Origin of the sequence: Acinetobacter sp. WCHAc010034, from assembly GCF_001696615.3 — a bacterium.
Classification (GTDB): domain Bacteria; phylum Pseudomonadota; class Gammaproteobacteria; order Pseudomonadales; family Moraxellaceae; genus Acinetobacter.
The window spans coordinates 2055590-2516962 of record NZ_CP032279.1; the positions used below are offsets into that span (position 1 = coordinate 2055590).

At 51.5% G+C, this 461373-nt stretch carries 433 protein-coding genes, 20 tRNA genes and 5 pseudogenes (2 of these 458 only partly in view); 281 read left to right on the top strand and 177 right to left on the bottom strand.

Going from position 1 to position 461373, the window contains the following annotated elements; all coding sequences use genetic code 11:
* Positions 1–25, bottom strand: the 5' end (the start) of a protein-coding gene (locus tag BEN74_RS11400) for an aldehyde dehydrogenase family protein (protein ID WP_068913488.1). 1487 nt of this gene lie to the left of the window's left edge; only the first 25 of its 1512 coding nucleotides appear in the window; it begins with the start codon at positions 23–25; the stop codon falls past the left edge of the window.
* 294 nt (positions 26–319) lie between these two features.
* On the opposite strand from BEN74_RS11400, the gene BEN74_RS11405 reads away from it, so the two are divergent.
* Positions 320–1507: a transcriptional regulator gene (locus BEN74_RS11405; RefSeq protein ID WP_068913490.1), complete on the top strand. Its 1188-nt coding sequence runs from the start codon at positions 320–322 to the stop codon at positions 1505–1507.
* A gap of 6 nt (positions 1508–1513) precedes the next feature.
* On the opposite strand, the gene BEN74_RS11410 is transcribed toward BEN74_RS11405, so the two are convergent.
* The 7 genes from BEN74_RS11410 to BEN74_RS11440 all read right to left on the bottom strand — a co-directional run bounded on the left by BEN74_RS11410 (position 1514) and on the right by BEN74_RS11440 (position 8934).
* Complete coding sequence (locus BEN74_RS11410) at positions 1514–2482, bottom strand: alpha/beta hydrolase (protein ID WP_068913492.1); 969 nt, start codon at positions 2480–2482, stop codon at positions 1514–1516.
* 189 nt (positions 2483–2671) lie between these two features.
* Entirely contained in the window at positions 2672–3883 is a 1212-nt protein-coding gene (mdh, locus tag BEN74_RS11415) for an iron-dependent methanol dehydrogenase (protein WP_068913494.1), read from the bottom strand.
* Positions 3884–4270: 387 nt separating this feature from the next.
* Entirely contained in the window at positions 4271–5080 is an 810-nt protein-coding gene (locus BEN74_RS11420) for an ABC transporter ATP-binding protein (protein ID WP_068913496.1), read from the bottom strand.
* Positions 5077–6093, bottom strand: a complete 1017-nt coding sequence (locus BEN74_RS11425; RefSeq protein WP_068913498.1) for a FecCD family ABC transporter permease — start codon at positions 6091–6093, stop codon at positions 5077–5079. The genes BEN74_RS11420 and BEN74_RS11425 overlap by 4 nt, the downstream gene beginning before the upstream one ends.
* 1 nt (position 6094) lies before the next feature.
* The gene (locus BEN74_RS11430; RefSeq protein ID WP_068913501.1) at positions 6095–7114 is read right to left on the bottom strand and encodes a FecCD family ABC transporter permease; all 1020 of its coding nucleotides are present in this window, start codon (positions 7112–7114) and stop codon (positions 6095–6097) included.
* A gap of 15 nt (positions 7115–7129) precedes the next feature.
* Entirely contained in the window at positions 7130–8122 is a 993-nt protein-coding gene (locus BEN74_RS11435; RefSeq protein ID WP_162898180.1) for an ABC transporter substrate-binding protein, read from the bottom strand.
* Positions 8123–8127: 5 nt separating this feature from the next.
* A complete protein-coding gene (locus BEN74_RS11440) occupies positions 8128–8934 on the bottom strand; it encodes a siderophore-interacting protein (RefSeq protein ID WP_068913503.1) in 807 nt (268 codons plus the stop codon).
* A gap of 247 nt (positions 8935–9181) precedes the next feature.
* On the opposite strand from BEN74_RS11440, the gene BEN74_RS11445 reads away from it, so the two are divergent.
* Complete coding sequence (locus tag BEN74_RS11445; protein WP_228200345.1) at positions 9182–10495, top strand: condensation domain-containing protein; 1314 nt, start codon at positions 9182–9184, stop codon at positions 10493–10495.
* 27 nt (positions 10496–10522) lie between these two features.
* Here BEN74_RS11445 and BEN74_RS11450 read toward each other — a convergent pair whose 3' ends face one another.
* The gene (locus tag BEN74_RS11450; protein WP_068913508.1) at positions 10523–11296 is read right to left on the bottom strand and encodes an SDR family oxidoreductase; all 774 of its coding nucleotides are present in this window, start codon (positions 11294–11296) and stop codon (positions 10523–10525) included.
* Between the two features lie 163 nt (positions 11297–11459).
* Between BEN74_RS11450 and BEN74_RS11455 the strand changes: the two genes are divergently transcribed.
* The 11 genes from BEN74_RS11455 (at position 11460) to BEN74_RS11505 (ending at position 24126) form a co-directional block, all read left to right on the top strand.
* Positions 11460–12686, top strand: coding sequence for an isochorismate synthase (locus BEN74_RS11455; protein ID WP_068913511.1), 1227 nt, complete (start codon positions 11460–11462; stop codon positions 12684–12686).
* Between the two features lie 13 nt (positions 12687–12699).
* Complete coding sequence (locus tag BEN74_RS11460) at positions 12700–14364, top strand: (2,3-dihydroxybenzoyl)adenylate synthase (RefSeq protein WP_068913513.1); 1665 nt, start codon at positions 12700–12702, stop codon at positions 14362–14364.
* A 16-nt stretch (positions 14365–14380) separates the two neighbouring features.
* Positions 14381–15031 (top strand): isochorismatase family protein, encoded by a 651-nt coding sequence (locus BEN74_RS11465; RefSeq protein ID WP_068913515.1) that lies wholly within the window; start codon positions 14381–14383, stop codon positions 15029–15031.
* 2 nt (positions 15032–15033) lie between these two features.
* Positions 15034–15258: a phosphopantetheine-binding protein gene (locus tag BEN74_RS11470; RefSeq protein WP_228200346.1), complete on the top strand. Its 225-nt coding sequence runs from the start codon at positions 15034–15036 to the stop codon at positions 15256–15258.
* Positions 15259–15396: 138 nt separating this feature from the next.
* Entirely contained in the window at positions 15397–16563 is a 1167-nt protein-coding gene (locus BEN74_RS11475) for a type III PLP-dependent enzyme (protein WP_068913519.1), read from the top strand.
* 245 nt (positions 16564–16808) lie between these two features.
* Complete coding sequence (locus BEN74_RS11480; RefSeq protein WP_068913521.1) at positions 16809–17348, top strand: RNA polymerase sigma factor; 540 nt, start codon at positions 16809–16811, stop codon at positions 17346–17348.
* 1 nt (position 17349) lies between these two features.
* Positions 17350–18354: a FecR family protein gene (locus BEN74_RS11485; RefSeq protein ID WP_068913523.1), complete on the top strand. Its 1005-nt coding sequence runs from the start codon at positions 17350–17352 to the stop codon at positions 18352–18354.
* A 146-nt stretch (positions 18355–18500) separates the two neighbouring features.
* Positions 18501–21188: a TonB-dependent siderophore receptor gene (locus tag BEN74_RS11490; protein ID WP_086374304.1), complete on the top strand. Its 2688-nt coding sequence runs from the start codon at positions 18501–18503 to the stop codon at positions 21186–21188.
* Between the two features lie 174 nt (positions 21189–21362).
* Positions 21363–22166 carry a factor H binding protein domain-containing protein gene (locus tag BEN74_RS11495; RefSeq protein WP_068913527.1) on the top strand — a complete coding sequence of 268 codons (804 nt, stop codon included), beginning with the start codon at positions 21363–21365 and terminating at the stop codon, positions 22164–22166.
* A gap of 137 nt (positions 22167–22303) precedes the next feature.
* Positions 22304–23836 (top strand): surface lipoprotein assembly modifier, encoded by a 1533-nt coding sequence (locus BEN74_RS11500; RefSeq protein ID WP_162898181.1) that lies wholly within the window; start codon positions 22304–22306, stop codon positions 23834–23836.
* Between the two features lie 2 nt (positions 23837–23838).
* Positions 23839–24126: a transcriptional repressor gene (locus tag BEN74_RS11505; protein ID WP_068913532.1), complete on the top strand. Its 288-nt coding sequence runs from the start codon at positions 23839–23841 to the stop codon at positions 24124–24126.
* A 294-nt stretch (positions 24127–24420) separates the two neighbouring features.
* On the opposite strand, the gene BEN74_RS11510 is transcribed toward BEN74_RS11505, so the two are convergent.
* The 4 genes from BEN74_RS11510 to BEN74_RS11525 all read right to left on the bottom strand — a co-directional run bounded on the left by BEN74_RS11510 (position 24421) and on the right by BEN74_RS11525 (position 25292).
* Positions 24421–24603 (bottom strand): hypothetical protein, encoded by a 183-nt coding sequence (locus BEN74_RS11510; RefSeq protein ID WP_068913571.1) that lies wholly within the window; start codon positions 24601–24603, stop codon positions 24421–24423.
* A 372-nt stretch (positions 24604–24975) separates the two neighbouring features.
* A tRNA-Gly gene (locus tag BEN74_RS11515) sits at positions 24976–25051 on the bottom strand.
* A gap of 45 nt (positions 25052–25096) precedes the next feature.
* Positions 25097–25172 (bottom strand) — tRNA-Gly (locus tag BEN74_RS11520).
* 47 nt (positions 25173–25219) lie between these two features.
* Positions 25220–25292, bottom strand: a tRNA-Gly gene (locus BEN74_RS11525).
* Between the two features lie 235 nt (positions 25293–25527).
* Between BEN74_RS11525 and BEN74_RS11530 the strand changes: the two genes are divergently transcribed.
* The 5 genes from BEN74_RS11530 (at position 25528) to BEN74_RS11555 (ending at position 28488) form a co-directional block, all read left to right on the top strand.
* A complete protein-coding gene (locus tag BEN74_RS11530; protein WP_068913572.1) occupies positions 25528–25836 on the top strand; it encodes a BolA family protein in 309 nt (102 codons plus the stop codon).
* Positions 25837–25854: 18 nt separating this feature from the next.
* Positions 25855–26247, top strand: a complete 393-nt coding sequence (locus BEN74_RS11535; protein WP_068913534.1) for a SirB2 family protein — start codon at positions 25855–25857, stop codon at positions 26245–26247.
* An 81-nt stretch (positions 26248–26328) separates the two neighbouring features.
* On the top strand, positions 26329–27165 hold the full coding sequence (locus tag BEN74_RS11540) for a ParA family protein (protein WP_068913536.1): 837 nt from the start codon (positions 26329–26331) through the stop codon (positions 27163–27165).
* Between the two features lie 13 nt (positions 27166–27178).
* A complete protein-coding gene (locus BEN74_RS11545; RefSeq protein WP_068913537.1) occupies positions 27179–27571 on the top strand; it encodes a hypothetical protein in 393 nt (130 codons plus the stop codon).
* Between the two features lie 323 nt (positions 27572–27894).
* Positions 27895–28488 (top strand): LysE family translocator, encoded by a 594-nt coding sequence (locus tag BEN74_RS11555; protein WP_068913541.1) that lies wholly within the window; start codon positions 27895–27897, stop codon positions 28486–28488.
* A gap of 9 nt (positions 28489–28497) precedes the next feature.
* On the opposite strand, the gene BEN74_RS11560 is transcribed toward BEN74_RS11555, so the two are convergent.
* On the bottom strand, positions 28498–29139 hold the full coding sequence (locus BEN74_RS11560) for a DedA family protein (protein WP_068913543.1): 642 nt from the start codon (positions 29137–29139) through the stop codon (positions 28498–28500).
* 285 nt (positions 29140–29424) lie between these two features.
* On the opposite strand from BEN74_RS11560, the gene guaA reads away from it, so the two are divergent.
* Positions 29425–30993: a glutamine-hydrolyzing GMP synthase gene (guaA, locus tag BEN74_RS11565; protein WP_068913546.1), complete on the top strand. Its 1569-nt coding sequence runs from the start codon at positions 29425–29427 to the stop codon at positions 30991–30993.
* A 488-nt stretch (positions 30994–31481) separates the two neighbouring features.
* Here guaA and BEN74_RS11570 read toward each other — a convergent pair whose 3' ends face one another.
* The 3 genes from BEN74_RS11570 to BEN74_RS11580 all read right to left on the bottom strand — a co-directional run bounded on the left by BEN74_RS11570 (position 31482) and on the right by BEN74_RS11580 (position 35529).
* The gene (locus tag BEN74_RS11570) at positions 31482–32471 is read right to left on the bottom strand and encodes an IS110 family transposase (protein WP_119285040.1); all 990 of its coding nucleotides are present in this window, start codon (positions 32469–32471) and stop codon (positions 31482–31484) included.
* Positions 32472–32995: 524 nt separating this feature from the next.
* Entirely contained in the window at positions 32996–33991 is a 996-nt protein-coding gene (locus BEN74_RS11575; RefSeq protein ID WP_068911564.1) for a DNA cytosine methyltransferase, read from the bottom strand.
* A gap of 185 nt (positions 33992–34176) precedes the next feature.
* Positions 34177–35529, bottom strand: a complete 1353-nt coding sequence (locus tag BEN74_RS11580) for a GGDEF domain-containing protein (protein WP_068911562.1) — start codon at positions 35527–35529, stop codon at positions 34177–34179.
* A gap of 324 nt (positions 35530–35853) precedes the next feature.
* On the opposite strand from BEN74_RS11580, the gene BEN74_RS11585 reads away from it, so the two are divergent.
* From BEN74_RS11585 to BEN74_RS11595, 3 genes are all read left to right on the top strand, one after another.
* A complete protein-coding gene (locus BEN74_RS11585; RefSeq protein ID WP_068911560.1) occupies positions 35854–36801 on the top strand; it encodes a pirin family protein in 948 nt (315 codons plus the stop codon).
* A 42-nt stretch (positions 36802–36843) separates the two neighbouring features.
* The gene (locus BEN74_RS11590; RefSeq protein ID WP_068911558.1) at positions 36844–37242 is read left to right on the top strand and encodes an OsmC family protein; all 399 of its coding nucleotides are present in this window, start codon (positions 36844–36846) and stop codon (positions 37240–37242) included.
* Positions 37243–37318: 76 nt separating this feature from the next.
* The gene (locus BEN74_RS11595) at positions 37319–37954 is read left to right on the top strand and encodes a glutathione S-transferase family protein (protein ID WP_068911556.1); all 636 of its coding nucleotides are present in this window, start codon (positions 37319–37321) and stop codon (positions 37952–37954) included.
* Between the two features lie 73 nt (positions 37955–38027).
* Here the strand turns inward: BEN74_RS11595 and phoR are convergent, their stop codons facing one another.
* From phoR to BEN74_RS11610, 3 genes are all read right to left on the bottom strand, one after another.
* Complete coding sequence (gene phoR, locus BEN74_RS11600) at positions 38028–39386, bottom strand: phosphate regulon sensor histidine kinase PhoR (protein ID WP_068911554.1); 1359 nt, start codon at positions 39384–39386, stop codon at positions 38028–38030.
* Between the two features lie 25 nt (positions 39387–39411).
* Complete coding sequence (gene phoB / locus BEN74_RS11605; RefSeq protein WP_068911552.1) at positions 39412–40122, bottom strand: phosphate regulon transcriptional regulator PhoB; 711 nt, start codon at positions 40120–40122, stop codon at positions 39412–39414.
* Positions 40123–40348: 226 nt separating this feature from the next.
* Positions 40349–41044 (bottom strand): TetR/AcrR family transcriptional regulator, encoded by a 696-nt coding sequence (locus BEN74_RS11610; protein ID WP_068911550.1) that lies wholly within the window; start codon positions 41042–41044, stop codon positions 40349–40351.
* 223 nt (positions 41045–41267) lie between these two features.
* Between BEN74_RS11610 and BEN74_RS11615 the strand changes: the two genes are divergently transcribed.
* Entirely contained in the window at positions 41268–42104 is an 837-nt protein-coding gene (locus BEN74_RS11615) for an SDR family NAD(P)-dependent oxidoreductase (RefSeq protein ID WP_068911571.1), read from the top strand.
* A gap of 262 nt (positions 42105–42366) precedes the next feature.
* On the opposite strand, the gene BEN74_RS11620 is transcribed toward BEN74_RS11615, so the two are convergent.
* On the bottom strand, positions 42367–43734 hold the full coding sequence (locus tag BEN74_RS11620) for an MATE family efflux transporter (protein WP_068911569.1): 1368 nt from the start codon (positions 43732–43734) through the stop codon (positions 42367–42369).
* A gap of 302 nt (positions 43735–44036) precedes the next feature.
* On the opposite strand from BEN74_RS11620, the pseudogene BEN74_RS11625 reads away from it, so the two are divergent.
* Positions 44037–44174 (top strand): annotated as a pseudogene (locus BEN74_RS11625) (IS30 family transposase); the annotation flags it as partial.
* Here BEN74_RS11625 and BEN74_RS11630 read toward each other — a convergent pair.
* A complete protein-coding gene (locus tag BEN74_RS11630) occupies positions 44135–44353 on the bottom strand; it encodes a hypothetical protein (protein WP_068911548.1) in 219 nt (72 codons plus the stop codon). The pseudogene BEN74_RS11625 and the gene BEN74_RS11630 overlap by 40 nt on opposite strands.
* Before the next feature lie 17 nt (positions 44354–44370).
* On the bottom strand, positions 44371–47202 hold the full coding sequence (uvrA, locus tag BEN74_RS11635) for an excinuclease ABC subunit UvrA (protein ID WP_068911546.1): 2832 nt from the start codon (positions 47200–47202) through the stop codon (positions 44371–44373).
* 228 nt (positions 47203–47430) lie between these two features.
* Between uvrA and BEN74_RS11645 the strand changes: the two genes are divergently transcribed.
* The 4 genes from BEN74_RS11645 to ssb all read left to right on the top strand — a co-directional run bounded on the left by BEN74_RS11645 (position 47431) and on the right by ssb (position 51189).
* Entirely contained in the window at positions 47431–47790 is a 360-nt protein-coding gene (locus tag BEN74_RS11645; protein ID WP_068911542.1) for a hypothetical protein, read from the top strand.
* 166 nt (positions 47791–47956) lie between these two features.
* Complete coding sequence (locus BEN74_RS11650) at positions 47957–49042, top strand: DUF475 domain-containing protein (RefSeq protein ID WP_068911540.1); 1086 nt, start codon at positions 47957–47959, stop codon at positions 49040–49042.
* A gap of 149 nt (positions 49043–49191) precedes the next feature.
* Positions 49192–50556 carry an MFS transporter gene (locus tag BEN74_RS11655; protein WP_068911567.1) on the top strand — a complete coding sequence of 455 codons (1365 nt, stop codon included), beginning with the start codon at positions 49192–49194 and terminating at the stop codon, positions 50554–50556.
* A 51-nt stretch (positions 50557–50607) separates the two neighbouring features.
* Entirely contained in the window at positions 50608–51189 is a 582-nt protein-coding gene (ssb, locus tag BEN74_RS11660) for a single-stranded DNA-binding protein (protein WP_068911538.1), read from the top strand.
* Positions 51190–51332: 143 nt separating this feature from the next.
* Here the strand turns inward: ssb and BEN74_RS11665 are convergent.
* Positions 51333–52084 (bottom strand): IS5 family transposase gene (locus BEN74_RS11665; RefSeq protein WP_416240760.1). Its coding sequence is split into 2 segments (ribosomal slippage): positions 51333–51850 and positions 51850–52084, totalling 753 coding nucleotides; the frame shifts between segments, so codons are not numbered across the junction.
* 93 nt (positions 52085–52177) lie between these two features.
* On the opposite strand from BEN74_RS11665, the gene BEN74_RS11670 reads away from it, so the two are divergent.
* The 7 genes from BEN74_RS11670 to BEN74_RS11700 all read left to right on the top strand — a co-directional run bounded on the left by BEN74_RS11670 (position 52178) and on the right by BEN74_RS11700 (position 60550).
* The gene (locus BEN74_RS11670; RefSeq protein WP_068913319.1) at positions 52178–53545 is read left to right on the top strand and encodes a site-specific integrase; all 1368 of its coding nucleotides are present in this window, start codon (positions 52178–52180) and stop codon (positions 53543–53545) included.
* Positions 53542–54564, top strand: a complete 1023-nt coding sequence (locus tag BEN74_RS11675) for a hypothetical protein (RefSeq protein ID WP_068913316.1) — start codon at positions 53542–53544, stop codon at positions 54562–54564. Before BEN74_RS11670 ends, BEN74_RS11675 begins: the two co-directional genes overlap by 4 nt.
* 61 nt (positions 54565–54625) lie before the next feature.
* A protein-coding gene (locus BEN74_RS11680) for an IS3 family transposase (protein ID WP_228200337.1) occupies positions 54626–55776 on the top strand; the annotation gives its coding sequence in 2 pieces (ribosomal slippage) (positions 54626–54866 and positions 54866–55776; 1152 coding nt in all).
* 108 nt (positions 55777–55884) lie between these two features.
* Positions 55885–56331, top strand: a complete 447-nt coding sequence (locus BEN74_RS11685) for a hypothetical protein (protein WP_228200348.1) — start codon at positions 55885–55887, stop codon at positions 56329–56331.
* Positions 56328–58475, top strand: coding sequence for a hypothetical protein (locus tag BEN74_RS11690; protein ID WP_228200349.1), 2148 nt, complete (start codon positions 56328–56330; stop codon positions 58473–58475). The genes BEN74_RS11685 and BEN74_RS11690 overlap by 4 nt, the downstream gene beginning before the upstream one ends.
* Positions 58472–58906: a hypothetical protein gene (locus tag BEN74_RS11695; RefSeq protein WP_068913024.1), complete on the top strand. Its 435-nt coding sequence runs from the start codon at positions 58472–58474 to the stop codon at positions 58904–58906. Before BEN74_RS11690 ends, BEN74_RS11695 begins: the two co-directional genes overlap by 4 nt.
* An 84-nt stretch (positions 58907–58990) precedes the next feature.
* Positions 58991–60550, top strand: coding sequence for a VPA1262 family protein (locus BEN74_RS11700; protein WP_228200350.1), 1560 nt, complete (start codon positions 58991–58993; stop codon positions 60548–60550).
* A 39-nt stretch (positions 60551–60589) separates the two neighbouring features.
* Here the strand turns inward: BEN74_RS11700 and BEN74_RS11705 are convergent.
* Positions 60590–61755 (bottom strand): IS3 family transposase gene (locus BEN74_RS11705; protein ID WP_119285041.1). Its coding sequence is split into 2 segments (ribosomal slippage): positions 60590–61497 and positions 61497–61755, totalling 1167 coding nucleotides; the frame shifts between segments, so codons are not numbered across the junction.
* Positions 61756–61839: 84 nt separating this feature from the next.
* Between BEN74_RS11705 and BEN74_RS11710 the strand changes: the two genes are divergently transcribed.
* Complete coding sequence (locus BEN74_RS11710) at positions 61840–63582, top strand: VPA1262 family protein (protein WP_228200351.1); 1743 nt, start codon at positions 61840–61842, stop codon at positions 63580–63582.
* 21 nt (positions 63583–63603) lie between these two features.
* Here the strand turns inward: BEN74_RS11710 and BEN74_RS11715 are convergent, their stop codons facing one another.
* Positions 63604–64086 (bottom strand): hypothetical protein, encoded by a 483-nt coding sequence (locus tag BEN74_RS11715; protein WP_068910568.1) that lies wholly within the window; start codon positions 64084–64086, stop codon positions 63604–63606.
* Between the two features lie 96 nt (positions 64087–64182).
* On the opposite strand from BEN74_RS11715, the gene BEN74_RS11720 reads away from it, so the two are divergent.
* The 4 genes from BEN74_RS11720 (at position 64183) to ahpC (ending at position 72291) form a co-directional block, all read left to right on the top strand.
* Positions 64183–64401 (top strand): helix-turn-helix domain-containing protein, encoded by a 219-nt coding sequence (locus tag BEN74_RS11720; RefSeq protein WP_086374376.1) that lies wholly within the window; start codon positions 64183–64185, stop codon positions 64399–64401.
* A 451-nt stretch (positions 64402–64852) separates the two neighbouring features.
* On the top strand, positions 64853–69901 hold the full coding sequence (locus tag BEN74_RS11725) for an AAA domain-containing protein (RefSeq protein WP_068910569.1): 5049 nt from the start codon (positions 64853–64855) through the stop codon (positions 69899–69901).
* Positions 69894–71282, top strand: coding sequence for a hypothetical protein (locus BEN74_RS11730; RefSeq protein WP_068910570.1), 1389 nt, complete (start codon positions 69894–69896; stop codon positions 71280–71282). The genes BEN74_RS11725 and BEN74_RS11730 overlap by 8 nt, the downstream gene beginning before the upstream one ends.
* Before the next feature lie 445 nt (positions 71283–71727).
* Positions 71728–72291: an alkyl hydroperoxide reductase subunit C gene (gene ahpC / locus BEN74_RS11735; RefSeq protein ID WP_068910571.1), complete on the top strand. Its 564-nt coding sequence runs from the start codon at positions 71728–71730 to the stop codon at positions 72289–72291.
* 60 nt (positions 72292–72351) lie between these two features.
* On the opposite strand, the gene BEN74_RS11740 is transcribed toward ahpC, so the two are convergent.
* Both BEN74_RS11740 and ycaC read right to left on the bottom strand, forming a co-directional pair.
* Positions 72352–73272, bottom strand: a complete 921-nt coding sequence (locus BEN74_RS11740) for a LysR substrate-binding domain-containing protein (RefSeq protein ID WP_068910572.1) — start codon at positions 73270–73272, stop codon at positions 72352–72354.
* Between the two features lie 142 nt (positions 73273–73414).
* Positions 73415–74044: an isochorismate family cysteine hydrolase YcaC gene (gene ycaC, locus BEN74_RS11745; RefSeq protein ID WP_068910573.1), complete on the bottom strand. Its 630-nt coding sequence runs from the start codon at positions 74042–74044 to the stop codon at positions 73415–73417.
* A 291-nt stretch (positions 74045–74335) separates the two neighbouring features.
* On the opposite strand from ycaC, the gene BEN74_RS11750 reads away from it, so the two are divergent.
* From BEN74_RS11750 to BEN74_RS11760, 3 genes are all read left to right on the top strand, one after another.
* Positions 74336–75217 carry a pirin family protein gene (locus tag BEN74_RS11750; protein WP_068910574.1) on the top strand — a complete coding sequence of 294 codons (882 nt, stop codon included), beginning with the start codon at positions 74336–74338 and terminating at the stop codon, positions 75215–75217.
* Between the two features lie 432 nt (positions 75218–75649).
* Complete coding sequence (locus BEN74_RS11755) at positions 75650–76948, top strand: FAD-dependent oxidoreductase (protein ID WP_068910575.1); 1299 nt, start codon at positions 75650–75652, stop codon at positions 76946–76948.
* Positions 76949–76951: 3 nt separating this feature from the next.
* Entirely contained in the window at positions 76952–77779 is an 828-nt protein-coding gene (locus tag BEN74_RS11760) for an SAM-dependent methyltransferase (RefSeq protein ID WP_068910576.1), read from the top strand.
* Positions 77780–77835: 56 nt separating this feature from the next.
* Here BEN74_RS11760 and BEN74_RS11765 read toward each other — a convergent pair.
* Both BEN74_RS11765 and BEN74_RS11770 read right to left on the bottom strand, forming a co-directional pair.
* A tRNA-Thr gene (locus BEN74_RS11765) sits at positions 77836–77911 on the bottom strand.
* Positions 77912–78047: 136 nt separating this feature from the next.
* Positions 78048–78275 carry a hypothetical protein gene (locus BEN74_RS11770; RefSeq protein WP_068910577.1) on the bottom strand — a complete coding sequence of 76 codons (228 nt, stop codon included), beginning with the start codon at positions 78273–78275 and terminating at the stop codon, positions 78048–78050.
* An 830-nt stretch (positions 78276–79105) separates the two neighbouring features.
* On the opposite strand from BEN74_RS11770, the gene BEN74_RS11775 reads away from it, so the two are divergent.
* Complete coding sequence (locus tag BEN74_RS11775) at positions 79106–79927, top strand: HNH endonuclease (protein WP_068910578.1); 822 nt, start codon at positions 79106–79108, stop codon at positions 79925–79927.
* A 167-nt stretch (positions 79928–80094) separates the two neighbouring features.
* Here BEN74_RS11775 and BEN74_RS11780 read toward each other — a convergent pair.
* A tRNA-Ser gene (locus BEN74_RS11780) sits at positions 80095–80184 on the bottom strand.
* A gap of 122 nt (positions 80185–80306) precedes the next feature.
* Between BEN74_RS11780 and BEN74_RS11785 the strand changes: the two genes are divergently transcribed.
* From BEN74_RS11785 to BEN74_RS11795, 3 genes are all read left to right on the top strand, one after another.
* The gene (locus BEN74_RS11785; protein WP_068910579.1) at positions 80307–82187 is read left to right on the top strand and encodes a potassium transporter Kup; all 1881 of its coding nucleotides are present in this window, start codon (positions 80307–80309) and stop codon (positions 82185–82187) included.
* Between the two features lie 326 nt (positions 82188–82513).
* On the top strand, positions 82514–83608 hold the full coding sequence (locus BEN74_RS11790; protein WP_068910580.1) for a DNA/RNA non-specific endonuclease: 1095 nt from the start codon (positions 82514–82516) through the stop codon (positions 83606–83608).
* A 67-nt stretch (positions 83609–83675) separates the two neighbouring features.
* A complete protein-coding gene (locus BEN74_RS11795; protein WP_068910581.1) occupies positions 83676–83921 on the top strand; it encodes a hypothetical protein in 246 nt (81 codons plus the stop codon).
* A 50-nt stretch (positions 83922–83971) separates the two neighbouring features.
* Here the strand turns inward: BEN74_RS11795 and BEN74_RS11800 are convergent, their stop codons facing one another.
* On the bottom strand, positions 83972–84979 hold the full coding sequence (locus BEN74_RS11800; RefSeq protein ID WP_068910582.1) for an AraC family transcriptional regulator: 1008 nt from the start codon (positions 84977–84979) through the stop codon (positions 83972–83974).
* 109 nt (positions 84980–85088) lie between these two features.
* On the opposite strand from BEN74_RS11800, the gene BEN74_RS11805 reads away from it, so the two are divergent.
* Positions 85089–85706 carry a sterol desaturase family protein gene (locus tag BEN74_RS11805; protein WP_068910583.1) on the top strand — a complete coding sequence of 206 codons (618 nt, stop codon included), beginning with the start codon at positions 85089–85091 and terminating at the stop codon, positions 85704–85706.
* A gap of 909 nt (positions 85707–86615) precedes the next feature.
* Here BEN74_RS11805 and hisF read toward each other — a convergent pair.
* Positions 86616–87377, bottom strand: coding sequence for an imidazole glycerol phosphate synthase subunit HisF (gene hisF / locus BEN74_RS11815; RefSeq protein WP_322900144.1), 762 nt, complete (start codon positions 87375–87377; stop codon positions 86616–86618).
* Positions 87378–87487: 110 nt separating this feature from the next.
* On the opposite strand from hisF, the gene BEN74_RS11820 reads away from it, so the two are divergent.
* The 3 genes from BEN74_RS11820 to BEN74_RS11830 are packed head-to-tail and all read left to right on the top strand — an operon-like array spanning position 87488 to position 89509.
* Entirely contained in the window at positions 87488–88438 is a 951-nt protein-coding gene (locus tag BEN74_RS11820) for a homoserine kinase (RefSeq protein ID WP_068910586.1), read from the top strand.
* 22 nt (positions 88439–88460) lie between these two features.
* Entirely contained in the window at positions 88461–89087 is a 627-nt protein-coding gene (locus BEN74_RS11825) for a DUF1294 domain-containing protein (RefSeq protein WP_068910587.1), read from the top strand.
* Between the two features lie 29 nt (positions 89088–89116).
* Positions 89117–89509 (top strand): DUF4870 family protein, encoded by a 393-nt coding sequence (locus BEN74_RS11830; protein WP_068910588.1) that lies wholly within the window; start codon positions 89117–89119, stop codon positions 89507–89509.
* Positions 89510–89554: 45 nt separating this feature from the next.
* Here the strand turns inward: BEN74_RS11830 and BEN74_RS11835 are convergent, their stop codons facing one another.
* Positions 89555–90457: a DMT family transporter gene (locus BEN74_RS11835; RefSeq protein WP_068910589.1), complete on the bottom strand. Its 903-nt coding sequence runs from the start codon at positions 90455–90457 to the stop codon at positions 89555–89557.
* A 91-nt stretch (positions 90458–90548) separates the two neighbouring features.
* On the opposite strand from BEN74_RS11835, the gene BEN74_RS11840 reads away from it, so the two are divergent.
* The 3 genes from BEN74_RS11840 (at position 90549) to BEN74_RS19705 (ending at position 92926) form a co-directional block, all read left to right on the top strand.
* Positions 90549–91097 carry a helix-turn-helix domain-containing protein gene (locus BEN74_RS11840; RefSeq protein WP_068910590.1) on the top strand — a complete coding sequence of 183 codons (549 nt, stop codon included), beginning with the start codon at positions 90549–90551 and terminating at the stop codon, positions 91095–91097.
* A 104-nt stretch (positions 91098–91201) separates the two neighbouring features.
* Positions 91202–92359 (top strand): ABC transporter transmembrane domain-containing protein, encoded by a 1158-nt coding sequence (locus BEN74_RS11845; RefSeq protein WP_228200352.1) that lies wholly within the window; start codon positions 91202–91204, stop codon positions 92357–92359.
* Between the two features lie 36 nt (positions 92360–92395).
* A complete protein-coding gene (locus BEN74_RS19705) occupies positions 92396–92926 on the top strand; it encodes an ATP-binding cassette domain-containing protein (RefSeq protein ID WP_265936564.1) in 531 nt (176 codons plus the stop codon).
* 43 nt (positions 92927–92969) lie between these two features.
* Here the strand turns inward: BEN74_RS19705 and hisA are convergent, their stop codons facing one another.
* The 6 genes from hisA to hisB all read right to left on the bottom strand — a co-directional run bounded on the left by hisA (position 92970) and on the right by hisB (position 97511).
* A complete protein-coding gene (gene hisA, locus BEN74_RS11850; protein WP_068910591.1) occupies positions 92970–93701 on the bottom strand; it encodes a 1-(5-phosphoribosyl)-5-[(5-phosphoribosylamino)methylideneamino]imidazole-4-carboxamide isomerase in 732 nt (243 codons plus the stop codon).
* Between the two features lie 69 nt (positions 93702–93770).
* Positions 93771–94451 (bottom strand): 3'-5' exonuclease, encoded by a 681-nt coding sequence (locus BEN74_RS11855; RefSeq protein WP_068910592.1) that lies wholly within the window; start codon positions 94449–94451, stop codon positions 93771–93773.
* A 95-nt stretch (positions 94452–94546) separates the two neighbouring features.
* Positions 94547–95065, bottom strand: a complete 519-nt coding sequence (locus BEN74_RS11860; protein ID WP_068910593.1) for a DUF805 domain-containing protein — start codon at positions 95063–95065, stop codon at positions 94547–94549.
* 622 nt (positions 95066–95687) lie between these two features.
* Positions 95688–96152, bottom strand: a complete 465-nt coding sequence (locus BEN74_RS11865; protein ID WP_068910594.1) for a DUF805 domain-containing protein — start codon at positions 96150–96152, stop codon at positions 95688–95690.
* A 148-nt stretch (positions 96153–96300) separates the two neighbouring features.
* On the bottom strand, positions 96301–96918 hold the full coding sequence (gene hisH / locus BEN74_RS11870) for an imidazole glycerol phosphate synthase subunit HisH (protein WP_068910595.1): 618 nt from the start codon (positions 96916–96918) through the stop codon (positions 96301–96303).
* Complete coding sequence (gene hisB, locus BEN74_RS11875) at positions 96918–97511, bottom strand: imidazoleglycerol-phosphate dehydratase HisB (protein WP_068910596.1); 594 nt, start codon at positions 97509–97511, stop codon at positions 96918–96920. Before hisB ends, hisH begins: the two co-directional genes overlap by 1 nt.
* 96 nt (positions 97512–97607) lie before the next feature.
* On the opposite strand from hisB, the gene BEN74_RS11880 reads away from it, so the two are divergent.
* The 7 genes from BEN74_RS11880 (at position 97608) to BEN74_RS11910 (ending at position 101375) form a co-directional block, all read left to right on the top strand.
* Positions 97608–97985 carry an acetyl-CoA sensor PanZ family protein gene (locus BEN74_RS11880; protein ID WP_068910597.1) on the top strand — a complete coding sequence of 126 codons (378 nt, stop codon included), beginning with the start codon at positions 97608–97610 and terminating at the stop codon, positions 97983–97985.
* A 130-nt stretch (positions 97986–98115) separates the two neighbouring features.
* Positions 98116–98191: transfer RNA gene (locus BEN74_RS11885), tRNA-Phe, on the top strand.
* Positions 98192–98325: 134 nt separating this feature from the next.
* Positions 98326–98401 (top strand) — tRNA-Phe (locus BEN74_RS11890).
* Between the two features lie 200 nt (positions 98402–98601).
* Positions 98602–99333 carry a class I SAM-dependent methyltransferase gene (locus tag BEN74_RS11895; RefSeq protein WP_068910598.1) on the top strand — a complete coding sequence of 244 codons (732 nt, stop codon included), beginning with the start codon at positions 98602–98604 and terminating at the stop codon, positions 99331–99333.
* 150 nt (positions 99334–99483) lie between these two features.
* Positions 99484–99978 carry a hypothetical protein gene (locus BEN74_RS11900; RefSeq protein ID WP_068910605.1) on the top strand — a complete coding sequence of 165 codons (495 nt, stop codon included), beginning with the start codon at positions 99484–99486 and terminating at the stop codon, positions 99976–99978.
* Between the two features lie 265 nt (positions 99979–100243).
* Complete coding sequence (locus BEN74_RS11905) at positions 100244–100993, top strand: hypothetical protein (protein ID WP_068910599.1); 750 nt, start codon at positions 100244–100246, stop codon at positions 100991–100993.
* A 97-nt stretch (positions 100994–101090) separates the two neighbouring features.
* Positions 101091–101375 carry a hypothetical protein gene (locus BEN74_RS11910; protein WP_068910600.1) on the top strand — a complete coding sequence of 95 codons (285 nt, stop codon included), beginning with the start codon at positions 101091–101093 and terminating at the stop codon, positions 101373–101375.
* A gap of 63 nt (positions 101376–101438) precedes the next feature.
* On the opposite strand, the gene BEN74_RS11915 is transcribed toward BEN74_RS11910, so the two are convergent.
* A complete protein-coding gene (locus BEN74_RS11915) occupies positions 101439–101876 on the bottom strand; it encodes a hypothetical protein (RefSeq protein WP_068910601.1) in 438 nt (145 codons plus the stop codon).
* A gap of 280 nt (positions 101877–102156) precedes the next feature.
* On the bottom strand, positions 102157–102855 hold the full coding sequence (locus BEN74_RS11920; RefSeq protein ID WP_068910602.1) for a hypothetical protein: 699 nt from the start codon (positions 102853–102855) through the stop codon (positions 102157–102159).
* Between the two features lie 270 nt (positions 102856–103125).
* Here BEN74_RS11920 and tehB point away from each other — a divergent pair, with 270 nt between their 5' ends.
* Positions 103126–103992, top strand: a complete 867-nt coding sequence (gene tehB, locus BEN74_RS11925; protein ID WP_068910603.1) for an SAM-dependent methyltransferase TehB — start codon at positions 103126–103128, stop codon at positions 103990–103992.
* Between the two features lie 17 nt (positions 103993–104009).
* Here tehB and BEN74_RS11930 read toward each other — a convergent pair whose 3' ends face one another.
* Entirely contained in the window at positions 104010–104804 is a 795-nt protein-coding gene (locus tag BEN74_RS11930) for a hypothetical protein (protein ID WP_068910604.1), read from the bottom strand.
* Positions 104805–104859: 55 nt separating this feature from the next.
* Here BEN74_RS11930 and BEN74_RS11935 point away from each other — a divergent pair, with 55 nt between their 5' ends.
* Complete coding sequence (locus BEN74_RS11935) at positions 104860–105792, top strand: IS5 family transposase (protein ID WP_068907481.1); 933 nt, start codon at positions 104860–104862, stop codon at positions 105790–105792.
* A gap of 11 nt (positions 105793–105803) precedes the next feature.
* On the opposite strand, the gene BEN74_RS11940 is transcribed toward BEN74_RS11935, so the two are convergent.
* The 5 genes and pseudogenes from BEN74_RS11940 to fadB all read right to left on the bottom strand — a co-directional run bounded on the left by BEN74_RS11940 (position 105804) and on the right by fadB (position 111357).
* Positions 105804–106754, bottom strand: coding sequence for a reverse transcriptase domain-containing protein (locus tag BEN74_RS11940; RefSeq protein WP_068913040.1), 951 nt, complete (start codon positions 106752–106754; stop codon positions 105804–105806).
* 255 nt (positions 106755–107009) lie between these two features.
* A pseudogene (gene fadA / locus BEN74_RS11945) lies at positions 107010–107213 on the bottom strand (acetyl-CoA C-acyltransferase); the annotation flags it as partial.
* Between the two features lie 16 nt (positions 107214–107229).
* On the bottom strand, positions 107230–107853 hold the full coding sequence (locus BEN74_RS11950) for a PH domain-containing protein (RefSeq protein ID WP_068913044.1): 624 nt from the start codon (positions 107851–107853) through the stop codon (positions 107230–107232).
* A 165-nt stretch (positions 107854–108018) separates the two neighbouring features.
* Entirely contained in the window at positions 108019–109191 is a 1173-nt protein-coding gene (gene fadA, locus BEN74_RS11955; protein ID WP_119285043.1) for an acetyl-CoA C-acyltransferase FadA, read from the bottom strand.
* 12 nt (positions 109192–109203) lie between these two features.
* Entirely contained in the window at positions 109204–111357 is a 2154-nt protein-coding gene (gene fadB / locus BEN74_RS11960) for a fatty acid oxidation complex subunit alpha FadB (RefSeq protein ID WP_119285045.1), read from the bottom strand.
* A gap of 496 nt (positions 111358–111853) precedes the next feature.
* On the opposite strand from fadB, the gene BEN74_RS11970 reads away from it, so the two are divergent.
* Both BEN74_RS11970 and BEN74_RS11975 read left to right on the top strand, forming a co-directional pair.
* Positions 111854–112264, top strand: coding sequence for a PH domain-containing protein (locus BEN74_RS11970; RefSeq protein ID WP_068911127.1), 411 nt, complete (start codon positions 111854–111856; stop codon positions 112262–112264).
* A gap of 47 nt (positions 112265–112311) precedes the next feature.
* The gene (locus BEN74_RS11975; protein ID WP_162898183.1) at positions 112312–113562 is read left to right on the top strand and encodes a WG repeat-containing protein; all 1251 of its coding nucleotides are present in this window, start codon (positions 112312–112314) and stop codon (positions 113560–113562) included.
* 136 nt (positions 113563–113698) lie between these two features.
* Here the strand turns inward: BEN74_RS11975 and BEN74_RS19455 are convergent.
* A pseudogene (locus BEN74_RS19455) lies at positions 113699–113851 on the bottom strand (ATP-dependent Clp protease ATP-binding subunit); the annotation flags it as partial.
* 178 nt (positions 113852–114029) lie between these two features.
* Between BEN74_RS19455 and uvrC the strand changes: the two are divergent.
* From uvrC to pgsA, 3 genes are all read left to right on the top strand, one after another.
* On the top strand, positions 114030–115829 hold the full coding sequence (gene uvrC / locus BEN74_RS11980) for an excinuclease ABC subunit UvrC (protein ID WP_068911109.1): 1800 nt from the start codon (positions 114030–114032) through the stop codon (positions 115827–115829).
* A 112-nt stretch (positions 115830–115941) separates the two neighbouring features.
* Positions 115942–116736, top strand: coding sequence for a thioesterase family protein (locus BEN74_RS11985; RefSeq protein WP_068911110.1), 795 nt, complete (start codon positions 115942–115944; stop codon positions 116734–116736).
* A gap of 107 nt (positions 116737–116843) precedes the next feature.
* Positions 116844–117431 carry a CDP-diacylglycerol--glycerol-3-phosphate 3-phosphatidyltransferase gene (gene pgsA / locus BEN74_RS11990; protein WP_068911111.1) on the top strand — a complete coding sequence of 196 codons (588 nt, stop codon included), beginning with the start codon at positions 116844–116846 and terminating at the stop codon, positions 117429–117431.
* A gap of 867 nt (positions 117432–118298) precedes the next feature.
* Here the strand turns inward: pgsA and BEN74_RS11995 are convergent.
* Together BEN74_RS11995 and argH are read right to left on the bottom strand one after the other, a co-directional pair.
* Positions 118299–118568 carry an oxidative damage protection protein gene (locus BEN74_RS11995; RefSeq protein WP_068911112.1) on the bottom strand — a complete coding sequence of 90 codons (270 nt, stop codon included), beginning with the start codon at positions 118566–118568 and terminating at the stop codon, positions 118299–118301.
* Between the two features lie 11 nt (positions 118569–118579).
* Positions 118580–120010, bottom strand: a complete 1431-nt coding sequence (gene argH / locus BEN74_RS12000; protein WP_171404891.1) for an argininosuccinate lyase — start codon at positions 120008–120010, stop codon at positions 118580–118582.
* A 107-nt stretch (positions 120011–120117) separates the two neighbouring features.
* On the opposite strand from argH, the gene BEN74_RS12005 reads away from it, so the two are divergent.
* The 8 genes from BEN74_RS12005 to BEN74_RS12040 all read left to right on the top strand — a co-directional run bounded on the left by BEN74_RS12005 (position 120118) and on the right by BEN74_RS12040 (position 126713).
* Complete coding sequence (locus BEN74_RS12005) at positions 120118–121155, top strand: sensor histidine kinase (protein WP_068911114.1); 1038 nt, start codon at positions 120118–120120, stop codon at positions 121153–121155.
* Between the two features lie 54 nt (positions 121156–121209).
* A complete protein-coding gene (locus tag BEN74_RS12010) occupies positions 121210–121950 on the top strand; it encodes a LytR/AlgR family response regulator transcription factor (protein WP_068911115.1) in 741 nt (246 codons plus the stop codon).
* A gap of 110 nt (positions 121951–122060) precedes the next feature.
* Positions 122061–122978, top strand: coding sequence for a hydroxymethylbilane synthase (hemC, locus tag BEN74_RS12015; protein ID WP_068911116.1), 918 nt, complete (start codon positions 122061–122063; stop codon positions 122976–122978).
* A 4-nt stretch (positions 122979–122982) separates the two neighbouring features.
* Positions 122983–123762 carry a uroporphyrinogen-III synthase gene (locus tag BEN74_RS12020; RefSeq protein ID WP_068911117.1) on the top strand — a complete coding sequence of 260 codons (780 nt, stop codon included), beginning with the start codon at positions 122983–122985 and terminating at the stop codon, positions 123760–123762.
* On the top strand, positions 123759–124598 hold the full coding sequence (locus BEN74_RS12025) for a hypothetical protein (RefSeq protein ID WP_068911118.1): 840 nt from the start codon (positions 123759–123761) through the stop codon (positions 124596–124598). The genes BEN74_RS12020 and BEN74_RS12025 overlap by 4 nt, the downstream gene beginning before the upstream one ends.
* Positions 124599–124604: 6 nt before the next feature.
* The gene (locus BEN74_RS12030; protein ID WP_068911119.1) at positions 124605–125798 is read left to right on the top strand and encodes a hypothetical protein; all 1194 of its coding nucleotides are present in this window, start codon (positions 124605–124607) and stop codon (positions 125796–125798) included.
* A gap of 11 nt (positions 125799–125809) precedes the next feature.
* The gene (locus BEN74_RS12035) at positions 125810–126238 is read left to right on the top strand and encodes an acyl-CoA thioesterase (RefSeq protein WP_068911120.1); all 429 of its coding nucleotides are present in this window, start codon (positions 125810–125812) and stop codon (positions 126236–126238) included.
* Between the two features lie 148 nt (positions 126239–126386).
* Positions 126387–126713, top strand: coding sequence for an H-NS family nucleoid-associated regulatory protein (locus BEN74_RS12040; RefSeq protein ID WP_171404927.1), 327 nt, complete (start codon positions 126387–126389; stop codon positions 126711–126713).
* Between the two features lie 18 nt (positions 126714–126731).
* On the opposite strand, the gene BEN74_RS19460 is transcribed toward BEN74_RS12040, so the two are convergent.
* Positions 126732–126950 (bottom strand): hypothetical protein, encoded by a 219-nt coding sequence (locus BEN74_RS19460; RefSeq protein WP_162898110.1) that lies wholly within the window; start codon positions 126948–126950, stop codon positions 126732–126734.
* Here BEN74_RS19460 and gspN point away from each other — a divergent pair.
* The 22 genes from gspN (at position 126883) to BEN74_RS12150 (ending at position 149301) form a co-directional block, all read left to right on the top strand.
* Positions 126883–127626 (top strand): type II secretion system protein N, encoded by a 744-nt coding sequence (gspN, locus tag BEN74_RS12045; protein WP_068911122.1) that lies wholly within the window; start codon positions 126883–126885, stop codon positions 127624–127626. The two genes, BEN74_RS19460 and gspN, sit on opposite strands and share 68 nt — an antisense overlap.
* Positions 127626–128462: a type II secretion system protein N gene (locus tag BEN74_RS12050; RefSeq protein ID WP_068911123.1), complete on the top strand. Its 837-nt coding sequence runs from the start codon at positions 127626–127628 to the stop codon at positions 128460–128462. The genes gspN and BEN74_RS12050 overlap by 1 nt, the downstream gene beginning before the upstream one ends.
* Positions 128463–128501: 39 nt before the next feature.
* Entirely contained in the window at positions 128502–130736 is a 2235-nt protein-coding gene (gspD, locus tag BEN74_RS12055; protein WP_068911124.1) for a type II secretion system secretin GspD, read from the top strand.
* 89 nt (positions 130737–130825) lie between these two features.
* Positions 130826–131446: an FHA domain-containing protein gene (locus BEN74_RS12060; protein WP_068911128.1), complete on the top strand. Its 621-nt coding sequence runs from the start codon at positions 130826–130828 to the stop codon at positions 131444–131446.
* 82 nt (positions 131447–131528) lie between these two features.
* Positions 131529–132200 (top strand): phosphoglycolate phosphatase, encoded by a 672-nt coding sequence (locus BEN74_RS12065; RefSeq protein ID WP_068911125.1) that lies wholly within the window; start codon positions 131529–131531, stop codon positions 132198–132200.
* A gap of 109 nt (positions 132201–132309) precedes the next feature.
* Positions 132310–133803, top strand: a complete 1494-nt coding sequence (gene trpE / locus BEN74_RS12070) for an anthranilate synthase component I (protein WP_068911126.1) — start codon at positions 132310–132312, stop codon at positions 133801–133803.
* A gap of 98 nt (positions 133804–133901) precedes the next feature.
* Positions 133902–133977 (top strand) — tRNA-Thr (locus tag BEN74_RS12075).
* Between the two features lie 55 nt (positions 133978–134032).
* Positions 134033–134116 (top strand) — tRNA-Tyr (locus BEN74_RS12080).
* Positions 134117–134152: 36 nt separating this feature from the next.
* Positions 134153–134228, top strand: a tRNA-Gly gene (locus BEN74_RS12085).
* Positions 134229–134243: 15 nt separating this feature from the next.
* A tRNA-Thr gene (locus BEN74_RS12090) sits at positions 134244–134318 on the top strand.
* A 148-nt stretch (positions 134319–134466) separates the two neighbouring features.
* Positions 134467–135657: an elongation factor Tu gene (gene tuf, locus BEN74_RS12095; protein ID WP_119285047.1), complete on the top strand. Its 1191-nt coding sequence runs from the start codon at positions 134467–134469 to the stop codon at positions 135655–135657.
* A 51-nt stretch (positions 135658–135708) separates the two neighbouring features.
* Positions 135709–135784: transfer RNA gene (locus BEN74_RS12100), tRNA-Trp, on the top strand.
* 75 nt (positions 135785–135859) lie between these two features.
* Entirely contained in the window at positions 135860–136300 is a 441-nt protein-coding gene (gene secE, locus BEN74_RS12105) for a preprotein translocase subunit SecE (protein ID WP_068909890.1), read from the top strand.
* A 7-nt stretch (positions 136301–136307) separates the two neighbouring features.
* On the top strand, positions 136308–136841 hold the full coding sequence (gene nusG / locus BEN74_RS12110) for a transcription termination/antitermination protein NusG (RefSeq protein ID WP_068909888.1): 534 nt from the start codon (positions 136308–136310) through the stop codon (positions 136839–136841).
* A gap of 115 nt (positions 136842–136956) precedes the next feature.
* A complete protein-coding gene (rplK, locus tag BEN74_RS12115; protein ID WP_068909887.1) occupies positions 136957–137385 on the top strand; it encodes a 50S ribosomal protein L11 in 429 nt (142 codons plus the stop codon).
* 3 nt (positions 137386–137388) lie between these two features.
* The gene (gene rplA / locus BEN74_RS12120) at positions 137389–138084 is read left to right on the top strand and encodes a 50S ribosomal protein L1 (RefSeq protein WP_068909886.1); all 696 of its coding nucleotides are present in this window, start codon (positions 137389–137391) and stop codon (positions 138082–138084) included.
* Between the two features lie 307 nt (positions 138085–138391).
* The gene (rplJ, locus tag BEN74_RS12125; RefSeq protein ID WP_068909962.1) at positions 138392–138898 is read left to right on the top strand and encodes a 50S ribosomal protein L10; all 507 of its coding nucleotides are present in this window, start codon (positions 138392–138394) and stop codon (positions 138896–138898) included.
* 48 nt (positions 138899–138946) lie between these two features.
* Entirely contained in the window at positions 138947–139312 is a 366-nt protein-coding gene (rplL, locus tag BEN74_RS12130; protein WP_068909883.1) for a 50S ribosomal protein L7/L12, read from the top strand.
* Between the two features lie 302 nt (positions 139313–139614).
* Positions 139615–143703: a DNA-directed RNA polymerase subunit beta gene (rpoB, locus tag BEN74_RS12135; protein ID WP_068909880.1), complete on the top strand. Its 4089-nt coding sequence runs from the start codon at positions 139615–139617 to the stop codon at positions 143701–143703.
* Positions 143704–143875: 172 nt separating this feature from the next.
* Positions 143876–148078: a DNA-directed RNA polymerase subunit beta' gene (gene rpoC, locus BEN74_RS12140; RefSeq protein ID WP_068909878.1), complete on the top strand. Its 4203-nt coding sequence runs from the start codon at positions 143876–143878 to the stop codon at positions 148076–148078.
* 166 nt (positions 148079–148244) lie between these two features.
* On the top strand, positions 148245–148784 hold the full coding sequence (locus tag BEN74_RS12145) for a hypothetical protein (protein WP_068909875.1): 540 nt from the start codon (positions 148245–148247) through the stop codon (positions 148782–148784).
* A gap of 157 nt (positions 148785–148941) precedes the next feature.
* Complete coding sequence (locus tag BEN74_RS12150; RefSeq protein ID WP_068909960.1) at positions 148942–149301, top strand: DNA transfer protein p32; 360 nt, start codon at positions 148942–148944, stop codon at positions 149299–149301.
* Positions 149302–149344: 43 nt separating this feature from the next.
* Here BEN74_RS12150 and BEN74_RS12155 read toward each other — a convergent pair whose 3' ends face one another.
* Positions 149345–149821, bottom strand: a complete 477-nt coding sequence (locus BEN74_RS12155) for a DUF4442 domain-containing protein (RefSeq protein WP_068909873.1) — start codon at positions 149819–149821, stop codon at positions 149345–149347.
* A 125-nt stretch (positions 149822–149946) separates the two neighbouring features.
* On the opposite strand from BEN74_RS12155, the gene BEN74_RS12160 reads away from it, so the two are divergent.
* The 5 genes from BEN74_RS12160 to htpG all read left to right on the top strand — a co-directional run bounded on the left by BEN74_RS12160 (position 149947) and on the right by htpG (position 155736).
* Entirely contained in the window at positions 149947–150849 is a 903-nt protein-coding gene (locus BEN74_RS12160) for an alpha/beta fold hydrolase (protein ID WP_068909871.1), read from the top strand.
* Between the two features lie 79 nt (positions 150850–150928).
* Positions 150929–152344: a Na+/H+ antiporter family protein gene (locus tag BEN74_RS12165; RefSeq protein ID WP_068909868.1), complete on the top strand. Its 1416-nt coding sequence runs from the start codon at positions 150929–150931 to the stop codon at positions 152342–152344.
* Between the two features lie 289 nt (positions 152345–152633).
* Positions 152634–153224, top strand: a complete 591-nt coding sequence (locus tag BEN74_RS12170) for an OmpW/AlkL family protein (protein WP_068909866.1) — start codon at positions 152634–152636, stop codon at positions 153222–153224.
* A gap of 147 nt (positions 153225–153371) precedes the next feature.
* On the top strand, positions 153372–153716 hold the full coding sequence (locus BEN74_RS12175) for a lysozyme inhibitor LprI family protein (protein ID WP_086374259.1): 345 nt from the start codon (positions 153372–153374) through the stop codon (positions 153714–153716).
* 100 nt (positions 153717–153816) lie between these two features.
* Positions 153817–155736: a molecular chaperone HtpG gene (htpG, locus tag BEN74_RS12180; protein ID WP_068909863.1), complete on the top strand. Its 1920-nt coding sequence runs from the start codon at positions 153817–153819 to the stop codon at positions 155734–155736.
* A gap of 56 nt (positions 155737–155792) precedes the next feature.
* Here the strand turns inward: htpG and BEN74_RS12185 are convergent, their stop codons facing one another.
* The 6 genes from BEN74_RS12185 to BEN74_RS12210 form a co-directional block, all read right to left on the bottom strand.
* The gene (locus BEN74_RS12185; RefSeq protein ID WP_068909861.1) at positions 155793–156917 is read right to left on the bottom strand and encodes a hypothetical protein; all 1125 of its coding nucleotides are present in this window, start codon (positions 156915–156917) and stop codon (positions 155793–155795) included.
* 92 nt (positions 156918–157009) lie between these two features.
* A complete protein-coding gene (locus BEN74_RS12190; protein WP_068909859.1) occupies positions 157010–158392 on the bottom strand; it encodes a hypothetical protein in 1383 nt (460 codons plus the stop codon).
* Positions 158393–158402: 10 nt separating this feature from the next.
* Positions 158403–158582, bottom strand: a complete 180-nt coding sequence (locus tag BEN74_RS12195; RefSeq protein ID WP_068909856.1) for a hypothetical protein — start codon at positions 158580–158582, stop codon at positions 158403–158405.
* Positions 158583–158841: 259 nt separating this feature from the next.
* The gene (locus BEN74_RS12200) at positions 158842–159033 is read right to left on the bottom strand and encodes a hypothetical protein (protein WP_068909854.1); all 192 of its coding nucleotides are present in this window, start codon (positions 159031–159033) and stop codon (positions 158842–158844) included.
* A 231-nt stretch (positions 159034–159264) separates the two neighbouring features.
* Positions 159265–159489: a hypothetical protein gene (locus tag BEN74_RS12205; RefSeq protein ID WP_068909851.1), complete on the bottom strand. Its 225-nt coding sequence runs from the start codon at positions 159487–159489 to the stop codon at positions 159265–159267.
* Positions 159490–159825: 336 nt separating this feature from the next.
* On the bottom strand, positions 159826–160710 hold the full coding sequence (locus BEN74_RS12210) for a LysR family transcriptional regulator (RefSeq protein ID WP_068909849.1): 885 nt from the start codon (positions 160708–160710) through the stop codon (positions 159826–159828).
* Positions 160711–160934: 224 nt separating this feature from the next.
* On the opposite strand from BEN74_RS12210, the gene BEN74_RS12215 reads away from it, so the two are divergent.
* Positions 160935–161543: a LysE family transporter gene (locus tag BEN74_RS12215; protein ID WP_068909846.1), complete on the top strand. Its 609-nt coding sequence runs from the start codon at positions 160935–160937 to the stop codon at positions 161541–161543.
* Between the two features lie 77 nt (positions 161544–161620).
* Here BEN74_RS12215 and BEN74_RS12220 read toward each other — a convergent pair whose 3' ends face one another.
* Complete coding sequence (locus tag BEN74_RS12220; RefSeq protein ID WP_068909843.1) at positions 161621–162307, bottom strand: DsbA family oxidoreductase; 687 nt, start codon at positions 162305–162307, stop codon at positions 161621–161623.
* Between the two features lie 162 nt (positions 162308–162469).
* On the bottom strand, positions 162470–163363 hold the full coding sequence (locus BEN74_RS12225; RefSeq protein ID WP_068909841.1) for a LysR family transcriptional regulator: 894 nt from the start codon (positions 163361–163363) through the stop codon (positions 162470–162472).
* A 169-nt stretch (positions 163364–163532) separates the two neighbouring features.
* Here BEN74_RS12225 and BEN74_RS12230 point away from each other — a divergent pair, with 169 nt between their 5' ends.
* From BEN74_RS12230 to BEN74_RS12265, 8 genes are all read left to right on the top strand, one after another.
* Positions 163533–165050: a CoA-acylating methylmalonate-semialdehyde dehydrogenase gene (locus tag BEN74_RS12230; RefSeq protein ID WP_068909838.1), complete on the top strand. Its 1518-nt coding sequence runs from the start codon at positions 163533–163535 to the stop codon at positions 165048–165050.
* An 11-nt stretch (positions 165051–165061) separates the two neighbouring features.
* Complete coding sequence (mmsB, locus tag BEN74_RS12235) at positions 165062–165952, top strand: 3-hydroxyisobutyrate dehydrogenase (RefSeq protein ID WP_068909836.1); 891 nt, start codon at positions 165062–165064, stop codon at positions 165950–165952.
* Positions 165953–166037: 85 nt separating this feature from the next.
* Positions 166038–167693, top strand: a complete 1656-nt coding sequence (locus BEN74_RS12240) for an AMP-binding protein (protein ID WP_068909834.1) — start codon at positions 166038–166040, stop codon at positions 167691–167693.
* Positions 167694–167718: 25 nt separating this feature from the next.
* Positions 167719–168846: an acyl-CoA dehydrogenase family protein gene (locus BEN74_RS12245; protein WP_068909831.1), complete on the top strand. Its 1128-nt coding sequence runs from the start codon at positions 167719–167721 to the stop codon at positions 168844–168846.
* A 23-nt stretch (positions 168847–168869) separates the two neighbouring features.
* Entirely contained in the window at positions 168870–169643 is a 774-nt protein-coding gene (locus tag BEN74_RS12250) for an enoyl-CoA hydratase (RefSeq protein ID WP_068909956.1), read from the top strand.
* A gap of 17 nt (positions 169644–169660) precedes the next feature.
* Positions 169661–170695, top strand: coding sequence for an enoyl-CoA hydratase/isomerase family protein (locus BEN74_RS12255; protein WP_068909829.1), 1035 nt, complete (start codon positions 169661–169663; stop codon positions 170693–170695).
* Between the two features lie 130 nt (positions 170696–170825).
* On the top strand, positions 170826–172154 hold the full coding sequence (locus BEN74_RS12260) for an MFS transporter (RefSeq protein WP_068909827.1): 1329 nt from the start codon (positions 170826–170828) through the stop codon (positions 172152–172154).
* Between the two features lie 387 nt (positions 172155–172541).
* Positions 172542–172916, top strand: coding sequence for a hypothetical protein (locus BEN74_RS12265; protein ID WP_068909824.1), 375 nt, complete (start codon positions 172542–172544; stop codon positions 172914–172916).
* A 131-nt stretch (positions 172917–173047) separates the two neighbouring features.
* Here the strand turns inward: BEN74_RS12265 and BEN74_RS12270 are convergent, their stop codons facing one another.
* From BEN74_RS12270 to ompR, 3 genes are all read right to left on the bottom strand, one after another.
* Positions 173048–174565, bottom strand: a complete 1518-nt coding sequence (locus tag BEN74_RS12270) for an acetyl-CoA hydrolase/transferase family protein (RefSeq protein ID WP_068909822.1) — start codon at positions 174563–174565, stop codon at positions 173048–173050.
* 207 nt (positions 174566–174772) lie between these two features.
* Positions 174773–176233 (bottom strand): ATP-binding protein, encoded by a 1461-nt coding sequence (locus BEN74_RS12275; protein WP_068909820.1) that lies wholly within the window; start codon positions 176231–176233, stop codon positions 174773–174775.
* A 215-nt stretch (positions 176234–176448) separates the two neighbouring features.
* Entirely contained in the window at positions 176449–177213 is a 765-nt protein-coding gene (gene ompR, locus BEN74_RS12280; protein WP_068909817.1) for a two-component system response regulator OmpR, read from the bottom strand.
* Between the two features lie 332 nt (positions 177214–177545).
* Between ompR and BEN74_RS12285 the strand changes: the two genes are divergently transcribed.
* Positions 177546–179930, top strand: coding sequence for a Tex family protein (locus BEN74_RS12285; protein WP_068909815.1), 2385 nt, complete (start codon positions 177546–177548; stop codon positions 179928–179930).
* Positions 179931–179990: 60 nt separating this feature from the next.
* Here the strand turns inward: BEN74_RS12285 and BEN74_RS12290 are convergent, their stop codons facing one another.
* The 8 genes from BEN74_RS12290 to BEN74_RS12325 all read right to left on the bottom strand — a co-directional run bounded on the left by BEN74_RS12290 (position 179991) and on the right by BEN74_RS12325 (position 188927).
* Positions 179991–180308, bottom strand: coding sequence for a hypothetical protein (locus tag BEN74_RS12290; protein ID WP_068909813.1), 318 nt, complete (start codon positions 180306–180308; stop codon positions 179991–179993).
* Positions 180309–180372: 64 nt separating this feature from the next.
* Complete coding sequence (locus BEN74_RS12295) at positions 180373–181452, bottom strand: patatin-like phospholipase family protein (RefSeq protein ID WP_068909953.1); 1080 nt, start codon at positions 181450–181452, stop codon at positions 180373–180375.
* Between the two features lie 256 nt (positions 181453–181708).
* Complete coding sequence (locus BEN74_RS12300) at positions 181709–182815, bottom strand: hypothetical protein (protein WP_068909810.1); 1107 nt, start codon at positions 182813–182815, stop codon at positions 181709–181711.
* Between the two features lie 70 nt (positions 182816–182885).
* Entirely contained in the window at positions 182886–184442 is a 1557-nt protein-coding gene (locus BEN74_RS12305; protein ID WP_068909808.1) for a hypothetical protein, read from the bottom strand.
* A 374-nt stretch (positions 184443–184816) separates the two neighbouring features.
* Positions 184817–186436 carry an ABC1 kinase family protein gene (locus BEN74_RS12310; protein ID WP_068909806.1) on the bottom strand — a complete coding sequence of 540 codons (1620 nt, stop codon included), beginning with the start codon at positions 186434–186436 and terminating at the stop codon, positions 184817–184819.
* A 12-nt stretch (positions 186437–186448) separates the two neighbouring features.
* Positions 186449–187123 (bottom strand): ubiquinone biosynthesis accessory factor UbiJ, encoded by a 675-nt coding sequence (locus BEN74_RS12315; RefSeq protein ID WP_068909804.1) that lies wholly within the window; start codon positions 187121–187123, stop codon positions 186449–186451.
* Positions 187124–187141: 18 nt separating this feature from the next.
* Positions 187142–188086: a bifunctional demethylmenaquinone methyltransferase/2-methoxy-6-polyprenyl-1,4-benzoquinol methylase UbiE gene (gene ubiE / locus BEN74_RS12320; protein ID WP_068909802.1), complete on the bottom strand. Its 945-nt coding sequence runs from the start codon at positions 188084–188086 to the stop codon at positions 187142–187144.
* Between the two features lie 136 nt (positions 188087–188222).
* Positions 188223–188927 carry an FFLEELY motif protein gene (locus BEN74_RS12325; protein WP_068909800.1) on the bottom strand — a complete coding sequence of 235 codons (705 nt, stop codon included), beginning with the start codon at positions 188925–188927 and terminating at the stop codon, positions 188223–188225.
* A gap of 199 nt (positions 188928–189126) precedes the next feature.
* On the opposite strand from BEN74_RS12325, the gene BEN74_RS12330 reads away from it, so the two are divergent.
* Entirely contained in the window at positions 189127–190545 is a 1419-nt protein-coding gene (locus BEN74_RS12330) for a phosphate--AMP phosphotransferase (protein ID WP_068909798.1), read from the top strand.
* Between the two features lie 27 nt (positions 190546–190572).
* Here BEN74_RS12330 and BEN74_RS12335 read toward each other — a convergent pair whose 3' ends face one another.
* On the bottom strand, positions 190573–191085 hold the full coding sequence (locus tag BEN74_RS12335; RefSeq protein WP_068909796.1) for a hypothetical protein: 513 nt from the start codon (positions 191083–191085) through the stop codon (positions 190573–190575).
* A 181-nt stretch (positions 191086–191266) separates the two neighbouring features.
* On the opposite strand from BEN74_RS12335, the gene BEN74_RS12340 reads away from it, so the two are divergent.
* From BEN74_RS12340 to BEN74_RS12365, 6 genes are all read left to right on the top strand, one after another.
* Positions 191267–195082 carry an exodeoxyribonuclease V subunit gamma gene (locus tag BEN74_RS12340; RefSeq protein ID WP_068909794.1) on the top strand — a complete coding sequence of 1272 codons (3816 nt, stop codon included), beginning with the start codon at positions 191267–191269 and terminating at the stop codon, positions 195080–195082.
* The gene (locus BEN74_RS12345) at positions 195072–199205 is read left to right on the top strand and encodes a UvrD-helicase domain-containing protein (RefSeq protein ID WP_068909792.1); all 4134 of its coding nucleotides are present in this window, start codon (positions 195072–195074) and stop codon (positions 199203–199205) included. Before BEN74_RS12340 ends, BEN74_RS12345 begins: the two co-directional genes overlap by 11 nt.
* Positions 199206–199295: 90 nt before the next feature.
* Complete coding sequence (gene recD / locus BEN74_RS12350) at positions 199296–201029, top strand: exodeoxyribonuclease V subunit alpha (protein ID WP_086374262.1); 1734 nt, start codon at positions 199296–199298, stop codon at positions 201027–201029.
* Between the two features lie 834 nt (positions 201030–201863).
* Entirely contained in the window at positions 201864–202133 is a 270-nt protein-coding gene (gene rpsO, locus BEN74_RS12355; RefSeq protein ID WP_067761248.1) for a 30S ribosomal protein S15, read from the top strand.
* A gap of 245 nt (positions 202134–202378) precedes the next feature.
* On the top strand, positions 202379–204466 hold the full coding sequence (pnp, locus tag BEN74_RS12360) for a polyribonucleotide nucleotidyltransferase (protein WP_171404929.1): 2088 nt from the start codon (positions 202379–202381) through the stop codon (positions 204464–204466).
* 140 nt (positions 204467–204606) lie between these two features.
* The gene (locus BEN74_RS12365) at positions 204607–205851 is read left to right on the top strand and encodes a magnesium transporter CorA family protein (protein WP_068909788.1); all 1245 of its coding nucleotides are present in this window, start codon (positions 204607–204609) and stop codon (positions 205849–205851) included.
* A 74-nt stretch (positions 205852–205925) separates the two neighbouring features.
* Here the strand turns inward: BEN74_RS12365 and BEN74_RS12370 are convergent, their stop codons facing one another.
* The 4 genes from BEN74_RS12370 to BEN74_RS12385 form a co-directional block, all read right to left on the bottom strand.
* Positions 205926–206189, bottom strand: coding sequence for a YdcH family protein (locus BEN74_RS12370; protein ID WP_068909786.1), 264 nt, complete (start codon positions 206187–206189; stop codon positions 205926–205928).
* Between the two features lie 84 nt (positions 206190–206273).
* Positions 206274–206612: a chaperone modulator CbpM gene (locus BEN74_RS12375; protein WP_068909783.1), complete on the bottom strand. Its 339-nt coding sequence runs from the start codon at positions 206610–206612 to the stop codon at positions 206274–206276.
* 11 nt (positions 206613–206623) lie between these two features.
* Positions 206624–207601, bottom strand: a complete 978-nt coding sequence (locus BEN74_RS12380) for a DnaJ C-terminal domain-containing protein (RefSeq protein ID WP_068909781.1) — start codon at positions 207599–207601, stop codon at positions 206624–206626.
* 380 nt (positions 207602–207981) lie between these two features.
* Entirely contained in the window at positions 207982–208446 is a 465-nt protein-coding gene (locus BEN74_RS12385; RefSeq protein ID WP_068909779.1) for a DUF2147 domain-containing protein, read from the bottom strand.
* A gap of 115 nt (positions 208447–208561) precedes the next feature.
* On the opposite strand from BEN74_RS12385, the gene BEN74_RS19830 reads away from it, so the two are divergent.
* Positions 208562–208696 (top strand): hypothetical protein, encoded by a 135-nt coding sequence (locus BEN74_RS19830; RefSeq protein WP_265936567.1) that lies wholly within the window; start codon positions 208562–208564, stop codon positions 208694–208696.
* Positions 208697–208770: 74 nt separating this feature from the next.
* Here the strand turns inward: BEN74_RS19830 and BEN74_RS12390 are convergent, their stop codons facing one another.
* The 4 genes from BEN74_RS12390 to BEN74_RS12410 form a co-directional block, all read right to left on the bottom strand.
* On the bottom strand, positions 208771–209232 hold the full coding sequence (locus tag BEN74_RS12390) for a DUF2147 domain-containing protein (protein ID WP_068909776.1): 462 nt from the start codon (positions 209230–209232) through the stop codon (positions 208771–208773).
* Between the two features lie 901 nt (positions 209233–210133).
* A complete protein-coding gene (locus tag BEN74_RS12400; RefSeq protein WP_068909948.1) occupies positions 210134–211009 on the bottom strand; it encodes an Hsp33 family molecular chaperone HslO in 876 nt (291 codons plus the stop codon).
* A gap of 50 nt (positions 211010–211059) precedes the next feature.
* The gene (locus BEN74_RS12405) at positions 211060–212901 is read right to left on the bottom strand and encodes a monovalent cation:proton antiporter-2 (CPA2) family protein (protein WP_068909772.1); all 1842 of its coding nucleotides are present in this window, start codon (positions 212899–212901) and stop codon (positions 211060–211062) included.
* 69 nt (positions 212902–212970) lie between these two features.
* On the bottom strand, positions 212971–215193 hold the full coding sequence (locus BEN74_RS12410) for a primosomal protein N' (RefSeq protein WP_068909771.1): 2223 nt from the start codon (positions 215191–215193) through the stop codon (positions 212971–212973).
* A 150-nt stretch (positions 215194–215343) separates the two neighbouring features.
* Here BEN74_RS12410 and gspF point away from each other — a divergent pair, with 150 nt between their 5' ends.
* The 3 genes from gspF (at position 215344) to BEN74_RS12425 (ending at position 217664) form a co-directional block, all read left to right on the top strand.
* Positions 215344–216549 carry a type II secretion system inner membrane protein GspF gene (gspF, locus tag BEN74_RS12415; protein ID WP_068909768.1) on the top strand — a complete coding sequence of 402 codons (1206 nt, stop codon included), beginning with the start codon at positions 215344–215346 and terminating at the stop codon, positions 216547–216549.
* A 39-nt stretch (positions 216550–216588) separates the two neighbouring features.
* The gene (gene gspG / locus BEN74_RS12420; protein WP_068909945.1) at positions 216589–217044 is read left to right on the top strand and encodes a type II secretion system major pseudopilin GspG; all 456 of its coding nucleotides are present in this window, start codon (positions 216589–216591) and stop codon (positions 217042–217044) included.
* Between the two features lie 284 nt (positions 217045–217328).
* Entirely contained in the window at positions 217329–217664 is a 336-nt protein-coding gene (locus tag BEN74_RS12425; RefSeq protein WP_068909766.1) for a hypothetical protein, read from the top strand.
* Between the two features lie 114 nt (positions 217665–217778).
* Here the strand turns inward: BEN74_RS12425 and lnt are convergent, their stop codons facing one another.
* Together lnt and BEN74_RS12435 are read right to left on the bottom strand one after the other, a co-directional pair.
* The gene (lnt, locus tag BEN74_RS12430; RefSeq protein ID WP_068909764.1) at positions 217779–219338 is read right to left on the bottom strand and encodes an apolipoprotein N-acyltransferase; all 1560 of its coding nucleotides are present in this window, start codon (positions 219336–219338) and stop codon (positions 217779–217781) included.
* Positions 219335–220174: an HlyC/CorC family transporter gene (locus BEN74_RS12435; protein WP_068909762.1), complete on the bottom strand. Its 840-nt coding sequence runs from the start codon at positions 220172–220174 to the stop codon at positions 219335–219337. Before BEN74_RS12435 ends, lnt begins: the two co-directional genes overlap by 4 nt.
* Before the next feature lie 264 nt (positions 220175–220438).
* Between BEN74_RS12435 and tusA the strand changes: the two genes are divergently transcribed.
* From tusA to BEN74_RS12450, 3 genes are all read left to right on the top strand, one after another.
* The gene (tusA, locus tag BEN74_RS12440; protein WP_068909760.1) at positions 220439–220696 is read left to right on the top strand and encodes a sulfurtransferase TusA; all 258 of its coding nucleotides are present in this window, start codon (positions 220439–220441) and stop codon (positions 220694–220696) included.
* A 197-nt stretch (positions 220697–220893) separates the two neighbouring features.
* On the top strand, positions 220894–221292 hold the full coding sequence (locus BEN74_RS12445; RefSeq protein WP_228200353.1) for a hypothetical protein: 399 nt from the start codon (positions 220894–220896) through the stop codon (positions 221290–221292).
* 85 nt (positions 221293–221377) lie between these two features.
* Complete coding sequence (locus BEN74_RS12450; RefSeq protein ID WP_213072361.1) at positions 221378–221893, top strand: hypothetical protein; 516 nt, start codon at positions 221378–221380, stop codon at positions 221891–221893.
* Positions 221894–222009: 116 nt separating this feature from the next.
* Here BEN74_RS12450 and BEN74_RS12455 read toward each other — a convergent pair whose 3' ends face one another.
* Positions 222010–223722: an electron transfer flavoprotein-ubiquinone oxidoreductase gene (locus BEN74_RS12455; protein WP_068909756.1), complete on the bottom strand. Its 1713-nt coding sequence runs from the start codon at positions 223720–223722 to the stop codon at positions 222010–222012.
* A 195-nt stretch (positions 223723–223917) separates the two neighbouring features.
* Here BEN74_RS12455 and BEN74_RS12460 point away from each other — a divergent pair, with 195 nt between their 5' ends.
* The 5 genes from BEN74_RS12460 (at position 223918) to BEN74_RS12480 (ending at position 228366) form a co-directional block, all read left to right on the top strand.
* Positions 223918–224529, top strand: coding sequence for a DUF1285 domain-containing protein (locus BEN74_RS12460; RefSeq protein ID WP_068909754.1), 612 nt, complete (start codon positions 223918–223920; stop codon positions 224527–224529).
* A gap of 45 nt (positions 224530–224574) precedes the next feature.
* Positions 224575–225444, top strand: coding sequence for a glutamate racemase (murI, locus tag BEN74_RS12465; protein WP_068909753.1), 870 nt, complete (start codon positions 224575–224577; stop codon positions 225442–225444).
* A gap of 151 nt (positions 225445–225595) precedes the next feature.
* The gene (locus BEN74_RS12470) at positions 225596–226624 is read left to right on the top strand and encodes a DUF4062 domain-containing protein (RefSeq protein ID WP_068909751.1); all 1029 of its coding nucleotides are present in this window, start codon (positions 225596–225598) and stop codon (positions 226622–226624) included.
* 64 nt (positions 226625–226688) lie between these two features.
* Positions 226689–227702 carry a ferrochelatase gene (hemH, locus tag BEN74_RS12475; RefSeq protein ID WP_068909749.1) on the top strand — a complete coding sequence of 338 codons (1014 nt, stop codon included), beginning with the start codon at positions 226689–226691 and terminating at the stop codon, positions 227700–227702.
* 19 nt (positions 227703–227721) lie between these two features.
* Positions 227722–228366: an MBL fold metallo-hydrolase gene (locus tag BEN74_RS12480; protein ID WP_068909746.1), complete on the top strand. Its 645-nt coding sequence runs from the start codon at positions 227722–227724 to the stop codon at positions 228364–228366.
* Between the two features lie 30 nt (positions 228367–228396).
* On the opposite strand, the gene BEN74_RS19465 is transcribed toward BEN74_RS12480, so the two are convergent.
* The gene (locus tag BEN74_RS19465; protein ID WP_162898186.1) at positions 228397–228582 is read right to left on the bottom strand and encodes a hypothetical protein; all 186 of its coding nucleotides are present in this window, start codon (positions 228580–228582) and stop codon (positions 228397–228399) included.
* 114 nt (positions 228583–228696) lie between these two features.
* Positions 228697–228882, bottom strand: coding sequence for a DNA gyrase inhibitor YacG (locus BEN74_RS12485; protein WP_068909744.1), 186 nt, complete (start codon positions 228880–228882; stop codon positions 228697–228699).
* A gap of 85 nt (positions 228883–228967) precedes the next feature.
* On the opposite strand from BEN74_RS12485, the gene BEN74_RS12490 reads away from it, so the two are divergent.
* The 3 genes from BEN74_RS12490 (at position 228968) to BEN74_RS12500 (ending at position 231305) form a co-directional block, all read left to right on the top strand.
* Entirely contained in the window at positions 228968–229615 is a 648-nt protein-coding gene (locus tag BEN74_RS12490; RefSeq protein ID WP_171404931.1) for an SAM-dependent methyltransferase, read from the top strand.
* Positions 229616–230818 (top strand): TIGR03862 family flavoprotein, encoded by a 1203-nt coding sequence (locus BEN74_RS12495; protein ID WP_068909740.1) that lies wholly within the window; start codon positions 229616–229618, stop codon positions 230816–230818.
* Between the two features lie 76 nt (positions 230819–230894).
* Positions 230895–231305 (top strand): GFA family protein, encoded by a 411-nt coding sequence (locus BEN74_RS12500; RefSeq protein ID WP_068909739.1) that lies wholly within the window; start codon positions 230895–230897, stop codon positions 231303–231305.
* Between the two features lie 41 nt (positions 231306–231346).
* On the opposite strand, the gene BEN74_RS12505 is transcribed toward BEN74_RS12500, so the two are convergent.
* Both BEN74_RS12505 and BEN74_RS12510 read right to left on the bottom strand, forming a co-directional pair.
* On the bottom strand, positions 231347–231907 hold the full coding sequence (locus BEN74_RS12505) for a hypothetical protein (protein ID WP_068909737.1): 561 nt from the start codon (positions 231905–231907) through the stop codon (positions 231347–231349).
* A gap of 8 nt (positions 231908–231915) precedes the next feature.
* A complete protein-coding gene (locus BEN74_RS12510) occupies positions 231916–232698 on the bottom strand; it encodes a class I SAM-dependent methyltransferase (RefSeq protein WP_068909735.1) in 783 nt (260 codons plus the stop codon).
* Positions 232699–232815: 117 nt separating this feature from the next.
* On the opposite strand from BEN74_RS12510, the gene BEN74_RS12515 reads away from it, so the two are divergent.
* The 4 genes from BEN74_RS12515 to BEN74_RS12525 all read left to right on the top strand — a co-directional run bounded on the left by BEN74_RS12515 (position 232816) and on the right by BEN74_RS12525 (position 235799).
* Entirely contained in the window at positions 232816–234087 is a 1272-nt protein-coding gene (locus tag BEN74_RS12515; protein ID WP_068909733.1) for a hypothetical protein, read from the top strand.
* Between the two features lie 95 nt (positions 234088–234182).
* Complete coding sequence (locus BEN74_RS12520) at positions 234183–234419, top strand: hypothetical protein (protein WP_068909730.1); 237 nt, start codon at positions 234183–234185, stop codon at positions 234417–234419.
* A 115-nt stretch (positions 234420–234534) separates the two neighbouring features.
* The gene (locus BEN74_RS19470) at positions 234535–234672 is read left to right on the top strand and encodes a hypothetical protein (RefSeq protein ID WP_162898187.1); all 138 of its coding nucleotides are present in this window, start codon (positions 234535–234537) and stop codon (positions 234670–234672) included.
* Between the two features lie 173 nt (positions 234673–234845).
* Positions 234846–235799, top strand: coding sequence for a 2-hydroxyacid dehydrogenase (locus BEN74_RS12525; protein ID WP_068909941.1), 954 nt, complete (start codon positions 234846–234848; stop codon positions 235797–235799).
* Positions 235800–235968: 169 nt separating this feature from the next.
* On the opposite strand, the gene BEN74_RS12530 is transcribed toward BEN74_RS12525, so the two are convergent.
* The 8 genes from BEN74_RS12530 to BEN74_RS12565 all read right to left on the bottom strand — a co-directional run bounded on the left by BEN74_RS12530 (position 235969) and on the right by BEN74_RS12565 (position 242815).
* Positions 235969–236466, bottom strand: coding sequence for a hypothetical protein (locus BEN74_RS12530; protein WP_068909728.1), 498 nt, complete (start codon positions 236464–236466; stop codon positions 235969–235971).
* 261 nt (positions 236467–236727) lie between these two features.
* Positions 236728–237117 carry a hypothetical protein gene (locus BEN74_RS12535; RefSeq protein ID WP_068909726.1) on the bottom strand — a complete coding sequence of 130 codons (390 nt, stop codon included), beginning with the start codon at positions 237115–237117 and terminating at the stop codon, positions 236728–236730.
* Positions 237118–237446: 329 nt separating this feature from the next.
* Positions 237447–238280, bottom strand: a complete 834-nt coding sequence (locus tag BEN74_RS12540; RefSeq protein ID WP_068909723.1) for a hypothetical protein — start codon at positions 238278–238280, stop codon at positions 237447–237449.
* 227 nt (positions 238281–238507) lie between these two features.
* A complete protein-coding gene (locus BEN74_RS12545) occupies positions 238508–238981 on the bottom strand; it encodes a hypothetical protein (RefSeq protein WP_068909939.1) in 474 nt (157 codons plus the stop codon).
* A gap of 81 nt (positions 238982–239062) precedes the next feature.
* Complete coding sequence (gene glyS / locus BEN74_RS12550; RefSeq protein ID WP_068909721.1) at positions 239063–241132, bottom strand: glycine--tRNA ligase subunit beta; 2070 nt, start codon at positions 241130–241132, stop codon at positions 239063–239065.
* Positions 241132–242115, bottom strand: a complete 984-nt coding sequence (gene glyQ / locus BEN74_RS12555) for a glycine--tRNA ligase subunit alpha (RefSeq protein ID WP_068909937.1) — start codon at positions 242113–242115, stop codon at positions 241132–241134. Before glyQ ends, glyS begins: the two co-directional genes overlap by 1 nt.
* A gap of 103 nt (positions 242116–242218) precedes the next feature.
* Positions 242219–242521, bottom strand: coding sequence for a hypothetical protein (locus BEN74_RS12560; RefSeq protein ID WP_068909719.1), 303 nt, complete (start codon positions 242519–242521; stop codon positions 242219–242221).
* A 3-nt stretch (positions 242522–242524) separates the two neighbouring features.
* A complete protein-coding gene (locus BEN74_RS12565) occupies positions 242525–242815 on the bottom strand; it encodes a hypothetical protein (RefSeq protein ID WP_068909717.1) in 291 nt (96 codons plus the stop codon).
* A gap of 169 nt (positions 242816–242984) precedes the next feature.
* On the opposite strand from BEN74_RS12565, the gene BEN74_RS12570 reads away from it, so the two are divergent.
* The gene (locus BEN74_RS12570; protein ID WP_068909714.1) at positions 242985–244097 is read left to right on the top strand and encodes an HPP family protein; all 1113 of its coding nucleotides are present in this window, start codon (positions 242985–242987) and stop codon (positions 244095–244097) included.
* Positions 244098–244190: 93 nt separating this feature from the next.
* Here the strand turns inward: BEN74_RS12570 and BEN74_RS12575 are convergent, their stop codons facing one another.
* Positions 244191–244451 (bottom strand): PspC domain-containing protein, encoded by a 261-nt coding sequence (locus BEN74_RS12575; RefSeq protein ID WP_068909712.1) that lies wholly within the window; start codon positions 244449–244451, stop codon positions 244191–244193.
* A gap of 279 nt (positions 244452–244730) precedes the next feature.
* On the opposite strand from BEN74_RS12575, the gene BEN74_RS12580 reads away from it, so the two are divergent.
* On the top strand, positions 244731–245381 hold the full coding sequence (locus BEN74_RS12580; RefSeq protein ID WP_086374257.1) for a hypothetical protein: 651 nt from the start codon (positions 244731–244733) through the stop codon (positions 245379–245381).
* A gap of 194 nt (positions 245382–245575) precedes the next feature.
* Here BEN74_RS12580 and BEN74_RS12585 read toward each other — a convergent pair.
* The 5 genes from BEN74_RS12585 to BEN74_RS12605 all read right to left on the bottom strand — a co-directional run bounded on the left by BEN74_RS12585 (position 245576) and on the right by BEN74_RS12605 (position 251416).
* Positions 245576–245651, bottom strand: a tRNA-Lys gene (locus BEN74_RS12585).
* Positions 245652–245706: 55 nt separating this feature from the next.
* A tRNA-Lys gene (locus BEN74_RS12590) sits at positions 245707–245782 on the bottom strand.
* Between the two features lie 19 nt (positions 245783–245801).
* Positions 245802–245877: transfer RNA gene (locus BEN74_RS12595), tRNA-Lys, on the bottom strand.
* 189 nt (positions 245878–246066) lie between these two features.
* Positions 246067–247908 carry a long-chain-acyl-CoA synthetase gene (locus BEN74_RS12600; protein WP_068909933.1) on the bottom strand — a complete coding sequence of 614 codons (1842 nt, stop codon included), beginning with the start codon at positions 247906–247908 and terminating at the stop codon, positions 246067–246069.
* A gap of 187 nt (positions 247909–248095) precedes the next feature.
* A complete protein-coding gene (locus BEN74_RS12605) occupies positions 248096–251416 on the bottom strand; it encodes an Rne/Rng family ribonuclease (protein WP_068909710.1) in 3321 nt (1106 codons plus the stop codon).
* A gap of 761 nt (positions 251417–252177) precedes the next feature.
* On the opposite strand from BEN74_RS12605, the gene BEN74_RS12610 reads away from it, so the two are divergent.
* The 7 genes from BEN74_RS12610 (at position 252178) to BEN74_RS12640 (ending at position 260575) form a co-directional block, all read left to right on the top strand.
* Positions 252178–253116 carry an RluA family pseudouridine synthase gene (locus BEN74_RS12610; RefSeq protein ID WP_068909708.1) on the top strand — a complete coding sequence of 313 codons (939 nt, stop codon included), beginning with the start codon at positions 252178–252180 and terminating at the stop codon, positions 253114–253116.
* A gap of 414 nt (positions 253117–253530) precedes the next feature.
* Positions 253531–254199 (top strand): HAD-IA family hydrolase, encoded by a 669-nt coding sequence (locus BEN74_RS12615; protein WP_068909705.1) that lies wholly within the window; start codon positions 253531–253533, stop codon positions 254197–254199.
* A 417-nt stretch (positions 254200–254616) separates the two neighbouring features.
* Positions 254617–255414, top strand: a complete 798-nt coding sequence (locus BEN74_RS12620; RefSeq protein WP_068909703.1) for a 2-keto-4-pentenoate hydratase — start codon at positions 254617–254619, stop codon at positions 255412–255414.
* Between the two features lie 25 nt (positions 255415–255439).
* On the top strand, positions 255440–256336 hold the full coding sequence (locus BEN74_RS12625) for an acetaldehyde dehydrogenase (acetylating) (protein WP_068909700.1): 897 nt from the start codon (positions 255440–255442) through the stop codon (positions 256334–256336).
* A gap of 10 nt (positions 256337–256346) precedes the next feature.
* On the top strand, positions 256347–257366 hold the full coding sequence (dmpG, locus tag BEN74_RS12630) for a 4-hydroxy-2-oxovalerate aldolase (protein ID WP_068909697.1): 1020 nt from the start codon (positions 256347–256349) through the stop codon (positions 257364–257366).
* Between the two features lie 829 nt (positions 257367–258195).
* Complete coding sequence (locus BEN74_RS12635; RefSeq protein ID WP_068909695.1) at positions 258196–259434, top strand: OprD family outer membrane porin; 1239 nt, start codon at positions 258196–258198, stop codon at positions 259432–259434.
* A 280-nt stretch (positions 259435–259714) separates the two neighbouring features.
* Positions 259715–260575: an alpha/beta fold hydrolase gene (locus BEN74_RS12640; protein ID WP_068909692.1), complete on the top strand. Its 861-nt coding sequence runs from the start codon at positions 259715–259717 to the stop codon at positions 260573–260575.
* A gap of 386 nt (positions 260576–260961) precedes the next feature.
* Here the strand turns inward: BEN74_RS12640 and BEN74_RS12645 are convergent, their stop codons facing one another.
* On the bottom strand, positions 260962–261639 hold the full coding sequence (locus BEN74_RS12645; RefSeq protein ID WP_068909931.1) for a DUF1345 domain-containing protein: 678 nt from the start codon (positions 261637–261639) through the stop codon (positions 260962–260964).
* A 313-nt stretch (positions 261640–261952) separates the two neighbouring features.
* Complete coding sequence (gene hcaR / locus BEN74_RS12650; RefSeq protein WP_068909690.1) at positions 261953–262858, bottom strand: DNA-binding transcriptional regulator HcaR; 906 nt, start codon at positions 262856–262858, stop codon at positions 261953–261955.
* Positions 262859–263139: 281 nt separating this feature from the next.
* Here hcaR and hcaE point away from each other — a divergent pair, with 281 nt between their 5' ends.
* From hcaE to BEN74_RS12685, 7 genes are all read left to right on the top strand, one after another.
* The gene (hcaE, locus tag BEN74_RS12655; RefSeq protein WP_068909688.1) at positions 263140–264507 is read left to right on the top strand and encodes a 3-phenylpropionate/cinnamic acid dioxygenase subunit alpha; all 1368 of its coding nucleotides are present in this window, start codon (positions 263140–263142) and stop codon (positions 264505–264507) included.
* Entirely contained in the window at positions 264504–265022 is a 519-nt protein-coding gene (gene hcaF / locus BEN74_RS12660; RefSeq protein ID WP_068909686.1) for a 3-phenylpropionate/cinnamic acid dioxygenase subunit beta, read from the top strand. The genes hcaE and hcaF overlap by 4 nt, the downstream gene beginning before the upstream one ends.
* The gene (hcaC, locus tag BEN74_RS12665; RefSeq protein WP_068909684.1) at positions 265022–265348 is read left to right on the top strand and encodes a 3-phenylpropionate/cinnamic acid dioxygenase ferredoxin subunit; all 327 of its coding nucleotides are present in this window, start codon (positions 265022–265024) and stop codon (positions 265346–265348) included. The genes hcaF and hcaC overlap by 1 nt, the downstream gene beginning before the upstream one ends.
* Before the next feature lie 2 nt (positions 265349–265350).
* Entirely contained in the window at positions 265351–266166 is an 816-nt protein-coding gene (hcaB, locus tag BEN74_RS12670; RefSeq protein WP_068909682.1) for a 3-phenylpropionate-dihydrodiol/cinnamic acid-dihydrodiol dehydrogenase, read from the top strand.
* Between the two features lie 402 nt (positions 266167–266568).
* Positions 266569–267534: a 3-carboxyethylcatechol 2,3-dioxygenase gene (locus tag BEN74_RS12675; RefSeq protein WP_068909680.1), complete on the top strand. Its 966-nt coding sequence runs from the start codon at positions 266569–266571 to the stop codon at positions 267532–267534.
* A gap of 4 nt (positions 267535–267538) precedes the next feature.
* Positions 267539–268777, top strand: a complete 1239-nt coding sequence (gene hcaD, locus BEN74_RS12680; protein ID WP_068909678.1) for a 3-phenylpropionate/cinnamic acid dioxygenase ferredoxin--NAD(+) reductase subunit — start codon at positions 267539–267541, stop codon at positions 268775–268777.
* Between the two features lie 146 nt (positions 268778–268923).
* Entirely contained in the window at positions 268924–269838 is a 915-nt protein-coding gene (locus BEN74_RS12685) for a DMT family transporter (RefSeq protein WP_068909676.1), read from the top strand.
* A gap of 12 nt (positions 269839–269850) precedes the next feature.
* Here the strand turns inward: BEN74_RS12685 and BEN74_RS12690 are convergent, their stop codons facing one another.
* A complete protein-coding gene (locus tag BEN74_RS12690) occupies positions 269851–270267 on the bottom strand; it encodes a DoxX-like family protein (RefSeq protein WP_228200354.1) in 417 nt (138 codons plus the stop codon).
* Positions 270257–270700 (bottom strand): thiol-disulfide oxidoreductase DCC family protein, encoded by a 444-nt coding sequence (locus BEN74_RS12695; protein ID WP_068909672.1) that lies wholly within the window; start codon positions 270698–270700, stop codon positions 270257–270259. Before BEN74_RS12695 ends, BEN74_RS12690 begins: the two co-directional genes overlap by 11 nt.
* A 389-nt stretch (positions 270701–271089) precedes the next feature.
* Between BEN74_RS12695 and katG the strand changes: the two genes are divergently transcribed.
* Positions 271090–273279 (top strand): catalase/peroxidase HPI, encoded by a 2190-nt coding sequence (katG, locus tag BEN74_RS12700; RefSeq protein WP_068909670.1) that lies wholly within the window; start codon positions 271090–271092, stop codon positions 273277–273279.
* 204 nt (positions 273280–273483) lie between these two features.
* Positions 273484–273873 (top strand): hypothetical protein, encoded by a 390-nt coding sequence (locus tag BEN74_RS12705; RefSeq protein WP_068909668.1) that lies wholly within the window; start codon positions 273484–273486, stop codon positions 273871–273873.
* Positions 273874–274067: 194 nt separating this feature from the next.
* Here BEN74_RS12705 and BEN74_RS12710 read toward each other — a convergent pair whose 3' ends face one another.
* Positions 274068–274694 (bottom strand): TetR/AcrR family transcriptional regulator, encoded by a 627-nt coding sequence (locus BEN74_RS12710; RefSeq protein ID WP_068909666.1) that lies wholly within the window; start codon positions 274692–274694, stop codon positions 274068–274070.
* Between the two features lie 78 nt (positions 274695–274772).
* Here BEN74_RS12710 and BEN74_RS12715 point away from each other — a divergent pair, with 78 nt between their 5' ends.
* Positions 274773–276425, top strand: coding sequence for an acyl-CoA dehydrogenase family protein (locus tag BEN74_RS12715; RefSeq protein ID WP_068909664.1), 1653 nt, complete (start codon positions 274773–274775; stop codon positions 276423–276425).
* A 6-nt stretch (positions 276426–276431) separates the two neighbouring features.
* On the opposite strand, the gene BEN74_RS12720 is transcribed toward BEN74_RS12715, so the two are convergent.
* Positions 276432–277568, bottom strand: a complete 1137-nt coding sequence (locus tag BEN74_RS12720) for a DUF389 domain-containing protein (protein ID WP_068909661.1) — start codon at positions 277566–277568, stop codon at positions 276432–276434.
* A gap of 194 nt (positions 277569–277762) precedes the next feature.
* Complete coding sequence (locus BEN74_RS12725; protein ID WP_068909659.1) at positions 277763–278215, bottom strand: Lrp/AsnC family transcriptional regulator; 453 nt, start codon at positions 278213–278215, stop codon at positions 277763–277765.
* A gap of 151 nt (positions 278216–278366) precedes the next feature.
* On the opposite strand from BEN74_RS12725, the gene BEN74_RS12730 reads away from it, so the two are divergent.
* Together BEN74_RS12730 and BEN74_RS12735 are read left to right on the top strand one after the other, a co-directional pair.
* Positions 278367–278981, top strand: coding sequence for a LysE family translocator (locus BEN74_RS12730; protein ID WP_068909656.1), 615 nt, complete (start codon positions 278367–278369; stop codon positions 278979–278981).
* Positions 278982–279166: 185 nt separating this feature from the next.
* Entirely contained in the window at positions 279167–279358 is a 192-nt protein-coding gene (locus BEN74_RS12735; RefSeq protein ID WP_068909654.1) for a hypothetical protein, read from the top strand.
* A gap of 4 nt (positions 279359–279362) precedes the next feature.
* On the opposite strand, the gene ptsP is transcribed toward BEN74_RS12735, so the two are convergent.
* Both ptsP and BEN74_RS12745 read right to left on the bottom strand, forming a co-directional pair.
* The gene (gene ptsP / locus BEN74_RS12740) at positions 279363–281660 is read right to left on the bottom strand and encodes a phosphoenolpyruvate--protein phosphotransferase (RefSeq protein WP_068909652.1); all 2298 of its coding nucleotides are present in this window, start codon (positions 281658–281660) and stop codon (positions 279363–279365) included.
* A gap of 82 nt (positions 281661–281742) precedes the next feature.
* On the bottom strand, positions 281743–282225 hold the full coding sequence (locus BEN74_RS12745; protein ID WP_068909650.1) for an RNA pyrophosphohydrolase: 483 nt from the start codon (positions 282223–282225) through the stop codon (positions 281743–281745).
* Positions 282226–282408: 183 nt separating this feature from the next.
* Here BEN74_RS12745 and BEN74_RS12750 point away from each other — a divergent pair, with 183 nt between their 5' ends.
* The 4 genes from BEN74_RS12750 (at position 282409) to BEN74_RS12765 (ending at position 284529) form a co-directional block, all read left to right on the top strand.
* Positions 282409–283059 carry an HAD family hydrolase gene (locus BEN74_RS12750; RefSeq protein ID WP_068909648.1) on the top strand — a complete coding sequence of 217 codons (651 nt, stop codon included), beginning with the start codon at positions 282409–282411 and terminating at the stop codon, positions 283057–283059.
* Positions 283060–283160: 101 nt separating this feature from the next.
* Complete coding sequence (locus BEN74_RS12755; protein WP_068909646.1) at positions 283161–283613, top strand: DUF2628 domain-containing protein; 453 nt, start codon at positions 283161–283163, stop codon at positions 283611–283613.
* Positions 283614–283716: 103 nt separating this feature from the next.
* Positions 283717–283959, top strand: a complete 243-nt coding sequence (locus BEN74_RS12760) for a DUF2789 family protein (protein ID WP_068909644.1) — start codon at positions 283717–283719, stop codon at positions 283957–283959.
* 66 nt (positions 283960–284025) lie between these two features.
* Positions 284026–284529 carry a DUF2628 domain-containing protein gene (locus tag BEN74_RS12765; RefSeq protein ID WP_068909642.1) on the top strand — a complete coding sequence of 168 codons (504 nt, stop codon included), beginning with the start codon at positions 284026–284028 and terminating at the stop codon, positions 284527–284529.
* A gap of 58 nt (positions 284530–284587) precedes the next feature.
* Here the strand turns inward: BEN74_RS12765 and ribA are convergent, their stop codons facing one another.
* Positions 284588–285190 (bottom strand): GTP cyclohydrolase II, encoded by a 603-nt coding sequence (gene ribA / locus BEN74_RS12770; protein ID WP_068909928.1) that lies wholly within the window; start codon positions 285188–285190, stop codon positions 284588–284590.
* Positions 285191–285498: 308 nt separating this feature from the next.
* Between ribA and dxs the strand changes: the two genes are divergently transcribed.
* The 9 genes from dxs (at position 285499) to BEN74_RS12810 (ending at position 294413) form a co-directional block, all read left to right on the top strand.
* Positions 285499–287406: a 1-deoxy-D-xylulose-5-phosphate synthase gene (gene dxs / locus BEN74_RS12775; protein ID WP_068909639.1), complete on the top strand. Its 1908-nt coding sequence runs from the start codon at positions 285499–285501 to the stop codon at positions 287404–287406.
* Positions 287407–287523: 117 nt separating this feature from the next.
* On the top strand, positions 287524–288354 hold the full coding sequence (locus BEN74_RS12780; protein ID WP_068909637.1) for an inositol monophosphatase family protein: 831 nt from the start codon (positions 287524–287526) through the stop codon (positions 288352–288354).
* Between the two features lie 104 nt (positions 288355–288458).
* Positions 288459–288617, top strand: a complete 159-nt coding sequence (locus tag BEN74_RS19475) for a hypothetical protein (protein ID WP_162898188.1) — start codon at positions 288459–288461, stop codon at positions 288615–288617.
* A 308-nt stretch (positions 288618–288925) separates the two neighbouring features.
* On the top strand, positions 288926–290785 hold the full coding sequence (locus BEN74_RS12785; protein ID WP_068909635.1) for a DEAD/DEAH box helicase: 1860 nt from the start codon (positions 288926–288928) through the stop codon (positions 290783–290785).
* Positions 290786–291182: 397 nt separating this feature from the next.
* On the top strand, positions 291183–292001 hold the full coding sequence (locus BEN74_RS12790; RefSeq protein ID WP_068909632.1) for an ABC transporter ATP-binding protein: 819 nt from the start codon (positions 291183–291185) through the stop codon (positions 291999–292001).
* On the top strand, positions 291998–292777 hold the full coding sequence (gene mlaE, locus BEN74_RS12795; RefSeq protein ID WP_068909630.1) for a lipid asymmetry maintenance ABC transporter permease subunit MlaE: 780 nt from the start codon (positions 291998–292000) through the stop codon (positions 292775–292777). The genes BEN74_RS12790 and mlaE overlap by 4 nt, the downstream gene beginning before the upstream one ends.
* On the top strand, positions 292777–293457 hold the full coding sequence (locus BEN74_RS12800) for an outer membrane lipid asymmetry maintenance protein MlaD (protein ID WP_068909627.1): 681 nt from the start codon (positions 292777–292779) through the stop codon (positions 293455–293457). Before mlaE ends, BEN74_RS12800 begins: the two co-directional genes overlap by 1 nt.
* Before the next feature lie 20 nt (positions 293458–293477).
* Positions 293478–294113 carry an MlaC/ttg2D family ABC transporter substrate-binding protein gene (locus tag BEN74_RS12805; RefSeq protein ID WP_068909623.1) on the top strand — a complete coding sequence of 212 codons (636 nt, stop codon included), beginning with the start codon at positions 293478–293480 and terminating at the stop codon, positions 294111–294113.
* Between the two features lie 12 nt (positions 294114–294125).
* Positions 294126–294413: an STAS domain-containing protein gene (locus tag BEN74_RS12810; RefSeq protein WP_068909621.1), complete on the top strand. Its 288-nt coding sequence runs from the start codon at positions 294126–294128 to the stop codon at positions 294411–294413.
* A gap of 95 nt (positions 294414–294508) precedes the next feature.
* Here BEN74_RS12810 and BEN74_RS12815 read toward each other — a convergent pair whose 3' ends face one another.
* On the bottom strand, positions 294509–295522 hold the full coding sequence (locus tag BEN74_RS12815; RefSeq protein WP_068909619.1) for a CorA family divalent cation transporter: 1014 nt from the start codon (positions 295520–295522) through the stop codon (positions 294509–294511).
* A 154-nt stretch (positions 295523–295676) separates the two neighbouring features.
* On the opposite strand from BEN74_RS12815, the gene BEN74_RS12820 reads away from it, so the two are divergent.
* The gene (locus BEN74_RS12820; RefSeq protein ID WP_068909926.1) at positions 295677–296273 is read left to right on the top strand and encodes a TIGR00730 family Rossman fold protein; all 597 of its coding nucleotides are present in this window, start codon (positions 295677–295679) and stop codon (positions 296271–296273) included.
* Positions 296270–296680: an NUDIX hydrolase gene (locus tag BEN74_RS12825; RefSeq protein WP_068909617.1), complete on the top strand. Its 411-nt coding sequence runs from the start codon at positions 296270–296272 to the stop codon at positions 296678–296680. The genes BEN74_RS12820 and BEN74_RS12825 overlap by 4 nt, the downstream gene beginning before the upstream one ends.
* A gap of 19 nt (positions 296681–296699) precedes the next feature.
* On the opposite strand, the gene BEN74_RS12830 is transcribed toward BEN74_RS12825, so the two are convergent.
* Both BEN74_RS12830 and recG read right to left on the bottom strand, forming a co-directional pair.
* Positions 296700–297335: a ComF family protein gene (locus BEN74_RS12830; RefSeq protein WP_068909615.1), complete on the bottom strand. Its 636-nt coding sequence runs from the start codon at positions 297333–297335 to the stop codon at positions 296700–296702.
* Positions 297322–299367 (bottom strand): ATP-dependent DNA helicase RecG, encoded by a 2046-nt coding sequence (recG, locus tag BEN74_RS12835; RefSeq protein WP_068909612.1) that lies wholly within the window; start codon positions 299365–299367, stop codon positions 297322–297324. The genes BEN74_RS12830 and recG overlap by 14 nt, the downstream gene beginning before the upstream one ends.
* A gap of 32 nt (positions 299368–299399) precedes the next feature.
* Here recG and BEN74_RS12840 point away from each other — a divergent pair, with 32 nt between their 5' ends.
* Positions 299400–300209 (top strand): NAD-dependent epimerase/dehydratase family protein, encoded by an 810-nt coding sequence (locus BEN74_RS12840; protein WP_068909610.1) that lies wholly within the window; start codon positions 299400–299402, stop codon positions 300207–300209.
* Positions 300210–300484: 275 nt separating this feature from the next.
* Positions 300485–300943, top strand: a complete 459-nt coding sequence (locus BEN74_RS12845) for a hypothetical protein (protein ID WP_162898189.1) — start codon at positions 300485–300487, stop codon at positions 300941–300943.
* Between the two features lie 143 nt (positions 300944–301086).
* On the opposite strand, the gene plsB is transcribed toward BEN74_RS12845, so the two are convergent.
* Positions 301087–303660, bottom strand: coding sequence for a glycerol-3-phosphate 1-O-acyltransferase PlsB (plsB, locus tag BEN74_RS12850; RefSeq protein WP_068909606.1), 2574 nt, complete (start codon positions 303658–303660; stop codon positions 301087–301089).
* Between the two features lie 287 nt (positions 303661–303947).
* Between plsB and BEN74_RS12855 the strand changes: the two genes are divergently transcribed.
* The 3 genes from BEN74_RS12855 to BEN74_RS12865 all read left to right on the top strand — a co-directional run bounded on the left by BEN74_RS12855 (position 303948) and on the right by BEN74_RS12865 (position 306927).
* Positions 303948–304820, top strand: coding sequence for an acyl-CoA thioesterase (locus BEN74_RS12855; RefSeq protein WP_068909923.1), 873 nt, complete (start codon positions 303948–303950; stop codon positions 304818–304820).
* A gap of 63 nt (positions 304821–304883) precedes the next feature.
* The gene (locus tag BEN74_RS12860) at positions 304884–305552 is read left to right on the top strand and encodes a helix-hairpin-helix domain-containing protein (RefSeq protein ID WP_228200355.1); all 669 of its coding nucleotides are present in this window, start codon (positions 304884–304886) and stop codon (positions 305550–305552) included.
* A 127-nt stretch (positions 305553–305679) separates the two neighbouring features.
* Positions 305680–306927, top strand: coding sequence for a dicarboxylate/amino acid:cation symporter (locus BEN74_RS12865; RefSeq protein ID WP_068909601.1), 1248 nt, complete (start codon positions 305680–305682; stop codon positions 306925–306927).
* A gap of 31 nt (positions 306928–306958) precedes the next feature.
* Here BEN74_RS12865 and BEN74_RS12870 read toward each other — a convergent pair.
* From BEN74_RS12870 to BEN74_RS12895, 6 genes and pseudogenes are all read right to left on the bottom strand, one after another.
* Positions 306959–307903, bottom strand: a pseudogene (locus tag BEN74_RS12870) (metal-dependent hydrolase).
* A gap of 142 nt (positions 307904–308045) precedes the next feature.
* Positions 308046–308903 (bottom strand): ribosome biogenesis GTP-binding protein YihA/YsxC, encoded by an 858-nt coding sequence (gene yihA / locus BEN74_RS12875; protein ID WP_068909599.1) that lies wholly within the window; start codon positions 308901–308903, stop codon positions 308046–308048.
* An 88-nt stretch (positions 308904–308991) separates the two neighbouring features.
* On the bottom strand, positions 308992–309435 hold the full coding sequence (locus BEN74_RS12880; protein ID WP_068909597.1) for an RrF2 family transcriptional regulator: 444 nt from the start codon (positions 309433–309435) through the stop codon (positions 308992–308994).
* A 90-nt stretch (positions 309436–309525) separates the two neighbouring features.
* Positions 309526–310734: an NO-inducible flavohemoprotein gene (hmpA, locus tag BEN74_RS12885; RefSeq protein ID WP_068909595.1), complete on the bottom strand. Its 1209-nt coding sequence runs from the start codon at positions 310732–310734 to the stop codon at positions 309526–309528.
* Positions 310735–310884: 150 nt separating this feature from the next.
* Positions 310885–312435, bottom strand: a complete 1551-nt coding sequence (locus BEN74_RS12890; RefSeq protein ID WP_068909593.1) for a helicase HerA-like domain-containing protein — start codon at positions 312433–312435, stop codon at positions 310885–310887.
* A gap of 30 nt (positions 312436–312465) precedes the next feature.
* Complete coding sequence (locus BEN74_RS12895; RefSeq protein ID WP_068909591.1) at positions 312466–313668, bottom strand: PLP-dependent transferase; 1203 nt, start codon at positions 313666–313668, stop codon at positions 312466–312468.
* Between the two features lie 161 nt (positions 313669–313829).
* Between BEN74_RS12895 and BEN74_RS12900 the strand changes: the two genes are divergently transcribed.
* The 30 genes and pseudogenes from BEN74_RS12900 (at position 313830) to BEN74_RS13045 (ending at position 330083) form a co-directional block, all read left to right on the top strand.
* The gene (locus BEN74_RS12900) at positions 313830–314564 is read left to right on the top strand and encodes a type 1 glutamine amidotransferase (protein ID WP_068909921.1); all 735 of its coding nucleotides are present in this window, start codon (positions 313830–313832) and stop codon (positions 314562–314564) included.
* A 271-nt stretch (positions 314565–314835) separates the two neighbouring features.
* A complete protein-coding gene (gene rpsJ, locus BEN74_RS12905; RefSeq protein WP_004725677.1) occupies positions 314836–315147 on the top strand; it encodes a 30S ribosomal protein S10 in 312 nt (103 codons plus the stop codon).
* A 60-nt stretch (positions 315148–315207) separates the two neighbouring features.
* Positions 315208–315846: a 50S ribosomal protein L3 gene (rplC, locus tag BEN74_RS12910; RefSeq protein ID WP_068909588.1), complete on the top strand. Its 639-nt coding sequence runs from the start codon at positions 315208–315210 to the stop codon at positions 315844–315846.
* 11 nt (positions 315847–315857) lie between these two features.
* Positions 315858–316460, top strand: coding sequence for a 50S ribosomal protein L4 (rplD, locus tag BEN74_RS12915; protein ID WP_068909586.1), 603 nt, complete (start codon positions 315858–315860; stop codon positions 316458–316460).
* A complete protein-coding gene (rplW, locus tag BEN74_RS12920) occupies positions 316457–316777 on the top strand; it encodes a 50S ribosomal protein L23 (RefSeq protein ID WP_068909584.1) in 321 nt (106 codons plus the stop codon). Before rplD ends, rplW begins: the two co-directional genes overlap by 4 nt.
* Before the next feature lie 11 nt (positions 316778–316788).
* Positions 316789–317613, top strand: a complete 825-nt coding sequence (gene rplB, locus BEN74_RS12925; protein WP_068909582.1) for a 50S ribosomal protein L2 — start codon at positions 316789–316791, stop codon at positions 317611–317613.
* Between the two features lie 19 nt (positions 317614–317632).
* Positions 317633–317908: a 30S ribosomal protein S19 gene (rpsS, locus tag BEN74_RS12930; protein WP_004281508.1), complete on the top strand. Its 276-nt coding sequence runs from the start codon at positions 317633–317635 to the stop codon at positions 317906–317908.
* 9 nt (positions 317909–317917) lie between these two features.
* Entirely contained in the window at positions 317918–318247 is a 330-nt protein-coding gene (rplV, locus tag BEN74_RS12935; RefSeq protein WP_068909580.1) for a 50S ribosomal protein L22, read from the top strand.
* A gap of 1 nt (position 318248) precedes the next feature.
* A pseudogene (gene rpsC / locus BEN74_RS12940) lies at positions 318249–319059 on the top strand (30S ribosomal protein S3); the annotation flags it as partial.
* A complete protein-coding gene (rplP, locus tag BEN74_RS12945; RefSeq protein ID WP_068909575.1) occupies positions 319005–319418 on the top strand; it encodes a 50S ribosomal protein L16 in 414 nt (137 codons plus the stop codon). The pseudogene rpsC and the gene rplP, both read left to right, overlap by 55 nt.
* Complete coding sequence (gene rpmC, locus BEN74_RS12950) at positions 319418–319615, top strand: 50S ribosomal protein L29 (protein WP_068909573.1); 198 nt, start codon at positions 319418–319420, stop codon at positions 319613–319615. The genes rplP and rpmC overlap by 1 nt, the downstream gene beginning before the upstream one ends.
* Positions 319612–319869, top strand: a complete 258-nt coding sequence (gene rpsQ, locus BEN74_RS12955; protein ID WP_068909570.1) for a 30S ribosomal protein S17 — start codon at positions 319612–319614, stop codon at positions 319867–319869. Before rpmC ends, rpsQ begins: the two co-directional genes overlap by 4 nt.
* Before the next feature lie 91 nt (positions 319870–319960).
* Entirely contained in the window at positions 319961–320329 is a 369-nt protein-coding gene (gene rplN / locus BEN74_RS12960) for a 50S ribosomal protein L14 (RefSeq protein ID WP_004657680.1), read from the top strand.
* Between the two features lie 9 nt (positions 320330–320338).
* Positions 320339–320656: a 50S ribosomal protein L24 gene (rplX, locus tag BEN74_RS12965; RefSeq protein ID WP_068909567.1), complete on the top strand. Its 318-nt coding sequence runs from the start codon at positions 320339–320341 to the stop codon at positions 320654–320656.
* Between the two features lie 16 nt (positions 320657–320672).
* Positions 320673–321209, top strand: a complete 537-nt coding sequence (gene rplE, locus BEN74_RS12970) for a 50S ribosomal protein L5 (protein WP_068909565.1) — start codon at positions 320673–320675, stop codon at positions 321207–321209.
* Between the two features lie 9 nt (positions 321210–321218).
* On the top strand, positions 321219–321524 hold the full coding sequence (gene rpsN / locus BEN74_RS12975) for a 30S ribosomal protein S14 (RefSeq protein ID WP_068909563.1): 306 nt from the start codon (positions 321219–321221) through the stop codon (positions 321522–321524).
* A gap of 12 nt (positions 321525–321536) precedes the next feature.
* On the top strand, positions 321537–321932 hold the full coding sequence (gene rpsH / locus BEN74_RS12980) for a 30S ribosomal protein S8 (protein WP_053579514.1): 396 nt from the start codon (positions 321537–321539) through the stop codon (positions 321930–321932).
* Positions 321933–321945: 13 nt separating this feature from the next.
* A complete protein-coding gene (rplF, locus tag BEN74_RS12985; RefSeq protein ID WP_068909561.1) occupies positions 321946–322479 on the top strand; it encodes a 50S ribosomal protein L6 in 534 nt (177 codons plus the stop codon).
* 14 nt (positions 322480–322493) lie between these two features.
* Positions 322494–322844: a 50S ribosomal protein L18 gene (gene rplR, locus BEN74_RS12990; RefSeq protein WP_067669342.1), complete on the top strand. Its 351-nt coding sequence runs from the start codon at positions 322494–322496 to the stop codon at positions 322842–322844.
* Positions 322845–322846: 2 nt separating this feature from the next.
* Positions 322847–323344, top strand: a complete 498-nt coding sequence (rpsE, locus tag BEN74_RS12995) for a 30S ribosomal protein S5 (RefSeq protein WP_005012962.1) — start codon at positions 322847–322849, stop codon at positions 323342–323344.
* Between the two features lie 6 nt (positions 323345–323350).
* Positions 323351–323527 (top strand): 50S ribosomal protein L30, encoded by a 177-nt coding sequence (rpmD, locus tag BEN74_RS13000; RefSeq protein WP_005012961.1) that lies wholly within the window; start codon positions 323351–323353, stop codon positions 323525–323527.
* Between the two features lie 3 nt (positions 323528–323530).
* Positions 323531–323971: a 50S ribosomal protein L15 gene (gene rplO, locus BEN74_RS13005; protein ID WP_005012960.1), complete on the top strand. Its 441-nt coding sequence runs from the start codon at positions 323531–323533 to the stop codon at positions 323969–323971.
* 45 nt (positions 323972–324016) lie between these two features.
* Complete coding sequence (gene secY / locus BEN74_RS13010) at positions 324017–325336, top strand: preprotein translocase subunit SecY (protein ID WP_171404933.1); 1320 nt, start codon at positions 324017–324019, stop codon at positions 325334–325336.
* Positions 325337–325356: 20 nt separating this feature from the next.
* Entirely contained in the window at positions 325357–325473 is a 117-nt protein-coding gene (gene rpmJ / locus BEN74_RS13015) for a 50S ribosomal protein L36 (RefSeq protein WP_000867907.1), read from the top strand.
* Positions 325474–325580: 107 nt separating this feature from the next.
* Complete coding sequence (gene rpsM / locus BEN74_RS13020) at positions 325581–325937, top strand: 30S ribosomal protein S13 (protein WP_005012957.1); 357 nt, start codon at positions 325581–325583, stop codon at positions 325935–325937.
* Positions 325938–325956: 19 nt separating this feature from the next.
* Positions 325957–326343 (top strand): 30S ribosomal protein S11, encoded by a 387-nt coding sequence (rpsK, locus tag BEN74_RS13025; protein ID WP_004281491.1) that lies wholly within the window; start codon positions 325957–325959, stop codon positions 326341–326343.
* 12 nt (positions 326344–326355) lie between these two features.
* The gene (gene rpsD, locus BEN74_RS13030; protein WP_004691294.1) at positions 326356–326982 is read left to right on the top strand and encodes a 30S ribosomal protein S4; all 627 of its coding nucleotides are present in this window, start codon (positions 326356–326358) and stop codon (positions 326980–326982) included.
* 17 nt (positions 326983–326999) lie between these two features.
* Positions 327000–328007, top strand: coding sequence for a DNA-directed RNA polymerase subunit alpha (locus tag BEN74_RS13035; protein WP_068909556.1), 1008 nt, complete (start codon positions 327000–327002; stop codon positions 328005–328007).
* A gap of 19 nt (positions 328008–328026) precedes the next feature.
* Positions 328027–328392 carry a 50S ribosomal protein L17 gene (gene rplQ / locus BEN74_RS13040; RefSeq protein WP_004641032.1) on the top strand — a complete coding sequence of 122 codons (366 nt, stop codon included), beginning with the start codon at positions 328027–328029 and terminating at the stop codon, positions 328390–328392.
* A 200-nt stretch (positions 328393–328592) separates the two neighbouring features.
* Complete coding sequence (locus BEN74_RS13045) at positions 328593–330083, top strand: flavin-containing monooxygenase (RefSeq protein WP_068909552.1); 1491 nt, start codon at positions 328593–328595, stop codon at positions 330081–330083.
* 122 nt (positions 330084–330205) lie between these two features.
* On the opposite strand, the gene BEN74_RS13050 is transcribed toward BEN74_RS13045, so the two are convergent.
* Positions 330206–331378: an acyl-CoA dehydrogenase family protein gene (locus tag BEN74_RS13050; RefSeq protein WP_068909550.1), complete on the bottom strand. Its 1173-nt coding sequence runs from the start codon at positions 331376–331378 to the stop codon at positions 330206–330208.
* A 184-nt stretch (positions 331379–331562) separates the two neighbouring features.
* Here BEN74_RS13050 and BEN74_RS13055 point away from each other — a divergent pair, with 184 nt between their 5' ends.
* The 5 genes from BEN74_RS13055 (at position 331563) to BEN74_RS13075 (ending at position 336847) form a co-directional block, all read left to right on the top strand.
* Complete coding sequence (locus tag BEN74_RS13055) at positions 331563–331820, top strand: succinate dehydrogenase assembly factor 2 (RefSeq protein ID WP_068909919.1); 258 nt, start codon at positions 331563–331565, stop codon at positions 331818–331820.
* Complete coding sequence (locus BEN74_RS13060; protein WP_068909548.1) at positions 331813–332196, top strand: hypothetical protein; 384 nt, start codon at positions 331813–331815, stop codon at positions 332194–332196. Before BEN74_RS13055 ends, BEN74_RS13060 begins: the two co-directional genes overlap by 8 nt.
* Positions 332197–332695: 499 nt before the next feature.
* Positions 332696–333739 (top strand): hypothetical protein, encoded by a 1044-nt coding sequence (locus BEN74_RS13065; RefSeq protein WP_068909546.1) that lies wholly within the window; start codon positions 332696–332698, stop codon positions 333737–333739.
* A gap of 70 nt (positions 333740–333809) precedes the next feature.
* On the top strand, positions 333810–334382 hold the full coding sequence (gene rrtA / locus BEN74_RS13070) for a rhombosortase (RefSeq protein ID WP_068909917.1): 573 nt from the start codon (positions 333810–333812) through the stop codon (positions 334380–334382).
* A gap of 179 nt (positions 334383–334561) precedes the next feature.
* A complete protein-coding gene (locus tag BEN74_RS13075) occupies positions 334562–336847 on the top strand; it encodes a TRAP transporter large permease subunit (RefSeq protein ID WP_068909543.1) in 2286 nt (761 codons plus the stop codon).
* Between the two features lie 302 nt (positions 336848–337149).
* On the opposite strand, the gene BEN74_RS13080 is transcribed toward BEN74_RS13075, so the two are convergent.
* The 4 genes from BEN74_RS13080 to rnr form a co-directional block, all read right to left on the bottom strand.
* Positions 337150–337581, bottom strand: coding sequence for a hypothetical protein (locus tag BEN74_RS13080; RefSeq protein ID WP_068909541.1), 432 nt, complete (start codon positions 337579–337581; stop codon positions 337150–337152).
* Positions 337582–337597: 16 nt separating this feature from the next.
* Positions 337598–337807 (bottom strand): YheV family putative zinc ribbon protein, encoded by a 210-nt coding sequence (locus BEN74_RS13085; RefSeq protein WP_171404935.1) that lies wholly within the window; start codon positions 337805–337807, stop codon positions 337598–337600.
* A 49-nt stretch (positions 337808–337856) separates the two neighbouring features.
* Entirely contained in the window at positions 337857–339917 is a 2061-nt protein-coding gene (locus tag BEN74_RS13090; protein ID WP_171404892.1) for a M3 family metallopeptidase, read from the bottom strand.
* Between the two features lie 823 nt (positions 339918–340740).
* Entirely contained in the window at positions 340741–343200 is a 2460-nt protein-coding gene (gene rnr, locus BEN74_RS13095) for a ribonuclease R (RefSeq protein WP_213072375.1), read from the bottom strand.
* A 116-nt stretch (positions 343201–343316) separates the two neighbouring features.
* Between rnr and BEN74_RS19480 the strand changes: the two genes are divergently transcribed.
* The 7 genes from BEN74_RS19480 to BEN74_RS13125 all read left to right on the top strand — a co-directional run bounded on the left by BEN74_RS19480 (position 343317) and on the right by BEN74_RS13125 (position 345487).
* Positions 343317–343469 carry a hypothetical protein gene (locus tag BEN74_RS19480; RefSeq protein ID WP_162898190.1) on the top strand — a complete coding sequence of 51 codons (153 nt, stop codon included), beginning with the start codon at positions 343317–343319 and terminating at the stop codon, positions 343467–343469.
* A tRNA-Ser gene (locus BEN74_RS13100) sits at positions 343465–343555 on the top strand. The genes BEN74_RS19480 and BEN74_RS13100 overlap by 5 nt, the downstream gene beginning before the upstream one ends.
* Before the next feature lie 14 nt (positions 343556–343569).
* Positions 343570–343646, top strand: a tRNA-Arg gene (locus tag BEN74_RS13105).
* A 48-nt stretch (positions 343647–343694) separates the two neighbouring features.
* Positions 343695–343771: transfer RNA gene (locus BEN74_RS13110), tRNA-Arg, on the top strand.
* Between the two features lie 271 nt (positions 343772–344042).
* Positions 344043–344119 (top strand) — tRNA-Arg (locus tag BEN74_RS13115).
* A gap of 200 nt (positions 344120–344319) precedes the next feature.
* Positions 344320–344817, top strand: a complete 498-nt coding sequence (locus BEN74_RS13120; RefSeq protein WP_068909534.1) for a YcxB family protein — start codon at positions 344320–344322, stop codon at positions 344815–344817.
* 28 nt (positions 344818–344845) lie between these two features.
* A complete protein-coding gene (locus BEN74_RS13125) occupies positions 344846–345487 on the top strand; it encodes a fumarylacetoacetate hydrolase family protein (RefSeq protein ID WP_068909532.1) in 642 nt (213 codons plus the stop codon).
* A 75-nt stretch (positions 345488–345562) separates the two neighbouring features.
* Here the strand turns inward: BEN74_RS13125 and BEN74_RS13130 are convergent, their stop codons facing one another.
* Positions 345563–346432 (bottom strand): tetratricopeptide repeat protein, encoded by an 870-nt coding sequence (locus tag BEN74_RS13130; protein WP_068909530.1) that lies wholly within the window; start codon positions 346430–346432, stop codon positions 345563–345565.
* A 91-nt stretch (positions 346433–346523) separates the two neighbouring features.
* A complete protein-coding gene (locus BEN74_RS13135) occupies positions 346524–347327 on the bottom strand; it encodes an AraC family transcriptional regulator (protein WP_068909528.1) in 804 nt (267 codons plus the stop codon).
* Positions 347328–347430: 103 nt separating this feature from the next.
* On the opposite strand from BEN74_RS13135, the gene BEN74_RS13140 reads away from it, so the two are divergent.
* Complete coding sequence (locus BEN74_RS13140; protein WP_086374261.1) at positions 347431–348375, top strand: DMT family transporter; 945 nt, start codon at positions 347431–347433, stop codon at positions 348373–348375.
* A gap of 121 nt (positions 348376–348496) precedes the next feature.
* Here the strand turns inward: BEN74_RS13140 and BEN74_RS13145 are convergent, their stop codons facing one another.
* Positions 348497–349750 carry a YihY family inner membrane protein gene (locus BEN74_RS13145; protein ID WP_068909524.1) on the bottom strand — a complete coding sequence of 418 codons (1254 nt, stop codon included), beginning with the start codon at positions 349748–349750 and terminating at the stop codon, positions 348497–348499.
* Between the two features lie 115 nt (positions 349751–349865).
* On the opposite strand from BEN74_RS13145, the gene wrbA reads away from it, so the two are divergent.
* The gene (wrbA, locus tag BEN74_RS13150) at positions 349866–350456 is read left to right on the top strand and encodes an NAD(P)H:quinone oxidoreductase (RefSeq protein WP_068909522.1); all 591 of its coding nucleotides are present in this window, start codon (positions 349866–349868) and stop codon (positions 350454–350456) included.
* 314 nt (positions 350457–350770) lie between these two features.
* Positions 350771–350956 carry a hypothetical protein gene (locus BEN74_RS13155; protein WP_068909520.1) on the top strand — a complete coding sequence of 62 codons (186 nt, stop codon included), beginning with the start codon at positions 350771–350773 and terminating at the stop codon, positions 350954–350956.
* A gap of 66 nt (positions 350957–351022) precedes the next feature.
* Here BEN74_RS13155 and BEN74_RS13160 read toward each other — a convergent pair whose 3' ends face one another.
* From BEN74_RS13160 to BEN74_RS13175, 4 genes are all read right to left on the bottom strand, one after another.
* Positions 351023–351427 (bottom strand): hypothetical protein, encoded by a 405-nt coding sequence (locus tag BEN74_RS13160; protein WP_068909518.1) that lies wholly within the window; start codon positions 351425–351427, stop codon positions 351023–351025.
* A 223-nt stretch (positions 351428–351650) separates the two neighbouring features.
* Positions 351651–352226, bottom strand: coding sequence for a xanthine phosphoribosyltransferase (locus BEN74_RS13165; RefSeq protein ID WP_068909516.1), 576 nt, complete (start codon positions 352224–352226; stop codon positions 351651–351653).
* Positions 352227–352315: 89 nt separating this feature from the next.
* Positions 352316–353029 carry a DUF3108 domain-containing protein gene (locus BEN74_RS13170; protein ID WP_068909514.1) on the bottom strand — a complete coding sequence of 238 codons (714 nt, stop codon included), beginning with the start codon at positions 353027–353029 and terminating at the stop codon, positions 352316–352318.
* Between the two features lie 160 nt (positions 353030–353189).
* Positions 353190–353873, bottom strand: a complete 684-nt coding sequence (locus tag BEN74_RS13175; RefSeq protein ID WP_068909512.1) for a hypothetical protein — start codon at positions 353871–353873, stop codon at positions 353190–353192.
* A gap of 242 nt (positions 353874–354115) precedes the next feature.
* Here BEN74_RS13175 and BEN74_RS13180 point away from each other — a divergent pair, with 242 nt between their 5' ends.
* A complete protein-coding gene (locus tag BEN74_RS13180; RefSeq protein WP_086374260.1) occupies positions 354116–354994 on the top strand; it encodes an energy transducer TonB in 879 nt (292 codons plus the stop codon).
* Positions 354995–355039: 45 nt separating this feature from the next.
* Here BEN74_RS13180 and BEN74_RS13185 read toward each other — a convergent pair whose 3' ends face one another.
* From BEN74_RS13185 to miaB, 4 genes are all read right to left on the bottom strand, one after another.
* On the bottom strand, positions 355040–355438 hold the full coding sequence (locus BEN74_RS13185; RefSeq protein ID WP_068909510.1) for a hypothetical protein: 399 nt from the start codon (positions 355436–355438) through the stop codon (positions 355040–355042).
* 105 nt (positions 355439–355543) lie between these two features.
* On the bottom strand, positions 355544–356023 hold the full coding sequence (ybeY, locus tag BEN74_RS13190) for an rRNA maturation RNase YbeY (protein ID WP_068909508.1): 480 nt from the start codon (positions 356021–356023) through the stop codon (positions 355544–355546).
* Positions 356024–356042: 19 nt separating this feature from the next.
* Entirely contained in the window at positions 356043–357119 is a 1077-nt protein-coding gene (locus BEN74_RS13195) for a PhoH family protein (protein WP_068909505.1), read from the bottom strand.
* Positions 357120–357156: 37 nt separating this feature from the next.
* The gene (miaB, locus tag BEN74_RS13200; protein ID WP_068909503.1) at positions 357157–358614 is read right to left on the bottom strand and encodes a tRNA (N6-isopentenyl adenosine(37)-C2)-methylthiotransferase MiaB; all 1458 of its coding nucleotides are present in this window, start codon (positions 358612–358614) and stop codon (positions 357157–357159) included.
* Between the two features lie 317 nt (positions 358615–358931).
* On the opposite strand from miaB, the gene BEN74_RS13205 reads away from it, so the two are divergent.
* The 5 genes from BEN74_RS13205 to BEN74_RS13225 all read left to right on the top strand — a co-directional run bounded on the left by BEN74_RS13205 (position 358932) and on the right by BEN74_RS13225 (position 363569).
* A complete protein-coding gene (locus tag BEN74_RS13205) occupies positions 358932–360890 on the top strand; it encodes a lytic transglycosylase domain-containing protein (RefSeq protein ID WP_068909501.1) in 1959 nt (652 codons plus the stop codon).
* A 55-nt stretch (positions 360891–360945) separates the two neighbouring features.
* Entirely contained in the window at positions 360946–361596 is a 651-nt protein-coding gene (locus BEN74_RS13210; RefSeq protein ID WP_416240777.1) for a ribonuclease I, read from the top strand.
* A 166-nt stretch (positions 361597–361762) separates the two neighbouring features.
* Positions 361763–362749 carry a malate dehydrogenase gene (locus tag BEN74_RS13215; RefSeq protein WP_068909497.1) on the top strand — a complete coding sequence of 329 codons (987 nt, stop codon included), beginning with the start codon at positions 361763–361765 and terminating at the stop codon, positions 362747–362749.
* A gap of 196 nt (positions 362750–362945) precedes the next feature.
* Positions 362946–363206 (top strand): DUF2789 family protein, encoded by a 261-nt coding sequence (locus BEN74_RS13220; protein WP_068909494.1) that lies wholly within the window; start codon positions 362946–362948, stop codon positions 363204–363206.
* 105 nt (positions 363207–363311) lie between these two features.
* Positions 363312–363569, top strand: coding sequence for a DUF2789 family protein (locus tag BEN74_RS13225; protein ID WP_068909492.1), 258 nt, complete (start codon positions 363312–363314; stop codon positions 363567–363569).
* A gap of 169 nt (positions 363570–363738) precedes the next feature.
* On the opposite strand, the gene rdgB is transcribed toward BEN74_RS13225, so the two are convergent.
* Positions 363739–364365, bottom strand: a complete 627-nt coding sequence (gene rdgB, locus BEN74_RS13230; protein WP_068909490.1) for an RdgB/HAM1 family non-canonical purine NTP pyrophosphatase — start codon at positions 364363–364365, stop codon at positions 363739–363741.
* Between the two features lie 121 nt (positions 364366–364486).
* On the opposite strand from rdgB, the gene BEN74_RS13235 reads away from it, so the two are divergent.
* Both BEN74_RS13235 and BEN74_RS13240 read left to right on the top strand, forming a co-directional pair.
* Positions 364487–364690 carry a hypothetical protein gene (locus BEN74_RS13235; protein ID WP_068909488.1) on the top strand — a complete coding sequence of 68 codons (204 nt, stop codon included), beginning with the start codon at positions 364487–364489 and terminating at the stop codon, positions 364688–364690.
* A 33-nt stretch (positions 364691–364723) separates the two neighbouring features.
* Entirely contained in the window at positions 364724–365065 is a 342-nt protein-coding gene (locus BEN74_RS13240; RefSeq protein ID WP_068909486.1) for a hypothetical protein, read from the top strand.
* 51 nt (positions 365066–365116) lie between these two features.
* Here the strand turns inward: BEN74_RS13240 and BEN74_RS13245 are convergent, their stop codons facing one another.
* From BEN74_RS13245 to BEN74_RS13275, 7 genes are all read right to left on the bottom strand, one after another.
* On the bottom strand, positions 365117–365707 hold the full coding sequence (locus tag BEN74_RS13245) for a tetratricopeptide repeat protein (protein ID WP_068909484.1): 591 nt from the start codon (positions 365705–365707) through the stop codon (positions 365117–365119).
* Entirely contained in the window at positions 365704–366297 is a 594-nt protein-coding gene (metW, locus tag BEN74_RS13250; RefSeq protein ID WP_068909482.1) for a methionine biosynthesis protein MetW, read from the bottom strand. Before metW ends, BEN74_RS13245 begins: the two co-directional genes overlap by 4 nt.
* On the bottom strand, positions 366297–367457 hold the full coding sequence (metX, locus tag BEN74_RS13255; RefSeq protein WP_068909479.1) for a homoserine O-succinyltransferase MetX: 1161 nt from the start codon (positions 367455–367457) through the stop codon (positions 366297–366299). The genes metW and metX overlap by 1 nt, the downstream gene beginning before the upstream one ends.
* A gap of 101 nt (positions 367458–367558) precedes the next feature.
* The gene (gene leuA, locus BEN74_RS13260; protein WP_068909477.1) at positions 367559–369256 is read right to left on the bottom strand and encodes a 2-isopropylmalate synthase; all 1698 of its coding nucleotides are present in this window, start codon (positions 369254–369256) and stop codon (positions 367559–367561) included.
* Positions 369257–369524: 268 nt separating this feature from the next.
* Positions 369525–370628 carry an alpha-hydroxy acid oxidase gene (locus BEN74_RS13265; protein WP_068909476.1) on the bottom strand — a complete coding sequence of 368 codons (1104 nt, stop codon included), beginning with the start codon at positions 370626–370628 and terminating at the stop codon, positions 369525–369527.
* On the bottom strand, positions 370625–371308 hold the full coding sequence (locus BEN74_RS13270; protein WP_068909474.1) for a Fe2+-dependent dioxygenase: 684 nt from the start codon (positions 371306–371308) through the stop codon (positions 370625–370627). The genes BEN74_RS13265 and BEN74_RS13270 overlap by 4 nt, the downstream gene beginning before the upstream one ends.
* A gap of 103 nt (positions 371309–371411) precedes the next feature.
* Complete coding sequence (locus tag BEN74_RS13275) at positions 371412–373733, bottom strand: catecholate siderophore receptor Fiu (protein WP_068909471.1); 2322 nt, start codon at positions 373731–373733, stop codon at positions 371412–371414.
* A 198-nt stretch (positions 373734–373931) separates the two neighbouring features.
* On the opposite strand from BEN74_RS13275, the gene BEN74_RS19485 reads away from it, so the two are divergent.
* Positions 373932–374318, top strand: coding sequence for a hypothetical protein (locus BEN74_RS19485; RefSeq protein WP_162898191.1), 387 nt, complete (start codon positions 373932–373934; stop codon positions 374316–374318).
* On the opposite strand, the gene BEN74_RS13280 is transcribed toward BEN74_RS19485, so the two are convergent.
* Both BEN74_RS13280 and BEN74_RS13285 read right to left on the bottom strand, forming a co-directional pair.
* On the bottom strand, positions 374261–376594 hold the full coding sequence (locus tag BEN74_RS13280; protein WP_068909469.1) for a TonB-dependent receptor: 2334 nt from the start codon (positions 376592–376594) through the stop codon (positions 374261–374263). The genes BEN74_RS19485 and BEN74_RS13280 overlap by 58 nt on opposite strands.
* A 330-nt stretch (positions 376595–376924) precedes the next feature.
* The gene (locus tag BEN74_RS13285) at positions 376925–379168 is read right to left on the bottom strand and encodes a TonB-dependent receptor domain-containing protein (protein ID WP_068909466.1); all 2244 of its coding nucleotides are present in this window, start codon (positions 379166–379168) and stop codon (positions 376925–376927) included.
* 287 nt (positions 379169–379455) lie between these two features.
* On the opposite strand from BEN74_RS13285, the gene tig reads away from it, so the two are divergent.
* The 4 genes from tig (at position 379456) to BEN74_RS13305 (ending at position 383813) form a co-directional block, all read left to right on the top strand.
* Positions 379456–380787, top strand: a complete 1332-nt coding sequence (gene tig, locus BEN74_RS13290; RefSeq protein WP_068909464.1) for a trigger factor — start codon at positions 379456–379458, stop codon at positions 380785–380787.
* 195 nt (positions 380788–380982) lie between these two features.
* A complete protein-coding gene (clpP, locus tag BEN74_RS13295) occupies positions 380983–381588 on the top strand; it encodes an ATP-dependent Clp endopeptidase proteolytic subunit ClpP (protein WP_067666729.1) in 606 nt (201 codons plus the stop codon).
* Between the two features lie 29 nt (positions 381589–381617).
* Positions 381618–382931, top strand: coding sequence for an ATP-dependent protease ATP-binding subunit ClpX (gene clpX, locus BEN74_RS13300; RefSeq protein WP_068909461.1), 1314 nt, complete (start codon positions 381618–381620; stop codon positions 382929–382931).
* Positions 382932–383096: 165 nt separating this feature from the next.
* On the top strand, positions 383097–383813 hold the full coding sequence (locus tag BEN74_RS13305) for a DUF2846 domain-containing protein (protein WP_068909913.1): 717 nt from the start codon (positions 383097–383099) through the stop codon (positions 383811–383813).
* Between the two features lie 5 nt (positions 383814–383818).
* Here BEN74_RS13305 and BEN74_RS13310 read toward each other — a convergent pair whose 3' ends face one another.
* From BEN74_RS13310 to BEN74_RS13320, 3 genes are all read right to left on the bottom strand, one after another.
* Complete coding sequence (locus BEN74_RS13310) at positions 383819–384364, bottom strand: DUF2059 domain-containing protein (RefSeq protein WP_068909459.1); 546 nt, start codon at positions 384362–384364, stop codon at positions 383819–383821.
* 108 nt (positions 384365–384472) lie between these two features.
* Positions 384473–385999, bottom strand: a complete 1527-nt coding sequence (locus tag BEN74_RS13315) for a fumarate hydratase (protein WP_068909457.1) — start codon at positions 385997–385999, stop codon at positions 384473–384475.
* A gap of 159 nt (positions 386000–386158) precedes the next feature.
* Positions 386159–387019 (bottom strand): helix-turn-helix transcriptional regulator, encoded by an 861-nt coding sequence (locus BEN74_RS13320; protein ID WP_068909455.1) that lies wholly within the window; start codon positions 387017–387019, stop codon positions 386159–386161.
* Between the two features lie 174 nt (positions 387020–387193).
* Here BEN74_RS13320 and BEN74_RS13325 point away from each other — a divergent pair, with 174 nt between their 5' ends.
* Both BEN74_RS13325 and BEN74_RS13330 read left to right on the top strand, forming a co-directional pair.
* The gene (locus BEN74_RS13325) at positions 387194–388099 is read left to right on the top strand and encodes a DMT family transporter (protein ID WP_068909911.1); all 906 of its coding nucleotides are present in this window, start codon (positions 387194–387196) and stop codon (positions 388097–388099) included.
* 346 nt (positions 388100–388445) lie between these two features.
* Positions 388446–388985 carry a hypothetical protein gene (locus BEN74_RS13330; RefSeq protein ID WP_068909453.1) on the top strand — a complete coding sequence of 180 codons (540 nt, stop codon included), beginning with the start codon at positions 388446–388448 and terminating at the stop codon, positions 388983–388985.
* A gap of 72 nt (positions 388986–389057) precedes the next feature.
* On the opposite strand, the gene BEN74_RS13335 is transcribed toward BEN74_RS13330, so the two are convergent.
* The 5 genes from BEN74_RS13335 to BEN74_RS13355 form a co-directional block, all read right to left on the bottom strand.
* Positions 389058–390935 carry a potassium transporter Kup gene (locus BEN74_RS13335; protein WP_068909451.1) on the bottom strand — a complete coding sequence of 626 codons (1878 nt, stop codon included), beginning with the start codon at positions 390933–390935 and terminating at the stop codon, positions 389058–389060.
* A gap of 245 nt (positions 390936–391180) precedes the next feature.
* The gene (gene pta, locus BEN74_RS13340) at positions 391181–393322 is read right to left on the bottom strand and encodes a phosphate acetyltransferase (RefSeq protein WP_068909449.1); all 2142 of its coding nucleotides are present in this window, start codon (positions 393320–393322) and stop codon (positions 391181–391183) included.
* A gap of 59 nt (positions 393323–393381) precedes the next feature.
* Positions 393382–394605 (bottom strand): acetate/propionate family kinase, encoded by a 1224-nt coding sequence (locus tag BEN74_RS13345; protein ID WP_068909447.1) that lies wholly within the window; start codon positions 394603–394605, stop codon positions 393382–393384.
* A gap of 297 nt (positions 394606–394902) precedes the next feature.
* Positions 394903–395307, bottom strand: a complete 405-nt coding sequence (locus BEN74_RS13350) for a hypothetical protein (protein ID WP_068909909.1) — start codon at positions 395305–395307, stop codon at positions 394903–394905.
* 150 nt (positions 395308–395457) lie between these two features.
* Entirely contained in the window at positions 395458–396723 is a 1266-nt protein-coding gene (locus BEN74_RS13355; protein WP_068909444.1) for a glutamate-5-semialdehyde dehydrogenase, read from the bottom strand.
* A gap of 303 nt (positions 396724–397026) precedes the next feature.
* On the opposite strand from BEN74_RS13355, the gene BEN74_RS13360 reads away from it, so the two are divergent.
* A complete protein-coding gene (locus BEN74_RS13360; protein WP_068909442.1) occupies positions 397027–398355 on the top strand; it encodes an alpha/beta fold hydrolase in 1329 nt (442 codons plus the stop codon).
* Positions 398356–398395: 40 nt separating this feature from the next.
* On the opposite strand, the gene BEN74_RS13365 is transcribed toward BEN74_RS13360, so the two are convergent.
* Both BEN74_RS13365 and nagZ read right to left on the bottom strand, forming a co-directional pair.
* Positions 398396–399268: a class I SAM-dependent methyltransferase gene (locus BEN74_RS13365; protein ID WP_068909440.1), complete on the bottom strand. Its 873-nt coding sequence runs from the start codon at positions 399266–399268 to the stop codon at positions 398396–398398.
* 126 nt (positions 399269–399394) lie between these two features.
* The gene (gene nagZ / locus BEN74_RS13370; protein ID WP_068909437.1) at positions 399395–400420 is read right to left on the bottom strand and encodes a beta-N-acetylhexosaminidase; all 1026 of its coding nucleotides are present in this window, start codon (positions 400418–400420) and stop codon (positions 399395–399397) included.
* A gap of 198 nt (positions 400421–400618) precedes the next feature.
* Between nagZ and BEN74_RS13375 the strand changes: the two genes are divergently transcribed.
* Positions 400619–402817: a carboxy terminal-processing peptidase gene (locus BEN74_RS13375; RefSeq protein WP_068909435.1), complete on the top strand. Its 2199-nt coding sequence runs from the start codon at positions 400619–400621 to the stop codon at positions 402815–402817.
* Here the strand turns inward: BEN74_RS13375 and BEN74_RS13380 are convergent.
* A complete protein-coding gene (locus BEN74_RS13380; RefSeq protein ID WP_162898192.1) occupies positions 402814–402984 on the bottom strand; it encodes a hypothetical protein in 171 nt (56 codons plus the stop codon). The genes BEN74_RS13375 and BEN74_RS13380 overlap by 4 nt on opposite strands.
* 165 nt (positions 402985–403149) lie before the next feature.
* Here BEN74_RS13380 and BEN74_RS13385 point away from each other — a divergent pair, with 165 nt between their 5' ends.
* The 7 genes from BEN74_RS13385 to BEN74_RS13415 all read left to right on the top strand — a co-directional run bounded on the left by BEN74_RS13385 (position 403150) and on the right by BEN74_RS13415 (position 412313).
* Positions 403150–405231 (top strand): putative bifunctional diguanylate cyclase/phosphodiesterase, encoded by a 2082-nt coding sequence (locus tag BEN74_RS13385; RefSeq protein WP_068909431.1) that lies wholly within the window; start codon positions 403150–403152, stop codon positions 405229–405231.
* Positions 405232–405395: 164 nt separating this feature from the next.
* Positions 405396–406988 (top strand): peptide chain release factor 3, encoded by a 1593-nt coding sequence (locus BEN74_RS13390; protein ID WP_068909428.1) that lies wholly within the window; start codon positions 405396–405398, stop codon positions 406986–406988.
* Between the two features lie 96 nt (positions 406989–407084).
* Entirely contained in the window at positions 407085–407906 is an 822-nt protein-coding gene (locus tag BEN74_RS13395) for a hypothetical protein (protein WP_068909426.1), read from the top strand.
* Positions 407907–407975: 69 nt separating this feature from the next.
* Complete coding sequence (locus BEN74_RS13400; protein ID WP_068909423.1) at positions 407976–408929, top strand: RsiV family protein; 954 nt, start codon at positions 407976–407978, stop codon at positions 408927–408929.
* Positions 408929–409756, top strand: coding sequence for a TatD family hydrolase (locus BEN74_RS13405; protein ID WP_068909421.1), 828 nt, complete (start codon positions 408929–408931; stop codon positions 409754–409756). Before BEN74_RS13400 ends, BEN74_RS13405 begins: the two co-directional genes overlap by 1 nt.
* A gap of 101 nt (positions 409757–409857) precedes the next feature.
* Positions 409858–410664 (top strand): enoyl-ACP reductase FabI, encoded by an 807-nt coding sequence (locus BEN74_RS13410; protein ID WP_068909419.1) that lies wholly within the window; start codon positions 409858–409860, stop codon positions 410662–410664.
* 248 nt (positions 410665–410912) lie between these two features.
* Positions 410913–412313: a methylenetetrahydrofolate reductase C-terminal domain-containing protein gene (locus BEN74_RS13415; RefSeq protein WP_068909416.1), complete on the top strand. Its 1401-nt coding sequence runs from the start codon at positions 410913–410915 to the stop codon at positions 412311–412313.
* Between the two features lie 108 nt (positions 412314–412421).
* Here the strand turns inward: BEN74_RS13415 and BEN74_RS13420 are convergent, their stop codons facing one another.
* Both BEN74_RS13420 and BEN74_RS13425 read right to left on the bottom strand, forming a co-directional pair.
* A complete protein-coding gene (locus BEN74_RS13420) occupies positions 412422–412910 on the bottom strand; it encodes a hypothetical protein (protein ID WP_068909413.1) in 489 nt (162 codons plus the stop codon).
* A gap of 241 nt (positions 412911–413151) precedes the next feature.
* Positions 413152–413568: a hypothetical protein gene (locus BEN74_RS13425; RefSeq protein ID WP_068909411.1), complete on the bottom strand. Its 417-nt coding sequence runs from the start codon at positions 413566–413568 to the stop codon at positions 413152–413154.
* 196 nt (positions 413569–413764) lie between these two features.
* Between BEN74_RS13425 and BEN74_RS19490 the strand changes: the two genes are divergently transcribed.
* Positions 413765–413902, top strand: a complete 138-nt coding sequence (locus tag BEN74_RS19490; RefSeq protein ID WP_162898193.1) for a hypothetical protein — start codon at positions 413765–413767, stop codon at positions 413900–413902.
* 379 nt (positions 413903–414281) lie between these two features.
* A complete protein-coding gene (locus BEN74_RS13430; protein ID WP_068909409.1) occupies positions 414282–414926 on the top strand; it encodes a HEPN domain-containing protein in 645 nt (214 codons plus the stop codon).
* 25 nt (positions 414927–414951) lie between these two features.
* Here the strand turns inward: BEN74_RS13430 and BEN74_RS13435 are convergent, their stop codons facing one another.
* Together BEN74_RS13435 and BEN74_RS13440 are read right to left on the bottom strand one after the other, a co-directional pair.
* The gene (locus tag BEN74_RS13435; RefSeq protein WP_068909407.1) at positions 414952–416142 is read right to left on the bottom strand and encodes an MFS transporter; all 1191 of its coding nucleotides are present in this window, start codon (positions 416140–416142) and stop codon (positions 414952–414954) included.
* 19 nt (positions 416143–416161) lie between these two features.
* Positions 416162–416593 carry a RidA family protein gene (locus tag BEN74_RS13440; protein ID WP_068909404.1) on the bottom strand — a complete coding sequence of 144 codons (432 nt, stop codon included), beginning with the start codon at positions 416591–416593 and terminating at the stop codon, positions 416162–416164.
* Between the two features lie 70 nt (positions 416594–416663).
* Between BEN74_RS13440 and soxR the strand changes: the two genes are divergently transcribed.
* The gene (gene soxR, locus BEN74_RS13445) at positions 416664–417161 is read left to right on the top strand and encodes a redox-sensitive transcriptional activator SoxR (RefSeq protein WP_068909402.1); all 498 of its coding nucleotides are present in this window, start codon (positions 416664–416666) and stop codon (positions 417159–417161) included.
* A gap of 30 nt (positions 417162–417191) precedes the next feature.
* On the opposite strand, the gene BEN74_RS13450 is transcribed toward soxR, so the two are convergent.
* Positions 417192–418124, bottom strand: coding sequence for a DMT family transporter (locus BEN74_RS13450; RefSeq protein ID WP_068909400.1), 933 nt, complete (start codon positions 418122–418124; stop codon positions 417192–417194).
* 921 nt (positions 418125–419045) lie between these two features.
* On the opposite strand from BEN74_RS13450, the gene BEN74_RS13465 reads away from it, so the two are divergent.
* From BEN74_RS13465 to BEN74_RS13480, 4 genes are all read left to right on the top strand, one after another.
* On the top strand, positions 419046–420173 hold the full coding sequence (locus BEN74_RS13465) for a Re/Si-specific NAD(P)(+) transhydrogenase subunit alpha (RefSeq protein WP_068909396.1): 1128 nt from the start codon (positions 419046–419048) through the stop codon (positions 420171–420173).
* Between the two features lie 11 nt (positions 420174–420184).
* On the top strand, positions 420185–420505 hold the full coding sequence (locus tag BEN74_RS13470; protein ID WP_068909394.1) for a proton-translocating transhydrogenase family protein: 321 nt from the start codon (positions 420185–420187) through the stop codon (positions 420503–420505).
* A 3-nt stretch (positions 420506–420508) separates the two neighbouring features.
* Positions 420509–421963 (top strand): NAD(P)(+) transhydrogenase (Re/Si-specific) subunit beta, encoded by a 1455-nt coding sequence (locus BEN74_RS13475; RefSeq protein ID WP_068909392.1) that lies wholly within the window; start codon positions 420509–420511, stop codon positions 421961–421963.
* A 767-nt stretch (positions 421964–422730) separates the two neighbouring features.
* Positions 422731–423021, top strand: coding sequence for a DUF3303 domain-containing protein (locus BEN74_RS13480; protein WP_068909390.1), 291 nt, complete (start codon positions 422731–422733; stop codon positions 423019–423021).
* A gap of 228 nt (positions 423022–423249) precedes the next feature.
* Here BEN74_RS13480 and rsfS read toward each other — a convergent pair whose 3' ends face one another.
* From rsfS to BEN74_RS13505, 5 genes are all read right to left on the bottom strand, one after another.
* A complete protein-coding gene (gene rsfS / locus BEN74_RS13485; RefSeq protein WP_068909388.1) occupies positions 423250–423648 on the bottom strand; it encodes a ribosome silencing factor in 399 nt (132 codons plus the stop codon).
* A 91-nt stretch (positions 423649–423739) separates the two neighbouring features.
* Positions 423740–424519 (bottom strand): hydroxypyruvate isomerase family protein, encoded by a 780-nt coding sequence (locus tag BEN74_RS13490; RefSeq protein WP_068909386.1) that lies wholly within the window; start codon positions 424517–424519, stop codon positions 423740–423742.
* Positions 424520–424567: 48 nt separating this feature from the next.
* Positions 424568–425437: an NAD(P)-dependent oxidoreductase gene (locus BEN74_RS13495; protein WP_068909383.1), complete on the bottom strand. Its 870-nt coding sequence runs from the start codon at positions 425435–425437 to the stop codon at positions 424568–424570.
* Between the two features lie 35 nt (positions 425438–425472).
* Positions 425473–426261, bottom strand: a complete 789-nt coding sequence (locus tag BEN74_RS13500) for a crotonase/enoyl-CoA hydratase family protein (RefSeq protein ID WP_068909381.1) — start codon at positions 426259–426261, stop codon at positions 425473–425475.
* 101 nt (positions 426262–426362) lie between these two features.
* Positions 426363–429170 carry an ATP-binding protein gene (locus tag BEN74_RS13505; RefSeq protein WP_068909906.1) on the bottom strand — a complete coding sequence of 936 codons (2808 nt, stop codon included), beginning with the start codon at positions 429168–429170 and terminating at the stop codon, positions 426363–426365.
* Positions 429171–429323: 153 nt separating this feature from the next.
* Here BEN74_RS13505 and cysM point away from each other — a divergent pair, with 153 nt between their 5' ends.
* From cysM to BEN74_RS13625, 24 genes are all read left to right on the top strand, one after another.
* Positions 429324–430244, top strand: a complete 921-nt coding sequence (cysM, locus tag BEN74_RS13510; protein WP_068909379.1) for a cysteine synthase CysM — start codon at positions 429324–429326, stop codon at positions 430242–430244.
* A gap of 37 nt (positions 430245–430281) precedes the next feature.
* On the top strand, positions 430282–431100 hold the full coding sequence (locus BEN74_RS13515; RefSeq protein WP_068909376.1) for a 3'-5' exonuclease: 819 nt from the start codon (positions 430282–430284) through the stop codon (positions 431098–431100).
* A 6-nt stretch (positions 431101–431106) separates the two neighbouring features.
* The gene (gene rlmD / locus BEN74_RS13520; RefSeq protein WP_068909374.1) at positions 431107–432513 is read left to right on the top strand and encodes a 23S rRNA (uracil(1939)-C(5))-methyltransferase RlmD; all 1407 of its coding nucleotides are present in this window, start codon (positions 431107–431109) and stop codon (positions 432511–432513) included.
* A gap of 17 nt (positions 432514–432530) precedes the next feature.
* On the top strand, positions 432531–434834 hold the full coding sequence (locus tag BEN74_RS13525; RefSeq protein WP_068909372.1) for a RelA/SpoT family protein: 2304 nt from the start codon (positions 432531–432533) through the stop codon (positions 434832–434834).
* A gap of 195 nt (positions 434835–435029) precedes the next feature.
* Positions 435030–435650: a beta-ketoacyl synthase chain length factor gene (locus tag BEN74_RS13530; RefSeq protein WP_068909370.1), complete on the top strand. Its 621-nt coding sequence runs from the start codon at positions 435030–435032 to the stop codon at positions 435648–435650.
* Positions 435644–436456: a lysophospholipid acyltransferase family protein gene (locus BEN74_RS13535; RefSeq protein WP_068909367.1), complete on the top strand. Its 813-nt coding sequence runs from the start codon at positions 435644–435646 to the stop codon at positions 436454–436456. The genes BEN74_RS13530 and BEN74_RS13535 overlap by 7 nt, the downstream gene beginning before the upstream one ends.
* A complete protein-coding gene (locus BEN74_RS13540; protein WP_068909365.1) occupies positions 436440–436700 on the top strand; it encodes a phosphopantetheine-binding protein in 261 nt (86 codons plus the stop codon). Before BEN74_RS13535 ends, BEN74_RS13540 begins: the two co-directional genes overlap by 17 nt.
* A 9-nt stretch (positions 436701–436709) precedes the next feature.
* Positions 436710–436958 (top strand): acyl carrier protein, encoded by a 249-nt coding sequence (locus BEN74_RS13545; protein WP_068909363.1) that lies wholly within the window; start codon positions 436710–436712, stop codon positions 436956–436958.
* Positions 436955–437509, top strand: a complete 555-nt coding sequence (locus BEN74_RS13550) for a septation protein IspZ (RefSeq protein ID WP_068909360.1) — start codon at positions 436955–436957, stop codon at positions 437507–437509. The genes BEN74_RS13545 and BEN74_RS13550 overlap by 4 nt, the downstream gene beginning before the upstream one ends.
* 78 nt (positions 437510–437587) lie before the next feature.
* Positions 437588–439249, top strand: a complete 1662-nt coding sequence (locus BEN74_RS13555) for an AMP-binding protein (RefSeq protein WP_068909358.1) — start codon at positions 437588–437590, stop codon at positions 439247–439249.
* Between the two features lie 13 nt (positions 439250–439262).
* On the top strand, positions 439263–439997 hold the full coding sequence (locus BEN74_RS13560; protein ID WP_068909356.1) for a glycosyltransferase family 2 protein: 735 nt from the start codon (positions 439263–439265) through the stop codon (positions 439995–439997).
* Between the two features lie 17 nt (positions 439998–440014).
* Complete coding sequence (locus BEN74_RS13565) at positions 440015–440929, top strand: acyltransferase (protein ID WP_068909353.1); 915 nt, start codon at positions 440015–440017, stop codon at positions 440927–440929.
* A gap of 5 nt (positions 440930–440934) precedes the next feature.
* Entirely contained in the window at positions 440935–442467 is a 1533-nt protein-coding gene (locus tag BEN74_RS13570; RefSeq protein ID WP_068909351.1) for an HAL/PAL/TAL family ammonia-lyase, read from the top strand.
* A gap of 9 nt (positions 442468–442476) precedes the next feature.
* On the top strand, positions 442477–442896 hold the full coding sequence (locus BEN74_RS13575) for an acyl-CoA thioesterase (RefSeq protein WP_005012597.1): 420 nt from the start codon (positions 442477–442479) through the stop codon (positions 442894–442896).
* Between the two features lie 7 nt (positions 442897–442903).
* The gene (locus tag BEN74_RS13580; protein WP_068909350.1) at positions 442904–443545 is read left to right on the top strand and encodes a LolA family protein; all 642 of its coding nucleotides are present in this window, start codon (positions 442904–442906) and stop codon (positions 443543–443545) included.
* Positions 443520–445844 (top strand): MMPL family transporter, encoded by a 2325-nt coding sequence (locus BEN74_RS13585; RefSeq protein ID WP_068909347.1) that lies wholly within the window; start codon positions 443520–443522, stop codon positions 445842–445844. Before BEN74_RS13580 ends, BEN74_RS13585 begins: the two co-directional genes overlap by 26 nt.
* A gap of 18 nt (positions 445845–445862) precedes the next feature.
* Positions 445863–447164, top strand: a complete 1302-nt coding sequence (locus tag BEN74_RS13590; RefSeq protein WP_068909345.1) for an NAD(P)/FAD-dependent oxidoreductase — start codon at positions 445863–445865, stop codon at positions 447162–447164.
* Entirely contained in the window at positions 447154–447711 is a 558-nt protein-coding gene (locus BEN74_RS13595; protein ID WP_068909343.1) for a DUF3261 domain-containing protein, read from the top strand. The genes BEN74_RS13590 and BEN74_RS13595 overlap by 11 nt, the downstream gene beginning before the upstream one ends.
* Positions 447704–448900 (top strand): beta-ketoacyl-[acyl-carrier-protein] synthase family protein, encoded by a 1197-nt coding sequence (locus BEN74_RS13600; RefSeq protein ID WP_068909904.1) that lies wholly within the window; start codon positions 447704–447706, stop codon positions 448898–448900. The genes BEN74_RS13595 and BEN74_RS13600 overlap by 8 nt, the downstream gene beginning before the upstream one ends.
* Positions 448897–449334, top strand: coding sequence for a 3-hydroxylacyl-ACP dehydratase (locus BEN74_RS13605; RefSeq protein ID WP_068909341.1), 438 nt, complete (start codon positions 448897–448899; stop codon positions 449332–449334). Before BEN74_RS13600 ends, BEN74_RS13605 begins: the two co-directional genes overlap by 4 nt.
* Entirely contained in the window at positions 449331–450056 is a 726-nt protein-coding gene (locus tag BEN74_RS13610) for a 3-ketoacyl-ACP reductase FabG2 (RefSeq protein ID WP_068909339.1), read from the top strand. The genes BEN74_RS13605 and BEN74_RS13610 overlap by 4 nt, the downstream gene beginning before the upstream one ends.
* Entirely contained in the window at positions 450056–451276 is a 1221-nt protein-coding gene (locus BEN74_RS13615) for a beta-ketoacyl-ACP synthase (RefSeq protein ID WP_068909337.1), read from the top strand. The genes BEN74_RS13610 and BEN74_RS13615 overlap by 1 nt, the downstream gene beginning before the upstream one ends.
* A 19-nt stretch (positions 451277–451295) precedes the next feature.
* Complete coding sequence (locus tag BEN74_RS13620) at positions 451296–451730, top strand: excinuclease (protein ID WP_068909335.1); 435 nt, start codon at positions 451296–451298, stop codon at positions 451728–451730.
* A 32-nt stretch (positions 451731–451762) separates the two neighbouring features.
* Positions 451763–452419, top strand: coding sequence for a 4'-phosphopantetheinyl transferase family protein (locus BEN74_RS13625; protein ID WP_068909332.1), 657 nt, complete (start codon positions 451763–451765; stop codon positions 452417–452419).
* 72 nt (positions 452420–452491) lie between these two features.
* Here BEN74_RS13625 and secF read toward each other — a convergent pair whose 3' ends face one another.
* From secF to queA, 7 genes are all read right to left on the bottom strand, one after another.
* Positions 452492–453466, bottom strand: a complete 975-nt coding sequence (gene secF, locus BEN74_RS13630) for a protein translocase subunit SecF (protein WP_068909329.1) — start codon at positions 453464–453466, stop codon at positions 452492–452494.
* Positions 453467–453477: 11 nt separating this feature from the next.
* The gene (gene secD, locus BEN74_RS13635; RefSeq protein WP_068909327.1) at positions 453478–455376 is read right to left on the bottom strand and encodes a protein translocase subunit SecD; all 1899 of its coding nucleotides are present in this window, start codon (positions 455374–455376) and stop codon (positions 453478–453480) included.
* A gap of 54 nt (positions 455377–455430) precedes the next feature.
* Positions 455431–455760, bottom strand: coding sequence for a preprotein translocase subunit YajC (gene yajC / locus BEN74_RS13640; protein ID WP_068909325.1), 330 nt, complete (start codon positions 455758–455760; stop codon positions 455431–455433).
* Between the two features lie 103 nt (positions 455761–455863).
* Positions 455864–456994 (bottom strand): tRNA guanosine(34) transglycosylase Tgt, encoded by a 1131-nt coding sequence (tgt, locus tag BEN74_RS13645; RefSeq protein ID WP_068909323.1) that lies wholly within the window; start codon positions 456992–456994, stop codon positions 455864–455866.
* Between the two features lie 307 nt (positions 456995–457301).
* Positions 457302–457868 (bottom strand): LemA family protein, encoded by a 567-nt coding sequence (locus BEN74_RS13650; protein ID WP_068909902.1) that lies wholly within the window; start codon positions 457866–457868, stop codon positions 457302–457304.
* Positions 457869–457900: 32 nt separating this feature from the next.
* Positions 457901–458929 carry a hypothetical protein gene (locus BEN74_RS13655; protein ID WP_068909321.1) on the bottom strand — a complete coding sequence of 343 codons (1029 nt, stop codon included), beginning with the start codon at positions 458927–458929 and terminating at the stop codon, positions 457901–457903.
* Between the two features lie 14 nt (positions 458930–458943).
* Positions 458944–459984, bottom strand: coding sequence for a tRNA preQ1(34) S-adenosylmethionine ribosyltransferase-isomerase QueA (queA, locus tag BEN74_RS13660; RefSeq protein ID WP_068909320.1), 1041 nt, complete (start codon positions 459982–459984; stop codon positions 458944–458946).
* Positions 459985–460161: 177 nt separating this feature from the next.
* On the opposite strand from queA, the gene BEN74_RS13665 reads away from it, so the two are divergent.
* Positions 460162–460248: transfer RNA gene (locus tag BEN74_RS13665), tRNA-Leu, on the top strand.
* Positions 460249–460628: 380 nt separating this feature from the next.
* On the opposite strand, the gene BEN74_RS13670 is transcribed toward BEN74_RS13665, so the two are convergent.
* Positions 460629–461373 carry the 3' portion of an NADP-dependent isocitrate dehydrogenase gene (locus tag BEN74_RS13670; protein WP_068909318.1) on the bottom strand. It continues 1487 nt past the right edge of the window, so 745 of the gene's 2232 nt are visible here — the last part of the coding sequence; the start codon falls outside the window, past its right edge; the stop codon is at positions 460629–460631.

The window sequence follows — 461373 nt, forward strand, 5'->3', positions numbered from 1 at the left end:
GCTGATTTGGATCGGCGTAACGCATATGAAAATTCCTTTGCTTATTATGGTGTGCTTCATCACAAAGCGTCTGCAGCTTTGGTATAAGGTACTTTGGTACATTATTTGATTAGCATACCTAAGCGAAGGTTGGAAAAAGGTTGGTTGAAGGACGGTTTACAGCCTTTTGACAAATAGTTACAAGAATAAAGATGACAGGGACATATGATGGAAGTCTGCCGGCACTTCGTCTATATTTGCGGCGGCGGGCAATTCAGCCGGCAGCGCAAGCCATTCGTGACGCGGCAGCAGGCTCCAGCCATAATTGAGCAGCTAAAGGATGACAGCAATGCGGAATTTAGTCGAAAAAAGGAAACAGATAGAACAGTTCAGGCAGAGCAGTAGCCTGTCGCCCCTGCATGCGGAACTGCTTGGGCAAAGCATCCTCAGTTCATGGAACCGCTCAAAGACCGCTGAAATTCCCAAAGACCGCTCGGCTGCGCCGATGCAGGCGCCGGCAAAGCAGGCGCCGACTGCGCTGCAGCATGCGCTGAAGCGCTGCGCGGAAGACTTGAAGCATATTGCGCAGCAGTCGTCTATGGTGGTGGCTGTGGGCGATGTCGGCAGCACCATTATCTGGACCGCATCCAGCCAGCAAATGCAGCGCGCCGCCGAAAGCGTGCACTTTATGGAAGGCGGGCAGTGGAAGGAAGAGCTGGTCGGCACCAATGCGCTGGCTTTGTCGCTGAAAACCCAGCAGTCCAGCTGCGTATTTTCCAATGAGCACTATATGTCATCGATTCATGACTGGGTGTGCTACGCAGCCCCGATTATTGACCCGTATTCCCGGCAGATTTTAGGCGTCATTGACTTGTCCACCACATGGGAAAACCATAACAGCCTGGGCCTGCTGGCGGCGGAGCGCTGCGCTTCTATTATTCAGCTGGCGCTGCAGGAGCAGCATCAGCAGCAGCTGTATATCCGGGCTTTTTCAGCTTCACAGGTGCTGTTCAACGGCAAAGTGCTGGTGATGACCCCGCGCCAGATTGAAATTTTAGTGATTCTGGCGCTGTGCCCGCAGGGCATGACGCTGGACACCCTGCATCAGGCTTTATATGGCGAGCGCAAGGTCAGCATCGGCACGCTGAAGGCGGAAATGTCGCAGCTGCGCGATGTGCTGGGCGGCATGCTGGGCTCAAGGCCCTACCGGATTTTAGCCAATGTTGAAGCCGACTTCCTGCAGGCCGAACAGGCGCTGGATGCCGGCTATATTGAATCTGCGCTGAAGCTGTGTTCCGGCGTATTTCTGGCGAAAACCGAAAGCCCATTTCTATGCGCATGGCGCGACTGCCTGGAATCGCGCCTAAGCGATGCGATTTTCAAGGCCAATGAAACCGATGTGCTGCTCAGGCATGTGGCGCGCTTTCCGGAAGCGATTGATGCGGTGGAGCGCCTGATTGAGCTGATGCCGAAACAGCACCCGGTGCATCAGACCCTGTTGAAGCATAAGCTCTATGCAGCCAACTGAGGCGCTTTACAGCCCCCTGCTGCTGAGCCAGCTGAACAGCTGACGGTAGACGCTGCTGCGCGCGGCTTTTTCCGACAGCACCAGGTCATGCAGGCCATTTTTAATTTCAGCAATCGTGACATCCCCCCGGATTTTTTTAGCGTATTTCCGGATATGCTTCACGCTTAAAATCACATCGCTGCTTTGCGCGTCCGTGCCCCATTTGCGCGGATTTTTAGTCTGATGCGAATGCATCACCAGCACCGGCACATCAATTTTCACCCCGCGGTGGATCTCTTTCTGCGCTTCAAAGACCGCGCTGATAAAGCTGAGCCGGACTTTCGGATAGGCCTCCTTTTTCCAGTCCAGATTGAACTGCCATTCGCCTTTCAGCGCTTTATGGATGCTGGCGGTATACCATGGGTTCAGCTCGCTGGGGAGCTGCAGGTTGGGAAAAACCTTGCCCAGGCGGCTTACATGCGGCAGCGCGAATGCGCGCTTCAGCGGATGCATATTGAAGTCATAAAACGGGCTGTTGAGCCAAAGCGCCTTAATCAAGGGATGCTCAGGATGATGGGCGGCGTACAGCGTGGCGGTCAGCCCGCCGGTGGAATGCCCGCACAGCAGCACCGCATTATGCTGTTCCGCGCCGATGATCTCGAGCGCCCGCGTGATTTCCGCATCGTATTCGGCAAGATTGCGCACATTGTAGTATTTCTGATGCGGCAGAATGGAGCGGCCGTACTTCCTTAAATCCAGCGCATAAAAATCAAAGCCGTGCTGATTGAACTGCTCGGCCATTTCGGTCTGGAAGAAATAATCAATAAAGCCGTGAATATACAGCACAGCTTTGCCGGCGCTTTGCGGGGCTTTTTTGCGGACTAAAGTGGAGGTGACTGGGCCTTCGTAATCATCCGGGAAGTGCAGGGTGGCCTGCTCATAGCCTGCGCCGAGGATGTCGGGCTGATACGCGGGAGGGGTTTGCGCTGCTGGCATAATTTGCTCTGGTTGTTATTGTCATGGATGTCCTCATCCTTGACGAAGTCCGGAACTTTGTCAACCGCAAATAAAAAAAGCAATTTAAGCGCCAGGCAAGCAGGATCGGCTTGCCCGAATGAAACAGCATGGATGGCTGTTTCATTCCGCTTAAATTGCCAAAGCAAACAAAAAGTTAAGGGAGAGAACTTAAACAGCCGCTTTAAAATTTACCACTGAAGCGCTGGATTTGAGCGCTGCCTTGAAGATATCGACTACTTGCGCATGAGTTGCTTTGCGCGGGTTGGTCAGCATGCAGGCATCTTTTTGCGCATTTTCAGACATGATGCCCAAATCCTGCTCTTTCACGCCCAGTTCAGCGAGGCTGGATGGAATGCCGATGGATGCAGACAGCTCACGGATGGCGTCAATTGCAGCATATCCAGCTTCAGTCACGGTCAGGCCGTCGGTATTGACGCCCATCAATTGCGCGATGCGCGCATAGCGGTCCGGGCAGGCAATCAGGTTGAATTCGCAGACATGCGGCAGCAGCACTGCGTTGCAGACGCCGTGCGGCAGGTTGTAGAAGCCGCCCAGCTGATGCGCCATGGCATGCACATAGCCCAGTGAGGCATTGTTGAACGCCATGCCGGCCAGATACTGCGCATAGCTCATCGCGTCGCGCGCTTCCAGGTTTTCACCGTTGGCGACCGCAGGGCTGAGCCATTCGCTGATCATAGAAATCGCTTTTTCCGCGCAGGCATCGGTAATCGGGTTAGCTGCGGTAGACACATAAGCTTCAACAGCATGCGTCAGCGCATCCATGCCGGTTGCGGCGGTTAATGCTGCCGGCTTGGCGATCATCAGCTTAGGGTCATCAATTGCAATCAGCGGGGTGCAGCGCCAGTCAACAATCGCCATTTTCACATGGGTGTCAGTATTGGTGATGATGCAGAAGCGGGTCATTTCAGACGCTGTGCCCGCTGTAGTGTTGATTGCGATCAGCGGGGTCATCGGCACGGTGCTCTTGTCGATGCCTTCGTAGTCGCGGATGTGGCCGCCGCCTGCGGTAACCAGGCCGATGCCTTTGGCGCAGTCATGCGAAGAGCCGCCGCCTAAAGACACAATAAAGTCGCAGCCGTTGTCGTTGTATTCTTTAACGCCGTTATGCACGTTGATATCGGTCGGGTTCGGTTCCGCGCCGGGGAAAATGTGGCTGTCTACGCCGGCTTCTTTCAGATAGCCCGCAATCAGGTCGGCCACGCCGAATTTGAATAAGCCTGCATCAGTTACAATCAGCGCTTTTTTTGCGCCTAAATTCTGCGCCTTGCCGCCGATTTCTTTGGCGCAGCCCGGGCCAAAAAGCGATACGCAAGGGATGTAAAAACCGTTGGTTTGATCTGCAATATTTTTAAAAGCCATGGTGCGATTCCTTCTACCATTCATTGTCGTCATTGTTATGGGTGATGCTCACCTCACCTTGGCTTGAGTATTGAATAACTGTTTAAAAAAACATACCTACCAAAGACCTACCAATGCTAGGGGATTGATGCTGCAGCGCGGTATTGTGGATTTAAGTTATTGAAATACATCTTCTAATATGTTTTTAACTGCTGCCCTGAGGCGGTAAAATCCGGCGAAGGCTGGCAGCCCTGCGCCAAGCGGCGCTGAAAATGGCCTGCAGTTATTCTGAAGCTCTTCAATGCGCCAAATGCAGTGCAATGCCTCTGCCGCCTGGATGGATTTCACCGCGGCGCTGCTGAAATTCTGAGGCTTTTATCTCGGCGGCCGGTAAGGCAGCTCCGGCATTTACGCGCATGGATTCGGATCGCCGAAATGTTCAGGGATCACCACTAAGCGCCGCAGATCCGGCTGCGCCAGGCTGCGGGCATGCTGCACTTCGACCTCGATATTGTAGAGCTGCTTGACTAAAGCCGGGGTCAGAATCTGCCTGGAATTTCCCTGCGCGATAATTTGCCCGTCCTTCAGCGCAATCATGCAGTCCGCGCAGCGGGCCGCCGTGGCTAAATCATGCAGCACCATGATGATGCTTTTACCCTGCTTGGCGAGTTCCCTGACCAGATTCAGAATATCGGCCTGATGCCCGATATCCAGCATGCTGATTGGCTCATCCAGTAAAATCAGCGGCGTCTGCTGGGCCAGCACCATGGCAATCCATGCGCGCTGGCGCTGGCCGCCGGACAGATTGCTCAGGGGAACATTCCGCATTTCGGCCAAGCCGGTGGCGGACAGTGCGTCATTAATTGCAGCCTGATCTTCAGCCCGCCACTGCTTGAACCAGCCTTGATGCGGAAACCTTCCAAAGCGCGCCAATTGCTCCACCGTCATTCCATTCGGCGCAGTGACATGCTGCGGCAGCAGGGCCAGCTGCTTGGCTAAATCGCGCTTGGCTAAGCCTTTAAGGCTATGATTTTCCCATGCCACATCGCCGTCATACTGCGGATGAATTTGCGCAATGCATTTCAGCAAGGTGGATTTGCCGCTGCCGTTGGGGCCGATTAAAACGGTGACCTGGCCCTGATTCAGTTCAATATTGATATTCTTGAGCACAGGATGCGCTTTATAAGCGGCGTTTAATTTTGAAATTTTTAAAGTCATATCCGGCTTGCATTCCGTGAGTTGCTGTATAAAAGCCACAGCAGTAAAGGCCCGCCGATCATTCCGCTGATAATGCCCGCCGGAATTTCGGCCGGAGCCAGCAATGTCCTTCCCAGCAGGTCGGCAGCGACCACCATTAAGGCGCCAATGCACAGCGCCGGGAAGACCGGGAAAAGATTCTGAGGAAAGAGTTTAAAGCTGAGGATCGGCGCTGCAATGGCGACAAATCCTATCGGGCCGGCAATGCTCACCGCGGTGCCCGCCAGAAAAGCGGCGATGCAGACCATCATGAAGCGCAGGAACGGCAGTGGCGCGCCAATGCTTTGGATGACGGCATCGGGCAGGACCGCCGCGCTGAAGAAACGCCGCCATGCAATAATCACCGAAACCAGCAGCAGGATTAAAAGAGAGGCCGGCAGCAGGACAGCGTAGCTGCGGCCAATTAAGCTTCCTGTGCTGAAAACCAGAATGCTGCTGCTGTGCATGACCGGCAAGGTCGAGAGGATCAGGTCAAAGCCGGCTTTCATCAGCGTCGCAACCCCGATGCCGATCACCAGAATGCGGTAGCCTTGCGTGCCGACGCCTCCCGCTGCAATTAAAATAATGCTGACGCAGGCCAGCGCGCCAAACAGCGCATGCCACCATTCGCCCAGCATGCCGCTGCCGGATAATAAAATGGTAAATGCCAAAGCCAGCACCGCGCTGTCGCTGATGCCGAACACATCCGGACTGGCTAAAGAGTTTTTAGTGATCAGCTGCAGCAGCAGGCCGGACAGGGCGAGGGCTGCGCCGATCAGTATGCCTGCAAGCAGGCGGGGCAGGCGGATGTTTTCAATCAGCAGCTGATCCGCCGGCTGCGCCTGATTGAGCATGACAGACCAAAGCTGCTGAAAAGAAAGCTTTATTTCCCCGTACATCAGGCTGGCCAGAATCAGGGCCAAGGCGGCCGCGCCTAAGATCAGCCAGGCTTTCCAGGCCTGGCTTGAACCGGCAAATGAAAAAGCATCTTTCATCTTACTTCTCCAGCTGCACAATATTCTGCAGGTTATTCTGCCGCACCATCCAGATCAGCACCGGTGCGCCCAGCAGGGTCAATAAAATGCTGACCGGCGCCTCAAACGGCTGCACCACTGTTCTCGCCAGAATATCCGCAGCCAGCAGCAGCGCCATGCCGAAATAGCCGCTGTACAGCAGCTGCTGCTGAATTGAAACGGCTCCAATTGCCCGCGCAAAATAAGGCGCAATCAGCCCTAAAAAGGCGATCGGCCCTGTCAGCGCCACGGCGCTGCCGGTCAGCAGAACCACTGCAAAAATGCAGGCCAGCTCTAAAAGCTTCAGATTCAGTCCCAGGCTTTGCGCCAGCTGGTCGCCGACCAGGCTTAAGGCCAGCGGGCGGATGATCAGGCAGGCGGTGATGATGCCGACAGCGATGAATCCGGCTGCAATCAGCAGAAACTGCGGTTCAACGCGGTTCAGCGAGCCTAAAACCCAGAAGCGGTATTCATCCAGCCCATTCTGGAATTTCAGCAATAAGGCTGCCATCAGCCCTTGAAACGTGCTGGCAATGGCAAGCCCAGCCAGCACTAAGCGGGTGAGCGAGCTGTAATCGGCCTGATTTTTAGGCGTCAAAGCGAACACCAGCAGCGCGCTGATGAAGGCGCCGAAGATGGCCCAGAAAAACAGGCTCAGCCCATGAAGCTGCAGAATAACGGCAATCACAACCGCTAAGGATGCGCCGCTGTTGATGCCGATTAAGCCGCTGTCTGCGAGGGGATTTTTCAGCAGATTCTGCAAGATCACGCCCGAAATGGACAGCGCGGCCCCCACCAGCAGCGCTGCCAAAGTGCGCGGGATGCGCAGTTCAAGCAGCGGCTGCAGCGGCGCCAGGCTCAGGCTGGATAGGCTGTGCCAAAGCAGCTTGAAGCTGTCCGCGGCATTGGGCGAACCGGCCCCGTAAGTAATAGACCAGACTGTCAAAACCGCGAGTGCGGGGAATGCAAAAAGCGGCTTGAAGCTGAGAGACTGAAAAAGCATTTTTAGCATAGCAGCTTATGATTTCGGCATGTGCGCCAAGACATCTGCTACGGCCTGATTCGCTGCATTCGGACCGCCTACGCCGGTCCACATCGAAGCATCAACAGCAAAGTACTGATTGTTTTTAACCGCTTGAAGGCGCTTAAATTCCGGAAACTTATTCAGCTCATTCAGCTGCTGTTCCGGCGGCAAGCTGCTGCCGATAATGATCCAGCCGGCGTCGATCTGGTCATAACGTTCCCGGCTGATCGGCGCAGAGTGGCTGGCGCCGGCCTGCTGCTGCTGCGCCGGGCGCGCCAGCCCTAAGTCGGATAATACCTGGCTGGCGAAGGAGTCTTTGTACATATAAATCGGGCCATTTGCCGTCCAGCGGGTGACGCTGACGGTCTGCCCCTGCTGATCTGCCAGTTTGGCTTTGGCTTGCTGAATATTCTGCGCATAGGCTGCCAGCGCTTTGTCCGCGCTTTCCTGCCGGTTGAGGATTTCCGCAACGCGCTTGAAGCTGCTTTTCCATGATTCGCCGCGCGCAAAGCTTACGGCCGTAGGCGCAATCTGATTAAGCTGGTTAAGAAGCTGCGTATCAATCATGCTTCCGGCAATGATCAAGTCTGGCTGCAGCGCGAGAATGGCTTCCATGCTGGGCTGGCCAAAATTGCCGACGGAAGCCACCTGCTGGGTCTGCTGCGCCAAGTAGGGCTGGAAATTGCTTTGGCCGCGCACATAGGTGCTGCCTGCAGGCACAATCCCCAGGGCAATCGCGCTGTCTAAATCCAGTTCGCTGAGCACAACCACTTTTTGAGGATGCGCAGGCACGCTGACTTGGCGGCCCAGCGCATCGGTGATCTGCCTTTGCGCCGAACTGGCGCTCTGTTCCTGCGGCGCTGCATTTCCTGCAGCGGAGGATGCTGCTTCATTGGGTTTTGAGCAGGCGCTCAGCAGCGCAGCCAGAGAGATCATTGCCAAAGACGCCGCCTTCGGCAATGTGCTGTTATTTTTTTCAATATGCATAAAAATCATCCTTCATCATCCATGACGCTGTGGCGCTCATCATGATAGGTTTCTTCACTGTGGCCGCGCTTCCAGTAAGGAACCGCATATAAATTCGCTTTGCTTATGCTGTACTGCTGCCTCAAAATTTTCCGCAGCGCCACCACGCGGGTGTTTTCGCCGGCAAGGGTGACGGAGATGCTGCTGCTCCAGTCCAGATTTTTAAAGGAGCCGGCAGCCGCATCCTCAAATGCCTGATCAGCGCTGATCCAGTGAATCTGCACGCCTTGCGGAGCGCTTAACGGCTGCTGATCGGAGGCCTGCTCTATCTCAATCCAGGCTTCGCCTTGCGCATCCGCGCGCAGCTGCTCCAGTGAGGCCGCGATCATCGGCAGCGCGGATAAATCGCCGATAAAAATAAAATAGTCAGCTTCAGGGTTGAATCTTGCCGGCCCGCCCGGCCCGGCTAAGCCGATCACATCGCCTTTTTGCGCATGCACCGCCCAGTTTGCGGCGGTGCCGAAGTCTGCATGGCGCACAAAATCGACAACCAGCAGCTGCTCATCTGCAATGAAATCGCGGATGGTATATGTGCGTGTGACAGGCCTTTTCCCTTCCGGCCAGACGATTTTTCCAAGCTCATTGCGGTAGGGCAGCAGGGGCATGGCGCTCCGCTGCTCCGGGAAAAATAATTTGATGTGCGCGCCGGCTTCATCCAGCGGAAAATCAGCAAACTTGTCGCTGCGGAAATAAATGCGCTGCATATGGGGAGAAATCTGCACAGAGGAATGCACTTGAATATGCCGCGGCGCGGTATTGGGGTTGGTAGCCATTTTTTAATCTGCTGTTGTTATTCCAAATGATCAATAAAAAGTTGATTGTCCGGGCAGTTTATAGCCAGTTTGAGCCGGCTGCAAGGTTAATGACATTAAATTGCATTTGTTAATGATAATTATTATTCTTTTGCGCTATTCTTGCAGAATGCTGGCCGCAGCGCATGAACGGAAATTCATCGCCAGTTTAACGGCAGAAATTTTTTAAGAAATAACTCGTTTGATCAATGGTGCTTATATGCAGGAAATGAAGACATTACAGCCATTAACCAGAGCGCAGCACAGCATGTGGCTGGGCCATAACTATCATGGAAGCCTGCCATTTCACACGGCGGAATGGCTGGTGATTGAAGGGCCGCTGGACAGGGAATTATTCCATCAAGCGGTTGCCCTGACTTTGCAGGAAGCCAAGGCGCTGCATTGGCGCGTCATTGAGCAGGACGGCAAGTTTTACCGCAAGGATGATGTGGAAATTCAGGCGCCACGCTTTATCGACTTGTCCCAGCTGAATGAAAAAGCGCTGAATGAATGGGTTGAGCAGCAGGTGCAGCCGGCTTTTGACTTAACGGCAGGGCATTTGTATGACTATGCTTTTGCGTATCTGGATGATCAGAAGTATGGATTATTCCTCAGGGCGCATCATGCGGCTTTAGACGGCTATGCCTATGGGCTGCTGATCAGCCGCTTTATTGACTACTATCAGTCCCTGAAAAACGGGACAGACTTGAAGAATAAAGCCTTTGAGCATTACGGCAAATTTATTGAAGAAGAGCAGCGGTATATCGGGTCGGAAAAAGCGGCGGCCGATTTAGCATTCTGGAAGAGCAGCTTTTCCGGACCGCAGGCGCCGCAAAAAAGGCTGAAGCGCCGCCTGAATGAGCCGTTTACCCAAGGCTACCGTTTTGAAGACGTGATTGCTGCCGGCGTGCAGCAGCAGCTGAATGCGCTGGCAAGCGAGCTGAAGCTGCCAAGCGCGATGATTGTGATGGCGGTTTTCATGGGCTACATAACAAAGCAGCTGGATGACCCGCAGCAGTGTTTCGGCATCCCGATGCTGTCGCGCTTAGGCACGGCCGCCATGCGGATTCCCTGCCTGACGATGAATATTCTGCCGCTGCGCCTGGGCGCGCATGGCGCAGAAAATTTAAAAGATCTGGTGCAGCTTTTGGCCTCGCGCTTTGCGGAAATCCGGCCTTATCAGCAGAGCTATTTTGAACAGATGCGCTTTGTTCTGGATGATTTTGAGCCGTTTGAAAATATCCTGTTTGGCCCTGTGGTGAACTGGATTCCGTTCCCCCTGCCTGAATTTTTCGAAGGCTGCCGCTTGCAGAAAACCACAATTTCAGCAGGCCCGATTGAAGATTTTGACATGGCGGTTTCCAATAAAATGGTTGACGGCCAGGAGCGCCTGTATCTGGCGATAGACGGCCATCCGGAACTCTATACAGCGGCCAGTCTGGAAGAATACTGGCATGACTTCATGAAGATGCTGCAGCTGTGGCTGATTCAGCCTGAGCTGGCCCTGAATGAGCTTGAAATTGGCAAAAAACTGCCGGACTGAAGCCGGCAGCGGGGCGCGGCGGCGGCTTTAGACTCCTAAGGTTGCGCCGCCGTCCACCACAAGCTCATGCATGGTGATTTGCCTGGCCTGATCAGACAGCAGGAACAGCACCGCATCGGCAATATCCTGCGGTTCCGCAATTTTGCCTAATGGAATGCCGCTGCGGTACTGCTCAAGGCTTCCTTCAATAATGCTTTCCGGCGGCTTGCTGTCTGTCCAAAGCTGGCGCTGCATTTGGGTCAGCGTGGAGCCGGGGAGGACTAAATTGCAGCGGATTCCATGCGGGGCAAGCTCTAAAGCCAGATTTTTAAAATAATGACTGACCGCAGCCTTGGTGGTTGCATACAGCCCCATGCCCAGCCGCGGCACTAAAGCGGCGTTTGAGCTGATGCTGACAATCGCTCCGGATCTATGCGGGAGCATCTGCTGCGCCACCCATTGGGTCAGCTGCGCCGGCCCGATGAAATTCGTATTCAGGCTGTGCAGCCATTGCGCTGCGGTGGTATCGAGCAGGCTGCCCATGTCTAAAATGCCTGCTGCATTGACCAGGCCGGAAATAGGCGTTTCCGCAAATCTGGAATGCTGAATCCGCTCAATGAGGGATGCCGTCTGCTGAATATCATGGCTGATGGCTTCAAAGTTTCCGGCCTTTTGCGCATCCGGCTGGTTAAAAATATCCCATGCACTGGGCTGCGGATGAATGTCAATTCCGATCACAAGGTGATTATCTGCCAGAAGTTTTTCAACAATCGCCGCGCCGATGCCCCGCGCTGCGCCAGTCACAATAAATAAGCCGGCCATTTTTTTGATCCTGATGATTTTAACAAAAAATTAACGATAATAGATATCATTTGATAATGATAACCATTATATTTATAGTGTTCAACTGCCTTGAGGCCTTTTAAGGCCGCGGCGAATAGGTCGATTCAATAAAAACATCTCCCTGATATATGTGAGAGAAAATATGCTGTCAGTAGAGCCATCGGTATTTAAAAATGCAATTGGGATTAAAAAGGAAGAACTGCTCAAGGAAGACCGCGCAGGCTTTGTTTTTGCAGCGCCAACGGGGATGATTTCCAGCAAGAAAATCATTCAGAATATTGATTTCAAGCGTTCCGCAAGCCTGGATTTCCTGGAGCAGCAGAAGCAATGGCTGCAGCAGGCAAAGCAGCAGCTGGCTGAACGGATTCAGGAGCAGGGCAATGCTGAGCTGATCATTGCCGGCAGCCTGCCGTTTGATACGCGCGACTTGCCGGAACTTTCTATTGCTGAAGCCAAAAACACCCATCTGGCGGAGATCTTTGAAGCCGGAAATCAGGCGCTGCAGGCCGCGGCAGTTGAAGCGAAGCTGCTCCCAAAGCATGCGGACTATGTGGACGGCGTCCGCAAATTAGTGGAGCTGATGCAGACCACTGAACTGAAAAAAGCCGTGCTGGCGCGCGCAATAGATTTAAAAACTGCTGAAAAAATTAATATTGCTGAACTGTTTCACCGCTTATTCATGTCAAATCCGGAAGGCTACACTTTTGCATTAGCGCAGAATCCTCAACAGGACGGGTGGTTTATGGGCGCCAGCCCGGAGCTTTTGGCTGCCAAGCAAAATGAAAATGTCTTCAGCCATCCTGTCGCCGGGACGCTGATCCGGCGTGAAGATCATGCGGAAGATCAGGCGCAGGCGGAACGCCTGCTGGCCTCGGCAAAAGACCAGTATGAACACAGCCTGGTGATTGAAGCGATTGCCGATCAGCTGGCGCCGCTGTGTAAAACTTTAACCATTCCCAAGTCCCCGTCCTTGATTAAGACGCAAACCTTATGGCATCTGGCGACCCCGATTCAGGGCAAGCTGAAAGACCCTGAGCTGCATATCTTTGATCTGGTTTCCATTCTGCATCCAACGCCTGCGGTATGCGGCCAGCCCGCCCAGCTTGCAAGAGCGCTGATTTCGGAGCTGGAGCCTTTCCAGAGAAATCTTTTTGCCGGCACGATGGGCTGGAGTGACGCCCACGGCAATGGCGCATGGTCGGTGAATGTGCGCTGCGGGCGGATCTGCGATCAGTCTGCCCGGCTGTACGCCGGCGCCGGCATTGTTGAAGCCTCTCAGCCTGAGCTTGAGCTGGATGAAACAGCCGCCAAATTTAAAACAATGTTCAACGCTTTGGGCCTGAAAGCCGAAGAATTGGTTTTCATTTAAAAGGTTTTTTGTCATGCAGGATCATCAATTGGCTGAAGCACCGCTCTGGGAAGGGATTGTGCAGTATCCGCCTGAGTTTGCAGAAAAATATATTGCCAAAGGCTACTGGCTCGGCCAGACCATCAGCGGTTTCTTTAATGAATGCGCGCAGAAATACGCCAAAAACACTGCAGTTATCAGTGCGGAAGAGCATTTAAGCTATGCCGAATTGAAGCGGCAGGTTGATCAATTCTCTGCCTATCTGGAACAAAAGGGCTATCAGGCCGGCGACAGCCTGGTAATCCAGCTGCCGAACATCATCGAGTTCTTTATCGCCTATTTTGCCTCAATCGGCATCGGCATGCGCCCGGTGATGAGCCTGCCCGCGCACCGCCATGCGGAAGTGAGCCATTTTATTGCGCAGACAGAAGCAAAACTCTATATCTGCGCGGAGCGGCATTCGGGCTTTGACTACCGCACCTTAGCCCGGGAATGCCGGCAGCGCTGCCCGTCTTTGCAGCAGGTGATTGTGGTGGGGGAGCCGGAAGAGTTTGATCCGTGGCCGGATGTTTCCGCATTTCCGGAGCAGCATGCCGGCGCGCCAAATATTACCGCGCGCCATGTGGCGTTTTTTCAGTTATCCGGCGGCAGCACAGGAACGCCGAAACTGATTCCCAGAACGCATGACGACTATCTTTACAGCGTGCGCGCGAGCGCTGAGATTTGCCAGCTGGATGAAACATCGAAAATGCTGATGGCGCTTCCGGCGGCGCATAATTTCAGCCTGAGTTCGGCCGGTTCGCTGGGGCTGTTTTTTGCCGGCGGAACACTGGTGCTGGCCAAAGAGCCTTCGCCGAATACCTGCTTCGCATTGATTGAAAAGCACCGGATCAGCCATGCTGCGCTGGTTCCGGCCTTAGCGGCCAAGTGGGCGGAAACGGTGCAGCAGGGCGCGGTCAATATCTTTGCAGGCCTGAAGGCTTTGCAGGTCGGCGGCGCGCGCCTGCCTGACGCATTGGCGCGCCAGTTGATTGAAGAATATGGCTGCCGCCTGCAGCAGGTCTTCGGCATGGCGGAAGGCCTGGTGAATTACACGCGCTATGATGATTCCGCCGAGAGCATAATTTCCACGCAGGGCAGCCGGATCAGCGCGGATGACGAAATTAAAATTGTCGATGATGAAGACCGGGAATTGGCTGCCGGAGAGGTCGGGCATCTGCTGACGCGCGGGCCGTATACCATCCGCGGCTATTTCAAGGCGGATGAGCACAACCGGAAGGCGTTTACCCGTGACGGATTTTACCGCACCGGCGATTTGGTGCGGATGACTGAGGACGGAAACATCATTGTTGAAGGCCGCAGCAAGGATCAAATCAACCGCGGCGGAGAGAAAATTGCGACTGAGGAAGTTGAGCAGGCGCTGAATCTGCATCCGCAGGTCATGCAATCCGCTTTGGTGGCTATGCCGGACCGGATGCTGGGTGAAAAAAGCTGCGCATTTATACAGTGGCGCAGGGAAGAGCAGGACCCCAGCCTTGCCCGGCTGAGCATGCAGCTGCGGCAGCATGTCCGAGCATTTGGCTTGGCGACTTTTAAAATCCCAGATCATATTGAATTTATTGAAGATATGCCATATACGGCCTTAGGGAAGATTGACAAGAAAGAACTGAGGCAGCGCCTGGTTCAAGCCTTAAATTAAACAGACAGGTAAAGAAATGACGATTCCCCGCATAGCAAGCTATCCCATGCCGCAGCCCGGCAGCTTTCCTGCAAACAAAGTGGACTGGACGGTTGAACCGGACCGGGCGGTACTGCTCGTTCACGATCTGCAGCAGTATTTTTTAGACTTTTATGATCAGGCTCAGGCGCCGATTCCTGAGCTGATCAACAACTGCCGCAGGCTGATTGATCATTGCCGGGATGCCGGCATCCCGGTCTATTACACGGCGCAGCCGGGCGGCCAGAGCCCGGAGCACCGGCAGCTGCTGACGGATTTTTGGGGCAAAGGCCTGGCGCCTGAAGAAAATCTGGTGCAGATCATCCCGAGCCTGCAGCCGGCAGAACAGGATACGGTTTTAACCAAATGGCGCTACAGCGCTTTCAAGAAAAGCGACTTTGAACAGCGGATTAAAGAGAGCGGCCGCGATCAGCTGATTATCTGCGGCGTCTATGCGCACATCGGCTGCCTGCTTACGGCAGCCGAAGCCTTCATGCTGGACATGCAGGCGTTTCTAGTTGGCGATGCCCTGGCCGATTTCAGCCTGGATGAGCACCGGATGGCGCTGAACTATGCCGCCGGCCGCTGCGCCAAAGTTGTTGATGCAGATTCAGTGATTCAAGCCGTGAACCTGAGAGCGAAAAGATGAAAATGGAACAGTTGAATTTGACTGCAGTGCGCCAAGCCGTCGCCAAGCAGCTGAATATGGATGCGCAGGAAATTCAGGATGATGATGATTTATTCATGCTGGGGCTGGATTCAGTCAGCTTAATGACCCTGGTGGGTTTCTGGCGCGATGCAGGAATCAGTATCGAATTTCAGGATCTGGTGGAAACGCCGACGGTGCAGGACTGGCTGCAGCGCTTAAGGCAGTAGCCTGCATGTTTTAGGGCAATAAGCTGACTGGAGCTTATTGCTTTTGTTCCAGAGGCTGAACGCCTGTTTAAAACTGCCTTGACCCGATAAAAGGCAGGCTCACTGACAACCATCATATTGCACAAGCGCGGATTTTCTATGCAGCTCGAACACTATTATTCATCAAAGCAATGGCAGAGGATTCAGGATTTTTCTGCAGCCAAAAACAGCCCATTTTTAGTGGTTGATTTGGACCGGATCCAATTTAAATACGAAGAATTAAAGCAGTGCTTTCCATTTGCAGACATTTTTTATGCGGTAAAAGCCAATCCGGGTATGGAAATTATTCAGCGCTTGCGCAATATCGGCTCAAATTTTGATGTGGCGTCGACATATGAGCTGGACCGCGTTTTGGCAAGCGGTGTGCCGCCTGAGCGGATTTCTTTCGGAAATACCATCAAAAAAGCGGCGGATGTGAAATATGCCTATGACAAAGGGGTGCGCTTATTTGTCACCGATGCGCGCGCGGATCTTGAGCAGATTGCAAAGTTTGCGCCCGGATCGCGGGTTTTTGTCCGGGTTCTTGTTGAGTCCGGCACAACTGCGGAATGGCCGCTGTCCAGAAAGTTTGGCTGCGACCCGGATATGGCGGTTGATTTGATGGCTGCAGCCAAGACGCTGGGATTAAAGCCTTACGGCGTTTCCTTCCATGTCGGCAGCCAGCAGAAAGAAGTCACCGTTTGGCGTACGGCATTGGACGCAGTCAAGCAGGTCTTTGAAACCTTGGAAAGCCGGCATCAGATTCAGCTTGAACTGATTAATATGGGGGGCGGATTCCCGGCGCGCTATTTGGCGGAAATTGACAGCCTGCAGGCTTATGCAGATCAGATCAAGATGTATTTAAAGCAGAATTTTGACCGTGAAATCATGCTGTTTCTGGAGCCGGGCCGGTCATTGGTCGGCGATGCCGGAGTGATTGTTTCGGAAATTGTCTTGATTGCCAATAAGTCTGAAAAAGACTCTAAGCGCTGGGTTTATACCGATGTCGGCGTGTTCAATGGCTTGATTGAAACCTTGGGCGAAACCACCAAATATCCGATTTATACGCCCAAAATGCAGGCTCAAGCTGAAAAGTCTAAAGTGGTGCTGGCAGGGCCAACCTGCGATTCTACAGATATCATGTATGAAAAAATTCCTTATCAGCTGCCCTTGAATTTGACGATCGGCGACCGCCTGTACTGGCTGAGCGCGGGCGCTTATACGGCGTCGTATGCATCGGTTGAATTTAACGGCTACCCGCCGCTCAGAACCTTCTATCTGGAATGATTCAGCACTTGCATGGACGGCCGCTGTTCCGGCAAAAATAGCGGCGCCTGAATATGCGCAGGCAGCAGGCTTTTACAGAAGCCTGCTGCTTTTGATCTCAATGCGCTTTGCCCTGATGAGCCGGCATTTGAAATTTCCGCAGCCGCGCGGGCAGCCGGAAAAACAAAAAGCCAATATGATAATGAAAATCATTATTATTTGTGTATAATCGCTGCTATTCATAATCTGAATAAAAGGCGAGTAAAATGACAGGCTTGTCATCCAGTCCTCAGAATGCTGAACAAATTTACTGTTTTGACCGATTTTATCAGCAAAATTACCAATGGCTGTACAGCTGGCTGAACCGCACCTTGCGCGCGAATAAGCACAGCATAGAAGATATTATGCAGGATACCTTCTTAAAGATATTTATCCATGCGGATAGCGGCGAAAAAATCAAAGAGCCCCGGCCTTATCTGGCGACAATTGCTAAAAACCTGATTCTGAACCAGATCCGAAGAAAAAAGATAGAAGAGGATTATCTGCGGCTTTTAGCGGAGCAGGAGGAAGCGCTGGACTGCTCGCCTGAGCAGATTGTGACGGTGCTGGAAATACTGCATAAGGTTGCCGATATACTGGCGCGCCTGCCTGAACGCCAGCGCCTGGCCATGATCATGCACTATATTGAAGAAATGCCGCAGACCGCCATCGCCAGCCGCTTTGCCGTTTCACGCAAAACCATACAGCTGGATTTGGCAAAAGCGCTGCTGTTCTGCCACCGCCACCTTAAATTCATGCATTCATAATATGCCTGAAAAGCATTCATCATCAGATCAAGCGCCGGATGACCGCCTGATGGAGGAGGCTGCATTGTGGCTGGTCAAAATGAGCAGCGATGAATGCACTGAAGCAGACGCGATGGCGTATCAGGCCTGGCAAGAAGAAGATCCTGAAAGGGCAGCCTGCATTGAAGCGCTGCAGATGACGCTGGGCCATTTTGACTGCTTGAAACAGCAGGAAAACGCCAAGCCGGCTGTCAGCGCTTTAAATGCGGCTGCGCATCAGACCGAAAAATCATTATGGCTTCTGCGCTCGGTCATTCTGTTTGCGAGCACAGCGCTTATTGCAGTGATGACTTGGCATATCCTGCCGGCCAATGAATGGCTTGCAGACACCCGCAATCCTTATGATCAATGGCGCAATCAGCAGCTGAGCGATCAAAGTGAAATTAAAATCAGCGGAGAAACCGCTTACGATATCCATTTTAATCAGCATAAGCGGATTATCCAGCTATACAAAGGCAATATTTTGGTGGAAGTCGCCAAAGACGCGTCCCGGCCTTTTATTATTGAAACGGAATACGCCAAAATCACTGCGCTGGGAACGCGCTTTATTGTGCATCAGTATGAAAATGCGACGCTGTTAACCATGCTGGAGTCAAAGGCTAAGGTTGCAATACCGCGCGGCGCTCAGGGGGCGGCATCGCCGGATGAAATTATTGAAGCCGGGCAGCAGGTGCTGATTGCTGAAGGGCAGGGCATTATTTACCGCTCGAATATTTCTCCTGAACTGTTTGAAACCGCATGGCAGCAGAAAATGCTGGTGGTGCAGAACATGCCTTTGCCTGAAGTGCTGGGCATTTTAAAAAGCTATCACCATCAGAACATTGCCTTTGATCATCAGGATCTGTCAGGCATCAGCGTAACCGCGGCGCTGCCGTTGGAGCATTCAGCATTGGAGCTGCTTGAAAACAGCCTGCCGATTCAAGTCAGTGAAAATATTTTCGGCAGCCTGAATGTTGTTAAAAAATAATATAGATCAATAGATTATAAAAAATACTGCAGAAAATTGAAAATTCAGGTTCCCACTTGGCGCTCTCAAGTGTCTTATCTAATGAGAAGGATAATAATTCTCATTAAATATTAAGATTCAGTTTAAGCACCAGGGGGCCACTTTCAATGACTAAGAGCAATAAACCGATATCGTTTGTGCTTAAGCCGATAGTTCTGTCGATACACATCGCATTGGCTGCGGGATTATCTGCTGCATCGATGAGTGCCTTCTCCAAAGAAATCAGCGCTAAAAATTATCAGATTGCGGCGGGAGATTTGTCGGCAGCGGTAAATCAGTTCGCCATTCAATCCGGCGTTGCATTATCGAGCGATAACGCCCGCTTGAGCGGCCTTAAGACAGCAGGATTAAAAGGAACATATACTGTAGAGCAGGGCTTGCAGAAGCTGCTGGAAAATACCCCTTTGCAGGCCAAAAAAATAAATCAGGGCTATGTGTTGGCGGATAAAGCCAGCAGCCAAAAAGCCAGCCCTGCGGCAAGTACAGCCGGTTCAGTCCACAACAGCAATGCAGCAGATAACAATAGCCAATCCGCTGCGCGGCTGGATACGATTGTGGTAACGGCTTCAAGCGGCACAGATTTGGCAGGTGAATCTAAAAACAACTATACCGTCAGCCGCTCAAGCAGCGCCACAAAGCTTGATTTGGCGCTTAAAGATACACCGCAAAGCATCACCGTCATTACCAATAAGCAAATAGAAGAACAGGCATTAACCGATGTCAATAAAGTCCTGGAAAGCACGCCGGGGGTGACGGTGCAGAACTATGGCGTGCCGGGCGCGGGCCGGACATCTTTTTACTCCCGCGGCTATGAAATTAACAACGTGATGGTGGATGGCGCGCCCACGCTGGTGAGCGGCAGCCGCGGCATGGAGCTGCTGGCAGGCTATGACACAGTCATCTATGACCGGGTGGAAATAACCCGGGGCTCAAGCGGCTTAAGCACGGGAACGGGCGACCCCTCTGCCAGCCTGAACTTTGTGCGCAAGCGCCCGGGCCTGGAAGCGGAAGGCAGCGCCAAAGTCAGTTATGGACGCTGGAACAAGAAGCGGGTTGAGCTGGATGTATCGCAGCCATTTACTGATGATGCCGGCATCCGCGGCCGTTTTGTCGCGGCCTATGGACAGGGCGACAGCTATATTGACCGCATTAAAGAAGAAAGCAAAATATTCTATGGCATTGTAGAAGCAGACCTGGGCGATAAAACCACAGTCGCGGTAGGCGGGACATGGTTTGACAAAGATGTGGATGACGCCAGCCCGCATATGACTGCAGGAGCGACACATAGTTCACAAAGTGTGGGTGTATTTGACGGCGGACGCAGCTGGAATGCCGCCACGGACTGGTCTTATGCGCATACCCGAAGCTGGAATGGCTTTTTTACCATAAATCATCAATTGAATGATGCCTGGAAGCTGGCGACGAATTATCAATATAGTGAAACCGCGCCAGATCGACTTTGGGGAATAGTCGGTGCAGACTCATATAATGCAACTTATAATACGGCAAGCTATAATAGCACCAGTGTAAGCCGAGAAAATACTGAATCTAAAATACATAATCTGGATATCAGCTTATTAGGAAAATTTGACCTGTTTGGACGCGAAGCTCAGATTGCTACCGGTATAAATGGCTATCAATCTAAGACTTTTGATCCGCTCTATGATGTATCTTATAATACTGTGTTTTTTTGCAAAGAAGGCGGGCGTAATCGAAGAAACTGTATTAACTTGGATAATTGGAATGGTAATATAAGATACCCTGATAATAATATATATCGCGGTTATCATTATGATGTCAAAGAAAAACAGTATGGGTATTTTTTCAGCACAAAGTTTGAACCGCTGCAGGATTTAAAGTTAATACTGGGCGCCCGGTATAATAAATACAATATAGGGAAAGACACTAGAAGTAATACGAATAGCATTGTTCCATCCTATACTTATGATTATAAGCCGCAAGATAAATGGATACCTTATGCCGGGCTGATTTATGATATTAATGATCAGCTTTCAGCTTATGCCAGCTATACAGGCATTTATAAAACCCAATTAGAAAAAGATATCAATGATCAGTTTTTGCCTTTTATTGAAGGCAACTCTTATGAGCTTGGCTTAAAAAGCGCATTATTTGATGATCAGCTGAACCTGCATACTGCAATTTTCAGAATGAAAGAGCTAAATACCCCATATAGAATGTTTTATGTACCCAAAAATCCAGACACCGGCCAGCAGTACAGCTGTACGCCTGTCACAGGTATGCTTTGTGATATTAAATATGCTGCTGATGGCCCAATTATTTCCGGTTTTGAAATGACAGCTCAAGGAAAATTAACAGATCAATGGCTGATTAATGCAGGCTATACCTATCTGCATGTAGAGCGTCCAAAAATGGATGAGAATGGTTCATATGACGCTATGTTAACCGGAGATAACAGCTATGAACGCCCTAAGCATGCCATAAGCCTGTCGACCAGTTATCAAATCATGGATGCCTTAACTATAGGCGGATCAGCCCGTTGGAAATATAAAACAACACAAGGAATTAGTACTTGTCTGCCGTTAGGAAATGGCACAGAAAGTTGTACATCTGATAAAGATAAAATAGGTAATTTAATAGGAAATCAGGGAAGCTTTACAGTTTTAGATTTAATGGCGCGCTATCAGATCAATGAAAATTTTGCGGCAGGCTTAAATATTAATAACTTGTTTGATAAGACCTATAAAAAGAATCGTTTATCCAGCCTTTATGGTGAGCCGCGCAATATCGCGATCTCATTAAGCGCTAAATTTTAAAATAAGGAGACAGATAATGACTTGGCCATAAATCTATAAAATCATAACTGAACAGTATATTTTTGATGGAAAAATTAATTTATAAAATACTGTTTTGTGATTTCGCGGGTTAAATATATTCCATCAACGAAGAGAAAAAAACGTCACAATAAATTGATTTAAAAGGTATATAAAATGGGTAATATTACATTGAAAACAGGTTTAATTGCTGCAGCTCTACTGGCAACTTCATTTGCTTCCGCTGGTGTTGACTTTAAAACCAATTTGACCAGCTATAATTTCCAAACTGAATCGGCGAATGTATTGGGCGGTTATAAAGGCAATTTCAAATATAATAATGTCGAATATGGTGAAGATAAGAATGCTGCACTGAACTTGACAACATTAGGTTCAGGTCTTACTCGTCATGCGCGGAGCTCAGGCACAGCAAATGCAACCTATGTTTTTTATAAGCAGGCCAATTCTGTCGTAATCGGCAATGCGGCCCGCGGTTTAAATGACTTTGAAGACCGCCAATTTACTAAGGCTGTAGTGGGTACGCCGACAGTAAAAAGTACATTGCCGGCGACTGCAACTTATACTTATAAGGGTGATGTCTTCAATCACATTAACAGTTCAGTGGGCGGTTTAAATTATACCGTGAATGTAAATAATGGCAGTGTGACGGGTTCCGGTTCTGTTTCAGGCATTACAGGTCAGCGGCCTTCAGGCGGTGTTGTTGGTCCATATACAATTAATGGTACGCTAAATGCTGTTACCTTTGATAACAACTTAAAAGCAATAGGCAGTGCAACATTAACTTATGCTGATGCTGCTGGAAGTAAAGTTCTGCAAGATACCAAATATGATATTGGCCTGTTTGGCGCAGGCGCGGCGGAAGTAGCAGGCGGTATTTATACTGATGCAGCGACTGCAGCTACATCAACAAATAATCTTCAAGAGCTAACAGGCGGTTACGGTTTTGCCGGCAAGCAGTAATTTTATAGGCGCCGTTTTAAATAATTGCTGGATGCGCTTTGCTGCATAAAGGCATATCCGTCTTTTTATTTTCCACAACTAGGTAAATGATTATCATTTACCTAGTTGTTATATTTATTCTTCATAAAATTCCCGTCATGAAACTTTCCGTCAAGAAAAAACAGCAGTTTAGCCATGCATATTTTGGCTATCAAAATATTTCGGTTCCAATCGTTCCCTTGTTTTTGATCGGCGGCCTGATCATGCCGCCTGTTGAATCTGGCCATGCGGCTGCGCCTGAACCTGCGCTGGCGGTCATTCAGCCATTGGATAATCTGGATAAAATCTCTTCAGATTTAACCAATGCCAGCCGCTACCGCGCGCCGGATGAGCAGCATAAAAAAGCGCTGGAAGATCATGAGCAGAAGCGCGAAAAACCGGTCAATGTCACAGATGAAGAAGTAAAAAATAATCCGCAGATTGCTGAAATTATTATTCAGGCTTCAATCCAGAACCGGGACTGGAAAACACTGCAAAAAGTGCTGCCGCTCTACCGCCAGTCGCCGCAGCACGACCCGATGCTGGCGCTCTATGCCCAGGGGGCAGTATACCGCCAGCAGGGCAAGCATCGGCAGGCGATCGAGCAGTATCAGAACATGCTGGAAAAAGACGCCAGCCTGGATTATGTGCGCTTTGATCTTGGGGCTATGCTGTTTGAAAACCGCCAGTACCGCCAGGCGGAAAAAATATTTTTACAAACGCAAAGCAATCCTCAAGTTGAGGATAATTTCCGCATTCTGGCAGGGCAGTTTTTAGCGCAAATCAACAAGCAGGAAAGAACCCACGGCAAAGCCCACCTGCGCATGGTGCATAACGATAACGTCAATCAAACCACCGAAGGCCGCTTTTTAAATTTCGCCGGGCTGGTTTTTGAAAAGACCCCGCCTATTGCATCCCTAGGCACGAATTATGCGCTGGCTTTAGAACAGGAGCGCAATTTAGCGGGCAATCATTTCCTCAACTGGAACCTGTCGGCGGATGGCTTGAATTATGCAAGCGCGCATGATTTTGATGAGCACGGCCTGAATATCGATCTAAATTATAAATGGCAGGATATTAAATCCTGGTTTCATTTCGGGCCGACATTTGAATGGCGCTGGCTGAATCAGGAGCGCTATATTGATACTTATGGAGTATCTGCGGGCTATGGGCGCTGGCTGTCGCCGCGCTGGCAAGCGAACCTGAATGGCCGCTGGATCAATAAAAGCTATAAAGACTTGAATTATCAAATATTCAATGGGCAAACATTCAACGCCTCTTCTTCTGTGATGTATTTGCTGGCAGCGGACACCGCGGTTTTCGGCGGGCTGAGTTTTCAAAAAGATGATCTGGAAAGAAAATCCGAAGGTTTTGACCAGTATGGAGTCAATTTAGGCATTTATAAGCAATGGGCAAACGGCTTGAATGCTGTTTCAAGCGCGCAGCTTGCATCGCGCAGCTATGGCCGGTCATTAATGAACAGGAAAGATCAGCGGCTGAATGCAAGCATCAATATTGGGCATAAAAAAATCAATTTCTTCAATGTCGAGCCAAAACTGGGGTTCCAGTATGACGATGTGGACAGCAATATTGACCAATTCTATACCCGGAAAATCCAGCAGTGGACGCTGACGTTTGAGAAGAAGTTTTAACAATGAATTATTTGAATATAAAAAATCAGGAAGCGGCAAAGCTGTATGAGCTATTGTGCGATTCTAATTTGCAGGTGACGATTGCCCGCCTGGTCATTCTTGGAATTATTAAACAGTCTGAAGATGAGTTGACCGCTGCGCAGATCATGCGCCATACCGCTTTCCGGACTGCCAAAATATCATTTGGCGTTGTGTATGCGACTTTAAATACTTTGGAAAAAGCCGGGTTAATCGAGCGCTTTAAGCAGGGCAGGGAGCAGGCGCGTTATGCATTTCATTTGAGAAGCTAGCCTTATCAGGCGGCGCTGCCATGCATTGCGGCAATGCAGGATGTCCCGGCAGTAAAAGACTTTAGCGGAAAATCATGAGGGGCTGAGAATCAGCCAAAGCGGGCATGGGGAGCCTTTATAAGCGCAGCATGGAAAGCTGCTTTTGCAGATTTAAACCTCGGCATGATCATTTAGCGCAGAGTTTGCCTAAGCGGTTCAGCAGAAATCCTCTTCGGCTTTCTAAGCTCCTTGCATAAATAAAAAGCGCCGGATTTTCCCAGCACTTTTATGGCATTGATGCGGATACAATCCAGCTTAATGAGGGTGCTTGTAGTTGCTGGTCGTATCATGATGCTGATGATAATGGCTTGATTTATGCATTTCATGCTCATCAGACTTATCTTTAGGATTTTTTTGCGGCTGACTGTCATCTGGACTGGTCTGTTGTTCAGTTTTTTCAGATCCTGATTGATCTTTGGGGTGCTGGCGCTTGGTCATTTTATTCATCCTTTGCTAAAAGTATAAAATTACCGATTCTTTAACTGACCCAATTAGCATGCGCGGAGGCAAAAAAAAGATATAGTTTCATATTGTATCGGCTTTGTTGCGCAAAGGCGGCCTGCGGAGGGCTTGAATAAAACTGCCCTTTAATCCGGGCTATTCCTTTCTGTTTGATTCCAGCTTTTGCCATTTCCGGCACAGCTGCAATGCCGGCTTAATTTCAGCCCGCCTATGTATTTTTTTAAGCGTAGCATGGATTGCCTTTATACAGGTGCCACGGGAATGGTTTTGAATGCGCTATTCACTTTTGAAAAATAATAAATCAGCAATAAAAAAAGCCCCGATCTTTCGATCGGGGCTTTTTGAATTTGGAGCGGGAAAGGAGACTCGAACTCCCGACCCCAACCTTGGCAAGGTTATGCTCTACCAACTGAGCTATTCCCGCGGAGTCTATCCCGTTTTTTAAATAAAAAACCGAATGAAAAAATTTTGGAGCGGGAAAGGAGACTCGAACTCCCGACCCCAACCTTGGCAAGGTTATGCTCTACCAACTGAGCTATTCCCGCGGAGTCTATCCAATTTTTTAAATAAAAAACCGAATGAAAAAATTTTGAGCGGGAAAGGAGACTCGAACTCCCGACCCCAACCTTGGCAAGGTTATGCTCTACCAACTGAGCTATTCCCGCATAGCGATGTATAATACATTAAGGATTTCCAAGGTCAATAGCTTTGTGCAAAACCTTGGTTCAACTGCATAAAATAAAAGCAATTTGCAAAATGAAGGCCATTATTTGAACAGAATTCTGCAGATGCAGCGCATGCAGGGGCGCGGCTGCGGATTAAAAATTGGCGGAAGCTGAAAACCGGCGCGCAGAACAGGCTATACTCAGCGCAGTTCATTTAGATTTTTGGAGCGCAGCCTTGAGCCTGGAACAGCAACTTATCGAACGTTTGCAGCAGCTTTCACCCAGCCATCTGCAGGTGGAAAACGAATCTGCCGGCCACGGCGGCTACTTCCCCGGCAAAGAGTCGCATTTTAAGGCGGTAATTGTCAGCGAAGCGTTTGCCGGCCTGCGCCAGGTGCAGCGCCATCAGAAAGTATACGCCGCCGCCGGCGACCTGCTTGGCCCCGGCGCCATCCACGCCTTAGCGATTCATGCATTTCTGCCTGAAGAATGGGCCGGGCAGGATACGCCAAGCCCAGAATGCGCGCACGCCCCTAAGCCTTAACCGGGAAGCGGAGCATTTATGGAAACTCAACTGCTGATGAATGCGCTTCACCTGTCTGGCGCGGCGCTGGCCTGCTTTGCCGTGCTCAGCCGCGGGCTGACTCTGTTTAAAGGCGTGCAGGGCAATTTGCCCAATCCGGCGGGGCGCAAAATTTTTGTTGCGCTGCAGCATCTGTCCATGACGCTGCTGGCGGCGACAGGCATTGCCTTGCTGGTCATGAAAAACTTTGATGTGCAGCCGTGGTTTTACGCTAAAATTATCCTGTTTTTAGCGCTTTTGTCTGCGTTGAGCAAAGCTTACCGCAAGGAAGACAGCATTGCCCTGAACCAGCGCCGCGCCGGCCTGTTTCTGGCTGCCGTGGCCTTAAGCGCCATTTTTGGCCTGGTGCTGATTCAGCCTAACTTCGGCTGATGGCTGAACATAATAAATTGCAGCGGCGCTGGTTCAGGCAGGCTGAAACAGCGGAATAATAATGAGATAAAGGGGGTTTTAATGCGTACACGGGTGGTATTCAACCAAAAAGGCGGCGTGGGGAAATCCAGCATTACGGTGAATCTGGCGGCCATCAGCGCGCATCAGGGCCTGAAAACGCTGGTGATCGATTTAGACCCGCAGGCCAATTCCAGCCAGTATCTGCTGGGCGATGATGCAACCTATTCGGCGGATAAGCCCGCGCTGGAGCCGAATATTGAAAATTATTTTGAGGAAGTGCTGGGCGCGCAGCCCGGCAAGGGCCTGCTGGGCAATGCCATCGGCTCTATTTTAAAAAGCCGCGCTAAAGGGCTGGAAAGCTATGTGCACCAGTCGCCGTTTAAAAATCTGGACGTGATTCCGGCCAGCCCAAGCCTGGGCGCGCTGGCGCATGCGCTGGAATCCAAGCATAAAATCTACAAGCTGCGCGACGCGCTGCAGCAGCTGGACGGCAAATATGACCGGATCTTTATTGATACGCCGCCGGCATTCAACTTTTTTACCCTGTCTGCGCTGATTACTGCAGACCGCGTGCTGATTCCTTTTGACTGCGATGTATTTTCCAAGCGCGCCTTGCAGACCCTGATTGAAAATGTGATTGAAACGCAGGACGACCACAACGACCGCCTGGAAATTGAAGGCATTGTGGTCAATCAGTATCAGGCGCAGGCCAAGCTGCCGCGCGAAGTGGTGCAGCAGCTGAAGGATGAAGGCCTGCCGGTGCTGGACAGCATGCTGCCGCCGTCGGTGCTGATGAAGGAGTCGCATCATAAGAATCAGCCCTTAATCCATCTGGCGGCGGATCATAAATTGACGCAGGCCTATCAATCATTGTTCAATGAAATTGAGCAGAAATAAGACGGGGAATGTTATGAAAGCGATTAAATTAAGCCTGCTGGCGGGCAGCGCGCTGCTGCTGGGCGCCTGCGCTACAACGGTGAAGCCGACTTATGTGTCGCCAACGCAGTATCAGGCGCTGAACTGCCAGCAGCTGCAGAGCGAATACAGCCGCATTCAGCAGCATATTGATAGCGGCGTGCAGCCGGCGAAGCGCACCGGCATGGGCGTTGGCGTCGGCCTGGGCGGGGGCTGGGGCAGCCGCGGCGGCTGGGGCATCGGCCCGACCGTTTCAGTCAACATGGGCCAGTCATCCAATACCAAAAAGACTGAATTGGCGCGCCTGATGGGCGAGCAGGAGGCGCTGGTTCAGGCAGCCCAATTCAAAGGCTGTCCGGCGATTGCGCGCGCCAAAGCGCAGCCTTAGCGGAATCAGCCGATGGCGCTGCCCGGTTTTGCGGAAGCGGGCAGCGCGCAGAAAAAATGTAATAAAATTTGTCTTTGCCCCTGCGGCCATTAAAAAGCGGATTCTTCATTCTGAGCTGAAGGCTGTTTTTAATGCAAATCAATGAAAATAAAAAAATTAAATTGGCGCATCCGGCATTGCTGCAGTGCGCCTGCCGGGCTGCGGCCGGGCGCGCCTTTGGGCTGGACAGCGTTGCGCAATGCGGTTTTCGGCCTGCGATAGACTTGTTTTTATAAATTATTTTCAGATATGGTGTGGCCACTTTTGGGTAATTTCAGGTGCTTATGATTGAGAGTTGGCTTTTTGTCTTGGCGATGATTGCTGCCCTGCTGACGCCGGGGCCGACCAATGCATTGCTTGCAAGCTCCGCGCATCAGCAGGGCACCGCAAAAACCAGCCTGTTTATTCCCGCTGAATTTTTCGGCTATTTTTACGCCATTAATTTATGGGCGCTGCTGATTCATCTGACTGCGCCGGTGTGGCCGAACCTGATCCATATCCTGCATTTCTGCAGCATGATGTATGTTTTCTGGCTGGCTTTTCATTTGTGGAAGGCTGCCGATTTGCAGAAGCACAATCAGAAATACACCGGCATCCGCCCGCGCCAGCTGTTTTTCTCCACCTTAAAGAACCCTAAAGCGCTGCTTTTCGCTGCCGGCATCCTGCCGCTGGAAACATGGAACAATCCGGCCAGCTTCCTGGCGGTGTTCGCCGCGTTCAGCCTGGTGCTCCTGCCTTCGGCAGTCTTCTGGATGTGCTTCGGCCGCGCGATCCTGTCCGGCAGCGTCAGGCAAATAAAAGCCGACCTCTTGTACAAAGGGTCGGCCATGATGCTGGTGCTGTGCATGTTTCCGGTGATTATCCGCTTTTTTTCATAGGCGGATGGCTCAGGCGGCCGGACCGGCCTTTTTCATTTTCTGGCGGATAAAGCCGATGATGCCCGGCAGAATGCTAATGATGATAATGCCGAAAATTAAATGGGTGAAGTTGTCCTTGACGATCGGCATATTGCCGAAAAGGTAGCCCAGCAGGATGAATGAGCCTGTCCAGCACAGCGCGCCCACGACATTGTAGGTCAGGAAGAATTTGTAATTCATGCTGCCGGCGCCGGCGACAAAAGGCGCAAAGGTGCGGGCAAAGGGAATGAAGCGGGCAAAAATAATGGTTTTGCCGCCATGCTTGGCGAAGAACTGCTGCGTCGCGATTAAATGCCGCTTATTGATAAAGCGCGACTCAATTTCAAACACGCGCGGGCCAATATATTTGCCGATATGGTAATTCAGCGTATCGCCCAGCACCGCCGCGATAAACAGCAAAATGAACAGCGCCCAAGGATCCATTGCTCCGGTCGATGCGGCCAGCGCGCCGGCTGCAAACAGCAGGCTGTCGCCCGGCAGAAACGGCATCACGACCAGGCCGGTTTCAACAAAAATAATCAGGAACAGAATGGCGTAAATCCATACCCCGTAATTGGCGATGAATTCCAGCAAATGGTCATCCACATGCAGTATAAAATCAATAAGTTCCATGAGCAGAAAGCAGGCAAAAATGTAGTGAAATCCTAGCAGTCCAGTGCCGGAAAGTCAGTATTAAAACGTAATTAATTTCCCGGCCCCCTGTTTTGCTTGCAGGAAGATAAGCCTTGGCGCATCCGCGCCCTTGCTGAGCCGGTGCAGCCTCAGGCTTCTGCCGCAAAGCCGGCCGGGGAAGGCGGAAAACCTATGCTGCAAAGCCCTGTCCGAATAATGTGCGCATTGCGCGGAAAAATGCTAGAATAGCGCGCTTATTCCGTTTGCCTCACATAGTTGTTTGTCATGACTACCAATACTCAAATTACTGAAGATCGTATCCTGATTCTGGATTTTGGCTCTCAATATAGCCAGCTTATTGCGCGCCGCGTGCGTGAAGCCGGCGTATATTCTGAAATGTATGCCTACGACATGTCTGAAGAAGACATCCGCGCATTTAATCCAAACGGTATCATTCTTTCAGGCGGCCCTGAAAGCGTGCACGAAGAAGGCAGCCCACGCGCGCCGCAAGTTGTATTTGAACTGGGTGTTCCGGTGCTGGGCATCTGCTATGGCCTGCAAACGATGTCTGAACAGCTGGGCGGCAAAGTCGAGCCGGGCACAGTGCATGAATTCGGCTATGCGGAAGTCAACATTCAAGTCCGCGACAAACTGATTGGCGACCTTGAAGATTCTGCAGATAAATTAAAAGTATGGATGAGCCACGGCGACAAAGTGACTCAAATTCCGGAAGGCTTCCAGATTACCGCCAGCACGCCAAGCTGCCCAGTGGCCATGGTGTCTGACGAAACCCGCCGCTTCTACGGCATTCAGTTCCATCCGGAAGTGACACACACTGCCAAAGGCGCAGAGCTGCTGTCTAACTTCGTGCATGGCGTCTGCGGCTGCCGCAGCCTGTGGAACTCAGAAAACATTATTGACCTGCGCGTTGAGCAGCTGCGCGGTCAGATTGGCGGCCAGAAAGTGCTACTGGGCCTTTCAGGCGGCGTCGATTCATCTGTCGTGGCGGCGCTGCTGCACCGCGCGATTGGCGATCAGCTGACTTGCGTATTTGTAGACAACGGCCTGCTGCGCCTGAACGAAGGCGAGCAGGTGATGGACATGTTTGCGAAAAACATGGGCATCCGCGTGATCCGCGCAGATGCTGAAGAGCGTTTTCTGACTGCGCTGGCGGGCGAAGCCGATCCTGAGAAAAAGCGTAAAATCATCGGCCGTGAATTCATTGAAGTTTTTGCTGAAGAAGCGCGCAAGCTGGATGGCGTGAACTTCCTTGCGCAAGGCACCATTTACCCGGACGTGATTGAATCCGCAGCCACTAAAAATGGCAAAGCGCATGTGATTAAATCGCACCATAACGTGGGCGGTTTGCCGGATGATTTAGCCTTTGAGCTGGTTGAGCCGATCCGCGACCTGTTTAAAGACGAAGTCCGCCGCTTAGGCACGGCTTTGGGCCTGCCGCATGAAATGCTTTACCGCCACCCATTCCCAGGCCCAGGCCTTGGCGTGCGCATTCTGGGTGAAGTGAAAAAAGAGTATGCGGACATTCTGCGTATTGCCGATGACATTTTCATGCAGGAGCTGCGCGCAAGCGGCTGGTATGACAAAACTGCGCAGGCATTTGCGGTGTTCCAGCCGGTGAAGTCTGTGGGCGTGGTCGGTGATGGCCGCCGCTATGCATGGGTGATTGCGCTGCGCGCGGTTGAAACAGTGGACTTTATGACCGCCCGTTTCGCACATCTTCCTTATGATCTGGTGGATAAAATCTCTACCCGTATCATGAACGAAATTAAAGATGTGTCACGCGTAACTTATGACGTGTCTTCTAAGCCGCCGGCAACAATTGAATGGGAGTAAAACTGGGATTTCATGAAGCAGCGCTTCATGCCAGTTTTACGCCAAGAGCTATGCTCGCGGCAGGGTGGGCTTTCGGACACTAAATTACGGCAAGGGCTGTGCCCGCGCCAGCTGGCTGGGATTTCATGAAGCAGCGCTTCATGCCAGTTTTACGCCATGAGCAAAATTGAAAGCATTGCTTTCAATTTTGCGCAAGATGCCCGCTACAGTAAAGAAAATTCTTAGAAAAAGAGCGCCTAGGCGCTCTTTTTTATTGTCCTTGTCCGCTTCTGAAATGAGCGAGCGCCTATAGCTGAGTTCTAAAGTCTGTATTAAGCTTAATGGCCTATAAGGTATGATTGCACTGGCTTTTAGTCGCGTTCACTATTTCGGCAATTAACGATGATGCTTGTACTGCCTCATTTTTGCTTTAAAAGTTTCAATGGCTTTGCGCAGGCAAGATCTTACTTTGGAAAGACCCAAAGATACCGTCTCAGAGGTCAAGAGGATTATTGAGAATTGGCGCAATAATTCTCCTGATAAGGCCGCTGGTGCTTGAGTACGCCATAACACAGATGAATCAGCTTCCTCATTGCAGCGCCAACCGCCATCATCTTGGTTTTGCCATTGGCCAGCAGCCTGTCATTCATCCCCTTTATGTGGGGATTATGCCGGGTTGCGACAATGGCCGCCATATATAAGCCGGCGCGTATCTTGGAAGAGCCGGCTTTGGATAAGCGGCTCCTGCCGTGAATGGAGCTGCCCGACTGCCTTTGAATGGGCACCAGGCCGGCAAAGGCGGCCGCCTGGCTCGCCCTTTCAAAAGCATGGCTGCGCAAGAAGCTGAGCATTAATAAACTGGTCCGGTCTGCAATGGCCGGAATGCTGCTGAGCAGCGCCTTGTCATTTTTTAAATCAGGATGCTGATCAATGTGGTCATCAATCTGCCGGTCGAGATCCTGAATATGCCTGCTTAACTGCTTAATATTCTTATGGATCGACTGAAGTACCGGTTCTATCGTGAAGGTAGACTCCGCTTTTTCCAAACGGTTTTCTTCACGCTGCAGATCTTCACCAAGCACAGCCCTTCGATCCAGCAAAGCATTCAGCAGTTGAATATGTCCAGGCAGAGGCTGCCAAAAATGCAGATCCGCAGTCATCGCAAACCGGGCCAGAACTTCACTGTCAGCCTTGTCTGTCTTATTCAGCCTGGACATGCTCTGAGCAAAATACCGGGCTCTGGCGGGATTCGCCACACAGACTTGAAAGCCTGCATCAAATAAATATCCAGCTAGGCGTTCATGATAGACAGAAGTGGCTTCCATTAAGGCAATGGCCTGCGCAGGGCCTGCAGCATGATGATTCAGCCAGGCCTGAAGCTGTTCAAAGCCTTTGGGCGTATTCGGAAAGGTTTTGGTTTTCTTTTTGCCTGCAGAATCTTCTAAAATCAGACAGCAGTCAATTTTAGCTTTTGCAATATCAATACCGAGATAAAACATAATCTTACCTGCCTTATTTATTCAATTATTTTTTTTCAGCATAACCGCCGTCTTTTCTTGCGAATCCAGCATCGAGGTGCTTAGTTACCGTCCAGAGTTGTGCAGGCAGTCAGGGCAAACAGCAGGTTTTATCTTTGGGCCAAACTTTAAGTTTTAGTAAACAACCAAACTCTGCTGTTTGCGTATAGTGAGAGCTAATCACTATGTGAATTAAGATACAAGTAAACAAAAGTCTTTTGTTGCCCATACACGGCGTCCTGAGCCAGTTTTAAGCACTGCTTTTAAACGCAGCGCAAGGATGGGCAACGTGCGGCATCCATGCCGCACTCGCGTATCCGAAGTTTATTTTACTTAAAGGCCTAGGAAGCTGAAGGGATTTTCGCGGAGTCGCTTAAGAAAACTTAGCTATAGCGAATTAAAAACATGCTAAGCCCAATTAGACCTTGAAAACAAGCCGGCTTTGACCATTAAGGCAGACATTGAATTAAGCGCCCGCAGGAAGCCCCCTTTCACTTCTTAAAACTTCAAAACAGTTTCAAAATCTGTTCGCCAATGCGCTGAATGAGCGGCATGGTGACAGAATTGCCCGCCTGCATGTATAAAGCGCAGTTCCCCATTTTTTTGGGAAAACGCATTTCATGCACCGGGTAGCCCTGAAAGGCGAAGCATTCTTTCGGCGTCAGCTTGCGGATGCCGTAATCATCCAAAATCAAAGGCACATTGTGGCCGCCTGAGCCCATATTCGCGGTTAAGGTTGGGCAGACACTGCTTTTATTTTCACGAACATACACGCGGCGCCATTGATAGACCGTATCTTTGGAAGTCACGCCTTCCACCATTTTGGCATAATAGCGGTGGCCCGGCGCATAATAATACTTCGGGTCGACCCGGCCTTTTTCCAGAATATCCTGAATGCCGCGGGTCAAGGGAATCTCTTCAGGAAACTCAAAATTCCGATAATTCGGCACTTGCTTGGGGTCAAGCGCGACAATGAAAATCCGTTCGCGGTTCTGCGGCACATTGGCGTGGGTCATGCTGTTCAGCACTTTATAGCTCACGGTATAGCCCAGCTCTTCCAGCGTGTTGCAGATCACCTGAAAAGTGTTGCCTTCATCATGCGAGATTAAATTTTTAACATTTTCCAAAAAAACCGCTTTGGGGCGGTGCTTCCTTGCAATCTCCGCCACATCAAAAAACAGCGTGCCGCGGGTTTCCTGAAAGCCCTTGCGGTGGCCGGCAATTGAAAAAGCCTGGCAGGGGAAGCCACCGCAGAGGATATCGAATTTTTCCGGAATTTTGGCTTTGGTTTCATCCTGGGTGATGTCGCCGTCCGGATGCTCGCCGTAGTTCAGCGCATAAGTCCGCTGCGCATGCTTATTCCATTCGCTGGAAAACGCGCAGCGCCCGTGCAAATTCTGCAATGCCATGCGGAAGCCGCCGACACCCGCAAACAAATCAATAAATGTGAATTTATGGTCTTGAGGCTGCGGAAACGGTGTCGAGAGCAGGTCAGGTTGCATTAAAAGCCCTTCAATGGCGGTAAAATTCGATAGGGCTTCATTTTAATTCAATTGGCTAAAATAGAAAGGGCGCAGCCGGGCTATTTGCGCTGCTCAGTGCCGGGCTGAGGCCGGAGAATCGGCAGCGGATTTCAGCCGGATGAGCATTAAAAAAGCCGCCGGCGCGCCTGCATGCGCTGCGGGACTTATAAAATTGACCATGAGCGCTGGGCTGCTTTTTTGCGCTGCGCCTGCGGCTTGGCGGAGGCCGGCAGCTTGCCGCTTTTCACCGGCGCCAGCTTGGGCTGAGCGCTCATGGACGGATGATAGCGCACCACGCAGTTGCGCCCGTTTTCCTTGGCCTGATACAGGGCGATATCCGCCTGCTTGACCAGCTCATCCAGCTGCTGCTTATGCGATTTCAGCTCTGAAATGCCGATGGAAACGGTAAAGCTTAAAGGCTGATCCGGCTTCAGCTGCAGGCATTCCTGCTGAATGCGCTGGCGGATGCGCTCGGCAATGACGATGGCGTCCTGAATATGGGTTTCCGCAAGCAGGGCGATGAATTCTTCGCCGCCAAAGCGCGCGAGCACATCCTTTTGGCGCATTTCCTTGCGGGCGGTGGCCGCAATCGCCTGCAGCACGCGGTCTCCAGTATCATGGCCATAGGTGTCATTGATTTTTTTGAAATAATCGACATCCAGCATCAACAGGCAGGTGCTGGCCGGCGTGGGCCATTCCTGAATCCTGCGCTCCGCCATATGCACAAACTGGCGCCGGTTGTAGAGCTGGGTCAGCTCGTCGGTATGCGCCTGATTTTTAAAGCTGCGCAGGTTCCAGTCGTCCAGCAGGCTGCGCAGGAAATTCCTGCGGGCGTTCAGCGCGTTGCTCCAGCTGATGTACAGGCTGAACAGCGCAATCGGGCTGAAGGTCAGCAGGAACAGCAGGGTTTCCTGCAGGCTGAGCTGCTGCAGCAGCGCGCCGCTTAATGCAAGCAGGCTCATCGCGGCCGTGCTGTACAGGGCCGGCTTGAAGCGCACCTGTATGCACAGGTTGGCGGTCAGGATGAAAATCACCGAGGCGTAAATATAGGAGCTGGCCCACGGGCTGTGCGACCACAGCAGCAGCAGCATCCACAGCGCCATGCTGAGGGCGGTGCTGACCGGCAGGAGCATATCCAGCAGCAGGATGTCTTTCTTGAATTTGAACAGGTAAAAGCAGGCCAGCAGCGAGGCCGCCGCGCAGCTGAGGCGGAGCAGGGCCGACTGCAGGTAGACATCGGGCAGGATAATGCAGTCGGCAAAGAAATAGAGCAGGAAAACCAGCTGGGCAATGAAATTGATGCGGCGCAGGAAAAAGCGCTGCTGCGCATACTGGAAATTCAGAAAAGCCTGCTGAAAATCCGCAGGAATGCGGGCTTTCCGGTCAGCCAGCGCCTGTTCAATCCGGCTGCGGTTCTGCAGGCTGCATTCTGAGGCCTTCAGCAGATGCTGCCGCGGCGCGCGCTGTTCCTGAACTTCCGGATTGGCTTCGTTGCCAATCTGTAGGTCTGCAGTCATGTTATCTTCCTTGTTAACAGAAGAACTGGCGAATAAACAGTATGAACAGCCTGAGCAAAAAATAAACTCACCAAATTTGGGTATTTTCAGCTGAATTTATAACAAAATGTGTAAAGCCGCCGGCGGCGCTGAATCCAATGCATCATGCGGGCCAGCATAAGGCTTGGCGGCGGAAAACAAAAAGCATATTGTTCTATTTATACAATTCAGCGTATTAAGGGAAGCATGGGCTTCAGCGCCGCCAGCCGCTAAGATGGCGGCATGATTGAGCAAAAGACCGCATCCAGCGCAACACAACCAATGAGCCAGATTCAGGATAGAACCATGAGCAATAACAATTATACCGAGCTGTCCGATTCGGACGATTGTGAAAAATACATCAATCAGTTTATTCAGGAATTTCCGCTGCGCAGCGCAGAGATTGGGCAGGGCACCGTAATTAAGCGCGCTTTGCCCAGCCGGCATAAGCGCATGATTGGCGCATGGTGCTTTTTGGACCATGCCGGCCCGGCGGTTTTCCCGCAGGGGGATGGGCTGGATGTCGGCCCGCATCCGCATATTGGCCTGCAGACCTTTACCTGGATGATTGAAGGCACCATGATGCATACCGACAGCCTGGGCAGCCGGCAGCTGATCCGGCCCCGGCAGGTCAATCTGATGACTGCAGGTTACGGCATTGCGCATGCTGAAGTGGCGCCGGAAACCGAAACTCATCTGCATGCGGCCCAGCTGTGGATTGCGCTGCCGGATGACAAAATCAATATTGCGCCGCGCTTTGAGCATTATCCTGAACTGCCTGTGGTCAGCCGGGACGGGGTAGATTTCACCGTGCTGGTCGGCGAGTTTTTATCGGCCAAGTCCCCTGTTGCGGTGCATTCAGCACTGCTGGGCGTCGACCTGCAGGCGGCGCAAAGCACCCGCACCCGCCTGAGCCTGAATCCGAAATTTGAATACGGCTTTATGGCTTTGGAGGGCACGGCGTCAATTAACGGCCATGAACTGACTGAAGACAATATGGTGGTGCTGGAGCCGGGGCTGGATCATGCCGAAATTGAAATCCATGCGGGCAGCCGCGTACTGCTGCTGGGCGGCGAGCCGTTTGAGTCGCCGATCCTGCTGTGGTGGAATTTTGTCGGCCGCACGCAGGAAGAGCTGCGCATTGCGCGGGAGCAGTGGATTAACCATGATCCGCGCTTTGGCGAGGTTGCCGGCTATGAGGGGCCGCGCCTGGAAGCGCCGGCCTTTCCGGATAAAATGCGCGCATCCAGATAATTCAAATCAGGCAATACGCTGAAATTAAAATAAGGAAAAAATATGGGATTGATTGCATCGGCCAAAGTGCAGAGCCTGCCTGCGCCGTGGGCGGGAGAGGTCAGCAGCGGCGGGCACCGGCTGCTGACTGACAAGCCTGAGTCTTTCGGCGGCGGCGATACGGGGCCGGCGCCCTATGATTTTATCTGCGCCGGGCTGATTTCCTGCACTATGATTACCCTGCGCATGTACGCGCAGCATAAGGGCATGGAGCTGGGGGAATTCAGCGTGGAGGCGGATTTCCATGCCGGCAGGGAAGGCCCGGAATGGATTGAGCGCCGCCTGTATTTCAGCCATCCGCTGAGCGCGGAACTGCAGCTGAAAGTGCTGGAGATCTGCAGCAAGACGCCGGTGACCAAAACCCTGCTGCGCAGCCTGGAAATCCATACCACTCTGGCTTAAGCAGCTGCAGGCATTTCCCCGAGGGGAAATGCTTTTTCTTTTTTAAGTTCAATAAGCTGTGCAAGGATAAAAATAAATGCTGATACTGCATCATCTGGAGCAGTCGCGCTCTTTCCGCATTTTATGGGCGCTGGAAGAGCTGGGGCTGGATTACCGCATCCAGTTTTACAGGCGCCTGCCGAATTTTTCCGGCCCGCCTGAGCTGAAAGCGGCGCATCCGCTGGGTAAGGCGCCTGTGCTGACCGACGGCGGGCAGGGCATTGCCGAATCTGCGGTGATTCTGCAGCATCTGCAGGAAAGCTATGACGACGCCGGGCTGTTCAAGCCGGCTGATGCTTCCGCGCGCCAGCAGTACCGCTACTGGATGCACTATGCCGAAGCTTCGCTGATGCCGCTGCTGGTCATGCAGCTGGTGATGAATAATGCGCCGCAGCATGCGCCGTGGCTGATCAGGCCGGTTGCGCGGAAAATCAGCGCAGGGGTGAAAGCCGGCTTTGTGCAGCCGCGCCTGAAAGACCATATTGAATTTTTAGAAGGTTATTTAGCTGAGCATGACTATTTTGCCGGGCAGTTCAGCTTTGCCGATATTCAGATGAGCTTTCCATTGCAGGCGCTGCAGCTGCGGTCGCCGGGAAAATATCCGCATATTCAGGCGTTTTTGCAGCGTATCAGCAGCCGTCCGGCCTTTCAGCAGGCGCTGCGCAAGGAATAGGCGCTGGAGCGCTGAGGCAGCTGCCGTAAAAAAGCCCGCGTCTGGCGCAGGCTTTTCTATGCGCCGGGCGCAATCAGCTGACCTGATACAGGCGCTCTTTCGGAAACACCACTTTAAAAATCGAGCCGCGGTTTTCCTTGGACTCAATTTCCAGATGCGCCTGATGCTGCATCAGCACATGCTTGACAATGGCCAGGCCCAAGCCCGTGCCGCCGGTTTGCCGGCTGCGCGCGCTGTCGACGCGGTAAAAGCGTTCGGTCAGGCGCGGCAGATGCTTGGGATCAATGCCGATGCCGGTATCTTCCACGGTAAAATAGCCATGCTCGGCGTCATCATGCCAGCCGATGGTGACGGTGCCGCCTTTGGGCGTGTATTTGATGGCGTTGGTGACAAGATTGCTGAAGGCGCTGGCCAGCTCGGTGTCGGAGCCGATTAAATCGCAGTGGCTGTCAATTTCCAGATTCAGCTCATGGCCGTAATCGACATTATAGGCGTGCGCGTCGTCATACAGCTGATGCATCAGGCCCGGCATGTCAATAATCTGATTTTTGGCGATTTTCTTTTCATTTTCCAGGCGCGACAGCAGCAGCAGGTCATTCACCAGCGCATTCATGCGCCGGGTCTGCGACTGCATCTGGTCAAAGGCGCGCTTCCAGCGTGGGTTCAAGTCTTCCTGATCGGTAAAGGTTTCAATATAGCCGCTGAGCACGGTTAAAGGCGTGCGCAGCTCATGCGAAATATTGTCGACGAAGTCTTTGCGCATCTGCTCCAGATTGTGCATGCGGGTGACGTCATAGGCCACCAGCAGGCGGCTTTCGCCGCCGAAGCGGGTCATTTTGACCTGCACATAATGCTCATCAAAGCCGGTGGACTTCATTTTCAGGCCATCCGGCGCCTGATCGATATTGTTGAAATATTCGATAAAGCTCGGCTGGCGCAGAATGCTCAGAATGCTGCGCCCGTGGTCAGTAGGCTGAATGCCCAGCAGCTTTTCGGCCGCCGGATTCCACCATTCAATCTGATGCATTTCATCAATCAGCACCACCGCTTCAGCCAGCGCGACCAGCGACGACTGCGCGCGGTCAATCAGCCCGACCATTTCCGCCTGCACAATGCGCTCCTGGCGCTGCGCGCGGTAGACATTGAACAGCAGCGCGCCCCAAATGCCGTCCAGATTCGGCGGCACGTCATAGGGGCGGTTGGAAATCCAGTCATTGACCAGATACAGCGAGCGCAGCTGCTGCGCAAAGAAGATGGCGGAGGCTGCCGAAATGCAGACCCAGAAATAGCCAACCCCGAGGCCAATGAAGCCGCCGATAATCAGCAGAAACGCCAGCAGGCGCAAGTCCTGCTTGGCGAAGGCCCATAAGCTGCTGTAGCGGAATTTTCTGTGCCCGCGCGCAAGCTCGGGGACGGGGTAGGGTTCGTACATAAAATGCTGTTAACCTGAAAAAGTTCTAACCTAAAGCGACATCCGCGCGGGTAGAAAAACGGTAGCCGGTGCCGCGCACAGTCTGCACATAGCGGTCGGCGCCGTACGGCTCCAGCACTTTGCGCAGGCGGCGGATGTGCACGTCAATGGTGCGGTCTTCAATATAGACGTTTCCGCCCCAAACCTGATCCAGCAGCTGCGCGCGCGTATAGGCGCGTTCAGGATGGGTCATGAAAAACGCCAGCAGGCGGTATTCGGTCGGCCCCATTTCCAGAATGCAGTTGCCGTGGCTGACGCGCTGGCTGACCGGATCCAGAATCAGGCCGTTGGCGTCAATGGTTTTTTCCCCGCCCAGCGCATTGGAGCGGCGCAGCACGGCTTTGATGCGCGAGACCAGTTCGCGGGTGGAGAACGGCTTGGTCATGTAGTCATCCGCGCCGGCGTCCAGGCCCTGCACCTTATGGTCTTCTTCGCCGCGGGCGGTCAGCATAATGACCGGAATCTCGGACAGGTTCTCATCGCGCTTCAGGCGACGGCACAAGTCCACGCCGCTGACGCCGCCGGGCATCATCCAGTCCAGCAGGACAAGGGCAGGGCGCTGATCCACAATCATCTGGTGGGCCTGTTTGGCGTCTTCCGCCTGCTGGCACTGAAAGCCGGCCATATCTAAGGAAGTATGGATCATTTCCCGGATCGGGAGTTCATCGTCGACAATTAAAATGTAGTCATCTTTCACAGCGCAATACCCTATTTCATGTAAACGGTGAACCGTTTTTTATTTATGACAGGCTTATTACAAAGATTAATTATGACAGTATCATTGCAAAAAGGCGCGGCCAGCCGGTTTTCGAAAGAATTTGTGACAATTTTATCCGCCTGAAATCCGCTTCAGGGCAGTTTACGGTAAATTTAAGCGACTGTATTGCAAAGGGCAGCAAATTTTTTCAGCAAAAACGCAGCCTTTATTTGCTTTTCGCCACCTGCCCGTTTTTGGCAAAGGTCTGAAGCAAAGATAAGAAAACAATGCTGCAGGAAGATAACACTTCCTGCATCGGCTGCCGGTAGCCGCTCATCACCCAGCGGATGGCGATTTGGGTGACATAGCCGTTCAGGCCGGTCGCCACCAGCGAAATTTCGCGTTCGGAGCGGTCGATATGCGGCATCATCAGCATGACAAAGGCGTGAATCATGCGGTCAAAGCGCTGCACGGTTTCATGAATGGTGGCCTGATTATGCAGCTCCTGCACCAGCATGGCGTCTATATAGATAATCCGGGCCATGCGCGGATTGTCCTGCAGGGTGCTGAGCAGCGCGCTGAGGCCGGCTTCAATCATTTTTTCCGGATCGGCTGAGGCCTGCATGATCGCCTGCATCACATTGCGCTGCAGCTCATCAATCAGCTGGATGAAAATGGCTTGAAACAGCTGCTCGCTTTTTTTAAAGGATTCGTAAAAATAGCGCTCGGTCAGCTTGGCTTCAGTGCAGATGTCCTTGACCGTGACTGAGAAAAAGCCGTGCGTGCCGTAGGCCTCAATGCCGGCTTCAATCAGCTTTTCGCGGCGCAGCTGCCTGCGCTCAGTCAGCGACAGGCCTTTGAACTGGCGCTCCCTGCCGCTTTTGCTGTGCTCCGCTTCCGCCGTATTGCGCTGTTCTGTCATAAAAAATCAAGCCAAGCTGAAAAAAATTCCCTGACCCTATAGTAGCAGCAAAAGGGCGCAGCGCCTACGCTGCTGCTGCGCAAAATGCGCGGCCTGCCCAGTCCTGAGATGATATTGACAATGCATATTGTCAAAACTATATTGGATGCACAGGCTGCGCAAAATGCAGCCGGAAGGCCGCCGCAGCATCCAGCTCAGGGCCGGTTTAAGCAAAGGAACAAGAATGAAGAATTTCAACAATAAAGTGGCTGCGATTACCGGCGCCGGTTCGGGCATTGGCCAGCAGCTGGCGGTGCTGCTGGCGCAGCAGGGCTGCCATCTGTCATTAAGTGATGTCAATGAGCAGGGCCTGGCGCAAACCGCTGAGCTGCTGAATGGCAGCGGCGTGCGCGTGACCACGCATAAAGTCAATGTGGCCAGCCTGGACGAAATGCGCGCCTGGGCGCAGGATACGGTGCAGCAGCACGGTTCGGTGAACATGATTTTCAACAATGCCGGCGTGGCTTTGGGTTCAACGGTGGAAGGGGCGGCCTATGAAGAGCTGGAGTGGATTGTCAGCATCAACTTCTGGGGCGTGGTCTACGGCACCAAAGAGTTCCTGCCTTTAATCAAGCAGACCGGCGACGGCTGCATCATCAATATTTCCAGCCTGTTCGGCCTGACCGCGCAGCCGACGCAGTCGGCCTATAATGCCACCAAGTTTGCGGTGCGCGGCTTTACCGAATCGCTGCGCCAGGAACTGGATATGGAAAACAGCGGCGTGAGCGCGCTGTGCGTGCATCCTGGCGGCATCCGCACCAACATCGCCAATGCGGCCCGCATGAACGACAGCCTGCGCGCGCTGGGCATGAACCCTGAAAAATCCGCGAAAACCTTCAATAAGCTGCTGCGCTGCCCGCCGGAAGAAGCGGCCCGCCAGATTCTGCAGGCGGTGCAGAAAGACAAGCGCCGCCTGCTGATCGGCAATGACGCGAAAACTCTGGATTTGATTCAGCGCATCTTGCCTACCGGCTACCAGAAAGTGACGGCGCTGGCGGCCAGATTCAGCAAAGGCAGATAAGCGCGGCATGGCGCTGTTCAGCCCGCAGCCTGCGTAATGCCAGTCAGTTAATCACTTTTAATCCTCCCCAACCCTCCTTTTTCAAAGGAGGGAGCGTTTCGAAATTCAATACCGTATTGAATTCCTTACACAGCAATGCTGTTCATCCCCTCTTTTGCCTTGCGCCATATGTGGCTCAGGGTTAGGGGAGATTTATCAATCAGTCATAATGAAATTACGCTTAACTGATCAGCATTAGCAGCCTACAGCTGCGCTGTCCGCCTTAAATCAGCGCCTTGATGGCTTTTTTCTTCCAGAAAAACTGATAGTACAACCCTTGCGCAATGCACAGGCAGACAAAAGCCAAAGCATAGGCATGCCAAATGCCCTGCAGGCCCCACCATGCGCTGAACAGGTAGGCGCAAGGCACTTCAACCAGCAGAATGGCGGTAATATTGATCATCATCGGCACGCTGACTGTGCCGCTGGCGCGCATGATGGAAGCGAAAATAGCGCTGGCGCCGAAAAACAAAATAGACCACAGCACAATAAACAGCAGCTGCTGGCCCAGCGCCACCACCTGCGGATCGGTGATAAACAGCGCCATCAGGTATTTAGAGAACAGATAGGCCAAGGCGACCAGCGTTCCGGTAATGGCGAGGTTCATGCCCAGCGCGGTGCGGGTGACTTTATTCAGCAGTTCAGACTTGCCGGCGCCAATCGCCTGAGAGGCGAAGATGGAAGCCGCGATGGAAATGGACAGCGCAGGGAACTGAATATAGTTCAGCACCTGATTGACTGCGCCGTAAGCCGCGGTGGCATCTGCGCCGTAGCGGTTGACTAAGCCGACAATCACCAGTCCGGCAACCGAGGTGGTGACCATCTGAATGCCGGTCGGAATGCCTAAGCGTAGAATGATTCTGCTGAGTTCCGGCTGATGGCGGATATGCTGCATTAAGGCCCAGTTGGGGCGCAGAGGATGATCTTTCCAGTTTAAATACACATACAGGAAAATCAGCGCAATCAGCACGCCGATGGTGGCGGCGATGGCGGGGGCAATAATGCCCAACTGAGGAAAGCCGAATTTGCCTAAAATCAGCACCGGGGTAATGATCAGCCCGGCGGCGATGGTCATGGCCGAAGCGATCAGCGGCGTGGCGCTGTCGCCGACGCCGCGCAGAATGGAGGTATAGATAATATAGACAAACAGCAGCGGGCTGCCGGCCAGCATCCACTGCACATAAGGCACAGAAAGATGCAGCACGTCAGGCGCCGTGCCCAGCGCCAGCAAAACCGGCTTGGCGAACAGCATGCCCAGCAGGGCAATCAGCGTGCCGCCAATCAGGGTCATGAATAAGGTGGAGCCGACCACGCAGCGCACTTTTTCCACATTCTGCGCGCCCCAAGCCTGCCCGACCAGCACGGTCGTGCCGGCGGACAGGCCAATCACAAAGGCCATCAGGCAGAACAGGATGGGGAAATATACGGATACCGCAGCAATGGCGTGCACGCCCATCATTTGCCCGACAAAAACCGTATTGATGGTGCCGGACAGGTTCTGCAGGATATTGGTGGCGATCAAAGGGAGCAGAAAAAATAAAAAATTTTTCCATAATTTCTGCTGATTTACGAGAGGCTGATGCTCCTGCATGCGCAATCCTTTGATCTTGTTCTGAGGCTTATTTTCAGGCTTCACATTAGCATATCTGGGCTGAAAAAAGCCTGAATTTTTAAGTAACTTAGACAGCGTTTTAGGGCGAAGGCAAAAGGGCAGAATGCTGTTTTGGGCTAATTTGATTCCTGTTTTTATCTAGCGGACGGATTTGTAGATTTGCTTTACATTGACCGTTTTCTGCTGCTTTTGAAAGGAGAAAAGCAGCGGAATTCTTTTGTTTGGCTGAAGCTAAGTTCCTTGAGTTTTAGTTTTTTAGGATAGTCATATTAAACGATAGCAAGTCCATTCAGCGCGCCAGAAAGGAAAACACAAATGGCCTGATCAGGCCATATCTGCCAAAATCCTCATCACTTGCTCATGTTTCAAAAGAGCAGGTTCAGCCGATAGAATCCGCCATTTCTAAAAATTGGCCTTGAAGTGTTTTTGCTTTTGGGCTGAGTTTATAAATAAACGGCACTTTATCTAAAATCTTAAAACCCAATTTAGTGACGTTAAGCAGCGCTGTTAAAGATTTTATGGATTCATTATCTTTGATTTTTTTAGGCATATTGCGGAAAATAAAAACGGTGAATGAATCACCGTTTTTATCATGCATTGAATGGAAAGAGCAGCTTACTTCAGCAGCGGCTTCAGGAACTTCGCGGTATGCGAAACCTTGGATTTCACCACATCTTCAGGCGTGCCTTCGGCAATGATCATGCCGCCGCCGGCGCCGCCCTCAGGGCCAAGGTCAATCACCCAGTCCGCGGTTTTAATCACGTCCAGATTATGCTCAATCACCACAATGGTATTGCCCTTGTTGCGCAGCTCATGCAGGATATCCAGCAGCTTGGCAATGTCATGGAAATGCAGGCCTGTGGTCGGCTCATCCAGCACATACAGGGTCTTGCCGGTATCGCGCTTGGCCAGTTCACGCGCCAGCTTGACCCGCTGCGCCTCGCCGCCGGACAGCGTCGTTGCTGACTGGCCCAGGCGGATATAGCCCAAGCCGACCTGATGCAGGGTTTCCAGGCGGCGGTGAATCACGGGAATGGCGTCAAAGAAATGCATCGCGTCTTCTACAGTCATTTCCAGCACATCGGAAATATTCCGGCCCTTATAGTTCACTTCCAGCGTTTCGCGGTTATAGCGCTTGCCGTGGCAGGCGTCGCAGGGCACATACATATCCGGCAGGAAATGCATGGCGACCTTAATCATGCCGTCGCCTTCGCAGGCTTCACAGCGCCCGCCCTTCACGTTAAAGGAGAAGCGCCCAGCCGCGTAGCCGCGGGCTTTGGCTTCCTGAGTCTGCGCAAACAGCTCGCGGATCGGGGTGAACAGGCCGGTATAGGTTGCAGGGTTGGAGCGCGGGGTGCGGCCAATCGGGCTTTGGTCAATATCCACCACTTTGTCCAGGAACTGCAGGCCGTCAATCGAATCGAACTTCTCTGCAGTTAAGGTGGTTGCGCCGTTCAGCTGCGTCGCCGCCAGCGGCAGCAGGGTGCGGTTAATCAGCGTGGATTTTCCTGAGCCGGAAACGCCGGTCACGCAGGTCATAATGCCCATTGGAATGGTCAGGTCGACATTTTTCAGGTTGTGGCCGGCGGCGCCCAGCAGCTTGATCTGCTCTTCGGGCTTCGGCGGCGCGGTGCGCTTTTCCGGCACGGCAATTTTCAGCTTTCCTGAAAGGTACTGGCCGGTCAGCGAGTCTTCATGGGCCGCCAGCTCTTCATAAGTGCCCTCGGCAATGATATGGCCGCCGTGGATGCCTGCGCCCGGGCCGATGTCAATAATATGGTCGGCCGCGCGGATCGCGTCTTCATCATGCTCTACCACCAGCACGGTATTGCCCAAGTCGCGCAGGCGCACCAGCGTTTCCAGCAGGCGGTCGTTGTCGCGCTGATGCAGGCCAATCGACGGCTCATCCAGCACGTACATCACGCCCATCAGCCCCGCGCCAATCTGCGAGGCCAGGCGGATGCGCTGCGCTTCGCCGCCGGACAGGGTTTCCGCGGAACGCGACAGGCTGAGGTAGTTCAGGCCGACCGAAACCAGAAAATGCAGGCGCTCGCGGATTTCCTTGAAAATCTTGTCGGCAATTTCTCCTTTGGCGCCGGTTAAGTGCAGGTTCTGATAATACTGCTCGGCATCGCCAATCGACATCCGGGTGATTTCGGCAATGGTTTTGTCCCTGACCCGCACATTGCGGGAAATTTCATTCAGGCGGGAACCGCCGCAGGCGTCGCAGGCGGCGTTGGACAGGTACTGCGCCAAATCATCGCGCACATAGCTGGATTCGGTTTCACGGTAGCGGCGCTCCAGATGCGGCAGGATGCCTTCAAAGGGCTGCACGCGGCTATGCCGGCGGCCGCGCTCATCAATGTAGCTCAGGTCAATTTTTTCCTTGCCTGTGCCGTAGAGGAATTTCTTCTTGCTGTCAGCATCCAGCTCATGCCAAGGCGTGTCCAGGCTGAAGCCGTAATGATCGGCGACTTTCTGGATCATGCTGTAGTAATACAGGCGCTGCCTGTCCCAGCCGCGGATGGCGCCTTCGCTGACGCTGAGCGCATTGTTCGGAATCAGCTTGTCGGCGCTGAAATGGCTGCGCGTGCCGAGGCCGTCGCAGACCGGGCAGGCGCCGAAGGGGTTGTTGAAGGAAAACAGGCGCGGCTCCAGCTCCGCCACGGCGCGGTCGCACTCGGGGCAGGAGTGCTTGGCGGAGAACACGCGGTCGGCCTGTCCGCCGTCCATCCATGACAGAACCGCAATGTCGCCGCCCAGGCGCAGCGCGGTTTCAAAGCTTTCGGCTATGCGGTTGCCGAGGTCTTCGCGGACTTTAAAGCGGTCAACCACCACTTCAATGGTATGCTTTTTCTTTTTGTCCAGTTCCGGCGGCGCGTCAATTTCAATAATTTCGCCATCCACCCGCGCGCGTACAAAGCCCTGGCCCTGCAGCTGTTCAAACAGCGCGGTGTATTCGCCCTTGCGGTCGCGCACCACAGGCGCAAGCAGCATTAAAGCGGTGCCTTCGTCCAGGCTTTTCACCGCATCGACCATTTCCGACACGGTTTGCGCCACCATCGGCAGGTCATGCTCCGGGCAGTACGGCGTGCCGACGCGGGCATACAGCAGGCGCAGGTAGTCGTAAATTTCGGTGATGGTGCCGACGGTGGAGCGCGGGTTGTGGCTGGTGGATTTCTGCTCAATGGCAATTGCCGGGCTGAGGCCTTCAATTGAATCAACTTCCGGCTTTTCCATCTGCGATAGGAACTGGCGCGCATAGGCGGACAGCGACTCGACATAGCGGCGCTGGCCTTCGGCATACAGCGTGTCAAAGGCTAAGGATGATTTGCCTGAACCCGAAAGCCCCGTAATCACCACAAACTTGTCGCGTGGAATATCGAGCGACACATTCTTTAAGTTATGAGTGCGCGCGCCCCGAATACGGATATGACTTTGGCTCATGCAATGGTCCTGAAAAAATTCATCAAAAACCTTTATATGATAGCGCATGAAAAATGTTCAAGTGTAAAAAACCGCGGATTTCCGCGCCGGATTGCGAGAAAAATACACCGATGCGGCGGGGCGGCGCGTCCGGCGCGCTGAGCGCAAGCCCGCCGGGCCTGCTAAAATAGCCCGATTCAATTCTGCAGGATGCCGCGGCTGGACGGCGCAGCATAACGAGGACAGCACATGAAGATGAAAACTAAATGCGGCGTTTTGCTGGCGGCCCTGCTGCTGGCCGGCTGCAGCCGGGCGCCGCAGGCTGAAGGCCCAAAATACGCATCGGCTGCCGAAGCTGCGCAGGCGCTGAATGCGGAAAATGCGGCGATTGACCGGCTGATTGGGCAGCTGGCCAAAGCCGATTCAGATGCTGAACGCAAAAAGCTGTCCTGCGTGCAGATTCCGCAGCAGTATGACCGCATGCTGGGCGTGCTGGAAGCCAATCAGCAGCTGATGACCGAGGCCGACAGGAAGGTGCAGGATGCATTCCGGCAGCTGGCCCTGCAGCAGAAGGTGCGCTTTGCCGGCAATCTGCTGTGCAGATCCTGAAGCTGCTCCGGCATGGCCGCCCGGCAGCGCAATGCATCAAAAAAACCTGTCCGGGGCTTTGGCTCAGCAGGAAAAGCCGTCATACTTGTGCGCATTAAATCTGAAGCGCTGTTTTAAGCTTCAGCGATTTTCCCCTAATTTTTATAGATTCATAGGTCGATCTGTCATGATGAAACATTTTGGTTTCTCAATCATATTTACGGTCGTGTGCCTGGGCATTTCTGCGTACTGGGGCTTCAGCCACGGGCCAAACGCAGGCATTCAGGCCATGTTTACGGCGCTGACCATTACCGCCATTCTTGCGGTGATGGAAGTGTCGCTGTCATTTGACAATGCTGTGGTCAACGCTTCGGTGCTGCGCGGCTGGGACCATTTCTGGAAAATGCTGTTCCTGACCGTCGGCATTTTAGTGGCGGTGTTCGGCATGCGCCTGATTTTCCCGGTGGCGATTGTCGCGGTTACAGCGGATATGGGCTTTATGGAAGTGGTCAGCCTGGCGCTGAATGATCCGAAAACCTACTCGCAGCGCCTGATGGATCACCATCCTGAAATCGCCGCGTTCGGCGGCGCCTTCCTGCTGCTGGTGTTCCTGAATTTCTTTCTGGATGAAGGCAAGGACACCCATTGGTTCAAATGGCTGGAAGCGCGCCTGTCGAATCTGGCCAACGTGCCTGCCATGTCGGCTTTCCTTGCGCTGATTGCGCTGCTGGTGATGGCGTCAAATGTCGAAGAAGCGAAGCGACTGGTGGTGACTCTGGCCGGCATCTGGGGCATTGTGGTGTACATCGGCGTGCAGGTGCTGAGCCATCTGCTGGGCGGCGAACCGGAAATTGACGAAGACGGCAATGCGGTCGCGCATGACGCCAGCGGCGCCTCTACCGGCGTGATCAAGGCCGGCATCGGCGGCTTCCTGTACCTGGAAGTGCTGGATGCATCCTTCAGCTTTGACGGCGTGATCGGCGCCTTCGCGATTACTTCAGATGTGGTGATCATCATGCTGGGCCTGGCGATTGGCGCGATGTTCGTGCGTTCAATGACCATTTATCTGGTGGAAAAAGGCACGCTGGATGCCTATATCTATCTGGAGCACGGCGCGCACTACGCGATTGGCGCTCTGGCGTTCATCATGCTGGCCAGCGGCACCGGCGTGCATGTACCTGAAGTGGTGACCGGCCTGATTGGCGTGGCGTTTATTGTCTGGGCGATTATCGCTTCAATTCAGTACCGCAAGCGTCAGGAACAGCACGGTTAATCCTGGCTTAAGAAACAAATGCTTCAATCTGAGGGCGCATGCAATGCGCCCTTTTTTATTGGCGCGCTGCCGTGAATACATCAGCAGCGCCTGCAGGAATGATGTAGGATATCCCCATCCATTTGGCCCTTAAATTTACGCTGATTGATATGATGAATGCTTTAGAACGCCGCTCAACTTTTGCCCTAAGCAGCATTTTTGCATTGCGCATGTTGGGCCTGTTCATGATTATCCCGGTATTTTCGGTGGCAGGGCAGTCTTATCAATATGCAACACCGGCTTTAATCGGCCTTGCGGTGGGCGTATACGGCCTGACTCAGGCAGTTCTGCAGATTCCGTTCAGCCTGATTGCCGACCGCTACAGCCGCAAGCCTCTGGTGGTGATCGGCCTGCTGCTGTTTGCCCTGGGCGGCGCGGTGGCGGCCATGTCCGAAACCATTTACGGGGTGATTATCGGCCGCGCGATTGCCGGCGGCGGCGCAGTGTCCGCAGTGGTGATGGCCCTGCTGGCCGATGTGACCCGCGAAGAGCAGCGCACTAAAGCCATGGCGGCGATGGGCATGAGCATCGGCCTGTCCTTTGTGGTGGCGTTCAGCCTGGGGCCGTGGCTGACCGGCCTGGTCGGCATTTCCGGCCTGTTCTGGGTCACCACCGTTATGGGCCTGGCGGCGATCAGCATGCTGCTGCTGGTGCCGAAAGTCACCCGCCATCACCGCAATTTCCAGCAGGGCTATCTGACCCAGCTGAAGCAGGTGCTGAAAATGGGCAGCCTGAACCGCCTGCATGTTTCGGTGTTTTCGCTGCACCTGCTGCTGACCGCAATGTTTATTTACCTGCCGTCGCAGCTGATCGGTTTTGCCGGCATTCCGCTGTCCAGCCACGGCCTGGTGTATTTGCCGCTGCTGCTGATCAGCCTGTTTTTTGCCTTTCCGAGCATTATTCTGGCGGAAAAATACCGCAAAATGCGCGGCATATTCCTGACGGCAATTGGCGGGATTATTCTGGGCCTGGCGGTCTTGATCTTCGGCTACGAATCCAAATATGTGCTGCTGGCCGGCTTGGGCCTGTTTTTCATTGCCTTTAACGTAATGGAAGCGCTGCTGCCGTCCTGGCTGTCTAAAGCCGCGCCGATCCAGTCCAAAGCCACGGCGATGGGCGTGAATGCCAGCAGCCAGTTTCTGGGCGCATTCTTTGGCGGCATGCTGGGCGGGCAGCTGCTGCAGCTGAACAACACCGCCATGGGCTGGAGCATTTTAACCGCCATCGCGGTCATCTGGCTGCTGATCAGCTTCGGGCTGGAGCAGCCGCGCTACCTGTCTTCGCTGGTTTTGCGCCTGCCGGAAGCCAGAGAAACTGACGAATGGACTTCTCAGCTTTTGGCAATCCGTGGTATTGAAGAAGTCGTGGTGATGTCTGACCAGCAAGTAGCCTATCTGAAGGTGGATAAGCAGCAGATTGATGAAGCTGCGCGACAAGATTTAACGCACTTGTTGGGGAAAGAGGTAGCCATTTAAGCATAACTCTTATAAAGTAAATAATAGCAACAAATAGGAAGAATACGTCTGATGCGTGGTGTTAATAAAGTCATTTTAGTGGGTACTTTGGGCCGAGATCCTGAAACCAAAACTTTCCCGAATGGCGGTTCCCTGACCCAGTTCTCTATCGCTACCAGCGATTCATGGACGGATAAAAATACAGGTGAACGCAAAGAGCAGACAGAATGGCACCGTATTGTGCTGCACAACCGCTTGGGCGAAATTGCCCAGCAGTACCTGCGCAAAGGCTCTAAAGTGTATATTGAAGGCTCATTGCGCACCCGCCAGTGGACCGACCAGAACGGCCAGGAGCGCTACACCACGGAAATCCGCGGCGAGCAGATGCAGATGCTGGACAGCGCACGCCAGCAAAGCGATCAGGGCCAGGGCTTTGAACAGCCGCGCTTCAACAGCGGCAATCAGCAGGGCGGCTACAGCAATAACCAGCAGGGCGGTTACGGCGGCGGCCAGGCCAATGCCAGCCAAGGCGGCTATGGCGGCGGCAATCAGGGCGGCTATGCCAACAACAACCCTAGCGGTTTTGCGCCAAAAGCTCCGGCTGCGCCAGCAGCGGCGGCTCCGGCAGATTTGGATGATGACCTGCCGTTTTAAATTGTACAATACTTAATTATTGTATTTGTTAAATAGAAAGAGCTTGATTTATATCAAGTTCTTTTTTTATTTCTTTTGAAAATATTGTATTTATATTTAATAACTTTGTATAATAAAAATATTGTATTTACTAGGGCGTGTCCTCATTTGGCTTTGCACCAAATAAACATGCAAGCAATGTAAATCATAGACTGATAATTTCGTGCAAGCTTATCAAATCGGCTTGCAATCGCTCGAAAATGTTTTAACCTTGCAAACGCATTCTCAACTAAATGCCTTAATCGATATAGATATTTATCAAATTCTTTATTTAATCTTTTACTATTTGATCTCATTGGAATAATTGGGATCATATTTTTATTTTTAATAAATATTCTGATGGTCTCAGCATCATATCCCTTATCTGCAATTAAATAATCTGCTTCTTCTACAACCTCTATCAATTGCTCTGCAACTTGGCTATCGTGGACTTGACCCCCAGTGATTTTAAAATCAATCGGTAATCCATTCGCGTCGGTTGCAAGATGTATTTTTGTTGTTCGCCCACCACGTGATTGTCCAATTGCTCTTTCGAAACCATTCCGAGCTCCACTTGCATGCTGATGCACGCGTATGTAGCTTCCGTCAATGAATACCCATTCTTGATCCAAGACGCCTCGTAATCTAAAAAAAATTTATTCCACAATCCCTTACTTGCCCAACGATTAAAACGATTATAAGCAGTTTGCCAAGGACAAAATTCTTGAGGAATATCACGCCATGTCGCGCCTGTACGCAGTTTCCATAAGATAGCTTCCATGATATTTCTACTATTCTTTGAACAGTAGCAACCGTGCAATCGCATTGTATCCTGGATTTGCTGCCAAATATTATCTGTTAAAAGAGTACGTGCCATTGAATAATATTGAAATACAAGTAATTTGGAATATTATTTTAAGTCTTTAAAATCCATTCTTCAAATGAGAACACGCCCTAAGGTGTTAAGTACTTGAGCTTACATCGTAAAAACTATATTGCAGAAGGTGGAGAAAGATTTGGATTATTAATAAATAGTCTTGGTCTTCCTGATTTTTGGACCATTTTATTCTTAACTACGAATGTTCGTTTCGAAAAGCATGCAACACAAAAAGCGTATCTCAATCATTTGGCTCATATCTATATTTGGGAAATGAGCATTGGGGAAAGAATATCTGAACGTATTATTAGAGTTGCTAATCAAAAAAATATTTCTTCTCAAGTTATTTTCTTTAGTGACTTGGAAATTCAAAAATTAAGAGATCATTGTAAATTAACTACAAAAGCAGCACGAAGAAATTTGAGAAACCAAACAGAGCATCGAAGGAATGATCAAAATTTAAAAATTATATTTCCTATTAGAAGAATACCAGCAGCTACAGTGGAAAAGGAACACGCGATAAATAGAATAACAATATTTGCTAATTTATTTGAATTTGTGGCAACTAATATTTTGAGAAATCAACCTTCTTTTTATAATTATCTAGATATTATTAAAAATACAAAAGCTGAAATATTAAAACAAAAAGATAGGTGTGGTGATTCTAAGACTAGAAATTCTGACCCTAATAAGAAAGCCCCTCACCCAGATATTTTCAAACATGTCATGGAAATAGCAGAACCCTCGCATGTTTATAATCCTTATACAAAATCTGTAAGGCAAAGAAATTATTTACTTCTATGGATTCTTTATGAAACTGGTATGAGGGCAGGAGAAGTTTTACAATTAAAAGTTTCAGATATTGATTTTGCACGAAATGTAGTTCAGATCCAATCTCGGCATGATGATCCAGAAGATAAATTTAGAACTGATGAACCGAATGCTAAAACTTTAGAAAGAGATTTGCCTATAAATCAGGATTTAAGCAATCAGCTTCGTAAGTATGTTTTAGAAGAGCGTCGTTTTATCCCAAATGCTCATACTCACAAATTCTTATTCATATCTCATAAGGGGGTTAGTAAAGGACGTCCTCTCTCTTTAATTCAATTTTCAAGAATTGTTGAAAAAATTTCTGGAAATGAAGAGTTAGCTTCTTTCATTAAGAAGAATGGGTTTGTGGTTAAAAAGAGAGTAACAAGGCATGGCTTTAGACATGATTTCAATAATAGATTTTCAAATAATATTGATGAACATAATCATAAAGCATCTCAGGATGGCCGTATTGATGAAGTGATTTCTGAGAAAAAAGAAATTCAGCAAAGAATGTATATTAATGGTCATAAAAGTGAAAATTCTGCCCAAGTTTATAATCTTCGTCATACCAAAGAGCAAGCAGAAAAGTTATTGAAACGTGAACTTGAAAAAATGGATTCCCTTATTAAGAAGGGGCAAGAAAAATGATGCCAGAACATAGCTTTTCTCAAACAGAACAGACATATTCGACGAGATACTCAAAGGCAGGATATGCATTTAATTTAAATGATGATATATGGGTTTTAGATAAAAATAGAACTATTAATTGGAGACTAGCCAATCAAGAGATTGATAAAGTAGTTTATGCAGGTTTTAAATTAACAATCGCAAGGCTTGCAGAAGAAGTCTCTTCTCACCATACATACAATTGTTGGAGTTATACAAAAACATATTTGTTATCGTCTGATATGTATCAAGAAGGATTGATTACATCAAAATTAATTTTGACTCTCAAAGCAACTTTGACTCAAGAGAATGAGTACAAACTTGGAACAATTCGCGCATTATTAAGATGTTGGATGGAGTGGGACTTCAAAGGATTAGAAAAGGGATTGGAAAATACTTTAGATCGTCTAATTCTAAGCGGTAATATCAAGGGAAAAGCAGTTTTACAAAATTGTCCTTATACAGGTCCATATACTTTAACTGAACAACAATTCTTATTAGTGTGGGCTGGAAATGCTTTTAATACTGGAAAACTCACTTTAGAAGAGTTTGCGTGGTTTTATACCATATACGCTACAGCTCGTAGACCTATACAAATCTTAGCATTGAGAATATGTGATTTAACTATTCAAAATAATTTAGATGGAATGAAGTACGAGTTAAACATTCCACGCGCAAAGCAACGAGGAGGTATATTCAGAGGAGAAATGCGCAGTCTAAGTATTACAGAAGATATGTATTTAATTTTAATGAATTTAATTAATGATGTAAAAATTAAAGTTAAAAGATATTTACCCGATATTGAGTCAGAAGATTTAGATCAAATCCCTATTTTCTTGAATAATAAGAATTTAAATAGTGTTAATTCAGTTGAGGATCTTAGAGATAAGTTAAAAACTATTCCTGATTATTTGCATGGAGGAGCTAGTAAACATAACTCTCTAAGTAATAGTGTGTCGAAAAAATGTGAAGCTATTTCTGAACGGACTGGAGAATATTGAATAGCCACCGATTTTGTAGACACCTTTTAGTTAGATAAAATGGCTAATTAACGAGGTGCTTATGAGCAGTAGCAAACGATACCCTGAAGAATTCAAAATTGAAGCAGTAAAGCAAGTGACTGAAAAAGGTCATAGCGTGGCTGAAGTTGCCGCACGTTTAGGTACAACCACGCATAGTCTTTATGCTTGGATCAAGCGTTATGCTCCTCAAGAACCTAAAATCACAGACTCTAGGGATGCAGTTTCAGAATTGGCAAAGCTAAAAAAGGAGTTGCAAAGAGTTACTGAAGAAAGGGACATATTAAAAAAAGCCGCGGTGTACTTCGCAAGCCAGTCCAAATGAGGTATGCCTTTATTCAGGACAATCAGCACATATGGTCTGTTCGTCGTTTATGTTCGACTCTAGATGTTCATCACAGTGGTTATTACGCATGGTTGAAACAACCCACTAGTAAAACTGCGAGGAAACGACAACAGCTTTCAGGATTGATTAAACAGTTCTGGCTGGAATCTGGCGGAGTCTACGGCTATCGCAAGATTCACTGTGATTTGAAAGATGTTGGCGAAAATTGCGGTATCAACCGGGTGCATAGGTTAATGAAAGCGAATGGGCTTAAATCACAGCGCGGCTATCGCAAGCCTAGATCTTATGCAGGTACGCCAAGTATTGTTTCCGCAAACACCTTAGAACGACAGTTTAATCCAACTCAGCCTAATCGGAAGTGGGTAACAGACATTACGTATATTCGTACACATGAAGGTTGGTTATATCTTGCTGTTGTAATTGATCTATTTTCACGCCTTGTTGTTGGGTGGTCTATGAAATCAAGAATGACTACAGATCTTGTGCTAGATGCGTTATTGATGGCTTTATGGCGGAGAAAACCAAAGAACAAGGTTTTGATTCATTCTGACCAAGGCAGCCAATATACCAGTCATGAATGGCAAGCATTCCTTAAACAACATAATTTGGAATGCAGTATGAGTCGTAGAGGCAATTGCCATGATAATGCTGTTGCAGAAAGCTTTTTCCAGCTATTAAAACGGGAACGAGTTAAGAAGAGAAACTATGCATCAAGAACTGAAGCGAGGTCAGATATCTTTGAATATATTGAAATGTTTTATAACTCAAAAAGAAGACATGGTTCCAATGGACAACGTTCTCCATTAGATTATGAAAAGTCCCATCAAAAGATGGTTATGTGTGTCTAGAGTTTTGGTGGCTATTCATATATTCATTTTACTCCAATAAGATGCAGAAGAACGCGAGCGACTAATTTGGTACGCCATGGCATTACTGGTGTCCAATTGGCTTATCTAATGGACCATTCAGATACACAACAATTAAAAGTTTACACTGCATATACTGCTGAATTAGCTGCCCGTATCTTTGACAAAATGAAAGATGCTATGGCCTTTTTAGCAGCTCAATTTGAAGGAAGATTAATAGAAAATGAAAATGAAGCTATAAGAGGAAATGACCCTAGTAGTAGGGTTTATAAATCTAATAATGAGCACATTGGTAACTGTGGTGGCTCTCCTTCTTGTCAAGCTGGAATTAAAGCATGTTTATTGTGCAATAAATTCCAGCCACTTTTACATGCGCCTTGGGATGAGCTGTTTTTAGAATTATTAGAAGAGATGGAACAGCGAGAAAAAGATGGAGCCAGTGAATTGATTTTAAAGTCATTTGACCTACAGTTAGCTCATGTGAAGGCCATTTTAGATGCATGTGATAAGCGAATTACAATGGAAGAAATAGCATGAGTAATTTTGTTCAATTTGTACCAAAACATGCATTAGATTGTCAGAAAAATTTAAATGATTTCATTTTACGTGCTAAGAATGATTTAAGTATCTATGAAGACCAGGGAGGATTTGAAAGTTCAAATTGGAAACATAGACTAGATAATGGTCGTTCAAATTCAATGGAATTCACAGGTTTGGCCCCTAAAGGGAAAAAAACTGGTGCACCTATGCAACAACCGTTCCTTGATTTTGCAAAAGCTTATGTACGTGATAATCAGACATGGAAAGCTACTAACCCTGGCAACATGATGATGGTATTAAAAGCTAGTCACGATGCTTTGCTTCAAATTTACTTGAAAGCTGATGTTCTATTAATTGATGGGATTGTTGTAAGAAGGGTATTGGAATTAATTTATGAGCGTAGTTCTGAAGCTTCAAGATATCGTTATGGTCAAATGCTGCAAGCTTTTCTAGAGGATTTAAAAAAATTTAAAATTAATATCACTATCCCTCCTCAAGAAAATCTATGGAAAAGACCGGGGAACAAAGCGCAAGGGACTTCTAAAGAAGATAGACAATGGCAACAAGAACGTTTGCTCAGTTCTTTTGAGATAGGTGCTTTAGCAGATGCATTTAGATTAGCAAAAACTCCTTATCAAAAATTTTATTCAGCACAATCTGCATTGCTTTTGGCAGCCCCTAGCCGAGGAGGTGAACTTAGTTTTCTTACAGTAGATTGTTTATCAAGTGAGGAGCTAAGTGAAATAGAAAAGAAAAACACAGGTCTGGATCAATTATGGAATATAGCGTGGAAGGCTGAAAAGGGAGGAGGATTAATTAAGAAGCCCATTCACCCTTATATTGTTCCAACAATTCAACTAGCAATTGAAAGGCTAAAAGAAATAGGAGAGCCAGCTCGAAAAGCTGCTCAATGGGCCATAGAGCATCCAGATGAATTCTATCGTCATGAAGAATGCACTACTTCTCCTGATCATGGAGAAGATGAACCTTTGACTGTTGAACAGTTTTCAGGAGCAATGTGTATACAAACCCTTCCTTCGAATACTAAAGCATGGAGATTGACTGATACTGAAGTATTCGCTCAGGTATTTCCACAAAAATGGATTCATAAGCTAATTCAAGGCAAAAAATATATAACTTACAGAGATTTAGCTAAATATACAATTGATAAATATAAAGAAAAATTTCCCAATTGGCCATTTGTCCCTGAAACAGGTAAACCTGTATCTGAATTATTATGTTTAGTACGTGAAAATGAATTTCATGCGGTATTTGCACCTAAATTATACAGTTTTGAATGCCCCAATCTAAATTTGTTAAATGATGCACTAGGTGCTATTCATGAAAGAATATCAGGGAAAGATTCGCTTTTTAGCCAATTAGGTTTAGTTAATGAAGATGGCACAAATTTAGTAATCACTTCCCATCAAATACGTGTATGGCTCTCTACAGAAGCCGAACGTGGAGAAATGAACTCATTAGATCTCGCAATGTATGCTGGTCGAAGCCGTGTTGAAGATAACTTAGCATATGATTTGAGAACACTTGAGGAAAAAACAGAAGAATCAAGAAAATTACTAACTAAGTTAGGATTAGAAAGTTTAGACGGTACGAAATCTTTAACAGCGGTGAAATTAAACGTACCTGTAACGTTTAAGATGTTAGGTCATAAAGATCGTGTAGGTACTGTTCAGGTGTCTGGTTATGGATATTGTGAACATGATTGGACAATGACTCCTTGTACAAAGGCAGGCGAATGTATTAGTTGTAAAGAACATGCATGTGTGAAAGGTCTTCCAAAAAATCTTGAAAAACTCAAGGAACTAGAGGTTGTTTATCAAGATGAACTGAATAGAGCAGCCGCTGCAACTAATGATGGATTTGCTGGGGCAAATTCATGGTTAATCTATCATGGAAAAAAATTAGCAATCATTAAGACCTTAATAAAATATTTAGAAAATGATCAATTACCTGATGGTTTAATATTACGTATTCCTGAAGAGTTAGATATCAGTTTGACCAAAATAGCTTTAGGTGAGCAAAAACTAGTGAATGCAGTTAATGAAAAAAATCCAATTTCTGCACAAATAATCAAGGAGTCAAGTACTTCGTTTTTGGCTTTATTAACAGGTGAATTATGAAACCCAAGCTGATTGATGTAAATGAAATGAAAATTATCGAGTCCATTTTAAATAAATGGTCTGGAAAGTTAACTTGGGATAATTTTGCAATATCGGTCGCTAGTGCATTGAATAGACCTTCTATTTCTAAATTCACTTTAATGAGTTATGAACCTGTAAAGCAGGCTTTTAATTTTCGAAAGAAAACATTAAGAGAAGCAAAATCGCAGACTATTACATCGGCGAATGATGTAACTATTGATATGTTGATTAAAGAAAACGAAGATCTAAGAAACCAAATAAAACACTTAGAGGAATTACTGAAAGATCGAGAAAACGTGTGGGTTGAGCAATATAGAAGATGGCAATACAACTTATCTCAAATACCAAATGTAGATCTAGCCACTTTAGATCTCCCATTGGTGAAAAAAATAAACTTCATCAATACTTAATACTATGAATTTTAAAGTATATTGAATTTCTAAATATATTGTTATTATTGCTTTATTTAGTTTAAATAGAAGAAAAGGTAACTTATGTCTTATCAATTGAGCGACTTAATAGAAGATAGTCGCCTACAAAGATTATTCTTATTTAAAAGCAAACCTTGCGCTTTACAACTGTGGATATTACAAATAAAAAAAGATAATCTTGTAGAGAACCGAATAGTATACGGGCGTTTGGTTCCATACAGTTTTTTTAATAACAGTTGGTCCTTTAGTGACAAGGATACTTCTCAAAGCGTCGAGAATTTTCGTGCTAGTGTTACCCAATTGAATTTATATATAGATAGCTCTCTGTGTAGTGATCTTTTTAGGATGATTTGTACAGGTCAATCTATTAATTCTATTAGCGAAGCTTTAAATTTAAAGATCCCCCAAAAGTTGAGTAAACAATACGGAAATACAATTCTAATAAACAAGAATCCAATTTTTAGACCTGTGAGTTATCTGGTCAATCGTGACTCGTATCTCCCTAATTTACTGCTCAGTCCACACGGTAGTGCAGGAGCTTTAAGTGCTGCTGTAAGTAATAATGGTAAAAGTTTATTATTCTATTTTGATGATAGTTATAGCCGTGATCTTGCTTCAGTAGTTCTAAAGAGACTTAAAGAAGATACAGGTATGGACTTTGATGGTGTTGATATCCCTAGATTAGGTGAAATCGAATTTTTGGTATTTCCAACATTAGATGATAAAGACAAAAATTTACTTACTATAGAAAGAACTAAATATAAAGGGTTAAGTATTAAGTTCAATTCAAGTCAGATTCCTAATTTTGATAAATTTCAGTTCCATTTAAGCTGTGAGAATAATAACCAAGTTTATTTTTCAAAAATTGTTTTAGCTCAATCTATTGGAAGTGGGATATTCCAATACTATTTTGATTTAGACGAAAAAACATTCAAAATTACTGATGCTACAAAAATTGATATTTTTGGTTTTAAGGAGAATGATTTTACCGAAGGATACTTATGTTGCAGTTGGAGAATTACATACGTTAAAGAAATTAATTTACGGATGCATGTTATTGGTAATCAATCGAATTCTGTAAAATTTGATTGGCTTGAAAAAACGGTTAACTCAAAAAAGAGTGACCGTTTAGTGGCAGTGCTAAATCCAGTAAAGAGTGCAGATATCTCAGAAAGCCGAATTAGGGAGGATGTAATTGATTTATGGATAGAAGAAAATCAGAAGTTGAAATCAATATTTCAAAAGCTCAATCCTCCTAAATCAAGTGGGAGATTTTTTCTTCAGTGGGGAAAAAGTGACGGTGAGGGGAGATTACAATTTGTTGAATGGTTTAAAGAATTAATAGCGAAACATAATAGTAAACATATTACTATTTTTGATCCTTATTTTGAGGATGTTGGGTTAGGTTTGTTAACTTTGTATGCCTCAAAAAATGCTGAATATTCAATTTTTCGTAGTCTTCCAAAGTTATCGGATCCTAATACACCCAAGCGTAGAAAAACAGATAATGTTGTAAAAATAGGGGTTGATAATTTAATAGCAAACTGTGAGCAAAATAGAAAAAGACTGCAAAATAAAAAAATTAAAATTTACGGGTTAAAAGATGGTTATTTACATGACTGATGTGTGCTGAATTAGCAGGAGACTTTCACTTGGGAGATTCTAGGCAGCTAACCGATAAAAGTCTTCTGCCATTTGATTTGGTGTCTTAAAATCCAAGCCTTTTTGAATTCTTCGCTGATTATAAAATAACTCTATATATTTTGTAATATCCGCTTTGGCTTCTTCCCTTGTTTTGTAGTTGCGATGATGGACTAGTTCATTTTTGAGTATGCCCCAGAAACTCTCTATCGGTGCATTATCAAAGCAGTCGCCTTTTTTGCTCATTGAACCCTGAAAATCAAATTTCTCAAGTAAGTTTCGATATTCATTACTGCAATATTGGCTGCCTCTATCTGAATGTACAATGAGATCTTTAGCAGGTTTCTGATTGCGAATAGCCATATTCAATGCATCACAAACAAGCTTGGCTGTCATGCGCTCATTTAAGCTATAGCCAACAACCTGTTTCGTGTAAAGATCTTTGACAGCTGCCAAGTACAACCAGCCCTCAGCCGTCCAAATGTAGGTAATGTCACTCGACCACGCAAGATTAGGCTTCGTCATTGAAAACTGTTGCTTGAGTAAATTGTCATAAATAGAACGGTTGTGATCACTGTTCGTGGTTCTTTTGAAACGCTTATGGCGCTTACAATACAACTGATTTGATTTTTTTATTTGGCGCACAGCATACGTACTTATTTTGATACCTTGCGCTTGTAAATGCTTGGTTAATCGAACATAGCCATAGCTTTGTTTGGTTTCTTCATGGGCTATTTTGACCAAAATTGTCTGCTGATTTCGCTGAATTGATCTTTTACTCATGCCTCGCTTTAGCCAATCATAAAAGCGAGAAACGGATACACGAAGTAATCGAGCCATTAAAATAATCGGAAATAAGTGGCTTTGCGATTTCATATAGGCGTACCTCACTGACTTTCTTTGGCAAAGTACGCTGCTGCCTTTTTTAAAAATTCACGTTCCATTTCAGCTGTTTTGAGCTGTTGTTTAAGCTTCTTATTTTCTTCGAGTAAGGCGTTTAGATCGGGCGAATACTGTTTTGTGCCTGCTAAAGTTCCAGCCTTTGCTTTGTTATTCCAGTTCGAAAGGGTTTGCATTGAAATGCCAAGTTGTCTAGCGGATTCCGATACATTACCTTGGTTCTCTTCAATGGCTTTTATGGCTTCAGCTTTAAATTCTGCGGTGTAAGTCTTCTGTTTCTTGCTCATGGTAAACTCCTAATGAGTATGTATAGTTTACCAAGTTAAACCCTCCTGTTTTTTAAGCACACATCAGACAGATATATTTTGGTTATGAACGATAATGGACTACCAGTCGAAGGCTATCATTTGTCAAATTCCTTTCAGAAGGCGACGGAAAATTATCCATTATTGGTTACTCCTATTCCAACGGATGTTCTTTATGAAACTAATCAATATACTTTTGATCTCATAAAAAGATTAAATAATTCATCAGATTTAGAAGATGATAATAGTCCTATTATTATGCTTTTTGATTCAAAAAATATATCTAGAAATACAAGAATATATGATCCCTTAGCTTTCTTGAATAATGAGTTGGCTGGAAAGATATTAAGTGTATGGCTACAGAAACCGGTGTTAAAATGTTTGGTTGGAGATAACTTAATAAAAAAAATGAATGAATTGGGTGTGATACAGAATGAATCATTCCATGATTTACCAGATGAAGGACTATTTCTTTGTTTAAATCAAATTGATGGTGAACTTGCTGATTTTATGGAGGCATGGAAAGTTATAGGAGAAATATTAGCCCGTACAACAACTGGTGATTCTAGTTTAGAAAAGTTGAAGACTGAAAGTAAGTTTTTATTATTCCTTTCGAAATTTTTGTCAAATTCATTTCAAAGGAATCATCTTAATGATGATAACGAAGTTTCAGTAATTGACCCAACTTACTTTAGAAAAACACTAGTAGAGTTAATTCAAAGTTCAATATGGGTACGAAATTTTTTCCAATCTACAAAGTATAGTGCTTTAACTTGGGCCGAATTTTATACAATCAAATATCTATGGCAATACGAACCGAAGTTACTCATTGATATAGCAGAGAGAGAGTTAGTCACAGATTTTAATTCAACCAAGATAGTTGAATTATCTTTGCTTGGTCAGATAGTTAGTGAAATTTCATTAAATCTTGAATTTAATTCTATATCAAATGAACAATTACAGATATTACTTGCGAGCAAAATCGCATTTTTAAGGTGGTTGGGTTGGAATGCTTTGGAACAGAGTGTAATTTCATCTTCTGACCTTGCTAAAATTAATAAATCTTTAGCTAATTTTGAATATACTGAAAAAATTCAGTTTATTGCATGGATTCTTAATAGAAATCATGAGAGCACTGATTTTGCTGATATTTATAAAAATATATTGGATGTGTTATGGATTGTATTTCCAGAGCATATTGCTTATGAAGATTTAGAAACTTTTATTGATGCTGCAAGAGGCCACATGCATAAGCTTACGTGGAGTGGTCTGTGGCTATTTAAGGATATTATTCAGCCATTATTGGATAATAAGCGTATTGGTTTTGATGATGCTTGTAAGATTTGGCTTAAAGATTTTATTGCAATATTAGAGTTGAAAGAGCCTCATAGATCATTAATTTTTTCTTCAGAAAGAGAAGGAAATCTAATCAATATTAGTGCATATTTATGGGCAAATAGTGGCTTTTCATTCCAGTTATCTTCATTGAATGATGTTAAAGTTATTTTTGAGAATCAAAGAAGAATTGTTCAACGACCACTTGCTAGCACTTCTAATTGGTCTAGTTGGGATGAAGCTCTTAAAATTTCAATGTGGATTTCAGTATTTACTAAATTATGTAGGTACTATCTAAATCAAATTAATATTGAAAAACATGAGCAACTTGATAATTTATTGGAACTTTCATATGGGCTTGTCACAATTCGATCATTAGATGAATGGAATAGTGAAAGTGATTTAATAAAATTTGCTGAGTGGAGTGAAAATTTATTAAGTAATCACGAGTCAATTTCTAATTCTGCTTTATAGCATTTGTTTGTCTCCTAACCTCTACAGCGAGGTTAGGATGCAATTTAAAGCCGTACTATATGCATTGAGATTAGTTAACTCCTCAAAACATTTATTTTTTTCAGTATTGATTCTAATAGCTAAATTTGGAAATTTTTTTTCTAATAAAAAGAAGCTTTCTAGTTGTTTTTCTAACATTGAAATTTTCTTTTGAGTTTCTTCCTTGTAGTGTCTCATTTTTATAAAGTCTAAAGATACGCCTGTAGTTTCACGCAATTGATCAAGTTTACTTGTTTCCGAAAAAGTTGAAAAACGAGGGTTAACCAAATTGGTTTCTTTGATTAGAAAACCATCTTCTACTAGTTTTCTCAGTAATCGATACATACGTTGTTGATTAAAGCGATTACGTTCTTTTTTACTAAGTTTTAAGTGTTTCCAAAACTCATTTGCTGTCCATTGTTCAATTTTCTTACTTTTAAAAAGTGGTGGAAAAAGTTCAAACATCGGCATATTGCTTAAAGACATGACAATCACAGCATAAAAAATAAAAAGAGGATTATAGTCCGTGGATATATAGTCCTCAAATAGTGATAGTTCTGTTTTTTGATCAATTGAATTGAAATGTCAGAACTTAGTATCGCTTTTGGACAATTAGTTCGGAAACATAGAAAAGAGAAAAATATATCTCAGGAGCAGCTTGCTTTACTTTGTAATATAGATCGTAGCTATCTAGGTCGTATTGAGCGTGGAGAAGTCAATATCACACTTGAAAAACTGTACCATTTGGCGAAAGCTCTTGAAACAGATTTGTCTGATTTGCTACCTAGAACTTCTGATTGAGTGTTATGTTAAATTTAATTAATTGGTTTTTATGAATAATTAAGTAAATATAAAAAATTAACATTTTGAAAATAACCCTTTACTTATTTATCTGTTGCGGTTAGTGTTTGTACATAAATTATTGTTGGCTAAAAATGCTAAGGAAAGATAACCAAAAAAACCTACCTAAATTTGAGCTTATGCAAAATTGTATTTGCCCATAACTGTATTACTGAATTTTATAAAAGTCGCAAATCTAAAAAATTATAGATTCTATTTTTACGTCTATTATTTTTATGGGTTTGTTTTTTAATCTATTTTTTTATATGGCGTATTTCTATGTTTTTTTCTTATGTATATGTTTTTATTAGTTTAATTCCAAAGATTTATTACTTTTTTGATTTAATTATTGATATCTATTTTTTTATCGAATTGATTTTCAATATCTACATTTTATGGATTTAATTTTTTTATGGATTTAATTATCAAAACCCAAGCCAATGGACTTCATCAGCATGAAACCAAAGCGCTTTCCAGAATTCAAGAAGCATTTAGTGCTGATGATGAAATGCGAAAAAATAATCCTTGGTATGGTTATGCAGGCTATACCTTAGTTGATACGATTTCAAAAAAAGAGGGGGAATTTGACTTAATCTTAGTGACTAACAGTGTCCTGATTGTTATTGAATTGAAAGATTGGAATGGGAAATCGATTAAGTCTGCCAATGGTAATTGGTACATGGATGAGCGCGATATGGGGGTATCACCTGTTGCATTGACACGACAAAAACAATTCATCCTTGTAAATAAGCTAAATGGTCTTAAAAATAAATTTAAGGGCAATCCCGGTTTTGTTCCAAGAGTATATTTCTTTGTTGTAATGTGTGGCAAGGTAAGTTTTTCAAATTTACCTGATGATGAACAAAAGCATGTCATTAGCCTTGATAAATTCTTAAAATTCGCCAATAAAAATTCATTTAATAAAGAGTTTAAGCCACATCCAAATGCTCAGCACCTTTATAAGGATTTTGACCTAATAGACAAGATTTTTGTGCAGAAAAGTACGCCACCTAAAAGAATCATTGTTCAAAAATATAAACAAGATGAAGAGCTTCTAAGTCATCCTAAAAAGTTATATACCGAATACGAAGCTACCTCGACTATTTCACGCTCTGACAAGGCAATCATAAGACAATGGATGTTCTCAAATTTTCAGGAATTGAGTATTCAATCTTCTAAAAAGAGAGCAGAGTTATTAAACCATGAGCGAGTTATTACTGCTGAATTTAAGCAAAGTAGCCATTTGTATAATACGGCACTAGTTCCATTAATCATGCCTGATGAAGATCAAATCACTCAGCAGTACAATGAATTGGTTGAGTATCGTCAAAGTCATCTTAGGTTTAATGATTTTATTACAACGATCTGTCCGAATTTGAATGAAGAAGATAAGTTAAATCTAATTCAGATTTTACTCAGTAAGTTTTCTGAAATGCATAATCTTGGTATATCACATGGAGATATTAATTCGCATTGTATTTGGATATCAGCTCAAAAAGATGTAGCTATTTCACATTTCCTGACATCGAACTCAAATAATATAGATAATAATATTAGTGATTTACAGCCTGATTTAGTATTTATTGCTAATGGGCAACAATCAAAAATTGCTAATGTACAAGCGTTTAAAAAAGACGTTTATATGTTAGCGGTTATTGCATGGCATTTGTGGTCTAATATTCGTTTAACCCCAAAAGCTCTTAATAATATATGTGTGAATAGCGACCATTGGTTAGCAAACTTATTAAGAAAGGCTATCAATCTTGAAATCGAAGATGCTAGCCAATTACTTAGAGAATTCAATACAAAACGACCTGTTCAAGCAGTAGAGTTTATAGCGGATACCTCATTTTTAAATGAATATATCACGTCAGAAAAGCTGAATAGATTATATCCAGAAGATGATGAAATTTATGAAGATGCTGAGAGAGATATTATCTTATATCGTTCAGGTGACTTATGTGTCAAAGAATGGTCTGATGTCCATGTAAATGAATTTTCATCTAGCGATATTTTAAAATACCAGCACTTTTTTGAACGTATTAAGGAAGCTAACTCCCAAAATTTATCATATTTACCAAGCATAGAAAGATTTGGTATTTCATCAAAATCAAGATCTTTATTTCTAGTTAACAAGTTTGTTGAAGGTATAACTATTGATCAATTTGAAACTACGAAAGAATCAAGATTATTGTTGGCAGCTAACTTGATTGAAGCCATCGTCCATCTACACAAGTTAGGTTTGCCAATCGGAAGAATTAACCAGAAAAGCGTCTTATTCAATTTGGACGATAACAGTTTTATTTTTAATGACATCATTGATATTAAGGAATATCTAGATTACGAAAGTGCGTATTATCCATCCTATATTGATAATCCGACAAGTGAACAGTGTCAAAATTATGCAATTATGAGACTGGTGTGTGAAATTCTTGGATTTGAAATAGGAAATGATAGTTCAGAATTCAAATGGGTTAGCGATGCTGTAAATATAGAACTTAAAGAATCAGAATATCCTTTAGGCGATCTAAACCGTTTGTTAGAAAGTATTGAAACTGAACAAATTCATGGTGATACTCCAACGCTTCATATTCCTGTACCTAATAAGTTTACAGAGCTTAAAATTTTTGCAGACAATAAACGTATCTATGTAGCATTAGAAAAGGGACGTAACGCAAATGACATTATTGTTAAGATGCAAGGTATTGGGGGTTCAATACAGTTTATTTTAGATCCAAATGGTAAGACTATACGCTTTGTAACAGGAGTACGTGAGTCAGATGTAGTTCCACATTACGTAATAGATCAGGCCATGCTTGAAATAAATGTGGCTCTTGATATTAGGTATTCTGTAGGTAAACCTGAATATACCGAACTAGCGGAATTTCTTTTTAAAATTGATGAGTTTTCAACAGCTATTAATGATGTCCTTCAAGAGCAAATTAACGATCAAGATGGAAGTATTGATGTAAGTAACAATTGGGAGTCATCTGAAGACCAGATGGCAGATCAACAATTACTTACACAAGAAAATCAGCTTCCAGTAGAAAACTCTTCAATATCTATAGAGATTGATAGCTTAAGTAATGATACTCAGAAACTAGCTGCTCTAAATATTGATACTAAGAAGCTATGGAAAGCAATTTTAGAGACTGAGACTGAGGCATTACCATATATCGTCTTGTCACAACCATTACATTTGGTTGATAGCAAAATCTACATTGCAAGATATGAAGATGACAATGATGTATTAGATAAATTTCCTAAAGATTCGCTTATCAGTCTCATACATAAGACAGTTGATTTTAATGGTGAAGATAGAGAGTTCCGAGTAGGTGATATTGATATTCAGAACTCGCTCGCAGGTGAGTTAAGGGTTAAAGGTGTTAAACACGCTGATAAAATTAAGGTTGGTGAGGTTCTATATTTAAGAACGAAGGCTGATAAATCTTCATTCTTGAAACGAAAAAATGCTTTAGAGCAAATTCTAAGACGACAATCTGATATTCCGAACTTGGTTGAATATTTCGAGCCTAATTCAGAAATTAATCCGATCCACTATGACATTACTGTTACTGATAGAGACTTTGAACGATATGATCAATATGATCAGCAAGGCGAGGTCATTGTTAGTCTAAACAATCTTCAACGAGAAGCTTTCCGAAAATTAATAAACTGCGGGCCTGTTTCAATTTTACAAGGTCCTCCAGGAACAGGTAAAACTGAATTCATTGCGGCATTTGTGCACTTTCTTTTTGAAAAACAGAACGTCAATAATGTATTGATGGTCAGTCAATCCCATGAAGCTGTTAATACTGCTGCTGAACGCATAAGAAAACACTCGCACCGACTAAATACGCCTTTGGAGATTGTACGTTTCAGTAACAGGGAGAATGCAGTATCGAATAATCTAAAAGATGTATTTTCTGATTCCATCATATCGACACATCGCAATTTATTCTTAACGGAAATGGAAGATCGAGTTCTTTCTTTGAGTCAGTCGATAGGCGTTGATAGAGATTATTTGGCATGTGCTTTGTTTTTAAAAGTACATCTGTTTGGCCACTTATCTAGAATGTGGGTATCAACAGAATCAGAAGAGAATAAATTAATCACCAAGGCTGAATGGAATAAGCTGTCAACGAATATTATCGAAAGACTTAGGTATTATTCAAAGGAATTGCATACGTCATTATTAGGATGGACTAGTCATCAGATCTTAGATCGAGAAAATCAAATATGGGAGATGCTGGACGAGGTTTTCGAGGTTCAGGGTAAGGCTGCTAATAATGCTAAAGCCTTGGTACAAATTGCTTTCGACTATGATCAACTGATTGATAGTCCACATGCTAATTACGAAACATACCTTTCGAAGACTAGACAATTTATTTGCGGTACTTGTGTAGGTATAGGACACCACTCAATTGATATTGCTAATCAATCATTCGATTGGGTCATTATTGATGAATCAGCGAGGTCAATTTCTTCAGAGTTAGCTATTGCGATGCAATCTGCTAAACGCATTTTATTGGTTGGGGATCATAAACAATTACCTCCACTGTATTCACCTGAACATGCTAAAGCTCTTGGTCGAAAGTTAGGATTTACAAAAAACCGTATAGAAGCGAACTTAAAAAGTGATTTTGAACGATTATTTAATTCACCATATGGTAAGGCTGTACAGGGTAAGTTATTAGTTCAATATCGGATGGCTCCAGCAATCGGAGAAATGGTTTCTTCGTGTTTCTATGATAAGGAATTAGTAACAGGTGTTATTGAGCCTTTAGGTAAGCCTTATAAAGAGAAAATGGTTCGAGTCGTACCAAATATATACCAGCAGTGTTCAGTTCAAGAATTACGTTCTACTGTTACATGGGTCGATACGTCTGAAAAATTTAGTGATGGTATTGGAACAACTTTCTTTAACAAGCATGAAGCTCGTAAGATTATTAGTTTGTTAGAAAGAATCCATTCAGATGAGGAGTTATTAAAAGAGTTAAAAGAACGATCTAAGCCTAATGAGCCTCCGATTGGCATTATATGTATGTATGGTGAACAAAAGCGTTTTTTACGCAAGCAGTTCAATTCTAAGTCTTGGAATGAGGATTTTAGATCATTAGTAAAAATTGATACTGTTGATAGCTATCAAGGGAAAGAGAATAGAATCATCATTCTTTCTGTAACTCGAAACAGCCCAGATAACAAAATTGGATTCATGAACATGCCAAACCGAATTAATGTTGCATTATCTAGGGCAATGGATCGTTTAGTTATTTTTGGTGCCTCTCGTTTATGGAGTATGCCAAAATATCAAGAATCACCGCTTGGTGAAGTGCTTAACTATATTAAAGAGTATTCAGATGATAGGACACGTTACCAATATATTGCTGATAGAAAAAATGAATCTAAACTAAACGCAAATATCCAAAAAAAGATAAGTCGAGGTATTAGTCATGAGTAACTACAGCATTCCATATCATGATGTTGATATTCTGATTCCGGCACAGAAGTTTGAAATAAAATTCAGTTATACATCAAGCCAAATGCCAAAATTTATTGATTCAATGATTATGCGTTTACTGCGTATCAGCCCAATGTCAGTCAAAAATATTGCAAATTTTTTGGGTATGAATCAAAGAGAGTCACGGATAGTTTTAGATCAACTAATTACAAATAATGAGATTGAACTTAGACAAGATGGGTTATTTCATTTAACGAACAAATCAATGAAATACTTTACAACTGTGGATTCTATACCTAAGGTTGCTTCGATTTTGGAGCATACACATGGTCTAGTTTATGAGCTTACTAATTTTAATTACATAGCTCAGAATCCTGATAGTAATATGTACGGCTTAAAACTACTCGCTTCAAGCGAGCATGCAGCAAATAGTGAAAGTATTGTTCGAGATAGGTTTCAGAAGCAATTTTATCAACTCATTGAAGATGATATTATCACCCTAAAGAAAATGGATGGTAGACCAGCCATCTACAAAATGGGAACTGTAAAGAAAGTTAGGGAATGCACTGTACGTAAGTCGCTAGACCTTAATATAGATGCTCAAGCGGATCCACAACCTATAAAAGTTTTGGACTCTATTATGAGTGATGAGCTTAAAGATAAGACTTATCAGGCATTAGGACAGAGTAAGAAAGGGAATAATATTCGAGATATCGTGAAGAATCTTGAAGGCTTTGAACAATTAAATCTGCATCAATATTTTAAAGATGGTCGCTTTTTGGCGCCAGTCGCATTATTTGATAGCTTAAATCCTATAGAGAGCAAAGCAAATGATGGAAATCATCTCTTTATTGGACCTTGTTATAGCCAAGGTAATTCAAAACTAATATTGAACAAAATCAAAGATATTCTTGCTAAAAGTAGCCCTGTAAAGAATATTTACTGGTTAGCTCCTGATGATGCATTTTGGGGTAAATCTCTTAGATTCAATACATTTGTGGGTACTTTGGGGCAACTTAAAAATAAACAAAACGATGAAATACAGCTAAAGTGTTTCTTACCGATGGCAGATGAGCGAGATCGAGTTTCCATACAAAAATACCGAAAAATTATTGGAAAAGATCATCAAAAATATTTTTATGGTATTAAAGATGGTTTACTCGATGGTAATTTTGAATTGATTGTAGTTGAAAACGAATTTGCTGTGATACTTCTACATGTATTAGATTCTGAAGCAGATTATTTAACATCATTCCCAATCGGTTCAATTAGTTACGATAAGACTCTGGTCAATAGTTTGGTTAGTTTATTTGATGCATGGGAACGACCAAAAGATGAAAATGGAATTAGCTTTGGTCCAATGTTTAAGAAAAATCGTTAAATATTAATTATATTGTTTTCTTACTTATCCAGAACTGTATTTTTCGAGAAAGAGCTAGTTTTTACTAGTTCTTTTTTTTATTGTATTTATAGGTAAATTTAAGAGAAAAAGCATATAAATTAAATTTTAAAAATAAAAATTTGATTTTTAATTAATTAAACTATTGAATTTTATTAAAAAATAATATATAAATGTTAATTATTGTATAGTTAACCGTTTTAATTGGAACGGCAGCCCGTCATGATGAAAAACCCTCTGCCAAGAGGGTTTTTTATTGCCTGAATATTGGCTTTGCGCAGAAACCCGCATGCCGGCTGCCGCAGAAATATAAAATCTAATAATCCGATTGTTTTTATAAAAAATCACAGTTTTACTAATTATGATGATTTGGGTATTCTGGCTTCAACAGATAAACAGCCGCATCAACCAGCGAGAGGAATATCCCATGAGCCTGATCAATACCGCCGTCAAACCGTTCAACGCCACAGCCTATAAAAATGGCCAATTCATTGAAGTATCTGAAAAAGATATGCTCGGAAAATGGTCAGTCGTGTTCTTTTATCCTGCAGACTTCACTTTTGTCTGCCCGACAGAATTGGGCGATTTAGCCGACCACTATGCTGAATTTCAAAGCATGGGCGCAGAAATCTATTCGGTTTCCACCGATACGCATTTCACCCACAAAGCCTGGCATGACGCTTCTGAAGAAATCGGCAAAATCCAGTATCCGATGCTGGGCGACCCGGCATGGACTTTGGCGAAAAACTTTGAAGTGCTGATTGAAGCTGAAGGCATGGCCGACCGCGGCACCTTTGTGATTGACCCGGAAGGCAAAATCCAGATTGTGGAAATCAATGCCGGCGGCATCGGCCGCGACGCTTCCGAGCTGCTGCGCAAGCTGAAAGCAGCGCAGTATGTGCATGCGCATCCGGGTGAAGTCTGCCCGGCAAAATGGAAAGAAGGCGATGCCACTTTAGCGCCGTCGATTGATCTGGTCGGCAAAATCTAAGCTGATTCAGCCGCAGCTGAAAAGAAAAATCCGGAACCGCTGTTCCGGATTTTTCTTTATTCAGGGCAAATAGCCGGCGCTTTGCGGCGCATGGCGCCGGATGCCTTCAACAAGGGATTCAATCAGCTTTTCCAGCACCAGGCGCTGCCCTTTGCGTGAGGCATAGACCAGCTGCACCGTGCCGATATTGGAGCACCATTCGGGCAGCAGGTGAATTAAGTGGCCGGACTGGAGATCCTTTTCCACCGTCAGATAGGGCAGGTCGGCAATGCCGAGTCCATCTAAAGCCGCGAAATAGGCGCCCATCAGGTCGCTGCTTTTAACCCGCGGCTGCAGCGGAATGCTGATTTCTTCCCGGTGCTTCAAGTTGTGCAGATGCCACTGCTGCTGCTTCTGCAGGCCCAGGGCAATGCTGGGAAAATCCGCCAGCTCGGTGACATGCTCAAGGCTGCGGCCCTGCAGCAGCTCTGGGCTGGCGACCAGGCAGTGCGTGGTTTTAACCACATCGCGCACAATAATGCTGGAGTCCTCATTGGCTTGAAAGCTGGTGCGGATGGCCAGGTCAATATCGTCATGCAGCACATCGGCGCGCCGGCTGGACAGCTCCATTTCAATGCTGACTTTCGGGTAGTCCTTTAAAAACCGGTGTAGCAGCGGCCGGATCTGGTGCTCCATCATCACCGGCGGGCAGCTGATTTTGATCAGGCCCTGCGGTTCAGCTTTCTGCTGCAGCAGCACATTCTGCGCATTGTCCGCCTGTTCAATGACTTTGCTGCATTCTGCAAAAAACTCCTGCCCCAAAGGGGTGACTTTAAAATGCCGCGTCGAGCGCTGAATCAGCGTGACATTGAACTGCTCTTCTAGGTCCAGAACCCGTCGGCTGAGCTTGGACTTGGTAATGCCTGAGGCTTCGCTGGCTGCGCTGAAGCCGCCGTGCTTTACCACCAGATAAAAATACAGATAGTCATCAAAAGAATGCATGAAGCCCCCGGCGGGTAATGCGGAATGTGCTTTTGATCATAGCATTGGCGGGAAAATAACAGCACTGGAAAATTGGCAGCTACTCAGCCTGACTCAATGAAAAACCGGCGTTGAGGCCGGTTTTCTGCGGTTTGCTATTCAGTTATTTCTGGCCGGCGCTATGCTGCGCATAGCTGTTGATCAGGTTGCGGTAGTCAGGAATATGGCTGCTGAACAGCGCGCCCAGGCCTTCAATATCATTGCGCCAGTCGCGGTGCAGTTCACAGGCGGCGCCGAACCATGACATCAGTTGCGCGCCGGCGCTGCTCATGCGGTCCCATGCGGCGTCGCGGGTCAGGTGGTTGAATGTGCCGGAAGCGTCGGTAATGACAAACACATCAAAGTCTTCCTCCAGGGCGGACAGCGCAGGGAAAGCCACGCAGACTTCAGTCACCACGCCGGCAATGATCAGCTGCTTTTTGCCTGTGGCCTTGACCGCCTGCACAAAGTCGGCATTGTCCCATGCATTGATCTGGCCCGGGCGCGCAATATACGGCGCATCCGGGAACATTTCCTTCAGTTCCGGCACCAGCGGGCCGTTCGGGCCCTGTTCAAAACTGGTGGTTAAAATAGTCGGCAGGTTGAAGTATTTGGCGGCTGCAGCCAGCGCCAGCACATTGTTCTTGAATTTATCCGGGTCAATATCGCGGACCAGTGAAAGCAGGCCGGTTTGATGGTCAACCAGCAGAACCGCTGCATTGTCTTTATCTAAGCGCACATAAGGCTTGCCCATAATCTTATTCCTTTTAGCAGGTTGAAAAACTGTCCGGCCGGATGTCCGCGCCGGTCTGCAATTCATGCTAAACAGCTTGCCGGGCAAAATTAAGCCGCTAAATTGAGATAAATAATCTTAAAAATAAGACAGTCCTTAAATATTCAGATTTTTCTGCATCTTAAGAAAAATCCAAAAAGTGCGCAGTGATTGTCCTATTGCTGGGATGCAGTATGCCGGGGGCCGGCTTGGTTCAGCCCTTTAAAAAACTTAAGATGAGCGCATGTTAAGTCCTAGAGATAGGAGTTTGAGATGAAAAAAATCATTGGCGTTTACCGCAATCAGAACATGCACTGGGTCGGCGACGGCTTTCCGGTCAAAAACCTGTTTTCCTATGACCGCCTGGGCCAAGCCATCAGCCCATTCCTGCTGCTGGACTATGCTGCCCCGTATCCTTTTGCGCCGACCGCGCAGCAGCACGGCGTCGGCTCGCATCCGCACCGCGGCTTTGAAACCGTGACCATTGCCTATCAGGGCGCGGTTACGCACAAAGACTCCGCCGGCGGCGGCGGCACCATTCAGGCGGGCGATGTGCAGTGGATGACTGCGGGCGCCGGCCTGGTGCACGAAGAGTTCCACTCCGCCGAGTTTGCCCAGTCCGGCGGCCTTTTTGAAATGGCGCAGCTGTGGGTGAATCTGCCGGCCAAGGACAAAATGACCGCGCCAAAATATCAGGCCATCGCCGCGCAGGATATTCCGGCCGTGCAGTTTGAGAATGATGCCGGCCAGATGCGGATCATCGCCGGGGAATATGCAGGGCGCCACGGCCCGGCCAGCACCTTCAGCCCGGTCAATGTCTGGGATGGCGTCCTGAAAGCCGGCCATGCCGAATTGATTCATGTGCCTGCGGACCACACGGTTCTGGTGACTGTGCTGGAAGGCGAAATGCTGCTGAACGGCGCGCAGCGGGTGCTGGACAGCTCGATTGTGATGTTCGCCAAAGACGGCGAGGCGGCCATTCAGCTGCAGGCGGTGCGCGACGCCAAGTTTCTGGTGCTGACCGGCAAGGCGCTGGATGAGCCGATTCAGGGCTATGGCCCCTTTGTAATGAACAGCAAAGCCGAAATTGCGCAGGCGGTCAGCGATTTCAACAGCGGCAAATTCGGTGAAATTCCGGTGCAGGCCGGGTCCTGAGCTGAGCAGAACCGCCACTGCGGAGAGAAAAAAGCCCCTGAAGCAATTCAGGGGCTTTTCCTTTTGCGCTGTACATCTTCTTGTTTTTGCTGCCCCGATGCGCCTGCCGGCGCCGCGGTTCAGTGATGCGGTTATCGTTTTTATGTGGCGCGCATATTAGCGCCAATTTTTCCATAAGTAAACCATTTGTTAAAAAATCGGTTAATTTAGTTAAATTGTTTTTAAAGGGTTTTTATTTTTATTTGGCTTTAATATGTATATTAAATGCAATTTTAAATCTAGGGAGACCCATGCGCCGCAGCCTGCGCGCCCGCGGTTTTATGCGGTTTTGCAGCCCGCACTGAAAAACCTGCAATCTGGTAGTTTTTAATAGCCTGTTTTCGGTTTGCATAGGTCATAATTTTATCAAACTTTTATAAACGGAATAGAAGATTGGATATTGCAGTCATCGGCAGCGGCATGGCTGGGCTTGCTGCCGCAAGAATTCTGAAAGACGCAGGGCATAACATTACCATTTTTGAGGCTTTGCCTGGACGCGGCATGGACAGTCACAGCACCGAATTTGAAGGCGGCCTGATTGACGCGCCGCTGCGCGTAATGAATCCGCATCTTTGGAACAATACCCTGAGCCTGGCGGCCTATTTAGGCATTAAAACCTTTCCAGTCCGCACCTATATGGCCTGCAGCTGGCTGTTTGAAGACCGGACCGAAACCTGGCTGACCACCACGCGCAGCCGGATCGGCAATTTTCCGATCATCAATAACCGCAAAGGCATACAGCAGTATGGCTGGCGCCTGGTGAAAGGCATGCTGCAGCTGAAAACCGCAATTGCCAAATTTTTCAAATCGCAGAATCAGGACATTACCCTGGCGGAATTCATCAACCGCAATGAGATTGAAGAAGTGTTCTGGCATGGCGCGGTGATGCCGGTGCTGTATACCATTTGCACCTGCAACCCGAAAACCATCGGCGAATGGCCGGCCAAGCCGCTGCTGGTGTTCCTGCGCCAGCTCACCGACGGCGATGCACTGCTGCGCCTGCAGGGCGGCACGCCGGCGCTGGTCAATAAGCTGATTGAAGGCATTCCGATCAACAGCGGCTCGGCGATCACTTCGGTCAAAGAGCAGGGCGATAAGGTGCTGGTTGCCAACAATGCAGGCCAAATGCTGGAGTTTGACCGCGTGGTTGTGGCCACGCCGACCTCTAAAATTGAAGAATTTCTGGATGCTGAACAGTTTGCCGATGACATTGCGCTGCTGAAGAAATTCAAGTTTGAGCAGGGCGATCTGGTGATTCATACCGATCAGAGCGTGATGCCGCCGAAGCGCAAAGACTGGGCGGTGCTCAGCTATATGATGGACCGCAAATTCACCCGCCAGCAGTTTACTGTTTGGCTGAACGCGGTAGAGCCGAGCCTGGTCGGCAAGGCGCCGGTGTTCCAGACCTGGCGACCGGTGACTCCGATTGACCCGAAAAAAGTCATTTCGACTGTCACCCTGACCCGCGCGGTGGTGGATTCGGATACCGTGGCTTTAAATGCCGAGCTGCAGCAGCGCCATAAAGCGCCGAACCGCAAGGTGTTTTTCTGCGGTTCGTGGTCATGCGGCGGCCTGCCGATTTTAGAATCTGCGGTGACTTCCGCCATGCATATTGCGGAAATCTTCGGCGCGCCATTGCCGTTTGTGGGCTTAAAGCCCGAGGTTGAAGTGGCGCCGCAGCTCGGCTATTGATGGATGAAATGGCTGCAGGCCTTGCGCGGGCATCTGCCCGCCCATAAATATGCCATTAATGCCAAGCTGCTGGGCGATGATGCCGAACTGGCCTGGAGCAATCTGGGCTATTGGCAGGCCGATGCGCCATCGTATCCGGCAGCCTGCCGGGCGCTGGCCGACCATCTGGCGCAAGCCGTTGGCCTGAACTCAAATGACCGCCTGCTGGATCTGGGCTGCGGCCAGGGCGCCAGCCTGCTGCATTGGCAGGCGCAGTATCAGGTATGGCAGCTCAGCGCAGTGGAGCTGCAGCCGGCCTGCATTGCCAAAATCCAGCGCTGCGCGGCGCTGCAGGCCGACGTGCGCTGCGGCTCTTTTTTGGATTTAAAGCGGATTTTCCCGCAGCCGGCATTTGACGCCGTGCTGTGCATTGACGCTGCCTATCACTGCAGCCTGAACGCCTTCCTGCCGTCCGTGCATCCGGTTTTGGCCGCCAATGGCCGCCTCGGCTTTCATTATTTAATGCTGTCGGAAAAATACCTGCATTTAAATGCGCTGCAGAGGCTCAGGTATCAGGCCCTGCTTAAAGCAGCTGATGTCAGCCTGCAGGATTTGCTGCTGCCATCCGCGCTGCATCAATGCCTGGAAAAATTTAAATTCACGGATATTCAGATTCAGGATATCAGCGCGCAGGTCTTTGCCGGCTTCGACGCTTATGAGGCTGGGCATTTACAGTCAAATGCTGCGGGCGTGGATCGGTTTAAAATTCAAGCCACGGCCAAGCTCTGCCGCATCTTGTATGAGGAAGGCATCGTCCGCTATGTGCAGATTGCTGCGCGGAAGGCCGGATAGGCCAAAATGCAAGGCCCGGAAACATCAAAGCCCCGCGGTAAGGCGAGGCTAAGAAATGGTGCCGGCACACGGATTCGAACTGTGGACCTACTGATTACAAGTCAGTTGCTCTACCAACTGAGCTATGCCGGCATTGTGCAGTGAATTGTACAGAATTTCTGTTCAGGCGCAAGCCAAAAAATGAGCGGTTGAATCTGCGGCGCAAAGCGATGCGGGCGCAGCCGGCGGCGCGCTGGCTGTGCCCTTGAAAGGTTTAAGAAAACAGCGCTTATTTGCTGCGCAATATGCGGTCCAGATCCTGAGCGCATTCTTCCAGCGTAAATGCGGTGTCCAGCTGCAGCTGCGGCTTCAGCTCATTGGCCAGCACCCTCCATTCCTCTATCAGTTTAAGGGCTTTTTGAATTTTGTGCTTATTGATGTCCTTGGCAATGGTGGGCGTGTAGCCGCCGCGTTTCGCATTCTTGATCTGTTTGACATAGTTTTGGCTGTTATTCATGTTCGCTCCCGAATAGCAGTTTTTTATGCTGAATGGACTGTGACGCTTTTAATTTACCGGTGGATCAAGTGGAATATGGGTTTAAAGATTGAACGCTGAGTTTTCCTGCTGTGCAATGCCCTGAAAAAATTGCATTAATCCATTTTTAGCACAGCCTTAAGCAATTGTCTTTATGCTGCAAATTTTCAAATTGTAATAAAAAGTGTCTGCCCTGCATGCGCGGGGCTAGGCAGGAATGAAGCCTTGAACTGGCGTTCAGCAGGTTGTTTCAGCTGAGGTTTTTCTGAATTTTTCCTTCAGGGGAAGCGGCAGCCGCTGCGCGGGCAGGGCTTCGGGGCGCGCAGAATTTGACATAAAGCTGCAGCGTGGGAAGTTGCGGGCTGTGTTTGGTGCGGGAGACGGTTTGGCGTGTTGCGCTGATTGAGTGGCGGGATGGTGTGCTGCTCAATTAGGCTTCTGGAGCTGTTGCTTTAGGTTGTAGAGCTTTAGACTCTGGTTGAGAGGGAGTTTGTGATAGGTTTGCTATTCACCAAGCATTAGCCGTGTGAAATTTTATGAAATGATTAACGTTGATTCAAAGTAGTATGATTTTTTTTCCAAAACCTGTACGTTTGAGTGAATCGCGTATTGGTCGGGTCGATTGGGCAGTACATTAGTGGATTGAGAGTAAGTTGAAAAGTCGAGCATAAGTTGGGAGAAAAAGTTCCCTTATTATTTTCTATATAATAATAAAATAAGTTTTGAATTGTGAGAATATTTCTGATTTCATTAGATTTTTATTTTAAATTGAATTTCAAGAATTATTAAATTAATTTGTTTAAGGGGACTTTGTGTTATTGAAAAATAAAGATGTATCTTTACCGTCACAAGGGGTATGGAGTAGGGAACAGACGGTATTAGCATTATTCTGGTATTATCAACTGCCATTTGGGCGTTTGCATGCTAAAAATCCATTAATTATTAAATGGTCAGAAATAATTAATCGAAATGCTAATGCAGTTGTCATGAAATTAATGAATTTTGCAAGTCTTGACCCTGTAATAATTGCAAGTGGTCGTAAAGGTATGGGAAACACTTCAGCTTTAGATAGAGAAATATGGGAGTTCTATAACAATAAACTGGAGTTATTAACTAATGATGCAGAAATTATTTTAAAACAGATAGTGGGAACAGATGGGGAGGCATTTGATAGCTTATTACCTCAATTAGAAATGGCAGAGACTAATAAAAATTATTATGGCGCAGAGCGTACAGTCACAATCAGCCAACGTATCCGTCAAAATTTTTTCAGATCAACCATACTCAGTAATTTTGATGAGCGATGTTGTATTAGTGGGCTGGCTGAGCCACGTTTATTAGTTGCAAGTCATATTGTCAGTTGGGTTCAAGCACCTGATAAACGTTTGAGCCCTCATAACGGTCTTTGTCTTTCGGCACTCTATGATCGTGCTTTTGATAGACATTTGTTGACATTAAATACTCAATTAGAGGTAATGCTTTCTCCAAAGCTTAGGAAAATTAGCGAGACTACACGATTTAGTATTGGGCTATTAGAAATAGAGGGACAACCTATTACTTCGCCGATTAGATTTGGAATAGATATGGGGCTGTTAAAACAACATCGTGATCACTTTGTGAAATTGCAGAAATAATTAAATTTTGCCAGGCATAAATTTATGTAGTACTAGCACCCAGTTATACCCTCAGCTGGAACAGTATTTCAACAGATGCTGCCGGCTAGCATCAGGCAACAAAAAAGGCTTAAACCATTCTAGTTTAAGCCTTTCAGGATTCCATGAATCATCATGAGAATAGAATATGGCGGTGAGAGAGGGATTCGAACCCTCGATACGCGCAAACGTATACACACTTTCCAGGCGTGCTCCTTCAGCCACTCGGACACCTCACCGTATAGGCCGAAGATCATACCCAAAAAAAGCCCGGCTGCCAAGCTGAAACAATTGATTTAGAGAAAAAATTTTGACGTGATGCTATGATTCGCAAAAATTCTGTCTAAATTGAAGCCAATATATGCAAAGTACTGCACAAAAAGCCGCACTGCCTGCTATTACCCTAGCAGCGCTGGGTGTGGTATTCGGAGACATTGGCACCAGCCCGCTGTATGCGCTGCGCCAATGCTTCCTGACTGCGCATCTCGCCATATCGGAAGCCTCTGTCTTAGGCATTCTGTCGCTGATCTTCTGGTGCATGATGCTGACCATCAGCTTTAAATACGTGACCATCATCATGCGCGCCGACAACAACGGCGAAGGCGGGATCATGTCCCTGCTGGCGCTGAACCTGCGCACCACGCGCATCAGCGACAAGAAAAAGATCTATCTGATTGCCCTTGGCTTTATCGGCGCATCGCTGTTCTTTGGCGACGGCATCATCACGCCGGCCATTTCAGTGCTGTCCGCAATTGAAGGCCTGAGCATTGCCACGCCGGTTTTCAACCAATGGCTGGAGCCACTGTCCATCGGCATTCTGACCGGGCTGTTTTTGGTGCAGCGCCACGGCACCGGCACTATGGGGAAATTCTTCGGGCCGCTTACCCTGCTGTGGTTTCTGGCGATTGGCGGTTTTGGCCTCTGGAGCATCCTGCAGACGCCGCATGTGCTGCTGATGGTGAATCCCTACTGGGCGCTGAGCTTTGTCTTTAACCAGCCCTATGTGGCTTTTCTGACCATGGGCGCGGTGATTCTGACCATGACCGGCGGCGAAGCGCTGTATGCCGATATGGGGCATTTCGGCCGCCTGCCGATCCGCCTGGCATGGTTTATTGTGGTGCTGCCGTGCCTGCTGCTGAACTATGCCGGCCAAGGCGCGCTGCTGCTGCGCGACGCGGAAGCGCTGGCCAATCCGTTCTATATGCTGATCCCGGAATGGGCGCTGTATCCAATGATCGGGCTGGCCACCGCGGCTGCCGTGATTGCATCGCAGGCGGTGATTACCGGGGTCTTCTCCATGGTCAATCAGGCGGTGCAGCTGCGCTATCTGCCGCGCCTGACGGTGCGCCACACTTCCGATGTTGAGCGCGGCCAGATCTATCTGCCGTTCATTAACTGGGCGCTGTACATCTCCGTGCTGATTCTGATCCTGCTGTTTGAAAACAGCGCCAATCTGGCCAGCGCATACGGCGTGGCGGTGACCATGACCATGCTCTGCGGCACCATCCTGATTTCGGTTCTGGCTTACGGCTTCTGGCGCTGGCCAATCTGGAAAGTGGCGCTGTTCGCTGCGCCGTTCCTGCTGCTGGATCTGGTCTTTGTCGCCTCGACATCGCTGAAGATTATTGCCGGCGGCTGGGTGCCGATCCTGATCGGCGCAGTGCTGTTTACAATTTTGATGACCTGGAAAGACGGGCGCGCCCTGGTGCTGAAGCGCCTGGAAAAAGACGCCTTGCCTATCGACCTGTTTATCAAAAGCATCAGCATGGGCAGTGAAGCCAAGTCCGTTCCGGGCGATGCGGTATTCCTGACCGGCACGCCGAATATTGTGCCGCATGCCATGCTGCACAATATCAAGCACAATAAAGTGCTGCATGCGCGCAATGTGATGGTGACGGTGATGACCCGCGACATTCCCTATGTGGCGCCGGAGGAGCGCAGCAGCGTGGAAAAGCTGGATGAGCGCTTTTACCGGATTACCCTGCATTACGGCTTCAAGGATCAGCCGGATATTCCGCAGGCGCTGCAGTCCGCATATGAAGAACTCGGTTTTGAATATGACCTGATGCAGATCAGCTTCTTTATTTCCCGCGACCGGATTATCCATACGGTGGGCGAGGGCATGGCGCCGTGGCGCGAAAAGCTGTTTATTTCCATGCAGCGCAACACCAGCCCGGTCAGCGATTTCTATCAGATCCCAACCAACCGCGTGGTTGAGCTGGGCAGCCAAATTGAAATTTAGCTGCAGGCCGCGCTGATGCGCAGATCAGAAAAGCCGGAGCTCAGCTCCGGCTTTTTTTATGCGGTCTTTAAAAGGATTTTGGCTTAAGCGGCAGCCGGGCCTAAGGCTTCCGGTGCCTGGCGCAGGCGCAAGGAAAGCTGCGCGGATGCATCCATCCTGCCGCTAACGCGCTGTACAGGCGCGGCATTTTGTTACATCAATTGCTGCAGATTTTGGCGGTTTTTGCGCATTTGTTGAGCGAAATCCGGCGTGCTCCATGTACTTCGGGCGACGCGCTTGCTAAGCTCCCGGAAAATAGCCCTTTTTAGAAGTTAATATTGCAAGCGATGGCAAAAAACAAACGCAGCTCAGGCAATGCCCTGGCCCGGCTGTTCAATCAGAATGGCGTCAAAATGATTTTAGGCCTGGTGGCTGCCGGAAGCTTTGCCTTTGCCTTCGGGCAGGAAAAAATCCAGCAGCTGGTTGCCGGCGCTGCGCCATCCAATTCGGCCTGCCTGGACCAGTTCTACCGCGACGTGCCGCCGTATTTGATGAAGGACAGCCTGAATAAGCACAGCTATCCTTTATGCTTCAACGGCTTCAATGTCATGTATTCAGGGGTCTCCAAAACTCCGCTGTGGGTGGCCGAGGCGCTGACGCCAAGCCGCCTGAGCCAGAAAATTCCGCGCGAAGACAGCTTTCATGAAGAAACCCGGGTCAAGGCTGAGCACCGCGCGCTGCTGTCGGATTACCGCGCTTCGGGCTATGACCGCGGCCATATGGCGCCGAATGCCGACATGCCGAATAAAGAGGCGCAGTTTGACAGTTTTTCCCTCGCCAATATGGTGCCGCAGGCGCCGAAGAATAATCAGCAGGTCTGGCGCGAGCTGGAAGAGGCCACCCGCGCTATTGCGACCCGGCAAAAGCAGGATGTGTATGTGGTGACCGGCCCGGTATTTGCGGCCAAAAAGCTGAAGACCATCGGCAAAGGCGTGATTGTGCCGACCGCGGTGTTTAAGGCGCTTTACCTGCCGAAAACCGGCGCTGCCGGCGCCTATTACGCGCCGAATGACAATTCGCAGCAGGTGAAAATTGTCAGCATCTGCTATCTGGAAGAGCAGCTGGGCATCAACCTGTTTCCGCAGCTGAGCGAAGAGCAGAAGCGCAACACCTATCATCTGCCCTTAAAGGCCACTGCGGTCAAAGCCGGCAAGCCGATTGAATATTCAAACTGGGATGCGGAAAGCCAGTGCGCGGAAGACGTCAGCAGCAGCCAGCTGCAGGCCATGCAGAAGCAGTTTTCTTCTGCCGGCGGTGCATCGTCCGCAGCCGCGCCTGCTCAGGGCGGTTCGGCTTCAGGCATTGACGCCGATGCGCAGAATGCCATTGTGAAGCAGCTGATTGAGTCGCTGCTGCAGTACATTCTGCAGTTGTTGAAATAATTTTCCTGGATTAGGATGGCTCAGGCATCCTGCGAATTTTTATAACAACAAGACCCGCGAGAAGATTATGTTCAAGCCTTATGAAAATGGCGCCGAGTCGCATGCCATTCATGATTTAACCTTGGAAAATGACCTGGACTGCGTCAGCCTGTACGGCAACCTGCAGCTGACCAAGGATCAGGCCGGGCTGCGCGCCGCCAAGGCGCTGCAGGCGGCGCTGAATGAGGTGGTCAGCGCGCTGGAAAATACCGCTGACCTGCCGGAAAACATCAGCCGCCGGCAGGGCGGGGAAATTGAAAACCCATTCCTTTAAGCTGCCGGCATCTTGTCCTCCGGCGCCTTTGCGCACTGAAAGCCTGAAATTCAGCGCGCCGGCAGGTTCTGCCGGCGCCACTGCTGCGGCGTCAGCTGCAGCCAGCGCTTGAATGCGCGCTGAAAGGCGCTTTGCTCGGAATAGCCCAGCAGCAGCGCAATTTCCTGCAGGCTTAAATGCGGGTCGCGCAGGTATTCTTCCGCCAGCATGCAGCGGACTTCCTGCATGCGCTGCTGATAGCTGGCCCCCTGCTGCTGTAGGTGGCGCTGCAGCTGGCGCACAGGAATATTCAGCTGGCCGGCAATATGCTCAATTTGAAACTGGTTTTTCTGCAGGCCGGTTAAAATCGCCTGCTGCAGGCGCTGATCGGTCTGGGTGCTGTGCGGCAGCTTCTGCAGCAGCGACTGGGCCTGCTGCGTCAGCAGCTGCTGCAGGGTCTGGTCGCCCTGCAGGAAGGGCGCGGACAGCTCCTGCACCGGCAGCAGCACCTCTGAACAGGGCTGTGAAAAGCACACTTTGCAGCCGAAATACTGCGCATACAGCACCGCATGCTTGGGGGCTGCAGAATGAAAATGCACGGCGTGCAGGCGGATGTGCTTGAAATCCAGAAAATGCTTTAAAAAGCCGACCATCAGCGCGATGGCGGTTTCATCGGTAATCTGCGCGGTCATATTCTGCGGCAGCTCAGACCAGCGGATGGACAGCAGGCCGTCCTGCGCAGTGACCTGCAGCGGGCTGCCGTCATAAATCAGGCGGTGGAAGTCATGGTAGCGCTGCAGGGCCTCGCCGAGGTTTGCGCAGGACATGGCGATATAGGCGATAATGCCCAAATGCTTGGGCTGCACCAGTTCCGCAATTTCCAGGCCCAGCGCCGGGCGCCGCAGCTGCGCGTCCAGCTCCATCAGCAGCTCGCGCCACAGGCTGTAGTCAAAGCGTTCCAGATTTTGAATCCGCTGCAGTTTTTCAGGAATGGCGAGTCCCTGCGCCTGATAATAGGCATACAGCAGCTGTCCGAGCCCGCCATAGACTGAGCCGGTATAGTCCTTGAGCTGACGCATTTTTTATTCTTAAGTTCTGTCGCAATTTGTCAATGATATTGAAAAAGCCGGTCAATATCCAGCCCGGCGCATCGGCTATAGTTGCAGCAGGACATGGAGGAGTTGGCATATGTGGAAAGGTTTTTTAGCAGGCCTGGTCGTGGCGAACGGCTTTGAGTGGGTTGCGCATAAATATATCCTGCACGGCACGCACCGCGCAGGCAAGCCGCGCTACAGCCCGGTGCCGGACAGCATGAAGTCCCATTGGGAGCATCACCGCGAAGTGCGCAAAACGGACTTTCATGATCAGGGCTATGTTGAAGGCATCAGCAACTGGCGCACCAAAAATGAAATTATTTCTCTGGCTGTGGTGGCCGGAGTGTTCGGCACCGCCTTTTATCCGGTGTCCAAAGGCATGAGCCTGGCAGTGCTGTACTGCGCCGGAAATTACTACTATATTCACCGCCGCGCGCATCTGGAGCCGGAATGGGCGATGAAGCGCATTCCGTGGCATTATGACCATCATATGAACTCCAATCAGGACGCCAACTGGTGCGTGACCAAGCCGTGGTTTGACTATATTTTAGGAACCCGGGTGATTTCGGCGCCTGAACTGCAGGAGGCGAATCCGCTGGGCATTGCTTTGCCGCAAGTGCTGTCTGACAGTTTAAATTGGGCAGTCAGCCGTATCCGCCCGGCAAAATGGGTCGAAAAGAAAGCGGAAAGGCTTGAAAATGCCGCGGCTTAAATGATCCCTGTTAGGCGGAGCAGTGAGGCAGGAAGAGTTGCCGCTTTAGATAACCGGGCGCTGTAATTTTCTTGGTTTGCAGGAGTCTGAGGACTCCTTTTTTTTTAGCTGCTGTTTTTCAGCGGCTCAGCTCAGGCTTGCTTCTTTAAAGCCGCTTTCAAGAATGAATCCGCGGACGGCCATAAATTCAGCTGCCGCCGGTTTTTAAACTGGAATGCGCGCCCATATCTTTTTTCCGGCCTTTATGGAATTTGCTCTGCCAATATTTTCAAATGCAAAATAGCCTTCTGCGCGAAATGCTGCCTATTTGCCTTGGGACGCAGCATGTTTCGCTGCCATCAGCTTCATTTATCTGCAATATTTAACTGCGCGGTTTTTTAGCGCTGAAGCTTAGTGAGTAAAAAGAATCCATTTCTGTCTTTGAATTTTGGTGAATATTGAAAACAGACTGGCTGATGAGGCTGCAGCAAGGCCAATTCCGGCAATTCAGCCGCAATGTGGCGGCTGCAGGAAAAGCTGAAGGATTCACCCTGCGTATTTTTAAAATTGTAAATAGGTTCAATGGCATCTGACCGGCCAAATTGACTATGCGCAATTTCTGTCCGGTTAATAAATTCACCGCAATGCCGGACTTGCAGATCAGACTGTACAGCTTGCCGGTATTTCTAGCCATGATAGAAGGATACGCTGCTGAAAAGCGCCCAGCCGATGACGGCAAGAATCAAAAATTCAAATATTTTTTTGGGAGCAGCCTGCATTTTAAGAATACTGTCTTGAAATAATTGATTTTAAGTTTTGATTATAGAAGATTATTTTTAGAAATGGCTTTATGGCGCGAAGTTGAATTTGGCAGATTGAAAAATAGCGCCGAAGCGCTATTTTTCAATCTGCCTTCACCGGCACAGCCAATTACAGGCGCATTTCAATGCCTTGCGCTGCCAGGTATTTTTTCGCTTCAGGAATAGTGTACTGGCCAAAGTGGAAAATTGAAGCCGCCAGAACCGCATCGGCGCCGCCTTTTAAAATGCCGTCCGCCAAATGCTGCAGATTGCCCACGCCGCCGGAAGCGATGGTTGGAATGCTGACCCGGTCATTGATGCTGCGCATCAGCGCCAAGTCATAGCCGGCTTTGGTGCCGTCGGCGTCCATCGAGGTGATCAGCAGCTCGCCGGCGCCGAAATCGGCCATTTTCACCGCCCATTCAATCGCGTCAATGCCGGTCGGCTTGCGCCCGCCGTGGGTGAAGATTTCCCATTTATTGTCGCCGGTTTTTTTCGCGTCAATCGCCACCACAATGCACTGCGCGCCGAAACGCTGCGAGGCTTCCTGCACAAACTCCGGGTTAACCACCGCTGCCGAGTTGATGCTGACTTTGTCTGCGCCGGCATTCAGCAGCAGGCGGATATCTTCCACTTTGCGCACGCCGCCGCCGACGGTCAGCGGCACAAACACCGACTCCGCCATGCGTTCTACCGTGCGGTAGGTGGTGTCGCGGCCGCCGGATGTCGCGGTAATGTCAAGGAAGGTGATTTCATCGGCGCCCTGCTCATTGTAGCGGCGCGCCACTTCAACCGGATCGCCTGCATCACGGATATCAAGGAATTGCACGCCTTTCACCACGCGGCCATTGTCGACGTCCAGGCAAGGAATAATACGTTTAGCAAGCATAATTTTTTCCAGTAATTACAGCCGATTATGAAACTCACCCGCACAAGCGCTACACCTTGGCAGATTGAAACGGTATTCTATCAAACTTATGTAAGATTTTTCGCAGGTTTTCTATGTCGGTTTATACCACTTTGACTTTACAGGAAGTTCAGGACTTCGCAGCGCCTTACGGCTTGAAGGCCGCTGACCTGATTCCAATTCAAGGAGGGATTCAGAATACCAACTATTTCATGGTCTGCGAAAATGGCCAGCAGTTTGTCCTGACTATTTTTGAAGAAATGGATGAGCGGGGCGCAGCCGAGCTGGTGCCTGTGCTGGAGCATCTGGGGAAAAGCGGCCTGGCGGTGCCGGTGCCGCTGCAGCATCACGGCAAGGCCATTCACAGCCTGAAAGGCAAGCCTGCGCAGATTGCGCCGCGCATGCAGGGGGAGCATCCCATGCCGTCGACCGTGGGGCAGGTGCAGGCCATCGCCGCCGCGCAGGCGAAAATGCATGTGGCGCTGCAGGGCTTCCCTTTAGAGCGCGCGGCATACCGCAACCACGCCTATTGGCGCCAGGTCTCGCGTGAAATCAAGCCGGCGCTGGATGCCGCCGATACTGCATTATTGAATAACCTGCTCGGCCTGTACGATGCGCTGAGCGCCATGTACCCGGACCGCCCGAAAGGCTTTATCCACTCGGACTTATTCCGCGACAATACCCTGTTTGAGGGCGATGCGCTGCAGGGCATTTTAGACTTTTACGAGCTGAATAAAGACGAGCTGCTGTTTGATATCGCCATCACCCTGAATGACTTCTGCACGGACTATCCCGCAGTTACGCTGAATGAGGAAAAAGCCGTGGCCTTCTTAAAGGCTTATGAAAGCGTGCGCCCTTTGACGGCGGATGAAAAGGCCTGCCTTGAGCTGTATCTGGCCATGGCGGCCGGGCGCTTCTGGATGATGCGCCTGCAGGTCGCGCAGAAAAATGCCGCCGAAGGCCGCACTGGCGGCGATATTCTGCAGAAAAATCCGAATGAAATGCGTAATATGCTGATTGAACGCTTAAAGTTTGTAACGGCTTAACTGGACATGAAAAGGAGCTGCAATGCGCGATCAAGGGCGTCTGGTAGAATGGTTTGATGATAAAGGCTATGGCTTTATTCAGCCCAGCGACAGCGCCAAAGACCGCGTCTTCCTGCACATTAAGGACTTTGCCCGGCCCGGCCCGCGGCCGATAGTCGGCTGCGCTTTGGAATACCTGGTGATTTTGGATGAGCGCGGGCGCTGCCGCGCGCAGCAGGTGAGCTATTTAAAGGCCTCGCAAATTCAGGCGGCGAAGAAGCCGGCCAAGGACAATATCGTCAAGCTTCCAAAAAAAGCCTCGGCCATGCAGATGCTGTGCATCGCCTATATTTTAGCGCTGGCGGCGCTGGGCCTTGCCGGCCTTCTGCCCGGCATGGCGGTGCTGGGCATCAGCCTGATCAATACTGTAACTTACTGGCTGTATGCGCAGGACAAAGAGGCCGCGCAGCTGGGCAACCGGCGCGTGCCGGAAAATACCCTGCATATCGTATCCTTTCTGGGCGGATGGCCGGCAGCCTGGCTGGCGCAGCAGCGCCTGCGCCATAAAACACAAAAGCAGCCGTTCCGCCAAATTTATTTCTGTACAATCGCTTTTAATATACTTTTGATTTCATGGCTGATTTCCCCGCTTAACCCATTCGGGGGCTAAGCGCGGAACAGGACTGAGAGGGGGCATGCATGAATTATCCGACTGATCAGGGTTCGAACCGGACCTTAACCATTGCCTTGTACCTGCTGTATATCACGGCGATTTTTTCCGGCGGCCTGCTGGCGCTGATTGCGCTGATCATCAATTACGTCAAGCGCAGCGCCGTGCAGGGCACTATTTTTGAAAGCCACTTCACTTGGCAGATCCGCACTTTCTGGTGGTATCTGTTCTGGAACATTCTGGCCTTTGTGCCGTTTACTTTCCTGTTCTTTACCGGCGAAAATCCGGACGCTTTTGCCGGCGTAGCTTTCGGCGCATCGGCGTTCTGCCTGGCGGCGGTCGGGCTGTCATGGATCTGGATTGTGTACCGCGCCATCCGCGGCATTATTACCGTGAATGACAATCAGCCGATGTACCGCTGAGCCGCTGCGGCTTTTCAAGGCGCGGAAGCGCGCCGTAAGCGCCGCTCAGGATGAAGCCGAAGCCGTGTTTTTCCGCCTTAAAAACTTCGGGCGCCATTCGCTGACAATCACGCCGATGACCACCAGCAGGCCGCCCATTAAAGCCAGAGGCGCCAAGCGCTCTCCGGCAAGACGGCCGGCTAAGGCGGCCCAGACCGGTTCACCGGCATAAATGATGGCGGCCTGCGACGGGTCAACCATGCGCTGCGCCCAGTTCATGACCAGCTGAATCACCGCGCTGGCCAAGCCTAAACCGCACAGCACGGCCAAAAGCGGCCACTGCAAGGCGGGAAGCTGCGTTTCGCCGTTTAAGGGCGCAGCGATAAAGCACAGTGCAGAGGCGAAGGCCAGCTGCAGCAGGGTGACGCGGCGCAGATTGACTTTTCCGGCAAAATAGCTGATCAAGATAATTTCAAAGGCGATGGCGATTGAGCCGAGCAGGGTAATGATCTGGCCGGAATTCAGTTGAATTGCGCCAAAGCCGTTGCCGGTTAAAAACACCAGGCCGCTGAACGCGAACAGCGCGCCGAGCCAGGTCATCAGATGCGGGCGGTTTTTAAAGCACAGCCACATAAAAAAAGGCACTAAGGGCACATACAGGGCGGTCAGGAATGCGGATTCGCTGCTGCTGATGCTTTGCAGGCCGATGGTTTGCGCAGCATAGCCGGCAGCAATCACCGCGCCGATGCAGAAGCCCGCCAGCACTTCATAGGCGCGGAATCCGGTTAAATCTTTCCAGGACAGCAGGCTGACCGCAATGGCTGCCGCTGCAAAGCGCAAGCCGACCAGCATGATCGGGCTGCTGAAATTCAGGCCGTATTGCACGGTCAGGAAGCTGCCTCCCCAGATGACAGTAATGATAATCAGCGCGATGACCGGGGCTTTAGCGCTTAAAGAGCGGTTGAACATGGATGCTGGTATTGTGCAGTATATTGCACACAGCTTGTCACAGATTATTTTTATGTGCAATATACTGCTCAATATTTTTTGATGATGCCCTATGAAGCCTGCTGCCGTACTGGAATATGTGAGCCAAAATGTCCGGGCCTACCGCAGCCTGAAAGGCCTGAGCCAGCAGCAGCTGGCTGACTTGGCGGGCTTAAGCCGGCGCATGATTGCCGGGGTTGAATCCGGGCAGGACAATATCAGCCTGGCTAAGCTGAGCCTGATTGCCGATGCGCTGGGCGTTGATTTTGCGCAAATTATTGCAGCCCCTGAACAGCAGGGGCAGGCGGTGGTGAATGCTTTGGCCTGGCGGGGCGCGCAGGCGCAGAGCGTGGCCAAGCTGCTGGCCTCTGTACCTGCTGCGCAAAAGGTTGAATTATGGGCATGGTCGCTCGCGCCCGGTGAGCAGTACTGCGCTGAGCCTGACCCTGAAGGCTGGCGTGAAATGCTGTATGTGACCGAAGGCGAGCTGACTTTGGATTTGGCGGGCAAGCTTCAGGCCATGCAGGCGGGCGAATCCGCCGTGTTTTCCAGCACGGCCGAATACCGCTATATCAACCGCAGCCGGCAGCCGGTGAAATTTATCCGCAATGTGGTGTATTAGGCGCTGAGGGCGGCGCGCAGAATAAAGCGCGGCAGCGCGGAATGGACAGCGCCGGTCAGAATACGTACAGTAGGGGCAAATTACCAAACAGTGCAGTGCGGATAATGAAACTGATCGGCCATCTTGAAGCGGTGAAGAACTATATTTTTATCTGGCGGCGTTCGGCAGAGCGTTATAAAAATCAAAAACTGCATTTTATGATCATGTTTTTGCTGGTGGTTTTGACTGCTGCTTTTGCAACCTTATTTCCTTATTTAATGAAGCTGATCATCGATCAGGTCGAGCAATCCCGCGCGTCAGCGCTGCCAGCCGTTTTCAGCCTGGAGCATCTGTACCTGCTGGTGATCGCTTATGCCTGCGCATGGCTGATGTCGCAGCTGCTCATATGGCTGCAGAATGTATTCAGCGCGGTTTTGTCGGTCAACTTTGAAACCGCCCTGCTGCATTCGGGCATAGAAAACTTTCTGGGGCTGAAAAAGCAGCAGCAGGATGCGGTTCAGGCCGCGTCGCTGAAGGCGGATCTGCAGCGCGGCTGTTCGGCGTTTTTTGAAATCAACTACAGCCTGTTCCTGCTGCTTGGGCCGCTGGTGCTGCAGCTGCTGTTCATTTTTATCGTGCTCTTTAAAAACATCAATGCATGGTTCGGCTTGTTCTTTGTCAGCGCCGCCGTGCTGATTTTCCTGATTTCTTTTTATGTCAGCAGAAAGAGCGGGATCTATTTCAGCCAGCTGTATCAGGGGCATAATAAAATTGATGATTCGGTGCTGGAAAAGCTGCTGAACAGCTACGAAATTAAAATCAAGCATGCCGGCGCCTATGAGCTGCAGCGGCTGGAGCGGCAGCTGGCAGACTACGCCGGCGTGACGAAAAGAAGCCATTTGAAGATCGGCCTGCTGATGATGGCGCAGATCGCGTTTATTTTCTGCTTCCTCTTATGCTTCATGCTGTACACCGCCTATATGTCGCAGCGCCTGCAGATCAGTTCCGGCGATTTTGTGCTGATCAGCAGCTACATCATTCAATTGACCACGCCATTTCTGATGGTGTCGCAGAGCTTAATGCGGGTAAACGGCAATATCGTCGCCTTGGCAAGCTACCGGGATTATTTTGATTTGGAGCGGGATCATTATTCAGAGGAAAAGATTCAGCCGCGGCCGTTTCTATATCAGTTCAGCAATGCCGAACTGCAGCTGGGCAAAGTGAAAATCCGGAATTTCAATTACCGCTTCCTGCCGCAGAAAACCTATGCGGTTGTCGGGTAGACCGGGCGGGGCAAAACTACGCTGTTGCATTACCTGATGGGGATCTGCCAGCTGGAATCGGGGCAGCTGCATTATAAGTCGGCGGATATTTCCAGGCAGTTCGCCCGCGATATTTTTAAAGAGGTGAGTTTTGTCGGGCAGCATCCGGTGGTGTTTGCTGGCACGCTGCGGGAAAATTTAGTCTACAGCAGCGCTCATCAATATGAGGATGCTGAACTGCTGGCCTGGCTGCGGCGGTTTAATTTATCGGCGCTTTTAGACAAAAACCAGATCGGGCTTGATGATGATTTGGGCGATTTATACAAGAAGTTTTCAGGCGGCGAAAAGCAGCGCATCGGCATTCTCTGGGCGCTGCTGGCGCAGCCCAAAGTCCTGATTCTGGATGAGCCTACGGCAGCTTTAGATGCGGAAACCGCCAGCCGCGTGCTTCGACTGATTCAGCAGCAGGTTGATTCAGTGATTTTCATTACCCATGCGCAGGGCTGCATGCAGCTTGCTGACGAAATTCTGGATTTAGACCAGCTTGTTGCGCGCCAAGGGGCGCCACTGCAGCCAGCTTCTTCATAAAAAAAGAGGCCAATGGGCCTCTTTTTCCTGTTATATCTGTGGCTTACAGCGCCTGATCATCCAGCAGCAGCTGCGCTTCGCGCAGATTCAGTGTGCCTTCATAAATCGCGCGGCCGGTAATCGCGCCTAAAATGCCCGGCTGGCCTTTCAGCTGGCGGATGTCATCCATATTGGTCACGCCGCCGGATGCAATCACCGGCAGGCCGGAATACTGCGCAAGATTGACCGTCTGCTCAATGTTGACGCCCTGCATCATGCCGTCGCGGGCGATGTCGGTATACACAATGCTGGACACGCCGGCATCGGCAAAGCGCTTGGCCAGATCGACCGCTTTCACCTCAGTGACATTGGCCCAGCCGTCTGTGGCGACCATGCCGTTGATGGCGTCAATGCCGACAATGATGCGCCCGGCGAATTTTTTGCAGGCTTCTTCAACAAATTCAGGCTCTTTTACCGCTTTGGTGCCAATGATGACAAAGGACACGCCGGCATCTAAATAATGCTCAATGGTTTCCAGCGAGCGGATGCCGCCGCCAATCTGAATCGGCAGCTCAGGCTGCGCTTTGGCAATCGCTTCGACCACCGGCTTATGAATAGGCGTGCCTGCGAAAGCGCCGTTCAAATCCACTAAATGCAAGCGGCGCGCGCCTTCATTCACCCAATGCTGCGCGGTCGCCGCCGGATCGTCAGAAAATACGGTATCGTCTTCCATACGGCCTTGTTTCAGGCGCACGCATTTGCCGTCTTTCAGGTCAATTGCAGGGATGATCAGCATGCTTTCGCTCCTTGCTTAATCTTAAAGTGAATTGATTGGCAGCCATCTTAGCAAAATATTGGCAAATTTCTAAGCATCTGATGCGGGTTTTGTTTGACTTGGCAGCCCGCGCAAGTTCCGGGCGCTGTTCAGAATTTCCTGCGGCAGCAGGCCCAGCCGGCGCAGCTCTTCAAACACCAGCACCGGCGCATAGGCGTCGGCAGCCGCGTAGGCGATCTGCTGCGGGCTTAAATGCTTTTTTGACCAGTTCGAGGTGCTGACGCTTTTGCTTTTCGGAAAATTCACCCGGAACAGCAGCGCCATGGCGTTTTTCAGGCCCACAGGATTGTCCAGGCCAAAGGCTTTAAAGCATTTTGACAGCTCAACGGCGCTGTTCAGCTCCAGGCCTTTTTTGCGGAACAGATGCGCGTCATTTTTCAGGCCAAATCCGGCTTTAATCTGCTGGCGGCTGGCGAAAACCGGCTTTAAAAATTCCAGAATTTCCGGGCTGACCTGAAACAGATAGGCGCAGTCCTGCGTGGCGAGCTGGATTAAATGCGGGCCGGTGGCGGCCTCGCCTTTACTGAAGGTCGGCTTGGACTCGGAATCAAAACCCAGCAGGGCTGCGCTTTTCAGCTCCGGCTCAATCCGGCGGCAGTGTTCAAGGGTTTGAATCAAGTATATTTTTTCGGCAGGCAGGCTTTGAAACAGCGGCAAGGCCTGAATGTGCTCTTTGGCGGGCAAAACATGATGAAGGTTGGAGTGATTCATTGCAGATAAAAAGTGCGCATTTTTTTGCAGACTAGCGCGTTTTAGCCGGAAAGGCAAAATAAAGCCCGCAGGGCGCGGGCTTTAAAGGCTTGGGCTTATTCCGCCGGCTGCTGCAGTTCAGCCTGCGCCTGCTGCGCGCGCTGCGCATAGTCGTGATAGGCCGGTATCGCAATCGCCGCCGTAATCCCGATTGGGAAAATCAGCACGTAAATCCAGCCTAAGACTTTTTCCCATGTCTGGGCGGCTCTCGGCGGGCCAAACTGGTTTGCATGCGCATCGCCTTTGGCGAAAATCAAATACAGCGCCAGAATGGCGTTGGCAAAGGGCACCAGCATCAGCAGCGACAGCCAGCCGCTGTGGTTGCGGTCATGCAGGCGGCGGATGGTGAAAATAAAGGTGAAGTACAGCATGGCGGCGTACGCCGCGCCCAAAATAATCAGGGCGGGCATGGAGAGGCTTTTGGTTTCGCCTGGGGAAACCGCCTGCAGCAGCAGGGCGCAGAGGAAGCCCAGCAGCATCACTGCAATCAGCAAGAGGCCATTCCAGCCGAGATAAGACAGGCGGCTGAAGCGTCCGGCGGCGCTTAAAGCCGAATTATTCGCAGAGCTGTTCATTATAATCTTCCCCGTATTTTTTAGTTAGTATGCTTAAGAATAAGCCGAATCATAATCAGTTTTGATCAAAGATTAAAGAAAGAATCTTGATGGAATAAGAAAAGCCCGCATGGGGCGTAATGCTGATCAGTTAGGGGGTTTCACTATAAATTCCTTAAATTGGGACTATTCAGGGCGGAGTCTTGCTGTTTTTAAATCCGGTATTTGGAGCTATTGTTGGTCGCATATTTGAGTAAAACAAACTTTGGATACGCGCGTGCGGCATGGATGCCGCATGTTGCCCATCCTTGCGCTGCATTTTAAAGCAGTGCTTAAAACTGGCTCAGGATGCCGTGTATGGGCAACGAAAGACTTTTGCCTCCTTTGGGTCTTTCCAAAGGAGGGCCCCGCCTGCGCAAAGGCGTTTAAACTTTTAAAGCAAAAGTGAGGCAGTGCAGGCGCTGAAATTTAAGAGTACATAAATTGTCTGATTTTTTGCTAAAACCATAAGCTATGTAATTGTTTTTAAAATATATTAATTATATTTAAGAAGCGCTGGAACTTAAAAAGAAAATGCCAGTCAATTTATTAACTGACTGGCATTGGCATCAGGCGGGTTTTATCCTGCTGTCTTAAAGCGGAATCAGCTCATAACACCGGCTGCGATGCCGCCGATGATGGTCAGCGCCATCAGCGCAATGTAAATCCATGCCAGCACGCTTTCCCAGCCCGCAGTTGCGCGCGGCGCGCCGTAGGCATTGCTTTGCGCATCGCCGGGCGCGAACAGCAGGTACAGCGCAATGCCGATATTGGCCAGCGGCACCAGCAGCAGCAGCGACAGCCAGCCGCTGTGATTGCGGTCATGCAGGCGGCGGATGGTGAAAATAAAGGTGAAATAAAGCACGGCCAGATACAGAATGCCGAAAATAATCATCGCTAAGGCCGGCAAGCCGTCGGCTGCGCCTTGCAGGAGCGAAGGGAAAATCACGGCAATCACGGCGATAAAGAGAAGCATGACGATTGCCAGCAGGCAGTTCCACGCAAGGTAGGAAAAGCGTCCGAAGCGTCCGGCGGCGTTCAGGCCTGAGTCATTTGCATAGCTGTTCATTATTATGTTCCTGTTGTTTTTAGATTGGGTGTTTAATAATTGTTCGAAACTGAATAATAATCGGTTTCCGCTGCAGATTAAAGCAGGATTGCTGCATGCATAAGAAAGCCCGCAGGGCGCGGGCTTTTTGGCAGCGGAAATGGCGGAATCAGATATCCCATTCCACAAAGTTTTTCAGCAGCTGCAGGCCGGCGGTGTGGCTTTTTTCCGGATGGAACTGGGTTGCAAACAGGTTTTCCTGATGCAGCGCTGTGCAGAACTGCAGGCCGTAGTCGCAGGTGGCTGCCACAATGCTGGCGTCTTCCGGTTCTACATAGTAGCTGTGCACGAAGTAGAAGCGCGCATCCTGCTCAATGTTTCTCCACATCGGATGGCTCGGGTCAGCCTGATGCACCTGATTCCAGCCCATGTGCGGCACTTTCAGGCCGCCCATGTCGGCAAAGCGCTTGACTGAGCCTTTGAAAATGCCCAGCGCATCGGTGCCGCCATTTTCTTCAGAGCGCTGCATCAGGGCCTGCATGCCGACGCAGATCGCCAAAACCGGCTTGTTGAATGCAGCCTTGCGCACCACCTCATCAATGCCCGCCTCATGCATGCCCTGCATGCAGTCGCGCATTGCGCCTACGCCGGGAAAGACAATTTTGTCCGCCTGCGCAATCAGTTTTGGATCATTGGTGACATCTACAGCGGCGCCGACATGCTCTAAAGCCTTGGCAGCCGAGTGCAGATTCCCCATGCCATAGTCAAGCAGGGCAATACGGGTCATTACAGTGTTCCTTTGGTTGAAGCCACTTTGCCTTCGGCGCGCGGGTCAACTTCGCAGGCCATGCGCAGCGCGCGGGCAAATGCCTTAAATACGCTTTCAATCTGGTGATGGCTGTTTTTGCCCTTTAGATTGTCAATGTGCAGCGTCATCAGCGCGTGGTTGACAAAGCCCTGGAAAAATTCAGAGAACAGGTCTACATCAAAAGTGCCGATCAGCGAGCGGGTAAATGGAATGTCCATCCACAGGCCCGGGCGGCCGGACAGATCCACCACCACGCGGCTTAAAGATTCATCCAATGGCGCATAGAAATGGCCATAGCGCTTTAAGCCTTTTTTATCGCCCAGCGCCTGCGCAAAAGCCTGCCCCAGGGTAATGCCGCAGTCTTCCACGGTATGATGGTCATCAATTTCGAGGTCGCCGTCACAGTGAATATCAATATCAAATAAGCCGTGCCGCTTGATTTGATCAATCATATGATCTAAAAATGGAACACCAGTGTTTAAAGTGCCTTGACCAGAACCATCAAGATTCACGCGAACGCGGATTTTGGTTTCGTTGGTGTTTCTTACCACTTCACTGATACGATCGGTCATAGACACGTTCCTCAAATACGTCAAAATGATTGATGTAAAATTTTTTCGCTGTGACGAAAAGTCACCGCATATTAGATTGCTCAGGAGGGTTTATCAATGCCTATCACCGTACATGCCTATACTTCTTTAGAAAATGATGAAGTGCGCGGCCAGCTTGAGCGGCTGTATGATACCAGCCCGGAATTCAGCGACGGTGCGGATGCCATTGAGCAATTAGAGCAAAACTTAGCCCAGTATACCTCAGTTTATACCGCAGAATTTAATACCCGGCTGATTGGCGCGATCTGGTGCACCGGCCAGGGCGAAAGCAAAACTTTGGAATATATTGTGGTGCATCCGGCCAACCGCGGGCGCGGGGTGGCGGAGCGGCTGGTGAGCGAGGTGACGCGGATTGAAGAGGAAAAAGGCGTGAAAAATTTTGAGCCGGGCTGCGGCGCGATTCACCGCTGCCTTGCGCATCTGGATAAAATCTAAGCCCGGCGCTGCATTTTCAGCAAAGAACCGGGAAATCTGCGCTGATTTGCTGTAAAAATAAGCAATTGGCGCAAAAAGCAAAATCCGGCGCTTGACGCCATGCCGCTTAAACTGTTTAATACGCGACATCGGCGTGATAGCTCAGTAGGTAGAGCAACGGATTGAAAATCCGTGTGTCCCCAGTTCGATCCTGGGTCTCGCCACCATATTCAAAACTTATTTCAAGTTTCAATCCCTGATCCCATCAGGGATTTTTTTTGCATAAAAAATATCCGTTCAGTAAAAATATTCAGGATTTTGATTGACTAATGCAGCCGGATACGGCTTAATACACCGCATCGGCGTGATAGCTCAGTAGGTAGAGCAACGGATTGAAAATCCGTGTGTCCCCAGTTCGATCCTGGGTCTCGCCACCATATTCAAAAAAGCCTCAAACAGTGTTTGGGGCTTTTTTTCGCCTGTGCTTTGCTTTTCCTGCCTTTCAGGCATCTGGCAGCCTGAAGCTGCGCGCCAGCCTGCAGCTAAAAAAACCGTGCCGTGCGCGGAATGCCATGCCTGAGCAGCGCAGCTTTCAGTTATGCTGAAAGCTTCCCGGCATGAAGGATGCATACGCTGTATGAAAGACCTGTTTTCTGAGCATAGCGCGCTGTACCGGCAGGCGCGCCCCGGCTATTCGGCCGCCATTATTGAAGAAATTTTAAAGCATGCGCCGGCGCGTGAGCTGGCATGGGAATGCGGCGCCGGTTCCGGGCAATTCACCCAATGGCTGGCGCCGCATTTTCAGCAGGTGCTGGCCATCGACATCAGCGCTTCTCAATTGGCGCAGGCGCCGCAGCTGGAGAATGTCACCTGCCGCGCTGCGCCGGCAGAACAGTCCGGGCTTCCCGCTCAAAGCGCCGATTTGGTGACGGTGGCACAGGCCATTCACTGGTTTGATTTCGATACTTTCTATGCCGAAGCGCGCCGTGTGCTGAAGCCGGATGGATGCCTGGCGGTCGTTGGCTATGGCCTGATTGAAGCGGAAAATCCTGACTTGAACCGGCTGATCCGGCAGCTGTATTTTGAAACGCTCAAAGGCTGCTGGGATGCAGAGCGCCGCTATGTGGATGAGCTGTACCGGACAATTCCATTCCCTTTTCAGGAACAGGCTGCGCCCGCGCTGCAGCTGCAGTACCGCTGGACAGGCGGGCAGCTGCTGAACTATTTCAATACCTGGTCGGGCCTCAGGCATTATGCGCAGCAGGGCGGGCAGAATCCGCTTGCAGCCTTGGCCGGTTTTTTTGCGCAGGAGCGCGCAGCGCAGCATTCAGTCCGTTTTCCTGTGCTGCTCAGGATTGGAAAGCTGTGATGGAAAATGCGCCGGATGCAGGGCCAGCCTGCTTCGGGGGCGCTGCGCCGTTTATCTGACAAAAACTGAGCCTGCGGCGGTTTATTGTACAATTAAGGCAGTTGCAAAGATGCGTTCATCTTTCAGTATTTGACCATTGAGTACAATAAAATGAATCTCCCTAAACAGCTTGCCTATGCGGCCGCCGCGCTTGCCTGCGCAGCCTCCATTCCCGCTTTCGCGCAGGAGCAGCAGGAGGCCGTGCGCCTGCCTGCGCTGACGGTTATGGCGGAACCGGAATTGCGCCGGGAAACCGGCGCAGTTCCTTATCAGCAGGAAACCGCGCGGCGCAAAGCCCTGCAGCACCGCGTAATGCAGATTGAAAATGACGCGCAGTCCTTTATTGTCGACCCTGAAGTGGTGGCCAATCTGGATATCCTGCCGATGGAGCCGGCGCCGAACCTGTCCAGCCTGCCGCCTTCGCTGCAGCAGCATGTCTTGAATATCGCCAATGGCCTGCAGTCTTCAGACCCGCGCAACGGCCTGTATATCATGCTGCAGCCGTTCGGCATAGACCGCAATGCGGTGAATGTGCAGATCAGCCGGGAGCAGATTAATATCGGCAGCATTGACCGCGCCTTGCCGGCTGTTCCGCCGCGCCAGTAAGCTGCGCACAGCTTTAAATTCAAAAAACTCATGGCCGGCTCATGGGTTTTTTTATGGCCTGAACGTGCCGGAGTTATCCGCAGAATCCGCGCAGGCGCATTTTGAATTCAAAAGTTTTTGATCTGAAATTTTTAAAATTTAAAAATGAATTCAAAGTCCGGCAATGCTTTGAATTTAAAAATTCCGCCTCTATATGTGCTGTACAAATATTCATCATTAAGCTGTTTTGAAGCTAAACTGTAAGAAACAGGATTCGGAGCGTTGTATGCCGCGTATCTTTATTATTTTAGCCGCCGCTACTGCGGTTATTTTCGGCGCGATGTTTTACCAGTACCGTGCGCAGCAGCAGGAACTGGGCCAGCTGCAGGCCTATCAGGCGGTTCTGCTGGAAAAAACTGAGCAGATTTTTCAGCAGGCCAAAGACCCTTCGCGGCCGATTAAAGTGGATACCGCCGACCCGCGCCTGCAGGGCGACTATCAGGTGATGGCGGATTTTGTGCTGAGCCAGATGATCCAGAGCGCGGAGGCGCGCAATCAGTATATCCGCGAGCTGAAAGCGCTGGACTGGGACCGCTTTCTGGATATTGAGCGCCTGGCTGCCGATAAAAAGCAGAACTATCAAGCCACGCAGCAGATGCTGGAGCATGTGCACGCGGTGACCGATGCCTATGACATGAAAACCGCGGAGCTGGAGCGGAACAGCCTGAAGCGGGCGGAAAGCCTGCCGATTAAAAGCCGCTACCGCCAGCAGCTGGCGCAAAGCCTCAGGGACAGCCAGCGCAGCGATGAAGCGCATGCGCTGTTTGAGCTGGAAAAGCAGAGCCTGAGCAAGGCTGATGCCATCTTTGCCGTGCTGAAAAATAACCGCTGGGAAAAGCGCGGCAAGCTGTTCATGTTCTATGAAGATGAGCCGCTGAAGCAGTTCAATGCGCTGTATCAGGAAATTCTGGCGCTGAATAAGCAGATGAAGCGGGTGGCTGTGCAGAACCGGCAGGAGATTGCAGAAAAGCTGTAAAAGCGCGGAAAGGCCGGGACTGTCATCAAGCTTTCAAAATTGCCTTTTAGAGTGGAGCTGCTGGGCAAATATCCGCTTCAATTGAGCAGGTGAAGTTATGAAAGCAGTTCATGTCATAGATGATATTCAACGCGTATATGCGGAATTTTTAGAAAATAAGCATTACCCGAAACTGGAAAGCCTGAGCAATTGGGGCAAAAACCGGTTTTTCTTCAGTTCGTATTTCCGCCTGATTGAAGACTGGCACTATACCGAGCAGATTGTAATTGAGTTCAATCAGCATTTTTACAGCCTGGATACCGGCAGCGCGCCGGATTTCATGGACCGGGAAAAATATATGGCGTGGCTGCAGCATGAACTGCTGCATCAGTATGCCTGCTGAGCCGGCTGCAGATGCAAAAAAAGATGCCGGGAAAGGCATCTTTTTTATGGCGCTTAGCCGGCATTAAGCGGCTTTTTTCTTGAACCAGGAGAAGAAGGATTTTTTCTCAGCTTTCACTTCAGCTTCAGCCGCTTGCGCTTTTTCAGCGGCTGCGTCTTTTAGCGTTTCTGCATTTTCAGCCGCAGCGTCCATTGCTACTTCAGTTTTTTCAGCAGCCGCATCCACTGCAGCCTCAGTTTTTGCAGCGGCAGCATCCACAGCTTCCGAAGCTTGAGCGGCAGCTGCGTCTTTAGCTTCTGCAGTTTGAGCCGCAGCGGTTTTGGCAGCAGCGGCCGTTTGGCCTTTGGCTGCTTCAGCCGTTTTTACCGCATCAGCTTTTACCAGTTTGGCCTGCGCTTTTACAGCTTGCGCTTTAACCGCAGGCGCTGCCTGTTCAGCCGCCATAGCGGAAGCGGAGCCGGCAACTAAAGCAATGGATAAAGCTGTTTTCAGAGCGTTCATGGATAAAATCCTAATATGTTGATAAAGAGAGGGAATTGCTGTTTTATTTTAGTCTTTATTGGCAGCGTATTTTTGGCGGCGGCGGTTTATTGAACTGATATTGTGTGAATATTCCACCAAAATTACAGAGTGATAACAGGATGTTGCGGGGTGTTACATTGGCTTCTTTGCGCTTTTTCCTAGGTGTTCTGCCCGCGCAGCTGCATGCGGGATGGATGGGCAGGCATAAAAATCCCCGCATGCCGCGGGGAAATATTCAGGCATTGGATGCCAAAGGGCATCAGTCAAAAATTTTATCGGCAGCCTGGAAAGGCAGGCTCACCACATCAATGGCGACCGCAAACGGCAGCAGCACCAGCTTTTCCAAAGGGTTCATGCCGGATTTGGACTTATAGCTTTCTTCCTGATGGGTGTAAATGCTGACTTGATAAGGCTTGCTTAAGGCCTTCAATGAGGTCAGGTTGCTGGCCGCAGGGTAAACCACGCCGGCAAGCGGCACTTCAAAGCAGAAGCGCTGCGCCAGCATGCGTTCATCGCTGGAGCTTGAGCATTCCTTCGCGCCGTTTTCGATAAAGAATTCAAGGTCTTTCTTGCTGATGTCTTCTTTGAGCTTCACGTAGGACAGGGGAAGCGTGCCGGTGAAGTGGCCGTCATTTTTTTCCGAATAGAAGCTCAGGCGTTTGGTGACTTGAATGTTTTTCGGGTCCAGCTTGCCGATCAGGGTGACAAATTGAGCGCCGCCTTGAGTCAATACATAGCTTTTCTGCTGGCCAGCAATGACCAGGCTGTCTTTGGGCAAATTCGCCAAGGCTTGCGCCGGCTTGCCAAAGGCGACCACCTGATCTTCAATCAAAGTGACCTGGCTGGTGCGGGTATAGGTTTTATTGTCTTTGGTCATCAGGGTTTTGGTGGCGCAGCCTGTGAATAGTGTCCCCATGATCCCTAAGCAGATGATTGTTTTTAAAGGTGATGCAAACATCGATTAACTCCGAATGATTTGAAATTTAGGCAAACTGAATTTTTATTGTCTTCAAGACTAGCATTAAAATGTGCAAAAAGGCGTCAAAACCTGAAAGTTTAAAAAAGATGAAAAAGCGGCTTTTATGCATAGCGCTTTCCCCGTATCTGCTATTCCAAGAGATTGAATGAATGGATGTTCATTTGAGCGTGAACTGGCTATGATCATAAAAGCGCTTGATAAAAAAGTATGGACTGGCGGATACGCCGCAGCATGGTGGGAAATAGGCTGATGCAAGACTTGATTTGTTATAAAGAACTTCCAGTGTGGACAGCGCAGAGCATTCCGCAAGGGTTTAAAAATCAGCACAATACCAAAGCGGGCACTTGGGCTAAGCTAAAGATTTATCAAGGGGAGCTGCATTTTGCCATGCTGGAAGAATCGGGCGACCTAAAATCTGAGCATATCTTTAGCCTTGAGCAGCAGCCACCGTTTATTCAGCCTCAAGCATGGCACAAGATTGTTTCGGCCAGCGATGACATAGAATGCCAGCTGCAATTTTACTGCACCCCGCAGGATTATTTTTATAAGAAATATCAGCTTTCACCTACGCACTCGGAAATCTTGGCTGCTGCGCCGTATTTGCAAGGCGGCCGGGCTTTAGATGTCGGCTGCGGGCAGGGGCGTAATGCACTGTATTTAAATCAGCAGGGTTTTGAGGTCGATGCTTGGGATGTCAACGCAAACAGTTTGCAAAAGCTGCAGCAGATTATAGATGCCGAAGGCATTGAAAAGATTCATCTGCAGCAGCGTGACCTCAATGCTGACCCAAGCATTACAGGCACATACGACTTTATTTGCTGTACGGTCGTGATGATGTTTTTAGAAGCCCCAACGGTGAAGCCTTTGATTGCGCAGATGCAGCAAGCCACAAATGTAAATGGGTTTAACTTGATTGTCTGTGCGATGGATACCGATGATATTCCTGCGCAGCCTGACTTTCCATTTGCTTTTAAAACAGGAGAGCTAAGCGCGCTGTACGAGGGCTGGAACATTGTGAAATACAATGAAGATGTCGGGGAGCTGCATCGGGTGGATGCAGAAGGAAAGCGGATTAAACAGCATTTTGCGACCTTGTTGGCGCAGCGGGTTTTATAATTGTATGACTAGGTTAGTTATTTTTTTAAATTTTTAGCTATTTGATAGAAGCTAAAACAAAGATATCTAAATTTACCTAAATATATTTTGTTGCCTAATGGTTTAATAATTCTGTGAAAGAAAATAAATTTTCCGTACTCACTTTTAGATTCTATCCCATCATTTGAAATGTTGAAGATCTTTCCATCAATTTTTTCATCGAGTAGATGTGATGAATAAAGATATTCAATTCCAGGGTAATGCCCTATGAGCTGAACCAAATACAGGTTTTTATACACATGTGCAGTTCTTATAGTATTTTTTAATAATTTTTTCTCTTTGTAATCTTTGGAATTTTTATTTGCACAATTAAAAACATTGTTTCCAGCTGGATCATTGTCCACAAAAATAATTGTTGGATATCTTGGGATATCTACTGACTTATATATTTCTAAATAAATTTTAATAAAATGACATAAATCACCAGTACCTCCTGAAATTTTCAAAGGTTGGGAAAATGATTTTAAATGTTTTTCAAAGCTAATTAATTCAAAATTATCTTTTTTAAATAGTGTCGTATTTCTTAAGTAGTTGTAAATGTGTTGTGGGTCGGTTTTTCCCTCACAGATAATTTTAATTTTGGAGTGATGTACAAAATGAATGTGAAATAATAGCTCTATGTATGATTTACTAAAACCTTTTAAATTTTTGTAAATTTGTAATGGTTCTAAATCTTTATCAATTGCGTTAGTGTGGGAATAGTCAAGTTGCTTAATATTTTTAATATGATTCGCTATTCCAATTAATGATTTTTCACTAAAATCAATACCCAAGGGCTTTGTTGCACAAACCTATCTGTAAAGGCTTTTTCAGCGATATAATTTTCAAATGAAGAAGCCTATACACAAAATCTATCGCACAACCAATTGGCCCGCATATAACCGAGCACTCATGAGTCGCGGAAATATTGCCATTTGGTTTGATCCTGCTACGCAATGGTATGCTCCATCAAAAGGCAAACAAGGGCGAAATCAAACCTACTCCGACGCAGCTATCCAATGCTGCTTAATGATTAAATCCTTATTCCGTCTATCTTTACGTATGGTCACTGGCTTTGTGCAAAGTCTGATTAAACTTTGTGGATTAAATTGGACCGCACCAGATTACAGTACGCTTTGCAGAAGACAAAAACATATTGATATTGCGATTAATTATCAAAAAAGCAGTGGTGGGCTTAACTTGCTGGTAGACTCTACCGGTCTAAAGTTTTTAGGTGAAGGTGAATGGAAAAGGAAGAAACATGGACCTGAATATCGTCGCCAATGGCGTAAACTTCATATTGGTATAGATGCTGAAACCCTTCAAATACGCGCCATTCAACTCACTACAAATAATGTGAGTGATTCACAAGTGCTTGGTGATTTACTCGATCAGATTCCACAAGATGAGCAGATTGACTCTGTTTATACCGATGGAGCTTATGACACCAAGCAATGCCGTCAGGTCATTGCAGATCGGCAAGCGCATGCGGTGATTCCACCTAGAAAAAATGCGAAACCATGGAAAGATACAAAGATCAGCTCGCTAGCGCGAAATGAATTACTTCGAACAGTTAAACGTTTAGGCAGGACATTATGGAAAAAATGGTCCGGCTATCATTGCCGAAGTTTGGTCGAAACTAAGATGCATTGCATCAAATTATTGGGGGATAAACTCAGTGCAAGAAAATTTGATAGCCAAGTCAATGAAATTCATGCACGTGTAGCAGTCCTCAACAGATTTACGGAATTAGGTCGACCACTTACCCAAGTTACGCCTTAAATTTGGCTCAATTAGGGGGCTTTGTATTTCAAATCTTTGTGCAACAAAGCCATACCCAAGGAATGATAGGCAGATCTTTCATATAACCCTGATTTACAATATTTATCTATCATTGCTCTTGTGTATTTATAATAGTTTTTATTAATGTTTGCCTTTTTATTAACTGTTAAGCCAGTAACTTGTTGCCTTTGGTATTGATCTCTAATTATAATTTTATCTTTGTTTATTTTAAATTGACATGAATTTATAGTGTTTATAAGAGTTTTATTTAGAGTCCAGATATTTCCATTTTTTTGAGCAATATCTTGTGGAATTGAATTTGTAGTAAACGAAAAAGTTAGATCGTCAGAATATCTTGAGTAAATAAATTTTTTTCTTTTGGAAAGTTTGAATAAACGTTCATCTAAGATAGTACCTAAAAAGTTTGATATTATAGGTGAACAAGGACTACCTTGTGGAAGATAGCTATCATTTGTATTAGGATCTCTATAACAAGCGATCTGAGCGATAGCAATACAAATATCATAATTTATTTTTAAGTTTTTGTTCTTATGAAAAAAACCTACAATTCGACTAAATGTTATGTTTGTAAAGAAATCTTCTAAATCTATATTGATGACTAATTTTGATTTTGTATGTAATTTTGCATTTTCATGAAAACCATATTTTTGGTCGGAATCTTTTCGGTAACTATAACAAAGCTGAGTTTTTCGAAAGTTTATTTCATCAAATATATCATTTAATAACAAAGCTAATTTTTGCTGTATAAATTTTAATTGTTTATTTGGTGCTAAAATTTCTCTAGGGGAACCATTCTTTTTATATATAATTGCCTTCTTATAATTGTTATGAATTGGCTGAGAGTATAGTGTGAAACAGAGTAATTTATAATCAAGAATTAGTAAGTTAGCTAAATCCTGTCTATTTTGGCATTGTTTTAATAGTTGTAAATTTGAAGACATATTAATAAGCTATCTGTGAAAACTCTTATGGCGTATAACCTAAGCAATCTCCAAGAAAAGAAGAAAGCCTCAAATAAGTATAAAAAATTTCTATTAAGAAAAAATCTAAGAAGATAATAAATTTTAGCTCATTACCTGACCCTTAGAAATCAGATTGCGAAACACAATCCATGAATCTATTCACAGATAGCCTATTGAAAATAATATAAAAAATCCTCGCATAAAGCGAGGATTTTTTTATATCTTAGTGTTTAATTAAACACGTTCGATAATCGTTGCGATACCTTGACCAAGGCCGATACACATGGTCGCAAGACCGATTTGCGTATCTTGCTGCTCCATCACGTTTAACAACGTCGTGGTAATACGCGCACCAGAACAGCCCAATGGGTGACCCAGTGCAATCGCGCTACCATTTAAGTGAATGATGTCTTGTTTATCATTAACGCCTGAGCTTTTTTGCTGATGAACCTTTCTATTGCTTGATATAGCGTTCAAAAATTTCAGAAAAATCATAGTTCTCAATTTGCTTGCGGCGCGCGGTCAAATTGGCTTCAACCTGCAGCGTGGTTTGGCAAATAATGTCAGGCAGGTTCAGCAAAGCCTGCTCAGGCAGCTCGCGCAGGGAAAACATATTGTTCACCGCCTGCTGTGTCTGCATCAAGGCCGCTGACTGGCGCTCAATCTCCTTGCATGCTTCGCCAATGCCGAATAAGGCCTTGTACACATCGCGGACTTTATCAATCTGGCTTTTCTCAATATCAATTGAATAGCTCAGGTTGCCTAATTTAAATTTAAGCTCAACATCGCGGTCTACCGTGCCTGCAGTTTCCAGAACCACTTGGCTGATCTGGCTGTGCTTGTACGGATAGCGGTATAAGGTGCGCTTTTTGCTGACCGCGCTTGTACCGTCAAGATGAATGAATGCAGTATTGGTAAAGCAGTATTCGTCGGTTTTCGCTTTAATCAGAAAGAAGATTTTTTCATTGTCTTCATGAAAAATATAGTCATCAATATCCGTCTTGTCATAATCCTTAGGCTCAATAATTTTTCCGATGTCGCTAGTGCCCATCAGATCCGCCGCCATACTTTTAAACATGATGAAACCTTATTGTTCTGTAGAAATCGGATCGTAGTTTGCTATGGCGCCTATTTCCGGCAAAGCGTTTTGCCGTTTGAATTTGTAATAAAATATTATGCAGCCGCCAGCTAATAAAAAATCCCCGCCAAAGCAGGGATTTTTATCTATCTCAGTGCTTAATCATTAAACACGTTCGATAATCGTCGCGATACCTTGACCAAGACCGATACACATGGTCGCAAGACCAATTTGCGTATCTTGTTGTTCCATCACGTTTAACAACGTGGTTGTAATACGTGCACCAGAACAACCCAATGGGTGACCTAGTGCAATCGCGCCGCCATTTAAGTTAATGATGTCTTGCTTCTCATACACGCCTAAGCCTTTCATGACTGATAAGCCTTGAGCAGCAAACGCTTCGTTTAACTCGATGGTTTGGATATCTGCCATCGTTAAGCCAGCACGTTTAAGCGCTTTTTGAGTTGCAGGTACAGGACCATAACCCATGATCGCAGCGTCACAGCCTGCAACCGCCATAGAGCGGATCACAGCACGCGGCTTAAGGCCTAAAGCTTGAGCACGTTCAGCAGACATAAGCAGCATTGCAGATGCACCATCAGACAAAGCTGAAGAGGTTGCTGCTGTTACTGTGCCGCCTTTCGGGTCAAATACAGGACGTAAACCTTTGAATGCTTCAAGGTTTGCATCTGGACGAATCACTTCGTCGATGTCGCACAGGATTTTGAAGCCATTGGCATCATGACCTTCAACACCCACGATTTCATTTTTGAAACGGCCTTCTTGCGTTGCAGCCCAAGCGCGGCGGTGAGACTCAACACCGAACGCATCTTGTTCTTCACGGGTAATGCCGTTCATGCGGCCTAACATTTCAGCGGTTAAGCCCATCATGTTAGACGCTTTTGCATAGTGTTTAGACGCTTCTGGGTTTAGGTCGATGCCGTGCATCATCCCTACGTGACCCATGTGCTCTACACCGCCGATGATGAAGATATCACCTTGGTTGGTTGCAATCTGTGCAGCAGCGGTGTGAAGCGCTTGCATAGATGAACCACAAAGACGGTTAACCGTTTGACCTGCCACAGTTTTTGGAAGATCAGCCAATAGGCCAATGTTGCGAGCAATGTTCATCCCTTGCTCTAGAGTCTGGTTCACACAGCCCCAGATCAGGTCTTCAACTTCATTGGTGTCAAACTGGTTACGAGCAACTAAAGCACGAACCAATTCAGCCGATAAGCTGTCAGCACGCACATTGCGGAACATACCGTTTTTGGTTTTACCCATTGCTGAACGTACGCCATCAACGATGACAACGTCACGTGGATTTAAAGTAGCCATTCACGTTGCTCCTTAACCGTAGAATTTTTTGTTGTTAGCAGCCATGTCACGCAACATTTGCGGCGCTTCATAAGCCTTACCTAAGTGTGCGTATTTGTCGCAAAGTGCAACGTATTCAGCCACACCTGTTTGGTCGATGTAACGGCATGGACCACCACGGAATGGAGGGAAACCTACACCCATAATCATCGCCATGTCTGCTTCAGAAGCAGTCGCTACGATGTTGTCTTCTAGGCAGCGAACAGTTTCGTTACAGAAAGCCAGCATCATACGGTCAATGATTTCTTGAGCATCAAACTCGCGTTTTTCAGCAGTTGCCACAGTAGCAACAAGCTCATACGCAGTTGGATCAACCACTTTGGCTTTTTTGCCTTTACGGTCAAGTTCGTATTTGTAGAAACCAACGTCGTTCTTTTGACCCAAACGTTTGTTTTCGTACATGATTTCGATTGAACCTTTGAAGTCTGGCTTCATGCGGTCAGGGAAACCTTCAGCCATGACTTCTGCACCGTGAACGCCCGTGTCGATACCCACCACGTCGATCAAGTAAGCAGGACCCATAGGCCAGCCGAATTTTTCCATGACTTTGTCGACTTGTTGGAAGTCAGCACCGTCTTTCAATAGAAGGTCAAATGCACCGAAGTAAGGGAACAATACGCGGTTTACAAGGAAACCTGGGCAGTCATTCACAACGATTGGTGTTTTACCCATTTTCTGAGCAAGAACTACAGTGGTCGCAATCGCTTCAGCAGAAGTCTTTTCACCACGAATCACTTCTACCAATGGCATCATGTGTACTGGGTTAAAGAAGTGCATACCGACAAAGTTTTCAGGACGCTGCAGGTTTTCAGCCAAACGTGTGATTGAAATTGTTGAAGTATTTGAAGCAATGATCGTGTTGTCACGAACATTCTTCTCAGTTTCAGCAAGTACAATGCCTTTTACTTTTGGATTTTCAGTCACCGCTTCAATCACGATGTCCACTTCTTTAAACTCGTCATAGCTTAAAGTAGGACGGATGCGCGCAAGAGTTTCACCCATTTGAGCAGGTTTCATCTTCTTACGTTCAACTTGTTTGGTCAGTAAGCCATTTGCTTCTTTCATACCCAAAGCAAGTTGTGGATTACCAATGTCTTTCATGATGATTGGTGTGCCTTTGCTTGCCGCTTGGTAAGCAATACCGCCACCCATGATACCCGCGCCTAATACAGCCGCTTGGTTTACAGGGTGCGCACCTTTTTCATATTTCTTCGAAGTTTTCTTCACCACTTGGTCATTGATGAATAGACCAATTAACGCACCTGCTTGTGGTGTAATCGCTGCTTTTGCAAAACCAGCTGCTTCAGCTTGTAGTGCTTCATTACGTGGAAGGCTTGCACCGGCTTGTAATGAGTCAAGAAGAAGTTTAGGCGCAGGGTATTGAGCAGGATTTGCTTTTGCAAGTACTGCACCTTTCGCCGAGTTGAACGCCATCATTTGTTCGATTGGGTTCAATTTAACTTGGTCAAGTTTTTCCTGACGTTTTGCTTTCCAGTCTACACGGCCAGCAAGGGCTTGTTTAACCAAGTCAATTGCAGCGTCTTGCAGTTTATCAGCAGCAACAACCGCATCAACCGCACCGTCTTTCAGTGCAGCAGCTGGTTTTTTAGGATTAGCCATTGCCATCCATTCAACTGCATTGTCGATACCAATTAGACGGCTTAAACGAACCGTACCGCCGAAACCAGGGAAGATGCCCAGTTTGATTTCAGGAAGACCGACTTGAGCCGCTTCTGACATCACACGATAGTCACACACGAGGCACATTTCAAAGCCGCCGCCCAATGCCATGCCATTGATCGCTGCAACTTTAGGAATCTCTAAATCTTCAAACGCGTTGAAGATGCCGTGAACAGGCAATGCCCAATCCACAATCGCTTGTTCGCCTTGAGCGAAGTTTGCGCCAAATTCAGTAATATCTGCGCCAACGATAAATGTAGATTTAGCCGAAGTAACGATTAAGCCTTTGATGTCAGCGTTTGCTTTAACAGCGTCAATTGCAGCTTTAAAATCTTCAATCGTTGCACGGTTAAATTTGTTGACCGACTCACCTTGTAAGTCAAAGCGGAATTCTGCAATTCCGTCCGAAAGCATTTGGACGGTAATGGCATTGCCAGCGTGGATCATGCCTGATCTCCTTTATTTTGGAGGACTTCTAAGTTGATGTTGTGAAGCGAGTACGTCATTCCTGCGTACATCTATGCCTCGCCAATCTTACGATAACTATATCTAAAAAGAACATAACAAGTTGTATCAAGCCGTGACGCAAGGGTCATCAATTTTTCCGGGCCGGATTCGGTGCATGGCGCGCCACGGCCGGCATTCGGCAGGCTGCTGCAGGCTGAAACTTTTGTTTCAGTTCATATTTTTAACTACATGGCGCACTGGCGCAGAGGCGCTGGCCGGATTTTTTCAGGCTTTCAGCGCGCGCCTTTTTGGGCAGAAAGGTCAATCGGCTTTATTCTTCCTGATTTTTGTGCGCCCATATTTATTTTAATAGTGAAATAACGATTGAAAAAATACGTTCTTTGGGATGTTTTTTATTCGCTTTAAAATTAATCCGCAAAGTTACATGCCAATAGAAAAATCTTGTATAGAATGAAAATAATAGATGGGGGATGCAATGTACACGTTTAGTTCTAAAAAAGATTGGTGGGTGGTCGCATTTATTATTTGTATGAGTGGTTTGCTCATTCAATTATTACTGACGATGCAAGCTAAAGGCACTATGCAGCAATATCCTGTTCATACGGCGGTGTATATTTTGACGGTGCTGCTGCTTTGGTGGCCAATACTCAATACACGTTATATCGTGAAAAATGATGAACTTACGATTCATAGCTTGCTATTTAAATGGGTAATTCCCATAGCCAATATTCAAAAAGCAAGTCTGACCGATCATTTGGATGCATCGCCTGCATTGTCATTAAAACGTGTGAAAATTGAATATTTACAAGATGGGGAAATGAAGCAGATATTAGTATCGCCAAGAGATCAGCAGGCTTTTTTGAAGGCCTTAGGCATGCATAAATAGATTGAATTAATTTGATATGAAAATATTTGAAATACAAGGGAATAAAAATGACTCCAATAATTCCTTATCATAAAAACCAAAAATTTGGCATTGTTGATGTTGAGCTGAATTTTCTTATTGAATGTAAATATTTCCAAATACTCAAACCTTTCAAATTCAATCAAGGCTGGCTGTGTTTTACGTTGAATGAGCGTAAACGCTATGGGTGGATCTATTATGAAAATGGTCAAATTGTTGAAATAGAACCGCAATATTCAGCAGTAAATTATGACAGTCAAGAACTCATTGGCGTGCAGTCTGATGATGGAAGCTGGGGGTTTGTAGATCACTCAAATCAGCAGCTGATTTCTATGCAGTTTTCAAAAATTTACCCATTCAGTAATCATCGTGCAATTGTGAGTATTGCCCGAAAAAATTTAGGTTCAGTCTGGGGCGTGATAGATATCAATGGACATTGGACTATTCATGCACAATATCAATATCTTGGTGAAGAACAGTCAGGCTTGCGGTGTTTTAAACGTTATGTTCCAAATCAAGGTAATCTTTATGGTTTTGTTTCGGATGAAACCGGGCAAGAAGTGATTTCTGCGCAGTTTAGCAATGCCAGTCATTTTTGTGATGGCATTGCAGTCGTGAGCTTCGGGCAGGGTAAACAGCAATATTTTTCTGTGATTAATTCAATGGGAGAAATCATTGCTGATCAGCTCAAACATGCGGAGCTTTGTGCATTTGGCTATAGCTTGATTCAGCGGAATAGGTACCTGGAATTTATTAATAAAAAGGGTCAAGCTGTTTTAAAGACCAAAGAAACTAAAGTTCATCAGCTGAACTTTTTGAGTAATGAAAATCTCAATCTTATCCGTACAGGCAGGCGGGAATTAATTGCGACTCAATATAAAAAGAAATGGGGCTTTTATAAAGTTGATGATTCAGGCGTTAAATTGCAGATTGAACATCAATTCGATGAGTTGAGCGATTACGGATTTCGGCAACAGCGTTGCGCAGTATCCATAGATCAGCAAGCAGCATATATAGATGAAAATGGAGTAATGAAAGCTCCTTTGGGCTGTACAGATGTATTTATGGATTATCACGGAGCACTATGCACTTTAGTTAAATATAGCTTAGAAAAGCCTTATGCTTTTATGGATCAAGAAGGGCAGCGCGTAATTGATTTTAAATATGCGATGCATTTTGGGAATTTTGATGAATCAGGTTTACTTTATGTTTTTAAAGAGAAAGGAACTGATATTAATTCAGGATTTATAGACCAGCATGGCGTGGAATATTGGCAATAAATCCTGAGGCATGGTCTTAGAAAAATTTATGCGATGAGCATAAATTTTTGGATTTTGAAAATCCAATTGGAGGCTATTTTTCTCAGGATAATTCAAAAATATACGGCCACAATTGGCTCAAGTTCTACCCGTATTTTTCTTGCCCAATAATGCGCTCTCGTAAGTGCTGCATCATCTCTTGAGGTTCAAAATGAAAACGCGGTTTGCCCATCCAGCGGTTTTTTTCGGCACTGCTATGCGTCGAGGCTGCCGGCTGTACGATATGGATGGCGGGATTGGCATGCGTCATTCATTGTGTTCCAAAAGCAGGATAGTTTGAGCATGGCAAAAAACCAATTTCCCATTAATAGCTTTTAGCAATCAGCTTATTGCTATGAGAAACAATAAATTCAGCGGATTGCTTGAAAATAGTTAAATAGCTATCACATCATGTTAAAGAGCAATCACGATGATGGAAAACGGCAGCAGTGAACGAAAACGCGCGCGAACATATCGAAAAAATTCTGGCCAATATGACCGCTTTGCCGGGTGTGTACCGCATGCTGGGCAAGGACGGCGAGCTGCTGTATGTCGGCAAGGCCAAGAATTTGAAAAACCGCGTTTCCAGCTATTTCGTCAAAACCCTTGAGCACCCGAAAACACAGGCTTTGGTGGCGCGGATTTATGATATTGAAACGCTGGTGGTGCGCTCGGAAACCGAAGCGCTGCTGCTGGAACAGAACCTGATCAAGCTGCACCGCCCGCCGTACAACATCATGCTGCGCGACGATAAATCCTATGTCTATATTTTCATCTCGGCAGACCAGCCTTATCCGCGCATCGCCAGCGGGCGCGGCAAAGGCCGGCATCAGGCCGGCAAGTTTTTCGGCCCTTATCCCAGCGCCTACAATGCCCGCGATACGCTGGTAATCCTGCAGAAGCTGTTCAATGTGCGCCAGTGCGAAAACAGCTATTTTTCGCAGCGCCAGCGCCCCTGCCTGCAGTATCAGATCAAGCGCTGCTCCGCGCCCTGCGTCGGCCTGATCTCGCCGCAAGACTATCAGCAGGATGTGAATAACTCGATCCGCTTCCTGCAGGGCGATACTAAAGAACTGAATCAGGAACTGATTGAGAAAATGGAAGCGGCGGCGGAAGCGCTGGAATTTGAAAAGGCGGTGTTTTACCGTGACCGCATGGCGCTGCTGCGCGATGTGCAGGCGCAGCAGGCGATTTACACCGTCAAAGGCGAAGCCGACATCATCGCCATCGCCTATCATGCCGGCGTGACCTGCGTGCAGATCATGCATGTGCGCAGCGGCAAGATGCTGGGCGGCAAGAGCTATTTTCCCGACATACAGGGCGATGATCTGGCGCAGCTGCTGTCAGATTTCATCGCCAATTTCTATTTTCAGGTGGCGGATGAAGTACCGGCGGAATTAATCGTGAATGTTGAGCCGGCCAACCGCAGGGAGCTGGAACAGGCGCTGCAGCAGCATTTTGACAAGAAAATCCAGATCAAGCATAAGGTGCGTGAAACCCGCGCGGAATGGCTGGAGCTGGCGCAGATGAATGTGCAGCACGCGATTAAAGGCAAGCTGACCAATCATTTTGAGCTGAATGAGCGCTTCCATCAGCTTGAGCAGGTTGCGGGACGTCCAATAGACCGGATTGAATGCTTTGATATTTCCCATACCATGGGCGAGGCGACCGTGGCCTCCTGCGTGGTGTTTGATGCCGGCGGCGCGCGCAAGCGCGATTACCGCCAGTTCTCCATCGATGACATTACGGCGGGCGATGACTACGCCGCCATGCGCCAGGCGCTGACCCGGCGCTATCAGAAGCATATGCTGCCCGACCTGCTGCTGATTGACGGCGGCAAAGGCCAGCTGCATATGGCGATGGAAGTGATGAATGATTTAGGGCTGGATGCCTTCATGATCGGGGTGTCGAAAGGTGAAGGGCGCAAGCCGGGGCTGGAAACCCTGCACTTTACCGATGGCAGCAAAATCCAGCTGCCGGAAGACCACAAGGCGCTGCATCTGATTCAGCAGGTGCGGGATGAGGCGCACCGCTTTGCCATTACCAAGCACCGCGCCAAGCGCGACAAAAAGCGCGGCTCATCCATTCTGGAAGTGATTCCGGGCTTGGGGCCGAAACGGCGCCGTGACCTGCTGACGCATTTCGGCGGCATTCAGGGTGTGCTGAAAGCCTCGGAAAATGAGCTGAAGCTGGTGCAGGGGCTGGGGGATGTCATGGCGCGCACGGTCTATAAAATCCTGCATGAATAAGCCGGCTGAATAAGCTTTGGCGGAAACGCTCAATGACGCGCGGGTCACTGATCATTCACAGCGCCGCCGAATGCGCCAAAGATATGCTTAACGGAATTCAGGAACAATTTGCATGTCATTAGCGGCGCTTTATCAGCGGATTGACCAGTCAGCATGGGTCGATATTCCCGAAGGCTGGCTGCAGGGGCGCACTATTTACGGCGGCCTGGTCGCCGCCATGCTGATGCATAAGGCCGCGGCGGCGGCTGCCGATGCCGGCAAGCGCCTGCTCAGCGCCAGTGTCACGTTTGCCGGACCGGTGCAGCTCGGCCAGGCAAAATTGACTGCGGAAGTTCTGCGCCAAGGCAAGTCGGTGACTACGGTGGAAGTCCGCTTATGGCAGGATGGCGCGGTGCAGAGCATTTTGCTGGCCAGCTTCGGCGCGCCGCGGGAATCATCTATTCAAGTCAGCCATGAGCGCCAAGCGCCGGATTATCCTCCGGCGGAGCAGCTGCAGCTTGCGCAGCATCATCCTTTGGCGCCGGAGTGCTTTCAGCAGATGCAGATGGCATGGGCGGAAGGGCAGTATCCCTGTACTGCGGCCGCGCAGCCGGACTTCGGCGGCTGGTTCCGCTTTGACCCTGCGCGGCATGAGAATCGCGCAATGAATACTGCCGACCTGATGGCTGCTTTTGACATGTGGCCGCCCGGCGTGCTGCCGATGTACCGCGCCATGGCGCCCGCCAGCTCTTTAACTTGGCATTTGACCTGCGTGCATCCGCTGCGGAATAGCCTGCATGACTGGTTGAAATATAAAGTATTCACCGACCATGCAGCCGGCGGCTATGCCACTGAATATGCGCATTTGTGGGATGCGGATAACCGCCTGATCGCGATTTCGCGCCAGACAGTTGCGGTGTTTGCCTAGTGACACTGTATGCCGTTTCGTATAAAGTGAGCGCTACTAACGAAGGGTAAATCCTCACTATATTGTGCATTTGCATCCTGCATAAAGGGGAAACATTGGCGGTGTCTATGACTGCAGGTCGAATCCTGAATATTCCAAATATTTTAACTTTAGCGCGGATTGCCTTAATTCCGGTATTTTTAGGGGTGGCCTATTGGCCGCCTGCTATGGGGGCTGAAAGCCATGCTTCCGGCATGAGCCGGCATATGCTGCTGACCGGAATTTTTGTAGTGGCGGCCGTAACCGACTGGTTTGACGGCTACTTGGCCCGCACGCTGAATCAGACTTCCGCCTTTGGCCGTTTTCTAGATCCGGTGGCCGACAAGCTGATGGTGGCGGCGGCGCTGATTGTGCTGGTGCAGTGGCAGCCGAGCATTTCCATGGCCTTCGCCGCGATTGTGATTATCTCGCGTGAAATAACGGTTTCGGCCTTGCGCGAATGGATGGCGGAACTGGGCGCGCGCACCAGCGTGGCGGTGTCTACGGTCGGTAAATACAAAACCGCCTTTCAGATGATTGCGATTTCGGTGTTCCTGCTGAACTGGCAGCCTTTAGAAATGCTGGGCTATGCGCTGCTGTATACGGCGGTGATTCTAACGCTGTGGTCAATGTTCATTTATTTAAAGGCGGCCTGGCCGTATTTAAAGCAGCCTTAAGGTTTACTCTGAAAAAGCTCCTGAACAGGAGCTTTTTTATTGCGCGCAGCCTTCAGGCAGGCAAAAAAATTCCCAGACTTTGGGGGAAATCTGGGAAGAAAATTGGGGTTTTATCACTGTTATATGAAGATGCTTCCATCTTCTTGCAACTGATTATAGGCAAGGCGGATTTCAGAATCATGTGCGTTCTTGTAGTGTAATGCTGCGTTTTATTGAGAAATGTAGCGCAGGTTTACATTCAGCGGCTTGACTGCAGATAGCGCGCTGAATGCCTGCCGGAGCGCTATAGCCAATTACCTAAATAGCGATCACACACAAAACCTAATGAACGCATATTTTATGGGAGATGATGTGTGATACAGATTTCAAAACTCAGCTATATGATGGCTAAGTTTTCTTAAATAGCTCCGCGAAAATCGCTTAAGCTTCCTAGGCCATTGAGTAAAATAAACTTTGGATACGCGTGTGCGGCAAGGATGCCGCACCTTGCCCATCATGGCAAGGATGCAGTGTATGGGCAACAAAAGACCTTTGCCCACTTTGGGTCTTTCCAAAGTGGGGTATTCCTGCGCAAAGCTGTTTAAATACTTAAAGGAAAAATGAGGCAGTGTAAGCGTTATCATTAATTGCCGAAAAGAGTTAACGTGACTAAAATCTCGTGAAATTATATTTTATAGGCAATTATGAATCATACAGACTTTAGAATTTGGCTATATAACAGGGCTTGAATGCTGCATTTTTCCGCCTTGCGTTGGGTGGAGCGGTGTTTCTTTGCGGATAAAAAAGGAGCCTTTTTACAGGCTCCTTTTGACATTTGAAGCTGCGCGCTTCGCTTGCCTTGCATAAAAAGAAAGCGGCGCTTTCTTTTTATTCAGGCTTCAGGCCTTCAGCCTTTTCCAGCGATTCATCATTGCTGAAGAATTTCTCACGCTGCTCTTCCAGAAACTTTTTAGCATCCGCTTCAAACACGTTGAGGCGCTTTTCATTGATCAGCGTGGTCTGGTGCTTCAGCCATTCCTGCCAAGCCTGCTTGGACACCGTGTCAAAAAGCTCCTGGCCTTTGGCGCCGGGAAACGGCGCAAAGTCCAGGCCTTCCATTTCTGTCTGATACTTGCGGCAAAAAATCTGTCGGGACATATCAAGGCTCCTTAAGCGTAAAGTTTTTCGAGGCGCAGGCGCGCGCGCTCAATGGCTGCTGCTACTTGCGCCGGCGCGGTGCCGCCGATATGGCTGCGGGCATTAACCGAGGCTTCCAGCGTCAGGGCTTTTTCAAACACATCGGCTTGAATCAGGCCGGAGAACTGCTGCAGCTGCTCAAGCGTCAGCTCAGACAGGTCCTTGCCTTCCTGGACGCCCAAAGCCACCGCCTTGCCGACAATTTCATGCGCGTCGCGGAAAGCCACGCCATTTTTCACCAGATAATCCGCCAGATCCGTCGCGGTTGAGAAGCCGCGCAGCGCCGCTTCGCGCATGATTTCAACGTTTGGAACCAGAGCCGGAATCATGTCGGCAAAGGCCATCAGCGAGCCGCGCACGGTGTCAATCGCATCGAACAGCGGCTCTTTGTCTTCCTGATTGTCTTTGTTGTAGGCCAAAGGCTGGCCTTTCATCAGGGTTAGCAGGCTCATCAGGTCGCCGTACACGCGGCCGGTTTTGCCGCGGATCAGCTCAGGCACATCCGGGTTTTTCTTCTGCGGCATAATGGACGAGCCGGTGCAGAAGCGGTCAGGAATATTGACAAACTTGAATTGCGCCGAAGTCCACAGAATCATTTCTTCCGACATGCGCGACAGGTGCATCATGATCAGCGATGCAGCAGCATTGAATTCAATGCCGAAGTCGCGGTCAGATACCGCATCCAGCGAGTTTTCGCAGACCGCTTCAAAGCCCAAAAGCTCAGCGGTGTATTCGCGCTCAATCGGGTAGGTTGTGCCGGCCAAAGCGGCAGAGCCTAAAGGCAGGCGGTTGACGCGCTTGCGGCAGTCAATCAGGCGCTCAGAGTCGCGCACCAGCATTTCAAACCACGCCATCAAATGGTGGCCGAAAGTCACCGGCTGCGCTGTCTGCAGGTGGGTGAAGCCCGGCATGATGGTCTGGGTGTTTTGCGCCGCCAGGCCCAAAATGCCTTTCTGCAGTTTTTGCAGTAATTGCAAAATGGCGTCAATTTCATCGCGCACATACAGGCGGATGTCGGTTGCCACCTGATCGTTGCGGCTGCGGCCGGTATGCAGCTTCTTGCCGGTGATGCCGATGCGCTGAGTCAGGCGCGACTCAATGTTCATGTGCACATCTTCAAGGTCAATGCGCCATTCAAAATTGCCGGCCTCAATTTCCGCTTTAATGGTGTTCAAGCCGCTGATGATGTCATCGCGTTCCTGCGCGGTAAGCACGCCCACTTTCGCCAGCATTGTTGCATGCGCGATTGAGCCGGCGATATCCTGCTTATAAAAGCGTTGGTCAAATTGTACAGATGCTGTAAATTCAGCAACAAAAGCGTCAGTTGCTTCAGAGAAGCGGCCGCCCCACATGCCTGAAGTCTGGGCTTGTGACGGATTGGAGGAATTAGAAGATGTGGTCATGTCGGCTCAATAAGATAAAAAGCGGTAGAACTGAAAAGAGTATAGCAAATTCAAACCCTATTGCCGCAGCGCAAGTTCATCAATCTTTTTTTGCGCAGTGAGGCTGCATGGGATATTCATATTTTTTCAGCCGGACCGGGCGCTGGCAGCATCTGCTGGAGCTGTTCACCGCCGGCAATATTCTGGCGCTGGTGCTGGCCTTGGCGCAGGCGCAGGCTTGGCAGCATTTGACTTTCGGCAGCCTGATGCAGCATGTGCTGTTCATTAACTGGGTGCTGCTGTGCTTTGCCGCCATTGCCGAATACTGCGAAGCGCGCCTGTCGCCTCTGGGGCTGAAGCTGAGCTTGATCTTAGGCTTCCTGCTGCTGCAGGCGATTGTGCTGTGCACCACCGCTGGCCTGAATATTCTGATGCATTTCGGGCAGAATTTCAGCCTGAGCGGCTTAAGCGCCGCCGCCGCATTTGACCGCGCCGGCATGAATCTAAGCTATGGCCTGCTGCTGGGCGCGCTGTGCTTCCGCTATCTGTACCTGCGGGAGCAGTGGGGCCGCAAGCAGCACAGCGAGCTGAATGCGCGGATTCAGGCCATGCAGGCGCGGATTCATCCGCATTTCCTGTTCAACAGCCTGAACAGCGTCATCAGCCTGATCAGCATTGACCCGGACAAGGCCGAACAGATGCTGCTGAATCTGTCGCGCCTGTTCCGCGCCAGCTTTCAGGAGCTGAAGCTGGTCAGCCTGCAGGAAGAAATTGAGCTGAGCCAGCGCTATCTGGACATTGAGCAGCTGCGGCTGGGCGCGCGCCTGCAGGTGGAATGGAAGCTGCTGAACCCGGAACTGCATCCGCAGGTCAAAATTCCGCTGCTGACTTTACAGCCGCTGGTTGAAAATAGTATTTTTCATGGAGTTGAAAAAATCCTCACAAAGAGTACGATAAGCATATTGATTGAAATATTGCAAAATCAAGTCAATATCGTCATTACTAACCCTTATGCACAGGATAAGACAGCTTTACGTCAAGGACATGGTATTGCAGTTGAAAATGTCAAGCAGCGCCTGGCGGCTTATTACGGCGCGTCTGCGGCTTTTCAGACATTTGCAGGAAACGGGATGTTTACTACAGTAGTGCAGTACCGATACAAGTAAGAACAGCGCAGCTAGCCTATAAAAAAAATGATGCTAGCTGGCGGAGGAGGAGAAATGGACATCCTGATTTGTGATGATGAGCCTCTTGCATTAGAGCGGTTGTCACGTTTAGTTACGCAGCTGGGGCATCATGTGTCAGGCAGGGCCACGCATGGCCAGCAGGCGATTGATCTGGCTCAGAGCCTTGAGCCTGATGTGGTGCTGCTGGATATTCAAATGCCGGAAATGGACGGCTTGGCCTGCGCCAGCGCGCTGCGCCAATTGGAGCCGATGCCGGCCATTGTTTTTTGCACGGCCTATGATCAGCATGCATTGGATGCATTCAAGTCAAACGCAGAAGGATACCTGCTCAAGCCGGTCATGCAGCAGGAGCTGCAGCAGGTTTTGGATCATCTTATAAAATTAACCCAGGCTCAAATGAGCGGCATAAAACAAAAAGAACTTATGGAAGAACTCAAAATCAGCCGCCATCAGATTGCGGCTAAAACTTACCGCGGCGTGGAACTGGTGCCGGTTGAAAATGTCTACTATTTTCTGGCGGATCAGAAATATGTCACGGTGCGCCACAAAAACGGCAGCGTGCTGATCGATGAAACTTTAAAGGATCTGGAAACGGAGTTCGGCGATCAGTTTATCCGCATTCACCGCAATGCCCTGGTGGCGGTCAGCTATCTGGACGGGCTGGAAGTGGTCAGCTCGGGCCAGTATCAGGTGCGCTGCCGCGAGCTGGAAGAGCGCCTGGCGGTCAGCCGCCGGCATTTGCCCAGCCTGCGCGAGCGGATTCAGAAATTGTAAAGCCGAGGCGCAGGGGAATAACTGCGCCTGTCCCGCTTAAATTCGCTTGCATTTTAATATCAGCAGGATAAGTTTAGAATCATGTTTATTCTTACAGCTGCTTAAAATTTATGAAGACCCTGAAAATTGCAACCCGACAAAGCCCTCTTGCACTTTGGCAGGCGGAGCATATTAAAGCCCGCCTGGAAGCGCTGCATGCTGATTTAACGGTTGAGTTGGTCACTTTTGTGACGCAGGGCGATAAAATTCTGGATACGCCGCTGGCGAAAATCGGCGGCAAGGGCCTGTTTGTCAAAGAGCTGGAAGCAGCCCTGCTGGACGGGCGCGCGGATTTAGCCGTGCATTCGATGAAAGACGTGCCGATGGCCCTGCCTGAAGGCCTTGCGCTGGCGGTGACCTGCGAGCGCGAAGACCCGCTGGATGCCTTTGTATCCAATGCTTACCGCCATTTTGATGAATTGCCGCAAGGGGCTAAAGTCGGCACCTCCAGCCTGCGCCGCAAATGCCAGATCTTAAAGCAGCGCCCGGATTTGCAGATTATCGATCTGCGCGGCAATGTCGGGACGCGCCTGTCCAAGCTGGATGCAGGCAATTATGACGCGATTATTCTGGCCAGCGCCGGCTTGAAGCGCTTGGGGCTGGCGGAACGCATCCGCCACGCCATTCAGCCGGAGCTCAGCCTGCCGGCTGTCGGGCAGGGCGCTTTGGGGCTGGAATGCCGCGCCGGCGATCAGGCGGTGCTGGAGCTGATTCTGCCTTTAATGCATGCCGAAACTGACAGCTGCGTCCGCGCAGAGCGCGCCTTCAATGCCTATCTGGAAGGCGGCTGCCAGGTGCCGATTGCCGGCTATGCCACCTTGCAGGATGGCCGGATGCATCTGGAGGGCCGCGTCGGCAGCGCCGATGGCGCAACCCTATTGAAAGCCGTGCAAAGCGGCGCAGCTGCCGATGCCGAGCAGCTGGGCGTAGCCTTGGCCAAAGACTTGCTGGCGCAGGGCGCCGGCGAAATTCTGCAGGCGCTGTATTAATGCCATGCTGTTTCTGAATACGCGCCCGGCGGACCGGGCGGCTGGCCTGACTCAGGCGCTGCAGGCGGCGCAGGTTGAGGTGCTGGAACTGCCGCTGCTGGAACTGGCGCCTGCGCCGTGGTCTGAAGCTTTGGCGCAGCTGTATGCCCAGCTTGACACAGTTCAGGCCATTGTCGCGGTCAGCCCGTCTGCGGTGCATTACGGCATGGCCGGGCTGCAGCGGTCAGGGCTGCCTCTGCATGCCTTGGCGCAGGTGCAGTGGATCGCGGTTGGCGAAGCCACGGCGCAGGCGCTGCAGTCCTATGGCGTAAGCAGCCATGTGCCGGAAGTGGAAACCTCTGAAGGCATGCTGGATTTGCCTGCGCTGCACCGGCTGAACGCTTCGGCAGGAGTGGCCTTCTGGCGCGGCGAAGGCGGGCGCCAGTTCATGATGGATTCGCTGCGCGCAAAGGGCATGCGGATCTTGAATTTTGTGCTGTACCGGCGCCAATGCCCCGCGCAGGCTGCGCAAATACTGGCAGCAAATCTGGCGCGGCTGCAGCGCGAACCGCGCTACTGCATGCTGATCAGCAGCGAAGCCAGCTGGCTGAACTGGCTGGCGCTGACCGCAGATCATCCGGAGCTGCTGAATCATGCGCATATTCTGGCGCTGGGCGGGCGCCTGTCCGGGCTGCTGGACGGCTGCCGGCAGGCCCGCCAATTGACTTTTTCTTCTATTCAACTGAATGATTTGCGGCTGGAATCCATTTTGCAGCAAATTGCGCCTGTGCAGGGAACTCCATGAAAAAACTGCTTGTTCTGTTACTGATTTTAAGCGCGCTGTGGATTGTTAAAATCAGCTTTGACCTGTACCGGCTCAGCGCCGGGCAGGAGGCGCTGGCGCAGCAGCAGAAAGCGCTGGAACAGCGCAATGCCAGCCTGAATGACCAGCTGGCCGCCTTGAACCGCCAGCTCAGCAGTTCGGCAGCTCCTGCCGCCGCGGCAAATTCCAGCGGCGCCGCGCCTGCGCCGCAGGCCAGCGCGCTGCAGCCGGCGGCGCTGATCGGGCAGCAGCTGGACCTGGTTGAATTCGCCTTGCGCCAGCAGCAGTATCCGCTGGCGCTGGAAAAGCTCAATCAGCTGAATCAGAATCTGGAGCTGTACGCGCTGGCGCCGGCATTGAAAGCCAGCCTGCATCAGGCCGTCGGCAAAGACCGCCAGATGGTGATGCAGTTCATCAATGCCAATGCCGAGCAGCAGGGCAAGCTGGCTGCGGTGCTGGATCAGCTTGATCAGGGCATTGCCCAGGAGCTGAAAGCGCAGTATGCGCAGCCTGCGCCGCAGCCTGAGCGCTCATTCTGGCAGCGCTGGATTCAGGTTGAATCTGTGCAGCAGCCCAGCCCGCTGCTGATGCAGCGCGCGCTGATTTTAAAGGAAGCGCAGCTGCGCCTGCTGCTGGCGCAGCAGCAGCTGCATAAAGGCCAGTATCTTGCTTTTCAGCAGGAGCTGACCGAGGCTGCGCAAATCCTGAAGCCGCTGCCGGATGCAAAAGCCCGGTATTTTGTGCAGCGCCTGAATGAGCTGAAAAAAATCCCCGCCCTTACCGCGCCTATTTTAAATACCCGGGCTTTAATTGGATAACTGCAGATGAAACAGATTTTACGCGCGTATCTGCTGATTAGTTTGCTGGCGGCCGCATTATTCAGCGTGCTGAGCTTCGGCTATGGCGCCGGCTATGTTTATTTATACTGGCGCGACTGGCAAATTCAAACCAATATGTGGTTTCTGGTGATTATGCTGGCGCTTTTGAGCTTAATGGGCCAGCTGCTTTGGCTGGCGGCCAAGCGCTATTTAAGCCGGGAGCAGCGCAAGCGGGAAACCGTATTCAGTTTCAGCAAGCTCCATCCTTATGAGCAGCTGGCTGTGGTTTGGCTGCTGAATGCGGCCGAGGACCAGCGCCAGTTTGTTCAGCAGGCCTTCAGCGAATCGGGCCTGCTGAAGGGGATTATTGACGCGCGCCTGTACTGGATGCGCGAGCAGTATAATGACGCGCTGGCGGCATTAAATGAAGCCAATCCAATGGCATTTGAATTGGCTGAGCTGCAGCGGATTGCGGTTTATTTATCGCAGCGGGACGGAGAGCAGGCATTAACCCATTTGGAGTTTTTAAATCAGCATGAGCTTTCGCCCTGGCTGAATAATGTCAGCGCCGCCTATGCGCAGCGCCTGACCGCATTATGGGGCCAGTTTGCGCTGCAGTTTCCGTGGATGTATCTGCGTTCGACAAAATACGGCCATTTGGATGAAGCAACCAAGCAGGCCTGGCTGGAACAGCTGCTGGCGGCCTTTGATCAGGCGGATCCGGACGGCCTGCAGCTGCTGCGCGAGCGCTACGAAGGCTTAAGCGCCCAGATTTTCAGCCGCAGCTTTCATATCAAGGCGCTGTGGCTGAAAGTGCTGGCGCGCATGCCGGAAATGAGCCAGGCGCATGAAGCGCTTGCGGTGCATCTGCTGGCGCAGCAGTTCAATCAGGAAGTGTTCTATCTGTGGTTCCAGCAGCAGCTGCTGAAGCAGAACCCAGACTATGCGGAGATTGAGCAGCGCATCAATGCATGGGAAAGCCGCTATCCGGCCCTGCCGGTATTCAGCTTCGCCAAATGGCATGTGTTTGAGGCGACAGGTCGGCAGGCGGAAGCGCAGGCGCTGCTGGAGCTGTATCCGGATGATGTGCTGATGAGCTATTTAAGAATTAAATCCACTTTGTCCGGTCAGGAACATTTGATCAAACAGTTAAATTTAATTTTTGAAAATAATGCAAATTTTGTAGAAATTAAAATATAACGGAAAATAAAATGATTGAACTGGCTGAATATCCGGTGATTTATGAACAGAAAGTCGCATGGGGAGATATGGATGCATTTGGCCATGTCAATAATGCAGTTTATTACCGCTATATTGAAAGCGCGCGCATTTGCTATTTTGAAGAATTAAATATTTTCCAGCAGGATATTTATACTGTAGTTGCATCCAGCCAGTGTCAATACCTGAGGCCGCTGTTTTATCCCGATCAATTGAAAATCGGCGCGCGGGTGGAAGAGATGCGCAGCAGCGCAATCCGGATGAGCTATATATTATGGAGCGGGCAGCAGCAGAATATCGCAGCGCAGGGCGAAGCGGTAATTGTCTGCGTAGATAAACTGAATCTGCAGAAAATACCCATGCCGGAAAATATCCGCCAAAATATTAAGGAGATTGAATGGCGCGTTCAGCATGATATTTAAAATGCCGGCCGGCTTATTTTATTATGACGGCAACTATTGAAATATTGTTTTTAAACCGCATTTATATATTGAATGTTTATAGCAATATAAATATGATGAGCTAGTTTTAAAAAGCAAAATAATACGGAACCCGTTTTAAGGATTTAATATCATGCCAGACATTAGTAATTTATCTGTTGAAGAGCTTAAAAAGCTGCAAGTTCAAGCCGAAGCATTAATTGCGTCTAAAAAAGACCAGGCTGTTGAAGACGCTTATCATCAAATTTTGGAAATTGCGGAAAATGTCGGCCTCAGCATTGAGCAGATTCTGGAATTCGGCGCCAGCAAGCGAAAAAAAGCCACGCGCAAATCTGTAGAGCCGCGCTACCGCAGCAAAGCCAATCCGGAAGACACCTGGACTGGCCGCGGCAAGCAGCCGCGCTGGCTGGTGGCTGAGCTGGAAAAAGGCGCTAAGCTGGAAAGCTTCCTGATCTGATAGCGCGTCATCAGGCTGTCACGAAGGCAGGCTAAGATGGAAAAACCAAGCGGCAGCGCTTGGTTTTTTTATATCTTTGAATTGGCGGCGCAGAAAAAGTGTGCATAATGTGTTTATAAAAGAAAACAGCATCTCAGGGACAAATAATTGAAATACTGGTTGGGGCGGGATGAGCAATAAGCCAAAAAAAATCAGATGGTTGATCTTTGCTGTCATCACATTTTTTATTTTCGTCATGCTGCAGGTTCCGGCAGCCTGGCTGATTGCCAAATTTTATAAAAATAATCAGGCGCTGCACAACGTCAGCGGCAATATCTGGCGCGGCCAGGCCGACTGGAATAAAGGCCAGCTGCGCGGCTCGCTCAGCTGGAAAATCCGCCCGCTGGACCTGCTGCTGCTGCGCTTAGGCGCGGATCTGGAAATCCACAGCGGCAATACCCAGCTGGCAGGCGCGCTGGGCTACGGCTTTGGCAAAACCGTCATCGTCAAGTCGCTGAATGGCCAGGTGGCGCCGGAAACCTTAAAAGCGCTGGCAGACTGGCAATGGCCCAGCAATGCCATTCAGCTGAAGGACGTTTCATTCAAATACGCAAAGGCGCAAGGCTTCAGCCAGGCGGACGGGCAGCTGCAGTGGGCCGGCGGAGAGCTGCTGTACAGCTTTGCGCAGCGCCAGGAACGCATGAATGTGCCTTCATTGATGGGCCGGCTGCGCGGCGACAGCGGCAAGCTGCAGTTTGATGTGCGCGATGCGCGCGAGCAGAAAATGCTGAATCTGCAGCTGGATGCGGAATTGATGATGGATGTTCAATTAACCCAGCGCCTGCTGCTGAATATTCCGACCTATGACGGCAAAGCCGGCCTGGATACTTATGTCATCAGTTCACGTCAGCCTCTGCTGAAAGGCGGCTTTTAATGAACGGCTGGATGGAAAAACTCAAGCAGTACAACTGGAAAAATACAGACCGGCTGGCGCCGGCGGCGCTGGCTGTGCTGATCATCTGCCTGTGCTGGCAAATGGCCGCCCTGCTGTGGCTGCTGCTGGCGCCGCCTCAGGCCATGCAGCCGCAGCGGGCGGAATTAGGCTCGCAGCAGGCGCAGGTGCCGAATATCAGCTCATTTTCGCTGTTTCAGGAAGCCGGGCGCGCATCCGGCGCGGACGCGCAGCTGAATATGGCGCTGCAGGGGGTGATGGTCGGCTATCCAAGCCAGTATTCTTCGGCGGTGATTAAAGTCAATGAAACCGCGGAGCGCTACCGGGTCGGCGATGTGATTGAGGGTTCTTCCTATGCCTTGTCCGAGGTGCATTGGGACCGGGCGGTTTTGCGCAGCGCAAGCGGCGCCGTGCGTGAACTGGCGTTTAAAGGCATTGAAAATGGACTGAATCAGCCGATTTCGCCAAGCAGCCCAAGTGCCCAGCCGGGCAGCAGTATGCAGCAAGCCAGCCCGGAGCAGAACGCCATCGGGCAGGCGGTGCAGCGTATTCAGGAAAACCGCGAGCAGTACCTGCAGGAAATGGGCGTGAGCTCATCAGCCGGCGGCGGCTTTGAAGTCACCGCGCGCACGCCGGCCGGACTGCGCAATAAATTAGGCCTGCAGCCGGGCGACCGCATTATGTCGCTGAACGGGCAGGCTGTGGGTCAGGGCCAGTCAGAGGCGCAATTATTAGAACAGGCTCGCCGTGAGGGTCAGGTGAAGCTGGAAATAAAACGCGGTGATCAAGTGATGACCGTACAGCAGGATTTTAAGTGATGTGTCATCACTTCAGCAGGTTAGGAAGCAGAACAGTTCATGGCTTTATTCAATAATAATCGACCGGCATTAGCCGCATGCGCCTTAGCGCCGCTGGTGGCGATGGCCAGCACCGCAAGCTATGCGCAGACCTGGAAAATCAATCTGCGCGATGCCGATCTCGCCGCATTCATCAATGAAGTGGCCGATATTACCGGCAAAAATTTTGCGGTCGATCCGCGCGTCCGCGGCAATGTCACGGTCATCTCCAATAAGCCGCTGAATAAAAATGAAGTCTATGATCTGTTTCTGGGCGTGCTGAATGTCAATGGCGTGGTCGCGATTCCGTCCGGCAATACCGTGAAGCTGGTGCCGGACAGCAATGTGAAAAGTTCCGGCATTCCCTATGATGCGCGGCGCAGCGCCAGCGGCGACCAGATTGTCACCCGGGTCATCTGGCTGGAAAACACCAACGCCAATGACCTGATTCCGGCGCTGCGCCCGCTGATGCCGCAGTTTGCGCATTTGTCGGCGGTCGGCGGCACCAATGCCTTAATTGTGTCTGACCGCGCCAGCAATATTTATCAGCTGGAAACCATTATCCGCAATCTGGACGGCACCGGCCAGAACGACATTGAAGCGGTGACGCTGCAGTCCAGCCAGGCGGAAGAAATGATCGGCCTGCTGGATTCAATGACTTCGACCGGGGCCGCCAAAGACGCCAAAGGCTCGCGCGTCCGGATTATTGCGGACAGCCGCACCAACCGCATCATCATTAAGGGTGATACGCAAACCCGCAAGCGCATCCGCCAGACCATTGAAATGCTGGATGTGCCGCCGGCGGACCGCTTGGGCGGGCTGAAAGTCTTCCGCCTGAAATACGCCAGCTCGAAAAACCTGGCGGAAATCCTGCAGGGCCTGGTGACTGGGCAGGCGGTTTCTTCATCTTCTTCCAGTTCAGGCTCGGGCAGTTCTGCATACGGCTCAGGCAGCGCCGGCAGCATGCTGAACAGCTCAGGCTCCAGCGCTTCGCAGAACGGCGCATCTTCAGGCATAAACCTGAATTCAGGCTCCGGCAGCGCCAGCCAAAACGCCATCAGCAGCTTCAGCGCCAATGGCGTCAGCATTATTGCGGATACCACCCAGAATGCGCTGCTGGTGAAAGCCGACCCGCAGCTGATGCGCGAGATCGAATCCGCCATCCAGCAGCTGGATACGCGCCGCGAACAGGTGCTGATTGAAGCTGCGATTATTGAAGTTGAAGGCAGCGATGTCGATCAGCTGGGCGTGCAGTGGGCGCTGGGTGACTTGAACAGCGGCATTGGCCTGATCAATTTTGACAAGGTCGGCTCCAGCCTGAAGAGTATTGCGGCTGGCTATGCCACCGGCGGCGCGGCCGGCGCAGGCAGTGTGATCGGCGCAGGCACATCGCTGATTCTGGGCGACTACAAGGAAGGCGCCAACGGTTCGCGCAGGCTGTATGGCGCAATGATTCAGGCGCTGAAGGAAAATACCAAATCCAACCTGCTGTCTACGCCGTCGATCCTGACCATGGATAATGAAGAGGCCTATATCGTGGTCGGCGAAAACGTGCCTTTTGTTACCGGTTCGGTGTCAACCACGGCATCGGGCCAGGCCAACCCCTACACCACCATTGAGCGCAAGGACGTCGGCGTGACGCTGAAAGTGGTGCCGCATATCGGCGAAGGCGGTTCGGTGCGCCTGGAGGTTGAGCAGGAAGTTTCCAATGTCACCGCCAGCAAAGGGCAGGCGCAGGATCTGGTCACCAGCAAGCGCGCGATTAAGACCTCCATTTTGGCGGAGCACGGCCAGATTATTGTTCTGGGCGGCTTGATTTCCGATGATACGTCCTATGTGCGCCAGGCTGTGCCGGGCCTGGGCGCAATTCCCGGCTTGGGGCGCCTTTTCCGCGCTGACGGCAAATCCAATAAAAAGCGCAACTTGCTGATCTTTATTCATCCGACCATTGTCGGCGACGCCAAAGACGTGCGCAAAATGTCGCAGCAGCGCTACAGTCAGCTGTACAGCCTGCAGCTGGCGCTGGATCAGGACGGCAATTTCGCCAAGCTGCCAGAAAACGTCGAAGATATGTATCAGCCGCGGGTGCCGGTGTCTAAAATTCCGTACAGCGCCGGCAAGGCCGCCTATCAGGCTGTGCCTTCCGGAGGCGCGGCTGTGCCCGCGGCAGCGACCCCTGTGGCGATTGAGCCTTCGCCGTTGAAGCGCCAGCCTGCGGCTGCGCCGAACGGCGCACGCCCGGCTCAGGCGCCTTGAAGCCGGCGCCCGGCGCTGGAACGCGCGGTTGAAGAATCCGCACGGCAGCATGTATGATGAAGGCAAAACCGGATAGAGAATTGAATTTCATGACGTGGAAAATACAGGCCGTCACAGGCGACTTAGCGGGGCAGGAAATCAGCATTGAGCGCGATATGCTGGTCGGGCGCCATCAGTCTGCGGATATTGTGCTGCAGCAGGCTGAGATTTCACGCAAGCATGCGGCTTTCCTGCTGAAAGAGCAGGCGCTGTGGGTGCAGGACTTGAACTCGTCCAATGGTACCTTTGTCAATGATGCGCGCCTGGAAAATGCCGAAGCCCTGCTGCAGGATGGCGACATTGTCCAGTTTGCTGGCCTGAAATTCGCTGTGCTGCAGCCGGCGGAAGCCGCAGCTGCGGAAGCGCAGCCGGAAGCGGCGTCCGCAGCCCAGAAAATGAATGATCAGGGCATGCCTGAATTGGCTGAGCGTGATGCAGGCATTCAGCTGTCGCGTGACGGCATGCCGCAGCATGTCGCTGTGCCGAAGCCGGCGCCGATTCCGGAAGGTACGGATTTGAGCGCTGCGCAGCCTGAACCGGCGCCGGCTGCGGAGCAGCCTGCAGCCCGTGCGGAGCAGGAAACTGAGCAGCGCAAGAATGCCTCTGTGGGCCTGATGACTGTAGTGGCGATTGTGATTTTGGCTATTCTGGCCTGGCTGTTTCTGAAATAAGCTGGATTTGTATTGCGTTCAGGGCATGCAATCGCATGCCCTGCGCGTTTTAGGCGGATGGAAATGAAAAAAAGAGGGTGCGATGTTTGATTTGAATTTAGCCGGACGGGCGCTGATTTTATTTGACCTGGACGGTACGCTGGTGGATTCAGCTGCGGATTTGCACCGCGCGATGAATATGAGCCTGAACGCGCTGCAGCTGCCGCCGGTTACTGAGCCGCAGGTGCGGGTCTGGATCGGCAAGGGCACAGCGGTTTTCTGCCACAGCGTTCTGGAACATCTCACCGGCAGCGTTGACGCAGCCCAGCACCGGCAGCTGCTGGACACATTCTTGGAAATCTACAATGCCGACCCCTGCGTGGAAACCCAGCTGTATGCCGGCATTCAGGCGTTTCTGGACTGGGGCCTGGCGCAGGGCAAGACCATGATCTGCGTGACCAACAAGCCGGAACAGCCGGCGCGCCGGATTATAGAGGCGCTGGGTGTGGGGCATTACTTTGCCGACGTGATTGGCGGCGACCGTTTTGAGCAGCGCAAGCCGCATCCGCGCCAGCTGCTGCACTGCGCGGAATACTATCAGGCGGAAAAAGCGCAGGTGCTGATGGTCGGCGACTCATCCAATGATGTGGAGGCTGCCCGCCGCGCCGGTATTGATTGTATTGCGGTCAGCTATGGCTATAATCATGGTGAAAATATCCGGGATTGCCAGCCGCAGCTTGTGGTGGATGATCTTCGGGAATTGCTTGCCCAATGAAGCGCGATGAAGGAACAAACATGAGCAGCAGAATGGTTTTTCGATGGCGACACTCAGTCCAGCACACCAGTATTACTGAATAACGCCAATACCGACAGAGAAAAACCGCATGACCACGCAAATTCAATTCGACAGCTTGAAAGCCCAAGGCTATAACCTGATTCCTGTTTACCGCCAGCGCCTGGCGGATACTGAAACCCCGCTTTCAGTTTTTGCCCGCTTAAAAGCGCACAAGCAGGCGTATTTATTTGAGTCGGTGGAGGGCGGTGAAAACTGGGCGCGCTACTCCATCATTGGCTTGGGCGAGTCTACGGTCTTCTCCTGCAACGCCGGCGAGCTGACCATCAAGCATGCCGATGGCGCTATAGAAAAGCAAAGTTGCGCAGATCCATTCCAATTCATCCGCGATTTTCAGTCGCAATATAAAGTGCCGACCCAAGCTGATTTGCCGGCTTTGCCGAGCTTTACCGGCGGCCTGGTTGGCTATTTCGGCTATGACGCCGTGCGCTACATTGAACCGCGCCTGAATAATGCGCCGGAAGCCGATCCGATCGGCCTGCCGGATATCTGGATGATGCTGTCGAAAACCGTCATCGTGTTTGACAACCTGAAAGATACCCTGTTCCTGATTGTGCATGCCGATGCCAATGATGCGGACGCCTGCAGCAAGGCGCAGGCGCAGCTGGATGAGCTGGAAAATATGCTGGCTGTTCCGGTGAGCCTGCAGGCGCGCAAGCATGCGGCGCCGCATTTTGAATCATTGACCGGCCATGACAAATTCATCGAGTCAATCGCCAAGGTTAAAGAATACATCCGCGCGGGCGATGTGATGCAGGTGGTGCCGGGCCACCGCATGGTGTCCGATTTTGACGGCGATCCGCTGCAGGTCTACCGCGCGCTGCGCCACCTCAATCCTTCACCCTACCTGTTTCTGGTGCAGGGTGAAACTTTGGACAACGGCAAGCCGTTCCATATTGTCGGCTCTTCGCCGGAAATCCTGTCGCGCCTGGAAAACGGCATTGCCACCGTGCGCCCGCTGGCCGGCACGCGCCCGCGCGGCAAAACCAAGGAAGAAGACCTGGCGCTGGAGCAGGACCTGCTGTCCGATGAAAAGGAAATCGCTGAGCATTTAATGCTGATAGATCTCGGGCGCAATGATGTCGGCCGCGTGTCGAAAATCGGCAAAGTGCAGGTGACCGATCAAATGGTGATCGAGCGCTATTCGCATGTCATGCATATTGTCTCCAATGTGCAGGCGGAAGTGCGCGATGGAGTCGATGCGCTGGATGTTTTTAAGGCGACATTCCCGGCAGGCACGCTTTCCGGCGCGCCGAAAATCCGCGCCATGGAAATTATTGACGAAGTTGAGCCGGTAAAGCGCGGAATTTTCGGCGGCGCGGTCGGCTATTTAGGCTGGCACGGCGAAATGGACATGTCGATTGCCATCCGCACCTGCGTGATCCGGGAAAACAAGGTCTATGTGCAGGCCGGGGCAGGGGTGGTTTATGACTCAAATCCTGAATCTGAATGGAATGAAACCCAAATAAAAGCCCGCGCAGTGATCAAAGCGGTTGAATTATCATCAAATGGATTGATTTTATGAGTTTTTGACGGTTTTTTTAAAAAAAACACTTGCACGGATTCAGAGTTTTGCTAAACTGCACACCGTTCCGATACGAAACGTACGAAACACTAAGAAACGCCGGCATAGCTCAGTTGGTAGAGCAACTGACTTGTAATCAGTAGGTCCACAGTTCGAATCCGTGTGCCGGCACCATCTTGGATGAATTGAAGCGTAAAGTAAAAGAACAGACACTGAAGTAAGTGTAAATGGTGAGGTTCCCGAGCGGTCAAAGGGGGCGGACTGTAACTCCGCTACGAAAGTTTCGAAGGTTCGAATCCTTCCCTCACCACCAATTCTAAGGCTTCAATGTGGTTTATGCCAACATTCTGCGGGAGTAGCTCAGTTGGTAGAGCGGCAGCCTTCCAAGCTGCATGTCGCGAGTTCGACCCTCGTCTCCCGCTCCATGAAGTTCTTATATTGCTCTTATAGCTCAGTGGTAGAGCACTCCCTTGGTAAGGGAGAGGTCTCGAGTTCAAATCTCGATAAGAGCTCCAGATACAGTTTAGCAGCATTGCTGCACAAGATTTCCAAAAGCAGGCTATTTAGTCTGCTTTTCAAGTATTGGGTGTCTAGTTTTTTAGGCGATATGTCGAGGCTGAGTCTTGCTCAGAATTGTGTTCGACGTAAACGAGGAAAATAAGCATGGCTAAGGCTAAGTTTGAACGTAATAAGCCACACGTTAACGTGGGCACAATCGGTCACGTTGACCATGGTAAAACGACTTTAACAGCTGCGATTGCAACTGTATGCGCGAAGAAATTCGGCGGTGAAGCGAAAGACTACGCTGCAATCGACTCTGCGCCTGAAGAAAAAGCGCGCGGTATTACAATCAATACTTCTCACGTAGAATACGATTCTCCTATTCGCCACTACGCTCACGTAGACTGCCCGGGCCACGCCGATTATGTTAAAAACATGATCACTGGCGCTGCTCAGATGGACGGCGCGATCCTTGTATGTGCTGCGACTGACGGTCCAATGCCGCAAACTCGTGAACACATCCTGCTATCCCGTCAGGTAGGCGTTCCATACATCGTTGTATTCTTGAACAAGTGCGACCTTGTAGACGACGAAGAACTGCTTGAACTGGTAGAAATGGAAGTTCGTGAACTTCTGTCTACTTATGACTTCCCGGGCGATGACACTCCAGTAATCCGCGGTTCAGCGCTTCTTGCGCTTAACGGTGACCAAGGTCAATACGGCGAGCCAGCTGTAGTTGCGCTGGTTGACGCGCTTGATTCTTATATTCCGGAGCCGGAGCGCGCTATCGACAAAGCATTCCTGATGCCAATCGAAGACGTATTCTCTATTTCTGGCCGCGGTACAGTAGTAACTGGCCGTGTTGAATCAGGTATCGTGAAAGTAGGCGAATCAGTTGAAATCGTTGGTATTCGTGATACTCAAGTAACTACAGTTACTGGCGTAGAAATGTTCCGTAAGCTTCTTGACGAAGGCCGTGCGGGCGAGAACTGCGGTGTTCTTCTTCGCGGTACTAAGCGTGAAGACGTTCAGCGCGGTCAAGTATTGGCTAAGCCGGGCGCAATCAAGCCGCACACTAAATTCGATGCGGAAGTATACGTGCTTTCTAAAGAAGAAGGCGGCCGTCACACTCCATTCCTTAACGGCTACCGCCCGCAGTTCTACTTCCGTACAACTGACGTAACTGGCGCGATCAAGCTGCAAGACGGCGTTGAAATGGTTATGCCTGGCGACAACGTTGAAATGTCAGTAGAGTTGATCCACCCGATCGCAATGGACGCTGGCTTGCGCTTCGCAATCCGTGAAGGCGGCCGTACAGTGGGCGCTGGTGTTGTTGCGAAAGTAACTGCATAATTATAAGATAAGTACTGCAGACCGGGAGTTTTGGCTCCCGGCCCGCTTTTCAGGCCAGTAGTTCAATTGGTAGAGCGTCGGTCTCCAAAACCGAATGTTGGGGGTTCGAGTCCCTCCTGGCCTGCCAATTTTTTCAAAAAGAAGCTTGATGCTGGCTAAACTGGTCATATAATAAGTCGCGAATCCTACGACGAGTACAAAAATGTCGAATGATAAATCGCGTGACGCATTGAGCGACGCGCCAATTCCTCAAAGAAATAATCCTGCTGAAATTGTTAATTCAAGTTCCCCTTTAGATGTTGTTCTATGGGTTATCGCCTTGATTTTATTGATCGGCGCGATGATGGCGAATCAGCATTTGCCAGCATACTGGGCGCCGGCAAATGATATTTGGGTGCGCGTTGGGGTGATTTTGGCTTGTATCATCGTGGCTTTAGGTTTATTATACGCCACCCATCAAGGCAAAGGCTTCATCCGCCTGCTGAAAGATGCGCGGATTGAGCTGCGTCGTGTGACTTGGCCCACCAAGCAGGAGACAGTGACCACATCTTGGCATGTCCTTGCGGTTGTCGTGATTGCATCCATAGTTTTATGGTGCTTCGACTATGTGTTGGGCTGGTTAATGAAGTTTATTATCGGGTAAGAGAGCTATGAAACGTTGGTACATTATTCATGCCTATTCAGGCTATGAAAAACAGGTGTTGCGCTCGCTTAATGATCGAATCCAGCGTAGCGCTGTAGCCGATAGCTTTGGTGAAGTCCTCGTCCCTACCGAAGAAGTAGTGGAAATGAAGGATGGCAAGAAACGCAAATCAGAACGGAAATTCTTTCCCGGCTATGTGTTAGTCGAAATGGAAATGAATGATGAAACTTGGCACATTGTTAAAGAATGTCCAAAAGTATTAGGCTTTATTGGCGGCACGGCGGAAAAGCCTGCGCCAATCACGCAGAAAGAAGCGGATGCGATTCTTGCGCGTGTGCGCAATACCGGCGAAGCGCCTCGTCCTAAGACGATGTTTGAGCCGGGCGAAGAGCTGCTGGTTATTGACGGTCCATTCACAGACTTTAAAGGTGTGGTGGAAGAGGTTCAGTACGAGAAATCACGCTTGACGCTGACGATTAATGTATTTAACCGGCCGACGCAGGTTGAACTGGAATTCCGCCAAGTCGAAAAATCAGTTTAAGCTGTATTGGCTGTAAAACGCCCGGTTTTCTATAAACCGGGCATTATTGTTGTAACGATACCGTTGCTTATAAATTGGGGAGCCTAGCGGCGTTTGCACCCAGAGGTAATTTGAAATGGCTAAGAAGATTGACAGCTATATCAAGCTGCAAGTTCCAGCTGGTAAAGCGAATCCATCTCCACCGATTGGTCCTGCACTGGGTCAGCGCGGTGTGAACATCATGGCATTCTGTAAAGAATTCAATGCTGCGACACAAAAAGTTGAAGCTGGCCTGCCAATTCCAGTCGTGATCACTGTGTACAACGACAAGTCGTTCACATTCATCATGAAAACTCCGCCTGCAGCTGTTCTTCTGAAGAAAGCTGCCGGCATCCAGAAAGGTTCTGCTGTGCCTAACAAAACTAAAGTTGGCAAGCTGACCCGCGCTCAGTTGGAAGAAATTGCGACTACTAAAGAACCGGATTTGACTGGTGCTGATTTAGACGCTCGTGTACGCACCATCGCTGGTTCTGCACGTTCTATGGGCTTGGAAGTGGAGCTATAAGACATGGCAAAGTTAACTAAACGTCAAAAAGCCATTGCTGCTGCTTTAGAAGCAAACAAAGTTTACACTTTGGAAGAAGCAGTGCAGGTTCTGAACAGCCTTCCAGCGCCTAAATTCAAAGAATCTTTGGATGTTGCTGTGAATCTGGGTGTAGATCCGCGTAAATCTGACCAGGTTGTCCGCGGCGCGACTACGCTTCCTGCAGGTACAGGTAAAACTGTGCGTGTAGCGGTATTCGCTCAAGGCGCAGCTGCAGAAGCGGCGAAAGAAGCTGGCGCAGACATCGTTGGTTTTGATGACCTTGCTGAAAGCATTCAGGCAGGCAACCTTGACTTTGACGTAGTGATTGCAGCTCCGGATGCAATGCGCGTTGTCGGTAAGCTGGGTACTGTTCTTGGTCCGCGCGGCTTAATGCCGAACCCGAAAGTGGGTACTGTAACTCCTGACGTAGCGACTGCAGTTAAAAATGCAAAAGCTGGTCAAGCGCGTTACCGTGTAGACAAAGCGGGTATCATCCACGCTGCGATCGGCCAAGTAGGCTTTACTGCTGAAGCGATCCGCTCAAACGTTGAAACTTTAGTTGCTGACTTGAAAAAATTAAAGCCGGCTACTTCTAAAGGCGTTTACATTCAAAAGATCACTCTGAGCTCAACTATGGGCCCGGGTCTGGTTGTTGAAGTAGCGAACGTTTCTAAATAAGCTGCGGCTTATTGAAAGAATTTTAAAGCCCTGAGTAATATTTGAAGCGCTGCTTCAAATATTATGCAAGAGAAGCCGGTTTCGGACTGCTTGCAAGCTTAGGCAAACTTTGAATTGATAAATGTAAATTTGTCAGCGTCAAAGACCTCGGGCGAGGGGAGTTTTACGCTTCCTTCTTAATCCTCCAGCCTGAGCAGACGCGGTGGTGTGATTTGTTCATCCTCCGCGTGCAGGTTCAGCGATGGGCCTGCGAATTGGGAGTGTGCTCTTTGCTGGAGTGCATAAATCACCGTTAGGAGGTTTTACAATGGCTCTTCTTATCGAAGACAAAAAACAGATCGTTGCTGAAGTAGCTGAAGTTGCTTCTACAGCGTTTGCTGCTGTTGTTGCTGACTACCAAGGTTTAACTGTTGAGCAGCTGACTGCTCTTCGTGTTGAAGCCCGCAAGCTGGGTGTTGCTACACGCGTTGTACGTAATACTTTGGCTAAGCGCGCTCTTCAAGATACGCAATTCACGATCTTGAATGACAACCTTGTTGGCCCAACAATCTTAGCTTTCTCGACTTCTGAAGACGACATGGGCGCAGCTGCGCGCTTGTTCGAAGAATTCGCTAAAACTAACAAAGCATTTGAGCTTAAAGCTGCTGCATTTGACGGCAAGCTTTATCAAGGTGCTGACGTTAGCGTTATCGCGAACCTGCCGAACCAAGAAAAAGCGCTTACTATGCTTGCCAATGTTCTTCAAGCTCCTATTTCGAAATTGGGCCGCTTGCTTACAGCGCTTCAAGAGAAAAACGAGTCAGAAGCTGCATAAGCTTAAATCATTTTACACACCATTCAATTTCCATTTGGAGTTATTCTCATGGCTTTAACAAACGAAGAAATCCTGAACGCAGTTGCTGAAAAAACTGTTCTTGAACTTGTTGAACTGATCTCTGCTTTCGAAGAGAAATTCAACGTTTCTGCTGCTGCTGTAGCTGTAGCTGCTGGTCCAGCTGCTGCTGCTGTTGAAGAGCAAACTGAATTCAACGTTGAGCTGACTTCTTTCGGCGCGAACAAAGTAGCTGTAATTAAAGCAGTTCGTGAAGTTACTGGCCTTGGCTTGAAAGAAGCTAAAGACCTGGTTGAAGGCGCTCCTTCACTTCTTAAAGAAGGCGTTTCTAAAGAAGAAGCTGAAGAACTTAAGAAGAAACTTGATGAAACTGGTGCTACAATTACTGTTAAGTAATTTCGCCAGGGGGCAAATATTAATTTGACCCCGAAAATTGGCTGATGGCTCTTGGGTCATCAGCCTTTTTGCGTTACACTAATCGGCTCGATTTTTGTTTGCATAATATAAAAATCGTACAGATTAGAAATAAAGATAAATACTAAACGCTTACCAATATTTTTCCGTTTAAAAAATATTGTTAAGCGTTTTAATACCACTATAAATTGCAGCATTTGTAAAAGTGGTGGCCATATCGGCCTGCGTAATTCCTTCTGAACCCGTTCTGCAGGCGGGTTCGGTTTACTTTCCGAGGACTCCAGATGGCATACTCATATACCGAAAAGAAACGGATCCGTAAGAATTTTGGTAAATTGCCCAAGGTAATGGACGTTCCGTACTTGCTCGCGATTCAAGTCGACTCGTACAGAACTTTCTTGCAAGACGGCAAAACTCCAAAAAACCGCGAAGATATCGGTCTCCAAGCCGCATTTCGTTCAGTTTTTCCTATAGAAAGTTATTCTGGCAATGCTGCTTTAGAATTTGTTGAGTATAGTCTTGGTAAGCCTGAGTTTGATGTCCGCGAGTGCATTCTCCGCGGCTCGACTTATGCAGCGCCAATGCGTGTAAAAATCCGTTTGATCTTGAAAGATCGCGAAACCAAATCAATTAAAGACGTCCGCGAGCAGGAAGTCTACATGGGCGAAATGCCGCTCATGACCGATAACGGTACTTTCGTTATCAACGGCACTGAGCGTGTAATTGTGTCTCAATTGCACCGTTCTCCGGGCGTGTTCTTTGACCACGACAAGGGCAAAACCCATTCCAGCGGCAAAGTGCTGTATTCCGCACGCATCATTCCTTACCGCGGTTCATGGCTGGACTTCGAATTTGACGCCAAAGACCTTGTTTACGTGCGTATTGACCGCCGCCGCAAGCTGCTGGCGACCGTTGTGCTGCGCGCACTGGGCTACAGCAACTCGCAGATTCTGGATTTGTTCTACGAAAAAGTGCCTGTATACCTGGATATGGGCAGCTATCAGATTGACCTGGTGCCGGAACGCCTGCGCGGCGAAATGGCGCAGTTCGATATTGCTGACAAAGACGGCAAAGTCATTGTGGAGCAGGGCAAGCGCATCAATGCGCGCCACGTGCGCCAAATGGAAGCAGCCGGCCTTGAAAAGCTTTCTGTGCCTGATGAATACCTGTATGAGCGCATTATCGCGGAAGACGTTGCTTTGCGCGACGGCGATGTGATTGCAGCAAACACCGTACTCAGCCATGAAATTATGGTGAAGCTGGCGGAAGGCGGCGTTAAGCAGTTCAACATCCTGTTCACCAATGACATTGACCGCGGTTCATTCATTGCCGACTCATTGCGCGCAGACACCACGGCAGGCCGTGAAGAAGCGCTGGTTGAAATCTACAAGGTAATGCGTCCGGGCGAGCCGCCAACTAAAGAAGCGGCTGAAAACCTGTTCAACAATCTGTTCTTCTCTTCAGAGCGCTATGACCTGTCGCCGGTTGGCCGCATGAAGTTCAACCGCCGCCTGGGCCGTCCTTATGAAGTAGGCACGGATCAGAAATCGCGTGAAGTTGAAGGCATTCTGTCGAACGAAGACATTACTGACGTTCTGAAAACATTGGTTGAAATCCGCAACGGTAAAGGTGAAGTCGACGATATCGACCACTTGGGCAACCGCCGCGTGCGTTCAGTCGGTGAGATGACTGAAAACCAGTTCCGTGTTGGTTTAGTTCGTGTAGAGCGCGCTGTTAAAGAGCGTTTAAGCCAGGCTGAAACAGACAATCTATCTCCGCAGGATTTGATCAATGCGAAGCCAGTGGCTGCTGCAATCAAGGAATTCTTCGGTTCAAGCCAGCTGTCCCAGTTCATGGACCAGAACAACCCGCTGTCTGAGATTACCCATAAGCGCCGCGTTTCAGCGCTTGGCCCGGGCGGCTTGACGCGTGAACGCGCAGGCTTTGAAGTGCGTGACGTACATCAGACTCACTACGGCCGCGTATGTCCAATTGAAACGCCTGAAGGTCCAAACATTGGCCTGATCAACTCGCTTTCTGTTTATGCGAAATGCAACAACTTCGGTTTCCTGGAAACGCCATACCGCAAAGTGGTTGATGGCCGCGTAACAGACGACGTTGAATACCTGTCTGCGATTGAAGAAGTAGGCACTGTGATTGCGCAGGCCGACTCCGGCGTAGATGCAGACGGCAACTTGACGGAAGAATTCGTATCTGTGCGCCATCAGGGCGACTTCGTGCGCATGCCTCCTGAAAAAGTTACGCATATGGACGTTTCTGCACAGCAGGTTGTGTCTGTCGCTGCCTCACTGATTCCATTCCTTGAACACGATGACGCCAACCGCGCATTGATGGGTTCAAACATGCAGCGTCAGGCTGTGCCTACATTGATTGCTGACAAGCCGCTTGTAGGTACAGGCATGGAAGCGAATGTAGCGCATGACTCCGGCGTGTGCGTGCTGGCGCAGCGCGGCGGCCGCATTGACTTTGTTGACGCTTCCCGCGTGGTTATCCGCGTCAATGAAGAAGAAATGGTGGCAGGCGAAGCAGGCGTAGATATCTACAACCTGATCAAATACACCCGTTCTAACCAGAACACCTGCATCAACCAGAAAGTTCTGGTGAAGCTGGGCGATAAAGTCGGGCGCGGCGATGTGCTGGCGGACGGCCCGTCGACGGATGGCGGCGAGCTGGCGCTGGGTCAAAACATGCGCGTTGCGTTCATGACCTGGAACGGCTACAACTATGAAGACTCGATCCTGCTTTCTGAGCGCGTTCTGCAGGAAGACCGCTTAACTTCGATCCATATTCAGGAACTGTCATGCGTCGCGCGCGACACCAAACTGGGTGCGGAAGAAATTACTGCGGATATCCCGAACGTAGGCGAAGCTGCGCTGTCCAAACTGGATGAGTCAGGCATTGTTTACATCGGCGCTGAAGTGACTGCGGGCGATATTCTGGTCGGCAAAGTAACGCCTAAAGGCGAAACCCAGCTGACTCCTGAAGAAAAACTGCTTCGCGCAATCTTCGGTGAAAAAGCGGCTGACGTGAAAGATTCATCTTTGCGCGTATCTTCAGGCGTGAAAGGCACCGTGATTGACGTTCAGGTGTTTACGCGTGACGGCCTTGAAAAAGACGACCGCGCGCAAGCGATTGAAAAAGCGCAGCTGGATGCTTACCGCAAAGACTTGAAAGAAGAATACAAAATCTTCGAAGAAGCTGCGCGCGAACGCATTATCCGCCTGCTGAAAGGCCAGGAGTCTAACGGCGGCGGCACCACTAAGCGCGGTGACAAAATCACTGAAGAGCTGCTGTCTGGCTTAGAGCTGGTTGACTTGCTGGAAATTCAGCCAAGCGATGAAGCTGTTGCTGAGCGCCTGACGCAAATTCAGGTCTTCCTGAAAGAGAAGAGCTTCGAGATTGACGAGAAGTTTGCTGAGAAGAAGCGCAAGCTTTCGACTGGCGACGAGCTGACCACTGGCGTGCTGAAAGTAGTTAAGGTTTACTTAGCTGTTAAGCGCCGCATTCAGCCGGGCGATAAAATGGCCGGCCGTCACGGTAACAAAGGTGTTGTATCCAACATCCTGCCGGTGGAAGACATGCCGCATGACGCCAACGGCGTGCCTGTAGATGTCGTGCTTAACCCGCTGGGCGTACCGTCGCGTATGAACGTGGGCCAGATTCTTGAAACCCACTTGGGCATGGCGGCTAAAGGCCTTGGCGATCAAATCGACAAGATGCTGAAGCAGCAGCGCACTGTGCTGGAACTGCGTGAATTCTTAGACAAGATTTACAACAAGGTCGGCGGCGAGCAGGAAGATCTGGACAGCTTGACGGATGATGAAATCCTGGCGCTTTCCGGCAACCTCCGCGCGGGCGTGCCATTGGCGACTCCGGTATTTGACGGCGCTGAAGAATCGCAGATCAAAGACCTGCTTGAGCTTGCGAACATCTCGCGCACGGGTCAAACCGTATTGTATGATGGCCGCACAGGCGAGCGTTTTGACCGTCCGGTAACTGTCGGCTACATGTACATGCTGAAGCTGAACCACTTGGTAGACGACAAAATGCATGCGCGTTCTACCGGTTCTTACTCGCTTGTTACCCAGCAGCCATTGGGCGGTAAAGCGCAGTTCGGCGGCCAGCGTTTCGGTGAGATGGAAGTCTGGGCGCTTGAAGCATACGGCGCAGCTTACACGCTTCAGGAAATGCTTACAGTTAAGTCGGATGACGTTGAAGGCCGTACCCGCATCTATAAGAACATTGTAGATGGCAACCATTATATGGATCCGGGCATGCCTGAATCGTTCAACGTATTGACCAAAGAGATCCGTTCTTTAGGTATCAACATTGAACTGAAAAATGGTGACTAAGTAACCATTAATCCCCCCAGCCCCCTTTGAGAAAGGGGGAGTTCCAGCGCTAAATAAGCTGGAGCTTCCCTCCTTTGCTGAAGGAGGGACTGAGGGAGGATTGTTCAGTTAAAAAACAATATTTGTGACCCAGCCGGGAAGCGAAAATCTTCTCGGCACACGGAGAAAAAAATTGAAAGACTTGCTCGATATCATGCGCAAAAAGACGGACTCAGACGGTCATGCTCCAGTAGAGTTTGACCGCATCCGTATTGGTCTTGCGTCACCAGAAATGATTAAGTCATGGTCTCACGGCGAAGTGAAAAAGCCTGAGACAATCAACTACCGCACGTTCAAGCCTGAACGCGACGGCTTATTCTGCGCCAAAATCTTTGGCCCGGTAAAAGATTACGAATGCTTGTGCGGTAAATACAAGCGCATGAAATACAAAGGCGTCATTTGTGAAAAATGCGGCGTCGAAGTAACCACGGCGAAAGTCCGCCGCGAGCGCATGGGCCACATTGAGCTGGCTTCTCCAGTTGCGCATATCTGGTTCTTAAAATCACTTCCGAGCCGTATCGGTCTATTATTAGACATGACATTGCGCGATATCGAACGCGTATTGTATTTCGAATCTTATGTGGTTACTGACCCGGGCATGACGCCGTTCGAAAAATACCAGCTTCTGAACGATGAAGAATACTTCAATGCCCTGGAAGAGCACGGCGATGAATTCACAGCGAAAATGGGCGCGGAAGCGGTTCAGGACCTGCTGAAAGACATCGACCTTGAAGCTGAAATTTCCCGCCTGCGCGAAGAAATTCCGGTAACGACGTCAGAAACCAAGCTGAAGAAAGCCTCTAAGCGCCTGAAGCTGATGGAAGCGTTTAAAGACTCGAACAACAAGCCTGAATGGATGGTGATGAATGTGCTGCCGGTGCTGCCGCCAGACCTTCGTCCGCTGGTGCCGCTTGAAGGCGGCCGTTTCGCGACGTCTGACCTGAACGACCTTTACCGCCGCGTAATCAACCGTAACAACCGCTTGAAGCGCCTGCTTGACCTGGCTGCGCCGGACATCATCGTGCGCAATGAAAAGCGCATGCTGCAAGAGTCTGTAGACGCATTGCTGGACAACGGCCGCCGCGGCCGCGCGATTACCGGTTCGAACAAGCGCCCATTGAAATCTTTGGCCGACATGATCAAAGGTAAGCAGGGCCGTTTCCGTCAGAACTTGCTCGGTAAGCGTGTTGACTATTCAGGCCGTTCGGTGATTACCGTTGGCCCGAACCTGCGCCTGCACCAGTGTGGCCTTCCGAAGAAAATGGCGCTTGAACTGTTCAAGCCGTTCATCTTCGCTAAGCTGCAGGCATCCGGCCAGGCAACCACCATTAAAGCTGCCAAGAAAATGGTTGAGCGCGAAACCCCGGAAGTTTGGGACGTTCTTGCTCACGTAATCCGCCAGCATCCAATCATGCTGAACCGTGCGCCTACGCTTCACCGTTTGGGCCTGCAGGCATTTGAACCGACCCTGATTGAAGGTAAGGCGATCCGTCTTCACCCGCTGGTCTGCGCCGCGTTCAACGCCGACTTCGACGGTGACCAAATGGCGGTGCACGTTCCATTGACGCTTGAAGCGCAATTGGAAGCCCGCGCGCTGATGATGTCGACTAACAACATTCTGTCGCCTGCCAACGGTGAACCGATCATCGTGCCGTCTCAGGACGTGGTCTTGGGCCTGTATTACATCACCCGTGATGCGATCAACGCCAAAGGCGAAGGCATGGTGTTTGCGGATACCCACGAAGTAAACCGCGCACTGGCGACTGGTCAGGTAGACCTGCATGCCCGCGTAAAAGCGCGTGTGCATCAGACTGTGATTGATGAAAACGGCAACCGTGAACAGCAGACCATTGTTGTAGACACGACGCCAGGCCGCTGCCTGCTGTGGGAAGTTGTTCCTGAAGGCATGGACTTCCAGCAAATCAACGTAGAGATGACTAAAAAGAACATCTCTAAGCTGATCAACTCCTGCTACCGTAAGCTGGGCCTGAAAGATACTGTTATCTTTGCTGACCAGCTGATGTACCTGGGCTTCCGCCAAGCGACGCGTTCAGGCGTATCGGTGGGCATGGAAGACATGCTGATTCCGCCGACTAAGCAGGTCATTATTGACAAAGCTGAAACTGAAGTCCGCGAAATCGAGCAGCAGTTTGAGCAGGGCTTTGTAACTGCCGGCGAACGCTACAACAAAGTAGTCGATATCTGGGCGCGCACCAACGACCAGGTTGCGAAAGCGATGATGGACAACCTGTCATTCACTACTGTGAAAAACAAGCAGGGTGAAGACGAGAAGCAGAAATCATTCAACTCGATCTACATGATGTCTGACTCCGGTGCCCGTGGTTCGGCAGCTCAGATCCGTCAGCTGGCGGGTATGCGTGGCCTGATGGCGAAACCGGATGGCTCGATCATTGAAACCCCGATTAAAGCCAACTTCCGTGAAGGCTTGACAGTACTTCAGTACTTCATTTCAACACACGGCGCGCGTAAAGGTTTGGCCGATACCGCATTGAAAACAGCGAACTCCGGTTACCTGACCCGCCGTCTGGTAGACGTTGCGCAGGACTTGGTCATTACTGAGCCTGACTGCGGCACTTTAGGCGGTCTGGTAATGACCCCGTTCATTCAGGGCGGCGACGTTATCGAGAACTTAGGTACGCGAGTACTGGGCCGTGTTGTTGCTGAAGATGTCAAGAAAGCCGGTTCTGATGAAATTCTGCTGCCGCGCAATACCCTGATTGACGAAAAAATCGCTGCCTTCCTTGAAGAAGCGGGCGTCGATGAAGTTAAAGTGCGTTCAGTGGTTTCCTGTGAATCTACCTTCGGCGTGTGCGCGAAATGCTACGGCCGTGACCTTGCGCGCGGCCATCTGGTGAACCCGGGTGAATCTGTCGGCGTTATGGCCGCTCAGTCCATCGGTGAGCCGGGCACGCAGCTGACCATGCGTACATTCCACGTGGGCGGCGCAGCCAGCCGAACTTCTGCAGCCAACAGCGTGCAGGTCCGCAACAAAGGTACCGTGCGTTTCCACAACGTGAAAACCGTACAGCATGCCAAAGGCCATCTGGTATCGACTTCGCGTTCTGGTGAAATCGGCATCGCGGATGACTTAGGCCGTGAACGCGAACGCTATAAGCTGCCTTACGGCGCGTCTATCCTGCTGAAGGATGGCCAGTCTGTAGAAGCCGGCGGCATTGTGGCGACTTGGGATCCGCATACGCATCCATTGGTGACGGAAGTTGCCGGTAAAGTGCGCTTCAGCCAAATCGCTGACGGCGTAACCGTAACATCGAAAACTGATGATGCGACTGGCATGACCACCATCGAAATCCTGCCAGTGACTTCGCGTCCTGCGTCAGGCAAAGATTTGCGTCCGGCGGTGGTATTGGATACGGTTGATGGCGGTGAGCAGTTCTACTTCCTGCCGCAGAACACCATTCTTTCTGTCCGTGACGGCGAAACAATCGGTGTCGGTGATGTTATCGGCCGTGTACCTCAAGAGACTTCACGTACGCGTGACATTACCGGTGGTCTGCCGCGCGTAGCCGACCTGTTTGAAGCGCGCAAGCCGAAAGAGCATGCAATTCTTGCTGAGATTTCAGGTGTAGTCAGCTTCGGTAAAGAAACCAAAGGCAAGAACCGCCTGGTGATTACGCCGGATGACGGTTCTGAGATCTACGAAGAGCTGATTCCGAAATGGCGTACCATTAACGTGTTCGAAGGCGAGCATGTGAACCGCGGTGAAACCATTTCTGACGGCCCGCAGAACCCGCACGACATCCTGCGCCTGAAAGGCGAAGTGGCGCTGACCAACTACATCGTGAACGAAGTTCAGGACGTATACCGTCTGCAAGGCGTGAAAATCAACGACAAGCATATTGAAGTCATCGTGCGTCAAATGCTGCGTAAAGTTGACATCACTGACGGCGGCGATACCAGCTTCATCAAAGGCGAACAGGTGGATTACATCCGCATGGTTCAGGAAAACCAGGCTGTGCTTGCGCAGAACAAGTTCCCTGCCAAGTATGAGCGCCAATTGATGGGTATCACCAAAGCGTCGCTTTCTACCGACTCGTTCATCTCTGCTGCATCGTTCCAGGAAACAACCCGCGTGTTGACTGAAGCGGCTGTAACAGGCAAAGAAGATGACCTGCGCGGCCTGAAAGAAAACGTGGTTGTGGGCCGCCTAATCCCTGCGGGTACAGGCTTGGCTTACCATCTGGAGCGCCGCCGCCAGGAAGCGGAAGCTGCCGAGCTTGAGCTTCACAATGACTTCTCTGATGTGGATCAGGCTTTAAGCCAGGCATTCAGTCAGGAATTCAACAACGGCTTATAAGTTCTGAGCTGAATTGAGAAAGGCGCCTCCGGGCGCCTTTTTTATGCGGAAACCGTCTGGAAAACAGTGAAAATTACCGCTTTATTTTGCTGAAAAAATCGCCTATATTGGAAAGATAATAATTGAATTTATTCACTTTCTTTTAAACAAAATAATAGGGCATAAAATGAAATCTATCCGTACATTATTGGCAGTTTCAGCTTTATCCGCGGCCGCCGGCGCATTTGCGGCGCCAATGCCGAACAGCATTGTGCTGGAAGGCAAGGCGGTGGTGCCGGTGCTGAAAACCGAGGTGATCCGCAAAGTTCAAGGGCAGGCGCCTGTGCGCAGCGTTGAAGCCACTGTTTTTGAAGTGTCGAATCAGGGCAAGGACATTGTGGCGCGGGAAATCCAGCTGCAGGACAATCAAGGCCAGTTTTCAGACAAGCAGCTGTCCATTCCGGTGCTGAAGCAGGGCAGCGTGATTGTGCCGACCTCTAAAATTGAACTGAATAAAACGCTGAAGCAGGACGGGCAGATTATCTCCCAAACCAGAAAGCTGGATGCGGAAGGCATGGAGTTTAAAAAAGGCCAGGAGCCGGTCAAGCGCACGCTGCAGCTGGATCAAGCCCAAGCGCCTGAAAGCGGCGTTAAGCTGTCGCATGCGGTGCTGACTGAAAACGGCGCGGTGAGCAAAGATATTGTGGTGCTCAGCGAAGAGGAATAAGCCGCCTGCTGTGGATGAGCAAAAGCCCTGACCGATTCAGGGCTTTTTTACAAATTACTGCAAAATTTGCCTGAGGCGTAACATTCGCTCAGATTTAGTTTCATAATATGGCGCTAAGCTGTAGCTTATCGGAAAGGAAAGGGGAATGGCCATGAACATGAAAAAATTAGGCTGCGCAATGGCCGCGGCAGCCCTGTCGGCAACGCTGCTGGCAGGCTGTGAAAGCATGTCGGCGAATGAACAGCGCATTGGCGCAGCGGCGCTTGGCGGCGCCATCGGCGGCGGCGTAGGCAGCTCTGTCGGCGGCACAGCAGGCGCAGCCATTGGCGGCGGCGCAGGCGCAGCGGTCGGCAGCAAAACTCAGAATGGCTCAAACCGCAACGCGACTTACAGCGGCGTCGGCGGCGCGATTGGTTCAGCAGTCGGCAAAAGCGTCTTAGGCGGCAATGCCGGCGCAGCCATTGGCGGCGCGATCGGCGGCGGCGCGGGCGCAGCGATTGAACAGAAGAAGCGCTGATTTTCCGCTGCCGGGAACAGGCGCCTGCACAGCAGGCGCTTTTTTATTGCTTCGGCTGCTTGCGCCGGATATACAGGGTCTTCTGCACTTCCGCAATGCGCAGGCCGGCTTCATCAAAAATATTCAGGGAATAATTGCGGATCACCGGCGCATAGTTTTCGGCCAGCGCCTTGATCTGCTCGATTTCCTGAAAGTCTACGCGGATGTCGGCATGCACGGCGCCGCGCCCGGGGGAAAGGAACTGAATTGAGGCAGCTTTGTCCCAGACAATATACTTGGGGCCCAAATGGTGGATGAGCAGCAGCATGTAAAAGGGGTCAACCATTGAATACAGGCTGCCGCCGAAATGCACGCCGGCAATGTTACGGTTTTTGCGGGTCAGGGGCATTTTGACCCGGATATGGTGATTGGCGAGGTCAATTTTATCAATTTCAATGCCGGCGCCTTTATAGGGCGCGTAGCGGTTCAGCATGAATTTGGAGACAACCGGGATTGTCATTATTTTCTGGATCAGGCGCATCGGGGTCAATTCCTTTTTATCGGCATCTCAGCATACTAGAGCATAATTAAAAAAACGGCATTGATCAGATTGCCGCCACTTCATGCTAAAAGGCCAGTCTGAATGGCCGGAAAAAGGAATGCCATATGGATGCGCGCGCGCAATGGGTCAGCACGGCAGATCAGCAGCAGCTGTATGCGAAAGCGTGGGGTGATGAGCGCAATCCCGCGCTGGTTCTGGTGCATGGCTACCCCGATCATCAGGAGGTCTGGGAGCGGGTGATTCCGCACCTGATTCAGGATTTTTTCATTGTGACTTATGACGTGCGCGGGGCGGGCCAGTCCTCCGCGCCGCGGCGGGTTCAGGATTACCGGCTGGAGCTGCTGTCGGCAGATCTGGACAGCGTCACGCAGGCGCTGCTGGGCGGGCGGAGCTTTCATCTGGCGGCCCATGACTGGGGCTCAATACAGTCTTGGGAATCAGTCACCGACGCGCGGTTCCGCGGCCGGATTTTATCCTATACCACAATTTCAGGGCCCTGCCTGGACCATGCCGCCTTCTGGATGCGCGGGCAGTTCAGGCATCAAAAGCCGGAATTTTTCAGGCAGCTGGGCAAGTCCTGGTATATCGCCGCCTTTCAGCTGCCGTTTTTGGCGCCGGCGGCGTGGCGCTTTTTCAGCCCCGAGCGCTGGAGGAAGGTTGTCGCCCGGCTGGAGCGCAGCACGGATTTGCCTTTAAACGCCAATATTGCCAAAGACGGCAAATACGGCATAGGGCTGTACCGCGCTAATTTCATGCCGCGCCTGCTGCAGCCGCGCGCGCGCCATGCGGTTTGCCCGGTGCAGGCGGTGGTGCTCAAGCGCGATCAGTTTGTCAGCCCGGCACTGATTGCTGAAATGCCGAAATGGGCGGAACAGTTTTCCCGCGCAGATATCGACGCCAATCATTGGGCGGTGCTGAGCCAGCCTGCGCTGATTGCGGGCTGCATCGGCGGTTTTGCGCGGAAAAGTCAGGCCGGGCAGGCGGTGCCCGGCGCAGCGCCGGACTGAATGAAAGCTGATCAAATTGCAGTTTAAGGTTTTTTAATCTGCTAAAATGGCGGCTTTTCGTCTTCCCCCAAATTTATTCATGAATGCCGTAGTAATTGCGATTGCCGTGATGTTTATACTCTCCATCGCGCGAGTTTCTGTTGTTCTGACTTTGGTCATTGCAGCAATTGTTGGCGGTTTAGTTGCAGGACTGAGCCTGTCAGACACCATTAATGCCTTTAATGCCGGCTTAGGCGACGGCGCCGAAGTGGCGCTGGCCTATGCGGTTTTGGGCGCGTTCGCCCTGGCGCTGTCTAAATCCGGCCTGCCTGATCTGCTGGCGCACAAGCTGATTGGCATGCTTGGCGCCGAAGTGACGCAGATCCGCGCCAGAAAGGTCAAATATCTGCTGCTCGGCATTCTGCTGGTGGCGGCGATCTGTTCACAGAACCTGATTCCGGTGCATATTGCGTTTATTCCTGTGCTGGTGCCGCCTCTGCTGAAGGTCATGAACCATCTGAAGCTGGACCGCCGCGCGGCCGCCTGCGTCATGACCATGGGCCTGGTGGCGACCTATATCTTCCTGCCGGTCGGTTTCGGCGCGATTTTCCTTGAACAGATCCTGATGGGCAACATCAATAAAATTGGCGCAGCCTACGGCCTGCATGTTGAGCGCTGGATGATGCCGGCAGGCATGGCGATTCCCGTGCTGGGCATGCTGCTGGGCATGCTGTTTGCGGTCTTTGTCAGCTACCGCAAGCCGCGCATCTACACCGACCGCGCCGTTGCGCGCGTAACCGCAATTGATCTGGATAAGCCGGTCCGCGCCGGTGAAATGCAGCTGCTGGCCGATGATGCGGAAGAATTAAAGCAGGAAGCGGAAAAAGCGCCGGTCATTGCCAAGAAAACCATGCTGATGGCCTTTCTGGCGATTGTACTGACGCTGGTTGCGCAACTGTATTCAGGCTCGATGATTCTGGGCGGCCTGGTCGGTTTTGCCGTGCTGTCCGGCGCCGGAATTTTCAAATGGCAGGATGCTGATGATGTCTTTGTGCAGGGCATGCGCATGATGGCGCTGGTCGGCTTCATCATGATTTCCGCCGCCGGCTTTGCCTCGGTGATGACCGCAACGGGCGACATTAATCAGCTGGTGAACGGCGTGGTGCACATCATTGGCGACAATCATGCGCTGGCAGCCTTCCTGATGCTGTTTATCGGCCTGTTTGTCACGATCGGCATTGGATCATCCTTTTCCAGCGTGCCTGTGCTGGCGGTTATTTACGTGCCGCTGTGCGTGCAGTTCGGCTTCAGCCCGCTGGCAACCGTGGCGCTGATCGGCACCGCCGCCGCTTTGGGCGATGCCGGTTCGCCTGCTTCCGATTCGACTCTGGGGCCGACAGCCGGCCTGGGGGTTGATGGCCAGCATGACCATATCTGGGATACGGTGATTCCGACATTCATTCATTTCAATATCCCGCTGCTGATTTTCGGCTGGATCGCCGCCATGGTGCTCTAAAATGAAAAAAAGGCGATTTTAAAATCGCCTTTTTTATTATTAATTCTGATTGGAAAGGTTGGAATAAAATAAATAATTTATTATTAATCTTGATTGAAATTGTTGGTATTTAAATATATATTTATAATATATATTATGAAATTAAAACCAAGCCATAAGCTAGGTTTAAAATAAATAATGATTATAAACAAATAGATATAAAATAATAAAAATAAAGTAAATTAATAATGTTGCATAGTATTGAAACAATTGTTTAATATTTAATTATTCATTCTAGAGGTTGTTTAAAATGTTGAAACAAGCTGCTCTTATTGCATTATTGGGGATGTCTGCTTCTGCGATGGCAGGTCAGTGGCAGGTAAAAGTCGGCGCTTCTGCAATCGCTCCAACAGCAGATACAAGTATTCTAAATGGCGCGGCTAAAGTAGAAGCAGACGACGAATTTGCATTTACCCCATCTGTAGAATATTTCTTCAATGACAATATTTCCACTGAATTGCTTCTTGCTGCGCCAATCAGCCATGATGTATTGCTTGATGGTGAAAATGCAGTAAAAATTAAGCATTTGCCGCCTACATTGACAGTTAAATACAATTTTAAGAACTCCACTGGCTTTACGCCATACATCGGCGTTGGCGGCACAGCATTTATTGCTTGGGATGAAAAATCAGACCTTGGAAAAGTTAAAGTAAAAGAAGACTTCGGCTTTGCGGGTCAAGTCGGCTTTAATTTCCAGCCGGCCGATGCTAAAAACTGGGGCGTATTTGCTGACGTACGCTATGCGCAGCTGAGCCCAGAAGTACAAATTGAAAATGTTCCTAAGTTTGATTTAGACATCGATCCGGTTATTTACACAATCGGCTACAGCTACAAATTCTAATTTCCAGAATTTAATCAGCGCAAAGGCCCCATCTTCCCGATGGGGTTTTTTATCGGCTAAAATAAAATCACAATAAAGGCTGAAATACAGGCTGCAGTTCAAGGCAGCACAGAAAATCCATCAGAACAATATTCAGGAAGTGCAGCAGTGAAAATAAGACGATTATCCGCTTTAGCATTTTTATGCGCCGCCGGCTTTGCGGCGCAGGCCGCCAGTTTCGACTGCCAGAAGGCGCACACCCCGACCGAGCATGCGGTGTGCAGCCACCGCGCATTGAATGATGCGGATGTAAAAATGGCGGCGACATACGGCATTGTGAAGCGCCTGATGCCGATGGGGACGCGGGGAGAGATTCAAGACCAGCAGGTCAAATGGCTGCAGCTGCGCGATCAGTGCCGCGACAATGCCAGCTGCCTGAGCGACGTTTACAGGATGCGCCAGCAGAAGCTGGACTTGTATCTGGAGCGGGTTTATCGGCAGGGGCCGTTTTAAGCGTTAAATTTTATCCATTCCGGCATTGAAAATCGGCGAAGCTGCTCCATTCATATAACAGTCAATAAAAACATTGTTCTATGAGTTTAAGGAGTAACTGATGAGCGAGCAAAACGCGCAAAAACACAGCTTTCAGGCGGAAGTGGCCCAGCTGCTGCATTTGGTGACCCATTCACTGTATTCCAACCCTGAAATTTTCCTGCGCGAGCTGATTTCCAATGCATCCGACGCCTGCGACAAGCTGCGTTTCGAAGGCATTAATCACCCTGAATATTATGAAAATGATCCGAACCTGCATGTCCGCGTCATGCTGGATAAAGACCGTAAAACCATTACGATTTCTGACAACGGCATTGGCCTGAGCCAGCAGGAAGCGATTGACAACCTCGGCACCATCGCCAAATCAGGCACCAAGGACTTTATGTCCAAGCTGACCGGCGACCAGAAGTCAGATGCGCAGCTGATTGGCCAGTTTGGCGTCGGCTTCTATTCGGGCTTTATCGCTGCCGATAAAATTGCCGTTGAATCGCGCCGCGCCGGAGCGGAAGCGTCTGAAGGCGTGCGCTGGGTCAGCGCCGGCACAGGCGAATTTGAAGTGGAGCAGATTGAAAAGGCTTCACGTGGAACAGATATCATCCTGCATCTGCGCGATGATGCGCTGCAGTATTTGGAAGCGCATAAAGTAAAGCAGATTATCAATAAATACTCTGACCACATCAGCCTGCCGATTGAAATGCAGAAAGAAGTCTGGCAGGAAGAAGAAGCTGCTGAAGGCGAAGCGCCGAAGGGCGGCCAGTATGTGAAGACAGATGAATGGGAAGCGGTGAACTCCGCCAGCGCGCTCTGGACCCGCAGCAAAAGCGAAATCAGCGATGAACAGTACGCCGAGTTCTACAAGAACCTGAGCCATGACTTTGAGGCGCCGCTGGCCTGGACGCATAACCGGGTAGAGGGCAGCACCGAGTACACCCAGCTGCTGTATATTTCGGGCAAAGCGCCAAGCAATATCTTCACCCGCGAAGCTAAAGCCGGCATCAAGCTGTATGTGAAGCGCGTGTTTATTATGGATGATGCTGATAATCTGATTCCGAACTACCTGCGCTTTGTGCAGGGGGTTGTGGACAGCGCGGACTTGCCGTTGAACGTCAGCCGCGAGCTGCTGCAGGAAAGCCGCGATGTGAAAACCATCCGCGAAGGCAATGCGCGCCGCATCCTGAACCTGCTGGACAGCCTGGCGAAGTCTGAAGATGCAGAAGATCAGGAAAAATTCAAAACCTTCTATGCGGAATTCGGCGCGGTGCTGAAGGAAGGCTTGGGTGAGGATTTCGGCAACCGCGAGCGTATTTTAAAGCTGCTGCGCTTTTCCAGCTCTGTCAATGATGCAGCGGAAACATCGCTGGCGGACTATAAAGCCCGCATGAAAGAAGGCCAGAAAGCCATTTATTATGTCACGGCCGACAGTCTGAATGCCGCCAAGAACTCGCCGCAGCTGGAGCTGTTCAAGAAGAAAGGCATTGAAGTGCTGCTGATGTCTGACCGCGTGGATGAGTGGGCGATGGAATTCGTGAATGAATTCGACGGCTTGCCGATGCAGAATGTGGCTAAAGGCGCCGTGGATCTGGGCGACCTGCAGGATGCTGAAGAGAAGAAGGCGCTGGAGCAGGCTGCCGAGCAGTTCAAGCCTGTGGTGGACAAGCTGTCCGATTCATTGAAGGACAAAACTCAGGAAGTGCGCGTCACCACGCGCCTGGTCGATTCGCCTGCCTGCCTGGTGACCGGTGAAGGCGAGCTTTCGCCGCAGTTGATCCGCATGCTGAAGCAGGCGGGCCAGCCTGTGCCTGAAAGCAAGCCGATTCTGGAAATCAACCCGGAGCATCCGCTGGTGCAGAAACTGGAAGGCGCTGCGCAGTTTGATGATTTGGCCAATGTGATTTTTGATCAGGCTTTAATTGCTGAAGGCGGCCTGCCGGAAGACCCGGCGGCCTACATTAAGCGGATTAATAGCCTGCTGCTGCAGTAATTCCGCGCCGCAAGTGAAAAGCCTCCATCAGGAGGCTTTTCTATTGGCGGGCGCTTTTAAAACAGCGCTTCTAAGCGCACCGAGGCGCCAATGAAATGGCTGCGGTCCGCGCGGTGGTCATTCAGGTAATTGAGGTCGCCTTGAATAAAAAACCATTCCCTGACAAAGGGCTGGCGCCATGAAACGAATGGGCCGTAGCTGTTGAGGCGCAGGTCTTTATTGTTCAGGAAGCCGCCGGTATACAGGCCGTAGCTGAAGGTGTTGCCGTGAAAAAACTGATGCTGGCGGAAAATGAAATTGTCCCAGTTCAAGTCATCGTCCTGCGCATCGGCATAGGTCAGGCTGAGCTGACTGGACAGGATCGGCTGATTGGGGCGGGCATGGGTCAGCTCGATGTTGGTGCGCAGGTAGTTTTCGCTGTCGACGCCGTAGCGGTACATCTGTTCAGCATGCAGTGAAAAGTCATTCTGCAGCGTCCAGCGCTTTTTGGCTTTCAGGCGCAGGTAGATGTCATCGCCGGAACGCACGCCTAAGTCAAGATCGGTGTCAAAAGGAATATGCTTGGACAGCGCTGACCAGCGCAGCGCCAGTGAGCTGTTGTCCTCTTTGGCGCGCTGGCCGTCTACGGTTTTATCCTGCTGGCCGGCGGCGTTTTCATTGCTGATGGCGACGCTGTTTGCCAGCTCGTTATCCAGGCTGTCATCGCCGAAGACCAGGCTGACTTTGCGCTCCAGTGCCGGAAGTTTCAGTTTTCCCCGGATGCGCGGCTTAACATCATAGCCGTCATGCTTATTCCAGCGGTTGTCGACAATCACCCGCAAGGTCGCAGAGGCGGGCTTATTCGGGTCCGGCTCGCCGAACCAGTTGTCCATTTTATTGGCGGTTCTGTCCGCCCAGTTGCGGATGCTTTTTTGCTGGCGGTCGCTCCATGTGCCGTCTTCAGTCTGATCGGTAGGCGGGGTGATGCCCTGATCAGACTGCTCCGGCAGCCAGGTCGGCACGGCGTCAATTACCCGCGGAATCTGAAATAAAATCCCTTGGCCATTGCTGTCCAGCGTTGGATTTTTTTCTGAATTCTGCGCAGGCGCCGCTGTTTCATTGGCTGCAGCCGCGCTGCACGCCATCCCCAGCGCTGCGGATATGAAAATTCTTTTGGCAAAGCTGATTCTGATTCTTGGCATGTTTTAAAGCTCTTATATATATCCTCGGCTCAGCTGTAGTTTTGTATAATTTTCAGTCAAAAAGCAAGGATAAGCTGCAATAATAATACTATTTAATTGGAAATATGCTGCTGAATTGCTTCATATAATTCCAGAACATCCACCGGCTGGGCCAGCCCGGCAATAATTGACTGAATCATTTGCCAGCTGAGGCCGTGGCGCCTGTGCAGCAGCAGGTGCGGATAGGCCTGCTCTGTTCTGGACAGCGCCAGCCGGCTTTCGCCGTGAATCACGCGGATTTTCTGCCGCTCTTCCAGCAGCAGCAGCGGCGTGCGGCAGCTGGCCTGCCGTTCGGCAAACTGAATGAATTTCTGGGTGTGAATGAAGCTTGCGGGAATGAAGGGATGATAGCCCTCAGCCTGCCATACCGCTGCAGCCTGCTCATTGCTGCATTTGAACAGGGTGTCCGCATGCATAAAGCATGCGCTGAGCTGCTCCCAGCCAATTTCCTTCAGGGCGGCGATATCATGCTGAAACTGGCTGCTGAACAGCCGAGACAGGCGCACCGCCTGCATCGGGTCCAAGGCGCCCAGCAGAATCAGGTGCTTAATGAACCGGCCCTGGCTGTTGACCTGTTCAGCAATATAGGCCGGGCGGTTTTGCCAGTCCTGCAATTCTGCATAGTGCAGCAGCAGGTCTGCATGCTGGGAAATTTCAGGCGCATCGGGCAGCTCCAGCGCATACAGGCGCTGCTGCCGGGCTTCGGGCTGCGGCAGCGCATGAAGCTGCGCAGCCCACTGGCCCAGCTGCATAAATTCCGGCGCTGGCGCCGCGCGCTGATCAGGCGCGGCGGCTGCATTGTAATCCAGCGCAGGCTCTGGGCGTTCAGGCAGATCCGGGCTTCGGGATGGGGCTGCATGCACAGGGCTTCCGCTGCCGGGCTGCGGGCTGAAATCTGCCGATGCTGCTGCAAGGGGCAGCGGGACTTCGGGCAGCTGCGCCGGCGCGGCATTCAGCGCAGCCGTGCGCTCCTGAAACTCAGCATTGCTGAGCAGGCAGGCATAGCGCTTCTGCTGCTCCAGCAGCCAGGCATAGCACTGCTCAAAATTGCCCCAGCCGCTGATCAGTGCGGTGCGCCCGGGCGCGGGGATCAGCCAGATCTGCCAGCCTTCGTGCTGCGGATGCAGAAAGGCCCAGCCGGATTCCGGTTCCGCATACAGGGCTTCTTCCAGTGCCTGCTCCGCGCTGAAATAGCCGCGGAAGCTCTGCGAAAAGGGCGTGCTGCCGGCAAAGGCATAGGCCGCCGCATTGGGGGAAATCTGAGCTTTGTAGGCTAAAATCTGCTTTTGAAAAATGGCTTCATCGCATAAGGCGAAAATATCATGGATTCTTTTTTTTGAGCTGGCGATTTCATAGAAAGACAATGCGCGGTGCTCTAAATTATCAGTTAAATGATGCAGTTCTTTAATGATCAGCGCTTTTTCCAAGGCATTCATTCAGTGTCCCCTAAAGAAATTTTTGGGCTTTTTCCAAGTGCTTGGCTAAGACGATATTGATGGCAAGTTCCACTAATTTATATTCTGCGGAATGGGGCTGCTGATATTTTTCCGCCATTTCGATCAGGTAATCAATGCTGATGGCCTGAGGCGAAATCTTGCCTTGTATAAGTGCCTGAAGTTCCTGCATAGGAAAACCTATGTGCATGACAAAAGAAATGAAGTTGCACCGATTATAGGGTTTTCAGTAAAAAATGCATGAAAAAAATGTCAGCTTTTGACGCTGAATTTTAAAAAATGACAAAAAATGTGCAGTTTTAAGAGGAATTAAGCATTTCTGCATGCGCCTGGCCGGGCGGCGGCTGCTTCAGAAAGCCATGCGCAAATAAAAAAAGCAGGCAGGCTGCGGGCCTGTCTGCTTTTTCTGCTGGAAAAGGGCGCTGTGAAAATTAAGCGGCTTTTTCCGGTTTGACCGCGCCTTGCGGCGCCGCCGCGGAAGCAGGCGCTTTGCTTTCAGCTTTGGCAATTTGCTCAGGCGCTGCTTTTTTCACTGGAAAATCAGGAGTATGCACAACTTGCGCGGATGCAGCTGCGGAAAGCGCCATAATAGCGGCGGCGAATACAGATTTAAGAGTGTTCATTGCTTTGTCCTTTCAAAAAGAAAGCCCAGCTTAGCTGGATGGGGAGATGCGCTTTAATGCGCTAAATTTCATGAAAATAATATCAAAAAATAATCAATTAAAAATGATCGATCCGGCAAGATCGGCTGGTTTTTTAAATTTTTATATTTATAAAACAATAAATTAGAGTTTTTATTCTAAGCAGCCTAAGCGCAATTAGGCCGCTTCTGATTTCAGATGCAGCGCTGAAAGCTAGGGCTTTTTGGCGCATTTTTTCTGATAGATTTTGCCCGCTATGCCGCCAATGACTGCGCCGCTGAATGTGCCGAATACAGGAAGGATGCTGCCGGCCACCGCGCCAATCAAGACGCCTTTCAGGGTCGGGGAAAATTTAGATGCTTTGGCTGCGCATGCTGAACTTGCCGGTGAATCTTGCTGGACTGGCTCTAAAGCAGATGATGGGTTTTCAGTGCTCATGTTGCCCTCGATGGCTGATGGAAAAAGGAGTTTCCAGCTTAGCGGAGAATCCGGCTGCGCGCTGTCCTGCGCATGTAAAATCAGGCTGCGGTTTGTAAGCTGAGCATCTGGCTTAATGCTGACCAGTTAAGCGTAATTTCATGATTACTGATTGATAAATCTCCCCTAACCCTGAGCCATATATGGCGCAAGGAAAAAGAGGGGAATACCCTTGAACTCAATACTGTATTGAGTTCCGAAATACTCCCTCCTTACTGACTGGCATTAGAGCATCTGGCTGGGCCTAAGCATTCAGGCGCCCCGAAAAGCGCTTTGCCATTGCGCAAGCCCTGCTGCCTATTGATCCAATGCCAGTATTTTAGCCTGGCTGTCCAGCATCTCTTTTTTAAGCCACTGCATGAAAATGGCCTTCCGGCAGTCATTTTCAAAAGGCGTATTGGATAAAAGGTAATAGGCTGAGCCGTCTTTAAAAGCGGGCGCAATATTTTCTAAAAAGCTGTATTCAAGCTCTTTTTCGATCATATAAATTGAAATAACGGTTGATCCTAAGCCGGAAAGGCAGCCTTCCAGGCACAGGTGGAAATGCTCAAACTCAATGACAGCGCAGCCTGCAATAAGTTTATTGATTGCCTTGTTTTTATATAGTTTTCTGTAAAAATCCGGCCTGGATTTTGAAATAAGCAGCGCTGGGCTTGTTGCCATTTTCGGGCTTTTCGCCAGAACAGTATATTCATCGGCCAATTTCTCGCTGAAGATGCTTCCGCTCCAGGTGAAATCATCGCGCCTTAAGGCAATATCAATGCCGCCTTTTTCAAAATCAACCGCGCCGCCGCCGGTAAGTAAAACAATATTGAAGCCGCAGTTAAGCGCCTGAAATTTTGATAAGCGGGGAATCAGCCATTTCATGGCAATGGTCGGTTCGCATGATAAAACCAATTGATTTTTTTCGGCATTTTTTTGATTTAAATCAATCAGGCAGATCTCCAGCTGGCTGAAAATTTTTTGGCAGCAGCTCAGCAGCAGTTTGCCTTCCTGCGTCAGAATAAGCAGCTTATTCGAGCGCTGAAATAGCGCTATGCCGATATTCTCCTCTAAGTTCTTAATTTGCTTGCTGACAGCGCTTTGGGTCACGAATAATTTTTCCGCCGCCAGGGTGACGCTGCCAAATGTCGCGACAAAGTAAAAAAACTTCAGCGAATTCAAAGATACTTTCTCGATCATTCCAAAAACTCATCATCTGTGCGGAAATATATTCAATTTTAATTTTTTAAAATTGCTGCAAAATAAGCCTGTCTTAAACTGCGTGGCAGATTTAAATATATGAAAATCATCTTGATTTGCAGAAAGTTTATTGAAGGAAACAGCCGGAATTCAGTGCAGAAACTTTCTGCAAACAGGGCGTCGCAGCTTAAATTGCAATATAGCATGAATAAAGGGAATAGCTGATGGGGGAGCTTATCGCCGTCGCCGGCATCACTCTGCTGGCTGTGATCAGCCCCGGCGCAGATTTTGCCATAGTCACCAAAAACAGCTATCTGTATGGCCGTAAAATCGGCGTGCTTACTGCGCTGGGCATCTCCTTAAGCGTATTATTCCACGCGGCTTATGCATTGACGGCTGCCGCGTTCATTATGGCAAAGCTGCCGCAAATACTTACCTTCATGAAGCATATTGGGGCTGCATATTTGATTTACATCGGCTGTAAAACTTTTGCGCAAGCTCCTGCGGCCGAGCTGAATTCAAGCCGGCAGGCAGGTGAAATGCAGTCTTTAAAATATGGATTTTTTACCAATGCATTAAATCCGAAGACGGCTTTATTCGTCATCAGCATTTATACCCAGATTGTCAGCCTGACTGCGCCAAAAATAACTCTTTTAGGCTATGGCCTATTGATGTCTCTTGCTCACTTGGCATGGTTTTCAGCCGTTGCCGCGCTGTTCTCATCCGCGGCATTGAGGCGGAAAATGCTGAGCCGGCAGGCTGCCATCAATAGAATTATTGGCTCACTGCTGAGCCTGCTGGGGGTATTCCTGCTGCTGGCGAGTTTCCAGTAGCGCATGGCTGGCCCTGCAGGCTTCAGCAATAAAAAAATCCCCAAAGCTGGGGATTTTCAAACTGCTGCTGCTGGCGGCTATTTCTCAGGGAGGCCGCAGGCGTCATCCGCGCACTGAGGCGCATGATCCGCAGCCGGCGCTTCCTGGGCTTTTTCCAGCACCTGCAGGAACACTTCTTTCGGCTGCGCGCCGGCCAAAGCGATGCGCTGATCAAAGACAAAGAAAGGCACGCCGGTCACCTTCAGCTGATCGCGGGCCACTTCCTGATCAAATTTCACAAAGTCGGCATACTGGTCAGAATCCAGCAGGTCATCCACCTCAACCGGATTCAGGCCGATGCGTGAAGCGACGTCTTCCAGCGTTTCGCGTTCGCCAATCGGCAAGCCCTGGGTCATGTAGCTGAAGAAAAACGCTTCTTCCGCTTCTGAACCCAAGCCTTTGCTTTGCGCCAGATGAATAATGCGGTGCGCATTGAAGGTATTGCCGGAATTGGCGTTTTCCCAGTTGAACTGAATGCCTTCCTGCTGCGCCATGGCGGCGATATTGCGCTGCATCTCTTCAACTTCCGCCAGCGTGCGGGCGTATTTCTGCGCCAGGCGCTCTGAGTTGGAAATTTCCTGGCGGGCCGGCGCATCCGGATCCAGCTCAAAGCTGTGCCAGTGCACTTCCAGTTCTACCCCGGCTTCAGCCGCCGCCGATTCCAGGCGTTTTTTGCCGATATAGCAAAATGGGCAAACCACATCAGACCAAATATCTACACGCATGCGCTATCTCTATTTCTTGCTTGGGGGATAGATGGGGGCTGCGCAGAAAATTTAAAGCCGGAACGGCCGGAAAAATGCAGCCGCCGCTTTAGCGCCCGTTCATTGCGCACTGCGCGGCCGGCTGCAGATGCCGGCAATCCATTTGCATCTTAAGCCTGCAGATCAGGCAGCGCTTAAATCCATCAGCAAATGCTGCTGCGCATCGACCTGCTTGCGCAGGAAATCCCACACCAGCTTAATCCGCGGCTCATGCTGCAGGTCAACCAGCGTCAGCATCCAGAAGGTGTGGGTAAAGCGGATCTGCGGATGCAGCACCTGCTCAAGCTCCGGCTTGCCTTCGGCAAGGAACTTCGGCAGGATCGCCAGGCCGGCGCCGGCGCTCACCGCCAGCTGCTGCGCCAGGATGCTGCTGCTGCGGAAATTCGCCGTGAGCTGCAGCGGCAGGCGCTCCAGGCAGTACAGTTCCGGGCTGTAAACCAGGTCGTCTATATAGTTTACAAAGCGGTGCTGATTTAAATCTTCCAGGCTGTGAATTGCAGGGGAGGCCGCCAGATAGGCTTTGCTTCCGTAAATCTTCAGGCAGTAATCGGTCAGGCGGGTGATGATGTAGGGGCCGGATTTCGGGCGGTCAATTGAAATGACAATGTCGGCTTCGCGGTGCGACAGCTTGACCATTTTCGGCACAGGAATCAGGTCGATGGTAATCGACGGATAGAGCCGGGAAAACTCCACCAGCAGCCCGGTAAGGAAGGCCGTGCCGAAGCCTTCGGGTGTGCCGATTCGCACACGGCCTTCCAGCGGGTTGTGCGGCTTTTCAATCTGCAGATAGGCCTGCTCCATCTGCTCAATGCGCGGCACCAGGGCCAGCCCTTCCAGCGTCAGCTCATAGCCGGTGGCTTCGCGCCTGAACAGCTGCGTGCCTAAAGCCAGCTCCAGCGCCTGAATGCGCCGGGCCACGGTGCTGTGTTCGACGCCGATAATCCGGGCCGCATTGGTCAGGGTTTTAGCGCGCGCCAAGACCAGAAAAAAATGTAAATGATCCCAGTCGATTTTCATTGTATTGCCACATCCTGTGCAAATTCGCACATTAATCGTGCACTAATTTGCGTAGGTGGTCAAAGGGATATTTGCTAGTCTGAATTTCAAGGCGCCGGCAGGCAGCGGCATTGATGATGCAGCTTTTTGCAGCGCCGGCACAATAAAAATGATGACCCAAGGAGAGGCCATGAACGCGGTTCATAAAATACAGCTCAATAATGCGCAGCTTTTAATTAACGGTGAATTTGTCGAATCAAAAACGCAGCAGTGGCAGGATATTGTCAATCCGGCAACGCAGGAAGTGCTGGGGCGGGTGCCGTTCGCCACGCCGGATGAGGTGAACGCGGCCATTGCGGCGGCGCAGAACGCCTTTGCAGACTGGCGCCAGACGCCAATTCAGGCGCGCATGCGCATTATGCTGAAGCTTCAGGAGCTGATCCGGGCCAATGCCAAAGAGATTGCCAAAGTATTGACTGCAGAGCAGGGCAAAACTTTAGCGGATGCCGAAGGCGACATTCAGCGCGGGCTGGAAGTGGTTGAGCATGCCTGCTCCATTGGCACCCTGCAGATGGGCGAATATACTGAAGGCGTGGCGCGCGGCGTGGACACCTATACCCTGCAGCAGCCTTTGGGTGTGTGCGCGGGCATTACGCCATTCAACTTTCCGGCAATGATTCCCCTGTGGATGTTCCCGATGGCGATTGCCTGCGGCAATACCTTTGTGCTGAAGCCGTCTGAACAGGACCCGCTTTCAACCATGATGCTGGTTGAGCTGGCGGTGCAGGCTGGCGTGCCGGCCGGGGTTTTAAACGTGGTGCACGGCGGCAAGGAAGTGGTGGATATGCTGTGCACGCATAAGGATATTCAGGCGATTTCCTTTGTCGGCTCGACGCATGTCGGCACGCATGTCTACAACCTGGCTGGGCAGCACGGCAAGCGCGTGCAGTCGATGATGGGCGCGAAAAACCATGCGGTGGTCATGCCGGACGCCAATAAGGAGCAGACCTTAAATGCCTTGGTTGGCGCGGCTTTCGGCGCGGCCGGACAGCGCTGCATGGCCTTGTCTGTTGCGGTGATGGTGGGCGAAAGCAAAAACTGGATTGAGGCTTTGGTGGAAAAGGCCAAAACCCTCAGCGTCAATGCCGGCCATGAGCCGAATACCGATATCGGCCCGGTGATTTCAGCGCGCGCCAAGCAGCGGGTGGAGGATTTAATCAGCAGCGGCGTTGCGGAAGGCGCCAAGCTGCTGCTTGACGGCCGCGGCGTGCAGGTTGAAGGCTATGAGCAGGGCAACTTTGTCGGCCAGACCATCTTCAGCCAAGTGACTGCCGGTATGCGCATCTATAAGGAAGAAATTTTCGGGCCTGTGCTGGCGATCATCTGCGTCGATACGCTGGAAGAAGCCATTGCGCTGGTGAATGCCAATCCATTCGGCAACGGCGTCGGCCTGTTCACGCAAAGCGGCGCCACGGCGCGCGCCTTCCAGCATCAGATCAATATTGGCCAGGTCGGCATCAATATCCCAATTCCGGTTCCCGTGCCGTTCTTCAGCTTCACCGGTTCGCGCGGTTCAAAACTCGGCGATTTAGGCCCCTACGGCAAGCAGGCGGTGCAGTTTTATACTCAGACCAAAACCGTGACCAGCCGCTGGTTTGAAGACACGCAGGAAACTGCCGAAGTCAATACTACGATTAATCTGCGCTAAGGAGAGCGAGCATGAATATTGCATTTATTGGCCTAGGGAACATGGGCAGCTCCATGGCGCAGAACCTGCTGAAAGCCGGGGAAAATGTTTTCGGCTATGATTTAAGTGAAAAGGCGCTGCAGCATTTTGCAGCCGGCGGCGGGGTGGTCTGCGACAGTCCGCAGGCGGCCGCCCGGCAGGCCGATATCGTCATCACCATGCTGCCGGCAGCCAAGCATGTGCGCGAAGTGTACCTGGGCGAAGAGGGCGTGCTGGCGGTTTTGCAGGCCGGCAGCCTATGCATCGACTGCAGCACCATTGACCCGCAGAGCATTAAAGACATTGCCGCGCAGGCGCAGCAGCAGGGCATTCAGGTCTGCGATGCGCCGGTTTCAGGCGGCACGATTGGCGCCAAAGCCGGCACTCTGACCTTTATGGTGGGCGCGGACGCGCAGACCTATGCGGCTGCGCAGCCGGTTCTGGCCTTAATGGGCAAGAACACGGTGTCCTGCGGCGCGGTCGGCGCCGGCCAGATCGCAAAAATCTGCAACAACCTGATTCTAGGCATTTCAATGACCGCAGTAGCTGAAGGCATGGCGCTGGGCGCGAAGCTGGGCATTGATCCTCAGGCCTTGGCTGGCGTGGTCAACAGCTCCAGCGGGCGCTGCTGGAGTTCGGAAGTCTGCAATCCGTGGCCGGGCATCAGTGAAAATGCGCCTGCAGGCCGCGATTATCAGGACGGTTTCGCCAACCAGCTGATGCTGAAGGATTTAGGCCTGGCGATTGAAGCGGCAGCGCAGGCCAAGCAGCCGGTGCTGCTGGGCGGGCTGGTGCAGCAGATTTACCAGCAGCTGTGCCTGAAGGGCGGCAGCCACTTGGACTTTTCAAGCGTAATCCAGCAGTATCAGCCGCATGCGGGCTGACTGCCGGACCGGGCCAGAGGATGGCCGCTTGAAAAAATAAAAACTCTGTCGTGAATAAGAACAACGCTAGACTGAGGTTGAAATTATGTTGAAATATCAAGAAGCTGCTAAAGAATTTGACTTGAATAAGGCCGCGGCCCAGCTGCTTTCAGGCTCGCTGGATGCGCTGAATGCCTGCTATGAATGCTGCGACCGCCACGCGGCGTCGGACAAAGTAGCCATTTACTGGCAAGGCATTGACGGGCGCAAGGAACAGTACACCTTTAAGCAGCTGCAGCAGCGCGCCAGCCAATTCGCCAATTACCTGAAGTCGCAGGGCGTGCAAGCCGGCGACCGCGTTTCCGGGCTGCTGCCGCGCACGGCCGAGCTGGTGATCACCATTCTGGCGGCCTGGCGCATCGGCGCCGTATATCAGCCTTTATTTACCGCTTTCGGCCCCAAAGCCATTGAGCACCGCGTGCAGCTGGCGCAAAGCAAGTTTGTGGTGACCGATATGGGCAACCGCAGCAAGCTGGATGAAGTGGCGGACTGTCCGGCCATTATTACTGTGGCGGCTGCCGATGGCTCAGGCCTGCCCGAAGGCGACATTGATTTCTGGCAGGCGCTGGATGCGCAGCCGGAGCAGTGTGAACTGACCATGCGCAGCATCAACGACCCCTTCCTGCTGATGTTTACCTCAGGCACCACCGGCCTGGCCAAGCCGCTGGAAGTGCCGCTCAAGGCGCTGATCGCCTTTGGCCGCTATATGCAGGATGCCGTGGGGCTGGCGGAAGATGATTCCTTCTGGAATATTGCAGATCCCGGCTGGGCATACGGGCTGTACTATGCGATTACCGGCCCGCTGCTGCTGGGCCATGCCACCCTGTTTTATGAAGGCGGCTTCAGCATCGACAGCTTCTGCCAGATTGTGCAGGATTATCAAATTACTAACCTTGCCGGCGCGCCAACCGCCTACCGCATGATGATGGCTGCGGATCAGCAGAAAATGGCGGCCTTGCACGGGCAGTTCCGCCGCGTCAGCAGCGCCGGCGAGCCATTGAACCCTGAAGTGATCCGCTGGTTTGACCAGCTTCTGGACGCGCCGATTTATGACCATTACGGCCAGACTGAAGTCGGCATGGTGGTGTGCAATCATCACGGCCTTCAGCACGCGATCCGCGCCGGCGCTGCCGGTTTTGCCAGCCCCGGCTATAAAATTGCGGTGATTGACGCGCAGGGCAATGCCTTGGCTGAGGATACCCCGGGCATTCTGGCCATCGACCTGAAGCAGTCGCCGATGATGTGGTTCGGCGGCTATAAGGAAAGCCGGAAATCGCCGTTTGTCGGGGATTATTACTTAACCGGCGATACCGCGGAAATCCATGCCGACGGCAGCATGAGCTTTGTCGGGCGCAGCGATGATGTGATTACCACTTCCGGCTACCGGATTGGCCCCTTCGATGTGGAAAGCGCCCTTCTGGAGCATGACGCGGTGATTGAAGCCGCGGTGGTGGGCGTGCCTGACCCTGAGCGCACCGAAGTGGTGAAGGCCTTTATTATTCTGGCCAAAGGGCTGGAGCCGACGGCGCATCTGGCTGAAGAGCTGAGCCAGTTTGTGAAAAAGCGCCTGTCCGCGCACGCCTATCCGCGGCTGGTGGAGTTTGTGGCGGAGCTGCCGAAAACTCCGAGCGGAAAAATCCAGCGCTTCCTGCTGCGCAATCAGGAAATCAGCAAGCAGCAGGGCGCCGGCAGCGCAATCTAATACAGCAATTTAAAGGAATGAATTTATGCAGCTGACCGAAGAACAGGTACTGATTCAGGATATGGCGCGGAGCTTTGCGCAGGAGCAGATCAAGCCCTACGCCAGCGAATGGGACGCCAAGGGGATTTTTCCGGCGCAGGCCCTGCAGCAGATGGGCGAGCTGGGCTTTATGGGCATGCTGGTGCCTGAACAGTGGGGCGGTTCCGACACCGGCAATCTGGCCTATGTTCTGGCGCTGGAAGAAGTGGCGGCTGCCGACGGCGCGACCTCGGCGATTATGAGCGTGCATAATTCCGTCGGCTGCGTGCCTATTTTGAAATTCGGCACGGATGAGCAGAAGCAGCGCTTTTTAACGCCGCTGGCGCAGGGCCGGATGATCGGCGCTTTTGCGCTGACCGAGCCGCATACCGGTTCCGATGCGGCCGCCATCAAAACGCGCGCGGTGAAGGACGGCGATGACTACATTTTAAACGGCGCCAAGCAGTTCATTACCTCGGGGCATAATGCGGGGGTCATTATCGTCTTTGCCGTGACTGACCCCGGCGCGGGGAAAAAAGGCCTGAGCGCTTTCTTAGTCCCGCGCGACAGCGCCGGCTATGAAGTGATCCGGGTGGAAGAAAAGCTTGGGCTGCACGCTTCCGATACCTGCCAGATTGCCTTAACCGATGTGCGCATCCACAAAAGCCTGATGCTGGGCAAGGAAGGCGACGGCTTGAAAATCGCCCTGGCTAATCTGGAAGGCGGGCGCATCGGCATTGGCGCGCAGGCGGTCGGCCTGGCCCGCGCAGCCTTAACCGAAGCCGCGCGCTATGCCAAAGAGCGCTGCGCTTTCGGCAAGCCGATTTTTGAACAGCAGGCGATTTCCTTCCGCCTGGCCAGCATGGCCACCGAAATTGAGGCGGCCCGGCAGCTGGTTCACCATGCGGCGCGCTTAAAGGAAGCCGGCCAGCCCTGCCTGACGGAAGCCTCGATGGCCAAGCTGTTCGCCTCGGAAATGACGGAGCGCGTGTGCTCGCAGGCGCTGCAGATTTTCGGCGGCTACGGCTATTTAAAAGATTTCCCGATTGAGCGGATTTACCGCGATGCGCGGATTTGCCAGATTTATGAAGGCACCAGCGACATTCAGCGCCTGGTGATTGCGCGCAGCTTATAAATGGAATAAGGATAAGAACGATGATGGCATGGCAAACGATTTTGCTGGAAAAGAACAACGGCGTGGGGCTGATTACCCTGAACCGCCCGCAGGCGCTGAATGCGCTGAATACTGAACTGATCAGCGAGATCAACCAGGCGCTGGACCAGCTGGAAAAAGACCCGGGAATTGGCTGCATTGTGCTGGCCGGCTCAGAAAAAGCCTTCGCCGCCGGCGCGGATATTAAGGAAATGGCGGAGCTGGACTTTCCGAATATCTATTTTGATGATTTCTTCAGCCTGGCCGACCGGATTGCGCAGCGCCGCAAGCCGCTGCTGGCTGCGGTGAGCGGCTATGCGCTGGGCGGCGGCTGCGAGCTGGCCCTGATGTGCGACTTCATCTACTGCGCCGACAACGCCAAATTCGCTTTGCCTGAAATCACCTTGGGGGTGCTTCCGGGCATCGGCGGCACGCAGCGCCTGACCTTGGCGGTGGGCAAAGCCAAGGCGATGGAAATGTGCCTGACCGCGCGGCAGATGGGCGCCGCCGAAGCGGAACAGAGCGGACTGGTGGCGCGGGTATTCAAGAAAGAGGAGCTGCTGGCGCAAAGCCTGCAGGCGGCGGAAAAAATTGCTGAAAAATCCCTGACTGCGGTGATGATGATCAAGGAATCGATTAACCGCGCTTTTGAAGTGAGCCTTGCGGAAGGGCTGCGTTTTGAGCGCCGCACCTTCCATTCAGTTTTTGCCACAAAGGATCAAAAGGAAGGGATGCGGGCCTTCATCGAAAAGCGCGCCGCTGAATTTTCCAATCAATAAAGGGCGGGAAGCAGATTATGAATCATGAAAATAACTTAATCATTACGGTGCAGGGCGCTTTGGGCATTATTACCCTGGACCGCCCCAGCCATTTAAATGCCTTATCGATACAGATGATTGAAGGCATCCGCGCGCAATTCGAGTGCTGGCGCAATGACGCCGGCATCCAGGCGGTTTTAATCAATTCCAGCAGCCCGAAAGCCTTTTGCGCCGGGGGCGACATCCGCTATCTGTACGATGCCTATAAAAATGGCAGCAGCGATTACCGCGAGTACTTCATTGCCGAATACGCGATGCTGAGCGCCATCCGCCAGTATGCAAAACCGGTGCTGGCCTTGCTGGACGGCTATGCGCTGGGCGGCGGCCTGGGCTTGGCGCAGGCCTGCCATATCCTGGTCAGCAGTGAAAAATCGCGCTTTGCGATGCCTGAAACCGCAATTGGCTTTTTTCCGGATGTCGGCGCCACGCATTTCCTGTCGCGGCTGGATGACATGGGGGTATATCTGGCGGTCAGCGGCGAGCAGATCAGCAGCAGCGACGCGCTGTATCTGGATCTGATTGACTATCATGTGCCGGGCGAGCGCCTGGAGGCCTTGCTGTCTGCCATCGCCGCGGCCCCAAGCCTTGAAAAAGCCCAGATTGAGCAGCTGATTTCACGCTTTATTACCGCGCCGGAGGCCAGCCAGCTCCGGGCCTTGTCAGACCTGATTCACCGGCATTTTTCCCATCAGAGCATTGAGGAAATTGAAGGCAGCCTGGCGCATGAAGCCGATCCGGCGCATCAGGCCTGGGCTGCGCGGACGCTCCAGATGCTGCAGCAGCGCTCTTGGGTCGCCAAGCAGAGCAGCCTGAAGCTGCAGCAGGCGGGGCGCGGCCTGGCGCTGGAACAGTGCATGCAGCTGGAGCGCGATTTGCAGGACATCTGGTTTGAGCACGGCGATTTAATTGAAGGCGTGCGCGCCCTTCTGATTGATAAGGACAAGCAGCCGAAATGGCAGTCCAGCAATGCAAAGCTGGCCAGCATCATTGACAATTTAACCGCCATTTCATAGCGCCGCAGCTGAACAGGCGCAGCGGGCTTTGAATTCGAAGCAGCAGGAGGGAATGCGCAGCCTGAAAATAATAAAATGAACAGCATGGATTTTAAATAAGAATATTGCCGGCTATGGAAGAGAGGTAAATATGCAACAGGTTCAAGGAACAGCGCCACGTCAGCCCTCCCACCGCCTGGCTGGAATTTCCAGCATGGTGGGCACGACGATAGAATGGTATGACTTTTTCATTTACGGCGCTGCCGCCGCGCTGATTTTCAATAAACTGTTTTTCCCTAACTTAGACCCGCTGTCGGGCGTGCTGGCGGCTTTTGCGACCTATGCGGTCGGCTTCATCGGGCGGCCTTTGGGCGGCATTGTATTTGGCCATTTCGGCGATAAAGTCGGGCGCAAGTCCATGCTGCTGCTGACCCTGCTGCTGATGGGGGTGCCGACGGTGCTGATTGGCCTGCTGCCGACTTATGAATCCATCGGCTACTGGGCGGCCTTCCTTCTGGTAATCCTGCGCTTTGTGCAGGGCATGGCCATGGGCGGTGAATGGGGCGGCGCCGTGCTGATGGCGGTGGAGCATGCGCCGGAAGGCAAAAAAGGCTTCTGGGGCAGCCTGCCGCAGGCCAGCGCCGGCGGCGGACTAATGCTGGCTTCAATGGCTTTATGGCTGGTTTCCCTGATGCCGGAGCCTATCCTGTTCAGCTGGGGCTGGCGCCTGCCGTTTCTGGCGAGCATCCTGCTGCTGGGCGTGGGCTGGTATATCCGGGTGAAAGTTCCTGAGTCGCCTGACTTTGAAAAAGTGAAGGCGCAGAGCAAAGAAATCAAAGTGCCGGCTTTGCAGGTATTTAAAAACCATCCTAAACAAGTGCTGACGATTATTATCGCCCGCGCCGCTGAAAATGCATGGTTCTACATGGCGTCGACCTTCGCTTTGGCCTATACCACCACGCAGCTGGGCATTCCGCGTCAGGAAATCCTGTTCGCCACAATCTGCGGCGCCGGCGCAATCATGCTGATGACCCCGCTGTGCGGGCATCTGTCAGATAAAGTCGGCCAGCGCAATATGTTCATGTTCGGCCTGCTGGTGCTGGCGCTGTACTGCTATCCGTTTTTCAGCATGCTCAATACCAAAGATCCGCTGCTGGTCTGGACGGCCATTGTCCTGGCGATTGGCGTGGTGTTTCCGATTATGTATGCGCCGCAGGCGCAGCTGTTTGCGCGCCAGTTCCCCGCCGAAATCCGCTACAGCGGCATTTCAATTTCGGTGCAGTTTGCCGGAGTGCTGGGCGGCGGCTTGGCGCCGATGGCGGCCACAAAATTGCTGAGCATTGGCGGCGGCAGCCCGCATCTGATTTCAGCCTATATGCTGAGCATGGCGGCGGTCGCAATTTTATGCACCTGCCTGATGCCGCGCGACCGCAATTTCATTCAGCATAAGCAGTATCTGCCGGAAGCTGAAACCCGGTAAGGGGCTGTTTAAGCTGAAGAGGAAGCCGCTTTTTGCAGCGGAGTGAGTGAAACCGGTTCTGAAAAGGGCCGGTTTTATTCATTCAGGGGCTGCATCCGGCAGCCGGCATTGCGCAGCAATCGCCTTGGCGCTCAAGGCGGGGGCATCCGCTGAAAAAAGTTTAACAATAAGCTGCATGCTGCCTTTCAGGGATTCTATTTTTTATATTTAAAAACAGTTGCTTAATATTTTAAATGCCGATTGTTTCACATGTTCCAGCTGCTATTGTTTACCAGCGCTAATAAATAAAAGACCAGCGGTGATTATTAATTGATCAAAAAGGTGCTAATTTAAATCAGGCCGGGGCTGCTGCAAAAGCAGCCCCGCTTTGAAGCGAAGGAGAAGTATATGGTGAAAGAAACTGTTTTCTGCCTGCTTCTGGCGGGCGGCGCATGCCGCGCAATGGCTTCATACCCGGTCAGGGAGCTGGAGCATTTGGATGACAGCGCCTTGCGCATGGTTTCCGGCCAGGCCGGAAGCGCGGCTGACCATCCTGACAGCGCGCCCCCCGTTCAGGTTCAAGATCAAATCCGCCAGATTTCCGGACCGGAGGCCGGCGGCATCAGCGCCCTGACGCAGGCATTCCGCACCGATGAGCGCGGGGAAATATGGCTGGAGATCAGGCGCGGCGTGGTGTCCATCGGCGTGATTGAGTTTTCGCTGAGTGTGGACGGCCTGAGGCAAATGGGGGAGGCGCTGGCCAAAGAAATCATCGTTTACTGATCAGCTGAAGCAGGGACGCTGCCTGCAGGATTATATTTAAATGTATTTAAAGCAGAATTCAACGGAATGAATTTAAATGTGATCTGAATAAAAAAACGCCCCGCGGGGCGTTTTTTCTGTTCAGTCAGCGGTTAAGCGGTTTTAGCTTCCGGCTGCTGCGCCAGCATATGGCCGTTTTCTTCAAAATTGATGTGCCAAGACAGCGCTTCGCGCAGAATGTGCGGGGTCTGGCCGCCTTTGGCGCATGCGCGGTCAAAGTAGTCATTCAATGCGTCGCGGTACATCGGGTGAGCGCAGTGGTCGATAACCGCGCGGGCGCGTTCACGCGGCGCCAGGCCGCGCAGATCCGCCAGGCCCTGTTCAGTCACCAGAATGTCTACGTCATGCTCTGCATGGTCAATGTGCGAGGCAAACGGCACCACTGAAGAAATGTCGCCGCCTTTCGCAATTGACTTGGTCACGAAAATCGCCAAGTGCGCATTGCGCGCGAAGTCGCCTGAACCGCCGATGCCGTTCATCATTTTGGTGCCGCAGACGTGCGTTGAGTTGACGTTGCCGTAAATATCAAACTCAAGCGCGGTGTTGATGCCGATGATGCCTAAGCGGCGCACCAGTTCAGGATGGTTGGAAATTTCCTGCGGGCGGAGCACCAGCTTGTCTTTGTACTGCTCTAAGTTGTTGAATACTTTTTCACCGTATTTTGCAGACAGGGTGATTGAAGAGCCAGAAGCGAACTTCATTTTGCCTGCATCAATCAGTTCAAATGTGCAGTCCTGCAGCACTTCAGAGTACATCACCAGGTCTTCAAAGTTGGAGTCTTTCAGGCCAGTCAATACCGCATTGGCGATAGAGCCGATGCCGGCCTGCAGCGGGCCGAGGTCTTTAGGCAGGCGGCCTTCAGCCACTTCTTTTTCAAAGAAAGCGATCAGGTGGTTGGCGATGCCCTGGGTTTCGTCGTCCGGCTCAGTCACTGTAGACGGAGAGTCGTGCAGTTCGCTGTTGAATACGATGCCGACGATTTTTGCTGGATCAATATTGATGGCAGCCGTGCCGATGCGCTCATCCACTTTGGTCAATGGAATCGGCTGGCGGGTAGGGCGGTATGAAGGAATGTAGATATCGTGCAGGCCTTCAAATGCCGGGCTTAAATTGGTGTTGATTTCAACAATCACTTCTTTGGCGAAAATCGCGAAGCTGGCCGAGTTGCCGACAGAAGTGGTTGGAATGATGCCGCCGTCTTCGGTAATCGCAACCGCTTCAATCACCGCTACATCCGGCTTTTTCAGCTGCAGGTTGCGCATCTGCTCAACCGTTTCAGACAGATGCTGGTCGATGAACATCACTTCGCCTTTGTTGATGGCTTTGCGCAAGGTGTTGTCGACCTGGAACGGCATGCGGCGCGCAAGAACGCCGGCTTCAGTCAGCTGCTTGTCGAGGTCATTGCCTAAAGACGCACCCGTAATCAGGGTGATTTTCAGCGGGTTTGCCTGCGCTTGCTTAACCAGCGCCAAAGGCACCGCTTTGGCTTCGCCTGCGCGGGTGAAGCCGCTCATGCCTACTGTCATGCCGTCTTTGATAAAGGCAGCCGCCTGTTCAGCGCTGATGACTTTATCGTGAAGTGATGCTAAGCGAATGCGATCTAAAGACATGTTTTACTCTCGTGGAATTCTTGAAACTGATACGGATTGTACCGGTCAAAAAAGGCATTTTGCATACCTGTTAGGCTAAGGTCTAATTTTTTGAAAAAATGCGGGTATAAGATTTTTTTATGATTTTTAATCTATTGTTTTTTAATATAAAAATAATGGGTGGTTAAAGGCTAGGCAAAAGCCGTTTGCCTGATATTTGAACGCTTGTTAAAAGCGTTCACTCAGGCTTTGCTTGATTTTGCCCAAAGGGCTGCTGTTCAAAACTTCATCGCTTTGCGGTTTTTTCAGCGGCAGCGAGATGACTGCTTCCAGTCCGCCCTGCGCGCGGTTATGGATGAAGAGCTGGCCCTCATGGATATCGACAATGCGCTTGACGATGGCCAGGCCTAGGCCGCTGCCCTGCACGGTGCGCGCGTCATTGCCGCGCACAAAAGGCTGCATCAGGTCGGCAATTTTATCTGCGGGAATGCCTTCGCCATGGTCAGCCACGCTGATCAGCAGCTGTTCATCATCGGCCTGCGCGGAAATCTCAATCGGCTCTGCGCCGTAGCGCTTGGCGTTGTTGATCAGGTTGCCGATCAGGCGCTTCAGCGACAGGCTGCGGGCCTGAATGACCGGCAGCTCCTGCGACGTGAAGCGGATATCCAGCGGCTTGAACTGAATGATCAGCTCCTGCAGCAGCATGTTGATGTCGGTGTCCTGAGGCTCTTCGTCTGAACCGTCGCGCATAAAGGAAATGAACTGATTCAGGATGGCGTCCATGTCCTCGACATCGTAAATCAGGCCTTCTTTTAAAAAGTCGTCATCCGGCATCATTTCGGCGCTGAGCCGGATGCGGGTCAGCGGCGTGCGCAGGTCGTGCGAAATGCCCGCCAGCATGATGCGCCGGTCGCGCTCGGTCTGATCCAGAGTGTAAATCATGTGGTTGAAGGCCTGATTGACTTCGCGGATTTCCTGCGGGCCATGGTTGGTTTCCAAATAAGGCGCTGTGCCGTTCCGGCTGTAGCTGTTGGCGGCGTCCTGCAGGCGCTTCAGCGGGCGGTTCAGCTGGCGCACCAGCGTGAGGATGATGGCGGCGGAAATCAGCGGAACGCCCAGCAGCCAGGCGAAAATCAGCTCCGGGCTGTAGTTGGCGTAGGTTTTCAGCGGCTCACGCACCCAGTTGCCGTTCATTTCCGGCGTCTGCACCCAAATCCGCGGGCTGGGCTTGAACTGAAAATAAACCGTGGCCTGATCAATTTTCAGTTCCTTGGACAGCTTGTCTTCAATCTGATTGGTGAAGAACTCGGCAATGACTTTTTCCCGGACAGAAGGGTATTCCTTCGGGTCGGTGACATATTCCACCCCGACGCGGTTTTTAAGCCAGGCCTCAATGTCGACTTCGGCATTGTTGTGGAACATGCGCAGCTCAGGGTTGTTCAGCACCTCCAGCTCCAGCGCGAGATAGCGCGCATGCTGCTGAATTTCGGGCAGGTACAGGGTGCGCCAGAAGAACCACAGGGACATGAACAGGCTGAAGAAGACAACCGACAGCACCAGTACGGTGGTGCGCATGGCGGCTGAGCGCGGCTTGACTTTGTCTAAAAAGCGCTCCCAATGGGTGCGCTTTTTTTCCTGATAGGCCGCGTATTTGGTAAATTCCTGCGGGTCAATGGGGTCGAGTTTCACGCTGTATCCTGGATTCAAATTTAAAGCGCTTGTACAGTAAACCGCATCAGATGCGCGCTCAGGCCATCGGCAGCTGTTTGAGGCGGGAAGTGTTCAGCCTTTACAGTTTCTGCGGTTTTATTTTCTTCAAGCGCAGCATGCCGCGCCGCAGCTTAGGCATACTGTAAAGCCTAAAAGGGCTCCGCAGCGCAAGCTTACGGAGCCCTATGCTTTAATTATTCCGCGCCATCTGGAACAAAGACATAGCCTACGCCCCAAACGGTCTGAATATAGCGCGCGCGCGCTGGATTGTCTTCCACCAAGCGGCGCAGGCGCGATACCTGAACATCAATCGAGCGCTCCATGGCGCCCCATTCGCGGCCGCGGGCAAGGTTCATCAGCTTGTCGCGGGTCAGGGGTTCACGAGGATGCTGCACCAGGGCTTTCAGCACGGCAAATTCGCCGGTGGTTAAAGTCACCACTTGGCCTTCGCGGGTCAGGGTGCGGGTTGACAGGTCCAGCGACCACGGGCCAAAGCTGACCACTTCCATCTGCTGGCTCGGCGCGCCCGGCACTTCACGCACCTGGCGGCGCAGCACCGCGCGGATGCGCGCCAGCAGCTCATTCGGGTTAAACGGCTTCGGCAGGTAATCGTCTGCGCCCGCTTCAAGCCCGGCAATGCGGTCGGAGTCGCTGCCGCGCGCGGTCAGCATGATGATCGGGGTATCAATATTGGACTGGCGCAGGCGGCGGCAGATGCTTAAGCCGTCTTCCACCGGCAGCATGAAATCCAGCACGATCAGAGAGAACAGTTCCCGCTGCAGAAGGCGGTCCATTTGCGTGGCGTCGTGCGCAGTTTTGACCACAAAGCCTTTATCTTCCAGAAAGCGCTGCAGCAGCGTACGCAAGCGCACATCATCATCGACAACCAGAATGCGTTCAACGCGGTCAGTGTCGGCGTGTACGGCATCAGTTTTTTCAGCAGGTACCACTAAACTCATGATGTGCTCCTTATTCTTTATTGTCTTCGTAACAAAAGTTGGCGTCGCTTGAGTATACGATTCATTTGTATCTGTTTACTATGTTCTAAAGCAACAAATATTGCAGTTAAAATCAAGACATAGATACCAAATACATACATGCATTGGCGGAATATTCTGCGCGCTTCCTGCCCCTAAATTCATGTTTCGTTAAAACTTTAAGGCAAAAATGTGAAATTGCAGTGAATTGGCAATTAAAACCGCGGGCAAATTAATAAAAACAGTTGTGGATTTTATGGTCTTGGTCTTTATAATCATGGCTTTTAGAACTTATCCTTGTGGGATCACATACGATGACTGACTTAGTTCAGCAGTTGGCAAAAGAAATTGCCGTACGTCCAAATCAGGTTGAAGCGGCCATTAAACTGATTGATGAGGGTGCCAGCGTTCCATTCATCGCGCGTTACCGTAAAGAAGTCACGCAGGGCTTAGACGATACGCAGCTGCGCCAGCTCGATACGCGCTTATCGTATTTACGTGATTTATATGAGCGCCGCGGAAAAGTCATTGAGTCGCTGAAAGAACAAGACAAATTATCGGACGATTTGCTGGCCCGGGTAAACGGCGCCGAAACTAAAAATGCATTAGAAGAAATCTACGCGCCTTACCGCCCGAAACGCACCAGCAAGTCATTTAAAGCCAAAGAAGCGGGCTTAGGCCCAATTGCGGAAAAAATCCTTGCGGAAGCGGCTGACCCTGCAGAAGCGCTGGCCGGCTTCAGCCATGAAGATTACCCGGATGCGGAAAGCCAGCTGGACGCGATTCAGCACATCCTGATTGATGAATGGGCGCAGAATATTGCCCTGACCGCTGAACTGAAAGAAACATTCGCCAAAACCGCAGTGCTGAAAAGCCTGGTGGCAAGCGACGAGAAAAAAGAAGTCGGCAAAAAATTCCGCGATTACTTTGATTTTTCAGAAAACCTGAACAAAGTGCCTTCGCACCGCTTATTGGCGATGCTGCGCGGGCGCCAGGAAAATGTGCTGGGCTTAAAGGTTGACGGCGAAGACCATGCGCCTTTGGCCCGCATTGAAACTGAATACAGCCTTGACGCGGTGCAGCCGCAAAGCCGCCAGGACTTTTTAAAGCAGACCGCCAAGCTGTTCTGGCTGGGCAAGGTGCGTCCAGCAATTGAGCACTCGCTGCTGACTGAAAAGCGCATGGCTGCGGAAGCTGAAGCGATGAAGGTGTTTGCGGAAAACCTGCGCCACCTGCTGCTGTCTGCGCCTGCAGGCGCGCGCTGCACGCTGGGCGTAGACCCGGGCATCCGCACCGGCGTGAAGCTGGCGGTTGTCAATGCTTCCGGCGATGTGCTGGCGCACAGCACGGTTTATCCATTTGCGCCGAAAGATGACAAAGCCGGCTCAATTGCAGAGCTTGCGCGCTTATGCCGCGAATTCAATGTGGATTTAATCGCCATCGGCAACGGCACAGCCAGCCGCGAAACTGAGGCGGTTGTAGCGGAGATGATGGCGGCTAACCCTGACCTGAAATTGACCCGCGTTTCAGTTTCTGAAGCAGGCGCGTCGGTATATTCAGCCTCTGAACTGGCATCGAATGAGCTGCCTGACCTAGACGTTTCGATCCGCGGCGCAGTGTCGATTGCGCGCCGCCTGCAGGACCCGCTGGCGGAGCTGGTGAAGATTGATCCGAAATCGATTGGCGTAGGCCAGTATCAGCACGATGTCAACCAGACCGGTTTGGCCAATACGCTGGATGCTGTAGTTGAAGACTGCGTGAACGCGGTCGGCGTAGACGTCAATACCGCTTCGGCTGCCATTCTTGGCTACATTGCAGGCTTAAATAAAGCCATTGCGCAGCAGATTGTTGAATACCGTAAGGAAAACGGCTGCTTTGACAACCGCCAGGCGCTGAAAAATGTGCCGCGCCTGGGCGAGCGCACCTTTGAACAGGCTGCCGGCTTCCTGCGCATTCAGGACGGTTCTGAGCCTTTGGATGCCTCTGCGGTTCACCCAGAATCTTATGCCTTAGTGGGCAAAATTGCCGAAGCTAAAGCGGCGGCGGTAAAAGACATTATCGGCAACAGTGAAATCATCCGCCAAGTCAAGGCGGAAGACTTCGCCGATGAGCAGTTCGGCCTGCCGACCATTCAGGATGTTTTGTCTGAGCTTGAAAAGCCGGGCCGCGATCCGCGTCCGGAGTTCCGCACAGCGAAGTTCCGTGATGACATCACCCAGGTATCGCAGCTGACTGAAGGCCTGCAGCTGGAAGGCGTGATCACCAACGTGACCAATTTCGGCGCATTTGTGGATGTCGGCGTGCATCAGGACGGCTTGGTGCATATTTCTGAGCTGGCGAATGAATTTGTGGCAGATCCGCATAAAGTGGTGAAGCCGGGTCAAATTGTGCAGGTGCGTGTTTTGACGGTGGATGCAGAGCGCAACCGCGTGAATTTGTCGATGCGTCCTGAAGGTTCAGAAGCGCCGAAAGCGCCGCGCCAGCCGCGCCGTGAACAAGGCCAGAATCAGGAACCGCGCGGTGAGCGCAAGCCGCAGGGCAAGCGTCCGCAAGGCCGTCCAAGCCATGATAAGAATCATGAGCATAAGGACAAAGCGCCGCGCCATGGCCATAAGCCTCAGGCGGCTAAACCGCAGGAAAATAAAATCGGCGGCTTAGGCGCATTATTGCTTCAGGCAGGGATTAAAGGTTCGAAGTAAGCTTTAATTTCTAAAAGAAAACCTCCCGAATGGGAGGTTTTTTATTGCGCTCAGGATGCGTTAAGCATGCAGCAGCGGCACAATCCAGCTGACTAAAATCAGCATAATGCCCAAATGCCCCAGCTTGCGCGTCACATACACCAGTTTAGACGGCGGCTGCTCCAGCTGCCTGGCATATTCTTCCAGGCTGATGCCGTCCTGCTTTTTGCTGCTGAAGAGGAAAGCCGCTAAATCGATGCAGATTAAAATCGTGCCGGCATCCGCCACCACTTCCATTAAATCATAATGAGGAGAAGACAGCGCCATGCCGATCTGATAGCACAGGAATAAGGCGAAGGCCACGCATGCATACTGCACGAAAATCAAAAAAATCCGCATAAAACTCTAATATCTTCGAAATTGCCGAAGATTATACAAGCCTATTCAGGCTGGCGCACCCTCCCTACAGCGGCTGCATAAACTGCGGAAAATTCTGCTTTTCCGCCATTTCCAGAAATTCATCGCCCAGGCGCTGGCTTTCAGCCACCGATTGATTCCACAGCTTGATCCGCTGCTGCTGATCCAGGCCCTTTAAAGTAAAGTCTTTGCGGTCAGGCAGGCGGCCTAGAGGCAGGCTGCGCAGATAATCCGCCGAAGGCGAGAGCAGCAGGGTGCGCGCCTGATTTTCCGGGCTGGCCTTGCGGCTTTTCAGCATTTTGTCAAACCAGCCGGGGGTAATGCTGCCGGTAAAATGCGGATACAGCACAATGCCCTGGCTGCTGAACGGCAGATCCAGATGATAGTCAATCAGCCCGCCGTCGCGGTAGCTGCCTTGCGGCGCATCCTGAATGCCGCGCATGGCCGACATGACGCCGGGGATAGATGCGGAGGCCATCAGCCAGTCCAGCGCATTGCCCTCATGCAGCGCTTGATAATGGGTCGTGAAATCATCCTGCACTTGAAACTGCTGGCCCGCTGCCGGCTGGCTGACCACCCGCTGCATGAAATGGCGGCTGTGCCGGCGGCCAAGCGCATTGCTGCCGATGATGCCCGCAACTGAGGCAAGCAGGGGCAGCGCCTTGTCGCTGGCAAACAAGTGCTGCGCTTTGACTGAAAGCACGGTTAAATGCAGCTGAGGATGATCAATCAGCTGCTGCTGCCGTCCGCCGAGCAAATCCATCAGCATATTTTTGCAGATTTCCGCGACTTCAAAGCGCGACATTTTTTGGTCAAAATGCAGATGGGTATACAGCTCGGCTAAGCGCTCCGTGCCCGCTTTTGCGCCCCAGGCTGCGATGCTGGCAAAGCGCCAGGCGCCAATCGATGAGCCGACAATGGTGCGCCGGCGCGGCGCGCGCGGCAGGAAATTTCCGAAAACCGCCTGATCCAGCCCCTGAATGCCGATGCCTTTTGGCCCGCCGGCCGCGCCGGGCAGAATATCCACCTGGCTGGCCTGCAGGCCCTGTTTTTCGATCAGCTGGCACGCCAGCGCGCCGGCGCGAATGCTGAGTGCGGGAGCGCGTTTTTGCAGAATTTGGGTCATGGCATGGCCTGAAAAATACACGTGTGCATTTATTCTATGGCAAAGCCGGGCTGACCCAATGGCGATAAGCGCCCAATGCTGACTGCAGAGTCATTTTCGCCTCGGCTGAATGCGGTTTTGCGCTAACCGGCTGCATTCAACTAAGCGCTGCTTTCCCGGATTGCCGTTGGCGCACTGCAGCGCAGTCCATTTCAGAATTGAAAAACCGCCTTGCATTGTCAATGCAAGGCGGCCTGAAAGCGGGGAGAGGGCTGATTTAAAAATGATGGAGCTGAACGCCCAGCGAGGCGAGGCCATAGCGCTTATCCAGCCGGTCTGCGGTGATGCTGTTGTATAAAAATGGGATTTGCCCGACAAAATTGTGCTGATACAGTTCGCCTTGCAGGAAGCCTGTAATGTGGGGGCTAAAGTCATAGCTGAATTTAGCGCCTAAGGTATGATTATCTTTAATAGCCTGATTGCCGAAGCTGCTGACCCGGTCATCAATGCGGTCGCGCCATAAGCGTTGGTACTGGTAAGCCAGCTGGCTTTCAAATTTTTTGTAGCGCCAGCTCCACGAACCGCCGATACTGGCAAAATAGCTGTCATAGTTCAGGTCCTGCTGAATATCCAGCCCATAGTCACTGGCGTTTCCCTGAACTTGCATGTCGTTGAGGATAATGCCGCCGACATCGCATGGGCGGGCTAAATTTCCGGTGTACTGATTGCTGCTGTTAACCGCAATATGCATTAAGCAGCCCTGATACAGCGCCTGAATGTCTAGGCCGCTGACTTCAACTTTGCTGTAGCCTATGCTGGCGAAAGCATTCAGCTGATTCATCGGGTTCAGCCGGCGTGAAAAAATGGCGTCCAGCTGCACTTGCCAGTCTTCAGGCGAATCAACGCTGAGCTGATTAAAGGTCCGCGCGTTGACTTGGGTTGGACTGGTTTTGTTCAGCGTGTCGGCCTGATTCAGCCAGAAGCTGCCGCGGAAGCTGACCGCATTATCTTGGCTTAAATTAAAGGCCGGGCTGAAGCGGGCGCCCAGCAAGGCGCTGTGAATTTTATTGCGGTCATCGCTGTAGTCAATTTCACGGCGCCAGTAGGCGCCTTCAATTGACCATGCCGGGCTGAAATCATACTGGGCCGCCAGATGAAAGCCCTGATAGTCGCCTGCAGAGGTATCAGTTACACCTTCATTTTCTCTAAAGTCAAATACATCAATTGTGTCATTGACCGCATCTGCCGCTAAGGTGACGTGCAGTGCTGAGCTTGAAGGGCCAGCCGCCAGGTTTTTGGCTTGAAGGAAAAGGTCATTTGGAGCAGCTGCGCTGTGCAATGAAATGAAAAGGCCGCTGCAGAATAAGGCAAGTTTGCGCTGCATATTTAACACCACTCAAAGTTAAGCCTAAAAGAGCAAAAAGCCAGTCCGGAAACTGGCTTTGAAGCGGTGATCAGTTCAGTTTGAAGTAGGCTGTGAGCGTGCTGCCGATAAAGCTGTCTCCGCCAATATTGGAGGCAGCCGTGGTCAGTCCCAGGCTGGAGTCAACCACATAGGTCATTGGCAGAACAAAAGCGGTGACGCGGACGGTGTCATTGGCTGCCAGCTTGTCTGCGTAAAGCTTGTAGTTGGTTTTTATAAAGTCATTGGTGTCAATCAGGTTCTGCAGCGAAATAGCGCCGCCGTTTGCTGCAATGTTGACATCACTGGTGAGCGTGATGCTGGACTGGCTTACGCTGCTGACCGTAGACGCAATGCTGATTTTTGTTCCAGCAGGAATCACCGCTGAGGTAATGGCGCCGCTGCTGCTGTAGTTTAGGGCGATATTGCTGATGGAGACATCCAGCGTTTGCTGAGCAGCGCCGCGCTGCACCGCCAGATTAAAGGCCAGCTTCACAGTATCTTTAAGCGCCGTGCTGGTATTGTCCAGCTTAAAGTCGACGGTCAGCGCATTGCTGATGCCGGCTCGATTGATCGGCAAAGGCGCAGCGCTGCTGGAGTTTTTAAGCTCAGCGATTGACTTGCCCGCCAAGCTGAAGCCGGAATACACAGGCGTTTTTAAGTTGTTTTTAATAGCGTCTTTAATGTTTGGATCTGTTTGAATGGTGGTTTGCAGATTTTTCGCCGTGCCTCCTGCAGTGACGGCCCCATTCAGCGTATTGGAAATTGATGTGATGTTGGCGCTGATTTGATTACTCAAAGATGGATCGATATTGGCATTCGGGTCATTGATGACAGTGCCTGCATCACTCACAGCTTTGGTTAAAATGGCATTCAGCGCAGTATTGCTGATGATTGCATCATTGGTTGGGAAAAGCGTATTGGCGGCAGTCTGGCTGATAATTGAACTGAAAGCGATTTCCGTTGCTTTTTCTCTGCTGATTGGATAGCTGCCGTCGCTTTTGTTCAGCGCCTGCAGGTTATCTTCAACTTGGTTTGCCAGCTGCTGTACAGCAAAAATAATCGCCATATCGCGCGCAGGGGCGTCATCCCGGACAGGATCATACTGGGCTAAGTCAAAATCTGCAGCTTGCAGCTTGGTAATGGTTTCAGGGCTGAGGCCCAGCTTTTCTAAAATAGGCTTGATGTCCGCGTTGCTGCTGGAGCCTAAGTAAGACTGCAGCGTGGTCAGCGGACTGATGACAGTTGAATTGCTGCTCAGCGATTGCAGGTTCGTGCTTTTTAGCTTTAATGCCCCGGTAAACGGCAGCCCGGTTCCAATATCGGTACCGCCAGTTACAGTAATGGCTGAACTTTGGCAAGAGGCCGTGGTTTGAAATGTAAATTTGCCGTCATCATCTGTTTTTACAAAAACTGGCAGGCCGGCGGAATCTTTACAGTCATCGAATTGAACTGTGGCATCGGCTAAGTAAAAATCAACTGCCGTGCCGCTGACGGTTTTAGGCTGAAATGGCGCTTCGCTGTTGTAATTATTGCTGCCGCCGCAGGCGGTTAATAAGGCGGATAAGGCCACAGCCAGAACTGAATATTTAAAGGTGTTATTAAGCATTGTTTTTCCCCATAAAAATAATTATTAAGATGCTGTTCTGTGGTTATAGCAAAAAAAATAAGCAAAAAAACACACAGTCCAGCATTCATATGAATTGTCAGCATGACTTTTCGTGAAATTAAATCGTGAAATCAGTCTTATTTTTCAGTGATTGCCTGAGCAAGTTATTTGATTTTATGGGTGTTTTTTGAACAAATTTTAAAAATAAAGAATTAATAATCACTTGAATATTTTTTAAATTTTATTCGTAACATTTTGTATTTTATGTAATTTTAACTTTTATGGTCTATTTTTCAGTAAAACGGCTTTAAACTGCTGAAAAAACGCAGGCCGGCCATCAGTCAACTGGCCAGCCTGCGCAGGGTGATCTGCGCTTATTTAAAAATCCGCCAGAGCGCAGCAAGGCAGGCCAGCGCAATCAGCACAATAGAGGCGTACCACGGCGCAATCACCGCAATAGACAGCAGCACCGCCATCAGGCTGCCGAAAATCCAGCTGCGCTTCTGCTGATGCTCCATCTGCAGGCGCATGCTCTGCAGCTCATGCAGCTGCTTGGCATGCCAGGCTGACTGGTTCTTCAAGCCGTTCAGGCTGTCAATCATCAGGGTCGGCCAGTCCTGCGCGCCCAGCAGCAGGTCAGGAATCTTCTGCCCCAGCTCTTTCAGGTTTTTCTGCGGGTTCATTTGCGCCTTGATCCAGTCGCTGAGGATTGGCTTCGCCAGGCTCCAAATGTCCAGCTCCGGATACAGGTCTGTGCCTAAGCCTTCCACATGCACCAGAGTTTTCAGCAGCAGCATCAGCTGCGGCGGAATTTCCAGATGGAAGCGCCGCGCAATATCCATCACGCCAATCAGGATGCCGGCAAAGTCCAGCTCGTGCATCGGCTTGGACACCATTGGCCCGACGGTGCGGCGCATTTCGCGCGCCAGCGCATCCTGATCGGTGCCGGGCGGAATCCAGCCGGCCTGATGGACAATCTGAATCAGCTGCATGAAGTCGCTGTTCATCACCGCCAGCAGCATGCGCGCCACGGTCATCTGGTCGTGCCTGGACAGCTCGCCCATAATCGCGCAGTCCAGCGCGATAAAGCGCGGATTGGCCGGATTGATGGTTTCCACAAAGACGTTGCCGGGGTGCATGTCGGCATGGAAGAAGTTGTCGCGGAACACCTGAGTAAAGAAAATGGTCAGGCCTTTTTCCGCCAAGTCCCTGCGGTCCATGCCCAGCCGGTCAAAGGTTGCCGTATCTGAAATCGGCACGCCCGTAATGCGCTCCGCCACCATCACGTCGCTGCTGTCCATATAGACTTCCGGCACGTACATCATGCTGGAGCCGGTAAAATAGTGGCGCATGCGGCGGGTATTGTCGGCTTCCAGCGTCAGGTCCAGCTCTTTCAGGATAATCTGGCGGTAGTCCTGAATAATTTCAGACAGGTGCAGGGCGCGGGCGGCTTCAAGGCGCTTTTCCAGAAAATTGCCCAGCCATTGCAGGATTTCAAAATCCTGCAGGATTTGGCTGCGGATGTCGGGGCGGGTGACTTTCACCACCACTTCGCGGCCGTCATGCAGGGCTGCGGTATGCACTTGCGCAATTGAGGCCGCCGCTAAAGGCTGTTCATCAAAGCGGGCAAACAGGGTGCCGATGTCAGCCTTCAGCGACTGCTGAATGCGCATTTTCGCCACATCCGAACCGAAGGGCTTGACCCGGTCCTGCAGCAGCACCAGCTGCTGCAGGATTTCAGGCGGAATCAGGTCGCGGCGGGTGGACAGCAGCTGCCCCAGCTTAATCGCCAAAGGCCCCATATCTTCCAGCGCCTGCTTCAGCTTGAGCGGATTCTTGCGCTCCCTGCTGGACCATGCGGCCGGGTGCATGCGGATGACGCGCAGGATATGGCGCGCTTTTTCAGGCAGCTCTTCCGCAGGGAACAACGTGTCGAGTCTATAGTGCGCGGCGATGCGCCAAAGGTCGAGTAAACGTGTAAGGTGCGGAATCATAAGAGCAAATACCTAGTTTTGAGTTGTATCTTGTAAAGCGTCAATGTGCGCCTGCAGCTGCCGGATTTTGGCTTCTGCGCGGGCTAAATTCTGATTAAGCAGGCGGGTATCCTGATTCAGGTCATCCATCTGCCAGCGCGGCGCCAGCAGGCCGGCGTCTTCCTTCAAGGCGTCTTCGGCAAAGAACAAATGGCTTTGCAGCGCGCGCTTCAAATGCTTCGGCGCCAGCTGAATTTTGCCGATCTCATGCGCGAGGGCAGGGCCGATCCACGGCGATAAATGCGCAGCCAAGTCAGGCTCGGCCTGGCTGATGATGCGCTGAATTTCCTGCAGCAGGCGGTAGTCGCCCTGCACAGGAATCGTGCCGACTTCATCCGCCAGCAGCAGCCGGATCAGTTCAACGCTGTTCTTGACCTGCAGCGTGGCTGCGGCTTCGGCCATTTGAGCGGCCTGTTCAAACGGGCGCTGCTCAAAAATGGAAGCGCTTTCAGCATGCCCCGCGGCGGTTGGCTCCAGGCGGACTTTGCCGTCATCAAAGAACACATCAACCGACAGCTGCGGCGAGCCAATCACCACCCGCAGCATTTTGCCCTGCAGCGCGTTGAGCTGGATGCGGCTCAGCGCATCCAGGTCAATGATATGGTGAATTAATCGTTCGGCGGCGCCCAGCGCCAGAATTGCCCACATAAGTCTGACCTGAGCCGCTTAGAGCTTAAAGCCACGGTGAACCGCGACAATGCCGCCGGTCAGGTTGTGGTAGTCGCAGTTCTGGAAGCCGGCATTTTCCATCATGCCTTTCAGCGTGCGCTGGTCCGGATGCATGCGGATTGATTCGGCCAGGTATTTGTAGCTTTCGGCGTCATTGGCGATGATTTTGCCCATGACCGGCAGCGCGGTGAAGGAATACAGGTCGTACAGCTTGGAGAACGGCTCAAATACCGGCTTGGAAAATTCCAGCACCAGCAGGCGGCCGCCCGGCTTCAGCACGCGGTACATGGCCGCCAGCGCTGCGTCCTTATCGGTCACGTTGCGCAGGCCGAAGGAAATGGTCAGCAGGTCAAAGCTGTTGTCGGCAAACGGCTCCAACGTTTCCGCATTGGCTAACACAAAATCGACATTGGTGCAGCCGGCGTCAATCAGGCGGTCACGGCCGACGTTCAGCATGGATTCGTTGATGTCTGACAGCACCACATGGCCTGTCGGGCCGACTTCACGGCTGAAGACTTTGGCCAGGTCGCCTGTGCCGCCGGCAATGTCCAGCACATGCTGGCCGCGGCGCACGCCGGACATATTGATGGCGAAGCGCTTCCACAGGCGGTGAATGCCGAATGACATCAGGTCATTCATAATGTCGTATTTGCTGGCCACGGAATGGAACACTTCCGCGACTTTCTGCGCCTTGTCTTCGCTGCTGACGGTCTGATAGCCGAAGTGCGTGGTTGCGCCGACGTTGCCGGTGTTGGCGCCGCGCGGCAGGTTGTATTTCGGCACTGAGCCGGCTGCCGGCGCATCGCTCAGGCGCTGCTCCAGAGACTGCTGCTGGCCCTGCGGCGCGCCCTGCGGCAGCGGTTCGGTTAAGAATGGACTCGCGGTGTCTTTGTTTTGTGACGGCTCGGCGGCTGCGGCCGGCGTTTGATTTTCATTAGACATGAGAGTCGCTCCTAACAGAAAAATAGGGTGAATGCTGCGGTGCATGCATGATGACAGATTCTTGGCGCTTATACAGCAGTCATCATGCAATTGTTATGAATAATATACAGAAAAGTTCAGGTTTTGCGCGCAGTCTTTACTGGAATGGCGCAGCATCGCCGGCATGCACTTTGGCGATAATCTGCCGCTCAACCGCGCTGAAGTCCTTGACGAACTTCTCTGCAGACTTTAGCGGTTTCATGGCCAAAAAGCCATCCTGCATGAATTCATACATGACGTTAAAGCTGTATTTGGCGGCTGCGCCCTTGCACATTTTAAAGGCAGCGTAGACTACAAATGAGCGCATGTAGGTGTCCAGGCTTTTGCCCAGCAGGTCCAGCAGCTCCAGCTGCTGCAGGCGCCCCTGGCCCTGATCCAGCTTTAAGTAGGTCTGGCGCATCATTTCATCGGTCAGCGCTTCATGGGGATGATAGTCCTGCAGCAGCTGCATGGCGACCTGCTCATCCAGCTGCACCGCTAAAATCGCCAGGGATACGCCGGAGGTGCCGGTTTTAATGGCATTTTCCGGAATCAGCTTTTCGGCCTTGTGCGCATATTTGTTCAGGCGGGCAATCTGCTGCGCCAGCGCGTCAAAGTCCGGCCCGCCGTACAGCCGGTTCAGGAAGTATTCGGCCATCAGCGCATTCTGCTTTTCGGCAAAATGCCGGGCGTGGGTGCGCTGCATGCGCAGTTTCTGCCAGGCCTGCACATCCTGCAGGCGCTGGTAAATTTCCGGATTCTTATGGTAGCTCAGCTGGTAATACTGGTCTAAAAGGCCATCTAAAGCGGCAAGCTTGGACATGCGGCGTCTCAATTATTTTCAGGGTTGTGCAAATCTTAGAGCCAGTTGCCTCCGCCCGCCATGACAAATTGACAGAAAATTGCCCTGCAGGCGGCCAGTCGGCACAAAAAAAATGCTGCATAAAACTGCAGATTGAGCATTCAGGGCGCTTAAAGGCTTGGCTATACTGCAGATTAACAACAATAGATCAGAGAATAATATGGCGGCGCAGGATAACGAAATGAAGCTGATGGATCCGGATCAATTATCGCTGGAATTGGTTGAGGCGCAGTACGCATTAAAGGAAACCCGGGGCAAGAGCAATGCCAAAAGCGTGCTGATTCTGGTCAGCGGCATAGAGCTGGCCGGCAAGGGCGAAGCGGTCAAGCAGCTGCGGGAATGGGTCGATCCGCGCTACCTGCGGGTCAAGGCGGATGCGCCGCAGGCCTTTAACCATAAGCAGGCCTTCTGGCAGCCGTATGCGCGCTTCATTCCCGCGGAAGGGCAGATTATGGTGATGTTCGGCAACTGGTACAGCGACTTGCTGTCGACCGCGATGCATGTGTCGAAGCCGATTGATGAAACCATGTTTGACGAATATACGGAAAATATGCGGGCTTTTGAGCAGGACCTGAAAAACAACAATGTGGATGTGATCAAGGTCTGGTTTGACCTGTCGTGGAAGTCGCTGCAGAAGCGCCTGGATGACATGGCCCCCGGCGAAATGCACTGGCATAAGCTGCACGGCCTGGACTGGCGCAACAAAAAGCAGTATGACAGCCTACAGAAGCTGCGCCAGCGCTTTACCGGCGACTGGCAGGTGATTGACTGCGAAAATGAGGAGGAGCGCGACCAGCAGTTTGCGCAGTACATCCTGCGCACCCTGAGGCATTGCCCGGAGCATCAGACCAAGGCCAAAGCGAGCTGGAATCAGGCCCAGGTGCCTGAGTTCCTGCTGGCACCGTCTGAAAGCGTGCTGGAAAAAGAGGAATACCAGCAGGAGCTGAAAAAGCTCAGCAAGAAAGCCGCCGAAGCGATGCGCCTGGACAGCCGCAATGTAGTGATTGTGTTTGAAGGCATGGACGCGGCCGGCAAGGGCGGCGCGATCAAGCGCATTGTGAAAAAGCTCGATCCGCGCGAATATGAAATCCATACCATTGCGGCGCCGGAACAGTATGAGCTGCGCCATCCGTATTTATGGCGCTTCTGGACCAAGATCCTGCCTGAAGAAAAAATCAGCATTTTTGACCGCTCATGGTATGGGCGGGTGCTGGTCGAGCGCGTTGAAGGCTTCGCCAGCGGCGTGCAGTGGCAGCGCGCCTATGATGAAATCAGCCGCTTTGAAAAAGACCTGCATGACAGCCAGACGGTGGTGATCAAGTTTTGGCTGGCAATCAGCAAGGACGAGCAGGAGGCGCGCTTCAAGGCGCGGGAAGGCACGCCGCACAAGCAGTTTAAGATTACCGAAGAAGACTGGCGCAACCGCGAACGCTGGGATGACTACCTGCATGCCGCCGCCGATATGCTGGAGCGCACCGACAGCCGGCATGCGCCGTGGCATGTGATCGCCGCCAATGATAAAAATTCCGCGCGGCTGGAAGTGCTGCGCGCGATCCTCAGGCAGCTGAAGGCGGAATAGCCTGCCTGCGGCTTGCAGCGGGCGCGCTTACTGCACCGCTGCGGCCTGAGCCTGCTGCTTCTGCTGAATGCTTTTGGCCAGGCGGTAGCAGTCTTCGACATGCGCATCGGCGACTTTTTTCATCACGAAATAGCCCAGGCCGGCGGCGATGGCCTGCCCGCCAAGCGGAATAAATTTAGTCACCTGCTTGGTGATGTATTTGGCGGCCGCGTTGTTGATGGATTTTTTCACCGCCGTGCGCGCCACCACCAGTCCGGAAAATTCCACGCCGCGCTTGCGCAGCTCATGCCAGTGCACCTGCTTGGTGGCCGGGTCATAGACGCTGATCTGCTCCGGCGACAGGCCGAAGCGGGCATTGATCTCGGGAATCAGCTGCGACAGGATGCCGACATCAATCACCACATCAAAAAACGGCACGGGCACGACGGCGGCGCCTGCAGAAAAATAGGCGCGCTTTTTGGCCAGTTCCAGACATTCGGCGCGGATGAGTTCTAAATTCAGGCGGGGGTCGATCGCATCAGGAATATGGTCTATTTTCATCGGGGCATACCTTCGGGTTTATGCGGATTTTTCTAATAAAGTCTCAGCAGACCCTATCAAGATACTTGTTTTAAATTATTTTTTGAACTGAATTTTGCGGGCAAGGCGGCATAGACAGGGCCGGAAGTATAGTCAATAATCTTCAGGGTTTTATGGTTTGAGCGCGGGGAAGAAGGGAAAGATGGCCATTCATGTGATACAGAGTCAGCGCATTGAAGTTCTGCTGGAAGAAATGCTGCGGGCGGGCCATCAGCCATCTGCCAATCCTCTGGAGGCCCTGAAAGCCCAGCATTTTATTGTGCCGTCGCCTGCGGTGCAGGCCTGGCTGACGGTCAAGCTGTCCGAGCATCAGGGCATCAGCGCCAACCGCCTGTTCCATCAGCGCATCCGCGCCTTTCAGTGGTTTGCCTATCAGGCGGTGCTGGACGATAAGGAAAAAGTCCGCAAGGCCAATATTCCGCGCATGATTTTAAAATGGCGCTGCTATCAGACCCTGAAGCCCTATATTCAAAGCAGCGCCAATCCGCTGGCGCCGGATCATCCGCTGCACAGCATTATCCAGCGCATTTATGACAGCGCAGCCCGCTTAAGCAGCGCCGCCGAGCAGCAGCTGAAAAAGCAGGGCATGCTGTACTGGGTGTCGGAACAGGTGTCGCGCCTGTTCAGCAACTATATGGAATACCGCGGGCACTGCTTCAAGCAGCATGGCGCGGGGCAGGACTGCGACTGCAGCAGCAACTGGCTGAAAGACTGGGGCCGGAATCAGCCGCTGGATTTGGAGCGCCAGTTTTTTCAGGCGCAGGCGGCCTTTCCCGGGCTGGATTCCAGAGAGGAGCTGCAGCAGCAGAAGCAGGCTTCCGGCTTCGCCAAAGCTCAGGCGCAGCAGCTGGAGCAGTGGCAGCGCTGGCTGTGGCACAGCGAATTCCATGCCGACTTTGAACTGATGCAGGGCATTGATGCGGATTTCTGGGCCATTCTGGACAATCCCGCCCTGCGTCCGGCGGCCTTGGCCCGGCTGCCGAAACAGGCGGTGCTGTTCACCGTGCTGGACCTGCCGCCGAGCCAGCTGGCGTTTTTGCGCCGCCTGGGCCAGTACATCAATATTCTGATTCTGCATTTCAACCCCTCGCAGGAATACTGGGCCGACACGGTCGACGCCAACTGGAAAAAGCAGTATGACGTCAAGCTGAAGCAGCGCTTCAAGGACAGGCATCCGCAGGCTTCTGACCGGGAAATTGAGGCATTCTTTGAAAAATACACGCTGGAATACGGCCAGCTGAAGGAATCGCGCCATCCTTTGCTGACCCGCTTCGGCAAGCAGGCGCGCGACCATTTTTCCCTGCTGGTGAATCTGGCGGCCGGCGAAAATGGCGAGGAATGGGAAGACCGGTTTCCGCTGGATTACCGCAATCATCTGCTGGGCAAAGTGCAGTACGACATTCTGAATCTGGCCGAGCCTGAAGCCGGCAGTTTTGCGCTGCGCCCTGAAGATGATTCGATCCGCCTGCATGTCTGCCATTCCGCGCTGCGCCAGCTGGAGGTGCTGAAAGACCAGCTGACCTACTGGCTGTCGCAAGGCTCGGCGGATCAGCCCCGTTCGCCCAGCGACATTCTGGTGCTGAGCCCGAACCTCAAGGATCTGGAGCCGCTGATCCGCAGCGTATTTGCCCCGCCGCCGCGCGAGCAGGCTTTGCAGGATCAGCCCGCCGGCGCTGCGCGCCGCGACAGCGTGTATTTGCCGGTGAAAATCGCCGGCGTGGCCCCGCTGGATGCGCAGAATGCCTGGCAGGCGGTGCTGGGGCCGGTTCAGCTGCCGCAGGGGCGCTTTACTTTGGAAGATTTTGCCGACTGGCTGAATTTAAGCGCCGCCCAGACCCGCTACGGCCTGAATGCCGAGCAGACTGCGCGGATTATTGAACTGCTGAGCGAAGCCAAATTCAAGCGCGGGCTGGATGAAGCGCATCTGCGCCGCACGCTGGCGCCGGATGATGCCGATTACCGCTACAGCTTTAAATTCGCCTTGGACCGGCTGGTGCTGGGCGTGGCCGTGCCGGAGCATGCGCTGTGGCAGGACACCTTAAGCTATGCTTTCGTGCGCCGCGATGATTTTGAGCTGATCAATATCCTGATCGGCATTTATCAGGACTTTGCCGAGCGCCGCCACTGGATGGTCGAGCATGAAATGGGCCAGCAGCGCAATGTGGAAGAATGGCTGCATCTGCTGCTGCGCGATCTGGAGCGCTATCAGAAGCAGGGCGTAACCGCGCTGAAATCCATCCGCGACGTGATCCGCAAGCAGATCACCATGCTGACCCTGTCTTACTATAAGGATGAAGACGGCGCGGACGCAGCGCAGGCGCATCTGCTGAAAGACATGCAGCTGCCTTTGCCCTATGTGCTGCAGGAAATTCAAAACAGCCTGGACAGCCAGATGGATCAGGCCGTGCCGGCCGGGCAGATCACCTTCAGCCAGATTGGGCAAATCCGCCCTGTGCCGTATAAGCTGATAGTGATGCTGAATCTGGACAGCGGGCAGTTCCCGAGCCGCAAGGCGCATTTGCCTTTTGACCTGATGGACGTGCTGAAGCCGCATTTGGGCGACCGCTCGCGCCTGGAAGATGATCAGGGCGCATTTTTGGATGCCCTGCTGCTGGCCAAAGACAGCCTCTGGCTGTTCTATAACGGCTTTGATATCAACGACGGTGAAATCCGCGAACCGTCCAGCGTGGTGCAGGAGCTGATCCGGCATTTGGCGCTGATTGCGCAGGGCTGCGGCGCCAATCCGAATTTGCCGGCGCTGGCGCAAATTGACGGCGGGGTTGAAGTGCCGGAAAACCTGCAGGCCCTGTACAGCGTGCATGAGCTGCAGCCCTTTGAGCTGCAGGGCTTTGACGCCAGCCGGCCGGCGCATAAAATCCGCTATCAGGATCACTGGTTCCATGTGGCGCGGCAGCTGCTGCAGGCCAAGGGCGCGCGCCAGCCGTGGGCTGCTCAGGCGGCGGCTGTGCCCGCGCCGGCGGAAATCCTGCTGGACAGCGCGCAGTGGATCAAGCAGGTCACTTTTCCGGCCGAGCTGTATTTGAAAACTTTGGGCATCAGCAATTTAACCGCGCAAGACAGCCTGGCTACAGATGAGCCGCTGCTGCTGGACGGCCTGGAGCAGCATGCCCTGCGCCATTTTCTGCAGGACCGGCCGCTGCAGGAGCAGGCGCAGCCTGCGCTGCTGCTGGATCAATTGCCGGCGGGCAAGTTCAGGGAAGCCGCCTGGTCGGTCAGCCGGCAGCAGCATGAAGAGCTGCTGGAGCGGGTCTGCCAAGTCACGCAGTCCGGACAGCCTGAGCTGACGCCGGTCACGCAGCGCCAGCTGAAAATTGAGCCGCAGATCTTGATGCAGATTACCGTGCCGGAAGCGCCGGCGCGGCAGTGGATCAGCATGACCGCATCCAGCGCCCGCGGCCGGCGCCGCGCGCAGATCTGGCTGGAATACCTGCTGTGGCTGGCGTCCTTGCCGGCCGATGCGCCGCATCAGGCTTATGAGCGCATTGAAGTCTGCAGCGATGTCACCATTCACTGCACCGGCATTGCGCCGCAGGATGCGCGCATGCATCTGGCGCGCTGGATGCAGGCATGGCGCTACGGCCAGCAGCGCCCGCTGGTGCTGCCGGCCGCCTTGATGCTGGCTTCCAAAGACGGCGCCTTGATTGTGCTGGAAGGCAAAAAAGGCGAAGCAATGGAGGTGAAATGGGCGGAAGACGAGCAGGGCATTCAGAGGCTGCAGCAGTTTGACAAGCTGGCTGCCAAATGGAGCGACCCGGGCGAATTTTCCGCCTTTGACATCCGGCAGGACGAAGCCAATCAGGCGCATGCCGACTGGGCGTTTATCCTGCGCGATCAGGACAGCCTGAAGCTGCTGGCGCACAGCTGCGCGCAGTTCGCCTACGCGCTGTATCAGCCGATTTACTGCCATCAGACTGCGGAGAAAGCGCATGCAGCCTAAGGAAATTGAAAACCCGATCAGCAGCATGAATTTTCAAGGCCTGCACTGGATTGAAGCCTCGGCGGGCACCGGCAAGACCTTTACCCTGTCCAGCCTGATGGTGCGGATTCTGCTGGAAAAATACCTGCCGCGCCAGGTGATTGCCACCACCTTTACCCGCAAGGCGGCGGCTGAACTGAAAAGCCGCATCCGGCAGCGCCTGTACGGCATTCTGACCCTGCTGGAAAGCCTGCGCGCTGAGCTTCCGGCCAATATTGAGGCCCGCGCCCAGCAGGAAAAAGACGAGCTGGCGCAGCTGGTGCTGCAGCGCAATGCGCATCAGATCGGCTATGCCTGCGAGCGCCTGCAGCTGGTGCTGGATCAGCTGGATGAGCTGTTTGTCGGCACCTTGGACAGCTTCAGCCAAACCCTGCTGCGCGAGTTCGCATTTGAAAGCGGCAAGATTGAGCGCGCGGAAATCACCAGCGACGACAAAGTGTATGTGCAGCAGCTGGTGCATGACATTTTGCGCGAATGGGCGCAGGCGCAGCCGCAGGATGCGCTGACCTGCCTGCTGCAGCGCCGGCAGATCAAGTCGGTCAGCAGCTATGCGGAACTGATGGAAAAAAGCCTGAACTTCAGCTCGGCCAAGCTCAATCCGGTGGCGCAGCCGGAGTTTTCCCTGAACGGCCTGCAGCAGGCGGCGGATGCGCTGGGGCAGCTGAATTTAGACAGCGCCGCGCAGCTGCAGGATTTCACCCCGTACGGCAGCTATGGCAAACAGCTGCTGCTGCCGTGGTCGCGCCATTCCATTATTGACGCCCTGCGCCAGCTGCCGGCGCTGCTGCAGCGCATGCAGCAGCATGGCCCGCAGATCCTGCTGCAGGGCCAGCCGCCGGAAAGCTTTGCGCTGCTGCAGGCCTTCTTTAAGAAAGATGACCCGCGCAGCGCCAGCGGCAAAAAGAAAATTCCCGATGCCGAAGTGGCTGCGCTGTATGCGCATCCGCTGCTGGCGGCGGTCAAGGCGCTGCTGGATGCCGCGCAGCGGGCTGCATCTGATCTGGACGGGCTGGATGCCTATTTGAAATTCCATATCGCCGCGGAAGTCAAAAACCGCCTGCCGCAGGTGCTGCAGAGCAAAGGCGAAACCACATTTTCGCAGCAGATCCGCACCCTGTCGGAAGCGCTGCAGGGGGAGCAGGGCAGCGCCTTCGCGGCTTTTGTGCATGCGCGCTACCCGCTGATTCTGGTGGATGAGTTTCAGGACACCAACTCGGATCAGGACAGCATGCTGGCGCAGATCTGGCGCCATCCGGCCCGCCTGCAGCAGGGCTGCATGATTATGGTCGGCGACCGCAAGCAGGCGATTTACGGCTTCCGCGGCGGCGACATGCTGACCTTTTTAAAGGCGCGCGATGATGTCCGGCGCAAGCAGGGCAGCTTTTATCAGCTGAAGAAAAACTTCCGTTCAATTGCGCCTCTGGTGGAAGCGGTGGATGCGCTGTTCCAGCGCCAGATGGACTTCGGCGAAGATGTGCATTATGTGCCGATTACTGCCGGCGCGGCGCATGCCGATCTGCATGATCAGGACGCAGTCAATCCGGCGCCGCTGCGCTGGCTGCAGCTGGAAAACCGGGATCAGGAAGCCGAGCAGGCGGCCTGGCAGATTCAGCGCCTGCTGCAGCAGTCGGCGGCGCAGCAGCTGTATTTTGCTGAGGCGCCGGGCGAAGCGGCGCAGGACAGCGCTGCAAAACAGCCTTTGACGGATAATGACATTGCGGTGCTGGCTACCAGCCACAGTTCGCTGAATGCGGTGCAGCAGGCGCTGCTGGCTTTGGGCATCCGGGTTAACCGGGCGGCCAAGCGCAGCGTGTTCAGCAGTTCGGTTGCGCAGGACGTCGGCGCGGTGCTGGCCGCGGTGCTGGCGCCGTATCAGGAAGCCAAAGTCAAGCGCGCGCTGCTGGGGCGCCTGCTCGGCATGAGGCTGGATCAGCTGTGGAGCGCAGACCTGCAGGCGCTGGATCTCAGCCATTATATCGGGCAGCTTGAACATATCCGCGCGCTGTGGCTGAGCCAGGGCTTTTTGCCGGCCTGGCATTACTGCCTGAATTATTTCAAAATCTGGGAACGCATTGTGGCGCAGCACAGCCGCGAAAATGAACGCGATGTGGTCAACCTGCGCCATCTGACGGAAATTCTGAGCGCGCAAAGCGAACAGCTGCAGGGCGCACAGCATCTGTTCCACTGGTACCTGAAGCAGCTACAGGCGCCGAAAGGCCGCGAATGGGAGCTGGAGCGGCCCTTAACCAATGCCGAAGGCGTCAAGCTGATGACCATTCACCAGTCCAAAGGGCTGGAGTTTAAAATCGTTTTCCTGCTGAATGCCGACGGCAGCCCGAAAGTCGACAACAGCCTGATCTTTTCCTATGAAGACGCGGCGCCGGATGGCGCTGCGCACAGTGAAAGGCAGCGGGTCATTGATATCGGCGGCGCCGCAGATGAACTGAAAAAGCAGCAGCACGATGAGCGCCGCGCTGCCGAGCAGCACCGCCTGTGGTATGTGGCGCTGACCCGCGCCAGCCACCGCATTTATGCGCTGTTCAGAACGCAGGATCATAAGTCGCAGTACAGCCTGCCGTTCTGGATGGGGCAGGGCGAGGGCGCTTTTCAGCACCCGCACTGCGCAGCCGAAGCGCTGATTGCGGCCCGCCCGTCCGCCCTCCGCCTAGAAGCGCAGGAGCAGGCGCTGACGCTCAGCGCCCTGCCTCTGCCGGAGGCGCGCTTTTATCCGCGCACCCACACCAGCTTTACCGGGCTGTCGCAGCATTTGGCCTACCGCCGGCAGGCGCAGGACCAGCTGGCGCTGAACGCCGCGGCGGAAGACAGTGCGGATGATGAAACCGACAGCGAGGCTTCTGCGGCGCTGCCGGCGCAGGAAATCGCCTGGATTAAGCAGCATTTCCCCAAAGGCACCGTGGCCGGAACCTTCCTGCACAGCATTTATGAGCAGATTGATTTTCAGGATGCTTCAGGCTGGAAGCTGGAAATCCTGCGGCGCTTTAAAAACGACGGGCCGCAGCTGCTGATTGAGCTGCGGAGCCGGCTGCAGGAAAGCTTTGCGGTATGGAAAACCTTTGCCCAGGCCTGGAAGTCCGCCTATGCCGGCTGTACCCGGCCGCTGCATCAGGCGGCGCTGCAGCAGTTTGGCGCGCAGATTAAAAGCCATGAGCAGCATAAGCTGGCGCGCGGGCTGTTTATGGAATTCAACCATCTGCTCCTGCAGCGCATTGCCGCGGATGAGGCGGCCAATGCGCAGTGGCCCGGCATTTTCCACAGCGCAGCCGGCTATCAGCCGGAACGCCTGCTCAGCCTGCTGCGGGATTTGGCTGCTGAATTTGCGCAGGCCGATGCGCAGCCGGCGCTGCAGCATTTTGCGCAGGGCGCAGCCGCCTTAAATGCGGCTAAGGCGGGCGCGCAGCTTAAGGAAAGCAAAAGCCTGGATAGCTATGTCGATATGGGCTTCGGCGCGCTGGCGGAAAGCATGCAGAATGAGATGCTGTATGCCCTGATGGCACAGTGGATGCATGAGGTGGTGCATACCCCGCTGCAGGCTGGATTCAGCCTCAGCCGTCTGCCTGCAGGCAGCCATCTGCCGGAGTTTCCATTCTATCTGGCGCTGTCCGACCGTCCGGTGCAGATCCGCCAGATGCAGCGCCTGTTCCAGCAGCATGGCCTGCAGATTGAAGCGCTGAATGAAGCCAATTCGGCGCGCTATTTAACCGGCGCGGTTGACTTGGTGTATTACGATGGCCAGCGCTACCACATTGCCGATTATAAAAGCAATTTTCTGGGCAATGCCGGGCAGCACTATGCGCTGCCGGAAGTGCAGCGCAGCATGAGCCAGTCCAGCTACTGGCTGCAGGCCGCGCTGTATCTGGCCGCGCTGCACCGCTATTTAAGCATCAATCTGCAGGGCTATGACATTCATCAGCACTTGGGCGGCGCCAGCTATCTCTACCTGCGCGGCATGCGCGGGCAGCCGGACAGCGGCGTCTGCTGCTGGCAGCCGGAGGCGGAATTCATTCTGCAGCTGGATGAAATACTGGGCAGCCCGGATGCCGGAAAATTGCGCGAAACCGCCTGAACAGCGCTGAAAACAAGCGCTTAAACAATAAATTATCCTGTGGATAAATTTGAGGATAACTGTGTGGAAAATGAACAGAACCGCCTGAATATGCAGAACTGGATGGACAGCCTGATTCAGCTGCATATCGCCGCCGATGCGCAGGAAAAATCCAGAGATTTGATTCTGCAGGTTTTTCAGGCGGTTGAGCGGGGCGACAGCTGCATCGCCTGCAGCCGCGAAGACGCGCAGGCGCTGCAGGGCCTGCTGGCGGACGCCGGCGATCTGGGCGCGCATCCGGCGGAACTGCAGATTGCGCCTTTTGTTTTGGACGCCGAGCAGCTGTATTTATACCGCTACTGGGCGCTGGAAAATCAGCTGGCGCAGTCGGCTGCCGGGCTGCTGCGCCAGCCGGCCGCTGCGGTGCAGCTGGCGGAACAGCATCAGGCGCTGCTGGAAGACCCGCAGCAGCTGCAGGCGCTGCGCATGGCGGCTTCGCAGGCGCTGAGCATCATTACCGGCGGGCCGGGAACCGGCAAAACCTATACGCTGGCGCGGATTATTGCCGTGCTGAACCAGGCCATTCCGGACATCCGCATTGCCATGGCGGCCCCGACCGGAAAAGCCGCCCAGCGCATGAAGGAAGCGCTGCAGAATTCCTTCAGCGACGCCAAGCTCAGCGGCTTAGTCAGCGCTGAGCTGCAGCGCCTGACTCCGGTGACCATCCACCGCCTGCTGGGCCTGGGCGAAGATCAGCGCCCGCGCTTCCATGCCCGGCGCCAGCTGCCCTTTGACGTGATTGTGGTGGATGAAGCGTCGATGCTGGACTTGAATTTGGCCAAGATGCTGTTCGCTGCGGTGGCGCCGCGCAGCCGCTTGATCCTGCTCGGCGACGCCAATCAGCTGGCTTCGGTAGACGCCGGTGCGGTGCTGGCTGACCTGCAGCAGGCGCCGGAACTGGCGCAGAACCGCGTCAACCTTGTCACCAGCCGGCGCTTTGACGGCGAAAAGCTGATTGGGCGCATGGCCGGCTTTATTCAGCAAAATGAGCGCCAACAGGATGTCCTGCTGCGCTTTGAGCAGGAGATTGCGCCGGCCGGCCGGCTGCAGGAGCTGCCATTGACGCCGGAGATGCCGGACTGCATTCAGCTGCAGTATTTGCCGGACAGCCCTCAGGATACGTCAATTGACTGGAACGGCTATTACAGCCAGCTGATGCTGGGCTTTCAGGGCTATGCCGCGGCGGTACAGGATTATCTGGCGTCTGAATGCGCTGAACAGCATGAGGCCAAGGCGGTCAGCGTATTTGAGGATTACCGCATTCTGGCCGCGGTGCGCCACGGCCGCCTGGGCTTAACCGCGCTGAATGAGCAGATGGAGCAGCGCCTGCTGGCGGCGACCGCGCAAGCCAAGCAGGGCGAATGGTACGCCGGCCGGCCGGTGATGATGACCTATAATGACTATCAGCTGGGCCTGTCGAATGGCGATATCGGCATCTGCTTCAAGCGCCGGCATGAAGGCAAAATGCAGTTTTCGGTATATTTTCCCAGCCTGCAGAAGTGGGTGGCGGCGGCCCGCCTGCCCAAAAGCATTGAAACCGCCTATGCCCTGACCATTCATAAGTCGCAGGGTTCAGAGTTCCGGCATGTTGCGGTGGTGCTGGAAGCGCACGCCGCGCAGCTGCTGAGCAAAGAGCTGATTTATACCGCCATTACCCGGGCAAAGAAAGCCGTCAGCCTGCTGGCGGCGCCTTCGGCCTTGGCTGCCGCCATGACGGTCAGAACTGCGCGCAAAAGCGGCTTATCCGCCAAGATTTCCCAAGCGCTTCAAATAAACTGCGGATAGTGTGAAGCATTCGTGTAAGAAATCTCTTACATCAATTCGAGAGATTGGCGCATGGAGCTTTGCCGCGGATTCTGAGAAGATGGCTTCACATAATAAAGCGCTCAATACGGATTGTTGAGCATAAACGCATAATGATAATAATAACGTCATAAGACAGCGAACTTACAGTGAAGTAGGGAAAAGAGGAAACTTACAGCCGCTAAGCCTTGCAGTTTTGGGAGAGACTGCAGGGCTTTTTTATGTTTTGCAAATGCTTGAAATTTACCGTAATTTTTTTGCAGGCAGGGGGCAGATGTAGGAAATAGCTTACATGGAGATGCGGAGAAGGCGTCTTTTTTCACCTATGCGTTGTGGCAAAATCTACCACATAGGGAAGTGCTGATTAAAACATGGAATGTTTGGCATAAAAAGGCGTAAAACGCGCAATATAAAACAATAAATAATAAAACGATAATTAAAAAAGAAGAAACTGCAGCGCAAAAAAGCCCGGGCCCCGCCCGGGCTTTTTCTATTCCGCGCGGTTTGGGCGCGCTTTGACTGGCATAATATTACAGCGGCTGAGCGGCGGCAAAGGCGCGCGGCCGGCATGGCGGGCTGCCCCGGCGCCTTGAAATTCAGCCAATTGAACCCTGCGCAGGGATTGAACGGCCGGATTGGGCAAATCTGGCGGCCAATGCCGGCAGGCGGATCGGCGCCAAGCCGCGATCTATTTTTGCAATCGGGCTGTTTTTCCCTTAAGATAATGCACTTGCTGTAGTGATGCACGGCAGTCAGCTGAGCGATTGGCTGATTCGTATCAAAAGTAATTAACCTTAAGCATCTCGGAGAAATCGAATGGCTTTAACAAACGCAGATCGCGCAGAGATCATCGCTAAATTTGCCCGCGCTGAAAACGACACTGGTTCACCGGAAGTTCAAGTTGCTCTTTTAACGGCTCAAATCAATGATTTGCAAGGCCACTTTAAAGAGCACAAGCACGACCACCACAGCCGCCGCGGCCTGATCCGCATGGTTAACCAGCGCCGCAAGCTGCTTGACTACCTTAAAGGCAAAGACGCGACTCGCTACAGCGCACTGATTGCTGCTTTAGGTTTACGTCGTTAATTCGATTTAAACTTTGATTTTCGGACTATTGCATGCTGAATGCCGTATTGCTGAAAACTAAAGTCTATCCGGCTTCGGCCGGATAATGGAGAAGGGGCGATGATTCGCTCCTTCTTTGCGTCTTAAAATCAATTTTTATCCTCTGGTGAGGTCGGCTTCTAAGCTTTGTCATTTATGCGGTTGATATGAATGCCAAACCTTAGGGGTCTCCACTAGAATAAAATCAGGAACAATAAAATATGTCGATGTTCAATATTATCCGCAAAGAATTCCAATACGGCCAGCATCAGGTTGTTTTAGAAACTGGCCGTGTTGCGCGCCAGGCGAACACGGTTGTGATTACCATGGGCGGCGTAACTGTGCTGGTTGCTGTTGTAGCGCAGCCAAAAGCCAAAGCGGGCCAGGACTTCTTCCCGCTGACAGTTAACTATCAGGAAAAGCAGTATGCTGCAGGCCGCATTCCAGGCGGTTACGGCAAGCGCGAAGGCCGCCAGTCTGAAGCTGAAACTTTAATTTCACGCTTGATTGACCGTCCAATCCGTCCATTGTTCCCGGAAGGCTTCTATAACGAAATCCAGGTAACAGCGACAGTTATTTCTTCTGACAAGACCATGGATGCCGACATTGCTGCCATGCTGGGCACATCAGCTGCGATGTCAATTGCAGGTGTTCCATTCCGCGGCCCGATCGCTGGCGCGCGCGTTGGCTTGATCAACGGCGAATACATCCTTAACCCGAATTTAGAACAGCTGAAAGAAAGCGACCTTGACCTTGTGGTTGCAGGTACTGAAGCTGCCGTGCTGATGGTTGAATCTGAAGCGAAAGAGCTTTCAGAAGACCAGATGCTGGGCGCTGTGCTGTTCGGCCATGACGAAATGCAGATTGCGATTCAGGCGATTAAAGAATTCGCCGCAGCTGCCGGCGCAGTTGAATCTGACTGGGTTGCTCCGGGCAAAAACGAAGCGCTTCTTGGCCAGCTGAAAGACGCATTTGAAGCGAAAATCTCTGAAGCCTACACTATTGCGGTTAAGCAGGACCGCTATGCGGCGCTGGATGCGCTGGCTGCGGAAGCCGCCGCCCAGTTCGTTCCGGAAAATGACGAAACCGGCATTGCTGAAGAAGTCAGCGAATTATTCGAAGACCTGAAATACCGCACAGTGCGCGACAACATCCTGTCTGGCAAGCCGCGTATTGATGGCCGCGACACTAAAACTGTCCGCGCAATTGACGTTCAGGTAGGCGTATTGGGCCGCGCGCACGGTTCTGCGCTGTTCACGCGCGGTGAAACTCAGGCGCTGGTAACAACGACTCTGGGCAACACGCGTGATGCATTGATGGTGGATACCCTTGCAGGCACGAAAACTGACAACTTCATGCTGCACTACAACTTCCCTGCATACTCAGTAGGCGAAACTGGCCGCGAAACAGGCCCGAAACGCCGTGAAATCGGCCACGGCCGCCTGGCGCGCCGCGGCGTGCAAGCGGTTCTGCCTGCTGCTGACCGCTTCCCGTACGTGATCCGCATTGTATCTGACATTACCGAATCCAACGGTTCATCTTCAATGGCTTCTGTATGCGGCGCTTCACTGTCGCTGATGGATGCAGGCGTGCCATTGAAAGCGCCGGTTGCCGGCATCGCGATGGGCTTAGTGAAGGAAGGCGAGCGTTTCGCTGTGCTTTCTGACATCTTGGGTGATGAAGATCACTTAGGCGACATGGACTTTAAAGTCGCGGGTTCTGCAAACGGCATTACCGCGCTGCAAATGGACATCAAGATCGAAGGCATCACTGAAGAGATCATGGAAGCTGCGCTGAACCAGGCGTATGCCGGCCGCATGCATATCCTGAACGAAATGAATCAGGTGATTTCACGCGCGCGCCCTGAAATTTCAATGCACGCGCCGACCTTCCAGGTGATCAACATCAACCCGGACAAAATCCGTGACGTAATCGGCAAAGGCGGCGCAACCATCCGCGCGATTACTGAAGAAACCAAAGCTGCGATTGACATTGAAGACAACGGCACAGTGCGCGTATTCGGTGAAACCAAAGCGGCTGCTCAGGCGGCTGTAGCGAAAATCCAGGCGCTGACTGCGGAAATCGAGCCGGGCACGATCTACATGGGCAAAGTGATCCGCATCGTTGAATTCGGCGCTTTCGTCAACATTCTTCCGGGCACTGACGGCCTGCTTCACATCTCTCAAATCTCCAACGAGCGCATTGCCAACGTTGCAGACGTGCTGAAAGAAGGCCAGGAAGTGAAAGTGCAGGTTGCCGATGTAGACAACCGCGGCCGCATTAAGCTGACCATGAAAGACATCGAGCAGGTTTAATCACCTGCAGATTCACAGGGCGCTTGCCAGGTGAATTGAACAGTCTTTAAAAAGCCTTGAGCTTTGCCGATTTAAACTTTGGCTTGCTCAGGGCTTTTTTTATGGCATGATGAAAACCGGGATGGACAATAACAAGCCTTATGCAGATTTATCATTTTTTTCAGCATCCAAGCCAGCCTTATATTTGCGTTCAGCAGGATGCGCAGCAGGCGGAAGCTGAGTTTATCTGGGTCGACTGCACGCGTGAAGATGTGGTGAACCGTTCAGAACAGTGGCAGCAGGAAATTTTTCAGCACACCGGCCTTTGGCTGAATGAATACCATGTGCGGGACATTTTGAATCTGGAGCATCCCTGCGTTTTTGATACGCTGGATGACTACGATCTGCTGATTTTCCGCAAGCTGATTACGCCGGATGACCATGTCAAAACCGGCGAACAGGCGCTGGAGCAGCATGAGCCGGTGTTCGGGCTGGCGACAACGCCGGTCAGCTTTATTATGACGCCGCAGGTGCTGATTACTGTGCGCGAGCAGGGCAATAAGGCCATGGAAAACTATATTGCGCGGATTAAAACCGTGCTGGCGCGGCCGCTGGATGAGCAGAACAGGCCGCGCAAGCTGGCTGCGTCACCGCTGGATTTAGCGCTGCGCCTGCTTAACGGCATGGTGGACGGCTATCTGGATTTGCGGGTGCCGCTGACCTGCCGGGTGCAGTTCTGGCAGCAGGAGCTGCTGCAGGGCCACCGGCGCTTTACCAAATGGCATCAGCTGCTGCAGGAAAACATGGCCTTTCAGCAGGTGGAAAATCTGTGCGAAGAGCAGATTGAAACCCTGCAGGAACTGCGCGATGAAATTGTGGAAAATTACCCGCATTTGAAGGGCAAAAAGAAAGCTGAACGGCAGGAAGTGATGCTGCTGCGCGTGGATGACATTGCCAGCCATATTGAGCGCATTCAGAAACATACGGCGCGTCTGCGGAGCGCCGTGCAGGCCGCCGTGGATCTGCATTTTTCCGCCGTAGCCAATCAAACCAATGAAAACATGCGCATTCTTGCCATTATTACCGCGGTGTTTGCGCCTTTGACCCTGCTGACCGGGGTGTACGGCATGAACTTTGAGTTCATTCCGGGCCTGAAGTCGGAAAGCGGCTTTTGGATTATGCTGGCCATTATGCTGATGACCACCGCGCTGCTGATTTACTATTTCTACCGCCGCCATATGGTCGGCCGGGGCGAAAAAAGCGTCATCGACATGCTGGCGCAGCAGCATGACGACCAGCGCATGAACCTGTTCTGGTTTATGGAATATGAGCCGATTAAGCGCACGGTGAAAGATACGGTGAAAACTACGGTCAAAACCGTTGAAAAGCTGGCGCGGCTGAAATAGGCGTGGCCCGGACAGACGGGCTGGAATGCGCGGTTTCCGGCAGGGCTGCCTTCATGCAGCGCAGACTGGGGGCGCTAAATGCAGCCGCCCGCTTCGCTGGATTTCAGCAGCCAGTACATTTCATCCTTAAGCCTTAGTTTTCTGCGCTTCAGCGTTTCAATGTCGGTGTTGATCTGATTGACCGGGTCCTGTTCCAGCAGGCAGATCTCCTGATCCAGTTCTTCATGGCGCTCAAAAAGATGCGCAAAGCGCGGATTTTCTTCGCGGAGCCGGTGAATCAGCTCCCGGAATTCGGGAAACATGTTTTTCACTTTTTTATTGCATTCTTTGGTTTTCATAAGCGTGAACAGTTCTCTCAGTTAAAATGAAAAAAATATCCAGCTTCCCCGGCAGCTGAGCTGCAGGGAAGAGATGAGAATGGGTCAGTGTGACTGGAATTGCTGATGCTTGACTTGGCGGCGCAGATTCTGCACTTCATCAATTAAATCCAGCATCATGGCGACAGCGGTAAAGCTGGCGTCGAAATCGCGCTGCAGGCGGTAGGCGCGCCTTGCCCGTGAAATATCGTCGCCAAAAAACTGATGAACCCTGCTGTCCGGACGGTTCGGCAAAATGTCATACTCCAGCAGCTGCAGTACCCATTCAGGACTTTGTCCGCAGGCCTGGGCAAAATGCTGCAAATCAAAACTGCGCTGCTCATCGACAATTTCAGTCTGTTCGCAGCCGTCAGATACAATTTCACGGTAATAAATTGTTGTCATGGGATTACTCCTTAAGGCTGTCTAGGCTTGAATTGCTGAAAGGCTTCAGCAAATGCCTGATATGCCCGCTGCTCTTCTGCGCTGTGAGCAGGAGGGTTCACTATATTTAATACCAAATACAAGTGCCCGGGTGTTTTGTTTGGTATGCCTTTATTTTTCAAGCGCAGCTGCTGGCCGCTGCGCGCGTTTTTCGGCAGGCTGACCTGCACCGCGCTGCCGTCCGGCGCGCGCACATCAATATTCTGCCCTAAAGCGGCTTCCCAAGGCGCGGCGTCAACGTTCATATAGACATCGGCGCCGTCGGCATGCCAGCGTTCATTGGCGCGGTAGCGCACTTCAATGTACAGATCGCCATTCGGCCCGCCGTTAATGCCGGATTGGCCCTGGCCGCTTAAGCGGATCTGCTGTCCGTCCTTCAGGCCTTTCGGAATTTTCACCTGCAGGGTTTTGCGCTGCACTTCAGGCTCGCCATAGGCATTCAGGGTAGGAATCTGCAGGGTGATGTGCTGCGAGGCGCCAGTGTAGGCAATCTCCAGATCGACATCAATGCTGGCGTGCTGGTCTTCGCCTTTATACGCCTGCTTAGGGCGGCTGCGCTGCTGATACTGATAATTGCCGCCGCCAAAGCCTGAGCCGAAACGGCCAAACAGGTCTTCAAAACCGCTGAAGCCGCCCTGCTGGCCGGCGCCTCCGGAACTGTAGCGCCGGAACTCGGCGTCATCAAAGCCGCCGAAACCGCCATGCCCGGACTGTCCGCCAAACTGGGCAAAGCCTTCGGGGTGATCCAGCTGAAAATCATATTCCCGCTTTTTTTCCGCATCGCTCAGCGTGTCATAAGCGACATTCAATTCCTGCATGCGGGTTTCCGCATCAGCTTCTTTGCTGACATCCGGGTGGTATTTCCGCGCCAGTTTGCGGTAGGCTTTTTTGATCTGATCCTGTGAAGCTTTGCGCGTTACGCCAAGCAGCTCATAGTAATTTTTTGCCATATTTGCGGTATGAACTCTATATGAATTTGATCATGTTTTATCCAATATAAGAGCCTTCATGCAAATGAAACAGTGTTTATTTGCCGCATATTGTTTCAAATTATGACAGCAAAGCAGCTTTAAGCGGGCAAATGCCGGCCTGCTGCGGCATTCAGCCGGCGCTTTTGCTTCGGGAAAACCGGAAGCTGCGTTCCGGAAGGGAAAGCGCTCCGCTGAAAAAGCCTGCAGATGTTCTGCATTAAAATGATTTCATTGAAAAATCATGCATGATCAGCGGCGCCGTTTCTACGCATCTGGTCAAATTCAGGCTTTAAAAAGAACATGCCGGCCCATTGCTGAACGGGCCGGCATGGCGCTGGCTGGAGTATTGCTGCGCGGAATTAATATTTGATCCAGGTGATGCTGCGGCCGATGACGGAAACGCCGATATAGCCGCGCAGGGTCAGGCGCTTGCCGGTTGAGTTCAGGCGCGCCTTGCTTTGGTAGATTTTTCCGCTGATCGGGTCCAGCACTTTGCCGTTGACATATTCATTCGGCTTGCCTGGGCTGGCTTTAAAGCCCCAGATGAACGGCAGGCCAAGGAAAGGCTTGTCTTTCAGCTGGCCGGGGCACTTGGTGCACAGCAGCAGTTTTTCTGAACCGGGAATATTGCGGGTTTCAACAATAATGCCTTCATAAGTGCCGTCGGCTTTCTTGCGGACTTCTACATCGGCGCGCGAGTAGCCGGTGCGGTCATCAATGGTTTTCCATTTGCCGACTAAAGGATCTTCATTGCCGGCAAAACTGCAGACAGAAATGGAAGACAGCAGCAGCCCGGTCAATAGACCCTTGCATAAACTCTTCATGCTTTTCCCTGTGGTAGGTGCGTCGTTTATTTTAGAGCAGCTATTCTAATCTATATATAATATTTTTAAAATCAAATAGATAAAATTTGCATTCGGTCACATTAAGCGGAGGAAAATGCAGGATTATTCAAGTTTTGCTGCTTTTTTGCTCAAATCCCGCAGCAATGCAGCTAATCTGCCATTGCAAAAGGCTGCGCAGGCCGTTCCGCCTTGCGCCGCTCAATCGGGCGAGGCCGGATTGCCGGCTTGAATTGCGGATATGCGGGCCAAAAAAAGCCAGTTAATTGCTTAACTGGCTGGCAGGGCTGAGGCGCTGCTGATTTTTCAGTTTTTAACCCAGGTCAGATTGCGCCCAACGGCCGCGCCGCCGGAGCGTCCATGAATCACCAGATGCTTGCCGCCGCTCAGCAGGCGGGCGCGGGCTGTGTAATGCCGGCCGGATTTCGGGTCAAGCAGCCGGCCTCCGACAAATTCATTGTCCTTGGCGGGATCGGCCGTCAGCCCTGACAGCAGGGTCATGCCCAGCAAAGGCATGTTCTTTTGCGATCCGGCGCATTTTTCACAGCTTTGCAGCGCGGCGGCGCCTGGAACGGCCCGGGTGTTGATGATTTTCGCGGAGTAATGATTGTCCTTGCCCTTGCTGATTTCCACATCGGACAGGGAATAGCCGGTGCGGTCATCAATAGTTTTCCATGTGCCGACCAGCGGGTCAGCGGCGGCCAATGCGGGCAGGCTGAAGCAGCAGCCAAGCGTTAACAGGAGGGCGGAGGCGGACTTGAAGTGCATGTAGGAGTACCCGAGAGAGCTGCAGCCTGAAAAATAAAGGCATAAAAAGTATATGGGTTTAATATAGCGTGAAAAGTCCTGCTTTTTCCAGCCTGTTTTTATTTAAATATTTATTATTTTCAATTGATTGTTGCTATTTTTAACGCTTTTGCGCGGAAAGCGCCGATTGCGTCGCAGAATTCCGTATGCGTTCTGATTCAATGCGCGGCCGGGATTCAGGCAGCTTTCCCCGCAGCGCCGCAGGCAGAAGATTCCGCAAAACAGCAGAGGATTTAGGCTATCTTAAGCTTCAGCAGTCTGCACTGCCGCATTTTTCTTTGGAAGGTTAAACACCTTTGCATAGGCAAGGCCCTCCTTTGGAAAGACCCAAAGTCGGCAAAAGTCTTTTGCTGCCCATACACGGCACCCTGAGCCAGTTTTAAGCGCTGCTTTAAAATGCAGCGCAAGGGATGGGCAGCATGCGGCATCCATGCCGCACTCGCGTATCCAAAGTTTATTTTACTCAACTATAGGGCAGCATTATCTTTAAAGGATTAATGCTGATCAGTTAAGGAATTTCGGCATAAACTTCTTAACCTTTTGGGCTATTCACGGCGGAGTCTTACCGTTTTTAAATCGAATTTTTGGAGCTCGTTTTGTTCCTTGCGAAACAATGTTTTTCATTCGCCAAATGTTCGCAAGGGAAGCATCTTTCGGCGCAGTGCGCCTCACCGCGAAACCTGTTCATATTCTGCACTTAAATGATTTTGTTGCAAAAACAGTCCATTTAAAAGGCCAGATAGGTTGCGGATGACGCTTCCGTGTATCAAATAATATCGCAAGTTAAAAAAAGAAAAAGCCAGTCAATTTCTTAACTGACTGGCATTATCCTTAAAGGATGCTTTTTGGCTGTACATCAGGCTTAGCTGAGGTGTTCGCCGAACAGCCCCAGGGCTTCTTCCGCGCTGAAGCAGTAATTGGCGCTGCAGAACTGGCAGTCCATGCTGATCGGATTCTGATGCTCCAGCGTTTCACGCACAGCAAGAATGCCGATTTGCTGCAGGGCGGACGCGCAGCGCTCTTTGGAGCAGGTGCAGCCGAAATACAGCGCTTCCGCTTCCGGCAGGCGCACTTCTTCCTCATTGTACAGGCGGTAAAGAATGTCGCTGGCTTCCAGATCGGTCAGCTCTTCAGGCTTCAGGGTCTCGGTCAGCAGGGTTAGGCGCGGCCACAGGTCTTCATCAATGCGCTGCTGCTCTTCTTCGCTGTTGCGCGGCAGCAGCTGCACCAGCAGGCCGCCGGAGCGCTGGCTGCTGCTGCTTAGCACAATCAGGGTCGGAATCTGCGCGGACAGGTCATAGTACTGGGTCAGGCAGCCGGCAAGGTTCGGCTTGTCCAAAGGTACGATGCCCTGATAGCGCTCGCCGGCTTCAGGTTCAATATTGATGAACAGCACCGGGTTCTGCAGCGTTTTCAGGACGGTGCTGCTGTCTTCCGCCTGCTGGAAATGCGGGTCTTCTTGATAGTCCGCCAAGGCGCGAACTTCACCCAAATGGTTGCATTCCGCCATTGCCCATTTAAAAGTGCCTGAAGCCTGAATCTGCAGGCTGATGCGGCCTTTAATTTTCAATGTGCTGGCCAGCAGCGCGGTCGCGCTCAGCATTTCGCCCAGTAAAATCTGCACTGCGGGCGCATAGCTGCGCTGCGCCAGAATGGTTTGCAGGGCATTTTCAAGATGAACCACTTCGCCGCGCACAGGGCTATCTTCAATAAAAAAGCGTTGGCGTAAATCAGACATAAAATTCTCCATAACCCTGCTTTAATGGTGACAATATTGTAAAACACAAGTCATTCAAGATCATCTCTTGACACATCAATGCGGCTGCGCTGCAAACCGCGCTGCAAGTCAACGCCGGCAGGGGGCTGGCGGATTTGCGCGTCGCTTTCGAACAGGTGCTCCAGTTCAGCTAAAGCGTTACGATGTGTTTCATAAACTTTCTGCTCATCGGTATAAATCCGCTGCTGCTGCGCCAGCAGCTGTTCGTCGTAGTCGCGGAACAGCTCAATGCTTTTGTAGGCGTCGTCCTCGCTGACGCCGACATCGCGCAGCAGCTGGTAGGCCATGCCCAGCGAGGACAAATAGGTTTCGCGCCAAATATGCTCTACGCCTAAATCGCGCAGCAGATGCACATGATGGCGGTCGCGGGCGCGCACCAGCAGCTTTAAATGCGGATAATTCAGGCGGATGTGGCGCGCGGTGTTCATCGAGTCTTCAATGTCATCAATCGCCAGGACAAAGACTTTGGCATGCTGAATGCCGGCCGCCCGCAGAATGTCCGGCTGGGCGGCATCGCCGTAATACAGCTGGCCGCCGTAGTTGCGGACAAAATCGACCTTATCCAGGCTGCTGTCAATCGCGGTGAAGGGCTGATGCTGCATATGCGCCACGCGGGCGATAATCTGCCCAAAGCGGCCGAATCCGGCAATGATTACCGGCGGATGGTGATCCGGAATATCATCATACTGCGGCGCTTCCGCCTTGCCGAAGCGGGGCAGAATCTGCGCGCTGATCAGCCAGTACAGCATCGGCGTCAGCACCATCGACAGCGTCACAATTAAGGTGAGCGGCTCCATCATGGCCTGCGTCAGCACTTTTTCGCTGACGGCGGCGCTGAGCACGACAAAGGCGAATTCACCGCCTTGCGCCAGGCAGGCCGCCAGCATCAGGCTGTTGCGCCATGACTGGCGGAAATAGCGGGCAACCGCGGCCAGCGCCAGCATTTTGACCAGCAGCAGCGCCAGCGCGCCGCCGATGATCAGCGCAGGCATCTCAATCAGCAGCGACAGCTGGGTGGTCATGCCGACGGTCATGAAAAACAGGCCGAGCAGCAGCCCTTTAAACGGGGCGATGCTGGCCTCCAGTTCATGGCGGAATTCTGAATCCGCCAGCAGCACGCCGGTCAGGAACGCGCCCAACGTGGTGCTGATGCCGAGCACATCCATCAGCCCGACCACGCCCAAAACAATAAACAGCCCAACCGCGGTAATCAGCTCATGCGCGCCGCTTTTGGCCACAAAGCGGAAAAATGGGCGCATCAGATAGCGGCTGAACAGGAACAGCCCGCTGAAGGTGGCGACGATGGCGGCGAAATAGGCGACGCCGTGATGGGTGGACTGGGCGCCGGCTAGCAGCGGAATGACCGCAATCAGCGGAATGGCGGCCATGTCCTGAAACAGCAGAATGGAAAACGACTGCTGGCCAAAGGTGGTATTCAGCTGCTGCTTTTCCGTCAGCAGCTGCAGCACAAAGGCGGTGGAGGACAGCGCCAGCGCAAAGCCGATCACAATGCTGGCGGCGATGCCCTGCTGCAGGGCAAAAAAGCAGATCACAGCCAGCAGCAGGCCGCTGATGCCCGCCTGCAGGCTGCCCATCACAAAGATGGAATGGCGCATTTGCCACAGGCGCTGCGGGCGCAGTTCCAGGCCGATAATGAACATCAGCAGGATGACGCCGAATTCCGCCAGCTCCTGAATGGCTTCGGCATCGCTGGCGATATTCAGCACGCTTGGCCCCAGCAGCATGCCGGTAAACAGGTAGCCCAGCACCGTGGCGATGCCGAAGCGCTTCAGCAAAGGCACCAGCAGCAGGGAGGCGCCTAAGAAGAGGGTGATTTGCAGCAGTAGCGGCATGCGTCTGTCCTGATCGGTTTTTTAAGGCTGCGCGGGCAGCAGCCTCTGAATTTGAAGCTTTAAGCAGGCTCAGCTGAGTTCCTGCGGGTCAATGTCCAAGGTTAATTTCATGCTGGAAGGCTTGGCCTGCAGCATGCCCTGCCACCAGCTGCGGATATGGAAATGCAGCCTGGCGCGGTCGGCTGACAGCAGCACCATATGCGACTGATAGCGCCCGGCCTTGCGCTCCATCGGGGCGGGAATCGGCCCCCAAATATCCACGGTGTTTTCAGAATTCTGCCTTAAAAGCTGGGCATGATGCTGTAGAAAATCTGTATTCAGCGCCTGATCTTTGGATTCGCAGCGGATCAGCGCAGCATAGCGGAACGGCGGCATCAGCGCAGCCTGGCGCTCTTTCAGGGTCTGCCGGGCAAACTGGCGGTAATCTTCCTGCACCAGCGTATTCAGCAGCGGATGCTCAGGGCGCAGGGTCTGCAGGTAGACATCGCCTTTGCGCTCGCCGCGCCCGGCGCGCCCCGCAACCTGCACTACCAGCTGCGCGGTGCGCTCAGTCGCGCGGAAATCCACGCTCAGCAGGCCGGAATCGATATCCAGAATCGCCACCAAAGTCACATAGGGGAAATGATGCCCCTTGGCCAGCATTTGCGTGCCGAGCAGGATCAGCGGCCCGCTTTTCTGAATTTTATCGTAAATTTTCTGCCAGCTGCCGGCGCGGCTGGTCGAATCGCGGTCAACCCGGATCACTTCATAGTCCGGAAACAGCTCGTTCAGGCTTTCCTCAACCTTGGCGGTGCCCATGCCGATGGACTTCAGTTCGCTGTGGCTGCATTGCGGGCAGCGGTCCGGCATGCGGTGCACCGTGCCGCAGTGGTGGCAGTGCAGATGCTGATAGGGCGTGCGGTGCACGGTAAAATTGGCGTCGCAGTGCGGGCATTTGGCCTGCCATGCGCAGCTTTCGCAGATCAGCACTGGCGCATAGCCGCGCCGGTTTAAAAACACCAGCACCTGCTCTTGCTTATCCAGGCGCTTTTTCATTTCCTGCAGCAGCATCTGGCTGATGCCGTGCTGCTTCTGCGCCACTTTTAAATCCAGAATATGGATTTTCGGCATCAGCGCCGCGCCGGCGCGCTGATTCAGCTCCAGGCAGCTCATTTTGCCGTTCTGCACCAGGGCATAGCTGTCAATGCTTGGAGTGGCCGAACCCAGCACCACCGGGCACTGCTGCAGATGCGCGCGGTACAGCGCAATATCCCGCGCGTGGTAGCGGAAACCTTCCTGCTGCTTGAAGGACAGGTCATGCTCCTCATCCAGCACAATCAGCCCCAAATTAGGCAAAGGGGTAAAGACTGCGGAGCGCGTGCCTAAAATAATCGAGGCTTTGCCGGTTTGCGCCGCCTGCCAGGCCTGCAGGCGCTTGGCGTCAGTCAGGCCGGAATGCAGCAGGGCGATATTGCAGTGGAAGCGTGACTGGAAGCGGCTGACGGTTTGCGGAGTCAGGCCGATTTCCGGCACCAGCACCAGCACCTGCCTGCCCTGCTTCAGCACCTCCTGCATGACCTGCAGATAGACTTCAGTCTTGCCGCTGCCGGTCAGGCCGTCCAGCAGAAAGGCCTGATATTTTTTGCGCGCTTTCAGCACCGCCTCAATGGCTTTTTTCTGATCCGGATTGGCCGTTAAGGGCATCTGCGCCATGCTGACCGGCATCGGGCTGAAGTCCTGCGCTTCCAGAACGCATTCGCAGATGGCTTTTTTTTCCAGCGCTTTCAGCGTGGCGGTTTCAATGCCGGCCAGGTTCAGCAGGTTTTCTGAGGTGCCGGAAGGATGCAACTTTAACACCCTATAGGCTTCCTGCTGGCGCTCAGAGCGCTTGAGCTTATTCTCTGCATCGCTGTCCAGCAGCTTCCATGTTCTGGCCAGCAGGTTGTAAGGCTTGCCTTGGCGCAGCAGCGCCGGCAGCGCGCTTTGAATCACTTCGCCGACCGGAAACTGGTAATACTGCGCCGCCCATGTCAACAAACTTAAAACTTTGCTGTCTAAAATGGCCTGCCCGTCCAGCAGTTCGGTAATGGCTTTCAGCTTGATGCCGGGGTCGAGCGGCGCATCGGGCGCCAGCTTTTCCACAATCACGCCGACCAGATTCTGCCGGCCGAAAGACACCGCCACGCGCGCGCCGGCCTGCGCCTGCCGGTACTGTTCGGCGCTCAGGCGGTAGTCAAAGCAGTCGTGCAGATAGACCGGAACGGCAACGCGGACCCGGTAAATGGCGTTTGGGGCAGGGGCTGGAACTTGCATAAAAAGGCGGTCTGGTCCTGTTGAAATTTCGTCGAGATCGAAGCGGAGTTGTGTTAGAGTGGGCAGATAATTTATATCTAAGAATATGAATGATTTTAAGGGTTGCGCGCAACTGCGCGGATCAAATTTTTGGAAAATTAGAGCATCGCAATGCCAGCATATCAGTTTACCGCCATAGATGCTTCAGGCAAGCAGCAGAAGGGTGTGCTAGAGGGCGATTCCGCCCGTCAAATCCGGCAGCAGCTGCGCGATAAGGCGCTGATTCCTGTCACGGTGGATCCTGTCGAGCAAAAACACCGGCATGCTCAAAATCAGTGGTTTCAGAAAGGCATTACTTCCTACGATCTGGCCCTGCTGACCCGGCAGCTGTCGGTGCTGGTGGCGGCTGCCATTCCTTTGGAAGAAGCCATCCGCGCGGTGGGCAAGCAGAACGAAAAAGCCCATGTGCAGAATCTGCTGATGTCGGTGCGCTCCAAAGTGCTGGAAGGCCATTCGCTGGCCAATGCCCTCAGCCAGTCCGGGCGCTTTCCGGAACTGTACATCGCCACCATCGCCGCCGGAGAGCGTTCCGGCCATCTCGATCTGATTTTAGACCAGCTGGCGGACTATACTGAAAACCGCTTTGCCATGCAGAAGAAAGTGCAGGGGGCAATGATCTACCCGGTGATTCTGATGCTGATGTCCTTTGCCATTGTGATGGGGCTGATGACTTACGTGGTGCCGGACATCGTCAAAACTTTTGATCAGGACAAGGGCGCCCTGCCGTGGATTACCGTGGCTTTAATGAAAGCCAGCGATTTTATCCGCGTGGCATGGCCGTTCCTGCTGGCGGGCGCTGCGCTGGGCATTTTCCTGCTGGCGCGCTTTTTAAGAACGGCAGCCGGCCATTATGCCTTTGACCGCCTGACCCTGAAGCTGCCGCTGTTCAGCCGGCTGTCCAAAGGCATCAACGCCGCCCGTTTCGCCAGCACGCTGTCAATTTTAACCAAATCCGGCGTGCCGCTGGTGGATGCGCTGAAAATCGGCGCGGCGGTCAGCAGCAACTGGGTGATCCGAGATTCAGTCAATCTGGCTGCCGAAAAAGTCACCGAAGGCGGCAACCTGGCCGCGCAGCTGGAGCGCAGTGGTTATTTCCCGCCAATGATGGTACAAATGATCCGAAGCGGCGAGGCTTCAGGCGAGCTGGACCGCATGCTGGAGCGCGCCTCAGACATGCAGGACCGCGAAGTCACGACCCTGATTTCAACCCTGCTGGCGCTGCTGGAGCCGCTGATGCTGGTTTTTATGGCCAGCATTGTGCTGGTGATTGTGATTGCAGTCATGCTGCCGATTGTCAACATGAATAATATGATTTAAACCTGATAATTTAAAACAGCTCTGTAGAGCATGGCATTAATGAATGAGAGTAAATACATGCAGCCGAATCGATTAAACAGCAGACACAGCGGTTTCACCCTGATTGAAGTCATGGTGGTGATTGTGATTTTAGGCGTTTTGGCCGCCTTGATTGTGCCGAACGTGATGGGCCGCGGCGAGAAAGCCAAGGTCGACACCTCTGAAATCACCTTGAAAAGCGTGGCGGGGGCGCTGGATCAGTACAAGATGGACAACGGCAAATTCCCTTCCATGCAGGACGGCGGCTTGGGCGCCTTGGTCAATAAGCCTGAATCAGCCAAAAACTGGCTGCCGGGCGGCTATGTCAAAGGCGGCTATCCGAAAGACAGCTGGGAAAATGACATTCAGTACGTAATTCCCGGCTCTGAAGGGCGCCCTTATGACCTGTATTCATTTGGCGCAGACGGCCAGTCCGGCGGCGAAGGCAATGACGCCGATATTTTCTATAAGCACTAATTGAGAATAATTATTTATTCGGCTTTTATGGCATAAACCGCTTCACTGAATAGGAATTTCCCCTGTTGAGTGAAGCGATAATCACTCTTGATTATAAATTTTAATGTAAGCTAATGATATTAAACATAATATTAAAATAAGCCCGGTTTGAGGTTTATAATAAGAATTATTCCCAGTTTTATTGATTACAATAATCGTAAAATATGAAGAAATATAAGCTTTTCATTTAAATAAAACCTTGCATAATATTTATAACGGCACTTTTTCAGCCAAAGGAGGGTGGAATGAAAGCATTAATTTTAGCGGATGAAATTAACCAGTTTCATTGGTCGATGCTGAAATCTGTTCTTCTGGTTTTAAGCATCCTGCCGCTCAGCCAGGGCGCGCTGCATCTGTGGCAAAGCACCGAGGGCAGCAGCCAGATTGTGGTGGGCTTTTTCGCCGCCAGCCTGCTGAGCACATTATTCGTATTAAGCTTCTGGTCTGCATTGAAAGCCACAGCGGCGAAACTGGAACAGCAGCATGAAACGGCGTTTGAACATGCCGTGGTGCAGGCGTACCGCTATCTGCCCATGCTGTCTTTGGCCGGCATGCTGGCTTATCTGGCCAGCCAGATTTAAGCGGCCACTGCATGAAAAAAAACCGGAGCCATTGCTCCGGTTTTTTATTGCACTGCATTTTCATCCGCGCATTGCCAGCCCGAACTGCAGCAGGGCAAAGCGCGCAGGCAAGGCTTAGCGCCGCGACTTAAATGAAACATCCACCTTGCGCGGCCGGTAAAACCAGCCCAGCAGCAGCAGCAGGGCAGAGAAGCCTAAAACCGGCCAGTCGCTGAGGCGCATGTACAGGGTTTCGCCCTGCATGGCCGGAAGCTCGCCGCGCAGCACGGCTTTCCGGTCTATAGGCGCCTGCTTCACAATATGGCCATTGTGGTCAATAAATGCCGTCACGCCGGTATTGGTCGCGCGGATAAACCAGCGCCCGTTTTCCTTGGCGCGCATCTGCACCATCTGCAGATGCTGCCAAGGCCCCGCCGTGCCGGTAAACCATGCGTCATTTGACACCGTCACCAGAAAGTCGCTTTGGCGGGCATTGCGCCGGGTTAAGTTCGGATAAGCCACTTCATAGCAAATCGCGGAACCGAGATCATGCTTCTTGATCAGCAGCGGCTTCTGGTCGCTGGCGCCGCGGGAAAAGCCGCTCACCGACGGGTCATTCTGCAGCGCCGGCAATACCCAGCTCAGCATGCCGGACAGCGGAATGTATTCGCCAAAAGGCACAAGGCGCTGCTTTTTATACAGCCCTTCAGATTCATCGCCCAGCGCCATGATGCTGTTGTAGTACATCGGCTGGCCCTGAATTTTGGATTCGGCCTGATCCCAGTAGGGAATGCCGGTGACCCAGGCGGTGCCGGTTTTTTCCGCCTGAGCCTTCATGGCGTCCAGAAAAGGCTCAATATCGGACTGGAACAGCGGAATGGAGGATTCCGGCCAGACAATCAGGTCGCGCCCCCATTCGGTGCGGCTGAGCTCGGCATAAATCATCAGGGTTTTGATCTGGTATTCGGTCAGCCATTTCAAGTCCTGCGGAATGTTGCCCTGAATCAGGGACACCGAGAGGGGCTTTTCCGCTTTCGGCTGCACAAAGGTCAGCTGCGATGCGCCCCATGCGCCCAGCAGCAGAATGGCGGAGGGAACAATCCAGAAGGTTTTTTTATTTAAAATTTCGACTAAGGCGCAGGCCAGCAGAATGACGGCGAAAGAAACGCCGAACACCCCGAACAGCGGAGCATAGCTGTCCAGATAGCGTTCGGTGAAGGCGTAGCCGGCAAACAGCCAGGGAAAGCCGGTGAATACCCAGGTTTTGGCCCATTCAAAGATGATCCACAGCGGGGCAAAGGTCAGCGGGGTTTCCGGGAAGAAGCGCCGGTACAGCCAAGTCTGCACCGCGGTGAACAGGCCCATGGCCAATGCCATGATGGCAATCATCACAACGCTTAAAGCCGCGCCGGTATCGCCGTAGACATGAATGGAGGTGTAGAGCCAGAAGGCGCCGACAAACCAGAGGCCAAAGCCGTAGGCCCAGCCGATGCCGAAAGCCTGCCTGGCGGAACGCTTGCGCAGGCAGGCGTACAGCAGCGCCGGCGACAGCAGCGCCAGCCACCAGTAATAATACGGCGCCAGCGCAAAGCTGAACACGGCGCCGGAGAGGAGTGAAATCAGCAGCGGATAAATTAAAGGGAGCTGCTTCTGTTGTTCTGAGGAGGTTAGCAGCTTATTAAAATAAGTTCTCATTTACGGACAGCTCGAATCAGATGGATGGTGCGCGCATCTGCTTCCAGAATCGTAAACTGCCAATTTTCCAGCTCAATCACTTGGCCCTGCAAATCGCTCACCAGGCCAATTTCCTGAAGCAGAAGCCCGCCCACAGTTTCCACTTCATCGTCAGAAAATTCAGCATCTAAAACATTGTTGAAGTGTTCAATTGGTGTAAGCGCCTGAACCAGCCAGGTATTTGCGGTTTTCGGGTCATCGTCCGGCACAATGTACTGCGCTTCCTCATCGGCATTGTCGTGCTCATCTTCAATTTCACCGACAATCTCTTCCAGAATGTCTTCCAGCGTAACCAGGCCTGAAGTGGTGCCGTATTCATCAATGACAATCGCAATATGGGTCTGGGTTTTCTTCAGCATGCGCATCACTTGGTCTGAACGGGCGCTTTCCGGCACAAACAGCGGCTGGCGCATCAGCGCGCGCACATCGACCTTGCCGCTGCGTTCCGCAAGGAAGGGCAGAAGGTCTTTGGCCAGCAGGATGCCGACGGCATTGTCCGGCTGATCGGATGAGAACACTGGAAAGCGCGAATGCGCCGACTCGATCAGCACATGCAGGATATCCAGCAGCTCATCATCTTCCTGCAGGCTGATCATGGCGGTGCGCGGCGTCATCACCTCGCGGATTTTGGTTGCAGGAAGGTCAAGCACGCCTTCAAGCATTGCAACGGTATCGGGTTCTAAAAAACGACGTGAATCTTGTACTAATTTTAACAGTTCGTCGCGGGTTTCCGGCGCTGTGCCTAGCCATTTGCGTAAGCCGCGCATACCCCACGACGGGCCTGATTCCTCGTGCATGATCTTTCCTGAAGACTCTTAATATCTAAAAAACATGATTTTATCATACCTTAGAAAAACCGCTTGTCTATCTGCATGCTGGCGAGTTTTGATGAAAAGTTCAGGCGGCAGGCGGATGGTTGAATTTAAAGAATTTTTTAAAAATGCGCAGGGCGCGCATTGGCTGCATCAGCGCAGCTGCCGGCAGGGATGAAGCGCTGATGGGGAAAAAATCCCGGTGCAGTATGCTAAAATACGCCGGATTTTCCTGAATAGAGTTTTGCAATGTCTGAACCGGCGCTTACCCCAGCGATCCAACTCAACACCCGCGGGCTGCGCTGCCCGGAACCTGTGATGATGCTGCATCAGGCCATCCGCAAGTCTAAATCAGGCGATGTGGTGGAAGTCTTCGCAACAGACAACTCGACCTCCTGGGACATTCCGAAATTCTGCATGCATTTGGGGCATGAGCTTCTGCTGCAGGAAGAGCGTTTAGATGAAAACGGCAATAAGGAATTCCATTATTTAGTCAAAAAAGGCTAAGCCCTATTTCAAAAAATGCTCCGCATCGGTTCGGAGCATTTTTTATGCTTATATAACATTAAAAAAACCATGCTCATTTTTTGAGTGCTATGGCTGTAATGGACTGAAATTTAATCCTATCTACTGCAGTCAAAAACTTAATTTAAAAATCAAGACGATGCTACTAAATACAATCATTCTATACTGGCTTGCTGCAGTTGAAAAAAATGGGCTGTAATTTTATGAGAGCGAGATATTTATGTTTATTCTCAGTTTTTTTAATTCTGGGCTGTAATGACTCTCCTGAAATTACACCTGATTATTTGCCAAAAGCTGCAGTTGGCCAGCCTTATCAAGTAAAAATTGAAATTGAGAAAGTTATACTGGTAAACGGTTTATTTGTTGACAGCAATATCGCCAGCCGTTCTGGCCTGACTGTAAATGCGGGTGCAGGGGAGCCGCCTTATAGTGATAATACGGTTGAAATCCAGGGTACTCCTGCTCAAGAAGGGAAGTATCAAATTGTACTGGAGGGGCAAACTAGAAATGCATATGGCGGCAACATCAATTTCCGCAAAAAATATGATTTGGTTGTTTTAAAGGAAATAAAAAATTGAATATAAACAATTGAATTAATATATTAATTTTTCTTTCTTTTGGGTGATTATGATAACTATTTTAAAGGCCTGTAATGGGTATGGGATGAAATTTCTTTTTATAATTTTATTTGGATTTTATTGTGTAAGTTGTCAAAATACTGATCATCAGCGTTTAGAAAAAACAATCACTGTTACTCCAGTCCCTAAATTTAATTACAGTATTATCGGGTCTGATGAAAAGCCAGCTTTGGCAGTTGCAGGAAGTTTAATCAGTTCAGTTTCATTAAAAGAAATTTTGCTAAAACAGCAATTTGATTTTGCGCGTATTGAGTGCGGTAAATTGAATGAATTTAAGCCTTCTGCCTATCTGAAAGTGAAAGAAGAAAAAAAAGAGCAGAATACTTTTAATTCAGTTTTTTTAATGAAAATATGCCCGGAAGATGATGCCAATAGCGAATACTGCGTTAAAAGCCTCGAAGATTTTAAAGCCAGAATAAAAACGGATTTGAATTGTGAGGTTGTATTTGGCGGTATGGCTAAGCCAAAGATGATTATTTCAAATCGATTTGCAATAAGCAGCCAGCAAATATTAAATGCGGAGAAATATATTCCTGAATAAGCATTTTCTCGAGACTTTAAAAGCTGAGGCGGGAATGCTTACAGGAACACTATGCAGTCTAAATGAGGTTAAAAAAACCCGCATTGCGCGGGTTTAGTTTTTAATCCCAAAAGAGATTACATGTTAGGGTAATTAGGGCCACCGCCGCCTTCAGGCGTTACCCAGGTAATGTTCTGAGACGGATCTTTAATATCGCAGGTTTTGCAGTGCACGCAGTTGGCCGCGTTAATCTGGAAGCGCTTCGAACCGTCGCTCTCTTCCATAATTTCATACACGCCGGCAGGGCAGTAGCGCTGCGCAGGCTCATCCCATTTCGGCAAGTTTACATTCACTGGAATGGAAGCATCGGTCAGTTTCAAATGCGCCGGCTGGTTTTCTTCATGCACTGTATTGGATACGAATACCGAAGACAGGCGGTCAAAGGTCAGCTTGCCGTCAGGTTTCGGATAGTTCGGCTTAAATGTCGCAGCATCTGCAGTTTTCAGTGTGCTGAAGTCCGGCACTAAGTCATGCAGCGTGAACGGCACTTTAAATACGTTCTGGTCGACGAAGTTGAACGCGCCGCCCATCCACTGGCCGAATTTGTGCATTGCAGGGCCAAAGTTGCGCGAGCTGTACAGCTCTTCTTTCAGCCAGCTGCTGTTGAACTTGTCGGTATAGGCGGTCAATTCTTTGGCAAAGAAGTCTTCGCCTTCGGTGACGCGGGCAACCGCAAGGTCGCCGCCTTTTTCCACGCCGGCTTTGATTGCTTCAAATACCGCTTCGCCGCACAGCATGCCGGATTTCATTGCCGTATGTGAGCCTTTGATTTTAGCGAAGTTCAGGAAGCCTGCATCATCGCCAATTAAAGAGCCGCCGGCAAAGGTGAATTTAGGCAGCGAGTTGAAGCCGCCTTTCACCACGGCGCGCGCGCCGTAAGAAATGCGCTTGCCGCCTTCCAGATACTGCTTGATCAGCGGATGGGTTTTCCAGCGCTGCATTTCCATAAATGGATACATATGCGGGTTTTCGTAAGATAAATCCACGATCATGCCCAGTGTCACCTGGCCATTTTCCGCATGGTACAGCCACCAGCCGCCTGAAGAGCCGGTTTCGCTTAAAGGCCAGCCTGCGCCGTGCATCACCAGGCCCGGCTTGTGCTTCGCCGGGTCAATTTCCCACAGTTCTTTAATGCCGATGCCGTAATGCTGCGGATCCGCGTCTTTATCCAGATCAAACTTGGCAATCAGGCGCTTGCCGAGATGGCCGCGGCAGCCTTCAGCGAATAAGGTGTATTTGGCGTGCAGCTCATAGCCCGGCGCAAAATTGTGCGTCGGCTCGCCGTCTTTGCCGATGCCCATGTCGCCGGTTTGAATGCCTTTTACCGTGCCGTCTGCATGGTACAGGATTTCAGCAGCGGCGAAGCCCGGGAAGATCGACACTTCCAGCTCTTCAGCCTTCTGGCCCAGCCAGCGCACCACGTTGCCTAAAGAGATCACGTAGTTGCCGTCATTGTGCATGGTTTTCGGAACCATCCAGTGCGGCGCTTCCTGCGACTTTTCATCAGACAGCAGGAAGAATGTTTTGTCTTCAGTCACCGGAACATTCAAAGGCGCGCCTTCTTCTTTCCAGTTCGGGAACAGCTCATTGATTGCGCGCGGTTCCAGCACGGCGCCGGACAGAATATGCGCGCCTACTTCGGAGCCCTTTTCCACGACACAGACGGACAGATCGTTCAGGTTATTTTCAATTGCAAGCTGACGGATTTTAATCGCTGCGGAAAGGCCGGCAGGGCCTGCGCCAACGATGACTACGTCAAACTCCATCGATTCGCGTTCGATGTGCTCCATGTAGGACTCCTCATATGGTTTAAAGGTGGCAACCGCTGCTGACTCTGCTATGCAACGGCGCTGCCATGAGTGTTCTGAATTCCTAGACACAAATTTATTATCGTGTCTTTTATATTGTGGGCTAGTATAGTTTTAAACCTTGTGCTAGCCAATTGGCTGAATCATATTATTTTCCCGTCAGCAGGGCCTTGCTCCATGAATAATCACGAAAAATCACCAAATCCGACGAAAAAGGCAGCGATTAGCGATGATAGGAATTTAATGGATATTGCACAATACGCAAAAGATGGACAGTCCGGTCACAAAAAGTCAATCCTGCCTTTGGAGCAGTGGCGCCCAAAGCATTGCGGCGCCATGGATTTGAAGGTAAAAGCCAACGGAGAATGGTGGCATCAGGGTCAATTGATCAAGCGCCAGGCGCTGATAGACCTGTTCTCGCGCGTGCTGTGGAAAGAGGGCGGAAAATTCTATCTGAGAACCCCTGCGGAGCAGATTGAAATTGAGGTGGAGGATGAGCCGCTGTTCATCCATCAGGCCGATCAGGTTGAGCTGGACGGCAAAACCTATATCCGGCTGACTTCCACCGCGCAGGATGAAATTATTGTCGGTGAGGCGCACCCGGTATTCATGCGCGAATTTGCCGGAGAGGCGCGCCCTTATGTGGCTGTGCGCTTCGGCATCAATGCGCTGATTCAGCGGGCGGCTTTTTTTCATTTGATTGAAATGGGCGAGCTGCTTGAAAATGCGCAGGGCGAAGCCATATTAAGCCTGCGCAGCGGCGATTTCCGCTTGCAATTAGGCGCCTGAGGTTTAAGCTTGCTCCATCTGAATATCACTTCTGAATCTGAAGCTATGACAGCCATTCATCCCCTTTATCCGCTGCATGATCCGATGCCGAAAGCCGCTGCGGATGCGCCGATCGGCATCTTTGACTCGGGAGTGGGCGGGCTGTCGGTCGCGCAGGAAATTGCGCGCTACTTGCCGAATGAGCATTTTGTCTATTTTGCCGATACCGCGCATGTGCCTTACGGGCCGCGCGATGACCAGAATATCCGCGAGCTGACTGCGCGCGCGATTGAATGGCTGTACCGCAAGGGCTGCAAAGCCGCGGTGGTGGCCTGCAATACAGCGTCAGCCTTCAGCCTGGATTACCTGCGCGCGCATTACGGCGAGCATTTCCCGATTATCGGCCTGGTGCCGGCCTTAAAGCCTGCGGTGCTGCAGAGCAAAAGCAAAACCGTGGCGGTGCTGGCCACCCCGGCGACATTCCGCGGCCAGCTGATCAAGGATGTGGTGGAGCGCTTTGCCCAGCCGGCACAGGTGCAGGTCATGCCGATCACCTGCCTGAAGCTGGTGCCTTTTGTTGAAGCCGGGGAGCAGATGAGCGCAGCCTGCCTGCAGACGCTGCGGGAGATTCTGCAGCCGGCGGTGGATCTGGGCGCGGACTATCTGGTGCTGGGATGCACGCATTATCCGTTCTTAAAGCCCGCAATTCAGCGCATTTTTGGTCAGAAACTGACATTAATTGATTCGGGATTTGCCGTTGCGCGTCAAACGGCCCGCATTTTAATTAAAAATGAGTTATTATTTGAACAAGACCGTAAAAATGCGGTCCGGCTAGCGTGCTACGTCAGCGGCCAGAATGCGGATGCCTTAAGGCCGGTTTTAAGCCGCCTGATTCAGCCGGATCTGACCTGGAGCATCAATAATATTGGCATTTAGCCGCCAGATAAATTAAGTTAGTCTTTTGAAAGATTTAAGCAATAGCTGTGTATGGATTGAGTATTCATATTGGGGCAGTCATATGCGCGGCGCGCAGTATGCAGGGCTGAGCTGCATCACGCTGCAGTGTGCAATTGGAAGAGGATAACCAATGCTCGATAAGCGTTATCAGGTTTTTATTTCAACGTCCGGCAGCGAAATGCAGCCGGAGCGGATGATTTTGGCCCAGACTTTGGTGGGCATGGGTTTTTTTTCGTGGGGGCTGGAACAGCGCACGCCTTTAAGCACGGCCTTTGCGCGCCGCCAGATTGATGACTGCGACTATGTGGTGATCCTGCTGGGCAGCGCCTACGGCGAGCAGTCGGTATCCGGCGTGGGCTATATGCATCTGGAATACATTTATGCCGTGACCAAGCAGAAGCCAGTCATTGTGTTCATGCATGATGAGCCGTCCGCGCGCGACGCCGCCCTGCATGACGATAAAGCCGAATTGCGTGAAAAGTTTCAGGAATTCCGCAAGCTGCTGCAGAATGAAGCGGATCAGGTTTTCAGCTACCGTAGCCTGCGCGATCTGGAAATGGCGGTGCGCCTGAACCTGCCGCAGATGCTGGAGCGCTATCCGGTGCTGGGCTGGGTGCGCCCGCAGAATACCCAGCTGCTGCAGGATGAAATTGACCGCCTGAAAAGCAAGCTGGAGCAGCTGGAAACCGAGTCCGGCAAGCGCGAAGCTGACCCCTTCCTCAGCCTGCCGAAAGTGTCCATGCATGAAGTTTTTGCGTTTGAATACCGCATGCATGCCTATCAGGACGGCAATTTCAAGGAATTGAAAGTTCAGAAGGAAATGACCTGGGCGCAGCTGCTGTCAATTCTGGGCGCAACCTTTGTGCATCCGACGCCGGAAGAGTTCTTTTCCAAGCGAATGAATGAATACCTGAATGAAACCGGCCTGAAGGATGCGCGCGCTGAAATGCCGCGCGCGCATGCGGTCGCCCGCGCGCAGATCAACATCCGCGCCCTGCACAGCATTAAAATGCAGATGCGCCAGAACGAATGGATTGTGCAGTCCGGCCGCGATGACCGGCAGCGAATGCTGTGGCGGATTACCCCTAAGGCGCAGAAGCTGATGGAAAGCAATTTGCTGGATAATGAGCGGATTTTTCAGGTTAAAACTTCCTATTAATCCCTTTAGTGCGGCGCGCTAAAGCTGTTAAAGTACTGCTGTTCAGGTTAATTGGAAAGGTTCGATGTCTGCTGCAGCTAAAGCAAAAATCACGGTTATTTTAGCCAATCTGGGAACGCCGGATGCGCCGGACGTTCCCGCAGTGCGCCAGTTTCTGAAGCAGTTTTTATCGGATCAGCGCGTGATTGAAATTCCCAAGCCGCTTTGGCAGCTGATCCTGCGCCTGTTCATTCTGCCGTTCCGGCCTAAGCGCGTTGCGCATGCCTACGCCATGGTGTGGAACAGCGACTCGCCGATGCGGGAAATCCTGCTGCAGCAGGTGGAGGCGGTTAAAGCCGCCTTGACAGCGCAGTATCCTGAATTTGAGCTGAATGTCGTTCCGGCCATGACCTACGGCAATCCGGGCATCGGCGCGCTGCTGCAGCAGCTGGCGGCAGACCCGCAGGACCATCTGATTCTGCTGCCGCTGTTTCCACAGTATTCGGCCACATCCACTGCGCCGCTGTACGATGCGCTGGCCAAATGGATTCCGCAGCAGCGCAATCTGCCGGGCCTGTCGGTTATCCGCGACTATTATCAGCATCCCTTATTCATTCAGTCGCTGGCGCAAAGCGTGCGCGACTATCAGGCCATGCATGGGCAGCCGGAAAAGCTACTGATGTCCTTTCACGGCATTCCGCAGCCTTATGCCGACAAAGGCGACCCCTACGCGGAGCGCTGCCGGGTGACGGCGCAGCTGCTGGCCGACGAACTGGGCCTGAGCGCTCAGCAATGGGCCATCAGCTTTCAGTCGCGCTTCGGCAAGCAGGAATGGGTCAAGCCCTATACCGACGTTCTGCTGCAGCAGTGGGGCGGGCAGGGCGTGCAGTCGGTGCAGGTCATCAGCCCGGCTTTTTCCGCGGACTGCCTGGAAACGCTGGAAGAGCTGGCGCTGCAGAATGCGGACCTGTTCGCCGCTTCCGGCGGCGGCAGCTACAGCTATATTCCGGCGCTGAACGCGCGCGCGGATCATTTGCAATTGCTCAGCAGCCTGCTTCAGGCTAATCTTGACGCCTTAAAGCACATATTAGCCCACTGAAATTCTGAGGTTCAGCCAAATGCTGCAAGTCAAAATTGTGCCGGTTACGGCATTTCAGCAAAACTGTTCAATTGTTTGGGACTCCGAAACCAAAGAAGCGGTTTTGATTGATGCCGGCGGCGAGCCGGAAAAGCTGCAGGCCGAAGTTGAGGCCTTGGGCCTGAATGTGCAGGCGCTTTGGCTGACGCATGGCCATTTAGACCATGCCGGGGCGGCCGGCGCGCTGAAAAAGATCTGGAATGTGCCGGTGATTGGCCCGCATAAGGAAGACGCCTTCTGGCTGGACATGATTCAGGAAGTGTCCGCGCGCTACGGTTTTCCGGTTCCGGAAAAAGTGCAGGTGACGCAGTGGCTGGAAGGCGGGGAAACCCTGAAGCTGGGCGGCGAAGCCTTTGAAGTGCGTTTTGCGCCGGGCCATACCCCGGGCCATGTGATGTTCTATAACCGCAATTACGGCCTGTTATGGACCGGCGATGTGCTGTTTAAAGGCTCGATTGGCCGTACGGATTTCCCGCGCGGCAACCATCAGCAGCTGCTGGACTCCATTCAGCGCGAATGCTTCAGCCTGCCGGATGAAACCCAGTTCATTTCCGGCCATGGCCCGGTCAGCACCATTGGCTTTGAAAAGCAGCACAATCCTTTTGTGGCGGGCAAAGCCGGTTAAGCCGCAGCTTCAGCAAGGCTGATGCAGGCATCAGTCTTGCTGAAATGGATCCGCCCGCTGCCTGCGCGCCTCCAGAAAAATCAGCACAGCCGCAAAAATCAGCAGGATGCCGACCGCGCAGATCAGCGCGTCAGCCTGATACAGTCCAACACCTAAGCTGCCCGCGCCCAGCAGGGCAAACAGGCAGAACGCCGCATACAGCATCCCCAATTTCATGCAGAAATTCCCTGTAAAATTGTCATTTTTATAGGGGCAGGATAGGGGCTTTTGATGACAGCCGTATGATACTGTGAATTAAATTTAAATAAGCGCAGCGGCTGTTTAAATTTCTTAAAATAAGCCGTCCTGTGAGCCGGCTTCGGCCTGCGGCGCATCCTGCGTCGGCAGGCGGTATTCGTCATTGGCCCATGCGCCGAGGTCAATCAGCTTGCAGCGCTCTGAACAGAATGGGCGGCAGGGGTTGTTTTCCCAAGCGGTGAGATCCCCGCAGCGCGGACAGGCCAGAGTCGTAGGCATGATCAAGCTCCAAATAAAAACAGATGATTCGATTAGGCAAATACGGCCGCAATTGTTAGACTTGTGGCGTTTTTATTAGTTTGATCTGATTATGCCGATTCGTCAATTTCAAGCGCAGCGCATGCATGCCCCCCGCGATTTTCAAGCCATTGCCAGCCAGCCGGTTTGCGTGGAAATAGGCGCAGGCAAAGGCCGGCACGCTTTGCTGTTCAGCGGGCAGAATCCGGAAAAGCGGCTGATTGCTGTGGAGCGCACGCGGGAGAAATTCCTCTGCATGCAGAAGCAGCATGGCGCTGAAGGGCAGCAGAACCTGCAGCCTGTGCATGCGGATGCTGTGCCTTGGGCGGTGCATGCGCTGTTTCCTGCGCAAGTGGAGCAGCTGTTTATCCTGTATCCAAATCCGGAGCCGCATAACCCTGCGCAGCGCTGGCTGAATATGCCGTTTTTTGAATTCCTGCTGTCGCGCCTGCAGGCCGGCGGCAGCATTACCCTTGCCAGCAATATTCCTGAATATATTGCAGAAGCGCAGCAGCAGCTGATGGAGGTCTGGAAACTGCCCTTCATCAAAGAAGCGGTTGCGCAGGATTCGGCGCGCACGCATTTTGAAATCAAATATTTAGAGCGCGGTGAACTGTGCCAGCAGCTGATCATCACCAAGCCAGCCGGCTATGCGACGCGTTTTGATGATTTCCAGCCTCTGCAGGGGCAGGCGCCTGAGCAGGCGGCGGAATAAATGGGCAGGCGCATTGCGGTGATCGGCGCAGGCCCGGCAGGCCTGATGGCGGCGGAAGTGCTGAGCGGGCATGACTATGAAGTGCATGTCTATGAGCAGAAGCCTTCGGCCGCGCGCAAGTTTTTAATGGCCGGCAAGACCGGGCTGAATATTTCGCATGCCGAACCGGCTAAGCGCTTCATGCAGCGCTATGACCGGGCGGAATGGCTGGCGCCGTGGGTGCAGCAGTGCGGCGCCGCCTGGATTCAAGACTGGATGAAAGGCTTAGGCATTGAATCGTATACCGGTTCTTCCGGCCGGGTGTTTCCGGTTGAAATGAAAGCGGCGCCTTTGCTGCGCGCCTGGCTGAAGCGCCTGGCGCAGCAGGGAGTGAAATTCCATTACCGCCATCAAGTGCTGGGCCTGCAGCGGAATGTTCTGGAGCTGAAAGACCTGCTGCAGGGCAGCGTCCGTTCCGAAGCTTTTGACGCCATTGTCATGGCCTGCGGCGCGGTGTCCTGGCCGCAGCTCGGCAGTGACGGCGCATGGCAGCAGTGGCTGAATGCGCAGGATATTGAGCCTTTTCAGGCCAGCAATGCCGGGGTGGAAATCCGCTGGTCTGAATTCATGCAGCCGGTGTTTGGCCAGCCGCTGAAGCGGGTGGCGGCATGGGTTGAGCATTCTGAACAGTCTTCTGGCGATATTGTGATTTCGCATTACGGAATGGAAAGCGGCCTGATTTATAAGCAGGGCCGGGCGCTGCGCCAGCTGGCGAAAAACCGGCAGCCGATGGCGCTGTATCTGGATTTGCTGCCGGATCAAAGCGCAGAACAGCTGGCGCAGAAACTGCAGCCGGGCAAAAAGCAGTCGCTGAGCAATGTCTGGCGCAAAGCCGGGCTGGATGCGGCCAAAGCCAGCCTGGTGCGCGAGCTGGTGGCTAAAGCGCTGTGGCAGCAGCCTGAACAGCTGGCGCAGCGGATTAAGCAGCTGCGCATTCCCTTAAGCGGTTTCCGCCCGATTGAAGAAGCCATCAGCTGCGCGGGGGGCATTAAGCCCGAAGCCTTGACCGGCCAGCTGCAGCTGCAGGCCAATCCGGCGGTGTTCTGCGCCGGCGAAATGCTGGACTGGGATGCGCCGACCGGCGGCTACCTGCTGACCGCATGCTTTGCCACAGGGCGGGCTGCCGGGCAGGGCGCGCATGAGTATTTATCCGCCAAGGCTTAAGCATCGGATTTTTGCGCTGTATTTGCGCCGCGGCCGTGCTATGTTCAGTCTTCCCCCTCAGACAGAATGAAAAGATATGAGCACAGCAGAACAATATGCGGGCAGCTGTTTATGCGGCGCAGTGCGCTATGAAATTCATGGAAAAATCGGCGATATTATGCAGTGCCACTGCTCAAAGTGCCGCAAAGCCAATGGCTCGGCCTATGCCGCCAATGCGCCGGTGGCCAGGGCGGATTTCCGCTTCACTGCCGGCGAGGATGCGCTGAAAAAGTTCGCCTCCAGCGCCGGCACGCAGCGCTGCTTCTGCGGCCATTGCGGTTCGCCGATCATCAGCATTAAAGCCGAGACCCCGGACTTTTACCGCCTGCGTATCGGCACGCTGGATACGCCGCTTGCGCAGCGGCCGGTTTGCCATATCTTCGCCGCATCCAAGGCGGAATGGGAGCAGATTGCCGATGATCTGCCGCAGTATGCGGAACGGCCTTAAAGCCTGCAGTGGCGGGCTTTATTCCATCAGGCCCTGCGCCCTCAGGCGCCCGGCTTTTTCAGTTCCGGATACTGCGCCTGCCAGTGATCCAGCTGTTCCTGCGCGTGGATAAACTGCCCTAAGCCCTGCATGTGTTCGCTTGGCTTTTGAGCATTCTGTTCAGCCTGCGGCTGATCCAGCAGCTTGCCCTGAGCGTCCCAGTATTGATACATCAGGCCCTGAATATAGCGGCCCTGTTCGGTTTTCAAATCCAGTTCCTTCAGCATGCGCAGCGCGGACTGAATGTTGTCGCGCTTGCGCGCAGCGGCGAATTCTGGCGTCAGCGAGCCGTTTTCCTTCATCCGCATCAGCTCGTCCTCCATGTCATCGCTGACGGCGCTAAAGCGCTGGTCAAAGTCAGTCAATGCCTGAATGTCCTGCGCATCATCCGGCGTTTTGGCGAATGCCTTAACCGGCTCAGAAGCCAGTTCGCGCATGATCTGGTCATCCTGGGTAATTTCCGCGGACGGCTTTTCCGCTTCCTTGCTGCGGTCACAGCCGGAAAACAGCAGGGCTGCGCTGGCCAAAGCCGGCAGCCATAAAATTTTAAGCGCTTGTCGCATAGGGCACCTTATTTCTCGGTTGCTTTTTTAAAGACATAAACATGGGTGGCATAGGGAAAATCAATCTCATCCTGCGCGCGCTTGCCGGTGCGCGCAAAAACCGCCTGTTCAAACTGCAGTTTCAGCGCCTGCTGCTGCGCCTGCGGCAGGGCGGCGATAAAGCTGGTAGAGAGCAGGCGCTTGGACACCACCTGCTCTACTGTGCCATGATGCAGCTGGCTGAAGGCCATTTCCTGCTCCAGTTTAAACCAGGGCTGCTGCTGAAAGGCTGTTTTCCATGCGCCGCTGTGGCAGCGCGGGGTATCGCCTTCAAGCGGGGCAAGAATATCGGCCAGAGCCTTGACCCAGCCGGTGTGGATATCGCGCTGATTCCAGATCAGCACCAGATCGCCGTCCTGCTGTAAAATGCGGTGAATTTCCGCTAAAGTTTCAGCCGTGGCGAACCAGTGGAACGACTGCGCGCAGAACACCGCGCGCACCGACTGGCTGGGCAGGGGAAGCGCGCTGCTGAATGCCTGTACGGCTTTAACTTCGGGATGCGCCAGGCGCAGCTGCTGCAGCATTTCAGGCACCGGTTCAGCCGCCGTGACATTGGCGCTGAGGGCTTTTAAATAGGGCAGAAACTTGCCGGTGCCGGAGCCTAAATCCAGCAGCGCATCCTGCGGGCCCAAATGCAAATGCTGCTGCAGCCATTCGCTGATTCCGGCAGGATAGCCCGGGCGCACTTGCTGATACAGCGCCGCGGCAGCGCTAAAGCCTTTTTCTGCGGCAGGATGGAGTGATTGTGTCATATTCTGCAATTTTTAATCCCTGACTCCTCTATAAAATAGCATATTCCCCTGTGCGGCGACTTTTGACAGCGTATGGAATTTGATGAATGATGCAAAGGACTTGATAACGGTGCGATGATGGATAAACAGATTATTTTTGAAGATGAACAGCTTCGGGTCATTTTCCTTAAAGGTTCGTCCGAAGAGCTGATTTTCTCCTTTGGCGATTTAATTACGCGGGCCAAAGGCTTGAGCGTGAATGCTGAAAAATCACTGCACAAATTTGATTTTAATGTGATTGGCATTATGCCGAAGCAGAAATCATGGTTCCCTGAGCGTTCCATTGCCGCCATGCTGGACAGCATTCAGCCGGTGATTGCGCCGTTTCAGCGGCGCATCGCCTACGGCGGCTCGATGGGCGGCTATGCGGCCATTAAATATTCCAACCTGCTGGATGCGCAGCGCGTGGTGGCGATGGTGCCGCAGTATTCGATTGATCCCGATGATGTGGAAGACACCCGCTACAACATGTTCTACCAGCCGGAACTCAACGGCAGCATGCAGATTAAGCCGGAAGATGTTTCGCCTGAGCGCGAATACATCGTGGTGTTTGACCCGTATTATGCGGCGGACCGCGTGCATGTTGAGCATTTAAAGCCGGTGATTCCGCATGCGCACCTGCTGCACCTGCCTTATACCGGCCACGATGCAATTGCGGTGCTGGCCAGCTCGGAGCTGGTGCATGACTTCCTGCGCCATCCTTTTGAGGCCAGCTATTTTTACCGGAAAATGCGCCAGGTGAAAAAGAACAGCAAATTCTATTACCGCAAAGTGATTGAAAGCCTGCTGCCGCGCCACCGCGATGCGCTGGGCCATATTCTGAAAAGCAATGACCTGGCGCTCGACAGCCAGTTTTTTGACGCCAAGCAGAAGCAGGCCTTGCTGCGCGAGCTGTTCAGCAATAAGCAGGTCGATCAGCAGGACTTGGCCAAACTGGGCATAGAAGTCAGCATGCCGCAGGAACAGCGCAGCCTGCTGCAGGACGCCTATGAGCACGGCCTGGTATTTAATGCCATCAGCCAAAAGGTGGAAAGCTACGCGGCCGGCGCGATTGCCTTGAATCATAAATTCCTGATACCGATTTACGCCAAAGGCAACGGGCTGGTGCAGATCAGCTGGAATGGCCAGCCCTATCTGGTGGTGATGAATGACCGGCAGATGATGAAGCTGGTGCCGCTGCAGGACGATCTGCCGCTGGGCATGCATCCGCTGATCATGAAAAAATACGCCGACTGCTATGTCATCAGCTATAAAGCGCTGAATTTAAGCACCGATGAATTCGGCGCAGCGCATTTCGGCGACGAGATGGATGAGCACAGCAGATTCATGCCGCAGCTGGAAAAGAATTAGCCTGAAAAATAGCCTATTGTGTTTTCCTGCAATCGGGCTATGATCAAATAAAGCGCAGCAGGGGATGCTGCCGATAACAAAGGCTTTCTAAAAATATGAGGGTGATCAGTATGCAGTTCCGGCAGGCGCTTGCTGCATTTTTCCTGATATTCTGCGCGCTGTTTTCCAGCCTGAGCCATGCGCAGCCGGCTGAGGGCGCTTATCTGCCGGCGCTGGCCGTATTTGCGCTCAGCCTGATTGTGCTGGCGGTTCTGGCGGTCTATGTCACCATTAAAATCCGCCGCGCGCTGCGCAATGATTTAGACAAGCATATTGATAAGCCCGCAAAGTAGTTAATACCAGTCAGTTAAGATATTGTGACTGGCTTTTTCTTTTTTAAACTTGCGATATTATTTGATACGCGGAAGCGTCATCCGCAACCTATCTGTCCTTTGAAAAGGACTGTTTTTGCAACAAAATTATTTAATTGCAGAAAGTGAACAGGTTTCGCGGATGACAAATGCTTTTGGTTCTTTTGGCGAAACAAAAGAACAAAACGAGCTCCAAAAATTTGATTTAAAAACGGTAAGACTCCGCCGTGAATAACCCAAAATGTTAAGAAGTTTACGGCGAAATTTCTTAACTGATCAGCATTGCGCAAAGTAGCGGGCTTTTTGCTGCATGCAGCAGCGGAATTGCCTTGAAATGCAGGCGCGGTTTGGCTTTAATGCCATAAGCTGCCGGATTTGGCCAGCAAGGATAACAGCGAGAGGATGCAGATGAAGGCGGTTTTTTTAGATTATGAATCATTGGATAAAAATGACTTGGACTTCAGCGGCCTGCATGCGGTTTTTGATGAGCTGATTTTATATCCCGGCACTTCGCCGCAGCAGCTGCTGGAACGGGTGCAGCATGCCGATGTGATTATCAGCAACAAAGCGCCGCTGGATGCCGAAACTCTGCAGCAGTGCCCGCAGCTGAAGCTGATTTTAATTTCAGCCACAGGCACCAACAATATTGATTTGGCGCAGGCCCAGCGCCAGGGCGTGACGGTGTGCAACTGCCAAGGCTACGGCACAGCTGCCGTGGCGCAGCATACCTTAATGCTGATGCTGAATTTGGCTGCTTCTTTCCGGCAGTATGACCGCGCTGTGCAGAACGGCGAATGGAACAAAGCCAGCCAATTCTGCCTGCTGGACTATCCGATTATTGAACTGTCCGGAAAAACTCTGGGGCTGGTCGGCTACGGCGAGCTGGGCAAAGCCGTGGCGAAACTGGCGCAGGCTTTTGGCATGAAAGTGCTGGCCGCTTCGCTGCCGAAGCGGCCAGCGGCTGCGGAGCGCGTGCCGTTTGCGGAACTGCTGCCGCAAGTTGACTTTTTAAGCCTGCATTGCCCTTTGACTGCAGATACGCAGGATCTGGTCGATGCCGCGGCTTTCGCCAAGATGAAGCCCAGCGCGTTCTTAATCAACTGCGCGCGCGGCGGCGTGGTGAATGAGCAGGCCTTGGCCGATGCCTTGCGCCAAGGGCAGATTGCCGGCGCAGCCACCGATGTTTTAACGGTTGAGCCGCCTGCAGACGGCAATGTCTTGCTGGACAGCAGCATTCCGAACCTGATTATTACCCCGCACAGCGCATGGGGCAGCGTCGATGCCCGACAGCGCATTGTGCAGCAGCTGATTGAAAATGCCGAGGCGTTTAAAGCGGGCCTGCCGGTCCGCAAAGTAAACTGACAGCCAATCAGGAATAGAAGCGTATGCGCCACGCTTCCGCTGGACTTGGCGCATACGCTGTATTGCTGATTCTGCATTGATGAATACCATTCTATTCACAGCGCAGGCTTAAAATGAAAACGCCCAGCATCATGCTGGGCGTTTTTTATCAATTTTTGCCGCTGCAGGCTTATAAATCCGTTACCGGGTAAGCCGTAGGCGCTGAACCGCCAGCAGGCGCTGCTTTCGGCACAGCTGGACTGCCGGCCGAGGAAGACTCGCTTAAAGGGCGCTGCTCAATCGGCGCCGGCTGCTGCGGCTTGCCGCCAATCGCATCTTTAGTTTCCTGAATTTTGGCAGTTGCACTCTGCGCGGCTTTTTGCGCGCCTTCATCCACTTTATGTGCAGTATTGCTGGCGATGTCTTTGGTGCTGTCCCAGGCCTGATCGACTGACGGCTTCACTTTGGCAGCGCCCCGCTCAGCCGCGCCGCCGACCTTTTTAGCGGTGCCCAGCACGCCTTCCTGAGTTTTATAGGCCCAGACATGGAAAATATTCGGATTGCTGCCATAAGGCTTGACCGGCTTTTCACTTTGCTGGGCAGCGGGCTGCTGCGCCCACAGTGAGGCCGAAGCTAAAGCCAAGCCAGCACAGAGTGCAGTTTTTAATGTATGGCTGAAAATATTCATGGCGCAGGCACCTCTATCTATGCGTTGTCTTAGAGGCCGTAAAGCCCGGTTCAGGCCCTCATTATAAGCATGCTTTTGCAGCCTGCATGCGCGCGCAGCGAAATTCATACAGCAGAATGTTCTGATGCTTAGGAGAAGTATGTGGGGGGCAGTGCGAAGCGTGAAATGGGAGCAGTTTTAAAAGGCAGCCTTGGTATGGCAGCTGGAAGGGGCGATCACCTGCAAGCCGGGAGGCTGCAGGTGATCAAGCCGGCGTGCCGGTCAGTCACATTGCGCCAGCGCATCTTTTGCGAAATTGCCGCGCAGCGCAAGGAAGTTCTTTTGAACGTCTGGCGCATGCAGGTCAAACTTGGTGGCAGTGCTGGTGCCGTCTTTGGCAAAGGTTGCTGAACCGCCGGTCATCAGGGTGTAGCCTTTAAATGACCATTGTTCAATGACTTTTCCGGCTTCCAGATTGCCGGTAAATTCAATCACGCATTTGTCATCAAATTTAGTCAGTTTGGCTTTGTTATTGGTGGTATTTGGATAGACGTCCAAGTCGCTGACTTCTTGCAGGACCCCTAAGTCCAATGTTGGAATTTTTGGCGCTGTTGCACATGCTGTAAGTGCGATACCCGCAAGACCAGTCAAAATGAGCGTTTTCAGTTTCATAAGCTTCTTTCTTGTTGAGTGTTGTCAGGTCGAGTATAGGGAATTGAGGGCGGATTGCCTATAGGTTTTGATAGATTGCTAAAAGTGCATAGCAACAGGCTTAATATCTTCAAGCGCTGCAAATGTTAATGGCTGCCTGTCCTCAAGCTCTAGAAAGAGCTTGAGGATTGCTAATGCGATAGGGGATTTGCTGTAAACGTCCATGCTTCTTTGTGCTGCAGCGCCTCAATATCCGCACTTTTGTAAACAAGTCACGCAGCTGAGCAAGCGGCTAGCTTTCAATTCCACATCATCCGCCATCACCGTTACGCTGTTAAAGCAGGCATCAATTACTGTTCAATCAGCAGCACGATATTTTGGAGAACTTGGCCTTTATTCGTTTTCAGTACGCCTACACACAGGTTTTCAGGCGCTTCAATAAAAGTCAGGCCGGCGAAATCAGCGGTTGATTTGCATTTCTTCTGGTGGGCTTCACTGGCTGCCTCCAACTTTAACTGATGCTGCATATCCAGCACTAGAACTTGTGACAGCGCATCAAAGGCCCCATTGGCCTGTGTAAAAAAGACTGCATTATTGTTGGTATCCCATTCTGTTAATGGCGCTTTTTTCTGGCTGATATAATTGTATACGCGCTTTGCAGAGGCGTTATTGTCAGCGGCATTTTTAAACTCAGCTTTAAGGCCAAAAACAGCGCTCACATCAGGCTTGTTTTTAAAAGAAAGCCGCGCAAATGGAACAACTTTAATATCAGATTCTTGATTTAAAGCCAATACTTTAAGCGAAGCATCTGCAGGGGCTGCCTGCAAAGCGGAAGCAATTTTTTTATTTACAATTTCATCAAATTTAATGGCTTGCTTTAAACTGCTGTCAGCGATGGCCGCGCCATTGCTTTTTTTATCAATTGCTGTCGCAATGCCAACGCCAATCAGCCCAAACGCAGTTGATGCAGGGTTGGCAAGCGCATTGCTTGCATCTCCGACTGTAATTTGGCTTCCTTCAATAAAATGATCGCCTCCGCCGGATTCAGTCATCGCTGAAATCTGCTCAGACGACACGGAAAGTGTGGTATTGCTGCCTTTGGCAGGATATTGAATTGATTTTGTTGTTGCGCACCCAGTTAAAATAATCGTACTTGCGATTAAGCTTAGAAATGATTTATTCATTTTAAAAAGTTACCTGAAGAATGGTTTATATATTCAAAATATGCAGTATTTTATTTCGGAATTTTGCTATGTGATGATAAAGCATAGCTATGACAATTATTTGATTTATTGATGTTTATTTAACCAAATAATATTGAGAATTATTCAATATATTGGGTTTTAAAACAGCATAATGCAGTTTTTCCGCTTCCGCCTAGCGCAGCAAAATCAGCTAAGCGCGCTATTCTTTATATGGTTTGCAAAAAGAAGAACAGTACAATAGCTCCAAAAATCCCGCTTAAAATCAGCCAGTCTTTTTTGCGCATATCCGCAAGGCGGATCACCGAAAGATAAATACTGCTGAAAAAAACCAAAACAAAAATCAGCAGAACCAGCGGATTGTTGAAGAAAAACTTGGTGATGCCAAACAGCACAAAAATGACGGCGCTTGAAAGCCAATACAGCAAAGCTAAAACAAATTTATTGATTGATAAATTGCGGACAGAGCGGTCTAAGCGGGGCAGGGTCACGCCCAGCACAATCAGCCCTGCAAAACCGCCCAAAATAGTGATAATCATAAAGAATAGGCCGCTCATATCCGGTTTGGCCTGTATATGCGGATGGAGCTTCCATAGCCCATAGCTGAATGCCAGCAAAAGGGCGTGGCAAAGCGCAAGGCAGGCATCTATTCGGTAAAACTTTTTAATTGGAGAGGCATTCATCATTATGGCTGCTGATTTATTCTTAATATTAAAAAACCCCGCTATTTCTAGCAGGGTTTTAATTTTATTTCAAATATGCGCTTAGTGCTGCAGCACCGAAATATCGGCAACTTTAGTGAATAAATCACGCAGCTGAGCAAGCAGGCGCAAGCGGTTGGCTTTCAGTTCCGCATCATCCGCCATCACCATTACACCGTCAAAGAAGGCATCGACAGGCGCGCGCAGGGCAGCCAGCGCAGACAAGGCTGCGGTGTAGTCCTTGGCAGCAAATAACGGCTCTACCGCAGGGGTGATTTTCGCAAGCTCAGCGAATAATGCTTTTTCAGCATCTTCAACCAGGCTGGCTTCAACCACGGCGCCTTCAGGCGCAGCTTCTTTAGCCAAAATGTTGGCAACGCGCTTGTTGGCTGCGGCAAGGGCTGCTGCTTCAGGCAAGGCGCGGAAGTGATTCACCGCATTCACGCGCTTGTCAAAATCCAGCGGAGATTTCGGCGACAGCGCCTGAACCGCTTGAATCACATCAACCGCAACGCCTTGGTCTTCATACTTGGCGCGGTAGCGGCCTTCAAGGAATGCAACAGCATCCGCCAAAGTCTTCGCATGGTCTTTCAGCACATCGCCATAGGCCTGAAGCGCAAGCTTGATCAGGTCTTCAATCGACACATCAAGATTGTTTTCAGTTACAAGGCGCAGGATGCCAATTGCGGAGCGGCGCAGCGCAAACGGGTCTTTAGAGCCTGTCGGCGCTTGGCCAATGCCGAAAATGCCGGTCAGGGTATCTAGGCGGTCAGCAAGGGCAATGGTGGTGCCGGTTTTGGTTTTCGGCAAAACATCGCCCGCGAATTTAGGCAGATACTGCTCGCCTAAAGACTCAGCCACTTCATCATTTTCGCCTTCAATGCGCGCATAGTAAGTGCCTGCAATGCCCTGAAGCTCTGGGAATTCACCCACCAGCTCAGAGGTTAAGTCGCATTTGGCAAGAAGGGCTGCTTTTTCAGCATCTTCCGCCTTAGCGCCGGTAATTGGCGCCAGGGCAGCAGCCAGCTTGGCAATGCGTTCAGACTTGTTCCACAGCGTGCCTAATTCCGCCTGGAAAACCATGTTGGCAAGTTTTTCCTTGCGCGAAGCCAAAGGCTGCTTCTGATCCTGCAGGAAGAAGAATTCAGCGTCAGACAGGCGCGGACGGACAACTTTTTCGTTGCCTTCAATAATCTGCGCCGGGTCTTTAGACTCGATATTTGAAACCGTAATGAAGTACGGCTGCAGCTTATTGTCGCTGTTGACCAGGCAGAAATACTTCTGGTTGTCCTGCATGGTGGTGATCAAGGCTTCTTGCGGCACGGCAAGGAAGCGTTCTTCAAAGCTGGCGCGCAGCGCAACTGGCCATTCCACCAATGCCGTCACTTCGTCACGCAGGTCTGCAGGCACAATCGCCACTGCATTCACTTCATCGGCAAGCGCTTTGACTTGCTGGTCGATGATGGCTTGGCGCTCTTCAAAAGACGCCACAACATAGGCGGCTTTCAGTTTCGGCAGGTATTCTTCAGCATTCGCCAAAGCAATCGCTTCAGGCGCATGGAAGCGGTGGCCGTAAGTCACGCTGCCGGCTTTGTGGTCCTGAATCACTGCATCAATGACATCATTGTCTTTCAGCAGCACCACCCATTTCACCGGACGGACGAATTCAGTACGGCTGGCTGCGGAGCGCATGCGTTTTGCAATTGGAAGGTTATCCAGCGCCGCCTGCAGAATCTGCGGCAGCAAAGCGTCAAGGCTTTGGCCCTGCACATCCTTCAGGTAGCAGACTTTTTCAACTTTGCCGGCTTGGAAGGTCGATACCTGATCCGCAGTGATGCCCTGGCCGCGCATAAAGCCTTCCAGCGCGCGGGTTGGCTTGCCTTCCGCATCATAAGCTGCCTGCACCGCAGGGCCGTCAAAACGCTTCTGAGTATCGGCTTGAGCGCCATCAATATTGGCAATTTTCAATGCCAGGCGGCGCGGCGCGGCATAGGCTTCAACGGCATCGAAAGCTAAGCCGGCGTCTTTTAAGCCTTTAACTGTTTCAGCCTGAAGCGCATCGCGCAGTTTCTTTAAGCTTTTCGGCGGCAGTTCTTCACAGCCCAATTCGAACAATACTGTATGTTTAGACATTAGTTGCTCTCCTTGTTGGTTTCTTTGGCTTCGGCTTCAACTTGCGCTTTCAGCTGGGCTAAAACTTCATCGCGCAAATGCGGTTCCGCCATCGGGAAGCCCAGCTTGGCGCGGGCAGCCACATAGCTTTGCGCAATTGCGCGCGCCAGTGTGCGCACGCGTAAAATATAGCGCTGGCGCTCAGTCACGGAAATCGCGCCGCGCGCATCCAGCAGGTTGAAGCTGTGCGATGCTTTAATCACCTGCTCATAGGCAGGAAGCGGCAGTTCAGCTTCCATCAGGCGGCTGGCTTCAGCTTCATAGAAATCAAACAGCTCAAACATTTTTTCAACGTTGGCATATTCAAAGTTGTAGGTCGACTGTTCCACTTCATTTTGATGGAACACATCGCCGTAAGTGACTGTGCCGAACTGGCCTTTGGTCCAAACCAGATCGTAAACTGAGTCTACGCCCTGCAGGTACATCGCCAGGCGCTCAAGGCCGTAAGTGATTTCACCGGTCACCGGGTAGCATTCAACACCGCCGACTTGCTGGAAGTAAGTGAACTGAGTCACTTCCATGCCGTTCAGCCAGACTTCCCAGCCCAGGCCCCAGGCGCCCAGTGTCGGCGATTCCCAGTTGTCTTCAACAAAGCGGATGTCATGCACCAGGGTGTCAATGCCGATGGCTTTTAAAGAGTCCAGATACAGCTGCTGGATATTGTCAGGGTTTGGCTTCAGCACCACCTGAAACTGGTAGTAATGCTGCAGGCGGTTCGGGTTTTCACCGTAGCGGCCGTCTTTCGGGCGGCGCGACGGCTGCACATAAGCCGCGTTCCAGGTTTCAGGGCCTAAAGCGCGCAGGAAAGTTGCAGTGTGGAATGTCCCTGCGCCCATTTCCATGTCGTATGGCTGCAAAATGACGCAGCCTTGCTCCGCCCAGTAGTTTTGCAAGGCAAGAATTAAGCCTTGGAAGGTATCAATATGCGATATGGCGCGACTCATGGTCATCCACTTAAAATTAGAGAAAAATTGTGCTCAATTATAAGGAGTTTAGCGGTGGGTGGCAAAGGCTCTATTTATTTTTCAGCACTTAATTGTATATTCGCTAAAATCGCTTGGTATGGCCTGCGCAAAGCAAGTCATGATGTATTTTGCATAAACATTCATCGTGCCAGCCATAATGAAGATTCCGGCATATTTGATGAGAAATATTTTTTGAGTATGTCAATGCTTCTAAATGAGCATGAAGATCATTGGCTAGCATAACAAAATGGGTCTCGGGATAAGGCCATTTGGCATGATTGTCAAAGTGGGAAACTGAATTTCCAAGTGACAGTTCAAGCGTTAATAATTCATTTAAACAGCCGCAGATTTCAAGTTTTTCAGCCTGTTTTTTCTTTTTTTTCATCAGCTATCCAATAATTAAGTGATGATGCAAGGTGCAGTAAGCATCTGTATGCCAATTAAAATGCATGTCCCGGTTAACATCTGCCCGAACATTTGGGTGCTGAGGAAAATTAAGATTTTTTAAGTGCAGGGACTGTTTTAAATAAATCAAATGGCTCCCTTCTTTAGGCCATTTTGCCTGAGTATCGTAACCAGAGATTTTATTGCCTTGCTGCACTTCAAATTGAATCAGGGGAATTAGGCATTCACATAAGCCTAAGGTTTCAAGGTGGTCTTCATATTTGAATTTTCTCAAGATGCCTGCCTTTCTTCTTTATAAAATTAAGTTCTTGGACAAATATAGGCTTTGGCGACAGCGATTGAAATGAAAAAACTTATCTTTCTAAGATGTAAAATAAATACACCTTATAAAACGATGGCTTTATAATGGCCGGACCCCGTCAAAGCAGCAAGCAAGGCAAACCGTGTTTCACTCCAAAGCAGACTGGCTGAATACGCTCAAACCCAACTTTAAAGTTTTACCCCTCAAAGAGCGCCTGCTCTGCGGCCTAGGCGCATTGATCGGGCTGGCGCTGTCATCTTTCATCAGCTGGCTGGCGCTGGGCGGTTTAAACGCGTGGTACATTGCGCCGATGGGCGCCTCGTCGGTGCTGCTGTTCGCTGTGCCGGCCAGCCCTTTGGCGCAGCCGTGGAATATGGTGGTGGGCAATACCCTTGCCGGAGTGATCGGCGTCAGCTGCGCCCTGCTGATTCCGAACCTGACCGGAGCCTTCAGCATTGCGGTGGCGCTGGCGATTGTCCTGATGATGAGCACAGACTCGCTGCATCCGCCCAGCGGGGCCGTGGCGATTACCGCGGTGCTGGGCGGCAAGGCGGTGCATGATCTGGGTTATATGTTTGTGCTGTATCCAGTGCTGCTGAATTCCATGCTGCTGATGTTTGCAGCGGTTATCTTCAACCGCCTGCTGGGCAAGCAGTACCCGCAGCAAGCCCAGCTGAACCGCCGCACCGCCAGCCCAACCCCGACCCAGAAAGTCAGCATTCAGCCGCAGGATATTCAAAATGTGCTGGACCGCCAAACCCAGCTTTTAGACATCAGCGACTATGACCTGCAGAAAATTATTTTAAAGGCGCAGGAAATCGCCAATGCGCGCGCGGTCAGCCAGTTCACCTGTCAGGACATTATGACCCGGCAGGTGATCTGCCTGCGCGCGGAAGACGACATTCAGTCCGCGCTGGAAAAATTCAAGCAGGTGAATTTGATGAGCCTGCCGGTGGTCAGTGATCTGGACCGGCTGGTCGGCACGCTGGCGCTGTACGATGTGGTGGAATGGTTCAAGCGCGCGGCCGACCCGAAAGCCTCCTGGGAAAATCACGTCTATCAGATTATGAATCATCAGGTGGTGACGGCGCAGCCGCAGCAGCCCATTCAGGACTTGGTGCCGTATTTTGTCGAGCGCTCGTTCAACTATATTCCGGTGGTGGAGCAGCAGCGCCTGACCGGCATCATCAGCCGCGCGGATATGATCGCCGCGTTGAACCAGCAGCTGAACCGCCTGCGTGAGCAGCCCGGCTGAAGCGGGCAAAAAAAACTGCAGCATTTAGGGGAAAAGCTGCAGTGACCAAAAACAGGTCTAAGGGATTAATTCAACAGCGCCTTTGAGCCGCTGTCAGCGCAGCGGGTCATCATTTACGGTGCGCACAGGCTTGCTGTAGCCTTGCGGGTTCTGAATGGCGGGCGCCTGCTTCGGCATGATCAGCCACAGCGCCAGATACACCAAAATTCCTGGAAAGGCGGCGCTCATGCAGGAAATAATCACAAAGATAATCCGCAGCAGATTGGCATTCCAGCCAAAACGTTCAGCAATACCCCCCATGACGCCTGCAATCATGTTTGAGCGGTTGGAGCGGTATAAACCGGCACTGGCCATTCGAGCCTCCTTAAAAATAGAAATAGGGTGAATCAAATAATTTTCCTCATATTAAAAATGGCGATGCAGCTGGTGATTTAAAGGGGGAAATGCCGGAAAAAAGTTAAAATATGTAAAGGCGCAGAAAAGCGCGCGCCCTTGATGCCGGCGCCTGAACTCCCAGTGCAGGCAATGAGATCTGCAAAATATTTTCAGCAGGAACTGTGCAGGGCTTCTCGTTAATGCTTACAATGTCAGCGGAGCCCCAACAGCAAAAAGATCAGGCGGTATTGGCAAATTATGGAATGTGCTGCGTCAAAATACTTTATCAGTTCAATCCGCCGCATGGCTGCGGCCTGCGCAGGAAGCCTGCTTGCAGGATGCAGCCAGCAGGCAGCCCCGCCGCCGCAGGAGCAGCCGGCGCCCGCTGCGGTATCGGTTGCGGATGCAAATAGCCGCATGCCTGCGCAGGAGCGCCATGCTGAAGCAGCGGACGCTGCCGGCAGCCGGCAGGCAGCGCCGGACAGCCCAGTTCCGGCTTATGCCCGGAATTTTATCGGGCGCTACCATGCCAATATTCCCTGCGAAGATGATTTTGTGGCCTGTGAAAAAGGCACTGCGGAATTCATTCTGAATCTGCTGCCGGACGGCACCGTGCACCGCAGCATCATTCATTACGGCAAAATCTTCGCAGACAGGAATGCAACGGCGGGCGGCGATGGCGCCTACCGCAAAGACACCTGGACGGTGAATCCGGAACAGACCGAATTAACCGTGCACCGTAAGGAAGGGGTGAATTTCTACTACCGGATTGCAGATCAGAACCGGCTGGTGATGGATGTGGAAAAGATCCGCAATGACCATCGGGCGAAAAATAAGGAAATGTTCGCAAAAGGCTATCCGCAGCCGGCGCGGGCCTATCAGCTGATCCGGAATGCGCATTCGAAATAAGCAGGCGGATTTGGCCGGCAGATGCTGGCTGCTGTTTTTGGCGGAGCGGATTTTAAAATGCGGATGCAAGCCCGGCATAAAAAGCGCGGAAACAGGTTCGAATGGGAGTTAGAAGCGGCGGTGCGCCGTATCTTGATGTGAAGCCTGCGGCTGTGATTTCGCTTCCGGTGCGGAAGGAACAAGCCTGAAGAGAGTGGTGGGTCGTCCGCGACTCGAACGCGGGACCAATAGATTAAAAGTCTACTGCTCTACCAACTGAGCTAACGACCCAACAGGGGGATCAAACTGAATTGACTATAGTTTCTAAAATTAAATTTTAGATAGATGGTGGGTCGTCCGCGACTCGAACGCGGGACCAATAGATTAAAAGTCTACTGCTCTACCAACTGAGCTAACGACCCATCTGAGGCATCAAGGAAATGGTGGGTCGTCCGCGACTCGAACGCGGGACCAATAGATTAAAAGTCTACTGCTCTACCAACTGAGCTAACGACCCTGAACCTGCATTCAGGCTAAGCCCGAACGCGCAGCGCAAGAAAAAAGTTTCCAGCACCACTTCATTTGATGGAGCGTATTGTAGCAAGATCTCATTCAAGCGCAAGCAAAAAAACATAAACTTGCTTTTATTTGATTATAAATGCAACAAAAACGCCTGCTTTAGGGCTAAAACAGGCGTTTATTCCGCTTAGAAGCGGTATTTATAGGCTTGAATATTTTCAAAAATCTCCGCGGTCAGATCGCAGTAGGCCGTGCTGTTCGGCAGCAGCACCAGCAGGCGCTCACCGGCTGCATTGGGGTTGAATGCCTGTTCTTTCAGCTTGCTTTTCTGATATTTGAAGGTGCCGGTGGTTTCAGCCTGCTGCTGCACGCGCAGGAACAGCGGCACGGCATAGGCCGGCAGGCATTTTCTGAATTCGGCCGCCATTTTGCTGCAGTCCGCCTCATCCAGCGCGGCGCCGTCGGCCAGCGTGATGGCTGCCATGCCGGCGCGGCCGTTGGTATGCGGGATTTCCACGCCGTAGACCACGGCTTCGGCAATTTTTTCATATTCGCTGAGCGCGTTTTCCACTTCGGTGGTTGAAACATTTTCGCCTTTCCAGCGGAAAGTGTCGCCTAAGCGGTCGACAAACTGCGCATGGCGGAAGCCGATGTTGCGCACCAGATCGCCGGTGTTGAAGTAGGCGTCGCCCTGCTTGAACAGGTCTTTAATGATGACGGCTTTGTTCTTTTCCGCATCGGTATAGCCGTCAAAGGGCGAACGGCGGGTAATTTTGCCCACCAGCAGGCCGGTTTCGCCTTTCTTGACCTTGATGCACCAGCCTTCAGCATCGCGCACCGGCTGATTTTTCTCTTTGTCAAACTGGATGATGGCGTAGGGGGTGGGAGAAAAGCCGACGGTATTGTCAAAATTGAACACATTGCTGAAGCCGACATTGCCTTCGCTGGAGGCATACAGCTCCAGAACATCTTCGATGCCGAAGCGCTGCTTGAACTTATTCCAGATATTCGGGCGCATGCCGTTGCCGATCATCTTTTTCACGCGGTGGCCTTTTTCCAGCGCAGACGGCGGCGCATCCATCAGGTAGCGGCAGAGTTCGCCGACATAGCCGATGGCCGAAGCGTCAAACTTCTGCACGTCCTGCCAGAACGCGGAGGTGGAGTATTTGCGCCGGATGGCTAAAGCGGCTGCGCCGGCAATCACCCCGCACCAGCACACCACCGTGCCGGTGGCATGGTAGAGCGGCAGGGTCACGTACATGACATCCTTGGGGTTCAGGTTCAGCACATGGCCATAGGTGCCGTAGGCCAAAGTCCAGCGGCTGTTGGTGAAAATCACCGCTTTGGGCAGGCCGGTGGTGCCGGAGGTGTAGATATAGAACAGGCCATCCTTGCCTTTGACGCTGTGCGTGGTCGGGGTGTTAAATGCCGGGAAGGGGTCAATGGCTTCTGCCAGATTGAGATAGCCCTGAGGCGCTTTTCCTGCGTCTGCGCGCGTGGCCTGATCGGCGAACCAGTAAAAGCGCTCTGCCGGCAGCTGCAGCTCCTGGCGGACCTCATCTACAGCCTGACGGCATTCTTCGCCGGCAATCACCGCAATCGGGCTGACCAGATTGATGCTGTGCGCCAGCGCTTTGCCGGTTTGCGAAGTATTCAGCAGCGCTGCCGTGACGCCGATTTTGGCGAGGGCGATGATCGAAGCAACCAGTTCAGGGCGGTTTTCAATCATCACCGCAATCACATCGCCTTTCTGCGCGCCCAGCGCAAGGTAATAATGGCCAATCTGGTTGGCCCATTCATTCAGTTCGGTATAGGTATAGCGCTGATCTTCAAACAGCAGGGCATTGCCGTCGGGATTGCGCATGACGGCTTTTTCAAAAGCGATGCCCAGTCCGGCCGGGGTATTCGGGGTGCGCAGATAGGCCTGCTTCAGGCCGCTGAGCAGGCTGGGAACTTTGGAAATCAGGCCCGGAATTTTTGCTGCGACATCAGCAATCCCGATCAGATCGTGCTGGGTAGTTTGGTTCATGCTCATCCTATTTATTTTTCGTAATCCAATGCGTCTATTTGTTTGCAATAAGCTTTGCAGCAATGTGTACAATTGTCTTTTAATCGTTTCGGTCTAGTGCAATCAACCTAATCTGACCAAAGTAACAAAAAAAATCCAGTCACCGAAATGACTGGATTTTTTTAATCAGCTGCAATTGAGCAAATGATTACTCAGCTGCCGGGCTGGCTTTTTTCGGCGGGCGGCCGCGCGGACGGCGCGGGCGTGCAGGCTTGTCTTTGTCCGCTTTTGGCTGATCGCCTTCTTCGGATTCAGATTTTTCTGCATTATCAGCCGCTTGAACTTCAGCATCGGCTGCTTCCGCAGCGTCTTGGGCTGCAGGCGCAGGCTGCTCGGCGTCGGCAGGCAATTCCGCCTGCACCGGCTCAGCTGCTTCCGCTTGAGCTGCCGGTTCGGCTGCTTTTTCAGCAGTTGCCGGTTCAGCTGGCGTTTCCGCAATTGTAGGCTGCGCTGCCGGAGCTTCAGCTTGAACAGCTGCTTCAGCTTTTGCCGGCTCTTCTGCATGCGCCTGCTTCGCCTGTTCCAGCGCCTGCTTGGCAAGGCGGCGGCGTTCACGCGGATCATTGGCTACACGGCTTTCCGATGCCGGCTTAGGCGGCGTCAGATCCAGCACCGGCGCCGGTTCAGCTTCTGGCGCAGATTTGGACACAGCTGCATCACGTGTTACCGGCTTCTTTTCAGCTTCAGCCGCTGCAGCCAGCGCTGCCGCGTGTGCTTCGGTGAACTTCAGTAATGCGCGGTTGAAGGTCGGAATCAGTCCAAACTGTTCAATCAGCACAGAGCAGTCGCTGCCGTAGACATGGCGGATCAGGCTGCCGACAGTGTGCTGCGCAAGCTCAGGCACTTGAGACGGCGCAATTTTTGGCGCTTCAGGCTGGCGCGCCTGCGCTTCACGCTGCTGGCGGCGGCGCTGGCGCGGATCATTGCTGGCGCGCTTGACCTGCTGCTGGCGCGGCTTCTGCTCTTCAGGCTTCTCCTGCGCTTTTGCAGGCGCTGCTTCAGCCTGTACTTTCTCTTCTTTCACAGCTGGCGCAGCGGCTTTGGCCGGCGCAGCAGTCTGCGCTTGCGGCGCAAGGGCAATGATCTCGCTTTGCGCTTGATCAATATTCACCACCAGCGCTGTCGGCATGATTTCCTGGCGCGGCGCATTCACCGTTTCCGCTTTTGGCTGGCGCGCCGGCGCTGCGTTTTCTGCAGGCGCCTGTTTCGGAGCAGCCGGCTCATTCAGCACGCTTGGGTCGCGGTGGCGGTTCGGGCGGCTTGGGCGCGGGCTGTTGCGGTCGCGGCGCGGCACAGCAGCCTGCTGCGGTTCATTGCTCTGAACTTCCTGCTGCTGCTCATTGCTGTGCTGGCGGCGCGAGCTGCGCTTGTTTTCGCGCGCTTCCTGACGCTGTTCCTGGCGTGACACCTGAACAATTTCTTCATGCACTTGATGGGCTGCGCTTTCCTGCGGCTGCGCCTGCTCACGCGGCTCTTTATGCTTGCTGCGCGGCTTTTTATTGCTGCGCTGCGCTTTTTCCTCTTTGTCGGCTGTCAGCTTGTCCGCTTCGCGGCTTTCAGCTTTCAGCGCCACGCTGGAAGGCGTCAGGTAGGCATTGCTTGCAGGCGCGGCTGCCGGCTGCACAGGGGCTGGCGCTGCGGCCGGAGCTGAAACCACTTGGCCCATTTGGCCGCGGCTGACTGCGCCGCCATTGACCATTTGTTCAATGGCTGCCGCTGCATTGTTTGCAGTGCGCGACTGATCAACCGTCGCTGCCTGCTTCTGCACAAACAGATTTTCCAGCCATGCGCATGGGCTTGAAGAAGCCTGTGCCGGCGCTGCCGGGGCAGGCGCCTGCTGTGCAGGCTGCTGCTGGCTTCTTGACTTTCTTTGGCCTTTTTCCTGCGGCTGCGCCGGAGCTTGCGCGGCCTGGTCCTGCTCTAAATGCCATTCGGCAGCTTCGTAGCCCAGCTCTTTTTCGCTGGAGCGGGTCGCTTCGGTGCGTTCATAGCTGGTTGGCGCAAAGCCTTCAGGGTTATACGAAATTTCGTAATGCGGGGTTTCTAAGTGCGGGTGCGGAAGCACAGTCACACGAACACCTGAGGTTTGTTCCAGGTAAACCAGAGTGTGACGCTTTTCATTCAATAAGAATGCTGCAATTTCAACAGGAACCTGAACTTGAACTTCACCATGGCGCTCACGCAGGGCAATTTCTTCCACTTTGCGCATAATCGACAGTGAAAGCGAGCGCAGGTCGCGCACCATGCCGGTGCCGTGGCAGCGCGGGCAGACATAGCCGGTCGCTTCTTCAAGCGAAGGACGCAGGCGCTGGCGGCTCATTTCCATCAGGCCGAAGCGTGACAGCTGGCCGAACTGAATGCGCGCGCGGTCGCTTTGCGTCGCTTCACGCAGTTTCGCTTCAACCATGCGCTGGTTGCGGTCTTTGGTCATGTCGATGAAATCGATCACCACCAGGCCGCCGATGTCGCGCAGGCGCAGCTGGCGCGCGATTTCTTCAGCCGCTTCAAGGTTGGTGTTGAGCGCGGTTTCTTCCACGTCATGGCCGCGGGTAGATTTCGCCGAGTTGATGTCGATTGACACCAAAGCTTCGGTCTGGTCAATCACGATAGAGCCGCCTGAAGGCAGTTTCACTTCGCGCTCATAAGCCGTCTGAATTTGGCTTTCAATGCCGAAGTGAGCAAACAAAGGCTCATTCAGCGTATAGGTTTTCAGCTTGTCGAGTTGGCGCGGCATCACGGCTTTGACGAAGTTGTAGGCTTCGTTATAGGCCTGCTCAGAGTCAATCAGGATTTCAGCAACGTCATCGCGCAGGTAGTCGCGGATGGCGCGGGTAACTACGCCGGCTTCCTGATGCACCAGCATAGGTGACGGGCCAGAGCTTGAAGTGCTTTGGATTTGCGCCCAAAGATCCAGCAGGTGCTGCAGGTCCAGCTGCAGCTCTTCCTGCGAACGGCCGATGCCGGCTGTGCGCACAATCACGCTCATGCCGCGCGGCACGCTTAAAGACGCCAGCATTTCTTTCAATTCGTCACGGACTGAACCGGAAATTTGACGGCTGATGCCGCCGCCTTTCGGATTGTTCGGCATCAGCACCAGATAGCGGCCAGCTAAAGAAATGAAGGTGGAAAGGGCAGCGCCTTTATTGCCGCGCTCTTCTTTTTCCACCTGCACCAGAAGCTCTGTGCCTTCAGTGATCAGTTCGCGGATATTTGAAGTTTGGCGCGGGTCCGCCTTGTAGTAGGAATTGGCGATTTCCCGCATCGACAGGAAGCCTTGGCGGCCTGCGCCGTATTCTACAAACACGGCTTCCAAGGAAGGCTCTACGCGGGTAACGTGGCCTTTATAGATATTGGATTTTTTTTGCTCACGGGTACGATTCTCTAAGTCGAAATCGTAAAGACGCTGACCAGTGACGAGTGCAACGCGAATTTCTTCGGCATGAGTTGCATTAATCAACATACGTTTCATGGGTGTAACACCTAATAGTGATACACAGCAAAACATCGCTATACACGCAGCGAACATCACGCATCACGGATCAATTGCTCAGACTTCAAAGAACCGACTGCGGTCTGAGCTGTTCTTACCGGCCTTTTTTTGTGGGCTCCGGTTTATGATTCACGTATTGATGATGGCAATACGGCTTCAATCTTATAAACGATTAAAGTCACCTGTCCGATTCACTGGCGGACGAGCGGTGCATTGGATGTGAGTAACTTTCACTGTCACATTGCTCAAAGATCATCCCTTCATAGCTGAGAGAGCGTCTTGATACGGAATTATCGTCGTATCTTTACAATTTGTGCAGATCCAATGCATCAAGCGCTGTAGCCTGAATGCGGCATCAGGGAGCGACTAATCTGATGTGTATCAGTTTACGTTTAAAAACCAACAAAGTTGGCAGCATATTTTTTTGCGGCAGGCTGCTTTATGCATCTTAAGATGCAATTAAACGCAACAGCCTGCAGTTTTGCCGATATAATAAGCCTTCGGCGTCGGCATAATTCTTTAGGGACCTTCCCGCTTAATGTGAGTGTTTAATTGAATAATCAAGTTCAGAGCAATCTGAAATGAACCAACTTTTACTCACTTACGATGGTTTCCGTGCGCTGACTATATCAAACCTTGCATCATCTGCCTATGGGCTAAGCTTATGTTTCTTGTGTAAAGCATAGCCTAAATGATCAGTTTTTAATCAATTTCGGTATTTTTTGGGTCACAGTAACTGTATGAATTCTACACAGCAATGGCAAAACGTCACTTGGTTTGAAGCGGATGAGCATCAGGCCGGTCAGCGCATTGATAATTTCCTGTTTAGCCGCCTGAAAGGCGTGCCGAAAAGCCGGATTTACCGCCTGATCCGCGAAGGCCAGGTGCGGGTGAATAAAAAGCGCATTAAAGCGGAGACCAAGCTGGCAATTGGTGATCAAATCCGTGTTGCGCCAATACGTTACGAGCAAAAAGATGAAACAGCAGCGCCGGTTTCCGACAAAGTGGCGCAGAGCCTGCTCAGCCGGGTGATTTATGAAGATGAAGGCCTGATGGTGGTGAATAAGCCGTCCGGCATTGCGGTGCATGGCGGCAGCGGCGTGGCTTACGGCCTGATTGAAGGCCTGCGGGCAGCGACGGGCAAGAAATATTTAGAACTGATTCACCGCATTGACCGCGACACTTCTGGCTTGGTGATGATCAGCAAAAAGCGCAGTACTTTGAAAAACCTGCAGGACCTGCTGCGCGAGCATAAGATTCAGAAAACCTATGCAGCCATTGTCAAGGGGCAGGTGAGCCTGGATCAGCAGCTGATTGATCAGCCGCTGCTGCGCTATGAACTGGCCAATGGCGAGCGCCGCGTGCGGGTGTCAAAAGAAGGCAAGGAGTCGAAGACTCAGTGGAAAGTGGCGGAGCGCTTCATGCATGCCACTTTGGTCTATGCATCGCCACTGTCCGGGCGCACGCATCAGATCCGCGTGCATGGCTTAAGCATTGGCCATCCGCTGGTCGGCGATGACAAATACGGCCATGAAACTGAATACAAGGGGCCAAAGCCGCGCCGCCTGTGCCTGCATGCAATGCGCCTTGAAATTCCGGGCTATGCGCCGATTGAAGCGCCTTTGCCTGAGGATATGCAGAGCCTTGTTGCGCAGCTGAGAGCGCAGAAGAAGGATTGATTTTTAGCTCAATCCAACTTAGCTTTTGAAATATTCAGTTGAGCCGCATCCCTAGGGTGCTGCTTGAAAGGCGGCATGATGCCCCCTGCTTAGCCTTGCACTGCGCTTTAAAGCGGCGCTTAAGGCTCTTTCAGGGCTTATCATCAAAGGAACAAAGGATTTTTGCTGCTTTTTATCCTTGAAAAGTAAACTAAGCAGATGCAAATCATTTCATTGATTGATGTTAAATAGACTGTGCTTTTGATCACCTCTCCCTAACCCTCTCCTGAGGGGAGCGGGAATGCCGCCTTTTTGAAGATACGGTGGTATTGAATGTATCAAGGTTCTCTTTCATTTTGACTGAGACTTAACTTGAACATGGTTCAGGGGGAGGATGATTAAATTTAATCAGAATTAAATATTGGAAATCCATGCATGAACAAACCTGTAGAACTGATTATCTTTGATTGGGATGGAACTTTATTTGATTCAGTGGGACAGATTGTGGCGAGTTTGCAGTTTGCTGCGCAGCAATTTGTTCAGCCGCTTACTTATGATGATGCCAAAAGCATTATCGGTTTAGGCTTGCCTGAAGTTGCACAGCGCCTATTCCCTCAAGTGCCTGAGCTGCATGCCGAAATTTTGCAATGCTATGCGGAACATTATGTTGCGAACTCAAAAGGTGATGTCTGGTTTGACGGTGTGGCCGATATGTTGAATGGCCTGCGTGAAGCAGGTTTGCAGTTGGCGGTGGCGACAGGAAAAAGCCGTAAAGGCCTGGACCGGGTGCTGGCGCAGACTCAGAGCCAAGCGCTATTTGCGGCAACCCGTGCTGCCAGTGAAACCAAGTCCAAACCGCACCCTTTGATGCTGGAAGAAATCTTAACTGAAACGGGCGTGTCCGCTGAACGCGCGATTATGGTGGGTGATACCAGTTATGACTTGGAAATGGCGCAGAATATTGCCATGCCGAGAATTGGCGTGAGCTATGGCGTGCATACACCTGAAACGTTAAGGCAGTATCAGCCTTTGACGATTGCAGATGATGTGCCAAGCCTGCAGCGGCATTTACTTCAATATGCCGATCTTAAACAAGTGATTTAATCTGTCTTAATTATATTTTGAAATGAGCAGGATTGCCGAACAGTGAGGCGATCCTGTTCGAGTTTGCTATTTTTCTCATCATTTGGTCTTAAACGGCCGCCATCGTTGAATTGAATAAAAAAGATAACGCATCTGTTTACTTGGAAATCACATCGCGCTTGGGCTAAGTCCTTCTTTCTATGTAGCCTATTGGCTCAGAACTAATAGGTTCTAGCTATTGTCATAAATAAAATAAGTATTGGCATAAAAGCCGCAATTTTCCGATTCTAAACTGCCTATTCCGCTACCGCTTTTCTGGAGAGGAGCCGCCGCCCGTAACGGCCCGATGGAATCAATCCCCATATTATTTCCGTCGCGCATTCCCAATGTTCCAGAGCGCGCTATGCGTCAAATTTTTGCAGTTTTAAGGAAACCTAGATGTCGAATTCTGCTGTTGTTGAATCCGTTGCGCAGGCTTTACGTAACGCTGAGCTTACACAGACTGCGATTGCACCCATTCGCCCACAATTGGGCGCGGAACAAGCAGACGTCGATATTGCGTATGCGGTTCAGGAAGTGAATACCCAACGTGCCTTGAAAGAAGGGCGCCGCTTGGTGGGACGCAAAATTGGCCTCACCTCTAAAGTGGTACAAGCGCAACTGGGGGTCAATCAACCTGACTTCGGTATGCTGTTTGCCGATATGGCTTATGGTGATGGTGAAGCCATCCCCGCAGGATTATTGATTCAGCCAAAAGTCGAAGCTGAAATTGCGTTGGTGATTAACAAAGATTTAACCCAAGAAAAACATAGCTATGCGGACATTATTAGCGCTACAGCCTATGCCTTACCCGCGATTGAAGTAGTGGATAGCCGTATTGAAAACTGGAAAATTTCACTGATTGATACCGTGGCAGACAATGCATCTTCTGCGGCATTTGTTTTGGGTTCACGCCCCGTGAAATTGGATCAGCTTGACTTAGTCAACTGCAAAATGACCATGACCCGCGGCGATGAAGTGGTTTCGCAAGGCATTGGTAAAGCCTGTTTAGCCAATCCTTTAAATGCTGCGGTTTGGCTTGCCGATGAGATGGTACGCCGTGGTCGTCCATTGCTTGCGGGAGACATCATTTTAACTGGTGCTTTAGGCCCAATGGTGATTGCACAACCGGGTGATGAATTTAAAGTTGAAATTGAAGGCTTTGGTTCAGTGGTCGCTGCGTTTGCTGCGGAATAAATTGAAATTTTGAGAGAGTAGAGGCATGAAAAAGATTAAATGTGCATTAATCGGTCCGGGAAATATCGGAACAGATTTATTGTATAAGTTGCAGCGCAGCGAATTCCTTGAGCCGGTATGGATGGTCGGCATTGACCCAAGTTCAGAAGGTCTGACCCGTGCAGCGAGTATGGGCTTAAAAACCACAGCAGAAGGTGTGGATGGACTATTGCCACATGTGCTTGCGGATGAGATTCAAATTGCCTTTGATGCGACCTCGGCTTATGTGCATGCGGAAAATAGCCGTAAGTTGAACGAATTAGGTGTGCAGATGATTGACCTGACACCTGCTGCGATTGGTCCATTCTGTGTGCCGCCTGTCAACCTTCAAGAACTCTTGGATGCAGATGAGTTGCCGAATGTGAATATGGTGACCTGCGGCGGTCAAGCCACCATTCCAATGGTCGCTGCGATTTCCCGCGTACAAGCGGTGAGTTATGGGGAAATTATTGCGACCGTTTCGACCAAGTCGGTTGGCCCAGGTACACGTAAAAACATTGATGAATTTACCCGTACCACGGCTGGCGCGATTGAGAAAGTCGGCGGTGCAAAACAAGGTAAAGCCATCATCATTATTAACCCAGCCGAGCCACCACTCATGATGCGCGATACGGTGCATTGTTTAGTTGAAAGTGAACCCGATCAAGCGGCAATTACTGCATCGGTTCAGGCCATGATTGCTGAAGTTCAGAAATATGTACCCGGTTATAAACTGGTGAATGGTCCAGTATTTGATGGCAACCGCGTCTCGATATTCCTTGAAGTAGAAGGCTTGGGTGATTTCTTGCCGAAGTACGCAGGGAATTTGGACATTATGACTGCAGCAGCTGCACGCACTGCGGAAATGTTTGCGGAACGTTTATTGGCTGCGGCGGAAGTATAAGGAGCAACCTATGTCTAAGATTATTGTGCATGATATGACTTTACGTGATGGAATGCATCCGCAGCGCCATCAAACCACTGTTGAGCAAATGATTGCAATTTCAACCGCTTTGGACGACGCAGGTGTGCCGCTGATTGAAGTGACGCATGGTGATGGTTTAGGCGGTTCATCCGTGAACTACGGTTTCGCTGCGGCAACGGATGAAGAGTATTTGTCTGCGGTTGTGCCACGGATGAAGAATGCGAAAGTTTCGGCATTGCTGTTACCAGGAATTGGTACGGTTGACCATTTAAAAATGGCCCATGAAATTGGTGTTTCAACCATTCGTGTGGCAACGCACTGTACCGAAGCGGATTGCTCGGAACAGCATATTACTGCGGCACGTCAGCTAGGGATGGATACCGTTGGTTTCTTGATGTTGGCACACATGGCATCGCCTGCTCAATTGCTTGAAGAAGCGAAAAAGATGGTGTCTTATGGCGCGAACTGTATTTATGTGACTGATTCAGCAGGTTATATGCTGCCGCAAGATGTCACAGACCGTGTCGGTTTACTGCGTCAAGAACTGGACAGCAGTATTGAGCTAGGTTTCCATGGGCATCATAACTTGGGTATGGGCGTAGCAAATACGGTAGCCGCGGTTGATGCAGGTGCAATTCGTGTCGACTTGGCGTCTGCGGGTTTAGGTGCAGGTGCAGGCAATACACCATTGGAATTGTTCATTGCGGTGGCAAACCGTATGGGCCTAGAAACAGGCGTGGATCTGTTTAAAGTACAGGACGTGGCAGAAGATTTGGTGATTCCAATGATGCTGAATCCGATTCGTGCGGACCGTGATGCTGCAACTTTAGGTTATGCAGGTGTCTATTCATCGTTCCTATTGTTCGCAAAACGTGCAGAAGCCAAATATGGTGTCTCTGCGCGTGAAATATTGTTGGAATTGGGTCGTCGTGGGACGGTCGGTGGTCAGGAAGATATGATTGAAGATTTGGCTTTGACCATGTCGAAAGCGAAGGCTGCTTTGGTTTAATTTATTAATTAAAGCTAAGAATCGAAAGCATCTAATGTCAATAAGTTAAGGAGTTTCTCGTAAACTCCTTAACTTTTTTGTTTTTCATAGTTTTGTTTAGTATCTCAAGAATTATATGCTCGGAGCTCGTATGTTACTTTGGATAAGCCCAAATGAGAAACTCAAAATATATTTTGAGTTCGCAAGAAAGGCATCTTGCGGCGCAGTGCGCCTCATCGCAAAACTCGTCATATAGTTGTTATTAAAGAATTAATCGCAGAAACCTTACTTGTAAAATGCAGTCTGCCTCAAACAATTGCGAATGCCATTTTCGCGTATCAAATAAAAATGAGAATTCAAAAGGAAAGCCAATTTTATTCTTAACGGACTAACAATATACTGAGTGATAGTTATTAAATAATCGATTTGGGGGAATACTTTTCTTCCTAGATCTAATGCACACCCATCCAGTTTTAAAGCTATTCAACTTCATCATGCACATATAGAAAATATCTGTGATATGAGCGCTTTTTCTTATAACGCTGCGCCGAAATGAAAAAACTGAATCGAAAAACTTAAACAAAAAAACGCTTAATTATGGCAGTTATTCGGCAAGGGAATTAGCCTGATGCTGGAAAGGCTAGATAGATTCAACATTTCATTACTGCTTGCGAAATTGAGCTAAAAGAGAGTTATTGTAATTTTATCTAAATGAAAAAAGAGCAGTGCGTGCCTTAGCTTTTATATTGCGCTGAGGTGCATTTTCTTAAGACTGTGGTCGGATTTTTTCTGCTCGATGAGTTCCGCATGATGGCGTTTATTGCTTAATGTGATCATTGGAATATACCTCATGCGTCGTCAAACTTTATGGACAGCCATCTGTGCCGCAGCTGCGGCATTAGGTGCAACTGCAACGAATGCAGACTTTATCGACGATAGCCAAGTCCAGTTAAAATTCAAAAATTTCTATTTAGACCGCCAGTATGAAACGCAGCCGCAAAATAACTGGGGCAGCTGGTCACAGGCCATCAGCTTAGATGCCAAATCAGGCTATGCCCAAATTGGCGCATTGCAAGTCGGCGCAGATGTTTTGGTGCAGCATGCTTTGCGTTTAAATGGCCGTGATAAAAATGCCGATTGGGTGCTTCCGCATAATGGACAGGAACAAGCCAGCAATTTCGGCAAAGTCGGTGCCACTTTAAAAGCCAAAGTATCGCAAACGGAATTGAAAGTCGGTGAGCTGCTGCCTGTTTCTCCAGTCTTAGTGTTTGATCCATCGCGTCAGCTGCTGACTACTTATCGCGGCGCATGGTTAGAATCGAAAGAGCTGAAAGATACCAAACTGAGTTTGGCCTATATTGACGGCATCAATGCGCGCTATGACAATCAGTTTCAGGATCTGAGTTTATTCCCAAACAATAACCCAAATACTGCCAAAGCCGCGGACGGGATGTATATCGCGGGGATTGACCATCAGTTTAATTCTGAAGTTGGCGCCAGCTATTGGTATGCAGATGTACAGGACATTTACCAGCAGCATTATGCCGGCATCAATTACAGCACCGCGCTGGGTGCAAATACTAAGCTGGCAAGCCATGTGCGTTATTTTGATAATTCTGAATCTGGTGACAAGCTGTATGGCGAGATTGACAACCAAGCCCTGTCGATGGGGGCGAAATTCAATCATGGTGCACATACGCTTGGTCTGGGCTATCAGCAAATGTTCGGGGAAAATAATTTCCCAACCTTGGCAGGCTGGGTGCCGCAGCCTTATTTAGTGAATTGGTCTGTTGCAACCTTTACCAATGCCAAAGAGAAATCCTGGAATATCTCCTATGGGTATGACTTTGCCGAATTGGGGCTAAAAGGCTTGAATGCCAATGCGATTTACTTTGCAGGCTTTGATGCCAAAGCGGGCGGCAAGACTGATCAGGAAGAACAAGAGCTGAACCTGATTGTGAATTACACTGTACCTGAAGGCAAATTCAAAGGTTTGGGTGTTCAAGCGATGTATATCGATACCGATTACGACTGGAAAAGCGATTTAAAAGAATACCGTGTCGCCACGACCTACAGTTATAAATTCTAATCTTAAGCAGTATGAACAGGGCGATTCTTTTTGAATCGCCCTTTTCCTGCAAAGAAGCTTTGATGTGCAGTGAATAGGCTGAGCAGAGGATTTTTTAAAATATATTGTTTATAAACATATGTTTAAATAATCGTTTTTTTATAGGGTGTGATCGAAAACAACTATCAGTTGCTTGGTTTTGAACAGGTAAGATGGAGCAGTAAAACTGTCGAAATGAACGCATTGATCTGCGGCTGGATGCATAAAGCCAGGCAGATCTAAGGCTGTACGAGGAGTATGTATGAGCACGGTCCAAATCCCGAATTACACCACCGACCCATTTTTTGGCTTGGAAGATAAATGGATTGAAACGGCTGAAGGCGAGTTAACCCATTACCATGAATTGGGTGAAGGCACGCCAATTTTATTTTTACACGGCTCTGGAACAGGGGTTTCGGCGGCTGCCAACTGGTGGCTGAACTTGCCGCAAATTGCTGAGCAGGCCCGCTGTATCGCCATTGACTCGATTGGCTACGGTCAGACCGTTGTGGCAGACGGTACAGCCTACGGCATTCGCGCATGGGTGGATCACGCAGTGCGTACACTGGATGCATTGGGCATTGAAAAAACCTGGCTGGTGGGCAACTCATTGGGCGGCTGGTTAGCTTTCCAAATGGTGCTCGATTATCCAGAACGTGTTTTAGGCATAGTGTCGATGGGTACGGGCGGTGCGAAGCAAACTGCGGCGCTGAAAGCCCATGCCAACCCTGTTTTGACCGAAGAAGGCATCAAAAACACCTTATCGATGTTTGTAGTCGATAAAAGCTTGATTACCGATGAGCTGGTCAAAGTGCGTTATGAAGCGGCCAAAAATGATTATGCTTCAGATCGCTTAATGGATGTGGTCGGTGCGCGTGACCGTGACCGCTTTGAGTTCCCGCTGGATTTTGAAAAAATGAAAGGCATCCAAGTGCCTGTGCTGCTGATTCATGGCGTGCAGGATGTGGTGATTCCGGTGTCGCGCTCATGGGATATTTTAAATACCGTGCCATTTGCCGATGCGCATATTTTCAGCCAGTGCGGACACTGGTCACAGGTGGAAAAAGCCGAAGAATTCAACACGGTGATTAAAGACTATTTAAGCGCGCGCGGCGTGAAATGATTGCTGCGCTGCAGTGCAAAAGGGATGGCGAAGGCATTGCTGTCCCATAGCTGAGTCAAATAAACTTCGGATACATGGGTGCGGCAGGGATGCCGCACGCTGCCCATCACGGCAAGGATGCCGTGTATGGGCAGCAAAGACTTTTGCCTACTTTGAGTCTTTTCAAAGTAGGGTCTTGCCTGCGCAAAGGCGTTTAAACTTTATAAAGGAAAAATGAGGCAGTGCGGGCGCTAAAACTTAAGAGCGCATAAGCCTCCTGCTTTTTTGCGCAAAAAAATAATATATAGTTGTTTTTAATTAATATTTTAACTGTATTGGAAAACCATGTAGTTGTAATGCTGATAAAAATGCGGGACAGTGCTGGTGCAGGCCATCCCTGTCTATTTTCAAGGCTGAATAAAGCCGGCAGCGATATTGATGCTGATTGCCAAAATCGTGGTATTGAAGCCGTAAGCCAATAAGATGTGCAGGATATTCAGCACGCGCATGGAGCGGGAGGTAATGGCCACATCCGCAGTCTGCGCGGAAGTGCCGATCACATAGCTGAAGTACAGGAAGTCTGGATAAGCCGGATGCGGCGTTTTAGGAAAATCCAGCCCGCCCTGCTGATGCTTTTCCAGAGCCAGATAAAAGTCATGCGCATAATGAATGGCGAAGACCGTATGCATGAAAAACCACGCGCAGAGAATGGTCAGAATGGAAAGCGCCAGATGGCCCAGGCGGATGGCCGGGTCGAGCGGCAAATGATTCACCTCCACCACAATCGCAATAAAGCACATCACCAGCGTCAGGAAAACCAGCAGCAGAATCAGCCATTTGCTGGCGTCCTGCTGCTGCGCGCGCTGCAGAATGTGCAGATGATCCGCATGCCAGAGCTTGCGCATGGTGAAAATCAGATAGCAGGAAACCGCAATGTTCCAGCTGATCAGCAGGCAGGTTGACCAGGTCCACGGGCTGAGCGCCTGCAGGGCGCCGAACAGCAGAATGGTCATTAAAAAGGACACAAAGAAATAAGGGCGGTATTGCACGCCGGTTTTAAGGCTGGAAAACGGCTGAAGCTTCATCATGCGTCCTTAATTCTTGAATTCTTATGGGGCTGCCAAGGAAGAATCTAGCGCAGATCGCTGCCGATAGTCCAATCCGCCGGCGCCGCGCTTATTAGACTTAAGTGGTAATTTGGCCGGCGCGCAAAACAGTTTATCAATTCATAAACTGAAATTTATTGGTTATTTTCCATCAAGGGCAGGGCGCTGGCAGGCAAACTGCATCAGGACAGCGCCGCTTTTGCCTGCAGGATGCATATTTTTTGCGCAAAAAAAGCGCCATTATCAATTCAGGAAATAATGGCGCTGCGTGCAGCCGGGCTTTGGGCAAAAGCTAAGGCTGCTCGCGGGTAATGTCCAGATAGAAAACCCGGGTCAGCAGCTCAATGAATTTCTGCACGGCGGCCGAGCTGCTGTTTTTGCGGCTGCTGACATACAGGTCCAGATACGGCAGTTCAATGTCCAGCGGGCGGATTACGGTATTGCTCATGGTCAGCGGCGCAATGTAGCCCGGCAGGATGGTGCAGCCGAGGCCCATGCCGATCGAGTTGATATTGAACAGGATATTGTCGGCTTTCTGGACAATGTTGAACTCAATATTATTGGCTTTGGCAAAATCCAGAATGGCGGTATGCAGGGTCAGGGACTGCTCGGCTGCCGGAATGATAAAATCAATACCATTTAAAGCCTTAACAGGAATGCGCTCATATTTGGCCAGAGGATGGTCTTGCGGCAGAATGAAAATCAGCGGTTCGCGCAGCACGAACTGGCTTTCAATTTCATCGTTATGGAAATTATGCCGGGTAAAGGTGACATCCAGTTCGCCTTTTTTCAGCAGCTTCATCTGCTCAAGGTTGTTGAGGCTCAGCAGCTCAATCTTCAAGTCCGGATTCTGCACCCGCAGGTTCGGCAGCACATAGGGGAAGATTTTCATTTCCGCCACAGGCACAAAGCCGATGCGCAGCATCTGCTGCTTGGCCTGCGACACCTGGCGCGCCATGGCAATGGCTTTGTCGGCCTGCGCCAGCGTTAGGCGGGCCTGCTCCAGAAATACCGCGCCTTCTTCGGTCAGTTCCACTTTGCGCTTGGTGCGGTGCAGCAGGCGCACCCCGACATCCTCTTCCAAATCCTTAATCTGCTGGCTGAGCGAAGGCTGAGCGGTGTAAAGCTTAAGCGCAGCCCTGCTGAAATTGAGTTCTTCAGCAACCGTAATGAAGTAGCGCAGGTGTCGTAATTCCATATAATCCGCCCAGTGAGTAATCCAAAAAATGTCTTACTATAATTTCGCGCCAGTATAATCTATAAACAACTATGCCGTGAAGATGATTTTGATATTTAGAAAATAAATGGGCTTAGCGCGCTTATGGCTGTTTCCGTATAAGCGGCTGCAGTTCTAGTAAGTTCTTAAACCTATTAATTGAAACAAAAAAAATATTTCACCAAAAGCTGCTGAAAATCCATCATCGCTGAAAAGTTGAGTCTATTTACGTTGTGCCGCTGCCGGTCACAGGAGAGCTTTTCATGAATGGAAAAATTGATGTGCGCGAAATCGACGCTTTGGTCGATGCGCAAAATGGCCGCATCTCGCCGTCGATCTATACAGACCCGGATCTGTACGAACTCGAGCTTGAGCGCGTGTTCGGCCGCACCTGGCTGTTCCTTTGCCATGAAAGCCAAATTCCTAAGGCGGGCGATTTCTTCAATACCTACATGGGCGAAGACCCGATTATTGTGGCGCGCCAAAAAGACGGCTCAATCAAAGCCTTTCTGAATCAGTGCCGGCACCGCTCCATGCGCGTCAGCTTTGCTGACTGCGGCAATACCCGCGCCTTTACCTGCCCATATCATGGCTGGTCATATGGGGTAGATGGCTCACTGAAAGATATTCCGCTGGAAGACCGCGCCTTCCCGCAAGGCGCCTGCAAAGAAAAATGGGGCCTGGTTGAAGTCAACCGCGTAGAGTCTTATAAAGGGCTGATTTTCGGCTGCTGGGATGAAACCACACCCGATTTAATTGAATATATGGGCGACATCGCCTGGTATTTGGATGGCGTGGTCGACCGCCGTCCGGGCGGGACGGAAATCATCGGCGGGGTGCACAAATGGGAAATCGAGTGCAACTGGAAATTTGCAGCGGAACAGTTTGCCTCTGACCAGTACCATGCCTTGTTCTCACATGCCTCTGCGATCCAGGTTTTGGGCGCCAAACCGGATGATGATTCTTCTAAAAAACTCGGTGCAGCGCAAACCGCGCGTCCAGTCTGGGAAACCGCCAAAGACGCCATTCAGTACGGTTCACGCGGCCATGGTTCAGGCTTCTTCTTTACAGAGAAGCCCGATGCAAACGTCTGGGTAGATGGTGAAGTAGCCAACTACTTCCGTGAAACTTTTGAAGAAGTCAAAGAGCGTTTAGGCGAAGTCCGCGCGCTGCGCCTTGCAGGTCACAATACCATGTTCCCGACCATGTCATGGCTGAACGGCACAGCAACCCTGCGGGTATGGCATCCGCGCGGCCCTAACAAAACTGAAGTCTGGGCATTCTGCATTGCCGATGCTGAAGCTTCGCAGGAAGTCAAAGAAGCCTTTGAGCGTTCTGCAACGCGCGCCTTTGGGCCTGCGGGTTTCCTTGAGCAGGATGATTCGGAAAACTGGATTGAAATCCAGAAAGTACTGCGCGGCTATAAAGCGCGCAACAACCCGTTGATCATGGAAATGGGCTTGGGCAATGAAAAAGTCCGTGAAGACGGCATTCCGGGCATTACCAACTACATTTTTTCTGAAACCGCAGCGCGCGGCTTATACCGCCGCTGGGCAGATTTGCTGATTCATGACACATGGGAAGAGGTCGAAAAAGCCGCGGATGAATATGAGCAGGAGCTGATGAAATGAGCCAGATCAGTTTAGAACTTCAGCATCAGATCAGCCAGTTCCTTTACCGTGAAGCAAAGCTGCTGGACGACTGGAAATTCCGCGAGTGGCTGGACGTTTTGGCGGACGATATTGCCTATACCCTGCGCACCACGCCAAATGCGCAAACCCGCGACCGCCGCCGTTCAGTTGAGCCGCCAACCACGTGGGTGTTTAACGATTCTAAGGATTTGCTGGAACGCCGTGTCGCGCGCTTGGAAACAGGCATGGCGTGGGCTGAAGAACCGCCATCCCGCACCACGCATATGGTGTCCAATGTGATTGTTGAAGCGGCTGAAGTTGAAGGCGAATACGATGTGTATGTCACCTATTTGCTGTACCGCACCCAGAAAGAAAAAGATGTCACCATCTACTGCGGCAAGCGCCACGACAAGATCCGCAAAGTAGATACCGGGCAAGGCTTCCAGATTTTCAACCGTAAGATCACCTTAGACCAGGTGACTTACAACTCCCATAACCTGAGTGTGTTCTTCTAATGAATAAGATTTTTGTGTGCCAAATCGATGAATTGGACGAAGGCGAAGCGTTGAAAGTGGACTGCGGTGTGAACGGTATTGAAGCGCTGGCAGTCTTCAATAATGGCGGCGAGTTCTTTGCGATGAATGACCGCTGTTCGCATGGCAATGCTTCAATGTCTGAAGGTTATCTGGAAGATGACGGCACGGTGGAATGCCCGCTGCATTCTGCGCGCTTTTGTTTAACAACAGGTCAGGCTTTATGCCTGCCTGCAACCGATCCTATTCAGACTTTTCCTGTAATTGTGGAAAACGGTCAATTATTTGTTGAAATGGCAGGGGCATAGGCATGGGCTGGCTGCAAGGTGAAGTTGCGCTGATTACAGGCGGCGGCTCAGGTCTGGGCTGGGCATTGGTTGAGCGCTTTTTAGCAGAAGGCGCGCAGGTGGCTGTGCTGCAGCGTTCACAGGCCAAAGTCGAGGCGTTGCAGGCGCATTTCGGAGACCGCATCCTTGCGATTGCGGGCGACGTGGCCTGCTATGAAGACAACGTCCGCGCCGTGAATGCCACGCTTGAGCGTTTCGGCAAACTGGACTGTTTTGTCGGCAATGCCGGCATTTGGGATCATTATGCCGATATCGTCAATACTTCGGGTGAGCAGCTGGAAAAAGCCTTTGATGAAATTATGGGCATTAACACCAAGTCGCTCATCTTGGGGGCAAAAGCTGCACTGGATGCATTGATCGCTTCTGAAGGGTCAATCATATTTACTTTGTCTAATTCAGCCCTGTATTCCGCAGGCGGAGGCCCGGTGTATACAGCCTCTAAGCACGCAGGTGTGGGCGTGATGAAGGAATTGGCCTATGAACTTGCGCCTAAAGTGCGGGTGAATGCCGTGGCGCCGTCAGGCATGAATGTCAATATCAAAGGCGCAGCGTCTTTGGGTCAGGAGAACTTGGGCCTGCTTGATGCGCGCGACCCTGAAAAGATTGCCCGCGGCATGCCGCTGAATTTCCTGCCTGAACCTGAAGACATGACGGGTTCATACGTTCTATTGGCATCACGTCAGAACAACCGTCCGCTGACGGGTGTTTTGATCAATGCCGAATGCGGTTTAGGCATTCGTGGTTTACGCCAACCCCGTGCTGGGTTCTTTGATGAGTGATTGATTCACTGAACTGCTCATCATCTAGGGATCTTCGGAGCTTTGAAACGTAAAGAAATCTCGAATCTAAATTAGGGTTGATGAGTATTTCAAAAATCTTGGGTACGCGGAAAAGTCATTCGCAATTGTTTGAGGCAGGACTAAAGCTAAAACGAAATGTTTCTGTGACCTGTTAATGTCGTGATGGTTGTTGCCGAGTTTTGCGAATGACAATGGTTTTGCCTACTTTTCCCAAAAGAAAAGTAGGCCGAACCGAAGGTTAGTCCGAAAGTTTATGCTTTATTGGAAAGACTCCGCTTCATCATTTCAACGCTTAATTTTGACCCAGCCTTTATATTGAAATCTTTGCATATATTAAGGAAACACAGTCATTAAGCGACGGTTTCTATTTTGGAGTCACACATGGCCGTTAAACTCATTTGTGCATCGCACAGTCCCTTAATGGAATTTGCTGCACCTCAAGACCGCGCTCAAGAGCAAAAAGTGCGTGAAACGTTTTCTAAATTGGCGGCTGAAGTGGCCGCTTATGATCCGACGCTCATCATTGCTTTTGGCCCAGACCATTTTAATGGCTTTTTCTATGACCTGATGCCGAGCTTCTGTGTCGGCATCCGTGCAACTGCGGCAGGCGATTGGGATTACGGCAAAGACAATGCCCACATCAATGTGCCTGAAGAAACCGCGCTTCATTTGGTGCGCCGCGTGCTGGATGACGGTGTCGACACTGCCTATTCCTACCGGATGCAAGCTGACCATGGCGTGACGCAGCCGCTGCATTTCCTGTGCGGCGGGCAGCTGGACCGCTATCCGACCATCCCGATTTTTATTAATGGCGCAGCAGCGCCGATGCCGACCGCCAAGCGAACCATCGCTTTGGGACGCGCTGTTGGACAATTTATTCAGTCTTTAAATCTTGAAAATGAACGAGTCCTAATTTTAGGGACAGGCGGGCTTTCACATGATCCGCCGACACCGCAAATGGGCGCTGTACCGCCAGAAGTGGAAGAGTTTCTGATTTGCGGCCGCAACCCAAGCGCTGAAGCGCGTCATGCGCGCCAAGCCAAGATCATTGCCGTGGGGCAAAAACTGGCAGCCGGCGATCAATCTGTCGCTGTGCCGCTCAATCCTGAGTGGGATATTGCGCTGCTGGAAAAATTCAAGCAGGCTGACTTTGCAGCCCTTGAAGCCATGAGCGAGGCGGATATCCGCCGTGATGGCGGGCGCGGCGGGCAGGAAGTCCGTTCTTGGATGGCGGCATTTGCAGCCTTGCATGAAATTGGGGACTATGAGATGACCACGCACTGCTATGAAGACATCAGCGAGTGGATTGCGGGCTTTGGCATTGTATCGGCAGAGTTAAAAGGTTAATTAAATGAGCAATATCGAAACCATCGTCATCATCGGTGCAGGGCAGGCAGGCGCAAGCGCGATTTTAGAACTCCGCGGCAGTAAGTTTGAGGGCAAAATCATCCTGATTGGGGATGAAGCGCATTTGCCTTATGAGCGTCCGCCTTTGTCAAAGGATGTGATTTTAAAGCCCGATGAAACCAAGGTTGAGATTTTATCGGAAGAGAAGTTGGCAGCCTTGGGTGTGGAACATATTCGCGGCAATGGCGCAGTCAAAATTAACCCTGAAGCAAAAACTGTTGAACTGCAAAAGGGCGATGTGATTGCTTATGACAAACTGCTGCTTGCCACAGGCGGCGCCGCGCGACGCTTGCCGAATTTCGATGCGCTCGGCCAACACGTTTATACCCTGCGCAATTTGGAAGATTCGCAAGCGCTGGTGCCGGTGCTCCAGGCAGGGCAGCGGATTGTCTTGATTGGCGGCGGGGTGATTGGCTTAGAGTTGGCTTCCTCTGCGCGCTTTAAAGATTGCCAGGTGACCGTGATTGAAATGGGGCCGATGGTGATGGGGCGTTCATCTCCCCGGATCTTAAGCGAGTTTTTATTGGCGCAGCAGCGCCTCGCGGGTGTCGATGTCCGCCTTTCAAGCTCAATTGCAGGCTGCCGCCTTGAGCAAAATCCGCAAGGTGAAGAAGTTGTGATTAGCTTAGAAGGCGGTGAGGAGCTGCGTGCGGATGCAGTGATTTACGGCATTGGCATTGTGCCGAATGCACAGCTGGCGGCAGAGGCTGGTTTAGCGGTTGATGTTGCCATTCAAGTGAATGAGCATGGGCAAACCTCAAACCCAGATATTTACGCAGCAGGCGATGTGGCCACGCAGCTTCGTGCGGATGGGCAGTACCGCCGTGTTGAAACATGGGAAAATGCCAATCTGCAGGCTGGAATTTTTGCGCGCCATATTATGGGCATTCAGCATCCGGCGCCGAATCCTGCATGGTTCTGGACGGATCAGCTCGATATCAACTATCAGTTCGCCGGCGATATGGCGGCAGAAGAGTGGATTGTCCGCGGGGAAATTCAGCCTGAGCAGCGCGCAGCCTCTTCATTTGTCCTGTTCGGCGTAACCGATGGCATCATTGTGGGCGGAATTACCGTCAATGCAGCCAAAGAAATGCGCCATTTGAAAAAGATGATCGCCAAACAAGCCGTGTTTGAAGCGGAAAAGCATCTTGATTTAAGCCTGGACTTGCGCAAAGCCGCCTAAGTCCTGCGCGCTTTAATTTAAGCAGGCCTCTGCTATGCGCCGGCCTGCTTTTTTTATTGGGCCTGAAAATCAGCACAGCGCAGGTGATCACGGGGCGGGCTTTATTTTGGGCCTTGGCTAGAATTTAACTTGCGGCAGAACAGTCTATGAACTCAAATTCATCCTCAATGCTCGCCACGGCCGGCATTTATGCTTTGCTGGTGCTGATTTGGGCTGCAACGCCGCTGGCGATTGTGTGGAGCGTGGCGGAAGTCCATCCGATGTGGGTGCTGATCATCCGCTACTTCGGCGCTTCGCTCATCGCATTGCTGCTGCTGAAGCTGATGCGTGATCCGCTGCCTTTTGATGCCGCCTCGCTGAAAAGCTATCTGGCGGGCAGCCTGAATTTAATCGGCGCGCAGCTGTTTATTTATCTGGCGGCCGGCTATCTGACCTCCGGCCTGATGGCGCTGCTTTTCGGCTTTTCGCCGCTGATTGCCGGCTTAATCGGCCATATGGTTTTAAAAACCCAGAAGCTGATCGGGCTGCAATGGCTGGGCATGGCCATTGCGGTGGGCGGGCTCAGCTTTGTCTTTGCTGATTCTGCAGACAGCAGAGTCAATCCCATCGGCATTGCGCTGATGCTGATCAGCATTGTGTCCTATATCAGCTCAATCTTTTGGGTGAAGCGGATTGATGCGCCCCTCAGTCCGATGTCGCAGGCCGCCGGTTCGCTGATCATTTCCGCGCTTGGCTCGCTAATATTGATCCCATTTATTTGGCGGCATTTCCCAGCGCAGCTGCCCGGCCTGCATGCCGTCATCGGCTTCTTATTTACCATGATCATGTCGTCAATTGTCGCGATGCTGTGCTATTTCTGGCTGATCCGCCGTTTGGCGGCTTCAGCGGTAGCGCTGAGCAATGTGATGACCCCGGTGATTGCATTGGCTTTAGGCGCGGCGCTGAATCATGAACAGGTCAGCCCGCGCGCTTTTATCGGCATTGCCGCGGTAATGCTGGGCATTCTGATGTATTTCTGGACAGACTGGCGCCGGCAGTATTTTGCCAAGTTTTCACGCTAGGCTGCAGTGGCGCTAGCTTTCAGCTGCCGGCCTTGGAGCTTCCGCAATCCGCAGCAGCTGGATTGCGCAGGCTGAAAGCGCCGCCATCGCACCATTCATGACAAAGGGGTTGAACGCCTTGCTGAAATAAAGCGGCTCCAGCGCAATGATCAGCAGGCTCAGGCCCAGCATCGCCAGAATATTCAGGCCGTGCAGCAGCCGGGACGGCTTGAGCATCAGCAGCAGGCATCCGAACATCATTTCCGCGGCGCCTGACAGCTGCATCAGCCTAAGCGCAAGGCCTGCATCAAAACCCTGCAGCAGCCAGATGCGCAGCTCATCCTGCGCCTGAAACAGAATTTTGGGCACCAGCCCCTGATAAATCCAGAGCGCAGCCAGGCTGAGCTGAATCGTCCTGATTGGCGGCTGCAGCGTCCGCTTAAGATTCACGGACAGCATTTTCCAGAAAATGGCGCTTATTTTCAGCGCTGGGAATCAGGCATTGACTGGTTTTGCCAAACAGCCGGTAGCGGTTCAGCGCAACCCGGCGGTAAAGGAAATCCCGCACTGGCCGTGGAATGGCGTAGCCCGCATCCATTAGGACAAAGGGCCAGCCCAGATAATGCATGGCTTTCAGCAGCGCGGTGGATTCGGTATGCAGCTGGCCGTTCAGAATGACGAGCATGGTGGTGTAATGCGCCGTAGACATGCCGTAATGCTGCAGAATCGCTTCGCCCAGCGGCGACTGCGCAGAGGCCAGCTTGAATTTGGCTTGCGGATCATGCCTGATCAGGAATTTGGCCCAGCCATTGCAGATCACGCAAACGGCGTCAAACAGGATGATGTCATGCTGCTGAATCATGGCGGCGGTATTGTTTTGCATAGCTTTATTTATTGTTGAGGCTTCAGGCCAATATAGCGGAGCTGCAGGGGGAAGGACAGGAAAATTTGCGCAGGCGGACAGCTTTCTGCGGCAGCTAGACAGGAGGCTGCCGGGGCAAAATCCATGATCGGTTTATGCGCAGGGCCTGATCAAAATATCCAATCGCGCCGGCTGCTGCCCGCATCGGCTGTGGCGCTGCGGAAATTGCCCCGCATCTTTTTGAAAATTAAAAAGTCTTTTTTTCTTAATGTGTTAGATAGGCAAATTCGATTGTATCCATTCGTTAAATTTGCTTTAGCTTGCCAAGGAAAACCGCTATGTTGATGGAGTAAATCATGCAGAAACAATTCAAGTAAAAAATCACTTTAAGACAATTGTGGAGCTTAAACATGACGGATAATTCGCAAGCTGCAGGCAAATGCCCCTTTCATCAGCAGGGAGGCAATACCAGCATCGCCAGCTCAAATACCGGCTGGTGGCCGAATGCCTTGAATCTTGACATCCTGTCGCAGCACGACAGCAAAACCAATCCGCTTGACCCCGGCTTTGACTATGCCGAAGCCTTTAAATCGCTGGATCTGGAGGCGGTAAAGCAGGACCTGCGCGAGCTGATCAGCAGCAGCCAGGACTGGTGGCCGTCCGATTACGGTAGCTACATCGGCATGTTTGTGCGCACGGCATGGCATCTGGCCGGCTCATACCGCAAGCAGGACGGGCGCGGCGGCGCCAATACCGGCAACCAGCGCTTTGCGCCGCTGAACAGCTGGCCGGATAACGTCAATACCGACAAAGGCCGGCGCCTGCTGTGGCCGATCAAGAAGAAATACGGCAATAAAATTTCATGGGGCGACCTGATTATTCTGGCCGGTACTGTGGCTTATGATGTTGCGGGCCTGAAAACCTTCGGCTTTGGCGGCGGCCGCATCGACATCTGGCACCCGGAAAAGGACATTTACTGGGGTGAAGAGCATCAATGGCTGGCGCCGACTGAAAACCGCTATGCCGATGATCAGGACCGCCAGTCGCTGGAAAATCCATTAGCCGCGGTGCAGATGGGCCTGATCTATGTCAATCCTGAAGGGGTTGATGGGGTACAAGACCCGCTGCGTACTGCACAGGATATGCGCGTGACTTTTGACCGCATGGGCATGGATGATGAAGAAACCGTAGCGCTGACCGCAGGCGGTCACACCGTGGGCAAGGCGCACGGCAACGGCAAAGCCGAAAACTTAGGCGCAGATGTGGAAAGCGCGGATGTTGAGTTCCAAGGCCTAGGCTGGCACAACTCTGAAGGCACAGGCAACGGCGCAAACACCATGGTCAGCGGCTTGGAAGGCGCTTGGACGACTCATCCGACCAAATGGGACAATGAGTTTTTCTATCTGCTGTTCACCTATGAATGGCAAAAAACCACCAGTCCTGCGGGCGCGAAACAGTGGGAACCGGTCAACATCAAAGAGGAAGACAAGCCGGTTGATGCGCATAACCCGAATGTGCGCCGCAACCCGATGATGACCGATGCTGATATGGCGTTGAAAATGGACCCTGAATACCGCAAGATTTCAGAGCGTTTCTACAAAGACCCTGCCTATTTGGCAGAAGTCTTTGCCCGCGCCTGGTACAAGCTGACGCACCGCGACATGGGGCCGAAATCCCGCTACTTAGGCGCAGATGTGCCTGCGGAAGATTTAATTTGGCAAGACCCGATTACTGCTGTGGATTACACCCTCACTGAAGCTGAAATTGATGAGCTGAAAGCAAAGCTGCTGAACAGCGGTTTAACTTCTGTTGAATTGATCAATACTGCATGGGACAGCGCGCGCACATACCGCGGCTCGGACTTCCGCGGCGGCGCCAACGGCGCGCGCATCCGCCTTGCGCCGCAAAAAGACTGGGCGGGCAATGAGCCTGAGCGTTTAGCCAAAGTTTTAGCCAAGCTTGAAGAAATTCAGGCAAGCCTTGCGAAAAAAGTCAGTATTGCAGATCTGATTGTACTGGGCGGTACGGCAGCTGTTGAAAAAGCCGCGCAGGCTGCAGGTGTGAATATCAAAGTTCCGTTCCTTGCAGGACGAGGTGATGCGACTCAGGAACAGACCGATGCCTATTCATTCGCTGACCTTGAGCCGAAGCACGACGGCTACCGCAACTTTGTAAAAGAAGACTATTCGGCGCAGCCTGAAGAGATGCTGCTGGACCGCACGCAATTGATGGGCCTGACTGCGCCTGAAATGACCGTGCTGATTGGCGGCATGCGGGTTTTGGATACCAATTACGGCGGCGCCAAAGAGGGCGTATTCACCAGCCGTGCGGGCGTGCTGAGCAATGATTTCTTTGTGAATCTGACCGACATGAACAATACATGGAAACCGGTCGGGAAGAACCGTTACGAAATCCGTGACCGCGCAACCGGCGCCATGAAATGGACGGCGACACGTGTCGACTTGGTATTCGGTTCAAACTCAATTTTGCGTTCTTATGCGGAAGTTTATGCACAGGATGACAACAAAGAGAAGTTTGTAAAAGACTTTGTTGCCGCTTGGGTGAAAGTGATGAATGCAGACCGTTTTGATGTGAAGTGATTGATTGAAGATGGAAAAACCGCCTGAGGGCGGTTTTTTTGCGGGATGATGTTCTTTGATATAAAAAGCTGAAATTTTAGATGTTTAGCTTTTTGTTTTGCAAGATTTTGATATTATTTAATTTATATTTTTAAATTGATATAATATACAGTGCATTCTCTCATGCTGATTTAGAAAAATTCTAAAAATTGGAATTCTAATATAATGCCAAATGGTACAGGAGCTGTAGCACTCTTATTGCTGCTAATCCCTCTGAATTTTTGGTTTTCAAGAAAATTAATTGACTCAAAACATTTTTTATTTAATCTTATTCTGTTTATTAACCTCATTTTATATTTTTATATAGTAATAATTTTTTTTATTTTATTTCATTATTTAGGTGAGCTTTTATCGTATGAAAGCTTAGCATCAACCCATATGAGCCTAATAGCTGCCGGTCTTTTTGAATCAATTATTACAACCTCTTTAATTACATTAATATTCAAAGGGCAGATAAAAATGAAATATTTAAAATATATTTATTTTGTTACATTTTTTCCAGCTCTTATATTCATTCTTGCGCGTTGGATAGCTATAGGTGAATTTATATGGTAGGAATTAACCTCGGAGCAACTCTCTTTTTATTTAGTACAATTGACCTTAGATGAAATATATTAAATAAAAACAATATAAATTAATTGCTTATATTTTTAGTGTGAGCCTGAGAAATAAGGGAAAGCCCATTTGAAAAAAAATTTCTTTTTGTAAGTAGTTTTATTATGTTTTGCCAATCAAAAAGGATCTTTAAGTTAAAAAAAGCTGTTTTTATTCAAATTTAAACTTTGAAGAATCTCTCCCTCCAACATTATCCACTCTTCAAACTCTGGCTCAACCAATAATGTCTGCGACACAAAGCCATAACACACACGTTGTACATTTAAACTTATTTGCTGGAGTTGCACTTCATTTTCAATATAAGGCTCAAGAATTCTGCGCCACATCTGCACCATCATGGCATAACTTTTACGGTAACTTTCAATATTCGACACCTGTCGTTCCAGCAAAAAAGTTTGAGCCCAGAGAAACTGTCGAGTCTGAATCTGCTCAAGCTGAAAGTGAATAATCTGCTGTAAATAGCCCTCAAAAGTTAATTTTGTGGATAACTCCATCAGGTTTTGTGCATAACTTTTTAGCATTTCCGCGTTACTTTTCACATGCTGGTGAATGGTCAATGCAACTAAATCTTCCTTCTTTGAAAAGTATTCATAAAAAGTGCCTAAACCGACACCTGCCACGTCGGTAATTTCCCGAATGGTGATTTCGTGCGCATGACGCTCATGCAAAAGCCGAACAAAACTTTCCTGCAAAGCTTCTTGGGTGAGTTTAGCTCGCGACTGGCGCGGTCTACGGCGGACTTGGATCTCAGGATTCTTCATAGCACAAAGCTGAACATGGCAGACTCAATTTTTCTCTATACTGAAATGAAAAGCACAGCATAACAAGAGCAAAGTAATATGAATACGGCATGGATGACCCATCAAATCAGCAATCAGTTTGATGAACTGGAAAATTACAATCTGTTTGAAACTGATATCGTTTTACGGGAAATTCTCGCCCGTTATGGCAGTCAGGATCAGGCCAGACTCACAGAGATGGGCAAAGTCGTCGGCTCTGCGGAATATTATGATTATGCCGATCTGGCCAATAGGCATACACCTATTTTACATGCCTTCGATGCTCGCGGACGTCGTAAAGACTTTATCGAGTTTCATCCTGCATGGCATAAATGGATGGGACTGAATCGTCAGTTCGATACCCATGCACATCCGTTTAATCATTCCTATTCATCCTCAAAATGGGTCGAGTGGGCAGCACGTTTTTATTTGGCAGGGCAGGTCGAGTGTGGAAATTTGTGCCCAAACTCGATGACCTTAGGCAGTATTCCACTGATTCAACGTGAGCCTGAACTGTGGGCCAAAATCGGCGATAAGTTACTTTCGACCAAATACGATGAACGTGATATACCCATCAGCCAAAAAAAATCAATTTGGTTGGGGATGGGCATGACTGAGAAACAAGGCGGTTCGGATGTACGTGCCAATGAAACCATTGCAGTACCTGTCGCAGAGTCGGGGCGTGGACAAGCTTATTTGCTCACAGGGCATAAATGGTTTTTTTCTGCACCGATGTGTGATGCACATTTGGTGGTGGCAAAGACGGAACAAGATGGTTTGGCCTGTTTCTTTGTGCCACGTTGGCTAGAGGATGGCAGCAAGAACCCAATTCATGTGCAACGCTTGAAAGACAAAGTGGGCAACCGTAGCAACTCCAGTTCCGAAGTCGAATTTAACGACGCGTGGGGCATTATGATTGGGGAAGCGGGGCGCGGTATTCCCACCATTATAGAAATGGCGAATTACACCCGTCTGACCTGTTCTGTGGGCAGTACAGCGATGCTGCGTCAGGCTTTGGTACAGTGCATCGCTTACACCCGTCAGCGCAAAGCCTTTGGCAAACATTTAGCGCAGCAGCCTTTGATGCAAGCGGTACTGGCAGATTTAGCCTTAGAAACGGAAGCAGCGATGCAACTCAGTTTCCATCTTGCACATTGCTATGAAGCGGATGACGCATTGTCCGTAGCATGGAAACGCATTATGACCCCAGTTTCGAAGTTCTGGGTATGTAAACGTGCAGTTGAGCTGACTGGAGAGATGATGGAAGTCTTTGGGGGCAATGGCTATGTCGACAACGGCATCATGGCGCGCATTTTTAAAGAAGCACCAGTCAATACCATTTGGGAAGGCTCAGGCAATGTCATGTGTTTGGATGTGTTGCGTGCCATTAGCCGTGATGTAGAGTCGATTGAAATCTTGTTTCAAGATTTAGCATCCACCGCGATGCAAGATGACCAGTTGAAGCAAGAGCTGCAAAGTTTATTTCACTTGTTTCAGCAGACACCTGAAGAGCTGCAATTTATGGGGCGCAGTTTGGTCAGCCGTTTAGTCATTTTGGCTCAAGCAGTCCTGCTAAAGCGGCATGCACCAGACTATGTGGCTGATGGCTTTATTCAAAGCCGTTATAGTCCATTTCATGGTCGGGTTGTCGGGATGCTTGAGATGAAACAACCCGATGTAGAACGACTGCTTCATAGAGCATTTGCAGCTTAAAGCTCGTTATTGTACGGAAAGCTTTTGCGCCTCATCTTGTTCGAGTTTGACGTTGGGGCTGTCCTCAGCCTGAATAATATCAATCGGAATAAAGCGGACTTGGACAATACTTGGGTTATCGTTCAAGTCTGGCAGCAGCTTTTGATTGAGTGCTGCAATTTGCGTTGGACTAGGCGGGATATTTCCACGGATAGAGACGCGGACTAAAGTGAAATCATCTCTTTTATCGTATTGGATGGTATCAATAATATTATTGGCATGGTTCAGTTCGGTGCTAATGGTCGCTTCGGTATTGCTTTCGTACAGCCGTGTATTGAGCAGCGCATAAAAGTTGAGTGAGAGATATATCCCTAAAAGTGCCAAGAACATTAGGCTAATAGCATTGCGTTTGAGAAACTCTTTGACATTACTCTGCACTTCTTCGCTGGAACCACGTCTAAAGCCTGCAATCCAAAGGACTAAAGATGAGCTAATCTGAATGGCGAAGATGTTGGTCACTGCCAGTAAAAACGCATTGGCTGAGTTTTTCCATTCCATATGCGCAAATAAAATCCCGCTGGCCACCAAGGGCGGAACTAAAGCCGTCGCAACGGCAACGCCCACCACGGCCACAGACAGGCGAGGTGATACCGAGGCAAAAGCACCTGCTGCGCCGCCCGCTAAAGCAATCATCAAATCTAAAATGGTTGGCTGCGTGCGCGATAGAATTTCATTGGTCATGGGCAGGTCATAGTTTACTAAACCGATCACGATCCCAATGCTATAAATCATGGCAACGCCAAGGAGTAAAGTGGACAGCGCAGTTTTAAACAGCAGCCAGCGGTTATCAATTAAAGCCAAAGCAATCCCAGAAATGGGGCCTAACATCATCGCCACTAGCATCGCGCCAATCACCACCGCAGCCGAATTGGAAAGTAGTCCATAGCCTGCAATGACGGCGGCCAAGGCATTCATAATAAAAAAGGTTTTGCTGGGTAGCGCATCGGCTTGAATATTCAGTCGGACTTTTTGATGATCAATTTTTTTTGAATTTTCGCGCAAGGCCTGTTTATAACGAATTTTTTCTTTTAGAAACTCATACTTTTCTTGGTCAGGTGTATCTTTGACCACAATGGTTGCATTTTTGTCTTTTTCGAGTGGCATGGTAATGCTCTTATTTTGTATGTGATTAAGATTTAATCTAGCGCTTTTATCAGTGTAAGCAAACAAAAAAATGGTGAGGAATAATAAGATTTGCACTTAAATTCAGAGCAGGACGGATCTGCTTGAAATAGCAAAGTCATTTATAAAAAGACAGATCAATTACAGATGTTTAGCTGATTCAAAAGACTGTTTATTTAGAATAAGACACTACGATTGGAAATAATGTTTTTCATCACCATGGTGGAGATGAGACGTTGCACATTGGGCAATGCAGACAAGTGCTCATCATAGAGTTTTTGATAACTTTCCAAGTCATAGGTCACGACATGCAGCAAGTAGTCGGGGTCGCCAAAAAGCCGCTGCGCTTTCACAATTTGAGGCACTTTAAGAATTGCTTCTTCAAGGCTCAGCACTGAATCTTTATCGCCATTTTTGAGCGTCACAAAAACAATGGTGGAGAAATTCAAGCCGAGTTGGGAGATATCCAACTGTGCGCGATAGCCTTTAATGATGCCAGCGTCTTCTAGGGCTTTGACTCGCCGATGGCAAGGCGAAAGACTCAGTCCGACTTTATGGGCCAGTTCCGTAACAGATAAACGACCATCAGCTTGCAGTTCAGCAAGAATCTTCTTATCAATTTTATCCATGTGGAAGAATCTCCCTTTTTTAGGCGTTACTGCACAAATATTTGAAAGCACATTTTAGAGCCTAAAGGATATCCTTTCAAAATTATTTGATGCAGATCATTTTTTGTTTGGGTCAAAGCTCAAAAACGATGATGGATAAGAGAGGAAAGGGATGTCACTGAATATTTTGATTGCATTTTGGGGTGTTTCTATCCTGTTTGTGATGACGCCAGGTATAGATTGGGCCTATGCCATTTCGTCGGGAATACAAGGCAAAAGAGTCTTGCCTGCGGTGACTGGTTTATTAACAGGGCATTTGATGGCAGCACTCATTGTTGCGGCGGGTGTGGGCACATTGGTGACCAGTCAGCCCGTATTACTTCAAGTGCTCACGGGTGTTGGGGCTGTTTATTTGCTGTGGATGGGGCTGAGTCTGTCGATGCGTCCTGCGAGTATTAGCAGCGATCAGATTGCCATCGCATCTTCAAAGTCATGGTACATTCGAGGGGTTTACTTGAGTGGCTTAAACCCGAAAGTTCTGCTGCTATTTTTAGCTTTATTGCCACCCTTTATCGACCCGCAAGCTTCTTTATCGCCAACGTCACAAATTGTTTTATTGGCGGGGATTCACCTTATGAGTTGTGCGGCCGTTTATTTCTTGGTGGGATTTAGTGCGCAAAAAGTTTTGGGGACGCGTCCACAAGCAGCGAAGGTGGTCAGTCGAGTGTCAGGGGCATTGATGATGTTGATTGCAATGATTTTATTGTTAGAACAGTTTTATTTCTAAGCGGCCTTTCAAGTCCATGGATCAAAGGCAATGCAAAATAAAGCATTGCTTTGATCTGAAATTGAATTGAAAAATAGCGGATGAGTCAGGCATGAGTCCATCCAAAACCGCTTGTAATCTGTCCTAAAAGGCGTAAACTTTCTACCGCATCATCAGCGAGATGATCACATCAACAGGGTGAAAAAATGGCAAAGAAGAAAGCTGAGCCAAAAGTTGTGATTCACAACTTCGTGGCTAAACACATGCATGAAGTCAACCAAAGCCAAGTCTTTACAGACCGGAAGAAAAATGCAAAACGCGGCTATGACAAGCACAAAAAAGGGAGATATTCAGATGATTATCTCCCTTTTTTAATGCCGTTATTTTGCGGCCTATAGGCGCTTAAGCACTGATAATCCGGGTTGAAGCTTTCACCATATCCCCCAGGCCGTGGGTCTTGAAATAATATTCCATCCAGCTTTTCACCATCAGCGGGCTGCTCATTTTCAGCACGCGCTCCAGCTGCTCCTGCGCATCACTCATCGGCACATGGCAAATCGCCTTGCGCACGCGCAAAATATTGCTGGAACTCATCGACAGGGTATTGAAGCCCATCGCCATCAGCAGCACCGCAGACAGCGGGTCGCCGGCCATTTCGCCGCAAATGCTGACCGGCTTATCGTATTTATGGCATTCCTGCACCAGGCGCGTCAGCGCGCGCAGCACGGCAGGGTGCAGATGCGAATAGACATTGGCAACCCGCGGGTTGTTGCGGTCTACCGCCAGAAGATACTGGGTTAAGTCATTCGAGCCGACAGAAAAGAAATCCACCAGTTCCGAAAACTCTTCAATCTGCAGCAGCACGCTGGGCACTTCCACCATAATGCCGATTTTCGGCTTGGTGATTTTCACCTGCTCTTCTTCCTGCACCGCCTGCCAGTCGCGGTCTAGCAGGTACAGCGCTTCTTCCACTTCGCTGACGCTGGTCACCATCGGCAGCAGGATATGCAGGTTGTTCAGGCCGATGCTGGCTTTCAGCATGGCGCGGATCTGTGAAGAGAAAATTTCCGGATGATCCAGCGTAAAGCGGATGCCGCGCCAGCCCAGTGCGGAGTTTTCTTCCTCAATGGAAAAATACGGCAAGTCTTTGTCTGCGCCGATATCCAGCGTGCGCATCACCACCGGCTTATTGGCGAAGTGGCTCAGCTGCTGGCGGTAAATCAGGCGCTGCTCTTCCTCGCCGGGAAAGCGGTCGCGCAGCATGAACGGAATTTCAGAGCGGTAAAGGCCCACGCCTTTGGCGCCGCGCTGCACGCCGCGCACCACATCTATCATCAGGCCGGTGTTGACGTACAGCTTGACCGCGACCCCATCAGGGGTAATGGCGTCTTTGGTTTCATACTGTTTTAAGTCTTTGGCAATCTGCTCTTCTTCTTTTTGAATCTCTTTGTAGCGGGTGCGCAGGCGCCGCGGCGGATTGATGAACACGCGGCCCTGATGCGCATCGACAATCATTTCCACGTCATCCAGGGTGTTGATCGGCAGTTCAGTCACGCCGACTACGGTCGGAATGCCCAATGCGCGCGCAACAATCACCATATGCGAGTTCATTGCGCCTTCGGTGGTGACAATGGCGGCGATTTTATCCACCGGCAATTCCACCAGCGCCGCCGTGGAAATTTCTTCGCCGATTAAAATGCTTTCATCGGTCAGTTCGCGGTGGCCGGAATCGGCTTCCTGCAGGAAGGCCAGAATCCGGCGGCCCAGATCCTTCAGGTCGGCCACCCGCTCGCGCAGGTAGTCATCTTCCATCTGCGCAAACAGGGCAATGTGCTTGTCAATGACATTGCGCACCGCGCCTTGCGCCCAGTTGCCGTCGCGGATTTCCGCCTTGATTTCGGCCGGCAAGGCATTTTCATCCAGCATGCGCAAAAACACGCTGAACAGGGCGCGCTCTTCCGCCATTAAGGCGTCCTGCATTTTGTCGTCCAGCGACTGGATTTCCTGGCGCACCGCATTCAGGGAATGATCCAGCAGTTCCAGCTCTTCGCTGATGTCATCGGCTTCACGGTCAGGAACCGCGGCCAGGTCTGCAGGCGGGTAGAGGATGACGGCGCGGCCAATCGCAATGCCGCCGGAACCGGAGATGCCCTGAAACGTTTTATAGGTCGGCAGGCTGCTCTGCTTGCGGAATACGTCAATATTGCCCACGGCATGCGCATGCGCGATGACGCCGGACAGCTGCGCGCAGAGGGTCACTAAAAAGGATTCCGCCGCTTCGCTGAAATCCTGCGATTCTTTATTCTGCACCACTAAAACGCCCATGACTTTGCGGCGGTACATGACCGGCACGCCCAGAAAGGAGTTGTAAATTTCTTCGCCGGTTTCCGGCAGGTACAGGAAGCGCTCATGCTTCGGCGCATTGTCCAGATTGACAATTTCTTCGCGCTGGCCGACAAGGCCAACCAGGCCTTCGCTGGTGTGCAGCGAGACATGGCCGACCGATTCAGGGTTCAGGCCCTTTGACGCCATCAGCAGGTAGCGCTGGTTGCGCTCATCCAGCAGGTAGATGGAGCAGACATCAACATGCATGGCTTCAGCCACCTGATTGACCATGATGTCTAAAGATTCATGCAGGCTGGCCGACGCATTAATCTCTTGGACAATGCGCCTCAAGGTGTCCAGCTGCATATTTGACATCGTGCCTGCTCCTAAAAAATGAGTTATCCGCTTTAGTTATATCAATAGACGGCGCAAAAATCTGCACCTTAAATGCGATTTTTCAAGGTTTTTTTGCCGGCAGCTGGCTGCACAGCTCGACCATGGCCTTGCGGTAGACATCGCGCTTGAAATTCACCACCTGGCCGAGCGGGTACCAGTAGCTGACCCACTGCCACTGGTCAAATTCAGGCGGATCGGACAGATCCAGCTGAATATGCTGCGCTGAAGCGGTCAGCTTCAGCAGGAACCATTTCTGTTTCTGACCAATGCATACCGGATCAGAATCCGGGCGTATATATCGATTCGGCAAACGATAACGCAGCCAACCTTTAGTTTGCGCGATAATCTGGACGTGTTCGGGCAATAAGCCGACTTCTTCCCTCAGCTCACGGAAAAGCGCCTGTTCGGGGGTTTCGCCATGCTGAATACCTCCTTGCGGAAATTGCCATGCATTGTGACCAATGCGTTTTGCCCATAAAACCTGTCCAGCCTCGTTTGCCAAAATGATCCCGACATTCGGCCGGAAACCTTCTGAGTCGATCATTTGGCTACCTAAATATTGTGTAATTTATGACTTTGCATCCGGGGATTGTTATTTCTGCATCCAGCTCGGAAAATGCAAAGTGTAAATAATGTTAAAATTGCTATGATCTTAACGAATTTCTATCGACTAGCGGAGATAGATTTACAATTTTTTTCTTAAATTTCAGCTTTTACGAGTATTTTCATGAAATTGGCGCTCTTTGACCTTGATCACACCTTATTAAATACAGATTCAGACCACTCATGGGGGGAATTTCTGGTCAATGAAGGCCTGGTTGACCCAGTCCGCCACCGCGCCATGAATGATAAATTTTATGAAGACTACAAGGCCGGGCAGCTCGACCCGATTGCCTATAACGAATTCGTATTTGAGTTTTTGACCCAGCATGAAAATGCTTACCTGACCGAGCTGCATCAGCGCTTTATGCAGAAAGTCATCCGCCCGCAAATGCGCCCGGAAGGCTTTAAGGCCATTCAGCGCCATCAGCAGGCAGGGCATGCTTTGGTCGGCATTACCGCAACCTCGGACTTTATTACCGCGCCGATTTTCCGCGAGTTCGGCATTACGGAAATCATCGCCACCAATGCCGAAGTCGCGGACGGCAAATACACCGGCAAGGTGATCAATACCCCTTGCTACCAGAAAGGCAAGCTGGCGCGCCTGGATCAGTGGCTGCAGGGCCGCGCTGTGGCTGAATCCTGGGCCTATTCAGACTCCATCAATGACCGTTTCTTGCTGGAGCATGCAGACCACGCCATAGCGGTCTGCCCGGATGAGCGCCTGGAAGCCTTGGCCAAGGCGCAGGGCTGGGAAATTCAGGACTGGTCGATTTAAGCGCAGCAGGCCGAAGCTGCCCCGCAGCGCCGGCAAATTGAACAGGCCACCGCGCAGCTCTGCGCCGTGGCTGCCATAACACAGAGAAGGCGGATTTCAACATGAATGCGGACGCATCAAAAACACAGCTGCTGGCAGCTTTTATCGGGCCGCGCGCGCAGGCCTATTTGCCGGCCGATGGAAAGAAAAATGCATTCAGCTGGGAGGGCCTGATTTTCGGCGCATACTGGCTGCTGTACCGGAAAATGTACGCTTACTTTTTTGTCACCGTTGTTTTCGCCATATTCATTGGCCTTGTGGCCCAGATTATCGGCGTGCCGGTGCAGAATGCGGCGTGGCTGGGCTTTCTGCCGAATATCGCCATAGGCTGCATGGGCAAGCGCTTGTATGCGGAATTTGCTGCGCAGAAAGTCAAGGCCTATCAGCGCGATCCTAAATACAGCGCGGAAGTGTTTGCGGAGGCGGGCGGAGTATCGTGGAGCATGCCGCTGCTGTGGCTGTTTACCCAGACCGTAGCTGTGCTGATGCTGAGCATGCCGTTCCTGAAATATTAAGCGCCAATTTTGGGAATTGAGTGCGGCGGACTTCCATGCTATATCCTTTAGGGAAGAATAAAAGCTGCCGGGCAGCCAAGATCATCCAAGGGGGAGAAAAGCCATGCGTGTACGTCCAAGAATGACCAATCTTTTTGAGCAGCTGGGCCTGGACTCCAGTGAAGGCGCGATAGAGCTGTTTATTGCAACGCATCAGCTGTGCGCGCAGACCAAAATCACCGAAGCGGATTACTGGACAGATGCGCAGCGCCAGTTTTTAGCTGAAAAAATCAAGTCGGATGGCGAGTGGGCGATTATTGTCGATCAGCTGAATGAATCGCTGCATGAAGATTCGGTGCTGCGGTAGCGGCGCTTAACCGCGCAGCGCCAGCCGCCTGCAGGGCTTTAATAATAAAAATAATAGGAAGAAGCAATGAATCAGAATCAAGGCGCCTGGACGCCGCCGGGTATTGAATCCGCCGCGCAGCCGGGCCGGCAGGCCAGTCAGGAGCATCTGATGGCTTTGTTTGTCGGGGAAAAATATCAGCGCTATTATCAGGCCAGGTTTGCAGCAATCACGCCGAAAAAGCTGCTGTCCGGCTTCAATATCGGGGCATTTTTCTTTGGCGTGATCTGGCTGTTTTACCGCAAAATGTATCTGTACGGTTTCGCGGCGCTGGGTCTGATCATTGCGGTCAGCCTGATTGAAATTGCGCTGGAAGTTGAAGGCCATGGCTCCGGCATCGGGCTGGCGGTTTTTTTCGGCCTGATGTCGAACAGCCTGTATAAGCATTTTGCCGAACGGAAAATCGCAGCCATCCAGCGCCAGGCGCCGGCCTATGCCGAAGATCATATCCGCGCAGCCGGCGGCACCAGTATCGGCGCGGCTTTGGGCCTGATTGCCGCGGCGGCCGTTTTTGCCCTGCTGAGCCTTTAGCCGGCCCAGCCGCTGCGCGCGGCTGGGGGAATTTCCAGCCTTTAGTCAACGCATCAGCTTAAAAGTCATCCTGCTCATACATATGCGACATGCGCTCATGCTTGGTCTTCAAATACTGTTCATTGAACGGATTCAAGCCGACGGTTAACGGCACGCGGTCAACCACATTGATGCCCTGTTCGGTCAAGGCTTTAATTTTCAGCGGATTGTTGGTGATTAAGCGGACTTCCTTAACCTGCAGGTGATCCAGCATGATGGTGCACATGTCATAGCGCCGCGCGTCCGCCGGCAGATTCAGCATTAAATTGGCGTCTACCGTGTCATGGCCCTGATCCTGCAGCGCATAGGCGCGGATTTTATTGGTCAGGCCGATGCCGCGCCCTTCCTGGCGCAGGTACAGGATCACGCCCTGGCCGGCTTCATTAATCAGCTTCTGCGTGGCCTGCAGCTGCGGGCCGCAGTCGCATTTCAGCGAGGCGAAGGCGTCGCCGGTCAGGCATTCGGAGTGAATGCGCACCAGCACCGGCCCGGCCGGAGGCGCATCCAGCCCTTTAGAGAGTGCCACATGTTCTTCGCCGGTTTTAGGGTCTTGAAATACCGTAATTTTAAATTCACCGAATGCGGTAGGCAGTCTGGAGGTTGCGACAAATTCTATAGGCACAGTCAAACCCGTTTCTTCATGCATAAATTGACTAAAGTATAGCGTAATGCTTGGGCATTGGCAGAATTGCGGCCATGAATTTATGCAGAACATTTTCTTTTTTGTATAAAGCGAACGATAATAGTTGATAAACAGTAAGATTATTCAGGATAATCTCCACCATTCAACAAACACCCGGTTTTGAGTGCTGTTCAAAATTGCAACGCTAGAAATATGGCTGATTGCAGGTGATACAATCCGAAGATATGATCGGATATCCATTTGACCTAGCTTAGGATTTGCCAGGCTTTAGAAGGCTTTGCCATATTATGCTGTATACAGAAATACCGTCTCAACGTCCGAATACACCGCTGCTGGATCGCATTGATCATCCGCAGCAGCTCCGTTTGCTTGAACGCAGTCAGCTTGAGCAGGTGGCGGATGAGCTGCGTCAATTCATTTTGTATGCGGCCGGGCAAAGCGGCGGGCACTTCGGCGCGAACTTAGGCGTAATTGAGCTGACCGTTGCGCTGCATTACTGCTTCAACACACCGCATGACCGCTTAATCTGGGATGTCGGCCATCAGGCCTATCCGCATAAGGCCCTGACTGGGCGCCGCGAGCAGCTGGTGACCATCCGCTCGCAGGGCGGCCTGGCGGCTTTTCCTGCGCGTGACGAATCTGAATTTGACACCTTTGGCGTGGGGCACTCATCCACCGCAATTTCCGCCGGCCTTGGCATGTCCCTGGCGCGGCGCTATCAGAAAGACCCGTGCGATGTGGTGGCGATTGCCGGCGACGGCGCCATGACTGCAGGCATGGCTTTCGAAGCCATGAATGATGCGGTTGCGCACAATGCCGACATTATTGTGGTGCTGAATGACAATGACATGTCCATTTCCTGCAGCACCGGCGGCTTCGCCAAGCATCTGGCTTCAATTTGGGAAAGCGGCCAGTCGGTGAATATTTCAGATGAAGGCGAAGCCTATGTGCAGCCGCATCCGGAATGGGCCTACAATTCGCGCCAGCACAGCGCAGCCACGGACGCCGCCGATAATTTATTCAAAGCCATCGGCTTTGACTATTTTGGCCCATTTGACGGCCATGACGTCAATCAGCTGGCGCAGGTCTTTCAGGCGCTGAAAAAGCGTTCCGGCCCGCGCCTGATCCATGTCTATACCAAAAAAGGCAAGGGCTTTGCCCCGGCCGAAGCCGATCAGATCAAATATCACGCCATCAGCAAAATCAACGCGCCGGCAGCAGTTCAGACAGCGCCGAAATATTCCGATGTGTTCGGCCAGTGGCTGTGCGATCAGGCTGCGCAGGATGAGCGCCTGCTGGCGATTACCCCGGCAATGTGCGAAGGCTCGGGCATGGTGAAATTCGCCCGGCAGTATCCGGAGCGCTTTTTTGATGTGGCGATTGCCGAGCAGCATGCGGTGACTTTGGCTGCCGGCATGGCCTGTGAGGGCTTGAAGCCGGTTGTGGCGATTTACTCGACCTTCCTGCAGCGCGGCTATGACCAGCTGGTGCATGATGTTGCCCTGCAGAATCTGGATGTCACCTTCGGCATTGACCGCGCAGGGCTGGTTGGCGAAGACGGCCCGACGCATGCCGGCGCCTATGACTACGCCTATATGCGCACCATTCCGAATATGGTGATTATGGCGCCTAAAGATGAAAACGAATGCCGCCAGATGCTGCATACCGCCTACCTGCATAACGGCCCGGCTGCGGTGCGCTATCCGCGCGGCAACGGCTTGGGCGTGCAGGTGCACAGCCAGCTGACGGCGATGGAAATCGGCAAGGCGGAAGTGCTGGCGCTGCTGAATGAGCAGCATGAAGACTGCATTTCCATTCTGGCTTTCGGCAGCCGCGTGCAGCCGGCTTTAGAGGCCGCGCAGGCTTTCGCTGCCCGGCATGAAGCCGCCGTGCGCGTGGTCAATATGCGCTACGTCAAGCCGCTGGATGAACAGCTGCTGGATGACATTGCCGACAGCACCGCGCTGTTTGTAACCGTGGAAGAGCATGCGGTGATGGGCGGTGCAGGCAGCGCAGTGAATGAATATCTGGCCAAAGCGCAAATCGTGAAGCCGGTCTGCAATCTGGGTCTGGATGACACTTTCATGCAGCAGGCTGCCCACAGCCAGATGCTGCGCCAGGCAGGCCTGGACGCGCAAGGCATTGAAAAATCAATTGAACAGGCCTGGCTGAAAGTCATGCATACGGCGCCCTAAGCCGCTTCTGAATTTTAGAAACATTTTTTTCCCCTAAAAGCCCGGATATTTGCTAAAATATGCGGGCTTTTATGCATTATTCTTTATCAGTGTCTTCAAATTTGTAGTGGGTGTTCAATGGAACCTATGGTGGTGATGGCTGCGCGTGCGGCTCAATTAGTTGGTCAAGAGCTTTTAAAAGCGCATCAGAATCGTCATAAGCTCGATCTGCAAGTCGAAGAAAAAGGCATAGACGGCCCGGTAACGCGCGTAGACCGCTACCTGGAACAGCTGACTATCGACACCCTGCGCAAAAGCTATAAGAACCACAGCTTCCTGGGCGAAGAGTTTGGCATGCAGGAAGGCAAGGGCCACGACGCCGACTGGTGCTGGGTGATTGACCCGCTTGACGGCACCCTGAACTTCATTAACGGCTTCCCGCATTTCTGCGTCTCTATTGCTGTTCAGCACAAAGGCGTAACGCAGCACGGCGTAATTTATGACCCGGTAAAAGACGAACTGTTCTCTGCCAGCCGCGGCCGCGGCGCAATGATGAACCAGCGCCGCATCCGGGTAAATGTGAAAGACAGCCTGGAAAAAACCTTTATCGGCGTGGGCCATGCTTACCGCGCTAAACGCGGCGGTGAAATTGTTTCCTATGCGAAAAATCATTTTGAATCATTATTGAACGTGACTGAAGCGGGCGCGCAATTCCGCCGCTCAGGCTCCGCAGCTCTGGATCTGGCCTATGTGGCTGCCGGCCGTTTGGACGGCTACTTCGAGCTGGGCTTAAAGCCTTGGGATATCGCAGCCGGTGAACTGATTGTGAAAGAAGCGGGCGGCACAGTGGTTGATGCGCGCGGCGGCTCAAATTCTATGGACAATGGCCAAGTGGTTGCCTGCTCCATGAAAATGCTGAAGCCTTTGATGCAGGCGGTTGTTCCAGCCTGGGGCGACGCTGCCAAGTAAGCTTCCGGCTTAAGCCGTCTGAATTTATGAAAACCCTCATGCGTGAGGGTTTTTTTATGCATCCGGCAGCCTGGAAATAGCCTCAAAACGGATGCCGGCGGATCATGCAGCCGGAAAAACACCCCGTGAATGAATTTCAGCAGGTAAAGAAAGGCTTGAATGCCGGCCGGCAGCGCTGGAAAACTTTTCTGGATGGTCAAAAAAACCAAGCGGAAACCCGCATTTATTCAGTATTTGAGAAAATATTGCAGCAATCTGACTAAAATAGGTGACTTTTTAAAATATCCTGCTATAATCCGCCCACGCACTAAATTTCGTTCATTACCTGAACATTCTCTTCTATCATTGTGTATGCGCGTCCGGTCCAAAGAGAGGACATTATTTCGCGCCCCACCCAATCGCTTAAGCGATTCCTTCAGGTTGCGGCTGTAATCAAATGTGCGTTATACGCATCGTCGTTCTCGGATCGCCGCTGATTCTATATTTTCAGCGATTATTGCTGTGCCGCTTTTTGCCGATGTCCAACAGACCATATATTTAATGGAGCACCCACATTAGGGTGAATATCTCTATGAGCAAAACTTTTGCTGATTTTTCTTTAGACGAGTCGCTGCAACAAGCGCTTGAGACTCTTGGTTTTACTGCACCTACTCCTGTGCAAGAACAATCTATTCCTGCGGCTTTAGAAGGCAAAGACCTTTTAGTATCAAGCCAGACAGGTTCAGGTAAAACTGCAGCTTTCTTACTCCCTACACTGAACGCTTTAGCGGGTCAGGAAACTTTCGTGCCGTTTAAAGAGCGCATGAAAGCTGTTACTCAGCCTTCTATTCTGGTGATTTCGCCAACGCGTGAGCTTGCGCAGCAAGTTTGCCAGGACGCGATTGCATTTGTACGCCACATGAAAGGCGTGCGTGTAGCAGCGATCATGGGCGGCATGCCTTTCGGCAAGCAAATCCAGCAGCTTAAAGGCGCGCAAGTTGTTGTTGCGACTCCGGGCCGTTTGCTTGACCTGGTTAACCGCCGTCAAATCAAGCTGGATAAAGTTGAATCCCTTATCGTGGATGAAGCTGACCGCATGCTTGACCTGGGCTTCTCTGAAGACCTTGAAGCGATCAGCGACTTGGCTGCAAACCGCAAGCAGACTTTAATGTTCTCTGCAACATTCGCGCCGCGCATCATCAACCTTGCTGAGCGCATGATGAATGATCCGCAGCGTATTGCGATTGAAACCGGCCATTCTACAAATACTGACATTACCCAGACTTTGCACTGGACTGACGGTTTTGAGCACAAGAAGAAACTGCTGACGCACTGGTTAAGTGAAGAAGATCTGGATCAGGCTGTAGTTTTCGCTTCAACTCAGGAAGATACAGACATGCTGGCTGAAGAGCTTGCAGAAGCTGGCCTTTCAGTTGTAGCGCTGCATGGCGCGATGCCGCAGACTGTGCGTAACCGCCGCCTGCGCAGCATCCGTGAAGGCCGTGCAAAAATCCTGGTTGCGACTGACGTTGCAGCGCGCGGCCTTGACGTGCCGACAATTTCCCACGTAATCAACTTCGGCCTTCCGATGAAGAACGAAGACTACGTGCACCGTATTGGCCGTACTGGCCGTGCTGGCCGTACCGGTAAAGCGATCACTTTAGCGACTTACCGCGAACGCGGCAAAATCCGCGCTTTAGAAGATTACCTGGATGCGCGTTTAGAAGTATCTGAAATTGAAGGCCTTGAGCCGTCTCCGCCGCCAGCGCGCGGTGGCCGTGATGGCGGCGGCCGTGGCCGTAATGGCGGTGGCCGTGGCCGTGACGGCGGTCGTGGCGGTTTTGGCGGCGGTCGCCGTTTTGAAGGCGAAAGCAACTTCAAGCGCCGCGAAGGCGGTGATGACCGTCCGCGCCGCAGCTACGATGACAAGCCGCGCGGTGAACGCCCTGCATTCGGCGAAGACCGTCCGCGCCGCGAGTTCAACTCAGACCGTCCGCGCCGTGAAGGCGGTTTCGGCGACCGTCCGCAGCGTTCTTTCGATGACCGTCCAAAGCGCGACTTCGGCGACCGTCCGCAGCGTTCTTTTGATGACCGTCCAAAGCGCGACTTCGGCGACCGTCCGCAGCGCTCTTTCGATGACCGTCCAAAGCGTGACTTCGGCGACCGTCCGCGCCGCGAAGGCGGGTTCAATGACAAGCCGCGTTTTGATTCAAATGATGACAACCGCGGCAACCGCGTAGACTACAAGCCGCGCCGCGAAGGCAGCTTCGGCGACCGTCCGAAGCGCGACTTCGGTGACCGTCCTGCGCCGCGCCGTGACGGCGGTTTCGGTGACCGTCCTAAGCGTTCATTCGGCGGTGAAGACCGTCCGCGCCGCAGCTTTGATGACAAGCCGCGCGGTGAGCGCCCAGCGTTCGGTGAAGACCGTCCGCGCCGCAAATTTAACGACTAAATTTTAAATTTAGCCTTGAATTGAAAAAACCGGTGTTTACACCGGTTTTTTTATGGGCGCTGGTTTTACCTTTTGAAATAAAAATGTATACTGGTTCAAGTTTTTGGCGTTTACTGATAATTATGCAAAGCCCACCTATTTCCCTAAGAAAAACAGCTCTGTACGAGGTGCTTATGCCCTACATCGGTTTGACTTTATTTTTATGCAATCTGATTTACTATGTGTACAATTATTTTGGCTAAGCGCCAGCTGAACTGAGCGCAGCCATTCAGAACAATACAAAAATAACCGCAAGATCTTTCCAAACGGCAAAAAACTGTTTACGCGGAATGGTAACATTTTGAGCTTTAATCCTTTATAGTATGCATGCTGAAAAAATGCAGGAAAACGCTCAGCTATGAATAATCAAATGCCTGATCAGGCTCAGTCACTTATTGAAGTGAAGAATTTGAGCTTTAAGCGGGGCGAGCGGATCATTTATGACAATGTCAGTTTAAGCATTCGCCGCGGTCAGATTACCGCAATTATGGGGCCTTCCGGTACGGGGAAAACCACCCTTTTGCGCCTGATTGGCGGCCAGCTGACGCCGGATCAGGGCGAAGTGCGCCTGGACGGAAAAAATATTGGCCTGATGAGCCGGCAGGAGCTGTTTGCTGCCCGCGCCAGAATGGGCATGCTGTTCCAAAGCGGCGCGCTGTTTACCGATATGTCTGTATATGAAAACGTCGCTTTTCCGCTGCGCGCGCATACCCGGCTGCCGGAGCATTTAATTGCGGAAATTGTCGCGCTCAAGCTGGAGTCAGTCGGCTTGCGCGGCACTGAAAGCCTGATGCCGTCTGAGCTTTCCGGCGGCATGAACCGCCGCGTGGCTTTGGCCCGCGCCATTGCGCTGGACCCGGAGCTGATCATGTACGATGAGCCTTTTGCCGGCCAGGACCCGATTGTAAAGGGCGTGCTGACCCGGCTGATCCGGACGCTGCGCGAAGCGCTGGACTTGACCACGATTATTGTTTCGCATGATGTGGCGGAAACGCTTTCAATCGCCGATTACATTTATGTTGTGGCGGAAGGCAAAGTGCAGGGCGAAGGGACGCCTGAGCAGCTGAAAGCCAATGCTTCGCCTTTTGTGCAGCAGTTCCTGACCGGTTCGATGGAAGGCCCGGTGGATTATCAATTCAGTCAACAACCCTATTTAAGCCATGAGGTCCGTTCATGAATGCAATCGCCTCCTTGGGCCGGCGCGTTATTGAGCGTGTGCGGGGAATCGGCACAGCCACGCTGATGCTGCTGCAGGTCATTTTGTCGCTGCCGACATGGCTCGGCGTCCGGTTGTTCATTTACCAGATGTACCGCGTCGGCGTCATGTCGCTGCTGATCATTGTGGTTTCCGGGCTGTTTATCGGCGCGGTGCTGGGGCTGCAGATGTACAGCATTCTGGTGACCTTCGGCAGTGAAGCCATGCTGGGCGCCGCGGTGTCCCTGACGCTGCTGCGCGAGCTGGCGCCGGTTGTGGCGGCGCTGCTGTTTGCCGGCCGCGCCGGATCTGCGCTGACTGCGGAAATTGGCCTGATGAAAGCCACGGAGCAGCTGTCCAGCATGGAAATGATCGGCGTCGATCCCTTGAAGCGGGTGATTTCGCCGCGCCTTTGGGCCGGGATATTCAGCCTGCCGATGCTCTCGGTGATTTTCGCTGCGGTCGGCATTATGGGCGGCAAGATGGTCGGGGTGGATTTCCTCGGCGCGGATGAAGGCGCTTACTGGAGCGGCATGGAAAATGCGGTCCGGTTCTATAAAGATGTATTCAACGGCACGATTATTAAAAGCTTCGTGTTTGCATTCATCTGCACCGGAATCGCCGTTTACCAGGGCTACGCCTGTGAGCCGACATCCGAAGGAATTGCGACGTCGACCACCCGTACGGTGGTGTATTCTTCGCTGTGTGTTTTAGGTTCTGATTTTGTGTTGACTGCGGTCATGTTTGGAGGTGTTTAATGAAATCACGCGCAAGTGAACTGGCTGTCGGCATATTTGTCATTCTGTTTGGCATCGCGCTATTTTTCCTGGCCATGCGCGTCAGCGGCCTGGTGGGCAGCAACCTGAAAGACGGCTACCCGATGAGCGCGGTTTTTGAAAATGTCAACGGCATCAAGCCGCGCGCGAAAGTGACGCTCAGCGGGGTCAAAGTCGGGCAGGTCGATTCGATTGCGCTGGATCCGGTGACCCGCCTGGCCACCGTGCATATGACCATGGACGGCAGCCTGACCACCTTTAACGATGAGCAGCTGAAGCAGGTGCAGAAAGATGCGCTGGAAGAGCTGCGCTACAGTTCAGATTATGAAGCCTCTGATCCTGCGCAGCAAAAAGACATGGAAAAGCAGCTGACCGCCAACATGAAATCCATCACCAATATTGATGAAGATGCTTACATTATGGTGGCGACCAATGGCCTGCTGGGTGAAAAATACCTGAAAATCATTCCGGGCGGCGGCTTGAACTACTTAAAGCGCGGCGACCGGATTGCCAACACTCAGGGCACCATGGAAATTGAAGATTTAGTGACTAAATTTGTAACCGGCGGCGCAGGCAAGCCGGCAGAAAATGCAGACAGCAAACCGGCGCAGGGCAAGGCATCTGCTGACGCCGCCGATTCTGAACCTGCATTTGTTGAATAATTATTTGAGGAGATATCTGCGTGAAGACTTTACTTAAACAGACGCTTACAGCAAGCATTCTTTCGGCAATGCTTGCAGGGACAGCTTTCGCTGCGCCGTCTGAAACGCCGCCTGCATTTGTTAAAAAAGTTGCGGATGGCCTGATTTCACGCCTGAAAGCGGATCACGGCAAGCTGCAGAATAACCCTGCTGCGGTCAAAGCCATTGTGCGCCAGAATCTTGATCCGTATATCGACTCGCAGTCGTTCACCCGCATTGTGATGGGTACTTATGCGACCAATCAGTACAGCACCGCGGCGCAGCGCGCCCAGTTTGAGCGCAACTTCCGCGAAACGCTGATTGAAAACTACGGCAGCGCTTTCGCCAAGTTCAGCAATCAGACTTACAGCATGCGCCCTTATAAGGATACCGGCAGCAAAAATCCGGTGGTGACCATTGATTTCAACAACAATGGCGAAAAAATCCCTGTGTCCTTCCAGCTGGCCGATAAAGGCTCACAATGGAAAATCCGCAACATCAATGTATCCGGCATTGACCTTGGCCTGCAGTTCCGCAATCAGTTCGCAGCTACAGTGAAGCGCAACGGCGGCAATCTGGATAAGGCGATTGCCAACTTTAAGCCGGATGCGGAAGCAGCGGTAGAAAAGAAAAAATAGCATAGGCGGCGTATGATTAAATTTGATCAGCAGGAACTGCATGTTTGCGGGAAAATTGACTACAGCAATGCTGAGCAGTATTACCGCAAAGGCCTGCAGGAAATTCAGGCGCAGGCCCGCTTTCCGGTTGTGGTAAATTTATCGCAGCTGGAGCAGGGCAGCACGCTGGCTTTGGCGGTGCTGGTGCGCTGGCTGCGCCAGACGCCGGATGCGCGGGGGCTGCAGTTTAAAGCCGTCCCGGCAAAGATGCTGAATATTATTCAGGCCTGCCATCTGCAGAATGACCTGCAGCTGCTTTAAGCTGCATAAAAAAAGCGCCTGAGGGCGCTTTTTTTCGGCTTGGCAGTTTCCATTTGTTTGCTGCGGCGATGGCTAAGCAGCGCTGCAAAGCTGGCTCAAATCCATTTTTTCCAGCGGAAATAAATCATCGGGCCGACAAAGAAGGCGACTAAAATCAGGCTGACAATGACAAAGCTGGTGGTGCCGTGGGCAAAGGGCAGCACTTCGGTATTCATGCCGTAAATGCTGGCAATCAGCATGGGCGGCGCCAGCATGCTCGGCAAAATCGAGAAGCGGCGGATCGTGTCATTCTGTTCAGTGTTGATGAATCCTGAGGTAGTATCCAGCAGGAAGCGCACTTTCTGGAACAGGAAGGCGTCATGCTCCACCAGCGAGCGCACGTCTTCACTCAGCTCGCGGATATCCGCATCATAAATATGGCTGCCCAAGGCCCGCGGGCGCGACAGGAAGGTCAGCACGCGGCGCAGGTCAATCAGGCACAGCTGGGCTTTTCCCAGCATGTCTTCCAGCTGCGCCAGCCGGGTAATCATGTCATCCAGATCTAAAATCATTTCGCGGTGGCGGTTGTTCAGCACTTCCGTGGAGTATTTTTCCAGATCCTTGTGGATATCTTCCAGAATATCCGCAAGCTCATCCAGCTTGGCTTCCAGCAGGCCAAGCAGAATCCACGTCGGCTCTTTATAGTCAATTTCATAGTCGTTGCGCCGCGCGCGGGCGCGGAAGGCGCGGAAGGCCACCAGCTTTTCGCCGCGCAGGGTAAACAGGCGCTCTTTATGCAGGATGAATGCAACGGTCTGCACGGTGGCCAGAATGCTGGAATTTTCTTCCGTTTCTCCGTCCACCTGAAAATTTTTATTTTTCGTTAAAAAATACGTGCTGATATGCAAAATGCCGTCATCATCGCGGTAGAATCGGGCTGAAGAGGAAATGTCTTCGAGCGATTTCAGGGTCGGCAGATTCTGATCATAGGCGTCTAAAATCCACTGCTGCTCTTCCTGCGACGGCGCAATCAGATCCAGCCAAACCAAGTCAGGATGCAGGTCAAAACCGCCGTTGATGGTGGCGTCTTCCAGGCTACCGCGCTCTGTGGCGTAAAAGGCTTCAAGCATGCCGTTTTTTCTCCCTTGCGCAGTATGTGTGAATGAATGCGTGTATTTTAGACAAGGATTTCAACAAATACACTGCTCGAATGGCTATTTTATTAAAAAAACTCTGCGAAGTTTATTTTAGCAGCATGACAGATTGATAACACGGTGATAAATGATGAATTCTATAGCAATTTTCTGCGGTTCGGCGCTTGGCTCTGACCCGGTTTATTTGCAGGCGGCTCAACTGGCCGGTAAAACTTTGGCGCAGCACGGAATTGCGCTGGTTTACGGCGGCGGGCGCTCGGGCCTGATGGGCATGGTGGCGGACAGCGCGCTGCAGGCCGGCGGCAAGGTGATCGGGGTCATTCCAAAGCAGCTGGTAGACCGCGAGCTGGCGCATCCGCATTTGACCGAGCTGCATGTGGTGGAAAATATGCATCAGCGCAAAACCCTGATGTCTGAACTGTCGGATGGCTTTATCGCGATTCCGGGCGGCGCCGGCACGCTGGAAGAAATTTTTGAGCAGTGGACCTGGGCGCAGCTGGGCATCCATTTAAAGCCCTGCGCATTTTTGAATACCGCAGGCTTTTATGATGACCTGCTGAAATTCGTTCAGATGACGGCGGATAAAGGCTTTACCCATCAGCGCTTCAGCAGCGGCCTGGTGGTCTCAGAGAGCATTGAGGAAATTCTGGCGCAGTTCAAAGACTATCAGCCGCCGCAGCCGAAATGGGGCATTGCCGATCAGCAGGATTTGGTGAAGCAGGCATGAAAGTGATTACTGTGGCGGCCGGCATTGTGCTGAATGAACAGCATCAGCTGCTGCTGGTGCGCAAGAAGCATACCGCCCGCTTTATGCAGGTGGGCGGAAAACTGGAGCCGGATGAACTGCCGGAGCAGGCGATTGTCCGGGAGATTGCCGAAGAGCTGGGCTGCGCAGCCAGGATTCAGCATTATCTAGGGCGCTTTGAAACTCAGGCTGCCAATGAGCCGGATCACCTGCTGGTCAGCTATGTCTACCATGTGCAGCTGGAGCAGGCGCCGCAGGTGCAGGCGGAAATTGCCGAAATGAAATGGGTGGATCTGGATGATGCTGAAACGCTGCTGGCGCCATTGACCACTGAAGTGGTGATGCCGTGGGTAAGGCTGCATTTGGCGTCTGCTGAAGGCATTTATTGAGTGGGTGTGGCCGCGGCTTTTATTCCGCAGCAGCTAAGCACACGGCATGAATCTGCCGGCAGCCGAGCTGTTCCAGACTCTGCTTTAAGGCATGGAGGGAGCTGCCGGTAGTGACTACATCATCGACAATCAGCACTTTCCGGTAATGCGCCTTAGGCTGGGCAGCAATAATGAACTGCTGCTGAATGCCTTCTAGCCGTTCCAGCCGGCTGAGGCCTTTCTGCGCATGCTGCTTTAGGCGCTGCACCGGCTGCCACACGGGAAGCTGCAGATGCTGCGCCAAATCTTTGGCCAGCAGCAGCGACTGGTTATAGCCGCGCTGGTTCAGCCTTTCCAGTGAGACCGGCATGGGGACAATGGCATGCACTTTCGGATAGCGCAGATTTTTCAGCAGGCCGGACAGCAGCGGCCGGTACTGCAGCTGCTGTTCATATTTGAACTGCTGAATGATCCGGTCGAGAGGGTAGGCATACTGGCAGGCGGCCAAGACTTGCATTTCCTGACGCAAGACAGGGCTTTTCAGCCAAGGCAGGCTGTTCCAGCAGTCTGCGCAGACATTATGCCGGTGCTGGGTATCAGCATGGCACAACTGGCAGGGCTGCAGGGACTGGATTAAGCCCTTGGCCTGCTGCAGAATGCGGCTAAACATAGGCATAGCGCGGCGCCTCCGGCAGCCAGCGCTTCAGCAGGGCTTCGGCATTCTGCGGATAGTCTTTCAGGATCTGCTGGGCGGCGTAGTGCGCCTGATTCAGCAGGTGATCATCGCGTTCCAGCTTCGCCACACGGAAACCGATATCGCCGGTTTGCTTGGTGCCTAACAGCTCTCCCGGCCCGCGCAGCTCCAGATCTTTTTCGGCAATCATAAAGCCGTCGTTGGTTTCGCGCATGATGCGCAGGCGCTCCTGGCCATTTTGCGACAGTGGGCTTTTATACAGCAGCGCGCAGAAGCTGGCTGCTGCGCCGCGCCCGACCCGCCCGCGCAGTTGATGCAGCTGCGACAGCCCAAGGCGCTCGGCATTTTCAATCACCATAATTGAGGCATTCGGCACATCTACGCCGACTTCAATCACCGTGGTGGCAATCAGCAGCTGCAGCTCATTGCTTTTAAAGCGCTGCATCACCGCCTGCTTTTCATCGGCTTTCATTTTGCCGTGCACCAAGCCAATGTTCAGCTCAGGAAAGCGCTGTTTTATTTCGCTAAACGTGGCTTCCGCAGCCTGCGCATCCAGAGTTTCAGACTGTTCTACCAAGGTGCAGACCCAGTAGGCTTGCTTGCCTTCGGCGCAGTTGGCGGCGATGCGCTGCAGCACCTGTTCACGGCGGTCCAGCGGCAGGGTGACGGTTTGAACCGGGGTGCGGCCGGGCGGCAGCTCATCAATCACCGAGGTGTCCAAATCGCCGTAGGCCGACATCGCCAGCGTGCGCGGAATTGGGGTGGCGGTCATCACCAGCTGATGCGGGGTCATGCCGTTCAGGCCCTTGTTGCGCAGCGCCAGGCGCTGATCGACGCCGAAGCGGTGCTGTTCATCAATGATCACCAGGCCGAGTTTGGCGAATGCGACATTGTCCTGAAACAGCGCATGCGTGCCGACCACCAGATTGGCCGTGCCGTCTTTAATGATCTGCTCAGCGGCTTCGCGGGCTTTGCCTTTCTGCTTGCCGGAGAGCCAAGACACCGTCAGGCCCAGCGGCTCAAACCATTTTTTAAAATTCAGATAATGCTGCTCGGCTAAAATTTCAGTCGGCGCCATCAGCGCGACTTGCCAGCCTTCTTCCAGCGCATGGCAGGCCGCCACGCCGGCGACCAGGGTTTTGCCTGCGCCGACATCGCCCTGCACCAGCCGCAGCATCGGCTTATTCTGCTTCAGGTCGGCAGCGATTTCTTTGGAAACGCGCTTTTGCGCGCCGGTCATGGCAAAGGGCAGGCTGGTCAGCAGCGCTTTGGCATAGCGCTGGCTTGGGCTGAAGGACGGCGCTTCAATCTGCTGCATGTAGGCGCGCCGCGTCAGCAGGCTGACCTGATGCGCCACCAGCTCTTCAAAAATCAGGCGCTGCTGCGCCGGATGCGAGCCTTGCGCCAGCTGCAGCATATTGGCATTGACCGGCGGATGGTGAATATAATCCAGCGCATCGCGCAGCGCATAGCCATTGCTGAACTGGCGCGGCAGCAGTTCCGGCAGTTCATCGGCATGCTTTTCCAGCGCCTGCCTGACATATTCGCGCAGCTTGGGCTGGGTCAGGCCATCGGTTGCCGGGTAAATTGCGGTCAGCTGGGTCTGCGGCAGCGGAGTGTGTTCGGTAATCAGCTGCAGTTCGGGATGGTACATTTCCAGCCCGCGCGCGCCGACCCTCACTTCGCCAAAGGCCCGCAGGCGGCTGCCCATTTTGGCGCGGTCAGTAATGCCTTTGTAGATATGGTAAAAACGCAGGGTGACTTTGCCAAAGTCATCCTCCAGCAGCGCAGCCATGGATTTGCGTTTTCCCGGCGGAAAGTCCACACTTTTCACCGTGCCTTCCAGCAAATAGCTGCGCCCGGCGGTCAGCTGGTTCATTGCGATAATCGTGCTGCGGTCTTCATAGTCGCGTGGCAAATGAAACAGTAAATCGTCGGTGGTGAAAATATTCAGTTTTTCAAGCAGCGCAGCGGCAGCGTTTCCTACGCCTTGCAATTGGTGGACGGCAGCCATTTCCCCTCAGTACATCTTTGATCAGGTGCTAAATGCATATTTTATTTATAGGTTATGGTAAAACATCTCAGCGCGCTGCAAAACAGTTATTTCAGCAAGGCCACCAAATTACCACAATCAGCCGAAGCCCGAAATCAGACGGTTTTGCTTCCCATCTGATCCAGGATATACATCAGCTGGATCTGTCTGAAGTCGCGCCCATTGATGCGGTTTATGTGCTGCTGTCGCCTGAGAGCAGCACAGTGGAAGCTTATCAGCAAACTTTTGTGGATTCGATTGCGCCGGCTGTCCATGCCTTGAAAAATCATCCTGTAAAAAAAGTGATCGTGGTGTCATCTACTCGTGTTTACGGTGAAAATGCGGGTGAGCGGGTTGATGATGAAACCGCTCCGCAGCCGAGCGATGCGCAAGGGCAGGTGCTATTGAACATGGAAGCAGCGTGGCAGCAGGCTTATCCGTCGCAGTGTGTGATCGTGAGGCCGGCAGGGATTTATGGTACATCGGTCTCTCGTATGGTTAAGCTTGCAGAAACAAGCAAAACTTATCCGAAGCTGCATTGGTCGAACCGCATTCATATTGATGATCTGGCTGCATTTTTAGCCCACTTGCTTCACGTGGAACAGGCGGAAAAAACTTATATTTGCAGCAACAGCCAGCCTTTGCCTTTGCATGAAATCATTCAATGGTTTCAGCAGCAGTTGGCGCTGCCGGCTTTGGTTCTGGAAAGTGATGCGCCATCAGGCAAGAAAATTTATGCTTCGCGGATGCAGGCAATGGGCTTTGAATTGCAGCATCCAAACTGTTTTGATGATTATTTGGCGTTGTTGGGAGAGTTCCGGTAGATGGACAGTTTTTGTGAAAAATAATGAGAAAGCCGTTCAAATATGCTGAATCCTAGAACGGCTTTGCTTAAAATATTGATGCTTAGGCGAAGACTTCAATCATGTTGCATAATTGTATTATGTTAATTTTGGAAATGCTTAATAATCAACCATATTGTCTAATTGAAAGATGGTTACAGCGTCAATGGCTATTCAGATAAAATTCCTTTTTAACATCCTTATAAATAATATTTAATATGAAAAAACTAATATTTATTTCTATGACCCTTATATCAATGAATATTCAAGCTGAAATAGATAATTCTATAAGCTTAGATGAAAGGCTAGTAGATAAAGCAAAAGAATTAGTAGACGCAAATAATGAACTAGTACAAGTAAAAGATGTACTTAAATTGAAAGAAGTAAACTGTAACCGCCGAAAAGTAATGAGAGAATACGTAGAATTAGTTAATGAATTAGAGAAATCAAACTTAGATGAACTAAAAAATATAGAAGCCATTGAAAATGATGCAAAAAATGAAACTGACTTTAATGAAGAGAAAAGTTTTAATTTAGTTGTTATGAAACAGCATCAATATTTTAGAGAAAGCTTTAACTCAATGAAACATACGATTTTAGAAGAGATCGAACAAGAAGATAAAAGAATTCAAGAGAAGATGGCAAAAATAGAAGAAAGCGTTATAAAAGCCAAAGAGACGACTTTGGACAGTATATGCAACACAAAAACCGAGTAGAATGTGAATGCCTAGCAGATCAATTAAATTATTTATTCAATATAATAGGCGTTATACAAAATAAATTTTAATTCCTATTCCTTCATCCACAGCATAGGCACCTGCATTTTTTGCAGATGCCTATGCTTTTAAAAAGAAAGAAATTACTTCTTCTTGCGCTTCAAGCGCTTCTTCGCCTGTTCAGCAGCCACTTTATCCAGCGTGTCTTTCAGCTCTTCATCGCTGAAGGCGGTGATATGCTGCAGCATCTGCAGGGTCACATCATCCAAGACCAGATTGGCGTACTGCGCGACATTCTTAAAGCTGTCATCAAAGACGATAGCGCCTTCCTCATTTTTGCCGATATAGCCCTGCTCAGTCAGCACTTTAATAAAGCTCTGGAACAGCGCCTTATCAAAGAATTCCGGCGAGTTGAACTCATACAGCACAGACAGGCGCTGGCCGACCAGATGGCTCAGCTCTTCCACTTGGCGGGTTGAAATATTGCCCGAACCGCGCTGGGTAATCAGCGCCAGCGTCATGTAGTAGCGCTCAAGGCTCTGCATCACAGGCGCAGCCAGCACCGCCAGCTGGCTGTGGTCTTCGCTGTTCGGCGCAGGGGAAATCAGGTTGCCTTCGGCATCTTCCGAGATCAGCTTGGCCTGAATCAGCGCTTCCGCATAGGCGCAGATCCGGTCTTTCAGCTCTTCATCCTGCCATTTTAAGAACAGTTCAGCTTTCAGGAACGGATACAGCGTGCGGATGACATTGATCAGATCGCCGCGGCGGATGGAGCCGTTATGCTCAACCAAGGCTGCAATCAGGGACGGCAGAATGAAGGCATGCACAATGTTGTTGCGGAAGTAGGTCAGCAGCACCGCCTGGCCGTCTTCAATCGCAATAATATCGCCTAAGACATGCTTCACGCGCTTAATCAGCTTCAGTTTCAGGCCGTAGGCGATGATTTCCTTGCCGGACAGCGGCGTCACCTGCATGCGCTCATCATACGGCAGAGCCGTCAGCAGATTGCGGTAGGTGTCCAGCTGCTTAATGCAGATTTCTTCATCCAGCGTATGCTTTGCCGTCGCCAGCAGAATCAGCGACAGCAGCGAGACCGGATTGATCACCACGGCGCGGTTGATGTTTTCCAGAATGGCATGCGCTGAACTGTTGACGGCGTCTGACACTTCCTGCGGAATCGGCGCGTCATTTTTCTCGACTTTGATTTGATCTGCGCCGTGCTGCTTCAGCATGTCATCCAGAAATACAGGTTCGCCGAAATTGACATGCACTTTGCCGAAAATGCGCTCAATTTTGCGCAAGGTTTTCAGAATGCCCAGAACCGATTCGCCTTCCTTCGGCTTGCCGTTCATCTCGCCGACATAGGTTGCGCCTTCCATCAGGCGCTCATAGCCGACATAAGTCGGCAGGAACACAATCGGCTTGGCGCGGCCGCGCAGATGGCTGTGCACGGTCATGGCCAGCATGCCGGTTTTCGGCGGCAGCAGGCGTCCGGTGCGCGAGCGCCCGCCTTCAATGAAGTATTCAATTGGCGTGTTGCGCGACAGAATGCTGTACAGATACTCTTTAAACACCGTGGTGTACAGGGCGTTGCCGCGGAAGGTGCGGCGGATGAAGAAGGCGCCGCCGCCGCGCAGAATCTGCCCCACAAACGGCATATTCAGGTTGTCGCCGGCGGCGATGTACGGCACCATCAGGCCGCGCTTGTAAATCACATACGACAGCAGCAGGTAGTCAATGTGGCTGCGGTGGCAGGGGGTATAGATAATTTCGTAGTCTTTGGCCAGTTCGCGCACGGTGCTGAAGTTATGCACCTCAACGCCGTCATACAGCTGCGTCCACAGGCGGGTCAGCGCAACATCGGCAAAGCGCACCGTCGAATGCGAATAGTCGGAAACAATTTCATTTAAAAAGCCGATTGCGCGGCGTTCCGCTTCCACCATGCTGATTTTGCTGCGGATGCTTTCGCGGCGGATGCTGTCCTGAACATCCGGCGCTTTAATCAGCCCATGCATGACGTTGCGGCGGTCAGACAGGTCGGGGCCGAGCACCACTTCACGCTGCGCATCCAGATAATCATTCAGCGTGCTGATGATGTATGTCGCCGGCGATGAATTCGGATGCGTGGTTTTGGCGTAATCAATCAGCGCGCGCAGTGACTGGCCCTGATGAAACTCAATATAGGTTTGGCGGCCATGCAGGCCGATATTCACTAGCTGCTTGACTTTGCTTGGCGTAGACCAGGTATCGGTAAACAGCAGCTTCAGCCATGAATCTTCTTTTTCCGGATCGCGGCCCCACAGCAGGGTCACGGGAATCAGCTCGACATCCAAATCCGGCTGCTGCTCCAGAGCGTCTATCAAGCGGAGCAGGCGCGGCGGAAAAGCGTGCGGCGGCGGGTTCAGCAGATTGTTTTCGTCGCGGTGCTGCAGGAACAGCACCGAGGCTTTTTCGCTGTGCTGCCCCAGCACCAGCGGGTTCAGCGCGGGCTGCAGCTTCAGGCGCCGGGTTTCGCCGTCCACCACCAGCGCATTGCTGCGCGAATGGTTCAGCAGGACATAGCAGACAATTTTCTGCGGGGAGCTTGTGCTGTCTTCGCTCTGGGCGGCAGGCGCCGGTTCGGCGGGAACCTCTCCCAGAACGTGCGGTGTGACAACCAGGTCAATCAGCTTGCTGGAAAGCTTTCTATACATTTGACCAAAACCACTTTTGGGCATACAAACTCCTCGTTAAACAGCCAAAGCCCCGGAAAGCCGGAGGCGGGCCGCTATTTTGCGTAATTGCGCTGAAATGCAGTATGCCATTTTCTGACAAATTGCGCGCTAAGTGTAAGATTTTATCGTTAAAAAACGTATTTTTAGCGGATTATGCCGAAATCCGGCGTGACAGGGCAGTCAGCCAATCTCTAGGGTTTTGCTCTGGATTTATGGCAATATAGAAGCATTTCGCACGCCTGATGGCTTTTGCCTGGCCTGGCGCCATCCCACATATGAATAGGTTGCTTATGAATGCCTTAACGCAAGAACTTGTTGAACTGCTCAGCCTGGAAAAGCTGGAAGAAAATCTTTTCCGCGGGCAGAGCCGCAATCTGGTGGGCAAGCGCGTGTTCGGCGGCCAAGTGCTGGGGCAGGCCTTAAGGGCTGCCTCCTATACGGCAGACCGCCCTGCGCATTCCCTGCATGCCTATTTTTTATACGGCGGCGATGTCAATGCGCCGATTATCTATGAAGTTGACCGCCTGCGCGACGGCAAAAGCTTTGTCAGCCGCCAGGTGCGCGCCATTCAGCATGGCCGGACGATTTTCACCGCAATGGTGTCTTTTGCCGGCTATGAAGACGGCTTGAATTACCAGATTTCGGAGCCTGAATATCCGGCGCCGCAAAGCCTGAAAAATGAGGCTGAGCTGAAAAAGCAGATGGTGGAATTTGTGCCAGAAAATGTGCGCGCCAGCTTTATGCGCGACCGCCATGTGGAAATCCGCCCGATCAACCCCAGCAATCCGTACCAGCCGCAGCCGGAAGCTCCGACCTATGCGCATTACCTGCGCACGCATGACGCGATTGCGCCCGAAGTGGATGAGGTCTCCCTGCATCAGGCCATTGCCGCCTTCTATTCAGACTTTACCTTAATGACTACGGCGCTGCGCCCGCATGGCCTCAGCTATTTGTCGCCCAGCCTGCAATGCGCCAGCATAGACCATGCCATGTATTTCCATAAGCCGTTCCGTGTAGATGAATGGATGCTCTACGATATGGATGCAACGGTCAGCGCCAGTTCGCGCGGCCTGAATTTTGGCCGGATGTGGCAAAACGGCGAGCTGGTCTGCAGCACCACGCAGGAAGGCTTAATCCGCCTGCGCGAGATTGAAACGCAATAATCAGCATGCTGTTTCAACATCAAAAAATTAACATCAAAAATAATAAAAAATATGGGGGATGCTGTGCTTTTCAATTCAAATGAACGGAAATTTCAGCACCGCTCCATGTTTATGCTGGCTGCCGGTTTATGCCTGAGTCTTGCCGGCTGTGCTGATATTGCGGAAACGCCGGAATATCAGGCCGCCTGTCATGGCAAACCGCTGAAGAAAAGTGACCGGATGCGCGCCCGTGAAGACGGCTACGTCATTAATGAGCAGTATCAATGCATAGATAAGGCATCTTATGCCGCAATGCAGGAAGCTGAAGCGCGCTGGCAGGCTGCTCATACGCCTGAAGCCATTGCAAAAAGCAAAGCTGAGGATCAAGCCCGCATTGCGCAGCTGAATCAAGAGATGGCGCAAAGAGAGGCGCGGCGCAAGGCAGAGCAGGAAGCCAAACGGGCTTTAAGATATGAATTGCATTTGGTTGAGATCAATCAGGCATCGGCTGCTGAGCTGGCTGAAGTGTGCAGCATTCAACAAGATGCAGCTGAAAGCATTGTTCAGGAACGCGCCAATGGCGGGCAGTTTAAGGACTGGGCAGACGCCGTTCATCGGGTCATCGCGCTCAGCTCAGCGCAAAATGCAGTCTTTGCGTCAGTCTGCGGCTTAACTGTAAATGGCGCAAGCTTAAATGGCGCGCCGGCAAATGAAGAAGCCGCCCAAATGATTTTCCAGCGCGGCCTGCGCTGAGCGCATTAGGTCTGAACAGGGTATTTTTTAATGGCTTTCCGCCATCAGGCTGCGGCAAAAAAATCCTCGATTCTGCTTATCCGGCATGGCATAGTGCCTGCAGGACAGAACATAAAAGCGCAAAGCAATGAGCTTGAATACACAGATTTTATTGGCTGCCATTTTAGGCGCCGCCTTTGGTTTTTTGCTGAACCAGTTCCCGCAGACGCAGTTTTTTGAATTCAGCCTGTACGGCTTGGGTATTGCCGGCAGCGTGTTCATCGGCCTGCTGAAAATGCTGCTGATTCCCCTGATTTTCAGTTCAATTGTGGTCGGGGTCTCCAACCTGCAGGCGGGCGGGCAGCTCAGCCGGGTGTGGAAAATTACCTTGGCCTGCTGCGTGACCACCACCACGCTGGCGCTGATTTTAGGCCTGGCCTGCGCGCATATTTTTCAGGTCGGCAAAGGCGTGGATATCATGATGTTTCAGGACGCCATGAATCAGCACCAGACTCCGGACACCTTAACGCCGGCATCTTTCTTTAGCAATTTCATTCAAAACACCCTGATCAATCCCTTTAAGGCTTTTGCCGAGGGTAATGTGCTGGCGGTGGTGGTGTTCGCCTTATTTATTGGCGCTGCGCTGGTGAAAGGCGGCGACAAGTTCCGCAGCGTGCGCAAGCTCAGCCAGCAGTTTTTTGACATTATGATGCTGATGATCGGCTGGGTGATGAAGCTGGCGCCGCTGGGCATTTTTGCGCTGCTGGCCAAGCTGATTTCGACCGAAGATATTTCGGTGCTGAGCCGCCTGGCGGAATTTGCTGCTGTGGTCACCGGCACTACAATTTTTCATGGCGCGGTGGTGCTGCCGCTGCTGCTGTGGATTTTTGGCAAGATGAATCCTGTGACCTTTTTTAAAGGCGCGCGGGCGGCCCTGATTACCGCATTCGCCACCAGTTCCAGTTCGGCGGCCATGCCGCTGTCGATGAAATGCGCGCAGGAAAATTTAGGCGTGCGCCCGCAGACCGCGGGTTTTGTAATTCCATTGGGCACGCAGCTGAATATGGACGGCACGGCTTTATACGAGGCGGCGGCGGCGCTGTTTATTGCCAATCTGATGGGGCTGGATTTAACCCTGGGCCAGCAGCTGGTGGTCTGCGCCACAGCAATGATCGCTTCACTGGGCGCGCCGGGCATTCCCAGCGCAGGCATGGTGACGATGATCATGGTGCTGCAGTCGGTGGGCCTGCCGGCCGAAGCCATTGCGATTCTGCTGCCGATTGACCGGCTGCTGGACACCGTGCGCACCGTAGTGAATGTGCAAGGCGATATGATGATCAGCGTGGTGGTCGACCGCCATACACAGGATGCCGGTGCGCCGGCTTCATCCAGCTGAAGCGGGCATGCCGGCATGGCTGGCTTTTGACTTAAGCGATTTTCAGGGCGGCCCGCTTGGCGGCAGGGGACTGATTGAGATAGGCGACGGCATCTTCGGTTTTGGCTTCATGCACCGGGTCATACCACGGCATTAAATAGCCCAGCTGCTGCGACACCAGCCAGAACGGGCTGGGCATCAGCTGATTGTCCGCCTGAGCGGTGCGGCGCCATTCCCGCCAGATCCACGGCTTATAGACTGCCGGACGGATGGATTTAAAGCGCGGATCCTGCTGCATGATATGCGCGGCGCCGTCAACCCAAAGGCCGAGTACGGCGGCAATCACCGCGACACTCAGGTAATAGCGGGCAATGTAGCCGCCGCCTAAATGGCGGTACAGGTCAAAGGCCACGGTGCGGTGCTCAATTTCTTCCGCGCCGTGCCATTTAATCAGGTCCAGCATGGCGGCGTCCGCTCCCAGCCTTTCCCATCCGGTGTTGTACAGCGCGTATTTGCCCAGCACGCAGGTCATATGCTCCACGGTGGCAATAATTCCCAGACGGAATAGATCCCACTGATGCAGCAGCGGCTGCGGCACTTTCAGGCCCAGCGGCTCATCGGCCAGAAGCTTGCCGAACAGGAAATCCATCACGGCTAAATTGCGCTGAATATCGATATTGCGCGCAGCCAGATATTCGGTATTGGCCGAATGATGCGCCTGCGCATGCATGGCTTCCTGGCGGATAAAGGCCTGCACATCCGCTTTCAGCTTTTCATCCCGGATCTGCGGCAGCACCTTGTTGTACAGGCGGCAGAACCAGAACTAGCCCGCAGGCAAAATCATATTAATTTCATTGATGAAATAGCTGACAAAGGGCTGCTGCGGCACCCAGTCCACAGGCGTATCGCGCCATTCAAATTTGACTTTGCGCGGCTGAATCCGGTAGCCGATGGACGAGCCGGCGTTCGGGTTTCTAAGGCGGGAGAAAAGCTTCATCATACTGTCCTTGCTGTTTTTGCGCGCAGCGCATCTGCTTTACCGGATTCAGTATGGAAAAAAAATCCTGAACTGTGTTTAGCAATTCAGGACATTCCGCTGTCAAAAAATGAAATTCTTTGTCAGGCAGTAAAGCGGGGCATTATTCTTTAGGGGCGGCTGGCGCTTCATTTTCAGCGTCTGCAGGCGCAGCACCTTCAAAATCAGCTTCTTCCTCAAAGCCGGCTTCAGCGTCATCCGCTTCAGCTTCCGGAATGCTGTTCAGGTCAAACTCGCTGGCCTGTTCCAGCGTGAAGTTCAGGCGTCCGCCCATCACGCTGGCCAGCTCTTCCAAGCCCTGCTTGTTCAGTGAAGAGAACAGCTGAATGGAGAAATCCAGCTTCATCTTTTTCAATTGCGCTTTGACTTCCTGCAGAGCCTTGGACGCCGGGCCGCGGTTCAGCTTGTCCGACTTGGTCAGCAGCACATGCACGAACAGCTTGCGCGAGTAAGCCCATTCCAGCATCATCACGTCAAAATGCTGCAGCGGATGGCGGATGTCCATCAGCAGCACCAGGCCCTGCAGGCTCTGGCGGTGAATCAGGTAATTTTCCAGCTCTTTCTGCCAGACAATTTTCATCGCTTCCGGCACGGCGGCGTAGCCGTAGCCCGGCAAGTCGACCAGGCGCTGATCAGGATTGCCCAGGCTGAAAAAGTTGATCATTTGGGTGCGGCCGGGCTTTTTCGATGCGCGCGCCAGCTGCTTCTGGTTGGTCAGGGCGTTGATTGCGCTGGACTTGCCGGCATTGGAGCGGCCGGCAAAAGCGATTTCGTAGCCGCTGTCTTCCACGCATAAATTCAGTTTAGGCGCACTCATTAAGAATTCCGCTTTGCGCAGCCAATTCAATGCGCGAACAGAGTATTCAGTAATGGCAGGATCAACTTGCTTTTCATAGCTGATCTTTTGCTTCGGCCCATTGGCTGTTTTACTGTTTTTGGACTTTCCTCTGCTCTGGTGCATATCTGAACTTCATTCAAAACCTATCAAGCAGGCATTATAAAGGAAGTCGCGCGGGCAAGCGAACTTTGCAGCGCCAAAGCTGCGGAAGCTAGAGGTTAATCAGCTGAATCGGCGAATGCGTGCTGTATTTGGATGCAGCCGGCGCGCTGAGCACATCGGCGAGGGTGTATTGATCCAGGCTTTGGTAAAACTGCTCCAGCGCATGATCCAGAATGCCTTTCAGCCCGCAATTGCTGCGGAGCACGCAGGGCGGGGTATTGCATTCCACAATCGGCGTTTCCCGCTGCAGGATGCGCACCGCCTGCCCCAGCCTCAGCTGCAGCGCTTCCGGATTCAGCCGGATGCCGCCGCCTTTGCCGCGGGTGGTGATCAGCCAGTTCTGCTTGCCCATAAAGTGCACAATTTTAACCAAATGGTTTTGCGACACATGCAGATCCTGCGCAATTTCCGCAACCGTATACGGCATATCCCGGGGCTGGGAGATGTACATTAAAATACGGAGGGCGTAATCGGTGAATTTATTTAATTGCATGCCTGCACAGATATTTTCAGAAGTTGAATGAATAAAGGCTAGTCTAGCATAACCAGACCAGCCTCACATCTCATGCTGAACGCTTGGGTTTTAGTGGTGCACGCCGCCTGTGCCAAACGCTTCGCTGTGAATGCTTTCGGCAGGAATGCCGCGGGCAATCAGGGCTTTCTGCTGTTCCGCCATAAATGGCATCGGGCCGCAGAGGTAGTAGTCCGCTTTCGCCGGCAGCAGGGCGCTGTCCATGGTGCTTAAGTCCAGGCGGCCAGCCGCGTCATAGTCTTCATTCAGGGCATCGCCAGCATGCGGGAATTCATAGGCGGTGAATGTGCTGAGGCGCGGATATTTCGCTTTCAGGTCATGAATATGCTGCTTCATGGCATGCACTTGCTTGCTGCGGCAGGCATGGATGAATGTTACCGGCTGCGGCATGTCCAGCGTCACCAGCTGATTCAGCATGGCGATCATCGGAGTCAGGCCTACGCCGCCGCTGATGAATACGTTGCGCTTGCTGCTGTCAATCAGGTAGAAATTGCCTGTCGGTGCGGACACTTCAATTTCTGCACCTTCAGCCAAGCCATGCAGGGTGTTGGATACCCAGCCGCCGGCCAAATCGCCTTTTTCATCTTCACGCTTGACTGAAATGCGCAGATAGTCAGCCTGCGGGCTGTTGGACAGCGTGTACTGGCGCGGCTGCTTTAAGCCCAGCTCATCGACAAATACGCGCACTGAAATATACTGGCCCGCTTCGTATTTCGGCAGGTCGCCGCCGTCTACAGGCGCAAGGTAGAAAGAGGTGATTTCTTCGCTTTCAACCACTTTTTTGGCGATTTTAAAATTGCGCCAGCCCAGCCAGCTGCCCTTGGCCTGCTGATGCTGCTCATAAATGGCTTTTTCAGTGCTGATGAAAAGGTCAGCCAGCTGGCTGTAAGCCGCAGCCCAGGCTGCAATCAGCGGATCTTCCATCGGGATGCTCAAGACTTCGCTGATGGAGTGCAGCAGGTTTTCGCCGACAATATTGTAATCCGGCGCCTGAATATTCAGGCTGACATGTTTATGGGCGATCAGCTCAACAACCGGCAGCAGTACAGACGGATCTTCAATGTTTTCTGCATAGGCCAAGACCGCGCCGGCAAGGGCCTGCGCTTGAGCGCCGCTGCGCTGATGGCCCATGTTGAAGGTTTCTTTCAGCTCTGGGTTGTTGCCGAGCATGCGGTTATAGAAATAGCCGGTCAATGCCACACCATTTTCGCGGAGTACAGGAACAGTAGCTTTTACAAGGTCAATTTGCTGCGGAGTCATAGCTGATCTCTCATGGCGGTTATTTATAAGATGTATTTAAAATACATCTTTAATAATGCGTTGGCAATACATCTTATAAACAAAACCCTAAAAAAATTATGGGATATAAAAATATCCCATAATTTTGCTGCTTTTAATTGAATCTTTAGATTATTTTCCGCCGAACAGCGAACCCAGCAGGCCGCGGACAATTTTCTGCCCCGCGCTGCCGCCCAGGCTGCGGGCAGCGCTCTTGGCGAAAGTGCCGACCGTATCCTGAAGCAGCTTTCCGCGCTGCCTGGCGGCGCGTTCAGCTTCTTTCTGCTGCTCGCGTGCCAGGCGTTCCTGTTCACGCGCCTGCTGCTTTGCCTGCGCTTCCTGTTCTTTGGCCAGGGCTTTTTCCTGTTCGGCTTGCGCAGCCTGCTGCTGGCGTCCGGCGACTTTCCGCTGCAGCAGCTCAAAGGCGCTTTCGCGGTCTAAGGGCTGTTCATACACGCCGGCGGCGATGCTTTGCGCCATCAGGGCTTTACGCTCCTCCAGGCTGATAGGGTTGAAGGAGGAATGCGGCGGCATGACCCAGCCGCGCTCTACAATCTGCGGCGTGCCTTGCTCATCCAGGCAGCTGATCAGCGCTTCGCCCACTCCCAATTCGGTAATCGCCTGATCGGCTTTAAATTCCGGATTGGCGCGGAAAGTATCGGCTGCGGTTTTGACTGCTTTCTGGTCTTTCGGGGTAAATGCGCGCAGCGCATGCTGCACGCGGTTGCCCAGCTGGCCTAAGACGCTTTCCGGCAAGTCCAGCGGGTTTTGAGTGACAAAATAAATGCCGACGCCTTTGGAGCGGATCAGGCGCACTACCTGTTCAATTTTTTCCTGCAGCGCCGCGCTGGCATTGTCAAACAGCAGGTGCGCTTCATCAAAAAAGAACACCAGTTTCGGCTTGTCCATGTCGCCGGCCTCAGGCAGCTGCTCGAACAGCTCGGAGAGCATCCACAGCAGGAAGGTGGCGTAGAGCTTCGGCGTATTTATCAGCTGGTCTGCGGCTAATATATTGATATAGCCGTGGCCATTGCTGTCGGTTTGAATGAAGTCCAGAATATTCAGGCTGGGTTCGCCAAAGAACTGATCGCCGCCCTGATCCGCCAGCGCCAGCAGGTTGCGCTGAATGGCGCCCAGGCTGGCAGGCGAGAGGTTGCCGTATTCGGCTTTAAACTCGGCAGCATGTTCGCTGACATAGCTCAGCATGGCCTTTAAGTCTTTAAAATCAATCAGCAGCAGGCCCTGATCATCGGCAATGCGGAACACGGCCGCCAGCACGCCTTCCTGCGTGTCATTCAGGTTCAGCATCTGCGCCAGCAGCAGCGGGCCGATTTCGGAAACGGTGGTGCGGATCGGGTGGCCCTGCGCGCCGAATAAATCCCAGAACAGCACTGGAGAGGCTTCAAAAGGAATAGAGTCAATATTCAGGCTTTTAAGCCGTTCATCAAACTTTGGGCTGGCGGCGCCGGCTTTGGCCAGGCTGGACACATCGCCTTTGGCGTCGGCCAGAAAAACCGGCACGCCTATGCGCGAAAAGCTTTCCGCCAGCACCTTAAGCGTCACCGTCTTGCCGGTTCCGGTTGCGCCGGCAATCAGGCCGTGGCGGTTGGCGAATTGTGAATGCAGCGCAATATCCTGCTGCGGATCGGCGGTTTTTTTCGCAATGATGATCGGTGTGCCCATAGCCAGCCCTATTCCCGGTTCTATTTTAAGTTATTCGATTTGCGGCCTTTTCAGTTGTTTTAGCGCATTTTCTATATCTTGGATTAAATCCTGCGGATGTTCCAGCCCTATGCAGAAGCGCACCAGCAAACCTTGTTGTAAATGTGTATGCTGCAGCGCGCGCATGGTTTTCAAGTCATACAGCATCACCAGGCTGAGCGGCCCGCCCCAGCTGAAGCCGAGCTTAAATAAGGACAGGGCATCGCAGAAAGCGCGGATATCCTGCATAGCGTATTCAGGCTTGAAGATCACGCTGACCAGGCCAGCGCTGTGCCCGTCCCGGCAGACTTCCTTCCAGTAGGCATGGCCTGCCGATTCCGGGTCGGCCGGATGCAGCACCTGAGCAAATTCAGGCTGCTGCTTCAGCCAGTTCATCAAGCTTAAAGCGCTTTGCGACTGATGCTCATAGCGCAGCTGCATCGAGGCCAGGCTGCGCTGGACTTGGGCTGCGTCATCGCCGGAAATTGAGATGCCCTGAATGGCATGCATGCGGAACAGCTGGCGGTGCAGGCTTTTATCGCGGGTCACCACCGAACCCATCAGCATGTCGCCGCCGCCGCTGGGGTATTTGGTCAGCGCATGCACGGTCATGTCGACGCTTAAATGCTCAGCGCCGAAATCAAAGGCATTGAAGGCCAGCCCTGCGCCCCAGGTGTTGTCCAGAGCGGTCAGGATGCTGTGTGCTTTGGCCTTTTTAACCAAGCCTGTTAAGTCTGGAAATTCTAAAGTCACGGAACCTGCAGCTTCCAGCCAGATCAGTTTGGCTTTTTCCGTGGGCTGAAAAGTTTCCGCATCCAGCGGATTGTAAACCTTAACTTCTATGCCGCAGCGCGCCTGCAGATTGCGCAGATGCTCCATATTCGGGCCGTAAATATTGTCGGCAACCCAGACTTCATCGCCCTGCGCCAGAAAGCAGCAGTTCACCAGATTAATCGCCGACAGGCCGCTCGGCGCCAGCAGGCAGTATGCGCCGCCTTCAATCTGCGCGATATTGTCGCCCAGAGTGAAAGTGGTCGGTGTGCCGTGCGTGCCGTAGCTGTAGTCATAATCATCGCCCCAGCTGCGGTTAAACAGGGCATCGGTATTGTTAAAAATAATCGTCGATGCGCGAAATAGGGGAGGCTGTACGGTGGAAATGTACTGCGGGGCTTTTCTTGGTGCATGGATCAGGGCGGTTTGAGGCTTCTTGTTCACGGCGCGGCTCTAAAATGGGGTGGATGCATCAGCCAAGCTTAAGAGATCGCTACGCTTTGCGCTACAGAATGTTGAATTTGTTTAAAAACCTCAGTGCCGGCCTAAAGTTGGCTTCATTCTTGCAAAACTTGGGCAAAGCTGCAGTAATTAAGGAAGGGAGCATGATACCGCATTTAAAAGTACATTATTTTCAGCATATTGCTGGCGAAGGGTTTGGAAGCTGCCATCCGTATTTGAAGCAGCTGCATGCGGAAATTAGCGCCACCGAGTTTTTTGCGCTGCCGCTGGATCGGCCGCTGGAAATCGAGGCCCTGCCGCAGGTGGAAGATGTTGACCTGCTGCTGATTATGGGCGGGACCATGAGCGTCAATGATGAAGCCAATTATCCATGGCTGAAAATAGAAAAGCGCTGGCTGCGGCGCTATCTGGCGCTGGGCAAGCCGGCCATCGGGCTGTGTCTGGGCGGCCAGCTGATCGCCAGCGCCTTGGGGGCTGCGGTCAGCAGGAATGCGGTGCAGGAGCTGGGCTGGACTGCGGTGCGCAAAGTTAATTTTGTGCCGCAGGAATGCTTCCAGCTACCGGAGCAGTTCAGTGTCTTGCAGTGGCACAGCGAAACCTTTGAAATTCCCAAGGGCGCCGTGCATTTGGCGGAAAACCCGGCCTGCCGCAATCAGATGTACCAAATTGGCAGAAATGTGCTCGGCTTTCAGTTTCATCCGGAAATCACCCCGGAAACGCTGGCGCTGTTTTTGGAAGATGATGATGAGCTGGCTTTATATCAGGGCGCCTGTGTGCAGCCGGCAAAGGCGCTGAGGAACTCTCCGCGTGAAAAATTTATTGAAGGAAATCAAATGTTAAATAAAGCAATTGCCTATGTTTTAGGAAAAACAGCTTGAACGCCGGCTGGCCGGCCGCGCAACTTGCGCTGAAATGCAAAAAGAGCAGAAAAACAAGAAAAGGCATTTGCTTATGCATTAAACAATGGCTATAATGAGCGACCCTTTAATGAAAGGGGGTTGGCTGCGAATAAAGCAGCCGGCATCGTGACAGTCGCGGCATCGATCGTGACCTTAGTGATATTTCACTGCCTTTGACACTTGCCTTAAAATAGTGGGGTGAGATGCGTCAAGGGTGATTCTTTATATATTTGGCTTGGAGTTAACTGGTATGTCTAACCAGAGAATTCGTATCCGTCTTAAGTCTTTTGATCACCGCTTAATTGATCAATCTTCTCAAGAGATCGTAGAAACAGCAAAACGCACTGGCGCACAAGTTTGCGGTCCAATCCCGATGCCTACACGCATCGAGCGTTTCAACGTTTTAACATCACCACACGTTAACAAAGATGCGCGTGACCAATACGAGATCCGCACTTATAAACGTTTGATCGACATCGTTCAGCCTACAGACAAAACTGTAGATGCGCTGATGAAGTTGGATCTTGCAGCTGGTGTTGATGTTCAGATCGCATTGGGTTAAGGCTTTCGGGTTAATTAACGCTCTAAGTTAATTAGGCCGCTTTTTTAGAGGTTTATGCACATGGCTATTGGTTTAGTCGGTCGCAAGTGCGGTATGACACGCATCTTTACAGATGCTGGTGTTTCTGTGCCTGTAACAGTGATTGAGGTTGATCCTAACCGCATCACTCAAATCAAAACGCTTGAAACTGATGGTTATCAAGCGATTCAAATCACTACTGGTGAACGCCGCGAATCTCGCGTAACTAACGCTCAAAAAGGCCACTTTGCGAAAGCTGGTGTCGCTGCGGGCCGTTTAGTTCAAGAATTCCGCGTTTCAGAAGCTGAACTTGAAGGTCGTGAAGTTGGCGCTGCTATCGGTGTTGACTTGTTTACAGTTGGTCAAATTGTTGACGTAACTGGTCAGTCTAAAGGTAAGGGTTTCCAAGGCGGCGTTAAGCGCTGGAATTTCCGTACTCAAGATGCTACCCACGGTAACTCGGTTTCTCACCGTGTTCTAGGTTCTACTGGTCAAAACCAGACTCCTGGCCGCGTGTTCAAAGGCAAAAAAATGGCTGGCCATTTAGGTGCTGAGCGCGTAACCGTACAAGGTCTTGAAATTGTATCTATCGACGCAGAGCGTTCAGTTCTGGTTGTTAAAGGTGCGATTCCTGGTGCTACTGGCGGCGACGTAACTGTTCGTCCTACGATCAAGGCCTGAGGGGAAATAACGTGAATTTAAATACTGTTTCCGGCTCTGCTGTTGAATTGTCTGAAGTTGCTTTCGGACGCGAGTTTAATGAAGCCCTTGTACACCAGGTTGTTACAGCTTACTTAGCTGGCGGCCGTCAAGGTTCTAAAGCTCAAAAATCTCGTGCAGACGTATCTGGCGGCGGCAAAAAGCCTTTCCGTCAAAAAGGTACTGGCCGCGCGCGTGCCGGTTCTATCCGCAGCCCAATCTGGGTTGGCGGCGGTAAAACTTTTGCTGCCCGTCCGCAGGACTGGTCTCAAAAAGTAAACCGTAAAATGTACCGCGGCGCTATGCAGTGCATCCTGGCTGAGCTTGTTCGTCAAGACCGCCTTGTTTTGGTTGAAGAGTTTGCTGTTGCAGCTCCAAAAACTAAAGATTTGCTTGCTAAACTTAACGGCTTGAACGCTACTCGCGCGCTGATCGTTACGGATGCTGTTGATGAGAATCTGTATCTTGCTGCCCGCAACCTTCCGCATGTAGATGTGGTTGACGCTGCTGCAATCGATCCAGTTAGCCTGATCGCGTTCGATAAAGTTGTTATGTCTGTAGCTGCTGCTAAGAAAATTGAGGTAGAACTCGGATGAACAACGAACGTATCTATCAAGTCCTGCAAGGACCTGTATTTTCAGAAAAAGCACAAGTTTTAGGCGAAACAGCCGGTGTTCAAGTTTTCAAAGTTGCGCTTAATGCAAACAAACTTGAAATCAAAAAAGCTGTTGAGCAATTGTTTGGTGTTCAAGTTGTTAAAGTTAACACAACGATCACTAAAGGTAAGACTAAGCGCTTTGGTCGTACATTAGGACGCCGTTCTGATGTTAAAAAAGCATACGTCACCCTGAAAGCTGGCCAAGATGTTGAAATGGCTGACTTGGGCGATACCGCTGAAAACGCAGCGGAATAAGGACGAGAATTATGCCTATTCAAAAATGTAAGCCAACGTCTCCGGGCCGCCGCTTTGTAGAGAAAGTCGTTCACGACCATCTTCACAAAGGCGCACCGTACTCGCCGTTGGTTGAAGCTAAAAAACGCACTGGCGGCCGTAACAACAACGGTCACATCACGACTCGTCACGTTGGTGGCGGTCACAAGCAGCATTACCGTCTTGTTGACTTCAAACGCAACAAAGATGGCATTCCTGCAACTGTAGAGCGTATCGAATACGATCCTAACCGTACTGCACACATTGCGCTTGTATTGTATGCTGACGGCGAGCGTCGCTATATCATTGCGCCTAAAGGCCTTCGCGCTGGCGATCAAGTACAGTCTGGCAACGATGCTCCAATTCGTCCAGGTAACTGCTTGCCGCTTCGCAACATGCCAATCGGTTCTACTCTTCACAACATCGAGCTTAAAATCGGCAAAGGCGCGCAGTTAGCACGCTCTGCTGGTACTTCAGTTCAGCTGTTGGGTCGTGACGGTTCTTACGCTATCGTTCGTTTACGTTCTGGTGAAATGCGCAAGATTCACGTTGAATGCCGTGCTGTTCTGGGTGAAGTTTCTAACTCAGAAAGCAACCTTCGCTCACTGGGTAAAGCTGGTGCATCGCGCTGGCGCGGTGTCCGTCCAACCGTTCGCGGTATGGCGATGAACCCAGTTGATCACCCGCACGGTGGCGGTGAAGGCCGTAACAAGGGTATTCAGCCTGTAAGCCCATGGGGTCAAAAAGCTAAAGGGTACAAGACACGTACCAACAAGCGTACGACTAAGATGATCATTCGCGACCGTCGCGTTAAGTAACAAGTAAAGGAATCTGACAATGCCTCGTTCTCTGAAAAAAGGCCCATTCGTCGATGCGCACTTGTTCGCTAAGGTTGAAGCGGCTATCGCGGCTAACAACCGCAAGCCGATCAAAACTTGGTCGCGTCGTTCGATGATCCTCCCGGATTTTGTTGGTTTAACAATTTCTGTACACAATGGCCGTAACCATGTTCCAGTAATCGTATCTGAGCATATGGTTGGTCATAAACTCGGTGAATTCGCGCCAACTCGTACCTATCGTGGTCACGGTGTTGACAAGAAGTCTAAACGTTAAGGTGCTATGATGGAAGTTACTGCTAAATTACGCGGTGCCGCTATCTCGGCACAAAAAGCACGTTTGGTTGCAGACCTGATCCGCGGCAAATCTGTTGCGCATGCTTTGAACATTTTAACTTTCAGCAATAAAAAAGCTGCAGTTTTAGTGAAAAAAGCTTTGGAATCTGCGATTGCAAACGCTGAACACAATAACAGTTTAGATGTTGACGATCTTAAAGTATCTACGATCTACGTTGATGAAGGCATGAGCCTGAAACGTATTATGCCGCGCGCCAAAGGCCGTGCAGACCGTATTACTAAGCGTACTTGTCACATTACCGTTAAGGTAGGGGTTTGATATGGGTCAGAAGGTTCATCCAATCGGTATCCGCCTAGGTGTTGTGAAACGTCATAACGCTAACTGGTATGCGAATCCGAAACAATACGCTGAATACTTGCTTAAAGATTTGCAGGTTCGCGAGTTTTTGATTAAAAAACTTAAGAATGCAATGATCAGCAATATTCTTATCGAACGCCCTACAGGCGCTGCTAAAATTACGATTAGCACTGCCCGTCCAGGTATCGTTATCGGTAAAAAAGGCGAAGACATTGAGAAATTGCAGCGCGAATTGACATCTATCATGGGTGTTCCAGCGCAAGTAAGCATCAACGAAATCGACCGCCCGGACTTAGACGCTCGTTTAGTTGCTGAAGCGATTGCTTCTCAGCTGGAAAAACGCGTTATGTTCCGCCGCGCTATGAAGCGTGCGGTGCAGAACTCTATGCGTGCTGGTGCGAAAGGTATCAAAGTTGAAGTTTCAGGCCGTCTTGGCGGTGCTGAGATTGCGCGTACTGAATGGTATCGTGAAGGCCGTGTGCCTTTGCATACGCTTCGCGCTGACATCGACTATGCTACTATGCGTGCTGAAACGACTTACGGTACGATCGGCGTTAAAGTTTGGATCTTCCGCGGCGAGATCTTGGGCGGCATGAAGCAAGTCATGAACCCAGCTCCAGCTGAAGAGCGTCCAGCTAAGCGCGGTCGCGGCCGTGGTGAAGGTCAGGAGCGTCGTGGTCGTCGCAATGATCGTTCTGCTGAAAAAGGAGAATAATCCATGTTGCAACCTAAACGTACTAAATTCCGCAAAGTGCAGAAAGGCCGTAACACTGGCCTGGCGCACCGCGGTAGCTCAGTATCTTTTGGTACAATCGCACTTAAGTCTGTTGAGCGTGGTCAAATGACTGCTCGCCAGATCGAAGCTGCGCGTCGTACAATCAGCCGTCGTATTAAACGTGGTGGTAAGATCTTTATCCGTGTGTTCCCGGATAAGCCGATTACTGAAAAACCATTAGAAGTTCGTATGGGTAAAGGTAAAGGTTCTGTGGAATACTGGGTTTGCCAAATCAAACCAGGTAAAGTCTTGTACGAAATTGATGGTGTTAACGAAGAATTGGCGCGTGAAGCATTTACGCTTGCTGCTGCTAAGCTTCCGTTTAAAACCACTATCGTGACTCGGACGGTAATGTAATGAAAACTAAAGATCTACGTGAAAAGTCGGTAGAAGAGTTGACAGCTTTGCTTGATGAGCAGCAGCTTAACCAATTCCGTCTTCGTATGGCGAAAGCAACTGGTCAGCTGGGTAAAACGCATGAAGTTGCGCTTACCCGCAAAACTATTGCTCGTATTAAGACCCTCCTTACCGAAAAACAGGGGAACGGACAATGAGTGAAAATACAGTCCGCACGTTAACCGGCAAAGTCGTAAGCGACAAAATGGACAAGTCTATTGTTGTGCTTATTGAACGCCGCGTTCAACACCCGTTGTACGGCAAATCAATCCGCCGTTCAACTAAATTACACGCTCATGATGAGAACAATGTTGCTAAAACTGGCGACTTGGTAACCATCAAAGAAAGCCGCCCAATTTCTAAAACTAAGTCTTGGACTCTGGTTGAAGTTGTTGAAGCAGCTGCTGAGTAATTAACGTTCTTGTTGCATCATCGGTCAATTTCGAGTACTCTTTGAGCCTTTCGAAATTGCGACCGGTGATGCTCGGTTTTGGAGTAGGGCAATGATTCAAACCGAAAGTATGCTCGACGTAGCAGACAACAGTGGTGCTCGCCGCGTACAATGTATCAAAGTACTTGGTGGTTCACATCGTCGTTATGCTTCTGTTGGCGACATTATTAAAGTTACTGTAAAAGAAGCTATTCCGCGCGCACGTGTTAAAAAAGGTGACGTGATGAATGCTGTAGTTGTACGTACAAAGTTCGGCATCCGTCGTCCAGATGGCTCTGTTATCCGTTTCGACGATAACGCAGCTGTTATTTTGAACAACAACAAAGCGCCGATTGCAACTCGTATTTTCGGACCAGTGACTCGTGAACTTCGTACTGAACAGTTCATGAAAATTATTTCATTGGCTCCTGAAGTTCTATAAGAGGCAATCATGGCTAAGATTAAAAAGGGCGATCAAGTAATTGTGATCGCAGGTAAAGAAAAAGGCAAACAGGGTACTGTGCTGTCTGTTTCTAATGACCGCGTTATGGTTGAAGGCCTTAACCTGGTTAAGAAGCATCAAAAGCCGAACCGTGCAACAGGTGCTGAAGGCGCTGTAGTTACACAGGAAGCTTCGCTTCACATCTCAAACGTGGCAATTTTTAATGCTGCAACCCAAAAGGCTGACCGTATTGGTTACCAAGTGATTGAAGGCGTGAAAACTCGCGTTTACAAATCTAACGGTGAATCAGTGGCGGTAGCGAAGTAATAGGTTGAAATAGGCAATGGCCAGACTTAAAACACGTTACAACGACGAACTTAAGGCTCAATTACAAGAGACTTTAGCCGTTAAGAATGTGATGGAGATCCCTCGCATCACTAAAATCACCATCAACATGGGCGTTGGCGCAGCTGCTGCTGACAAAAAGCTCCTTGATGGCGCTCTTGCTGACATGCAGGCTATTGCTGGCCAAAAGCCAGTTCTGACTTTGGCCCGCAAATCTATCGCTGGTTTTAAAATCCGTGATGGCTGGCCGATCGGCTGTAAAGTTACTTTACGCGGCGAGCGCATGTACGAATTCTTAGACCGTCTGATCTCTATTGCGATCCCTCGTATCCGTGACTTCCGTGGTTTCTCTGCGAAATCATTTGACGGCCGCGGCAACTACTCTATGGGTCTTAAAGAGCAAATCGTTTTCCCTGAAATCGATTTTGACAAGATTGATCGTATTCGTGGTATGGATATTACCATCACTACGACTGCTCGCACCGATGACGAAGGCCGTGCGCTTATGCGTGCATTCGGCTTCCCGTTCAAATAAGAGGTCGATATGGCTAAGAAAGGTATGATTAATCGCGAATTGAAACGCGAAAAGACAGTTGCTAAATACGCTGCAAAACGTGCTGAATTAAAAGCAATTATTGCAAACGTAAATGCCAGCGACGAAGAACGTTTCGATGCGATGATGAAATTTCAGGCATTACCTCGTAATGCATCTCCAGTACGTCTGCGTAACCGTTGCGGTTTAACTGGCCGTCCTCATGGTTACTTCCGCAAGTTCGGCTTAAGCCGCAACAAATTACGCGATACAGTAATGCAAGGTGATGTGCCGGGCGTTGTTAAGGCAAGCTGGTAAGGAGCACTATAAATGAGTATGCAAGATACCGTTGCCGACATGCTAACACGTGTTCGTAACGCGCAAATGGCTAAGAAGCAAACTGTTTCTATGCCTAATTCCAAGTTGAAAGTTGCTATTGCCAACGTTCTTCAGCAGGAAGGCTACATTTCTAACGTAGAAGTTGCGGATGCTGAAGGCAAAGCGACTTTAACAATTACGTTAAAATATTTCGAAGGCAAGCCAGTTATCGAAACCGTTAAGCGCGTAAGCCGTCCAGGCCTTCGCCAATACCGCGGTAAAGATGCACTTCCGAGCGTTAAGCAAGGTTTGGGTATTGCAATTGTTTCTACAAGCAAAGGCATCATGACTGATCGCGCTGCACGTGCTGCGGGCATCGGTGGTGAAGTTATTGCTTTTGTTTCTTAATAGGTGATTCCTCATGTCTCGTGTGGCTAAAGCCCCAGTAACTGTGCCTAACGGTGTAACAGTTACTCAGAACGGCCGGCAGGTCGAAGTGAAAGGCAGCAAAGGTACATTGTCTTTCAACCTGCATGCGCTGGTCGAGCTTAAACAGGAAGACGGTATTTTAGCTGTTGCTCCAAAAGCTGAGTCGAAAGACGCTTGGATGCAGGCTGGTACTGCTCGCGCTGTCCTTAACAACCTTGTAAAAGGCGTTAACGAAGGCTTCGAACGCAAGTTGCAGCTGATCGGTGTTGGTTATAAAGCTGCCGTTAAAGGCACTGTTGTTAACCTTAACCTCGGCTTCTCTCATCCGATTGACTACAGCCTTCCTGAAGGCGTAACCGCAGAAACTCCAACAGCGACTGAAATCGTGTTGAAGTCTGCGAACAAGCAGCTGCTTGGTCAAGTCGCGGCTGAGATCCGTGGTTACCGTCCTCCAGAGCCTTATAAAGGCAAAGGTGTTCGTTATTCTGACGAAGTTGTACTTCGTAAAGAAGCTAAGAAGAAATAAGGCGCGAGGTTCTTATGAACGAAAAGAAACAAACCCGTTTGCGTCGTGCGAAAAGCACACGCTTGCACATCCGTGCATTGGGTGCGACTCGTTTGTGTGTAAACCGCACTCCGCGTCACATCTATGCTCAAGTTATTTCAGCCGATGGCGGCAAAGTATTGGCGCAAGCTTCTACTTTGGACGCTACATTGCGTGCTGGTACAACTGGTAACGTTGAAGCAGCGAAACAAGTAGGTGCTTTAATCGCAGAGCGCGCTAAAGCAGCTGGTGTAACTAAAGTTGCATTTGACCGTTCTGGTTTCAAATATCATGGTCGTATCAAAGCCTTGGCTGATGCTGCCCGTGAAAACGGCTTGGAGTTCTAATCATGGCTAAAGTTGAACAAAACGAAGGTCTCGTTGAGAAGCTGGTTGCCGTTGATCGTGTAGCCAAAGTTGTTAAGGGTGGCCGCATTTTCTCTTTCACAGCATTGACTGTTGTGGGCGACGGTAATGGCCGTGTAGGCTTTGGTCGTGGTAAAGCGCGTGAAGTTCCAGCTGCTATTTCTAAAGCGCTTGAAGCTGCGCGCCGCAACATGATTACTGTTGATCTTGTTGATGGTACAGTTCAGCATCCGATTAATGCCCGTCATGGTGCAAGCCGCGTTTACATGCAGCCTGCTTCAGAAGGTACTGGCGTAATCGCTGGCGGCGCAATGCGTGCAGTTCTTGAAGCTGTTGGCGTTCGCAACGTATTGACGAAATGTTACGGTTCTACCAATGCTGCCAACGTAGTAAACGCGACTTTCAACGGTCTGCGTGACATGACTTCTCCTGAGAAAGTCGCTGCGAAACGTGGTCTTTCAGTAGAACAAATTCAAGGGTAATCAATCATGAAAACGATTAAAGTTACCCAGACTAAATCTTCATCGCACCGCTTGAAAAATCACAAGCTCAGCCTGAAAGGTTTAGGTCTGCGTCGTATTGGTCATACTGTAGAAGTGCAAGATACGCCTTCTAACCGCGGTATGATCAACCAAGTCTACTATATGGTTAGTGTAGAGGAATAAGCCATGACTCTGCGTTTAAATACAATTGCGCCTGCAGAAGGCGCTAAGCGTGATAACCTTCGTCTGGGCCGCGGTATCGGTTCTGGCGTAGGCAAGACTGGCGGCCGCGGTGTCAAAGGTCAGAATTCACGTAAGAGCGGCGGTACTCGTCCAGGCTTTGAAGGCGGCCAAACAGCGTTATACCGCCGTTTGCCTAAATTCGGCTTCACTAGCCAGCTCGCTTTGAAAACTGCTGAAGTACGTTTGTCAGAACTTGCTAAAGTTGAAGGTGATCTTGTTTCACTGGAAACTTTGAAAGCTGCCAACGTTGTGCGTAAAGATATGCTTCGTGCACGTATCGTACTTTCTGGTGAAATTACCCGTGCTTTCACTGTTCAAGGTGTTGCATTGACTAAAGGCGCTAAAGCTGCTGTTGAAGCTGCTGGCGGTAAAGTCGAGGAGTAATCCCCAGTGTCTATGACTCCTAGTTCTTCAGGTCATGTCAATATGATGAAAGGCCAGCCGTTTCATGTGAAATACCGTGAAATTATCCGCCGCATGATGTTCCTCATCGGGGCGCTGCTGGTTTTTCGGCTAGGAGCGCATATTCCAGTACCGGGCATTAATAATGCTGCCCTGGAAAACCTTTTTAATGCAAACCAGGGCACGATCCTTGGTTTGTTTAATATGTTTTCCGGCGGCGCATTAGAGCGGATGTCGATTCTTGCTCTTGGCATTATGCCGTACATTTCTGCATCGATTATCGTGCAGCTGATGTCTACGGTAGTTCCTTCGCTCGAAGCTTTGAAAAAAGAAGGCGAGCAGGGCAAGCGCAAGATCAATCAGTATACGCGCCAAGGCACGCTGTTCCTTGCGCTGGTGCAGGCTGTGGGCATGTGTGCGGGCTTAATCAGCCAGGGGATTACCCTGAGCTCCGGTTTGGCCTTCTATGTTCCTGCGGTGACTTCACTGGTTGCAGGCACAATGTTCCTGATGTGGCTGGGTGAGCAGATTACCGAGCGCGGGGTGGGCAATGGCATTTCCATGATCATCTTCGCCGGTATTGTTGCGGGCTTGCCGAACCTGGTTCTGCAGTCTTTATCATCAGCTGACAATGGCCAGACCAGCCTGATCGGGCTGGCCATATTCGGCCTGCTTTCCCTGGCTGTTTTGGCTGCGATTGTGTTTATCGAGAAGGCGCAGCGCCGCATTCCGGTAAACTATGCGCAAAAGCAGCAGGGCCGCCGCGTATTCTCTGCACAGCAGACGCATTTGCCATTGAAAATCAATATGGCGGGTGTGATTCCGGCAATTTTTGCCAGCTCACTGCTTCTGTTCCCTGCGAGCTTAGGCCAGTGGGTGGGAAGTGCTGATCCTGATGCAGGGCTGATTAAGCGCAGCCTTCAAGATTTGGCGCTGGTATTGTCGCCTGGGCAGCCGCTGTATCTGGTGCTCTTCGGCGCGCTGATTATCTTTTTCTGCTACTTCTATACCGCGCTGGTTTTCAGCCCGAAAGAAGTTTCAGAGAACTTGAAGCGCAGCGGAGCTTATGTGCCGGGTATCCGTCCAGGTGAACAGACTGCCCGTTACTTAGATCATATTCTCAATCGCTTGACTTTTATCGGCGCGATTTACATCACGGTGATCTGCTTAATGCCGATGATTCTGCAAAGCTCGTTTGGCATTCCATTCAGCTTGGGCGGAACGTCGCTGCTGATCGTTGTGGTGGTTGTGATGGACTTTATGGCTCAGCTTCAAGCCCATCTCACCTCGCACCAGTATGACAATCAATCGCTAATGAGAAAAACGACTGCTCATCCTAAGGGATAAGCGCACTTAGAGGTTTCATCATGAAAGTACAAGCTTCTGTAAAGAAAATTTGTGGTAGCTGTAAAGTTATCCGTCGTAATGGGGTTATTCGCGTAATTTGCAGCGCAGAACCTCGTCATAAGCAGCGTCAAGGTTAATCTGATCAAGACCTGTTGATTTCAGTAGGCTAATTAGGTTATTATCCGCCCCTCAAGATTTTTGTGGGGCGGTTGATTGTCTTAACTGCCTTTTTGGAGAAAATTGAATGGCTCGTATTGCCGGTGTAAACATTCCGGATAACAAGCATGCTGTTATCTCTCTAACGTATATCTTTGGTATTGGCCGCCACACTGCTAAGAACATCTTAGCTGCTGCAGGCATCGCTACTACTACTAAGATCCGTGAATTAGATGACGCTCAGCTTGATGCGATTCGTGCAGAAGTTGCCAAGGTTCCGACCGAAGGTGATTTACGTCGCGAAATTTCCATGAACATCAAACGTTTAATGGATTTAGGCTGCTACCGCGGTCTTCGTCATCGTCGCAGCTTGCCTGTCCGTGGACAACGCACCAAAACTAACGCACGCACCCGTAAAGGTCCGCGCAAACCTATTAAGAAATAAGATTTCTGGAAGCTAAAAGATGGCTAAAGATACTCGCGCACGCAAGAAGGTCACCCGTACCGTCTCTGAAGGTGTTGCACACATTCACGCTTCTTTTAATAACACCATTGTGACTATTACCGATCGTCAAGGTAATGCACTGGCTTGGGCCACTTCAGGTGGACAAGGCTTCCGTGGATCACGTAAATCAACTCCGTTCGCTGCTCAGGTAGCTGCTGAAGTTGCTGGTAAAGCAGCTTTGGACTACGGTTTGAAAAACTTGGACGTCCTTGTAAAAGGTCCTGGTCCTGGTCGTGAATCTGCGGTTCGTGCTTTAGGTGCAGTGGGTTATAAAATTAACAGCATTACCGATGTGACGCCAATCCCGCACAACGGTTGCCGTCCACCTAAAAAACGTCGCGTGTAAGGAGAAACATTCATGGCTCGTTATATTGGTCCAAAATGCAAACTCTCTCGCCGCGAAGGGACAGACCTGCAATTAAAATCTGGCGTTAAACCATTTGACGTCAAAACTAAAAAAGCTGCTAAAGCTCCAGGCCAGCATGGCGGAGCTCGTGGCGGTAAGCAATCTGAGTACTCACTGCAATTGCGTGAAAAACAAAAAGTACGTCGCATGTACGGTGTTTTAGAGCGTCAATTCAGCAACTACTATAAAGAAGCTGCTCGTGTTAAAGGCGCAACAGGTGAAAACTTGTTGAAGCTGCTTGAAAGCCGCCTGGATAACGTTGTTTATCGCATGGGTTTTGGTTCTACACGTGCAGAAGCTCGTCAGCTTGTATCTCACCGTTCAATCACTTTGAATGGCCGCCGCGTTAACATCGCGTCGATCCAGGTTAAAGCGGGTGACGTGATTGCAGTTCACGAAGGCGCTAAGCAGCAATTGCGTATCAAAAATGCAGTTGAATTAGCCGCTCAGCGTGGTATTCCTTCTTGGATGGAAATCGACCATTCTAAATTGGAAGGTACATTTAAAGCTGCACCAGATCGTTCTGATTTACCTGCTGAAATCAACGAAAGCTTGATTGTAGAATTGTATTCTAAATAATCCTTGAGGTAGCAATAATGACGCGTACTGCAAATGAGTTTCTAACTCCGCAAGCGATTAAGGTCGAAGCGGCAAGCGGGACCTCGGCAAAAGTTATTCTAGAACCCTTAGAGCGTGGCTTTGGTCATACTCTGGGCAATGCTTTACGTCGCATCCTTCTGTCTTCTTTGCCTGGCGCTGCCGTGGTTGAAGTGGAAATTGAAGGTGTCGAGCACGAGTACAGTACTTTGGAAGGCTTGCAGCAGGACATCGTCGAGCTCTTGCTGAACCTGAAAGGATTGTCTATTAAGCTGTTCGATCAAAATGAAGCTTATTTGACATTGGAAAAACAAGGTCCTGGCGACGTTACTGCCGCTGACCTTCGTTTGCCTCACAATGTTGAAGTGGTTAACCCTGAACATGTGATCGGCACTTTAAGTGCTTCAGGCAGTCTTAAGATGCGCCTGAAAGTTGCTCAAGGCCGCGGCTATGAGACTTCTGACTCACGCTTCCCGGAGGGCGAAACCCGCCCAGTGGGACGCCTGCAGCTGGATGCGTCTTACAGCCCGATCAAGCGCGTGTCTTACACAGTTGAAAATGCTCGTGTAGAACAGCGTACCGACCTTGACAAGCTGGTCATTGATCTTGAAACAAATGGCACCGTAGATCCGGAAGAAGCAATCCGCAAAGCCGCTACAATTCTGCAGCAGCAGATTGCGATTTTTGTTGACCTTCAGAAAGATCAGGCGCCGGTTGCTCAAGAGCCTCGTGAAGAAGTTGATCCAATCTTGCTTCGTCCAGTAGATGATCTAGAGCTTACTGTTCGTTCTGCTAACTGTTTGAAAGCAGAAAATATTTACTACATCGGCGACCTTGTGCAGCGTACTGAAGTTGAGTTGCTTAAAACTCCTAACTTAGGTAAAAAATCGCTTACAGAAATCAAAGATGTTCTGGCTTCTAAGGGCTTACAGCTCGGCATGCGTTTAGAGAACTGGCCACCAGCCAGCCTCCGCATGGACGATCGTTTTGCCTATCGCAGCCGTTAATTAAGTAGGACTATTCACCATGCGTCATCGTAATAGTGGTGTGAAATTAGGCCGTACAAGCAGCCACCGTAAGGCGTTGTTCCAAAACTTAACAAATGCTTTAGTAGAGCACGAGTTAATTAAAACAACTTTGCCTAAGGCGAAAGAACTTCGCCGCGTTGCTGAGCCTTTAATCACTTTAGCTAAAAACGATACTGTTGCAAACCGCCGTTTGGCATTTGCCCGTACTCGTTCAGCAGCAACTGTTGGTAAATTATTTACCGTTCTTGGCCCTCGCTACAAAGAGCGTAACGGCGGCTATCTACGTGTGCTTAAAGCGGGCTTCCGCGCAGGTGATGCTGCGCCGATGGCTTATGTTGAGCTTGTAGATCGCGAAGTTAAATAATTTCGCTGAAGAATAACGCTTGTTGTTCTGAAAAGGCTGGTTGGTTTCAACCAGCCTTTTTTCATGCCTGCTGTTTGACAATTCCATGCGCTTGTCCTGAATTGACACGCAGCCTGTCCAATTTGCTGTAAGCTGACATTGCGTATTGTCAGTTTTGTGCTTTAATGAAGGCATAAAGCTCTGCAGGTTAAAAGAACAATATGGAAAAACAAGTAGATATTCTCATTATCGGAGCCGGCATCTCCGGCATAGGGCTGGCTGCCCATCTGTCGAAGGAAAGCCCGCACCGCTCATTTGAAATTATTGAGTGCCGCGCCAGCTTTGGTGGCACCTGGGATTTATTCCGGTATCCCGGCATCCGCTCAGATTCAGACATGTCGACTTTCGGCTTCAGCTTCAAGCCGTGGAAGCAGTCCAGCGTACTGGCGGATGGGCCATCGATTAAAGGCTATCTGGCGGAAGTGGTGGATGAATATCAGCTGAAGCGCAAAATTCATTTCCAGCACCGGGTGCTGGCTGCAGATTATGATTCCGCATCGCGCAAATGGCGGGTCGAAATTGAAAATGACCGGCAGCAGAATGAAGTCTGGCTGGTGAATTTCGTTCTCGGCTGCACCGGCTATTACAACTATGACCAGGGCTTTCAGCCAGATTTCCCTGATCAGCAGGAATTCAAAGGGCAGTTTATTCATCCGCAGCATTGGCCGGAAAACTTAGACTATGCCGGCAAGAAAGTCGTGATCATCGGCAGCGGCGCCACGGCGATTACTCTGGTTCCGGCAATGGCCGAAGGCGGCGCAGGGCATGTGACCATGCTGCAGCGCTCGCCGACTTATATCGCCTCCATTCCATCGGTGGATTTCATCTATGAAAAAATGCGCAAAGTCCTGCCGGAAGACCTGGCTTACAGGCTGACGCGCGCGCGCAACATCGGCATGCAGCGTGCAATTTATGCGGCCGCGCAGAAGCAGCCGCAGCTGCTGCGAAAATTCCTGCTGCATTCCATTAAATCCCAGCTGAAAGGCAAGGTGGATATGAAGCATTTTACGCCGGAGTACAATCCCTGGGATCAGCGCTTGTGCGTGGTGCCGGACGGCGATTTATTCAGGATTCTGCGCAGCGGCAAGGCCAGCGTGGAAACCGATCAGATTGAAAAATTTACCGCAGAGGGCATTCAGCTGAAATCCGGCAAGCATCTGGATGCGGATATCATTGTTTCGGCCACGGGCCTGAATATTCAGATTCTCGGCGGCATACAGGCCACAATAGACGGCCAGCCGCTGAATACTTCAGAGCATATGCTGTATAAAGGCATCATGATCAGCGATGTGCCGAATATGGCGCTGATTATCGGCTATATCAATGCGTCCTGGACACTGAAGGTTGATATTGCGGCCGAATATATCTGCCGCCTGCTGAATTATATGGATGCGGAGGGCTATGATCAGGTGATTGCGCAGGGCGATGCTGCCGAGCTGCTGCCGGATACCGTCATGGGCAGCCTGAGCTCCGGCTACATTGCCCGCGCAGCCGGCGTCATGCCTAAGCAGGGCCGGCATGCGCCTTGGAAAGTGTCCAATAATTATCTGGCGGACCGCAAGGAGCTGAAGCATTCCAGCTTTGAAGACCGCGTGCTTAAATTTGCAAAGAAGTCTTTGGCCGCGGCGGTTAAGCCGCGCCTGGTGTCTTAAGCTTCAGCTGAATCTCAAGGGGCAGGGGTGCTCCTTTTTTATGCCTAAATGCTTCAGCGATTGAAGTATTTTTGGATATTGCTTATTTAAAAAGTCCATCTGTTGATGGACTTTTCTGGCATTTACAGGGAACGGGAAATCAGCTCCTTCATAATTTCATTGGTGCCGGCATAAATGCGGTTTGCCCGGTTGTCGATATAGGCGCGGGCAATCGGGTATTCCAGCATATAGCCGTAGCCGCCATGCAGCTGCAGGCATTCATCCACCACTTTGGAAAACATTTCCGATATTTTATATTTGGCCGCGGCGGCCGCATCAATGCCGAGATTCCCCGCCAGCTGCAGCTCCATGCAGCGGTCCAGATAGGCGCGGCAAAAGTCAATTTCCGTGCGCATTTCCGCCAGCTTGAAGCGGCTGTTCTGAAACTCGCCAATCGGCTTGCCAAAAGCCTTGCGCTGCTTGCTGTACTGCACGGTATGCGCAAAGGCGGCTTCAGCGCCTGCCTGGGAGATGATCGCCACCAGCATGCGCTCCCAGGCCAGCTCCTTCATCAGCATCATAAAGCCCATGCCTTCTGCGCCAAGCAGATTTTCTTTCGGCACGCGCACATTGTCAAAAAACAGTTCGCAGGTATCTTGGCCTTTCATGCCGATTTTATTCAAGGGCTTGCCTTTGCTGAATCCGGCGCGCCCGGCTTCAACCATGATCAGGGAGAGGTTGGCTGAACCCTTGCCACTGCTTCCGGTTTTGCAGACCACAATCGCCATATCGCATAAATAGCCGTTGGTAATGAAAATTTTAGAACCGTTAATCACGTATTCATCGCCCTCCAGAACTGCTGAGGTTCTGACCGCCTGCAGGTCTGAGCCGGTTCCGGGTTCGGTCATGGCAATCGCGGTGATGCTCTCGCCGCTTGCCATTTTCGGCAGCCACTGCTGTTTCTGCTGTTCATTGCCGAAGTTCAGAATGTAATTGGCCACGATGTCCGAATGCAGTGAAAAGCCAGTGGAAGAGTCCATGGCGTAGGCCTGTTCTTCAATCAGAATCATGCTGTATAAGCGGTCTGCGCCGCAGCCGCCGTACTGCTCGGGCATGGTGCAGCAGAGCAGGCCCAGCGCGCCGGCCTGCTGCCATAAGCTGCGGTCGACATGCTGCTGCTGTTCATATCTGGCAATATTCGGCACGACTTGTTTTTCATAGAATTTGCGCGCGCTGTCGCGGAAAGCGTCATGTTCCGCGCTGAATAAACTGCGCGGCAGCATGTTGGGAATAGGGCGGATCGCTCCTGACTGCATTGCTGTTTTCCTTAATTTTATGCTTGCAGATTCAAGCTATAAGATGGCGCTGCGGGCCGCAATGCGCTGAACGGTCAAATCCGGGAAAAATGCTGATGGATTTAGCCAATTCAGGCAAATGATGCAGGCAAAAAAGTCAGGATCGGGTAAAATATGCGGGGTTTTACAAGAATTGGGGAATGCTGTGAGTGACGAAATAAGCTTGGAAGAGCGCAAGGTAATTTACCGCGCGCGCCGCGGCCTGAAAGAAATTGATGTGTATTTTGACCCTTATGTGAAAAATCACTATTTGCAGGCAGATGCGTTTGAAAAGGGCATGTTTGAGGAGCTGGTGGAGCAGGAAGATCCGGATTTGCTGGACTGGTTCATGGAAGTCAGCGAGCCGCCGCGCCCGGAATTAAAAGCGTTTATTCAAAAATTAAAGCATTACGTGCATGGATAGCGGCAGTTTCCAGCTGAAGCGCAGCTGTCTGGCCCTGCTGTTTCAGCTGGCTGTTTTCACTGCGCTGATGGCGCTGCTGTACCAGTTGCTGCCGCTCAGCCTATGGTGCGCCTTTCTGGCTTTGGGCGCAGCTGCTTACCTGCTGTTTTACCGCGGGACGCCGCAAGTCACCGCGCTGGATCATCTGGACGGCAGGGAGTGGACGCTGTCGGCTGCCGGCGGCAAGCAGCGCGTGCAGATCAGCCATATTATTGATCATCAGGCCTATATTGTGCTGTATTTCCAGCATGCGCGGGCCAAGCCGGTGATTGTCTGGCGCGATCAGGTGGCGCTGAAGCAGTGGAAATCCTTCAAGGTATTGGCGAAAATGCTCTGATTGTTAGACAGCCTGACTTTATTTTAAAATAAAAAATCAAATAATAACAATAATTTGAATTAATGCTGTAATCCTGCTGTCAGACAGGATTAGAAAAAATTGGCATAAACTGCCGATTGTCAGACAGCATTGAATCCTGAAAAAATTTATCCCTGTACAGTGTATTCAACGGCAGCAAAGCGCAAGCCATGGCGGTTTCCCAGCCTGGATGTTCCGGCAGCTGTGCCCTTTGCTTGCGGATGCAGAATGGCGCTGAAGCCGCGACTCCGCAAAAATGAGCATTACAGATTTCTCCAGTTAATAAGCAGCATGTGCTGAACCGTCGCAATGCTGCTTTTTTTTGCCTGAAATTCAGCAGCTGCTAAAAATCAGTCAATTTCAGCGCGCTGAAACCGCGCTAAAGTGCAGGCTTGAATTAGAGTAAATACTCTTTAATTCGGAAATTGCTTCTGATATGTTTGTCGGGATGGACATAAACAAAATTATAGAGGACAGGAAAATGTCGGGCGTCCAAAAAATATGCCAGGGTATGGCAGCAATAACAATAGCAACTACTTTATTATCAGGCTGTTCACAAGTTGTGAAAACAGGCGCCAATGTGGCGCTCGGATTTACCGAAAAGCATATCGTGCCGCCGATTTTAGCCATGGATGATGCTGAAATGGTCTGCAATTCAGGCAATTCGCTTACGCCGGCGGTTATGGCGGCCAAAGATATGGGGGCGGACCCGACCCGCGTCGCGGTGCTGATGTATTCAGCCGCCGGCGTCTGCGCGGAACAGCAGGCGCTGCAGTCTGAACTGCGCTATCTGCGCGCATCCAAGGCCAATCAGGTGACTGAAGCGCAAGATGCGCGCATAGAGCAGAAGCACTGGGCGGCTTTGGCGGCGCAGCGCCAGTATGCGGGCTACCAGCTGTTCCAGAACCGCTATGAAAAAAAATACCGGGCAGCCCTGGGTGAAAGCTGTCCGAAAATGAACAGCGACATCGAGCAGACCGTCTATCTGCTGGGCATGCTGAGCGGGCTGCAGGCCATGACCAATGACATCAATTCCGGCGGCGCGGTGAATGTGCCGAAGGATATTGCAGCCGTGGTGGAGCGCGGCATGGCTTGCCTGAACAATGAAAAATTCTGGGGCGCGCCGAACGCCGCGCGCGCTGTGATTTGGACGCTGCTGCCGGGCGCAGGGGAAGGCAAGCCGGACCCGTATCAGACCTTAAAGCAGTCGGCGCTGCTTGGCGAGCAGAAAGGCGTGCGCCTGCCGCATGCCATGTATGCTGTCGCGGCGCAAGCCAGCGGCGATGATGCCAAAATCCGCGATGCGCTGAAAACTTTTGCGCAGGCCCGCAGCGATGAAAAGCCGGTGAATCCGCAATTCAAGCTGATAGACAGCATGGCTGAAATCATGGTGAAAGGCATTGCTGACCGCTACTGGACCGAGCATACCGGCGTGCGCGCCGCGGATGACGGCATGGAGCGCTTTTGGGACGAATCCGCCAGCTCTTCGGATTTGGATGCGCTGTTTGACGGCAAGCCTGAATAGGCCGGCTGCAGCCCGGCCTTGAGGCTGGGCTGCCCGCCGCGGCCCTTTTCAGCATAATGGAGGAATGCGCATGAAAGACCAGTTTATCAGGCGGAAAATTGTTTTCTTGGCGGCGGTCGTTTCTATTGGCGCCTGCCTGCAGATTTATCAGGATGCCTTCATCTATGTGCATGACGGCTTATTCAGGCAGTTCTGGCGGCTGTGGACCGGCCATTGGGTGCATGTGGGATGGATGCATTATTTCCTGAATATGCTGGCGTTCATCTGCCTGCCGTTTATTTTCCCAAGGGCATCGGTCTGGCATTTCACGGCTCTGCTGCTGGCGCTGCCGCCTCTAATCAGTCTAAGCTTTTATTACTTCTTGCCGGACATTAATGCCTATGCCGGGCTGTCCGGCGTGCTGCACGGCGCCTATACTGCCGTGGCCTGCGTGCATTTGATGTACAGGCGCGAGCGGAATTTCGCGGCCTTCGTGCTGTTTTTAATTTTATCCAAGCTGCTTTGGGAAAATACCGTGGGCAGCATGGGCACGGCGCAGCTGATCGGCAGCCCTGTGCTGGTGGAAGCGCATTTGCTGGGGGTGATTTGGGGGATCGGCATTGCAGCTGTGTATCTGCTGGCCGACCACTTTGCCGACGAGTGATGCGCTTGGCATTTAAAACATAAAAGAACATGCGGACTGTCATGTTCAGAAACAGAAAACTGATGCAAATTTAAACCAAATAATAAAGCGCTGGGCTGGAGAAGGGATTTTCTTCAGCCGAAAAGGACAAGGATCGGGTGCCTCCGGCATCAAATCCGAAAATAAAAATAGGAAAATTCATGCAAAATCAATCACCAAGCAGATCAGGACTCGGCCTGCTCAGCTATATCTGGACAGAGTGGATTTCGGCTTTTGTCATTCTTTTACTGCTTTTGCTGACGCTTATCATTGGCACGGGCGAAATGATTCATGGCCAGCTGCTGCGCATGGGGGAACGCCTGTATGGCGACCCTGCAGCCGGAATGCAGTATTCATTTCTGCGCGCAGAGCCGGCCAAGCCCAGCTGTGACCGCCATCCGGATGTTGATGCGCAGGTTCAGCGCCAAATGAAGGTCAATGCTGCGGATGAGTTTGCCGATATCTTCGGCACGGCCTCGGCAGCGGATGTCCGGGCATCGATTCTGGCGGCGCAGCAGATGTGCGAAGAGCGCTACCAGTTCTATGACAAAGCGGTGAAGCATATGGATGCGCATCCAAGCATCCGCGCTTACCGGACTTTTGAAACGTCGTTTTTCGGCATTTTTAAATTCGGCACGGAAAACCGCGCCATCCTGCTGATTGTGATGGTGGTGCTGGCGGCAATCAGCGCGACGCTTAAAATTCACCATATTGGCCTGCGCGGCCCGGCAAGCAAGCTGGATTACCGGGTTTACAGCATTTTCATGGTGCTGGGCAACGGGCTGCTGGCTTTCTCCAGCATCAGCCAGTTTAATTCCATGAGGGATTCAGGCGTGCCGATGACAGGCGAAACCCTGATCATCTCCTGGATGTGGATCATTCTGTTTGCTGCGCTGACGCTGATCAGCTGCTGGCAGCTGGCCAAGCCGCCCAAAACCGCGCAGGCCGGCGGCAGCTTCGGGCTGGCCTTGCTCAGCGTGCCGCTGTATGCCTATATGGCGGTGATTACCGGGGCAGCCTTCATCTTCTTCATGGATTATCCAATGGGGCAGGGCATCTACCTTGGCCAGCTGGTGGAGTTCTCCAGCATCTTCCTCAATCTGGCGCTGTTCATCTGGGCCGGCATGCTGCTGAAGCAAACCCGCGTGGTTGACCTGTTCCTGAATATTCTGCGCCCATGGAATCTGGCGCCTGAAACACTGACCTGGCTGATTTTAATCGCTGCCGCCCTGCCGACCGCTTATACCGGCGCATCGGGGATTTTTGTGATTGCAGCCGGCGCGATTATCTATAAGGAAGTCTGGAATGCCGGCGGGCGGCGTCAGTTTGCATTGGCGGCGACGGCAATGTCCGGTTCTTTAGGCGTAGTACTGCGCCCATGCCTGCTGATTGTGGTGGTTGCCTCGCTGAATAAGGAAGTGACCACGGACTTGCTGTACCAGTATGGCGTCTATGTCTTTCTGCTGACCTCCACGCTGTTCCTGATCATTGCGCTGTTTTTTGCAGAGAACCGCTTCCGCATCGCGGCGCCGTCTGTCGCTGCGCCGAAGTCAGGCCGCGCATTTTTGGCGGTGGTGCCGTACATCGTGATTTTTGTGCTGATCTGGCTGTTCTATAAGTATTTATTATCGACAGACCTGAATGAGTTTACCGCGCCGGTCATGATGCCGGTGATTCTGCTGCTGATCGTGCTGTTTGATAAATTGCGCCATGAGCCGGCGCCGCTTCCGCCAGTCGGGCACTGGGATGAAACTTTAGCAGCCGGCAATGCGCTGCAGCCTGAGCCTGCCCTGGCGGGCGCCGCGGTTGCGGGCAATGCGGAATACCGTGACGGCATGCGCGCCGAGGCTGCGCCGGATGAGCTGGCGGTCAGCCATGCAGTTGCGCATTCCAGCGCGATGGATGTGCTGCGCAAGGTCGGCTTTTGGAAGTCGATGCATATTTCGACCAGTGAAACCGTGGGGCATATCGGCGCATTGGTCATTCTGATGGCGCTTTCGGTCAGTGTGGGCGGCCTGCTTGAGCGCACCGAAGTGATGAGCCTGTTCCCGACAGACATCAGCAGCACGTTCCTTGTGCTCAGCCTGCTCATTGCCTTAATGGTGTTTGTCGGCATGATTATGGATCCGTTTGGCGCGGTGATTCTGATTTCAGCCACCGTCGCGCCTGTGGCCTATCAGTACGGCATTCATCCTGTGCATTTCTGGATGATTACGCTGATTGGCTTTGAACTGGGCTATGTGACGCCGCCTGTGGCGCTGAATCACCTGCTGGCGCGGCAGTCGATTGGCGATGCGGAAGTGAATGAGGCGGATGCTGAAGTGCGCGGCCAGCCTTTTTACTACCGCTATGAGCGCTGGATTCTGCCGCTGATTGTGCTGTTCCCGGCCATGCTGATCATTGCCTATGTTCCTTACTTCTTCAAGCTGTTCGGCTGGTATCATTAATCAGGGGCTGAAAAGCTGTTCGGCTTAGGAAAAAAAGCATCTTCGGATTAATGCTGATCAGTTAAGCGTAATTTCATGATGACTGATTGATAAATCTCCCCTAACCCCTCTTTGAAAAAGAGGGGGATGAACAGCATTGCTGTGCAAGGAATTCAATACGGTATTGAATTTCGAAATACTCCCTCCTTTGAAAAAGGAGGGTTGGGGAGGATTAAAAATGCTTAACTGACTGGCATTACATCTTCGGATGCTTTTTGTGGAGTGCCGGCAGGCATTCCAGCGCATTAAAAAATAGAAGGCGGCTATTGCTGAGCTGCCAATTGAGCCTCCAAGAGCTTAATCTGCTCCTCTTTGAGCTTGATCAGCTGGTCAGCATCCTGATGCTGCGCTTTTAAAGCCGTTTCCTGTTCTTTCAGCTGAACTTGAATGTCTTCCAGCTTGGCCACTTCCTCTTTTGCCAGTGAGGAATTTGCAGGAACCGGCGCCTGCAGAATATCTTCTTCCACCAGTTTTGCTGTTCCGGCAGCTGCAGTTTCCTGCAAGGGTGCTGCCGGTGCAGGCTTAGCTTGCGCCGGCGCAGCTTTGGCCGCTGGAGCGCTGTCCGCCTGAGGCGGCTGCCCTTCAGCGCTGGATCCCGCCATCCACTGATATGCTAAAAATGCCGCGATAACGGCAATGATTCCCCCAATAATCCCGATTAAAAGTTTCGGGCTATTTCTTTGATCTTCAATCATTATAAAAGCCTTGTTGTTATTTCGGCTGACGCGGCTTGAATTGAATGACGCCGGTGCTGTCTGGAACCGCCGGAGCTTCCGGCTGTTCCACATGCGTCGGGCGGTTCTCGCTGTAACCGCAATCAATGCATTCAATCCACTCATCGCTGCCTGAAGTCAGCATGACCACCCGGTCCATCGCCTGGCATTTTGGACATTTTGCACCCGCAATGAAACGGCGTTTAATGGTCATCGTGCTCACCCCTGATCAAACTAAGGCCGCTAGTTTAAGCGTTTTATGATGCGTTCGTCCAACCCTGATGGCGCAGCAGCGCATCTATTTTTGGCTCGCGTCCGCGGAAATTGACAAATGCGTCAAGCGCGGCGTCTTTTCCGCCAACTGCCAGGATAAAGCGGCGGAACTCCTGCCCGGTCTGTGTATTGAAAATTCCTTCATTTTCAAAGCGGTCAAAGGCATCGCTGGCCAAAACTTCGGCCCATTTATAGGAGTAGTAGCCGGCTGCGTAGCCGCCTGCAAAAATATGGCTGAAGCCGTGCTGGAAGCGGTTATAGCTGGCTGCCGGCGCTACGGCGTATTTGGCGCGGATCTCATCCAGCACCGCTTGAATCTGCGCAGCATTCAGCGCCGGCGTCTGCTTGTGAATGTTTAAGTCAAACAGGGCAAATTCAATCTGGCGCAGAGTCTGCATGCCGGACTGGAAGAAGCGCGCATCCAGCAGGGCGGCCAGCAGTTCCTGCGGCAGGGCCTGCCGGCTTTCGATATGCTCGCTCAGCAAATCGAGGCTTTCTTTGTCCCAGGTCCAGAATTCCATGAACTGGCTTGGCAGCTCAACCGCATCCCATGCCACGCCGTGCGTGCCCGCGACGGCAATGTTGTCGACTTCGGTCAGCATATGGTGCAGGCCGTGGCCGAATTCATGGAATAAGGTATTCACTTCATCATGGGTGAGCAGCGCTGGCTGATCGCCCACAGGCGGAGTAAAGTTGCAGACCATGTAGCAAATCGGTTTCTGCAGGCCATTTCCGGTCTGCATGCGCGAGCGGAAGCCGCTCATCCATGCGCCACCGCGCTTGCCGCTGCGGGCATACAGGTCAAAGTAGAAGCCGCCAAGGACACTGCCTTGCTCTTCCAGTTCAAAATAGCGCGCATCGGGGTGCCAGACCGGCGCTTCGCGCTCGACAATATTGATGCCGTACAGGCGGCTGACAATGCTGAACAGGCCCTGCAGGATTTTAGGCGCCGGGAAGTAGGGCTTCAGGGCTTCCTGCGACAGATTGAACTGGCGCATTTTCAGCTTCTCAGAATAGTAGCCGGTATCCCACGGCTGCAGGTCTGCAATGCCGTCTTCGGCAGCCATGGCTTTCAGCTCGGCAATTTCCTGTTCGGCCGGCTTGCGGGCATGTTCCGCCAAATCAATCAGGAATTGATGCACCGTGGCCACATCCGGCGCCATCTTGCTGGCCAAGGAAAATTCGGCATAGCTGCCGAAGCCCAGCAGCTGCGCCATTTCCTGACGCAGGCTGAGGATTTCCTCCATGACCGGGGTGTTGTCAAATTCCGGATTGCCTTGCTCGGAGGCCCGGGTGGTGTAGGCTCTATACAGTTCTTCACGCAGTCCGCGGTCCGCCGCATAGGTCATAATGGCCATGTAGGACGGAATATCCAGTGTGGCTGCCGGCTGCTGCAGTCCGCGCTGCTGGCCGTACTGCTGCAGCAGGGCAATGCTGCTTTGCGGCAGGCCTTTCAGCTGCGCATCGGCCAGCGGTTTGCAATAGGCTTGAGTGGCGTCCAGCACATGATTGGAAAAGTCTGAGGACAGCTGCGACAGGCGCGCCGAAATTTCCGCATAGCGCTTTTTGGCTTCGCCTTCCAAGGCTACGCCGGACAGCTTGAAGTCGCGCAGGGCTAGCTTGATGGCGCTTTGCTGGGCTGCCGGCAGCGCGGCGAAGGCGTCCGAATCCTGCACCTGCTGATAGGTTTGATACAGCGCCGTGTGCTGGCCGAGTTCGGTATAGTATTTGCTGAGGGCCGGCAGCAGCGACTGGTAGACTTCGCGGGTTTCGGTGTTGTTCATCACCGCATTGAGGTGCGACAGCACGCCCCAGGATTCGCTTAAGTTGTTTTCCAGCAAATCGACCTGAGCTAATACGCTGAGCTGCGCCTGAATGGTGTCCGGCACGGCAGCCAGCTGTTTTAAAAACGTTTGCCCCTGCTGAATGGCCTGTTCAATCTGCGCTTTCAGCTGATCCAAGGTGATTTGATCGAACTGCGGTACAGGCAAGGTCGCCTTTTCTAATGTCATTGCTTCAGCCAGTTTATCTTTTAAGTTACTCATAGATGTCGGGGCCGCCATGCGGGAAATCAAGGCTCGGCATGGATTTATTGCGCTTTATTCTCCGGCGGTTTTTTGATGTGAATGCCCTTGATTTCATGAATATAGGCGCCGAGCGGGCTTTCACTCAGGCTCAGCTGGAGCAGGGTCTTTGATGCTGCATCTGCTGATATTCGGGCTGGCGTTAAAGCGAAAACCGGAGCGCTGCGCGTTCACTGAAGCTATTTTCTGCTGTTTTTACAGCTGAAGTGTATAACTAAATTCCAAAGTCTATGAATCATTACCTATAAAATATGACTGCGCTGGATTTTAGCTGCGTTAACTACTTCGACAATTAACGATAACGCTTGCACTGCCTCATTTTTGCTTTAGAAATTTAGATGCCTTTGCGCAGGCAAATCCCGACTTTGGAAAGACCCAAAGTCGGCAAAAGTCTTTTGTTGCCCATACACGGCATCCTGAGCTGGTTTTAAGCACTGCTTTAAAATGCAGCGCAAGGATGGGCAACGTGCGGCATCCATGCCGCACTCGCGTATCCAGCGTTTATTTGATGCTAGGGCCTAGAAAACTCGAAGCTGAAGGAATTTCCGCGGAGTCGTTTAAAAAACTTAGCCATCATATAGTTGAGTTTTGAAATCCGTATCACACATAATCTCCCATAAAATATGCTTTCATTAGATTTTGTATGTGGCAGCTATTTAGATAATTGGCTATACAGTGCGGATGGCTAGCTGATCAGATTGAGCTAAAGCAGCGCAATAAAGCAGACAGGCAAACTCAGCAGAATAAAAAAGAGCGCCGAAGCGCTCTCTTTAAAGCTGGAAAATTACTCAGTCTTGGCTTTCGCGTTGGACTTTTTCTTTTTCGCCTTGGCTTTTTTCTTCACTTTATCTTTAGCCTTTGCTTCAGATTTGCCTGAAGATTTTTTAGCAGGCTTTGCGCCGTATGAACTGGGTTTGGATTTGGACTTTTTTTTGCGAAAGGGACGGTCTCCATCTTCACCGGGATTCGCTTTGGCGCGTTCAGTAAACACTTCCTCTTTGGCTTCAGCGCGCGGCGCAGGCTTGGCCTCACTGCGAAGCGCCGGTTTGGCGGTGCGCGGCGCGCGGCTGCGCACGGGGCGGCCCGCATGAGTCAGCTGCTGCAGCAGTTCAAAGTCAATTTTGCGCTCTTCAAGATTTACGCCGGCGACTTTAATTTTAACTTCGTCGCCTAGGCTGAAGGTTTGCCCATGGCCTTGGCCAACCAGGCTCTGGCTTGGCTGATCAAAAGCAAAGAAGTCATCGCCCAGCTGGCTGACATGAATCATGCCGTCCACATATAAGTCTTTCAGGGTCACGAACAGGCCAAATTCTGCAACGGCGGAAATCGTCCCGATAAACTCTTCACCCAAATGCTGCTTCATATAATGGCATTTCAGCCAGGTCGTGACAGAGCGCGAGGCTTCGTCTGCGCGCCGTTCAGTGGCGGAGAAGTGCTCGCCGGCGTCATCCAGCGCAGCGCCGGAAAGCGGATAAGGCTTTTTCTTCAGCTGAGCTTTAATGGCGCGGTGCAGCAGCAGGTCAGGGTAGCGGCGGATTGGCGAAGTGAAGTGCGTATAGGCTTCATAAGCCAGGCCGAAGTGGCCTGAGTTGCTGGCGCCGTAATAGGCCTGCATCATGGAGCGCAGCAGCACCGCATGAATGCTTGGCGCATCAATGCGGTCTTTGGTGGCTTCAATTACCGCCTGATAGTCCGCCTGCGTCGGCTGTTCAGGGAAATTCATGCCCAGCAGCTTCACGAAGTCGCGGACTTTCTGAATGCGCGAGAACTCCGGCGGCTCATGCACGCGGTACAGCATTGGAATTTCATTCTTCAATGCATAGTCGGCGGCAGCGACGTTGGCCAGCAGCATGCATTCTTCAATCAGCTTGTGCGCATCGTTGCGCGAACGCGGCAGGATTTCCTTGATGCCGCCCAGCTCGTCAAAAGTCATATAGGTTTCGACGGTTTCAAATTCCATAGCGTGGCGTTCTGCGCGCAAGCCTTTCAGCACCTGATACAGCTGGAACAGGGTATTCAGGGATTTGCGCACATCGCGGTTTTCCGGAACCGCGCTGCCGTCGCCTTCAAAATACTGCGCCACCTGCGTATAGGTCAGGCGCGCTTGGGAATGCATCACCGAAGGGTAGAACTCAAAACCGGTCACGCGCCCGGCGCGGGACAGTTTCAAATCGCAGACCATGCACAGGCGGTCAACATCCGGATTCAAAGAGCACAGGCCATTCGACAGCGCTTCAGGCAGCATCGGCAGCACATAATGCGGGAAGTAGACCGAGGTGCCGCGCTCCTGCGCTTCATCATCCAAAGGCTTGCCGACCCGCACATAATGGCTGACGTCGGCAATTGCAACCACCACGCGGTAGCCGCCGCCTGGGCGCTTTTCCGCATATACGGCATCGTCAAAGTCGCGGGCATCTTCGCCGTCAATGGTGACTAAAGGCAGGTCGCGCAGGTCAATGCGGCCTTCGCGGTCCTGCGCGGAAGGCTCTTTAAAGCTTTCGGCTTCCTGAATCACTTCTTCAGGGAATTCATACGGCAGGCCGTATTCCAGAATAGTTTGCGGAATAATGATTTCGGTATCGGCTTTGTCCGCCATGGACTGCACAATATGGCCCGTGGCGAATTCTTCCTTGGTTGGATAGCTGTCAATGGCGACCCGGACCGAATCGCCCAGATTGACTTTGGCATGCTCAATCAGCTCTTTTTCCAAAGTGATCGGCTGATGCGCATTCGGGCTGGCTGGCTGAATAAAGTATTCGCCGTCATGAATGGAGACTTTGCCGATGATTTCCTTGACGCGGTGCTGCAGCACTTCGCTGATAAAGCCCCAGGCTTTGCCTTTGCGGTCAACAGAAGTCTGGCGCACTTTAATGCGGTCGCCGTTGAACACCTGGCGCAGCTCGCGCTCAGGCAGCAGCAGGTCATCCTGGCCTGAAATATTGGCTGTGCCCATGCCTTTAGAATTGATATAAACCGTCGCTTCATGGGTCGGCTGCTCTTCCGCCAGCTGAAATTTAAAGCCGTCTTTCATCAGCTGTCCATCACGCACCATGGCAATTAAGCGGTGGCTCAGGGCATCAATGCTTTTCTGATCGGCCATTTCAAAGTGTTCGACAAAATCCGCATGCGACAATGCAGTTTTCTGCTGTTCAATAGTGTCCAAAATCAGCTTGCGGCTGGGAATTGGATTTTCATAGCGTTCGGCTTCAGCTTTTGCTTCAGGGTCGACCCAATTTTTCATAATGTCTTTGGCTTCAAGTCAGAAGGTTAGGTTTAGCATAAGACATGCAGCGGGATACTGCACGCAAATGATTGCAATATTGTATTTTAAATTGGCATTTTACGGCGTTTGCAGTTTTTATGGACGGGATTGCCGGTTTTTTTGCCGGTTTAGCGCGAAATGCTGCGGAATTGCTTAAAAAGTATTTAATTGAGCAGAAATATGCAAAAAAGATCGGCTCTGAGCTTGCAGCGCATGGGCGAAGTTTGTATTATGGCCGCACGTTACGGTGAGATGGGTGAGTGGCTGAAACCACGTCCCTGCTAAGGACGCATATCCATTACGGGTATCGAGGGTTCGAATCCCTCTCTCACCGCCAACTTTACTTATGTCGCGCTCATAGCTCAGCTGGATAGAGCACTTGGCTACGAACTAAGGGGTCGGGAGTTCGAATCTCTCTGAGCGCACCAATAAGTAAACTGTATGTAACGCACTGCCTGAATTGGCACACAAGTAATGCGCTCATAGCTCAGCTGGATAGAGCACTTGGCTACGAACTAAGGGGTCGGGAGTTCGAATCTCTCTGAGCGCACCAACTTGAACAATCAACCGCTTTTACAGCGGTTTTTTTGTGCCTGAAATTTGGCGCTTGCGGCAGCGCGCAGGAAAACAGCCTGCGCGGGGCTGTCATAAGATGGATCAATACGCGCTAAAGCGGCCAGAGGACAGGGCCGGCCTGCAAATTTGGCGGTAAAATCGCCGCTCAAGGCGCGGTATGGCTAAATACTAGGCGTTCAAGCGGATTTGGCTGAATTGCCTCTTAACAAACTGAAAAAATCCCGTATAATGCACCTCATCAAGACATCGCGCTCATAGCTCAGCTGGATAGAGCACTTGGCTACGAACTAAGGGGTCGGGAGTTCGAATCTCTCTGAGCGCACCAACTTGATCAAGTCTTAAAAACCGCACATTGATGCGGTTTTTTTGCGTCTGGGCAATGGAAAATAAATATAAGTTTCCGGCTGATGCGGTTTCGCCGCGGTCACGCCGGGCATATGGCTGAAATTGGAAAAAGAATAAGGAAAATGCGCAATCTGGTGTAGTATTCAGCTTAATTTATATGAATTATGTACTGATAAGCATATGTCTGACACTCAACCCGCATTATCGCTGCGCTATTTTCTGAATCTGGAGGAGTCGCAGGACGGCTTTGCCTTGGCGACGTTTGGCAAAAAGCAGTTTACCCGCTTTATCACCCCGGTCATCAGCCTGGCGATTATCGGCTGGGGCTTTTATCTGGGCTTCAATGGCGTTGGCCGCTACTATGTGGCGCTGGGCACGTTCTTCCTGATCATGCAGATCTTAATGCGCTACTGGTTCCTGCCGATGATGTTCAAGCGCCAGTTTGTCAAATATCAATTCGGCAAAAGCGAGCAGGGCATTGACCTGTATCAGGACTATGGCGAACTGCATGCCAATGGCCGAAAGAACACTTTCAATTATGCCGAAGTGGCCAATTTCGCTTCCGGCAAGCTGACCTATATGCTGGAAATGAAAAACCGCACCGTGGTGATTGTGCCGAAGCGCGCATTCCAGAATCCAGCCGATCAGGCCATATTTGAAAACACCTTTAAAAAGTAAGCAGCGCTAAGGCGGCAAGGGGAAAATCATGAATGCACGTCCATCAAAAATTGTCTGCGTTGGCCGCAGCTATGCAGACCATGCAAGAGAACTGGGCAATGCCGTGCCGGACCGCCCTGTTTTATTCATCAAGCCGCCCAGCGCATTGAGTTCTCTGCAGGACGGCATTGCATGGAATACTGCCTTAGGCAGCTGCCATTATGAATGTGAATTGTCTTTGCGCATTGACCGTCCGCTGAAGGCTGAAACCGATCCGCTCAAAGCTTTGGAAGCTGTAGGCGCGGTAACTTTGGGTCTGGATTTGACCCTGCGTGATCTGCAGGATGAGCTGAAGCAAAAGGGCCATCCGTGGGAACGCGCCAAAGCCTATGATGGCTCATGCATTCTGTCAGATTGGATTGCAGCCGGTGAGGCGGTGAGTGACTGGAATAATGTGCATTACACCCTGCATGTAAATGATGCGCTGCGCCAAAAAGGCGATACATCGCATTTGATTTTTGACATCGGCGCGCTGCTGGCGGAGATCAGCCAAGTGTTTACTTTGGAAGCCGGCGATGTGGTGATGACCGGCACTCCGGCAGGCGTGGCTGCGCTGCAGCCCGGCGATCAGCTGAAGCTGACGCTGCAAGGCAAGGCGCAGGATTATGTCTGGAATACTTTTGTGAAGTAAGTGATAAATGGCGGAAACAGGACTGCAATGCTGCAGTCCTTTTTTATGCCGAATAATTGCGTTGCCAGACGGCGTTCACTGCGCAGCTGCGCTGTCAGTTCCCTCCAGATTCCGCCTGCCATTTTCAGCGCTGCCCTGCATGTCAAATGGGCGGGCCTGATCTGCGTCAATATTGGAAGAACGGTTTTTTGAAGCGCCATTGAACATGTTTTCATATTCTTTGGGCGTGAGGTAAATCTGATTGCGGCCTGAAATTTTATTTTTGCCGCTGATATAGGCGCCTGAAGTGTTCCAGGCGCGCGGTATTTTAACCTGATTTTTATCAATATGGTACAGATAGGCATTATAGCTGCCGGCAGTTAGGTAAAAAGGCGGATAAGGGGCGACATGGCCGTAAATTGTATTTTTGGATCTGTGATGCGCCATGACTGCGCCGCGCCGCAAGCGCTCCTGAAAAACTTTTTGAGCCAGTAAGCAGCCTTGCCGGGCAGAGCGCTCATACCAGCGCATTGCCAGATGCGGGTCTTCAATCAGCCCCAATCCCATGTCATGCATCCACGCGGCTGCATACTGCGCCTGCGCGTCACCCTGCCTGGCCTGCAGGTAAATCCAGCTGGCCAGCAGGCTGTTGCCTTTATCCAGCTGTTCAGAAAGGAAAAGGTCTGCCTCCGCATTGCCTTGCAGCGCCTGCCGGCGCAGCCATTGAAAGGCATCGGCATTGCCCTGCAGGGCAGCTTTCCGGCGCCAGTGCAGGCTTTGCCCGGGATCTTTTGCTGTGCCTTTGCCTTGCTCATAGTATTGCCCCAGCTGCGCCTGCGCCGCGGCGCTGCCGGATTGCGCCGCTTTCAAGGCGGACTGAAAGGCTTTCTCATCGGCTGAACTGCAGCCTGTAAGCAGCGCGCTGCTGAGGCAAAGCAGGCATAAGGCGGAGGCTGTAATTTTCATTGCCGTGACTGTTTTTAGATTTATATTTGCACATCATATACAGTCTGCTTTTAGAGTAAATACAGGAAAATAAATAATTTCAGCGCAGGCTTTAAGCCCGCAGAGCAGGCGCCTGATGCAGCTTGCGGAACTGGTCGGGCGTGATTTTCATCCAGCGCTTAAACAGGTTAATAAAGGCTGAAGCATTGGCATAGCCTAAATCCAGCGCAATGCTTTCGACCTTTCTGCCCTCATTCAGCATGCTCATGGATTTTATGATCTTAAGGCGCTGGCGCCATTCATGCAGTGACATGCCCAGCTCCTTTTGGCTGCAGCGGGCCAGAGTGCGCTCAGTCATATTGGCCATGCGCGCCAATTGCGCCAGCGTGCTGCTGTCCGCAGGATGCTGATGCAGATAATCCAGAATCTGCATCAGCGCAGGGTGTTCCGAATGCGGCAGATAGCTGCTGACCTGCGGCGCCTGCTGCAGCTGATCCAGCAGCACCTGCAGCAGGCGCTGATGCGCTGCCGAATTTTCCTGCTGGGGGCGTTGCCTTAAATGCTCAAAAATGGCCGGAACCAGCGCCGGGCTGAGCAGAATTCCCGCCTGCCGCGGCATCTGGCCGCACAGGCTCTCATGCACATACAGCGTGCCATGCGATACCGCGGTGCGGTTCAGGCTGCTGTGCTGCAAATTCGGCGGCAGCCAGATGCCGTACGGCGGCGGGGTAATGTAATCCATCTGATCAATATGCACTTCCATCACGCCGTTAAAGGCGTAAATAAACTCGCCCCAGGCGTGGCCATGCGCAGGATAGACCGACTGCGCCGGGTCGCTGCGGAAGCTGATCCACAGCGGCGCCTGAATTGCATCATTGGTTTTCAGCTGCCGCTGAGCCGCCTTGAATTGCGCCATGCTGAAATTGCCTGAATAAGAAGATATCTTGTCTGTTTTGAATTATATCTTTTATTTCTGACAGATTTATAGTGTGCATATTCTGAACAGTTGAGTAAGCATGGTGAAACAGCGCAAGGCGCTGGATGCGCAGGCGTCCGGCTTAATGATTTTACTGTGCATGATTTGGGGCATGCAGCAGGCGGTGCTGAAGCTGGCTGCACCTGATATTGCGCCCATCATGCAGATAGCGCTGCGTTCCGGGCTGGCGGCCCTGCTGGTGCTTCCATTCATTCGGCTGCCGCAGGGGACGCACCTGTATGCGAAGGAGTATCTGCTGCCGGGCATTTGGCTGGCTTTTTTGTTCTCTGCTGAATTTCTGCTGGTGGCCGAAGCGCTGCGTTATACCTCGGCGTCGCATGTGGCGGTGCTGCTGTATACCGCGCCGGTTTTTGTAGCGCTGGGCCTGCACTGGAAACTGCCGGCTGAAAAGCTATCGCTGATTCAATGGGGCGGCATTTTTCTGGCCTTTTCCGGCATTGCGCTGTCCTTTACCGGGCGCGGCCAGCCCTCTGACCCGGCGTCCTCTCAGGCGCTGTTCGGCGATGTTCTGGCTTTGCTGGCCGGCGCAATGTGGGCGCTGACCACCATTTCACTGCGCCTTGGCCGGCTGTCTGAGGCGCCGGCCGCGCAAACTCTGTTTTACCAGCTGGCAGGCTGCTTCATTTTCCTCACGCCGGCTGCATGGCTGAGCGGGCAGAGCGCCGTGCACTGGTCAGCCATTGCGCTTGGCAGCATGCTGTTTCATGTGCTGATCATGTGTTTTTTCAGCCTGATGCTGTGGTTCTGGCTGCTGCGCAAATATCTGGCCAACGGCTTGGGAGTGTTTTCATTTTTAACGCCAATTTTCGGCATCATCTTTGGCGTGGCGCTGCTGGATGAGCGGATTGAGCTGAATTTTATTTTCGGCACAGCCTTGGTCATGGCTGGCGTAATGACAGTTAGCCTGCATGTATGGATCGGGCGCGTTTTTGGCCTTGGCTTGAAGCGCTTTAAGGCCATGCGCTAGCTCATGCTGCGGCTTGAACTGCTCGGGCCTGAGCATCCTGTGGGCCAGCTTGATATAAAAGCTAACCGCTTTTTCTGCAGACTGGCTTTTAATTTGCTGTGCGGCTTTTGCCTGCCAGCTGCTACTTTTTCTCAAAAATCGCCGACAGCGGAATCGCCAGCTTGGCGGCCAGATAGTCGTCCGATTCAATCAGCGCCGGGCCGATTTTTTCCATCCATTGATCATCGGAAAACACATGGCCCAGATCTTTGCGGTGCGGCAGCGGATAAGGCAGCTGTGAATAGAAGCTCCAGAAATCGACCTGCGCCAGGTTGCGCACCAGAACATAATTGTTGTCATCGGTGCGCATCAGCAGATTCTGTTTTTCCAGCATCAGCACATACGAAGGCCAGCGCCCGATTTCCTCGCGCCCCAGCACGTCCAGCGCCTCGGCTTCAGTCACGCTTTGCCCGACCTGCTGCTTCTTGTAAAAAAGCTCCAGCAAGTCCAGCAGCATAATCACCGGATGGCGCTTGCGCTGCCGGTGGGTATCGGCATTGAAGGCCGTCAAGGCATAGCTGATTTCCACGCCCAGCAGCACAATATTCCATGACAGGAAAATCCACAGCAGGAAAATCGGCACGGCAGCGAATGCGCCGTAAATAATTTCATAGCTGGTGAAATTCGACATCACAAAGCCGAACAGGTGCTTCAGCAGCTCAAACAGGGTCGCGCTGAATGCGCCGGCGAACAGGGCGGCTTTCAGCGGTACAGTGCGGTTGGGAATGGTCCAGTTGAGAATGAAAAAGCCCAGAATGGTCAGCGAAAATGAAATGCACCAGAAAATAAAGGCGCCATTCAGCTCATAGCCGGCAAAATTATTGCTCAGCACGTTGATTGAGGCCACCGCAGAGGAAATCACGAATGCGCTGCCGAGCAGAATCGGCCCCAGCGAAATAATAGTCCAGTAGCGCATGAAGCCTAAAATGCCGCCGCGGGTTTCGCGCACCCGCCAGATGCGGTTGAAGACGGTTTCAATGCTGGTCAGCATCATCACCGTGGTCACGAACAGAAACAGCACGCCAATGACTGTTAAATTGCTGGATTTGTCGGTAAAGGCATTCAGCGCCTTGTCAAAAGCAATGGTGGTTTTTGGCAGGAAATTGCTATAAATCAGCTGCTGCAGCTGCTGGCGCGCAGGCTCCAGCGCCTTGATGGATGAAATAATCACCAGAAAAACCGTCAGCATCGGCACCACGGCAAACAGCGTGGTATAGGTCAAAGAGCCGGCCTGTTCGCGGCAGCGGTCGGCTTCAAAACGCCTTATGACAAATAAAACAAACTGAAACCATTTCTTGTCATAAAAGGGAAGTTTTTTTAAATGTGCTTCGATCATGCGCTAAAGTCTCAATTTTTTTTAATCATCTTTCTCAATTTTAACCGCTAAGCTTAACCAAAACACCGGAAAAATACCGTATAGTTTTCATTTTTAATGGCATTTATAAAAAATTATGCAGCCTTACGTTCTCGTGCTTTATTACAGCAAATATGGATCGACCAAAGAAATGGCGCATTTGATTGCCGACGGCGCTGAAGCTGCCGGCGTGGCCGTCAAAATCCGCACAGTGCCGAATATCGCTGCGGTGGTGACTGAAGCGGCGCCGAGCATTCCGGAAGCCGGCGATATTTACTGCACTTTGGATGATCTGGCCGGCTGCGCAGGCTTGGCGCTGGGTTCGCCGACGCGCTTTGGCAATATGGCGTCAGAAATGAAATACTTTTTAGACCAGACCACCAGCCTCTGGCTGAGCGGCGCGCTGCACGGCAAGCCGGCCTGCGTATTTACCGCATCCGGCTCAATGCATGGCGGGCAGGAAAGCACGCTGCTGAGCATGCTGCCGCCGCTGTTTCACCACGGCATGATGGTGATGGGCTTAAGCAATGCGCAGCCGGCGCTGTCCAATACCAGAACCGGCGGCACGCCGTATGGCGCCAGCCATGTCAGCGGGGCGCGCCATGACCAGCCGCTCAGCCAGGATGAAAAGCTCCTCTGCGCAGCGCAGGGCCGGCGCCTGGGCGAGGTGGTGAAAAAGCTGGCCTAAGCCGGCGGATTTCTGCCTGAACAGCGGCTGATGCGGCGCGGGAAATCCAGACGGTTTTCCGCGTTTTTTATTTGCCCGGCTGCCGGATGAGCCAAAAAACCAAGAAAATTCCATCAATAATAAGCCGGATAAAGCATGACTTGCGCTGCGTTTTAAATACCTAATTTCAGGGATATAAAATAACTAAGCAATCGATTTAAATAGGCTTTCTTTGCAGGCGGAACATTTTCCGCATGCGGTTATTCCTCTAAATCGCCCAGCGGATCTTGGGAAATTTACTGGATTTTTTATTTTAATTATTCTTGGGGGCTTTGATGCGTTCACATCAATTTTTTATGGCGTTGGCGGCTGCTGCGGCTTTAACCGCATCTTCTTTCACTGCGGCGGCAGCGGTTGTGCATACGCTTGACTTTCCTGCAGCCAAAGCGGAGCAGGACTGCAGCGCGCAGCAGAATACCGTCAAGGCCGAAGCCAAGCCGGTTTCCGGCATCGCCAATTAAGCTGGACGGCAAGGCGGGATCAGCTTCTGCCTTGCTGTGCTGAAAGCAGCGCATTGTGCGCTGCTTTTATTTTTCATCTTTTACCGCGGCTTCAGTTTTTGCATTGAAGCGGTATTTGCACTTTTGGCACTGATAGTCCTGAAAGATATTCTGATCGACAATTACGCCGGCTTTTTTGCCAAAGCGGTGCCCGAGAAAGCCGCCGGTAATGCCGACGCTGATGGCGCCGACAAAAGTGCCGATGGTGCCGCCCATAATGACGCCCAGCGGGCCGGCTGCCGCGCCAATCGCCGCGCCGATGGATGCGCCGGAAGCCGCGCCGCCGACGGTTCCGGCAGCTGTTCCTGCGCCGCTGAGCAGCACGCCGCCGATTTTCTGCAGATGCTGTTCGTGATTGCGCGCTTCAACTTCCGCTGAGCCGCATTTGGGGCATTGAATGGTCTGCTGCGCTGCGGGATGCTCTGTATTCATGACGCTGTATGGCCTTAATGAAAAAGGGAAGGGCTTTGGCTGCTATTGTAGCTGTACGATAGCGCTTTTCTGAAGCTGCGGAAGCGCCCAAATATGGAAATTTTGTAATGATGCTGAAGATTTTCCGGGTTTTTGGCGGCGCAAGCTTTGGCCGGCGCGCCATTGATTGCCGGCAATAAAAAAGAGCGCAATTGCGCTCTTTGATTTTTCAGCTGAATTGGCCTCAGTCACGGACAAATTCAACAGTGCCATTGGCCAAAGACTTCACGCGAGCCAAAGACTCTACGCGGTAGCCTTTTTCAATCAGGAAATCGCGGCCCGGCTGGAACGATTTTTCAATCACAATGCCAATGCCGACCACTTCAGCATCCGCCTGATGAATTAAGTCCGCTAAGCCTAATGCAGCCTGGCCATTCGCCAGGAAGTCATCAATCACTAAAACTTTGTCTTCAGCGCTGATATGCTTTTTGGAAATCGCAATAGTGCTTTCAATCTGCTTGGTGAAAGAGAATACTTTAGAGCGGTATAAATCATCTTTTAAAGTTAAAGACTGGTATTTGCGTGCAAAAATAACCGGAACGCCAAGCTCTAAACCTGCCATCACCGCTGGCGCAATGCCGGACGCTTCAATGGTAATAATTTTCGTGATGCCTGCATCTTTAAACAGGCGCGCAAATTCTTGGCCAATCTGCTGCATCATCACAGGGTCAATTTGGTGGTTTAAGAAAGAATCGACTTTCAGAACTTCTTCAGACAGAACGATACCTTCAGCTAAGATTTTCTGTTCTAGTGCATGCACGGGAGAATCCTCAAGGGCAGGTGCTTTTTAAAGCAAACGCGTATTTTAAAAAGCACGGGGAAAAATGCAAGCGAAATTGATTAAATTGATTAATTTACAGGCCCTTTATAGCCGGTCAGCAGCAGCCCGTAAGAGCTTTTCTGATCCTGATGCGCCATTTTCACCGGCAGGTAGTCCAGCTTTGGCGCCAGCCAGAACACGGTTTCACGGCCCGGCTTGTCATGCTTCATCACCACTTTAATGGTGTCAAAGGTGCCGTAAGCGGTTTGGACTCTCTCCGCGCCCTGCTTGACAAACTTGCGCGCCTCAACCTCTTTGGCGTCGGCAATCCAGTAGCCGGATTTTAAATTGCCGGATTTCAAATCTTCACGCACCTGCAGTTCCGCATTCAGCTCATCCAGCACGCCGCTTTTCCAGGCAAAGGAGCGCGCCTTGTCGTCTTTCTTGGTATTGATGATTTTGGCGCCCGGGTTGAAGCTGATGCTCATGGTGTTGTTGTGGATCAGAATCTTGCTGGTGCGCTTAAAGCTCTGCGAAGTAATGCTGCCGCCGCTGAAGCCGAAATTGCTGGATTCGGTTGCGGAGGCGATGCCGCCGGCCTTGGCTGCGAAAACATAAGTCCAGCCGTTGCCGGCCTTGCTCAAGGTGCGGGTGGCCGAGCCCATGTTTTTGCCATTGTAGTTAAACTGATAGCTTGCTTGGAAGGGACTCATGGCAAAGGCTTGGCTGGCGAAGCCGCTGAACAGCAGCGCAGTAGAAACGCCGGCTGCAATCCCTAAGGTTTTAACTGCAAATGTAGCCATAAGTGATGCTTTCCTGTGAAGTTTTAAGAGGGCAAAATGTTCTTTTTACAATGAATCTTATTATGCGCGCCGATTGTGGAGATGGAAGCGGGAAAGCGGCGCAAAATGTATATTTACTGCTGCTTTTTATGCGCTGCGCTTCAGTCCGCGGGCAGCCGGGCTATTTTTCCTTCTGCCGGATGGGGGTGACTTCGGTTTCATCCAGATCGGCGTCATCCCAGCGCCCCATTTTCTCTGAAGCCATCCTGCTGAACAGGGCCGCCAGATTGACATTGCCCAGCACCACCAGCTCCGCTTCGCGCAGCACCGCATGGTTGACATGCACCTTGCCCAGCGTGTCAATGATTGAGCGGTTTTTGCCCAGCCAGCGGTTCAGGTCTAAATGCAGCAGCTCATCCTTGACTTTAATCACCTTCAGCTTTTCCAGCAGCATGCCCAGCGGATCATCATTCAGCACTTTCTGGTAAAAGAACAGGGCGCAGCGCACGCCAATTTTATAAAGGAAATTCGGATACTTGGCGTCAATCAGCTGGGTGTCGCTGATCTGTTCAAATACAATCAGCTGGGTGGTCTTGTTCAGCTCCATCTGCACCAGCTTCAAATCTACCGACAGGGTAACGTCCAGGCCGTTATAGCTGAGCGTGGCGTACAGGCGCAGCCAGTCGTCATGCAGGTCGGCATGCAGGTCCTGCAGCATTTTGACGTTGTCGGTGACAAAGCGCTGAAAGGTCGCATTCAGGAACACCTGCGACAGAGGAAATTCCCGCTCATCTTCAATAAACCCTTCCGCCTTTTGATACACCTGGCGGATGCGGTGAGAAATATTGGAAATAAGCGATTGCATGTCGATGGCGCATCCTGGCAAATAAGCGGGTTAAAATTCTGCTGTCGGCTGCGGCATGATGTAAAAAATACCGGCTTCCGAGCTTGCAGTTTAGCAAAATTAACTGCAGCATTTTTAGGATTTTGAAGGCGCTGCATCCATTTGTTGATGGGTTTGGCGCTTTCATGCGGAAAATGATAAATATTTGGCTTTATGCTCATTTTGAGCGCTTGGGGAAAGCGGCGGCCCGCCGCATGAATGCGATGCTGAAAAAAATGACCTTTAAGCCGCTAAGTCACGGCTGGTGGAAAGATCCGGTTTTTGCCGGCGCTGTAGGCGTGGCTGCCGCTTTGCATCTGGCTGTGCTGACGATGCAGTTCGCCATGCCGCAGGAAAGCGAGGTCACGACCAAGGAAATCGCGGTGTCCCTGCGTCCGAGCGATGCCAAAATTGAGCATGCCGATTTCCTGGCGCAGGCGGACCAGCAGGGTTCAGGCAAGTTCCGCGAGCAGCACCGCATTTCGGCCGATATGCCGGCGCCGATGGTCGATCAGACTGCAGGCGAGCAGGTGCAGGAAGCGCTGGAAAAGCTGCAGCAGAAGCGCGAGCTGAAGTTTGAAGAAAAAGTGCTGATGACCGCGCTGAGCTGGCAGAAGCAGGCGGAAGAAAATCAGCGCAAGAAAACCGCAGATGAAATGCAAAGCCAGTTTCAGGCCAAAGCCGCGATGATTGCCAGCATTGAAGCGCAGTACCTGCAGCGGCAGCAGAATTTCAGCCGGCAGCAGAAAATCAAGACCATCGACGGCATTCAGGCCAAGCAGGACAACACCGCGGCCTATATGGAAAAGTTCCGGCAGAAAGTGGAGTTCTACGGCAACCGCTATTATCCGGACAGCGCCAAGCAGCAGAATCTGGCCGGAGAAGTCCGCCTGATGGTGATTCTGAACCAGAACGGCGGCATCCGCGCCATCCGCTTAATTGAAAGTTCCGGGCACAGCATTCTGGATGAGGCGGCCAAAACTTCGGTGCGCAAGGCCGCGCCTTTTGGCGGATTTGACGCCAAAATGAAGGATATTTCCGAGCTGCGGATTGTGCGGACGTGGCGCTTCGACCCGGCAGAAGCGGAATTTGAAGTGCATTGATGCAGGCAGATCCGCCGGCATCATTTGAAGCATTGAAGCAGAGCTTTACTGACCCGCCGGCGCATAGCTGCCGTTTTGGCGCCCGTCCGGCCAGACGGCATCCAGGCTTTTTTCCCTGATGTTGAGGCGGGCCGGGAAGATTTCCAGATGCCCAGCATGCTGCGGGGCGGCCTTTAAGCCAATGCAGGTGCCATTTTTCCACCATGCGCCCTCCGCATACTGGTCTAAAGATCCAACCGCCAAATACCATTTGAAGGTGCCGTCTGGCTTCAGCAGCAGCTCTGAGCCGACTTCCATCATGCCATTCAGGTAATAATGCCCGGCCCAGGCGCTGTCGGCCTTGTTGAATTCAGCTGCTGGGCAGGCAGTTTCATCGCCGGCATGGAGCGGGGCGGCGGAGAGCAGCGCGGTGGCCAGCAGCAGTCCGGAAAGAATATTTTTCATATTTTTTAAGTATCTTGATGAATGTTTAAGCATTCTGTTATTTTCAGCATAAATTCAGCCCGGTCAATCGAAATTAACCGGGCTGATGATTGCAGCGCTTAAAAGTTACTGTTCCTGATAAGGATTTTCAAAGCCGAGTTTGGCTAAGATCTGAATTTCCAAAGCTTCCATTTCTTCAGCGTCTGCATCGGAAGTTTCATGGTCATAGCCCATTAAATGCAGCGCGCCGTGCACCAGCATATGGGTGAAATGCTCCATAGGCGTTTTTTGCTGCTCAACAGCTTCCTGCAGCACCACAGGAATGCAGATCACCAGATCGCCCAGCGGCAGCGCGTCCAGCATCGCCAGCACTTCTTCCGGCACATCGCCGGGAAAAGACAGCACATTGGTCGGCTTGTCTTTGCCGCGGTATTCCAGATTCAGCTTATGGCTTTCGTCATTGCCGACGCAGGCGATGCCGATTTCGCAGTCCTGGCCGGCATCAATATGGCGCAAAGCGGTTTCAATGACTTTTTTAACATAGGCGCGTTTCAGGACCAGTTCAGGCGCCTGAACCTCCTGCTGCAGGGAAAGGTTGAGTTTCAAAATGAATCCTTAGTTCAATTTAGTCCTGTGCGTCGGCTTTGGCGTCATTGTCAGCAATCAGAGCTTCCTGAAGCGCCTTGCGTTCGGCACGGGCCGCAGCGCTGAGGCGCTGCTGTTCGCTGTCCCATCCCTCGTAGGCTTCAACAATTTTCTGAACCAATTGATGGCGCACCACATCGCGGGAATGGAAACGGGTAATGTGAATTTCGCTGATTTTTTCAATCACGCGCAAGGCATGCGACAGGCCGGACTGCTGGCCGCGCGGCAGGTCAACCTGCGTGATGTCGCCGGTAATGACGGCGCGCGAGCCGAAGCCCAGGCGGGTCAGGAACATTTTCATCTGCTCAGGCGTGGTGTTCTGCGCTTCGTCCAGAATCACAAATGAGTGGTTCAGGGTGCGGCCGCGCATATAGGCCAGCGGCGCGACTTCAATCACCTGGCGCTCAATCAGCTTGGCGACTTTTTCAAAGCCGAGCATTTCGTATAAGGCGTCATACAGCGGGCGCAGGTAAGGGTCAATCTTCTGGGTTAAATCGCCCGGCAGGAAGCCGAGCTTTTCACCGGCTTCAACCGCAGGACGCACCAGCAGGATGCGCTGGATTTCGTTGCGTTCCAGCATGTCGACCGCGGCCGCTACGGCAAGGTAGGTTTTGCCTGTGCCGGCAGGGCCGATGCCGAAGGAAATGTCGCTGTTCAGAATGCGCTGCACATAGCGCTTCTGGTTGGCGCCGCGCGGGTTGATGCGCCCTTTGCGGGTCTGCAGGTATATATCTTCCAGCCCAGTATGCTCCTGGCCCTCCATATCCTCCTGCAGCTCACGGTCGGTCTGGCTGCCCTGGATCATCATATGCAGGGTATCTGCGCTGATCTGGCTGGAGCTTTCTGATTCTTCATGCAGGCGGTGCAGAAGGCCTTCGGCTCTCTCTACCGCATCGATTTCGCCATCAATAAAAAAGGCATCGCCCCGATGGGAAATTTTGACTTCTAAACGCTGTTCAATTTGCTTCAAATGACCGTTGTATGCGCCAAGCATGCTTTGCAAACGGTCAAGTGAAACGCCAGGAAATGTTACTGTACGCCGAATCGCTGCAGTCAAGAGAATTCCTTAAGTAGTCCTGAGTTCAGTCCTTACATTACGCCACGTCAGGCTCAAGATTCAATAGCTCGCCGTAAACAAAATTCAAAGTTTTAATTTCGGTAATTTCGATCTCAGCGAAGCGTCCAACCCAGGCTGCATCGCCAATAAAGCTGACATAGCGGGTGTTGTCCGCCGTGCCGATCAGGAGGTTCGGGTCCTTGTCGGAAACGCTTTCCACCAGCACGCGCTGGATGGTGCCGAGCATGGCATCGGTTTTGTCAATGCTGGAGCGCTTGATCCATTTCTGCACTTTAGACAGGCGTTCTTTTTTCACATCTTCAGGCGTCGTGTCTTCCAGTTCAGAGGCGGGCGTGCCCGGGCGCTTGGAATAGACGAAGCTGTAGGAGTGGTCAAAGTCCATGTCTTTAATGAACTGATAGGTTTCTTCAAAGTGCTCATCGGTTTCGCCCGGAAAGCCGATAATGAAGTCACTGGATAAATGCATGTCCGGACGCACTTTGCGCAGCTTGGCGATTTTGTCGATATACACATCAATGGTGTGGTTGCGCTTCATCGCCTGCAGCACCGCGTTGGAGCCGCTTTGCACCGGCAGGTGCAGGTGCGATACCATCTGCGGCAGGTCGCGGTAGCATTGAATCAAGTCATCATTAAATTCAAGCGGGTGCGAAGTGGTATAGCGCAGGCGGCCAATGCCCGGAATTTCCGCAACCAGGCGCAGCAGGTCAGCAAAGGTGCAGATATTGCCTTCAAAGGTTTCGCCGCGGTAGCCGTTGACGTTCTGGCCCAGCAGCGAAATTTCACGCACGCCTTTTTCCGCCAAAGTGGCGATTTCCGCCAAGACGTCATCCAATGGGCGGGAAACCTCTTCACCGCGGGTATAGGGCACCACGCAGAATGAGCAGTATTTGGAACAGCCTTCCATAATCGAAACAAAAGCTTTGTAGCCTTCTACGCGCGGTTCAGGCAGGAAGTCGAATTTTTCAATGTCCGGGAAGGAAATATCCACCAGCTTGATTTTTTCTTTTTTCGGCTTTTCGATCTGATCAAAATGCTGATCCAGCATCTGCGGCAGGCGGTGCAGGGTTTGCGGGCCAAAAATCATGTCGACATAGTTGGCGCGCTTTTGAATGTTGTCGCCTTCCTGCGAAGCCACGCAGCCGCCGACGCCGATAATCAGCTCAGGATTCTTTTCTTTCAGCTTGCGCCAGCGCCCCAGTTCCGAAAAGACTTTTTCCTGCGCCTTTTCGCGGATCGAGCAGGTATTCATCAGCAGAATGTCGGCGTCTTTCGGATCTTTAGTCAGCACATAGCCGTGCGAGTCGCCTAAAAGGTCTGCCATACGGTGACTGTCGTACTCATTCATCTGACACCCTTGCGTTTCGATGTACAGTTTTTTCACTGCGCCATCGGTGGCTGGAGTGTGCTGTGGCTGGGTAACAGTGTTTTCTGAGGCAGCTTCGGCATCATTCGGAATGAAGGTTTGAACCGTCATGTAGGCTCCTGAAGGATAAAACAAGAAAGATACTAACCCGCAGCTGGATTTTGCTGAGCGCAGCTCACTCTGGCTTCGGGGTTAATGGGGACTGGAATGAAAGGCGCATATTTTAGCAGTAATTCGCTATAAACTGACAGCCCAAAATGGCGGGCGCCGCCGATTGATTTATGAGGCAAAAATGTTTGAAAATTAATATTGCCTAATCATGAGGTTACATAACACAACAATACAGCCGGCTGAGAGTTATTAAACTAGCCGAAAAATGGCTGGCAAACTGCGCGTACGGCAAAAAGTGAATTAAAGAAGGCAAGTAGATGTCAAATAAAGTCTGGAAACTCAATAAATACTGTCAGCTGCTTGCTTTAAGCGCGGCCTTGGCCTGCCTTCCGTATGCTGCGCAGGCTGCCGATGCGCAGTTCAATGACGCCCTGCGCGCCGCCAATTCCGGCAATATTGCCCTGCTGCAGCAGTATCAGTACGCCATGCAGAACGATGCGCTGGGCTACTATCCTGAATACTGGATCTTAAACAGCAGCCTGGCCTCGCAGCCGGCTGACCAGATTGCCGGCTTCGCGCAGCGCTACCCGCAGTCGGCGATGGCGGAAAAGCTGGCGGCTGACTACGTTGAAGAAAAAGTCAAGCAGGCCGATTTCGCCGCCGCGCAGCCGCTGCTGCAGTATGTGAGCAACCCCGATCAGGCGGAAACCTGCGCGGTGGCGCAAGTGCGCGCCAGCTCCGGCGACCCATTGGTGTATGCGGAATTTAAAGATGTCTGGCTGACCACCAATGCCCAGCCGGAGTCCTGCACAGGTCTGGGGCGCATGATGCTGTCCAGCCCGCTGCTGACCGAGCAGGACCGCCAGCAGCGCCTATGGGGCCAGCTGCGCGCCGGCCAGTCAGGCCTGGCGATTGCCACGGCGCAAAGCATCAAGATGAACCTGTCGCTGGCGCAGCTGAACAGCATTCAGGCCAACCCGATGAATTACCTCTGGGCTGCGCCTAAAGCCACTCCGGAAGACCATGCCTATCTGATTTATGCGCTGGGGCGCCTGGCGGACAGCGACTTGAACAGCGCCATGGCCTCCGCCCGGCGGGCAGCCGAAGGCGCGCCTGCCGATGTGCAGCGCGCGCTGTACCGCACGGTCGGCTATATCGGCGGCACCACGGTGATGAAGAATAATTTCAGCCGCGAAGTGCTGCAGTTTCTGGACGCCAGCTACGGCCTGCCGTTCAGCCCGGAAGAAGCCGAAATTTATGCGCGCCAGGCCATCCGCTTCAGCGCATGGGAAAGCCTGATCCGCGCGATTGACGGCATGAGCGTGACCCAGCGCCAGGAAGACCGCTGGCAGTACTGGCTGGCGCGCGCCTCTGAACAGCGCAGCGACGGCGCTTCCAAGCGGGCAGCGCAGGCTATTTTCAAGCGCCTGGCGCAGGGCGACGACTACCATAACCTGCTTGCCAAAGACCATGTCGGGCAGAGCTACAGCAGCCTGCCGGGCAATACGCAGCCGGACAATGCCGATGCGCAGCGCCTGAGCCAGGACATCCATTTCAGCCGCGCCTTTGCGCTGCGCAATGTCAATGCGCCGGACAGCTACATTAACCGCGAATGGAACTGGGCTGTGCGCCAGGCTTACTTAAAGCAGGATGACGGCCTGCTGCTGGCGGCCGCCAAGCGCGCCACCGACATGGGCTGGTATGACCGCGCCATCTATGCGGCCGACCGGACGGTCAGCAAGCACAATTACAGCCTGCGCTATGCCATGCCGCATCAGCCTTATGTGGTCAGCCACAGCCAGAATGCCGGCATTGACCCGGCCTGGGCCTATGGCCTGATGCGCCAGGAAAGCCGCTTTGTTTCGAATGCGCGCTCGCATGTCGGCGCCGGCGGCCTGATGCAGATCATGCCGGATACCGCCAAGCTGGTCGCGCGGCAAATGGGGGAAAGCTATAACCCGGCTGCCCTAAGCGATATGAACACCAATATCCGCTACGGCACCTTTTACCTGTCCATGATTCAGCGCCAGCTGAGCAGCAGCCCGGTGCTGGCAACGGCGGGCTACAATGCCGGCCCGAACCGCGCGCGCCGCTGGCAGCCGGATGATCAGGGCATCGCCGCCGATCAGTATGCGGAAAGCATCCCCTTAACCGAAACGCGCGACTATGTGAAGCATGTCATGACCAATGCCGCGCATTACGGGGTGCTGCTGGGGCAGGGCGCGCAGTCCATCGGCAAGCGCATGCAGACCATACCCATGCGCAACGCGCAATAGCAGTTAAAAAAACAGCAGGCTGAATAGATTGATGATTGGGGAATGAAGGATGCGGTTGAAATACGGCAGAAATGAAATTACGCGGCTGGCCCTGCTCCTTGCGGGCAGCGGCGGTTGCCTTGTTTCCGCTGCAGCCTCAGCTGCGCCGGCCGTGCACGGCTATGTGATGAATGTGCAACTGGTGCCTGCAGTCTGTTCCCTCGATCCGCAAAAGCATAAAAAGCGCAAATGCCTGGAAGGCTATTCGCTGAATATTACCGGCCTTTATCCTGAAACCGGCCAGCAGGACTGCCTAAGCTCCAGCTCTGCAAAACTGCCGCCGATACAGGCCAAAGTGGTGGCCCGGGTCATGCCGGATGAAAACGCGCGCAATGCGCTATGGCATGAAATTGGCGCCTGCGTGCCGATGAATGCCAGCCAGTATTTCCGCACCATTATCAATTACGCTGAAAAGCTGAAAATACCGGAAGAGCTGACCAGCCAGGAAACCGGCCAGATGCAGGCCGCGGCCCTGCGCAGCAAAATGCTGCGCCTGAATCCCGGCTTGCCGGCGCAGGGCGTGCAGTTCAGCTGCCAGCCGTCGTATGCCGGCAGCATTCTGACCGACATTAAAATCTGCTACAGAAGCAACGGCAAGTACAAGCAGTGCTCAAGTAATGTGCTCAGCAGCTGCCCGCCTTCCTTCATCATTAAAGGCTCTTTCTGAACCTTTGCAGAGATTTTATTTATATTTCCTATCATACTTTTGTTGAAAAGCATTCCCTTTTACATGCATCCGCCAAAGTATTGGAGTACAATCTTGGGCGTTTATTATTAGATTAAATGGACTAACTATTTAATCGCATTGAATATCCTCAATTGGAGATAATTACATGAAGCAACCCGTTCGTGTTGCCGTTACAGGCGCTGCTGGTCAAATTGGTTATAGCTTATTATTCCGCATCGCAAGCGGAGAGATGTTAGGCAAAGATCAGCCGGTTATTTTGCAATTGTTAGAAGTTCCTTTTGAGAAAGCTCAAGCTGCGCTTAAAGGCGTAATGATGGAATTGGACGACTGCGCTTTCCCATTGTTGGCAGGCATGGTTGGTACTGATGATCCTAAAGTTGCATTCAAAGATGCTGACTATGCGTTATTGGTTGGTTCACGTCCGCGCGGCCCTGGCATGGAACGTGCTGACTTGCTGAAAGTGAACGGCGAAATCTTCATTGGCCAAGGCCAAGCGCTGAACGAAGTTGCTAGCCGTGACGTTAAAGTGCTTGTTGTAGGCAACCCTGCAAACACTAACGCTTACATCGCTATGAAATCTGCTCCAGACCTTCCAGCGAAAAACTTCACAGCAATGCTGCGTCTTGACCACAACCGCGCGTTGACTCAGCTTGCTCAAAAAGCCGGTGTTGCAGTTTCTGACATCGAAACTATGACTGTTTGGGGCAACCACTCTCCAACGATGTATGCTGACTACCGTTTTGCAACAGTAAACGGCGAAAGCTTGAAAGACAAAATCAACGATGCGGCTTGGAACAAAGATGTGTTCCTTCCTACCGTTGGCAAGCGCGGCGCTGCGATCATTGAAGCGCGCGGCCTGTCTTCAGCTGCGTCTGCTGCAAACGCTGCCATTGACCACATGCGCGACTGGGCGCTTGGCACCAACGGCAAATGGGTAACAATGGGTATCCCTTCTGACGGCTCTTACGGCATTCCTGAAGGCGTGATGTTCGGTTTCCCTGTAACAACTGAAAACGGCGAATACAAAATCGTTCAAGGCCTTGAAATCGACGAATTCAGCCGTGAGCGCATCAACTTCACGCTGAACGAGTTGGAAGAAGAACGCGCAGCGATTGCTGACATGGTTAAATAATTTAGTCTTTTCAGATTAAGTTGAAAAAGCGCCCCATATTTGGGGCGCTTTTTTATGCCTGAATTTTTCATTTGCAGCCTGCCGCTGCCCAAGCTGAAGCTGAACAAAAAATAACATGCTGTGATGCAGGGACAGCTGACTTTTCATACGCTTCGGGCTAATTTAAAGGGAAGACTAAAGGCTTGAGGAGAATTCCATGTTTGACCAGCAGCCGACATTAGAGCTTTTATTTGAACAGCTGGGCCTCGACGCGGGCGTAGGCGCAATCGACCGGTTCATAGAAACACACCAATTGACCATGGATATTCCTTTGCACAAAGCCGCATTCTGGTCGCAGGCGCAGCATGACTTCATTATCAGCCATTGGAAAAATGATGATGAATGGGCAATGGTGATAGATATCTTAAATGAGCAGCTGCATATGGAAAATCAGCTTTCCGGATCGTGCGATTTGTGAACACAAATTGAAACAACAAACCTAGTTTTGCCGCTAGGTTTTTTTAGCAATATCTTATAAGTTAATTTAATAATAAATGACAGATTAGTTGATAAGGAGGGCGTGATGCTCAATCAGAATAAACCATCCTTAGCGTTGCTGTTTTCACAACTGGGGTTAGCCAACAGTCCGGCCGCCATTGAGCTGTATGTGCGCACGCATCAGCTTTCCGCTAGTCAGAACCTGCATGATGCGCCGTTCTGGAACAAGGCGCAGCGCGATTTCCTGATCAGCCATTTAGTGCAGGATGATGACTGGGCCATTTGGATTGACGAACTGAATCAGCAGCTGCATATGGATGCCTATAGGCTGCAGCCGGCCTGAATCTGCAGCCTAAGCCTTACTTAATGCCGATTAAAGCTGGCCTAAACGAATTGGATCAAAGTTAATCAGCTTAAAGTGAAGAGGCGCTGCGGCTTTCAGAATACTTTTACTGCAAGGCCGCCAAGCGGGGGATGATCCCCCGCATTAAGCCGCAGCTGGCATGCAGGGATTACTGCGCCAGGCTGGCCTTAAACAGGCGCATGGCCTGGCCGCGGTGGCTGATTTCATTCTTTTCAGCTTTTGACAGCTCTGCGCTGGATGCATTCAGTTCAGGCAGCCAGAACAGCGGGTCGTAGCCAAAGCCATTTTCACCGCGCGCCGCTTCCAGAATTTCACCGGTCCAAATGCCTTGGAAAATCTGCGGCAGCGGGTCATCCGCATGCTGCACCAGCGCCAGCACGCAGACAAACATGCCCTCAACCGCTTCGCCGGCTTTGCGCAGCGGTTTCAGCTTCTGCAGCAGTTTTTCATTATTGGCGGCGTCATTGCCATGCTCGCCGGCAAAGCGCGCAGAGTAAATGCCCGGCGCGCCGCCCAGCAGCGGCACGCAGATCCCTGAATCATCGGCAATCGCAGGCTTGCCGGAAATCTTCGCCGCATGGCGGGCTTTAAGGATGGCGTTTTCAACAAAGCTCAGGCCGTCTTCAACCGCATCTTCAATATTCAGCTGGCCCTGCGGAACCACGTCTACAGGAAGGTTCAGCTCTGCAAACATTTTTTCAAATTCAGCAATTTTGCCTTTGTTGTTGCTGGCAAGAACCAGTGTGCCTTGGGATAGCCAATCTGCTGAAGACATGTTGATCGCCCTAAATGGAAAAAGTTGGCTTATTTTAGCTGATTTAGCGCTAAGTTAGGCTGGATAAGTTGTGCTTTAATGGCATAGCTGAGCATTATTTAGAACCGTAAGGCTGCTGTGCATGCGTGTGAAAATAGAACAGGATTTTGATTATAAATATTTCATTGTTTCAACATTTAACCGGAAGATTGATGATGGCTATCAAGAGCTGGCGGATTTTCTGGCGCAGCATTTTTCAGAATGCTTTGATTTCGGCTTTTTTCTCAGCGATGCGGGCTGGCAGCAGGAGTCGCGCTTAGTCCATTATTTTAAGCTGTCTAAATAGAAGCAATATCAGGCGGTATTTTCTCAGGAGCAGATGGCGCAAAATGAAGCCTTGATCAGCCACCCGGCACAGGCGGGCCTGGTCAAATATTGCAGCCATTTCAGGCTGGAGCACGCCCAGATTAAGTCAGCGCTTGAGCTGAATGCAAGTCAGACTCATGGCCGCAGTTTCCTGTATTTGCAAAGAAAAGCAAGCAATACAGCTGAATTTCCAGATGCCTTGACATTGTTTCAGCTCAGCGGAGCAGCTGGGCAGTATGACATTGACTGGAACAGTCTGGAGAATGCGCTGAAAACCCGGCAGATTTTTCCGCTGCAGAAATGGCAGGGCTGCGGTGAGCTTTCAATCAGGCTGAGCAATGCGGCTGAAACTTAAACTTCGGCAATAAAAAAGCGCCTTGCGGCGCTTGTTTCAGTTTGGCGCAAATTACTGCGCCTGAATCCACTGGTCAGCGCGGTCACGCGCCTGGCGGATCTGGTCTTGCGTCAGGTTGGCGGCCAAAGCGGTTTTCTTGCCTTCAGACAGGGTAATCACTTTATTGTCGAGCATGCCGTCACGGGTTGACAGCTCATACCACTGGTATGCGCCGACATAGTTTTTCTTCTGCTCTTCCATCATCGCCAGGTTAAAGCTGGCGCGGTTGTCGCCGCGGCTGGCCGCTTTCTCAAAATACTGGCGTGCCAGCACAACATCTTTTTTGGTGCCAATGCCGTCAGCCAGCATGCGGCCCACGTTCAGCTGCGCTGCGGAAAGGCCCTGATCGGCAGCGGCTTTAAACCATGCAAAGGCCTGGCGTTCGTCCTTGCCGACATCTTTGCCGTACTGGTATTTTGTCCCAAGGTAGAATTGCGCGCCGGCCTGTCCGGCTTTGGCGGCCTTGGCCAGGCTGTTGATATCCATGACGGAATACTGCGCTGCCTGGCTTGCAACAGAAGGCGCCGGAGCAACATAGTCTGCATGGGTCTGAATGCTGAAAAGCCCGGCAAGCAGCGTCGTGCTTAATAATAGTTTTTTCATAGAGCGCTCACTCGATAAATTGCGACTTCACCAAACAGATTCGGGATATGTTTACTGAGTAAACTGCCTTGCTGATCCCCATTCACGGCAAGCCGGTTAATGATACGGATGCTGTTCTCTGCGCACAGCGCTTCGAAGTCGCGGAAAGTACATAAATGAATATTTGGAGTGTTATACCACATATACGGCAAAGCTTCTGAAACAGGCATCATTCCCTTTAAGGCCAGGAAAGAGCGGGTCTTCCAATGCGCAAAGTTCGGAAATGTAATAATCGCCTGCTTGCCTACGCGCACCATGTCGCGCAGTAGGGCATCGGGCGCGTCTACCGCCTGCAGCGCTTGCGCCATCACCACATAGTCAAAAGACTGGTCGGCGAAACGGCTTAAACCCAAATTCAAGTCCTGCTGAATAATATTTAACCCGCGGCTGACCGCAATTGCAATCTTTTCCTGATCAATTTCCAAGCCGTAGGCGCGGATATTGTGCTTTTTGCTCATATGCGCCAGCAGTTCGCCGTCGCCGCAGCCTAAGTCCAGCACCTTGGAATCCGGCTTAATCCATGTTTCAGCTAGCTGATGATCGATACGCATTACACAGCCTCCGCAGATGTCGCTTTCAGGTGCTCTTCGCCGCCTAAAAATGCGCGTAATGTTTTGACATATAAAGGAATAGGGAAGAGGAACGAATCATGCCCCTGTTCCGCGTCAATGTCCAGATAGCTGACCGGCTTATGGCTGCTGATCAGGGCGTCGACAATCTCCTGAGAGCGCTGCGGGCTGAAGCGCCAGTCGGTGGTAAATGAAACCACCAAGAACTGGCATTTTGTATTTTCCATCGCTTTTTTCAATGACAGCTCATACTCGCGAGACGGGTCAAAGTAGTCCAAAGCTTTGGTCATAATCAAATAGGTATTGGCGTCAAAATTCCGGCTGAACTGCTCGCCCTGATAGCGCAGGTAGCTTTCGACCTGAAATTCCACATCAAAGCCGTACATGAACTTGCCGGATTTCAGGTCGCGGCCGAATTTCTGCTTCATGGCTTCTTCGGACAGGTAGGTGATGTGGCCGACCATGCGCGCCAGAATCAGCCCGCGCTTCGGATAGCTGTCATTTTCCAGATAGCGCCCATTGTGGAAGTCCGGATCGGACAGGATTGACTGGCGCGCTACTTCGTTGAAGGCGATATTCTGCGCCGAGAGTTTCGGCGCGCTGGCGATAATCACGCATTTCTGCAGGCGATCAGGATAATCCACCGACCACTGCAGCGCCTGCATGCCGCCCAAAGAGCCGCCGATCACCGCATACCACTGCGCAATGCCCATGCGGTCAGACAGCATGGCTTGGGTTTTGACCCAGTCGCGCACGGTGACCAGCGGGAAATCCGGACCGTAGGGGCGGTTGTCATTTTCAGGGTTGGGCGATGTCGGGCCGGTTGAACCGCTGCAGCCGCCGATATTATTCAGGGAAACCACAAAGAATTTAGAGGTGTCAATCGCCTTGCCCGGGCCTATGCAGGCGTCCCACCAGCCGGGTTTCTTGTCATCCTGATGATGGTAGCCAGCTGCGTGATGATGTCCGGAGAGGGCATGGCAGATCAGGATGGCATTCGACTTATCGGCATTCAGCTCGCCGTAAGTTTCCACCATGAGTTCAAAGCGCGGAAGGATCCGGTCGCATTCGAGCGCTAGCGGCTCTTCAAAAGAAAACTTTTGCGGGGCAGCTAAGCCCACTGAATCAGCTGGAAAAGACACAGGAAATATTCGCCTTAACTCTTTGGGATCAATAAATAAAAGGATACCACTTGTGGGTATCCTTCTAAAGTCATTTTCATGCTATGAATTATTGCTAATTCTTATACTGCGGCTGCAATCACCTGCTCGGTGCTGAGCACGCCCTGCTCAATCAGGCGGTTGGTGCTGGCAATAATCGCCTCAATTGAAGAGGTCACAATGTTGTCATGCACGCCGGCGCCGAATGCGGATTTGCCTGTGCCTTTGACCTGCAGCTCAATCAGCGCCAATGCTTTGGCATGCGCGCCGGAACTGATGCCGCGCTCTTCATAGTTCAGGACATCAATCGGCAGCTGCAGGGCATTCAGGATGGCGGAAATCGGGCCGTTGCCTTCGCCGCGCAAACGCTGGATTTCGCCGTTGACTTGAATATCCAGCTCAATCACCTGATTGCCGTTTTCATCGGAAAGGCGGTAATTCTGCGCTGAATAGTGCGCATCTTTGGCGGCTACATAGGTTTCCTTGAACAGTTTCCAGATTTCCTGCGCGGAAATTTCAGTGCCTTGCTCATCGGTGCGCTGCTGCACCACTTGGGAAAATTCAATCTGCAGGCGGCGCGGCAGTACAACGTTGTAGTTGGATTCCAGCAAATAGGTAATTCCGCCTTTGCCGGACTGCGAATTGACGCGGATCACGGCGTCATAGTCGCGGCCCAAGTCTTTCGGGTCAATCGGCAAGTACGGCATGTCCCAGATTTCCTGATTTTTCTGGAACTCAAAGCCTTTTTTGATCGCATCCTGATGCGAGCCGGAGAATGCGGTGAACACCAGGTCGCCGGCATAAGGATGGCGCGGGTGCACCGGCAAGCCTGTGCATTCTTCAACGGTGGCGATAATTTCGTTAATGTTGGAGAAGTCCAGATTTGGCGCAACGCCCTGAGTGTACATATTCAAGGCGATGGCCGCTACATCCACGTTGCCGGTGCGCTCGCCGTTGCCGAAGACGCAGCCTTCCACGCGGTCAGCGCCGGCCATGATCGCCAATTCAGAAGCCGCGATGCCGCAGCCGCGGTCATTGTGGCAGTGCACGGAAATAATCACGCCGTCACGGCGCGCAATGTTGCGGTGCATCCATTCAATCTGGTCGGCATATACATTCGGGCCCGAAACTTCGACTGTGGCAGGCAAGTTCAAAATGACTTTGTTTTCCGGAGAGGCTTCCCAGATTTCAGTCACCGCGTCGCAGACATCTTTCGCCACTTCCAGTTCGGTTGCGGTGAAGCATTCCGGGCTGTACTGGAAGATCCATTCAGTTTCAGGGCTTTTGGCTGCGTATTCTTTGACTTTTTCAGCCGCATTGATGGCCAGTTGCTTTGCGCCGGCGATATCCACATTCAAGACTTTTTGGCGGAAAGTCGGTGAATTTGAGTTGTAGATGTGCACGATAGCGCGCTTCGCGCCCTGCAAAGACTCAAAGGTGCGCTGAATCAAGTGGTCGCGCGCCTGCACCAGAACTTCAATATAGACGTCATCCGGGATATGATTTTCTTCAATCAATTTGCGGGTGAAGTCAAAGTCAATCTGCGATGCGGAAGGGAAGCCGATTTCAATATGCTTGAAGCCGATTTTCACCAGCATCTGGAACATCTTGAATTTCTGCTCCATGTTCATCGGCTCAAAAATCGCCTGGTTGCCGTCACGAAGGTCGGTGCTCATCCAGATTGGCGCTTGGGTAATTTCGTTATTTGGCCACTGGCGGTCAGGTAAGTCGACGCGCTGGTACATGCGGCGGTATTTTTTGCTTGGATCAGCCAACATCATGAGGGAACTCCTTGTGCAGCGCTGCCTGCTCGGGTCTTGGATAAAGGCAAGCGCGCTGCTGATATAGATTGTGTCTATTGTATCAATTTACAAGCATCTATCCGGAGGCCTTAGTCTAAAGCATTAAAAACCTTGATGGATTTTAGATGCCTGGCTGTACCGCAGGTCTTGCAAATCTATAACTGAATCTTAATGCACTTATTCCGGAAATATTTTCCTATTTTTGCGCCGGCTTTTTGATTGGGGAAAATCTTTTCCTGCAATTTGCCTATTTTTGAAAAATATATTCTTCTGTGATGTCATTCAGCGCAGCAGTTCCCATTAATGCCATGGTTATCTCAAATTCTTCTTTCAGGATTTTAACCACATGCGCCACCCCTAAAGCGCCTGCGCAGGCCAGGCCGTAAATATACGGGCGGCCGATCAGAACCGCGGATGCGCCAAGGGCGATGGCTTTAAAGACATCGGAACCGCGCCGGACGCCGCCGTCATACAGCAGCGGAAAATCCGCCGGCACGGCTTTCCTGATCAGCTGCAGCGCAGTCAGCGGGGGAATGCCGGTGTCCAGAACCCGGCCGCCGTGATTGGAAACAATCAAGCCCCGCACGCCGTGCTGAATGGCCAGCCGGGCATCCAGCGGATGCAGCACGCCTTTCAGGATCACGGGCAGGGAAGTTTGCTGCGCAATCCAGGCGATGTCGTCCCAGGTTGGCGCAATTTTCATCAGGCCGTTGAAGACCGGATGATCGCCGGCCTTAAGCTCGGGCAGCGGAATATGCGCGGGGGTATGCGGGTGCTGCATGCCGGCCGGCAGCTGGAAAAATACCCGGCGTTCGCGGTCGCGGATGCCGGTATGCGGGGAATCCACGGTAATCACGATGGCTTTAAAGTTCTGCTGTTCGGCCAGCTTCACCAAGGCTAAGGATTTTTCACGCCCGCCTTGCCAGTACAGCTGGAACCATTTGTAAGGGTTTTCCCGCTTCAGCGCGCGCATGTCGGTATTGCTGAAGGTGCTCAAAATCATATTGCTGCCCAGCACTTCGGCCGCCAGCGCCGAAGCCGCTTCGGCTTCAGGATGGAACTGCTGCTGGTGGCCAATCGGCGCCAGAAAGATCGGGTGCGGGAATTTCTGCCCGAAAATTTCGCATTCAGTGCTGCCGTGCGTCAGGTCTTTCAGCATGCGCGGCAGCAGCTGAATGTGCGCAAACTGCGCCAGATTGCTGCGCACGCTGATTTCATCCATAGACCCGCCCTGCAGGTATTGCCAGACCATATCGGGCAGGTGCTTCCGCGCCTGCTGCTCATAATCGGCGATGGTTTGCAGGTGGGGCGGGATCTGGGCCAGCGGCGGCAGCGGGAAGTTCTGGCTCATAGCTCGGCCCACTGGCGCAGCAGGTTATGGTAATGGCTGGTTAAATTCACCGTTTCTTCGCAATCGCCTAATTTCTGGCGCAAATTAATAATAGTCATATCCAGGTTAAACAGCATGGAGCGCTGCCAGTCATCTTTGACCATGCTTTGCACCCAGGTGAAGGCGGCGATGCGCGCGCCTTGCGTCACTGGCTCCACCCGGTGCAGGCTGGTGGCCGGATAGACAACGGCATCGCCGGCATCCAGCTTGACTTCATGCGCGCCATAGGTGTCTTCAATAATCAGCTCGCCGCCGGCGTATTCATCCGGCTCCGACAGGAAAATAGTCATGGATACATCGGTTCTGACGGCTTGGTTTTTGCCCGCCATATAGTGAATGGCGTTGTCCACATGATTGCCGTAGTGGCCGCTGTCCTGATAGCAGTTGAACATCGGCGCCAATATCTCTTTCGGCAGCGCGAATGACTGCATCAGCGGGGCATGCTTGATCTGCTGGCAGACAAACTGGCTGAGCTGCTGATACAGCTCGCTGCCGGCATCAATCTGCAGGTTGTTTTTAATCTGCTGCGCCTGCCCGCCTGCGGTCGATTTCCCGGATAGCCATTGATTGTCCTGCTCCATCGCTTGGCGGATGGACTGGACTTGCTGTTTGGTCAGGAGTTCTGGAATATGCAGGATCATGGCTTAAATACTCGGCGAACAAAAAATGCAGCGCGCTTTAATGCAAAGAAGGTAATGCGCTTAACATAGCACATTACCTTGCTGGGGATTTTTAAAAAACAGCTTAGAATTTATAGTTGAAGGTGAGGGCTGCGGAACGCGGCTGGCCCATTACGAGGCGCGCGCCGCTGTTGTTCAGCGTGCTGATGTATTCCTTATCCGCAAGGTTGTATATATTGAGGTTCAGCGACGCTTTGTCGTTCAGGGTGTAGCCGAGCAGCGCGTCAAAAACCAGATAGCTAGGAATAGCCGGCATGTTGGCCTCTGCGGATGAACCCGGGCTGACGAAGCGCTTCTGCTCATCCATATAGCGCGCGCCCAAGCCTGCTCTGAATCCTGCTACGCTGTAGGTGCTCCACAGCGTGGCAGACCAGTCCGGAGACCAGCGCGCCGAAGTGCTTTCGGTCCAGGTTTTGCTGCTGGTGCTGTAAGTGCGCTGATTTTCCTGTTCAGTGTCCATAAAAGCCACGCCTGCCGATACATTCCATGCGCGGGTGATCTGGCCTACGGCGCCCAGTTCCAGGCCCTTAACCGTGGTTTTTCCTTCAGGAATATACTGCAGGGTAACTGGGTCTTGGGTAATCTGGTTTTCATTTTCAGTATGATAGGCCGCTGCGGTTAAGATCAGCTTGTCTTCATTGAAAGTCCACTTTGTGCCGATTTCATAATGCTGGGTTTCCTGCGGCTTGGCCGAAGGGTCATTGGCGGCGTTTGAGGCGGAATTCGCCACCGTGCTTAAGGCAAAGGCTGCGCCCGGCGGGGTAAGGGACTTTGCATAAGACGCGTAGACGCTGCTGGCGCTGGTCGGCTTGAATACGCTGCCCAGCTTCCAGCTGACTAAAGTGCCGTTCGTGCCCAGGTTGCTCGGGGTTTTGGTCACGGCCAAAGTTGCGGAATCGGTTGCAATGGCGAGCGCATCCGCTTCGGTATCGTAATAGTCAACGCGCACGCCGCCGTTCAGCTGGAAGCGTTCGCCAAATTTGAGCGTGTCAAATAAATAGGCGGCTGCGGTATCTGTTTTGCCGTTTGCATAGGCCCCGGTAGGCGCTAGGCCAGGCATCGCTTGATAAGGGTCCGGAGCATATAGATTGGCGGATGGAACTGCCGGGGCGGCTTGTCCGGGAGCCTGTATATGCAGGGTCTTGTTAAACTGCTCTTCCCGCAGAAGCTCCAGGCCGGCGACAATATCATGCTCGACAAAGCCGGTTTTTGCATTGATGTTGAGCGTGGTTTGGTTGGCCAGAATTTTATTTTCCTGCTCTACACCCTGACGCGTGCGCACCACTGACCATGAATTCGGATCTTTAGGCGCAGCCAGATTGCTGATGACCAATGCATTGACGCCTGTCAGCGCGCGCTCCATTTCAGTTTTGCCGAATCTGGAAATATTGGTCAGTTTGACATTCCTGCTCAGGTCGCTTTCAACTTTTGCCGTGAACAGGTTTGCATCAACATCTTCATGGTCATTAATATTGCCGTAAAAATTTTCGCGGTTTACCGGTTCGGCAGCGTTGACTGCGGTGTTAATGATGTCGCGCTGCGCCTGCGTCAGCTTGGCATCGGTATTGTTGTAATAAAAGCCTTTCATGCCGATGGTCGGAATGCCGCCGTCAGGAATATTGCGCTGGCGCACATGCTGCGAATACAGGTAAAAGCGCGTATCGCTGTCCAGGCCGAATGCAATTGAAGGGGCGACGGCATAGCTGTTATTTTCGACATAATCACGGCCGTCTACACCGCCTTCCTGGCCCATCACGTTTAAGCGGACTGCAGTTCCTGCAGACAGCGCCTGATTGATGTCTGCGGTCAGGCGCGCATGTTCTGCGGTGTTGTAGGTGGCGGAAACTTCCTGGCTGCTCTCTGAATGCGGCAGCTTGCTGACCAGATTGATGTAGCCGCCCGCGCCGCCGCGGCCCGCTTCTGCGCCGGAAGGGCCTTTGACCACTTCAACCTGCTCCAGATTGAAAATGTCGCGGCTGATGGCGCCGATATCGCGGATGCCGTCAAGGTAAATTGAATTTTTCGTGTCAAAGCCGCGCATCTGGAAAGAATCTCCAGCGCTGGTGTTGCCGTTTTCACCCAATTGCAGGGTAATTCCCGGGGTATTGCGCAGCGCCTCGGTTAAAGAGGTGGCGCCTTGTTCTTTTAATAATTCTTTTTTAATCACCGAAATGGTTTGCGGCGTATCGGCCAAGGGCTGAGTGTATTTTGCTGAACTGACCTTGTCTGCTTTATATTTATTTTCGGCTTCAGACTTGACAGTAATTGTCGGTAATTGCGTTGCCTGCTGCTCAGTGTCGGCTGCCTGGGCGGCCAGCGGCAGCGCGGCGGCCAATGCAACAATTGAAGCTGTTCTGCTGTGTTTGCGGCTTTTGATCTGTGCCATGTCGAAGTCCTGAAGTCGTTAGGAGGGAACAATTGCTGCTTCGATGTTCACAACTCCATGAAGCGGCAATGGATTAATTGTTATGGCTTGTAACAATTGATGCGAATTCTATTGATAATAATTATCGTTAACAATACTGAAATTATTCATTTCTGGTCTTTTATTGCAGGAAATATTGTTTAATTAAAGTTAATTGATTTGGAAAAACTATTAAAAAATCAGCAGAAAATGGCTGTTTATTCAGTTTTTTTACTTAAAGGTATAATTTTGAGGCGTCCGGAAGCGCGCTGGCGCTGCTGTTCGCCGGAATGCGCAGGGGCGGGCGCTGCATTTTACTTTTCTGCTGCCCTGCTGCACGGTTCAGCTTCAGGGCTGCTGAGGCTAAGAGTATTTGGGCGATGGAAAATTGCGGTATCCATATGCAAAACTCTAACCTTTGCCGTGGCCTTGATAAAAAATAGCCTCTATCCAGAGGCTATTTTTCAGATTAAATCCTATACATTGAATACAGGATTTAAGCGCAGAACTCAGTATTTGAAGTTTACAGACAATACTGCGCTGCGGCCTTCAGCTTCAGTGGCATAGTGAGATGCATAGGCTTTAGTGAAGTAGCGTTCATCAGACAGGTTGTTGACGTTCAGTTGCAGATCAACATTTTTGTTGACGTTGTAGCGCGCCATTGCGTCATAGCGGACATAGCCCGGAACGTATTTAGTATTGGCTAAATCTCCATAGACTTTGTCCATTGCTACTGCGCCAGCGCCAAGCTGCAATTGTGGAAGCACTTGGTAAGTAGTCCAAAGCGTTGCGCTGTTTTTCGGCACGTTAGGCATGGCGTTGCCGTTGAAAACTGTTTGATCGGTGCATGTTGCGCCGCGGCAGCTTACGCCGTTTTTAGTCGCTTCACTGTCTAAATAGGTATAGCCTGCTGAGATGCCCCATTTGTCAGTAATCTTGCCGTTTAAGCCTAATTCAAGGCCATTCACTTTGCTTTCACCAATATTGCTGTAAGTCGTTGGCGTTAATTGAATGCGGGCATTTTGCTTTTCTGTACGGAAAATGGCGGCGGTTAAATTCAAGCGGTCGCTCAGCAGATCCCATTTGGTGCCAATTTCAAAGGTGCGGCTTTCTTCCGGGTCTAAATTGCTGTAAGCAGCGCCAATGCCTTCAGAACCGTCACCGGCATCTACACCCACTGGGTTTGCTGAGGTAGCATAGCTGGCATAGATTGAGCCGTTTTCTGCCGGTTTAAACGTGACGCCTGCCTGATAAGTGAAAAAGTCTGTATCACTTTCAGCTTTTACTTTATCGCCGGCTTTTGCAGTAGGCGCAGCTGTTGCTGAACCTAAAACTGCACTGTTGCGAGCGCCATAAGTCATCGTCTGTTCTGTATCAAACTTATCCCAGCGCAGGCCCAAGTCTAAGATCCATTGCGGGCTGAATTCAATGCTGTCCAGGAAGTAAACAGAAGTGGACTTTGTTTGCGTATTGTATTGGTCAGCGCCATCTGTACTGATTGAACCGTTCCATGGCCCGCGGTTTGGATTCTGTACAGAGGTACACCAGCCTGAAGCAATATCGGCCGGCTTGCATGCGCTGGATGCACTGCCTGTAGTATCTAAACCATCAATGATGTATTGCGTGCGGTCAGTTTCCTGATCTGAATATTCCGCACCCAAGTTGAAACTGTGCTTTAAGTTGCCGGTGTTGAATTTACCTGTTAAAGCCAGCTGGTCAGTAAAGGTTTCGGTATCAGCCACGCGGGAGTTGACACGAGCCCAAACACTTCCTGTTAGTGCGCCTGTGGTTTTGTCATAGATGTTGCCTTTGGAATCATCCGGGTTGGTCCAGAGGTAATCATTTTTCGAGTTGTTGTAAACTGCAGTATTAGAAATCGTCAGATTATCAGTTAAGTCATGCTCTAACTTAATTGTGCCGATCTGGTTTTCCTGTTTTTGGAAATCGCGGTCTTTCCAGCCGTAATAGACACCCTGTTTTACATCAATCGGCTTGCCGTTGCCATTTAAATGAGTAAAGTCTTTAGTAGGGTCAGCATTTTTGGAAAAAGGATTATTGTATGGAACACCGGAATCTGGTGTATCGTCAGACTTCAGGTAGTAATAGCTTAATGTTGCGCGGGTTGGAGTATCCAAGCCGAAAGTAATGCTTGGTGCAATGCCGGCGCGCGCGTATTCGGCGCCATCAGCTTGGCCGGCTTTTTCATTCTTATGCCCCAGCACAGCGACACGGGCAGCAATGCCGTTGCCGAAATCTTTGTTGCCGTCCAAGGTAATGCGCTGGTAATTGTCTGTGCCTGCGCCAACCGAGCCTTCTAAAAAGTCGCCTTTTTTAGCCACTTTGGAAATCATGTTGATGCTGCCGCCGGTTGTTCCTGCGCCGCCCATTGCGGAAGCGGAACCTTTGGTCACTTCAACCTGTTCCACCGCGAACATTTCACGGTTTTGCGATGTCACATTGCGCACGCCATCGATATACATTGAGCTTTCAGAGTTGTAGCCGCGGATAAATGGACGGTCGCCGTTCGGGTTGCCGCCTTCACCGGCGCCCAGAGTAATGCCGGGAACGGTACGCAGGGCATCGCTTAAAGTCGTTACTTGCGTGTCTTCAATCAGCTGCTTGGAAATAACAGACACAGATTTTGGCGTATCCAATAACGGCGCAACAAACTTGGCATTTGCAGATTTATCAACTTTTAAGCTTTGCTGTTCTGCTGCAACATCCTGATGGATGGTTTTAAGCTGCGTGACTTGGTCTTCAGCAAATGCATTGACTGCAATCATTGAAAGGGAAGAAGCAATTGCAGAGGATACAATTTTCTTGCGTGTTTTGATGAAGGCCATTTCAAACCTGAGAATGTGTTGTGAATTTGTATGCGAATAATAATAATTCTTATTTTTTATTACATCTGTATTTTATTGCAATTGCCGATTTTAAAATAAATAAAAAGAGAAAATATGAATGTAACTGTATAACATTTCTTATGTATGGTTATGTTTTTTTTATATATTGATAAAATTAAGAATAACTTAATGTTTGATTGGGATTATTAATTTAATGCTTTAGCCGCAGTAAATATGAAGTTTTGATGGATAAGCTGTTCTTTCTGCGGCAACAGTTCAGCGCGGCAGGGAAACCCTGCCGGAGCAGGGTTTCTTCTAACGGCTTGTCAATTAAAAATTATATGAGATTGATAGCCAGTAGTTGCGGTCTGGAATGTAGGTGCCAGCGGAAGAACTCGTTGTTTTTGTATACAGGAATGCATTCGTTGGCGTGCCGTTAGTTGCTGTAAAGGTTTTATATTCGCCAAAATCTTTGTTCAGCAAATTATTGACGCGGGCAGTAAGCTGAACTTGGTCGTTGACTTGGTAAGATGCACCAAGATTGAATAATTCATAGCCTTTTAGCTCATTGCCTGTTACCGCTACTTCGCGTTCAGTGTCTGTACTGTCGTGAGGGTCTGTAAAGCGGGTCCGCTTAGATTTGTATTCCGCTTCTAGCCATGTTGTGAATTGATCATTCACAGCCCAAGTCGTTGTTAAGTTGGCGGCATGGCGTGGCGTATTTTCAATTGACTGGCCTTTTTTCTTGCCTTTGGTAATCTCTGATTCTAGCCATGTATATCCAGCTTTCAGGGACACACTTGGAGAAATGTCATATTTTGATGAAAGTTCTACACCGTAGCTTTCTGCTTCATCCGCATTGCCGCTAAACGTAAAGTTCTGCTGTGTTGAAAAGTTGCCTACAGTCATGCAGTTTGCTGCTGGGGCTTGTCCCGCAGGGCGGTCTTGCCATAAGCAGTTTTCATACGATGTAACACCGCTGGTGATAAGGTCGGTGAATTCTGTATAAAAGGCAGTTGCTGTAACTGAGAAATTATTCAAGTTGTCAAAAATAAAGCCCAGTTCATAGTTGGTCGTCTTTTCCGGTTTTAAATCGGGATTTCCAAGCGTAACGTTTTTCCCTTGATTGCTGAAACCATTAATCCCTGAATGCAGGTCATTTGCAGTTGGCACTTTATAGCCGGTGCTGACCCCGCCTTTTAAAGTCAAATTATCGTTTGTATTCCATACTAAGTAGGCGCGCGGGGTGAAGTGGCCGCCAAATGCGCTGTGGTCTTCGTAGCGCCCGCCGAATGAGAATGCTAATGCTTCAGTCAGTTTCCATTCATCTTCTGCAAAGACTGACCATGAATCCTGCTGGAATTTGTTGCCCTGACCGGCAGCGCCATCAATCGTTTCATTATCTTTGAATTCTAAGCCGCTGGTGATTTTATGATTTTGAATTGTGCTGACAAGGCGGCTGTCGATTGTAAGATCAGTGTTTTTCAGTTGGCGTGCAGGTGTGCCGTCAGAAAAATAGTTCATGCTGGGCGCATTTCCGATAGGCAGGCGCCGGCCTTCTTGCTCAGTTGTCACTTGGCTGGCGAACGTGGTCCATTGCCCTAACGCAGTGTCCACATCAAGGCCGGCGCTGAGGCGTTCGCGGATGAATTTGAGTTCGTCCGCATAGCTGCCAATATTGGCGATGCCTCCATTGCGGTTGTAGTCATACAGTTCACCTAGGCGGGCATCTGAGTTGTCATAGCGCTGTTCAGCATGGTCATAATCAATCCATGCGCTGGCTGCATCATTGATTTGATAGCTGAGCTTGGTTCCTACAGAGTAATTGTTGGCTTCTACTGTACGCGGGTCGCGGCCCTGGCGGCTCTGTTCGATAGATTTTGCCGGCGCAGCTAAGCGTGCAGAGTTGGCGCGCTGATAAAAATCGCCACGCAATTGCAGTCCGAGAACATCTTGAATCAGCGGGCCATTAACGACAGCGCTAGTTTTCCAGCTGTCGCCAATATTACGGTTTTCTTGTACAGTGCGGTCTACAGAAAGATTTCCTGACCAGCTGTCTCCAACTTTTTTGGTAATAATATTGATGACGCCGCCCATAGCGTCTGAGCCATACAGTGTTGACATTGGGCCTTTAATTACTTCAATGCGCTCAATTGAGGCCAGTGGCGGTAAAAAGCTGCTCGAAAATTCCCCAAAACCATTCGGGCTGATTGTGCCGGAAGTATTCTGACGCTGACCATCAATTAAGATTAATGTGTAATCTTGACCGAGACCGCGCATTTGAATGTTTAATCCGCCTGTTTTACCTTGACCATTGCGGACATCCACACCAGGTACATCTGTTAGAGCATCAGCAATGCTGGTCACGCCTTTTTTCTGCAATTCTTCTGCGGTAATTACGCTGATGGATGCCGGCGCATCTGTAATTTTCTGTTCATATCCAGCTGCTGAAACCACAATCGTGGAAAGCTGCTGCGCCTGATTAGGAGCTGTTTCCGTACTCGCGATAAGGGATGGCGCTGCAAATGCCCCAAGCAAGGCAGCGTACAAAGGATGAGGGTTGAACTTACTCATAAAAGAATTCCAAAGTGGACGAGATAAACAAGAAGGGGTAAACAGTTGAAAATGAAAATAAATTTAAAAATTGCATAAATAGTAATGATAAAACTTATCATTTGCAATAAAAAACAAACAAAAGCTGTAAAAATAGAATTGATTATGAATTCAGGCCCATGCCCGCCAGCAGGAAAAAAACAAGAGGAAAAAGAGGTGCTATAATGCTATTTTTGTATATCTTTAAATGTTGTCATATAATATGGCACTTTTTTTAAAACTGTTATTAACACAATATCGAGGAAGCCATGCAAGTTACTTCTGAAGCGGTTTCGGGCGTTGCCCGTCGTTTAAATGTATCTGTACCGACGAGCCGTATTAACGAGCAATTTGAAGCCCGTTTGAAACGCACTGCCAAAACTGCGAAGATCAACGGCTTCCGTCCAGGTAAAGTGCCTGTAAACGTAGTTCGCCGCGAATACGGCGCCGGCATTTATCAGGAAGTTGTCAACGACATCATCCGCGACACAGTTTTTGAAGCGATCCAGCAGGAAAAAATCAATGCTGTAGGCATGCCGAACATTGAAAAAACTGAAATGAAAGATGACGCTTTGGTTTATGAAGCCACTGTAGAAGTTTATCCGGAAGTTGAAGTTAAATTCGAAGGCCTGGAAGTTGAACGCAAAGCGTCTGAAGTGAACGACAAAGACGTAGAGAAGATGATTGAAAATCTTCAAAAGCAGCGCGCTTCTTGGGCTGAAACCAAAGGCATGGCGAAAAAAGACATGCAGGTTACTTTCGACTTCGAAGGCTCAATTGACGGCGAAAAATTCGAAGGCGGTTCTGCAGAAGACTTTAAGCTTGTTTTAGGTTCTGGCCGCATGATCCCTGGCTTCGAAGACGGCATCGTCGGCATGAAGAAAGGCGAAGAGAAAGTTATCGATGTAACTTTCCCTGAAGACTATCAGGCTGAAAACTTGGCTGGCAAAACAGCGCAGTTCAAAATCACGGTTAAGCTTGTTGAAAAGCAAAAGCTTCCAGAAATTGATGCTGAATTCCTGAAAGTATTCGGCTTGACTGAAGAAGAAGGCATTGAAAAGCTGAAAGCTGACGTTCGCAAAAACATGGAACGCGAAGTGAAAAATGGCCTGCGCAACCAAGTGAAAGGCGCAGCTTTTGACGCGCTGGCAGCGGCGAACGAAGTTGAACTTCCAGAAGCTATGCTTGCTCAGGAAATTGACCGTCAGCGCCAGCAAATGATCCAGCAGTTCACGCAGCAGTTCGGTGCTCAAGGCGCTAAAGCGTTTGACAGCAGCATGCTTCCAGACGACCTGTTCAAAGAGCAGGCTGAAAAATCAGTTAAGCTGGGCGTACTGGTCAGCAAAGTACTGGCTGACGCCAAGCTTGAAGTAGATCAGGCGCGTGTTGACGCTTACATCGAAGAAATGGCGTCTTCTTACGAAGACCCTAAAGAAGTAATTGAATACTTCAACAACGACAAGCAGCAGCGCGCTCAAATCGAATCCGTAATTTTAGAAGACCAAGTTGTAGACCACATCTTAGCTTCTGCAAAAGTTACTGATACTTCAGTAAGCTATGAAGACTTACTGAAAGAGCAGCAAGCCCGTCAGCAAGGCTGATCTTCAGCTCAGTGAAAAAAGGCGCGTTAAGCGCCTTTTTTTATCGGCGCAGCCGGGCCATAAACTGGCCCGAATCCACACAGCTTATGCAAAAAATATCTGCTATTTAATTGGGAATCTTTTGCAATTTCGTCAAATATCCCTCATATTGTGAATATGGGTTGAGTCACAAAAAATTTAGGAATAAATAAGCGTATGTATGTTCCAACAATTGAAAACGCACTAGTGCCAATGGTGGTTGAGCAGTCTTCTCGCGGCGAGCGTTCTTTTGATATTTATTCACGCCTTTTGCGTGAACGCGTAATTTTCTTGACCGGCGAAGTAGAAGACAACATGGCGAACTTAATTGTCGCGCAAATGCTGTTTTTAGAAGCCGAAAACCCAGATAAAGATATTCATTTGTATATCAATTCACCGGGCGGCTCGGTGACTGCAGGCATGGCGATTTACGACACCATGCAGTTCATCAAGCCCGACGTAGTGACTTACTGCATGGGTCAGGCGGCGTCCATGGGCGCGTTCCTGCTGAACGCCGGAGCCAAGGGCAAGCGCTATTGCCTGGAAAATGCCCGCGTCATGATCCACCAGCCTTTGGGCGGTTTCCGCGGCCAGGCATCGGATATTGAAATCCATGCGCGCGAAATCCTGTTTATTAAAGAGCGCCTGAACCGCCTGATGGCGGAGCACAGCGGCCAAGACTATGAACGTCTGGCAAAAGATACTGACCGCGACAACTTTATGACTGCGCAGCAGGCGAAAGAATACGGTCTTGTGGACGAAGTTTTATCTAAGCGTCCCTAAGTTTTAAAGATTAGTTTATTGGAGTGAATATGTCCGAACATCCTCAAGGACAAAAGCATTGTTCATTTTGCGGTAAAACGCAGTCTGAAGTCGGGAAACTGATTGCAGGCGAGGACGCGTACATCTGTAATGAATGCGTGGACGTATGCCTGGATTTGGTGCAGACCAGTCAGCAGGTTGAATCCGGCGACTGGGCATCCCGCCCGCTGCCGAAGCCTCACGAAATCCGCGCAGCGCTGGACCAGTATGTCATTGGCCAAGATGTCGCGAAAAAAACCTTATCTGTAGCGGTTTATAACCATTACAAGCGCTTGAAAGTGACCACCAGCGGCAAAAAGCCGGAAGACGGTGTGGAAATTTCAAAAAGCAACATCATGCTGGTTGGCCCGACCGGTTCGGGCAAAACCCTGCTGGCGCAAACCCTTGCGCGCCTTTTGGATGTGCCGTTCGCCATGGCGGATGCGACAACTCTAACTGAAGCGGGCTATGTCGGCGAAGACGTAGAGAACATTGTTCAGAAGCTGCTGCAGAAAGCCGATTACGATGTAGAGAAAGCGCAAAAAGGCATTATCTACATTGATGAAATTGACAAGATTACCCGCAAATCTGAAAACCCGTCGATTACCCGCGATGTGTCGGGCGAAGGCGTGCAGCAGGCCCTGCTGAAAATGATTGAAGGCACGGTTGCCTCGATTCCGCCGCAGGGCGGGCGCAAGCATCCGCAGCAGGAATTCATTCAGATTGACACCTCAAATATCCTGTTCATCTGCGGCGGCGCATTCTCCGGCCTGGAGAAAATTGTGCAGCAGCGTCAGGAAAAAGGCGGCATCGGCTTTACCGCCGAAGTGCGCAAGAAAGATGAAAGCAAGAAGCTGTCTGACCTGTTCCGTCAGGTTGAAGCCACCGATCTGGTGAAATTCGGCTTGATTCCGGAGTTCATTGGCCGCTTGCCGGTGATTGCGACCTTGGATGAGCTGGATGAAGAAGCGTTGATGCAGATTCTGACCGAGCCTAAGAATGCCTTGACCCGCCAGTACCAGTACCTGTTCGGCATGGAAAATGTGGATCTGGTGTTTGAGCCGGGCGCGCTGCGCGCAGTGGCGAAAAAGGCGCTGGACCGGAATACCGGCGCGCGCGGCTTGCGTTCAATTCTGGAAAATTCTCTGCTGGAAACCATGTATGATTTGCCGAGCCGCACCGATGTCGGCACGGTGGTGGTGACCGAAGCTGTGATTAACGGCGAGGCGAAGCCTGAATTTCAGCCGGAGCGCCAGCCTCAGGAAAAAAAGGATGATGATGCGCCGAAAGCGGATTTGAAAGTGATCAACTCCAAGTCCGCATAAGCCGGCGCTGTTCGTCAGAAACGCGCGCAAATCCAGAGTTTGCGCGCGTTTTTTTATTTAAAAAAAGCAGGCTGAATGCTAATCTCAGCAGGATGGCTTGGATGGCCATCCGTTAAAACTTAAAACAATCAATGAAAATAAGAAAATACGCAGTGAGGGATGATCATGCGCGGTGCATATATTTTACTGCTCAGCAGCGCAGCGCTGCTGGGCTGCCATGGAAAATCCGTAATTGAGCAGGAGCCGCAGCTGGCTTCGACTTTAAAAGATGTCAATTTTGCGCATGAGCCGGGCATCATGGAGCAGTACCGCATAGGCGTGTTCACCATTGGCGGCTGGGTCAACCAAACGCAGGGCAATTATTTCCAGCCGGTGAAGCCGCAGCATGACCAGGCGGCCGTGGTGTATCTGTACCGACCGGACAGCAAATGGAACCGTCAGGAAATTGTCGCCAGCAGCCTGTTTTTAAACAGCGAGCGCATTCCCAGCCTGCTGAACAACCATTATTACTGGGTGGAGCTGCCTGCCGGGCAGTACCGCCTTTCCAGCAGCCGGCCTTTGGGCATTAACCATTTTCAGAAGCCGAAATATCTGGATTTCACCGTGGAGGCAGGGCAGTCCTACTTTATCAAGTATGATGAGGAAAACCTCAGCGCGCGCCGCGCGGTTTCTGGCCCGCTGATGCTGATGCCGGACAGCCTGGGCAAAAATGAAATTGCCTTTACCCGGCTGAAGTCTTCCAGCTTCAATTTTGTCGCAGAGAATCAGCAGACGGGCAAGATGCGCAAAAGCGCGCAGAAAATCAAGCGGTCAGAGTATGACCCCGCCGCGGATGTGCAGCTGACCAAGCCGTTTAAGCCGTGGGACCCGCGGACCTGGTAGCCCGGCTATTGGGCGCTGTCCGCCTGCAGCAATGGCTTCAGGATTTTCTCAATTTTCCGGTTCATTTCCCGCTGCACAGCGGGATCCTGCATCAGCTGCGCCGACATGGTGATGCTGTTGCGCATGATTTCACTCATCATTTTGCTGCTTTTCTTATTGATGGACTGGCCAAGGGGCGTTTCCAGAAATTGAATATTGGCCAAGACTTCTTCTTCGCTAAACGTCTGCATATAGACAGCCTTGATCATCTGCATAAACTTAGGGTCTGAAATCAGCTGATTGCTGAATGACCCCATGACCTCCGCAATCTGTCTGGCGGCTTTCTGCTGCTCGGCGTTCAGGGCCGGTGTTTTGAAGATGTTTTTAAGCATTTCTTCCGCCTGAAGGTCATATACCGGGCGCATATCCTGCTGGGACTGCGCCAGAGCGCCGCGAATGTCGCTGAGCTTGAGGGCTTTTTCTACCGATGCTTCGGTCGCGGGTTTTGCAAAAGAAGCTGCGCTGAGGGCAGATAAGGTGATAGCGTAAAGGATGTGATTTAAATTTTTCATTATATTGCCAGTAGCGGTTAATTCAGGAAGATGAAAGCGCGGGCAAAAAAACACCCTTAACATGACCTTAGCATGTTAAGGGTGCGGAAAAACAGCAGAACTTATGGCTTAGCCGGCAGCAGCGTCAAGCACTGGAATTTTGCCAATCTTCGCCTGCCAGATTTTCGGCGCTGTGGCGTGAATGGAAGTGCCGTTGACATCTACAGCGACAGATACAGGCATGTCCTGCACGTTGAATTTGTAGATCGCTTCCATGCCCAGGTCAGCAAATGCCACCACTTCCGCTTCGCGGATGGCCTTAGACACAAGGTAAGCCGCGCCGCCCACAGCCATCAGGTAAGTGGCTTTGTTGTCTTTGATGGCTTCAACCGCAGCCGGGCCGCGGTCGGCTTTGCCGATCATGCCGTACAGGCCAGTCGCTTCCAGCACTTGACGGGTGAATTTGTCCATGCGGGTTGCGGTTGTCGGGCCGGCAGGGCCAACCACTTCGTCGCCGACCGGGTCGACCGGGCCCACGTAGTAAATGAACTTGCCTTTCAGATCGACCGGAAGCTCTTCGCCGTTATTCAGCATGTCCACCATGCGCTTATGGGCAGCGTCACGGCCGGTATAGATTGTGCCGTTCAGCAGCAGCGTATCGCCCGGCTGCCAGGAATTCATTTCTTCTTGCGTAATGGTATCCAAGTCAACACGCTTAGATGTTGATGAGTCCCAAGTCACTTCCGGATAGTCAGAAAGCTTAGGCGCCTGAATGTGCGCAACGCCCGAACCATCCAGCTGGAAATGCGCGTGGCGGGTAGCGGCGCAGTTCGGAATCATGCCGACTGGCTTGCCTGCCGCGTGGCAAGGGTAGTCTTTGATTTTAATGTCCAGCACTGTGGTTAAGCCGCCAAGGCCTTGCGCGCCAATGCCCAAAGCATTGACTTTTTCGAAGATTTCGATGCGCAGCTCTTCCATTTTGCTTTGCGGGCCGCGGCGCAGCAGCTCGTCCATGTTGATTTCTTCCATGAGCGCTTCTTTGGCAAGCATCATGGCTTTTTCTGCCGTGCCGCCAATGCCGATGCCCAGCATGCCCGGAGGACACCAGCCTGCGCCCATCGTCGGCACAGTTTTCAATACCCAGTCCACAATTGAATCTGAAGGGTTCAGCATGGCCAGTTTAGATTTGTTTTCTGAACCGCCGCCCTTGGCCGCTACAGTGATATCGACTTTATTGCCCGGAACAAGCTTGTGGTAGATCACAGCAGGGGTGTTGTCTTTGGTGTTCTTGCGGCCAAAAGCAGGGTCTGCCAATACAGATGCGCGCAGCACGTTGGTGTTTTCCAAATAGCCTTGGCGCACGCCTTCGTTGATCGCGTCGTCCAAGCTCATGGTTAAATCAAATTTAACATCCATGCCCACTTCAACGAATACGTTGACGATACCTGTATCCTGGCAGATCGGGCGGTGGCCCTCTGCGCACATGCGTGAGTTAATTAAAATCTGCGCGATCGCATCTTTAGCGGCTTTGTTTTCTTCACGGTCATACGCGCGGCTCATCGCTTGGATGAAGTCCTGCGGGTGATAGTAGGAAATGAACTGAAGCGCATCTTTAACCGATGTGATCAAGTCATCTTGCTTGATAATAGTTGTCATACAAATATCTCTTGAGCGGGCTGATAGCTAGCGGGCTAAATTATAAGGCAAAATGCCGAGTTTGTGGGCGTTTTAGAGCGCATGTTGGCTAAAGGTATAAAGGGCGGGAAAATACTGGATAAAAATGAAGCCTGTGGCTGAAAGGCTCAGGCCCGGCATTCAGCTTTTCCCCATCTGCGAGGGCGGATAGCCGAAGCGCTGTTTAAAGCGCCGGCTGAAATGGCTGCTGGAGCTGAAGCCGTATTTGGCGGCAATTTCAGTGATATTGGCCGCTGCGGAGCGCAGGGCCTGATGCGCCAGTTCCAGGCGGCGCTGCATCACATACTGGTGCGGCGCCATCTGCATGGACTGCTTAAACATATGCGCAAAGTGGTATTCGCTCAGCTGCGCCTGCCGGGCCAAGTCAGACAGGGTCAGGCTGAGGTGCAGATGCAGGTCAATCCATTCCAGAAGCTGCTTTAGCACATAGGGCGAAAGCCCGCCTTTTACTATGGGCGCCTGCCAATGGCTGTAGCTGTAATTTTTGATGAGGTGATTCAGCAGCAGGGTGGCGGCCGTGCTCATCTGCAGATGGTTTTCACGGTGCTGCCAAGCGCCGCTTAATAGAAAATTCCGGTAAATCATGGCGATTTGCGGATCAGCGACAAAGCTTTGCGGGTTTAAGGAAATCTGGCCGGGCTCACGGTCCCAAACCTGCTCAGCCACGCGCCGCAGATGCTGCTCAGTATAGTAAAGATGCACAAAAGTCAGCGGGTCGCGCAGGTCCCAGGTCGATTCAAAATCCTGCGGCATCAGGCACATGCGGTCAGGCCCGCCGCCGTTATGCCAGCCGCGCGCGGTTTTCTGATAGCTTTGGTAGCCGCCTTGAATATACAGGCTTAAGGTGTGGTGGTTGCTGCAGACGCTGACGCGGTCCTGATTGTTCTGCCACATGGCGAGCTGCATGCCTGAACCCAGCTCCACCGAGTCCAGCAATTGAGTCTTATGCTGCTGTAATTGATCTAGAATCTGATATTTCATCTGCCGCGCGCAGTGCCAAATAGATGGCTTAGTGTAGGGCTTTCACTAAATATTGTCATCTTGCAGAACAGCGCAAGCCAAAAACCGCAAGCGGGTGACAGCGGCCGCAAGATGGTGCAAGCGCTGCCGCCTGAAACAGCGCAGAATACAGCAAATTCAGTGGGGGTGAATGCAATGAATGCGCTGTTATATGCTGCGGTGGTGGTGATCTGGGGCACAACCTGGATTGCAATCAGCCTGCAGCAGCAAAGCGGAATATCCGCCAGTGTGGCTGTGTTTTGGCGCTTTTTCATTTCCGCGCTTGTGCTGTTCGCCTTTGCGGCGGTGAGCGGGAAACTGCAGAAGCTGAACCGCAAAGACCATCTGTTCTGCATGCTGCAGGCCTGCTGCATCTTCGGCTTCAACTTTGTTTGCTTCTACTCTGCCGTGCAGTATGTCAGCAGCGGACTGGAGGCGGTGATTTTTTCCATGGCGGTGATTTTCAATACAATCAATGCCAAGCTATTCTTTGCGCAGCAAGTCTCCGCGCGCTTTTATCCCGCGGCTCTGCTTGGGCTGCTCGGCATCACCGCGCTGTTCTGGCATGACGTGCTGGGAACGGCTTTAAACCGCAATACCCTCACTGGCATCGCGCTGTGCGTGCTGGGCACTTACGGTTTTTCGCTGGGGAATATGATCAGCGCCCGGCATCAAAGGCAGGGGCTGGATATTTTCAGCACCAATGCTTACGGCATGCTGTACGGCGCCATGCTGATGGCGTTAATTTCAGGGTTCAGGCAGGATGATTTTTTCCCCGGCATGCAGTTCAGCGCAATGGCGGCCTTGCTGTATTTGGCGCTCTTCGGTTCGGTGATCGGGTTTACGGCTTATTTCTATCTGGCCGGGCGGATTGGCGCAGGGAAGGCGGCTTACAGCACCTTGCTGTTTCCTTTGGTGGCCTTGCTGATTTCAACTTTGTGGGAAGGCTATCAGTGGCAGCCCAATGCGGTCATCGGGGTGATTTTAATTCTCTGCGGCAATGCGGTGTTCTTTATCAAAGGCCCGCGGGCGGGCGCGGCCAAGGCTGAAAAAAAGGCCTGAGGAGGAGGTAATGTCAGTCAGTTAAGCATTTTTAATCCTCCCCAACCCTCCTTTTTCAAAGGAGGGAGCGTTTCGAAATTCAATACGGTATTGAATTCAAGGGGGTTCCCCTCTTTTTCAAAGAGGGGTTAGGGGAGATTTATCAATTTGTAACAATGAAGTTGCGCTTAATTGATCAGCATTACTGAGCGGAGGCGGCCTTATAAAGCGCAGGGCAATCAAATTGCTGGAGCATGCCGGTTTGAGCGCAGGCTTAATTTGGCGGTTTTTGCTTTAGTTTTCAGTTTAAAAATTATTATAATCATTGGCTTATATTTATAAGTATATTTCAAGATCAGAGGGTGACATGAAAAAGATATTGGCTGCGTGCAGCCTGCTGCTGGCTTCATCTGCATACGCTGCGGACTGGACGCCGGTGTTTAAGGACTTTGAAAAAAGCTGCTTTGGCGATAATAAAGCGCTGCAGGCGGTAGATAAAAAGCTGATCGACTTTAAGCATACCAAGACTTCCGCCGAAGTGGTGGCGCATAAGGATGCGAAAGCCGGCAATTACGCGCATGTGCCTTTGCCTTACCGCAAGGACATGCAGCCTGCGGTAGCGAAGCCCTTAACAGTGGATGAGGACTTTTATTCAGGCTATACGCAGGTTTATATCGGCTTGAATAATGCAACGGCCTACGGCTTGCCAATTTCCGGATACAGCCGCTATTCCGGCGCGGACAATGGCGTCAGCGGGCGCATTGTCCACTTTAAGCCGATGGCGGCGAAAAGCTTTAATCAGCTGAAAAAAATCCGCTTTCAGGAAGACGAGGAAATGGGCTTTCAGGGGGCAATCACCCGCAATAAAAAGGGCGAAGTTTTTTTAATCTGTGACCAGAGCACCTGAGCAAAAGCAGGCGCTGAAAAAGCCAAGACACCCCGGAAGGTGTCTTGGCTGCGCATCTATCCAAAGCCGGCTTCAGATTTCAATCTGGCTGCCTAACTCAACCACCCGGTTGGTCGGAATCTGGTAGAAATCGCTGACCGGGCTGGTATTTTTCTGCATCGCAGCAAACAGCTTGTCGCGCCATGTATCCACTTTATGGGTCATATTCGGAATCAGCCTTTCCCGTGAAACAAAGAAGCTGATGTCCATTAAGTTGTACTCCAGCCCTAAGCTGTCAAAGGCCTTGCGCAATGCTCTAGGCAAATTCGGCTGTTCTTTAAAGCCGTAATTCAGGCGGATCCGGTAAAAGCCCTTATCCAGCGCCTCTGTTTCAAAGCGCATTTCTTCGCTGATGTAAGGCACTTCAGCAAAGTTTACCGTCACCAGCAGGTTGCGCTCATGCAGGACTTTGTTGTGCTTTAAATTATGCAGCAGCGCATGCGGCACCACATTCGGGGTTCCGGTGAGGAATACCGCATTGCCGCTGACAGTCTGCGCGGTATCGCCCAGATATTCAATAAAGGTGACCAGCGGCAGGGTATCCTGCTGCAGTTTCGCCTGCAGCTTTTCCTTGCCTTTTTTCCAGATCATCATCAGGCTGAACACGGTAATGGCGATGACCACCGGCACCCAGCCGCCAATCAGGATTTTCAGCATGTTTGAGCTGAGCAGAATCAGGTCAATGAAAATGAACGGCACAATAAACAGCAGGACTTTCCAGGTTTTCCACTTCCAGTAGCTGTAAGCCAGGAAGCCGACCAGCAGGGTGTCGCAGAACATGGTCACGGTCACGGCCAGGCCGTAAGCTCCGGCGAGGCGGCTGCTGCTTTCAAACAGCAGCACCAGAATAATAATCGAGATGAACAGCAGCCAGTTCAGGAGAGGAATATAGATCTGGCCAATTTCAGAGTCAGAGGTGTGCTGAATGTTCAGGCGCGGCAGATAGCCCAGCTGAATGGCCTGCTTCGCCATGGAAAATACCCCGCTGATCAGCGCCTGTGAGGCAATGACGGCGGCTGCGGTCGCCAGCGCAATCATCGGATAGAGCAGGGCGGAAGGAACCAGCAGGTAAAAGGGGTTGGCAATCGCCGCCGGGTCGCGCAGCAGCAGCGCGCCCTGTCCGGCATAGTTCAGAATCAGGCAGGGCAGAACAATCAGGAACCAGCCCAGACGGATCGGGAATACGCCGAAATGCCCCATGTCCGCATACAGGGCTTCGCCGCCGGTCACGGTTAAAACCACAGCGCCCATGACAAAAAAGGAAATCAGCGGATTATTGACCACGAACAGGATGGCCCAGTGCGGGCTGATCAGGGCCAAAATAAACGGGCTTTGAATAATGCTGCTGATGCCGAGCGCGCCGATGGACAGGAACCAGACCAGGGTGACCGGGCCGAAAAACTTGCCCATAACTGCAGAGCCGTGCTTCTGCACAACAAACAGGCCAGTCAGAATGCCGATGCTGATGGGAATGATGAAGCGGTCAAAAGCCGCCGTGGCAATCGACAGGCCCTCCACCGCAGACAGCACGGATATCGCAGGGGTGATGATGCCGTCGCCGAAAAACAGAGATGCTCCGACAAAGCCGAGAACCACAATGGTCAGCTTTCTTCTGCTGGACAGCCCTTCCTGACGCAGGTTCAGCGCCAGCAAAGCCATGATCCCGCCTTCACCGTTGTTGTCGGCGCGCATAATGACGGTGACGTATTTCAGGGAAACGATCAGCATGATGGTCCAGAAGATTAAGGACAGAATGCCTAAAACATTGGCCTCATTAATCGGCATGCCGTGAGTCGCATGAAAGCTTTCCTTCAGCGCATATAGGGGACTGGTTCCGATATCCCCGAATACGACCCCCAGCGCGGCTAAAGTCATTGCCGGCAAGGCGGGCTTATAGGTGTTATTTTGCATGACATGAAAATCATAAGTGGAAGTATGCTTGGAATTTTAGCATTAGCGCAGGGGGGAAAGCGGTTGTGCGTAAAAAACCATGATTTCCATAAACTTAATAGTTTTTGTTGCTTATTTGTTAATAAAAAAATAATCAAAATCATCGGCTTGCTTCGGCGCTTGAAAATGCGCAGATGGCGGATGGAAAGCCGGCGAAAAAAAACCACCCGGCCTTGCGGCCGGATGGCGAGTATAAGCGGAAATTATTATTGTGCGCTCTGCTGCTCAGACTGAATGGCGGTCAGGGCAATGGTGAACACAATGTCATCGACCAGCGCGCCGCGCGACAGGTCATTCACCGGCTTGTTCAGGCCCTGCAGCATCGGGCCGACGCTGACGACGTCGGCTGCGCGCTGCACCGCTTTATAAGTGGTGTTGCCGGTGTTCAGGTCAGGGAAAATAAACACATTGGCGCGGCCGGCGACTTTGGAGTCCGGCGCCTTAGAGCGGCCGACGCTTTCCACAGACGCTGCGTCATACTGCAATGGGCCGTCAATCAGCAGGTCAGGGCGGCGCGCCTGAGCGATGCGGGTCGCTTCAGCGACTTTCTCGACTTCTGCGCCAGCGCCTGAAGTGCCGGTTGAATAGGAAATCATCGCGATGCGCGGGTCAATGCCGAAGGCCTTGGCGGAGTCTGCAGACTGGATGGCGATTTCCGCCAGCTGCTCAGCGTCCGGGTCCGGGTTGATCGCGCAGTCGCCGTATACATAGACTTCATCCGGCAGCAGCATGAAGAACACTGAAGAAACCAGCGAATATTCAGGCGCAGTCTTAATCAGCTGGAACGCCGGGCGCACGGTATTGGCTGTGGTATGCACCGCACCGGACACCAGTCCGTCGACTTGATCCAAAGCCAGCATCATCGTGCCTAAAACGACGGTATCCTGCAGCTGCTCGCGCGCCTGAAGCTCATTGATTTTGCCTTTGCGCAGCTCCACCATTTTTTCAACATAGTTGCCGCGGATCAGGTCAGGGTCAATGATTTCCAGGTCATACGGCAGTTCAATGCCACGCGCCTTCGCTACTTCAACCACCGCTTCCGGCTTGGCCAGCAGCACGCACTGCGCAATGCCGCGGGACTGGCAGATGGCCGCAGCCTGCACCGTGCGCGGCTCATCGCCTTCAGGCAGCACAATGCGCTTTTTGGCCGCAATGGATTTCTGCACCAGTTCATGGCGGAATGCGGAAGGCGACAGGCGCGGCTTGTAAGAGCCGTTGATCAGCTGGGTCAGCCAAGCTGGATCGATGTGGCTGGAAACAAAGCGCGTCACCTGTTCGGCGCGCTCGGTATCATCCACAGGAATTTCGTTGCTTAAATTGGCCAGTTCCTGCGCGGTTTCAAAGGTGCTCAGCGGCGTGTGCACAATCGGCAGGCCCTGCTTAATTGCGGTCTGGCAGAAGTCCAGCACCTGCTCATTCGGCTGATGGTGCTCGGTCAGCACCAGTCCGGCCAGCGGAATGCCGTTGCTGTTGGCCAGGCTGCTGGCCAGCAGCACGTCAATGCGGTCAGAGGCGCTGATGATCAGTTCGCCAGCGACAAATTTATGCAGCTCATGCTCAATATTTGAGGCGATCAGGCTGCTGTGCAGCACGCGGCGCTGCTTGGCTTCGCCTTCATTGATCCAGTGCGCGGAAATATGCGCGGCCAGATCCGACATGCGCGGCACGCTCAGCGTGTTGCTGAACGGCACCAAGCCAATGACCGGGAAAGCTTCAGTGCCGATATTGGCATTATGCTTTTTCAGTTCCGCGGTAAAGCTGTTGATGTCGCTGATCAGGCGCAGGTTCGGATCAAGCGTCACAGGAACCTGCGCAGCGCCTTCCGGCAAGCCTTTAGTGCGCATGAACAGCGCGCCTGCAGTGCGCGCATTGCAGGCGCCGCCGAAATGGCGCAGCTGCGTTTCAATTTTTTCAGCTGCCGCTGCCGGGTTGCGGATATCAGCGGTGCTGACAATCAGCACTTTGGCGTCCAGCGCTTTGGCCAGATCGGCATTCAATTGAGAAGCAAAGGCGTCGCGGCTGGTCGGAACCAGGCCTTCAACAATAATTAAGTCGTGCTTTTTGGCGATTTCGCGGTGCAGGCGCACGGCATCTTCCAGCAGCTCGTCATTTTCATCATGGCTCAGGCGCCGCGTGACGGCTGCATGGCTGATCGGTTCAACCGTTTCATTGCTGAATAAATGGCGGTACAGGGCGGTGGTGCGGTCTGCTGCGGCCTGCGGCTCTTGCGAAAAAGGCTTCACAAACCCAGCTTTAATGCCCTGGCAGTCCAGCGCGTAAATCAAGCCCAGGCATGCAGATGTCAAGCCTACGCTTTCCCCAGTTGGCACGAGTAAAATTGTTTTCATAATGCATCTAAATTAAAAAATAAAATGTACAACTCAATGGCGTGCTGGAAGCCGCTGCCTTAGGCAACCGCTTCCTGCTCCGCGTCAGACTTTTTTGCAGCAGCGGCAGCCTCTTGCTCCACAACATGCTGGGTTTCTTTGGCAATGCGGCCTTCTTCGTCAGTCGGCACTACCCAGATTTGCGGGCCGGTGCCGGCATCGATGCGGCCTTCGGTGCCGCGCTTCAGGCCGTCATTTTTCTCTTTGCTTAAGCTGAAGCCGAAGTGCGGCAGGTATGCCATGGTTTTTTCACGGATGAAAGCCGAATTTTCGCCAATGCCGCCGGTGAAGAACAGGCCGTCCAGGCGCGGCAGGCCGCAGCTGAGGGCAGCCAGCGATTTCGCCAGGCGGTAGCAGAACACTTCAATCGCCAGCGCAGCATCTTCGTTGCCCTGTTCAGAGGCTTCAATCAGCGTGCGCATGTCATTCGACAGGTTGTCCGACAGGCCCAGCAGGCCGCTGTCCTTATTCAGCATCCGGTCAATTTTATAGACATCCCAGCCCAAGTTGGACGCAAGGAAGCTGTGCAGGCTCGGGTCAACATCGCCGCTGCGCGTGCCCATGACAATGCCTTCCAGCGGGGTCAGGCCCATTGAGGTGTCAACGCTTTGGCCGTTCCAGATGGCGCAGGTTGAGCTGCCGTTGCCTAAGTGCGCAGTCAGCCAGCCGCCCTGCTTCAGGCTGCCCGCCAGCTCTGAGCCGCGCTCAGAAACATAGGCATGGCTGGTGCCGTGGAAGCCGTAGCGGCGCACATTGTGTTCGGTGTACAGGAATTTCGGCACCGCATAGCGGTAGGCATGCGCCGGCATGGTTTGGTGGAATGCGGTGTCAAATACTGCAACTTGCGGCAGCTCCGGGAACAGGCGCATGGTCGCATCAATGCCGACCAGATGCGCAGGGTTGTGCAGCGGCGCCAGCGGCGTCGCTTCGCGGATGCGCGCAATAATTTCAGGGGTCAGCAGTTCCGCTTTGGTCAGCGTGCCGCCGTGCACCACGCGGTGGCCAATGGCCTGCGGGTTGTAGTGGGATAAGCGCTCAAGAATGGTTTCCAGCGCTTTTTCATGGCCGGCATTCGGAATCGCCAGTTCCAGCGCTTCGCCGCCAGCGGTGATGCCTTTAATTCGGGCCTCAGCTGAACCTAGGTTCTCCGCCAAGCCAAAGATACGGTCTTCACGACGTTCAGAAACCAACGCATATTTAATTGAAGAAGACCCGCAGTTAATTACCAATACTGATGTAGACACGTTTTCTTACCCGAATTCTAATTAAATTATTTGTCCATGATGTGATCTGAACGCTGTGCTTCTTGGCGCAATTTAGATCAGTGGCTATAGTTTTAACACGTGCTGTTTTTCTGTCCTAGATAGACTTTAGCAGATTAGACTTAAGCACTATCGACCCATTTGGCAACAATAATTAAAATTTATCAGTTTCGAATTTCCATTTATTAATGAAATAGTACTCTAGGCTTCAATGCTTTGAAGCCCCGCATTCAACATAGCATGCTTCACTGCGCTGTACACTGAAAAACCATAAAAAAATTATGGTTTTTGATATTTAATTTCTGACCAGCGCACAATTACATAGGCAATCAGCGCCACCATGAAAAACACCAGCATCATCCAGACCAGGCCCTGCAGGGTTTCAATCACCGTCCGGTAAGTTTCCAGAACCCAGCGCTCGGGCGTCAGCTCAATCACAATTTTTCTATCATTGCCGGCATAGGTCAGCGGGGTGATGTATTTTTCCATGTCATAGATGCGGATGCCGGAAGACGTGCCCACCACCATGCCGGCAAACTTGGTGTATTTGGCCCATGCGTCATGAATCGGGTCGTGAATGATGCGCGCCAGAATGGCCTGAATCGAGCCGGAAAATACGCGCATCACCAAAAAGGATACGCCCAAGGCCAAGGCAAATGTGCTGATCATCAGATAATAAAACATAGAAGCTCCTGAGCTGTTGTTATTGTTGAGCGCAAGCATGAGTTCAGTTTTAATTGAATCAGATTTTGAAGGGAATTTCTGCAGCAAATCCGTTCAGCCCCGCGCGGGACTGAACGGCTTCTATTTTTCAGGAGAATAATAGGGGAGCAATTACTGGCGGATTTGACCGTCGCCGAACACCACCCATTTCTGCGAAGTTAAGCCTTCCAGCCCGACTGGGCCGCGGGCGTGGATTTTATCGGTTGAAATGCCGATTTCAGCGCCCAGGCCGTATTCAAAGCCGTCGGCAAAACGGGTGGAGGCGTTGATCATCACCGAGCTGGAATCCACGCCGGCGAGGAATTTGCGCGCCAGCGTGTAGTTTTCGGTAATGATGGCATCGGTATGATGCGAGCCGTACTGATTAATGTGCGCAACCGCTTCATCAATGCCGCTGACCACTTTAACCGCCAGAATTGGACCAAGGTATTCGGTATACCAGTCTTCTTCTGTGGCCGGCACAACGCTGCTGCCGAGAATGCGCCGGGTTTCCGCGCAGCCGCGCAGCTCCACCTGCTTTTCCGCATACAGTTCGGCAATGCTCGGCAGGAATTCTTCCGCTACTTTTTCATCGACCAGCAGGGTTTCCATGGCGTTGCATACGCCATAGCGGTGGGTTTTGGCATTCAGCGCAATCGGCAGGGCTTTCTGCAGGTCGGCCTGCGCTTCAACATACACATGGCAGTTGCCGTCCAGATGCTTAATCACCGGCACGCGCGCTTCATTGCTGATGCGCTCGATCAGGCCCTTGCCGCCGCGCGGAACAATCACATCCACATATTCAGACATGGTGATCAGCTGGCCGACGGCAGCGCGGTCAGTGGTATTGATGACCTGCACCGAGGTTTCAGGCAGGCCCGCCGCTTTCAGGCCATGCTGAACCGCTGCCGCAATCGCCCGGTTTGACTCAATCGCTTCCGAACCGCCGCGCAGGATAATCGCATTGCCGGATTTCAGCGCCAGAGAAGCGGCTTCCAAAGTCACGTTCGGGCGCGATTCATAAATCATTCCGACCACGCCCAGCGGCACGCGCATTTTGCCGAGCTGAATGCCGGAGGGGCGGTAGGCCATATCGGTAATTTCGCCAATCGGGTCAGTCAGGCCGATGACGTCCCGCAGGCCCTGCAGCATGCCTTTAAAGCGTGCGGGGCTGAGTTCTAAGCGGTCAAGCAGCGCGCTGTCCAGATTATTGCTGTGCGCCTTCGCCATATCAATCTGGTTGGCTGCAGCAATGGCAGCCTCGCTGTTCTGCAGCGCCGTGTAGATGGCGGAAAGCGCATTGTTTTTGGTCTGGGTAGAAGCGCTGGCTAACACGCGGGATGCTTGGCGCGCCTGCTGTCCTACCGTTTGCATGTATTGTTCAATAGACTGTTGCATAGCGGTTTGATCACTTAGAAATTTCAATTTGATATTAACAGCCTATAACTGCACAATGAAGCAGCAGGATTGAATTTCAGGCAGAAAATGAAAATCTTATTAACAATTTGAAATCGTTTTCTGCGCTAAAAGCGGATGAGTGGCAGCATTAGCAGTTGCTTGTAAAAACCTCTCCTGTATAGAATGAAACGCAGCTGACATTGACGTCATGCAAATAACAACGAAAGAGCAGGATGCTTGCCGCAGGCAGCTCTCATTACTTTTCTGCACAATAAAAATAAGGCAGGAATGGAGGAAAGGAACATGAATTCCATTATCCAAATGGACCCGGACATGCAGGACGCAAGTACGCATTGCAATTTTTTTGACCTATACGATAAAAACAGCTTCAAGCAGCCTGCGCGCACCGCGTGGATTGACGGCTGGAAAATTGAATACATGGCGATCGCCCGGCCGGACACACTGCATATGACGCCGATGGTGATTATCGGCGGCGCATTCCAGAACTTCAATTCCTACAAATACTGCGTTGAGCAGCTGTTCGCTGCCGGCCCGATCATCCTGATTGACTTGCCGTCCATGGGCGCCAACCAGCAGATCAGCAATGTCGATACCGGCGCATCCGCAGGCGTGCTGGAGCTGGAAGACCTGGCCGGCATGCTGGGCGCGTGGCTGGACATGGCCGGCCTGCGCAAGGTTGCGGTTTTGGGCATGTCTTTGGGTTCGGTGGTGGCGTCCTGCCTGGCGCATCAGCGCCCGGAGCTGGTGGAGCGCATGATTTTGATGGGCGTGATGCAGAAGACCCGCAAAAGCTGGCGCATGCTGCTGGAGGAGTCGCTGCACTTAATGAAAGAGCAGCGCATGGATGAATTCGGCCAGGCGGTGATCCTGTATCTGGTCAATCACGCCAAAATGGATCTGACCCGCATGTCGCCGACGGCCAAGCGCCTGTTCTTCCGGCAGATGGCGGAGTTTAGCGCGACCGAGCAGGAGCGCTATGAGATTAACTGCAGCCGCCTGCTGCGCCTGACCAATGTGCCGATTCCGGCATGCGATGTGCTGGTGGCGTGCGGGCAGTATGACAGCTTTACCCTGCCGCATGAAAACGCCAATTTCGCCCTGCAGTGCCCGAATATGCAGTTTGCGATGATCGCCAATGCCGACCATGTGCCGCAGTTGCAGCGCCGCAAGGAAACCATGAATCTGTTCGCGACCTATTTGCGCGGCGAATCCATTCAGGCGCTGGACGGCATTATTGCCATGAGCCGTGAGCAGATGGCGAAAATTGAGCGCCGCGGCGAAGAGCGCATTGGCGTGCAGCAGCCGTTCAGCCAGTTAAGCCACCGCCATTCAGACTTAAGCATTAAAGTTGAAATTGAGGATATGAACTATTTCGGCGTGCTGCTGCAGGTGCAGGAAGCGGGGCGGGCGCACCTGGCGGCGCAGCATCCGCGGGATCTGGCGCTGCATTTGGCCGATGAGGAAGGCGTCTTTAAAATTGAGTGCCTGATTTTTGAAAATTCCGCGCATCAGCTGCGCGCGCTGTTCAAGCATGGCAGTTTTGACGTGGCGGAGCGCCTGCTGCGGTTTGTGCAGCGCCAAAAAGAGCAGACGCTGCTGGAAGCGGTATAGCTTTGTCAGCATCAATCCGCTTTACAGCAAAAAAACAGCGCTAAGCCCGCTGTTTTTTTACGGCCGCATGAATCACCCAGACGAGATCGCCGCTGTGCTCATCAGGGTTCTGAAAGGCAATCAGGTTGCTGCCGTCATTGTTCTGAAAAAACGCCGTTGGCTGAATCACTTCAACGCTGCTGAAGCCGGCATTGCCGAAAAAGGTCTGCACTTCCTGCGGATTGATGAAATGAAAGGTGAAAGAGCTGCGCGACATGACTTTCAGCAGCTTGCTGCTGGTCCAGATGAAGTTTGCCAGCTTATTCTTCACCGGTTCAGGGTAAATGTCGGTCAGGTAATGCAGCGCCTTAAAGTCCTGAGCGTATTCGGTAATGCCCTGCAGCAGCTTATTCAGCAGGGTTTTATCAAAGTAGTTGATCAGGCCCTCGCTGATCACCGCCAGCGGGCGGCCGGGGTCAAAGCCCTGAAAAATCCTTTCAAAGTCCTGCGTGAAAATATCCGCCGTCAGCACCTGCGGCGCCTGCTGGTCCAGCTGCTGCAGGGCCTTGGTTTTAATCTCCGCCATTTCCGGCAGATCCAGCTCGCGGTAGTCCAGCTGCGGAAATTTCTGCCGGAAGTTCCAGCTGCGCGGCGACAGCCCGCAGGCGATTTCCAGAATCTGCAAATCCGGCTGCTGCTGAATCAGCTGGGTCAGCTGATTGTCAATAATGCGGTGGCGCTGCCTGAGCGTGGTGCGCATGCTGCCGCCGACATGCTTTTCCGCCCAGCTTTCCAGCGGATGCAGCAGCTTGGCCAGCATTTTTCCCTTGCCGGTGGCGAATACCGGATGGGAAATGCCCATGCTGTACCAGATATAGCCGGTATAGTGCGCAGTAAACGAAATATGGCGGTGTTCGGACAGGTTTTGAGTCATGAAGGCTGAACCTTGGATATTATTTTAGTTTTGAGATTGGCGCAGTAAAACCGCTGTTTTAATCATCATAATGAAAAAGGAACACCTTGTCGTGTTCCTTTTAAGCCGATCAGCGCATTTATTTAATCAGGCGCTGTATTGATGCTTAAAGTCCAGAATGCGGTCGCGGGTTTGCGCCCATTCATCGCCCAGCTCCAGCGCTGCGCCAATGCTGCGCTGCGGAATGCACCCGCGCATGCGCTCCAGGCGCTGCTGATTCGGCATCGGAAAATCCGCAATGCCGGCCAGCGCGGCGCAGGCCGATTCGCGGCTGTTGCAGACCAGGCCCATGTCGCAGCCGGCATTCAATGCCGCCTGAATGCGGGCATCGGCGCCGCCGGCCACGCAGGCAGCCTGCATGCTCAGGTCATCGGAAAATAAAACGCCGTCAAACTTCAGCTCCTGGCGCAGGATGTTCTGAATCCAGTGCGCAGAGAAGCCTGCAGGGTTCGGATCAACCTGATCATAAATCACATGCGCCGGCATCAGCGCATCCAGCTGCGGCATCAGCTGTATAAAGCTCTGCATGTCTTTTTGGTAGATTTCATCATAAGGGCGCGAATCGACGGCGGCCGCCACATGCGAGTCGGCTTTGACTGAACCGTGGCCGGGGAAGTGCTTGCCGGTTGATGCCATGCCGGCGCGCTTCATGCCTTTCAGGAAAGCGCTGGCCAGCGGAATAATGTCCTGCATGTTTTTGGCAAAACTGCGGTCGCCAATCACATCGCTGACATCATTCAGGTCCAAAACCGGCGCAAAGCTGAAGTCGATGCCGGCCGCCAGAACTTCGGCCGCCATCAGCCAGCCGCACTGTTCAGCCAGCTCAGCCGCTTTTTCCGGTTCAGTTAAGTAAAGCTCGCCAAAGCGCCCCATGGCCGGCAGCAGGGTAAAGCCGTTTTTCAGGCGCTGCACGCGGCCGCCTTCCTGATCTACGGCAATTAAAATATCCGGGCGGACTTGGCGCATATGGTCGGTTAAGGCGCGCACCTGCTCAGGAGATTCGATATTGCGGCCAAATAAAATCATCCCGCCGACTTGCGGCGCCTGCAATAGTTCAATATCTTCTTGAGTCAGTTCTGTGCCAGCAATGTCGAGCATTAATGCGCCAATCATATTCGGGGTCCGTATTCGAATTTTAGGGAAAAACAATACCTGAATTCTGCAATGTTTTGCTACACTTTGTCAGCACAGATTATGATAAAACTACACGACATAAACAGATTAAGTCATTTAAGATTCTGAAAATATTCACATCAAATTGAAAAGTGACAAGGTTATTTGGTTCACAGACCAAGGAAGCGCGACATATTTATGAAACTTCAAACGATAGCTTGCGCCGTTGCACTGGCAACCGGCGGCTTATTTTTTACCCATGTTGTAAATGAAGCGGCTGCTGCGGAAAACGCCGCTGCTGTTTCAAATGCGATTCAGCCCACACAGGCGCAAGCGTTGGTTTCCCGTCAGTTGGCAACTTTGGTGGACCGTCAGCATTATTTGAATCAGCGCCTGGATGCCAATACCTCAAACCGCATTCTGGACTTTTATTTAGACAGCCTGGACCCGGAGCATGCGCTGTTTCTGGCCACTGAAGTGGCGGATTATAAAAAGCGTTTCGGCTCCAGCTTCGGCGCGAACTTAAAGGCCGGAAATTTGTCCGGCCCCTATGAAATTCATGCGCAGTACCGCGCGCGCCTGAAGCAGTTCTACAGCCACATGCTGGCAGAGCTGAAAAAGCCGCAGAATTTAAGCCAGCCGGACGCTTTTATTGAAACTGACCGCGAAAAAGCGCCGTTCTTTAAAACCGAGGCGGAGCAGCGCGCGCACTGGAACAAGATGCTGGTGTCGCAGCTGATCAATTTAACCATCAGCAAAGAAGAAGAGCTGGCCAAGCAGAAAGCCCTGAAAGCCAATCCGGAGCTGGCGAACGGGCAGGATTTGACCGGCCCTGAAGACTTGACGCCGGTTCAGACCCTGACCAAGCGCTATACCCGCCAGCTGGAGCGCATCAGCCGCCTGAAAAGCGATGACGTGCTGGACAAAACCCTGAATGCGATGATGCTGACTTACGATCCGCACAGCAATTATTTCCCGCCTGTAGACGCGATGGAGCTGAACCGCCAGACCACGCTGCAGCTGGAAGGGATTGGCGTATCGATCCGCCCTGAACGCGGCAATGAAGACTACACCAAAATTGAGACCATTGTTGAAGGCGGCCCCGCCAGCAAATCCGGCCAGGTCAAATCCGGCGACCGGATTATTGGCGTAGCGCAGGACGGCGACAAAATGGTCGATGTAATTGGCTGGCCAAGCAATGAAATTGTTGGCCTGATCCGCGGCAAGCGCGGCACCAAAGTGACGCTGCGCCTTTTGGGCGCGGGCGCTGCCATGAGCCAGGCGCGCAATGTCGCGATTGTGCGCGACGTGATTCAGGAAGAGGACGCCGGCGTGCGTTCCCGCACAGTGGAAATTGAGCGCGGCGGCAAAAATCATAAATTCGGCGTGATTGAAATTCCGTCCTTCTACCTGAACTACCGCGCGCGCCGCGCCGGAACCGATTACCGCTCAGTGTCTGAAGACACCAACAAGGCGCTGAAAGCGCTGTCGGCGCAGAAGGTTGAAGGCATTATTGTTGACCTGCGCAACAACCCGGGCGGCTCGCTGGAAGAAGTGGCGCGCATGCTGGGCCAGGTCATCAAGTCCGGCCCTGTGGTGCAGATCCGCGACGGCAACGGCAATGTCAGCGTCTTTGAGGACGATGACGGCGGCGCGCAAACCTATGCAGGGCCAATGGCGGTGCTGATTAATCTGGCATCGGCATCTGCCAGCGAAATTTACTCCGCAGCCATTCAGGATTATGAGCGCGGCATTGTGATCGGCAGCACCACCACAGGCAAGGGCACAGCGCAGGTGCAGCTGGACTCTCTGGCCTATGGCCAGGCGACGCTGACGCAGCGCAAATTCTACCGCGTGACCGGCGGCAGCACCCAGAACAAAGGCGTGGTGCCGGACATTAAGCTGGTGGACATTTACAATGAGGAATTCGGCGAGCGCAAGGCAAAAAATGCCCTGAAATGGGACACCATTCCGACCGCGCCGTTTAAGCGTGAAGGCTCCATTCAGAACTATGTGCCGGATCTGGTGCAATCCTCGCAGCAGCGCGTCAGCGTTGACCCGCAGTTTAAATATCTGGAGCAGCGCACCGCTTTGCTGAAAAAGGCCGATGAGCAGAAGCAGCTGGTGCTGGACCTGCAGCAGCGCAAGGCGGAATTGCTGGATATGGAGCAGAAAACCCTAGATTCGGAAAATGCGCGCCGCCAGACCATGGGCCTGAAGCCGTATGCCAACTGGGAAAGCTATCAGGCTTCACTGGACGCGCTGGTTGAGTCGCGCGCCAAAATGAAGGCCAATCAGCGCCCGGCGCTGCCTGAAGATGAAGCTTTTGTTGCGGAAGCTGCCGGCGTGCTGCTGGATTATGCTGCGCTGCAGGGCAAGGTGAAGGCCGCGTCTTAAGCCTGTCCGGCGCCATCCATAAAAAAACCAGTGAGCTCCGGCTGACTGGTTTTTTTTATCTCTGCAGCGCCAGCATGATGCAGATAAGCATTTGAAGCGATGGCAGTTTTCAGCAGTTTTGCGGCTGGGTTCAGGTTTTTTCCCGCAAAACCGCCGAGCTGCGGCAAAACCGGGAATAAATGCTTGACCAAAGGGAAAGAGTATTAGATTCTAAGTTGATGATTTATTTTGCCGGAAAATCCGCTTTTGCCTTTTTAAGGCTGCAAACTTGAAAATACCGGCCATCTCAATACGGATAAAATAACAGCAATAGCTTATGCGGAACTCTTTTTATGACTCAGATGCCATATGACTACAGTCTTGTATCCGGTTCAGTCATTGCCGCATTGCTTGCATGCTATTTCGCTGTTTCCCTTGAGCAGCTTTTATTCCGCGGCGCGCGGCCGAAATATGAAAAGCTGATCCTGATTTTAAGCGGCGCCCTGTTAGGCGCAGCCATCTGGAGCATGCATTTTATAGAGGTGCTGGCCAGCCAGATGCCGGGCGAGAAATCCTTTGATTACGGCCTGGTCTTTGCCTCCTACCTGATCGCTTTCGCAGCTTCGGCCACGGCCGTCTGGCTGACCACACGCTTTACCCTGCCTTTGCCCCGGCTGATTCTCGGCGCTGTGCTGATGGGGGCCGGGATTGCCGGCATGCATTATGCCGGCATGCTGGGAATGCAGGTTGAGGGCTATGCGCTGCGCTATGATCCGCTGATCGCCGCCTGTTCGGTGCTGATCGCCATCGCGGGTTCAGGGCTGACCTTCCTGCTGGCCTTCCGCACCAAGCAGGTGCGCAAATACCGCGCGGCCGTCAAGTTCGCTGTTGCGCTGATTCTGACGCTGACCATTGTCGCCATGCACTATACCGGCATGGCCGGCATCAGCTTTGTTCCTATGGATACGGCGCATCTGCAGCTGAAGCTGGAGTCCGGCAGCGACCTGAGGCTGCTAACCGTGCTGTTTGTCACCGGGCTGGTGCTGGCGGTTGCATTTTGCGTGGCCCTGCTGGAGCGGCGCCTGGAAGAGCGCAGCCGGCAGCTGTCCAAGGCCAACAGGGAACTGGCGAATCAGGCCGTGCAGGACAATTTAACCAAGCTGCCGAACCGGCTGTTTCTGGCGGAATACGCGCACTTTCTGTTTACCGGCCGCGGCAGCGGGCAGGATCCGGCAGCCTTCATTTATATTGATTTGGACCGCTTCAAGGCGGTGAATGATGTCTTTGGCCATCATATCGGCGATCAGCTGCTGATTCAGCTGGCAAACCGCCTGCACCGGCTGCTGGATGACCAGTCCAAGCTGCTGCGGATTGGCGGCGATGAATTCCTGATGGTGCTGGAAAGCGCCAGCGCGGAACAGGCGGCTTCGGCTGCCGAAAAAATCCTGGCCTTGATACAGGACAGCTTTCAGATTGCAGGCAAGGAGATCAATGTCTCAGCGAGCATCGGCATTGCCATGTATCCTGAGCATGGCAATAACCTGCAGGATCTGCTGATTAATGCGGATGCGGCCATGCTGACCTCCAAATATCAGGGGCGCAATACCTATTCGGTGTTCTGCTATACCGCCGACCAGCAAGAGGCGAAGAGCCAAACCAAGCTGATCAATGACCTGTATAAAGCGGTGGAAGATCAGCAGTTTGTGCTGGTTTATCAGCCCAAATTCAAGGCCGAAGGCCTTCAGGCCTGCGGCGTGGAGGCGCTGATCCGCTGGAGGCATCCGGTTCTGGGCCTGCTGATGCCGAGTATGTTTATCCGCGGCGCGGAAAAAACCGGGCTGATTATCCGCATGGGCTACTGGGCGCTGGAGGAAGCCTGCAGGCAGATTAAGCTGTGGGAAAAAACCCATCCGCAGTTCCTGCCGGTTTCCGTCAATCTCTCGGCGATACAGTTTGAGCATAAGCACCTGTTTTCGACCCTGGAAGAGCTGCTGAAAAAGCATCAGGCCGACCCCAGCCATTTGATGATCGAAATTACCGAATCCACCGCCATGCACCATATTGAAAACAGCATCCGCACCCTGCAGCGCCTGCGCCAGATGGGCATTAAACTGGCGATTGATGATTTCGGCACCGGGCATTCCAGCTTCCTGTATTTGAAAAACCTGCCTGTCGATGAGCTAAAAATTGACAAGGAATTCATTCATGACCTGACGCCTCAGTCCAAAGAAGAAATGATTCTGGAAAGCATTGTGCAGCTGGCGATCAAGCTCGGACTGATGGTGACTGCGGAAGGCATTGAAACGCCGCTGCAGGCCGAGATCCTGACCCGCCTCGGCTGCCAGCAGCTGCAGGGCTACCTGCTGGGGCTGCCCGTGGATGCCCGGCGGCTGGAAAAGGCCGCATCCGGCTACGCGGTTCAGGCATTCAACTGACAGGCAGCGCATCTGAAAGCGCGGGGCATACCTGCGCCATCCTGATCTTTCAGGCTGCGATTTCAGTCGGAAAATCTGCGCAGAATTCTGCTACAATACCGCCAATTTTTTATATTGATCAGATTTGATCTTTTGCACTGCGGGTCTGCAGTAGGTGTCTTTCCATGAGTTTTAAGCAAGAATTGGCGGCGCAGGTCGCTCAGCGGCGTACATTCGCGATCATTTCCCACCCCGATGCCGGTAAAACCACCATGACGGAAAAGCTGCTGCTGTGGGGGCAGGCCATTCAGATCGCAGGGATGGTGAAAAGCCGCAAGTCAGACCGCGCTGCGACTTCTGACTGGATGGAAATGGAAAAAGAGCGCGGCATCTCGATCACCACTTCCGTGATGCAGTTTCCGTTCAAGGACAAAATGATCAACCTGCTGGATACCCCGGGGCATGAAGATTTCTCGGAAGATACCTACCGCACCTTGACGGCGGTGGACTCAGCCCTGATGGTGATTGACGGCGCCAAAGGCGTCGAAGACCGCACCGTGAAGCTGATGGAAGTCTGCCGCATGCGCGACACGCCGATCATTTCATTTGTCAACAAAATGGACCGTGAAATCCGCGAGCCTTTAGAGCTGCTGGATGAAATTGAAAACGTGCTGAAAATCAAATGCGTGCCGATTACCTGGCCGCTGGGCGCCGGGCGCGATTTTGCCGGCGTATTCAATCTGATTGAAGAAAAATTTTACGTTTATAAAGCCGGTTTTGGCTCAACCATCACCGAAATGGAAGTGCGCGACGGCTACGACTATCCGGATTTGCGTGAAAAAGTCGGCGAGCTGGCCTGGGCAGCTTTTGAAGAGTCGCTTGAGCTGGTGCAGCTGGCCAATGAGCCTCTGGACCGCGCGGAGTTTTTGGCCGGGCGCCAGACGCCGGTGCTGTTCGGCACCGCCTTGGGCAACTTCGGAGTTGACCATGTGCTGGATGCATTCAGCAATTATGCGCCGCCGCCGAAAGCGCATCCGACTGAAGTGCGCAAAGTTGAAGCGACCGAAGAGGGCTTCACCGGCTTTGTATTTAAGATTCAGGCCAATATGGACCCGAAGCACCGCGACCGCATCGCGTTCATGCGCATCTGTTCAGGCAAATATGAAAAAGGCCTGAAAATGAAGCATGTGCGCCTGAATAAGGACGTGCGCATCAGCGATGCCTTAACCTTCCTGGCCGGCGACCGCCAGCATCTGGAAGAAGCATGGCCGGGCGATATTATCGGCCTGCATAATCACGGCACCATTCAGATTGGCGATACTTTCACTTCAGGCGAAAGCCTGCAGTTTACCGGCATTCCGCATTTTGCGCCGGAAATGTTCCGCCGCGTGCGCCTGAAGGATCCGCTGAAATCCAAGCAGCTGCAGAAAGGCCTGAAAGAGCTGTCTGAAGAGGGCGCGACGCAGGTCTTCATGCCGCAGAACAGCAATGACCTGATTGTCGGCGCGGTCGGCGTGCTGCAGTTTGAAGTGGTGGCCTACCGCCTGAAAGAAGAATACAAAGTTGACTGCATTTACGAGCCGGTCAGCATCAACACCGTGCGCTGGGTTTCCTGCAGTGACGAAAAGAAATTCAACGAGTTCAAGAAAAAAGCCCATGACCAGCTGTCTGTGGACGGCGGAGGCCATCTGACTTATCTGGCGCCGAGCCGGGTAAACCTGCAGCTGATGCAGGAGCGCTATCCGGATATTCAATTCCGCAATACCCGCGAGCACTGAGCCGGCGGCGCAGCAGAAAAATAAAACAGCTTCAGATGAAGCTGTTTTATTTTGTGGTAAATTTATGGCAATTTAAGCCAGTGCATTAACAACATTATGACCTTGATCAAGGGCGCAGCTGCGCTTTCACTGGCCGGCATGGCGCTGCTGAGCGCCTGTGACAATTCTAAAAAACCGCAGCCGCCGGAAGCCGAACAGAAACCTTCAATTTTTGCATCTGAAAAAGCCGATGTGCTGCCTTATCTGAATATTCAGGAGCAGCCGGCCAAAATTGCTGTGCCGTTCTGCGAAAATAAAAACTGCATCGATCTGGAGATTCAAACCGTGCATACCGCAGATGCATGGCTGAATGCGTGGATTGAGCGCAATCAGGCGCTGGTGGTGCAGGATCAGATCGGGCAGAAGCAGCAGATGAGCCTGCAGCAGGCCATTGACGCCTATGTGAAAAAATCCGATGCCTGGCAGGATGAGCTTCAAGCCAACCGGCCGTATGCCCTGACGATGTATACCCGCGTTCCCTATCAGCGCAATCAGTATGTGCTGCTGCAGCTTGGGGTGGATGCTGCGCAGGAAAACCGCAAAGTCAAAGACCGCCATTACTTTTTTGTCGCCGACCGGCGCGCGCAGAAAAATGTCATGCTGCTGGAGATTATTGATGCTGGGCAGCAGCTGAACATGGATGCCATCGTGCAGCAGGCCTATGCCAAATGGCTGAAAGCGCAGGATGAAGCGGTGCGCGCGGCGGCGCCGAAAAAGCTCTACTGGGGGCAGGCGGACTGGTTTTTTGATCAGGAGGGCATCGGCCTGCATTACCGCACGCATGAAATCGCCAAAGACGGCAGGCAGCTGGACATCTATTTAACCAAGGCGCAAACACAGCAGGTCTTGAAAGCTGCCGTATATCAGCATATGTTCTAAGCCTAGGGCATTGAATATGGATGGCTTATGCTGCAAGCAGCAGGCCGGATCTGAGAAACAGGTAAATTAATGTTAAAGCAGAAGAAGATTGGGATGATCGGCGCGCTGGCTGCGGCCATTGCATTGAGCGCCTGCCAGCCGCAGAAAGCGGAACCGCAGCCTGAAGCGAAGCCGGCGAAAACTGAGGCGCCGGATCAGCGCCTGAAACTGGCGGGCGATACGGAAAAGCTCAGCCTGAAGATGCCGGACTGCGACGGCAACAGCTGCCCGGAAATTTCCATTGAGCGCTTAAGCAGCAATCAAAGCTTTATTGACGCCTATATTGATCAGGAAATTTTAAAGCAGCTGAGCCTGATTTTATCCGTCGAGCCGGAACAGGAGCAGGCGCAAACCGCAGCCAGCGAAGCCGCCGCCGCTTCTGAAGCCAAGTCTAAGCTGGCAGCGGTGGAAACGCCCAAGCTGAAGCTGGAAAAGCAGGCCGAACCGTATATGCAGGCCTTTATCAGGCTGGACAAAGAGCTGAAAGCCTTAAGTTCGGCGCAGCAGATCAGCCTGATGATTAAGCCGAAAATACTGAATGCTGACCTGCCGCTGGCGACCGTGGTCCTGAACAGCAGCAATTATCTGGGCGGCGCGCACGGCGCTTCCGCGCAGCAGTATTTCAATTTTGACCTGCAGCATAAAAAGCTGATGCAGCTGGAAGATATTATTGCGCCTCAGCAGAAGGCCGCGCTGGAGCGCAAAGCGCATGAGGCCTTTAAAGCCTGGGTAATGGAGGCCAAACTGGCGGACAGCGTGGAAGAATATGAGCAGGCCTGGAAATTCAAGCTGTCGGAGAACTATTATCTGGGCAAGGACGGACTGATTCTGCAGTATGCCGAATATGAGATTGGGCCTTATGTGGTGGGGCTGCCGCGCCTAACCATTGCCTATGATCAGCTGCAGGGCATCTTAAAGCCGCAGTATTTCCCCGCCGGCGCTGAAGCGCCAGCTTCTGAAGCCAAAGCCAAAGCGGCGTCCTGATGCTTAAAGCGCCCGCCTTGCTGGACACCCATACGCATTTTGACGTGCCGGATTTTGATCCGGACCGCGAAGCGCTGGCGCATGCTGCCCGGCAGGCCGGGGTCGAAGGGCTGGTGCTGATCGGCTTTGTGCAGGAGCGCTTTGCGGACTTAATCCGCACCCATCATTTTTTAAACAGCCTGGACCATGCGCCGAAGAGTTATCTGGCGCCCGGCCTGCATCCGTTTTATATTGAACAGCATCAGGACAGCCACCTGCAGGATTTGGAACAGATTCTGCAGTCTGAAGCATGCGCGGCCATCGGCGAAATCGGCCTGGACACTTTCCTGCCGCAGCATAAGCAGCCGCAAGCCCTGGCCAGGCAGCGGCGGTTTTTCGCGGCTCAGCTGGAGCTGGCCAGCCGGCATCAGAAGCCGGTGCTGCTGCATATCCGCAAGGCGCATGCCGAGGCGCTGCAGATGCTGAAAGCGCAGCGCTTTGCGCTGGGCGGGATTGCGCATGCCTTCAGCGGCGGGGTGGAGGAAGCCAAGGCTTTTGTCAAACTGGGCTTTAAAATCGGCGTGACCGGGCAAATTACCAATCCCAACGCCAAAAAGCTGCATGCGGCGGTGCAGGCGCTGGGCGCGGCGCATCTGGTGCTGGAAACCGACTGCCCGGACATGACGCCCTTATGCTGCCAGCGCGGCGCTGAGCAGCGCACGCGCAATACGCCGGCAAATTTGCCCTATGTGCTGCAGGGCCTGGCGCACAGCCTGCAAATGGATGAAAGGCTGCTGGCGCGCCAGCTGTGGCAAAATTCGCTGGATGCGCTGCGCTTGACGGCCTAAATTCCGCATTTTCGATTTGCCCTAAAAAAGGCGCATTATGCAATTTCTAAAATGCTTCAGACTTGGCATTATGCTGTTAAATTTTATCGAGTGAGATTCTCATGGCACAAGGACTATTGGCGGGTAAGCGCTTTTTAATTGCGGGCATTGCAAGTAAGTTATCCATTGCATTCGGTATTGCTCAGGCGCTGCACCGCGAAGGCGCTGAGCTGGCATTTACTTATCCTAATGAAAAATTAAAAAAACGTGTCGATGATTTTGCTGCGCAGTTCGGCTCAACTCTGGTTTTCCCATGCGATGTCGCTGTAGATGCGGAAATTGACACTGCATTTGCTGAACTGGCAAAACACTGGGACGGCTTGGACGGCGTAGTGCATTCTATCGGCTTTGCGCCGGCGCATACGCTGGATGGCGACTTCACTGAAATTACCGATCGCGAAGGCTTTAAGGTTGCGCATGACATCAGCGCTTACAGCTTTATCGCGATGGCCCGCGCCGCCAAGCCGCTGCTGGCTGCGCGCCAAGGCTGCCTGCTGACCCTGACTTATCAGGGTTCTGAGCGCGTCATGCCGAACTACAACGTTATGGGCATGGCGAAAGCTTCTCTGGAAGCCGGCGTGCGCTATTTAGCTTCAAGCCTTGGCGCCGAAGGCATCCGCGTCAATGCAATCTCTGCCGGCCCAATCCGCACTTTGGCCGCTTCAGGCATTAAATCTTTCCGCAAGATGCTCGACCTGAATGAAAAAGTTGCGCCGTTGAAGCGCAATGTCACCATTGAAGATGTCGGCAATGCCGCGCTGTTCCTGTGCTCGCCTTGGGCCAACGGCATTACCGGTGAAATCATGTATGTGGATGCCGGCTTCAACACCGTAGGCATGAGCGCAGACCTGATGCTGGACACTGAATAATCCAGCCCGGCATTGTATCCGAATGCCAGTCAGCCAAGCGGCTGGCTGGCATTTTTTTGGAGCATTGCGCAGCTTGATGCGCGCAGCCGGCAAGCGCTGCCGATGCCTGCATCAGCCACATCTCCGCTGAAACTGCGCCGCCGCATTTTCCTGAGTGCCCGAAGCGCCAATATTTTTCTTTCCGCGTAAATCTTCTATAATTCAAGCCGCTTTAATTTTTGCATCTGCAGTTTTATCTCCTGAGTTTTATGCCCCAATTTTCTGACTGCCTGCAGCAGCGCAAGTTCTGCGTACTGCTGGAATATTTGACCACGGCCAAAAACGCCGCGCCGGCGCGCGCCTCATTTGCCAGCTGGCCGGCCTTCATGACGCTGGCCGACCGCGTGCAGGCCGATGACGACCCTGCGCCTTTAGCTGCCGCCGCGGCTTATCCTGAAGCTGCTGATCAGCTGCTGCATTACTCCGGCAAGGGCCGCGATATTGCCGATTTTGAGCAATTTCTGGCGCAGGCGAAAGCGCGGGGCCTGCGCAGCCTGCTGCTGCTGACTGGCGATAAGCTGAAGCAGCACAATGACGGCCGCCTGCAGCCGGAACTGCGCAGCCGCTATCTGGAGTCGGTCAATATGGTGATGGCGGCGCGCCGCGATCCGGATTTCAACATAGGCGTGGCTTTCAATCCTTTTAAATACGCCGAGGCGGAGCACGATGCGCAGTATTTCAAGCTGCAGAAAAAGCTCAAAGCCGGCGCAGACTATATGATTACGCAGCTGGGTTTTGATCTGGATGCGCTGAAGCAGGCGCAGGATTTTTTAGCTCAGGGGCATTATCATCAGCCGATTTTAGCCTGCGTCATGCCTCTAACCTTGGCGCGCGCGCAGTTTATGCACCGGCAGAAAGTCGCCGGCATTGTGCTGACGCCGCATCTGCTGCAGCTGCTGGAGCGGGAGCAGCGGCAGGACCCGCTGCAGGCGGAGCGCAATGCCTATTTGCGCGCGGCCTTGCAGATCCTGATTTGCCGGCACTGGGGCTTTGCCGGCGTGCATGTGTCGGCCTGCCATAAAGCCTCTGAACAGCGCAAACTGGAAGATGCGCTGCAGCAGCTGCAGGCCCTGAGCCTGGAAGAGTGCCTGCAGCGCTGGCATGCCTTATGGCAGCTGCGGACAGGGCAGGAGCTGCAGCCGGAGGTGGCGGTATTTTCCAGGCGCGCGCCGGTTGCGCAGGTGCTGAAATATAAAAACCTGCATGCCATGCATGAACTGTTTTTCAGCTCCAGAGCGGCCAAAGGCATTGGCGGCTTGATTTTCAATGCGCCGCTGTGGAATAAGCCGGGGGCCGAAGACGCCTTGCTGAAAACTGAATTCATCAGCAAGCATGGCGCGCTGGGCTGTGAAAGCTGCGGGCAGTGCCGGATTGGCGAAACTTTGTATATTTGCCCTGAAACCTGCCCCAAAGGCTTGGCCAATGGCCCCTGCGGCGGCTCAAGCCTGGACCGCTGTGAATTCGGCGACCGTGAATGCATTCATTCGGTCAAGGCGCGCTTGGCTAAAAGCGTGGCGCAAACTGAAATTTTAAAAGCCGAACTGATTCCAACGGTGGCGATTGAAACCCGTAGCACCAGCTCATGGAAAAACTGGTTTAAGGCGCCGTAGTTTCAACTCAATGGCTGGATGAAAATGAACTTGGGCTGGGAAAATTCAGCCCAAGCCTCAGCCGGCAGGCGCAATGCCTGCGGCTTAAGGGCCGGATCAGCTTGGATATTAGCGGTTCAGGCCGCCTTGACCATCGCACTTATAGATTGGGGCTTTTTCAATTGCGATATTGTCCAGCGCGATTTTTGCCGTATTGCCGTCAGTATCGTAATGATTTGCCCATTCTTCCAATTCAATAATTTCCAGCTGCGCCCTGCCTTTAAAGTGGCAGCCGGAATCCAGGCTGGCTTTGCTGATTCCCAGTTTTTTCAGCATTTTCCTGAATTCCGCGGCATCATCTTCTGCCATCGGACTGTGCGGAACAGCTCCGAATACCTTGCCTGTAAGCTGATTCGGCCGGTTTGGCCCCAGCAGCTTGATCTGTAAAGCTTCCCCTTCCATATCATCATAAAAATATGAATATTCAACATGAGACTTGGAGCCGTCCTGCAGCGATTCATACCGCACCATTTTAGCGCCGTCCGCAAAGTTTTGAGCTGCGGCAAAAGAGCTCATGACAGAAAGTGATGCGAACAGCAGGGTATTTAAAATTTTCATTGATGTTTCTCGTGTTTTATCGGGCTGATAATATTTATATTGTTGAATTTAATCAATTGCTTATTTTTATTTATTGCTGAAAGTGGCTTTTGCTGCGCTGAAGCGCTAATGCGCCGGCTTCAGCTTTTTGATTTTAAAAGGCAAGGCTCCGCAGTGACGGGCTGGAAAGTTCAGGCGCTTAGAGAAAAACGCTTAAAGTGATCGGCATTAAGCCATCCTTTTTAAGCCCAGGCTTCAAAGTTCAATGAGTGATTTTAATGATTTTAGATTCAGCCAATTGCGGATTGCGCTGGCGGTCATAATAGTCAAAGCAGATTTTCTGCTGCGCGCTGAAGCGCTGCAGGCCGGCTTCAAAGCTGAAATGGCGGACATAGCGTGAGCTGTCCAGCTGCACGGCAATGCGTTCAAAGCTTTTGGAATGGCGGCTTTTTTGCACGGTATAGCGCTGTACGGTGCCGCAGGCGGAAGAAAGCGTCAGTGGCTTGGGCTGTTCCAGATACATGGCCATGCCAAAAAGCGCAAAGCTGGGGAGCAGGCAAAGGTAGGGGACAGTTTCCGCGGTTTGCGGATTCTGAATTTTAGGTGAAATATAGAAATAGCCGTATAAAGGCAAGCTGAACAGGCAGAGCAAAGCGGTGAGCGTCAAGGCTGCGGTCATTGCGGTATCGCTATGAATAATTCAATAAAGAGTTCAATTTAAGCATTTTTTTATTGTTTCAGCATAAAAAAGCAGCCCCGCTTCCTAATGCCAGTCAGTTAAGAAATTGACTGGCATTTTCTTTTTAAATTCTAGAATTTATTTGATACGCGGAAGAGTCATCCGCAACCTATCTGGTCTTTGAAATGGACTGTTTTTGCAACAAAATTATTTAAATGCAGAAAGTGAACAGGTTTCGCGGATGACAAATGCTTTTGGTTCTTTTGGCGAAACAAAAGAACAAAACGAGCTCCAAAAATTCGATTTAAAAACGGTAAGACTCCGCCGTGAATAGCCCCAAAAATTAAGAAGTTTATAGTGAAACTTCTTAACTGATCAGCATTAGCCCCGCTTCTGGGGCTGTGCGCAGCTTTCTATTTCAGGTTTTTTTATTTATTCATCTGATCAGCCCCTAATTAAATAATCTTCATGATGAGGAGGGTTAATTAACTTAATTTTTTAGTGAAATATATTCACTTTAAACACATTGGCCCATTTCTTGCTGTGCAAGGCAGCCGGCGGCTTGCAGCGCAGTGCTGTTCAAGCCAATGAAATAATTCAGTAAATTAAATTCTTCTGGGCTTTTTACCCGGCTCAGTACGCTGTTTTAGATTGAGCATTGCGCATAAATTGGTTAAGCTGCAGAAGAAGAAAAATAAACACATTCGGGGGAAATGATGCTGCTCGAGGAAATATTCAAAAGCAAGAAAGCTGAAAATACCGACGCATTCAATTTGCGCATTCACCGCGGCTTAAGCTGGCTGAGAAAAGCCGGCGATCTTGATGCGGATCTGGACATGCAGTTCATCAGCCTGTGGATTGCATTCAATGCGATTTATGCGCAGGACTTAACCGTTTCTCAGGATAAGCAAAGCCTGCGCCAGTTTCTGCACATGATTTGCCGGAAAGATGCAGACGGCAAAATTTACGGAATTTTATGGGAAAAGTTCAGCCAGCCGGTGCGGGTGCTGCTGGATAATCAGTACGTTTATCAGGGCTTCTGGGATTACCAGAATCAGAAAATCAGCGCCGCTGCCTGCAGGGAAGGCCTGGAACAGGAAAAGCGCAAAGTGCATCTGGCGCTGAAAAATAAAGAATCTGCCGATATCCTGCTGGTGCTGTTCAGCCGGCTGTATACGCTGCGCAATCAGCTGGTGCATGGCGGCGCAACCTACAGCAGCTCGGTGAACCGCAAGCAGCTGCAGGACGGCTGCCGGATTCTCAGCGCGCTGCTGCCGGTGTTTATTCTGGTGCTGCTGGAAAACGCGCAGACTCTGGATTTGGGCAAGCCGTTTTATCCTGTGGTGCAGGTCTGCTGAACGGCAGCCGCTTCATTAAGGAATGCTAGCCTTGCACCTGCCTTAAATGATAGCGCTGATCCAGCAGGGTGAAAAACGCCGCCGCAATCACCAGCGCTAAACCGCTGAGGCAGGCGGCCGTCCAGCCGCCGTGATGCCATGCATACACGCCCAGCGCGGAACCGCAGGCGCCGCCGATAAAATACAGGGTCATGTAAATCGAGTTGATGCGCGAGCGGGCCGCCGGGTTGAGCTGGAAAATAATATTCTGATTGCAGCTGTGCACCATGGCTAAGCCCAGGCTGATGGCGCCGTAGCCCAAGGCATAGCTGAGCAGCGAGTGCCCGCCGATATACAGCAGCAGCCAGCTGCAGGCCAAAATCAGGCAGCCGGCCCACGTCAGCCTGGCGTTATAGCCGCGGTCTGCCCATTTGCCAATCCACTGCGTGGACAGCGCGCCGAAAACTCCGGCTAAAGTCAGCACGCCAACCCAGACATCGGCCAAAGAAAACGGCGGCGCAGTCAGCAGCATGGCAATGGTCGAAAACAGAATGCTCATGGCTGCGAATACGCATCCGCCAATCAGCGCGCGGTACACCAGCCGGCGTTCATGGCGCAGCAGCTGCGCCATGGATTTAAAGATGCTGCCGTAGCTCATGCGGCTGGTGCTGACGGCCGGCAGCCGGCGCATTAAGATGCCTGCAAGCGCAAGCATTAATGCGGCGCTGACGATATAAATCACCTTCCAGTGGATTAAATTGGAAAACAGTCCAGACAGGCTGGTGGACAGCAGGATGCCGACCAGCAGGCCGCTCATCAGGAAGCCGACCACCTGGCCGATTTTTTCCGGGCGCACGGCCAAGGTCACTAAAGGGATCAGCACTTGCGCCGCCACGGAAAACAGGCCGGCAATGATGGTGCCGGCCCACAGCATCGGCAGGTTGACTGACAGGGCGCAGATGCCTAAGCCGGCGGCGGCGCCCAGCATCAGCAGGGGAATAAACTTGGTTTTATTGACAATATCGCCCAAAGGCACAATGAACAGCAGGCCCAGCGCATAAGACACCTGCGCAAAAGTCACGGTCAGCGCAACTTGCGATTGCGGCGCGCCGAAAGACTGCTGAATCGAGCTGATCAGCGGCTGGCAGTAATAGTTGGCGCCGGCGCACAGGCCGCAAGCAATCGCCATCAGCCAAAGCAAAGTTTTATCTGAGCTGATATCGGTTGGGGAATTCATAGTGATCCTTGCTGAGGGGTTAAGCGCAATAAGCCGCTGCTTCAATTTCAATCTGCATGCCGGCTAAAGCAAGGCAGGGCACAGGAATCAGCGTGCATGCCGGAAAAGCGCTATTTTTCCACAAATCCTGCATGTGCTGAATCAGCATTTGATGTTTTTCCGGGCTGTGTCCGGCAATTAAAATCCGCAGCGTGGCGATATCCGGCAGCGCGGCGTCCGCAGCCTGCAGCGCCAGCTGCAGATTGGCAAAAGCCTGCTGCAGCTGCTGTGCGAAATCATTGCACAGCAGGCCCTGCTGGTTTTCACCGCCTTGGCCTGAAATATGCACGATTCTGCGGAAATTGCGGGCAATTGCGATATGGCTGTATGCGTACGGTTCCGGATTATACAGGGTATTCGGGCTGAATAGCTGTATGCAGGGGTGCGGCGCAGAGGCCTCATGGTGCGGCATGGTTTATCCTGAGCAGATGTGGAATTTCTGCTAGTATCAAAGCTCAAGTTAACTTGAGGTCAACAGCAAAATGCAGGAAAAAATAAATTCTTGGCTCAGCATCGGCGATTTAGCCGCCCGCAGCGGGGTCAGCGCGGCGGCGCTCAGGTTTTATGAGGAAAAGCAGCTGATCTGGAGCACCCGCACTTCCGGCAACCAGCGCCGCTACCCGCGCGCGATGCTGCGCCGCATCGCCATCATCAAGATAGCGCAGCAGGTCGGCATCAGCCTGCAGCAGGTGCATGAGGCCTTTGCTGCCCTGCCGGAACAGAAAACTCCGGCCCAATCAGACTGGCGCAGCATGTCGCAGCGCTGGCAGCAGCAGCTGGATCAGCAGATTATTCATTTGCTGCAATTGCGCCAGCAGCTGGATCAATGCATCGGCTGCGGCTGCCTGTCACTGCAGCAGTGCCCGCTGCGCAACCCGGAAGATCAGCTGGGGCTGGAGTCGGCCGGCGCGCATTTTCAGGAGGTGCTGATGAGCTTAAAGGAACTGGCGCCGAAGCAGCCGGATGATGGCCAGGATTGAATTTTTCCAGGCAGCCGCGCGCCAGCGGCTTTAATCCGCACGGGCCAGCTTGTTTTTGGAGAGGCTGATCATCAGCACGCCAATGATGTTTAACAGGCAGCCGAACCATTGCCAGCCGTTCAAATGCTCATCTAAAAAAGCCACGGCCAGCAGAATGGTTAAGACCGGGCCAACCGAGGCGATCATCGCCGACTGGGCCGCGCCTAAGCGGGCAATGCCCTGCATCAGCAGCACTGTCGGCAGCACCGTGACAAAAAGCCCCAGCGCAGCGCCGTAAGCGAAAACGCTCAGCGGCAGCTGCTGCATCAGCTGCAGCGGCGCCGGCACGGCCAAAGCGAAATGCGCCAAAGTGCCAATGCAGGCGATGCTCAGCGCCAGGCCGGTAAAATGCCAGGAGCCGAATTTCAGCATCAGCCTTGGCGCCGTCAGCAGATAGGCCGCAAAGGCCACCGCGCTGGCGAAGACCAGGCTTGCACCCAGCCAGAAATTGCTGCCGTGCGGGCTGCTGCTTTGCTCCTGCAGCATCACGATGAGCGTGCCGCCGTAGCTCAGCGCAATCGCAAAAATGCTGGCCCAGCGCAGCTTCTGCTTATAAAGGATGCTGGAGGCTAAAACCGTCAGGGTCGGATATAAAAACAGGATGATCCGTTCCAGTGAGGCGCTGATATGCATCAGCCCCTGAAAATCCAGCCAGCTGGCCAGATAATAGCCCATGAGGCCGGACAGGATCAGCAGGCCCCAGTCCTTGGCCTGAACTGCGCTGTAGTCCCTGCGGCTGAGCCAGCTGATCAGCAGGAAAAACGGCAGCGCGCTGGCCATGCGCAGCGCCATCAGCACCGTGGCGTCGACCTGCGGCGACAGCGCGTAGGCCTGCTTGATGAAAATCGCCTTGGTGCTGAATAAGAACGCGGCGCAGATTGCGCAAAGCGAACCTGTCTGCGTGCGGGTCAGGAGGAGCTGCATGGCCGGGTCATTCCTGCAGAAGCGTCAATAAGATGGCAAGATTATAGAAAGCATGGCTTAAAACTTGAAATGTAAAATAAGAATAGGGGCTATTCCTAAAAGGCATGCTGTATTATTGGCGGTTATTTAAGCTAATAAACGCGCATTCAGCCGGTTTTTTTCATGCCTGCCTGCCGGCTTGACTTTTTTAAGCGCGCTGCAGCGCAGCCGCCAGCCAGTTTTCAGCATCAGCGCGCCGTTTTCTGCACTAAAAAGATGCGTAATCAGCCATTTGAGGCCAAACGGCGCCGGGTTCATCATGGTGCAAAATATTCAAAAAAATATTTTTTAATTAATTTTTCTGCAGATCTGGCTGAATCCGCAGATAAAGAATGCGGATGAAGCGCGCCAAAGCAGCCCGCCGGGCGCAAAATTCCGCCGCCGAATCTGACTGGCTGAAATGACTCAAAGCCTGAAATTTCCGGCCAACTGTATGCGGATGCAGGCAAATGCATTTTGTCAGTGCAGCCAATGCCTGTTTTGACGGTTTTAAAATACACTGAATTGCGCGGGAATCCGCGGCATTTCCGGCTGGATTCAGCCTGCGCGCTGCGCCGGCGCCTGCTGTCAGAAAGATCAACCGCTACCTGCAAGACAGCCGCTTCCCAGCGCAGAAGGAGCGGCCCAAGCTTGAAATTCGGCTGAAGAGGCGGATTATGCATAAAAAATATTCATAGCATTAGAAATAAAAATGAATAAGTTGAATATCTCATCATATTTTTTATGAATCATCAGTTCAAAATGTGGGTATTTATTAAATAAATATTGGGTGGTAATTTAAAACAGTTCAATTAGAATCCAAAAATTCAACAAGAACTCATCCTGAGGGGAAGCATCGTTTCAACGCTGCTTGCTGAAGAACAACTAGCTTGAGGAACGCTCATGCAGATCGGAATTCCAACCGAAACTGTCGTCGGTGAAAATCGCGTCGCTGCGACGCCTGAGACAGTAAAGAAGTTGATCAGCGCTGGTCATAATGTGGTTATTGAAGGTGGAGCTGGGCTTAAGGCTGCCTACATCGATAGCGCTTATGAGCAGGTTGGCGCCAAAATTACAGATGACGCCTATGCCGGCAGTCAAATTATTTTGAAAGTCCGCGCCCCGAAGGGTGAGGAAATTCAAAAGCTTGCACCGAATACCGCAGTCATCGCAATGTTTGACCCCTACCGCAATCCCGAGCTGGACCAGTTTGCTGCGCAGCAGGTATCGGCATTTGCGCTGGAACTGCTGCCGCGCACCCTGTCGCGCGCGCAGAATATGGACGTGCTGTCTTCTCAGGCCAATCTGTCAGGCTATAAATCTGTACTGCTGGCGGCTGCGGAATATCAGCGCATGTTCCCGATGCTGATGACCGCTGCCGGCACGGTAAAGCCTGCCCGCGTGGTGATTATGGGCGTGGGCGTAGCCGGCCTGCAGGCGATTGCAACCGCCAAGCGCCTGGGCGCCGTGGTTGAAGCCACCGATTTGCGCCCGACTGCGCGCGATCAGGTGGAATCGCTGGGCGGCAAATGGCTGGACGTGCCGATGTCTGATGAAGAAAAGCAGAAAGCTGCCGACGCCGCCAAAAACGGCTACGGCTGGATGCCGGGCGAACAGTACATCAAAGATCAGGCCATCATTGTTGATAAAGCGGTCGCCAATGCCGATATCGTGATTACCACAGCCTTGCTGCCGGGCCGCGATGCGCCGCGCCTGATTAAGGCGGAAACGGTAGCCAAAATGAAGCCGGGTTCTGTGATTTTAGACATGGCGGTGGAAACCGGCGGCAACGTGGAAGGCTCTAAATGCGGTGAAACCGTCATGACCGGCAACGGCGTGAAAATCCTCGGCATTCCGAATATCCCTTCGACTGTTTCGACCGAAGCTTCGGCGCTGTATGCGCGCAATGTTTTGAACTTCCTGGATACGCTGTTCGATGCAGAGAAAAAATTCGCATTGAACCCGGAAGAGGAAATTCAGAAAGCCCTATTGGTCACTCACGGCGGCCAAGTGCTGCTGAAGCGCGGTTAAGGAGCATCATCATGGTTGAAACTATTACTATTTTCGTCTTAGCCATCTTTGTGGGCTATTACGTGGTTTGGGGCGTAACGCCTGCCTTGCATACCCCGCTTATGGCGGTGACCAATGCCTTATCATCGATCATCGTGGTCGGCGCAATGATTCAAACCGTAGGCATTCCAGGCATTGTGGATGCAAGTGTGCAATTTCAAAGCGTCAATGTGGTGAGCATCTTAGGCGCGGTTGCGGTGTTCTTAGCAAGTATCAACATTTTCGGCGGCTTCGCGGTAACTGCGCGCATGCTTGAAATGTTCAAGCCAAAGCAAAAGAAAAAAGAGGGCTAATACATGGAATTCATTCGAGACTATGCGGATTGGTTCTACCTGATCGGTGCTGTCCTCTTTATTTTAACCTTGCGCGGTTTGTCGGGGCCTAAGACGGCAATTCAAGGCAACCGCTACGGCATGATCGCCATGGCGATTGCTGTCGTGACCACCTTCTTTGTAGCGGATCATCCGGTGATTTGGATGATTGGCGGCGCGATGGTGCTGGGCGCAATTGTGGGCATTGCCCGCGCGCGCACTGTACCTATGACACAAATGCCGGAAACTGTGGCTTTAATGCACTCATTGGTGGGCTTAGCTGCGGTGCTGATTGCGATTGCCGCCATTCTGCATAACAACCAGCTCACCGCTTTATTTGCGCAAAATGAAGCAGCCTTAACCGCTGCCGGCGTGCAGCATGCGCATATGAGCAAGGTGCATTTATTTGAACTGTTTGTGGGCTGTTTTGTCGGTGCGATTACCTTTACTGCATCTGTATTTGCCTATGGCAAGCTGGCTGCGAAAAAATGGGCAAAAACCATTTCCGGCGCATGGGTTAAACCGGTTCAGGCGCTGATTTTCCTTGCCATGCTGGCCTGCGGTGTGTACTTCTTCACCACAGGCAACATGAATGCATTCTGGGCCATGACTGTACTGGCATTGGCATTCGGCTGGGTGTGGATTGCGCCAGTCGGCGGCGGCGACATGCCGGTAGTGGTATCGCTTCTGAACTCTTTCTCTGGCTGGGCTGCGGCGGGCATCGGTTTCACCCTTGAAAACAATATGCTGATCGTTGCCGGTTCACTGGTGGGTTCTTCAGGCGCAATTCTGTCCTACATCATGTGCAAAGCCATGAACCGTTCAATCATCAATGTTTTGTTTGGCGGCGCAATGGGCGGTACTGCGGTTGCTGCTGCGGACAAAGGCGAACAGGCGCAGCGCAACCACCGTTCCGGTTCAGCAGATGACGCAGGCTTCCTGATGTCAAATGCAGACAGCGTTGTGATTGTGCCGGGTTACGGCATGGCGCAAGGCCGCGCGCAAAATGCCGTGAAAGAACTGTGTGAAATCTTGAAAGAGCAGGGCGTAAAAGTCCGCTTCGCGATTCACCCGGTTGCTGGCCGCATGCCGGGCCACATGAACGTACTGTTGGCTGAAGCAGACGTGGCTTATGAAGACATCTTGGAAATGGATGAGATTAACTCTGACTTCCCTGCAACAGATGTGGTGCTGGTGATTGGCGCAAATGACGTGGTCAACCCTGCAGCTAAAGATGACCCAGCATCTCCGATCTATGGCATGCCGATTCTTGAAGCGCATAAGGCGCGCACCATTATGGTGATCAAGCGCTCTATGGCGACAGGTTATGCAGGTCTAGACAACGATTTGTTCTATAACGAAAAAACCATGATGATTTTCGGTGATGCGAAGAAAGTGGTTGAAGACATGACCAAAGCAATCAATGGTGGTGGGCACTAAGATCTGAAAAGTATTTAAAACCATTCTCCGGGATAATGCCAGTCAGTTAAGAAATTGACTGGCTTTTTCTTTTTAAATTCTAGAGCCATTCAAATAGATCTGTTTCATAAGTCAATAAATGATCATTAATTGGCAGTAAAATTAATATTGAAAGTTCCTTCTCCCTTTGGGAGAAGGTTAGGATGAGGGGATTTTTTCAATAAAATCCTCACCCTGAGCGGTATTCCGCGCAAGTCTCCTTAAAAAGGAGAGGGAATTTCCATTGTGAATTAAATGCTGTTTAAAAAAAATTGTATAGCTTGTATTTTTGGTAAAAGTCTTTTATTGAAAAACTCCTTAGCTGATCAGCATTAATCCTTCGGGATGGTTTTTTGTTTATGGCAATCCAATATCCGAAAGGCCGTGAAATTTTTATCTGAGTACGCTCCAAAGCGCTGAGATATTGTGTACTTTTATAAAAAAAATTAATTTTTGATTCAATATATATTCTTGCTGATGCTGGCTTTTAAGGCACTGTATTTAATGTGCTTTTAAGTTGGTTAAGCGGCTTTTAGCTGTGTTTTCTTGATGCAGAATGGCCAAATTTAAAGAGTGTGCGTATCAAAATATAATCAAAATACAGCTGAACTATAATAAAGATAAAGCAGAAAAATTGTCAGAATAGCGGTATCGCATGGCTGATATATCGCTGTGACTGAATGCGCGGGTTGGCTGCGCTTCTGCATGGCTGTAGGCCAGGTGCGCTAATCAGCAGCGGGAGATGGCTTATGTTATTTATTGTTAGGTACACTATCTGCTCAGGGAACCGCAATGCGGCGATGGAGCGCTTTCTGCAGACTGGAGGGAAAGCGCCTGCCGGTGTGGAAATGCTGGGAAGATGGCATGCTGTAGCGCAGCGCTCAGGCTTTGCAGTCATTGAGGCGAATGATGCAGAGCTGATACAGCAGTGGGCAATGGAGTGGAACGATCTGCTTTCTATGGAGATTTGTCCTGCTTTAACTGATGATCAAATGGGGCCGCTGATGTTCGCCACGCTCGCAAAGAAAGAGCATACTTAAGGAATCTGAATTGCTTTGCGAAGCAGCAGCCTACTAAGATTGCCAGCGCTGAAAATCCATCCTTCAGAATAATGCCGGCCAGTTAAGCAATTGGCTGGCTTTTTCTTGGCGGATTTAAAAATGCTGAGCCTGCGCCGTGAATGGCCAAGCAGTTAAGGCGAATGCTAAAGCTGCTTGGCAGGCAATAAAAAAGCGGCCGCCATGGCCGCTTCTTTGTCAATCCTGCGCTTAAGCGACAGACTCCGGCGCGGTGCGCCAAAGGCTTTCAAGATCATAGAATTTGCGCGCTGTCGGCAGCATCACGTGCACCACGACAAGGCCTAGGTCAATCAGAATCCACTCAGCATCACGTTCACCTTCAACACCAATCGGGCGGAAGCCGGCTTTGCGGGCTTCTTCAGCAACATTGTCTGCAAGAGATTTGATGTGGCGGGTAGATGTGCCGCTGGCAATGACAATGGCGTCTGACACATTGCTGATTGCGCTGACATCCAGCTCAACGATTTCTTTCGCTTTTACATCTTCAAGTGCTTCACGCACAGTTTCAAGGCAAGCCTGTACGTCTTTCTTTTGGGTGTTGATCAGATCGTGAGAATTAGAAGCGCTGGGCGATGGTTCTAAATTCATGGAGGGTATGATTTCCTGAAAATTATTCATGTTCTAATATAGCGGTTTTGCCGCCGGATTTCAAATCAGCAGCAGGTGCGTTTAGTCCAATTTATGCAAAGTATTTGTCTTTCCACGCAAAAGTTTTTTCAGAGGCCTGGCTGGGGCGGTATTCGGCAGCGGTGTAGCCGGCATAGGCGCTTTGCTTCAGCCATGCAAATAACTGGGCATAATCAATTTTTCCTGTATCCGGCTCATGGCGCCCCGGGCAGTCAGCGAACTGAATATGGCCGATAGATTCAATATTTTCCTGCAGGCCTTCCAGCACGTCTTCGCCCATCATCGCCATATGGTAGCAGTCATACTGCATTTTCAGCGCAGGGTGCTGCACGGCTTCCAGCATTTCCTGCGCCTGGGCGATGTTCTGCACCAGAAAGCGTGGCATGTCCGTGCCGTTGATCATTTCAAAAACCGGCTGTATGCCGTGCCCGCCCAGCATGCTGCAGGCCAGCTTGAAATTGGCGGACAGGGTGTTGAGGCAGGGCAGCAGGTCGGCGTCCAGCGGCTGGCGGCCGGCCAGAATATTCACGCTGGGCACATTCAGGCCTTTGGCGTAGGCAATGGCTTTTTCCAGCGCCTGATGAAAGGCGGCTTCCTGGCCGGGCACGCCGGCCAGGCCGTCGCCGCCCTGCATTAAGTCGCCGGCCGGCGCATTGATCAGGCACAGGCTCAAATCATGCAGTGTCAGCTGGGTTTGAATCTGCTCAATGCTCAGCTCATAGGGAAACTGGATTTCGACATGATCAAAGCCCTGCGCGCGCGCCAAGGCAAAGCGCTCAATCAGCGGCGCTTCGGTAAAGATCATGGACAGGTTGACGGCAAGCTTGATCATGCGGATGCTCCATGCATTTTGGGGACTGACGGGCTGAGCGGGGCAGGGTTACTGCGCTTCAACATGCTGAATCACCGTCGCTAAATCTTTTTCGGAAAAGCCGCTGGCCTGATGCGCCTGCAGCTGGCGCAGCGCCTGCTGCGCCACCGGAATCTGCAGCGCAAATTCAGCCGCCAGCTGCACGGCATTGTTCAGGTCTTTGGACAGGGTCTGGACTTTCCACTGCACCGGTTCAAAGCTGTGCGCCGCCATGCGCGGCGCCAGAATCTGAAAGGGCTTGGAGTCGGCGAAACCGCCCGCCAGCGCCGGCGCCAGCAGCCGGGTGTCTACGCCGGCTTTTCCGGCCAAGGCAACCGCTTCGGCAATTAAGGCGCTGTTGGCGGCTACAATCAGCTGATTGCAGATTTTGGTCGCTTGCCCGGCGCCAGTCGCCCCCATGCGGGTCACGCGCTGCGACAGCACATTGTAAATCAGGGCCAGGCCATCAATGGCCTGCGCATCGCCGCCGGCAAAAATCACCAAAGTGCCTTGTTCCGCGCCCGCCGTGCCGCCGGAAATCGGGGAGTCAATCCATGTGGTCTGGCGGCTGGCAGCCTGCGCGGCCAGCTGCTGGGTTTGCGCCACGGACAGGCTGGAAAAATCCGCAATCACCTGGCCGGCCTGCAGATGCGGTTCAATCTGCGCATACACCGCCGCTGCCGCCTGATCATCCGCCAGGCAGGTTAAAATCACCGGATACTGGCCGATCTGCTGCAGCTGCAGCGCGCTTGCGCCCATATCCAGCAGCTCGTTGCAGGCGCTGGCGGTGCGGTTCCAGACGGCAACTTCAAAGCCGGCCTGAATCAGCCGGCCTGCCATGCGGCTGCCCATCAGCCCGATGCCTAAAAATGCGATTTTGCTGTGACGGTCAAAACTCATGCGCTTTCCCTGCCTTATCCGTATAGATCTAAAGTTTACTGATATTGCCGCGGCAAAAACTGAACTTCGGGGTTCTTGTCCTTTTTGCGCGCCAGCTTGCTGTTCTTGCCTAAAAGCAGCTTCAGCTGCCAGATTTTTTCCAGGCGCAGCGATTTCGCCGGATCATGCTCCATGGCGTCCAGCACGCGCTTGGCGGCGGCCAGCGCATCCGGCGAGCGGCTCAGCATTTCTTCCGCCAAGGCCTGCGCCCGGCTGAGCGGAGATTCGTCTAGATGCGTCACCAGTCCGATTTCCTTGGCATAGCCGGCATCAAAAATGCGCGCGGTCAGCGTCAGCTCCTTGGCCAAATCCAGCCCGATCACGCCTTTCAGCGAGCGGCTCAGGCCCATGTCCGGTACTAGGCCCCAGCGGCTTTCCATAATCGACATTTGCGTTTTGGGATGGGCGATCCGCACGTCCGCCGCCAGCGCCAGCTGCATGCCGGCGCCAAAGCAGAAGCCTTCCATGGCGGCAATGACCGGAACCGGCAGCTCCTGCCAAATTAAAAAGGCTTTCTGAAACAGGCTTTGCCCCGGCTTAATCAGCTCCCAGGCCGCATAGGCGGTATTTTTCGGATTGTTTAAGTCGGACAGGTCAATGCCGGCGCTGAAGACCTGCGCTTCGCCGGTTAAAATCACGCAGCGGATGGAGCGGTCTTTTTTAATCAGATTGGCGGTGCGCACCAAGTCCTTCAGCAGGGCAAAGCTCATGGCATTGCGCTTCTCAGGGCGGTTTAAGGTTACCGTGGCGATGCCGTTATTTTTTTCAAATTTTACCAGTGTCATGCTTGAAACTCTTATTCTGTTTGCGCTTGGAGCATAGCATGCGCGGCTGCGGCATTCATGACAGCCCAGTCACGAATTGCAGGCCGCGCGGCCTGCCGGAGCTACTGTTCATACTTGCTTAAAATCTGCCGGGCGGCCTGCTTCACCTGCGCAATCACCGCCTTCAGGGTCTGCAGGCGCTTCAGGGTCTCCTGAACAAAAGCCTCATCGGCCTTGCGCCGCTCCTTGCGCAGGGTGGAAACAAACTGTTCAAAGCCGCCGGCCGCTTCCTGCAGGGCGGGCGCGCCCACGTAGCGCGTTGCGCCGTACAGGCGGTGCAGCACATGCTCCAGCTGCGGATAATCTTCCAGTTCAATCAGCTGCTCAATTTCATCCAGCTCCTGATTAAAGCTGTCGACCAGCATTTTCAGCAAATCCGCCGCCAGATCTTCCTTATTGGCTGCCAGATGCAGGCTCTGCTGCCAGTCCAGAATGCCCGGGTCCAGCGCGTCAATCACCGCTGTGCGCTCCTGCGCCGGGGCTTTCTTAAAGCCTTCCATCGTCCAGTGGGTCAGAATCTGAATGATCTGCTCAATCTGAATCGGCTTGGTGACATAGTCGTCCATGCCGACCTGCAGCAGCTTCTTTTTCTCATCCGACAGCGCATGCGCGGTCAAGGCGATAATCGGCAGGCGCTGGTGCTGCTCAAATGTCGATTCCAGCGCGCGGATGGCGCGGGTGGTGTCGACGCCGGACATCACCGGCATTTGAATATCCATAAACACCAGATCAAAGGATTTCAGGCCCTGCTCATGGCGCGATTTAATGATTTCAATGGCTTCCTGCCCGCTCAGCGCCTTAGTCGCGGTGACATTCAGCTCAGACAGCAGCGCCTCAAGCACAATCAGGTTCGGCAGGTGGTCATCGACCGCTAAAACATGCAGCCCTTGGCCGTTGAAGTCTTCGTGCGCGTCTTCATCAAACAGCGGCTGGTTGCTCAGCAGCTGAATCAGCGCGCTGCGGCTGAGCGGCTGGTGCAGTGGGCGGGCGCGGTATTCATTCAGCATGCCCGGGTCAAGCAGCATTTGATAGCCGTAAACCGCCAGATTGCCGCTGTAGCGCGTGCGGATCTCCTTCAGCATGGCTTCGGTGTCGCCGCTGTGGTCGACAATCAGCCAGGTGTTTTCGGCATGCCGCAGCTGATTCAGGCGGCTGAACAGATCCAGAATCGACTGCGCTTCAATATGCTGCACCGCATAGTTTTCCAGATAGTGGCGCAGCACATTGGCGGTGGCCGGGTGGGCCAGATAGGACACCACCTGCAGGCTGCTGAACTGCGGATGGATATTTTCCTCATCTTCATTCACCCTGAACATGGCGGTAAACCAGAAGGTCGAGCCTTTTTCGGTCGGCGCGCGCTCCTGATTGTCTTCAAAGCCGATTTGGCCGTGCATCAGGCTGACCAGCTGCTTGGAAATGGCCAGGCCCAGGCCGGTGCCGCCGAACTGGCGCGTCACCGAGGCGTCGCCCTGCGAGAAGGATTCAAACAGCTTTTTGCGGTCAGTGCCGCTGAGGCCGATGCCGCTGTCCTGCACGCTGAAATGCAGCAGGCTTTGCCCTATGTCGTCATGCTCCATGCGCACCCGGACAATAATCTCGCCGTCCGGCGTGAACTTGATGGCGTTGGAAATCAGGTTGGTTAAAACCTGCTTGAAGCGCAGCGCATCGCCAATCACATGCTTCGGCACGCTGTCGGCATAATAGAAGGTCATGTTGATGTGCTTTTGCGCGGCCAGTGGCGAGAGCATGTCCATCACGTCAAATACCGCTTCTTCCAGATCAAAGGGCGCGGTTTCCAGCTCCAGCTTGCCGGCGTCAATTTTGGAAAAATCCAGCACATCGTTGATTAAAGCCAGCAGGTGCGCGGACGATTTTCGGATGGTCTGCAGATACAGGTTCTGTTCGTTGCTGAGGTTGCCCTGGCGCAGCAGCAGATGGATAAAGCCGTCTATGCTGTTCAGCGGCGTGCGCAATTCATGGCTGATATTGGCCAGGAATACCGACTTGGCCTGATTGGCGGAAATCGCCTGATCGCGCGCCTGGCGGTAAGTGATGTTCTGCACTTCCAGCGTGTCCAGCGTGCGGCGCAGGTCATCTTCGGTCTGTTCGGTATGCTCGCGCAGCTCCAGAAAGCTGAAATGCAGGCGCTTGACCACATTGGCGATGTCGCGCTGCAGCAGGCGCAGCTCGCCGGTGCTGTTGATGATCATGTGCTGATCCAGCGTATCGGCGTTCAGGCGCTGCAGCTGCATGCGGATTTCATACATCGGCGCAATCCAGCGCCGCGAGTAGAAGTTCAGGCACAGCAGCAGCAGCAGCAGGGTCAGCAGGCCGGTGGCGACCAGAACAATTAAAACCCGGTAGCGCGCAATTTCCAGAGGCTGATTGTCCAGCTCCACAATCAGCCAGTGCGGCGCATGGGCTGCGCCGCTGATTTTAGAGGCGTATACGGTATTTTTGTTGAAGCGGATCGGGCCGGCAAAGCCGGTCTTGCTGCGGATGGCCGGCCAGGCGTCCTGATCTTCCGGGCCGATATTCAGCCGGTTGCTGCCTTTGCTGTCTAAAATGGCGGCCCGGATCAGGTGCTTTTCATTCAGCATGCTCTGCATGGCAAAGCGCGCCTGATCCAGCTGTGCGGGGGACTGCGCCATAAGATTCAGCGCGCCTTCAGCCACCGGCTGGTAGCGCGCAAGGATGGCCAGCGCCATCTGGCGCTGCTGCGCCTTGGCCGCATTGGAGGTTTCCGTCATTACCAGCATGGCGCCGACACAGGCCAGCACAGCAATCGGCACAAAAATAAGCGCGATCAGCTGTCCATAGGCATGATTTAAGTGCAGGCGTTTAAAAAGCTTTTTGTTGATATTTGACATGGCGCAGGCAGTTTCTTGCTTATGCACCGCATATTAGCATGGATTATTTAAAACCGGCTGAGCTTTAATCACTTTCAAGAAAAAGCCTGTCAAATGAGTGCAGGCACAGGCATTTTTCCATACAATAGGCGCACCTCGGTACAGGTGCAAATAATGAGTAATACATCCCCTGATTTTCATGCAGACGAATTTCTGCTGGACCGCTGCGTAGGAAATACGCCGCTGGTGCGCCTGCAGCGTCTGGCCAGCCATACGCAAGCGGCGGTATTGGCAAAGCTCGAAGGCAATAATCCGGCGGGTTCTGTCAAAGACCGCCCAGCCTACAACATGATTATGCAGGCGGAAAAGCGCGGCCAGATTAAGCCGGGCGATACCCTGATCGAGGCCACCAGCGGCAATACCGGCATCGCGCTGGCGATGGTGGCGGCCATGCGCGGCTATAAAATCAAGCTGATCATGCCGGGCAACTCCAGCCAGGAGCGCAAAGACGCGATGCGCGCTTACGGCGCGGAGCTGATTGAAGCGCCGAATATGGAAGCTGCCCGCGATATGGCGCAGCAGATGCAGCGGGACGGCGAAGGGCTGGTGCTGAACCAGTTCGGCAACCCGGACAATGTGGAAGCGCATTACCTGACTACTGGCCCGGAAATCTGGCGCCAGACCGGCGGCAAGATCACCCATTTTGTCAGCGCGATGGGCACCACCGGCACCATCATGGGAATTTCAAAATACTTAAAGCAGCAGAATCCTGAAATTCAGATTATCGGCCTGCAGCCGTCGGAAGGCTCCAATATTGCCGGCATCCGGCGCTGGCCGCAGGAATACCTGCCGACCATTTTTGAGCCGGCGCGGGTTGACCGCATTATCGATATTCCGCAAATTGAAGCGGAAAAAACCGCGCGCCAGCTGGCGCGCAAAGAAGGCATCAGCGCCGGCACTTCATCCGGCGGCGCGGTATGGGCTTCGGTTAAGCTGGCGGAAGAAAATCCGGATGCCGTGATTGTCTGCATCGTCTGCGACCGCGGCGACCGTTATCTGTCGACGGGCCTGTTTTCTGTTGTTGATCCTGAGTAATTAAATTCTGAATAGCTTCAGGATAAAGTGAGTGCATATGCGTCTGCCGGTTCTAACTTTTGACATTGAAACAATGACTGACTTGAAGTCAGGCGCGCATCTGTACGGGCTGGATCTGCCGGAAGCGGATTTGGACGCGGCGTTGGCGAAATTGCGCCGGCAGGAATCCGGAACCGATTTTCAGCGCCTGGCCCTGCATGAAATTGCCTGCATTTCCGGCCTGTGGATCGATGAAAACGGCATGAAAATGTTTTCATTCAGCCGCGAGCACGGCAGTGAAGCGGAAATTTTAAAGAAATTTTTATCTATTTTTGACAAGCGCCATCCGACGCTAGTCAGCTGGAATGGTTCACAATTTGACCTGCCGGTGATCCTGTTCCGCGCCATGTATCATGGGCTTTCTGCGCCCAGCCTGTTCGATCAGGGCGAGATTGACACGCAAAAGCGCTATAATAACTATCAGAACCGCTATCATCAGCGCCATATTGACCTGATGGATGTCATGGCGATGTTCCATGGCCGGCACTTTTTAAAGCTGGATGACGCGGCGCATTTGCTGGGCTTTCCCGGCAAGCGCGGGGACGGCGCCTACCGCGTGCCCGAGTACGTGCGCGGGCAGCAGTGGCAGGCATTGACCAGCTACTGCGAAGGCGATGTGCTGAACACCTGGCTGATTTACCTGCGCTGGCAGCTGCTGAAAGGCCAGTTGCAGCTGGCGGATCATCAGCATCTGGTGCAAAGCACCATCCAGTATCTGCAGACCCTGCCGCAGCATGCTGACTTTTTAGCAGTATGGCGCGAAACCGCGCAGCATACCGCATTTACTCAATTTGATTTTCCATCTCCCACAGATTAGGTCCGAATGAAATCTACAGCCAAGCCCGCCAAAGCCCAGCAGCCCAGTTATATTTTCCAGGTTGAGTCGCTTTCACATGAGGGGCGCGGCATCGCGCATTACGGATCCCATCCCGGCCATCCTGAAGAGAAGCGCGGCAAGAAAGTATTCATCCGCTATGCGCTGCCGGGCGAAACGGTGCGCGCCAGCATTACCCATGCGGCCAAGCGCCTGGAAGAAGCCGACAGCACCGAACTGCTGAGCGGCGCTTCAGCTATGCGCGTGCAGCCGGCCTGCCCGCATTTCGGCGTGTGCGGCGGCTGCAGCATGCAGCATATCCACCCCGATGAGCAGATCCGCCTCAAGCAGGAGGTGCTGCAGTCGCATTTCGCCCATTTTGCCGGCGTGCAGCCGCAAGAATGGCTGGCGCCCCTGCGTTCAGCGCGGGAAGACTACCGCCGCAAAGCGCGGATCGGCGTGCGCTATCTGCCGCAGAAAGACCGGCTGATTGTGGGTTTCCGCGAAAACGCCAGCAATAAGCTGACCTCAATTGACCGCTGCCTGGTGCTGGATCAGCAGTTCGGCTCCATTACCCGCTTAAAGCAGCTAATCCAAAGTCTAAAAGGCAAAGGGGCGGTAGGTCATATAGAATTGGCGATGGGTGATCAGGATGTTGCCTTGGTCGTGCGCCATACAGAAAAATTATCTGCCGAAGATGTCAACCAATTGCAGCAGTTTGCGTTACAGAAGAAGTGGCAATTGTATTTGCAGCCCGCAGGGCCAGAAAGCCTGATCCGCGCCGACGGCCAAAGCAGGGAGATGCGCCTGCATTACCGTCTGGACGCGTTTGATGCGGAATTCGCCTTCAGCCCGCTGGACTTTACCCAGGTCAATTCCAGCATTAACCCGCAGATGGTCAGGCTGGCATGCGATTTGCTTCAGTTGAAGCCGGGCGAGCGCGTGCTGGATTTATTCTGCGGACTGGGCAATTTCTCGCTGCCGCTGGCGCGCTGTGTTGGTGCGGACGGTTTTGTCGCTGCCGTGGAAGGCAGTGCGGAAATGGTGCAGCGCGGCGCGGAAAATGCCGAAAGCAACGGAATTGGCTGGCTGCGCTTCTATTCACAAGATTTAACAAAAGATTTTTCGCATCATTCTTGGGCAAAACAGGGATTTGATGCATTATTGATAGACCCTCCGCGCTCAGGCGCCGAAGAAATAATGCATTATGTGCCCAAATTTGGTGCCAAAAGAATTGTTTATGTTTCATGCAATCCGGCGACTTTGGCCCGGGATGCGGGAATTCTGGCGCAGCAGGGCTATCGGCTGAAAAAGGCAGGGGTGATGGATATGTTTACCCATACCGGCCATGTCGAATCCATCGCCTTGTTTGAACAAGAAAATCAGCCGAATGATTTAAGTCATAATGAAGAGTAAAAAAGTAGGAGTAGGGTATGGTCACAGTGCGTGAACAGCTCCCGGGACGCTTAAATGAACTGTCCCTGGAAGCGACTGTAGAACATGCCGATCAAGCGCTGCACGATTTGGCGGAATGGCTGGAGCGTGTACGCGGCTTGCTGGGGGCGCCCCTGAAGCAGCTCGAAGAAGTTGCGCATTTAACTTTGCAGAAAGAGCTGGAGTCGACAGTCAGCCACCGTTCCAATACCTTTTATACCGGTATTGAAATGGCGGATATTCTGGCGCATTTGCATGCCGATGAAGACACACTTTCGGCCGCCATGCTGTACCGCAGCGTGCGCGAAGGCGTAATGCCTCTGGATGAGGTCCGGGTAAAATTCGGCGAGCAGGTGCATGGCCTGGTCAAGGGCGCTTTGGCCATGGGCAAGCTGTCCGAGCTGATTGAGCAGAACAAGCGCTTGGAAGACCATTTTAATAACAACCAGCGTGAGCATCTGTCCGGCATCTATAAAATGCTGATTTCGGTTACGGAAGACGTGCGCGTGGTTTTAATCAAGCTGGCGGAGCGGACGTATGCGCTGCGCGAGCTGACCAAAGCCTCGCGCGAGCGCCAGGAGCGGGTTGCGCGCGAAATTCTGACCATCTACTCGCCGCTGGCGCACCGCCTGGGCATTGCCCAGCTTAAGTGGGAGCTGGAAGATCTGGCGTTCCGCTATCTGGCGCCGGAACGCTATAAGGAAATCGCTTCGCTGCTGAATGAGAAGCGTCTGGAGCGCGAGCATTATATTCAGTTCGTGATTGACAAGCTGCGCAATGAGCTGGCCGAGCACGGCATCGAAGCGGAAATCAACGGGCGGGTAAAGCACATTTATTCGATTTACCGGAAAATGAAAAGCAAGAATCTGAGCTTTGACCAGCTGTATGATATCCGCGCCGTGCGGGTACTGGTGAAAAGCGTGCCGGAATGCTACCACTCGCTGGGCATTGTGCATCAGATCTGGCGCCACATTCCGCATCAGTTTGATGATTACATTACCAACCCGAAAGCCAACGGCTACCGCTCGCTGCATACTGCGGTCATTGCTGAGAATAAGTCGCTGGAGGTGCAGATCCGCACGACCAGCATGCATGAAGAAGCCGAGCTGGGCGTGTGCTCGCACTTCAATTATAAGGAAGGCGGCAAGGCGACAGACCATTCTTTCAATCACCGCCTGCATTCGCTGCGCGCCGTGCTGGAGCACTATCAGGAGCGCAATGACGCCAGCGCGCATAAGGAAGATCAGGCCGGAGAAAATTTTGAGCAGATTCAGGATTTCGAAGGCTTTGAAAAGATTTATGTGTTCAGCCGGGACGGCGACATTAAGGAGCTGCCGCGCGGCTCGACGGTTTTAGACTTCGCCTACCATGTGCATACCGAAGTGGGCAACAAGTGCTATGCAGCCCGGGTGAATCAGCGCTATGTGCCGCTGACCTATACCCTGAAAACCGGTGAGCAGGTCGAAATCCTCACCAAGAAAGACCGCGAGCCGAACCGCGACTGGCTGGTGAACTCGCTGGGCTATATTAAGACCGCGCGCGCGCGTGACAAGCTGCGCCACTGGTTCCGCCAGCAGGACCGCAGCAAGAATCTGGAAGTGGGCCGGGAAATTCTGAACAAGGAATTGTCGCGCCTGGCGATTCACCCGAAAAGCATTGATTTGAATGACTACTGCAATCATTTCAATGTTAAAGCCGGCGAAGACATTCTGATCAGCCTGGTCAGCGGCGATATCAGCCTGCATGCCCTGATGAATCAGGTCAACCGCCATATGCATCTGGATCAGGATGAGCCTGAACTGGTGCTGAAGCCGACGCTGAATCCGCGCGCCAGCCATACGCTGTCCGCGCACGGCATCCTGATTGACGGCCTGGACAACGTCGAGCTGCATGTGGCGCAGTGCTGCCAGCCGGTGCATGGCGAATCGATTGCCGGCTACATTACCCTGAACCGTGGCGTCAGCATTCATAAAGTGGCCTGTCCGGATTATGTGCGCATGATCAGCCAGGAGCCGGAACGCGCTGTGGAAGCGGACTGGGAAATGCAGCCGACCCGCGGCCAGAGCGTGCAGATTGTGGTGGAAGCCTATGACCGGCGCGGCCTGCTGAAAGACCTGACGCAGGTGATTTTCTCAGACCAGATCAATATCCGCCAGGTGAACACCATTTCTGAAGCGGACGGCATTGCCAATATGAAGCTGCTGATTGAGGTGAAAGGCCTGGCGCAGCTGTCGCGCCTGCTGGCCCGCCTGGAGCAGCAGCCGGGAATCATCAGCGCGCGCCGCCTGATTCAGGGCGGCTGACGGAACGCCCCGGCATAAAGAGCCTGCAGCAATGCGGGCTTTTTTTATGGCTGGCGCAATTCAGCCCTTAACATGCAGCTGGATATATTGTATTGAAAACGCGCAGCATATTTTTTGTAAGTTTTTGAGCGCAAATGCTATAATCCGCGCCACTATTTTGAAGACGAATTTGAAAGGGTCAGGGTATATCGGCGCATGATACAAATGAATGTGTCCCGGCTTTGCGTAAGCCGGGCAGATGAAGTTTTTCCTGCATTGGCGCAAATTCCCGCCCTGCAGCGCCGCCGCTTATCGCCTATTGCAAAACTGGCCTTCAGCAGCGCAATGCAGGCGCTGTCCGGAATGCCTGCGGACTATATTGTCTGGGTGTCGCAGTACGGCGATGAAGCTAAAACACTGAAAATCCTTGAAGATGTCCTCAAGGATCAAACCCCTTCACCGACGCAATTTTCAACCTCAGTGCATAATGCAATTTCAGGTTTATATTCCATTTTATGTCAGGATCCGACACCTGCGACCAGCTTGGCAGGTTCGTGGAATGATGGGTTGATTGAAGCCTATGCATGGTTAAAAGCAATGCCAGAAGCCCGTCAGGTTTTGCTGGTGTATTATGATGAAGCCTTGCCAGACATTTATATCGAGCATCAACCCTTTGCTGCTTTTGCGGTGGCAGCGATGATTTCATTAGCGCCTGCCAATTTGATGTTGACGCCAAAGCATACAGATTCAACGCCAGCCTATCAGCAGGCTTTAGCATTTAACACGTTTTGGACTAATCCTGAGCAAACTGAATCAGAAGCGTGGACGAAATGCTGAAATTAAATCGAATCAAGCAAAAAGCCAACTATGTCTGGCGCGTTGGAGCGACAGGGTTTAGTTTTGCCAGCTTTGGCTTAGGCGGCGTGGCGATTGGCGGTTTGATTGCACCAATGGTTAAGCTGAGTTCAGCAGATCCAGAAGTTCGAAAGCAGCGCACTCAAAAAGTCATTAAGCATAGTTTTAAAGGTTTTACTGAGATGATGGTGAAACTGGGCATCATGACCTATACGGTTGAAGGCTTAGACAAACTGCAGCACAGCCAGCAGGAGCTGGTGATTGCCAACCATCCGACACTGATTGACGTGGTGGTTTTAATTGGTTTAATGGAACAAGCAAACTGTGTGGTCAAGCAGGCGTTGTGGTCGAACCCATTTACCAAAGGCCCTGTGCAAAGTGCAGGCTATATTTTAAATGCAGGTTCTGAACAATTTATTCAGGACTGCGTATACAAATTACAACAGGATCATGCGGCGTCCTTGTTAATCTTCCCTGAAGGGACAAGAACGGCAAAAGGTGAGCAACTGAATGATTTTCAGCGTGGTGCGGCCAATATTGCTCTACGTGCAGGTGTGCCGATTCGCCCTGTGCTGATTAGCTGTGCGCCATCGACCCTGACCAAAAATGAAAAGTGGTATCACATTCCAGAACAGCCTTTTCATATCCATGTGAAAGTGCTGGATGCGATCCGAGTGGAAGACGTATTGGATGACGTAACGGTCAATCCCAAAAATGTGCGTCAATTAAATCAACAATTACAGTGGTTTTTTAACCAAGAGTTATCCGTAAATGAGCAATCTTGCTGATGAATTAAAGCAAATGATTATTGATGTCCTTGCCCTTGAAGACATCCATATTGAAGACATTGATACAGATGCACCTTTATTTGGTGATGGTCTGGGTTTGGACTCGATTGATGCTTTAGAACTGGGTTTGGCATTGAAAAAGCGCTATGGCATTCATTTGAATGCAGAGTCTGCAGAAACAAAAGAACATTTTAAATCAATTCAAAGCTTAGTGGCTTTGGTTGAAGCACAGAAAACAGCATAAGAGGTTGCTATGCTTGCACAAGAAACCGTGTTAGAAAAATTACGTGAGTGGATGGAAGAGCTGTTTGAAATTGCGCCTGAAGATGTGCAGTTAGAATCAAACTTAGCTTCAGACCTCGATGTTGATAGTATTGATGCCATTGATTTGGTCGTGAAAATTAAAGAACTGACAGGCAAACAAGTCAATCCTGAAGACTTTAAAAACGTGCGTACCGTAGAAGATGTGGTGCTCGTGATTCAGAATATGTCGGCTGCATGAACAACATTTTAAAAGGGATAGCAGGGGTTGGATTGATCCTCTATCCTTTTTTTGTGGCTTATTCTTTAGCGCATGGACAGTATGTCTGGGTCAGTGCCGTATTGATTGCACTGGGTATTTTACGTCTCTTGAGTAAGGGCAATGCCCTGCTATGGCCCTTGACCGGTTTTGCCATTTTATGTGGCGGGTTGAGTTTGATTTTAAAAGATCATGCGTGGCTGAAACTCTATCCTGTCTTTATGAGTCTTGGGGCGCTGTTTATTTTTACCAGCACTTTGATTCGACCGCCTTCAATGATTGAACGTTTTGCACGTTTGGCAGAGCCTAATCTGCCCGAAGAAGGAGTAGAATGGACCCGTCAAGTGACCAAAGTTTGGTGTGGTTTTTTTTGCATCAATGCGGTCATTGCCCTGATCACTGTTTTCTTTGCACCGATGAAGATTTGGGTGCTGTATAACGGTTTGATCTCTTATATCTTGATGGGTGGACTGTTACTGGGTGAGTTTGTCTTGCGTAAACGTCAGCAACGACTGCATCAGGCACAGAAATAACAGCATTTCCGTCAGGGCAACTGAAATAGTGGCCTCGAACTATAGCGATTAGAAATACGGTTTTTAAAAACAAATTTTATGTCTTGTCATTTTCAACACCATCTCCATTCATCACGTCCCTTGTGTATTCAGGCGGACTCAAGTTTTGTGTCCTTTCACACTTTTTGGTTGGATGTAGCTGTGCAGGCTATGCAAATTCAGCAGTTGGAACAGCCAGTATGGGCGCTTTGGCAAGAAGACAGTTATGAGTTTTTGGTATTGTTGTTTGCAGCCTTGCAAGCAGGTAAGCAAGTGCTGTTGCCGCCGCATCGGGTCAGCGACTTAGAAAAAGAACTGGCTGAACAGCAGATTTATTTTTTACAACGTTTGCCGTCGACAGCCGCGTCAACCTTTGAGCTTCAATTTGATGCTGCCTTTCTCAATCAGGCACAGCTGTATTTTTATACTTCGGGCTCAACTGGGCAACCGAAAAAGATTCCACGCAGCTTGCAACAGTTGTTCAATGAAGTCTGTGGCTTGGAAGCCAGTTTTGATTTGCCTGAACAGGCGGTGGCGATTGCCACGGTGAGTCATCAGCATATTTATGGCTTGTTGTTCAAGCTGTTGTGGCCCTTAGCCAGTGGACGCAGTTTCTATCAAAAACAACAGGCTTTCCCTGAAGAGGTGGTCGATCTTCAAAAGAAAATTGCCCATTTGCAACTGCCCAATTATCTGATTTCAAGTCCTGCATTGTTGAAGCGCTGGACCACAGATGTGGTGTTGCAAGACTGCCATCGGGTCTATTCCTCTGGTGGAAAGTTGGATGCAGGCGTGCGTCCTTTGCTGAATCGCCCGATTACTGAAGTGTTTGGCAGTTCTGAAACAGGTGGGATCGCTCACCGTCAGGCGGATGATGCACTATGGACACCCTTTGCCAATGTCGAAATTAACTGCGCCGAGCAACAAGAGTTAGCCGTTAAAACCAATCATGCCTTTAGCACGGATTGGATTTTGACTGGAGATAAAGTGCAGGTTGCAGATGTACAGAATCCCAAAAGTCCATTCCAGTTATTGGGGCGTTTGGACCGCATTGTCAAACTTGAAGAAAAGCGGTTAAGTCTCGATGCGATTGAAGCAAAAATCGCTGAGTTGGCAGAAATACAGCAGTGCCATGTTTTAATTCATGAAAAAGAACAGCGTCAGATGTTGGCGGTGGTGGCAGTGTTGACGGATGATGCAAGGGAGCTGCTCATTGAAAAGGGTAAAGCTGCCTTTACCGCACAACTGAAAAAACAATTACAACAGAAACTGGAAAGTATCGCGATTCCGCGGCAGTGGCGGTTTTTAACGCAAATGCCACAAAATGCCCAATCGAAGCTGAATAAACAGTATTTAAAATCGCTCTTTCAACCGATGACCTTGCCTGTGGTATTGACGCAGCAGTCTCAGGATATGCAGATCACTTATGCTTTGGAGTTTGTGCCTGAGCTGGAATGCTTTAAAGGGCATTTCCCAAACTTCCCGATTTATCCGGGTGTAGGGCAAATTGGATTTATTCAACATTTTGCTAAACAAAACTGGGCAGATTTACTGTGGTGCAATGGTTTTGAACAGTTAAAATTTCAAGGACTGATCCAACCCTATCAAACGGTGGAACTGGTGCTCAGCCGTAAAGCGCATAAGGTCAGTTTTGAGTTGAAAAATCATGACAAAATATTGGCATCAGGACGTTTGCTGTTTGCTGTCACTGTAGACGTTTAAGCCGAGAGACAAAATGAAACACTGCTTTGTGATTCCTGTGTATAACCATCCGCATTATTTGGCGGCGTTACTGTCACATTTAAGCGCTTTTGAGTTACCCATCATTATGGTGAATGATGGCAGTGATGCCGATTGTACAGCAGTGTTACATCAGCTTGCGCACGACTACCCAAGGGTCGATTTGGTTGAACATACCTACAATCAGGGGAAGGGGCAGGCGGTGATCACGGGTCTCAAGCATGCCTTTCAATGTGGCTATAGCCATGCCTTGCAATTGGATGCCGATGGACAACATGATTGGCAGGATGTGCAACGCTTTTTAGACACTTCTATCCAGCATCCTGAAGCCATGATTATTGGTCAGCCGATCTTTGATACGACTGTTCCAAAAAAACGTCTCTATGGCCGTTATGCAACCCATATTTGGGTGTGGATTAACAGCCTGTCTTTTGAGATTAAAGACAGTATGTGTGGCTTTCGTGTTTATCCTTTGGCGCAGACAGTAAACATTCTAAATACAGCCAAATTTCAACCGCGGATGGGCTTTGACTCGGAAATTTTGGTGCGTTTGAAATGGGATAATGTGCCGTTTATCAATTTGCCCACGCATGTCGTTTACCCTGAAGGTGGCATTTCACATTTCGATGTGTGGCGGGACAATCTGGGCATGGCGCGCGCGCATAGTCGCTTATTGGGTGGCATGCTGCTGAGGTTCCCCAAACTGATTTATAAGAAAGTCAAAGGTTAAGGCGGTCAGAGAAGCATATGCAGAAATGGAGCGCCGTGAAAGAGCGGGGCGGGATGTTACCGCTGATGCTGATGCTGGGTTTCTACCGTTTAGGTGGGCGCTGGCTGTGTCGGGTCATCTTGTACTTTGTGATTTTATGGTACTGGCTCTTTTCCAATACCGCGCGTCAGGCTTCTCTGTTGTACTTAAAAAAACTGCATCATTTTGCAGGTGCACAGTCACCGTTTCAGGCTGAGCCGCAGCTTTGGCATAGCTATACGCATTTGATGCAATTTGGCGAATGTATTTTAGATAAAATTGAAGGTTGGCTTGGGCATATTCCTGAACAGAACTTAAAGCTACATGGTCATGCGCACTTTCGCTCGCACTATCAAAAAGGTGCGGTGATTGTGGTGTCGCACTTTGGCAATATTGAATTGTTGCGCGCCGTCAAAGCAGAGCATCCGCAGAGAATTAATGTGTTGGTCTATCAAAAACATGCTACCAAATTCAATGCATTTTTAAAAAAGCTGAATGAACATGCCGATGTTAATTTGGTTTCGGTGGATGAGCTAGGAATCGAAACAGCACTGATTTTACAGGATAAGTTGGATCAAGGTGAATGGGTGATTGTGGCAGCAGACCGCGTACCTGTGCAGTCAGATCGGGTACAATCGGTTGCGTTTTTAGGTGAGCAGGCGCTGTGGCCACAGGGCGCATGGATTTTGGCCAGTTTGTTGAAAGCTCCTGTGCTAGCTGTGTTTTGCTATCGAGTCGATACACATTTTGAAGTGCATATCCATCAAGTCGCGGAGCAGTTAAACTGGCCACGTAAAGAGCGTTTACAGGCCATGCAACAGACCACACGACAGTATGTGGAGCTGTTGGAACAGCATTGCATACGCGCACCCTATCAATGGTTTAATTTTTATAATTTTTGGAATAAAGGATAAGTCTTGTGTTAATTGTTGGGGAAACTCCGCTCAGTATTGAAGATGTTGTGGCTGTAGCGCGTAAAGAAAAACAGGTGGCATTGCCTGCTTCTGCTGAATGGACAGCATTGATTCAACGTGGCGCAGATTTCCTCGATCAGCTGTTGCAAGACGAAGGCGTCATTTATGGCGTGACCACGGGCTATGGCGATTCGTGCTTGGTCGAAATTCCAGCCCATCAAGTGCATGAGTTGCCACTACATTTGTCGCGTTTTCATGGCTGTGGCATGGGACAAAACTTAGACTTAATGACCGCACGTGCTGTAGTGGTGGTGCGTTTATGTTCTTTAGCACGCGGTTATTCGGGTGTTTCACATGCCTTGTTACAGCGTTTGGTTTGGATGCTGAATGAAGATGTCATTCCTGTAATTCCCTCAGAAGGTTCGGTGGGTGCCAGTGGGGACTTGACGCCTTTGTCTTATATCGCTGGGGCCTTGGTCGGTGAGCGTGATGTGTACTATCAAGACCAGATTGTGCCGATTGCACAAGTGTATGCCGAAAAAGGTTTGGAGCCTTTGGTGATGCGTCCTAAAGAAGGCTTGGCCCTGATGAATGGTACAGCGGTTATGACCGCGATTGCCTGCCTGAATTATAAAAAAGCCGAACAGATTTCTTTTGCCAGTACTTTGATTACTGCCCTGAATGTCTTGGCTTTAGAAGGGAATCCAAGCCATTTTGATGAAGTCTTGTTTGCGCAGAAACCACATCCGGGACAGCAACATATTGCAGCTCAGTTACGTGACTGGTTAAACAGTGAAGTGCAGACCGAGCACCAAAGTTCGCGCCTGCAAGACCGTTATTCACTGCGCTGTGCACCGCATGTGATTGGGGTGTTTGAAGATTCTAAAGTCTGGTTGCGTCAGTTTATTGAAAATGAGCTGAATTCAAGTAATGACAACCCATTGATTGATCCTGTCAATTTGCGGGTACTGCATGGTGGACATTTCTATGGCGGACATATTGCCCAAGCCATGGACAGCCTGAAAATTATGATCGCGAATATTGCCGACTTGATGGATCGTCAGTTGGCACAGTTGGTCGACTATAAAATGAACAATGGTTTGCCGCGCAATTTAACCGGTTCAAGCCCTGAGCGTTTGCCGTTGAATCATGGCTTTAAAGCGGTGCAAATTGGGGTTTCGGCATGGACAGCAGAAGCCTTGAAACAAACCCTCGCTGCGTCGATTTTCTCACGCTCAACCGAATGTCATAATCAAGACAAAGTCAGTATGGGTACCATTGCTGCGCGTGATGCCAGTCGAGTGATTACCCTGACTGAACAAGTGATTGCGGCACTCAGCTGTGCAGCGGTTCAGGCGGTCAAACTCAAAGGGGTAGATACAGAACTCAGCCCTGTTTTAACAGCATTTCAACACTGGGTGCTTCAGAGCTTCACCTATGTAGCGGAAGATCGTCCTTTGCAGCAAGAGCTTCAGGCATTGGTTCATCGCTTTGAGGATTTAGAACTGTTAGACAGCATTGCTGTTCAATATTCATAGGAAATGAGCATGCATGCTGATGTAATCATTGAAGTGCCTTTTCATGATGTCGACACCATGAATGTGGTGTGGCACGGGCATTATTTAAAATATTTTGAAATTGCGCGCTGCAAATTGCTGGATCAATTTCACTATAACTATAACCAAATGCGTGACTCGGGCTATGCATGGCCGGTGATTGAAAGTCATGTGCGTTATGTACAAGGCATTGAGTTTGAGCAAAAAATTCGTGTGCGCGCCGTTTTGAAAGAATGGGAAAATCGCTTAAAAATCGAATATCTGATTTTCGATGCGGTTTCAGGCAGAAAGCTGACCAAGGGTTATACCTCGCAAGTGGCGGTACATATTGAAAAACGTGAAATGTGCTTCCAGTCACCACAGGTGTTGCTGGACTGTTTAAATGCATGGCCTGAATTTAAAGCGGAGTAATGCAAGCATGATTCGATACAAATTTTTTAAGCCGATTTTGGTTGCGTGTACAGCCAGTATGATGACTGTGCTTGCTCCCGCAGTGAATGCACAAAATACTGAATTGAAACAGGTGTTTGCTCAGCTCGGTGCAACGCCTGTGGTGCGTACCCAATTTGAGCAGCAGAAAAAACTGGCCGCTCTGAATAAAACCTATGTGTCCAAAGGCACGGTGCTGTTCAGCAAAAACCAAGGGGTGCTGTGGCAGATTCAAAGTCCAGTCAAAGCCGATTTGGTGGTGACACCGCGTAAGCTGGTACAAAAAACGCAGCGTACTAGCAGTCAAATTGAAGTCGATAAGACTCCTTATGGCTCTGTAGCGACGATGTTTTTACAGTTGATGTCGGGCAATGAAGCGGCACTCGCTAAAAACTTTAATGTGGTGTCTGCCAATTACAGTCCGACGCAGTGGAATGTCAGCTTAACGCCGAAAAGCAGTCTGTTTAAAAAGCTTTTTGTCCAAGTTGATGCGCAAGGTCAGCGTTATGTGGATCGTATTACCATTTTGGAACAAGCCAATAATCGCACCATCATTCGTTTTAGCCAGCAAACGGCTCAACCTCAAACTTTAACGGCTGCGGAAAATGCGCTTTTCCAATTGGCAAAATAAATTTAGCGCCCTGTGGCTGTTGGTGCTGTGTGTCATTACTTTGGCACTGGGCGTGGCTTGGCTGAATAAAGGCATTAAGATTGAGACCAATATTTTTGCTTTGCTGCCTGAGGCACATCAAGATGCTTATCTGGAACAAGCACAGCAATATGTCAGTCAGCAGTTAAATGACAAAGTCTTTGTGGTGCTGGATGCCAAAACAGATCTGCAACTCGAACAGGCAACGCAGGCACTCAAAACCCAAGCCGACCACAGTCAGCTGTTTTTACCTGTTCGTCCACAGCTTGATCCTGATCAATTTGCCCAAGCACTGTATCTACACAAGGCGGGGTTATTATCCAAGACAGATCAACAGATTGTGCAAGGGCAGGATACTGCAGCGTTAATGGAGCAGGGCTTATTACAACTGATGAGTCCAGGCCTGCCAATCACGGCTGAAATGCTGAAACAAGATCCTTTATTGCTGTTTCCGCGCTATGCAGTGGGTTTAAGCGCCTTACAAAGCAATGCCGATATCAATTTAGAGCAGGGCTTTGCGACCATTCGTGATGAACAGGGCATCTCGCGCCTGATGGTGCTTCAGCTCAACAACAGCCCTTATAACATTGCCTACCAAGAGCAGACTGCTGCTTTTATTCAAAATATCAATCAGCAGCTTAGCCAGTTGCAGGTTAAACCGCACTGGACAGGAACACTGCTGTTTGCACAGTTCGGCACCAATTCTGCCAAAGAGGAAATCTCGACTATTGGCGTGGGTTCGACCATTGGAATATTACTGCTGGTCTGGTTTGGCTTCCGTTCGATACGCCCGATGCTGACGGAAATGGTTGCAGTCGGTACCGGCAGTCTGGTGGCCTTTGCAGTGACATATTGGGTTTTCGGCGAAATTCACCTGATGACACTGGTCTTTGGCGCCAGTCTGATAGGGGTCTGTGTCGATTTTTCATTTTACTTTATGGCCATGCAGTCTCAGCATCGACAGATGGATGGATTTGCAGTTTTAAAACCATTATTGCCAAGCCTATTTGTGGGTTTGATGACCACACTGTTGGCTTATGTGGTGCTGAGTTTTACCCCATTTCCGGGTTTTAAGCAGATTGCGGTCTTTTCCATGGTTGGACTGAGCGCCGCATGGGTGACCAGTATTTTATTGCTGCCACGCTTGCCTGCGCTGAATGCGGAACCTGCGATACGTGCTTTGGGCTTTATTGGCAAAGCACGTAGTTATGTGCAGCGCCACAACACGCTACGTTATGGCATGATTTCACTGATTATATTGGTAATGGGTAGCAGCCTTGTCTTCCTGAAAAGTAATGATGACATCCGCAATTTACAAAGTATGGATGCCACTTTAAAGCAGGAAGATCAATATATTCGTTCGCGTTTTATGCAACAGCAAAGCAGTGAATATTTTGTGGTACAAGGTCGAACCCCAGCAGAATTAGAACAGCGCGAACAGCAACTGCTGGCAGAGCTTGCGCCCTTGCAGCAGGCTGGCAAGTTGGATGCTGTACAAGCTTTAGGGCAATGGATTCCATCGCTTGAGCAGCAAAAACACAATATTGCAATGTTGCAGGCGATTCCCCAGCCCGCTTTGGTGGAATATGCGCAAGCGTTACAGCTCAACGCAGCCGATGTTTTAAACTGGCAAGCGCATTTAAAAGACCAGCCGTTGCTGACCGAAGCCGTCTTTAAAGATCATCCTCTGTATTTTTTGCAGATGAGTCCGACGCAGCGTTTGGTGATGCTGCAAAATGTACATGATGTGAATGCCGTACAGCAGCTTGAGAATGCTGATGTGCAACTGTTACGTCCCGTTCATCAACTGTCTGAATTGTTTAAACAGCACCGTGAGCAGGCACAGTGGCTATTGCTCAGCGCTTTGGTGATTTTAGCCATTGGCTTAGGGGCACTATATGGCAAAAAATCAATTCTGCCTTTGGTGTTGCCTGTCAGCATGGCCTTAATGACCACGTTTGCGATTCAAGCATGGCTGGGTGTCGAGATTAATTTATTCAGCATTATGGGTACCTTCCTGATCATTGGAATTGGGGTGGATTATGCAATTTTCTACCGCCACGGACATGATCACCCGCAGGTGGTGGGCATGGCTTTATTCCTGTGCATGATGTCGACGTTCTTTAGTTTTGGTTTGCTGTCCTTTAGTCATACCTATGCCATTCACAGTTTTGGCTTAACAGTGTTGCTGGGCGTTATTTTTTCATTTATTTATGCCACACTTTTTACATCCTCCGATGCAAAACATGTGGTGGTTCAACAATATCAGCCAAAGAGCTGAGTCAAAGGGTACAGTGCAATGAGCACCATGCAACAGACAGATGTTTTAATTATTGGGGCAGGACCATCAGGCAGTTCGGCTGCGGCTTTGCTGCGCCAAAAAGGCCATCAAGTCACGGTCATCGAAAAGCAATATTTTCCGCGTTTTTCCATCGGCGAGTCTTTATTGCCGCAGTGTATGGTGTTTTTAGAAGAAGCCGGTTTATTGGAAACGGTGCGTGCCCATGCCGACGAATATGCCTTTCAGTTTAAAAATGGCGCGGCTTTTTTAAGAGGCACACAGCGCAGTTTTTATGATTTTACTCAAAAGTTTAGTGAAGGCCCAGGCACTACATGGCAGGTCCGGCGTGCCAACTTTGATCAGCTTTTGGCACAGCAAGCCGGAAAAATGGGCGCGGACATCCGTTTTGGCCATGAAGTTTTGGCCGTCGATGTGGCATCCACACAGCCGATTTTGACGGTCAAAGATGCGCAAGGTGACAGCTATCAAATTCAAGGCAAGTTCCTCTTAGATGCCAGCGGTTTTGGCCGTATTTTGCCGAAGTTTCTTGACTTAGAAAGTCCATCGGACTTTCCTGTGCGCCGTGCAGTCTTTACCCATATTGAAGACGGTCTATTGAATGACCCTGAGTTTGACCGTGAGAAAATTTTAATTACCGTACATGAAAAAGATCATCGTGCGTGGTATTGGCTGATTCCCTTTGCCGATGGGCGCTCTTCATTTGGCATCGTGGCGGAGCAAGATTTCTTTGAAAAATATGGTTATGACGGCAGTGCAGACTATGACTTAGAAGCCTTGCAAAAACGTATTTTGGCCGATGATGTTAGCTTGTCGCATGTATTGCGCCATGCCAAACATGATACTCCTGTGCGGACTTTGGTGGGCTACTCTGCCGATGTGAAACATTTGGCCTCCAACAATTATGCACTGCTGGGCAATGCGGGCGAGTTCCTCGATCCTGTCTTTTCTTCAGGGGTAACCATTGCCTTGAAATCATCCAGTCTAGCCGTGCCATTGGTCGAGCAAGTGCTGCAAGGTCAGGCAGTAGATTGGATGGAGCAATATGAAAAGCCGCTGCGTAAAGGCATTCAGGTATTCCGTGCCTATGTCGAGTCATGGTATTCAGGTGAATTTCAGGATGTGGTGTTCTCCACTCATCAGGATGAAAAAATCCGCCGTATGATTGCTTCCTTACTGGCAGGTTATGCGTGGGATGCAAGCAACCCGATTCATCGTAATGCCAAGCAACGCTTGAGCACTTTGGCCGAATATTGCCGGGAAGAACAACCGCAAAAAGAGTCACTGACCGATGAAACTTGAGCTGCGTTTGAAAACTGTCAGTTGGATTTTAGCCAGTGCTTTGCTCTGTAGTGCCTGCCAAAGCTGGATCCCCAAGGCGCAGGGACTCGCGACCCCGCAGTGGGCTGCGCAAAATTATCAACGTCAAGATCAAATCGAAGTACAGTGGAAAACCCAGAGTTTCAGCTTTTTACTGTATCAGCAACAACGGGGGCAGTCGCTTGATATGCTGGCGCTCAGCCTCACAGGACAGCAGTTGTTTAAGCTCAGTTTTGATGGTCAAAAGGTCGAAGTTGAACAGCGGATTGATCCAATGAAACGGTTACCTTTTGATTATGTAGTGCGTGATATTCTGTATGCCACTTATCCAAATTTTGCTGCCTTACATACTGCTCAAAATGCGGTCGTGCAGAAAGACGATACCATTTATATACAGCAGCAACCCGTGTTGAAAATTCAGCAAAATGAAGGAACAATTGAACTGGATAATTTGCAAGTGCCTTATCAAATGGTGATCAGCACGGTGAGCAATACTTTAGAAGATGATCAAGGTGACCATCATGACTAAAAATCTACAGCATGTTTCAGCCGTGGGGATTCAGTTCAGTGTGGCGCTGTCGGCTTTGGGGCAAAATGCCACTGAGCTTCAGCATGCCTTAACCAATACTGAAAATACTTTGTCGCAACGAGAGGATTTGATCGCGGGGCGTTCGGTTTGGGTCGGTGCATCTGATCAAGCCTTGGTTCAAGCAGTGCCTGAAAGCTTGAGCGGTGCAGATTCACGGAATCTACGCTTTGCCTTGACGGCTCTGGCACATATTGAAACTGAAATTCATGCTTATACTGCGCAGTTTGCTAAACAACGTCTTGCTGTGATTATCGGCACGTCAACCTCAGGCATCGCGGATAATGAGCCTGTATTGAAAGCGCAGTTTCAACAGCCAGCGTCAAAGTCTGTACAGCACCAAAAACAAGAAATGGGCAGTTTAGCGAAAGCCTTACAACAGTATTTGGGCTGGGAAGGGCCCGCCTATACCATTTCTACTGCCTGCTCCTCGGCAGCCAAAGCGCTGGCGGCGGGGCAACGTCTGCTGAATGCCGATCTGGCCGATGCTGTGTTGGTTGGAGGCATTGATACCTTATGCAAGCTGACCTTAAATGGTTTTGATAGTTTAGAAAGCTTATCGAGCGGAATTTGTCAGCCCTGTGGTGCCAACCGTGACGGTATCAATATTGGTGAAGCCGCAGGACTGTTTTTACTTTCTAAAGCGCTTGCCCCTGTGATGTTACTGTCGAGCGGCGAGTCAATGGATGCGTGGCACATTTCAGCACCGCATCCAGAAGGACGAGGGGCTGCGGAGGCGATGCAAAAAGCTTTAGATATGGCACAGCTGCAAGCAAGCAATATTGGATATTTAAATTTGCATGGTACATCCACACCCCAAAATGATGCGATGGAAATTCAAGCGGTACAGACTGTTTTCTCAGATGCAGCTGTGGCTTTGAGCAGTACCAAACATAAAACAGGGCATTGTCTGGGGGCAGCGGGTGCAATCGAAGCCTTTATTTGCCAACAAGTTTTATTGGACCAATCCTGGTTGCCGCTACATCATGCAGGTGAGTTGGACGATGCTTTGGCTGGGCAAAATTATGTGCTTACACCGCATTTGAATACACCCATTCGCTATGCGATGAGTAATTCTTTTGCTTTTGGGGGGAGCAACATCAGTTTAATTTTCGGGACGGCTTTGTCATGATGGACGCAGTACAGTTTATTCCACATGCGAAACCGATGGTTTTTGTAAGTCATCTGATTGAAGCCAATGATACATTTGCGATTGCAGAACTTCATATCACAGCTGATTTGATGTTTTGTGAGCCAAATGGCTTGCCCACATGGAGCAGTATTGAGCTGATGGCGCAGACCATTAGTGCCTATGCAGGCTATAAAGGGCAAACCAAGGGTTGGCCACCGAAAATTGGCTTTTTATTGGGAACGCGTAAAATGCAGTTACCCTGTGCCTATTTTAGTTTGGGTACAACCGTGCAGATTCGGGTCGAACAAAGTTATCTGCACGAAGGTTTGGGGCAGTTTAATTGTGAAATTGAATATCAAGAACATCGGTTCAGCGCTATGTTGAGCGTATTTGAGCCTGAAAATATGAATGAAATCATTGGAAAATTAGTGTGAACAGAAGAATTTTAGTCACGGGTTCGAGTCGAGGAATAGGTAAAGCGATCGCTTTGGAGTTGGCAAAGGCGGGCTTTGATGTCACGGTACATGCTCGTTCAAGACAGTCTGAGGCCGAAACGGTGGCTCAGGAAATTCAAGCACTTGGACAGGCCAGCCATGTACTGATGTTCGATGTGAATGAGCGTGAAAATATTGCCGCTATTTTAGAGCAAGATATAGCACAGCATGGTGCTTTTTACGGCGCTGTGTTGAATGCAGGATTAACCCGTGATGGTGCTTTCCCCGCACTGACTGATGAAGACTGGGATGATGTGGTCTCGACTTCTCTGAACGGTTTTTATAATGTGCTGAAACCCCTGATGATGCCGATGATCCGCTTGAAAAAGGGCGGACGTATTGTGACCTTATCTTCAGTGTCTGGGATCATGGGCAACCGTGGTCAGGTGAACTATAGTGCTGCTAAGGCAGGCTTGATTGGTGCGACCAAAGCATTGGCACTGGAATTGGCAAAACGCAAAATTACGGTGAACTGTGTGGCTCCGGGCTTGATTGAAACCGAAATGGTCACGGAAGAAGTGAAAGAACATGCTTTGAAAATGATCCCGATGCAGCGCATGGGGCAGGTGGAAGAAGTCGCAAAAGCGGTGAAGTTTTTATGTAGTGATGATGCCAGTTATATCACTCGCCAAGTGATTTCAGTCAATGGAGGCTTGATCTAATGAAACGTGTTGTCGTAACAGGCATGTCTGGGATTACCTCTTTGGGTGAAACCGCAGAGCAAATTTTTGAGCAGTTTGCACAAGGCAAAAGCGGTATTCGCTATATGCCTGACTGGGAAATTTATCCTGATTTACGCAGTAAATTGGCTGGCCCGGTGGAGTCATTTACTGTACCGAAGCATTTTAACCGTAAAGTAACCCGTGGCATGGGGCGTGTTGCTTTAATGTCTACGGTATGTGCTGAAAAAGCATTGGAAGATGCAGGTTTACTGCATGCGGATATCTTAAAAAGTGGTGATGCAGGCGTGGCCTTTGGTTCCTCTGCGGGCAGTGTGGATGCCGTGCGTGAGTTTGGTGCCATGTTGATTGAGCATAATATGAGCCAATTGAATGCCACAACCTACATTCGTATGATGTCGCATACCAGTGCAGTCAATATGACGGTGTATTTTGGTTTAAAGGGTTTAACCCTACCAACTTCGAGTGCTTGTACTTCAGGTTCTATGGCGATTGGCCAAGCTTATGAAGCGATCAAATATGGCAAGCAAACTGTGATGATTGCGGGTGGTGCGGAAGAGCTCAGTGCAGCGGGTTCAGCCGTGTTCGATGTGCTATTGGCGACCAGTGTGCAAAATGATCATCCAGAGAAAACCCCACGTCCGTTTGATGCAAGCCGAGATGGTTTGGTGGTGGGTGAAGGTGCAGGTTGTTTGATTTTAGAAGAGTATGAACATGCGCAAGCGCGTGGGGCGACCATTTATGCCGAGATTGTGGGTTATGGCAGCAATACCGATGGTCAGCATGTGACCCGGCCTGATTCTGAAATGATGGGCCGTTGTATGCAGCTGGCGCTGAAGGATGCGCAGCTGGCAGCAGAGAGCATTGATTATGTCAATGCGCACGGCACATCGACCGATCAGGGCGATATCGCCGAGTCGCAGGCGACTGCGCGGATCTTGGGGAAAAAACCGATCAGCTCATTAAAAAGCTATTTTGGCCATACCTTAGGCGCGTGTGGCGCAATTGAAGCTTGGCTCAGTATTGAAATGATGCACCGCAGCCAGCTGGTGCCGACATTAAACTTAGATCAGGTTGACAGCGCCTGCGGCGGCTTGGATTATATTGCTGGAGGGATGCGCTCAGCAGAAGCGCAAATCATCATGAGCAATAATTTTGCATTTGGCGGTATCAATACCTCCTTAATTTTTAAACGTGTTTAATTGGGAAGAGGGCATAACAATGTCATTAAAAAAAATCTGCGCAGCCGCTGTGCTGGCTTTGGGTGGAATTGCGTCTGCAAGCGCTGCGGACAAAATGCATGACTTTAATTTTAAGGATGCGGTAGACCGCGCGGTTGCTGACGGCGCATTGGATGGTTCGGTCAAATTCTATTTGGCGGGCACCAAGTCCGGCGGCAAAGTGATTCAGAAAGGACTGGTCACCAACAAGAAAACCAATGGCTTCGCCAAATCGGCTGAAAGCTCCTGCGACCATGTGCTGCGTTCGGCACTGATTCAGTTCCAGAATACCGCAAAAGCCAAGGGCGCCAATGCGGTGACCAATTTGGTGAGCTTCTATAGGTCCAACGAAACCCGCAGCACAACGACTTACCAATGCGCTAAAGGTACAGCGTTAGCCGGCGTGGCTTTAAAGGGCGATATTGTCAAGTTTTAAGCGCCGCATCCAGCATAAGCCGAGTTGAGCCGATGACTAAGCCCAGAGCGATTCAAATTTATCTGCATGCCTTGTCTCAGCTTGCGCCTTTAGACAAAGCCGGCTTTGCCGACCTGCGCCAGTACAGCCGCTATAAAAAGCAGCAGATTTACGCGCAGCGCAATGCGCATCTCAGCGCATTTTCCGGCCAGCCGGTTGCCGATGCAGATATTGCGCTCAGCGCATACGGCAAGCCTTTTTTAAAGCACCGGCCTGAAATTGCCTTCAACCATTCGCACAGCCAGAAAAACTACGCCTTGGCGCTCAGCGCCGGCATGCAGGATATCGGCATAGATGTGGAAGACTTGGAGCGCAAAGTTCGCTTTGAGGCCTTGGCGCGCCATGCCTTTCACCCGCGGGAACTGGATGCCTGGAACGCTTCAGGCCAGCAGCCGGAGTACTGGTTTAAAGTCTGGACGGCTAAAGAGGCGGTGCTGAAAGCTGCAGGCTTGGGCATCCGGATGAGCCTGAATGAACTGGATACCCAAGCGCATCCGGAGCAGAACGGCGGGGTCTGCAGCCATCCAAGCCTGGGCGTTTTCGCCTATCAGAACTTTCAGCTGGCGCATGTCATGCTGACGGTAGCCTGGCGTTCTGAGCTGTCCTGCAGGGGTTTTGCTTTTCCGGATATTCAGCTGCTGCAGCGTTAGCCACTGCCTTTTTGCAGCGCTAAAAAAACCCATCCGTAGATGGGTTTCTTTCATTCAGTTCAGCGCATCGAATCAGCGCGGAATTTCATCTTCTTCTTCAAACTCCGGCTTGACCTGCACAATGAAGTCCTGGCGGTTCAGGCCGCGCCACAATGCAAATGCAGTGCCGATATAAATTGAAGAGTAAGTGCCGACAAAAACCCCGACAAACATCGCGACAGAGAACCAGTGCAGGCCTTCGCCGCCCAGGAACATCATCGCCAGCACCACCAGCATCAAGGTCATTGACGTATGCACGGTGCGGCGCAAGGTTTCAGTCAGGGCAATATTGACGATTTCCATAGGCTCCGCGCCGCGGATTTTGCGGAAGTTTTCACGGATACGGTCAGAAACTACAATATTGTCGTTCAGCGAGAAGCCTAAAAGCGCCAGAATCGCCGCCAGCACAGTCAAGTCAAACGGCCACTGCATCATGGCGAAAATGCCCACAGTGACAATGACATCGTGAAACAGCGAAAGCACGGCGCCTAAAGCCAGCTTGAATTCAAAGCGGATGGTGACATAGACCAGCATCAGCAGCAGGGCCAGCGCTACAGCGCCGCCGGAGCGGACATACAGTTCATTGCCGACTTGGCCGCCGACCACATCTACTTTATGCACTTCGGCTGCGTTGCCCGGAAGCTGCGCAGCGGCGGTGATGGCCTTGCTTAAGTCAGCCGCTTCGGCATCTTCCTGCACCGGCATGCGGATCATCAGGTCGCGGTTCGAGCCTAAAGTCTGCACCACCGGGTCATGGAAGCCGGCCTTGGTTAAGGCTGCCGTCACTTCAGAGGCTTTGACCGGCTGCGCATAGTTCAGCTCGGCTGCCACGCCGCCGGTAAAGTCCAAACCGAGGTTCAGGCCTTTGGTGGCAATGAAGAAAAGGCTGGCCAGCGTGAGCAGGAGTGAAATCACCGCCGCCGGCAGCGCAATCTTCATAAACGGAATGACGCGTTCGCCGTCTGGACGGCCGTACTGCTTCGGATTCAGCTGAGTATTTTCAGTCATCTTCGATCTCCTTAAATGCTCAACTTATGCAGGTTGCGTTTTTTGCCGTAAATCAGCTGGACCACCGCGCGGGTTACTGTAATGGCAGTAAACATTGAGCAGATAATGCCGATCATCAGGGTCACCGCGAAGCCTTTAATCGGGCCGGTGCCAATCGCAAACAGAATGAACGCCACCAAGAACGTGGTTAAGTTCGAGTCGAAAATGGTGTTGTAAGCCCGGTCATAGCCGGCCACAATGGCCTGTTTGGGCGAGGCGCCCCATTTCATCTCTTCCCGTATCCGCTCGCAGATCAGCACGTTGGCGTCGACCGCCATGCCGATGGTGATCACGATGCCGGCAATCCCCGGCAGGGTGAGCGAGGCACCGATCCAGGACATCACGGTTAAGATCATGGCCAGGTTGAACACCAGGGCAAAGTTGGCGATTAAGCCGAACAGGCGGAAGAACACCACCATCCAGATCGCCACCAGCAGGAAGCCGATTTGCGTAGACAGTACGCCTTTATCGATATTTTCCTGGCCTAGGCTTGGGCCAATCACGCGCTCTTCAACGAAGTACATTGGCGCAGCCAAAGCGCCGGCGCGCAGCATCAGCGCCAGTTCAGAGGCTTCCTGCGGCGAATCCAGTCCGGTAATGCGGAACTGCGAGCCTAATACCGCCTGAATGGTTGCGGCGTTAATGACCACAGATTCAGTATACGGCGTGCGCACTTCAGTTTGCTTGCCGGTTTCAGGGTCAGCCACATAGCTGATTTTCTGCTTGTTCTCAATAAACAGCACCGCCATGCGCTTGCCTACGGCATTGCGCGTGGCTTCAGCCATCAGCTTGCCGCCGGCCGTGTCCAGCGTAATGTTCACTTCGGCGCCGCCAGTGTCCTGGCTGAAGCCGGAAGATGCATTCTGCACGCGTTCGCCGGTCAGGATGCGGCTGCGGTTCAGCAGCAGCTGGCGCCCGCTGTCCAAAGATTCATAGGCGAATGCTTCGGTGCCCGGAGGCAGCGCGCCTTTCACCTGGCCGGTATACGGGTCAATGTACTGGTCATTCAGGTCAGAGACTAAGCGGAATTCGAGGTTGGCGGTGCGGCCAAGCACGCGCTTCGCTTCGGCAGTATCCTGCACGCCCGGAAGCTCAACCACAATGCGGTTGCTGCCCTGAGTCTGCACCAGTGCCTCAGCCACGCCCAGCTCGTTAATCCGGTTGCGCAGCGTGGTTAAGTTCTGGTTCACCGCATAGGATTCAATTTCCTGCTTGCGCACATCGGTATAATTCAGGCGCAGGGTTGAGCCGCTGTCGGTCGCAACTGCCTGCTGGGTAAATTCATTGCCGTTGCGGCGCAGGAAATCCATCGCTGCTGAACGGTCATCATTATTGGCGAACTGCACCGTAATGGTGTTGCTGCTCAGCGAAAGGCTGTTGAATTTCAGTTTATTGTCACGCAGCTGGCGGCGCAGGTCGGCAGCCGATGTTTCCATGCGCTGCGCAATGGCTTTATCCATGTCCACTTCAAGCAGGAAGTGCACGCCGCCGCGCAGGTCCAGGCCGAGCTTCATCGGCTTGGCGCCGATTTTCTGCAGCCATTCAGGCGTAGTCGGCGCAAGGTTCAGCGCAACAACATAGTCATCGCCTAAGCCGCGGCGCAGCGCATCTTTGGCTTTCAGCTGTGCTTCGCTTGAATCTACGCGCAATAAGGCAGCATTATTGGTGAAGCTGTTGTCATGTGTCGCAATTTTTTCACTTTTTAATATTTGCTCTGCTTTTTGCACGATGCTCTGGTCAATTTGAGTACCGGCTTTGGCACCCGAAATCTGAACGGCAGGTTCATCTGGATACAAACTTGGCAGGGCATATAATGTGCTGACCACTAAAACCACTAGGATCAGCAGATATTTCCATGCTGGGTAACGCATTCGTTTTCTTCTTAAAATGAAAAAAGCCGCGCGGATGCGCGACTGTTTTTTTGATTAAAGGTTGTTTAGCGTGCCTTCAGGAAGAACTGAAATCACGCTGGCGCGCTGGACTTTCACCTCTACGCCGCGGCTTAATTCAACCACTGCAAAATCGCCGTCGATTTTAGTGATTTTGCCCATCAGGCCGCCGGCAAAAACCACTTCGCTGCCTACGCCTAAGCTTTCAACCAGCGCGCGGTGCTCTTTTGCGCGCTTGGCTTGCGGGCGCCAGATCAGGAAGTAGAAGATTGCGACAAAAACCGCAATCATCAAAATATTTGCCATAAGGCTTGGCTGCTGTGCTGCTTCACCCGCCGCGTGAGCGGTAGAAATAAAAAGGCTCATTTCAATTTCCTAAACTAATAAAACTGTATATCAATAACATGATAATAAATTGGCTTGTTCTGCAATTTACCCTGTCTTTTTCCTCAGCGCAAATGCCGCAGGATTAATCTTGCGGGCACGGCGGCACTTCTAAACCGCGGCGGGCATAAAAGTCCTGAACAAACGCGTCAAATGTGCCATTGTCCAAGGCGTCGCGGATGTCCTGAGTAAAGCGCTGGTAATAGCGCAGGTTATGGATGGTGCCCAGCATCGAGCCCAGCATTTCGCCGCATTTTTCCAGATGGAATAGGTAGGCGCGGGTGAAATTGCTGCAGGTATAGCAGTCGCAGTCTGCGTCCAGCGGGCCCTGGTCATAGCGGTACTTGGCGTTGCGGATGCGCACCAGGCCGTCAGAGACAAAATAATGGCCGTTGCGCGCGTTGCGTGAAGGCATGACGCAGTCAAACATGTCCACACCGCGGCGGATGCCTTCAACGATGTCTTCAGGCTTGCCTACGCCCATCAGGTAGCGCGGCTTGTCTTCCGGCATTTTCACTGGAAGGTAGTCCAGCACCTTGATCATTTCTTCTTTCGGCTCGCCGACCGACAGGCCGCCGATCGCGTAGCCGTCAAAGCCGACTTCCAGCAGGCCGTTCAGAGATTCGTCACGCAGGTCTTCGTACATGCCGCCCTGAATGATGCCGAACAGCGCATTGCTGTTTTTCAGCTCATCATGGTGATGGGTTTTGCAGCGCTTGGCCCAGCGCAGCGACAGCTGCAGGGATTTCTGCGCTTCTTCATGCGTGGCCGGATAAGGCGTGCATTCATCAAAAATCATCACGATGTCTGAATTTAAAGTCTTTTGAATTTCCATGGAAATTTCAGGCGATAAAAAGACTTTGGAGCCGTCAATCGGCGAGCGGAACGTTACGCCTTCTTCCTTGATTTTGCGCATGGCGCCAAGGCTGAAGACCTGGAAGCCGCCGGAATCGGTCAGAATCGGCTTGTCCCATTTCATGAATTCATGCAGGCCGCCGTGCTGTTCAATCACTTCAAGGCCCGGACGCAGGTACAGGTGGAAGGTGTTGCCCAAAATAATTTGCGCTTTGATATCTTCGATGTCGCGGGGGAGCATGCCTTTAACCGTGCCGTAAGTGCCGACAGGCATAAATACCGGCGTTTCAACCACGCCGTGCGCAAGGGTCAGGCGGCCGCGCCGGGCGCGCCCCGACTGGCCTAATTTTTCAAACTTCATACTGAGTCCAAATCAAGGCGAAAAACAGTTCGCTGATCATTAGTGCTAAAAGTACGCTATTTTCCTTGATTCTGGCCCTAAACGCCAGTTCTGTGATGCATTGGGCAGCCGATTTTAACTAAATTGTTTATTTTGAAAATAAAATGGCGCTCCGGCGGGCCGCCTTCAGGCCAAGGCTGTAAACAGGCATTGGCTGCTGTATCGGGCCAAGAGCAGCGGGCGGAATCAGCTGCAGTTTAAAACCTGAGATGAGGGAAAGCGGGAAGCAAGGCATCCGGGCGGGAGAATGCCTTGATGCTGCATCGGGCTAGAAATTCGGGCGGTAATCAAAATTCTGCGTTGCCGCGCTGTCGCGGAACGGGCGGATGGCTTTTTTGCCTAAAGTCATGGTATTGACAATATTATTCGGGAAAATCTGGATGTGATTGTTGAACAGTTCGACGTTGCGGTTGAAAATGGTGATGGCCGCGCCGACGTTCTCGTTCTGCTCTTCAATTTCAACCATCATTTTCAGATAAATTTCATTGGCTTTCAGTTCAGGATAGTTTTCCACTACTACATTCAGGCTGTGCATCAGCTCTTTGTTCAGCGACTCAATGCGCTGCAGCTGCGACACATCGGTATTGTTCAGGTTCAGGTTCAGAATGTTCTGGCGCAGTTCGGTGACTTTTTCCAGCGTGCCTTTTTCAAAGCTGGAGTACTGTTCGACCAGCGGCTGCAGGCCGTCCAGAATCTTGATTTTCTGGCGCTCATAGCTGGCGACGTCCGCCCATGCCCGGATGGTGGCGTTATGGTGGCGCACAATGTTGTTGCGGATCATGATGCAGGCAAAAACCGCAGCGATGATCAGTAAAAAAAACAGCAGCAGTGCCATCATCTCAATTCCCCTAAAGCCCGCATGCACTCCTATTTCAGGAATTGCATCAGGTCATGCTTTAAATTTTCTAATGCAGTTAATTTAAACGTTCTCAGATGCCCGCGCAATGCTGAAATATCTTCGATCTTTTCCGCTTTGCTGGACGCTTTGAACAGATCCTGCGGCCCAAGAAAGCACAGGAGATTGCTGGATGGATGAAACATCAGGTCGCCCTGGCGCTGCGCAAAAAAATCCGCCAGGCGCAGCACGAAGCCGGGGCTCATCAGCTTGGCGGTCTGCATTTCATCGCTGCCGTAAAATTTCAGGCGCTGATTGATCTGAATGTCGCTGCTGTGCCATGGGAAGCTGTAGGGATAGTAAAATGCGGTATTCATGCTGGACACCGCAATGCCCTGAATTTCCACATCAAAGACAAATATGCCCCATAAGTCTTTATGCACTTCCTTCAGCTTGATTTCTTCGCCGTCTTTGCCGCGGGCTTTAATTTCATCGACATAATGGTACTGAAACAGCAGCACCTGATGCTGCCGGCCATTTTCATCTTCCCAGACCGAACTGGCGTAAGTGCTGATGTCATTGGAAAGCGAGCCGCGGCTGAAGGCGGGAAACAGGCGCTTGATGTGCGCAATGAAATGCAGCTGGTTCATTGGGATGGAAATGTGCTGCGGCTGCCGGCCAAAGGCCAGCTGATATTTTTTGGCGATGCTTTCCTTTTCCAGGAAAGCGATGACCTCCTGCACCGGATCATCATTCTCATAGCTGATGTAGGCCCCGAAGATCATCAGCAGGCCGGCCAGCAGGCACAGCTGCGCCCAGAAATGCGCGGCCTGGAAAAAAAACGGCAAGGCCGTCAAGACGCCGGCCACAGCCAGCAGGCGCGGCAGCAGGTTTTCAAAGCGCAGGCTGATCGGCGCATTCCAGGGGTGCAGCCCATCCAGAATTTCCTGATGCGACTGCGCGCTGCGCCCCAGATCCCACAGCCGGGCGATATTCTGGAAAATCACCTGATTTTTCCTGCGCCGGATATGAATGGACTGCTTGACGGAATCGAGGGGCATGGGCGGGCTTCCGGCTATTTCAGGCGGATGCTGTCAATCAGCATGGCGTCGCCATAGCTGAAAAAGCGGTACTGGCTGTCTACAGCATGGCGGTAGGCGTTCAGAATATTGTCGCGGCTGGACAGGGCAGCCACCAGCATCAGCAGGGTGGACTCCGGCAGGTGGAAGTTGGTGATCAGGCGGTCAACCACTTTAAACTCATAGCCTGGATAGATGAAAATCTGGGTGTCGCCGGTCCAGGCCTGCAGCGCGCCGCCATGCGCCTGAGCTGCGCTTTCAGCGGCGCGGGTTGCGGTGGTGCCGACCGCAATCACTTTATTGCCGCGGGCTTTGGCCTGCCGGATCAGCTCAACGGTCTGTTCCGGCACATCGCACCATTCGCTGTGCATAATGTGGTTGGCAATATCCGCTGCGCGCACAGGCAGGAAAGTGCCGGCGCCGACATGCAGGGTGACAAAGGCCTTGCCGATGCCTTTGGCCTCTAATTTTTCCAGCAGCTCCTGATCAAAATGCAGGCTGGCGGTCGGGGCAGCCACGCTTGCCAGCTTGGCCGGATCGTTGAAAACGGTTTGATAGCGTTCGGTGTCAATGGCTTCCGCTTCGCGGTTGAAGTACGGGGGAATCGGCAGGGCGCCGTATTGCTCCAAAACTTCTAAAATCGGCTGTGAAAACTCAACGATGAACAGGTTTTCATGGCGGCCTTTGACCGTTACCTGCACTTCATCCGGGCCAATAAACAGTTCTGCGCCGGCTTTCGGCGAGTTGCTGGCTTTAATGTGGCAGTGGGCAATGAATTTGTCCATCATGCGCTCAACCAGCACTTCAACTGCGCCGCCGCTGGCGCGTTTGCCTTTTAAGCGCGCCTTCATGACTTTGGTGTCGTTCAGCAGCAGCAGGTCGCCCGGCTCAAGCAAATCCAGAATGTCAGTGAAATGGCCGTCATGATGCTGGCCTTGGCTGTCTAGATGAAGCAGGCGGGAGGCGCTGCGGTTCTGCAGCGGGTAGCGGGCAATGAGTTCATCGGGGAGATCAAAACTGAAATCTGAAAGTTGCATGAGGAATGTATAAAGCAGCAGGGGATAAAATTGCGCCTAGTATATGCTTTTTTAAGTTTGATGGCTGAATTTGGCGATTTATGAAGCGAAAAAATCTCAAGCGCTTTAAAAGTAATCAAATGCGTATTTCATGCGTTGACAAGTTTTTGAAACAGGGTAATATAGCCGTCATCCACTCCCGAGGTGGTGAAATTGGTAGACGCGGCGGACTCAAAATCCGCTGTCAGAGATGACGTGTCGGTTCGAGTCCGACCCTCGGGACCAAGATTTTGAAAAACCCCAAGCATATTAAGCCTTGGGGTTTTTTATTGCCTGAAGGAAATAAGTCCGCTTGGCTTTAAACCGTTTTTTGAATTTATATTATTGTTTTTAAATGTATTTTTAATTCTGGTGGGAAATGACGGCAATTGATATTTTAATTAAAATCCTGCCGGTATTTCTGGCCTTCTGTTTCATGCGGTTGATGCTGCCGTAGAAATTTACGATGATTTGAATGCAGTGTGCATCAGTAAAAAGCAGCAGGCTTGGATTCTGTGGGGGCATAGTTCATTCCTAAGAACCGGAATTCTGCAGGCGCGCATAAAAAAACCGGCGCCTAAGCGCCGGTTTTTCATATCGCTGAGCGAATCAGCGATGCATTAAGCTTAAGCAGATTCAAGCACTGCATTTAAAGTTGCACTTGGACGCATCACAGCGCTTACTTTCGCTGCATCAACTGCGTAGTAACCGCCTATATCGGCAGCTTTGCCTTGAACTTCTGCAAGTTCAGCAACGATTTTGTCTTCGTTTTCAGTCAGCGCTTTCGCAAGCGGCGCAAACTTGGCTTTCAGCTCAGCGTTTTCATCTTGTGCTGCAAGTTCTTCAGCCCAGTATTTCGCTAAGTAGAAGTGGCTGCCACGGTTGTCTAATTCACCGGTGCGGCGTGATGGAGACTTGTCGTTGTCCAGTAATTTGCCAGTCGCTTGGTCTAAAGTTTTAGCAAGCAGCTTAATGTTGTCATTGCCTTCTTTAATACCCATCTCTTCTAGCGATACAGCCAGCGCCATGAATTCACCCAGTGAATCCCAGCGTAAATGGTTTTCTTCTACCAGCTGCTGTACGTGTTTCGGCGCTGAACCGCCTGCGCCGGTTTCGTACATGCCGCCGCCCGCCATTAACGGAACGATAGACAGCATTTTCGCTGAAGTGCCTAATTCCATAATTGGGAACAAGTCAGTCAGGTAGTCACGTAAAATATTGCCTGTTACTGAAATTGTATCTAGACCGCGTGCAACACGCTCAAGCGTATAGCGCATAGCGCGTACTTGAGACATGATTTGAATGTCTAAACCAGCAGTGTCATGATCTTTCAAGTATTTTTCAACTTTCTTGATCAGCTCGTTTTCGTGC

Bases quoted from the DNA above. Each gene is read 5' to 3' on its own strand.
- BEN74_RS11405 (WP_068913490.1), top strand. From the start codon at position 320: ATGACAGCAATGCGGAATTTAGTCGAAAAAAGGAAACAGATAGAACAG.
- BEN74_RS11410 (WP_068913492.1), bottom strand. From the start codon at position 2,482: ATGCCAGCAGCGCAAACCCCTCCCGCGTATCAGCCCGACATCCTCGGC.
- mdh (WP_068913494.1), bottom strand. From the start codon at position 3,883: ATGGCTTTTAAAAATATTGCAGATCAAACCAACGGTTTTTACATCCCT.
- BEN74_RS11420 (WP_068913496.1), bottom strand. From the start codon at position 5,080: ATGACTTTAAAAATTTCAAAATTAAACGCCGCTTATAAAGCGCATCCT.
- BEN74_RS11425 (WP_068913498.1), bottom strand. From the start codon at position 6,093: ATGAAAGATGCTTTTTCATTTGCCGGTTCAAGCCAGGCCTGGAAAGCC.
- BEN74_RS11430 (WP_068913501.1), bottom strand. From the start codon at position 7,114: ATGCTTTTTCAGTCTCTCAGCTTCAAGCCGCTTTTTGCATTCCCCGCA.
- BEN74_RS11435 (WP_162898180.1), bottom strand. From the start codon at position 8,122: ATGCATATTGAAAAAAATAACAGCACATTGCCGAAGGCGGCGTCTTTG.
- BEN74_RS11440 (WP_068913503.1), bottom strand. From the start codon at position 8,934: ATGGCTACCAACCCCAATACCGCGCCGCGGCATATTCAAGTGCATTCC.
- BEN74_RS11445 (WP_228200345.1), top strand. From the start codon at position 9,182: ATGAAGACATTACAGCCATTAACCAGAGCGCAGCACAGCATGTGGCTG.
- BEN74_RS11450 (WP_068913508.1), bottom strand. From the start codon at position 11,296: ATGGCCGGCTTATTTATTGTGACTGGCGCAGCGCGGGGCATCGGCGCG.
- BEN74_RS11455 (WP_068913511.1), top strand. From the start codon at position 11,460: ATGCTGTCAGTAGAGCCATCGGTATTTAAAAATGCAATTGGGATTAAA.
- BEN74_RS11460 (WP_068913513.1), top strand. From the start codon at position 12,700: ATGCAGGATCATCAATTGGCTGAAGCACCGCTCTGGGAAGGGATTGTG.
- BEN74_RS11465 (WP_068913515.1), top strand. From the start codon at position 14,381: ATGACGATTCCCCGCATAGCAAGCTATCCCATGCCGCAGCCCGGCAGC.
- BEN74_RS11470 (WP_228200346.1), top strand. From the start codon at position 15,034: ATGGAACAGTTGAATTTGACTGCAGTGCGCCAAGCCGTCGCCAAGCAG.
- BEN74_RS11475 (WP_068913519.1), top strand. From the start codon at position 15,397: ATGCAGCTCGAACACTATTATTCATCAAAGCAATGGCAGAGGATTCAG.
- BEN74_RS11480 (WP_068913521.1), top strand. From the start codon at position 16,809: ATGACAGGCTTGTCATCCAGTCCTCAGAATGCTGAACAAATTTACTGT.
- BEN74_RS11485 (WP_068913523.1), top strand. From the start codon at position 17,350: ATGCCTGAAAAGCATTCATCATCAGATCAAGCGCCGGATGACCGCCTG.
- BEN74_RS11490 (WP_086374304.1), top strand. From the start codon at position 18,501: ATGACTAAGAGCAATAAACCGATATCGTTTGTGCTTAAGCCGATAGTT.
- BEN74_RS11495 (WP_068913527.1), top strand. From the start codon at position 21,363: ATGGGTAATATTACATTGAAAACAGGTTTAATTGCTGCAGCTCTACTG.
- BEN74_RS11500 (WP_162898181.1), top strand. From the start codon at position 22,304: ATGAAACTTTCCGTCAAGAAAAAACAGCAGTTTAGCCATGCATATTTT.
- BEN74_RS11505 (WP_068913532.1), top strand. From the start codon at position 23,839: ATGAATTATTTGAATATAAAAAATCAGGAAGCGGCAAAGCTGTATGAG.
- BEN74_RS11510 (WP_068913571.1), bottom strand. From the start codon at position 24,603: ATGACCAAGCGCCAGCACCCCAAAGATCAATCAGGATCTGAAAAAACT.
- BEN74_RS11535 (WP_068913534.1), top strand. From the start codon at position 25,855: ATGGAAACTCAACTGCTGATGAATGCGCTTCACCTGTCTGGCGCGGCG.
- BEN74_RS11540 (WP_068913536.1), top strand. From the start codon at position 26,329: ATGCGTACACGGGTGGTATTCAACCAAAAAGGCGGCGTGGGGAAATCC.
- BEN74_RS11545 (WP_068913537.1), top strand. From the start codon at position 27,179: ATGAAAGCGATTAAATTAAGCCTGCTGGCGGGCAGCGCGCTGCTGCTG.
- BEN74_RS11555 (WP_068913541.1), top strand. From the start codon at position 27,895: ATGATTGAGAGTTGGCTTTTTGTCTTGGCGATGATTGCTGCCCTGCTG.
- BEN74_RS11560 (WP_068913543.1), bottom strand. From the start codon at position 29,139: ATGGAACTTATTGATTTTATACTGCATGTGGATGACCATTTGCTGGAA.
- guaA (WP_068913546.1), top strand. From the start codon at position 29,425: ATGACTACCAATACTCAAATTACTGAAGATCGTATCCTGATTCTGGAT.
- BEN74_RS11570 (WP_119285040.1), bottom strand. From the start codon at position 32,471: ATGTTTTATCTCGGTATTGATATTGCAAAAGCTAAAATTGACTGCTGT.
- BEN74_RS11575 (WP_068911564.1), bottom strand. From the start codon at position 33,991: ATGCAACCTGACCTGCTCTCGACACCGTTTCCGCAGCCTCAAGACCAT.
- BEN74_RS11580 (WP_068911562.1), bottom strand. From the start codon at position 35,529: ATGACTGCAGACCTACAGATTGGCAACGAAGCCAATCCGGAAGTTCAG.
- BEN74_RS11585 (WP_068911560.1), top strand. From the start codon at position 35,854: ATGAGCAATAACAATTATACCGAGCTGTCCGATTCGGACGATTGTGAA.
- BEN74_RS11590 (WP_068911558.1), top strand. From the start codon at position 36,844: ATGGGATTGATTGCATCGGCCAAAGTGCAGAGCCTGCCTGCGCCGTGG.
- BEN74_RS11595 (WP_068911556.1), top strand. From the start codon at position 37,319: ATGCTGATACTGCATCATCTGGAGCAGTCGCGCTCTTTCCGCATTTTA.
- phoR (WP_068911554.1), bottom strand. From the start codon at position 39,386: ATGTACGAACCCTACCCCGTCCCCGAGCTTGCGCGCGGGCACAGAAAA.
- BEN74_RS11610 (WP_068911550.1), bottom strand. From the start codon at position 41,044: ATGACAGAACAGCGCAATACGGCGGAAGCGGAGCACAGCAAAAGCGGC.
- BEN74_RS11615 (WP_068911571.1), top strand. From the start codon at position 41,268: ATGAAGAATTTCAACAATAAAGTGGCTGCGATTACCGGCGCCGGTTCG.
- BEN74_RS11620 (WP_068911569.1), bottom strand. From the start codon at position 43,734: ATGCAGGAGCATCAGCCTCTCGTAAATCAGCAGAAATTATGGAAAAAT.
- BEN74_RS11630 (WP_068911548.1), bottom strand. From the start codon at position 44,353: ATGCATGATAAAAACGGTGATTCATTCACCGTTTTTATTTTCCGCAAT.
- uvrA (WP_068911546.1), bottom strand. From the start codon at position 47,202: ATGAGCCAAAGTCATATCCGTATTCGGGGCGCGCGCACTCATAACTTA.
- BEN74_RS11645 (WP_068911542.1), top strand. From the start codon at position 47,431: ATGAAGATGAAAACTAAATGCGGCGTTTTGCTGGCGGCCCTGCTGCTG.
- BEN74_RS11650 (WP_068911540.1), top strand. From the start codon at position 47,957: ATGATGAAACATTTTGGTTTCTCAATCATATTTACGGTCGTGTGCCTG.
- BEN74_RS11655 (WP_068911567.1), top strand. From the start codon at position 49,192: ATGATGAATGCTTTAGAACGCCGCTCAACTTTTGCCCTAAGCAGCATT.
- ssb (WP_068911538.1), top strand. From the start codon at position 50,608: ATGCGTGGTGTTAATAAAGTCATTTTAGTGGGTACTTTGGGCCGAGAT.
- BEN74_RS11675 (WP_068913316.1), top strand. From the start codon at position 53,542: ATGATGCCAGAACATAGCTTTTCTCAAACAGAACAGACATATTCGACG.
- BEN74_RS11685 (WP_228200348.1), top strand. From the start codon at position 55,885: ATGGACCATTCAGATACACAACAATTAAAAGTTTACACTGCATATACT.
- BEN74_RS11690 (WP_228200349.1), top strand. From the start codon at position 56,328: ATGAGTAATTTTGTTCAATTTGTACCAAAACATGCATTAGATTGTCAG.
- BEN74_RS11695 (WP_068913024.1), top strand. From the start codon at position 58,472: ATGAAACCCAAGCTGATTGATGTAAATGAAATGAAAATTATCGAGTCC.
- BEN74_RS11700 (WP_228200350.1), top strand. From the start codon at position 58,991: ATGTCTTATCAATTGAGCGACTTAATAGAAGATAGTCGCCTACAAAGA.
- BEN74_RS11710 (WP_228200351.1), top strand. From the start codon at position 61,840: ATGAACGATAATGGACTACCAGTCGAAGGCTATCATTTGTCAAATTCC.
- BEN74_RS11715 (WP_068910568.1), bottom strand. From the start codon at position 64,086: ATGTCTTTAAGCAATATGCCGATGTTTGAACTTTTTCCACCACTTTTT.
- BEN74_RS11720 (WP_086374376.1), top strand. From the start codon at position 64,183: ATGTCAGAACTTAGTATCGCTTTTGGACAATTAGTTCGGAAACATAGA.
- BEN74_RS11725 (WP_068910569.1), top strand. From the start codon at position 64,853: ATGGATTTAATTATCAAAACCCAAGCCAATGGACTTCATCAGCATGAA.
- BEN74_RS11730 (WP_068910570.1), top strand. From the start codon at position 69,894: ATGAGTAACTACAGCATTCCATATCATGATGTTGATATTCTGATTCCG.
- ahpC (WP_068910571.1), top strand. From the start codon at position 71,728: ATGAGCCTGATCAATACCGCCGTCAAACCGTTCAACGCCACAGCCTAT.
- BEN74_RS11740 (WP_068910572.1), bottom strand. From the start codon at position 73,272: ATGCATTCTTTTGATGACTATCTGTATTTTTATCTGGTGGTAAAGCAC.
- ycaC (WP_068910573.1), bottom strand. From the start codon at position 74,044: ATGGGCAAGCCTTATGTGCGCTTAGATAAAGACAATGCAGCGGTTCTG.
- BEN74_RS11750 (WP_068910574.1), top strand. From the start codon at position 74,336: ATGAAAAAAATCATTGGCGTTTACCGCAATCAGAACATGCACTGGGTC.
- BEN74_RS11760 (WP_068910576.1), top strand. From the start codon at position 76,952: ATGAAATGGCTGCAGGCCTTGCGCGGGCATCTGCCCGCCCATAAATAT.
- BEN74_RS11770 (WP_068910577.1), bottom strand. From the start codon at position 78,275: ATGAATAACAGCCAAAACTATGTCAAACAGATCAAGAATGCGAAACGC.
- BEN74_RS11785 (WP_068910579.1), top strand. From the start codon at position 80,307: ATGCAAAGTACTGCACAAAAAGCCGCACTGCCTGCTATTACCCTAGCA.
- BEN74_RS11790 (WP_068910580.1), top strand. From the start codon at position 82,514: ATGGCAAAAAACAAACGCAGCTCAGGCAATGCCCTGGCCCGGCTGTTC.
- BEN74_RS11795 (WP_068910581.1), top strand. From the start codon at position 83,676: ATGTTCAAGCCTTATGAAAATGGCGCCGAGTCGCATGCCATTCATGAT.
- BEN74_RS11800 (WP_068910582.1), bottom strand. From the start codon at position 84,979: ATGCGTCAGCTCAAGGACTATACCGGCTCAGTCTATGGCGGGCTCGGA.
- BEN74_RS11805 (WP_068910583.1), top strand. From the start codon at position 85,089: ATGTGGAAAGGTTTTTTAGCAGGCCTGGTCGTGGCGAACGGCTTTGAG.
- BEN74_RS11820 (WP_068910586.1), top strand. From the start codon at position 87,488: ATGTCGGTTTATACCACTTTGACTTTACAGGAAGTTCAGGACTTCGCA.
- BEN74_RS11825 (WP_068910587.1), top strand. From the start codon at position 88,461: ATGCGCGATCAAGGGCGTCTGGTAGAATGGTTTGATGATAAAGGCTAT.
- BEN74_RS11830 (WP_068910588.1), top strand. From the start codon at position 89,117: ATGAATTATCCGACTGATCAGGGTTCGAACCGGACCTTAACCATTGCC.
- BEN74_RS11835 (WP_068910589.1), bottom strand. From the start codon at position 90,457: ATGTTCAACCGCTCTTTAAGCGCTAAAGCCCCGGTCATCGCGCTGATT.
- BEN74_RS11840 (WP_068910590.1), top strand. From the start codon at position 90,549: ATGAAGCCTGCTGCCGTACTGGAATATGTGAGCCAAAATGTCCGGGCC.
- BEN74_RS11845 (WP_228200352.1), top strand. From the start codon at position 91,202: ATGAAACTGATCGGCCATCTTGAAGCGGTGAAGAACTATATTTTTATC.
- BEN74_RS19705 (WP_265936564.1), top strand. From the start codon at position 92,396: ATGGGGATCTGCCAGCTGGAATCGGGGCAGCTGCATTATAAGTCGGCG.
- hisA (WP_068910591.1), bottom strand. From the start codon at position 93,701: ATGCTGATCATCCCTGCAATTGACCTGAAAGACGGCAAATGCGTGCGC.
- BEN74_RS11855 (WP_068910592.1), bottom strand. From the start codon at position 94,451: ATGAATCACTCCAACCTTCATCATGTTTTGCCCGCCAAAGAGCACATT.
- BEN74_RS11860 (WP_068910593.1), bottom strand. From the start codon at position 95,065: ATGAACAGCTCTGCGAATAATTCGGCTTTAAGCGCCGCCGGACGCTTC.
- BEN74_RS11865 (WP_068910594.1), bottom strand. From the start codon at position 96,152: ATGAACAGCTATGCAAATGACTCAGGCCTGAACGCCGCCGGACGCTTC.
- hisH (WP_068910595.1), bottom strand. From the start codon at position 96,918: ATGACCCGTATTGCCCTGCTTGACTATGGCATGGGGAATCTGCACTCG.
- hisB (WP_068910596.1), bottom strand. From the start codon at position 97,511: ATGACCGATCGTATCAGTGAAGTGGTAAGAAACACCAACGAAACCAAA.
- BEN74_RS11880 (WP_068910597.1), top strand. From the start codon at position 97,608: ATGCCTATCACCGTACATGCCTATACTTCTTTAGAAAATGATGAAGTG.
- BEN74_RS11895 (WP_068910598.1), top strand. From the start codon at position 98,602: ATGAAAGACCTGTTTTCTGAGCATAGCGCGCTGTACCGGCAGGCGCGC.
- BEN74_RS11900 (WP_068910605.1), top strand. From the start codon at position 99,484: ATGAATCTCCCTAAACAGCTTGCCTATGCGGCCGCCGCGCTTGCCTGC.
- BEN74_RS11905 (WP_068910599.1), top strand. From the start codon at position 100,244: ATGCCGCGTATCTTTATTATTTTAGCCGCCGCTACTGCGGTTATTTTC.
- BEN74_RS11910 (WP_068910600.1), top strand. From the start codon at position 101,091: ATGAAAGCAGTTCATGTCATAGATGATATTCAACGCGTATATGCGGAA.
- BEN74_RS11915 (WP_068910601.1), bottom strand. From the start codon at position 101,876: ATGAACGCTCTGAAAACAGCTTTATCCATTGCTTTAGTTGCCGGCTCC.
- BEN74_RS11920 (WP_068910602.1), bottom strand. From the start codon at position 102,855: ATGTTTGCATCACCTTTAAAAACAATCATCTGCTTAGGGATCATGGGG.
- tehB (WP_068910603.1), top strand. From the start codon at position 103,126: ATGCAAGACTTGATTTGTTATAAAGAACTTCCAGTGTGGACAGCGCAG.
- BEN74_RS11935 (WP_068907481.1), top strand. From the start codon at position 104,860: ATGAAGAAGCCTATACACAAAATCTATCGCACAACCAATTGGCCCGCA.
- BEN74_RS11940 (WP_068913040.1), bottom strand. From the start codon at position 106,754: ATGTCTTCAAATTTACAACTATTAAAACAATGCCAAAATAGACAGGAT.
- BEN74_RS11950 (WP_068913044.1), bottom strand. From the start codon at position 107,853: ATGTTTAAAAGTATGGCGGCGGATCTGATGGGCACTAGCGACATCGGA.
- fadA (WP_119285043.1), bottom strand. From the start codon at position 109,191: ATGGCTACTTTAAATCCACGTGACGTTGTCATCGTTGATGGCGTACGT.
- fadB (WP_119285045.1), bottom strand. From the start codon at position 111,357: ATGATCCACGCTGGCAATGCCATTACCGTCCAAATGCTTTCGGACGGA.
- BEN74_RS11970 (WP_068911127.1), top strand. From the start codon at position 111,854: ATGTACACGTTTAGTTCTAAAAAAGATTGGTGGGTGGTCGCATTTATT.
- BEN74_RS11975 (WP_162898183.1), top strand. From the start codon at position 112,312: ATGACTCCAATAATTCCTTATCATAAAAACCAAAAATTTGGCATTGTT.
- BEN74_RS11985 (WP_068911110.1), top strand. From the start codon at position 115,942: ATGTCATTAGCGGCGCTTTATCAGCGGATTGACCAGTCAGCATGGGTC.
- pgsA (WP_068911111.1), top strand. From the start codon at position 116,844: ATGACTGCAGGTCGAATCCTGAATATTCCAAATATTTTAACTTTAGCG.
- BEN74_RS11995 (WP_068911112.1), bottom strand. From the start codon at position 118,568: ATGTCCCGACAGATTTTTTGCCGCAAGTATCAGACAGAAATGGAAGGC.
- argH (WP_171404891.1), bottom strand. From the start codon at position 120,010: ATGACCACATCTTCTAATTCCTCCAATCCGTCACAAGCCCAGACTTCA.
- BEN74_RS12005 (WP_068911114.1), top strand. From the start codon at position 120,118: ATGGGATATTCATATTTTTTCAGCCGGACCGGGCGCTGGCAGCATCTG.
- BEN74_RS12010 (WP_068911115.1), top strand. From the start codon at position 121,210: ATGGACATCCTGATTTGTGATGATGAGCCTCTTGCATTAGAGCGGTTG.
- hemC (WP_068911116.1), top strand. From the start codon at position 122,061: ATGAAGACCCTGAAAATTGCAACCCGACAAAGCCCTCTTGCACTTTGG.
- BEN74_RS12020 (WP_068911117.1), top strand. From the start codon at position 122,983: ATGCTGTTTCTGAATACGCGCCCGGCGGACCGGGCGGCTGGCCTGACT.
- BEN74_RS12025 (WP_068911118.1), top strand. From the start codon at position 123,759: ATGAAAAAACTGCTTGTTCTGTTACTGATTTTAAGCGCGCTGTGGATT.
- BEN74_RS12030 (WP_068911119.1), top strand. From the start codon at position 124,605: ATGAAACAGATTTTACGCGCGTATCTGCTGATTAGTTTGCTGGCGGCC.
- BEN74_RS12035 (WP_068911120.1), top strand. From the start codon at position 125,810: ATGATTGAACTGGCTGAATATCCGGTGATTTATGAACAGAAAGTCGCA.
- gspN (WP_068911122.1), top strand. From the start codon at position 126,883: ATGAGCAATAAGCCAAAAAAAATCAGATGGTTGATCTTTGCTGTCATC.
- BEN74_RS19460 (WP_162898110.1), bottom strand. From the start codon at position 126,950: ATGACGAAAATAAAAAATGTGATGACAGCAAAGATCAACCATCTGATT.
- BEN74_RS12050 (WP_068911123.1), top strand. From the start codon at position 127,626: ATGAACGGCTGGATGGAAAAACTCAAGCAGTACAACTGGAAAAATACA.
- gspD (WP_068911124.1), top strand. From the start codon at position 128,502: ATGGCTTTATTCAATAATAATCGACCGGCATTAGCCGCATGCGCCTTA.
- BEN74_RS12060 (WP_068911128.1), top strand. From the start codon at position 130,826: ATGACGTGGAAAATACAGGCCGTCACAGGCGACTTAGCGGGGCAGGAA.
- BEN74_RS12065 (WP_068911125.1), top strand. From the start codon at position 131,529: ATGTTTGATTTGAATTTAGCCGGACGGGCGCTGATTTTATTTGACCTG.
- trpE (WP_068911126.1), top strand. From the start codon at position 132,310: ATGACCACGCAAATTCAATTCGACAGCTTGAAAGCCCAAGGCTATAAC.
- tuf (WP_119285047.1), top strand. From the start codon at position 134,467: ATGGCTAAGGCTAAGTTTGAACGTAATAAGCCACACGTTAACGTGGGC.
- secE (WP_068909890.1), top strand. From the start codon at position 135,860: ATGTCGAATGATAAATCGCGTGACGCATTGAGCGACGCGCCAATTCCT.
- nusG (WP_068909888.1), top strand. From the start codon at position 136,308: ATGAAACGTTGGTACATTATTCATGCCTATTCAGGCTATGAAAAACAG.
- rplK (WP_068909887.1), top strand. From the start codon at position 136,957: ATGGCTAAGAAGATTGACAGCTATATCAAGCTGCAAGTTCCAGCTGGT.
- rplA (WP_068909886.1), top strand. From the start codon at position 137,389: ATGGCAAAGTTAACTAAACGTCAAAAAGCCATTGCTGCTGCTTTAGAA.
- rplJ (WP_068909962.1), top strand. From the start codon at position 138,392: ATGGCTCTTCTTATCGAAGACAAAAAACAGATCGTTGCTGAAGTAGCT.
- rplL (WP_068909883.1), top strand. From the start codon at position 138,947: ATGGCTTTAACAAACGAAGAAATCCTGAACGCAGTTGCTGAAAAAACT.
- rpoB (WP_068909880.1), top strand. From the start codon at position 139,615: ATGGCATACTCATATACCGAAAAGAAACGGATCCGTAAGAATTTTGGT.
- BEN74_RS12145 (WP_068909875.1), top strand. From the start codon at position 148,245: ATGAAATCTATCCGTACATTATTGGCAGTTTCAGCTTTATCCGCGGCC.
- BEN74_RS12150 (WP_068909960.1), top strand. From the start codon at position 148,942: ATGAAAAAATTAGGCTGCGCAATGGCCGCGGCAGCCCTGTCGGCAACG.
- BEN74_RS12155 (WP_068909873.1), bottom strand. From the start codon at position 149,821: ATGCGCCTGATCCAGAAAATAATGACAATCCCGGTTGTCTCCAAATTC.
- BEN74_RS12160 (WP_068909871.1), top strand. From the start codon at position 149,947: ATGGATGCGCGCGCGCAATGGGTCAGCACGGCAGATCAGCAGCAGCTG.
- BEN74_RS12165 (WP_068909868.1), top strand. From the start codon at position 150,929: ATGAATGCCGTAGTAATTGCGATTGCCGTGATGTTTATACTCTCCATC.
- BEN74_RS12170 (WP_068909866.1), top strand. From the start codon at position 152,634: ATGTTGAAACAAGCTGCTCTTATTGCATTATTGGGGATGTCTGCTTCT.
- htpG (WP_068909863.1), top strand. From the start codon at position 153,817: ATGAGCGAGCAAAACGCGCAAAAACACAGCTTTCAGGCGGAAGTGGCC.
- BEN74_RS12185 (WP_068909861.1), bottom strand. From the start codon at position 156,917: ATGCCAAGAATCAGAATCAGCTTTGCCAAAAGAATTTTCATATCCGCA.
- BEN74_RS12190 (WP_068909859.1), bottom strand. From the start codon at position 158,392: ATGAATGCCTTGGAAAAAGCGCTGATCATTAAAGAACTGCATCATTTA.
- BEN74_RS12195 (WP_068909856.1), bottom strand. From the start codon at position 158,582: ATGCAGGAACTTCAGGCACTTATACAAGGCAAGATTTCGCCTCAGGCC.
- BEN74_RS12200 (WP_068909854.1), bottom strand. From the start codon at position 159,033: ATGAACACTCTTAAATCTGTATTCGCCGCCGCTATTATGGCGCTTTCC.
- BEN74_RS12205 (WP_068909851.1), bottom strand. From the start codon at position 159,489: ATGAGCACTGAAAACCCATCATCTGCTTTAGAGCCAGTCCAGCAAGAT.
- BEN74_RS12210 (WP_068909849.1), bottom strand. From the start codon at position 160,710: ATGATCGAGAAAGTATCTTTGAATTCGCTGAAGTTTTTTTACTTTGTC.
- BEN74_RS12215 (WP_068909846.1), top strand. From the start codon at position 160,935: ATGGGGGAGCTTATCGCCGTCGCCGGCATCACTCTGCTGGCTGTGATC.
- BEN74_RS12220 (WP_068909843.1), bottom strand. From the start codon at position 162,307: ATGCGTGTAGATATTTGGTCTGATGTGGTTTGCCCATTTTGCTATATC.
- BEN74_RS12225 (WP_068909841.1), bottom strand. From the start codon at position 163,363: ATGAAAATCGACTGGGATCATTTACATTTTTTTCTGGTCTTGGCGCGC.
- BEN74_RS12230 (WP_068909838.1), top strand. From the start codon at position 163,533: ATGAACGCGGTTCATAAAATACAGCTCAATAATGCGCAGCTTTTAATT.
- mmsB (WP_068909836.1), top strand. From the start codon at position 165,062: ATGAATATTGCATTTATTGGCCTAGGGAACATGGGCAGCTCCATGGCG.
- BEN74_RS12240 (WP_068909834.1), top strand. From the start codon at position 166,038: ATGTTGAAATATCAAGAAGCTGCTAAAGAATTTGACTTGAATAAGGCC.
- BEN74_RS12245 (WP_068909831.1), top strand. From the start codon at position 167,719: ATGCAGCTGACCGAAGAACAGGTACTGATTCAGGATATGGCGCGGAGC.
- BEN74_RS12250 (WP_068909956.1), top strand. From the start codon at position 168,870: ATGGCATGGCAAACGATTTTGCTGGAAAAGAACAACGGCGTGGGGCTG.
- BEN74_RS12255 (WP_068909829.1), top strand. From the start codon at position 169,661: ATGAATCATGAAAATAACTTAATCATTACGGTGCAGGGCGCTTTGGGC.
- BEN74_RS12260 (WP_068909827.1), top strand. From the start codon at position 170,826: ATGCAACAGGTTCAAGGAACAGCGCCACGTCAGCCCTCCCACCGCCTG.
- BEN74_RS12265 (WP_068909824.1), top strand. From the start codon at position 172,542: ATGGTGAAAGAAACTGTTTTCTGCCTGCTTCTGGCGGGCGGCGCATGC.
- BEN74_RS12270 (WP_068909822.1), bottom strand. From the start codon at position 174,565: ATGTCTTTAGATCGCATTCGCTTAGCATCACTTCACGATAAAGTCATC.
- ompR (WP_068909817.1), bottom strand. From the start codon at position 177,213: ATGAGTTTAGTGGTACCTGCTGAAAAAACTGATGCCGTACACGCCGAC.
- BEN74_RS12285 (WP_068909815.1), top strand. From the start codon at position 177,546: ATGACTGACTTAGTTCAGCAGTTGGCAAAAGAAATTGCCGTACGTCCA.
- BEN74_RS12290 (WP_068909813.1), bottom strand. From the start codon at position 180,308: ATGCGGATTTTTTTGATTTTCGTGCAGTATGCATGCGTGGCCTTCGCC.
- BEN74_RS12295 (WP_068909953.1), bottom strand. From the start codon at position 181,452: ATGACCCAAATTCTGCAAAAACGCGCTCCCGCACTCAGCATTCGCGCC.
- BEN74_RS12300 (WP_068909810.1), bottom strand. From the start codon at position 182,815: ATGCAGCGCAAACTTGCCTTATTCTGCAGCGGCCTTTTCATTTCATTG.
- BEN74_RS12305 (WP_068909808.1), bottom strand. From the start codon at position 184,442: ATGCTTAATAACACCTTTAAATATTCAGTTCTGGCTGTGGCCTTATCC.
- BEN74_RS12310 (WP_068909806.1), bottom strand. From the start codon at position 186,436: ATGATTCCGCACCTTACACGTTTACTCGACCTTTGGCGCATCGCCGCG.
- BEN74_RS12315 (WP_068909804.1), bottom strand. From the start codon at position 187,123: ATGTGGGCAATTCTGGCGCTGGGCGCCGCCGAACGATTAATTCACCAT.
- ubiE (WP_068909802.1), bottom strand. From the start codon at position 188,086: ATGTCTAATGAAAATCAAACGCCGGCCGCAGCCGCCGAGCCGTCACAA.
- BEN74_RS12325 (WP_068909800.1), bottom strand. From the start codon at position 188,927: ATGTCCAAGCTTGCCGCTTTAGATGGCCTTTTAGACCAGTATTACCAG.
- BEN74_RS12330 (WP_068909798.1), top strand. From the start codon at position 189,127: ATGGCGGCGCAGGATAACGAAATGAAGCTGATGGATCCGGATCAATTA.
- BEN74_RS12335 (WP_068909796.1), bottom strand. From the start codon at position 191,085: ATGAAAATAGACCATATTCCTGATGCGATCGACCCCCGCCTGAATTTA.
- BEN74_RS12340 (WP_068909794.1), top strand. From the start codon at position 191,267: ATGGCCATTCATGTGATACAGAGTCAGCGCATTGAAGTTCTGCTGGAA.
- BEN74_RS12345 (WP_068909792.1), top strand. From the start codon at position 195,072: ATGCAGCCTAAGGAAATTGAAAACCCGATCAGCAGCATGAATTTTCAA.
- recD (WP_086374262.1), top strand. From the start codon at position 199,296: ATGCAGAACTGGATGGACAGCCTGATTCAGCTGCATATCGCCGCCGAT.
- rpsO (WP_067761248.1), top strand. From the start codon at position 201,864: ATGGCTTTAACAAACGCAGATCGCGCAGAGATCATCGCTAAATTTGCC.
- pnp (WP_171404929.1), top strand. From the start codon at position 202,379: ATGTTCAATATTATCCGCAAAGAATTCCAATACGGCCAGCATCAGGTT.
- BEN74_RS12365 (WP_068909788.1), top strand. From the start codon at position 204,607: ATGCAGATTTATCATTTTTTTCAGCATCCAAGCCAGCCTTATATTTGC.
- BEN74_RS12370 (WP_068909786.1), bottom strand. From the start codon at position 206,189: ATGAAAACCAAAGAATGCAATAAAAAAGTGAAAAACATGTTTCCCGAA.
- BEN74_RS12375 (WP_068909783.1), bottom strand. From the start codon at position 206,612: ATGACAACAATTTATTACCGTGAAATTGTATCTGACGGCTGCGAACAG.
- BEN74_RS12380 (WP_068909781.1), bottom strand. From the start codon at position 207,601: ATGGCAAAAAATTACTATGAGCTGCTTGGCGTAACGCGCAAAGCTTCA.
- BEN74_RS12385 (WP_068909779.1), bottom strand. From the start codon at position 208,446: ATGAAGAGTTTATGCAAGGGTCTATTGACCGGGCTGCTGCTGTCTTCC.
- BEN74_RS19830 (WP_265936567.1), top strand. From the start codon at position 208,562: ATGCAGGATTATTCAAGTTTTGCTGCTTTTTTGCTCAAATCCCGCAGC.
- BEN74_RS12390 (WP_068909776.1), bottom strand. From the start codon at position 209,232: ATGCACTTCAAGTCCGCCTCCGCCCTCCTGTTAACGCTTGGCTGCTGC.
- BEN74_RS12400 (WP_068909948.1), bottom strand. From the start codon at position 211,009: ATGTCTGATTTACGCCAACGCTTTTTTATTGAAGATAGCCCTGTGCGC.
- BEN74_RS12405 (WP_068909772.1), bottom strand. From the start codon at position 212,901: ATGCCGCTACTGCTGCAAATCACCCTCTTCTTAGGCGCCTCCCTGCTG.
- BEN74_RS12410 (WP_068909771.1), bottom strand. From the start codon at position 215,193: ATGCAAGTTCCAGCCCCTGCCCCAAACGCCATTTACCGGGTCCGCGTT.
- gspF (WP_068909768.1), top strand. From the start codon at position 215,344: ATGCCAGCATATCAGTTTACCGCCATAGATGCTTCAGGCAAGCAGCAG.
- gspG (WP_068909945.1), top strand. From the start codon at position 216,589: ATGAATGAGAGTAAATACATGCAGCCGAATCGATTAAACAGCAGACAC.
- BEN74_RS12425 (WP_068909766.1), top strand. From the start codon at position 217,329: ATGAAAGCATTAATTTTAGCGGATGAAATTAACCAGTTTCATTGGTCG.
- lnt (WP_068909764.1), bottom strand. From the start codon at position 219,338: ATGAGAACTTATTTTAATAAGCTGCTAACCTCCTCAGAACAACAGAAG.
- BEN74_RS12435 (WP_068909762.1), bottom strand. From the start codon at position 220,174: ATGCACGAGGAATCAGGCCCGTCGTGGGGTATGCGCGGCTTACGCAAA.
- tusA (WP_068909760.1), top strand. From the start codon at position 220,439: ATGTCTGAACCGGCGCTTACCCCAGCGATCCAACTCAACACCCGCGGG.
- BEN74_RS12450 (WP_213072361.1), top strand. From the start codon at position 221,378: ATGAAATTTCTTTTTATAATTTTATTTGGATTTTATTGTGTAAGTTGT.
- BEN74_RS12455 (WP_068909756.1), bottom strand. From the start codon at position 223,722: ATGGAGCACATCGAACGCGAATCGATGGAGTTTGACGTAGTCATCGTT.
- BEN74_RS12460 (WP_068909754.1), top strand. From the start codon at position 223,918: ATGAATAATCACGAAAAATCACCAAATCCGACGAAAAAGGCAGCGATT.
- murI (WP_068909753.1), top strand. From the start codon at position 224,575: ATGACAGCCATTCATCCCCTTTATCCGCTGCATGATCCGATGCCGAAA.
- BEN74_RS12470 (WP_068909751.1), top strand. From the start codon at position 225,596: ATGCTCGATAAGCGTTATCAGGTTTTTATTTCAACGTCCGGCAGCGAA.
- hemH (WP_068909749.1), top strand. From the start codon at position 226,689: ATGTCTGCTGCAGCTAAAGCAAAAATCACGGTTATTTTAGCCAATCTG.
- BEN74_RS12480 (WP_068909746.1), top strand. From the start codon at position 227,722: ATGCTGCAAGTCAAAATTGTGCCGGTTACGGCATTTCAGCAAAACTGT.
- BEN74_RS19465 (WP_162898186.1), bottom strand. From the start codon at position 228,582: ATGAAATTGGGGATGCTGTATGCGGCGTTCTGCCTGTTTGCCCTGCTG.
- BEN74_RS12485 (WP_068909744.1), bottom strand. From the start codon at position 228,882: ATGCCTACGACTCTGGCCTGTCCGCGCTGCGGGGATCTCACCGCTTGG.
- BEN74_RS12495 (WP_068909740.1), top strand. From the start codon at position 229,616: ATGGGCAGGCGCATTGCGGTGATCGGCGCAGGCCCGGCAGGCCTGATG.
- BEN74_RS12500 (WP_068909739.1), top strand. From the start codon at position 230,895: ATGAGCACAGCAGAACAATATGCGGGCAGCTGTTTATGCGGCGCAGTG.
- BEN74_RS12505 (WP_068909737.1), bottom strand. From the start codon at position 231,907: ATGCGACAAGCGCTTAAAATTTTATGGCTGCCGGCTTTGGCCAGCGCA.
- BEN74_RS12510 (WP_068909735.1), bottom strand. From the start codon at position 232,698: ATGACACAATCACTCCATCCTGCCGCAGAAAAAGGCTTTAGCGCTGCC.
- BEN74_RS12515 (WP_068909733.1), top strand. From the start codon at position 232,816: ATGGATAAACAGATTATTTTTGAAGATGAACAGCTTCGGGTCATTTTC.
- BEN74_RS12520 (WP_068909730.1), top strand. From the start codon at position 234,183: ATGAGGGTGATCAGTATGCAGTTCCGGCAGGCGCTTGCTGCATTTTTC.
- BEN74_RS12525 (WP_068909941.1), top strand. From the start codon at position 234,846: ATGAAGGCGGTTTTTTTAGATTATGAATCATTGGATAAAAATGACTTG.
- BEN74_RS12530 (WP_068909728.1), bottom strand. From the start codon at position 236,466: ATGAATATTTTCAGCCATACATTAAAAACTGCACTCTGTGCTGGCTTG.
- BEN74_RS12535 (WP_068909726.1), bottom strand. From the start codon at position 237,117: ATGAAACTGAAAACGCTCATTTTGACTGGTCTTGCGGGTATCGCACTT.
- BEN74_RS12540 (WP_068909723.1), bottom strand. From the start codon at position 238,280: ATGAATAAATCATTTCTAAGCTTAATCGCAAGTACGATTATTTTAACT.
- BEN74_RS12545 (WP_068909939.1), bottom strand. From the start codon at position 238,981: ATGAATGCCTCTCCAATTAAAAAGTTTTACCGAATAGATGCCTGCCTT.
- glyS (WP_068909721.1), bottom strand. From the start codon at position 241,132: ATGTCTAAACATACAGTATTGTTCGAATTGGGCTGTGAAGAACTGCCG.
- glyQ (WP_068909937.1), bottom strand. From the start codon at position 242,115: ATGAGTCGCGCCATATCGCATATTGATACCTTCCAAGGCTTAATTCTT.
- BEN74_RS12560 (WP_068909719.1), bottom strand. From the start codon at position 242,521: ATGAAAAAAAAGAAAAAACAGGCTGAAAAACTTGAAATCTGCGGCTGT.
- BEN74_RS12575 (WP_068909712.1), bottom strand. From the start codon at position 244,451: ATGGCCAGTGCCGGTTTATACCGCTCCAACCGCTCAAACATGATTGCA.
- BEN74_RS12580 (WP_086374257.1), top strand. From the start codon at position 244,731: ATGGAATGTGCTGCGTCAAAATACTTTATCAGTTCAATCCGCCGCATG.
- BEN74_RS12600 (WP_068909933.1), bottom strand. From the start codon at position 247,908: ATGAACCAAACTACCCAGCACGATCTGATCGGGATTGCTGATGTCGCA.
- BEN74_RS12605 (WP_068909710.1), bottom strand. From the start codon at position 251,416: ATGAAACGTATGTTGATTAATGCAACTCATGCCGAAGAAATTCGCGTT.
- BEN74_RS12610 (WP_068909708.1), top strand. From the start codon at position 252,178: ATGAATTCTACACAGCAATGGCAAAACGTCACTTGGTTTGAAGCGGAT.
- BEN74_RS12615 (WP_068909705.1), top strand. From the start codon at position 253,531: ATGAACAAACCTGTAGAACTGATTATCTTTGATTGGGATGGAACTTTA.
- BEN74_RS12620 (WP_068909703.1), top strand. From the start codon at position 254,617: ATGTCGAATTCTGCTGTTGTTGAATCCGTTGCGCAGGCTTTACGTAAC.
- BEN74_RS12625 (WP_068909700.1), top strand. From the start codon at position 255,440: ATGAAAAAGATTAAATGTGCATTAATCGGTCCGGGAAATATCGGAACA.
- dmpG (WP_068909697.1), top strand. From the start codon at position 256,347: ATGTCTAAGATTATTGTGCATGATATGACTTTACGTGATGGAATGCAT.
- BEN74_RS12635 (WP_068909695.1), top strand. From the start codon at position 258,196: ATGCGTCGTCAAACTTTATGGACAGCCATCTGTGCCGCAGCTGCGGCA.
- BEN74_RS12640 (WP_068909692.1), top strand. From the start codon at position 259,715: ATGAGCACGGTCCAAATCCCGAATTACACCACCGACCCATTTTTTGGC.
- BEN74_RS12645 (WP_068909931.1), bottom strand. From the start codon at position 261,639: ATGAAGCTTCAGCCGTTTTCCAGCCTTAAAACCGGCGTGCAATACCGC.
- hcaR (WP_068909690.1), bottom strand. From the start codon at position 262,858: ATGGAATTACGACACCTGCGCTACTTCATTACGGTTGCTGAAGAACTC.
- hcaE (WP_068909688.1), top strand. From the start codon at position 263,140: ATGAATGGAAAAATTGATGTGCGCGAAATCGACGCTTTGGTCGATGCG.
- hcaF (WP_068909686.1), top strand. From the start codon at position 264,504: ATGAGCCAGATCAGTTTAGAACTTCAGCATCAGATCAGCCAGTTCCTT.
- hcaC (WP_068909684.1), top strand. From the start codon at position 265,022: ATGAATAAGATTTTTGTGTGCCAAATCGATGAATTGGACGAAGGCGAA.
- hcaB (WP_068909682.1), top strand. From the start codon at position 265,351: ATGGGCTGGCTGCAAGGTGAAGTTGCGCTGATTACAGGCGGCGGCTCA.
- BEN74_RS12675 (WP_068909680.1), top strand. From the start codon at position 266,569: ATGGCCGTTAAACTCATTTGTGCATCGCACAGTCCCTTAATGGAATTT.
- hcaD (WP_068909678.1), top strand. From the start codon at position 267,539: ATGAGCAATATCGAAACCATCGTCATCATCGGTGCAGGGCAGGCAGGC.
- BEN74_RS12685 (WP_068909676.1), top strand. From the start codon at position 268,924: ATGAACTCAAATTCATCCTCAATGCTCGCCACGGCCGGCATTTATGCT.
- BEN74_RS12695 (WP_068909672.1), bottom strand. From the start codon at position 270,700: ATGCAAAACAATACCGCCGCCATGATTCAGCAGCATGACATCATCCTG.
- katG (WP_068909670.1), top strand. From the start codon at position 271,090: ATGACGGATAATTCGCAAGCTGCAGGCAAATGCCCCTTTCATCAGCAG.
- BEN74_RS12705 (WP_068909668.1), top strand. From the start codon at position 273,484: ATGCCAAATGGTACAGGAGCTGTAGCACTCTTATTGCTGCTAATCCCT.
- BEN74_RS12710 (WP_068909666.1), bottom strand. From the start codon at position 274,694: ATGAAGAATCCTGAGATCCAAGTCCGCCGTAGACCGCGCCAGTCGCGA.
- BEN74_RS12715 (WP_068909664.1), top strand. From the start codon at position 274,773: ATGAATACGGCATGGATGACCCATCAAATCAGCAATCAGTTTGATGAA.
- BEN74_RS12720 (WP_068909661.1), bottom strand. From the start codon at position 277,568: ATGCCACTCGAAAAAGACAAAAATGCAACCATTGTGGTCAAAGATACA.
- BEN74_RS12725 (WP_068909659.1), bottom strand. From the start codon at position 278,215: ATGGATAAAATTGATAAGAAGATTCTTGCTGAACTGCAAGCTGATGGT.
- BEN74_RS12730 (WP_068909656.1), top strand. From the start codon at position 278,367: ATGTCACTGAATATTTTGATTGCATTTTGGGGTGTTTCTATCCTGTTT.
- BEN74_RS12735 (WP_068909654.1), top strand. From the start codon at position 279,167: ATGGCAAAGAAGAAAGCTGAGCCAAAAGTTGTGATTCACAACTTCGTG.
- ptsP (WP_068909652.1), bottom strand. From the start codon at position 281,660: ATGTCAAATATGCAGCTGGACACCTTGAGGCGCATTGTCCAAGAGATT.
- BEN74_RS12745 (WP_068909650.1), bottom strand. From the start codon at position 282,225: ATGATCGACTCAGAAGGTTTCCGGCCGAATGTCGGGATCATTTTGGCA.
- BEN74_RS12750 (WP_068909648.1), top strand. From the start codon at position 282,409: ATGAAATTGGCGCTCTTTGACCTTGATCACACCTTATTAAATACAGAT.
- BEN74_RS12755 (WP_068909646.1), top strand. From the start codon at position 283,161: ATGAATGCGGACGCATCAAAAACACAGCTGCTGGCAGCTTTTATCGGG.
- BEN74_RS12760 (WP_068909644.1), top strand. From the start codon at position 283,717: ATGCGTGTACGTCCAAGAATGACCAATCTTTTTGAGCAGCTGGGCCTG.
- BEN74_RS12765 (WP_068909642.1), top strand. From the start codon at position 284,026: ATGAATCAGAATCAAGGCGCCTGGACGCCGCCGGGTATTGAATCCGCC.
- dxs (WP_068909639.1), top strand. From the start codon at position 285,499: ATGCTGTATACAGAAATACCGTCTCAACGTCCGAATACACCGCTGCTG.
- BEN74_RS12780 (WP_068909637.1), top strand. From the start codon at position 287,524: ATGGAACCTATGGTGGTGATGGCTGCGCGTGCGGCTCAATTAGTTGGT.
- BEN74_RS19475 (WP_162898188.1), top strand. From the start codon at position 288,459: ATGCAGCCGGAAAAACACCCCGTGAATGAATTTCAGCAGGTAAAGAAA.
- BEN74_RS12785 (WP_068909635.1), top strand. From the start codon at position 288,926: ATGAGCAAAACTTTTGCTGATTTTTCTTTAGACGAGTCGCTGCAACAA.
- BEN74_RS12790 (WP_068909632.1), top strand. From the start codon at position 291,183: ATGAATAATCAAATGCCTGATCAGGCTCAGTCACTTATTGAAGTGAAG.
- mlaE (WP_068909630.1), top strand. From the start codon at position 291,998: ATGAATGCAATCGCCTCCTTGGGCCGGCGCGTTATTGAGCGTGTGCGG.
- BEN74_RS12800 (WP_068909627.1), top strand. From the start codon at position 292,777: ATGAAATCACGCGCAAGTGAACTGGCTGTCGGCATATTTGTCATTCTG.
- BEN74_RS12810 (WP_068909621.1), top strand. From the start codon at position 294,126: ATGATTAAATTTGATCAGCAGGAACTGCATGTTTGCGGGAAAATTGAC.
- BEN74_RS12815 (WP_068909619.1), bottom strand. From the start codon at position 295,522: ATGCTTGAAGCCTTTTACGCCACAGAGCGCGGTAGCCTGGAAGACGCC.
- BEN74_RS12820 (WP_068909926.1), top strand. From the start codon at position 295,677: ATGAATTCTATAGCAATTTTCTGCGGTTCGGCGCTTGGCTCTGACCCG.
- BEN74_RS12825 (WP_068909617.1), top strand. From the start codon at position 296,270: ATGAAAGTGATTACTGTGGCGGCCGGCATTGTGCTGAATGAACAGCAT.
- BEN74_RS12830 (WP_068909615.1), bottom strand. From the start codon at position 297,335: ATGCCTATGTTTAGCCGCATTCTGCAGCAGGCCAAGGGCTTAATCCAG.
- recG (WP_068909612.1), bottom strand. From the start codon at position 299,367: ATGGCTGCCGTCCACCAATTGCAAGGCGTAGGAAACGCTGCCGCTGCG.
- BEN74_RS12840 (WP_068909610.1), top strand. From the start codon at position 299,400: ATGCATATTTTATTTATAGGTTATGGTAAAACATCTCAGCGCGCTGCA.
- BEN74_RS12845 (WP_162898189.1), top strand. From the start codon at position 300,485: ATGAATATTCAAGCTGAAATAGATAATTCTATAAGCTTAGATGAAAGG.
- plsB (WP_068909606.1), bottom strand. From the start codon at position 303,660: ATGCCCAAAAGTGGTTTTGGTCAAATGTATAGAAAGCTTTCCAGCAAG.
- BEN74_RS12855 (WP_068909923.1), top strand. From the start codon at position 303,948: ATGAATGCCTTAACGCAAGAACTTGTTGAACTGCTCAGCCTGGAAAAG.
- BEN74_RS12865 (WP_068909601.1), top strand. From the start codon at position 305,680: ATGAGCTTGAATACACAGATTTTATTGGCTGCCATTTTAGGCGCCGCC.
- yihA (WP_068909599.1), bottom strand. From the start codon at position 308,903: ATGCACCAGAGCAGAGGAAAGTCCAAAAACAGTAAAACAGCCAATGGG.
- BEN74_RS12880 (WP_068909597.1), bottom strand. From the start codon at position 309,435: ATGCAATTAAATAAATTCACCGATTACGCCCTCCGTATTTTAATGTAC.
- hmpA (WP_068909595.1), bottom strand. From the start codon at position 310,734: ATGACTCCGCAGCAAATTGACCTTGTAAAAGCTACTGTTCCTGTACTC.
- BEN74_RS12890 (WP_068909593.1), bottom strand. From the start codon at position 312,435: ATGGGCACACCGATCATCATTGCGAAAAAAACCGCCGATCCGCAGCAG.
- BEN74_RS12900 (WP_068909921.1), top strand. From the start codon at position 313,830: ATGATACCGCATTTAAAAGTACATTATTTTCAGCATATTGCTGGCGAA.
- rpsJ (WP_004725677.1), top strand. From the start codon at position 314,836: ATGTCTAACCAGAGAATTCGTATCCGTCTTAAGTCTTTTGATCACCGC.
- rplC (WP_068909588.1), top strand. From the start codon at position 315,208: ATGGCTATTGGTTTAGTCGGTCGCAAGTGCGGTATGACACGCATCTTT.
- rplW (WP_068909584.1), top strand. From the start codon at position 316,457: ATGAACAACGAACGTATCTATCAAGTCCTGCAAGGACCTGTATTTTCA.
- rplB (WP_068909582.1), top strand. From the start codon at position 316,789: ATGCCTATTCAAAAATGTAAGCCAACGTCTCCGGGCCGCCGCTTTGTA.
- rpsS (WP_004281508.1), top strand. From the start codon at position 317,633: ATGCCTCGTTCTCTGAAAAAAGGCCCATTCGTCGATGCGCACTTGTTC.
- rplV (WP_068909580.1), top strand. From the start codon at position 317,918: ATGGAAGTTACTGCTAAATTACGCGGTGCCGCTATCTCGGCACAAAAA.
- rplP (WP_068909575.1), top strand. From the start codon at position 319,005: ATGTTGCAACCTAAACGTACTAAATTCCGCAAAGTGCAGAAAGGCCGT.
- rpmC (WP_068909573.1), top strand. From the start codon at position 319,418: ATGAAAACTAAAGATCTACGTGAAAAGTCGGTAGAAGAGTTGACAGCT.
- rpsQ (WP_068909570.1), top strand. From the start codon at position 319,612: ATGAGTGAAAATACAGTCCGCACGTTAACCGGCAAAGTCGTAAGCGAC.
- rplN (WP_004657680.1), top strand. From the start codon at position 319,961: ATGATTCAAACCGAAAGTATGCTCGACGTAGCAGACAACAGTGGTGCT.
- rplX (WP_068909567.1), top strand. From the start codon at position 320,339: ATGGCTAAGATTAAAAAGGGCGATCAAGTAATTGTGATCGCAGGTAAA.
- rplE (WP_068909565.1), top strand. From the start codon at position 320,673: ATGGCCAGACTTAAAACACGTTACAACGACGAACTTAAGGCTCAATTA.
- rpsN (WP_068909563.1), top strand. From the start codon at position 321,219: ATGGCTAAGAAAGGTATGATTAATCGCGAATTGAAACGCGAAAAGACA.
- rpsH (WP_053579514.1), top strand. From the start codon at position 321,537: ATGAGTATGCAAGATACCGTTGCCGACATGCTAACACGTGTTCGTAAC.
- rplF (WP_068909561.1), top strand. From the start codon at position 321,946: ATGTCTCGTGTGGCTAAAGCCCCAGTAACTGTGCCTAACGGTGTAACA.
- rplR (WP_067669342.1), top strand. From the start codon at position 322,494: ATGAACGAAAAGAAACAAACCCGTTTGCGTCGTGCGAAAAGCACACGC.
- rpsE (WP_005012962.1), top strand. From the start codon at position 322,847: ATGGCTAAAGTTGAACAAAACGAAGGTCTCGTTGAGAAGCTGGTTGCC.
- rpmD (WP_005012961.1), top strand. From the start codon at position 323,351: ATGAAAACGATTAAAGTTACCCAGACTAAATCTTCATCGCACCGCTTG.
- rplO (WP_005012960.1), top strand. From the start codon at position 323,531: ATGACTCTGCGTTTAAATACAATTGCGCCTGCAGAAGGCGCTAAGCGT.
- secY (WP_171404933.1), top strand. From the start codon at position 324,017: ATGAAAGGCCAGCCGTTTCATGTGAAATACCGTGAAATTATCCGCCGC.
- rpmJ (WP_000867907.1), top strand. From the start codon at position 325,357: ATGAAAGTACAAGCTTCTGTAAAGAAAATTTGTGGTAGCTGTAAAGTT.
- rpsM (WP_005012957.1), top strand. From the start codon at position 325,581: ATGGCTCGTATTGCCGGTGTAAACATTCCGGATAACAAGCATGCTGTT.
- rpsK (WP_004281491.1), top strand. From the start codon at position 325,957: ATGGCTAAAGATACTCGCGCACGCAAGAAGGTCACCCGTACCGTCTCT.
- rpsD (WP_004691294.1), top strand. From the start codon at position 326,356: ATGGCTCGTTATATTGGTCCAAAATGCAAACTCTCTCGCCGCGAAGGG.
- BEN74_RS13035 (WP_068909556.1), top strand. From the start codon at position 327,000: ATGACGCGTACTGCAAATGAGTTTCTAACTCCGCAAGCGATTAAGGTC.
- rplQ (WP_004641032.1), top strand. From the start codon at position 328,027: ATGCGTCATCGTAATAGTGGTGTGAAATTAGGCCGTACAAGCAGCCAC.
- BEN74_RS13045 (WP_068909552.1), top strand. From the start codon at position 328,593: ATGGAAAAACAAGTAGATATTCTCATTATCGGAGCCGGCATCTCCGGC.
- BEN74_RS13050 (WP_068909550.1), bottom strand. From the start codon at position 331,378: ATGCAGTCAGGAGCGATCCGCCCTATTCCCAACATGCTGCCGCGCAGT.
- BEN74_RS13060 (WP_068909548.1), top strand. From the start codon at position 331,813: ATGGATAGCGGCAGTTTCCAGCTGAAGCGCAGCTGTCTGGCCCTGCTG.
- BEN74_RS13065 (WP_068909546.1), top strand. From the start codon at position 332,696: ATGTCGGGCGTCCAAAAAATATGCCAGGGTATGGCAGCAATAACAATA.
- rrtA (WP_068909917.1), top strand. From the start codon at position 333,810: ATGAAAGACCAGTTTATCAGGCGGAAAATTGTTTTCTTGGCGGCGGTC.
- BEN74_RS13075 (WP_068909543.1), top strand. From the start codon at position 334,562: ATGCAAAATCAATCACCAAGCAGATCAGGACTCGGCCTGCTCAGCTAT.
- BEN74_RS13080 (WP_068909541.1), bottom strand. From the start codon at position 337,581: ATGATTGAAGATCAAAGAAATAGCCCGAAACTTTTAATCGGGATTATT.
- BEN74_RS13090 (WP_171404892.1), bottom strand. From the start codon at position 339,917: ATGAGTAACTTAAAAGATAAACTGGCTGAAGCAATGACATTAGAAAAG.
- BEN74_RS19480 (WP_162898190.1), top strand. From the start codon at position 343,317: ATGGACGGGATTGCCGGTTTTTTTGCCGGTTTAGCGCGAAATGCTGCG.
- BEN74_RS13120 (WP_068909534.1), top strand. From the start codon at position 344,320: ATGTCTGACACTCAACCCGCATTATCGCTGCGCTATTTTCTGAATCTG.
- BEN74_RS13125 (WP_068909532.1), top strand. From the start codon at position 344,846: ATGAATGCACGTCCATCAAAAATTGTCTGCGTTGGCCGCAGCTATGCA.
- BEN74_RS13130 (WP_068909530.1), bottom strand. From the start codon at position 346,432: ATGAAAATTACAGCCTCCGCCTTATGCCTGCTTTGCCTCAGCAGCGCG.
- BEN74_RS13135 (WP_068909528.1), bottom strand. From the start codon at position 347,327: ATGGCGCAATTCAAGGCGGCTCAGCGGCAGCTGAAAACCAATGATGCA.
- BEN74_RS13145 (WP_068909524.1), bottom strand. From the start codon at position 349,750: ATGATCGAAGCACATTTAAAAAAACTTCCCTTTTATGACAAGAAATGG.
- wrbA (WP_068909522.1), top strand. From the start codon at position 349,866: ATGCAGCCTTACGTTCTCGTGCTTTATTACAGCAAATATGGATCGACC.
- BEN74_RS13155 (WP_068909520.1), top strand. From the start codon at position 350,771: ATGCGTTCACATCAATTTTTTATGGCGTTGGCGGCTGCTGCGGCTTTA.
- BEN74_RS13160 (WP_068909518.1), bottom strand. From the start codon at position 351,427: ATGAATACAGAGCATCCCGCAGCGCAGCAGACCATTCAATGCCCCAAA.
- BEN74_RS13170 (WP_068909514.1), bottom strand. From the start codon at position 353,029: ATGGCTACATTTGCAGTTAAAACCTTAGGGATTGCAGCCGGCGTTTCT.
- BEN74_RS13175 (WP_068909512.1), bottom strand. From the start codon at position 353,873: ATGCAATCGCTTATTTCCAATATTTCTCACCGCATCCGCCAGGTGTAT.
- BEN74_RS13180 (WP_086374260.1), top strand. From the start codon at position 354,116: ATGCTGAAAAAAATGACCTTTAAGCCGCTAAGTCACGGCTGGTGGAAA.
- BEN74_RS13185 (WP_068909510.1), bottom strand. From the start codon at position 355,438: ATGAAAAATATTCTTTCCGGACTGCTGCTGGCCACCGCGCTGCTCTCC.
- miaB (WP_068909503.1), bottom strand. From the start codon at position 358,614: ATGACGGTTCAAACCTTCATTCCGAATGATGCCGAAGCTGCCTCAGAA.
- BEN74_RS13205 (WP_068909501.1), top strand. From the start codon at position 358,932: ATGTCAAATAAAGTCTGGAAACTCAATAAATACTGTCAGCTGCTTGCT.
- BEN74_RS13215 (WP_068909497.1), top strand. From the start codon at position 361,763: ATGAAGCAACCCGTTCGTGTTGCCGTTACAGGCGCTGCTGGTCAAATT.
- BEN74_RS13220 (WP_068909494.1), top strand. From the start codon at position 362,946: ATGTTTGACCAGCAGCCGACATTAGAGCTTTTATTTGAACAGCTGGGC.
- BEN74_RS13225 (WP_068909492.1), top strand. From the start codon at position 363,312: ATGCTCAATCAGAATAAACCATCCTTAGCGTTGCTGTTTTCACAACTG.
- rdgB (WP_068909490.1), bottom strand. From the start codon at position 364,365: ATGTCTTCAGCAGATTGGCTATCCCAAGGCACACTGGTTCTTGCCAGC.
- BEN74_RS13235 (WP_068909488.1), top strand. From the start codon at position 364,487: ATGCGTGTGAAAATAGAACAGGATTTTGATTATAAATATTTCATTGTT.
- BEN74_RS13240 (WP_068909486.1), top strand. From the start codon at position 364,724: ATGGCGCAAAATGAAGCCTTGATCAGCCACCCGGCACAGGCGGGCCTG.
- BEN74_RS13245 (WP_068909484.1), bottom strand. From the start codon at position 365,707: ATGAAAAAACTATTATTAAGCACGACGCTGCTTGCCGGGCTTTTCAGC.
- metW (WP_068909482.1), bottom strand. From the start codon at position 366,297: ATGCGTATCGATCATCAGCTAGCTGAAACATGGATTAAGCCGGATTCC.
- leuA (WP_068909477.1), bottom strand. From the start codon at position 369,256: ATGATGTTGGCTGATCCAAGCAAAAAATACCGCCGCATGTACCAGCGC.
- BEN74_RS13265 (WP_068909476.1), bottom strand. From the start codon at position 370,628: ATGAGCCAGAACTTCCCGCTGCCGCCGCTGGCCCAGATCCCGCCCCAC.
- BEN74_RS13270 (WP_068909474.1), bottom strand. From the start codon at position 371,308: ATGATCCTGCATATTCCAGAACTCCTGACCAAACAGCAAGTCCAGTCC.
- BEN74_RS13275 (WP_068909471.1), bottom strand. From the start codon at position 373,733: ATGGCACAGATCAAAAGCCGCAAACACAGCAGAACAGCTTCAATTGTT.
- BEN74_RS13280 (WP_068909469.1), bottom strand. From the start codon at position 376,594: ATGGCCTTCATCAAAACACGCAAGAAAATTGTATCCTCTGCAATTGCT.
- BEN74_RS13285 (WP_068909466.1), bottom strand. From the start codon at position 379,168: ATGAGTAAGTTCAACCCTCATCCTTTGTACGCTGCCTTGCTTGGGGCA.
- tig (WP_068909464.1), top strand. From the start codon at position 379,456: ATGCAAGTTACTTCTGAAGCGGTTTCGGGCGTTGCCCGTCGTTTAAAT.
- clpP (WP_067666729.1), top strand. From the start codon at position 380,983: ATGTATGTTCCAACAATTGAAAACGCACTAGTGCCAATGGTGGTTGAG.
- clpX (WP_068909461.1), top strand. From the start codon at position 381,618: ATGTCCGAACATCCTCAAGGACAAAAGCATTGTTCATTTTGCGGTAAA.
- BEN74_RS13305 (WP_068909913.1), top strand. From the start codon at position 383,097: ATGCGCGGTGCATATATTTTACTGCTCAGCAGCGCAGCGCTGCTGGGC.
- BEN74_RS13310 (WP_068909459.1), bottom strand. From the start codon at position 384,364: ATGAAAAATTTAAATCACATCCTTTACGCTATCACCTTATCTGCCCTC.
- BEN74_RS13315 (WP_068909457.1), bottom strand. From the start codon at position 385,999: ATGACAACTATTATCAAGCAAGATGACTTGATCACATCGGTTAAAGAT.
- BEN74_RS13320 (WP_068909455.1), bottom strand. From the start codon at position 387,019: ATGAAATATCAGATTCTAGATCAATTACAGCAGCATAAGACTCAATTG.
- BEN74_RS13325 (WP_068909911.1), top strand. From the start codon at position 387,194: ATGAATGCGCTGTTATATGCTGCGGTGGTGGTGATCTGGGGCACAACC.
- BEN74_RS13330 (WP_068909453.1), top strand. From the start codon at position 388,446: ATGAAAAAGATATTGGCTGCGTGCAGCCTGCTGCTGGCTTCATCTGCA.
- BEN74_RS13335 (WP_068909451.1), bottom strand. From the start codon at position 390,935: ATGCAAAATAACACCTATAAGCCCGCCTTGCCGGCAATGACTTTAGCC.
- pta (WP_068909449.1), bottom strand. From the start codon at position 393,322: ATGAAAACAATTTTACTCGTGCCAACTGGGGAAAGCGTAGGCTTGACA.
- BEN74_RS13350 (WP_068909909.1), bottom strand. From the start codon at position 395,307: ATGTTTTATTATCTGATGATCAGCACATTTGCCTTGGCCTTGGGCGTA.
- BEN74_RS13355 (WP_068909444.1), bottom strand. From the start codon at position 396,723: ATGCAACAGTCTATTGAACAATACATGCAAACGGTAGGACAGCAGGCG.
- BEN74_RS13360 (WP_068909442.1), top strand. From the start codon at position 397,027: ATGAATTCCATTATCCAAATGGACCCGGACATGCAGGACGCAAGTACG.
- BEN74_RS13365 (WP_068909440.1), bottom strand. From the start codon at position 399,268: ATGACTCAAAACCTGTCCGAACACCGCCATATTTCGTTTACTGCGCAC.
- nagZ (WP_068909437.1), bottom strand. From the start codon at position 400,420: ATGATTGGCGCATTAATGCTCGACATTGCTGGCACAGAACTGACTCAA.
- BEN74_RS13375 (WP_068909435.1), top strand. From the start codon at position 400,619: ATGAAACTTCAAACGATAGCTTGCGCCGTTGCACTGGCAACCGGCGGC.
- BEN74_RS13385 (WP_068909431.1), top strand. From the start codon at position 403,150: ATGACTCAGATGCCATATGACTACAGTCTTGTATCCGGTTCAGTCATT.
- BEN74_RS13390 (WP_068909428.1), top strand. From the start codon at position 405,396: ATGAGTTTTAAGCAAGAATTGGCGGCGCAGGTCGCTCAGCGGCGTACA.
- BEN74_RS13395 (WP_068909426.1), top strand. From the start codon at position 407,085: ATGACCTTGATCAAGGGCGCAGCTGCGCTTTCACTGGCCGGCATGGCG.
- BEN74_RS13400 (WP_068909423.1), top strand. From the start codon at position 407,976: ATGTTAAAGCAGAAGAAGATTGGGATGATCGGCGCGCTGGCTGCGGCC.
- BEN74_RS13405 (WP_068909421.1), top strand. From the start codon at position 408,929: ATGCTTAAAGCGCCCGCCTTGCTGGACACCCATACGCATTTTGACGTG.
- BEN74_RS13410 (WP_068909419.1), top strand. From the start codon at position 409,858: ATGGCACAAGGACTATTGGCGGGTAAGCGCTTTTTAATTGCGGGCATT.
- BEN74_RS13415 (WP_068909416.1), top strand. From the start codon at position 410,913: ATGCCCCAATTTTCTGACTGCCTGCAGCAGCGCAAGTTCTGCGTACTG.
- BEN74_RS13420 (WP_068909413.1), bottom strand. From the start codon at position 412,910: ATGAAAATTTTAAATACCCTGCTGTTCGCATCACTTTCTGTCATGAGC.
- BEN74_RS13425 (WP_068909411.1), bottom strand. From the start codon at position 413,568: ATGACCGCAGCCTTGACGCTCACCGCTTTGCTCTGCCTGTTCAGCTTG.
- BEN74_RS13430 (WP_068909409.1), top strand. From the start codon at position 414,282: ATGATGCTGCTCGAGGAAATATTCAAAAGCAAGAAAGCTGAAAATACC.
- BEN74_RS13435 (WP_068909407.1), bottom strand. From the start codon at position 416,142: ATGAATTCCCCAACCGATATCAGCTCAGATAAAACTTTGCTTTGGCTG.
- BEN74_RS13440 (WP_068909404.1), bottom strand. From the start codon at position 416,593: ATGCCGCACCATGAGGCCTCTGCGCCGCACCCCTGCATACAGCTATTC.
- soxR (WP_068909402.1), top strand. From the start codon at position 416,664: ATGCAGGAAAAAATAAATTCTTGGCTCAGCATCGGCGATTTAGCCGCC.
- BEN74_RS13450 (WP_068909400.1), bottom strand. From the start codon at position 418,124: ATGCAGCTCCTCCTGACCCGCACGCAGACAGGTTCGCTTTGCGCAATC.
- BEN74_RS13465 (WP_068909396.1), top strand. From the start codon at position 419,046: ATGCAGATCGGAATTCCAACCGAAACTGTCGTCGGTGAAAATCGCGTC.
- BEN74_RS13470 (WP_068909394.1), top strand. From the start codon at position 420,185: ATGGTTGAAACTATTACTATTTTCGTCTTAGCCATCTTTGTGGGCTAT.
- BEN74_RS13475 (WP_068909392.1), top strand. From the start codon at position 420,509: ATGGAATTCATTCGAGACTATGCGGATTGGTTCTACCTGATCGGTGCT.
- BEN74_RS13480 (WP_068909390.1), top strand. From the start codon at position 422,731: ATGTTATTTATTGTTAGGTACACTATCTGCTCAGGGAACCGCAATGCG.
- rsfS (WP_068909388.1), bottom strand. From the start codon at position 423,648: ATGAATTTAGAACCATCGCCCAGCGCTTCTAATTCTCACGATCTGATC.
- BEN74_RS13490 (WP_068909386.1), bottom strand. From the start codon at position 424,519: ATGATCAAGCTTGCCGTCAACCTGTCCATGATCTTTACCGAAGCGCCG.
- BEN74_RS13495 (WP_068909383.1), bottom strand. From the start codon at position 425,437: ATGAGTTTTGACCGTCACAGCAAAATCGCATTTTTAGGCATCGGGCTG.
- BEN74_RS13500 (WP_068909381.1), bottom strand. From the start codon at position 426,261: ATGACACTGGTAAAATTTGAAAAAAATAACGGCATCGCCACGGTAACC.
- BEN74_RS13505 (WP_068909906.1), bottom strand. From the start codon at position 429,170: ATGTCAAATATCAACAAAAAGCTTTTTAAACGCCTGCACTTAAATCAT.
- cysM (WP_068909379.1), top strand. From the start codon at position 429,324: ATGAGTAATACATCCCCTGATTTTCATGCAGACGAATTTCTGCTGGAC.
- BEN74_RS13515 (WP_068909376.1), top strand. From the start codon at position 430,282: ATGCGTCTGCCGGTTCTAACTTTTGACATTGAAACAATGACTGACTTG.
- rlmD (WP_068909374.1), top strand. From the start codon at position 431,107: ATGAAATCTACAGCCAAGCCCGCCAAAGCCCAGCAGCCCAGTTATATT.
- BEN74_RS13525 (WP_068909372.1), top strand. From the start codon at position 432,531: ATGGTCACAGTGCGTGAACAGCTCCCGGGACGCTTAAATGAACTGTCC.
- BEN74_RS13530 (WP_068909370.1), top strand. From the start codon at position 435,030: ATGATACAAATGAATGTGTCCCGGCTTTGCGTAAGCCGGGCAGATGAA.
- BEN74_RS13535 (WP_068909367.1), top strand. From the start codon at position 435,644: ATGCTGAAATTAAATCGAATCAAGCAAAAAGCCAACTATGTCTGGCGC.
- BEN74_RS13540 (WP_068909365.1), top strand. From the start codon at position 436,440: ATGAGCAATCTTGCTGATGAATTAAAGCAAATGATTATTGATGTCCTT.
- BEN74_RS13545 (WP_068909363.1), top strand. From the start codon at position 436,710: ATGCTTGCACAAGAAACCGTGTTAGAAAAATTACGTGAGTGGATGGAA.
- BEN74_RS13550 (WP_068909360.1), top strand. From the start codon at position 436,955: ATGAACAACATTTTAAAAGGGATAGCAGGGGTTGGATTGATCCTCTAT.
- BEN74_RS13555 (WP_068909358.1), top strand. From the start codon at position 437,588: ATGTCTTGTCATTTTCAACACCATCTCCATTCATCACGTCCCTTGTGT.
- BEN74_RS13560 (WP_068909356.1), top strand. From the start codon at position 439,263: ATGAAACACTGCTTTGTGATTCCTGTGTATAACCATCCGCATTATTTG.
- BEN74_RS13565 (WP_068909353.1), top strand. From the start codon at position 440,015: ATGCAGAAATGGAGCGCCGTGAAAGAGCGGGGCGGGATGTTACCGCTG.
- BEN74_RS13575 (WP_005012597.1), top strand. From the start codon at position 442,477: ATGCATGCTGATGTAATCATTGAAGTGCCTTTTCATGATGTCGACACC.
- BEN74_RS13580 (WP_068909350.1), top strand. From the start codon at position 442,904: ATGATTCGATACAAATTTTTTAAGCCGATTTTGGTTGCGTGTACAGCC.
- BEN74_RS13585 (WP_068909347.1), top strand. From the start codon at position 443,520: ATGCGCTTTTCCAATTGGCAAAATAAATTTAGCGCCCTGTGGCTGTTG.
- BEN74_RS13590 (WP_068909345.1), top strand. From the start codon at position 445,863: ATGAGCACCATGCAACAGACAGATGTTTTAATTATTGGGGCAGGACCA.
- BEN74_RS13595 (WP_068909343.1), top strand. From the start codon at position 447,154: ATGAAACTTGAGCTGCGTTTGAAAACTGTCAGTTGGATTTTAGCCAGT.
- BEN74_RS13600 (WP_068909904.1), top strand. From the start codon at position 447,704: ATGACTAAAAATCTACAGCATGTTTCAGCCGTGGGGATTCAGTTCAGT.
- BEN74_RS13605 (WP_068909341.1), top strand. From the start codon at position 448,897: ATGATGGACGCAGTACAGTTTATTCCACATGCGAAACCGATGGTTTTT.
- BEN74_RS13615 (WP_068909337.1), top strand. From the start codon at position 450,056: ATGAAACGTGTTGTCGTAACAGGCATGTCTGGGATTACCTCTTTGGGT.
- BEN74_RS13620 (WP_068909335.1), top strand. From the start codon at position 451,296: ATGTCATTAAAAAAAATCTGCGCAGCCGCTGTGCTGGCTTTGGGTGGA.
- BEN74_RS13625 (WP_068909332.1), top strand. From the start codon at position 451,763: ATGACTAAGCCCAGAGCGATTCAAATTTATCTGCATGCCTTGTCTCAG.
- secF (WP_068909329.1), bottom strand. From the start codon at position 453,466: ATGACTGAAAATACTCAGCTGAATCCGAAGCAGTACGGCCGTCCAGAC.
- secD (WP_068909327.1), bottom strand. From the start codon at position 455,376: ATGCGTTACCCAGCATGGAAATATCTGCTGATCCTAGTGGTTTTAGTG.
- yajC (WP_068909325.1), bottom strand. From the start codon at position 455,760: ATGAGCCTTTTTATTTCTACCGCTCACGCGGCGGGTGAAGCAGCACAG.
- tgt (WP_068909323.1), bottom strand. From the start codon at position 456,994: ATGAAGTTTGAAAAATTAGGCCAGTCGGGGCGCGCCCGGCGCGGCCGC.
- BEN74_RS13650 (WP_068909902.1), bottom strand. From the start codon at position 457,868: ATGGCACTGCTGCTGTTTTTTTTACTGATCATCGCTGCGGTTTTTGCC.
- BEN74_RS13655 (WP_068909321.1), bottom strand. From the start codon at position 458,929: ATGCCCCTCGATTCCGTCAAGCAGTCCATTCATATCCGGCGCAGGAAA.
- queA (WP_068909320.1), bottom strand. From the start codon at position 459,984: ATGCAACTTTCAGATTTCAGTTTTGATCTCCCCGATGAACTCATTGCC.